General features: G+C 64.2%; 428 protein-coding genes, 10 tRNA genes, 1 other RNA gene, 8 pseudogenes and 1 other annotated feature (2 of these 448 cut by a window edge). Of the genes and pseudogenes, 227 read left to right on the top strand and 220 right to left on the bottom strand.

What is annotated here, in order from left to right; genetic code table 11:
- The 6 genes from SBA_RS14695 to SBA_RS14720 all read left to right on the top strand — a co-directional run.
- Window positions 1-508: the 3' portion of a phosphoribosylanthranilate isomerase gene (locus tag SBA_RS14695; protein WP_224550123.1), read on the top strand. 137 nt of this gene lie to the left of the window's left edge; 508 of the gene's 645 nt are visible here — the last part of the coding sequence; the start codon falls outside the window, past its left edge; its stop codon occupies window positions 506-508.
- A gap of 99 nt (window positions 509-607) precedes the next feature.
- Window positions 608-1,864, top strand: coding sequence for a tryptophan synthase subunit beta (trpB, locus tag SBA_RS14700; protein WP_224550122.1), 1,257 nt, complete (start codon window positions 608-610; stop codon window positions 1,862-1,864).
- Window positions 1,865-1,866: 2 nt separating this feature from the next.
- Window positions 1,867-2,676: a tryptophan synthase subunit alpha gene (trpA, locus tag SBA_RS14705; protein ID WP_261934965.1), complete on the top strand. Its 810-nt coding sequence runs from the start codon at window positions 1,867-1,869 to the stop codon at window positions 2,674-2,676.
- Window positions 2,673-3,521 carry an acetyl-CoA carboxylase, carboxyltransferase subunit beta gene (accD, locus tag SBA_RS14710; protein ID WP_224550120.1) on the top strand — a complete coding sequence of 283 codons (849 nt, stop codon included), beginning with the start codon at window positions 2,673-2,675 and terminating at the stop codon, window positions 3,519-3,521. Before trpA ends, accD begins: the two co-directional genes overlap by 4 nt.
- 34 nt (window positions 3,522-3,555) lie before the next feature.
- Entirely contained in the window at window positions 3,556-4,890 is a 1,335-nt protein-coding gene (locus SBA_RS14715) for a bifunctional folylpolyglutamate synthase/dihydrofolate synthase (RefSeq protein WP_224550119.1), read from the top strand.
- Between the two features lie 66 nt (window positions 4,891-4,956).
- Window positions 4,957-5,397: a DUF6628 family protein gene (locus SBA_RS14720; RefSeq protein ID WP_261934966.1), complete on the top strand. Its 441-nt coding sequence runs from the start codon at window positions 4,957-4,959 to the stop codon at window positions 5,395-5,397.
- On the opposite strand, the gene SBA_RS14725 is transcribed toward SBA_RS14720, so the two are convergent.
- Entirely contained in the window at window positions 5,382-6,713 is a 1,332-nt protein-coding gene (locus SBA_RS14725; protein ID WP_261934967.1) for an AmpG family muropeptide MFS transporter, read from the bottom strand. The two genes, SBA_RS14720 and SBA_RS14725, sit on opposite strands and share 16 nt — an antisense overlap.
- Window positions 6,714-6,794: 81 nt before the next feature.
- Window positions 6,795-7,253, bottom strand: a complete 459-nt coding sequence (locus tag SBA_RS14730) for a response regulator (RefSeq protein WP_261934968.1) — start codon at window positions 7,251-7,253, stop codon at window positions 6,795-6,797.
- Window positions 7,254-7,427: 174 nt separating this feature from the next.
- Here SBA_RS14730 and SBA_RS14735 point away from each other — a divergent pair, with 174 nt between their 5' ends.
- Window positions 7,428-8,714 carry a pseudouridine synthase gene (locus SBA_RS14735; protein WP_261934969.1) on the top strand — a complete coding sequence of 429 codons (1,287 nt, stop codon included), beginning with the start codon at window positions 7,428-7,430 and terminating at the stop codon, window positions 8,712-8,714.
- A gap of 13 nt (window positions 8,715-8,727) precedes the next feature.
- Window positions 8,728-9,267: a 16S rRNA (guanine(966)-N(2))-methyltransferase RsmD gene (gene rsmD / locus SBA_RS14740; protein WP_224550115.1), complete on the top strand. Its 540-nt coding sequence runs from the start codon at window positions 8,728-8,730 to the stop codon at window positions 9,265-9,267.
- Between the two features lie 101 nt (window positions 9,268-9,368).
- Here rsmD and SBA_RS14745 read toward each other — a convergent pair whose 3' ends face one another.
- On the bottom strand, window positions 9,369-9,815 hold the full coding sequence (locus SBA_RS14745) for a globin domain-containing protein (RefSeq protein WP_261934970.1): 447 nt from the start codon (window positions 9,813-9,815) through the stop codon (window positions 9,369-9,371).
- A 109-nt stretch (window positions 9,816-9,924) separates the two neighbouring features.
- On the opposite strand from SBA_RS14745, the gene SBA_RS14750 reads away from it, so the two are divergent.
- On the top strand, window positions 9,925-10,401 hold the full coding sequence (locus SBA_RS14750) for an RrF2 family transcriptional regulator (protein ID WP_261936744.1): 477 nt from the start codon (window positions 9,925-9,927) through the stop codon (window positions 10,399-10,401).
- On the opposite strand, the gene SBA_RS14755 is transcribed toward SBA_RS14750, so the two are convergent.
- Complete coding sequence (locus SBA_RS14755; protein WP_261934971.1) at window positions 10,361-10,837, bottom strand: Fe-S oxidoreductase; 477 nt, start codon at window positions 10,835-10,837, stop codon at window positions 10,361-10,363. The two genes, SBA_RS14750 and SBA_RS14755, sit on opposite strands and share 41 nt — an antisense overlap.
- A gap of 143 nt (window positions 10,838-10,980) precedes the next feature.
- The gene (locus tag SBA_RS14760) at window positions 10,981-11,379 is read right to left on the bottom strand and encodes a GFA family protein (RefSeq protein WP_261936745.1); all 399 of its coding nucleotides are present in this window, start codon (window positions 11,377-11,379) and stop codon (window positions 10,981-10,983) included.
- 105 nt (window positions 11,380-11,484) lie between these two features.
- On the opposite strand from SBA_RS14760, the gene SBA_RS14765 reads away from it, so the two are divergent.
- Entirely contained in the window at window positions 11,485-13,761 is a 2,277-nt protein-coding gene (locus SBA_RS14765; protein WP_224550111.1) for an ATP-dependent helicase, read from the top strand.
- On the opposite strand, the gene SBA_RS14770 is transcribed toward SBA_RS14765, so the two are convergent.
- From SBA_RS14770 to SBA_RS14785, 4 genes are all read right to left on the bottom strand, one after another.
- Window positions 13,749-14,273 carry a GAF domain-containing protein gene (locus SBA_RS14770; protein ID WP_261934972.1) on the bottom strand — a complete coding sequence of 175 codons (525 nt, stop codon included), beginning with the start codon at window positions 14,271-14,273 and terminating at the stop codon, window positions 13,749-13,751. The genes SBA_RS14765 and SBA_RS14770 overlap by 13 nt on opposite strands.
- Before the next feature lie 143 nt (window positions 14,274-14,416).
- Window positions 14,417-14,492: transfer RNA gene (locus SBA_RS14775), tRNA-Ala, on the bottom strand.
- Between the two features lie 177 nt (window positions 14,493-14,669).
- A tRNA-Ala gene (locus SBA_RS14780) sits at window positions 14,670-14,745 on the bottom strand.
- An 87-nt stretch (window positions 14,746-14,832) separates the two neighbouring features.
- The gene (locus SBA_RS14785) at window positions 14,833-15,165 is read right to left on the bottom strand and encodes a TIGR02300 family protein (RefSeq protein ID WP_224550109.1); all 333 of its coding nucleotides are present in this window, start codon (window positions 15,163-15,165) and stop codon (window positions 14,833-14,835) included.
- Window positions 15,166-15,312: 147 nt separating this feature from the next.
- Here SBA_RS14785 and aroA point away from each other — a divergent pair, with 147 nt between their 5' ends.
- The 7 genes from aroA (at window position 15,313) to SBA_RS14820 (ending at window position 21,899) form a co-directional block, all read left to right on the top strand.
- A complete protein-coding gene (gene aroA / locus SBA_RS14790; RefSeq protein WP_390902345.1) occupies window positions 15,313-16,653 on the top strand; it encodes a 3-phosphoshikimate 1-carboxyvinyltransferase in 1,341 nt (446 codons plus the stop codon).
- A complete protein-coding gene (locus tag SBA_RS14795) occupies window positions 16,650-16,898 on the top strand; it encodes a CBU_0592 family membrane protein (protein ID WP_224550108.1) in 249 nt (82 codons plus the stop codon). Before aroA ends, SBA_RS14795 begins: the two co-directional genes overlap by 4 nt.
- A complete protein-coding gene (gene cmk, locus SBA_RS14800) occupies window positions 16,895-17,530 on the top strand; it encodes a (d)CMP kinase (RefSeq protein ID WP_224550107.1) in 636 nt (211 codons plus the stop codon). The genes SBA_RS14795 and cmk overlap by 4 nt, the downstream gene beginning before the upstream one ends.
- 169 nt (window positions 17,531-17,699) lie before the next feature.
- Window positions 17,700-19,412 carry a 30S ribosomal protein S1 gene (gene rpsA, locus SBA_RS14805; RefSeq protein WP_224550106.1) on the top strand — a complete coding sequence of 571 codons (1,713 nt, stop codon included), beginning with the start codon at window positions 17,700-17,702 and terminating at the stop codon, window positions 19,410-19,412.
- 178 nt (window positions 19,413-19,590) lie between these two features.
- The gene (locus SBA_RS14810; RefSeq protein WP_169573269.1) at window positions 19,591-19,881 is read left to right on the top strand and encodes an integration host factor subunit beta; all 291 of its coding nucleotides are present in this window, start codon (window positions 19,591-19,593) and stop codon (window positions 19,879-19,881) included.
- A 79-nt stretch (window positions 19,882-19,960) separates the two neighbouring features.
- Window positions 19,961-20,046 (top strand) — tRNA-Leu (locus SBA_RS14815).
- A 68-nt stretch (window positions 20,047-20,114) separates the two neighbouring features.
- A complete protein-coding gene (locus tag SBA_RS14820; RefSeq protein WP_224550105.1) occupies window positions 20,115-21,899 on the top strand; it encodes a cation:proton antiporter domain-containing protein in 1,785 nt (594 codons plus the stop codon).
- On the opposite strand, the gene SBA_RS14825 is transcribed toward SBA_RS14820, so the two are convergent.
- The 6 genes from SBA_RS14825 to SBA_RS14850 form a co-directional block, all read right to left on the bottom strand.
- The gene (locus SBA_RS14825) at window positions 21,896-22,840 is read right to left on the bottom strand and encodes a glutaminase (RefSeq protein ID WP_261934973.1); all 945 of its coding nucleotides are present in this window, start codon (window positions 22,838-22,840) and stop codon (window positions 21,896-21,898) included. The genes SBA_RS14820 and SBA_RS14825 overlap by 4 nt on opposite strands.
- Before the next feature lie 131 nt (window positions 22,841-22,971).
- Window positions 22,972-25,626, bottom strand: a complete 2,655-nt coding sequence (gene alaS, locus SBA_RS14830) for an alanine--tRNA ligase (RefSeq protein ID WP_261934974.1) — start codon at window positions 25,624-25,626, stop codon at window positions 22,972-22,974.
- Between the two features lie 68 nt (window positions 25,627-25,694).
- Window positions 25,695-25,979, bottom strand: coding sequence for a barstar family protein (locus SBA_RS14835; RefSeq protein ID WP_261934975.1), 285 nt, complete (start codon window positions 25,977-25,979; stop codon window positions 25,695-25,697).
- A gap of 10 nt (window positions 25,980-25,989) precedes the next feature.
- A complete protein-coding gene (locus SBA_RS14840) occupies window positions 25,990-27,249 on the bottom strand; it encodes a M24 family metallopeptidase (protein ID WP_261934976.1) in 1,260 nt (419 codons plus the stop codon).
- Window positions 27,236-27,862: a glutathione S-transferase family protein gene (locus SBA_RS14845; protein ID WP_261934977.1), complete on the bottom strand. Its 627-nt coding sequence runs from the start codon at window positions 27,860-27,862 to the stop codon at window positions 27,236-27,238. Before SBA_RS14845 ends, SBA_RS14840 begins: the two co-directional genes overlap by 14 nt.
- Window positions 27,863-27,933: 71 nt before the next feature.
- Window positions 27,934-30,045: a malate synthase G gene (locus SBA_RS14850; protein WP_261934978.1), complete on the bottom strand. Its 2,112-nt coding sequence runs from the start codon at window positions 30,043-30,045 to the stop codon at window positions 27,934-27,936.
- A gap of 126 nt (window positions 30,046-30,171) precedes the next feature.
- Here SBA_RS14850 and SBA_RS14855 point away from each other — a divergent pair, with 126 nt between their 5' ends.
- From SBA_RS14855 to SBA_RS14865, 3 genes are read left to right on the top strand one after another with little or no spacing between them, the layout of a single operon-like run.
- Window positions 30,172-31,077, top strand: coding sequence for a LysR family transcriptional regulator (locus SBA_RS14855; RefSeq protein WP_261934979.1), 906 nt, complete (start codon window positions 30,172-30,174; stop codon window positions 31,075-31,077).
- A 27-nt stretch (window positions 31,078-31,104) separates the two neighbouring features.
- Window positions 31,105-33,372 carry an NADP-dependent malic enzyme gene (locus tag SBA_RS14860; RefSeq protein ID WP_224550096.1) on the top strand — a complete coding sequence of 756 codons (2,268 nt, stop codon included), beginning with the start codon at window positions 31,105-31,107 and terminating at the stop codon, window positions 33,370-33,372.
- Between the two features lie 51 nt (window positions 33,373-33,423).
- Window positions 33,424-34,134 (top strand): L,D-transpeptidase family protein, encoded by a 711-nt coding sequence (locus SBA_RS14865; RefSeq protein ID WP_261934980.1) that lies wholly within the window; start codon window positions 33,424-33,426, stop codon window positions 34,132-34,134.
- A 9-nt stretch (window positions 34,135-34,143) separates the two neighbouring features.
- On the opposite strand, the gene SBA_RS14870 is transcribed toward SBA_RS14865, so the two are convergent.
- Window positions 34,144-35,034 (bottom strand): EamA family transporter, encoded by an 891-nt coding sequence (locus tag SBA_RS14870; RefSeq protein ID WP_261934981.1) that lies wholly within the window; start codon window positions 35,032-35,034, stop codon window positions 34,144-34,146.
- Between the two features lie 168 nt (window positions 35,035-35,202).
- On the opposite strand from SBA_RS14870, the gene SBA_RS14875 reads away from it, so the two are divergent.
- From SBA_RS14875 to SBA_RS14885, 3 genes are all read left to right on the top strand, one after another.
- Window positions 35,203-36,426 carry an MFS transporter gene (locus SBA_RS14875; RefSeq protein WP_390902346.1) on the top strand — a complete coding sequence of 408 codons (1,224 nt, stop codon included), beginning with the start codon at window positions 35,203-35,205 and terminating at the stop codon, window positions 36,424-36,426.
- Window positions 36,427-36,466: 40 nt separating this feature from the next.
- Window positions 36,467-37,606, top strand: coding sequence for an aspartyl/asparaginyl beta-hydroxylase domain-containing protein (locus tag SBA_RS14880; protein ID WP_315975777.1), 1,140 nt, complete (start codon window positions 36,467-36,469; stop codon window positions 37,604-37,606).
- 99 nt (window positions 37,607-37,705) lie between these two features.
- Window positions 37,706-38,320, top strand: coding sequence for a YitT family protein (locus SBA_RS14885; protein ID WP_066602978.1), 615 nt, complete (start codon window positions 37,706-37,708; stop codon window positions 38,318-38,320).
- A gap of 108 nt (window positions 38,321-38,428) precedes the next feature.
- Here SBA_RS14885 and SBA_RS14890 read toward each other — a convergent pair whose 3' ends face one another.
- The 14 genes from SBA_RS14890 to SBA_RS14955 form a co-directional block, all read right to left on the bottom strand.
- Window positions 38,429-38,962: a hypothetical protein gene (locus SBA_RS14890; RefSeq protein WP_261934984.1), complete on the bottom strand. Its 534-nt coding sequence runs from the start codon at window positions 38,960-38,962 to the stop codon at window positions 38,429-38,431.
- Window positions 38,949-39,344: a phosphoribosyl-AMP cyclohydrolase gene (gene hisI, locus SBA_RS14895; protein WP_261934985.1), complete on the bottom strand. Its 396-nt coding sequence runs from the start codon at window positions 39,342-39,344 to the stop codon at window positions 38,949-38,951. Before hisI ends, SBA_RS14890 begins: the two co-directional genes overlap by 14 nt.
- Window positions 39,345-39,464: 120 nt before the next feature.
- Window positions 39,465-39,541: transfer RNA gene (locus SBA_RS14900), tRNA-His, on the bottom strand.
- A gap of 101 nt (window positions 39,542-39,642) precedes the next feature.
- Window positions 39,643-40,233 carry a nucleotidyltransferase family protein gene (locus tag SBA_RS14905; RefSeq protein ID WP_261934986.1) on the bottom strand — a complete coding sequence of 197 codons (591 nt, stop codon included), beginning with the start codon at window positions 40,231-40,233 and terminating at the stop codon, window positions 39,643-39,645.
- A 10-nt stretch (window positions 40,234-40,243) separates the two neighbouring features.
- Entirely contained in the window at window positions 40,244-40,816 is a 573-nt protein-coding gene (locus SBA_RS14910) for a septal ring lytic transglycosylase RlpA family protein (protein WP_224550089.1), read from the bottom strand.
- Between the two features lie 220 nt (window positions 40,817-41,036).
- Complete coding sequence (locus SBA_RS14915) at window positions 41,037-41,309, bottom strand: HU family DNA-binding protein (protein WP_024019962.1); 273 nt, start codon at window positions 41,307-41,309, stop codon at window positions 41,037-41,039.
- Window positions 41,310-41,491: 182 nt separating this feature from the next.
- Window positions 41,492-43,888 (bottom strand): endopeptidase La, encoded by a 2,397-nt coding sequence (lon, locus tag SBA_RS14920; RefSeq protein WP_261934987.1) that lies wholly within the window; start codon window positions 43,886-43,888, stop codon window positions 41,492-41,494.
- Between the two features lie 249 nt (window positions 43,889-44,137).
- A complete protein-coding gene (locus tag SBA_RS14925; protein ID WP_224550087.1) occupies window positions 44,138-44,461 on the bottom strand; it encodes a YbaB/EbfC family nucleoid-associated protein in 324 nt (107 codons plus the stop codon).
- Window positions 44,458-46,095 carry a DNA polymerase III subunit gamma/tau gene (locus tag SBA_RS14930; protein WP_261934988.1) on the bottom strand — a complete coding sequence of 546 codons (1,638 nt, stop codon included), beginning with the start codon at window positions 46,093-46,095 and terminating at the stop codon, window positions 44,458-44,460. Before SBA_RS14930 ends, SBA_RS14925 begins: the two co-directional genes overlap by 4 nt.
- A 50-nt stretch (window positions 46,096-46,145) precedes the next feature.
- An RNA gene (gene ffs, locus SBA_RS14935) (signal recognition particle sRNA small type) lies at window positions 46,146-46,243 on the bottom strand.
- A 127-nt stretch (window positions 46,244-46,370) separates the two neighbouring features.
- A complete protein-coding gene (gene blaSGM / locus SBA_RS14940; RefSeq protein WP_261934989.1) occupies window positions 46,371-47,336 on the bottom strand; it encodes an SGM family class A beta-lactamase in 966 nt (321 codons plus the stop codon).
- 2 nt (window positions 47,337-47,338) lie between these two features.
- On the bottom strand, window positions 47,339-47,674 hold the full coding sequence (locus tag SBA_RS14945; protein ID WP_224550085.1) for a 2Fe-2S iron-sulfur cluster-binding protein: 336 nt from the start codon (window positions 47,672-47,674) through the stop codon (window positions 47,339-47,341).
- A gap of 20 nt (window positions 47,675-47,694) precedes the next feature.
- On the bottom strand, window positions 47,695-48,783 hold the full coding sequence (locus SBA_RS14950) for a cysteine desulfurase family protein (RefSeq protein ID WP_261934990.1): 1,089 nt from the start codon (window positions 48,781-48,783) through the stop codon (window positions 47,695-47,697).
- Window positions 48,780-49,907, bottom strand: a complete 1,128-nt coding sequence (locus SBA_RS14955) for a cysteine desulfurase family protein (protein WP_261934991.1) — start codon at window positions 49,905-49,907, stop codon at window positions 48,780-48,782. Before SBA_RS14955 ends, SBA_RS14950 begins: the two co-directional genes overlap by 4 nt.
- Before the next feature lie 161 nt (window positions 49,908-50,068).
- Between SBA_RS14955 and SBA_RS14960 the strand changes: the two genes are divergently transcribed.
- Both SBA_RS14960 and SBA_RS14965 read left to right on the top strand, forming a co-directional pair.
- Window positions 50,069-50,725, top strand: coding sequence for an alpha/beta hydrolase (locus SBA_RS14960; protein WP_155186460.1), 657 nt, complete (start codon window positions 50,069-50,071; stop codon window positions 50,723-50,725).
- 217 nt (window positions 50,726-50,942) lie between these two features.
- Window positions 50,943-51,221, top strand: coding sequence for a hypothetical protein (locus SBA_RS14965; RefSeq protein WP_261934992.1), 279 nt, complete (start codon window positions 50,943-50,945; stop codon window positions 51,219-51,221).
- An 88-nt stretch (window positions 51,222-51,309) separates the two neighbouring features.
- Here the strand turns inward: SBA_RS14965 and SBA_RS14970 are convergent, their stop codons facing one another.
- Window positions 51,310-51,777 (bottom strand): hypothetical protein, encoded by a 468-nt coding sequence (locus SBA_RS14970; RefSeq protein ID WP_261934993.1) that lies wholly within the window; start codon window positions 51,775-51,777, stop codon window positions 51,310-51,312.
- Window positions 51,778-51,906: 129 nt separating this feature from the next.
- Here SBA_RS14970 and SBA_RS14975 point away from each other — a divergent pair, with 129 nt between their 5' ends.
- A complete protein-coding gene (locus SBA_RS14975) occupies window positions 51,907-53,043 on the top strand; it encodes an HPP family protein (RefSeq protein WP_261934994.1) in 1,137 nt (378 codons plus the stop codon).
- Here the strand turns inward: SBA_RS14975 and SBA_RS14980 are convergent.
- Window positions 52,997-53,188, bottom strand: coding sequence for a hypothetical protein (locus tag SBA_RS14980; RefSeq protein ID WP_261934995.1), 192 nt, complete (start codon window positions 53,186-53,188; stop codon window positions 52,997-52,999). The genes SBA_RS14975 and SBA_RS14980 overlap by 47 nt on opposite strands.
- A 101-nt stretch (window positions 53,189-53,289) precedes the next feature.
- Between SBA_RS14980 and rpiB the strand changes: the two genes are divergently transcribed.
- The 4 genes from rpiB to SBA_RS15000 all read left to right on the top strand — a co-directional run bounded on the left by rpiB (window position 53,290) and on the right by SBA_RS15000 (window position 56,784).
- The gene (rpiB, locus tag SBA_RS14985) at window positions 53,290-53,727 is read left to right on the top strand and encodes a ribose 5-phosphate isomerase B (protein ID WP_261934996.1); all 438 of its coding nucleotides are present in this window, start codon (window positions 53,290-53,292) and stop codon (window positions 53,725-53,727) included.
- A 12-nt stretch (window positions 53,728-53,739) separates the two neighbouring features.
- A complete protein-coding gene (gene glyA, locus SBA_RS14990) occupies window positions 53,740-55,041 on the top strand; it encodes a serine hydroxymethyltransferase (RefSeq protein ID WP_261934997.1) in 1,302 nt (433 codons plus the stop codon).
- A 118-nt stretch (window positions 55,042-55,159) separates the two neighbouring features.
- Entirely contained in the window at window positions 55,160-55,621 is a 462-nt protein-coding gene (gene nrdR, locus SBA_RS14995) for a transcriptional regulator NrdR (protein ID WP_224550076.1), read from the top strand.
- Window positions 55,622-55,728: 107 nt separating this feature from the next.
- Window positions 55,729-56,784, top strand: coding sequence for a TrmH family RNA methyltransferase (locus SBA_RS15000; protein WP_261934998.1), 1,056 nt, complete (start codon window positions 55,729-55,731; stop codon window positions 56,782-56,784).
- A gap of 80 nt (window positions 56,785-56,864) precedes the next feature.
- Here SBA_RS15000 and SBA_RS15005 read toward each other — a convergent pair whose 3' ends face one another.
- Window positions 56,865-57,161 (bottom strand): chorismate mutase, encoded by a 297-nt coding sequence (locus tag SBA_RS15005; RefSeq protein WP_224550074.1) that lies wholly within the window; start codon window positions 57,159-57,161, stop codon window positions 56,865-56,867.
- A gap of 190 nt (window positions 57,162-57,351) precedes the next feature.
- Between SBA_RS15005 and rpsD the strand changes: the two genes are divergently transcribed.
- A complete protein-coding gene (gene rpsD, locus SBA_RS15010; RefSeq protein ID WP_088183640.1) occupies window positions 57,352-57,966 on the top strand; it encodes a 30S ribosomal protein S4 in 615 nt (204 codons plus the stop codon).
- Between the two features lie 133 nt (window positions 57,967-58,099).
- The gene (locus SBA_RS15015; RefSeq protein ID WP_261934999.1) at window positions 58,100-59,788 is read left to right on the top strand and encodes a M28 family metallopeptidase; all 1,689 of its coding nucleotides are present in this window, start codon (window positions 58,100-58,102) and stop codon (window positions 59,786-59,788) included.
- Window positions 59,789-59,799: 11 nt separating this feature from the next.
- On the opposite strand, the gene SBA_RS15020 is transcribed toward SBA_RS15015, so the two are convergent.
- Window positions 59,800-60,252, bottom strand: coding sequence for a DUF6265 family protein (locus SBA_RS15020; protein ID WP_261935000.1), 453 nt, complete (start codon window positions 60,250-60,252; stop codon window positions 59,800-59,802).
- A gap of 98 nt (window positions 60,253-60,350) precedes the next feature.
- On the opposite strand from SBA_RS15020, the gene SBA_RS15025 reads away from it, so the two are divergent.
- The 5 genes and pseudogenes from SBA_RS15025 (at window position 60,351) to SBA_RS15045 (ending at window position 63,040) form a co-directional block, all read left to right on the top strand.
- Entirely contained in the window at window positions 60,351-61,337 is a 987-nt protein-coding gene (locus SBA_RS15025) for an agmatine deiminase family protein (RefSeq protein ID WP_261935001.1), read from the top strand.
- A 17-nt stretch (window positions 61,338-61,354) separates the two neighbouring features.
- The gene (aguB, locus tag SBA_RS15030) at window positions 61,355-62,203 is read left to right on the top strand and encodes an N-carbamoylputrescine amidase (RefSeq protein ID WP_261935002.1); all 849 of its coding nucleotides are present in this window, start codon (window positions 61,355-61,357) and stop codon (window positions 62,201-62,203) included.
- Window positions 62,204-62,434, top strand: a complete 231-nt coding sequence (locus SBA_RS15035; protein ID WP_261935003.1) for a hypothetical protein — start codon at window positions 62,204-62,206, stop codon at window positions 62,432-62,434.
- Window positions 62,431-62,944, top strand: a pseudogene (folK, locus tag SBA_RS15040) (2-amino-4-hydroxy-6-hydroxymethyldihydropteridine diphosphokinase). The gene SBA_RS15035 and the pseudogene folK overlap by 4 nt, the downstream one beginning before the upstream one ends.
- 20 nt (window positions 62,945-62,964) lie before the next feature.
- Window positions 62,965-63,040: transfer RNA gene (locus SBA_RS15045), tRNA-Lys, on the top strand.
- Here SBA_RS15045 and glgX read toward each other — a convergent pair.
- From glgX to SBA_RS15075, 6 genes are all read right to left on the bottom strand, one after another.
- Entirely contained in the window at window positions 63,041-64,912 is a 1,872-nt protein-coding gene (gene glgX / locus SBA_RS15050; RefSeq protein WP_261935004.1) for a glycogen debranching protein GlgX, read from the bottom strand.
- The gene (gene glgA, locus SBA_RS15055; RefSeq protein ID WP_261936748.1) at window positions 64,909-66,357 is read right to left on the bottom strand and encodes a glycogen synthase GlgA; all 1,449 of its coding nucleotides are present in this window, start codon (window positions 66,355-66,357) and stop codon (window positions 64,909-64,911) included. The genes glgX and glgA overlap by 4 nt, the downstream gene beginning before the upstream one ends.
- Window positions 66,358-66,365: 8 nt before the next feature.
- Window positions 66,366-67,625 (bottom strand): glucose-1-phosphate adenylyltransferase, encoded by a 1,260-nt coding sequence (gene glgC, locus SBA_RS15060; protein WP_224550065.1) that lies wholly within the window; start codon window positions 67,623-67,625, stop codon window positions 66,366-66,368.
- 49 nt (window positions 67,626-67,674) lie between these two features.
- A complete protein-coding gene (gene glgB / locus SBA_RS15065; protein WP_224550064.1) occupies window positions 67,675-69,834 on the bottom strand; it encodes a 1,4-alpha-glucan branching protein GlgB in 2,160 nt (719 codons plus the stop codon).
- Window positions 69,835-69,855: 21 nt separating this feature from the next.
- Window positions 69,856-72,324, bottom strand: coding sequence for a glycogen/starch/alpha-glucan phosphorylase (locus SBA_RS15070; RefSeq protein ID WP_261935005.1), 2,469 nt, complete (start codon window positions 72,322-72,324; stop codon window positions 69,856-69,858).
- Between the two features lie 130 nt (window positions 72,325-72,454).
- Window positions 72,455-73,603: a serine hydrolase domain-containing protein gene (locus SBA_RS15075; protein ID WP_261936749.1), complete on the bottom strand. Its 1,149-nt coding sequence runs from the start codon at window positions 73,601-73,603 to the stop codon at window positions 72,455-72,457.
- Window positions 73,604-73,841: 238 nt separating this feature from the next.
- Between SBA_RS15075 and SBA_RS15080 the strand changes: the two genes are divergently transcribed.
- The 4 genes from SBA_RS15080 to SBA_RS15095 all read left to right on the top strand — a co-directional run bounded on the left by SBA_RS15080 (window position 73,842) and on the right by SBA_RS15095 (window position 81,119).
- Window positions 73,842-74,354: an RNA polymerase sigma factor gene (locus SBA_RS15080; protein ID WP_224550150.1), complete on the top strand. Its 513-nt coding sequence runs from the start codon at window positions 73,842-73,844 to the stop codon at window positions 74,352-74,354.
- Between the two features lie 55 nt (window positions 74,355-74,409).
- Entirely contained in the window at window positions 74,410-75,381 is a 972-nt protein-coding gene (locus SBA_RS15085) for a FecR family protein (RefSeq protein ID WP_261935006.1), read from the top strand.
- Window positions 75,365-77,812: a TonB-dependent receptor domain-containing protein gene (locus SBA_RS15090; RefSeq protein WP_261935007.1), complete on the top strand. Its 2,448-nt coding sequence runs from the start codon at window positions 75,365-75,367 to the stop codon at window positions 77,810-77,812. The genes SBA_RS15085 and SBA_RS15090 overlap by 17 nt, the downstream gene beginning before the upstream one ends.
- Before the next feature lie 97 nt (window positions 77,813-77,909).
- A complete protein-coding gene (locus SBA_RS15095) occupies window positions 77,910-81,119 on the top strand; it encodes an autotransporter outer membrane beta-barrel domain-containing protein (protein ID WP_261935008.1) in 3,210 nt (1,069 codons plus the stop codon).
- A gap of 159 nt (window positions 81,120-81,278) precedes the next feature.
- On the opposite strand, the gene SBA_RS15100 is transcribed toward SBA_RS15095, so the two are convergent.
- From SBA_RS15100 to gatC, 6 genes are all read right to left on the bottom strand, one after another.
- Complete coding sequence (locus tag SBA_RS15100) at window positions 81,279-81,734, bottom strand: DUF2846 domain-containing protein (RefSeq protein ID WP_261935009.1); 456 nt, start codon at window positions 81,732-81,734, stop codon at window positions 81,279-81,281.
- A 22-nt stretch (window positions 81,735-81,756) separates the two neighbouring features.
- Window positions 81,757-82,302, bottom strand: a complete 546-nt coding sequence (locus SBA_RS15105; protein ID WP_261935010.1) for a hypothetical protein — start codon at window positions 82,300-82,302, stop codon at window positions 81,757-81,759.
- Between the two features lie 93 nt (window positions 82,303-82,395).
- Window positions 82,396-83,895, bottom strand: a complete 1,500-nt coding sequence (gene gatB / locus SBA_RS15110; protein WP_261935011.1) for an Asp-tRNA(Asn)/Glu-tRNA(Gln) amidotransferase subunit GatB — start codon at window positions 83,893-83,895, stop codon at window positions 82,396-82,398.
- On the bottom strand, window positions 83,892-84,311 hold the full coding sequence (locus SBA_RS15115; protein ID WP_224549177.1) for a hypothetical protein: 420 nt from the start codon (window positions 84,309-84,311) through the stop codon (window positions 83,892-83,894). Before SBA_RS15115 ends, gatB begins: the two co-directional genes overlap by 4 nt.
- A 33-nt stretch (window positions 84,312-84,344) precedes the next feature.
- Window positions 84,345-85,829, bottom strand: a complete 1,485-nt coding sequence (gene gatA / locus SBA_RS15120) for an Asp-tRNA(Asn)/Glu-tRNA(Gln) amidotransferase subunit GatA (RefSeq protein ID WP_261935012.1) — start codon at window positions 85,827-85,829, stop codon at window positions 84,345-84,347.
- Window positions 85,829-86,116 (bottom strand): Asp-tRNA(Asn)/Glu-tRNA(Gln) amidotransferase subunit GatC, encoded by a 288-nt coding sequence (gene gatC / locus SBA_RS15125; RefSeq protein WP_224549179.1) that lies wholly within the window; start codon window positions 86,114-86,116, stop codon window positions 85,829-85,831. The genes gatA and gatC overlap by 1 nt, the downstream gene beginning before the upstream one ends.
- 105 nt (window positions 86,117-86,221) lie before the next feature.
- Here gatC and SBA_RS15130 point away from each other — a divergent pair, with 105 nt between their 5' ends.
- The 4 genes from SBA_RS15130 to SBA_RS15145 all read left to right on the top strand — a co-directional run bounded on the left by SBA_RS15130 (window position 86,222) and on the right by SBA_RS15145 (window position 88,833).
- Window positions 86,222-87,376, top strand: coding sequence for a DUF3089 domain-containing protein (locus SBA_RS15130; protein WP_261935013.1), 1,155 nt, complete (start codon window positions 86,222-86,224; stop codon window positions 87,374-87,376).
- A complete protein-coding gene (gene ruvX, locus SBA_RS15135) occupies window positions 87,373-87,846 on the top strand; it encodes a Holliday junction resolvase RuvX (RefSeq protein ID WP_224549182.1) in 474 nt (157 codons plus the stop codon). Before SBA_RS15130 ends, ruvX begins: the two co-directional genes overlap by 4 nt.
- Window position 87,847: 1 nt before the next feature.
- Window positions 87,848-88,258: a Rap1a/Tai family immunity protein gene (locus SBA_RS15140; protein WP_224549184.1), complete on the top strand. Its 411-nt coding sequence runs from the start codon at window positions 87,848-87,850 to the stop codon at window positions 88,256-88,258.
- 95 nt (window positions 88,259-88,353) lie between these two features.
- A complete protein-coding gene (locus tag SBA_RS15145; RefSeq protein ID WP_224549186.1) occupies window positions 88,354-88,833 on the top strand; it encodes an isochorismatase family protein in 480 nt (159 codons plus the stop codon).
- A 68-nt stretch (window positions 88,834-88,901) separates the two neighbouring features.
- Here the strand turns inward: SBA_RS15145 and SBA_RS15150 are convergent, their stop codons facing one another.
- On the bottom strand, window positions 88,902-89,285 hold the full coding sequence (locus SBA_RS15150; protein ID WP_261935014.1) for a MerR family transcriptional regulator: 384 nt from the start codon (window positions 89,283-89,285) through the stop codon (window positions 88,902-88,904).
- Between the two features lie 80 nt (window positions 89,286-89,365).
- Here SBA_RS15150 and SBA_RS15155 point away from each other — a divergent pair, with 80 nt between their 5' ends.
- Complete coding sequence (locus SBA_RS15155; protein ID WP_261935015.1) at window positions 89,366-90,142, top strand: glutaredoxin family protein; 777 nt, start codon at window positions 89,366-89,368, stop codon at window positions 90,140-90,142.
- Window positions 90,143-90,268: 126 nt separating this feature from the next.
- Here the strand turns inward: SBA_RS15155 and SBA_RS15160 are convergent, their stop codons facing one another.
- The 3 genes from SBA_RS15160 to serB all read right to left on the bottom strand — a co-directional run bounded on the left by SBA_RS15160 (window position 90,269) and on the right by serB (window position 93,142).
- The gene (locus SBA_RS15160) at window positions 90,269-91,759 is read right to left on the bottom strand and encodes a L,D-transpeptidase family protein (RefSeq protein ID WP_390902455.1); all 1,491 of its coding nucleotides are present in this window, start codon (window positions 91,757-91,759) and stop codon (window positions 90,269-90,271) included.
- A 62-nt stretch (window positions 91,760-91,821) separates the two neighbouring features.
- Entirely contained in the window at window positions 91,822-92,076 is a 255-nt protein-coding gene (locus tag SBA_RS15165; RefSeq protein WP_224549193.1) for a hypothetical protein, read from the bottom strand.
- Between the two features lie 190 nt (window positions 92,077-92,266).
- A complete protein-coding gene (gene serB, locus SBA_RS15170) occupies window positions 92,267-93,142 on the bottom strand; it encodes a phosphoserine phosphatase SerB (RefSeq protein ID WP_261935016.1) in 876 nt (291 codons plus the stop codon).
- Between serB and miaA the strand changes: the two genes are divergently transcribed.
- The 8 genes from miaA (at window position 93,141) to leuA (ending at window position 101,268) form a co-directional block, all read left to right on the top strand.
- The gene (gene miaA, locus SBA_RS15175; protein WP_261935017.1) at window positions 93,141-94,085 is read left to right on the top strand and encodes a tRNA (adenosine(37)-N6)-dimethylallyltransferase MiaA; all 945 of its coding nucleotides are present in this window, start codon (window positions 93,141-93,143) and stop codon (window positions 94,083-94,085) included. The two genes, serB and miaA, sit on opposite strands and share 2 nt — an antisense overlap.
- Before the next feature lie 104 nt (window positions 94,086-94,189).
- Window positions 94,190-95,941 (top strand): acetolactate synthase 3 large subunit, encoded by a 1,752-nt coding sequence (locus SBA_RS15180; RefSeq protein ID WP_261935018.1) that lies wholly within the window; start codon window positions 94,190-94,192, stop codon window positions 95,939-95,941.
- A 10-nt stretch (window positions 95,942-95,951) separates the two neighbouring features.
- Entirely contained in the window at window positions 95,952-96,311 is a 360-nt protein-coding gene (locus SBA_RS15185; protein ID WP_224549201.1) for a hypothetical protein, read from the top strand.
- The gene (gene ilvN / locus SBA_RS15190; protein WP_224549203.1) at window positions 96,311-96,826 is read left to right on the top strand and encodes an acetolactate synthase small subunit; all 516 of its coding nucleotides are present in this window, start codon (window positions 96,311-96,313) and stop codon (window positions 96,824-96,826) included. The genes SBA_RS15185 and ilvN overlap by 1 nt, the downstream gene beginning before the upstream one ends.
- Before the next feature lie 193 nt (window positions 96,827-97,019).
- Window positions 97,020-98,039, top strand: coding sequence for a ketol-acid reductoisomerase (ilvC, locus tag SBA_RS15195; RefSeq protein ID WP_129926326.1), 1,020 nt, complete (start codon window positions 97,020-97,022; stop codon window positions 98,037-98,039).
- Window positions 98,040-98,153: 114 nt separating this feature from the next.
- On the top strand, window positions 98,154-98,777 hold the full coding sequence (locus SBA_RS15200) for a YceI family protein (protein ID WP_261935019.1): 624 nt from the start codon (window positions 98,154-98,156) through the stop codon (window positions 98,775-98,777).
- 3 nt (window positions 98,778-98,780) lie between these two features.
- The gene (locus SBA_RS15205; protein ID WP_261935020.1) at window positions 98,781-99,380 is read left to right on the top strand and encodes a YceI family protein; all 600 of its coding nucleotides are present in this window, start codon (window positions 98,781-98,783) and stop codon (window positions 99,378-99,380) included.
- Between the two features lie 214 nt (window positions 99,381-99,594).
- Window positions 99,595-101,268 (top strand): 2-isopropylmalate synthase, encoded by a 1,674-nt coding sequence (gene leuA / locus SBA_RS15210; protein ID WP_261935021.1) that lies wholly within the window; start codon window positions 99,595-99,597, stop codon window positions 101,266-101,268.
- A gap of 122 nt (window positions 101,269-101,390) precedes the next feature.
- On the opposite strand, the gene SBA_RS15215 is transcribed toward leuA, so the two are convergent.
- Window positions 101,391-102,758 (bottom strand): M20/M25/M40 family metallo-hydrolase, encoded by a 1,368-nt coding sequence (locus tag SBA_RS15215; RefSeq protein ID WP_261935022.1) that lies wholly within the window; start codon window positions 102,756-102,758, stop codon window positions 101,391-101,393.
- A 186-nt stretch (window positions 102,759-102,944) separates the two neighbouring features.
- Here SBA_RS15215 and SBA_RS15220 point away from each other — a divergent pair, with 186 nt between their 5' ends.
- Complete coding sequence (locus SBA_RS15220; protein WP_261935023.1) at window positions 102,945-104,246, top strand: dicarboxylate/amino acid:cation symporter; 1,302 nt, start codon at window positions 102,945-102,947, stop codon at window positions 104,244-104,246.
- A gap of 72 nt (window positions 104,247-104,318) precedes the next feature.
- Here the strand turns inward: SBA_RS15220 and SBA_RS15225 are convergent, their stop codons facing one another.
- Entirely contained in the window at window positions 104,319-105,845 is a 1,527-nt protein-coding gene (locus SBA_RS15225; protein ID WP_261935024.1) for a catalase, read from the bottom strand.
- A gap of 392 nt (window positions 105,846-106,237) precedes the next feature.
- Here SBA_RS15225 and trmFO point away from each other — a divergent pair, with 392 nt between their 5' ends.
- On the top strand, window positions 106,238-107,581 hold the full coding sequence (gene trmFO / locus SBA_RS15230) for a methylenetetrahydrofolate--tRNA-(uracil(54)-C(5))-methyltransferase (FADH(2)-oxidizing) TrmFO (protein ID WP_261935025.1): 1,344 nt from the start codon (window positions 106,238-106,240) through the stop codon (window positions 107,579-107,581).
- Window positions 107,582-107,601: 20 nt separating this feature from the next.
- Here the strand turns inward: trmFO and SBA_RS15235 are convergent, their stop codons facing one another.
- The gene (locus tag SBA_RS15235; RefSeq protein ID WP_224549215.1) at window positions 107,602-108,066 is read right to left on the bottom strand and encodes an EF-hand domain-containing protein; all 465 of its coding nucleotides are present in this window, start codon (window positions 108,064-108,066) and stop codon (window positions 107,602-107,604) included.
- A 44-nt stretch (window positions 108,067-108,110) separates the two neighbouring features.
- Window positions 108,111-108,773, bottom strand: coding sequence for a hypothetical protein (locus tag SBA_RS15240; RefSeq protein ID WP_261935026.1), 663 nt, complete (start codon window positions 108,771-108,773; stop codon window positions 108,111-108,113).
- Between the two features lie 153 nt (window positions 108,774-108,926).
- On the opposite strand from SBA_RS15240, the gene SBA_RS15245 reads away from it, so the two are divergent.
- Genes SBA_RS15245 through SBA_RS15255 form a run of 3 tightly spaced genes read left to right on the top strand, consistent with a single transcriptional unit; the run spans window position 108,927 to window position 112,182 of the window.
- Window positions 108,927-110,927 (top strand): pilus assembly protein TadG-related protein, encoded by a 2,001-nt coding sequence (locus tag SBA_RS15245; RefSeq protein ID WP_261935027.1) that lies wholly within the window; start codon window positions 108,927-108,929, stop codon window positions 110,925-110,927.
- Window positions 110,924-111,520 (top strand): TadE/TadG family type IV pilus assembly protein, encoded by a 597-nt coding sequence (locus SBA_RS15250; protein WP_261935028.1) that lies wholly within the window; start codon window positions 110,924-110,926, stop codon window positions 111,518-111,520. Before SBA_RS15245 ends, SBA_RS15250 begins: the two co-directional genes overlap by 4 nt.
- On the top strand, window positions 111,517-112,182 hold the full coding sequence (locus SBA_RS15255; protein ID WP_261935029.1) for a TadE/TadG family type IV pilus assembly protein: 666 nt from the start codon (window positions 111,517-111,519) through the stop codon (window positions 112,180-112,182). Before SBA_RS15250 ends, SBA_RS15255 begins: the two co-directional genes overlap by 4 nt.
- Before the next feature lie 53 nt (window positions 112,183-112,235).
- Here the strand turns inward: SBA_RS15255 and SBA_RS15260 are convergent, their stop codons facing one another.
- The 4 genes from SBA_RS15260 to eno all read right to left on the bottom strand — a co-directional run bounded on the left by SBA_RS15260 (window position 112,236) and on the right by eno (window position 116,579).
- Window positions 112,236-113,606, bottom strand: coding sequence for a pyruvate dehydrogenase complex E1 component subunit beta (locus tag SBA_RS15260; RefSeq protein WP_224549220.1), 1,371 nt, complete (start codon window positions 113,604-113,606; stop codon window positions 112,236-112,238).
- A complete protein-coding gene (gene pdhA / locus SBA_RS15265) occupies window positions 113,606-114,682 on the bottom strand; it encodes a pyruvate dehydrogenase (acetyl-transferring) E1 component subunit alpha (protein ID WP_066603179.1) in 1,077 nt (358 codons plus the stop codon). The genes SBA_RS15260 and pdhA overlap by 1 nt, the downstream gene beginning before the upstream one ends.
- Before the next feature lie 233 nt (window positions 114,683-114,915).
- Window positions 114,916-115,227, bottom strand: a complete 312-nt coding sequence (locus SBA_RS15270) for an FtsB family cell division protein (RefSeq protein WP_261935030.1) — start codon at window positions 115,225-115,227, stop codon at window positions 114,916-114,918.
- Window positions 115,228-115,304: 77 nt separating this feature from the next.
- Entirely contained in the window at window positions 115,305-116,579 is a 1,275-nt protein-coding gene (eno, locus tag SBA_RS15275) for a phosphopyruvate hydratase (protein WP_261935031.1), read from the bottom strand.
- Window positions 116,580-116,809: 230 nt separating this feature from the next.
- Here eno and SBA_RS15280 point away from each other — a divergent pair, with 230 nt between their 5' ends.
- The 5 genes from SBA_RS15280 to SBA_RS15300 all read left to right on the top strand — a co-directional run bounded on the left by SBA_RS15280 (window position 116,810) and on the right by SBA_RS15300 (window position 119,100).
- Window positions 116,810-117,439, top strand: coding sequence for a hypothetical protein (locus SBA_RS15280; RefSeq protein WP_261935032.1), 630 nt, complete (start codon window positions 116,810-116,812; stop codon window positions 117,437-117,439).
- A 57-nt stretch (window positions 117,440-117,496) separates the two neighbouring features.
- Window positions 117,497-117,886 (top strand): hypothetical protein, encoded by a 390-nt coding sequence (locus SBA_RS15285; protein ID WP_261935033.1) that lies wholly within the window; start codon window positions 117,497-117,499, stop codon window positions 117,884-117,886.
- The gene (locus SBA_RS15290; RefSeq protein WP_261935034.1) at window positions 117,883-118,206 is read left to right on the top strand and encodes a hypothetical protein; all 324 of its coding nucleotides are present in this window, start codon (window positions 117,883-117,885) and stop codon (window positions 118,204-118,206) included. The genes SBA_RS15285 and SBA_RS15290 overlap by 4 nt, the downstream gene beginning before the upstream one ends.
- Window positions 118,199-118,774: a hypothetical protein gene (locus SBA_RS15295; protein ID WP_261935035.1), complete on the top strand. Its 576-nt coding sequence runs from the start codon at window positions 118,199-118,201 to the stop codon at window positions 118,772-118,774. The genes SBA_RS15290 and SBA_RS15295 overlap by 8 nt, the downstream gene beginning before the upstream one ends.
- A 104-nt stretch (window positions 118,775-118,878) precedes the next feature.
- Window positions 118,879-119,100: a DUF4170 domain-containing protein gene (locus SBA_RS15300; RefSeq protein WP_004211788.1), complete on the top strand. Its 222-nt coding sequence runs from the start codon at window positions 118,879-118,881 to the stop codon at window positions 119,098-119,100.
- Window positions 119,101-119,197: 97 nt separating this feature from the next.
- Here the strand turns inward: SBA_RS15300 and SBA_RS15305 are convergent, their stop codons facing one another.
- The 6 genes from SBA_RS15305 to carA all read right to left on the bottom strand — a co-directional run bounded on the left by SBA_RS15305 (window position 119,198) and on the right by carA (window position 125,654).
- A complete protein-coding gene (locus SBA_RS15305) occupies window positions 119,198-119,857 on the bottom strand; it encodes a rhomboid family intramembrane serine protease (protein WP_224549230.1) in 660 nt (219 codons plus the stop codon).
- A 2-nt stretch (window positions 119,858-119,859) separates the two neighbouring features.
- Window positions 119,860-120,336 (bottom strand): transcription elongation factor GreA, encoded by a 477-nt coding sequence (gene greA, locus SBA_RS15310; protein ID WP_224549231.1) that lies wholly within the window; start codon window positions 120,334-120,336, stop codon window positions 119,860-119,862.
- 80 nt (window positions 120,337-120,416) lie between these two features.
- A complete protein-coding gene (carB, locus tag SBA_RS15315) occupies window positions 120,417-123,752 on the bottom strand; it encodes a carbamoyl-phosphate synthase large subunit (protein WP_261935036.1) in 3,336 nt (1,111 codons plus the stop codon).
- Complete coding sequence (locus tag SBA_RS15320; protein ID WP_261935037.1) at window positions 123,752-124,027, bottom strand: hypothetical protein; 276 nt, start codon at window positions 124,025-124,027, stop codon at window positions 123,752-123,754. Before SBA_RS15320 ends, carB begins: the two co-directional genes overlap by 1 nt.
- Window positions 124,024-124,392, bottom strand: coding sequence for a ribonuclease E inhibitor RraB (locus tag SBA_RS15325; protein ID WP_261935038.1), 369 nt, complete (start codon window positions 124,390-124,392; stop codon window positions 124,024-124,026). The genes SBA_RS15320 and SBA_RS15325 overlap by 4 nt, the downstream gene beginning before the upstream one ends.
- A complete protein-coding gene (carA, locus tag SBA_RS15330) occupies window positions 124,389-125,654 on the bottom strand; it encodes a glutamine-hydrolyzing carbamoyl-phosphate synthase small subunit (RefSeq protein ID WP_261935039.1) in 1,266 nt (421 codons plus the stop codon). Before carA ends, SBA_RS15325 begins: the two co-directional genes overlap by 4 nt.
- A gap of 155 nt (window positions 125,655-125,809) precedes the next feature.
- Between carA and SBA_RS15335 the strand changes: the two genes are divergently transcribed.
- From SBA_RS15335 to SBA_RS15375, 9 genes are all read left to right on the top strand, one after another.
- On the top strand, window positions 125,810-126,262 hold the full coding sequence (locus SBA_RS15335) for a GatB/YqeY domain-containing protein (RefSeq protein WP_261935040.1): 453 nt from the start codon (window positions 125,810-125,812) through the stop codon (window positions 126,260-126,262).
- A gap of 63 nt (window positions 126,263-126,325) precedes the next feature.
- Window positions 126,326-126,709, top strand: coding sequence for an endonuclease domain-containing protein (locus SBA_RS15340; protein WP_261935041.1), 384 nt, complete (start codon window positions 126,326-126,328; stop codon window positions 126,707-126,709).
- On the top strand, window positions 126,705-128,603 hold the full coding sequence (gene dnaG, locus SBA_RS15345; RefSeq protein WP_261936751.1) for a DNA primase: 1,899 nt from the start codon (window positions 126,705-126,707) through the stop codon (window positions 128,601-128,603). The genes SBA_RS15340 and dnaG overlap by 5 nt, the downstream gene beginning before the upstream one ends.
- Window positions 128,604-128,679: 76 nt before the next feature.
- Window positions 128,680-130,734, top strand: a complete 2,055-nt coding sequence (rpoD, locus tag SBA_RS15350; protein WP_261935042.1) for an RNA polymerase sigma factor RpoD — start codon at window positions 128,680-128,682, stop codon at window positions 130,732-130,734.
- 155 nt (window positions 130,735-130,889) lie between these two features.
- Entirely contained in the window at window positions 130,890-131,570 is a 681-nt protein-coding gene (locus SBA_RS15355; protein ID WP_224549244.1) for a DUF6975 family protein, read from the top strand.
- A gap of 76 nt (window positions 131,571-131,646) precedes the next feature.
- Window positions 131,647-132,492, top strand: coding sequence for an AAA family ATPase (locus SBA_RS15360; RefSeq protein ID WP_261935043.1), 846 nt, complete (start codon window positions 131,647-131,649; stop codon window positions 132,490-132,492).
- 60 nt (window positions 132,493-132,552) lie between these two features.
- A complete protein-coding gene (locus tag SBA_RS15365) occupies window positions 132,553-132,966 on the top strand; it encodes a GFA family protein (RefSeq protein WP_224549248.1) in 414 nt (137 codons plus the stop codon).
- A gap of 92 nt (window positions 132,967-133,058) precedes the next feature.
- Window positions 133,059-134,108, top strand: coding sequence for a hypothetical protein (locus SBA_RS15370; protein ID WP_261935044.1), 1,050 nt, complete (start codon window positions 133,059-133,061; stop codon window positions 134,106-134,108).
- Between the two features lie 45 nt (window positions 134,109-134,153).
- Window positions 134,154-135,011 carry a DUF817 domain-containing protein gene (locus SBA_RS15375; protein WP_261935045.1) on the top strand — a complete coding sequence of 286 codons (858 nt, stop codon included), beginning with the start codon at window positions 134,154-134,156 and terminating at the stop codon, window positions 135,009-135,011.
- On the opposite strand, the gene SBA_RS15380 is transcribed toward SBA_RS15375, so the two are convergent.
- Window positions 134,999-136,363 carry a methyl-accepting chemotaxis protein gene (locus SBA_RS15380; protein ID WP_261936752.1) on the bottom strand — a complete coding sequence of 455 codons (1,365 nt, stop codon included), beginning with the start codon at window positions 136,361-136,363 and terminating at the stop codon, window positions 134,999-135,001. The two genes, SBA_RS15375 and SBA_RS15380, sit on opposite strands and share 13 nt — an antisense overlap.
- 144 nt (window positions 136,364-136,507) lie before the next feature.
- On the opposite strand from SBA_RS15380, the gene SBA_RS15385 reads away from it, so the two are divergent.
- On the top strand, window positions 136,508-137,683 hold the full coding sequence (locus SBA_RS15385) for a vWA domain-containing protein (RefSeq protein ID WP_261936753.1): 1,176 nt from the start codon (window positions 136,508-136,510) through the stop codon (window positions 137,681-137,683).
- A 107-nt stretch (window positions 137,684-137,790) separates the two neighbouring features.
- On the opposite strand, the gene SBA_RS15390 is transcribed toward SBA_RS15385, so the two are convergent.
- Window positions 137,791-138,876 carry an anhydro-N-acetylmuramic acid kinase gene (locus SBA_RS15390; protein ID WP_261935046.1) on the bottom strand — a complete coding sequence of 362 codons (1,086 nt, stop codon included), beginning with the start codon at window positions 138,874-138,876 and terminating at the stop codon, window positions 137,791-137,793.
- Between the two features lie 55 nt (window positions 138,877-138,931).
- Here SBA_RS15390 and tyrS point away from each other — a divergent pair, with 55 nt between their 5' ends.
- Both tyrS and SBA_RS15400 read left to right on the top strand, forming a co-directional pair.
- Entirely contained in the window at window positions 138,932-140,149 is a 1,218-nt protein-coding gene (tyrS, locus tag SBA_RS15395) for a tyrosine--tRNA ligase (RefSeq protein ID WP_224549251.1), read from the top strand.
- A gap of 131 nt (window positions 140,150-140,280) precedes the next feature.
- On the top strand, window positions 140,281-140,637 hold the full coding sequence (locus SBA_RS15400; protein ID WP_261935047.1) for a PilZ domain-containing protein: 357 nt from the start codon (window positions 140,281-140,283) through the stop codon (window positions 140,635-140,637).
- Here the strand turns inward: SBA_RS15400 and SBA_RS15405 are convergent.
- Window positions 140,609-141,730: a mechanosensitive ion channel family protein gene (locus SBA_RS15405; RefSeq protein ID WP_261935048.1), complete on the bottom strand. Its 1,122-nt coding sequence runs from the start codon at window positions 141,728-141,730 to the stop codon at window positions 140,609-140,611. The two genes, SBA_RS15400 and SBA_RS15405, sit on opposite strands and share 29 nt — an antisense overlap.
- 75 nt (window positions 141,731-141,805) lie before the next feature.
- Window positions 141,806-143,869: an ATP-dependent DNA helicase RecG gene (gene recG / locus SBA_RS15410; RefSeq protein ID WP_261935049.1), complete on the bottom strand. Its 2,064-nt coding sequence runs from the start codon at window positions 143,867-143,869 to the stop codon at window positions 141,806-141,808.
- An 86-nt stretch (window positions 143,870-143,955) separates the two neighbouring features.
- Between recG and SBA_RS15415 the strand changes: the two genes are divergently transcribed.
- The 5 genes from SBA_RS15415 to SBA_RS15435 all read left to right on the top strand — a co-directional run bounded on the left by SBA_RS15415 (window position 143,956) and on the right by SBA_RS15435 (window position 149,578).
- Window positions 143,956-144,222: an FAD assembly factor SdhE gene (locus SBA_RS15415; RefSeq protein WP_224549258.1), complete on the top strand. Its 267-nt coding sequence runs from the start codon at window positions 143,956-143,958 to the stop codon at window positions 144,220-144,222.
- A 125-nt stretch (window positions 144,223-144,347) separates the two neighbouring features.
- Window positions 144,348-147,821: a transcription-repair coupling factor gene (gene mfd / locus SBA_RS15420; RefSeq protein WP_261935050.1), complete on the top strand. Its 3,474-nt coding sequence runs from the start codon at window positions 144,348-144,350 to the stop codon at window positions 147,819-147,821.
- 137 nt (window positions 147,822-147,958) lie between these two features.
- Window positions 147,959-148,369 carry a hypothetical protein gene (locus SBA_RS15425; RefSeq protein ID WP_261935051.1) on the top strand — a complete coding sequence of 137 codons (411 nt, stop codon included), beginning with the start codon at window positions 147,959-147,961 and terminating at the stop codon, window positions 148,367-148,369.
- A gap of 13 nt (window positions 148,370-148,382) precedes the next feature.
- Window positions 148,383-149,108 (top strand): TorF family putative porin, encoded by a 726-nt coding sequence (locus tag SBA_RS15430; protein ID WP_261935052.1) that lies wholly within the window; start codon window positions 148,383-148,385, stop codon window positions 149,106-149,108.
- Between the two features lie 74 nt (window positions 149,109-149,182).
- A complete protein-coding gene (locus SBA_RS15435; RefSeq protein ID WP_224549266.1) occupies window positions 149,183-149,578 on the top strand; it encodes an MAPEG family protein in 396 nt (131 codons plus the stop codon).
- Here the strand turns inward: SBA_RS15435 and SBA_RS15440 are convergent.
- On the bottom strand, window positions 149,575-151,602 hold the full coding sequence (locus tag SBA_RS15440; protein WP_224549268.1) for a putative bifunctional diguanylate cyclase/phosphodiesterase: 2,028 nt from the start codon (window positions 151,600-151,602) through the stop codon (window positions 149,575-149,577). The two genes, SBA_RS15435 and SBA_RS15440, sit on opposite strands and share 4 nt — an antisense overlap.
- Window positions 151,603-151,741: 139 nt before the next feature.
- Between SBA_RS15440 and moaA the strand changes: the two genes are divergently transcribed.
- The 3 genes from moaA to SBA_RS15455 all read left to right on the top strand — a co-directional run bounded on the left by moaA (window position 151,742) and on the right by SBA_RS15455 (window position 153,676).
- Window positions 151,742-152,752, top strand: a complete 1,011-nt coding sequence (gene moaA, locus SBA_RS15445; RefSeq protein WP_261935053.1) for a GTP 3',8-cyclase MoaA — start codon at window positions 151,742-151,744, stop codon at window positions 152,750-152,752.
- A complete protein-coding gene (locus tag SBA_RS15450; protein WP_224549272.1) occupies window positions 152,749-153,525 on the top strand; it encodes an NAD kinase in 777 nt (258 codons plus the stop codon). The genes moaA and SBA_RS15450 overlap by 4 nt, the downstream gene beginning before the upstream one ends.
- A 76-nt stretch (window positions 153,526-153,601) precedes the next feature.
- A tRNA-Asn gene (locus SBA_RS15455) sits at window positions 153,602-153,676 on the top strand.
- Between the two features lie 200 nt (window positions 153,677-153,876).
- Here SBA_RS15455 and SBA_RS15460 read toward each other — a convergent pair.
- Window positions 153,877-156,411, bottom strand: coding sequence for a TonB-dependent receptor (locus SBA_RS15460; RefSeq protein ID WP_261935054.1), 2,535 nt, complete (start codon window positions 156,409-156,411; stop codon window positions 153,877-153,879).
- Between the two features lie 329 nt (window positions 156,412-156,740).
- Between SBA_RS15460 and SBA_RS15465 the strand changes: the two are divergent.
- Together SBA_RS15465 and SBA_RS15470 are read left to right on the top strand one after the other, a co-directional pair.
- A pseudogene (locus SBA_RS15465) lies at window positions 156,741-158,996 on the top strand (TonB-dependent receptor).
- A 172-nt stretch (window positions 158,997-159,168) separates the two neighbouring features.
- Window positions 159,169-159,243, top strand: a tRNA-Asn gene (locus SBA_RS15470).
- Here the strand turns inward: SBA_RS15470 and SBA_RS15475 are convergent.
- Window positions 159,229-159,792, bottom strand: coding sequence for a hypothetical protein (locus SBA_RS15475; RefSeq protein ID WP_261935055.1), 564 nt, complete (start codon window positions 159,790-159,792; stop codon window positions 159,229-159,231). The genes SBA_RS15470 and SBA_RS15475 overlap by 15 nt on opposite strands.
- A gap of 178 nt (window positions 159,793-159,970) precedes the next feature.
- Here SBA_RS15475 and istA (SBA_RS15480) point away from each other — a divergent pair, with 178 nt between their 5' ends.
- Together istA (SBA_RS15480) and istB (SBA_RS15485) are read left to right on the top strand one after the other, a co-directional pair.
- Window positions 159,971-161,485: an IS21 family transposase gene (gene istA, locus SBA_RS15480; protein ID WP_261934293.1), complete on the top strand. Its 1,515-nt coding sequence runs from the start codon at window positions 159,971-159,973 to the stop codon at window positions 161,483-161,485.
- Window positions 161,472-162,200 (top strand): IS21-like element helper ATPase IstB, encoded by a 729-nt coding sequence (gene istB / locus SBA_RS15485; RefSeq protein WP_261934260.1) that lies wholly within the window; start codon window positions 161,472-161,474, stop codon window positions 162,198-162,200. Before istA (SBA_RS15480) ends, istB (SBA_RS15485) begins: the two co-directional genes overlap by 14 nt.
- Before the next feature lie 98 nt (window positions 162,201-162,298).
- On the opposite strand, the gene SBA_RS15490 is transcribed toward istB (SBA_RS15485), so the two are convergent.
- The 3 genes from SBA_RS15490 to SBA_RS15500 form a co-directional block, all read right to left on the bottom strand.
- Window positions 162,299-163,807 (bottom strand): ATP-binding cassette domain-containing protein, encoded by a 1,509-nt coding sequence (locus SBA_RS15490; RefSeq protein ID WP_261935056.1) that lies wholly within the window; start codon window positions 163,805-163,807, stop codon window positions 162,299-162,301.
- Window positions 163,808-164,363: 556 nt separating this feature from the next.
- On the bottom strand, window positions 164,364-164,831 hold the full coding sequence (locus tag SBA_RS15495; RefSeq protein ID WP_261935057.1) for a hypothetical protein: 468 nt from the start codon (window positions 164,829-164,831) through the stop codon (window positions 164,364-164,366).
- A gap of 83 nt (window positions 164,832-164,914) precedes the next feature.
- Window positions 164,915-165,445, bottom strand: a complete 531-nt coding sequence (locus SBA_RS15500; protein WP_261935058.1) for a hemerythrin domain-containing protein — start codon at window positions 165,443-165,445, stop codon at window positions 164,915-164,917.
- Window positions 165,446-165,702: 257 nt separating this feature from the next.
- Here SBA_RS15500 and SBA_RS15505 point away from each other — a divergent pair, with 257 nt between their 5' ends.
- A complete protein-coding gene (locus SBA_RS15505) occupies window positions 165,703-166,359 on the top strand; it encodes a sigma-70 family RNA polymerase sigma factor (protein WP_261935059.1) in 657 nt (218 codons plus the stop codon).
- Window positions 166,360-166,511: 152 nt separating this feature from the next.
- Window positions 166,512-168,296 carry an AsmA family protein gene (locus SBA_RS15510; RefSeq protein ID WP_390902456.1) on the top strand — a complete coding sequence of 595 codons (1,785 nt, stop codon included), beginning with the start codon at window positions 166,512-166,514 and terminating at the stop codon, window positions 168,294-168,296.
- A 105-nt stretch (window positions 168,297-168,401) separates the two neighbouring features.
- Here the strand turns inward: SBA_RS15510 and SBA_RS15515 are convergent, their stop codons facing one another.
- Both SBA_RS15515 and SBA_RS15520 read right to left on the bottom strand, forming a co-directional pair.
- Complete coding sequence (locus SBA_RS15515; protein ID WP_261935061.1) at window positions 168,402-168,992, bottom strand: alpha-ketoglutarate-dependent dioxygenase AlkB; 591 nt, start codon at window positions 168,990-168,992, stop codon at window positions 168,402-168,404.
- Between the two features lie 6 nt (window positions 168,993-168,998).
- Entirely contained in the window at window positions 168,999-169,532 is a 534-nt protein-coding gene (locus SBA_RS15520; RefSeq protein ID WP_261935062.1) for an SOS response-associated peptidase family protein, read from the bottom strand.
- A gap of 45 nt (window positions 169,533-169,577) precedes the next feature.
- Here SBA_RS15520 and SBA_RS15525 point away from each other — a divergent pair, with 45 nt between their 5' ends.
- The 7 genes from SBA_RS15525 to SBA_RS15555 all read left to right on the top strand — a co-directional run bounded on the left by SBA_RS15525 (window position 169,578) and on the right by SBA_RS15555 (window position 177,231).
- Window positions 169,578-170,195 (top strand): SOS response-associated peptidase, encoded by a 618-nt coding sequence (locus SBA_RS15525; RefSeq protein ID WP_261935063.1) that lies wholly within the window; start codon window positions 169,578-169,580, stop codon window positions 170,193-170,195.
- Window positions 170,161-170,616, top strand: a complete 456-nt coding sequence (locus SBA_RS15530; RefSeq protein WP_261935064.1) for a DUF1810 domain-containing protein — start codon at window positions 170,161-170,163, stop codon at window positions 170,614-170,616. The genes SBA_RS15525 and SBA_RS15530 overlap by 35 nt, the downstream gene beginning before the upstream one ends.
- A 231-nt stretch (window positions 170,617-170,847) precedes the next feature.
- Complete coding sequence (locus tag SBA_RS15535) at window positions 170,848-171,624, top strand: ImuA family protein (protein ID WP_261935065.1); 777 nt, start codon at window positions 170,848-170,850, stop codon at window positions 171,622-171,624.
- Window positions 171,542-173,353 (top strand): DUF6504 family protein, encoded by a 1,812-nt coding sequence (locus SBA_RS15540; protein ID WP_315975778.1) that lies wholly within the window; start codon window positions 171,542-171,544, stop codon window positions 173,351-173,353. The genes SBA_RS15535 and SBA_RS15540 overlap by 83 nt, the downstream gene beginning before the upstream one ends.
- Complete coding sequence (locus SBA_RS15545; RefSeq protein ID WP_261935066.1) at window positions 173,353-176,625, top strand: error-prone DNA polymerase; 3,273 nt, start codon at window positions 173,353-173,355, stop codon at window positions 176,623-176,625. The genes SBA_RS15540 and SBA_RS15545 overlap by 1 nt, the downstream gene beginning before the upstream one ends.
- Complete coding sequence (locus tag SBA_RS15550; protein WP_261935067.1) at window positions 176,612-176,908, top strand: hypothetical protein; 297 nt, start codon at window positions 176,612-176,614, stop codon at window positions 176,906-176,908. The genes SBA_RS15545 and SBA_RS15550 overlap by 14 nt, the downstream gene beginning before the upstream one ends.
- A gap of 59 nt (window positions 176,909-176,967) precedes the next feature.
- Window positions 176,968-177,231 carry a DksA/TraR family C4-type zinc finger protein gene (locus tag SBA_RS15555; RefSeq protein ID WP_261935068.1) on the top strand — a complete coding sequence of 88 codons (264 nt, stop codon included), beginning with the start codon at window positions 176,968-176,970 and terminating at the stop codon, window positions 177,229-177,231.
- 34 nt (window positions 177,232-177,265) lie between these two features.
- Here the strand turns inward: SBA_RS15555 and SBA_RS15560 are convergent, their stop codons facing one another.
- Both SBA_RS15560 and SBA_RS15565 read right to left on the bottom strand, forming a co-directional pair.
- Window positions 177,266-177,727, bottom strand: a complete 462-nt coding sequence (locus SBA_RS15560; protein ID WP_261935069.1) for a pyridoxamine 5'-phosphate oxidase family protein — start codon at window positions 177,725-177,727, stop codon at window positions 177,266-177,268.
- Window positions 177,728-177,804: 77 nt separating this feature from the next.
- Entirely contained in the window at window positions 177,805-178,011 is a 207-nt protein-coding gene (locus SBA_RS15565) for a hypothetical protein (RefSeq protein ID WP_261935070.1), read from the bottom strand.
- Between the two features lie 149 nt (window positions 178,012-178,160).
- Here SBA_RS15565 and SBA_RS15570 point away from each other — a divergent pair, with 149 nt between their 5' ends.
- Both SBA_RS15570 and SBA_RS15575 read left to right on the top strand, forming a co-directional pair.
- Entirely contained in the window at window positions 178,161-178,721 is a 561-nt protein-coding gene (locus tag SBA_RS15570; protein ID WP_261935071.1) for a 3'-5' exonuclease, read from the top strand.
- Window positions 178,714-179,079, top strand: coding sequence for a hypothetical protein (locus tag SBA_RS15575; protein WP_261935072.1), 366 nt, complete (start codon window positions 178,714-178,716; stop codon window positions 179,077-179,079). The genes SBA_RS15570 and SBA_RS15575 overlap by 8 nt, the downstream gene beginning before the upstream one ends.
- Before the next feature lie 66 nt (window positions 179,080-179,145).
- Here the strand turns inward: SBA_RS15575 and SBA_RS15580 are convergent, their stop codons facing one another.
- Window positions 179,146-179,646: a cupin gene (locus tag SBA_RS15580; protein ID WP_261935073.1), complete on the bottom strand. Its 501-nt coding sequence runs from the start codon at window positions 179,644-179,646 to the stop codon at window positions 179,146-179,148.
- Window positions 179,646-180,455: an exodeoxyribonuclease III gene (gene xth / locus SBA_RS15585; RefSeq protein WP_261935074.1), complete on the bottom strand. Its 810-nt coding sequence runs from the start codon at window positions 180,453-180,455 to the stop codon at window positions 179,646-179,648. The genes SBA_RS15580 and xth overlap by 1 nt, the downstream gene beginning before the upstream one ends.
- 344 nt (window positions 180,456-180,799) lie before the next feature.
- Between xth and SBA_RS15590 the strand changes: the two genes are divergently transcribed.
- The 3 genes from SBA_RS15590 (at window position 180,800) to SBA_RS15600 (ending at window position 184,709) form a co-directional block, all read left to right on the top strand.
- The gene (locus tag SBA_RS15590; RefSeq protein WP_261935075.1) at window positions 180,800-181,525 is read left to right on the top strand and encodes a Crp/Fnr family transcriptional regulator; all 726 of its coding nucleotides are present in this window, start codon (window positions 180,800-180,802) and stop codon (window positions 181,523-181,525) included.
- A gap of 40 nt (window positions 181,526-181,565) precedes the next feature.
- Window positions 181,566-181,733 (top strand): hypothetical protein, encoded by a 168-nt coding sequence (locus SBA_RS15595; protein ID WP_261935076.1) that lies wholly within the window; start codon window positions 181,566-181,568, stop codon window positions 181,731-181,733.
- A gap of 291 nt (window positions 181,734-182,024) precedes the next feature.
- Window positions 182,025-184,709 carry a hybrid sensor histidine kinase/response regulator gene (locus SBA_RS15600; protein ID WP_261936755.1) on the top strand — a complete coding sequence of 895 codons (2,685 nt, stop codon included), beginning with the start codon at window positions 182,025-182,027 and terminating at the stop codon, window positions 184,707-184,709.
- A 246-nt stretch (window positions 184,710-184,955) separates the two neighbouring features.
- On the opposite strand, the gene istB (SBA_RS15605) is transcribed toward SBA_RS15600, so the two are convergent.
- Window positions 184,956-185,720 carry an IS21-like element helper ATPase IstB gene (gene istB / locus SBA_RS15605; protein WP_006956108.1) on the bottom strand — a complete coding sequence of 255 codons (765 nt, stop codon included), beginning with the start codon at window positions 185,718-185,720 and terminating at the stop codon, window positions 184,956-184,958.
- A 15-nt stretch (window positions 185,721-185,735) separates the two neighbouring features.
- A complete protein-coding gene (istA, locus tag SBA_RS15610) occupies window positions 185,736-187,274 on the bottom strand; it encodes an IS21 family transposase (RefSeq protein ID WP_007200412.1) in 1,539 nt (512 codons plus the stop codon).
- Between the two features lie 264 nt (window positions 187,275-187,538).
- Here istA (SBA_RS15610) and SBA_RS15615 point away from each other — a divergent pair, with 264 nt between their 5' ends.
- The 6 genes from SBA_RS15615 to SBA_RS15640 all read left to right on the top strand — a co-directional run bounded on the left by SBA_RS15615 (window position 187,539) and on the right by SBA_RS15640 (window position 196,231).
- Complete coding sequence (locus tag SBA_RS15615; protein WP_261935077.1) at window positions 187,539-188,636, top strand: PAS domain-containing protein; 1,098 nt, start codon at window positions 187,539-187,541, stop codon at window positions 188,634-188,636.
- Between the two features lie 77 nt (window positions 188,637-188,713).
- Window positions 188,714-189,091: a response regulator gene (locus SBA_RS15620; RefSeq protein WP_261936756.1), complete on the top strand. Its 378-nt coding sequence runs from the start codon at window positions 188,714-188,716 to the stop codon at window positions 189,089-189,091.
- Between the two features lie 864 nt (window positions 189,092-189,955).
- A complete protein-coding gene (locus SBA_RS15625; protein ID WP_261935078.1) occupies window positions 189,956-191,143 on the top strand; it encodes a DUF2252 domain-containing protein in 1,188 nt (395 codons plus the stop codon).
- Between the two features lie 160 nt (window positions 191,144-191,303).
- Complete coding sequence (locus SBA_RS15630) at window positions 191,304-191,900, top strand: PRC-barrel domain-containing protein (RefSeq protein ID WP_315975779.1); 597 nt, start codon at window positions 191,304-191,306, stop codon at window positions 191,898-191,900.
- Window positions 191,897-195,028, top strand: coding sequence for a DEAD/DEAH box helicase (locus tag SBA_RS15635; protein WP_390902457.1), 3,132 nt, complete (start codon window positions 191,897-191,899; stop codon window positions 195,026-195,028). Before SBA_RS15630 ends, SBA_RS15635 begins: the two co-directional genes overlap by 4 nt.
- A gap of 120 nt (window positions 195,029-195,148) precedes the next feature.
- Window positions 195,149-196,231: an extracellular catalytic domain type 1 short-chain-length polyhydroxyalkanoate depolymerase gene (locus tag SBA_RS15640; RefSeq protein WP_261936758.1), complete on the top strand. Its 1,083-nt coding sequence runs from the start codon at window positions 195,149-195,151 to the stop codon at window positions 196,229-196,231.
- A gap of 49 nt (window positions 196,232-196,280) precedes the next feature.
- On the opposite strand, the gene SBA_RS15645 is transcribed toward SBA_RS15640, so the two are convergent.
- From SBA_RS15645 to SBA_RS15700, 12 genes are all read right to left on the bottom strand, one after another.
- Window positions 196,281-198,257 carry a hybrid sensor histidine kinase/response regulator gene (locus SBA_RS15645; protein WP_261935080.1) on the bottom strand — a complete coding sequence of 659 codons (1,977 nt, stop codon included), beginning with the start codon at window positions 198,255-198,257 and terminating at the stop codon, window positions 196,281-196,283.
- A complete protein-coding gene (locus SBA_RS15650) occupies window positions 198,257-198,895 on the bottom strand; it encodes a chemotaxis protein CheX (RefSeq protein WP_261935081.1) in 639 nt (212 codons plus the stop codon). Before SBA_RS15650 ends, SBA_RS15645 begins: the two co-directional genes overlap by 1 nt.
- Window positions 198,892-199,275 carry a response regulator gene (locus SBA_RS15655; RefSeq protein WP_261935082.1) on the bottom strand — a complete coding sequence of 128 codons (384 nt, stop codon included), beginning with the start codon at window positions 199,273-199,275 and terminating at the stop codon, window positions 198,892-198,894. The genes SBA_RS15650 and SBA_RS15655 overlap by 4 nt, the downstream gene beginning before the upstream one ends.
- A gap of 62 nt (window positions 199,276-199,337) precedes the next feature.
- Window positions 199,338-199,598, bottom strand: coding sequence for a hypothetical protein (locus SBA_RS15660; protein ID WP_261935083.1), 261 nt, complete (start codon window positions 199,596-199,598; stop codon window positions 199,338-199,340).
- On the bottom strand, window positions 199,595-201,523 hold the full coding sequence (locus SBA_RS15665; protein WP_261935084.1) for a chemotaxis protein CheA: 1,929 nt from the start codon (window positions 201,521-201,523) through the stop codon (window positions 199,595-199,597). Before SBA_RS15665 ends, SBA_RS15660 begins: the two co-directional genes overlap by 4 nt.
- Window positions 201,523-202,377: a CheR family methyltransferase gene (locus tag SBA_RS15670; RefSeq protein WP_261935085.1), complete on the bottom strand. Its 855-nt coding sequence runs from the start codon at window positions 202,375-202,377 to the stop codon at window positions 201,523-201,525. The genes SBA_RS15665 and SBA_RS15670 overlap by 1 nt, the downstream gene beginning before the upstream one ends.
- Window positions 202,374-203,477, bottom strand: coding sequence for a chemotaxis-specific protein-glutamate methyltransferase CheB (gene cheB, locus SBA_RS15675; protein ID WP_261935086.1), 1,104 nt, complete (start codon window positions 203,475-203,477; stop codon window positions 202,374-202,376). The genes SBA_RS15670 and cheB overlap by 4 nt, the downstream gene beginning before the upstream one ends.
- Window positions 203,474-204,862: a chemotaxis protein CheW gene (locus SBA_RS15680; RefSeq protein WP_261935087.1), complete on the bottom strand. Its 1,389-nt coding sequence runs from the start codon at window positions 204,860-204,862 to the stop codon at window positions 203,474-203,476. The genes cheB and SBA_RS15680 overlap by 4 nt, the downstream gene beginning before the upstream one ends.
- 2 nt (window positions 204,863-204,864) lie before the next feature.
- Window positions 204,865-206,664, bottom strand: coding sequence for a methyl-accepting chemotaxis protein (locus SBA_RS15685; RefSeq protein WP_261935088.1), 1,800 nt, complete (start codon window positions 206,662-206,664; stop codon window positions 204,865-204,867).
- Window positions 206,665-206,875: 211 nt separating this feature from the next.
- Entirely contained in the window at window positions 206,876-207,964 is a 1,089-nt protein-coding gene (locus SBA_RS15690) for a catalase family protein (RefSeq protein ID WP_261935089.1), read from the bottom strand.
- Window positions 207,965-208,013: 49 nt separating this feature from the next.
- Window positions 208,014-209,312, bottom strand: a complete 1,299-nt coding sequence (locus tag SBA_RS15695) for a PQQ-dependent sugar dehydrogenase (RefSeq protein ID WP_261935090.1) — start codon at window positions 209,310-209,312, stop codon at window positions 208,014-208,016.
- On the bottom strand, window positions 209,312-209,743 hold the full coding sequence (locus tag SBA_RS15700; protein ID WP_261935091.1) for a DUF2231 domain-containing protein: 432 nt from the start codon (window positions 209,741-209,743) through the stop codon (window positions 209,312-209,314). The genes SBA_RS15695 and SBA_RS15700 overlap by 1 nt, the downstream gene beginning before the upstream one ends.
- A gap of 248 nt (window positions 209,744-209,991) precedes the next feature.
- Between SBA_RS15700 and SBA_RS15705 the strand changes: the two genes are divergently transcribed.
- The 3 genes from SBA_RS15705 to SBA_RS15715 are packed head-to-tail and all read left to right on the top strand — an operon-like array spanning window position 209,992 to window position 212,568.
- Complete coding sequence (locus SBA_RS15705) at window positions 209,992-210,570, top strand: SRPBCC family protein (RefSeq protein ID WP_261935092.1); 579 nt, start codon at window positions 209,992-209,994, stop codon at window positions 210,568-210,570.
- Entirely contained in the window at window positions 210,570-211,769 is a 1,200-nt protein-coding gene (locus SBA_RS15710) for a zinc-dependent alcohol dehydrogenase (RefSeq protein ID WP_261935093.1), read from the top strand. Before SBA_RS15705 ends, SBA_RS15710 begins: the two co-directional genes overlap by 1 nt.
- Window positions 211,770-211,779: 10 nt before the next feature.
- Window positions 211,780-212,568, top strand: coding sequence for an SDR family NAD(P)-dependent oxidoreductase (locus SBA_RS15715; RefSeq protein WP_261935094.1), 789 nt, complete (start codon window positions 211,780-211,782; stop codon window positions 212,566-212,568).
- Between the two features lie 436 nt (window positions 212,569-213,004).
- On the opposite strand, the gene SBA_RS15720 is transcribed toward SBA_RS15715, so the two are convergent.
- The 3 genes from SBA_RS15720 to SBA_RS15730 are packed head-to-tail and all read right to left on the bottom strand — an operon-like array spanning window position 213,005 to window position 214,182.
- Complete coding sequence (locus SBA_RS15720) at window positions 213,005-213,217, bottom strand: hypothetical protein (protein WP_261935095.1); 213 nt, start codon at window positions 213,215-213,217, stop codon at window positions 213,005-213,007.
- 24 nt (window positions 213,218-213,241) lie between these two features.
- On the bottom strand, window positions 213,242-213,439 hold the full coding sequence (locus tag SBA_RS15725; protein ID WP_261935096.1) for a hypothetical protein: 198 nt from the start codon (window positions 213,437-213,439) through the stop codon (window positions 213,242-213,244).
- A complete protein-coding gene (locus tag SBA_RS15730; RefSeq protein WP_261935097.1) occupies window positions 213,436-214,182 on the bottom strand; it encodes a Crp/Fnr family transcriptional regulator in 747 nt (248 codons plus the stop codon). The genes SBA_RS15725 and SBA_RS15730 overlap by 4 nt, the downstream gene beginning before the upstream one ends.
- A gap of 279 nt (window positions 214,183-214,461) precedes the next feature.
- On the opposite strand from SBA_RS15730, the gene katE reads away from it, so the two are divergent.
- The 8 genes from katE (at window position 214,462) to SBA_RS15770 (ending at window position 223,005) form a co-directional block, all read left to right on the top strand.
- Window positions 214,462-216,648, top strand: coding sequence for a catalase (katE, locus tag SBA_RS15735; RefSeq protein ID WP_261935098.1), 2,187 nt, complete (start codon window positions 214,462-214,464; stop codon window positions 216,646-216,648).
- Between the two features lie 76 nt (window positions 216,649-216,724).
- The gene (locus tag SBA_RS15740) at window positions 216,725-217,852 is read left to right on the top strand and encodes a glycosyltransferase (protein ID WP_261935099.1); all 1,128 of its coding nucleotides are present in this window, start codon (window positions 216,725-216,727) and stop codon (window positions 217,850-217,852) included.
- Window positions 217,845-218,765: a glycosyltransferase gene (locus SBA_RS15745; protein ID WP_261935100.1), complete on the top strand. Its 921-nt coding sequence runs from the start codon at window positions 217,845-217,847 to the stop codon at window positions 218,763-218,765. Before SBA_RS15740 ends, SBA_RS15745 begins: the two co-directional genes overlap by 8 nt.
- On the top strand, window positions 218,762-219,805 hold the full coding sequence (locus tag SBA_RS15750) for a glycosyltransferase (RefSeq protein WP_261935101.1): 1,044 nt from the start codon (window positions 218,762-218,764) through the stop codon (window positions 219,803-219,805). The genes SBA_RS15745 and SBA_RS15750 overlap by 4 nt, the downstream gene beginning before the upstream one ends.
- Complete coding sequence (locus tag SBA_RS15755) at window positions 219,802-220,929, top strand: acyl-CoA dehydrogenase family protein (RefSeq protein ID WP_261935102.1); 1,128 nt, start codon at window positions 219,802-219,804, stop codon at window positions 220,927-220,929. Before SBA_RS15750 ends, SBA_RS15755 begins: the two co-directional genes overlap by 4 nt.
- Window positions 220,923-221,579: a PIG-L deacetylase family protein gene (locus SBA_RS15760; RefSeq protein ID WP_261935103.1), complete on the top strand. Its 657-nt coding sequence runs from the start codon at window positions 220,923-220,925 to the stop codon at window positions 221,577-221,579. Before SBA_RS15755 ends, SBA_RS15760 begins: the two co-directional genes overlap by 7 nt.
- Window positions 221,576-222,166, top strand: a complete 591-nt coding sequence (locus tag SBA_RS15765; RefSeq protein WP_261935104.1) for a class I SAM-dependent DNA methyltransferase — start codon at window positions 221,576-221,578, stop codon at window positions 222,164-222,166. The genes SBA_RS15760 and SBA_RS15765 overlap by 4 nt, the downstream gene beginning before the upstream one ends.
- Before the next feature lie 8 nt (window positions 222,167-222,174).
- The gene (locus SBA_RS15770) at window positions 222,175-223,005 is read left to right on the top strand and encodes a glycosyltransferase family 2 protein (protein WP_315975780.1); all 831 of its coding nucleotides are present in this window, start codon (window positions 222,175-222,177) and stop codon (window positions 223,003-223,005) included.
- A 44-nt stretch (window positions 223,006-223,049) separates the two neighbouring features.
- On the opposite strand, the gene SBA_RS15775 is transcribed toward SBA_RS15770, so the two are convergent.
- Entirely contained in the window at window positions 223,050-223,502 is a 453-nt protein-coding gene (locus tag SBA_RS15775) for a PA2169 family four-helix-bundle protein (protein WP_261935106.1), read from the bottom strand.
- Window positions 223,503-223,552: 50 nt separating this feature from the next.
- Between SBA_RS15775 and SBA_RS15780 the strand changes: the two genes are divergently transcribed.
- The gene (locus SBA_RS15780) at window positions 223,553-223,879 is read left to right on the top strand and encodes a hypothetical protein (protein ID WP_261935107.1); all 327 of its coding nucleotides are present in this window, start codon (window positions 223,553-223,555) and stop codon (window positions 223,877-223,879) included.
- Between the two features lie 442 nt (window positions 223,880-224,321).
- On the top strand, window positions 224,322-226,874 hold the full coding sequence (locus SBA_RS15785) for an HWE histidine kinase domain-containing protein (protein ID WP_390902347.1): 2,553 nt from the start codon (window positions 224,322-224,324) through the stop codon (window positions 226,872-226,874).
- A 575-nt stretch (window positions 226,875-227,449) separates the two neighbouring features.
- On the opposite strand, the pseudogene SBA_RS15790 reads toward SBA_RS15785, so the two are convergent.
- The 6 genes and pseudogenes from SBA_RS15790 to SBA_RS15815 all read right to left on the bottom strand — a co-directional run.
- A pseudogene (locus SBA_RS15790) lies at window positions 227,450-227,824 on the bottom strand (integrase core domain-containing protein); the annotation flags it as partial.
- 10 nt (window positions 227,825-227,834) lie between these two features.
- A protein-coding gene (locus SBA_RS15795; RefSeq protein WP_261935108.1) for an IS5 family transposase occupies window positions 227,835-228,586 on the bottom strand; the annotation gives its coding sequence in 2 pieces (ribosomal slippage) (window positions 227,835-228,256 and window positions 228,256-228,586; 753 coding nt in all).
- Window positions 228,587-228,641: 55 nt separating this feature from the next.
- Window positions 228,642-229,501, bottom strand: a pseudogene (locus SBA_RS15800) (IS3 family transposase); the annotation flags it as partial.
- Window positions 229,104-229,220 (bottom strand) — a sequence feature (AL1L pseudoknot). Its footprint overlaps the pseudogene before it by 117 nt.
- A 53-nt stretch (window positions 229,502-229,554) precedes the next feature.
- Window positions 229,555-230,072, bottom strand: a pseudogene (locus SBA_RS15805) (IS5 family transposase); the annotation flags it as partial.
- A 530-nt stretch (window positions 230,073-230,602) separates the two neighbouring features.
- Complete coding sequence (locus tag SBA_RS15810) at window positions 230,603-231,562, bottom strand: IS481 family transposase (protein ID WP_261935109.1); 960 nt, start codon at window positions 231,560-231,562, stop codon at window positions 230,603-230,605.
- Window positions 231,563-231,804: 242 nt separating this feature from the next.
- A complete protein-coding gene (locus SBA_RS15815) occupies window positions 231,805-232,083 on the bottom strand; it encodes a hypothetical protein (protein WP_261935110.1) in 279 nt (92 codons plus the stop codon).
- A 723-nt stretch (window positions 232,084-232,806) separates the two neighbouring features.
- On the opposite strand from SBA_RS15815, the gene SBA_RS15820 reads away from it, so the two are divergent.
- On the top strand, window positions 232,807-232,938 hold the full coding sequence (locus SBA_RS15820) for a hypothetical protein (RefSeq protein ID WP_261935111.1): 132 nt from the start codon (window positions 232,807-232,809) through the stop codon (window positions 232,936-232,938).
- Window positions 232,939-233,146: 208 nt separating this feature from the next.
- Window positions 233,147-233,362, top strand: coding sequence for a GPW/gp25 family protein (locus tag SBA_RS15825; protein ID WP_261935112.1), 216 nt, complete (start codon window positions 233,147-233,149; stop codon window positions 233,360-233,362).
- Between the two features lie 180 nt (window positions 233,363-233,542).
- Here the strand turns inward: SBA_RS15825 and SBA_RS15830 are convergent, their stop codons facing one another.
- Both SBA_RS15830 and tnpB read right to left on the bottom strand, forming a co-directional pair.
- Window positions 233,543-233,845: a hypothetical protein gene (locus SBA_RS15830; protein ID WP_261935113.1), complete on the bottom strand. Its 303-nt coding sequence runs from the start codon at window positions 233,843-233,845 to the stop codon at window positions 233,543-233,545.
- A 123-nt stretch (window positions 233,846-233,968) separates the two neighbouring features.
- Complete coding sequence (gene tnpB / locus SBA_RS15835) at window positions 233,969-234,148, bottom strand: IS66 family insertion sequence element accessory protein TnpB (protein ID WP_261936760.1); 180 nt, start codon at window positions 234,146-234,148, stop codon at window positions 233,969-233,971.
- Between the two features lie 195 nt (window positions 234,149-234,343).
- Between tnpB and SBA_RS15840 the strand changes: the two are divergent.
- Window positions 234,344-235,389: pseudogene (locus tag SBA_RS15840) on the top strand (IS3 family transposase); the annotation flags it as partial.
- 100 nt (window positions 235,390-235,489) lie between these two features.
- Window positions 235,490-236,326 (top strand): IS5 family transposase, encoded by an 837-nt coding sequence (locus tag SBA_RS15845; protein ID WP_261934954.1) that lies wholly within the window; start codon window positions 235,490-235,492, stop codon window positions 236,324-236,326.
- A gap of 219 nt (window positions 236,327-236,545) precedes the next feature.
- Here the strand turns inward: SBA_RS15845 and SBA_RS15850 are convergent, their stop codons facing one another.
- From SBA_RS15850 to SBA_RS15885, 8 genes are all read right to left on the bottom strand, one after another.
- Window positions 236,546-237,055 carry a transposase gene (locus SBA_RS15850; RefSeq protein ID WP_261935114.1) on the bottom strand — a complete coding sequence of 170 codons (510 nt, stop codon included), beginning with the start codon at window positions 237,053-237,055 and terminating at the stop codon, window positions 236,546-236,548.
- Between the two features lie 168 nt (window positions 237,056-237,223).
- On the bottom strand, window positions 237,224-239,314 hold the full coding sequence (locus tag SBA_RS15855; RefSeq protein WP_261935115.1) for an EAL domain-containing protein: 2,091 nt from the start codon (window positions 239,312-239,314) through the stop codon (window positions 237,224-237,226).
- A gap of 57 nt (window positions 239,315-239,371) precedes the next feature.
- The gene (locus tag SBA_RS15860) at window positions 239,372-239,650 is read right to left on the bottom strand and encodes a hypothetical protein (RefSeq protein WP_261935116.1); all 279 of its coding nucleotides are present in this window, start codon (window positions 239,648-239,650) and stop codon (window positions 239,372-239,374) included.
- A gap of 15 nt (window positions 239,651-239,665) precedes the next feature.
- Complete coding sequence (locus SBA_RS15865) at window positions 239,666-240,316, bottom strand: TadE/TadG family type IV pilus assembly protein (protein ID WP_261935117.1); 651 nt, start codon at window positions 240,314-240,316, stop codon at window positions 239,666-239,668.
- Entirely contained in the window at window positions 240,313-240,930 is a 618-nt protein-coding gene (locus SBA_RS15870; RefSeq protein WP_261935118.1) for a TadE/TadG family type IV pilus assembly protein, read from the bottom strand. The genes SBA_RS15865 and SBA_RS15870 overlap by 4 nt, the downstream gene beginning before the upstream one ends.
- On the bottom strand, window positions 240,927-242,906 hold the full coding sequence (locus SBA_RS15875) for a pilus assembly protein (protein WP_261935119.1): 1,980 nt from the start codon (window positions 242,904-242,906) through the stop codon (window positions 240,927-240,929). The genes SBA_RS15870 and SBA_RS15875 overlap by 4 nt, the downstream gene beginning before the upstream one ends.
- 344 nt (window positions 242,907-243,250) lie before the next feature.
- Window positions 243,251-244,174, bottom strand: a complete 924-nt coding sequence (locus SBA_RS15880; protein WP_261935120.1) for a HEPN domain-containing protein — start codon at window positions 244,172-244,174, stop codon at window positions 243,251-243,253.
- Between the two features lie 51 nt (window positions 244,175-244,225).
- Window positions 244,226-244,720 carry a sigma factor-like helix-turn-helix DNA-binding protein gene (locus SBA_RS15885; RefSeq protein WP_261935121.1) on the bottom strand — a complete coding sequence of 165 codons (495 nt, stop codon included), beginning with the start codon at window positions 244,718-244,720 and terminating at the stop codon, window positions 244,226-244,228.
- Window positions 244,721-245,106: 386 nt separating this feature from the next.
- Here SBA_RS15885 and SBA_RS25305 point away from each other — a divergent pair, with 386 nt between their 5' ends.
- Entirely contained in the window at window positions 245,107-245,670 is a 564-nt protein-coding gene (locus SBA_RS25305; protein WP_390902348.1) for a sigma factor-like helix-turn-helix DNA-binding protein, read from the top strand.
- A 385-nt stretch (window positions 245,671-246,055) separates the two neighbouring features.
- Here SBA_RS25305 and istB (SBA_RS15890) read toward each other — a convergent pair whose 3' ends face one another.
- The 3 genes from istB (SBA_RS15890) to SBA_RS15900 all read right to left on the bottom strand — a co-directional run bounded on the left by istB (SBA_RS15890) (window position 246,056) and on the right by SBA_RS15900 (window position 249,438).
- On the bottom strand, window positions 246,056-246,784 hold the full coding sequence (gene istB / locus SBA_RS15890; RefSeq protein ID WP_261934260.1) for an IS21-like element helper ATPase IstB: 729 nt from the start codon (window positions 246,782-246,784) through the stop codon (window positions 246,056-246,058).
- Window positions 246,771-248,285 (bottom strand): IS21 family transposase, encoded by a 1,515-nt coding sequence (gene istA, locus SBA_RS15895; protein WP_261934293.1) that lies wholly within the window; start codon window positions 248,283-248,285, stop codon window positions 246,771-246,773. The genes istB (SBA_RS15890) and istA (SBA_RS15895) overlap by 14 nt, the downstream gene beginning before the upstream one ends.
- 589 nt (window positions 248,286-248,874) lie before the next feature.
- The gene (locus SBA_RS15900) at window positions 248,875-249,438 is read right to left on the bottom strand and encodes a DUF4142 domain-containing protein (protein WP_261935122.1); all 564 of its coding nucleotides are present in this window, start codon (window positions 249,436-249,438) and stop codon (window positions 248,875-248,877) included.
- A gap of 284 nt (window positions 249,439-249,722) precedes the next feature.
- On the opposite strand from SBA_RS15900, the pseudogene SBA_RS15905 reads away from it, so the two are divergent.
- Window positions 249,723-250,067 (top strand): annotated as a pseudogene (locus SBA_RS15905) (DUF3597 family protein); the annotation flags it as partial.
- A 1-nt stretch (window position 250,068) separates the two neighbouring features.
- Here SBA_RS15905 and istB (SBA_RS15910) read toward each other — a convergent pair.
- Window positions 250,069-250,833: an IS21-like element helper ATPase IstB gene (gene istB / locus SBA_RS15910; protein ID WP_006956108.1), complete on the bottom strand. Its 765-nt coding sequence runs from the start codon at window positions 250,831-250,833 to the stop codon at window positions 250,069-250,071.
- Window positions 250,834-250,848: 15 nt separating this feature from the next.
- A complete protein-coding gene (gene istA, locus SBA_RS15915) occupies window positions 250,849-252,387 on the bottom strand; it encodes an IS21 family transposase (protein WP_007200412.1) in 1,539 nt (512 codons plus the stop codon).
- Between the two features lie 286 nt (window positions 252,388-252,673).
- On the opposite strand from istA (SBA_RS15915), the gene SBA_RS15920 reads away from it, so the two are divergent.
- The gene (locus SBA_RS15920; protein WP_390902349.1) at window positions 252,674-252,940 is read left to right on the top strand and encodes a UvrB/UvrC motif-containing protein; all 267 of its coding nucleotides are present in this window, start codon (window positions 252,674-252,676) and stop codon (window positions 252,938-252,940) included.
- An 18-nt stretch (window positions 252,941-252,958) separates the two neighbouring features.
- On the opposite strand, the gene SBA_RS15925 is transcribed toward SBA_RS15920, so the two are convergent.
- The 7 genes from SBA_RS15925 to SBA_RS15955 form a co-directional block, all read right to left on the bottom strand.
- On the bottom strand, window positions 252,959-253,450 hold the full coding sequence (locus tag SBA_RS15925) for a hypothetical protein (protein ID WP_261935124.1): 492 nt from the start codon (window positions 253,448-253,450) through the stop codon (window positions 252,959-252,961).
- A gap of 295 nt (window positions 253,451-253,745) precedes the next feature.
- Window positions 253,746-254,594, bottom strand: a complete 849-nt coding sequence (locus SBA_RS15930; RefSeq protein ID WP_261935125.1) for a transglutaminase-like domain-containing protein — start codon at window positions 254,592-254,594, stop codon at window positions 253,746-253,748.
- Between the two features lie 197 nt (window positions 254,595-254,791).
- Window positions 254,792-254,968 (bottom strand): hypothetical protein, encoded by a 177-nt coding sequence (locus SBA_RS15935; RefSeq protein WP_261935126.1) that lies wholly within the window; start codon window positions 254,966-254,968, stop codon window positions 254,792-254,794.
- 153 nt (window positions 254,969-255,121) lie between these two features.
- Window positions 255,122-255,634: a DUF1543 domain-containing protein gene (locus SBA_RS15940; RefSeq protein ID WP_261936761.1), complete on the bottom strand. Its 513-nt coding sequence runs from the start codon at window positions 255,632-255,634 to the stop codon at window positions 255,122-255,124.
- Entirely contained in the window at window positions 255,634-257,277 is a 1,644-nt protein-coding gene (locus SBA_RS15945) for an FAD/NAD(P)-binding protein (RefSeq protein ID WP_390902350.1), read from the bottom strand. The genes SBA_RS15940 and SBA_RS15945 overlap by 1 nt, the downstream gene beginning before the upstream one ends.
- 489 nt (window positions 257,278-257,766) lie before the next feature.
- Complete coding sequence (gene ligD, locus SBA_RS15950) at window positions 257,767-260,259, bottom strand: DNA ligase D (RefSeq protein WP_261935128.1); 2,493 nt, start codon at window positions 260,257-260,259, stop codon at window positions 257,767-257,769.
- A gap of 86 nt (window positions 260,260-260,345) precedes the next feature.
- A complete protein-coding gene (locus SBA_RS15955; RefSeq protein ID WP_261935129.1) occupies window positions 260,346-261,308 on the bottom strand; it encodes a GNAT family N-acetyltransferase in 963 nt (320 codons plus the stop codon).
- 170 nt (window positions 261,309-261,478) lie between these two features.
- Here SBA_RS15955 and SBA_RS15960 point away from each other — a divergent pair, with 170 nt between their 5' ends.
- A complete protein-coding gene (locus tag SBA_RS15960) occupies window positions 261,479-261,691 on the top strand; it encodes a KTSC domain-containing protein (RefSeq protein WP_261935130.1) in 213 nt (70 codons plus the stop codon).
- A 6-nt stretch (window positions 261,692-261,697) separates the two neighbouring features.
- Here the strand turns inward: SBA_RS15960 and SBA_RS15965 are convergent, their stop codons facing one another.
- On the bottom strand, window positions 261,698-261,952 hold the full coding sequence (locus SBA_RS15965) for a hypothetical protein (protein WP_261935131.1): 255 nt from the start codon (window positions 261,950-261,952) through the stop codon (window positions 261,698-261,700).
- A 3-nt stretch (window positions 261,953-261,955) separates the two neighbouring features.
- On the bottom strand, window positions 261,956-262,864 hold the full coding sequence (ku, locus tag SBA_RS15970; protein ID WP_261935132.1) for a non-homologous end joining protein Ku: 909 nt from the start codon (window positions 262,862-262,864) through the stop codon (window positions 261,956-261,958).
- 185 nt (window positions 262,865-263,049) lie between these two features.
- On the opposite strand from ku, the gene SBA_RS15975 reads away from it, so the two are divergent.
- On the top strand, window positions 263,050-264,096 hold the full coding sequence (locus SBA_RS15975; RefSeq protein WP_261935133.1) for an ATP-dependent DNA ligase: 1,047 nt from the start codon (window positions 263,050-263,052) through the stop codon (window positions 264,094-264,096).
- A 64-nt stretch (window positions 264,097-264,160) separates the two neighbouring features.
- On the opposite strand, the gene SBA_RS15980 is transcribed toward SBA_RS15975, so the two are convergent.
- The 4 genes from SBA_RS15980 to SBA_RS15995 all read right to left on the bottom strand — a co-directional run bounded on the left by SBA_RS15980 (window position 264,161) and on the right by SBA_RS15995 (window position 267,710).
- Window positions 264,161-264,784, bottom strand: coding sequence for a TMEM175 family protein (locus tag SBA_RS15980; RefSeq protein ID WP_261935134.1), 624 nt, complete (start codon window positions 264,782-264,784; stop codon window positions 264,161-264,163).
- Between the two features lie 68 nt (window positions 264,785-264,852).
- Window positions 264,853-265,137, bottom strand: a complete 285-nt coding sequence (locus tag SBA_RS15985) for a hypothetical protein (RefSeq protein WP_261935135.1) — start codon at window positions 265,135-265,137, stop codon at window positions 264,853-264,855.
- Between the two features lie 99 nt (window positions 265,138-265,236).
- Window positions 265,237-266,022 (bottom strand): SHOCT domain-containing protein, encoded by a 786-nt coding sequence (locus tag SBA_RS15990; RefSeq protein ID WP_261935136.1) that lies wholly within the window; start codon window positions 266,020-266,022, stop codon window positions 265,237-265,239.
- Complete coding sequence (locus tag SBA_RS15995) at window positions 266,019-267,710, bottom strand: YbhB/YbcL family Raf kinase inhibitor-like protein (RefSeq protein ID WP_261935137.1); 1,692 nt, start codon at window positions 267,708-267,710, stop codon at window positions 266,019-266,021. Before SBA_RS15995 ends, SBA_RS15990 begins: the two co-directional genes overlap by 4 nt.
- A 618-nt stretch (window positions 267,711-268,328) precedes the next feature.
- On the opposite strand from SBA_RS15995, the gene SBA_RS16000 reads away from it, so the two are divergent.
- Together SBA_RS16000 and SBA_RS16005 are read left to right on the top strand one after the other, a co-directional pair.
- Window positions 268,329-269,309 (top strand): metallophosphoesterase, encoded by a 981-nt coding sequence (locus tag SBA_RS16000; protein ID WP_261935138.1) that lies wholly within the window; start codon window positions 268,329-268,331, stop codon window positions 269,307-269,309.
- 55 nt (window positions 269,310-269,364) lie between these two features.
- Complete coding sequence (locus tag SBA_RS16005; protein WP_261935139.1) at window positions 269,365-269,622, top strand: hypothetical protein; 258 nt, start codon at window positions 269,365-269,367, stop codon at window positions 269,620-269,622.
- A gap of 30 nt (window positions 269,623-269,652) precedes the next feature.
- On the opposite strand, the gene SBA_RS16010 is transcribed toward SBA_RS16005, so the two are convergent.
- The 3 genes from SBA_RS16010 to SBA_RS16020 are packed head-to-tail and all read right to left on the bottom strand — an operon-like array spanning window position 269,653 to window position 270,815.
- On the bottom strand, window positions 269,653-269,952 hold the full coding sequence (locus SBA_RS16010) for a GNAT family N-acetyltransferase (RefSeq protein ID WP_261935140.1): 300 nt from the start codon (window positions 269,950-269,952) through the stop codon (window positions 269,653-269,655).
- Between the two features lie 26 nt (window positions 269,953-269,978).
- Window positions 269,979-270,398 carry a secondary thiamine-phosphate synthase enzyme YjbQ gene (locus SBA_RS16015; RefSeq protein WP_261936762.1) on the bottom strand — a complete coding sequence of 140 codons (420 nt, stop codon included), beginning with the start codon at window positions 270,396-270,398 and terminating at the stop codon, window positions 269,979-269,981.
- An 18-nt stretch (window positions 270,399-270,416) separates the two neighbouring features.
- A complete protein-coding gene (locus SBA_RS16020) occupies window positions 270,417-270,815 on the bottom strand; it encodes a GFA family protein (RefSeq protein ID WP_261935141.1) in 399 nt (132 codons plus the stop codon).
- A gap of 108 nt (window positions 270,816-270,923) precedes the next feature.
- Here SBA_RS16020 and SBA_RS16025 point away from each other — a divergent pair, with 108 nt between their 5' ends.
- Window positions 270,924-271,373 (top strand): DUF488 domain-containing protein, encoded by a 450-nt coding sequence (locus SBA_RS16025; RefSeq protein ID WP_261935142.1) that lies wholly within the window; start codon window positions 270,924-270,926, stop codon window positions 271,371-271,373.
- Window positions 271,374-271,441: 68 nt separating this feature from the next.
- On the opposite strand, the gene htpG is transcribed toward SBA_RS16025, so the two are convergent.
- The 6 genes from htpG to SBA_RS16055 all read right to left on the bottom strand — a co-directional run bounded on the left by htpG (window position 271,442) and on the right by SBA_RS16055 (window position 278,306).
- Window positions 271,442-273,331 (bottom strand): molecular chaperone HtpG, encoded by a 1,890-nt coding sequence (htpG, locus tag SBA_RS16030; protein WP_261935143.1) that lies wholly within the window; start codon window positions 273,329-273,331, stop codon window positions 271,442-271,444.
- 131 nt (window positions 273,332-273,462) lie between these two features.
- Window positions 273,463-274,671: an MFS transporter gene (locus SBA_RS16035; RefSeq protein WP_315975814.1), complete on the bottom strand. Its 1,209-nt coding sequence runs from the start codon at window positions 274,669-274,671 to the stop codon at window positions 273,463-273,465.
- Window positions 274,575-274,850, bottom strand: a complete 276-nt coding sequence (locus tag SBA_RS16040; RefSeq protein ID WP_261935144.1) for a hypothetical protein — start codon at window positions 274,848-274,850, stop codon at window positions 274,575-274,577. Before SBA_RS16040 ends, SBA_RS16035 begins: the two co-directional genes overlap by 97 nt.
- A gap of 858 nt (window positions 274,851-275,708) precedes the next feature.
- On the bottom strand, window positions 275,709-277,052 hold the full coding sequence (locus SBA_RS16045; RefSeq protein ID WP_261935145.1) for an SPOR domain-containing protein: 1,344 nt from the start codon (window positions 277,050-277,052) through the stop codon (window positions 275,709-275,711).
- Window positions 277,053-277,071: 19 nt separating this feature from the next.
- The gene (locus SBA_RS16050) at window positions 277,072-277,572 is read right to left on the bottom strand and encodes a hypothetical protein (protein WP_224551091.1); all 501 of its coding nucleotides are present in this window, start codon (window positions 277,570-277,572) and stop codon (window positions 277,072-277,074) included.
- Between the two features lie 14 nt (window positions 277,573-277,586).
- Window positions 277,587-278,306: a ParA family protein gene (locus SBA_RS16055; RefSeq protein ID WP_224551092.1), complete on the bottom strand. Its 720-nt coding sequence runs from the start codon at window positions 278,304-278,306 to the stop codon at window positions 277,587-277,589.
- A 201-nt stretch (window positions 278,307-278,507) separates the two neighbouring features.
- On the opposite strand from SBA_RS16055, the gene SBA_RS16060 reads away from it, so the two are divergent.
- The gene (locus SBA_RS16060) at window positions 278,508-279,518 is read left to right on the top strand and encodes an SPOR domain-containing protein (protein WP_261936764.1); all 1,011 of its coding nucleotides are present in this window, start codon (window positions 278,508-278,510) and stop codon (window positions 279,516-279,518) included.
- A gap of 4 nt (window positions 279,519-279,522) precedes the next feature.
- Here SBA_RS16060 and gcvA read toward each other — a convergent pair whose 3' ends face one another.
- Window positions 279,523-280,422 carry a transcriptional regulator GcvA gene (gene gcvA / locus SBA_RS16065; protein ID WP_261935146.1) on the bottom strand — a complete coding sequence of 300 codons (900 nt, stop codon included), beginning with the start codon at window positions 280,420-280,422 and terminating at the stop codon, window positions 279,523-279,525.
- Window positions 280,423-280,509: 87 nt separating this feature from the next.
- Here gcvA and SBA_RS16070 point away from each other — a divergent pair, with 87 nt between their 5' ends.
- Both SBA_RS16070 and astD (SBA_RS16075) read left to right on the top strand, forming a co-directional pair.
- Entirely contained in the window at window positions 280,510-281,538 is a 1,029-nt protein-coding gene (locus tag SBA_RS16070; RefSeq protein ID WP_261935147.1) for a DUF1338 domain-containing protein, read from the top strand.
- Between the two features lie 2 nt (window positions 281,539-281,540).
- Window positions 281,541-282,944 carry a succinylglutamate-semialdehyde dehydrogenase gene (gene astD, locus SBA_RS16075; protein WP_261936765.1) on the top strand — a complete coding sequence of 468 codons (1,404 nt, stop codon included), beginning with the start codon at window positions 281,541-281,543 and terminating at the stop codon, window positions 282,942-282,944.
- Window positions 282,945-283,031: 87 nt separating this feature from the next.
- On the opposite strand, the gene SBA_RS16080 is transcribed toward astD (SBA_RS16075), so the two are convergent.
- The 6 genes from SBA_RS16080 to SBA_RS16105 all read right to left on the bottom strand — a co-directional run bounded on the left by SBA_RS16080 (window position 283,032) and on the right by SBA_RS16105 (window position 287,944).
- Window positions 283,032-283,187, bottom strand: a complete 156-nt coding sequence (locus SBA_RS16080; RefSeq protein WP_224551096.1) for a hypothetical protein — start codon at window positions 283,185-283,187, stop codon at window positions 283,032-283,034.
- Between the two features lie 222 nt (window positions 283,188-283,409).
- Window positions 283,410-283,790: a VOC family protein gene (locus SBA_RS16085; protein ID WP_261936766.1), complete on the bottom strand. Its 381-nt coding sequence runs from the start codon at window positions 283,788-283,790 to the stop codon at window positions 283,410-283,412.
- A gap of 424 nt (window positions 283,791-284,214) precedes the next feature.
- A complete protein-coding gene (locus tag SBA_RS16090) occupies window positions 284,215-284,430 on the bottom strand; it encodes a DUF2093 domain-containing protein (RefSeq protein ID WP_261935148.1) in 216 nt (71 codons plus the stop codon).
- 11 nt (window positions 284,431-284,441) lie between these two features.
- Complete coding sequence (locus SBA_RS16095) at window positions 284,442-285,845, bottom strand: NAD(P)H-dependent flavin oxidoreductase (protein ID WP_261935149.1); 1,404 nt, start codon at window positions 285,843-285,845, stop codon at window positions 284,442-284,444.
- 91 nt (window positions 285,846-285,936) lie between these two features.
- Window positions 285,937-287,082: a glycosyltransferase gene (locus SBA_RS16100; protein WP_261935150.1), complete on the bottom strand. Its 1,146-nt coding sequence runs from the start codon at window positions 287,080-287,082 to the stop codon at window positions 285,937-285,939.
- Complete coding sequence (locus SBA_RS16105; protein WP_261935151.1) at window positions 287,075-287,944, bottom strand: alpha/beta fold hydrolase; 870 nt, start codon at window positions 287,942-287,944, stop codon at window positions 287,075-287,077. Before SBA_RS16105 ends, SBA_RS16100 begins: the two co-directional genes overlap by 8 nt.
- Window positions 287,945-287,981: 37 nt before the next feature.
- Between SBA_RS16105 and SBA_RS16110 the strand changes: the two genes are divergently transcribed.
- From SBA_RS16110 to SBA_RS16160, 11 genes are all read left to right on the top strand, one after another.
- Complete coding sequence (locus tag SBA_RS16110) at window positions 287,982-289,367, top strand: protein adenylyltransferase SelO family protein (RefSeq protein WP_261935152.1); 1,386 nt, start codon at window positions 287,982-287,984, stop codon at window positions 289,365-289,367.
- 97 nt (window positions 289,368-289,464) lie between these two features.
- Window positions 289,465-289,842, top strand: coding sequence for a hypothetical protein (locus SBA_RS16115; protein ID WP_261935153.1), 378 nt, complete (start codon window positions 289,465-289,467; stop codon window positions 289,840-289,842).
- Between the two features lie 71 nt (window positions 289,843-289,913).
- Window positions 289,914-291,347 carry a succinylglutamate-semialdehyde dehydrogenase gene (gene astD, locus SBA_RS16120; protein ID WP_261935154.1) on the top strand — a complete coding sequence of 478 codons (1,434 nt, stop codon included), beginning with the start codon at window positions 289,914-289,916 and terminating at the stop codon, window positions 291,345-291,347.
- Window positions 291,348-291,444: 97 nt separating this feature from the next.
- Entirely contained in the window at window positions 291,445-292,233 is a 789-nt protein-coding gene (cobA, locus tag SBA_RS16125) for a uroporphyrinogen-III C-methyltransferase (protein WP_261935155.1), read from the top strand.
- On the top strand, window positions 292,230-292,526 hold the full coding sequence (locus SBA_RS16130) for a DUF2849 domain-containing protein (protein ID WP_261935156.1): 297 nt from the start codon (window positions 292,230-292,232) through the stop codon (window positions 292,524-292,526). The genes cobA and SBA_RS16130 overlap by 4 nt, the downstream gene beginning before the upstream one ends.
- A 3-nt stretch (window positions 292,527-292,529) precedes the next feature.
- Window positions 292,530-294,161, top strand: coding sequence for a nitrite/sulfite reductase (locus SBA_RS16135; RefSeq protein WP_261935157.1), 1,632 nt, complete (start codon window positions 292,530-292,532; stop codon window positions 294,159-294,161).
- Window positions 294,154-294,594, top strand: coding sequence for a DUF934 domain-containing protein (locus SBA_RS16140; protein ID WP_224550326.1), 441 nt, complete (start codon window positions 294,154-294,156; stop codon window positions 294,592-294,594). Before SBA_RS16135 ends, SBA_RS16140 begins: the two co-directional genes overlap by 8 nt.
- Window positions 294,587-295,372, top strand: coding sequence for a phosphoadenylyl-sulfate reductase (locus SBA_RS16145; RefSeq protein ID WP_224550325.1), 786 nt, complete (start codon window positions 294,587-294,589; stop codon window positions 295,370-295,372). The genes SBA_RS16140 and SBA_RS16145 overlap by 8 nt, the downstream gene beginning before the upstream one ends.
- Before the next feature lie 252 nt (window positions 295,373-295,624).
- Window positions 295,625-296,536: a beta-1,6-N-acetylglucosaminyltransferase gene (locus tag SBA_RS16150; RefSeq protein ID WP_261935158.1), complete on the top strand. Its 912-nt coding sequence runs from the start codon at window positions 295,625-295,627 to the stop codon at window positions 296,534-296,536.
- Window positions 296,537-296,742: 206 nt separating this feature from the next.
- Window positions 296,743-298,041 carry a chloride channel protein gene (locus tag SBA_RS16155; protein ID WP_261935159.1) on the top strand — a complete coding sequence of 433 codons (1,299 nt, stop codon included), beginning with the start codon at window positions 296,743-296,745 and terminating at the stop codon, window positions 298,039-298,041.
- Window positions 298,042-298,139: 98 nt separating this feature from the next.
- Window positions 298,140-299,939 (top strand): DUF885 domain-containing protein, encoded by a 1,800-nt coding sequence (locus tag SBA_RS16160; protein ID WP_261935160.1) that lies wholly within the window; start codon window positions 298,140-298,142, stop codon window positions 299,937-299,939.
- Between the two features lie 54 nt (window positions 299,940-299,993).
- Here the strand turns inward: SBA_RS16160 and SBA_RS16165 are convergent, their stop codons facing one another.
- Window positions 299,994-301,478 (bottom strand): replicative DNA helicase, encoded by a 1,485-nt coding sequence (locus SBA_RS16165; RefSeq protein WP_224550321.1) that lies wholly within the window; start codon window positions 301,476-301,478, stop codon window positions 299,994-299,996.
- Window positions 301,479-301,592: 114 nt separating this feature from the next.
- On the opposite strand from SBA_RS16165, the gene SBA_RS16170 reads away from it, so the two are divergent.
- From SBA_RS16170 to SBA_RS16200, 7 genes are all read left to right on the top strand, one after another.
- Complete coding sequence (locus SBA_RS16170; RefSeq protein WP_224550320.1) at window positions 301,593-302,075, top strand: UPF0262 family protein; 483 nt, start codon at window positions 301,593-301,595, stop codon at window positions 302,073-302,075.
- 13 nt (window positions 302,076-302,088) lie between these two features.
- Window positions 302,089-302,772: a GH25 family lysozyme gene (locus tag SBA_RS16175; protein WP_390902351.1), complete on the top strand. Its 684-nt coding sequence runs from the start codon at window positions 302,089-302,091 to the stop codon at window positions 302,770-302,772.
- Window positions 302,772-303,230: a cytidine deaminase gene (locus SBA_RS16180; RefSeq protein WP_261935161.1), complete on the top strand. Its 459-nt coding sequence runs from the start codon at window positions 302,772-302,774 to the stop codon at window positions 303,228-303,230. Before SBA_RS16175 ends, SBA_RS16180 begins: the two co-directional genes overlap by 1 nt.
- Before the next feature lie 6 nt (window positions 303,231-303,236).
- Complete coding sequence (dcd, locus tag SBA_RS16185) at window positions 303,237-303,791, top strand: dCTP deaminase (RefSeq protein ID WP_224550318.1); 555 nt, start codon at window positions 303,237-303,239, stop codon at window positions 303,789-303,791.
- Between the two features lie 16 nt (window positions 303,792-303,807).
- Entirely contained in the window at window positions 303,808-304,560 is a 753-nt protein-coding gene (locus SBA_RS16190; protein ID WP_261935162.1) for a metallophosphoesterase family protein, read from the top strand.
- A gap of 185 nt (window positions 304,561-304,745) precedes the next feature.
- Window positions 304,746-307,574, top strand: a complete 2,829-nt coding sequence (locus tag SBA_RS16195) for a TonB-dependent receptor plug domain-containing protein (protein ID WP_261935163.1) — start codon at window positions 304,746-304,748, stop codon at window positions 307,572-307,574.
- Window position 307,575: 1 nt separating this feature from the next.
- Window positions 307,576-310,719, top strand: a complete 3,144-nt coding sequence (locus tag SBA_RS16200; protein ID WP_261935164.1) for an amidohydrolase family protein — start codon at window positions 307,576-307,578, stop codon at window positions 310,717-310,719.
- Window positions 310,720-310,764: 45 nt separating this feature from the next.
- Here SBA_RS16200 and SBA_RS16205 read toward each other — a convergent pair whose 3' ends face one another.
- Window positions 310,765-311,454 carry an anti-sigma factor family protein gene (locus SBA_RS16205; RefSeq protein WP_224550314.1) on the bottom strand — a complete coding sequence of 230 codons (690 nt, stop codon included), beginning with the start codon at window positions 311,452-311,454 and terminating at the stop codon, window positions 310,765-310,767.
- On the bottom strand, window positions 311,451-311,939 hold the full coding sequence (locus SBA_RS16210) for an RNA polymerase sigma factor (RefSeq protein WP_224550313.1): 489 nt from the start codon (window positions 311,937-311,939) through the stop codon (window positions 311,451-311,453). The genes SBA_RS16205 and SBA_RS16210 overlap by 4 nt, the downstream gene beginning before the upstream one ends.
- Before the next feature lie 88 nt (window positions 311,940-312,027).
- On the opposite strand from SBA_RS16210, the gene SBA_RS16215 reads away from it, so the two are divergent.
- Both SBA_RS16215 and SBA_RS16220 read left to right on the top strand, forming a co-directional pair.
- On the top strand, window positions 312,028-313,311 hold the full coding sequence (locus SBA_RS16215; protein ID WP_261935165.1) for a S8 family serine peptidase: 1,284 nt from the start codon (window positions 312,028-312,030) through the stop codon (window positions 313,309-313,311).
- Window positions 313,312-313,412: 101 nt separating this feature from the next.
- On the top strand, window positions 313,413-314,114 hold the full coding sequence (locus tag SBA_RS16220; RefSeq protein WP_261935166.1) for a hypothetical protein: 702 nt from the start codon (window positions 313,413-313,415) through the stop codon (window positions 314,112-314,114).
- Window positions 314,115-314,230: 116 nt separating this feature from the next.
- Here the strand turns inward: SBA_RS16220 and SBA_RS16225 are convergent, their stop codons facing one another.
- The 3 genes from SBA_RS16225 to SBA_RS16235 all read right to left on the bottom strand — a co-directional run bounded on the left by SBA_RS16225 (window position 314,231) and on the right by SBA_RS16235 (window position 316,957).
- Window positions 314,231-314,923: a pentapeptide repeat-containing protein gene (locus SBA_RS16225; protein ID WP_261935167.1), complete on the bottom strand. Its 693-nt coding sequence runs from the start codon at window positions 314,921-314,923 to the stop codon at window positions 314,231-314,233.
- A 154-nt stretch (window positions 314,924-315,077) separates the two neighbouring features.
- Entirely contained in the window at window positions 315,078-315,785 is a 708-nt protein-coding gene (gene ctrA / locus SBA_RS16230; RefSeq protein ID WP_224550309.1) for a response regulator transcription factor CtrA, read from the bottom strand.
- A 278-nt stretch (window positions 315,786-316,063) separates the two neighbouring features.
- Window positions 316,064-316,957 carry a LysR family transcriptional regulator gene (locus tag SBA_RS16235; protein ID WP_224550308.1) on the bottom strand — a complete coding sequence of 298 codons (894 nt, stop codon included), beginning with the start codon at window positions 316,955-316,957 and terminating at the stop codon, window positions 316,064-316,066.
- Between the two features lie 106 nt (window positions 316,958-317,063).
- Between SBA_RS16235 and SBA_RS16240 the strand changes: the two genes are divergently transcribed.
- Both SBA_RS16240 and wrbA read left to right on the top strand, forming a co-directional pair.
- Entirely contained in the window at window positions 317,064-317,783 is a 720-nt protein-coding gene (locus SBA_RS16240; RefSeq protein WP_261935168.1) for a pirin family protein, read from the top strand.
- 102 nt (window positions 317,784-317,885) lie between these two features.
- The gene (gene wrbA / locus SBA_RS16245) at window positions 317,886-318,485 is read left to right on the top strand and encodes an NAD(P)H:quinone oxidoreductase (protein ID WP_261935169.1); all 600 of its coding nucleotides are present in this window, start codon (window positions 317,886-317,888) and stop codon (window positions 318,483-318,485) included.
- Between the two features lie 120 nt (window positions 318,486-318,605).
- On the opposite strand, the gene SBA_RS16250 is transcribed toward wrbA, so the two are convergent.
- Window positions 318,606-318,812 (bottom strand): hypothetical protein, encoded by a 207-nt coding sequence (locus tag SBA_RS16250; RefSeq protein ID WP_224550305.1) that lies wholly within the window; start codon window positions 318,810-318,812, stop codon window positions 318,606-318,608.
- Between the two features lie 126 nt (window positions 318,813-318,938).
- Here SBA_RS16250 and SBA_RS16255 point away from each other — a divergent pair, with 126 nt between their 5' ends.
- The 3 genes from SBA_RS16255 (at window position 318,939) to SBA_RS16265 (ending at window position 320,813) form a co-directional block, all read left to right on the top strand.
- On the top strand, window positions 318,939-319,394 hold the full coding sequence (locus SBA_RS16255) for a carboxymuconolactone decarboxylase family protein (RefSeq protein WP_261935170.1): 456 nt from the start codon (window positions 318,939-318,941) through the stop codon (window positions 319,392-319,394).
- The gene (locus SBA_RS16260; RefSeq protein ID WP_261935171.1) at window positions 319,394-320,254 is read left to right on the top strand and encodes a sigma-70 family RNA polymerase sigma factor; all 861 of its coding nucleotides are present in this window, start codon (window positions 319,394-319,396) and stop codon (window positions 320,252-320,254) included. The genes SBA_RS16255 and SBA_RS16260 overlap by 1 nt, the downstream gene beginning before the upstream one ends.
- 85 nt (window positions 320,255-320,339) lie before the next feature.
- Window positions 320,340-320,813: a hypothetical protein gene (locus tag SBA_RS16265; protein WP_261935172.1), complete on the top strand. Its 474-nt coding sequence runs from the start codon at window positions 320,340-320,342 to the stop codon at window positions 320,811-320,813.
- On the opposite strand, the gene SBA_RS16270 is transcribed toward SBA_RS16265, so the two are convergent.
- Window positions 320,810-321,769 (bottom strand): acyltransferase family protein, encoded by a 960-nt coding sequence (locus tag SBA_RS16270; protein WP_261935173.1) that lies wholly within the window; start codon window positions 321,767-321,769, stop codon window positions 320,810-320,812. The genes SBA_RS16265 and SBA_RS16270 overlap by 4 nt on opposite strands.
- 78 nt (window positions 321,770-321,847) lie before the next feature.
- Here SBA_RS16270 and SBA_RS16275 point away from each other — a divergent pair, with 78 nt between their 5' ends.
- Genes SBA_RS16275 through SBA_RS16285 form a run of 3 tightly spaced genes read left to right on the top strand, consistent with a single transcriptional unit; the run spans window position 321,848 to window position 324,637 of the window.
- Window positions 321,848-322,525 (top strand): RluA family pseudouridine synthase, encoded by a 678-nt coding sequence (locus tag SBA_RS16275; RefSeq protein ID WP_261935174.1) that lies wholly within the window; start codon window positions 321,848-321,850, stop codon window positions 322,523-322,525.
- The gene (gene arfB / locus SBA_RS16280) at window positions 322,512-322,916 is read left to right on the top strand and encodes an alternative ribosome rescue aminoacyl-tRNA hydrolase ArfB (RefSeq protein ID WP_261935175.1); all 405 of its coding nucleotides are present in this window, start codon (window positions 322,512-322,514) and stop codon (window positions 322,914-322,916) included. The genes SBA_RS16275 and arfB overlap by 14 nt, the downstream gene beginning before the upstream one ends.
- 29 nt (window positions 322,917-322,945) lie before the next feature.
- On the top strand, window positions 322,946-324,637 hold the full coding sequence (locus SBA_RS16285) for a hypothetical protein (protein WP_261935176.1): 1,692 nt from the start codon (window positions 322,946-322,948) through the stop codon (window positions 324,635-324,637).
- Here the strand turns inward: SBA_RS16285 and SBA_RS16290 are convergent.
- The 3 genes from SBA_RS16290 to SBA_RS16300 are packed head-to-tail and all read right to left on the bottom strand — an operon-like array spanning window position 324,606 to window position 327,195.
- A complete protein-coding gene (locus tag SBA_RS16290; protein WP_261935177.1) occupies window positions 324,606-325,004 on the bottom strand; it encodes a GtrA family protein in 399 nt (132 codons plus the stop codon). The two genes, SBA_RS16285 and SBA_RS16290, sit on opposite strands and share 32 nt — an antisense overlap.
- On the bottom strand, window positions 325,004-325,951 hold the full coding sequence (locus tag SBA_RS16295) for a glycosyltransferase (RefSeq protein ID WP_261935178.1): 948 nt from the start codon (window positions 325,949-325,951) through the stop codon (window positions 325,004-325,006). Before SBA_RS16295 ends, SBA_RS16290 begins: the two co-directional genes overlap by 1 nt.
- On the bottom strand, window positions 325,951-327,195 hold the full coding sequence (locus SBA_RS16300) for a glycosyltransferase family 2 protein (protein ID WP_261936768.1): 1,245 nt from the start codon (window positions 327,193-327,195) through the stop codon (window positions 325,951-325,953). The genes SBA_RS16295 and SBA_RS16300 overlap by 1 nt, the downstream gene beginning before the upstream one ends.
- 105 nt (window positions 327,196-327,300) lie before the next feature.
- On the opposite strand from SBA_RS16300, the gene SBA_RS16305 reads away from it, so the two are divergent.
- Entirely contained in the window at window positions 327,301-327,783 is a 483-nt protein-coding gene (locus SBA_RS16305) for a GAF domain-containing protein (RefSeq protein ID WP_261936769.1), read from the top strand.
- 175 nt (window positions 327,784-327,958) lie between these two features.
- Window positions 327,959-329,050 carry an RcnB family protein gene (locus SBA_RS16310; protein ID WP_261935179.1) on the top strand — a complete coding sequence of 364 codons (1,092 nt, stop codon included), beginning with the start codon at window positions 327,959-327,961 and terminating at the stop codon, window positions 329,048-329,050.
- 368 nt (window positions 329,051-329,418) lie between these two features.
- On the opposite strand, the gene SBA_RS16315 is transcribed toward SBA_RS16310, so the two are convergent.
- Together SBA_RS16315 and SBA_RS16320 are read right to left on the bottom strand one after the other, a co-directional pair.
- Window positions 329,419-330,237 (bottom strand): arginyltransferase, encoded by an 819-nt coding sequence (locus SBA_RS16315; RefSeq protein ID WP_261935180.1) that lies wholly within the window; start codon window positions 330,235-330,237, stop codon window positions 329,419-329,421.
- A gap of 112 nt (window positions 330,238-330,349) precedes the next feature.
- The gene (locus tag SBA_RS16320; protein ID WP_224550292.1) at window positions 330,350-331,597 is read right to left on the bottom strand and encodes a threonine ammonia-lyase; all 1,248 of its coding nucleotides are present in this window, start codon (window positions 331,595-331,597) and stop codon (window positions 330,350-330,352) included.
- Window positions 331,598-331,692: 95 nt separating this feature from the next.
- Here SBA_RS16320 and SBA_RS16325 point away from each other — a divergent pair, with 95 nt between their 5' ends.
- Together SBA_RS16325 and SBA_RS16330 are read left to right on the top strand one after the other, a co-directional pair.
- Window positions 331,693-332,562 (top strand): NAD(P)-dependent oxidoreductase, encoded by an 870-nt coding sequence (locus SBA_RS16325; protein ID WP_261935181.1) that lies wholly within the window; start codon window positions 331,693-331,695, stop codon window positions 332,560-332,562.
- Complete coding sequence (locus SBA_RS16330; RefSeq protein ID WP_261935182.1) at window positions 332,559-334,262, top strand: amidohydrolase; 1,704 nt, start codon at window positions 332,559-332,561, stop codon at window positions 334,260-334,262. Before SBA_RS16325 ends, SBA_RS16330 begins: the two co-directional genes overlap by 4 nt.
- 15 nt (window positions 334,263-334,277) lie before the next feature.
- Here SBA_RS16330 and SBA_RS16335 read toward each other — a convergent pair whose 3' ends face one another.
- From SBA_RS16335 to SBA_RS16405, 15 genes and pseudogenes are all read right to left on the bottom strand, one after another.
- Window positions 334,278-335,408 (bottom strand): glycosyltransferase, encoded by a 1,131-nt coding sequence (locus tag SBA_RS16335; protein WP_261935183.1) that lies wholly within the window; start codon window positions 335,406-335,408, stop codon window positions 334,278-334,280.
- A gap of 3 nt (window positions 335,409-335,411) precedes the next feature.
- Window positions 335,412-336,782 (bottom strand): exopolysaccharide biosynthesis polyprenyl glycosylphosphotransferase, encoded by a 1,371-nt coding sequence (locus tag SBA_RS16340; RefSeq protein ID WP_261935184.1) that lies wholly within the window; start codon window positions 336,780-336,782, stop codon window positions 335,412-335,414.
- Between the two features lie 136 nt (window positions 336,783-336,918).
- Entirely contained in the window at window positions 336,919-338,814 is a 1,896-nt protein-coding gene (locus tag SBA_RS16345; RefSeq protein WP_261935185.1) for an XrtA/PEP-CTERM system amidotransferase, read from the bottom strand.
- A 10-nt stretch (window positions 338,815-338,824) separates the two neighbouring features.
- A complete protein-coding gene (gene xrtA / locus SBA_RS16350; protein WP_390902458.1) occupies window positions 338,825-340,339 on the bottom strand; it encodes an exosortase A in 1,515 nt (504 codons plus the stop codon).
- A 17-nt stretch (window positions 340,340-340,356) separates the two neighbouring features.
- A complete protein-coding gene (locus tag SBA_RS16355) occupies window positions 340,357-341,583 on the bottom strand; it encodes a TIGR03087 family PEP-CTERM/XrtA system glycosyltransferase (RefSeq protein ID WP_261935187.1) in 1,227 nt (408 codons plus the stop codon).
- Complete coding sequence (locus tag SBA_RS16360) at window positions 341,580-342,653, bottom strand: FemAB family XrtA/PEP-CTERM system-associated protein (protein WP_261935188.1); 1,074 nt, start codon at window positions 342,651-342,653, stop codon at window positions 341,580-341,582. Before SBA_RS16360 ends, SBA_RS16355 begins: the two co-directional genes overlap by 4 nt.
- A gap of 65 nt (window positions 342,654-342,718) precedes the next feature.
- On the bottom strand, window positions 342,719-343,789 hold the full coding sequence (locus SBA_RS16365; RefSeq protein ID WP_261935189.1) for a FemAB family XrtA/PEP-CTERM system-associated protein: 1,071 nt from the start codon (window positions 343,787-343,789) through the stop codon (window positions 342,719-342,721).
- The gene (locus SBA_RS16370) at window positions 343,786-344,631 is read right to left on the bottom strand and encodes an XrtA system polysaccharide deacetylase (protein WP_224550283.1); all 846 of its coding nucleotides are present in this window, start codon (window positions 344,629-344,631) and stop codon (window positions 343,786-343,788) included. The genes SBA_RS16365 and SBA_RS16370 overlap by 4 nt, the downstream gene beginning before the upstream one ends.
- 853 nt (window positions 344,632-345,484) lie before the next feature.
- A pseudogene (locus SBA_RS16375) lies at window positions 345,485-346,402 on the bottom strand (XrtA/PEP-CTERM system-associated ATPase); the annotation flags it as partial.
- A gap of 23 nt (window positions 346,403-346,425) precedes the next feature.
- A complete protein-coding gene (locus SBA_RS16380; protein ID WP_224550332.1) occupies window positions 346,426-347,973 on the bottom strand; it encodes a hypothetical protein in 1,548 nt (515 codons plus the stop codon).
- A 53-nt stretch (window positions 347,974-348,026) separates the two neighbouring features.
- The gene (locus tag SBA_RS16385) at window positions 348,027-348,959 is read right to left on the bottom strand and encodes an AAA family ATPase (protein WP_261935190.1); all 933 of its coding nucleotides are present in this window, start codon (window positions 348,957-348,959) and stop codon (window positions 348,027-348,029) included.
- Window positions 348,960-348,973: 14 nt separating this feature from the next.
- Window positions 348,974-350,497: an XrtA system polysaccharide chain length determinant gene (locus SBA_RS16390; RefSeq protein WP_261935191.1), complete on the bottom strand. Its 1,524-nt coding sequence runs from the start codon at window positions 350,495-350,497 to the stop codon at window positions 348,974-348,976.
- Between the two features lie 2 nt (window positions 350,498-350,499).
- Window positions 350,500-351,144: an XrtA/PEP-CTERM system exopolysaccharide export protein gene (locus tag SBA_RS16395; RefSeq protein WP_224550280.1), complete on the bottom strand. Its 645-nt coding sequence runs from the start codon at window positions 351,142-351,144 to the stop codon at window positions 350,500-350,502.
- Window positions 351,145-351,276: 132 nt separating this feature from the next.
- On the bottom strand, window positions 351,277-352,509 hold the full coding sequence (locus tag SBA_RS16400) for a pyridoxal-dependent decarboxylase, exosortase A system-associated (protein WP_261935192.1): 1,233 nt from the start codon (window positions 352,507-352,509) through the stop codon (window positions 351,277-351,279).
- Window positions 352,506-354,017, bottom strand: a complete 1,512-nt coding sequence (locus SBA_RS16405) for an acyl-CoA ligase (AMP-forming), exosortase A system-associated (protein ID WP_261935193.1) — start codon at window positions 354,015-354,017, stop codon at window positions 352,506-352,508. Before SBA_RS16405 ends, SBA_RS16400 begins: the two co-directional genes overlap by 4 nt.
- An 86-nt stretch (window positions 354,018-354,103) precedes the next feature.
- Between SBA_RS16405 and SBA_RS16410 the strand changes: the two genes are divergently transcribed.
- Window positions 354,104-355,108, top strand: coding sequence for a GNAT family N-acetyltransferase (locus tag SBA_RS16410; RefSeq protein WP_261935194.1), 1,005 nt, complete (start codon window positions 354,104-354,106; stop codon window positions 355,106-355,108).
- Between the two features lie 27 nt (window positions 355,109-355,135).
- Window positions 355,136-355,423 (top strand): phosphopantetheine-binding protein, encoded by a 288-nt coding sequence (locus tag SBA_RS16415; RefSeq protein ID WP_224550276.1) that lies wholly within the window; start codon window positions 355,136-355,138, stop codon window positions 355,421-355,423.
- A gap of 24 nt (window positions 355,424-355,447) precedes the next feature.
- On the opposite strand, the gene trxB is transcribed toward SBA_RS16415, so the two are convergent.
- The gene (trxB, locus tag SBA_RS16420; RefSeq protein WP_261935195.1) at window positions 355,448-356,410 is read right to left on the bottom strand and encodes a thioredoxin-disulfide reductase; all 963 of its coding nucleotides are present in this window, start codon (window positions 356,408-356,410) and stop codon (window positions 355,448-355,450) included.
- Window positions 356,411-356,999: 589 nt separating this feature from the next.
- Here trxB and SBA_RS16425 point away from each other — a divergent pair.
- On the top strand, window positions 357,000-357,854 hold the full coding sequence (locus SBA_RS16425; protein WP_261935196.1) for a hypothetical protein: 855 nt from the start codon (window positions 357,000-357,002) through the stop codon (window positions 357,852-357,854).
- A complete protein-coding gene (locus SBA_RS16430) occupies window positions 357,854-358,471 on the top strand; it encodes an alpha-ketoglutarate-dependent dioxygenase AlkB family protein (RefSeq protein ID WP_261935197.1) in 618 nt (205 codons plus the stop codon). The genes SBA_RS16425 and SBA_RS16430 overlap by 1 nt, the downstream gene beginning before the upstream one ends.
- Window positions 358,472-358,819: 348 nt before the next feature.
- Here the strand turns inward: SBA_RS16430 and SBA_RS16435 are convergent, their stop codons facing one another.
- The 4 genes from SBA_RS16435 to SBA_RS16450 all read right to left on the bottom strand — a co-directional run bounded on the left by SBA_RS16435 (window position 358,820) and on the right by SBA_RS16450 (window position 362,937).
- Window positions 358,820-359,557 carry a peptidase gene (locus SBA_RS16435; RefSeq protein ID WP_224550260.1) on the bottom strand — a complete coding sequence of 246 codons (738 nt, stop codon included), beginning with the start codon at window positions 359,555-359,557 and terminating at the stop codon, window positions 358,820-358,822.
- A 79-nt stretch (window positions 359,558-359,636) separates the two neighbouring features.
- Complete coding sequence (locus tag SBA_RS16440; protein WP_224550259.1) at window positions 359,637-360,509, bottom strand: transglutaminase family protein; 873 nt, start codon at window positions 360,507-360,509, stop codon at window positions 359,637-359,639.
- A gap of 45 nt (window positions 360,510-360,554) precedes the next feature.
- On the bottom strand, window positions 360,555-361,487 hold the full coding sequence (locus SBA_RS16445) for an alpha-E domain-containing protein (RefSeq protein WP_224550258.1): 933 nt from the start codon (window positions 361,485-361,487) through the stop codon (window positions 360,555-360,557).
- A 40-nt stretch (window positions 361,488-361,527) separates the two neighbouring features.
- Complete coding sequence (locus tag SBA_RS16450) at window positions 361,528-362,937, bottom strand: circularly permuted type 2 ATP-grasp protein (RefSeq protein WP_261935198.1); 1,410 nt, start codon at window positions 362,935-362,937, stop codon at window positions 361,528-361,530.
- Between the two features lie 219 nt (window positions 362,938-363,156).
- Between SBA_RS16450 and SBA_RS16455 the strand changes: the two genes are divergently transcribed.
- The 3 genes from SBA_RS16455 (at window position 363,157) to SBA_RS16465 (ending at window position 364,606) form a co-directional block, all read left to right on the top strand.
- Window positions 363,157-363,993, top strand: a complete 837-nt coding sequence (locus SBA_RS16455; RefSeq protein WP_261935199.1) for an alpha/beta hydrolase — start codon at window positions 363,157-363,159, stop codon at window positions 363,991-363,993.
- Window positions 363,994-364,089: 96 nt separating this feature from the next.
- A tRNA-Met gene (locus SBA_RS16460) sits at window positions 364,090-364,166 on the top strand.
- 62 nt (window positions 364,167-364,228) lie between these two features.
- Window positions 364,229-364,606 (top strand): hypothetical protein, encoded by a 378-nt coding sequence (locus SBA_RS16465; RefSeq protein WP_261935200.1) that lies wholly within the window; start codon window positions 364,229-364,231, stop codon window positions 364,604-364,606.
- A gap of 29 nt (window positions 364,607-364,635) precedes the next feature.
- Here the strand turns inward: SBA_RS16465 and SBA_RS16470 are convergent, their stop codons facing one another.
- On the bottom strand, window positions 364,636-364,914 hold the full coding sequence (locus tag SBA_RS16470; RefSeq protein ID WP_261935201.1) for a hypothetical protein: 279 nt from the start codon (window positions 364,912-364,914) through the stop codon (window positions 364,636-364,638).
- 220 nt (window positions 364,915-365,134) lie between these two features.
- Here SBA_RS16470 and SBA_RS16475 point away from each other — a divergent pair, with 220 nt between their 5' ends.
- Entirely contained in the window at window positions 365,135-366,361 is a 1,227-nt protein-coding gene (locus SBA_RS16475; protein WP_261935202.1) for an NAD(P)/FAD-dependent oxidoreductase, read from the top strand.
- Between the two features lie 163 nt (window positions 366,362-366,524).
- Here the strand turns inward: SBA_RS16475 and SBA_RS16480 are convergent, their stop codons facing one another.
- Complete coding sequence (locus SBA_RS16480) at window positions 366,525-367,043, bottom strand: 2'-5' RNA ligase family protein (protein ID WP_261935203.1); 519 nt, start codon at window positions 367,041-367,043, stop codon at window positions 366,525-366,527.
- Between the two features lie 87 nt (window positions 367,044-367,130).
- Here SBA_RS16480 and SBA_RS16485 point away from each other — a divergent pair, with 87 nt between their 5' ends.
- Window positions 367,131-367,553: a sugar transporter gene (locus SBA_RS16485; protein WP_261935204.1), complete on the top strand. Its 423-nt coding sequence runs from the start codon at window positions 367,131-367,133 to the stop codon at window positions 367,551-367,553.
- 14 nt (window positions 367,554-367,567) lie between these two features.
- Here SBA_RS16485 and SBA_RS16490 read toward each other — a convergent pair whose 3' ends face one another.
- From SBA_RS16490 to SBA_RS16505, 4 genes are all read right to left on the bottom strand, one after another.
- Window positions 367,568-367,972 carry a hypothetical protein gene (locus SBA_RS16490; RefSeq protein ID WP_261935205.1) on the bottom strand — a complete coding sequence of 135 codons (405 nt, stop codon included), beginning with the start codon at window positions 367,970-367,972 and terminating at the stop codon, window positions 367,568-367,570.
- Window positions 367,936-368,934: an endolytic transglycosylase MltG gene (gene mltG, locus SBA_RS16495; RefSeq protein WP_261935206.1), complete on the bottom strand. Its 999-nt coding sequence runs from the start codon at window positions 368,932-368,934 to the stop codon at window positions 367,936-367,938. Before mltG ends, SBA_RS16490 begins: the two co-directional genes overlap by 37 nt.
- A 106-nt stretch (window positions 368,935-369,040) precedes the next feature.
- Window positions 369,041-370,300, bottom strand: coding sequence for a beta-ketoacyl-ACP synthase II (gene fabF, locus SBA_RS16500; RefSeq protein WP_224550045.1), 1,260 nt, complete (start codon window positions 370,298-370,300; stop codon window positions 369,041-369,043).
- Between the two features lie 179 nt (window positions 370,301-370,479).
- Window positions 370,480-370,713 (bottom strand): acyl carrier protein, encoded by a 234-nt coding sequence (locus tag SBA_RS16505; RefSeq protein WP_007689016.1) that lies wholly within the window; start codon window positions 370,711-370,713, stop codon window positions 370,480-370,482.
- Between the two features lie 203 nt (window positions 370,714-370,916).
- On the opposite strand from SBA_RS16505, the gene SBA_RS16510 reads away from it, so the two are divergent.
- Together SBA_RS16510 and SBA_RS16515 are read left to right on the top strand one after the other, a co-directional pair.
- Window positions 370,917-372,146, top strand: coding sequence for a glycosyltransferase family 87 protein (locus SBA_RS16510; RefSeq protein ID WP_261935207.1), 1,230 nt, complete (start codon window positions 370,917-370,919; stop codon window positions 372,144-372,146).
- A complete protein-coding gene (locus tag SBA_RS16515; protein ID WP_261935208.1) occupies window positions 372,143-372,724 on the top strand; it encodes a hypothetical protein in 582 nt (193 codons plus the stop codon). Before SBA_RS16510 ends, SBA_RS16515 begins: the two co-directional genes overlap by 4 nt.
- A 56-nt stretch (window positions 372,725-372,780) precedes the next feature.
- Here SBA_RS16515 and fabG read toward each other — a convergent pair whose 3' ends face one another.
- Both fabG and fabD read right to left on the bottom strand, forming a co-directional pair.
- Window positions 372,781-373,521, bottom strand: coding sequence for a 3-oxoacyl-[acyl-carrier-protein] reductase (fabG, locus tag SBA_RS16520; protein WP_224550042.1), 741 nt, complete (start codon window positions 373,519-373,521; stop codon window positions 372,781-372,783).
- A gap of 61 nt (window positions 373,522-373,582) precedes the next feature.
- Window positions 373,583-374,518, bottom strand: coding sequence for an ACP S-malonyltransferase (gene fabD / locus SBA_RS16525; RefSeq protein WP_261935209.1), 936 nt, complete (start codon window positions 374,516-374,518; stop codon window positions 373,583-373,585).
- 183 nt (window positions 374,519-374,701) lie between these two features.
- Here fabD and SBA_RS16530 point away from each other — a divergent pair, with 183 nt between their 5' ends.
- From SBA_RS16530 to SBA_RS16555, 6 genes are all read left to right on the top strand, one after another.
- Window positions 374,702-376,153, top strand: coding sequence for an efflux transporter outer membrane subunit (locus tag SBA_RS16530; RefSeq protein WP_261935210.1), 1,452 nt, complete (start codon window positions 374,702-374,704; stop codon window positions 376,151-376,153).
- Window positions 376,143-377,678, top strand: coding sequence for an efflux RND transporter periplasmic adaptor subunit (locus tag SBA_RS16535; protein ID WP_261935211.1), 1,536 nt, complete (start codon window positions 376,143-376,145; stop codon window positions 377,676-377,678). The genes SBA_RS16530 and SBA_RS16535 overlap by 11 nt, the downstream gene beginning before the upstream one ends.
- A gap of 6 nt (window positions 377,679-377,684) precedes the next feature.
- Window positions 377,685-378,389, top strand: a complete 705-nt coding sequence (locus SBA_RS16540) for an ABC transporter ATP-binding protein (RefSeq protein WP_261935212.1) — start codon at window positions 377,685-377,687, stop codon at window positions 378,387-378,389.
- Between the two features lie 187 nt (window positions 378,390-378,576).
- On the top strand, window positions 378,577-379,782 hold the full coding sequence (locus tag SBA_RS16545) for an ABC transporter permease (RefSeq protein ID WP_224550038.1): 1,206 nt from the start codon (window positions 378,577-378,579) through the stop codon (window positions 379,780-379,782).
- A gap of 95 nt (window positions 379,783-379,877) precedes the next feature.
- A complete protein-coding gene (locus SBA_RS16550) occupies window positions 379,878-380,042 on the top strand; it encodes a hypothetical protein (RefSeq protein ID WP_224550037.1) in 165 nt (54 codons plus the stop codon).
- Between the two features lie 245 nt (window positions 380,043-380,287).
- Window positions 380,288-380,680, top strand: coding sequence for an RcnB family protein (locus SBA_RS16555; protein WP_224550036.1), 393 nt, complete (start codon window positions 380,288-380,290; stop codon window positions 380,678-380,680).
- A 65-nt stretch (window positions 380,681-380,745) separates the two neighbouring features.
- On the opposite strand, the gene SBA_RS16560 is transcribed toward SBA_RS16555, so the two are convergent.
- A complete protein-coding gene (locus SBA_RS16560; protein ID WP_261935213.1) occupies window positions 380,746-382,146 on the bottom strand; it encodes a GntP family permease in 1,401 nt (466 codons plus the stop codon).
- 291 nt (window positions 382,147-382,437) lie between these two features.
- Here SBA_RS16560 and rpsF point away from each other — a divergent pair, with 291 nt between their 5' ends.
- Genes rpsF through rplI form a run of 3 tightly spaced genes read left to right on the top strand, consistent with a single transcriptional unit; the run spans window position 382,438 to window position 383,733 of the window.
- The gene (rpsF, locus tag SBA_RS16565; protein WP_224550034.1) at window positions 382,438-382,878 is read left to right on the top strand and encodes a 30S ribosomal protein S6; all 441 of its coding nucleotides are present in this window, start codon (window positions 382,438-382,440) and stop codon (window positions 382,876-382,878) included.
- Window positions 382,879-382,891: 13 nt separating this feature from the next.
- Window positions 382,892-383,116, top strand: a complete 225-nt coding sequence (gene rpsR, locus SBA_RS16570; RefSeq protein ID WP_004212076.1) for a 30S ribosomal protein S18 — start codon at window positions 382,892-382,894, stop codon at window positions 383,114-383,116.
- A gap of 14 nt (window positions 383,117-383,130) precedes the next feature.
- Complete coding sequence (gene rplI / locus SBA_RS16575) at window positions 383,131-383,733, top strand: 50S ribosomal protein L9 (RefSeq protein ID WP_261935214.1); 603 nt, start codon at window positions 383,131-383,133, stop codon at window positions 383,731-383,733.
- Window positions 383,734-383,861: 128 nt separating this feature from the next.
- Here rplI and SBA_RS16580 read toward each other — a convergent pair whose 3' ends face one another.
- From SBA_RS16580 to SBA_RS16590, 3 genes are all read right to left on the bottom strand, one after another.
- Window positions 383,862-384,221 carry a hypothetical protein gene (locus SBA_RS16580; protein WP_261935215.1) on the bottom strand — a complete coding sequence of 120 codons (360 nt, stop codon included), beginning with the start codon at window positions 384,219-384,221 and terminating at the stop codon, window positions 383,862-383,864.
- Window positions 384,222-384,482: 261 nt separating this feature from the next.
- Window positions 384,483-386,621 (bottom strand): TonB-dependent siderophore receptor, encoded by a 2,139-nt coding sequence (locus SBA_RS16585; RefSeq protein WP_261935216.1) that lies wholly within the window; start codon window positions 386,619-386,621, stop codon window positions 384,483-384,485.
- A 179-nt stretch (window positions 386,622-386,800) separates the two neighbouring features.
- On the bottom strand, window positions 386,801-387,109 hold the full coding sequence (locus SBA_RS16590; protein WP_261935217.1) for a plasmid stabilization protein: 309 nt from the start codon (window positions 387,107-387,109) through the stop codon (window positions 386,801-386,803).
- Window positions 387,110-387,228: 119 nt separating this feature from the next.
- On the opposite strand from SBA_RS16590, the gene SBA_RS16595 reads away from it, so the two are divergent.
- The 5 genes from SBA_RS16595 (at window position 387,229) to SBA_RS16615 (ending at window position 390,755) form a co-directional block, all read left to right on the top strand.
- Entirely contained in the window at window positions 387,229-387,576 is a 348-nt protein-coding gene (locus tag SBA_RS16595) for a hypothetical protein (protein WP_261935218.1), read from the top strand.
- Window positions 387,573-387,806, top strand: coding sequence for a hypothetical protein (locus tag SBA_RS16600; protein WP_261935219.1), 234 nt, complete (start codon window positions 387,573-387,575; stop codon window positions 387,804-387,806). The genes SBA_RS16595 and SBA_RS16600 overlap by 4 nt, the downstream gene beginning before the upstream one ends.
- A gap of 105 nt (window positions 387,807-387,911) precedes the next feature.
- Entirely contained in the window at window positions 387,912-388,841 is a 930-nt protein-coding gene (locus SBA_RS16605; protein ID WP_261935220.1) for a DUF808 domain-containing protein, read from the top strand.
- Window positions 388,842-389,032: 191 nt separating this feature from the next.
- Window positions 389,033-390,343 (top strand): MATE family efflux transporter, encoded by a 1,311-nt coding sequence (locus tag SBA_RS16610; protein WP_261936770.1) that lies wholly within the window; start codon window positions 389,033-389,035, stop codon window positions 390,341-390,343.
- Window positions 390,344-390,434: 91 nt separating this feature from the next.
- The gene (locus tag SBA_RS16615; protein WP_224550026.1) at window positions 390,435-390,755 is read left to right on the top strand and encodes a hypothetical protein; all 321 of its coding nucleotides are present in this window, start codon (window positions 390,435-390,437) and stop codon (window positions 390,753-390,755) included.
- A gap of 31 nt (window positions 390,756-390,786) precedes the next feature.
- Here SBA_RS16615 and bluB read toward each other — a convergent pair whose 3' ends face one another.
- The 3 genes from bluB to SBA_RS16630 all read right to left on the bottom strand — a co-directional run bounded on the left by bluB (window position 390,787) and on the right by SBA_RS16630 (window position 393,151).
- The gene (gene bluB, locus SBA_RS16620) at window positions 390,787-391,380 is read right to left on the bottom strand and encodes a 5,6-dimethylbenzimidazole synthase (RefSeq protein ID WP_390902459.1); all 594 of its coding nucleotides are present in this window, start codon (window positions 391,378-391,380) and stop codon (window positions 390,787-390,789) included.
- A gap of 71 nt (window positions 391,381-391,451) precedes the next feature.
- The gene (locus SBA_RS16625; protein ID WP_224550024.1) at window positions 391,452-392,222 is read right to left on the bottom strand and encodes an ABC transporter permease; all 771 of its coding nucleotides are present in this window, start codon (window positions 392,220-392,222) and stop codon (window positions 391,452-391,454) included.
- Window positions 392,219-393,151: an ABC transporter ATP-binding protein gene (locus tag SBA_RS16630; protein WP_261935222.1), complete on the bottom strand. Its 933-nt coding sequence runs from the start codon at window positions 393,149-393,151 to the stop codon at window positions 392,219-392,221. Before SBA_RS16630 ends, SBA_RS16625 begins: the two co-directional genes overlap by 4 nt.
- Before the next feature lie 129 nt (window positions 393,152-393,280).
- Here SBA_RS16630 and SBA_RS16635 point away from each other — a divergent pair, with 129 nt between their 5' ends.
- Window positions 393,281-393,907, top strand: coding sequence for an RcnB family protein (locus tag SBA_RS16635; RefSeq protein ID WP_261935223.1), 627 nt, complete (start codon window positions 393,281-393,283; stop codon window positions 393,905-393,907).
- Between the two features lie 56 nt (window positions 393,908-393,963).
- On the opposite strand, the gene SBA_RS16640 is transcribed toward SBA_RS16635, so the two are convergent.
- A complete protein-coding gene (locus tag SBA_RS16640; protein ID WP_224550021.1) occupies window positions 393,964-394,593 on the bottom strand; it encodes a class I SAM-dependent methyltransferase in 630 nt (209 codons plus the stop codon).
- Window positions 394,594-394,673: 80 nt separating this feature from the next.
- A complete protein-coding gene (locus SBA_RS16645) occupies window positions 394,674-395,567 on the bottom strand; it encodes a LysR family transcriptional regulator (protein ID WP_261935224.1) in 894 nt (297 codons plus the stop codon).
- Between the two features lie 150 nt (window positions 395,568-395,717).
- Between SBA_RS16645 and SBA_RS16650 the strand changes: the two genes are divergently transcribed.
- From SBA_RS16650 to mmsB, 3 genes are all read left to right on the top strand, one after another.
- Window positions 395,718-396,857 carry an acyl-CoA dehydrogenase family protein gene (locus SBA_RS16650; RefSeq protein ID WP_224550019.1) on the top strand — a complete coding sequence of 380 codons (1,140 nt, stop codon included), beginning with the start codon at window positions 395,718-395,720 and terminating at the stop codon, window positions 396,855-396,857.
- A gap of 136 nt (window positions 396,858-396,993) precedes the next feature.
- Complete coding sequence (locus tag SBA_RS16655; protein ID WP_261935225.1) at window positions 396,994-398,076, top strand: enoyl-CoA hydratase/isomerase family protein; 1,083 nt, start codon at window positions 396,994-396,996, stop codon at window positions 398,074-398,076.
- 155 nt (window positions 398,077-398,231) lie between these two features.
- Window positions 398,232-399,116, top strand: a complete 885-nt coding sequence (mmsB, locus tag SBA_RS16660; protein WP_390902460.1) for a 3-hydroxyisobutyrate dehydrogenase — start codon at window positions 398,232-398,234, stop codon at window positions 399,114-399,116.
- 107 nt (window positions 399,117-399,223) lie between these two features.
- Here mmsB and SBA_RS16665 read toward each other — a convergent pair whose 3' ends face one another.
- The 5 genes from SBA_RS16665 to folE form a co-directional block, all read right to left on the bottom strand.
- Window positions 399,224-400,447: a dipeptidase gene (locus SBA_RS16665; protein WP_261935227.1), complete on the bottom strand. Its 1,224-nt coding sequence runs from the start codon at window positions 400,445-400,447 to the stop codon at window positions 399,224-399,226.
- Window positions 400,447-402,819 (bottom strand): TonB-dependent receptor, encoded by a 2,373-nt coding sequence (locus SBA_RS16670; RefSeq protein ID WP_261935228.1) that lies wholly within the window; start codon window positions 402,817-402,819, stop codon window positions 400,447-400,449. The genes SBA_RS16665 and SBA_RS16670 overlap by 1 nt, the downstream gene beginning before the upstream one ends.
- A gap of 230 nt (window positions 402,820-403,049) precedes the next feature.
- Entirely contained in the window at window positions 403,050-403,829 is a 780-nt protein-coding gene (locus tag SBA_RS16675; RefSeq protein ID WP_261935229.1) for an enoyl-CoA hydratase-related protein, read from the bottom strand.
- Between the two features lie 84 nt (window positions 403,830-403,913).
- Window positions 403,914-404,753, bottom strand: a complete 840-nt coding sequence (locus tag SBA_RS16680) for an SDR family oxidoreductase (protein ID WP_224550013.1) — start codon at window positions 404,751-404,753, stop codon at window positions 403,914-403,916.
- A complete protein-coding gene (gene folE, locus SBA_RS16685; protein ID WP_261935230.1) occupies window positions 404,750-405,355 on the bottom strand; it encodes a GTP cyclohydrolase I FolE in 606 nt (201 codons plus the stop codon). Before folE ends, SBA_RS16680 begins: the two co-directional genes overlap by 4 nt.
- Window positions 405,356-405,510: 155 nt before the next feature.
- Here folE and SBA_RS16690 point away from each other — a divergent pair, with 155 nt between their 5' ends.
- A complete protein-coding gene (locus tag SBA_RS16690) occupies window positions 405,511-406,110 on the top strand; it encodes a nucleotidyltransferase family protein (RefSeq protein WP_224550011.1) in 600 nt (199 codons plus the stop codon).
- Window positions 406,111-406,145: 35 nt separating this feature from the next.
- Here the strand turns inward: SBA_RS16690 and SBA_RS16695 are convergent, their stop codons facing one another.
- Window positions 406,146-407,816, bottom strand: a complete 1,671-nt coding sequence (locus SBA_RS16695) for an MFS transporter (protein ID WP_224550010.1) — start codon at window positions 407,814-407,816, stop codon at window positions 406,146-406,148.
- Window positions 407,817-407,856: 40 nt separating this feature from the next.
- Window positions 407,857-408,591 carry a metallophosphoesterase family protein gene (locus SBA_RS16700; protein WP_261935231.1) on the bottom strand — a complete coding sequence of 245 codons (735 nt, stop codon included), beginning with the start codon at window positions 408,589-408,591 and terminating at the stop codon, window positions 407,857-407,859.
- Window positions 408,592-408,810: 219 nt separating this feature from the next.
- Between SBA_RS16700 and SBA_RS16705 the strand changes: the two genes are divergently transcribed.
- The 5 genes from SBA_RS16705 to pgl all read left to right on the top strand — a co-directional run bounded on the left by SBA_RS16705 (window position 408,811) and on the right by pgl (window position 414,534).
- A complete protein-coding gene (locus tag SBA_RS16705; RefSeq protein WP_261935232.1) occupies window positions 408,811-410,019 on the top strand; it encodes an acetyl-CoA C-acetyltransferase in 1,209 nt (402 codons plus the stop codon).
- A 104-nt stretch (window positions 410,020-410,123) separates the two neighbouring features.
- The gene (locus SBA_RS16710) at window positions 410,124-412,298 is read left to right on the top strand and encodes a 3-hydroxyacyl-CoA dehydrogenase NAD-binding domain-containing protein (RefSeq protein WP_261935233.1); all 2,175 of its coding nucleotides are present in this window, start codon (window positions 410,124-410,126) and stop codon (window positions 412,296-412,298) included.
- Window positions 412,299-412,364: 66 nt separating this feature from the next.
- A complete protein-coding gene (gene galE / locus SBA_RS16715) occupies window positions 412,365-413,363 on the top strand; it encodes a UDP-glucose 4-epimerase GalE (RefSeq protein ID WP_261935234.1) in 999 nt (332 codons plus the stop codon).
- Complete coding sequence (locus tag SBA_RS16720; protein ID WP_261935235.1) at window positions 413,360-413,836, top strand: YbaK/EbsC family protein; 477 nt, start codon at window positions 413,360-413,362, stop codon at window positions 413,834-413,836. Before galE ends, SBA_RS16720 begins: the two co-directional genes overlap by 4 nt.
- A gap of 5 nt (window positions 413,837-413,841) precedes the next feature.
- The gene (pgl, locus tag SBA_RS16725) at window positions 413,842-414,534 is read left to right on the top strand and encodes a 6-phosphogluconolactonase (protein ID WP_261935236.1); all 693 of its coding nucleotides are present in this window, start codon (window positions 413,842-413,844) and stop codon (window positions 414,532-414,534) included.
- A 15-nt stretch (window positions 414,535-414,549) separates the two neighbouring features.
- Here pgl and SBA_RS16730 read toward each other — a convergent pair whose 3' ends face one another.
- Entirely contained in the window at window positions 414,550-414,813 is a 264-nt protein-coding gene (locus SBA_RS16730; RefSeq protein WP_224550003.1) for a hypothetical protein, read from the bottom strand.
- 56 nt (window positions 414,814-414,869) lie between these two features.
- On the opposite strand from SBA_RS16730, the gene SBA_RS16735 reads away from it, so the two are divergent.
- A complete protein-coding gene (locus SBA_RS16735) occupies window positions 414,870-416,006 on the top strand; it encodes a pyridoxal phosphate-dependent aminotransferase (RefSeq protein ID WP_261935237.1) in 1,137 nt (378 codons plus the stop codon).
- A 43-nt stretch (window positions 416,007-416,049) separates the two neighbouring features.
- On the opposite strand, the gene SBA_RS16740 is transcribed toward SBA_RS16735, so the two are convergent.
- The 3 genes from SBA_RS16740 to SBA_RS16750 form a co-directional block, all read right to left on the bottom strand.
- The gene (locus tag SBA_RS16740) at window positions 416,050-416,385 is read right to left on the bottom strand and encodes an immunity protein Imm33 domain-containing protein (protein WP_261935238.1); all 336 of its coding nucleotides are present in this window, start codon (window positions 416,383-416,385) and stop codon (window positions 416,050-416,052) included.
- 114 nt (window positions 416,386-416,499) lie between these two features.
- A complete protein-coding gene (locus SBA_RS16745) occupies window positions 416,500-416,685 on the bottom strand; it encodes a hypothetical protein (protein ID WP_224550000.1) in 186 nt (61 codons plus the stop codon).
- Window positions 416,686-416,750: 65 nt separating this feature from the next.
- Window positions 416,751-416,835, bottom strand: a tRNA-Leu gene (locus SBA_RS16750).
- Window positions 416,836-416,989: 154 nt separating this feature from the next.
- Here SBA_RS16750 and SBA_RS16755 point away from each other — a divergent pair.
- Complete coding sequence (locus tag SBA_RS16755; protein WP_224549999.1) at window positions 416,990-417,409, top strand: MerC domain-containing protein; 420 nt, start codon at window positions 416,990-416,992, stop codon at window positions 417,407-417,409.
- Here the strand turns inward: SBA_RS16755 and SBA_RS16760 are convergent.
- Genes SBA_RS16760 through SBA_RS16770 form a run of 3 tightly spaced genes read right to left on the bottom strand, consistent with a single transcriptional unit; the run spans window position 417,394 to window position 419,446 of the window.
- Window positions 417,394-418,335 (bottom strand): cation transporter, encoded by a 942-nt coding sequence (locus SBA_RS16760; RefSeq protein WP_261935239.1) that lies wholly within the window; start codon window positions 418,333-418,335, stop codon window positions 417,394-417,396. The two genes, SBA_RS16755 and SBA_RS16760, sit on opposite strands and share 16 nt — an antisense overlap.
- Entirely contained in the window at window positions 418,332-418,781 is a 450-nt protein-coding gene (locus SBA_RS16765) for a transglycosylase SLT domain-containing protein (RefSeq protein WP_261935240.1), read from the bottom strand. The genes SBA_RS16760 and SBA_RS16765 overlap by 4 nt, the downstream gene beginning before the upstream one ends.
- Window positions 418,782-418,831: 50 nt before the next feature.
- Complete coding sequence (locus SBA_RS16770; protein ID WP_224549996.1) at window positions 418,832-419,446, bottom strand: flavodoxin family protein; 615 nt, start codon at window positions 419,444-419,446, stop codon at window positions 418,832-418,834.
- A 201-nt stretch (window positions 419,447-419,647) separates the two neighbouring features.
- Between SBA_RS16770 and zwf the strand changes: the two genes are divergently transcribed.
- From zwf to SBA_RS16795, 5 genes are all read left to right on the top strand, one after another.
- Window positions 419,648-421,123, top strand: coding sequence for a glucose-6-phosphate dehydrogenase (gene zwf / locus SBA_RS16775; protein ID WP_261935241.1), 1,476 nt, complete (start codon window positions 419,648-419,650; stop codon window positions 421,121-421,123).
- The gene (gene edd, locus SBA_RS16780; protein ID WP_261935242.1) at window positions 421,116-422,957 is read left to right on the top strand and encodes a phosphogluconate dehydratase; all 1,842 of its coding nucleotides are present in this window, start codon (window positions 421,116-421,118) and stop codon (window positions 422,955-422,957) included. The genes zwf and edd overlap by 8 nt, the downstream gene beginning before the upstream one ends.
- A gap of 111 nt (window positions 422,958-423,068) precedes the next feature.
- On the top strand, window positions 423,069-424,043 hold the full coding sequence (gene glk / locus SBA_RS16785) for a glucokinase (RefSeq protein ID WP_224549993.1): 975 nt from the start codon (window positions 423,069-423,071) through the stop codon (window positions 424,041-424,043).
- Window positions 424,044-424,045: 2 nt separating this feature from the next.
- Window positions 424,046-424,666, top strand: coding sequence for a bifunctional 4-hydroxy-2-oxoglutarate aldolase/2-dehydro-3-deoxy-phosphogluconate aldolase (eda, locus tag SBA_RS16790; RefSeq protein ID WP_315975781.1), 621 nt, complete (start codon window positions 424,046-424,048; stop codon window positions 424,664-424,666).
- Between the two features lie 54 nt (window positions 424,667-424,720).
- Window positions 424,721-425,233: a hypothetical protein gene (locus tag SBA_RS16795; protein ID WP_224549991.1), complete on the top strand. Its 513-nt coding sequence runs from the start codon at window positions 424,721-424,723 to the stop codon at window positions 425,231-425,233.
- 192 nt (window positions 425,234-425,425) lie between these two features.
- On the opposite strand, the gene SBA_RS16800 is transcribed toward SBA_RS16795, so the two are convergent.
- From SBA_RS16800 to hemB, 3 genes are all read right to left on the bottom strand, one after another.
- On the bottom strand, window positions 425,426-426,025 hold the full coding sequence (locus SBA_RS16800) for a gamma carbonic anhydrase family protein (protein ID WP_261935243.1): 600 nt from the start codon (window positions 426,023-426,025) through the stop codon (window positions 425,426-425,428).
- Window positions 426,026-426,037: 12 nt separating this feature from the next.
- Entirely contained in the window at window positions 426,038-428,254 is a 2,217-nt protein-coding gene (locus SBA_RS16805; RefSeq protein ID WP_261935244.1) for a spermidine synthase, read from the bottom strand.
- A 122-nt stretch (window positions 428,255-428,376) separates the two neighbouring features.
- Window positions 428,377-429,372, bottom strand: coding sequence for a porphobilinogen synthase (hemB, locus tag SBA_RS16810; RefSeq protein WP_261935245.1), 996 nt, complete (start codon window positions 429,370-429,372; stop codon window positions 428,377-428,379).
- Between the two features lie 168 nt (window positions 429,373-429,540).
- Between hemB and SBA_RS16815 the strand changes: the two genes are divergently transcribed.
- Window positions 429,541-429,924: a hypothetical protein gene (locus SBA_RS16815; protein WP_261935246.1), complete on the top strand. Its 384-nt coding sequence runs from the start codon at window positions 429,541-429,543 to the stop codon at window positions 429,922-429,924.
- A gap of 56 nt (window positions 429,925-429,980) precedes the next feature.
- Complete coding sequence (gene gloA2 / locus SBA_RS16820) at window positions 429,981-430,367, top strand: SMU1112c/YaeR family gloxylase I-like metalloprotein (RefSeq protein ID WP_261935247.1); 387 nt, start codon at window positions 429,981-429,983, stop codon at window positions 430,365-430,367.
- Window positions 430,368-430,372: 5 nt separating this feature from the next.
- Here gloA2 and SBA_RS16825 read toward each other — a convergent pair whose 3' ends face one another.
- Window positions 430,373-431,962, bottom strand: coding sequence for a M28 family metallopeptidase (locus tag SBA_RS16825; RefSeq protein WP_261935248.1), 1,590 nt, complete (start codon window positions 431,960-431,962; stop codon window positions 430,373-430,375).
- Between the two features lie 120 nt (window positions 431,963-432,082).
- Between SBA_RS16825 and SBA_RS16830 the strand changes: the two genes are divergently transcribed.
- The 3 genes from SBA_RS16830 (at window position 432,083) to SBA_RS16840 (ending at window position 433,934) form a co-directional block, all read left to right on the top strand.
- Window positions 432,083-432,847: a head GIN domain-containing protein gene (locus tag SBA_RS16830; protein ID WP_261935249.1), complete on the top strand. Its 765-nt coding sequence runs from the start codon at window positions 432,083-432,085 to the stop codon at window positions 432,845-432,847.
- The gene (locus SBA_RS16835; protein WP_261935250.1) at window positions 432,799-433,536 is read left to right on the top strand and encodes a head GIN domain-containing protein; all 738 of its coding nucleotides are present in this window, start codon (window positions 432,799-432,801) and stop codon (window positions 433,534-433,536) included. The genes SBA_RS16830 and SBA_RS16835 overlap by 49 nt, the downstream gene beginning before the upstream one ends.
- A 110-nt stretch (window positions 433,537-433,646) precedes the next feature.
- The gene (locus SBA_RS16840) at window positions 433,647-433,934 is read left to right on the top strand and encodes a hypothetical protein (protein ID WP_261935251.1); all 288 of its coding nucleotides are present in this window, start codon (window positions 433,647-433,649) and stop codon (window positions 433,932-433,934) included.
- Window positions 433,935-434,069: 135 nt separating this feature from the next.
- On the opposite strand, the gene SBA_RS16845 is transcribed toward SBA_RS16840, so the two are convergent.
- Window positions 434,070-434,408: a hypothetical protein gene (locus SBA_RS16845; protein WP_261935252.1), complete on the bottom strand. Its 339-nt coding sequence runs from the start codon at window positions 434,406-434,408 to the stop codon at window positions 434,070-434,072.
- Window positions 434,409-434,907: 499 nt separating this feature from the next.
- On the opposite strand from SBA_RS16845, the gene SBA_RS16850 reads away from it, so the two are divergent.
- Window positions 434,908-436,179, top strand: a complete 1,272-nt coding sequence (locus SBA_RS16850) for an ammonium transporter (RefSeq protein WP_261936771.1) — start codon at window positions 434,908-434,910, stop codon at window positions 436,177-436,179.
- A 4-nt stretch (window positions 436,180-436,183) separates the two neighbouring features.
- On the top strand, window positions 436,184-437,059 hold the full coding sequence (locus tag SBA_RS16855) for a glycosyltransferase family A protein (RefSeq protein ID WP_261935253.1): 876 nt from the start codon (window positions 436,184-436,186) through the stop codon (window positions 437,057-437,059).
- Here SBA_RS16855 and SBA_RS16860 read toward each other — a convergent pair.
- The gene (locus tag SBA_RS16860; protein ID WP_224549980.1) at window positions 437,056-438,390 is read right to left on the bottom strand and encodes an MFS transporter; all 1,335 of its coding nucleotides are present in this window, start codon (window positions 438,388-438,390) and stop codon (window positions 437,056-437,058) included. The genes SBA_RS16855 and SBA_RS16860 overlap by 4 nt on opposite strands.
- Window positions 438,391-438,553: 163 nt before the next feature.
- Here SBA_RS16860 and cyoA point away from each other — a divergent pair, with 163 nt between their 5' ends.
- The 8 genes from cyoA (at window position 438,554) to SBA_RS16900 (ending at window position 447,973) form a co-directional block, all read left to right on the top strand.
- Complete coding sequence (gene cyoA / locus SBA_RS16865) at window positions 438,554-439,705, top strand: ubiquinol oxidase subunit II (protein ID WP_261935254.1); 1,152 nt, start codon at window positions 438,554-438,556, stop codon at window positions 439,703-439,705.
- Window positions 439,706-439,761: 56 nt separating this feature from the next.
- The gene (gene cyoB / locus SBA_RS16870) at window positions 439,762-441,780 is read left to right on the top strand and encodes a cytochrome o ubiquinol oxidase subunit I (protein ID WP_261935255.1); all 2,019 of its coding nucleotides are present in this window, start codon (window positions 439,762-439,764) and stop codon (window positions 441,778-441,780) included.
- A 6-nt stretch (window positions 441,781-441,786) separates the two neighbouring features.
- Window positions 441,787-442,431 carry a cytochrome o ubiquinol oxidase subunit III gene (gene cyoC, locus SBA_RS16875; RefSeq protein WP_261935256.1) on the top strand — a complete coding sequence of 215 codons (645 nt, stop codon included), beginning with the start codon at window positions 441,787-441,789 and terminating at the stop codon, window positions 442,429-442,431.
- On the top strand, window positions 442,428-442,814 hold the full coding sequence (gene cyoD, locus SBA_RS16880; RefSeq protein ID WP_261935257.1) for a cytochrome o ubiquinol oxidase subunit IV: 387 nt from the start codon (window positions 442,428-442,430) through the stop codon (window positions 442,812-442,814). The genes cyoC and cyoD overlap by 4 nt, the downstream gene beginning before the upstream one ends.
- Before the next feature lie 5 nt (window positions 442,815-442,819).
- Window positions 442,820-443,524, top strand: a complete 705-nt coding sequence (locus SBA_RS16885; RefSeq protein ID WP_261936772.1) for an SURF1 family protein — start codon at window positions 442,820-442,822, stop codon at window positions 443,522-443,524.
- On the top strand, window positions 443,521-444,846 hold the full coding sequence (locus tag SBA_RS16890) for an ATP-binding protein (protein WP_261935258.1): 1,326 nt from the start codon (window positions 443,521-443,523) through the stop codon (window positions 444,844-444,846). The genes SBA_RS16885 and SBA_RS16890 overlap by 4 nt, the downstream gene beginning before the upstream one ends.
- On the top strand, window positions 444,836-445,369 hold the full coding sequence (locus SBA_RS16895; RefSeq protein WP_261936773.1) for a response regulator transcription factor: 534 nt from the start codon (window positions 444,836-444,838) through the stop codon (window positions 445,367-445,369). The genes SBA_RS16890 and SBA_RS16895 overlap by 11 nt, the downstream gene beginning before the upstream one ends.
- Window positions 445,370-445,543: 174 nt before the next feature.
- On the top strand, window positions 445,544-447,973 hold the full coding sequence (locus SBA_RS16900) for a calcium-binding protein (protein WP_261935259.1): 2,430 nt from the start codon (window positions 445,544-445,546) through the stop codon (window positions 447,971-447,973).
- A gap of 181 nt (window positions 447,974-448,154) precedes the next feature.
- On the opposite strand, the gene SBA_RS16905 is transcribed toward SBA_RS16900, so the two are convergent.
- A tRNA-Gly gene (locus SBA_RS16905) sits at window positions 448,155-448,228 on the bottom strand.
- Between the two features lie 47 nt (window positions 448,229-448,275).
- Window positions 448,276-449,187 carry a sugar kinase gene (locus SBA_RS16910; RefSeq protein ID WP_224549973.1) on the bottom strand — a complete coding sequence of 304 codons (912 nt, stop codon included), beginning with the start codon at window positions 449,185-449,187 and terminating at the stop codon, window positions 448,276-448,278.
- Between the two features lie 155 nt (window positions 449,188-449,342).
- Here SBA_RS16910 and SBA_RS16915 point away from each other — a divergent pair, with 155 nt between their 5' ends.
- Both SBA_RS16915 and SBA_RS16920 read left to right on the top strand, forming a co-directional pair.
- Entirely contained in the window at window positions 449,343-451,313 is a 1,971-nt protein-coding gene (locus tag SBA_RS16915; protein WP_261935260.1) for a hybrid sensor histidine kinase/response regulator, read from the top strand.
- Window positions 451,314-451,434: 121 nt separating this feature from the next.
- A protein-coding gene (locus SBA_RS16920; protein ID WP_261935261.1) for an alpha/beta fold hydrolase crosses the window boundary here: on the top strand, window positions 451,435-451,640 show its start. Its footprint extends 712 nt past the window's final position; only the first 206 of its 918 coding nucleotides appear in the window; it begins with the start codon at window positions 451,435-451,437; its stop codon lies beyond the right edge, outside the window.

The raw sequence follows: 451,640 nt of genomic DNA on the forward strand, positions 1-451,640 counted from the left end.
CGGCCTCGCCGCCCACGCCCCCGCCCATATCGAAAAGGTCGCGGTCGTCGTCGATCCGACTGACGAGATGCTGGGCGAATTGGTCGGCACCGGCGCGATCACCGCGCTGCAACTGCATGGCAAGGAAAGCCCGCAGCGCGTCGCCGCCATCCGCCAGCGGTTCGGCCTGCCGGTGTGGAAAGCGATAGCGGTCAAGACCCGCGCCGATATCGACGGTGCCAGCGCCTATGCCGGTGCCGCCGACCGGCTGTTGTTCGACGCCAAGACGCCCGACGGCGCGGCCCTGCCCGGCGGCATGGGCCTGCGTTTCGACTGGACGCTGCTGCGCGGCCTGGCCGTCCCGGCGCCATGGGGGCTTTCGGGCGGGCTTGGGATCGACAATGTCCTGGAGGCGATCCGCATCACCGGCGCGCCGCTGATCGACATTTCGTCCGGCGTCGAAAGCGCGCCCGGCATCAAGAGTGTGGACAAGATCATGGCCTTCTGCAAAGCGGTTCAGCCATGTTGACGCTGAACGCCCCTGCCATGCGCATCGAAGGACGATGGCGCTGATCGCTTCTCTCAGAACCGAAGCGAACGCCCCATCTGTCCCGGAAAGACCGACATCATGACTGACACCCTATCCTTGCCCAACAGCCTGCGATCGCAGCCCGACGCCAGCGGCCATTTCGGTGCGTTCGGCGGCCGCTACGTCGCCGAAACGCTGATGCCGCTGATCCTGGAACTGGAAAAGGTCTATAAGACCGCCAAGGCCGATCCCGCCTTCGACGCCGAGTTCGCCGAACTGCTGCGCTCCTATGTCGGCCGCCCAAATCCGCTCTATTATGCCGAGCGGCTGACCGAGGCGCTGCGCGCCAAGGCGCAACCGGGCCCAAATGGAGAAAAGAGGGGCGCGAAAATCTACCTGAAGCGCGAAGAGCTGAACCATACCGGCGCGCACAAGATCAACAATTGCATCGGCCAAGCGCTGCTCGCCCGTCGCATGGGCAAGAAGAAGGTCATCGCCGAAACCGGCGCGGGCCAGCATGGCGTCGCCACCGCGACCGTCGCCGCCCTGTTCGGCATGGAATGCAAGATCTTCATGGGCGCCAAGGACGTCGAGCGGCAGAAGCCCAACGTCTTCCGCATGAAGCTGCTGGGCGCGGAAGTCATCCCGGTCCATTCGGGGTCGTCCACGCTCAAGGATTCGATGAACGACGCCCTGCGCTACTGGGTGTCGAACGTCCACGACACCTTCTACATCATCGGCACGGCCGCGGGTCCGCACCCCTATCCCGAACTGGTGCGCGACTTCCAGTCGATCATCGGCAAGGAAACCCGCGCGCAGATCATGGAGGCCGAAGGTCGCCTGCCCGACCTGCTGATCGCCCCGGTCGGCGGTGGCTCCAACGCGATCGGACTGTTCCATCCGTTCCTGGACGATCCCGACGTCGCAATGATCGGCGTGGAAGCGGCCGGCGAAGGGCTGGACAAGAAACATGCCGCCTCGCTGGCCGGGGGCGCGTCGGGCATATTGCACGGCAACCGCACCTATCTGCTCCAGGACGAGGACGGCCAGATCACCGAAGCGCACAGCATTTCCGCTGGTCTCGACTATCCCGGCATCGGCCCGGAACATAGCTGGCTGCACGAAATCGGCCGGGTCAAATATATGCCGATCAGGGATGACGAGGCGCTGACCAGTTTCCAGACGCTCAGCAAACTGGAAGGCATCATCCCCGCGCTCGAATCCGCCCACGCCGTTGCGGCCGCCGAGCAGGTCGCGCCGACGCTGGACGCGGACAAGATCATCGTCGTCAACCTTTCCGGCCGGGGGGACAAGGATATCTTCACCGTCGCCGATGCGCTGGGAGTGGAGATGTGACTATGGATCGCCTCTCCACCCGCTTCGCCGCCTGCAAGGCGCAGGGCCGCGCCGCGCTCATCACCTTCGTGACCGCCGGTGATCCCGACGTCGGCGCGACCCCCGCCATCCTCGAGGCGCTGGTCGCAGGGGGGGCTGACATCATCGAGCTGGGCATGCCCTTCACCGACCCGATGGCCGATGGCCCGGCGATCGAACTGGCGAACCTGCGCAGCCTGGGGTCGGGCACGAAGACGAAGCACATCTTCGCCCTCGCCGCCGATTTCCGGGCGCGCCACCCCGATACGCCCTTGGTGCTGATGGGCTATGCCAATCCGATGCTGATCCGCGGCGCCGACTGGTTCGCCGAACAGTGCAAGGCGGCCGGCGTCGATGGCGTCATTTGCGTCGATATTCCGCCGGAAGAAGATGCCGAGATCGGCCCCGCCCTGCGCGCGGCCGGCGTTCACTTGATCCGCCTCGCCACCCCCACGACCGACGCGGCGCGCCTGCCCGCAGTGCTCGATGGCGCCAGCGGCTTCCTCTACCATGTCTCGGTCGCGGGCATCACCGGCAAGCAGTCGGCGGCACAGGCCAATATCGAGATCGCCGTCAACAAGCTGAAGGCCGCCACCAAGCTGCCGATCGCCGTCGGGTTCGGCGTGCGCGGACCGGAACAGGCCGCCGCCATCGGCCGGATCGCCGACGGCGTGGTCGTCGGCTCCGCCATCGTCGATATCATCGGGTCGCATGGCGATGCCGCCGCGCCCTTCGTCCAGGACTTTGTCGCCACGCTGCGCGACGCCCTTCATATTCGGGAGACCGCCGCATGAGCTGGATCAACCGCGTTCGTAACGCCCTGCCTTTCACCAAGAAGGAAAGCACCGCCGAAACGCTGTGGCACAAATGCCCGTCTTGCCACGAGATGATCTTCATCAAGGAATGGGAAGAGAATCTGTCGGTCTGCCCACGGTGCGACCATCATGGCCGCATCGGTCCGTCGGAACGGTTCGAACAGATATTGGACGCCGGCTTCATCCTGCTGCCGACGCCGCAAGTGCAGGAAGATCCGCTCAAATTCCGTGATAGCAAGCGCTATCCCGACCGGATCAAGGCCGCCCGCGCGGCGACCGGGGACCAGGACGCCCTCATCAACGCGCGAGGCGCGATCGATGATGTGCCGCTGGTGATGGGCGTACAAAATTTCGCCTTCATGGGCGGGTCCATGGGCATGGGCGTGGGCGCGGCCTTCATCCAGGGCGTCAACGATGCGATCGCCCATAAATGCCCCTATGTCATCTTCACCGCCGCCGGCGGCGCACGGATGCAGGAGGGTATTCTCTCCCTGATGCAGATGCCGCGCGCGACCGTGGCGATCCAGAAGCTGCATGCCGCGGGCCTGCCCTATATCGTCGTGCTGACCGATCCGACCACCGGCGGCGTGACGGCCAGCTACGCCATGCTGGGCGATATCCAGATGTCCGAACCCAATGCGCTGATCGGCTTCGCGGGCCAGCGCGTGATCGAAAGCACGATCCGCGAAAAGCTGCCCGAAGGCTTCCAGCGCGCCGAATATCTGCTGGACCATGGCATGATCGACATGGTCGTCCATCGCGGCGAACTGCGCGACACGCTGGCGCGTGTGATCGGCTATCTGACGCCCCGCGCGGCGGATTGAACCAGCGCTCGCGCTAAAGGGGAACGGGCGCGCCATGGCTGACCATGCGGTTTCGGACGATGCACAAGTGCAGGCGCAACTCGACCGGCTCTGGTCGCTCTCGCCCGGCGCGGACATATTGGGGCTGGAACGCATCACCCGGTTGCTGGAGCGGCTGGGCGATCCGCACCGCGCCCTGCCCCCCGTCTTCCATGTCGCGGGCACCAACGGCAAGGGATCGACTTGCGCCTTCCTGCGCGCCGCGATGGAGGCGGACGGCAAGACCGTCCATGTTTTCACCTCCCCCCATCTGGTGCGCTTCAACGAACGCATCCGCGTGTCGGGCCAGCTCATTTCCGACGCGCTGCTCGCGCGTTATCTTGAACGGGTTCTCGATATCGCGGAAGGCGTCAACGCCAGCTTCTTCGAGGTAACGACGGCCGCCGCCTTCCTGGCTTTCGCCGAACATCCTGCGGACGCCTGCATCATCGAAGTGGGCCTGGGCGGCCGGCTCGACGCGACCAATGTCATCGTCGACCCGGCGGTATGCGGCATCGCCCAGCTCGGCATCGACCATCAGGCCTTTCTCGGCGACACGCTGGCCCAGATCGCCGCCGAAAAGGCCGGCATCGCCAAGGCCGGCGCAGCGCTGGTGACGCAGCGCTACGCCGAATCGCTCTTCCCCGTCATCATGGACGCGGCCGCGAAGGCGCCCACGCGCTGGATCGGACAGGGCGACGCCTGGGACGCCGCCGTCTATCGCGACCGGCTGCATTATCGCGACGAACAGGGGCGGCTGGAAACGCCACTGCCGCGCCTGGCCGGGGCGCATCAGGTCCAGAATGCCGCGCTCGCTTTCGCCATGCTACGCCATCAGGACGCGGTGCCCTTGTCCGAGGCCGCGCTCAAGGCCGCGCCGCTCTGGGCGCATTGGCCGGCGCGATTGCAGCGACTGGACCGGGGGCCATTGTTGGACGCCCTGCCGCAGGACGCCACCGCCTGGCTCGATGGCGGGCATAATGCCGGCGCGGGCGAGGCGATCGGCGCCTTCTTCACCACAGACCGGCTGGAGGGGCACAAGCTCCATCTCGTCATCGGCATGTTGGCGAACAAGGAAGTGGACGCCTTCCTCGCCCCCTTCGCGGGCAAGATCGCGCATATCCATGCGCTCCCGGTGCCGGGCCACGACCATCATCCGGCCGATCGCTTCACGGCCATCGCCGCCAAATGGGGCATCGGTTGCACCGCCCATGATGACGCGCGCCAGGCCATCGCTGCAATTGCCGCAGAGTGCGCGGCTTCCGGCGACGACGCGCCCAAGCTGCTGATCGGCGGTTCGCTCTATCTGGCCGGCGAAATTTTGCGACTGAACGAGCAATTGCCCGACTGAATAGACTTGCGACTGACTCGCAATAGCGTAGGATGAGCCTCTGACCTATGCAGAAGGCGCGATTCTATGGCTTATGGAGAGACTTCCCCCCTCGACCTGCCCCGGCCCATTCCGGGCGGCTATGGCAATCGCCTCTTCCTGTTCGTGATGCGCCGGATGGCCACCGCTGGGGTCAATGATGCCCACGCCGCCAATGCGATGCTAGGCGCGTTCGGCCGGAGCTATCGCCGCCCGCTGGTGCTGATGCGCGCGATGATGCTGGAACTGGCCCGCGCGTCGAGCCGCAAGATCCTGGTCGCCCCCTGTTGCTGCGCGCGCATGACCGCCGACGAGGCGCTGATGATGCAGGCGACGGGCGACGCGCTGCGCGATCCCAACGCCGCCTTTGGGCAGGTGAGCGCCTTGCTGGGCAACGATCATGCGCTGGGCGCCCTCACCTGCCTGCAAGCGGTAGCGCAGGCGCATAACGACCTGGGCCGGCCGCTGGACCTCTACGCGGCGGGCTGATCGCCGGGGTCGGCCGTCGCGGCGGTGCCCACGCTGGCGTCGATCAGGCCGGCGCGCATCATCAGCCAGAAGAGCAGGATGCCCGGCACCGCGAGCGCGGTCGTGAGCAGATAGAAATCGACATAGCCGAAGCGCTCGATCAGGCCGCCCGCAGTCGTGCCGGTCAGGAAGCGCCCGACGATGCTCGCCGCCGCCGAGATCAGCGCATATTGGGCGGCGGTGAAACGCAGGTCGCACAGGGCCGAGAAATAGGCGACGACCGCCACGCCACCGATCCCACTGGCGAAATTCTCGAATCCGATCGCCCCGGCCATGCCCCAATTGCTCTTTCCTGCGGCAGCGAGCGCCGCAAAACTGACATTGGATACGGCCATGAGGATCAAGCTGATCAGCACCGACCGCTTCAGACCAAGCCGCGCATAAAGGATGCCGCCAACGAAGATGCCGCCGAGCAAGGCCCAGAAACCGACGCCCACGTCATAGAGAGCGATTTCGTCATTGGTGTAGCCGAGATCGTTGAACAAAAGCCGAAAGGTGAGGTTCGCTAGCGTATCGCCAATCTTGTGCACGACGATGAACAGAAGAACCAGTAGCGCGCCTTTGCGCTGGAAGAAATCAACAAACGGCCCGATCACCGCCTGCACCAATTCGCCACCATTTTTTTTGCGGGCGGAGATTTCACGATGCCGTTCCGGTTCACCGACGATCAGCGCAGCCAGCATCGCAGGCAAAGCGAACAGCGCGCAGACGAGATAAGCGATCGTCCAGTTCCAATGCGAAGCGACTACCAAACCCAGCGCCCCTGCCGCCGCTGCGCCGATCCGCCAACCATATTGCGACATACCGGCGCCGATGCCCAATTGCTCGGGCTTCAATATCTCTATGCGATAACCGTCGATGACGATGTCGAATGTCGCGCCTGCGATCCCTAGCAGAACAGCGGCTAGCACCGTTCCGCCGATATCCGCGGAGGGATCGACGAAGGCGAGGTTGGCCACTGCCGCCATCACCAGTACGCCAGCCAATAGCATCCACGATACGCGCTGGCCCAGCCTGCCGATGACGGGAATATGGACGCCCTCCACCATCCAGGCCCAAAGCCATTTGAGATTATAAGCCAAGAGGACAAGGCTGAAAGCCGTAACACTTTTCTTATCGATGCCATCCTGCGCAAGACGCGAAGCCAGATTGGCTCCGATCATCGCGAACGGGAAACCCGACGAAATGCCCAGGCACAGTGCCGCCAGCGGCGCCTTTTCGACATAGGGTTTCACGGCGTCGAGCCAGCTGCTGCGGCCCTCTATGGCGTCGGTCATTTTGGCGTGCGTCCCCGGTGGCGTCGAATTGCGCGCCACCATATGGCCTGATCGCCGCCAGGCAAGCGTCCTGTGCGCCGATCAGCCCGCGGGCGCGAACAGGCTGAGCCCCGGCGGCAGCTTGGGCCGCCTTGCGCCGCGCAACTGCGCATCGACGACGCCGATCGCCGCGACCAGATCGCGCGGCGCATAGGGCTTGGCTAGGCAGCCCACCGCCAGAGCGCGCGCCTCCATCGGGCAGCGGGCGGTGACGAACAGGACCGGCAGGCCCAGCGCTCCAGCGTGACGGGCGACGTCGATGCCGGTCTTCTCGCCATGCAGGGCGACGTCTGCGATCACCAAGTCCACGCCGCCGCCGTCCATAACCCGCACCGCATGGTCATGATCGTCCACCGTCGCCGCTATCCGGTAGCCCGCCTGCTCCAGCGCATGTTCGTTATCGAAGGCGACCAGCGCCTCATCCTCCACCACCAGCACGGTGCGGATCGCCTTACGGCGCGACAGGTGCGCGCCTCCCTCTTTCACCAGCCCGAAAAACATTTGCCGATCCGCCCTGATTCCGCCATGCACCCGATGAAACGCCGCGCCCCCGCACCGGGTTGCCTGCTGGGAGGCATAGCCCCCTCGCCCAAGCGCCGGAGCGGCACATTTCAGCCTGTTGCTGGCTTTGCACCCATATGGGAAGTGCCAGTGCCCATGAAAAGGAACCCGCCCTTGGAACCGCCGAAAAAATCAGGACCGCCCCGCAGGGCAGGACCAGGCGGCCCGAAACGTCCCGCCGGCCCCGGCCGGAGCGGGTCTGGCGGGCGTCCCGGCGCGCCCACTGGACGCGGCGCGGCACCGCGACAGGGGGATGGGCGACAGGGGGATGGGCGACAGGATGACGGGCGGCGGAGCGAGGGCCGCCGGGGCGACGCCAAGCCGCGTTTCGAGAAGAAGGACGATAGCCGGACGGATCGGCCGAGCGGCGGCAGGACTCGCCCCGATCGGGCCAAGGCCGACGGCGCACCATCGCGACCTGCACGCAGCGCGGGGCCACGCGACACCATCGACAAGCCGCGCTCCCCCCGCAACGAAGGCGAACGGACTGATCGTCCCCGGACGGATCGGGGCCGGCCTGATCGCGCCCGACCCGATCGTGCAGGGGGCGATGCGCCCCGTTTCGGCGCGGCCAAATCCTATCCGCCGCGCAAGCCGCGGGCCAAGGGCGCTGCGCCGGTCCATGCCGCCAATCCGCACCCGGCCCGCGCCGCGGCGGCGAGCGACGGCAAGGGCGAGCCGCAGCGCATCGCCAAGCTGCTGGCCCGCGCCGGGGTCGCTTCCCGCCGCGAAATCGAGCGGATGATCGAGGAAGGGCGCGTTTCCAAGGACGGCGTGGTGATCGATACGCCCGCGACGCTGCTGACATCGCTGCATGGCGTGACCGTCGATGAGGTGGCGATCGCGGCGCCCGCGCCGATGCGCCTGTTCCTGTTCCACAAGCCCACCGGCTTCCTGACCACCGAGCGCGATCCGGCGGGGCGGCCGACCATCTATGACCGGCTGCCGCCGGACCTGCCGCGGCTGATGCCGATCGGCCGGCTGGACATGAACACCGAAGGCCTGCTGCTGATGACCACCGATGGTGGTTTCAAGCGCGAGATGGAACTGCCCGCGACCGGCGTGCCGCGCACCTATCGCGCCCGCGCCTTTGGCGAGGTGAGCCAGCAGCAGTTGGAGGATCTGTTCGACGGGCTGGAGATCGATGGCATCCGCTATGGCGCGATCGAGGCCAATCTGGAGCGGCGCACCGGGCGCAACCAGTGGATCGAGATGACCCTGACCGAAGGCAAAAACCGCGAAGTCCGCCGCGTGCTTGAACATCTGGACCTGAAGGTCAACCGGCTGATCCGCACCAGCTATGGCCCGTTCCATCTGGGCGAATTGCCGGTCGGCGCGGTCGAGGAGGTGCGGCAGCATGATCTGGTGCTGTTCCGCAAGAGCCTGAAGGCCATGGTATAAGGATTATCTGGGCATGAGGATCATTTCGGGCCAATGGCGCGGCCGGCCGCTGACCGCGCCCAAGGGCGACGCCACCCGGCCGACGGCGGACCGGACGCGCGAGGCGCTGTTTTCGATGCTCACCAGCCGGCTGGGATCGTTCGAGGGGCTGGCCGTAGGCGATTTCTTCGCCGGATCGGGCGCGCTGGGCTTTGAGGCGCTGTCGCGCGGCGCGGCGTCCTGCCTGTTCGTCGAGCAGGACAAGCCGGCGCTGGACGCCATCCGCGCCAATGGCGACCGGCTGGGCATCCGTCCCGACATCCGGCCATCCAGCGTGCTGTCGTTGGGGTCCGCGGCCAGGCCGCTCGACCTCATCTTCATGGACCCGCCCTATGGCACCGGCGCAGGCCAGGTAGCGCTCGACAAGCTGGGGCGGCTGGGATGGACCAACGCCGCAAGTTGGATCAGCATCGAAACCGACAGGCGCGAAGATGTGGTCGTCAAGGGCTTCGCCATCGACACGGTGCGCGACATCGGCAAGGCGCGGATCACGCTGTTGCGAATGGAAGACTGACGAACGGGCCTGACCCGCCTCCGCTTGATTCGAGCATGGCGAGAAACGCCGTCAGGGCGCCTGACCGCTGCCTGGCTTTGCGCGAATCCAACGGACTGAAATCAAGCCGAGGCGGCGTAGGCTTCAGCCTCCTGCGCGATCAATATGTCGGCCAGAAACTGATAGGCTTCGCCCCAGGCGGCCAGCACGACGTCGGTGGCGACATCTTCGCCCAGCACCTCGCGGATGGCGGGGAGCAGCGCAGCCGCGACCTTGGGATAATGTTCGGGCTTCACGCCGGTATCGACATGGCGCGCCACCATGCGCGACACCGCGCCGCCCAGTGCCTCCAGCCGGTCGATATTCTCCGCATAGCCAAGGATCGCCGCAGCCAGCCGCCTGGGCTGCTCGCCGCTATCCTGCGCCGCCTGGTCGAACATCGCCTTCACTTCGGCATCCTGGAACAGGCGGGCATACATGGCGGTGGTGATCGCCACGCCGTGCTGGCGCAGCGCCGGGCCGGTGGATTTGACGATGGCGATGGTGCGCGGAGACAGCGAGTTGGACATCTGATTGACCTTTTTGTCGAGTCGATAAGATGTATTTAATTTACGTCTTTAAAGGAGTAAATAGAATATATGTTTGAAGCGCGACACCGCACCGGTATCGGATGACGCCATGCAATTGACCCGTCACACCGACTATGCGTTGCGCGTGCTGATCCACCTCGCCGTCGCGCCGACCGGATGGGCAACCATTCCAGAGATTGCCGACGCCTATGGGCTGTCGCGCAACCATCTGATGAAGGTGGTGCACCATCTCGCGCAGGGCGGCTTCATTACCACCCGGCGCGGGCGCGGCGGAGGCTTCGCGCTGGCGGAGGCCCCCGGAGAGACGCGCATCGGCGCGGTGGTCCGGTATAGCGAGCCGGACATGAAAATGGCGGACTGCGCAAACTGCGCGATCCGCCGGGCTTGTGGCCTGACCGCCATATTGGCGGAAGCCACTGTCGCCTTCATGGCCGTGCTCGACGCATACAGCCTGGCCGATGCGGCACGGGACCGAGCCGGGCTGGCGGCGTTGATCGCCGCCCTGCCCGTCCCGGCATCGGCGGTCAGCGACGCTTGCGCATCTTCCCGGCCTCGCCCGGATTGACGCAACTGTCCTGCACCGTGCGGGAACAGCGCGGATAGTCCTTCGCCTCTGTCGGCGGCGGGGTCATGTTGCCGCCGACCGTCACCGGGTTGGCGGAAGAGCCGACCGGAGCGGCCGGGTCTTTGGGTACGCCAGCAGGCGCAGGAACCATGCCGGGGTCCGCCGGCACCGCGCCGGTCGGCTGGCCGGCATTGGGATCGCCCTGTGGCGGCGTTGCAGGCATGGCGGGAGTTGCCGGCGCGGCAGGCGCTGGCGGGGTCGCCATACCTGCATCGCCGGGCGTGGCTGGCGTCGCCGGGGCTGCGGGTTCGGACGGCGGCGTCATGGCGTCACCGGGCGGCTGGCTGCTGGGCGCGGGCGTATCCTGCGCCACGGCCGCGGCGCCCAAAGTGGAGAAGCTCAGCATCGCAACGCCGGCCAGCATGATGGATTTCATCGGGATCATCCTTTCCTATGTTCTTCGACCCGCAGGTCGCCCGCTTCTCGGACGGGCGGACAAAGAACCGGCTTCAGGACATCCCCGTTCCGCCATGACGGCCGAACGTGGCATAGGTGCGACCAGATGAACGGCGTCGGGGGTCAGGGGCCGTCGGGGTAGCGATCATATTTGGGCAGTTCGTGCGCCGTCGCCATCCATGGCACGGCGTCGGCCATCTGCACATGCCCCTCCGGCGGAAGGGCCGCGGCGTCGTCCAGCGTGGCGCTCTGAATATCGATGGCGCCGGGAAAAACCACAGGATTGGTGTAGAAAAGGCCGGTGCCGCAGGTGCCGCAGAAATGCCGGGTCGCATTGTCGGACGACTGGTAGCGGACCGGATCGCCGGTGATCGTCACGGCGTCCTCCGGGAACAGCGCCCAGCCCACCATCGGCGCGCCGGCGCTGGCGCGGCAGTCGCTGCAATGACAAATGGCGCTATAAGCCGGCTCGCCGGTCGCTTCATAGCGTATCGCCCCACATTGGCATCGTCCCGTCACCATCGGCTTGCTCCCTTGCATGATTCGCCTTTTGTTCTCATAGAAGCCCTGTCACCGCAAGAGGCGCGCCCCTTGCCCCCGATCCACCCCATGCCTAGTTGTCCAGCCATGACAGTCCCTACCCCCTCCCCCAATGACCCGCCCTATCTCGACGGGCTCAATCCGCCCCAGCGGGAGGCTGTGCTGACGACCGAGGGGCCGGTGCTGGTGCTGGCGGGTGCGGGCACCGGCAAGACGGCGGCGCTGACCGCGCGGTTGGCGCATCTGATCGGCACGCGGCGGGCCTGGCCGTCCGAGATCCTGGCCGTGACCTTCACCAACAAGGCCGCGCGCGAGATGCGGGCGCGCGTCGGGCGGATGATCGGCGACGCGGTAGAGGGGATGCCCTGGCTCGGCACTTTCCATGCGATCGCGGCGAAGATGCTGCGCCGTCATGCCGAACTGGTCGGACTGCAATCCAATTTCACCATCCTCGATACCGACGATCAGTTGCGGCTGCTCAAGCAGCTCATCCAGGCGGAGGGGGTCGACGAGAAGCGCTGGCCCGCACGGCAACTGGCCGGGCTGATCGACCAGTGGAAGAATAAGGGATGGACCCCGGAGGATGTCGGCGCGGGCGAGGCGGAAGGCTATGCCCATGGCAAGGGGCAGACGCTCTATGCCGCCTATCAGGCCCGGCTTCGTGCGGTAAATGCCTGTGATTTCGGAGACTTGCTGCTGCATGTTCTGACGATATTGAAGAAGCATCGCGACGTGCTGGAGCAATATCAGGAACGTTTCCGTTACATCATGGTGGACGAATATCAGGACACCAACTCCAGCCAGTATCTCTGGCTGCGGCTGCTGGCCCAGACGCGCAAGAATATCTGCTGCGTCGGCGACGACGACCAGTCCATCTATTCATGGCGCGGCGCAGAGGTCGCCAATATCCTGCGGTTCGAAAAGGATTTTCCCGGCGCGACCATCATCCGGCTGGAGCAGAATTATCGCTCCACGCCCCACATACTGGGCGCCGCATCAGGGGTGATCGCCGAAAATGGCAACCGCCTGGGCAAGACATTGTGGACCGATATCGACGTGGGCGAAAAGGTGCAGGTCGTCGGCGTATGGGACGGGCCGGAGGAAGCGCGGCGCGTAGGCGAGGAGATAGAGGCGATCGAACGCAGCGGCGGATCGCTGGACGAGGTCGCGATCCTGGTGCGCGCCCAGCACCAGACCCGCGAGTTCGAGGACCGTTTCATCCAGATCGGCCTGCCCTATCGCATCGTCGGCGGCTTTCGCTTTTACGAGCGCGCGGAAATTCGCGATGCGCTGGCCTATCTGCGCCTCGTCAATCAACCGGCCGACGATCTGGCGTTCGAGCGGATCGTCAATGTGCCCAAGCGCGGGCTGGGCGACAAGGCGGTGGAGAAATTGCACCGACTGGCGCGGGCGGAGGGGATACCGCTGGCGCTGGCGGCGGCGCGCATCCTCGACACCGACGAATTGACGCCGCAGGCGCGGCGGTCGCTGGGCAGTTTCATCGGCGATCTGGCGCGCTGGCGCGACCGGGCGACGCAACTGCCCCATGCCGAACTGGCGCGGCAGATATTGGACGAGAGCGGCTACACCGCGATGCTACAGGCCGAACGTACGACCGAGAGCGCCGGGCGGCTGGAGAATCTGTCCGAACTGGCCCGCGCGATGGAGGAATATGAGACGCTGGGCGCGTTCCTGGAGCATGTCAGCCTCGTCATGGACAATGAGGCGCAGGCGGAGTCCGCCAAGATCACGATCATGACCATCCATGCCGCCAAGGGGCTGGAGTATGACACTACATTCCTGGTGGGGTGGGAGGAAGGCGTCTTCCCGTCGCAGCGCGCGCTGGACGAGGGCGGCCTCAACAGTCTGGAGGAGGAGCGCCGGCTCGCCTATGTCGCGATCACGCGCGCACGCAAGCGCTGCACCATCATCCATGCCGCCAATCGCCGCATCTATGGCCAGTGGACCAGCAGCATCCCGTCGCGTTTCGTCGGGGAGTTGCCGCCCGAACATGTCGAATCGGAAAGCAGCATGAGCGGTGGCGCATCGCTGTGGCGCGCCAACTGGTCGGAACGCGACGACCCCTTCGCCAATGTCGCGCGGGGCAGCGGTCGGGGTCCGGGCTGGCAGCGCGCGCAGACGAGCGGCCAGTTCAGCCGGGAGCCGGTGCGGATCGTGGAGGCGCGGTCATCGGCCGTATCTCTGGGCAACAAGGGTCGCGACGACATGCGCGTGGGCCTGCGCATATTCCACCAGAAGTTCGGCTATGGCACCGTGGCGGAAATCGAGGGCAACAAGCTGGAGATCGATTTCGAGACGGCCGGCCGCAAGCGGGTGATGGACAGCTTCGTTCAGCCCGCCTGAGGGCGCGGGGCGTCCGTCGTCGCGCCGGCAGCCATGAGGTGCGGCAGGAGGCGGGCTGACAGGAGAGCGCTCACGTCGCGCACGCAATCTTCGATAATCGCAATCGTCGCGGCCCCGCTCACCAGCCGCGGCATGGGATCGATCGCGCAGAGCGTGCCATAAAAGCTGCCGTCCGCCAGTATGACCGGGAAGGACACATAGCTTTTGATGCCATAGAAGATCGGCACGGGATGCTTCCGCCAGGCGATGTCGGCATCGACATGGTCGATGACCACATAATTTTCGGTCTGGCGGATTTCGTTGCAGATCGTCATCTGCACGTCCAACTCGGCGCCGGGCTCAAGGCCGAAGGCGATCTTGTCGAGCACCTGGCAGGCGATCCAGCGATCTTCGGTCACGTGCGCAACAGCGGCAAAGCCCATATGCGTCACGTCGCACAAGCGCGTCAGGATGGCGCGGATCGCGTCGTCGTCGCCCAGTTCGGCGGCCTGGATGGCCAATTCGTCCTTCATGCCGCAGCAATGGCAGGAAAGCGTCGCTTTGGCGAGTCTGGAGCGCAATGAACGCGTAAAATCCTGCGTCCCGAACATGTTTGGCGATGGGGAGAAAAGCCGCTGGGCACCATCTTCACCGACGGCTTCCTCTTCGACGACATTGGTGGAGCCTAGCGGGATCGAACCGCTGACCTCCTGCATGCCATGCAGGCGCTCTCCCAGCTGAGCTAAGGCCCCATCATGCGCGGCCGGGCCGCAATCATATGGTCAGGCCATGTCCGGCAATGCCGTCGGCCAACTATATTTCCTGGCAAGTTGCAAGCGCCGCCCCTCCCGCAGGATAGGGCGCCCCTCGCTTGCGCTCAGGCATTTTTCGGGAAAATGTCCCCCGGACATTTTCTTGTTCCGAAAAATTGGTGGAGCCTAGCGGGATCGAACCGCTGACCTCCTGCATGCCATGCAGGCGCTCTCCCAGCTGAGCTAAGGCCCCGTCACCAGTGAAGCGCCGTTGGGTCCGGCGCCTCGGAGGTCGCTGCCATTAGGTGGCGGCAATCTCCTTGGCAAGAACAAATTTCAGTTAATTGTCGTCGCTGTCGTCATCGCTCGCCGCATCGACGCCGAGATCGTCGTCACCACCCAGATCGACGTCATTGTCCGGCGAATCGCCATCGTCATCGACGTCGATGTCCAGATCGTCGTCGGCCGTTTCCAGCTCGCCGTCGGCGGTCTCGATCACCTTCTTGGGCGCCGCTTCCTCATAAGGCAGCGGCTGCTTCGACTTCAGCACCGGCTCTGGTTCCCAGGCGCTGCCGCAATTGATGCAGGTTACCGGATCATCCTTGCCCAGGTCGTAGAAGCGAGTCGCGCATTTCGGGCAGGTCCGTTTCGTGCCCCATTCAGCCTTCACCATGTCCGGCCTGTTCCTTCTTAGATGCTCAAATAGAAATTCACGCGGCACAACAGACGTTGCCCGCGAAACGTCGGGCGCCTTGCCATAGCGGAACCGCGCTGTCAAAAGCCGGGCGCATTTTTTCGGTTCCAGGACAATGGATACCCCGTGACCCAAATTGAAGACCAGCCCACCCCCATGACCTTCACCGCCGCGCCGTCGCTGGCGGGCAGCGTGACCGTGCCGGGCGACAAGAGCATTTCCCACCGATCGCTGATGCTGTCGGCCCTGGCCATCGGGCACAGCCGGGTCGAAGGCCTGCTGGAAGGCGAGGACGTGCTGTCCACGGCCGCCGCGATGCGGGCGATGGGCGCGACCATAGAGCGCGATGCCGATGGCGTGTGGCACATTCATGGCGTGGGCGTGGGCGGACTGCTCCAGCCTGACGTCGCGCTCGACATGGGCAATAGCGGCACATCGACGCGCCTGCTGATGGGCCTGCTCGCCAGCCATGACCTGACGGCGACGTTCGTGGGCGACGCGTCCCTGAGCAAGCGCCCGATGGCGCGGGTCACCGAGCCGCTGGCGCGCATGGGGGCGAGCTTCACGACCAGCCCCGGCGACCGTCTGCCGCTGACGATGAAGGGCGCCTGCCCGGCCGTACCGCTCGACTATCGCCTTCCCGTCGCATCGGCGCAGGTCAAATCGGCGATCCTGCTCGCCGGCCTCAACACGCCTGGCATCACCCGCGTCGTCGAGCCGATCCCGACCCGCGACCATAGCGAGCGGATGCTCAAGGGCTTCGGCGCCGAACTGAACGTCGAGGTGGAGGCAGACGGCACGCGGATCATCACCTTGGTCGGCGAGGCGGAGTTGCAGCCGCAGCAGATCGTGGTGCCCGGCGACCCCTCCTCCGCCGCCTTCCCCATGGTCGCCGCGCTGCTGGTGCCCGGATCGCAGGTGACAATCGCCAATGTCGGACTGAATGCGACGCGCGCCGGCCTCATCGACCTGCTGCGCGAGATGGGCGGCGACATCGAGGTCATCAACGCCCGCGACGTCGGCGGCGAGCCGGTCGGCGACCTCATCGTCACGGCGTCGGCGCTCAAGGGTGTCGAGCCGGACCCGGCGCGCGCGCCCAGCATGATCGACGAATATCCGGTCGCTTTCATCGCCGCCGCGCTGGCGCAGGGGCGCAGCGTGTTTCGCGGGCTGGACGAACTGCGCGTCAAGGAATCGGACCGCATCGCCACCATGGCGGCCGGGCTGCGGGCGATCGGTGTGAGCATCGAGGAACTGGAGGATGGCATCATCATCGAAGGCAGCGGCGGTGCGCCTCTGACTGGTGGCGGGCCGATCGCGACGAAACTGGACCATCGGATCGCGATGAGCTTCGCCATTGCCGGACTGGTGTCGAAAGACGGCGTGACCATCGACGATATGCGCCCGGTCGCCACCAGCTTCCCGACCTTCGTGCCGCTGTTGGCCCAATTGGGAGCCATCGCATGACGTTCGACCTTGCCAACGTCATCGGGTTGATGGGCAGCGCGCTGATGGTTGTCGCCTATGCCTATAGCAATATGGCCAAAACCCTGAATTTCGTCATTTTCAACGCGATGAACCTGGTCGGCGCACTGCTGCTTATCTGGTCGTTGACCGTTCATTTCAATCTGGCGTCCATGGCGCTGGAGGTCGTGTGGGCCGCGATCGCCCTGCTGGGGCTGGGCAATGCGCTGAAAGGGAAGAAGCGATGATCATCGCCGTCGACGGACCCGCCGCATCGGGCAAGGGCACCATCGCCAAGGCGCTGGGCCGCCATTACGGCCTGCCCGTGCTGGACACCGGCCTGCTCTATCGCGCGGTCGGCCTGTCCGTGCTGAAGGCGGGCGGCGACCCGGATGTGGAAGCCGATGCGTTGGCCGCCGCCGGATTCGAGGACGCGATCCTGGCCGATCCGGCGCTGCGCAGCGAAGCGGTCGGCTCCCTCGCCTCGCGCGTGTCGGTGCATCAGAGCGTACGTGACGCCCTCGTCCAGCGGCAACGCGATTTCGCGACCCAGCCGGGCGGCGCCATCCTGGACGGGCGCGACATCGGCACGGTCATCGCACCCGACGCCGACGCCAAGATTTTCGTGACGGCCAGCGTCCATGTGCGTGCCGAGCGCCGCTACAAGGACGCGCTCAGCCATGGCGGGCACCCGGACATGGATAGCCTGATCGCCGACATCCAGGCCCGCGACACGCGCGACATGAGCCGCGACCATGCCCCGCTCAAGGTCGCGCAAGGCGCAGACTTGCTAGATACGAGCGATTTGACTATAGACGCGGCCGTCCAGCGGGCGATCGCGCTTGTGGACGCCCAGCTTGAAGGTCGCTCCAGAAGTTGACCCGTCAAGGCGCGCGGTTGTTCCGGGCGCCCTTTTCGCTTTTCAAGAATGCGCGTTCCCAAGCTCCTAACTCGCGGGATATGTTCAGGATATTCGGTCCTGAACATGCTTTGGCCAAAGACCATCGGACACAACCGATTGGCCAGCAATGATGAGTGAAGGACCAACCATGGCCTCTACGGCATTTCCCTCGCGCGACGATTTCGCCGCGCTTCTCAATGATTCTCTCGGTGGCGAAGACGGCGGTTTCGAAGGGCGCGTCGTCAAGGGCACCGTTACCGCCATCGAAAACGACCTGGCCGTCATCGACGTCGGCCTGAAGTCCGAAGGCCGCGTGCCGCTGCGCGAATTCGCCGCGCCGGGCCAGAAGGCTGACCTGAAGGTCGGCGACGAAGTCGAAGTCTACGTCGACCGCGTCGAAAACGCCCATGGCGAAGCCATGCTGTCGCGCGACCGCGCTCGCCGTGAAGCCGCCTGGGACAAGCTGGAAGCCGAGTTCACCGAAAGCGCGCGCGTCGAAGGCGTCATCTTCGGCCGCGTCAAGGGTGGCTTCACCGTCGACCTGGACGGCGCCGTGGCGTTCCTGCCCGGTTCGCAGGTCGATATCCGCCCGGTGCGCGACGTCACCCCGCTGATGGACATTCCGCAGCCCTTCCAGATCCTCAAGATGGATCGTCGCCGCGGCAATATCGTCGTGTCGCGTCGCGCCATCCTGGAAGAAACCCGCGCCGAACAGCGCAGCGGCCTGATCCAAACGCTGGCCGAAGGCCAGATCATCGAAGGCGTCGTCAAGAACATCACCGACTATGGTGCGTTCGTTGACCTGGGCGGCATCGATGGCCTGCTGCACGTCACCGACCTGTCGTACAAGCGCATCAACCACCCCAATGAGATGATCAACATCGGCGACACCGTCCGTGTCCAGATCATCCGCATCAACCGCGACACGCAGCGCATCAGCCTCGGCATGAAGCAGCTGGAAAGCGATCCGTGGGAAGGCGCCGCCGCCAAGTATCCGATCGGCGCCAAGCTGTCGGGCCGCGTCACGAACATCACCGAATATGGTGCGTTCGTCGAGCTGGAGCCGGGCATCGAAGGCCTGGTCCATGTGTCGGAAATGTCCTGGACCAAGAAGAACGTCCACCCCGGCAAGATCGTTTCGACCAGCCAGGAAGTCGAAGTTCTGGTCCTCGAAGTCGATCCCGAGAAGCGCCGCATCTCGCTCGGCCTCAAGCAGGCCCAGTCGAACCCGTGGGACAGCTTCGCAGAGCGTCACCCGATCGGTTCGACCGTCGAAGGCGAAGTCAAGAATGCGACCGAGTTCGGCCTGTTCATCGGCCTAGACGGCGACGTCGACGGCATGGTCCACATGTCCGACATCGCCTGGGGCATTTCGGGCGAAGACGCGCTGGCGCTGCACCGCAAGGGTGAGGCCGTTCAGGCCGTCGTTCTCGACATCGACGTCGAGAAGGAGCGCATCAGCCTGGGCATGAAGCAGCTTGAGCGTGGCGGCCCGGCCGCTGGCGGCACCGCTGCTGCGGCTGCCGGCCTCAACAAGAACGCGATCGTCACCGTGACCGTTCTGGAAGTCCGCGACGGCGGCCTGGAAGTCCAGGCTGGCGAAGACGGCGCCGCCGGCTTCATCAAGCGCAGCGACCTGGGTCGCGACCGCGACGAGCAGCGTTCGGAACGCTTCCAGATCGGCCAGAAGTTCGACGCCATGGTGACCGGTTTCGACCGCGCCAAGAAGCCGACCTTCTCGGTCAAGGCGATGCAGATCGCCGAAGAGAAGCAGGCAGTCGCACAATATGGTTCGTCCGACAGTGGCGCGTCGCTGGGCGACATCCTCGGCGAAGCGCTCAAGGCGAAGACCGAAGGCTGAACCTTCCTGTCCTTCGACAAATGAAAAGCCCGCCGGACCCATGTCCGGCGGGCTTTTTCATGTCCGTGATGCCATCGTCCTTTTGGAAACGTAACGATCTTGATGTTGCCCGATTGTCAACGCCTTGCGGAACCTCTATGCAGAACATGGGGCACGGCAGAGGGGCGCTGGAGAACCAATGATCCGTTCGGAACTGATCCAGAAGCTGGCCGAGGAAAATCCGGGGCTCAGCCTGCCGGAAGTGGAAAAGATCGTCGATCTCTTCTTCAGGGAAATTGTCGACCGGCTTTCCACCGGCGGCCGCGTGGAATTGCGCGGATTCGGTGCTTTCACAACCCGCGCCCGCGATGCGCGCACCGGGCGCAATCCCCGCACCGGCGAGCAGGTGCCGGTATCCGCCAAGCGGGTGCCCTATTTCAAGCCGGGCAAGGAAATGCGCGAACGGCTTAACGGCAAGGACGACGCCTGAGTCGATCCATCGTGTCGATCCATGGCTTGACCTGCCGCGCGCCAGCCGTCAGGGGATGCCCTGCCCAGCGGCATGATGGGCGGACGTGGCGAAATCGGTAGACGCAGCGGACTTAAAATCCGCCTTCCCCTGGAAATGCGGGTTCAAGTCCCGCCGTCCGCACCATCATCGACAATGTGCTTTTTTCGACCAAAAGGCTGGATATTGCGACCCGTTGCCGCAATGATGCCGCCATGGCCGGTGCAATCAATCCCAATAGTTTCAGCGACTCCCTCGTCATCCTGGGGGCGGCGGGACTCGTCATTCCCGGTTTCGCGCGGCTTCGCATCAGTCCGGTGATCGGCTTCATTCTGGTCGGCCTCGCGGTCGGACCGGCGGGTCTGGGATCGCTGGTCGGCCAATATCCCTGGCTATACCATGTCACCATATCCAATGGCGCGGCGATCGAGCCATTCGCCGAGCTGGGCGTCATATTATTGCTCTTTTCGATCGGCCTGGAACTGAGTTTCCGGCGATTATGGACGATGCGCGCGCAGGTCTTCGGGGTCGGTGCGACCGAATTGATCGGCGGCGCGCTGCTGATCGCGACGGGCCTGTACCTGTTGGGACAGCCGACCGCCGGGGCGATCGGCCTGGGCCTCGCACTGGCTTTGTCCTCCACGGCAGTCGTGCTGCCGATGGTCGGCACGCAGAGCGCGGTCGGACGCGCCGCCTTCTCCATGCTGCTGTTCGAGGATCTGGCGCTGGTGCCGATCATCTTCATGCTGGGCGCGCTGGCCCCTTCCGTGGCCGCAAGTCCCGACGGCGCGTGGAGCGAAATGGCCAACACGCTGATGAAGGGCGGCATCACCATCGCCGTGATGCTGGTGCTGGGCCGCCTTGTCCTGCCGCACATCTTCAGCCAGGCGGCACGCACGAAGAGTCCCGAAGTGTTCCTGGCGGCGAGCCTGCTGGTCGTGATCGTCTCCAGCCTCGCCACCTCGATCGCGGGGCTGTCGCCGATCGTCGGCGCGCTGCTGGCGGGCATATTGATCGCCGAAACCGACTATCATAGCGAGGTCGAGGTAATGACCGCCCCGTTCAAGGGGCTGGCGCTGGGCGTGTTCCTCATCACCGTGGGCATGAGCCTGGACATCCGCGTGATCCTGGCCAACTGGCCCAGCCTGCTGCTCGCCGTGCTGGGCGTGGTGCTGGCCAAGACGCTGGTGACGTCGGCGCTGCTCTATCTGTCGGGCGTGCGCAAGGGCGTGGCGCTGGAGGTCGGGGTGCTGATGTCCAGCCCGTCGGAAACCACGCTGATCGTGCTGTCGACCGCCGCGGCTGCGCAATTGATCCTGCCGTCCACCGCTGCCTTCTGGCAGATCGTGACCGCCATTGGCCTCACCATCACGCCGCTGCTGGCGCGGATCGGCCATGACGTCGCCCGGCGGCTGGAAATGGCGCTGGGCGAGGAGCGGATCGAAGCGACCGAGGACCATATCGAGGCGGCAGCGGTCGTCATCGGTTTCGGCCGCGTGGGCCGCATGGTGTGCGACCTGCTCAAGGCGCACAAGCAGCGTTTCGTCGTCGTCGAATCGGACCCCGATGTGGTCGCGGAGGCGCGGCGGCTGGGCTATCCGATCCTGTTCGGCGACGTCGCGCGGGTGGAGATGCTCGACCGGCTGCGGCTGGGCCATGCCCGCGCGCTGATCCTGACGATGGACGACCCGGTCCTTTCGGTGCGCGTCACCAAGCGGGTGCGCGGATGGGTGCCGGACCTGCCAATCATCGCCCGTGCGCGCGATACCGATCATGCCGCCCAACTCTACAAGGCGGGGGCGAGCGATGCGGTGCCCGAGACGCTGGAAAGCTCGCTGCAACTGGCCGAGACGGCGCTGGTCGACCTTGGCGTCGCCATGGGGCCGGTGATCGCATCGATCCACCAGACCCGCGAGGATCTGCGCGTCGGGATCAAGGAGGCGGCGCAGATGGCGACCGCACCCAAGCTGCGGCGGTTGCGGCCGGACGAGGTAGGCTAATCGCCCTCTTCGGGCGGGCTGAAAACCGACCAGCCGGTGCGGCGCGCCAATAGCTCCAGCGCCTGGGTGCCCAGGCAACTGTTGCCGCTGTCGTTGAGGCCCGGCGACCAGACCGCGATCGAGGCACGGCCCGGCACGATGGCGAGAATCCCGCCTCCTACGCCCGACTTGCCAGGTATGCCGACGCGAAAGGCGAAATCGCCCGAGGCGTCATAATGGCCGCAGGTCAGCATCAGCGCGTTGATGCGCCGGGCGCGGCTGGGCGACACCACCCTGCCCCCGTCGGGATGCCGGCCATCGAGCATCAGATAGCGGCCGGCGAGCGCCAGTTGGCGGCAGCTCATCTCGATCGCGCATTGATGGAAATAGGTGCCGAGCACCAGATCGACCGGATGTCGGACATTGGCGAAGGCGCGCATATAGTTGGCGAGCGCCATGTTGCGATAGCCGGTGGCGGTTTCGGACGCCGCGACATCCTCGTTGATGGCGACGCTGTCGTCGCCGGTCAGGTAGCGCACGAAACGCAGCATCTCGCCGATAGCGACGCGCGGCTGGTGCCCGCCCAGATTGACGTCGGCGACGACGATCGCGCCGGCGTTGATGAAGGGGTTGCGGGGAATGCCCTGCTCCTGCTCCAACTGGACGATGGAGTTGAAGGCATTGCCCGACGGTTCCCGCCCGACCCGGTCCCAAAGCTGGTCGCCGACCTTGCCCAGCGCCAGGGTCAGCGCGAACACCTTGGACACGGATTGAATCGAAAAGCCGGTGTCCGAATCGCCGCCCGTCAGCAGGCGGCCGTCCGCTGTCGCGATGGCGATGCCGAACTGCGCAGGATCGACCTTGGCGAGTTCGGGAATGTAGCTGGCGACCGTACCGCGATCTTCGGCGGCGGCCATATGCGCCACGATTTCGTCGAGGATCGCCGTCAGATCAGGGGACATGACGGCACCGGAACTTCACGAAGGTCTTGCTGATGACATATCGCTAATTTCTGCCGCAAAAATCCCGCCCCTTCCGCTGCGCCCACTGCCGTCTTCTAGCAGCGGGCGCGGGAATAGGACAGGCGCGCGGTTCAGGCCGGCACGCGGGCGAGCGCGGCCTTGACCGCGTCGATCGCCGCCACGGCCTTGTCGCCGTCCGGGCCGCCGCCCTGTGCCATATCGGGACGCCCGCCGCCGCCCTTGCCACCCAGCGCTTCGACGCCGACGCGGACGAGATCGACCGCGCTGATGCTGGCGGTCAGGTCGTCGGTGACGCCGACCGCGATGGTCGCGCGGCCGTCGACCACCGCGACGATCGCGGACACGCCGCTGCCCAGGGTCTTCTTGTTGCCGTCCACGATGCCGCGCAGTTCCTTGGGGTCGAGGCCGTCGATGACCTGGCCCAGGAAGCTGACAGCGCCGACCTGTTCGGGACCGGCCGGGGCTGCGCCCGATCCGCCGCCAAGGGCCAGCGCTTTCTTCGCTTCGGCCAGTTCCCGTTCCAGCTTGCGGCTTTGTTCGACCAGCGCGGCGATGCGGGCGGGCACTTCCTCGGGCGACGTCTTGAGCGCGTTGGCGGTCTGGCGCAGCTTGTCGTCGCGGTCCACCAGCCAGAGGCGCGCGGCCTCGCCGGTCAGCGCCTCGATCCGGCGGACACCCGACGAGACGGCGCTTTCCGACACGATCTTAAACAAAGCGATGTCGCCGGTCGCGCGGACATGGGTGCCGCCGCACAGTTCGACCGAATAATGATGTTCATCGCCCCGGCCCATGGAAAGCACGCGGACTTCGTCGCCATATTTTTCGCCGAACAGCGCCATCGCGCCCGCGCCGATCGCATCGTCCGGGGTCATGAGGCGGGTCGTGACTTCCTCATTATGGCGGATTTGCGCATTCACATCCGCCTCGACCTTTGCGATCTGGGCGTGGGTCAGCGCTTCGGGGTGGGAGAAGTCGAAGCGCAGACGTTCGGCCGCGACCATGCTGCCCTTCTGCGTCACATGCTGGCCCAGTTCCTTGCGGAGGGCTGCGTGCAGCAAATGGGTAGCGCTGTGGTTGGCGCGGATGCGGTCGCGGCGCTCGACATCGACGGTCAACTGGACGGTGTCGCCGACCTTCACGCTGCCTGCGGTGATCGTCGCCTGATGGGCGTGGAGACGGCCGAGCGGCTTGGACGTGTCCGCCACGTCGGCTGAGAGGCCGCCCAGCGACGTGATGGTGCCCGCGTCGCCATTCTGGCCGCCGCTTTCGCCGTAGAAGGGCGTCTGGTTGGTGATGATCGCGACCGTGTCGCCGACCGTGGCGCTGTCTACGCGCGCGCCGTCCTTGACGATCGCCTGCACTTCGCCTTCGCCCTGGGTGGAGGCGTAGCCGACGAACTCGGACGTGCCGAAGGTTTCGGCGATGTCGTACCAGATTTCGTCCGACGCCTTTTCGCCGGAGCCCTTCCAGGCGGCGCGGGCGGCGGCTTTCTGTTCGGCCATGGCGGCGTCGAAACCGGCGCGGTCGACCGACAGCCCCTGGGTGCGCAGTGCATCCTCGGTCAGGTCATAGGGGAAGCCATAGGTGTCATAGAGCTTGAACGCGGTTTCGCCCGGCAACGTCGCGCCGTCGCCCAGGCCGGTGGTGGCTTCATCCAGCAGGCGCAGGCCGTTTTCCAGCGTCTTGCGGAAACGGGTTTCCTCGCGCAGCAGGGTTTCCTCGATCAGCGGTTGGGCGCGGACCAGTTCGGGATAGGCGCCGCCCATTTCCGACACGAGGCTGGAAACGAGGCGATACATCAACGGGTCTTTGGCGCCGATGATATGCGCATGGCGCATGGCGCGGCGCATGATGCGGCGCAGGACATAGCCGCGGCCTTCATTGGCGGGCAGCACGCCGTCTGCAATCAGGAAGCTGGTCGAGCGGAGGTGATCGGCGATGACGCGGTGGCTTGCCTGAAATTCGCCATCCGTCGCGGTGCGGGTGATCGCGCCGGACTCCGCGATCAGCGCCTTGAACGTGTCCGTATCGTAATTGTTCTGCACGCCCTGCATGACGGCGGCGATGCGCTCCAGACCCATGCCGGTGTCGATCGACGGCTTGGGCAGTTCGCTGACGATCTCGTTCGCTTCCTGCTCATATTGCATGAAGACGAGGTTCCAGATTTCGACGAAGCGGTCGCCATCTTCCTCCGGCGAACCGGGAGGGCCGCCCCAGATATGGTCGCCATGGTCGTAGAAGATTTCCGAACAGGGACCGCACGGGCCGCTGTCGCCCATCGCCCAGAAATTATCCTTTGTCGGGATGCGAATGATGCGCTGTTCGGGCAGGCCGGCGATCTTCTTCCACAGGTCGAACGCCTCGTCGTCCGTGTGATAGACGGTCGCGGTCAGCTTGTCCGCGGGCAGGCCCCATTCCTTGGTCAGCAGGGTCCAGGCGTGGGTGATCGCCTGTTCCTTGAAATAATCGCCGAAGCTGAAATTGCCCAGCATTTCGAAGAAAGTATGATGGCGCGCGGTATAGCCGACATTGTCGAGGTCATTATGCTTGCCGCCGGCGCGGACCGACTTCTGGCTCGACGTCGCGGTCTTGTAGGGGCGCGTTTCCAGACCCGTGAAGACATTCTTGAACGGCACCATGCCCGCATTGACGAACATCAGGGTCGGGTCGTTGTGCGGCACCAGAGGCGCGGACGGGACGATGGTGTGGCCGTTGGCCCCGAAATAGTCGAGGAAGGAGCGGCGAATGTCGTTTGTCGAGGTCATGCGCGCGATTTAGTGGGAAGCGGCCCGCCGCACAAGCGGGGGATTTGGTCGTGCTGTCACAACCCTGTTCAGATCAATTGCAGCGTGACCTCCACGCCATAGTCATGTCGGGCATCGGCGAACACAGTTGCCACCCGCGCCATGAAGTCGGCCATCTCGACCGGCAGGTTGTCGATATTTGCTATCGTTACAGCGAAGGGCGGCTCAACGGCGTTAATGTCGCCTAGCAAACTTTCGTACAGGACATCCAGATTAAGACCATGCCATTCAGGCGCGCCCAGTCGTGGCAACAGGGCGAGATAGAAGTCCAACGGCTTTGCCCAGCCGGACGCATCGAGTTCAATCAACTGCATGGTCCGGCGCTTACCCGATCGGCTCTTCGATCGACACCGGCGGATTCGAGAACCATTTCGGCCCCTGCGCGGTCATGTGGAAGCAATCCTCCATGCGGATGCCCATGGTGCCGGGCAGATACAGGCCGGGTTCGTTGGAGAAGCACATGCCGACGTCCAGCTTCGTCGTTTCACCGTGGACCAGGTTCACCGGCTCATGCCCTTCCATGCCGATGCCATGGCCGGTGCGGTGGGACAGGCCGGGCAGTGCATAGCCGGGGCCATAACCCTGTTTTTCATAATAGCTGCGCACCGCGTCATCGACCGAGCCGGCGGGCGCGCCCAGTTTGGCGGCGGCGAAGGCGATCTTCTGCCCCTGCGACACGTCATTCCAGACCTTGCGCTGCTGCGAGGTGGGGGTGGCGCCATGGACCCAGGTGCGGCTGATGTCGGACTGATAATCCTCGACCGTGCAGCCGCAGTCCATCAGCACCACCTCGCCCGCGCGCACCGCCTGCGGCTTGCCGGAGCCATGCGGATAGGCGGCGGCCTCACCCAGCAGGATCAGGTTGAATTCCACCTGCCCGCCCAGTTGCTTGGTCGCGGCACTCATCAGCGCGCCGATATCGGCCGGGGTCATGCCGGCCTTTACTTGGCGGTAGGTCCAGCGATAGGCGGCCATGGTGACGTCGGCGGCCGCCTGCATCAGGGCGATTTCGGCGGCGGTCTTGCGCATGCGAATGGCGCGGGTGACGGGGTCTTTCACAAGGCTTGCGTCGGGCAGCGCGGCCTTGAGTCCGTCGACCGCGAAATAGCGGACCGTTTCCTCGATGCCGATGCGGCCCTTCGCAAGGCCCTTGGCGGTCAGATAGTCGGCGATCGGCGCATAGGGGCTTTCATGCTCCTGCCAGACGCGCACCTCTGCGGGGATGGCGAGCGATTCGTCGATAGAGGGCTTTTCGAAGAAGGGGCAGACGACCAGCGGCGCGCCGCTGGCCGGAATGACCAGCGCGGTCAGGCGCTCCGACCGGTGCCAGCGGATGCCGCTAAAATAGATAAGGCTGGCGCCCGGTTCGACCAGCAGGGCGTCGATGCCCGCCGCCTGCATCATCTTCTGCGCGCGAGCGAGGCGGTCGGCGCGTTCGGCCTTGCCGATCGGGGTCACGGCGCCGGTGAGGGATGCGAGCGCTTCGGCGGCTCGCTCCTGCGCGAACAGGCGCGGGCTTATCGCGGCGGTGGCGAGGGTCGCGGCCGTATAGCGCAGAAGCGTGCGGCGGTCAGGCGTAGGCATATTTGCCTCCGGTCTGGAGAGCGGCCTGATAGGCGGGGCGGTCATGCATTGCGGTCAGCCAGCGGAGAGTGTTGGGGCGTGATTCGTTGAGGCCGCCGCGTGCGCGGGACGCCTCCAGCGGAAAGCTCATCATCATGTCGGCGGCGGTGAAGGCGTAGCCCGCGAAATAGGGGCGGCTCGCCAGTTCGGTTTCGATCCAGTCGAGATGATCGTCCAGCATCTTTTGCACGGTCGGACGCGCGGGGCGGCCGAGCAGGCCCAGCTTGCCGATGATGAGCAACGCCAGCAGCGGCGGCATCATCGATCCTTCGGCATAGTGCATATATTGGCGATAACGGATCGCGCTTTCCGTATCGGCGGGCGGGCCGAAGCGGTTGCCGGCGCGGGCGACCAGATGTTCCATGATCGCGCCGGTTTCGATCAGGCGATGGCCGTCCACCTCCACCACCGGCGACCGGCCGAGCGGGTGGATGGCGCGCAGGCTTTCGGGCGCGCGCATCGTCTTGCGGTCACGCTCATAGCGGCGGACTTCATAAGGTTCGCCCAGTTCCTCCAGCAGCCAGAGGATTCGCTGCGATCGGCTGTTATTGAGGTGGTGGACGAGGATCGTCATGATGGCTCCCATGCTGCCCGCCGGTGAGGGCGTAACGCAGCATGGGAACCGCCACAACAGGTTTGGAAATGTTATGCGTCTTCCAGCGCCTCGGCCTTCTGTTCCGCACGGAAGGCGTGGAGCAGCGGTTCGGTATAGCCGCTGGGCTGTTCGACACCCTCGAACACCAGCGCGCGGGCGGCCTGATAGGCGAGGCTTTCGGCTTCGCGCCCGCTCATCGGCTGATAGAGCGGATCGCCGGCGTTCTGGGCGTCGACCTTGGCGGCCATGCGTTGCAGCGCAGCATCGACCTGCTCCGCCGTGCAGACGCCGTGCAACAGCCAGTTGGCCATATGCTGCGAGGAAATGCGCAGCGTCGCGCGGTCCTCCATCAGGCCGATATCGTGGATGTCGGGCACTTTGGAGCAGCCGACGCCCTGGTCGATCCAGCGGACGACATAGCCGAGGATGCCCTGCGCGTTATTGTCCAGTTCCTGCGCGATCTCCTCTTCCGAGAAATTGCGGCCGACCGCGACGGGGATGGTCAGCAGCTTGTCCAGCGGCGCGATCCCCTCCGCCTTGCGTTCGTCCTGCCGGGCGAAGACGTCGATGCGGTGATAATGGGTCGCGTGCAGCGTGGCGGCGGTCGGCGAGGGAACCCAGGCGGTGTTGGCCCCGCTCTTCGGATGGCCCGCCTTCTGCTCCAGCATGTCGGCCATGCGATCGGGCGCGGCCCACATGCCCTTGCCGATCTGCGCCCGGCCCGACAGGCCGCAGGCGAGACCGATCTGGACATTGCGATCCTCATAGGCTGTGATCCAGTCGCTGCTCTTCATCTCGCCCTTACGGATCATCGGGCCGGCCTGCATCGACGTGTGCATCTCGTCCCCCGTGCGGTCGAGGAAGCCGGTGTTGATGAAGACGATGCGGTCGCGGACAGCCTCGATACAGGCGGCAAGGTTCGCCGACGTGCGGCGCTCTTCGTCCATGACGCCGACCTTGATCGTGTGGCGCGCCATGCCCAGCAGATCCTCGATCGCATCGAAAAGACGGTTGGTGAAAGCCGCTTCCTCCGGCCCATGCATCTTGGGCTTGACGATATAGACGCTGCCGGCGCGACTGTTGCCGCCGTCGCGCTTCAAATCGTGGAGCGCGATCAGGCTGGTGACGATGCCGTCCAATATGCCCTCGGGCGCTTCGTCCCCATCGGGCAGGCGGATCGCCGGATTGGTCATCAGATGGCCGACATTGCGGACGAACAGCAGGCTGCGCCCCGGCAGGGTGAAGCTGCTGCCATCCGGCGCGGTATAGGCGCGGTCGGGGTTGAGCGCGCGGGTCATGGTCGCGCCGCCCTTCTCGAACGTGTCGGTCAGATCACCCTGCATCAGGCCCAGCCAGTTGGCATAGGCCGCGACCTTGTCCTGCGCGTCGACGGCGGCGACGGAGTCTTCGAGGTCGCAGATCGCGGTCAGCGCGGATTCCAGAATGACGTCGGCTATGCCTGCCGGATCGGTCGCGCCGATCGGATGCGTGGCATCGAAGACGATTTCGATGTGCAGACCATTGTGGCGGAACAGGCGGCCCTTCTCGCTGGCGCCGATATATTGGGTCGGATCGCGCAGGATGATGGCGTCGCTGGACAGATCCGCCCAACTGCCGTCCGCCAGCGGGATCGCATCGTCCAGAAACGCCTTGGCCCAGGCGATGACCTGTGCGCCGCGCGCGGCGTCATAGCCCTTTCCTGCCGCCGCGCCCGGTATCGCATCGGTGCCGTAGAGCGCGTCATAGAGGCTGCCCCAGCGCGCATTGGCGGCGTTGAGCAGGAAGCGGGCGTTGAGGATCGGGACGACCAGTTGCGGCCCCGCCAGCCGCGCGACCTCGTCATCGACATTTTCACTGCCGATGGCGAAAGATGCGGGTTCGGGGACCAGATAGCCGATCTCGCGCAGAAAGGCCTGATAGGCGGTGGCGTCATGCGGCTGCCCCTTGCGCCGCTCATGCCAGCTATCGATCTGCGCCTGCAACGTGTCGCGCTTGCGCAGCAGGGCGGCGTTGTCCGCGGAGAAACGGGCGAACAGGTCCGCCGTGCCCGCCCAGAAGGCGTCGGGCGCGATGCCGGTCCCGGGCAGCGCGCGGCTGTCGATGAAATCGGCCAGTGGCTCGGCGACCTGAAGGCCGGCCTTGTCGATCATGCGGTCGGTCATCGTCTTCTCCTGCTCCATCCTTCCCGCGCAGACGGAAAGGACGACCGTTGCGATAGCGATAGCCGATTCCCATTATGCCGTGTAGACGCTATTATACGAAGACAGTCATTCCTTTGGTGAACGAATATGATGGACCCCGATCATGAACTGTTCGTATGCGTGGTGGATGAGGGCGGGCTGGCGGCGGCCGGGCGACGGTTGCATATCTCGCCCGCGATGATGTCCAAGCGGCTGGCGCGACTGGAGGAGCGGCTGGGTGCCAAGCTGGTGCATCGCACCACGCGGCGGCTGGCGCTGACGCCGGCGGGCGAGCGGCTCCATGCCGACCTGCGCGGCATATTGGCAGCGCTGGACGAGGCGGAGCGGCGCGTGTCGGGCGCGTCGGCGGTGGCGAGCGGGCCGCTGCGTATCACCGCGCCGACATCCTTCGGGCGAATGCATCTGGCGCCCTATCTTCCGCGCTTCATCGACGCGCATCCGAAGGTGGAGTTGAGCATCGACCTGTCGGACGATTTCAGCGACCTGATCGAGAGCCGCGCGGACCTCGCCATCCGCATCACCGCCGATCCTGGTCCGGGCCTGACCGCGTGCCAGCTCGCCGCCAACCGCCGCATCCTGTGCGCCGCGCCCGCCTATCTGGAGCGGTTCGATGTGCCGGAGACGATCGCGGACCTGAAAAACCATCGCCTGCTGGCCGCCGAAGGACAGATGCCCTGGCGACTGGTCGGGCCGAAGGGGCCGGTAGCGGTCGAGGGGCGCAGCCATGTCCGCACCAACAGCAGCGAACTGGTGCGCGAACTGGCGTTGGCGGGCGGCGGCATCGCGCTGCGATCGCTATGGGATATCAGCGCCGCGCTCGACCGCGGCGATGTTCGGCAAATCCTGCCGGATTATGAGGGGTCGACCGATGTCAGCCTGTTCGCCGTGCAACTGCCACAGCAGAATCCGCCTGCCGCGATCACCGCCTTCATCGATTTTCTTGTTACACTTTATGTCCCGAAGCCGCCCTGGGACCGCATTGGGTTGCCCTGACGAAACGCAGTCACTAAGGCGCATCGCATGGACGATAACACCCGCCGCGCCGCCCTCGACTATCATCGCTATCCCCAGCCCGGTAAGCTCCGCATAGAGCCGACCAAGCGCATGGTGAACCAGCGCGACCTGGCGCTGGCCTATTCGCCGGGCGTCGCCGCGCCCTGCGTGGAGATCGCGGCCGATCCCGACAAGGCGATGGACTATACCGCGCGCGGCAACCTGGTCGCCGTCATCTCCAACGGCACGGCGGTTCTGGGGCTGGGCGCGATCGGCGCGCTGGCGTCGAAGCCGGTGATGGAGGGCAAGGCCGTCCTCTTCAAGAAATTCGCCGATATCGACGTGTTCGACATCGAAATCGACACGACCGACGCGGACAAGTTCGTCGAAGCGGTGGCACTGATGGAGCCGACTTTCGGCGGCATCAATCTGGAAGACATCAAGGCGCCTGAGTGCTTCGAGATCGAGCGTCGCCTGAAGGAACGGATGAACATTCCGGTCTTCCATGACGACCAGCATGGCACCGCCATCGTCGTCGCGGCCGCCGTGCGCAACGCGCTGGTGCTGCAGGGCAAGACGCTGGCCGACGCAAAGCTGGTGACGTCGGGCGCGGGTGCAGCGGCGCTGGCCTGCGTCGACCTGCTGGTGTCGATGGGCCTGCCGATCGAAAATGTCACGATGACCGACAAGGATGGCGTCATCCATGCGGGGCGTGAAGGCATGTTGCCCAATATGGCGCGCTATGCCCGCACCACCAATGCGCGCACCCTGCCCGATGTGTTGCCGGGCGCCAACCTGTTCCTGGGCCTGTCGGCACCCGGCGTGCTGAAGCCCGAATGGCTGCCGCTGATGGCGCCCAATCCGTTGATCTTCGCGCTCGCCAATCCGGAGCCGGAAATCCGCCCGGAGGCCGCGCGCGAAGTGCGGCCGGACGCGATCATCGCGACGGGCCGGTCCGACTATCCCAATCAGGTCAACAATGTTCTGTGCTTCCCCTATATCTTCCGCGGCGCGCTGGATTGCGGCGCGACGCAGATCAACGAGGCGATGAAGGTCGCCGCCGCCGACGCCATTGCGGCGCTCGCCCGGATGCCCGCGCATGACAGCGTCGCGCAGGCCTATGGCGGGCGCAGGCTGGTGTTCGGGCCGGACTATATCATTCCCACGCCTTTCGATCCGCGCCTGATCGGCGAGATCGCTGTCGCAGTCGCGCGGGCGGCGATGGACACTGGCGTCGCGAAGAAGACGCTGGACCTGGAAGACTATCGGCGCAGCCTGTCGCGCCAGAGCGCGCGGTCGGGCCAGTTGATGCTGCCGGTGTTCGAAGCCGCGCGCGGCACCGAATGCCGCATCGCCTATGGCGAGGGCGAGGACGATCGCGTGCTGCGCGCCATCCGTGATGCGCTGGACGAAGGCATCGTCCGCCCGACCATCGTCGCGCGTCGCCGTATCCTGGCGCAGAAGCTGCCCGAACTGGGGCTGAGCTTCGACCTGGACCGCGATGTCGAGGTGATCGATCCGGAGACCGACCATCTGGTGATGGGCGAACTGGTCGAAGCCTATCGCACGGTCGCGTCGCGCCGGGGCGTGCCAGCCGACGAAATCTTGCGCCATGTCTATCGCCGCCCGACCATCACCGCTGCGATGCTGCTGCGGACCGGACGGGTCGACGCCGCGCTGGTCGGCGGACGGTCCGAATATTGGGGCCAGGTCGAGCATGTGCTGCGCATCATCGATCGCACGCCGGGCCACAGCCGCGTCTATGCGCTGTCGGGCCTGATCCTGGACGCAGGCGCGCTGTTCATCACCGACACCCATATGGTGCCGGACCCGACGCCCGAGCAGATCGCCGAAATGACGCTGCTGGCGGCGACCGAGATCCAGCATTTCGGGCTGACGCCGCGCGCGGCCTTGCTGTCCCACTCCAATTTCGGGGCGTCGCACACCGACAGCGCGCGCAAGATGCGCAAAGCGTTCAAGATCGTGCGCGACGCTGCGCCCGAACTGGCGGTGGACGGCGAAATGCATGCCGATGCCGCACTCAGCCAGGCGCTGCGCGAACGGCTGATCCCGGATTCGCGGTTCGAGGGGCCGGCCAACCTGCTGGTCATGCCGAACCTCGACGCGGCGAACATCACGCTGACCGCGCTGTCGGCGTCATCCAGTTCGCCCACGGTCGGGCCGATGCTGATGGGCCTGAGCAAGCCGATCCATGTGCTGACGCCCGGCGTCACGTCGCGCGGCATCCTCAATCTGACCGCGATCGCAGCGGCGGAAGTGGCGCGGGAAGGCTAGGATTAACCTTTGGCGCCTATGCTGGCCGGGCATGGAGGCATGAGGATAGAGATGGCGGGTTTCCTGAAACAGGTCGGGCCGAAGCTGGCGATCGGCGGGATAGTGGCGTTGACCGGCCTGGTTGTGTTCGCATCGATCGATCGGCCGGCGCTGGAAGGCCATGCGTCGTCCGAAACGGCGGCCGCGCCCGCCGCTACACCCTCCCTTCCCTCCGTCCCCGCCCCCGCCCCCGCCCCCGCCCCCGCAAAGCCGATCGAGCGGCGCAGCGACCAGGGCATGGCGGTCGATCCGGGCGCGTTGCGGGTCAAGCGCGTGCTCAAGATCGACGGGCCGTTCCGCCATGGCGACTATGCTTGGGACGAACAGGGCGCGCCGGCGACCGGCCCGGTCATCATCACCGTCGACCTGCGCGCGCAGACCCTGTCGGTGTTCCGCGCGGGCTATGAGATCGGCGCGGCAGTGATCCTCTATGGCGCGACCGACAAACCCAGCCCCAAGGGCGCTTTCCCGATCATGGCGAAACATGCCGACTATTTTTCGCGCACCTATGACAATGCGCCCATGCCCTTCGCGCAGCGGCTGACCAGCGACGGCGTCTTCATCCACGGCAGCGACGTGCAATGGGGGCGCGGCACCCATGGCTGCATCGGCGTGCCTATCGCGTTCGCCAAGAAGCTCTTTGGCGTCACAAAGGTTGGCGACATGGTGGTGATTACCGACGGCAAGATGCTGGACGTCAGCCAGGCGCAGGTAAGCGGGTAGGCCGTCCGCTTATTGCGGCGCACCCTCGATTGCGGGCTTGTGGCCCGCGGTCAGCGCGCTGCCGGCCGACGCGGCCATGATGCACGCGATCGCAATCCACTGAAGCGGCGTCAGCCGCTCGCCCAGCACGATAAAACCGGCCAGCGCCCCGACGGCCGGCGACGCGCTGACCAGCAGGCCGAAGACATGGGCGGGCAGGCGCCGCATCGCTTCCATCTCCAGCGAATAGGGCAAGGCGCTCGACAGGATAGCGATGACCAGCCCGACCAGCAGGACGCCGGGCGATAGCAGCGCCGCGCCTGCATGGGCGACGCCCAGCGGCAGGACCAGGATCGCCGCGGCCAGCATCCCCCAGGCGACGGCATCCCCGCCGACCGCGCCCGACACCCGCTTGCCCGCCACGATATAGAGTGCCCAGCACAGGCCGGCCGCGCAGGCGAAGGCGACGCCGACCGGATCGAGCGGGGCGTCGCTGTGCAGCGGCAGCAACAGCAGCAGGCCGGCCACCGCCGCCGCCAGCCAGCAGAAATCGCGCGGCCGCCGCGACCCGAACAGCACGACCGCCAGCGGCCCCGCCACCTCGATCGCGATGGCCACGCCCAGCGGGATACGCGCGAACGCCAGATAGATGCACAGGTTCATCAGCCCCAGCGTCGCGCCATAGCCGGCCAGCCACCAGCCCGCGCCCGCGGGCACGCGCCGTCGCCATGGACGTCGGATCAGCCATAGCAGGGCTGCCGCCAGGCTGATGCGCAGCGCCGAGACCCCCGCCGCACCGAGGAGCGGAAATACCGTCTTGGCGAAGGCCGCGCCGAAATTGACCGAGATGAGCGACGCCAGCACCGCCCCCGCCCCCATCAGCGCCACCCTGCCCGTATCCTGTCCGCCGTTTCTGTCCATGCGCCAAGCCTATAGACGATCCGACGCCACGCGCGAGCGCCTTGCGCGCGCTCGGCAACGATTGCACCGCGTGATGACGCAGGTGCAGAAAACTCATACGAATGCAGGGTTGACCAGCGCTGTCATCAAGCCCATCTGCGCGACTTCCGTATAATTTTGCATTGCAGCATGGAGCTTGCCATGGGCGCCCCTTTCCAGACCGCGCTTCCCCATAAGGGCCCCCCCGCGCTCGTCCTGTTCGCCCTGGCGGTCGGCGCGTTCGCGATCGGGACCACCGAATTTGCGGCCATGAGCCTGCTGCCTTTCTTCGCGCGGGATCTGGGCATCGACCTGCCGACCGCCGGCCATGCGATCAGCGCCTATGCCCTGGGCGTGGTCGCGGGCGCGCCGGTGATCGCCGCCCTGGGCGCGCGCCTGCCGCGGCGCACGCTGCTGATCGGCCTGATGGCGATGTTCGCGCTCGCCAACGGCTTGTCCGCCCTGTCGCCCAGCTATCATTGGATGCTGCTGTTCCGGTTCCTGAGCGGCGTGCCGCATGGCGCCTATTTCGGCGTCGCGGCGCTGGTGGCCGCCAATCTGGTGCCGATCGAACAGCGCACGCTGGCGATCGCCAAGGTCATGTCGGGCCTGACCGTGGCCACGGTGATCGGCGTGCCGGTCGCCAACTGGATGGGGCAGGCGCTGGGCTGGCGCTCCGGCTTCTTCGTCGTGGCGGCGCTGGCCGTGGCGACGATGACGCTGGTGGCGCTCTACGCCCCGCGCGACGCGGGCGACGCAAAGGCCAGCCCGATGCGCGAGTTGACGGCGCTGGGCAAGGGGCAGGTATGGCTGACCCTGCTGACCGGCGCGATCGGTTTCGGCGGCCTGTTCGCCGTCTATACCTATGTCGCCTCGACCATGATGGAAGTCACCCATGTGTCGGAAACCTATGTTCCGTTCATCCTGGCAATCTTCGGCATCGGCATGACGCTGGGCAATCTGGCGGTGGCCTGGCTGGCGGACAAGGCGCGCAACCGCACCGTCATCGGAGTGCTGCTATGGAGCGCCGCGTCGCTGGCGCTGTTCCCGCTGATGGCCGGCAATATCTGGACGCTCAGCCTGATCGTCTTCCTGATCGGCATTGGCGGGGGGCTGGGCACGCCGTTGCAGGCGCGGCTGATGGACGTGTCGGGCGACGCGCAGACACTGGCCGCCGCGCTGCACCACAGCGCCTTCAACGTCGCCAATGCGATCGGCCCCTGGCTGGGCGGTCTGTCGATCGCGGCAGGCTATGGTCTTGTTTCGACTGGCTGGATCGGCGCCGCGCTGGCGCTGGGCGGCCTCGCCGTCTTCCTGCTGGCGATCGTGCTGGAACGGCGCCGGCCGGGCCTGATCCCTGCCGCCGCCGAATAAGCCGCTTTCGCGCCGCATCGCCGCCGGATATGGCAGCGGCATGAATGATCCGGCGAGAGAGACGAGACTGCAGGAGGCGGCGGTGGCCGCCCTGCGCCGCGGCGATGCCGATGGTGCATTGGCGACGCTGCGCGAGATGGGCGATCCGCCCGCGATGCTGCTGGCGCAAGCCTGCAACCGCAGCGGCGACCTGGATGGCGAAGCGGCGGCGCTGCGGCGCATCCTGGACAGCGACATGCGCAACCTGCCGGCGCTGCTCGCCATGGGGCAGAATGCGCTGCGGCGCGACGACGAGCGCGGATCGATAAGCTGGTTCCGCGCGGCGCTGGCACAGGCGGCCGCGACCGGCGCGCCGCCGCAGCTCCAGCCGCTGTTGCAACAGGCGCAGGCCAGCGTCGCCCGGTCGCGCCAGCGGTTCGAGGATCATCTGACCGCCGCGATTGCCGACCTGCCGCCGCTGCCCCGGATCGCCCACGCCACCGAACTGCTGCTGGGCAAGCGCGACCTGTTTCTGCAACAGCCCAGCATGTTCTATTTCCCCGGCCTGCCCCAGCGCGCCTTCTACGAACGGGACGAGTTCGACTGGGTCGCGCCGATGGAGGCGATGACCGATGCGATCGTCGCGGAGCTGCACGCCGTGCGCGCGCAGGAGGCGGATTTCGCCCCCTATGTCCAGACCGCCGCCGATCGCCCTGCGCCCAACAATCCGCTGCGCGACGATCCCAGTTGGGGCGCGCTCTATTTCTGGCAGGGCGGCGCGCCGGTCGCGGAAAATGCGCAGCGCTGCCCCGCGGTGATGGAGGCACTGGCGCTGGCGCCCATGCCGGTGATCGCAGGCCGATCGCCGATGGCATTATGGTCGCTGCTCAAGCCCGGCACCCATATCCAGCCGCATCATGGCCTGCTCAACACCCGGCTGATCTGCCACCTGCCGCTGCTGACGCCACCCGATTGCGCGCTGCGCGTGGGCGCGGAGACGCGCAACTGGCGCCGGGGCGAAATGCTGATCTTCGACGACAGCGTCGAGCATGAGGCGTGGAACCGCAGCGCGGAGACGCGCGTCGTGCTGCTGTTCGAGATGTGGCGGCCGGAGATCGGTGCGGAGGAGCGCGAGGCGCTGATCCGATTGTTCCAGGCGATCGACGCCTTCGGGCCGGCACAGGTCGATACCGGCGGTTGAACGGGACGCGCCGTCCCGCTATCAGCAGCGCATAAGCACATATGACGCCGAAAAATGGGCAAGAGGATGGCCGGGCATGATCCCAGGAACCTTGCCCACATGACCATCACCGCCCCTTCTCCCCGCCCCCACAGCCTGGCCGAGGACGGCTATGCCATCGCCATCGGCTGCGCCTTCATCGCGCTGGGGCTGATGATGCTGAAGGCCGCCAATCTGGTGACCGGCGGGATGGCGGGGATCGCGCTGCTGCTATCCTATCTGCTCCACTGGTCGCCCGCGCTCCTGTTCCTGCTCATCAACATTCCCTTCTTTCTCTTCGCGGGCCGGGCGATGGGGGTGGCGTTCGGGTTGAAGACGCTATTCGCCAATGTCGCGATCATGGGCGTGGGGCTGGCCATGCCGGCGGCGCTGCACATCGCGCGAATCAGCCCCTTCTTCGCCGCCCTGTTCGGCGGGTCGATCATCGGCTTCGGCATATTGGCGATCGCCCGCCATGGCGCGGGCGTGGGCGGCGTCGGGGTCGTCGCGCTGATCCTGCAACGGTCGCGCGGCTGGAATGCGGGGCGTACCCAGATGCTGTGCGACATCGCGATCCTGCTGGCGTCCTTGCCGATCCTGAGCGTCGAGCGGTTCGGCCTGTCGATCCTGTCCGCCGCCGCCATCAATGCGGTGCTGATCGTCAATCACCGGCCGGGGCGTTATATCGGCCACTAGAGCGGTTCGCGGTCCGATTGCATCGGACCAGCCGCTCCAGATTATTGGATTTACGCGATGTCCGAGTCATCAGATGATTCCATCGGATTAGAAATCGCTCCAAGGCCGCTAGCCCTCGCAGAGCGCCTTGCCGTCGCTGTCGCGGGCGCGCAGCGCGCTGGCGGCGTCATTGGCGATGCGGGGGAAGCTGACTCCCTCCAGCGTGCCGCGGCCCTTGCACAGGTCCGCACAGGCCATGTCGACCACGCCCGGTAGCGCCACCTGGTCGCCATCATATTGGGCGACCACGATGCAGCGGTCGCCGCCCTTGAAGCTGAGGATCAGCTTGTCGCCCGCGCGGCGTGCCGTACCCTGCCCGTGACAGCTCTGGTCCTCGCCGAAATTGGCCTGCAAGCCGAAGCGGAAGGCCGCATCCTTGGCCGGCATGACGCAGAGCAGGTCGCGCCCGGCTTCATGGCTGCGCTGGTAGAGGCCGACGGGCGACGTCTTGCCCGTATCGGTGATCGCCCCGCTTTCGATAGCGGCCCGTTCCAGCCCGGACGCCGGCGCACCACCAGCATCCGATGCGGCGGCGTCGGCGGCCGTCGGCGCGCGCTGGCACGCCGCCAGCAGGAGAAGAAGCGCGAGGCTAGCCCGCGGCATCGATGGAGGGATCAGCCGCAAGATCGACGGGCGTCAGGCCATCCGGCCCGACCCGACGGAAAAAGCAGGACCGCGCGCCGGTGTGGCAGGTCGGGCCGGCCGGGACCGCTTTCACCCAGACCGCGTCCTGATCGCAATCGATGCGGATGTCGCGCACCTCCAGCATATGGCCGGACGTCTCGCCCTTCTTCCACAGCGCCTGGCGGCTGCGCGACCAGAAATGGGCGAGGCCGGTTTCGACCGTCAGCGCCAGCGCCTGCGCATTCATATGCGCGACCATCAGCACTTCACCGTCGGCCGCGTCGGTCACGACAGCGGTGATCAGGGCATGATCGTCATATTTGGGATTAAGGGTCAACCCCTTGTCGCGCGCATCGGTCATGGGGGCGCTATAGAGCATCGCGCGGACAAGTGGGAACCGCTTTTGCGTATCCGATGATAGGAAAGGCATGACCGTCCCGGCGCGAGACGATCCCCTCGGATCAGGGGGAAAATCAGAAAATGGGGCGATCGACGGGATCCGAACCCGCGACCTCCGGTACCACAAACCGGCGCTCTAACCAACTGAGCTACGATCGCCACAGGGCCTTCCGGCCCGCGAGAGTTGGCCACATATGCGGCCCATTACCGGCCGTCAAGCAGACAAATGCACCCGATGCAGGATGATCGCGATTATGCCGTCATTGCAAGTGCGAATGACGGACTGCCGCGCTCCATGGCAGGATCGCCAGATCGGGCCAGCAAGCGGCCCAGCGCTGCGTCTTGGCTTCATATACCGACCGGTCGATCAGCGTCGCATTGGCTCGCACGACGGGCGCCAGAAAATCGTCCAGGCCGAAAGGCGCGGACAGGGCGAAGTCGCTGATGGCCACCGCGGACACGGTGGTCGGATAGGTCGTGGTCGCCTGCAACGCCGAACGGTAAGGCGGAATCACGATGCCGAAGCGGTCGGGATACCAGAGGTGGACGCGCGCCTGATTCTTGACGTCGAAACGGACCGGCAGATCGGCGAACAATTGCGCCACATGCGCGGCCGCCGCGGCCTCGCCCGCTTCCGACAGGTCGGCGGCGTCATGATAGATGATGTCCGCGTCGGCTATGCCGTGCAGCGGCGGCAGGTCGAAACAGGCGTTCCACCATGCCTGCGCCAGAAGGCTGCCCGACAGCCAGGCGTCGGGCAGGCCCAGTTGCGACCAGCGCCGCAGAATAGCGTCGGCGACCGGATGGTTGGAGGCGATGCGGCGCACCGCCTCCTCCTGCGCCACGGTCATGACGCTACAATCATGGTGACGGCACAGCCGCCTGCAATTGCGCCCGGAGATTGACGAGTGTCCGTTCCGGCACCTTTGGGCGATCCGACGCGGGCTTCCCCTTGCGCAGTCGTTCCCTGTCCTTTTCCGGCGGATCGACGAACCGCACGCGCACCGCGGCATGACCCTGGGCGCGGATGCCCAATTGCTCGGCCGCGCCGCGCGACAGGTCGATCACCCGCCCGCGCCCGGCGAAGGGGCCGCGATCGTTGACGCGAACCAGGATGGTCCGGCCGGTATCGAGCGCGGTCACCTCGACATAGCTGGGCAGCGGCAGGCTGGTGTGCGCGGCGGTGATCCATTTGGCGCGAAAGCGTTCGCCATTGGCGGTGCGATTGCCCGATTCCGAACCATACCAGCTCGCATAGCCCAACATGTCATAGCCGGGGTCCGCCGCCGGGACATAGGTTGCGCCGCGCACCTTGTAGGGCGGGCCGATCCGGACCGGCGTATCGCGCACCGGACGATAGTCGCCGCCGGCGCAAGCGGAAAGCGTAGCGAACCCGCAAATGATCCAGATGTGCCTGCCCGCGCGTCCCGTCATGCCGCCTTCCTATCGCCGGCAGGCGGGCGGGTCGAGGCCGATCGGGCAAAAAGAAGGGGACGAAAAGGCATGGTGCCTCTTCATCCCCTTCGCCTTTCGGCATCTGCGTCGCGGAAGATCAACTTCCTGTCGCCGCATCACTCTCCTGAAAAACTTTCCGGCCGCGATGCCGGTAGGTCGTCAAACGGTGGGCGCCCGCCAATGGCAGGCGCCCCATCCGTCAGTTGACCGAATCCTTCAGGCCCTTGCCGGCCTTGAACTTCGGCTGCGCCGAAGCCTTGATGGTCATGGTTTCGCCGGTGCGCGGGTTACGGCCGGTCGAAGCCTTGCGCTGCGAAACCGAGAAGGTGCCGAAGCCGACGAGGCGCACTTCGTCGCCCTTCTTCAGAGCGCCGGTGATGGCGTCGAACACGCCTTCTACAGCCTTCGTCGCGTCATTCTTGCTGAGGCCGCTGCTTTCAGCGACTGCGCTGATCAAATCCTGCTTGTTCATGCCTTGGGAACCCCCTTGTGCTGTTGGTTGATTTAGGAATCGCGGCGTAGGCGGCGCAATAAGGCGCGGATTTCTGCGCCTGTCAAAGGGAAAGCGACAAAGTCCTTCGCTGCGATCGAAATTTGCGCCCGCCTGCGCGAAATATGCCGAAACCGACGGCAAACCGCCGGTTTCGGTTTGGCTTAATGCCGCAGCGCGGGATCGCTGTCGCGGCCGGGCGCATTGCTCGGCTGGGCGGCGAGGTCGTCCTCTTCGGTCCAGGCGATCGCTTCGGGAACCGACGCCAGCGCACGCGCCAGCACCTCGTCCACATGGCTGACCGGCACGATTTCCAGACCGTCGCGGATGTTGGCCGGAATTTCCGCCAGGTCTTTCTCGTTTTCCTGCGGGATCAGCACCGTCTTGATGCCGCCGCGCAGCGCGGCCAGCAGCTTCTCCTTGAGGCCGCCGATCGGCAGCACCCGCCCGCGCAACGTGACCTCGCCGGTCATCGCCACGTCCTTGTGGACGGGGATGCCGGTCAGCGTGGACACGATGCAGGTCACCATGCCGATGCCCGCCGACGGACCATCTTTGGGCACTGCGCCTTCGGGCAGATGGATATGGATATCCTTGCGGTTGAACACGCTGGGCTTGATGCCATAGCCGGGCGAGCGCGCCCGGACATAGGAAAAGGCCGCCTGGATCGATTCGTTCATGACCTCGCCGAGCTTGCCGGTGGTCTTGATCATGCCCTTGCCGGGCACGGTCACCGCCTCGATCGTCAGCAGCTCGCCGCCGACCTCGGTCCAGGCCAGGCCCGTCACCGCGCCGATCTGATCCTCTTCCTCGCCCACGCCGTGGCGGAATTTCCGCACACCGGCATAATCGGCCAGATTGTCGGGCGTGATGACGACCTTGTCATAGGCGCCTTCCAGGATTTTGCGCAGCGCCTTGCGGGCGAGGCGCGCAATCTCGCGCTCCAGCGTGCGGACGCCAGCCTCGCGGGTATAATAGCGGATGAGGTCGCGGACGGCATCTTCCGTCACCACGAACTCGTCGCCCTTGAGGCCATGGGCGTCGATCTGCTTGGCGACCAGATGGCGCTGGGCGATCTCGACCTTCTCGTCCTCGGTATAGCCTTCCAGCCGGATGATCTCCATGCGGTCGAGCAGAGGCTGCGGCAAATTCAGCGAGTTGGCGGTCGTCACGAACATGATGTCCGAAAGATCGACGTCGATCTCCAGATAATGATCCTGGAACTTGCTATTCTGTTCCGGGTCCAGCACCTCCAGCAGCGCCGATGCCGGATCGCCCCGGAAATCCTGGCCCAGCTTGTCGATCTCATCCAGCAGGAAGAGCGGGTTCATCGTCCCCGCCTTCTTGAGGTTGGTGACGATCTTGCCCGGCAGCGAGCCGATATAGGTGCGGCGGTGGCCGCGAATTTCAGCCTCGTCGCGCACGCCGCCCAGCGACTGGCGCACGAACTCGCGGCCCGTGGCTTTCGCGATCGAGCGGCCCAGCGACGTCTTGCCGACGCCCGGCGGGCCGACGAGGCACAGGATCGGCCCCTTCAGCTTGTTGGTGCGCGCCTGCACGGCCAGATATTCGATGATCCGGTCCTTGACTTTCTCCAGCGCGAAATGATCCTCGTCGAGGATATCCTGCGCTTTCTTGAGGTCATTCTTGACCTTGCCCTTCTTGCCCCAGGGCAGGCCGAGCAGCACGTCCAGATAGTTGCGCACGACGGTCGCTTCGGCCGACATGGGCTGCATGCCCTTGAGCTTCTTCAGTTCCGCCGTGGCCTTGGCGCGGGCTTCCTTGGACAGCTTGGTCTTGGCGATCTTCTCGGTCAGTTCGGCAAGCTCGTCGCCTTCCTCACCCTCGCCATTGCCCAGCTCGCGCTGGATCGCCTTGAGCTGCTCGTTGAGATAATATTCGCGCTGGGTCTTTTCCATCTGGCGCTTCACGCGACCGCGGATTTTCTTTTCGACCTGGAGTACGCCCAGTTCGCCTTCCATGAAGGCGAAGACCATTTCCAGCCGCTTGACCGGATCGGCTTCGACCAGCAGCGATTGCTTGTCGGACACCTTGACGTTGATGTTGGCCGACACGGCGTCGGCCAGGCGGCCCGCATCCTCGATCTCGCGCAACTGGACCGGGGTTTCGGCCGGCAGCTTCTTGTTGAGCTTGGCGTAATTTTCAAACTGCTCGGCGACCGAGCGCATCAGCGCGGAGGCTTCGGGACCTTCCGCCACGATCTCTTCCACGTCATCGACATTGGCGACGAGATAGGTGTCGCGCGTCTCCATCGATTCGAGCTGGGCGCGATGCTTGCCCTCCACCAGCACGCGGACGGTGCCGTCGGGCAGCTTGAGCAGTTGCAGCACAATCGCGACGACGCCGGTGTCGTAGAGCGAATCCCGGCCCGGATCATCCTCCGCCGGGTCGAGCTGGGACACGAGGAAGATTTCCTTCGAGCCTTCCATCGCCGCTTCGAGCGCAGCGACGCTCTTGTCGCGACCGACGAACAGCGGGACGATCATCTGCGGGAAGACGACGATGTCGCGCAGCGGCAGAAGGGGATATTGCACAGTCATTCAGTCTCCGGGGCCGAAAGAAGCGGCCCTCTCCTACGGTTCATCGCCTTTATGGGGATGCCCGTCGCAGCAATCAATTGCGAGCTGTCATAATGACGAAACGATGAACGCCAGGTGATCGATCCGCCGTCTGGAAAATACGCTGCCGCGCATTTTCGGAACCGCACCAGCCCTCTCCCCCACCCGGCCACCCATATGATACTGCCGTTGGGTGGCCGGGTGGGGGAGAGGGCTGGTGCGGCCAGTGCATCAAAACGGCAGTTTGAAGCCGGGGGGCAGCGGCAGGCCCGCGGTCATCTTGCCCATTTCGGCATTGCTGATCTCGTCCGCCTTCTTGCGCGCATCGTTGAACGCAGCGGTGATAAGGTCTTCCAATATCGGCTTTTCCGACGGCGCGAGCAGCGTGTCGTCGATCGATACGCCCAGGATGCGCCCCTTGGCCGAGGCCCGCACCTTGACCAACCCGCCGCCGGCCGCGCCCTCGACCTCCAGCTTGTCGAGATTGTCCTGCGCACGCTGCAATTCTTCCTGAACACGGCTCGCCATGCCGAGGATTTCGTTCAAGTCCTTCATTGTCCTGCACTCCATGCTTCGGGCCGGTCGGTTTCGACCAACTCCGCTTCGGGGAAGGCGGCGATCGCCGCCTTGACCACCGGGGTTTCCAATATATCGGCGCGCGCAGCGGCCTTCACCGCCTGCTCCTGCTCCAGCAGCGTCTGCTCGCCGCCGCTCGCCGCCAGCGTCACGACCCATCGGGTTCCGGATGTCGCGGCGTTCAGCGCCTGCTCCAGGTCGCGTTTGAAGTCGCCATGCGTCCAGCTATGGGTCAGGCGAATGGCGATATCGGGCGGGCTGAGCGAGACGAGCGCGGCGCAATCATTGAGGTGATTGGCCAGCAACGGCTTCTGCCGGTCGATCAGCGCGACGATTTCCTGCATCGTAGCGGGCAGCCGCGCGGCGGGCGCGGAGGACGGCGCGGCAGGCGTTCCACCGGAAGCAGGCGCAACCATGGCGGGCGCCCCCTCCCGCAGCATCCGCGCCAGTTCGCCCGGATCGGGCATGGTCGCGGCGTGCATAACGCGCAGCAGCGCCATTTCGCAGCTTTCGATCGGCAGGACGGCGTTGGCGACTTCGTCATGCCCCTTGAGCAGCAATTGCCACAGGCGATGGAGCGGTGCGAAGCCCAGTTGCGCCGCCCAGTCGGCCAGCGCTTCCCGCTCTTCGGCCGACTGGCCGGGGCTGGCGATGTCGCGACCGGCCTTCGCCAGGGTCACGGCATGGACCAGTTCCATCAGGCCGCGCATCAGCGCAAGCGGCTCGACGCCCAGCGCATATTGGTCGCGCACCGCGCCCAGCAACGCGCCCGTATCGCCTTCCAGCAGCAGCCCCAGCAAGCGGCGCACCGATCCACGATCGGACAGGCCCAGCATGTCGCGCACCTGGGCGGCGCTGACCATCGGCGCGTCGCCGTCTGCGCCATCCGGCCCCATTTCCGCATGGGCGATCGCCTGGTCGAGGATCGACAGGCCGTCGCGCGCGGACCCTTCGGCCGCCTGCGCGATCAGCGCCAGCGCATCGGGTTCCGCCGCAACGCTTTCGGCTTCCACCACATGGGCGAAATGGGCGGCGAGCAGTTCGGCAGGGATGCGGCGAAGGTCGAAGCGCTGGCAGCGCGACAGCACCGTCACCGGCACCTTGTTCACCTCGGTCGTGGCGAACAGGAATTTCACATGGGCGGGCGGCTCCTCCAGCGTCTTCAACAGCGCGTTGAAGGCGTTTTTGGAGAGCATATGGACTTCGTCGATGATGTAGATTTTGTAGCGCGCCGACACGGCGGCATAGCGCACCGCCTCGATAATCTCGCGCACATCGTCCACGCCGGTGTGGCTGGCGGCGTCCATTTCGACCACGTCGATATGCCGACCCTCGGCAATGGCGACGCAGGGTTCGCAGACGCCGCAGGGGTCGATGGTCGGCCCGCCCTGCCCGTCCGGGCCGATGCAGTTGAGCGCCTTGGCGATCAGCCGCGCGGTGGAGGTCTTCCCTACCCCGCGCACGCCGGTCATCAGGAAGGCGTGGGCCAGCCGGCCGCGCCTGATCGCATTGCCCAGCGTCTGGACCATCGCATCCTGCCCGATCAGTTCACGGAAACTGCGCGGTCGATATTTGCGCGCCAGGACGCGATAGGGCTGCGGGGAATCGGACATAGTCATCGTCTAGCCGTTCGGGTGGCTATTGTCGAAGCTGGATGAAGGTGGAGGGTGGGAGCCGGAACGACCCGTGACGAAATCACTGTGGCTGCTTCCGTCAGGACCTGACCAGGTTCGCGACGATCACGTCCGCCCGACTCCCGGCGCGGCATATGGCGAAAGGGGACCGGGATGGCAAGGGCACAATCCCGTCTCCGTTCGTTTCGAGCGAAGTCGAGAAACCTTTCCTGCGCGCTTCTCGACTTCGCTCGAAGCGAACGGATGATTTTTGGCTACTCCAGCCCGCTCTTCTGCGCCTTGCCCACGAAATCGAGCGCGGCGCGCGCGGTTTCGGCGATCGCTGCCTCGGCCTTCTTCGCGTCCACCGTTGGCCGGTCGAGATAGATGGCCAGGACATATTCGTCGCCATTGGGCGCCTTCACCAGCGCCACGTCATTATAGGCGGTGCCGCATGTCCCGGTCTTGCTGCCCGATGTCCATCCCGCAGGCAGGCCAGCCTTGATCCGCTTGTCGCCGGTGCTGCTGGCGTTGAACCAGGTGCGCAGGCGCTCGACGCTCGTCGGCTGCATGTCGCGGAAGAAGAGCCGACCCATCAGCCCGGCCATGGCGGCCGGCGTGGTGGTATCGCGCGGATCACCCTCCGCATTTTCATTGAGCGTCGGTTCGGTGCGGTCGAGCCGGGTCACGGCGTCGCCATGGGCGCGCATGAAGGACGTCAGCCCCTCCGGCCCGCCCAGCATCGGCAGCAGCAGGTTGGCGGCGCTGTTGTCGCTCACCTCGACCGCGGCCTGGGCCAGTTCACCCATGCTCATGCGGCCGCGCTTCTTGTTCTTCTTCACCACCGGGGCGTAATCGAGGATATCGTCGCCGCTAAAGGGTATCTCTCCCTCCAGCCCGAACTTGCCGCCTTCCGCGCCGATCAGCACGGCGGCGGCCAGCGGCGCCTTGAAGGTCGAGCACATGGCGAACCGCTCGTCGCGGTTGAAGCCCAGCAGCAGCGCGCCACTCCGATCAACCAGCGCGACACCGAGGCGGCCGCCGGCCTCCTTCTCGATCTCCGCCGGGTTGCGCACCGAGGCGAGCGCCGATTGCGGCACCAGATAGCGCGGCGCAGCCGGCAGCAGCGAATCGAGCCGGCCGGTGGGTTCGGGCGGCCTGGCCGGCGCCTTCTTCCTGTCGGCGGCCATCGACGGCGCCGCCAGCAGGGCCAGCGTCGCCAAAGCGGTCAGAATCTTCACGGTCACATGCCCTGCATATTGTTGAATTCACCGGGAATACGGACGGTCAGCCGGTCCATCTTGTCGTCCAGGATGATCTGGCAGGACAGGCGGCTGGTCCGGGTGGCGGCGGCGGCAAGGTCGAGCATATCCTCTTCATCCTCGCTGGCGCGCGGCAGGCGCGCAAAATCTTCGGCATCGACGACGACATGGCAGGTGGAACAGGCCATCTGCCCTTCGCATGTGCCCTCCAGCGGCTGGCCGGCGGCCTGGGCGATATCGAGCAGCACCGATCCCGCGGGCGCGTCAACCTCCTGTCGTCTCTCGCCGTCGGCGCTGATGAAGGTGACCCTGGTCATGCTAATGCGTGCGCTCCCTTTTACGGCGCCGCTTGTGCGGCTGCCGCTTCCTGCAATGCCTCTGCCGCCCTCTCCAACTCTTCCCGGCGCGTGTATCGGCCAAAGCCGATCCGCACCGATCCACGCGCCTGTGCATCTGTCAGCCCGAGCGCGCGCAGGACATGGCTAGGCCGCCCGGACCCGCTTGCGCAAGCGCTACCGAGCGAAAAAGCAACATTGCGGCAATCCGACAACAGCCGCGCGCCGTCGATTCCGTCGCGCCGCAGGTTGAGATTGCCCGGATAGCGCGCCGTTTGCGAGCCGTTCAACGTCCAGTCCGCAAAGAGCTTGGCGGCCAGCGCGGCGAGGCTTTCGACATGGGCGCGGTCGCTGTCCGCCCGGTCGCGCATCAGCCGCGCCGCGACGCCGAATCCCGCGCACAGGGCGGGCGACAATGTGCCGGAGCGCAGCCCACCCTCCTGCCCGCCGCCATGGATCAGCGGCGCTGGCCGGACACCGTCGCGCAGCCAGAGCGCGCCCACGCCCTTGGGGCCATGGATCTTGTGCGCGCTGATCGCGACCATGTCGCAGGTGGACGGAATGGGGACGCGGCCATAGCCCTGCACCGCATCGCACAGGAACAGCGCACCCGCGCGGTGCGCGAGGTCGGCGAGCGCCGCGACCGGCTGGATCACGCCGATCTCATTATTCACCAGCATCGCGACGACGAGTGCGACAGCTGGACCGATGGCGCGGGCAGCGGCTTCCAGATCGACGACACCGTCCGGTCCGACCGGCAGCACGGTCACATCCCGCCCGGTCCGGGCCATCGCTTCGGCTGTGTCCAGCACCGCGGCATGTTCGGTCGCGATGGTCACGATGCCGCCCGGCGGCGCGCCCTGGATCGCGATGTTGAGCGCCTCGGTCGCGCCGGAGGTGAACAGCAACGTGCCGCCGGGGGGGAGCAATCGGACAATCTCCTCCCGCGCCACCTCCACCTGCGCGGCGGTGAAGCGGCCCAGGCGATGCGCGCTGTGCGGGTTGGCGAACTGGTCGCGCAACAACGGCACCATCGCATCGAAGGCTTCGGGCGCGAGCGGTGTCGTCGCCTGATAATCGAGATAGATCATTGGCTTGCTCGCCCAAAAGCCTTGGCCGCCATGCTTTTCCAAATGGCGAGGAACCTGTCCATGTCGCTGTCGCATGTTTGCGGGCCGAAGCTGACGCGGACGACCTCAGCCGCGGCGTCCTCGTCCCAGCCCATCGCGCCCAGCACATGGCTGGTCTTGAGGGAGCCGGAGGAACAGGCGCTGCCAGCGGACACGGAAATGCCCGCCAGGTCGAACTGGATCAGCTGCGCGCGGGCCGACAGACCGGGCATCCGGTAACTGGCGATGGCGGGCAGGCGCGGCGCATCGCGCGCCACGATGATGCCGCCCGCCGCCTCTATCCCTGCGTCCAGCCGCGTGCGCAGGGCGGTCGCGCGGGGCAGCCAGTCCTCCCGCGCCTCCAGCGCCGCCACCATGGCCAGAATCGCGGGCAGATTTTCGGTGCCGGCGCGATAGCCCTGCTCCTGCCCGCCGCTCGGCTCGATCAGCGCCAGGTCGCGGATCAGCAGCGCGCCGATGCCGGGCGGACCGCCGAATTTGTGCGCGCTGATCGCGATCATGTCCGCGTCCGGCAGGGGCAGCTTGCCCGCGCTCTGGGCGCAATCGGCGAACAGGATCGCGCCGTCGCGGTCGATCCGGTCGAGCGGCTGGATCACGCCGGTTTCGTTATTGACGTGCTGGATGGCAAGGAGTGTCCCTACCTCTGCTTGATCGTCATCCCCGCGAAGGCGGGGATCCATCTCCTGCGCGGCGTTCGAGGACAGGGCCGGAGATAGATTCCCGCCTTCGCGGGAAGAAAGGGCAAGACCATCTGACGCGACCGCCAGCCGCGCTGCGCCCTTCGTCACGCGCAGCACCGCGTCATGCTCGACCGGCGATGTGACGATGCGCCCGCCCTTCGCGCGTTGCAGGCCGATCGCGATCGCCTCGCTCGCGCCGGAGGTGAAGATCACATGCCCGCTCCAGCCCATTGCCGCCGCGATGCGCCGCCGGGCATCCTCCAACCGGGCGCGGGCGGCGCGGCCGTCGGCATGGGGGCTGGACGGGTTGGCCCAGTTCGCCATCGCCTCCATCATCGCGTCGCGCGCGGCGGGCAGCATCGGCGTGGTAGCGGCATGATCGAGATAAAGGCGGTCGGCGGCCAAGCGGCGTTACTCATTGATTGCGGAAATGGCGGCGGCTTCTATATAGGCGGTCTGCCGCGCAGCGCCAGCAATAGCATTTGCCCATGCGACCGTCTGTGCGATCCGCATCCATTCGCCGCCAGCCCATGCGGGCAGGACGGCCCAGAACGATAACAGGTGCCATGCCCGACGTCATTTTCCCCGGACCCGAAGGTCGCCTCGAAGGCCGTTTCAGCCCCCCGCCCCGCCCGCGTGCGCCGGTCGCCATGATCCTGCATCCGCATCCCCAGGGCGGCGGCACGATGAACGACCGCATCACCCAGGCGCTCTACAAGACCTTCGTGAAGCGCGGCTTCGCCGTGCTGCGCTTCAACTTCCGCGGCGTCGGCCGCAGCCAGGGCACGTTCGACAATGGCATCGGCGAGCTGAGCGACGCCGCGGCGGCGCTCGACTGGGTGCAGAGCTTCCACCCCGAAGCCCAGACCACCTGGATCGCGGGCTTCTCCTTCGGCGCCTGGATCGGCATGCAATTGCTGATGCGCCGCCCGGAAATCCGCGGCTTCATCTCGGTCGCGCCGCCCGCCAACATGTACGACTTCTCCTTCCTCGCGCCCTGCCCCTCGTCGGGCATCATCGTGCAGGGCACGTCGGACGAAGTGGTGACCGCGAGCGCGGTGCAGAAGCTGGTCGACAAGCTGCGCACGCAAAAGGGCATCACCATCCATCACGACGAAATTCGCGGCGCGAACCATTTCTTCGAGCATGAGCTGGACCAGCTGATGAAGTCGGTCGACAATTATCTCGACATGCGCCTGTCACCGGATTCCCCGATCCGCTGAGCGATCGGGAATTCGACGAACGAGAAAGGCCGCCCGCGAGGCGGCCTTTTTTTTGTGTCATGTGAGGCTGGGAGGGGTGGTTTGCGGACTGTCGGCTTTTGATGAAAATCCGATCCGTTCTTACCCGAAACTGCTATCAATTTGGCTCCGATATTTCTCTGTAGAATGGCGGCGATCTGATAAACTTGGACGGCATTTCGTGATGGAGAGGCATCCTATGCCAATCGGCTTCTTTTTGTTTGGTGCTCTCGCGTTTCTGGCGGTCTATTTTGGTATTTCCAGCAATATTGCGAGGGATCGTGCTTGGAAAGTAGGAACACTCTGCGTCCTCGTCCCAGCCGTTGTTGGCTCTTCGTATCTGCTTGTTTTGTATAATAACTACGGCAGCGGACGTGGCGTGTTCGGACTTGCTATTGTAATTGTGCTTGGTCTGGGCGGACCTGTATCTCTGTATGGTGTGGGGCTTCTTATTCGAGCTATCAGTTCGCCAAGATAGCTTCCAAAGTCCGCTTTCGGGCAACTCTCATAGACTCGTGAGTGTCCATTTTTGGTCGCTTCCCGACCAACCGCTTTTACGCCCTCCCCTATATCTGACGCTTCGCATCGAAAGGCGCGACGATCTTGCAGCGGTAGGCGCGCACTTCGTCGATCAGGCCGGTGTGCAGTTCGGTCGACAGGACAAGGGTCGACCGGTCCAGCCGCTCCAGCCGCCGCATGTTGCTGAGCAGGCCGCTGAGCATCCCGCCGCCTTGCTGGACCAGGGTGATCGTCGCATCGTCCTGCGCCGCGATCTTGTTCCAGCCCTGGCCGCCTTCGCGCCACCGGCCAGCGGTGAAATCGATCACGATTTCCCGGACGGATCGGTCGTCGGCGGTACAGGACAGGCCGCGGATCTGCGCCGGAGCAGGCGGCACGGGCGAAACGGCCGGCGGCGGCGCTGGCGGCGCAGCATGGCCTGGGGCGGCAAGACTGGGGGTCGCAATCAGGCAGCCAAGCGCTGCCAGGATGGTCGAGGCCGATCGGTTGAGCATGGCGTCGATCCTACCAGACATGCGGGGCGCAGGATACCGGCTAGCGCAAGCCGCGCCTGACGGCAGGACGCGACCGTGCAAAGCCCCCTTTACCCCGCCCCATAATTTCCCGCTTGGCGCACCGTCCGGCCGGCGATAGCCATCCGCGCCATGTCCGACGCCCCGAAAAACGACGTTCGCCTGATCTGGAGCCGCTATTACAGCGCCTTCATCCCCGCCGGTCCGTCGGGACCGGGCTTTGTCGACCGACTGAAAGCGGCGAGCGGGGCGATCGGCGGGATCGCGGTGACGGGGCTGCTGTGCGGGCTGATGCTGGGCAATGGTCTGGCCCATCCGCTGCTGGTCGCGCCGATGGGCGCGTCGGCGGTGCTGCTGTTCGCGGTTCCTGCCAGTCCGCTGGCCCAGCCCTGGCCGGTGCTGGGCGGCAACGTCATTTCCGCGCTGGTCGGTATCTTCGTGGCGAAGGCCGTTCCCGATCCCACCTTCGCCGCCGCGCTGGCGGTGGGCGCGGCGATCGCCATCATGTCGCTGCTCCGCTGCCTCCACCCGCCCGGCGGCGCGGTGGCGCTGTCCGCCGCGCTGGGCGTAAAGGGGGTGGCGAGCAGCTATCTGTTCGCGCTGGTGCCGGTGGGGGTGAACACCCTGCTGCTGCTGGTGGTAGCGATCCTGTTCCATCGCATCGCCGGTCATAATTATCCCCATGTGGCGCCCAAAGCGCCCGCCCCGCACGGCACCGCCGATCCCGCGCCGCTGCTGCGCGCCGGTCCGAGCGCGCAGGATGTGGCCGACGCGGTGCAGGGCTATGGCGATGCGCTGGACGTGGACCAGGCGGACCTGCGCCAGTTGCTGGCGGACGCCGAACTGCGCGCGGCCGAACGGCTGCATGGCGCGGTGCCCTGCGCGCAGATCATGGCGCGCGACGTGATCCACGTGCCCGCCAGCCAGCCGATGGAGCAGGTGCGCGCCTTGATGCTGGCGCGCGGCCTGTTGTCGCTGCCGGTACTGGACGACGCAGGGCGCGTGCAGGGAATCATAGGCGCTCTCGACCTTGGCCGGGAGGGCGAACGCGCCGGCGACATCGCCCGCCGCGCCCTGCTGGTCCATGCCGACACGCCTGTCGCGCGGCTCATCGGCCCCCTGAGCAGCGGCGCGCGGCGCGCCGCCATCGTCGTCGATGCCGATCACAGATTGCAGGGGCTGGTGACCCAGACCGATTTGCTGGCCTCGCTGGCGCTTCGGGCTAGCGCTGCTCCAGCGTCGGCAGATCCGGGCCGGGAATCGCGCTGATCGCGACATTGCCGAACATGACGAGGCCCGCGAGGATCATCAGGCCGCCGCGCTTGCGGTCGCCCTTCTTCACGATCGCATAGACGCCGCCGCCGGTCAGCAGCATGCCCGCGAGCATCAATATGGATAAAATCGTGCCAGCCATGGGCGTTGCCTTAAGCGCCAAGCTCGACGGTGGCAATTGCCGTCCTGTCCCCTTATGAGGCGCGCAGAACGAATCACCCCAGGAACGCAGGGGCTGCACCTATGAAAATCGCCATCGCTTCCGATCATGCCGCCATCGACCTGAAAGCGGAACTTGCGCAGTGGCTGCGCGACGAGGGCCATGCGGTCGCCGACCTCGGCCCCGCGACCGCCGACCGCGTCGATTATCCCGATTATGGTTACAAGCTTGCGACAGCGGTCGCATCCGGCGACGCGGAACGCGGCATTGCGCTATGCGGCTCCGGCATCGGCATTTCGATCGCGGTCAACCGCAACCCGGCCTGCCGCTGCGCTCTGGTGGGTGAGCCGCTGTCGGCCGCCCTGTCGCGCGAGCATAATGACGCCAACGTCCTCGCCATGGGCGCCCGCCTGACCGGCGTGGACATGGCGAAAGCCTGCGTCACCGCCTTCCTCACCACCGATTTCGGCGGTGGCCGCCATGCCGGCCGCGTCGAAAAACTGTCCCAGCCCGCGCTCTGAAAGGAAGTTTCGATGAGCACTGACATCCTCGCCCCCGCCATCCGCCAGGACGGCTTCTTCAGCGAATCGCTTGGCCTTGCGGACCCGGAAATCTTCGGCGCGATTGGCAATGAGCTGAAGCGCCAGCAGGACAAGATCGAACTGATCGCGTCCGAGAACATCGTGTCGAAGGCGGTGCTGGAAGCGGCCGGTTCGATCTTCACCAACAAATATGCCGAGGGTTACCCAGGCAAGCGCTATTATGGCGGCTGCGAATATGCCGACGTCGTCGAGACGCTGGCGATCGAGCGCGCGAAAGAGCTGTTCGGTGCGAACTTCGCCAATGTGCAACCCAATAGCGGCAGCCAGATGAACCAGGCCGTGTTCCTGGCGCTGCTCCAGCCGGGCGATACCTTCATGGGCCTCGACCTGTCGTCGGGCGGCCACCTGACCCACGGGTCGCCGGTCAATATGTCCGGCAAGTGGTTCAAGCCGGTCGCCTATGGCGTGCGCCCCGACGATCATCTGATCGACATGGACGAGGTCGCCCGCATCGCGCGCGAATGCAAGCCAAAGCTCATCATCTGCGGCGGCACGGCCTATTCGCGCGTGTGGGACTTCAAGCGCTTCCGCGAAATCGCGGATGAGGTCGGCGCCTATCTGCTGGCCGACATGTCGCATTTTTCCGGCCTGGTCGCCGGCGGCGCGCATCCCTCGCCGGTGCCTCACGCCCATGTCACCACGACCACGACCCACAAGTCGCTGCGCGGTCCGCGATCGGGCATCATCCTCAGCAATGACGAGGCGATCGCCAAGAAGCTGAACAGCGCGATCTTCCCCGGCTTGCAGGGCGGCCCGCTGATGCACATCATCGCGGCCAAGGCGGTGGCGTTCAAGGAAGCGCTGACGCCCGAATTCAAAGCCTATGCCCATCAGATCGTCGCCAACGCCCGCGCGCTGAGCGAGACGCTGGCCGATGCCGGCCTGTCGATCGTGTCGGGCGGCACCGACAATCATCTGATGCTGGTCGACCTGCGCGCCAAGAACACCACCGGCAAGGCCGCGGAAAAGGCGCTCGATCGCGCCTATATCACCTGCAACAAGAACAACGTGCCGTTCGACACGGCCAGCCCGTTCGTCACCTCGGGTGTCCGTTTGGGTACGCCTGCGGGCACGACGCGCGGCTTCCGCGAGGAAGAATTCCGCGAAATCGGCCGCCTGATCGCCGAGGTCGTGGAAGGCCTGAAGCGCAATGGCGACGAAGGCGATGGCCAGGTCGAGCAGCATGTGCGGGAAAAGGTGCTGGGCCTGACCGCGCGCTTCCCGATTTACTGATATACCTGATCCGTTCGGGCTGAGCGACGTCTAAGCCTCAGCCCGAACGGAGTGAAGGCTTCGCTACGCTCAGGACAGGCTTCAACTTTCGCTCAGGGCGAACGGAGTAAAAAGACCCATGCGCTGCCCCTTCTGCGCCCATGAAGACAGCCAGGTGAAGGACAGCCGGCCGACGGAAGATGGCAACGCCATCCGCCGCCGCCGCCAGTGCGAAGCGTGCGGCGCGCGCTTCACCACCTTCGAGCGCATCCAGTTGCGCGACATCTGGGTGGTGAAGAGCGAAGGCCGCAAGGAAGCGTTCGAGCGCGACAAGCTGGCCCGCTCCATCGGCATCGCCTGCCGCAAACGGCCGATCGACCCCAGTCGCCTGGAAAAGCTGATCTCCGGCATCCAGCGCCAGTTGGAAACCAGCGGCGACAGCGAAGTCCCCGCCCGCGCGATCGGCGAACTGGTGATGGAAGGGCTGAAACGCCTCGACAGTGTCGCCTATATCCGCTTCGCCAGCGTCTATAAGGACTTCACCGACGCCAAGGATTTCGAGGAATTTGCCGGGACGGTGAAGGAAGTCGGGCGGGAGTGAGACGGTAATGGCCCCAAGTTTCAATCGCCGTTCAGTTAGCTTCCTATTTCCGTTCGTCCTGAGTAGCCATTGAGCGAAGTCGAAATGGCGTATCGAAGGACCGCACAATGAGCTTTCATGCCTATATGCTCCTTTGCGCGGACGGCAGCTATTATCTGGGCCATACTGACAATCTGGAACAGCGTATCGCGCAGCACCAGTCAGGCGAAATTACAGGATATACGCACAGCCGCCGCCCAGTGATTTTAGTGTGGAGTCAAGAGTTTGGTTCGCGGGATGAAGCGCTGTCCGCCGAACAGCAGATCAAGGGCTGGTCTCGAAGAAAGAAGGAAGGTTTGATCGCCGGTGATTGGGACGCAATCAGGCAGGCAGCGCGCAAATCCTTCGATACGGGGCTTCGACAATCTCAGCCCCTACTCAGGACGAACGGAAATATGACCGAAGTTATTGCCCCCTCCCCCGTCATGGTCCTGGTCCGCCCGCAACTGGGCGAGAATATCGGGAAGGCCGCGCGCGCGATGCTGAATTTCGGGCTGACCGACATGCGGCTGGTGACCCCGCGCGACGGCTGGCCCAATCCCGATGCCGGCCCGGCGGCGGCCGGCGCGGACTTCATCCTGGATCAGGCGCAAGTCTATGAGACGCTGGCCGATGCGGTCGCGGACTGCGCTCATGTCTATGCCACCACGGTGCGCAAGCGCGGCGTGACCAAGCCGGTCGTGACACCGGAGGAAGCCGCGCGTGAAATCCATGCCGCGCAGGGCCGTTGCGCCTATGTCTTCGGCCCGGAACGGTCGGGGCTGGAGACGGAGGATGTCGCGGTCGCGCGCAAGATCCTGACCGTGCCGATCAACCCGGAATTCGGGTCGCTCAATCTGGCGCAGGCGGTGATCCTGTGCGCCTATGAATGGTCGAAACAGGCCGATCTGGCACAGCCCACCATCACCGACCTGGGCGAACCTGCGCCACAGGCGGAGCTGGAGGGCATGATCGAGCAGCTCGATGCGCTGCTGGTGAAGGCCGGCTATTTCTTCCCGCCCGACCGCGCCGGTGCGACCCGCCTGACGCTGCGCAACCTGCTGACCAAGCCGGGCTGGAACCATCTGGAGGTACGGACGCTGCGCGGCGTGCTGTCGCACTTGGCGAGACCGCGGGAGCGGTGAACTCATCTTCCGTTCGGTTCGAGCCTGTCGAGAACCCTGGCGCCAGGGTTCTCGACAGGCTCGAACCGAACGGGGGCAAGTTAACCCCGCGTCCGGTCGAACTCCGCCATTTCATAGGCGATCGACGCTTCGACCAGCTCTTCCCACATGCCCGCGATCAGGTCGCACGGCACCCCCGACGCCTCCGCCTCGGCGCAGGCGTTGGCGATGACCTCCGCCTTGCGCGCTTCGTCGCGGACGGCGCTGCGATCGGGCTTGATCCGGGCGGCGGCGCGCATATGGGCGAAGCGCTGGGCCAGCAGGGCCACGATCTGCCGGTCGAGATTGTCGACGCCGGCGCGCACCTGCGCCATGGTGGAATAGTGTTCGGGAGTCATGCCTGTCCGACTAAGCCGCCGCACGCAACCTGTCGAGGCTTGACATATATCCCTCTTCTGGTCATAGGCGCGCCTTCGCAATTGGCTCCGCATCCCGGTGAAGCGGTGGCCCTGCCCCTGAGCGCACAAACGCAAAACGGACGTAGGCGATACCGGGAACAACGTTAGACGCAATGACTAGGAATTATCTATGACGAAGCGCACCAGCGCCAAGTACAAGCTCGACCGTCGTATGGGCGAGAATATCTGGGGCCGTCCCAAGTCGCCTGTCAACAAGCGCGAATATGGTCCCGGTCAGCACGGCCAGCGCCGCAAGGGCAAGATGTCGGACTATGGCATCCAGCTGCGCGCCAAGCAGAAGCTGAAGGGCTATTATGGCGACATCACCGAGAAGCAGTTCAAGAAGAACTATTTCGAAGCCAGCCGCATGAAGGGCGACACCGGCCAGAACCTGATCGGTCTGCTGGAGCGCCGCCTGGATGCCGTCGTGTACCGCGCCAAGTTCGCGCCGACCATCTTCTCGGCCCGCCAGATCGTGTCGCACGGCCACATCTATGTGAACGGCGTGAAGTGCAACATCGCGTCGCGTCTGGTGAAGCCGGGCGACGAAATCACCCTGGGCAAGAAGGCGCAGGAAATGGCGCTGGTTCTGGAAGCGCAGAGCCTGCCCGAGCGTGACATCCCCGACTATGTCGCCCCCGACGGCGCCGCCAAGGTCAGCTATGTCCGCGTGCCCACGCTGGACGAAGTGCCCTATCCGGTGAAGATGGAACCGAATCTGGTCGTCGAATTCTATTCGCGCTAATCGGTCTTCCGAGCAGAGTTACAAAGAAGGGCGGCCCCGTAAGGAGCCGCCCTTCTTCGTGCACGCAACATTCTTGCGCAGTATCCCGCACGGTGGCATCACCTGATCATTCGTAAAATAAAGGGTGACTTCCATGCGTAGCTCCATCGCGGCGATTGCCGCCGTCCTTGCCCTGTCGGCCTGCGCGACCGACGGCGCCGACACCCCGCCCGCTGCGGCATCCGCGACGCCGCCCGCAACGGCCGCCGCAGAGCCGTCGATCGACACGATGAAGCGGCTGGTGCAGTTACTGTCTTCTGACGCCTATGAGGGCCGCGCGCCCGGATCGCCCGGCGAAGAAAAAACGCTGGCCCTGCTCGCCGCCGAATTCGGCAAGCTCGGCCTCCAGCCCGGCAACAAGGGTAGCTGGTTCCAGGACGTGCCGTTGGTCGAGATCAATGCCAGAAATGTCTCGCCGCTGCGCTTCACCGGCGGCAAGAGCGCCGTCACCGCCAACTACGGCCCCGAAATGGTGATCGGCACCTATCGCACCACGCAGCCCAGGATTGCGATCAAAGACAGCCCGGTCGTCTTCGTCGGCTATGGCATCAACGCGCCCGAAAAGGGGTGGAACGACTATGCCGGGCTGGACGTCAAGGGCAAGACGGTGGTCATCCTGGTCAACGACCCGGATTATGAGACGCCGGGGCTGACCGGCCCGTTCAACGGCCGGGCGATGACCTATTATGGCCGCTGGACCTACAAGTTCGAGGAAGCCGCACGCCAAGGCGCGGCTGCCGCGATCATTGTGCATGATACGGTACCCGCCGCCTATGGCTGGAACGTGGTGCAGTCGAGCTGGACCGGCGCGCAGCATGTCGCCGACAGCGCCAACGGCAATGCCGACCAGAGCCAGGCGATCGGTTGGATCCAGAAGGACAAGGCCGCCGCTTTATTCGCCAGCGCGGGCCTGAACCTCGACGCGCAGATGGCCGCGGCGAAGAAGCCGGGCTTCAAGGCGGTGGCGCTGACGGGCATCAAGGCGACGGTCTCGTTCGACAACGACCTGCGCAAGCATATGTCGAAAAACGTCGTGGCGCTGCTGCCGGGCAAGACGCGGCCCGACGAATATGTGCTCTACAGCGCCCATTGGGACCATCTGGGCCATTGCCAGGCGGCGCCGGACGGCGACGACATCTGCAACGGCGCAGTGGACAACGCGACCGGCACTGCGGCGCTGGTGGCGCTGGCGCAGGCCAATGTGAAGGCCGGTCCGACCGACCGCAGCCAAGTGTTCCTGGCGGTGACGGCCGAGGAATCGGGGCTGCTGGGATCGGCCTATTATGGCGACAACCCCGTCTTCCCGTTCAGCAAGACGGTAGGGGGCGTGAACATGGACGCGCTCAGCGTCGCGGGCCTCGCCAAGAATGTCGTGGTGATCGGCAAGGGCAAGTCGCAGCTCGACGCCTATCTCGACCGGGCGCTGAGCGCGCAAGGCCGGGTATCGACGCTGGAGCCGACCCCGGAAAAGGGCTTCTACTATCGTTCCGACCATTTCAGCTTCGCCAAGCACGGCTTGCCGATGCTCTATTTCGAGGGCGGCGAGGATCTGGTGCAGGGCGGTACCGCGGCGGGGCTGGCCGCGGCGGAGGATTATACCAAGAACCGCTATCATGGCCCCAAGGACGAATATGACCCCAATTGGGACTGGACCGGGGTGCTGGCGGACCTGAAGCTCTATTACAACGTAGGTCGCGACCTGGCGACCACGACCGACTGGCCCAACTGGGTAGAGGGCGACGAATTCCGCGCCATTCGCGACAAGGATCGCGCGGGGAAGTAGAGGGAAGCGACCTATTCCCCGGCCGGGGAATAGGTCCAATTCTGCGCCTGGCTGCCATCCATCCTGGCGGTTTCGGCCATCAGCAGCCGCCCCTCCCGCCAGTAGCGGATGCGCTGGGGATAATCATGGTTCGGGTTGGCGAAGCTGATGTCACGCACGCCTTCGGCGACGACGGGGAAGATCGTCGTCGCACCGCCTTCGGGCGCGGCATGGAGGGTCAGCGATCCGTCGGCGGCGCGCACGATGCGCATCACTTCCCAGGATCGCAGCGTTTCCCCGCGCCCGGTGCGTCCCACGCCGATCATCGTGCCGCCGCGCGGCAGCGTCCAGACTTCCTCGGTCCAGCGATCGTCCCGCTTTTGCAGCCATTCGCCGGTCAGCCAGTCGGGCAGTTCGCCCGCCTGACCCTGGCCGGAGAACAGCAGCAGCAGCCCGGCCGCGATCGTCGAAACTCGTCTCTTCATGGCCTTCGCCCTCTGTCCACACGCCGTCCGGCACGCTATGGAGCGCGCGCAACGCCCGCTATCACGGATCGGCCCCCGGTCGAGCAAGGACAAAAGCCATGACTTTCCGCATGCCCGCCGAATGGGCGCCGCACGACTGGACCTGGATCGGCTTCCCGACCAACCCCGCAGAATGGCCCGACGCGTTCGAGGAGGCGCGCGCGCAGATCGCCGCCTTCGCCAGCGCCCTCCATGCCGACGGCAAGGGCGAGGAGGTGCGGCTGGTCGTCGCCAATGAGGGCGATGCGCAAGCGGCGCGCGCGCTGGTTGCGCCGGGCGTATCGATCATCGTCCATAAGCTGGGCGACGTCTGGCTGCGCGACACCGCGCCGATCGCGGCGCTGAACGGCGCAGGGAGTCGCGCACTGGTCGATTTCGGCTTCAACGGCTGGGGCGGCAAATATCAGATGCCGGGCGACGAGGATATCGGCGCGCGGCTGGCTGCGACCACCGATATGCCCGTTTCCACCCAGCATTGGGTGTTCGAAGGCGGCGCGATCGACACCGACGGCTCCGGCCTGTTCGTGACCACGGAGCAATGCTTGCTCAATCCGAATCGCAACCCTGACCTGGACCGCGGCAAGATCGAGACGCTGCTGGCCGGCGCGCTGGGCCTGTCGGACATGCTGTGGCTGGGCGACGGCTTGCTGAACGATCATACCGACGGCCATGTCGACAATCTCGCCCGTTTCGTCGGGCCGGGCAAGCTGGCGCTGCCGATCGCGACGACCGACGACGATCCCAATGCGGCCCTCTATGCCGACGCCCGCGGCCGCGCGAAAGCACATGGCGTCGAGGTGATCGACATCCCCTCCCCCGGTCTGGTGCTGGTGGATGGCGAGGCGATCCCGGCCAGCTACATGAATTTCTACGTCGGCAACGCCGCCGTCATCGTGCCTATCTATGGCCAGCCCAACGACCAGGCCGCGCTCGATGCCTTCCGTCCTTTCTTTCCGGGCCGGGATATTGTCGGGCTGCGCAGCGATGCCATATTGTCGGGCGGCGGCAGCTTCCATTGCTGCAGCCAGCAGATGCCATCCGTCTGATAAGTTCAGGGACAGACATGACCAAAGTGACAGTAGCCGCGCTGCAACTCAGCTTTTCCGACGATATGGGCGAGAATATCGCCAAGGTCGCGGACCATGTGCGCAAGGCAGCCAGTCGCGGCGCGAAGATCATCCTGCCGCCCGAATTGTTCGAAGGGCCGTATTTCTGTCGGGTCGAAGACGAAGCGCTGTTCGCCAGCGCCGAGCCGACCGACACCCATCCCGCTGTGCAGGCAATGCGCAAGCTGGCGAAAGAACTGGGCGTCTATATCCCCACCAGCTTTTTCGAGCGCGACGGCCATCATCATTACAACTCGCTCGCGATGATCGATGACACAGGCGAGATCATGGGCGTCTATCGCAAGAGCCATATTCCCGACGGACCGGGCTATGAGGAAAAATATTATTTCCGCCCCGGCAATACGGGGTTCAAGGTGTGGCCGACCAAATATGGCACTATCGGCGTCGGCATCTGCTGGGACCAATGGTATCCCGAAACCGCGCGCTGCATGGCCCTGATGGGAGCGGAGATGCTCTTCTACCCCACCGCGATCGGCTCCGAACCCTATGACAGCGAGCTGAACACCAGCCGCATGTGGCGCCGGGCGATGATCGGCCATGCGGTCAGCAACTGTATGCCGGTGATCGCCGCCAACCGGATCGGCGACGAGGACGGCCAGCTCTTCTACGGCCACAGCTTCATCACCGACGAATGGGGCGATTTCGCCGCCGAAGCCGATGCGAAGGACCAGGGCGCGCTGGTGGCGACGCTGGACCTGGCCAAGGCGCGCATGCATCGCGCCGGCATGGGCTTCTTCCGCGATCGTCGGCCGGAGCTTTACGGCCGGATCGCGCAGGACATTTGAATGGACGCGACCGTTGGCGAAGACGCGACCGATCATACCGACGGCCTCAGCCGTCCGCAAAAGCGGCTGTTGAAGCGGCTCTATAATGGACGGACCGTCCCAATCATGGCGGACGATCGGCCTTTCCTGACCTATAAGGACGCCCTGCGCTATCTGCTGTCGCTGCCCATCGACGCGCGCGAGGGCGCCTATGCGCAGATGAAGGCGCAGGCAAGGGACGCGGTGCGATAGACGCGCCCCATCTCTATGCGCTGGCGCTGGGATCGAACCGGCCGCTGTCCGCGCGGCGCACGCCCGCCCGGCTGCTGGCGGAGGCCACAGCGCTGATCGGCGAACAGGCACGGGTGCTGCGCATCTCGCCCATTCTCTCCACCCCGCCGCTCGGTCCTTCCGCCCGCCGCTTCGCCAATGGCGCGATCCTGGTTGAAAGTCCGCTGTCCCCGCCTGCGATGCTGACCATGATTCAGGGCATAGAAAACAGGCTGGGCCGCCGCCGCTATCGCCGTTGGGGCGCCCGCAGCGTCGATATCGACATCATCCTCTGGTCGGGCGGCCCATGGCGCAGCCGGACGCTGACCATTCCCCATGCCGCCTATCGCACCCGCGCCTTCGTGCTGACGCCGCTGCTGGCGGTCGCCCCCGACTGGCGCGACCCGCATCTGGCGATGACCGTGCGCCATCTTCATGCGCGACTGCAAAAAGCCGCGCCAAAGAGTTGACCATCCGCCCCGCCGCCTTTAGGGCAGCCTCCACCGCTTCGGGGGTCCATAGCTCAGTCGGTAGAGCAACTGACTTTTAATCAGTAGGTCGCTGGTTCGAACCCAGCTGGACTCACCATCATCGCGCCGGTCGCATCAGGGCAACGGAGCGGCCGTCCACATCGGCATCGCCGTCCACCAGCCGAAAGCGGCAGGGTTCCGTATCGCCATTGACGCAGATCGCGACCCCGCTCGCCCGATAGCGCAGCGTCAGGCGGCGGCGCGCCGGGTCTTCCCACTGACCTATCGTCAATGCCTGTCCATGTTCGTCCAGCCATTCGACGTCCGCGTCGGACAGCATCGCCGTGCCGCGCAGATCGGGCGTCTCCGCCCGCAGCGCCGCCAGCGCGAAGCTATGCGCCTCCAGATCGCGATTCCGCCTCTCCCAGTCGATCCAGCCGATCGCATTGTCCTGCGCATAGGCGTTGTTGTTGCCCTGCTGGCTACGGCCGAATTCGTCGCCCGCCGTCAGCATGATCGCGCCACGTGTCGCGAACAGGGTGGACAGCAGGGCCTTGCCGTCGCGGGTCCGGACGGCCTGCACGGCCGGATCGTCGCTCACGCCCTCGACGCCGTTGTTCCAGCTCAGATTCTCGCCATGACCATCGCGATTCTGCTCACCATTGGCGTCGTTGTGACGGTGTTCATAGGCGGTGAGGTCGGCCAGGGTGAAGCCGTCATGGGCGGCGAGGAAATTGACGCTCCGGGTCTGGCCGCTGCCGAAAATATCCGACGATCCGGCCAGCCGCGTCGCGAATGCCCCCAGCGTCCCGGCGTCGCCGCGCCAGAAGCGGCGGATGTCGTCGCGATAGCGATCGTTCCATTCCAGCCAGCCCTCGCCGAAATTGCCGAGCTGATAGCCGCCCGGCCCGATGTCCCAGGGTTCGGCGATCATGATGCGATCGGCCAGCAGCGGATCGGCGCGCATCTCTTGCAACAGCGGTGCCTGTGGATCGAAGCCGTCCGCCATCCGCCCTAGCGCCGGGCCAAGGTCGAAACGGAAGCCGTCCACCCCGGCCTGCGCCACGAAATGCCGCAGGGAGTCGACGATCAGGCGGCGCACCACCGGCGCGTTGCAGGCGATGCTGTTGCCGGTGCCGGTATCGTTGATCAGCCGACCCTCGGCATCGTGGCGGAAATAACCGCGCGCATCCAGCCCGCGCAGCGACAGGGTCGGCCCCTGCGCGTCGCTTTCGCCATCATGATTATAGACCATGTCGAGGATCACGCCGATCCCGGCCTCATGCAGCGCCGCCACGGTCGCGCGCAATTCCGCGATGCCGCCCGGCGCCAGCCGCGGGTCGAGCGCGAAATAGCTGACCGGATTATAGCCCCAGGCGTTGGTCAGGCCCAGCGGCCCCAGATGCCGCTCGTCGATCCAGGCGTTGATCGGCATCAGTTCGATCGCCGATACATGCAGGCTTTGCAGATGCGCGATCACCGCCGGATGGGCGAGCGCGGCAATGGTGCCGCGCTGTGCTTCCGGGACGTCGGGGTGCAGCATGGTGAAACCGCGCACCTGTACTTCGTAGATCAGTCCGCCCGACGCGAAGCGGGGCGGTGCCTGCGGCAAGGGTTCGATGGCAGCGGCAACGACGCCCTTGGGCATCAAGGGGGCGGTGTCGCCTCCCTCGCCACGCGGCGCCGCCAGCACCGGGTCATAGCGGAACGCCCGGTCGATCGCCGGTGCATAGGGGTCGAGCAGCAGCTTGTCGGGATCGAACCACAGGCCCGCGCCCGGATCATAGCGACCATCGGCGCGCAAGCCATAGCGCGCGCCCGCGCCCACGCCGGCCGCTTCGACATGCCAGCAGCCATCGGCATCGCGCAGCATCGGCAGGCGGGTTTCGCGATCGGCGGCGTCGAACAGGCAGAGCCATGTCTGGGTCGCGTCGGGCGACCAGACGCAAAAGCGTGTGCCGCTTGGCTCCACCGACACCCCCGGCTTCACGCCGCCTCCGCGATCAGCGCGCGATAGAGGTCCGCATATTTCGCCGCGCTATGGGGCCAGGAGAAGTCGGCGCGCATTCCCGCGCGCTGCATCGCCGGCCACGCCGCTTTGTCGCCAAACAGGTCGATCAGCCGGTTGATCGCGCCATGCAACGCCATCGGATCGGACGGGGTGAAGACGATGCCGGTCGCCGCGCCCGCGCCCACCGCGGCCTCATTGGCGTCGATCACCGTATCGGCCAGCCCGCCGACCCGCGCCACCACCGGCACGCAGCCATAGCGCAGCGCATAGAGCTGGGTCAGGCCGCAGGGTTCGAAGCGGGAGGGGATCAAGATGGCGTCGCCGCCCGCTTGCATCAGGTGCGACAGCGGCTCGTCATAGCCGATCTGCACGCCGATCCGCCCGCGATGCCGGTCCGCCGCGCCCAGCAGCGCGCCTTCCAGCGGATGATCGCCCGATCCCAGCACGGCCAGCTTGCCGCCCATCGCGACCAGATGTTCGGCCGCGTCGATCATCAGGTCCATGCCCTTCTGCCAGGTCAGGCGGCTGACGATGATGAAGATCGGCGCACCGTCATGGTCCAGCCCGAAGCGCCGTTCGAGCGCGCGGCGGTTCACCGCCCGCCCGCCCGGCGCGCGCAGGCTGTAAGGCTTGGCGATCAGGCTGTCGATCGCGGGATTCCAGATGTCGGTATCGACGCCGTTCAATATGCCATGCAGCCGATCGACCCGGCCGTTGATCAGGCCGTCCAGTCCCATGCCATGGACCGGCGAGCGGATTTCCTGCGCATAGCTGGGGCTGACCGTGGTGATCGCGTCGGCCGACACCAACCCGGCCTTCAGATAGCCCGTGCCGCCATAATATTCGACCCCGTCCACGCCCCAGGCTTCGGGCGGCAGGCCAAGATCGGGGAAGATGCCCGCGCTGAACCGTCCCTGGAAGGCGAGATTGTGGATCGTCACGACCTTGGGCACCTGCGCCGCCGGGCCGAAGCGCATATAGGCGGCGGTCATCGCCGCCTGCCAGTCATGGACATGGACGATGTCGGGCCGCCAGCCCTTCATCCCGTCGGCCGCGATGTCGGCCCCCGCGCGCGACAGGGCCGCAAAACGCCGCCAATTGTCGGCCCAGTCATTGCCGCCATGATCGCCATAGGGGCCGCCTTCGCGGGCAAAGAAATCCGGCGCATCCAGCACCAGCAGGTCCAGCCCGTCAACGGTCGCGGCCAGCACGCTGGCGCCCGCGCCGAACAGGGCGTCGTAGCGGCGCACCGCCTTCGCCTTGCCCAGTCGCGCGATGACGGCGGGATAGCCGGGCACCAGCGTGCGTACCTGCACCCCCTGCCCCGCCAGCGCGCCGGGCAGCGCGCCGGCAACATCGGCCAGCCCCCCGGTCTTGATCAGCGGATAGATTTCGGATGCGACCGACAGCAGTTTGATCGTCATGGCGCGCGTCAGGCCACCAGCCGGTCGATCATCGGCTGCGTCACCAGGCATATGCCGCTGTCTGTGCGGCGGAAGCGCTGCGCATCCTCTTCGGGATGTTCACCGATGATGAGGCCCGGCGGGATGATGATCCCGGAGTCGAGCACGCATTTATGCAGCCGCGCCCCGCGCCCGATCTCGCAATTGGGCATGATGACGCTTTCCGTCACCGACGAGAAGCTGTGGGTGCGCACCCCCGAAAAGAGCAGGCTGCGATGGAGCGAGGAACCCGACACGATGCAACCGCCCGCCACCAGCGACGATGTCGCGGACCCGCGCCGGCCATCCTCATTATGGACGAACTTGGCCGGCGGCGTGACTTCCGAATAGGTCCAGAGCGGCCAGCTACGGTCGTACAGGTCCAGGCTGGGCACCACGTCGGTCAGGTCGACGCTCGCCTGCCAATAGGCGTCGATCGTGCCGACATCGCGCCAATAGGGCTCCAGTTCGCTTTCGGCGCGCACGCAACTGCTGGAAAAGCGATGCGCGACCGCTTTGCCATGTTTGACGATATGGGGGATGATGTCGCCGCCGAAATCGCGCTTGCTGTTCGGATCGTCGGCGTCGCGGCGCAGTTGTTCGATCAGGAATTTGGTCTGGAACACATAGATGCCCATCGACGCCAGCGCCATGTCGGGCTGGCCGGGGATACCGGGCGGGTTTTTGGGCTTTTCGATGAAGGCGGTGATCCTGTCCGTGTCATCGACATGCATGACGCCGAAGCCCACCGCCTCCATCCGCGGCACCTCCAGGCAGCCGACGGTGACGTCCGCGCCGCTGTCGACATGCTGTTGCAGCATCAGCTCATAGTCCATCTTGTACACATGGTCGCCGGCCAGCAGCACCATATATTCGGGCGCATAGCTTTCGATGATGTCGATATTCTGGAACACCGCATCGGCCGTGCCTTCATACCATTGGCTTTCCGACACGCGCTGGCTGGCGGGCAGGATATCGAAACTTTCATTGCGTTCGGGGCGCAGGAAATTCCAGCCGCGCTGCAAGTGCCGGATCAGCGAATGGGCCTTATACTGGGTCGCCACGCCGATGCGGCGGATGCCGCTGTTGAGCGCATTGGACAGGGCGAAATCGATGATCCGCGCCTTGCCGCCGAAATGCACCGCGGGCTTGGCGCGCTTGTCGGTCAGTTCCGCCAGCCGACTGCCGCGTCCACCGGCCAGGACATAGGCCATGGCGTCGCGTGCGATCGGCTGATATTTGCTCTGCATAGGGCCTCTCCTCATTTCGCCCGCGACTGCCTGCACGCGCCGTCGGTGTTCAATAATCCAATTCCAGCATCAAGGTTGCAAAGGGCGGGATGGTGATGTTCGCCCACCCTTCCTCGTCCGCCTGCACCTGACCCATGTTACCCGCGCCGCTGCCGCCATAATCGGCCGCATCGCTGTTCAATATCTCGCGCCAGCGCCCGCCCGACGGCAGCCGCATGCGATAGCCATGCCGCAACATCGGGGTGAAATGGCTGATGACGACGATCGGCCGGATGCCGGGCGCGCGCCGTTGCCAGGCGAAGATCGAATCCGCGGCACCGTCGACCAGCACCCATTCAAATCCTTCCGCCTCGCAATCGCGCTCATGCAGGGCCGGGCGGGATCGATAGAGATGGTTGAGATCGCCGACGAGTTTCTGCACCCCCAGATGGGGCGCATGGTCGAGCAGATCCCAGTCGAGCGCGCGCTCTTCGCTCCATTCGCCGCGCTGGGCGAATTCCTGCCCCATGAACAGCAGCTTCTTGCCGGGATAGCCCCACATGAAGCCGTAATAGGCCCGCAGCGTCGCGAATTTCTGCCAGTCGTCGCCCGGCATCTTGTGCAGCAGCGAGGCCTTGCCATGCACCACCTCGTCATGGCTCAGCGCCAGCACGAAATTTTCGGTAAAGGCGTAGAGCAGGCCGAAGGTGATATCGTCATGATGATGGGCGCGATGGACCGGATCGCGCTGCAGATAGCGCAGCGTGTCGTGCATGAAGCCCATATTCCATTTGAAGCCGAAGCCCAGCCCGCCAGTGTGGACCGGTTTGGACACGCCGGGCCAGCTGGTCGATTCCTCGGCGATGGTCATGATGCCGGGCTGCGCACCATATAGCGCCTTGTTCATCTGCTGGAGGAAGGCGACCGCCTCCACATTTTCGCGGCCGCCATGGTCGTTGGGCACCCATTCGCCGGGCTTGCGCGAATAATCGAGGTAGAGCATCGAGGCGACGGCATCGACGCGAAGCCCGTCGACATGATAGCGCTCGGCCCAGAATAGCGCATTGTTGACCAGATATTGCGCCACTTCGCGCCGGCCGAAATTATAGATGGCGGTGTTCCAGTCGGGGTGGAAGCCCTTGCGCGGGTCGGCATGTTCGTAGAGCGCCGTGCCGTCGAAATGCGCCAGCCCATGTTCGTCGGTCGGGAAATGCGCCGGCACCCAGTCCAGGATGACGCCGACCCCCGCCCGATGCGCCCCATCGACGAAGCGCGCGAACCCCGCCGGATCGCCGAAGCGTGCGGTAGGCGCATAGAGGCCCAGCGTCTGATATCCCCAGCTCGGATCATAGGGATATTCGCTGATCGGCAGAAATTCGATATGGGTGAAGCCCATGCCGACGACATAGGGGATCAGGCGGTTGGCGAGGTCGTCCCAACTGAGAAATTCGCCGCGATCATCACGCTGCCACGATCCGGCATGGACTTCGTAGATCGACACCGGCTGGCGGCGTGCGTCGGTTGTGCGCCAATGGTCCCGATGGCGATCATCGCCCCATTTGTGGTCAAGCGGCGGCGCGACGATCGAGGCAGTGGAGGGGCGCAATTCGCTCTGAAAGGCATAGGGATCGGCCTTGAGCGGCAGCAGCACGCCGTCCGCGCCGATGATCTCGAACTTGTAGGCGCTGCACGCTCCGACTTCGGGCAGGAAAATCTCCCACAGGCCCGCATCGGCGCGACGGCGCATCAGCCCGCGCCGCCCGTCCCAGCGATTGAAGTCGCCAACCACCGACACGCGCCGCGCATTGGGCGCCCAGACCGCGAAATGCGTGCCCTCTACACCCTCATGCGTCATCACATGCGCGCCCAGCTTGTCGAACAGGCGGCCGTGCGATCCTTGCGCCAGATAATGGTCGTCCATCGGCCCCAGCACCGGCCCGAAGCCATAGGGATCGACCAACGCATAGGTGCCGCCATCCCCAAAGGTGGCGACATAGCGCAGCGGCTGGCGCTTGCGGATGGAGACATTGCCGAAGAACAGGCCATCGCCATGGACCCGCGCCAGAGCGCCGACCGGCTTGCCGTCCAGCGTCTGCGCCGTCACGCTGACCGCTTCGGGCATTAACAGGCAGGCGGTGAAATGCTTTCCAGCCGGATGCACGCCAAGCGTGGCGAAGGGATCGTCGTCAAGGCCCGTGACCAGCCGGTCGATCTGTTCCGGCGTCAGCACCGACCTATCCTTCGCTTACGCTCATGGCGTGATCTTCCATATGTCGGCCGCATATTCGCGGATCGTGCGGTCGGACGAGAACCAGCCCATGCGCGCGACATTGTGGATCGCCTTCTTCGCCCAGAGCGGCTGGTCCAGCCAAAGCGCATCGACCTGTCGCTGGGCGGCGGAATAGCTGTCGAAATCGGCCGCGACCATGAACCAGTCATGGTCGTAAATGCCCTGCACCAGCCCCTTGTAACGATCGGGGTCGTCGGGCGAGAAGACGCCGCTGGCGATCGCATCGAGCGCCTGCCCCAGTTCGCGGCTCTGGCCGATCACCTCGCGCGGGACATAGCCCTGCGCCCGACGGTCGTTCACCTCCTGCGCGGTCAGGCCGAAGATCACGATATTATCCTCGCCCACATGGTCGCGCATCTCGACATTGGCGCCGTCCAGCGTCCCGATCGTCAGCGCGCCATTGACCGCGAACTTCATGTTGCCGGTGCCCGACGCTTCCATGCCCGCGGTCGAAATCTGTTCGGAGAGGTCGGCGGCGGGGATCATCACCTCCGCCATCGAGACATTGTAGTTCGGCACGAATTGCAGCTTGAGCAGCCCCTGCACCGCCGGGTCGTGATTGACCGCACGGGCGACATCGCCCGCCAGTTTGATAATCAGCTTGGCGTTGTGATAGCTCGACGCCGCCTTGCCGCCGAACAGCTTCACCCGCGGCACCCAGTCCTTTTCCGGGTGCGAGCGGATCTGGTCGTAGAGCGACACCGCCTCGACGATGTTGAGCAACTGCCGCTTATATTCGTGGATGCGCTTGATCTGGATGTCGAACAGGGCGGCGGGGTCGATCCGCGCATTGACGCGCTTGCGCAGCAGGTCCGACAGGGCGGCCTTGTTGGCGCGCTTCACCGCAACGAACTTTTCCTGAAATCCGCTGTCGTCGGCGAAAGCGTCCAGATCGCGGAGCGCTTCGGGATCGTCCAGGAAACGGTCGCCGATCGCCTCGCGGATCAGACCGGTCAGGCCCGGATTGCACTGCATCAGCCAGCGACGGAAGGTGACGCCGTTGGTCTTGTTGTTGATCCGCGTCGGATAAAGCTTGTGCAGGTCGGCGAAGACCGTGACCTTCATCAAATCGGTATGCAGCGCCGACACGCCGTTCACGCTGTGCGAGCCGGCAAAGGCGAGGTTGCCCATGCGCACGCGCCGGTCGCCGCCTTCGTCTATCAGGGATATGGCGCCGATCGCGCTGTCGGTGAACTGGCCCGATTTGCGGGCTTCGCCCAGCAGCTTGCTGTTGATCGCATAGACGATCTGCATATGCCGGGGCAGCAGCCGTTCGAACAGCGGCACCGGCCAGCTTTCCAGCGCTTCGGGCAGCAAGGTGTGGTTGGTGTAGCTGAAGGTGCGCCGGGTAATGTCCCACGCCTCGGCGAAATCCACGCCATGATCGTCCAGCAGGATGCGCATCAGCTCCGCCACCGCGACCGCGGGATGGGTGTCGTTGAGCTGGATCGCCGCCTTGTCCGGCAGCGTCAGGATGCTGCCGAAATATTGAATATGCCGCCGGACGATGTCCTGTAGCGAGGCGGAGGAGAAGAAATATTCCTGCCGCAGCCGCAATTCCTGCCCTGCGGCCGAACTGTCGGCGGGATAGAGGACGCGGGTCAGCGATTCCGCCCGGTTGCTCTCCGCGAGCGCCCCCAGATGGTCGCCGGCATTGAACTTGTCGAGCAGGATCGGGTCGATCGGCTGCGCTTCCCACAGGCGCAGCGTGTTGACCCGCTTGCCGCGCCAGCCCGCGATCGGCGTATCATAAGGCGTGGCGATGACGCGCTCGGCCGGCCGCCAGCGCATCTGGTGCGGCCCGGCATCCTCGCCCTCGGCCGGATCGACCCGTCCGCCGAAACCGATCTCGTAACTCGCCTCGCGCCGTTCAAACTCCCACGGATTGCCGTGCGCCAGCCAGTTTTCGGGCAGTTCGACCTGCCAGCCGTCGCTGATCTCCTGCCGGAACATACCGTTCACATAGCGGATGCCATAGCCATAGGCGGGCACGTCCACCGTCGCCATGCTCTCCATGAAGCAGGCCGCCAGCCGCCCCAGCCCGCCATTGCCCAGCGCCGCATCCGGCTCCAGCGCGGCGATGATGTCGATATCGACCCCCAGGGAAGCGAGCGCCGCCTGCATGTCGTCCAGCATTTCCATGTTGGACGCCGCATCGCGCATCAGCCGGCCGATGAGGAATTCGAGGGACAGATAATAGACCCGTCGTCCTTCCTCCTCATAGGTTTTCTGCGTCGAGATGATCCAGGCGTCGATCACCCGGTCGCGGATCGCGAGGATGACGGCATGCAGCCAGTCATGCGGCTTGGCCGCCGCCGCATTCTTGCCGATGCGATAGGTCAGGCGCTCGACAATCTCATGGGCCAGGACTTCCGGGTCCACCTGCCGCGGTGCGGGTATGGGAAGCTTGGTCTGGCCCTTGAGATTCACAGGCGCGGTCCCCCTTCGCTGAGTCGGACCCGATGATGACACAGCCCCCCGCGCCACGCCATGCACATTTTTGCAGCGCAGCAAGAAATATCGGCTGTTTTCAGCCGTTTTCGGATGGAACCTTACGCCGTTATTGCCCTATTACGGCCCCGGCCACGCCAGCGCGCAGTTCGGCGCGCACCGGATAGGTGCTGGAAGGCAGATGCTGGGTCATGAAAATGCCGATCAGCCGTGCGACCGGATCGATCCAGAAATAGGTCGAAAACACACCACCCCAATAATATTCGTGGCTTTCCATGCCCATGGCGAAGCCCAGGCCGAAGCCGACGCCCTGATAATCCGCTTCGCTGAACATTGCGCTGGACAGGCTGGACAGGTCGCCGCCGCCCGGCAACTGGTTGCTGCGCATCCGCTCCACCGTCTCCGCCGCCAGCAGCCGCACGCCGTCCAACTCGCCGCCGCGCAGCAACATGCGGGCGAAGCGGTGATAGTCCGCCACGCACGACACCAGCCCGCCGCCGCCCGACAGGAACCGCCCGGTGCGGCGCCAGCCGCTGCGCGCGCCGATGTCCGCGATGGCAAGGCCGCCCGCCTCGTCCAGCCGCCAGGCATCGGTCATGCGGTCCGCCTTGTCATCGGGCAGAACGAAGGTCGTATCGACCATCGCCAGCGGATCGAAGATACGGGTGCGGAAAAACGCCTCCAGGTCCATGCCCGACAGTCGTTCGACCACCACGCCCAGCACGTCGGTCGACACCGAATAATTCCAACGGTCGCCCGGCGAAAATTCCAGCGGCAGGGTGGCGAGGTCGATGATGAACTGGTCTGAGGTGCGCTTCTGCTGGAACTCGTCCAGGCCCAGCTTGCGATAGCGCGCATCGATCGGGGTCTGGCGTTGCAGGCCATAGGTCAGGCCGGACGTATGCCGCAGCAGGTCGATCATCAGCATCGCCCGTTTGGGCCTGGCGCGATTGGCCTGCCCCACGCGCAGGTCGGCAAATTCGGGGATGACGTCGGCGACGGGCGTATCGAGCGCGACCCGCCCGGCCTCCACCAGCATCATGAAGGCCACGGACGTGACCGGCTTGGTCATTGATGCGATACGGAACAGCGCGTCGTCACGTAGCGGCTCCCCGGTCGCCCGTGCCGCGCCGCGCGTCACCGATAGCAGCGGCCGCTCGTCGCGCGACAGCAGCAATTGCATGTGCGGCAGCTTGCCCGTGACCAGATAGGTGCGGTCGAGAAAGCCGACCAGCGCCTCCAGCCGGTCCGGGTCCATCCCCGCCGCCTGACACGCCGCCCTGTCGATGCCGTCTACGCCGATGCCGTTCGCGCCGATGCCGTTCGCGCCGACCCTCTCCGCACCGATTCCGTCCGCCATGCCGCTCGCCGCTCCGCTAATCATCCCTCCCGCTAACCCAGCGACGCGGACAGGTAAACAGCTTGGACGTTGCCAAGACCCCACCCGCCCCTCTATGGCAACGCGCCAGACCATATTGACTGGACGCATGACAGGCATGGCCACCGGCCTCTCCGCAATCTTCATGGCCAACCGCGCCGCCCTGCTCCGCTTCTTGCGTGCGCGCGGGGCGGGCGAAGATGCCGAGGATCTGTTGCAGGATATGTGGATGAAGCTGGAGGCGAAGGATCTTGGCCCCGTTTCCGATCCGCTGCCCTATCTCTATCGCATGGCCAACAATCTGATGCTGGACCGTTATCGCTCGGCCACGCGGCGCGAGCGGCGCGAACAGGATTGGGCCGGGGGCGCGGGCGGCGTGATGGCCGATCCGACCGAGGATATCGCCGTCGACGACCGCATGGTCCTCAACGAACAGCTGGACCAGGCCCGCGCCGTGCTACGCGACCTGGGGCCGCGGGTCGAAATGGTGTTTCGCCGCTTCCGGATCGAAGGCGTGGGCCAGCGCCTGATCGCCGATGAACTGGGGGTCAGCCTGACCACGGTGGAGAAGGATTTGCAAAAAGCCTATCGTGCGATGCTGACGCTCAAGCAGAAACTGGATACGGAATGAGCGCGGCGGCGGCGTCAGTGTCGACAAGGGGCACAAAAGAAACGGGGCTGGAGCCATGATAAACGAGGAGGCGCTGGGCTGGGTCGTCCGCACGCGCGATCCCGACTTTGCCGACTGGGACGCCTTCACCGCATGGCTGGAGGCTGATCCTGTGCATGTGTCAGCCTATGACGCGATGATGCTGGCAGACGGCGAGTTGGACAGCATCCTGCCGTCCGATCCGGTCGCCATGCCCCCCATATTGCCAGTCCCGGCGAACGATCCAGGTGTGCGCCCCCGCCGTCCGCTGCGCTGGATCGGCGGCGGCGCGATTGCGGCCGCACTGGTCGCGACCGTCTCGATCGCCGTCCTCAACCGCAGCGATATCTACAGCGTCAGCACCCGCCCCGGCGAAACCCGCGTGATCGCGCTGGACGACGGCACCAGCGTCGCACTGAATGGCGGCACGACGATGCGCTTCGATCGCAAGGATGCGCGTTTCGCCGCGCTCGACACGGGCGAAGCCGCCTTCACCGTGCGCCATGACGCCGCCAACCCGTTCCGCGTGACCGTGGGCGACACGGTGTTCGAAGATGCCGGCACGATATTCAACATCGTCCACACCAACGCTGCGACCCGCATCGGCGTGTCGGAAGGCAAGGTGATCTACAATCCGCAGGCCGAAGCGATCGCCCTGCCTGCCGGTCGCGCGCTGGCGGAGGACGCGCAGGGCCTGCGCGTGATGGACATCGCGCCCGCCGCCGTCGCGAGTTGGCGTCAGGGGCAGCTGGTCTACAGCAACGCCCCCGTGACGCAGGTGGCGGAGGACGCCGCCCGCTCTCTCGGCCTGACGGTATATTTCACGCCGCAGGCGCAGGCCATGCGTTTTACCGGCACGATCCGGCTGGATCGCGATCCGGCGCGCTTCCTTGCGCAGGCCGCGCCGCTGATGGGGCTGACCGCCGTGCGTCAGGGCGATGGCTGGCTCTTGCAGGAAGGGCCAATGAAAGAAGGGCCAATGAAAGAAGGGAATGGGCCGCAGAGCTGACCTCCTTTTCGTCACCGCCCCCGCAATCGCGATCGTCCTAGCGACGGCAACGCCCGCATCAGGGGCGGACAGACAGGATATCAGCATCGCCCCCGGCAGGTTGGGCGAGGCAGCGATAGCGCTCGGCCGTCAAACCGGCGCCAGCATCGGCATGTCGGACCAGTCGCTGGCCGGCATCCGCACCCCTCCCGTCCAGGGCCGGATGAGCGCGGAGGCGGCGCTCAAGCAACTCCTCAAGGGCAGCGGCGCAAAGGCGCAGCGGATCGGCGGCAATGGCTGGCGCATCGTGCGCGCCCGCATCGCGCCGGCGCGCCCCGCCGTTGCGCCCGCCCCGATCCAGATCGCGCCCATAGCCGAACAGGCGCCGGCGGAGATCATCGTCACCGCGTCCAAGCGCGACACGCCGCTGCCCCGCTATGCCGGCATGGTCGAGGCGCTGGACGCCGGCCTGTTCACCACAGCCGAAGCATCGGGTGGCACCGCCACGTTGCTGGCGCGCGTCGCCAGCCTCAGTTCCACCCATGCCGGGGCGGGCCGCAACAAGCTTTTCATCCGCGCGATCGCGGATTCGGGGGTCGCCGGACCGACCCAGGCGACCACCGGCCAGTATCTGGGCGACATGCGCCTGAACTATGCCGCGCCCGACCCGGACCTGAAGCTCTATGATGTCGGCCGGGTCGAGGTGCTGGAGGGGCCGCAGGGTACGCTCTATGGCGCGGGATCGTTGGGCGGCATCATCCGCGTCATGCCCAATGCGCCGAATCTCGCCGAATATGGCGGACAGATGTCGGCCGGCCTGTCCGCCACCCAGCATGGCGATCCGGGCGGCGACATCAGTGCGACGCTCAACCTGCCGATCGTGGCGGAGAAGCTGGCGCTGCGCGTCGTGGGTTATGGCGTGCGGGATGGCGGCTATATCGACGACGTCAATCGCGGCAAGGATGACGTCAACCGCACCGGCACCTATGGTGGCCGCGCCGCGCTGCGCTTCGCGCCCGACGCCGACTGGACCATCGACCTGAACGGCGTCTACCAGCATATCGACGGCGACGACGCCCAATATGCGACCCGATCGGTCGGCCGGCTGGAACGCGCCTCCGCCGTCGCCCAGCCCTATTATTCGGACTATATGCTGGCCAATCTGCGGATCGAAAAGCAATGGGACAGCCTGCGCTTCGTCTCTTCGACCGGCTATGTCCGCAACATATTGGCCGAAAGCTATGATGCGACCCAGCCGGACGGACCGCCCGCCCTGTTCCGCCAGCGCAACAAGGTCACCATCTTTTCGACCGAGAACCGGCTGGTGCGCGATCTCGATAACGGGCTGGGCTGGATATTGGGCGCCTCCTATCTGCAAAGCACGTCCGACCTCAATCGATCGCTGACGTCCTTCGGCACCGCCGCGATGCAGCCGGTCATCATCCCCGGCGTCGCGATGTTCGGCCGCGGCATGGCCGCACCGGCAACCGGCGTGCGCAACATGGTCAAGGAAGCGACCCTGTTCGGCGAAGCCTCCTTCGAACCGGTCAAGGGGCTGATCGCGACCTTTGGCGGCCGCCTGACCAACAGCCGCCTGTCGGGCGAGGCGCTCGATCCGGTCGCCGCGCTTTCCGACAGCGAACTGGCGCGCGCGGAGGCGCAGGCCGACCGCAGCGAAACGATATTCCTGCCCTCCGCCTCGATCTTGACCGACGCCATCCCCGACGTGACGCTCTACGCCCGCTTCCAGCAGGGCTTCCGCCCCGGCGGCCTGGCCGTCGACGATCAGCGGGTGCGCCGGTTCCAGAATGATCGCGTGTCCACCGTGGAGATCGGCGCGCGCAAGGGCGTGCCGGGCCGCGACGTCTTCGCCGCGAGCGCCAACATCGCCTATACCGACTGGCGCAATATCCAGGCCGATGTCACCGACCGCATCGGCCTGCCCACCACCGCCAATATCGGCGACGGGCGCATCTACACGGTCGAAGGGCGCATCGTCGTACGGCCGACCCCGGCGATCACCCTGGACGGCAGCGTCATCTATAATGACAGCCGCCTGACCCAGCCCAATGATTTCGTGCGCGCGCTCTCCTATGACGGCCGGTCCCTGACCCTGCCCAATGTCGCCAATCTGGGCGGCCGGCTGGCGTTCGACTATCGGACGCAGATCGGCGGCGAGATGGATCTGCACCTGTCCGGATCGGCCCGCTATGTCGGCAAGTCGCGCCTGGGCGTCGGGCCGATATTGGGTCAGACCCAGGGCGACTATGTCGATACCAGCCTGTCCGCCAGCCTGACCCGCGGGCCGGTGCAATATTCGCTGTCGCTGACCAACCTGATGGACAGCGACGGCAACCGCTTCTCGCTCGGCACGCCGTTCGACCTGCGCACCGACTATTATACGCCGCTGCGGCCACGCACCGTCCGCTTCGGGATCGATTTCGCTTTCTGAACAACCATTCATCGCATCGCCTGACGGAAGCCACGGTCCGGCGTCGTCCCATGCGCACGCGCGCATTTGATACAGCGCGATACGCAGAGGAGACATCATGCGACATCTACTGGCCTGCACGGCGATCGCGCCCGTGCTTGTGGCCCTTACCGTGGCCAACGCCGCGGCCGAAACCACCATCGCCACCGCCACCACCGCTGCCGTCAAGACCTCCACCGTGGCCAACGGTGCGGCTGACGACATCACCATCAGTGCGGCGGGATCGATCAAGCTGACCAGCGGCGCCGCGGTCACTGTCGACAGCAACAACAAGGTGTCGAACGCGGGCACCATCACCATCAACGACGCGAACAATGTCACCGGCATCCTGATTGCGCCCGGCACGACCGGCGCCATCACCAACAGCGGCACCATCACGCTGACCGAAGATTATACCGCGACCGACACGGACAGCGATGGCGACATTGACGGTCCGTTCGCCAAAGGCACGGGCAAGAACGCGATCTGGGTCCAGTCCGGCACAGGCCATACGGGCAATATCGACCATAGCGGCACGATCTCGATCGAGGGCAACCAGTCGGCGGGCATCCGCCTCGATGGCGCGCTGACGGGCAATCTGTCGACCAGCGGCACCACCAGCGTGATCGGCGACAACAGCTATGGCGTGGTCGCCAACGACGTGACCGGCAATGTCACGTTGCGCGGCACCACCTCCGTCGCGGGCGCCAACAGCATCGGCGCGGCGCTGCTGGGCGATGTGAACGGGGCGGTCAAGATCCAGGGTACGATCACCAGCACCGGATACCGCAGCACGACCCGTCCGACCGACGTGACGAAGCTCGACGCTGACGACCTGCTGCAGGGCGGTTCCGCGCTCGTCATCGCCGGCAATGTGACCGGCGGCATCATTTTCGACGTCCCCCCGACGCTGGACGACAAGGACACCGACGTCGATGACGACGGACTGACCGACAGCAGCGAAGGCACGGCCGCCGTCATCTCCTATGGCAAGGCGGCAGCGGTTCAGATCGGCGCGGCCGACAGCGACACCGTCATCGGCGCGGTCGCGGCAGGCAATACCGGTTACGGCCTGATCGTCAATGGCGGTATCGCCGGCTATGGCGTCTATGACGGCATCGATGCCAACGGCCTGGTCATCGGCGGCCTGGGCGGCGACGTGTCGATCGCCAAGGGCGTGCAGGTGAAGGGGACGGTTGCGGCCGTTTCCTATGACAGCAACGCCACCGCCCTGCGCGTCGGCTCCGGCGCGAGCGCCGGCACGATCGAGGTCAGCGGATCGGTGGCGGCCAGCGGATCGACGAAGGACGGCACGGTCGCACGCGGCCTGGTGATCGACTCCGGCGCGACGGTGGGATCGATCGTCGTCAGCGGCGCCGTGGGCGCGGCCGCAGGCAGCACCGAAAAGGGCAGCGCGATCGCGATTCTCGATTCTTCAGGCACCGTGTCCAGCCTGGCCAATACCGGCAAGATCAGCGCCACCGGCGGCAAGGCGGGATCGAACATCGCGATCGACCTGTCCGCCAACAATAGCGGCGTCACTTTGACCCAGGCGCTGGCATCCTCGACCGCCACCGCCCCCAGCATCATCGGCGATATCCGCCTGGGATCGGGCAATGATGCGCTGACCGTGTCGGCCGGCAGCATCACAGGCGACCTCAGCCTGGGCGCGGGCAATGACAGCGTCGCCCTGTCGGGCACGTCAAGCCTGACCGGCAATATCGCTTTTGGCGCCGGTGCCAACAGCCTGACCCTGACGGACACCGCCAAGGCCGCCGGCACGGTCGATTTCGGCGGCGGCGCCGGCACGCTGACGCTGGGTGGCACATCGTCCCTGTCGGGCACGATCGCCAACGCCGGCAATGTCGCCGTCGTGCTGAATGGCGGTACATTGGGCAGCAGCGCCACCGGCTCGGTCGCGCTCGGCTCGCTCTCCGCCAGCGGTACATCGACCCTGGGCGTCACCATCAACGGCGCAACCGGGGCCAGCACCGTCTATGACGTGGCCGGGGCCGCCAGCTTCGCCAGCGGATCGCAGGTCAAGGTGAACCTGACCCAGGTCGGCGGATCGGTGGGCGACTATGTCATCGTCCGCGCCGGATCGCTCAGCGGTTCGCCGACGCTCGCCACCGCCACGCTGCTGCCCTATATGTTCAAGGGCAGCGTGGCCGGCGACAGCACGGCCGGCACCGTCACCCTGTCCGTCGCGGCCAAGAGCGTATCGGAACTGGGCCTGAGCGGATCGACCGCCAGTGCCTATTCGGCGATCTTCAACGCGCTGGACAATGACGTCGGTGTCGCTGGCGCCTATCTGGCGATCAACGACGGGGCGACCCTGACCAGCAACCTGCGCCAGATGCTGCCCGACCATGCCGGCGGCACGTTCGAAGCGGTCACATCGGGATCGCGCGCCACCGCCCGCATCCTGTCCGACCCCAACGGCATCTACCGCACCAAGGACGGACGCCTCGGCTTCTGGCTCCAGCAGGTCGCCTTCGGCAGCGCCAAGAGCGTGGGCAGCACCGCTTCCTACGACATCACGGGTTGGGGCGCGGGCGGCGGCCTGGAATATCTGAGCGACATCGGCGCGTTCGGCGGTTCCTTCGCCTATATCCATGGCAGCGACAGCAGCGGCAGTTCGAACAATGCGGTCGATTCCGACCAGTTCGAGCTGGCGGCGCACTGGCGCGGCCAATGGGGGCCGCTGCTCAGCTTCGCCCGCCTGTCGGCCGCCCGCATCAAGTTCGACGGCACCCGCCATTTCGAAAGCGGCGACGTCACCCGCACCGCGGACGGCAAGTGGAACGGCACGCTGATGTCCGCCACGGCGGGCGCGGCCTACCAGATCGACATGGGCCGCTTCAGCCTGCGTCCGGCGGTCGGCATCGACTATTACCGGCTCAAGGAAGACGGTTATAGCGAAACCGGCGGCGGCGACGCGTTCAACCTGACCGTGCTGGGCCGCACCAGCGACGAACTGACCGCCAACGGCACGGTCACGGCCGGATATGATTTTGGCAGCCTGAACAGGGAAGACGGCTGGGTCCGCATCGAACTGGAAGGCGGCCGGCGCCAGATACTGGGCGGATCGCTGGGCGACACCACCGCCTCCTTCAAGGATGGCGACCAGTTCACGCTGGTATCGGAAGACCGCACCAACGGCTGGACCGGACGCGCGCGCCTCTATGGCGGCACCGACACGTTCCGCGTCGGCGGGGAATTCGGCGCGGAAGAACAACAAAATCACGTCGCCATCTCATTTAGGGCGACGGTTAACTTCGTCCTGTGACGTCTTGAACAGGAAAGGACGGGCCACACCCCACAGACCCTCCCGGTCCGTCCCTTCCGCTCCGGCAATATCCCTCCCCAAGGGCGCCGGACATAAAGAGAGGGGCGTCGCCGGTCCCCCCGGCGGCGCCCCTTTCTTTGTTGGATGATGTTGGCAGGCTTATTCCGCTTTGATCTCGACCGGCTTCAACTTCGCGCTGATCGCGTCGAACCCCGCCTTGTCCGAGGGAGACAGGTTGGGACGGCCCGCCATGATGCCCATCTGGATATTACACTTGGAATAATAGGTTTCGCCCGGTTCGATCTCCAGCCGCAGCGTATCGGTCGCCTCGCTCTTGACCGAATATTCGTGGATGCCCGGTTCCGCATAAAGCACCGCGAACTTGCCCGGCGGCAAGCTGGTCAACCGTTCGCCCTTTTCATGCACGGCGCAGGAAATGGCCGCCCCCATCAGGCCACCCTTGCGGAAGAAGACGATCTTGCCCTTCCCCGCGGGAATGTCCGATGCTGGCGCGGCCGCAACCGCCGGTGCGACCGGATCGGCCGGCGCATCCTGCGCTACGGCCGATGTCGCGCAACCAAGCGCCACCAACGCCAAAACCATATGGCTTTTCATTCTATGTCCTCCTGTTGAAAAATCAGTTCCCGCTCGATGGCAGAACGAACGGAATATCGGCGACCAGCTTCGCCTGTCCCCGCACGCCGACCGGAACATCGACCTCACTGCCTGCCATGAACAGCACCACCGGCACGGCCACCATGCCTACGATGATTGCCTGATCGGTGCGGCTCTCGCCTGCCTGCGCGAAGCGGAAGCTGCGCAGTGCGATCCGTTGCCCCTGATAATCGATGAAGCGCGCCGCCAGGATCAGTTCGCCCGCCTTGCCAGCGGCGCGCGCCCGCGCAGCGTGGATGACCTCGCCTTCTCCCATGGCGCCCTGTGGCACGACCACAGCGCCATTGAGCGCGATCGGTACGGTCGTGCGGATGCGGAAACGATCCCCAGGCTTGGAAAGCTTGGAATTCAACGGATCCAATATTTCGAAATCGACATAGGTGCCGGCTGGCACGGCGGTCGCAGCCGGTGCCGGCGCGGCTACGATCGGATCGGTTCCAGCATGAGCAGGCAACACTGCGCCCAACGCCGAAAACGCAACGGCCCACAGCCCGAAACGCAGCATCACCCCCCCTGTCCAGGCCGCGAATCCCCCGACTCGCTAAGACCTGGACAAAGGCTTATCGCCTGATTTTACAGTCGTATAGAGGGTAGCGGACGATCAGCCCGCCAGCGCCTTCTTCACCATTTCGTTGACGACCTGCGGGTTGGCCTTGCCCTGCATCGCCTTCATGGTCTGGCCTACGAAGAAGCCGAACAGGGCTTCCTTGCCGCCGCGATATTGTTCGACCTTGTCGCCATTGCGGGCAAGCACCTCAGCCACCGCCGCCTCGATCGCGCCAGTGTCGGACGTCTGCTTCAGCCCCTTTTCCTCGACGATCTTGCCGGGCTTGTCGCCGGTTTCGAGCATGATTTCGAACACCTGCTTGGCGATCGTGCCGCTGATCGTGCCGTCGGCGACCAGCGCCAGCAGTTCCGCGCCGTCGGTCGGGCCGACCGGGCTGGTGTCCAGCGTCTTGCCGAGGCGATTGAGCGCGCCATAGAGTTCCGACAATAGCCAGTTGGCCGACGCCTTGGCGACGTCGCTCTCGCTCTTGCCCTGGATGCGCGCGGCCTCCGCCACCAGCGTTTCGAACCAGCGCGCCGTGTCGGCGTCGGCGGTCAGCGTCGCGGCGTTGTAGGCCGACAGGCCCAGCGCCTGCTCGTAGCGCTTGCGCTTGACGTCGGGCAGTTCGGGCAGCGAGGCGCGGCATTCCGCCAGAAACGCATCGTCCAGTTCCAGCGGCAACAGGTCGGGATCGGGGAAATAGCGATAGTCGTGCGCATCTTCCTTCGACCGCATCGAGCGCGTCTCGTTGCGATCCGGATCGTAGAGGCGCGTTTCCTGCACGATCTTGCCGCCGGCCTCCAGCACGTCGACCTGGCGGTTCGCCTCATGCTCGACCACGGCCATCACGAAGCGGACCGAATTGACGTTCTTCGTCTCGGTCCGGGTGCCGAATTCCTCGCCCGGCTTGCGCACGGACACGTTCACGTCGGCGCGCATCGACCCCTGGTCCATATTGCCGTCGCAACTTCCGACATAGCGCAGGATCGTGCGCAGCTTCGCCAGATAGGCGCCTGCTTCGGCGGGCGAGCGCATATCCGGCTTCGACACGATCTCCATCAGCGCCACGCCCGACCGGTTGAGGTCGACATAGGAGCTGGTGGGATGCTGGTCATGCATCAGCTTGCCGGCGTCCTGCTCGACATGGATGCGCTCGACGCCGATCACCTTCGTGCTGGTGTCGGGATTCTTTTCATCCAGCACGATCTCGATCTGCCCTTCGCCCACGATCGGATGGTACAACTGGCTGATCTGATAGCCCTGCGGCAGGTCGGCGTAGAAGTAATTTTTGCGGTCGAAGCGCGACCATTTATTGATCTGCGCGTCGATCGCCATGCCGGTACGCACCGCCTGACGGATGCATTCCTGATTGGGCACGGGCAACATGCCGGGCATGGCCGCGTCGACCAGGCTGACCTGCGTGTTCGGCTCCGCGCCGAAGGCGGTGGCGGCGCCCGAAAAGAGCTTGGCGTTCGACGTCACCTGCGCATGGACTTCCAGGCCGATCACGACCTCCCACTCGCCGGTTGCGCCCTGGATGCGATAGCTGCTCATTTTTTCATGTTCCGATGATGAATATAGTTGATCGTGGTCAGGACCGCATTGCTGCCGAGCAGGCCGAAAACCCAACATGCCGTCAAGACGCGCAGGACGATGACTTCAAAGCCCAGTTCCGCTCCGGCATGATGCGCGAACAGCGCCGCCAGCAACGCACCGGCCAGGAAAAGCCCGCCCATCCAGAAATCGCCGCGCAGGATGACCGCATTGCCCACGCACAGCCCCAGGATGAAGAGCGCGATGAGGACGAAGAATTTGGCCAGCAGCACATGGTCGAACGGCCGATTGTCGATATCGGTCAGCGAATTGCCGACATAGGCGCTCAGGATCGCGCCGAAGGCGACGTTCAGCGCATTCTGCGCCTCCCGCAGCACTTCGACATTGCGTTCCCGAAAACCGCCTGGCCTGAACATGCCTTCTCCGCCTCTGGCCCTTGTCTCTCTAGCTTACCACCACTTGCCTGGCCGTGCGACGAAGCCCGCCCGTTCCTCGATCGCCAGACCCGCGTTCAGAACCGTCTGCTCGTCCAGCGCCTTGCCGATGATCTGGAGGCCGATGGGCAAGCCCTGGCTGTCCAGCCCGCCCGGCACAGCCATCGCCGGCAGTCCGGCCAGCGACGCCGGCACGGTGAAGACGTCGTTCAGATACATGGCGAGCGGATCGGCCTGCTTCTCGCCCAGCGCGAAGGAGGCGCTCGGCGCGGTCGGCGTCAGCAGCAGGTCGCACTTCTCGAACGCCTGTTCGAAATCGCGCGCGATCAGCGCTCGGACCTTCTGCGCCTGGGTATAATAGGCGTCGTAGAAACCGGCCGACAGCACATAGGTGCCGATCATGATGCGACGCTTGACCTCTGGCCCGAAACCGGCGGCGCGGGTCGCGGCATACATGTCCTGCAAGCCTGCGCCATCGGGCAGGTCGCGCTGGCCGTACCGCACGCCGTCATAGCGAGCGAGGTTGGACGAGGCTTCGGCAGGGGCGATGATGTAGTATGTCGGCAGCGCGTACTTCGTGTGCGGCAGCGACACCTCGACCACCTCGGCGCCCGCATCCTTCAGCCAGGCAATGCCGCGATCCCACATGGCGGAGATTTCCGCATTCAGGCCATCGGGGCGATATTCCTTGGGAATACCAACCTTTTTGCCGCGCAGATCGCTCGACAGGCCGGCTTCCCACTGCGGCACAGCCAGGTCGAGGCTGGTCGAATCCTTGGGGTCGAATCCGGCCATGACTTCCAGCAGGATCGCATTGTCGCGCACCGTCCGCGCCATCGGCCCGGCCTGATCCAGCGACGACGCGAAGGCCACGATGCCCCAGCGCGAGCAGCGGCCATAGGTCGGCTTGATGCCGGAAATGCCGGTGAAGGCGGCCGGCTGGCGGATGGAACCACCCGTGTCGGTGCCGGTCGCCGCCGGGCACAGCCGCGCGGCAATCGCCGAGGAGGAACCGCCCGAAGACCCGCCGGGCGCGAGGGCGGCATTGCCGCCGTCATTGCGCCGCCAGGGCGAGATCACATTGCCATAATAGCTCGTTTCGTTGGACGATCCCATGGCGAACTGGTCGAGGTTGAGCTTGCCCAGCATCCCCGCCCCCGCGGCCCACAGCTTGGCCGACACGGTCGACTCATAGGTCGGCACGAAGCCTTCCAGCATATGGCTGGCGGCGGTGGTCTGCGTCCCTTCGGTGCAGAACAGATCTTTCATGCCGATCGGCACGGCGGCCAGCGCGCCCGGCGTTTCGCCAGCGGCTTTCGCCTTGTCCGCGGCGTCGGCGGCTTGCAGCGCCTTGTCCGGCGTTTCGACGATGAAGGCGTTCAGCGCCTTGGCGGCGGCGACGTTGGCGTTGAATGCGCTCGCCACTTCGCGCGCCGAAAAATCGCCTGCGCGAAAGCCATCGCGGATGCCCGCGACCGTCAGATCAGTAATGTCGGTCATTATTCGATCACCTTGGGCACCGCGAAAAAGCCATGTTCGGCCTGCGGCGCATTGGCCAGCACCTTGTCGCGCACGTCGCCGTCGGTGACGACGTCCTGCCGCAGCCGCTGGTGGTTGGGGATGACGGCGGTCATCGGCTCTATGCCGGTGACGTCCACCTCGCCCAGTTGCTCCACCCAGCCAAGGATGTTGTTGAGTTCGGGCACCATGGCCTCCGCTTCTGCATCCGTCACCGAAATGCGCGAAAGGCTGGCGATCTTTTTCACGGTCTGAAGGTCTATCGACATGGGCCGCCGCTACCACCCGCGCCCGTCCGCTTCAAGCCGCTTTAGCGCCTCTTGCGCCCGCCCACGCCATGCGCCAGACAAGGGCGACAAATTCGGAGAGCATGGGTGGCCCGCAAATTCCTCTATATCATCGCGACCCTCGTCGTGCTGGTGATCGCTGCCTTGCTCGTCTACCGGGTGTGGGGGATGCAACTCATCCGGCTGGTGATGGTGCCGCGCGAAGCCTTCACCCAGCTTCAGCCGCTGCCCGCCAATGCCTATGACAGTGCCGATATGTGGATCGCCCGTCCCGACATCGTGAAGGACAATGTGGCGCTCTGGACCCCGGCCGGGGCAGCGCCGGCCAAGGCGGCGCAGAAGGCCGCCATCTTCTTCATCCACCCGACCAGCTACATCACCACCTTCGGCGATGCGCACTGGAACGCCCGGATCGGGGACAAGGACGCGGACGCGACCGCCCGCCGCTTCGTCATGGGCCAGGCCAGTGCCTTCAACGCCGCCGGCGCCGTCTGGGCGCCGCGCTATCGCCAGGCCAATTATGGCGCCTTCCTGACCGACAGGCCGGCCGGCGACCAGGCATTGGCCGCCGCCTACCGCGACGTGGCCCAGGCCTTCGCCGCCTTCCTGAAGGCCAATCCCACCGGCCCGCTGATACTGGCCGGGCATAGCCAGGGATCGCGCCACCTGTTGCAACTGCTGCGCGAACAGGTGGCGGGCAAGCCCGTCGCCGACCGCATCGCCGCGGTCTATGCCGTCGGCTGGCCGGTATCGGTGGAAGCGGACCTGCCCGCGCTCGGCCTCCCCGCCTGCGGCCGGCAGGACCAGGCGCATTGCATCGTCAGTTGGCAAAGCTATGCCGAACCGGCCGATCCGTCCGCCGTGGTCGAGAGTTTCGAACGCAAGACCGGCTATACCGGCAAGCCCCGCAAGGGTACGCATATGCTCTGCACCAACCCGATCACCGGCGCCTTCAACGGCGCCGCCCCGGCCAGCGCCAACAAGGGCACGCTCGATGCGCGCGAGCAGGGCCAGCCGCCCAAGCTGCTGACCGGCATCGTTCCGGCGCGCTGCGACACCAGCGGCGTGCTGATGATCGGGGAGCCGGTCGACATGGGGCCGTTCACTCTGCCGGGCAATAATTACCATGTCTACGACTACAGTCTCTTCTGGGGCAATGTACGGGAAGATGCGCAGAAACGACTGGCGGCTTTCCTGAAGAAGCGACTTTGCGCTGAAGACATGACAGGGCGGGCGCCATGACATTGGTTACAACGGATCGCGCGGTCTTCCGCGCGGCGCTGCCGCAGGGCGGACGCCTCATCGGCATGGATGTCGGCACCAAGACGATCGGCCTGGCGCTGTGTGACGCCGAATGGTCGATCGCGAGTCCCGCCTACACGGTGACGCGCGGCAAGTTCAGCAAGGACAAGATCGGCCTCGCTGCCTTCATCACGCAGCAGCATGTGAAGGGCATCGTCATCGGTCTGCCCCTGAACCTGGACGGCACCAATTCGCCGCGCAGCCAGTCGAGCCGCGCCTTCGCCCATAATGTCGCCGACCTGGGCTGCCCGGTGTTGCTGTGGGACGAACGCTGGTCGACCCAGGCGGTGACCCGTACCCTGCTGGAAGCCGACGCGAGCCGCGCCCGCCGCGACGAACTGGTCGACAAGCTCGCCGCCAGCTATATCTTGCAAGGGGCGATCGACGGGCTGGTCGCCGGGATGGAGTGACATGACGATGCAGCCCCGACATCTTCTCTATGCCCTCCTCCTCGCCACCGGCGCGGGCCTGCCCATCGCGGCGCAGGCCGGCTTCTACAGCGGCGACGAACTCTATGCCGTCTGCACCACCGACAAGGACGGCAAGGATTATTTCGAGAAAAGCTATGAATGCGTCGGCTATATCAGCGGCGCGGTCGATGCGTTCAACACGACGCGGGAGGCCAACAAGCTCAAAAGCTGCATCCCCGGCGACGTGACGATCAATCAGTTGCGCGCGGCTACGGTCGATTATCTGGGCAAGAACCCGATCGACCGCAAGAAATCCGCTTCCTCCCAGGTCTTCGCCGCCACCCGCAAGGCCTGGCCCTGCCCGACCGCGACCAAGGGACCGGTGAAGAAGAAGAGCCGCAAGAAGCGCTGAGGGCGATAGGTTCGCCCGAAGGCTGGCTTGAGGATCATAGGCGACGCGATAATCGCCACGCTTTCTTGACCGAGGCCAAGCGCCTATGGCGGGGCATGAAACAAGCTCTCCTCGTCATCGACGTGCAGCCCAGCTTCGACCCGCCGGAATGGCAGGTTCAAGGCATTGCGCGGCTTGCATCTACCATGCTGTCGGTTGCGACCGTGGAGCGGCACGATGAGTCGGTTACGCCCTTCTGGGGCCAACTCGGTTGGAAACCGGCGCCCGACGATGATCCGTTGGTGCGCACGGACAGGCTGTTCGTGAAGCATGGTTATTCCCCGCCGGTCGCGCTGATCGCCTATCTGAAGGAAGAAGATGTCGGGCGCGTGCTTGTATGCGGCATTCAGGCGGACACCTGCTGTCTCGCTGCCGGGTTCATGTTGTTCGATGCGGGGCTATATCCGACCATGTTACAATGGTTGACGGTGGGGTCGTCGCTGGATCGGTCCGCGAACCTGGGCGCGCATCTGTGGCGACATCATTTCGGGGCTGAAAGCGTCATCGTCAACGAACAGGAACTGCCTGACGGCTAGCGACCTTTTCGCTCCATGGCATGGACTATGGTCCTCGCACGGACCGAGGCCCACCCCATCCCCCAATCTCACCCCTCGAACGCCGCGATGATCGGGCATGGCCCCTCGTCGCTTGCATGGCATTGCCGCGCCAGCCGTTCCAGCGCACTGCGCGCCGCCTGCATCTCCGCAATCTTCACATCGAGCGCAGCGATCCGCTCCGCCGCCAGCGCCCGCGCGCGCGCCCGATCCTGCCCGGCGTCCAGATGGAGCAATTCGCCGATCTGCTCCAGCGTGAAGCCGGCCCCCTGCGCCGAGCGGATGAAACACAGCCGCCTTGCGTCCGCTTCGCCATAGCGGCGTATGCCCGTCCCCCGCGCCGGCGTTTCCAGCAGCCCGCGCCGCTGATAATAGCGCACCGTCTCCACCCCGACGCCACCGGCCTGCGCCAGCGCGGAAATCGTCATGCTCATCCCAAAAATCCTCGCTTGACTCCGTACCATGGTACGGCCCCTATATGGGCTGCATCCGCCCCACTGCCAAGGATGCACCGATGACCAGCCCCGCCCCCGGAACCGACGCCAGAACCGATGCCAGAACCGGCGCCAGCCTGTACCGCATGGTGATGCCCGACCACACCTGTCCCTATGGCGTCAAGGCGCGCTGGCTGCTCGGGCGCCACGGCTATGCCGTGGACGATCACTGGCTGACGACCCGCGCGGAAACCGACGCCTTCAAGGTGCAGCATGACGTCAGGACCACCCCACAAATCTTCATCGACGGTCAGCGGATCGGTGGCCATGACGATCTGCGCCGCTTCCTTGGCCTCAAGGTGAAGGACGCCGGCGCGACCAGCTATGTCCCGGTGCTGGCGGTGTTCGCTGTAGCGGCGCTGCTGGCGCTGGCGGTCGACTGGCTGACTTTCCTGCCGCTCGTTTCCTTCATGACGCTGGAGCGGTTCGTCGCGATCGCGATGATGCTGCTCGCCATGCTGAAATTGCAGGATGTGGACCGGTTCGCGACCATGTTCCTGAACTACGACCTGCTCGCCCGCCGCCTGCCGCCCTATGGCCTCGTCTATCCCTTCCTGGAACTGGGCGCGGGCGTGCTGATGCTGACGCGGACGCTCGACTGGCTCTCGATCCCGGTCGCCCTGTTCATCGGCGGCATCGGCGCGGTGTCCGTCTTCCAGGCGGTCTATGTCGAAAAGCGCGACCTCAAATGCGCCTGTGTCGGCGGCAGCAGCAGCGTGCCGCTGGGCTTCGTATCGCTGACCGAGAATGTGATGATGGTCGCGATGGCCCTGTGGATGCTGGCAGGCATCCACTAGCCAAATGCGCGGATGCTGGCAGGCATCCACTAAACCAGACCACATCCGTTCGCTTTGAGCGAAGTCGAGAAGCCGCTGGCACAGCGCTCCCCGTCTCTCGACACGCTCGAAACGAACGGAGGTTGGTTACTCCCCGTCCCGCCCGTAGACATCGGGCAGGAACTGCACCCCGCCCGCGGTCGGCACCGCGGTCAGATAGGTCAGGAACACCGGCACCGGCTGGGGCAGCGGTTCATGCTGCTCGGGCGCATCGCTGTCGGTCGTCGGCGTCTTGCCGAAGAACCAGCGCCCCAGCCGCTGCGCATCCTCCAGCCGGACGCAGCCATTGCTATAATGGCGATCCTCCTTGGCGAACAGGTCGCGCTGGGGCGTGTCGTGCAGATATATGCCCAGATCGTTGGGGAACATGAACTTGATCCGCCCCATGGCATTGGTGCCGCCGGGCAACTGCCGCACGCGCACTTCGCTCTGTCCGGCCGCCACCGCCTGCCAGTCGATCGCGCTCTGCGCCAGCGGCGCAGGATTGGCGCTCCAGTCGGACAGCGCCTCATAGTGAAGGCTTTTCAGCGACGCGCCGCTCAGTATCTTGGGCGCAACCTTGCGCTCCACCAGGTCGGACGGGATGTTCCAATAGGGGTTGAGCGTCGCATAACGGATCATCCCCGCCATCAGCGGCGTCTGCGTCTCCTTCGTGCCGGCGACGACCTTCATCGTGCCGTCCAGCGCGCCCTTGCTATAATACCAGAGCCGCGCCGAGGCCGCGTCCACCACCACATGACGGGTCCAGGGGCCGGGCAGCACGCGCGCCCGCTCCAGATTGAGCGCCAGCAGCCGGTCGTAGCGGTCCGGCCCGTCGTTCAGCGCCGCGATCGTCATCGCGCCCGCGACGCCGTCGGGCTTGAGGCCATGGTCGGTCTGGAACGCCTTCACCTTCGCCGCCAGCGCCTTGTCATAGGCGATGCCGTCCGACAGGCCGAGCCGATGGCGCAGCAGCGTGATTTCCGGTGTCTTTCCGCCGGGGCGCAGCTTGACGCCTTCGGGGATCTGCACCGCGGGCAGTCCGCCCCATGTGTCGAGATAATGCGCCCGCGCGCTGCGCAACCGCATATAGAGCGGACTCATCCACCCGGCAGTCTGGATATAGTCGGTCAGCGACGGGGCGAGCGATGCGGCGCGCACGATATCGGCCGGGCTGGGCGGTTTGGGTTCAGCCTCCTGGTCGATATAGCGCATCTTCACGCCCCTGGCCGGGCGGCGCATGTCGCCGACCAGCGCGGCGAAGGCGCGCGACAGAGCCAGGTCGGCGCGGGCGAGCGCTTTCGGGCTGCCCTCGGTGTCGGCCACGTCGATCAGGCGCTTGAGGTCGCGCGCGTCATAGTCGCGCGGGTTCAGGCCATCGGCCTCGCTATCCTCGATCAACGCCAGCAGCGCGTCGGCCTGCGGTCCGATGCGATCCTTTTCCACCCAGAGCGGCCAGAAGCCGCGCGGGCTGTAGAAATCCTTGAGCTTGCCGCTGACGCCCGCGCGAATTTCGGCGGCGACGCTCGATTGGGCGGCCTTGTCGGCCGCGCCACTCTGCGCCAGCGCTCCAGAAGGCACCGCGGCGGCGGCCAGCAGGCAGGCGAGCAGCGAAAGCGAAGGGGCGCGACGAACTCGCCGCGCCCGAAATACCGCGTGGATCAGCCGCGTTCTCCCCGGCGCGACGGCGGCGGAGGCGGAGGCGGCGGGCAAGGCGGCCCCTGGACGGCGTGATAGATACCGTCGGCAGTATAATATCCATCGACATAGCCGTCGCCATCGCGGTCGGCGGCGACGGTTCCAGCAATGGCGCCGGGGCCGACCGGCGGCGCGGCCGTGACCGGCGCTTCATTCTTGGCGCAGGCGCTCAGCGCCAATAGACCGCCAGCGGCCAAAGCCAGATATTTATAGTGCATAAAAACTCCCTGAACGCCCCAGGCGGCAGGCCGCCTTACGCCGTTAGACTCCTCGCCGCGACTCATGCGGCTCGACGTCAACGTGCAGGCACGGAATAAAATCCATTACCCGATCGAAATGACGATAAAGCGTGGCCTATCAGCGCCGAACCGCCATAGGAGAAAGAAGGTGTTCCCGCGCCCATTAGATTCAGGCGACCCATTCCGCCGACGGGATGCCCTGCGCATAAAGCAGCACCGACAGGTCGCCATGGACGATCTCGGCCGCGGCGGCGGCGCGCGTCACCGGCTTGGCATGATAGGCGACGCCCAGCCCCGCGCCCTGGATCATCGGAATGTCGTTGGCGCCGTCCCCAACCGCCAGCGTCAGCGCCCGGTCGATGCCGCCCGCGATCGCCGCCTCCAGTTCGGTCCGTTTGCGCGCGGCGTCCACGATCGGCGTGGTGACGGTGCCCAGAAGCGCGCCGTCGGCAATCTCCAGCACATTGGCCACATTGGCGTCGAAACCGATCTCCGCCCCCACCGGCCCGGTGAAGCGGGTGAAGCCGCCCGACACAAGCAAAGTCTTCGCGCCCCGCGCCTTCATCGTGCGGACCAGCGCCTTGGCGCCGCCCATGATGACCACCCGTTCCTCGCGGCACTGATCGATGGCGCTGTCGGGCAAGCCCTTCAACAACGCGACCCGGCCATGCAGCGCGCCTTCGAAATCCAGTTCGCCGCGCATCGCCCGCTCTGTGATCTCGGCAATCTGCGGCTTGATCCCGGCATAGTCGGCCAGTTCGTCGATGCACTCGACCGTAATCATGGTGGAATCCATGTCGGCGATCAGCATCGTCTTTGCGCGGGTCGCAACCGACTGGACGATCACGTCTACCTTATCGCCCACGCCGTTCAACGCCGCGCGGGCCGCGACCGGATCGCCGGCGAAGAAGATATCGGCCGCCTTGCTGTCATCCAGCCATGCGACATCGCCCGGCTGGCATCCGGCTTCGCGCAACCGGTCTACGGCCTGTGCAATATCCCCCTGCCCGATCGAGCCACTTGCCACTAAGGTCGCGACGAACATGCACACTCCTGAACCATCATCGGGCGAATCCCGCCCCCGCGTCGCGCTTATTGCCGGGCCGACCGCCAGCGGCAAGAGCGCGCTCGCCATCGCGCTCGCCAAGGCCACGGGCGGCGTCGTCATCAATGCCGACGCCAGCCAGGTCTATACGGACCTTGCGATCCTGTCCGCCCGCCCCTCAGCCGAAGAGATGGGCGATGTGCCCCATCGACTGTTCGGCCATATCGACGGGGCGGAAGCCTGCACCGCGCCGCGCTGGGCGGCCGAGGCGAAGGCGGAGATCGCCGCCGCCCATGCGGCGGGCAAGCTGCCGGTGCTGGTCGGTGGCACCGGCCTCTATATCCGCACGCTGCTGGACGGCATCGCCCCGGTGCCGGACATCGACCTCGACATCCGCGCCACCGTGCGCGCCCTGCCGGTCGCCGACGCCCATGCCGCGCTGACCCGCGAAGACCCCGAAGCCGCCGCCCGCCTTGCCCCGGCCGACACCACCCGCGTCGCCCGCGCGCTGGAGGTGGTGCGCTCGACCGGCCGCCCGCTTCAGCAATGGCAGCAGCATAAGGCAGGCGGCATCGCGGGCCGCATCACCCTGGCCCCCATGATCCTGCGCCCGCCACGCGACTGGCTGATCGACCGCTGCGAACGGCGCTTTGCGCAGATGATCGAACAGGGCGCGGTGGCGGAAGTGGCGGCGCTGCTGATCCGCAACCTCCATCCCGACCTGCCGGTGATGCGCGCGATCGGCGTGCCGGACATCGCGGCCTATCTGCGCGGAGACAGCGATCTGGACATCTGTATCGCCAAGGCGAGCCTGGCCACCCGCCAATATGCCAAGCGGCAATATACCTGGTTCACCAACCAGCCCCCACCCGCCTGGCCGCGCGAAGAACGAGAGATAGATGCTAAAATCATTGATGAATTAGCAACTAAATTACAACAATAGGGGTTGACCCGTCATTTTATGTCCACTAGAGGCAGCCTCCTTGCCATCGCAGGCGTGCTGTCGCAAAGGACGTCGCCCTGCACCCAGAACAGAAGGATTTTATCGTGGCCGAAAAGAGCGGCGCGGACATATTGGTCGAATGCCTGATCGATCTCGGTGTCGAGGTCGTGTTCGGCTATCCCGGCGGCGCGGTGCTGCCGATTTATGACGCGCTCTACAATCATCCCACGATCAAGCATGTGCTGGTCCGCCACGAACAGGGCGCGACCCACATGGCGGAGGGCTATGCCCGGTCAACCGGCAAGCCCGGCGTCGTGCTGGTCACATCCGGCCCCGGCGCGACCAATGCCGTCACCGGCATTACCGACGCGCTGATGGATTCGATCCCCATGGTCGTCATCACCGGCCAGGTGCCAACGCAACTGATCGGCACCGACGCCTTCCAGGAAGCCGACACGATCGGCATCACGCGCCACTGTTCGAAGCACAACTATCTGGTCAAGTCGCCGGCCAAGCTGGCCGAGGTCGTGCATGAGGCGTTTCATATCGCCACCACCGGCCGCCCCGGCCCGGTCGTCGTGGATATCCCCAAGAACGTCCAGATCGCGACCGCGCCCTATGCGAAGCCGGAACTGAAGGTCCATGCCAGCTACCATCCGCAGACAAAGGCGGATGCGGCGGGCATCGACGCGGCGGTCGAAATGCTGGCGGCGGCGGAACGGCCGATCCTCTATACCGGCGGCGGCGTCATCAATGCCGGGCCGCAGGCGAGCGCCTTGCTGCGCGAACTGGCGGCGCTGACGGGCGCGCCCGTCACCTCGACCCTGATGGGTCTGGGCGCTTATCCCGCGTCCGGGGACGCATGGCTGGGGATGCTGGGGATGCACGGCACCTATGAAGCCAATTGGGCGATGAATCAGGCGGACCTGATCCTGTGCATCGGCGCGCGCTTCGACGATCGCGTGACGGGCCGACTGGATGCCTTTGCGCCCAACAGCCGCAAGGTCCATATCGACATCGACCGCAGCTCGATCAACAAGATCGTCGATGTCGATGTCGCCATCGTCGCCGACGTCGCCAGCGCGCTGGACGACATGATCGCGCTGTGGAAGCAGCGCGGGCACCAGAAGGCGGACCTGACGCAATGGTGGGCGCGGATCGACGGCTGGCGCGCGAAGCGCAGCCTGGACTATGCCGAAAACGGCGTCGAGATCATGCCCCAGCGCGCGATCGCCGACCTGTACAAGGCGACCCAGGCGACCGGCAAGGACGTCATCATCACCACCGAAGTCGGCCAGCACCAGATGTGGGCGGCCCAGCATTTCGGCTTTGAGGCGCCCAATAAATGGCTGACCTCGGGCGGGCTTGGCACCATGGGCTATGGCTTCCCGGCCGCCATCGGCGCGCAGATGGGCAATGCCGACAGCCTGTGCATCTGCATCGCGGGCGACGCCTCGGTCCAGATGAACATCCAGGAACTGGGCACGGCCAGCCAGTATCGCCTGCCGGTGAAGCTGTTCATCCTCAACAATGAATATATGGGCATGGTCCGCCAGTGGCAGGAACTGACCTATGAAAGCCGCTATTCCAACAGCTATTCGGACAGCCTGCCCGATTTCGTGAAGCTGGGCGAAGCCTATGGCTGGACCGGCATCCGCATCGAGGGGCCGCAGGAGCTGGAAGCCGGCATCCGCCAGATGCTGGAAACCGACGGCCCGGTGATCGTCGATTGCCGCGTCGCCAAAATGTCCAACTGCTTCCCGATGATCCCGTCGGGCGCGGCGCACACCGACATGCTGCTCGACCCCAGCCAGGTCGAAGGCGTGATGTCGGACGAGGCGAAGGCGCTCGTATGATGGCCATCCTGTGACGCAGCATCTGAAGCTCCGCATCCATGTGACGGAGCCCTGGGATTTCGAACGGATCGCGGGCATGGCCGACATCACCGGCTGGACCACCGATCATGCCGACCCGGACAATGAGGAATGGGAAGTGCATCTGGACGAAGGGTTCGATTTTCACGAGCGGCATATCGGCACATTGCTGGCCGGTCCCCGCTATGTGGGCGAACATCTGGTCCGCATGTTCGATGCGGTGACGGGTTTTCCCGTTCGCCTCGCCCATCGGCAGGACGGCGGCTGGCACTATGCCTTCACCGCGATGATTTCGCAGCGCTATGACGATCATGATGATGGCGCGGTTACGGATAACGGGACAAGCATCTGATGCATATCCAGGAAGAACTCAGCCAGCGGCACGTTCTGTCGCTGACCGTTTCGAACGAGGCGGGCATATTGGCGCGCATCGCGGGCCTGTTCACCGCGCGCGGCTATAATATCGACAGCCTGACCGTGGCGGACATCACGCAGGACCATGGCGTCAGCCGCATCACCATCGTCACCAACGGCCCGCCCAAGGTGATCGACCAGATCATCGCCCAGCTCGACCGGCTGGTGCCGGTGCACAAGGTGACCGACCTGACCGAAGCCGGTCCGTTCGTCGAGCGCGAACTGGCGCTGGTGAAGGTCGCGGGCACGGGCGAGGACCGGATCGAGGCGCTGCGCCTGGCCGACGTGTTCCGCGCCAAGGTGGTCGATACGACGATCGAGAGCTTCATCTTCGAGATTACCGGCACCACCGACAAGATCGACAATTTCGTCGCCCTGATGCGCCAGATCGGCCTGGTCGAAGTCGGCCGCACCGGCGTCGTCGGCCTGATCCGCGGAAAAGAGGCGAACTGATTTCCCTCTCCCCTTGGGGGGAGAGGGTTGCGCAGCCTTGGCAGCTTGCTGCCTAGGCGAAGCTGGGAGAGGGGGCCGCGACGCTCGTTAGCGTGTCCCCCCTCTCCAACTTCATCTAGGCCCGGCTGCGCCAGGCCAAGATTTTGTATCCTCTCCCTGAAAGGGCGAGGAAAATGGACATGAGGGAAGAGACATGAAGGTTTATTACGATCACGACGCGGACATCGGCCTGATCAAGGGCAAGAAGGTCGCCATCCTAGGTTACGGTTCGCAGGGTCACGCCCATGCGCAGAATCTGCGCGACAGCGGCGTCGCCGAAGTCGCCATCGCCCTGCGCGCCGGTTCGCCGTCCGCGAAGAAGGCCGAAGGCGCAGGCTTCAAGGTTCTGCCCAACGCCGAAGCCGCCGCCTGGGCCGACGTGCTCATGATCCTGGCGCCCGACGAGCATCAGGCCGCCATCTACGCCGCCGACATCCACGAAAATCTGCGCCCCGGCGCGGCGCTGGCCTTCGCCCATGGCCTCAACGTCCATTTCGGTCTGATCGAAACCCGCAAGGACGTGGACGTCATCATGATCGCGCCCAAGGGTCCGGGCCACACCGTGCGCAGCGAATATCAGCGCGGCGGCGGCGTGCCCTGCCTGATCGCGGTCCATCAGGACGCGACCGGCAACGCCCATGACATCGCCCTGTCCTACGCCAGCGGCGTGGGCGGCGGTCGCAGCGGCATCATCGAAACCAACTTCCGCGAAGAATGCGAAACCGACCTGTTCGGCGAGCAGGCTGTCCTCTGCGGCGGCGCGACCGCGCTGGTCCAGGCCGGGTTCGAAACGCTGGTCGAAGCCGGCTACGCGCCGGAAATGGCCTATTTCGAGTGCCTGCACGAACTCAAGCTGATCGTCGACCTGATGTATGAGGGCGGCATCGCCAACATGCGCTATTCGATCTCGAACACCGCCGAATATGGCGACATCAAGACCGGCCCGCGCATCATCACCGAAGAAACGAAGAAGGAAATGAAGCGCGTGCTGGCCGACATCCAGTCGGGCCGCTTCGTCAAGGACTTCGTCCTCGACAACCGCGCTGGCCAGCCGGAACTCAAGGCCAGCCGCATCGCGGCCCAGCGCCACCCGATCGAGGAAACTGGCGCCAAGCTGCGCGCCATGATGCCCTGGATCGGCGCCAACAAGCTGGTGGACCAGGAAAAGAACTAAGTCCCAGATGAAAGCGTAACCGGAACGATCCGTTTCCGGTTACGGCTCTGGCGCAATCGAGGGGCGTGGCTTATTCAAGCTGCGCCCCTTGAGCGTTTACGGAGAGTCTGTCTCATGAAGAAATTTCTGATCCCCGCCGCCGCCTTCATCGCCATTGCGGGTGGCACCGTCGTCGTCGCCCAGATGCCGACCGCCGCGCCGGGTTCGAAGGACGTCGCCAAAGTCACCGGCGGCACCTACAAGGTCGATGGCGGCCATACCCAGGTCGTCTTCGCCTGGGACCATATGGGCTTCACCAATAATGCCGGCACCATCGCCGAGCCGACCGGCACGCTGACCCTGGACAAGGCGAACCCCGCCGCATCCAAGGTGTCGGTCGAATTCACCATCGCCAATCTGCGCACCGGCGTGGCGAAGCTGGACGAGCATCTGATGAAGGCCGACTTCTTCGACGCCGCCAAGTTCCCGACCGCGACCTTCGTGTCCACCAGCGTGAAGCCAGAAGGCGCGAGCGGCGCCGAAATCACCGGCAACCTGACCATCAAGGGCGTGACCAAGCCCGTCACGCTGGACGCCGAATTTTACGGCGCTGGCGTGCAGCCGATGAGCAAGAAGGAAAATGTCGGCTTCGTCGCCACCGGCACGATCAAGCGCAGCGACTTCGGCATGGGCTATGGCGTGCCGGTCGTCGGCGACGCGATCGAATTGAAGATCATCGCCGGCTTCGAAAAGCAATAAGCCGTGCGCCGTCCGGCGCAAGCCGCGCTGCTTCTGAGCATCGTCGCGCTTGCGCCGGCGGCCACCGCGCCGACGCCCCTCTATGCGCCCGGTACTTATCGGGTCGATAACCTAGCGACCAGGGCGCATTTCCATGTAAAAGCGCTGGTCGGCGGCTATGAAGGCGACTTCGTCGCGCCCGAAGGCGCGGTGGTGATCGACCCTGCCCAGCCCGACCGCGCGACCGTCGACATCAGCTTCCCGGTCGAAAAGCTGACCACCGGCGACGCCTCCACCGACGCGATGCTGAAAGGCGACAGCTTCTTCGACATGGCGAAATTTCCCACCATCCGCTTCATGGCGCAAAATGCCCCGCTGGCGCGCAGCGATGCGCCCACGCCCATTGCCGGCGAACTGACGATGCACGGGCAGACCCGTCCCGTCACTCTCTCCGTCCGGCTGGTCGGTACGACCCCGGACGAAGCGCCGGGCCTGTCCACCATGCATTTCTCCGGCGCCATGACGGTCGAACGCAGCCAGTTCGGCATGGGCTTCGGCCGCCCATTCGTGTCCGACAAGGTGGACCTCAGCGTCGACGCCATTTTCAGCCGCGCCCAATTATGAGCTTTACCCCTCCCCCACAAAAGGGGTAAGGGGACGCATCATGCAGAGCGTCAGCCTTCTTACCCTGCTACGACTTACACGCCCTTAGGCGTGGTTTTTATGCTGCCTTTCGACTATGGGCAGCACCGATCCGCCTAAGGGCATTCATCGCAGTCAAGTCGTATACCGGAAAGCGCCGACCCGCGCGCCGCTGGCAAAGAAGTAGTTTGATCCCATGATGCTGACCGATCCCTCGCAGAAATACCGCGCCTTCCCCCAGGTGGACCTGCCCAATCGCCAATGGCCTGCGCAGGTCATCACCGCGCCGCCGCGCTGGCTGTCGACCGACATGCGCGACGGCAACCAGTCGCTGATCGACCCGATGAATGCGGAAAAGAAGCGCCGCTTCTTCGACCTGCTGCTGAAGGTCGGCGTCAAGGAAATCGAGATCGGCTTCCCCGCTGCGGGCGCGACCGAATTCGACTTCATTTCCGGGCTCGTCCGCGACGACGCAATCCCCGACGACGTGATCGTCCAGGTGCTGACGCAGGCGCGCGCCGATCTGATCGCCACCACCTTCGAATCGCTGCGCGGCGCGCCCAAGGCGATCGTCCATGTCTACAACGCCGTGTCGCCCGCCTGGCGCAACATCGTGTTCCAGATGAGCCGGCCGGAGATCAAGGAGATCGCCGTCAACGCCGCCAAGCTGCTGCGCGACAATGCGGCGGCCCAGCCGGACACCGACTGGCATTTCGAATATTCGCCCGAAACCTTCTCCACGGCCGAACTGGATTTCAGCCTGGAGTGCTGCGAGGCGGTGATGGATATCCTCCAGCCCACGCCCGATCGTCCGCTGATCCTGAACCTGCCTGCGACGGTCGAATGCGCGACGCCCAACATCTATGCCGACCAGATCGAATGGATGTGCCGCAACATCTCCAGGCGCGACAGCGTCGTCATCTCGCTGCATCCGCATAACGACCGCGGCACCGGCGTCGCGGCGGCGGAACTGGGCCTGATGGCCGGCGCGGATCGCGTCGAAGGCTGCCTGTTCGGCAATGGCGAACGCACTGGCAATTGCGATCTGGTGACCGTGGCGCTGAACATGTACACGCAGGGCATCAACCCGCTGCTGGACTTCAGCGACATCGACGAGGTCATCCAGACCGTCGAATATTGCAACCAGTTGCCCGTCCACCCGCGCCATCCCTATGCCGGCGAACTGGTGTTCACCGCCTTTTCCGGCAGCCATCAGGACGCGATCAAGAAGGGCTTCGCCGCGCAGGAAGCGCGCAACGACCTGATCTGGGACGTGCCCTATCTGCCGATCGACCCCAAGGATCTGGGCCGCGATTATGAAGCGGTCATCCGCGTCAATTCGCAATCGGGCAAGGGCGGCGTCGCCTGGGTGCTGCAACAGGACAAGGGCTATAAGATGCCCAAGCGGATGCAGGCCGAATTTTCCAAGGTCGTGCAGGCGATGGCCGACGAAAGCAGCCGCGAACTCAACGCCGCTGACATCTGGAGCGCGTTCCAGACCCATTACCGCCTGTCGGGCGAGCAGGCCTATAGCCTGATCGACTATCATGAAAGCGGCGTGGCGGGCGATCGCATCTTCACTGGTAAGATCACCCATGAAGGCGTGGAGCGCTCCATTTCCGGGCGCGGCAACGGCCTGCTCTCCTCGGTGCTGGCCGCGCTGCGCGACGAATTCGGCGTGCAGCTCGAGATCGCCGACTATAGCGAACATGCGATCGGCGCAGGCAGCGACGTGAACGCCGCCGCCTATGTCGAATGCCGCACCCCCGACGGCCGCACCGTCTTTGGCGTCGGCACCGATGCGGATGTCGCGACGGCGTCGGTGCAGGCGGTGCTGTCGGCCGCCAACGGGATTGCGGTGCGGGGTTAAGCTCCTACCCGACACCTACCCCCGTTCGGTTCGAGCTTGTCGAGAACTGTTCTCGACGGACGCTTCTCGACTTCGCTCGAAGCTGCTCGAACCGAACGGGATAGAGAGGGTAAGCCCGTCCCCTACTTCGCCAGCCCGCGCACCACCGCGTCCCACTGCTCCAGCGATTCCCTAATCCCCGCCACCGGCACCCGTTCGTTCAGCCCGTGGGCGAAGCCATCCTCCGCCTTCATGAACAGGCTGGACACGCCATAGCTGGGCACCCCCAGCGCGCGAAAATAGAGGCTGTCGGTGGCGCCCGCCGACATGCCCGGCATCACCGCGACGCCCGGCGCCCGCGCCGTCACCGCATCGCGCACCACCTTCATCACGTCTGCGCGCAGGGGCGACGCGTCGCTGGCGAGCGGATCGCCCAGCGTCTTCACACGCGCGCTCGGATCGGCCACCACCTTCACCAGTTGCGCCTTCACATCCTCGATGGTGACGCCGGGGAAGATGCGGCAATTCACCTGCACCTTCGCGCTCTGCGGCAGGGCGTTGAGCGCATGGCCGGCGCTCGCCATCGTCGCGACGCAGGTGGTGCGGACCTGCCCGACAAATTCCGGCCGGGTCGACAGCAGTTCCGCCGCCGCCGCGTCGCCCGTATCGGTATAGCGCTTCATCGCCTGTCCCACTTCGCCGCCGATCCGGTCGGCGGACAGCGCCAGCGACGCCCTGGTCAGTGCGTTCCGCATCGGCGGGAACTGATAGGCCGCGATCGCGTCGATCGCCTTGGCCATGCGATAGATGGGATTGCCCGGCGTCGGGGCGCTCGAATGACCGCCCGCATCGGTGAAGGCGAATTCGAAATCCGCATAGCTCTTCTCGCCCGCCTGCAACTGGTACAGCACCGGCCTGCCCTCGTCGTTCAGCAGCCCGCCGCCGCCATCGCCGTTCAGCAGCAGTTCGATGTCCTTATATTGCCCCGCCAGCGCCTTGGTCGTCACCATGTCGGTTTCCTCATCCCCCGACAACAGCAGGATGACGGTCCGGCGCGGTTTCCAGCCTTCTTTCTTCAACTGCGCCATGGTCGCGACCATCATCGCGACGTCATATTTATTGTCCTCTGCGCCCCGTCCGAAGATGTAGCCATTCTCCTCCACCGGCACGAAGGGATCGCGGGTCCAGTCCGCCCGGTCCGCCGCGACCACATCCATATGGCCGATCAGCGCCATGGGCTTCAGCGTCGGGTCGCTCCCCAGAATCGTCGCGGCGAGGGTCGCCGTCTCGCCCATCGGCGTGATGACGATATCGGCGTCGGCAAAGCCCGCGGCCTTCAGCACGCCCGCATAATAGGCCGCCAGTTTCGGCACCTGCCCTTCGCCCTGCACCGTTTTGATCGCGACCGATCGCATCAGGACATCCTTGGCCGCCCCGGCATCCGCCGCCGCCATCGCGCCCTGCGGCAGCGCCAGCAGCGCCAAAGCCGAACATGCGCCGCGCATCATCATAGTGTGAACTCCCCGATGGATCGATATCGCCTGTCTGGCATAGCGGATCGATCACGCCAATGCGTTGATCCCCCACAGCGGAAAGAGGGCCACCTTATCCCTGTTATACACACGTCAAGAATTGCTTGCGCGCAATCGACCGGCCACCACCCGATATAGGCGGCCGGTCGCCCAGAGGAAACAGACATGGCCATTCCTTATCGCAGTTTCGGATTTCAGGTTCTGGCCGGCATGGTCGTTGGCCTCTTGCTGGGCCTCGTCGCCCGCCAGATCGGCGCGGGGCCGGATGGCGACCTCAACTGGCTGGCGACCGCGCTCAAGACGGTCGGCTCTATCTTCGTCTCGCTGCTGAAGGCGATCGTACCGCCTCTGGTCTTCGCCGCCATCGTCGCGTCGATCGCCAATCTGCGCGCGCTCGACAATGCCGCGCGGCTGGCGGGGCAGACCCTGCTCTGGTTCGCCATCACCGCGTTGATCGCAGTCGCGATCGGCATCGCCATCGGCGTCATCGTCCAGCCGGGCGCGGGCCTGCACGGCACGGCGTTGGCCATGGGCAAGAGCGAGAACATGGGCGGCTGGCTCGATTTCCTCAAGGGCCTGGTCCCGGCCAACAGCCTGGCCCTGTCGGGCAGCACCAAGATCACCGACGGCAGCGCGTCCACCAGCATCAGCTTCAACATCCTGCAATTGCTGGTCATTTCGATCGCGGTCGGCCTCGCCACCTTGAAGGTCGGGGAAAAGGCCGACCCCTTCCTCGGCTTCGTCCGCTCGCTGCTCGCGGTGGTGCGCGCGCTGCTCGGCTGGGTCATCCGCCTGACACCGATCGGCTCGGCCGCGCTCATCGGCACCGCCATCGCCACCTATGGCTGGAGCGCGCTGGCGCAGCTTGGCACCTTCACCGCCGCCATTTACCTGGGCCTCGCGCTGGTGCTGCTGGTCGTCTATCCGCTGCTGCTGGTCGCCAATGGCCTGAAACCCGGCCCCTATTTCGCCAAGGCCTGGCCCGCGATCCAGTTGGGCTTCGTCTCGCGCTCCTCGGTCGGCACCCTGCCCGTCACCGAAGCCGTGACCGAACGGCTGGGCGTGGACAAGGGCTATGCCGCCTTCGCCATTCCGCTGGCCTCCACCACCAAGATGGACGGCTGCGCGTCGATCTATCCTGCGCTGGCGGCGATCTTCGTCGCGGGCTTCTACGGCATCCCGCTCCACTTCGTGGACTATGCGCTGATCGTCTTCGTATCGGTCATCGGATCGGCCGCGACGGCCGGCCTGACCGGCGCGATCGTGATGCTGACGCTGACGCTCTCGACGCTGGGCCTGCCGCTGGAGGGCGTAGGGCTGTTGCTGGCGATCGACCCGATTTTGGATATGGGCCGCACTGCGGTCAACGTGGCGGGACAGGTGCTGGTCGGCGTGATCGTCGCCAAGCGGGAGGGGATATTGGACGAGGCGGCTTATTATGGCGAGGGCGCGCTGGTAGAGGTTTAGGGCATAGCCGCTGCCAATATACGGAACCTGCCCACCATTCCATCCGGGCAGGTTCCGTCTCTTTGGCGCTTTCTATTCCGCCGCCTCGGTCTCATGCACCGTTTCGGCTGACGCCATGCCCGGCGCGGCCGATGCTCCGCCAAGCTTGTCGCGAACACCCTTCTCGATCCGTTGTCCCGTTTCCGGGTCGATATTGCGCCAATAGGCAAAGGCGCGCATCAGCACCTTCTCGCTCACGCCGTCGCACAAATGGCCCACGACATTGTCGACCAGCCGCGCACGCGCGGCATCGTCCATCACATCGCGCACCAGCGCGCCGGGCTGGCTGCAGTCATCATCGTCCGCACGCAAACTATATGCGGTTCGCACCATTTCGCCGTCCGCCTGCCAAAGCCCGGCCTCATGGGCGTCGGCCTGCGCCGCCGGACCACCATAGCTATTGGGCGCATAGACCGGATCGGTCGCTTTCGCGACGCGCATGGCGCCTGCCTGGGAATAGCTATGGACAGGCGCGACCGGCTGGTTGACCGGTATCTGCTTGTAGTTGACGCCGAGCCGGGCGCGATGGGCATCGGCATAGGAGAAGCCGCGCGCGAGCAGCATCTTGTCGGGTGAAAGGCCCACGCCGGGCACCATATTGTTGGGTTCGAACGCAAGTTGCTCGATCTCGGTATGAAAATCGGTCGGGTTGCGGGTCAGCATCAACTTGCCGACCTCGATCAACGGATAGTCCGCGTGCGGCCAGGTCTTGGTCAAATCGAACGGATTGATCCGGTAGGTCTTGGCATCCTCATAGGGCATGATCTGCCATTTAAGCGTCCAGCTTGGATGATCGCCCTTGGCAATGGCATTGAAGAGGTCGCGGCGATGATAGTCGCCATCCTTGCCGGCCATCTTGTCGGCGTCATCCTGGGTGAAACATGCGTTGCCGTCGCCCAGATCGGTGTGGAAATGGAACTTGACCCAGAATTTCTCGCCGTCGGCATTGATGAGCGAATAGGTATGGCTGGAATAGCCGTTCATCTCGCGCCACGTCTTGGGAATCCCCCGATCGCCCATCAGATAGGTCACCTGATGAGCGCTTTCGGGCGACAATGTCCAGAAATCCCACTGCATGTCATGATCGCGCAAGCCATTGTCGGCCCTGCGCTTCTGCGAGCGTATGAAGTGCTGAAACTTCATCGGATCGCGCACGAAGAAGATCGGCGTATTGTTGCCGACCATATCGAAATTGCCTTCCTCGGTATAGAATTTTACTGAGAAACCGCGCGGATCGCGCCATGTGTCGGGGCTGCCACGCTCGCCCGCAACGGTCGAAAAGCGCATGGCGACATCGGTTTTAGCCCCCGGCTGGAACAGCTTTGCCTTGGTATATTTCGCGACATCCCCGGTGACTTCGAAATGCCCGAATGCACCGCTGCCCTTTGCGTGCGGCTGTCTCTCGGGGATTTGCTCCCGGTTGAAGTTCGCCATCTGCTCCAGCAGATAGTGATCGTTGAGCAGGATCGGCCCGTCGCTGCCGACGCTGAGTGAATATTCGTCGCTCTGGACAGGGATGCCGGCGTCGTTAGTGGTGCGGGGGACAGACGGATCGGTCATCGGGTTTCCTCGGTTTTTTTTGAATCGGCTATCTAGCCCTACCCACGAGACTGTCGGCGGTTCCATCGACCATGCCGATGACAGTGTTTCATGCGCGCCCTTTCTGCCCGACCACCATCTCTGCCACTTCCCTCTCGACATAAACGAACACCACTTCGCAAAAACCCTCCTATTGCGAAGTCCGCCCTGCGTAGCCGCACCCGCGCAAAAGCGAACCCTGCGACGGTGTGAACTTCGCAGCCTTCGCCAATCGTCGCCTACTCCCAAAGCCCCCAACCCCGCCCTGTCCTACACGCCCGCCATCGGCTATAGCCCTTGCCCAAAGCGGCGATATGTCCCACGGACGCCCGCACCATCCGCATTCCCCACACAGCCATAAAGTCACACGCACCATGCCCCATCATCAGGTCCACATCATCGGCGGCGGCCTCGCCGGAACGGAAGCCGCCTGGCAGTTGGCGCAGGCCGGCATCCGCGTGCGCCTGTCGGAAATGCGCGGAAGCGGCGACATGACCCCGGCGCACCAGACCGAGGGGCTGGCCGAACTGGTCTGCTCCAACAGTTTCCGGTCCGACGATGCCGACAAAAATGCCGTGGGCCTGCTGCATCAGGAAATGCGCCGGCTGGACTCGCTCATCATGGCGAGCGCCGAACCGGCCAAGGTGCCCGCCGGCTCCGCGCTGGCGGTCGACCGCCATGTCTTTTCCGACGCCGTCACCCGCGCGCTCGCCGACCATCCCAATGTGGAGATCGTGCGCGAGCGGATCGACATGCTGCCCACAGAGGGCATGACCATCGTCGCCACCGGCCCGCTGACCGCGCCCGCGCTCGCCACCAGCATCGGCCAGGCGGCGGGCATGGAGCATCTCGCCTTTTTCGACGCGATCGCGCCGGTCGTCCATTTCGACAGCATCGACATGGACCAGTGCTGGATGGCCAATCGCTGGGACAAGATCGGCCCCGGCGGCGGCGAGGGGAAGGATTATATCAACTGCCCGATGGACAAGGACCAGTATCAGGCCTTCGTCCAGGGCCTGCTCGACGGCGAAAAGACCGAGTTCAAGGAGTGGGAGGCAAGCACCCCCTATTTCGAAGGCTGTATGCCGATCGAGGTCATGGCGTCGCGCGGCCCGGAAACGCTGCGCCACGGGCCGATGAAGCCGATGGGCCTCGACAATCCACGCACCGGCCGCTGGCCCTATGCGGTGGTGCAGTTGCGGCAGGACAATGCCAGCGGCACTTTGTGGAACATGGTAGGTTTCCAGACCAAGCTGAAACATGGCGCGCAGGCCGAATTGTTCCGCACCATAGCCGGCCTCCAGAATGCCGAGTTCGCGCGGCTGGGCGGGTTGCACCGCAACACCTTCATCCAGAGCCCCAAGCTGCTCGACCCGACTTTGCGGCTGAAGAGCGCGCCGCATATCCGCTTTGCAGGCCAAATGACGGGCTGCGAAGGCTATGTGGAGAGCGCCGCGATCGGCCTGATCGCCGGGCGCTTCACCGCGGCTGAACTGCTGGGCCGCGACCTGACCCCGCCGCCGGCCGACACGGCGCTGGGCGCGCTGCTCGGCCATGTGACCGGCAATGTGGTGAGCGCCGACTATCAGCCGATGAACGTCAATTTCGGCCTGTTCCCGACTTTGGACGACGTAAAGAAGAAGCAGCGCAAGGAAGCCTATACGTCCCGCGCCCGCGCGTCCTTCGGCTTGTGGATGGGGGAGATGGAACTCGCCTGATTACCCCATTCCCGTTGAGATCAACATTTACACTTCGCCTTCACCGCCCGCTTGGGCGCGGTGGCGGCGAACTCCGCCGGGGTCAGCTTGCCGTCCTTGTCGGCATCCGCCGCGCCGAACCGGTCCGCCGTCGCCACCGCCCATTCCTCGAACGACAACAGATTGTCGCCATCCTTGTCCAGCGCCTTGAACGCCTTGGTGCGGCTGCCCATCATCTCGACACGGGTGATGACGCCGTCGCGGTTCCGGTCGTAGCGGGCGAAGCGCTTCTGCTCGCGGCTCTGCGGACTGGCCTCGCCGGGCATCGGTGGCGCGTCGCCGACGGCATCGGGATCGCCCTCCGGCAGCGCCTCCATCTCCGGCGGTGGCGGCGGGGCGGAGGCAAGCTGGGGCACCGGCGCATTGTCCGCCCGCCCCTGCCACCAGAACAGGCCGCCCGCGACCAGCAGCAGCGCCGCCATGCCACCCGCCAGCAATCGCCCCATGCCGCCCTCCTCAAGTCCGTAGGCGGCCAGCCTATCCCGACCGACTAGCGTCCGACAAGCGCGATCCGCAGCAACCGTCCCGCCAGCGCCCGCGGCATGCCTCTGGGCGCGCCCCGCCTGGCCTGCACATCCTGCCGCGCCAGGGTGAAGGCGATCCGCAGCGGCTTCCATCCCCGCGGCCAGCGCGCGCCGTCAACCTGCGGCAGCAACTCGGACGCCAGAGCCAGCGCCGCTTCCGCCAGCGCCTTGTCCCCGACATGCCCGGCCAGATCCCACAGCGCCCAAACCTGCCCCGCCGCCGCCAGCCAGGGCGGCATCTCCGCCGCATCGGCCAGCGCCCGGAACAATCCCCCGCCCCGTCCCGTCGCATAGTCGCGCAGCCCCTGCACGTCGATGTCCGGCTCGACCACCAGCACTTCCCAGCCATCGATCAGCGCCACCAATCCCGGCGAACCGATCGCTCCCGTCACCCGCATCGCATCGACGACGGGCTCGCCCTGCCCCTTGATGCCGGCCGAATCGGCGATGACGTCATTCCACCAGGCAAGGCGCATCTGGCCGATCATCGCCTCGCTGGTGGTGCGCGCGACCTTGGCCAGCCGCGCATCGAACGCCCAGAGCGCACGATGCCGCGCCGCCTGCCCACCGCCGGCATGGGCCGCCAGCACCGCGCCGAACGGCGGCACGGCGTCTTCGTCAAGGCTCATCGGGCGACTCCCGTCGTGACAAGGCCTGCGCAGGTTATCGGTCCTTTAACCATCTTCCTCATACACATTCTAACGAGTGCGCCTGCATAGGCGGACAGGTTGCCCAACCCATATGTGGGGTGTCTCGGGCGCGACATGGGTGATTGCAGGCAAATGGGCAAGACAGAAGAGCATCGACAAGGCTTCCTGAAGCGGCTGGCGGGCAACCAGGCGGGCAACGCCATGGCGATGGTCGCTGCGGCGATCATCCCGCTCGCGGCGCTGATCGGCGGCGGACTCGACATGAGCCGCGCCTATATGGCGCGCGCCCGGATGCAGCAGGCCTGCGACGCCGCCGCGCTGGCGGGGCGCCGCGCCATGACCGGTTCCTCCATGAGCCAGGCCGACAAGGATGAAGCGAAGAAATTCTTCGATTTCAACTTCCCGCAAAATACTTTCCAGGCTGCGACCTTCGTCCCCGTGATCCAGAGCAAGCCGGGCGAAACCACCACGGTGCAGGTGACGGCGGAAACGACCATGCCGACCACCATCATGAAGATCTTCGGCTATCAGACCCTGCCGCTCGCCGTGACATGCGAAAGCCGGTTCGACATCGGCAATACCGACGTCATGCTGGTGCTCGACACCACCGGGTCCATGTCCAGCAACATGACCGATACCGACGGCACCGTCATGACGCGGCTGGCCGCGCTCAAGCTGGCGGTGAAGGATTTCTACGATACGCTGGGCGCCGGGTCCGACACGACCGGGCGTATCCGCTACGGCTTCATGCCCTATAGTTCGACCGTGAACGTAGGTTATTCGTTGCCGGCCAGCGCTTTAATAGGTGGAACCACGGGTGAAACCTGGAATTACCAGACCCGCCGCCGCTACATCAGTAGCTACACCAGTTCCACCAGCTATGGCAGCTGGACCAAAACGTCCGGATCTACGACCAACGGCAGTGGGACCGATGTCGGCGATCGCTGGACCTGTCCCAACGACCGCTCGGATACCGTCACTTCCACCAGTAGCAATTCGTCCAATCCGTCCACGACTGACGGCAACGGGGTGATCACAACCACCGGAACGGAAACGCGCGTCACCACCGGCATCAACTACACCAACGGCAGCTGCTATTATTCCAGCAATAAATACCGGAAGGATTGGACCTCCGTCACATATAACAGCTACACGGAACAGCGTAGCACGACCGTGACCCAGACGCCGCAATATAGCTGGCAATATGGGCAATATCCGCTCGACGTGTCGAATTACATCACCGGCAATGCGACCACCAATCCGACGTCCGTGACCGGGGCGACCACCGACGCCAACGGCACGACCGTGTCCGCGACCAACACATGGGCCGGTTGCATCGAGGAACGCGATACCGACAGCAGCATAACCGCGACGACTTCCACAACTGCCGTCCCGAATGGCGCCTACGACCTGCAGATCGATACCGCGCCCACAAACACCGCCACCAAATGGCGCCCCCATTGGCCGGATGTGGAGTTCGATCGCAGCGGCCGTTGGCTAAACGACAATCGCAATAACGACTATCGCTCCGGCACCGGCGGCTGGAATGCCTGCCCCAGCAAGGCGCGCAAGCTGGCGAGCTATTCCAGCCGCACAGCCGTGCCGACCGGCATGTCCAGCAGCTTCGACAGCTATGTCGATGGCCTGATAGCGATCGGTGGCACCTATCATGACATCGGCATGATCTGGGGTGCTCGCTTCCTGTCGCCGACGGGTATCTTCGCGACTGACAACGGCGCCGCACCCAATGGCTTCAACATCTCGCGCCACATCATCTTCATGACAGACGGCGATATGAGCGCCTATGATGCAGTCTACGGAGCCTATGGTTATCAGAAGCTGGACGCGCGCGTAGCCGCAGCCAGTACCGGTAACAGCGATCTGACCGCCATCCACAAACGGCGGCTGGAAATGCTTTGCAACGCGGTCAAGGGCAAGGGCATCACCATCTGGGTCGTCGGCTTCAAGGATCAACCGCCGACAGGCACCGCCGATTCGACGATGCTCGACACCGAGTTGCAGACTTGCGCCAACAGCAGCAACCATTGGTTCATGGCCTATAAGCCGTCCACGCTGCGTCAGAAGTTCAAGGACATCGCCAAGAATATCGGCGGCTTGAGGCTGTCGCAATGATCGGTCGGATCGGCCGCTTCCTCGCTCGCCTGCGCGCTCATGCGCGCGGCGCGACGCTGCTGGAATTCGGGCTGGTCGCCGGGCCGCTGATCCTGACCATCATGGCGATCGGCGATCTGGGCTATCAGTCCTATCTGCGCGCGGTGACGCGTGGCGTGTTGGAAAAGGCGTCGCGCTCCGCATCGGTCGGGACGCTCAACAGTACCGACATCGACACCTATATCGAGGCGCAAATGGCCGCGATCAACTCCAAGAACGGCACCACCTCCACGATCAAGAAAAGCTATTATAACTTCTCACGCGTCGGCAAGCCGGAGAAGATCACCACCGACACCGCGCCATTGGGCAGTTATAATGCGGGCGACTGTTATGAGGACGCCAACGGCAATGGCGCCTATGACGCCGCGGGCGGATCGACCGGTCTCGGCAGCGCCGACGACATCGTCTATTATGAAGTCACCATATCGATGCCGCGCCTGTTCCCGATGGCGAAATTGCTGGGCTGGAGCGCGACCCAGTCCGCCACCGCCACCACCATCGTCCGCAACCAGCCCTGGGCGAACCAGGGCACGCCGACGATCCGATGCTCATGATGTCGGCACGCCCCCGCCTCACCGCCCTGATGCACCTGCTGCGCCGCGACGATCGCGGCCTGGCGCTCATCGAATTCGCCTTCTCGCTGCCGGTGCTGGTCATATTGTGCATGGCTGGCCTGGAATGCGCGAACCTGGCGCTGGCGCATATGCGCGTCAGCCAGGTCGCGATGCTGGTCGCCGACAATGCCGCGCGCGTGCGGACATCGATCGACGAAGCGGACATCAATGAGATCATGACCGGCGCCGACCTGTCGACCAACTCCTTGGGCCTGAAAGCCAATGGCCGGATATTCCTCTCCGACCTGGAGCCTAACGGAAAGACAGGTGCGAACGCCGGCCAATATATCCGCTGGCAGCGTTGCTGGGGCTCCGGCACCTTCACATCCAGCTATGGCGTGGCCGGTGATGGCGCCACAACGGCCAGCATGGCCAATGGCATGGGACCGGGCACGACGGCCGCGACGAAAGTGTCGGCCGCCAGCGGCACCGCGGTGATGTTCGTGGAGGTCGCCTATAATTATCAGCCGCTGATCACAAATTCGATCTTCGGCGCGAAAATCATCCGCTATACCAGCGCCTTCAACGTGCGCGAGCGAACCGACCAGGCGATCAAGAATGCCGGCAATCTCGCCACATCGGCCACCGCATCCTGTAGCTGATACAAAAAGGGCGGCCTTTCCAGCCGCCCTTCATTCTCATTTTTGATGCGTGCTTACTTGTAGCAGACCTTCTTGGCCGCCGCGACGACGCGGCTCGCGTCGATCAATGCGGCCTTTTCGAGGTTCGCGGCATAGGGCAGCGGCACGTCTTCGTTAGTGACGCGCAGGACCGGGGCGTCGAGATCGTCGAAGCCCTGCTCCATGACCACGGCAGCGATTTCCGACGCGATCGAGCAGGTCGGCCAGCCTTCTTCCACCACCACCAGGCGGTTGGTCTTCTTCAGGCTTTCCAGCACCGTCGCGGTGTCGAGCGGGCGCAGCGTCCGCAGGTCGATCACTTCGGCGTCGATGCCCTCACCCGCCAGCGTTTCCGCCGCGTCCAGCGCCAGCCCCACGCCGATCGAATAGCTGACCAGCGTCACATCCTTGCCCGGACGCATGATCCGCGCCTTGCCGATCGGCAGGACATAATCGTCCAGCTTGGGCACGTCGAAGCTGCGGCCGTAGAGAAGTTCATTTTCCAGGAACACGACCGGGTCGGTCGAGCGGATCGCGGCTTTCAGCAGGCCCTTCGCGTCGGCGGCATCATAAGGTGCGATGACGATCAGGCCGGGGACGGCGGCATACCAGGGACCGTAATTCTGGCTGTGCTGTGCGCCGACGCGGCTCGCCGCGCCGTTGGGACCGCGGAACACGATCGGGCAGCGCATCTGGCCGCCGGACATGTAATTGGTCTTGGCGGCCGAGTTGATGATGTGGTCGATCGCCTGCATGGCAAAGTTGAACGTCATGAACTCCACGATCGGGCGCAGGCCGCCCATCGCCGCACCCGCACCGATGCCGGCAAAGCCATATTCGGTGATCGGCGTGTCAATGACGCGCTTGTCGCCGAATTCGTCGAGCAGGCCCTGGGTCACCTTATAGGCGCCCTGATATTCCGCAACTTCCTCGCCCATCACGAAGACGCGCTCGTCCTTGCGCATCTCCTCGGCCATGGCGTCGCGCAGCGCTTCGCGCACGGTCGTCTTGACGAACTCGGTGCCTTCCGGAATGGCGGGGTCCTGGACCGACGCCTTGACGTCGCTAGCCAGCTTGGACGTGCCGCTTTCGGCCTTCTTGGGCGCTGACGCGGCTTCCGCCTTGGGCGCTTCGGCCTTGGGCGCCGGCGCGGCTTCTTCACCGCCCTCTCCCGCCATCTCGGCGATCACGGTGCCGACCTTCACGCCTTCGGTGCCTTCGGCGATCATGATCTTGCCGATCTTACCCTCGTCGACGGCTTCGAATTCCATCGTCGCCTTGTCGGTCTCGATCTCGGCGAGGATGTCGCCGGACTTGACCTCATCGCCTTCCTTCACCAGCCATTTGGCCAGCGTGCCCTCTTCCATCGTCGGCGAGAGCGCCGGCATCTTGATTACGATACCCATTAATATTGCTCCACCAGCACGTCGGTATAGAGTTCGGACAGTTCAGGCTCTGGCGAGGTTTCCGCGAAATCGGCCGCTTCGGCGACGGTCTTGCGGATATCCTGGTCGATCACCTTGATGTCGTCCTCGCTGACGCCGGCCTCGATCAGATATTTCTTCACGCCTTCGATCGGATCGGACTTGTCGCGCATCGCCTGCACTTCCTCGCGCGACCGGTATTTGGCCGGGTCGGACATGGAGTGGCCGCGATAGCGATAGGTCTTCATTTCCAGCAGGATCGGGCCATTGCCCTCCTGCACCCACTTCAGCGCCTCTTCGGTCGCGCCGCGCACCGCCAGCACATCCATGCCGTTGACCTGGAGGCCGGGGATGCGGAAGCTCTCGCCACGGCGATAGAGCTGGTCTTCCGCCGAAGAGCGATTGACGCTGGTCCCCATCGCGTACTGGTTGTTCTCGATCACGAAGATAATCGGCAGCTTCCACAGCTCGGCCATGTTGAACGATTCATAGACCTGGCCCTGGTTGGCCGCGCCGTCGCCGAAATAGGCGACGCACACACCGCCATCGCCATTATATTTATGCGCAAAGCCCAGCCCCGCGCCCAACGACACCTGCGCGCCGACAATGCCATGGCCGCCGAAGAATTTATGTTCGACGCTGAACATGTGCATCGAACCGCCCTTGCCGCGCGAAATGCCGGCTTCGCGGCCGGTCAGTTCGGCCATGATGACATTGGGGTCGATACCATAGGCAAGCATGTGGCCGTGATCGCGATAGCCGGTGATGACGCTGTCCTTGCCGGGCTTCAATGCCGACTGGATGCCCACCGCGACCGCTTCCTGACCGATATAGAGGTGGCAGAAGCCGCCGATCAGGCCCAGGCCGTACAATTGGCCGGCCTTTTCCTCGAAGCGGCGGATGAGGACCATCTGCCGATAAAATTCCAGCAGTTCGTCCTTGCTGGCCTTGTAATCGGTCGGGGTCTGGGGGCGAGGCCGGTTATGGTCCGCGCCGGCAGCGGGTGCAGCCGCCTTTGCCGTTGCGCGTGAAGGACGCGGCGTCGTTGGTTTCGCCAAGGCTCTTATCCTTTTGCGTGGGGGTAGGATGGAAGGAAGGCCGATATAGCGGCAGAGTTGCATATATTGCAACGGCGGACCCCGCGGAATCCGGGCAGAACCAATAGCTGCGGCCAAAAATTGATGACGCGGGGCGCATCTGCGAAGGTGGCCTCGCAAGGCTCGCAGCAAAATTACCGAGACGGCATTTTCAACGCAAAATCATTTCATGCGCCTGCGCAGGATGACCCGGCTCAGTTTAGTGGCACGACCACTTCGTCATGATGGATAACGCCCAATTGACGGCGGATCAGTTCGTCCGACAGGTCGGGATCGACGCGGCGCGGATTGAGCAGGTCGACCCGGTTGTGCAGTTCGGCCCGCGCCGCCTGTACATGCTTCAATTCCATTTTCGCCGCCTGCAACTGGCGCGAATAATCGCCCCAAGCGAGCACCCCGTTGGAACCCAGCACGACATAGCCCGCGAAGAACAGCAGCAGGAGCAGCGCGATCGCAGGGCCGATAGCCGACCAGAGAAGGAGACGAAGTTTCGCGATGTGCGCCATAAACCAGAAGAATCACAGGAAAAGGCCGACCGCAAGCGAAAAATGCGTCGCTTGCGGCCAGCCGAGTCTCCCGATGCTTAGCGGAAGATCGAACGTCCCGCATATACGGCGATATCGCCCAGTTCTTCCTCGATGCGGATGAGCTGGTTATATTTGGCGAGCCGGTCCGAACGGGCGAGCGAACCGGTCTTGATCTGCCCGCAATTGGTGGCGACGGCGAGGTCGGCGATGGTCGCGTCCTCCGTCTCGCCCGACCGGTGCGACATGACCGCGCTATAACGCGCGCGATGCGCCATATCGACGGCGGCCAGCGTTTCGGTCAGCGTGCCGATCTGGTTGACCTTGACCAGCAGCGAATTGGCCAGCCCCTTACCGATGCCCATCGCCAGGCGCTTGGGGTTGGTGACGAACAGGTCGTCGCCCACCAGTTGGACCTTGTCGCCGATCTTGTCGGTCAGCGCCTTCCAGCCTTCGAAATCATCCTCGCTCATGCCGTCCTCAATCGACTTGATCGGATAGTCGGCGCACAAAGCGGCAAGATAGTCGGCCATTTCGACCGGCGAGAGGGACAGGCCCTCACCCGAAATCTCATATTTGCCATTCTTGAAGAATTCAGTCGCGGCGCAATCCAGCGCCAGCACGACGTCGTCGCCGGGCTTGTAGCCCGCCTTCTCGACCGACAGCATGATGAAGTCCAGCGCGTCGCGGGTCGAGGCGATGTTGGGCGCGAAGCCGCCCTCGTCGCCGACCGACGTCGCCAGCCCCTTGTCGTGCAGGCCCTTCTTGAGCGTGTGGAAGATTTCCGACCCGATCCGCACGGCGTCGGCGATGCTGTCCGCCCCCACCGGCATGATCATGAATTCCTGGAAATCGATCGGGTTGTCGGCATGTTCGCCGCCATTGATGATGTTCATCATCGGCACCGGCAGCACATGCGACGACACGCCGCCGACATAGCGATAGAGCGGCAGGCCGCGCGCGTCGGCCGCAGCCTTGGCCGCGGCGAGCGACACGCCCAGGATGGCGTTGGCGCCCAGGCGCGACTTGTTGTCCGTGCCATCGAGCGCAATCATCGCGGCATCGACTTCGCCCTGATCCTCGGCGTCCAGGCCGATCAGTTCGCCCGCAATCTCGTCATTGACGGCGGCAACGGCCTGAAGCACGCCCTTGCCCAGATATTGGCTCATGTCGCCGTCGCGCTTTTCCACCGCTTCATAAGCGCCGGTGGAAGCGCCCGAAGGCACGGCCGCGCGGCCGAAGCTGCCGTCTTCCAGCATGACATCGACTTCGACGGTGGGATTGCCCCGGCTGTCGAGAATCTGGCGGGCGTGAATATCGAGAATGGCGGTCATGATCGCTCCTGCACTTAGCGTCGTAACGGGCGGCTTGCGGCCGGGGAATGCGCGATCCGCTTAGCCAGCGCCTACTCCAATGGCAATGCAGGGCTTGCGCAGATGCAAAAAATGCCGATGGTCAAAAATGTAACGGCTACGGAACTGTAGGCCGCCGCGATGCATTTGTTCGGTGATGCCACGGCCTTTCGGGGCCGCCATGCCGTATTTGAAAGGGAGACTAGAGGACCATGGCCGACACACCGGGAACCCCGCCCGTCAAGCGCGTCAAGAAGACGGCAACCGTCAAGCCGGTCAAGGCGAAGCCCGCCAAGCCCGCCATCGCGACGCCGTCGGCCCCTGCGGTCAAGGCCGCACCGGTCAAGAAAGCCGCCACGCGCAAGGCACCTGCCGCCAAGAAGCCGGGCAACGGTGCCGCCGCCCACGGCTGGACCGCGCAGATCGCCCCGATCAAGGCGCAAGCCGAAAAGGCCGCCAAGGCCGCTGCCGACAAGCTGAACGCAGTCGATTGGAAGGCGCATATCGATCCCATCAAGGAACAAGCCGGCAAGACCGCCAAGTCCGCCGCCGGCGTCGCCAAGGACAAGACCGGCACGACCTTGCAGAGTCTGGCGAAACTGATCGCCGACACCGCCGGCACCGTCGATTCCAAGCTCGGCCCGCAATATGGCGACTATGCCCGTCAGGCCGCTGAGTCGGTCGCTGGCGCGGCCGATACGCTCGACGCCAAGGATGTCGATCAGTTGCTCGGCGAAGCGCGCGACTTCGTGCGCAAGAGCCCGGCGGTGGCGATCGGGGCAGCGGCCGTGGTCGGCTTCGTGCTGATGCGTCTGGCCAAGGGGTCGGACGACAAGGCCTGATGCAAAGGCGCATTTCCTGACCGACGCACGATCCTGCACGGCGGGACGGAGGGCCAATTGATCGACGAGCCAGCGGATACGGCGGTAACGCCGCACACCGATGGGCAGCCCGAAGGCGCGCCCGAAGAAAGCGTGCGCGACGTCTTCGCGCGCCTCTACACCGACGGCCGCGCCTATGTCGCGGCCGAAGCGGAAAAGCAGAAGCTGCGTGCAGGCATTATCGGCGTCGGCGTGCGCAATGCCGCGATCTTCGGGATAGTGGCGCTCATGCTGGCCTTCGCCAGCATCGTCGCGCTGCTGGTGGGGCTGACGATCGCCCTGGCACAACTGATGGCGCCGCTCTGGGCGACCCTCATCGTCGTGAGCGGCGCTTTGATCCTGGTCGTGCTGCTGCTGCTGGCGGCCAAGGGCTGTATTACGCGAATGAAGAAGGCGATCGCGCCATGAACCTGGAAACCCGCTATCGCCAAGCTTGCGAACGCGCAGATGCCGCGCGTGGGCGCCTGGACCTGGCGGCGAAGGAAGCCAAGGCGCGCGTCGCGCCCGCGCGACTCAAACAGGATGTGAAGGACAAGGCGAGCAACGCGATGTTGAACGGCATGGCGAATGTGGCGGCGCAAGCGCAGCAGAGGCCTGTCGCAATTGGCGCAGCGGCCGCCGCCTTCGGGCTATTTCTTGCGCGACGTCCGCTGGCGGCACTTTTCCGGCGGCTATACGTTCGCTTCCAGGACACCCAGACAGATAATTCGGAGAATGACGATGGCTGATATCCGCGCCCAACTGACCCGCGTTCGTGAAGCGGCGAACGACGCCGCAGCGACCGCCACCGACCGGATCAAGGATACCGGCGAAAAGGCGCGCGAAAGCGCCGGCGAACTGATCCAGACCAGCCGCGACAAGGCAAGCGAAGCCTATGGCGAAGCGCGCGACAAAACCCAGCGCGTCGCCACCCGCGCCAATGAGATCGTGCAGGAGCATCCGATCGTCGCCGTGGCCGGCGCCGTCGCCGTGGGCGCAGTCGTCGCCTGGATGTTCCCCAAGAGCCGTGCCGCCATGAAGGCGTTGCCGGGCCTGGCCATGACCGCGGGCTCGCGCATGTTGGAGGCGGCCGTCGCCGCGCGCGCCGCCGCTGCCGAAGGTGCCGAGACAGTGAAGCAAGGGGCTGCCAACGCGCTGCACGTCGCAACCGACGTAGCATCGGATGCGCGCGACAGCGTGGCATCGGCCGACCTGCCGGCCAAGGCGTCAAAACTCGCCGATGAAGTGACTGCTCTTGTGGCGGCGAAGGTCGATGCGCTGAGCGATGCGATCAAGGCGCGATTGCCCAAAAGCTAATCGCTCCTGCGCCGAACGCAATCTGTTCAGCCTTTCGTGCCCCTTGGATGGACCGTGCTGCCCTGCTAGGGTTGCGGTTCATCCAAAGGAGAATAGATAACGCCATGAGCAAAATGCATCTGGTGATGGGCGGTCGCGTAACCAATCCGCAGACGCTTGAATTTCAGGATCTCAGCAAGGTCGATCTGGTCGGCGTGTTCCCCGACTATGCGTCTGCCGAAAAGGCCTGGCGCGGCGCGGCGCAGCGCACCGTCGATGATGCCGAGATGCGCTATGTGATCGTACATCTGCACCGCCTGCTAGAACCGGAACTTCCGGCCGCCTGACCGGAAAATCCAATCCGTTCGTGTCGAACGAAGCCAGGCAAGGGGGGCATTGGGCCGACCACTTCTCGGTTTCGTTCGAAGCGGACATATTTGTCTTTTAATGCACCGCTCGCGGCTTTTTCCTGAAGCGCCAGCGCAATAGCGGCCGGGTCAGGGCCAGCCCCACGAGGAAGCCGCCGATATGCGCGGCGATCGCGATCTGGCCGAGTTCGCTCATCCCCGCCCCGCTCGCCAGCCCAATCATCAACTGTACCGCGATCCACGCGCCCGCCAGCCACAACAGCCGCACCAGATTGGCCGACAGTGGCCCGATTGCGCGAACCTGCTGCTGACTGTAGAGCAGCGCGTAGGGCGCAATGATGGCGGAAATCGCGCCGCTGGCGCCGACCATAGGATTGGTCGATCCCGGATCGATCGCCCATTGCGCCAGACAGGCACCATAGGCGCCGACGACATAAAGGGCGAGCGTCCCGCCCCAGCCCAGCACATGTTCGACCTGCCGACCACAAAATATCAGCATCAACATGTTGAAGCCGATATGCAGCCAGCCTGCATGGATGAAGGTGCAGCTAAGCGGCGTCAGCCAGACCGGCACCGCCGCCATGCCCTCCAGCAGCGCCGGATCGCCCAGCCGCGCAGGCATGAAGCCGCCGACGATCGCAGCGTTATCGACTTGTCCCGTCAGATAGAGCAGCAGGAAGGCGGCGACCGTGATCGCCGCGATCCCGTTGGTCAGTCGGCCAGCAGGCAGTTTCACGGTCAGATGAAATCGATCTTGTCGACCTGGTAGAATTTATCCCCGGCCGGCACGGACACTTCTACATCCTCGCCGACGGTCCGACCGATCAGGGCGCGGCCCAGCGGGCTGTTGTAGCTGATCATGCCCTGCTTGGCATCGGCTTCGGCCTGACCAACAATCTGGTATTTTACCGGCTTGTCGTCTTCATCCAGCAGCGTCACGGTCGCGCCGAACACGATCTTGTCGCCCGACAGGGTCGTGGGGTCGATCACCTGGGCACGGGACAGCTTGTCCTCCAAGTCGTTGATCGTTGCCTCGACCTGGCCCTGCCGTTCCTTCGCGGCGTGATATTCGGCGTTTTCGGACAAATCGCCGTGCGCGCGCGCTTCTTCGATGGCGTCCACGATCAGCGGCCGCTCGGCCTTCAGTTCGCGGAGCTGCGCATTGAGCTTGTCATAGCCCATCTGCAGCATCGGCATCTTCTCGACGGTCGCCATGAGTGCAAATCCTTCGTCAAAACTTCCCTTTGGCGACCCGAACGTCGGGTCACCCGCAGCATGCTTCCTTGTGCAGGGGATCAGGCTTGCGACAGGGGATAATAGGACTGGAGCGAGCGCACTTCAAGGGCATGACCCCGCAAAGCCTCGATCGCATCGGCCGCAGCGACGCTCGCGGCGGCCGTGGTGAAGCTCGCAACCTTCTGGCGCAACGCGCTGGTGCGGATCGCCTTGCTGTCCTTCAAGGACTGCCAGCCTTCGGTGGTGTTGAAGATCAATTGCACGTCGCCGTCGGTGATCTTGTCCACGATGTGCGGCCGCCCCTCGGCAACCTTGTTGACCCGCTGCACCGCGATGCCCTGTTCTTCCAGATATTGGGCGGTGCCGCCGGTCGCGATCAGCCTGAAGCCCATGTCCACCAACTTGCGCGCGGCGGGCAGGATGACCGGCTTGTCGCTGTCCTTCAAGGAGATGAACACCGTACCCTCGGTCGGCAGCATGGTGCCCGCACCGATCTGCGCCTTGGCGAAGGCGGTCGCGAAATCGCTGTCGATTCCCATGACTTCGCCGGTGCTCTTCATTTCCGGTGACAGCACGGGATCGACGCCGGGGAAGCGGCCGAAGGGGAAGACGGCTTCCTTGACCGCCACATGATTGATCGCGTTGCGGTCTATCTTCGGCAGATCCTTGATTTTCTCTCCGGCCATCACGCGCGACGCGATCTTGGCGATGGGGGTGCCGATCGCCTTGGCGACGAAGGGCACGGTCCGGCTGGCGCGCGGATTGACCTCGATCAGATAGACGACGCCGTCCTTCACCGCGAACTGGATGTTCATCAGGCCGCGCACGGAAAGGGCGTGGGCCAGCACTTCGGTCTGCCGTTCGATCTCCGCGATGATGTCGTCCGACAGGCTGTAGGGCGGCAGCGAGCAGGCGCTGTCGCCCGAATGAACGCCCGCCTCCTCGATATGCTGCAACACGCCGGCCACGACGACATCGTCGCCATCGCACAGCGCATCGACATCGACCTCGATCGCGTCGCGGAGATATTGGTCGATCAGCACCGGCGAGTCGCCCGACACCTTGACCGCGGTGGTGATATATTCCTCCAGTTGTGCCTGGCCGTCGACAATCTCCATCGCCCGGCCGCCCAGCACGTAGCTGGGCCGCATCAGGACGGGGTAGCCGATGCGATTGGCGACCGCGATCGCCTCTTCCCGGCTGCGCGCGATGCCGTTGGCGGGCTGCTTCAATTTCAGCTTGTCGATCAGCGCGGCGAACCGCTCGCGGTCTTCGGCCAGGTCGATCGCGTCGGGGCTGGTGCCCAGGATCGGGATGCCCGCATCCTCCAGCGCCTGCGCCAGCTTGAGCGGCGTCTGGCCGCCAAACTGGACGATCACGCCCTTGAGCGTCCCGCTCGACATTTCGACGCTTAGGATTTCCAGCACATCCTCGGCCGTCAGCGGTTCGAAATAGAGGCGGTCCGACGTGTCATAGTCCGTCGACACCGTCTCGGGATTACAGTTGATCATGATGGTTTCATAGCCAACATCGCTCAGCGCGAAGCAGGCATGGACGCAGCAATAGTCGAATTCGATGCCCTGCCCGATCCGGTTCGGCCCGCCGCCCAGGATCACGACCTTCTCCCGGTTCGTCGGCGCGGATTCATTCTCGGCCTCGCCGAAGATCGGCGCTTCATAGGTCGAGTACATATAGGGCGTCTTGGCCTCGAACTCGGCGGCGCAGGTGTCGATGCGCTTGAACACCGGGCGCACGCCCAGCTTGTGGCGCAGCGCACGGACCTCATCCTCGGTAACGCCACCGGTCATGGCGACGACCGCTTCGTGGATCAGGCCCGATCCGCGCGCGATGCCGCGCTCGTTGCCCGCCAGATTGGCGGACTTGAGCGCCAGCCAGGCGAGCCGCTTGTCGGAAAAGCCCATGGCCTTCAGGCGCCGCATCCCGTCCGCGTCGCGCGGCAGGCCGTTGGCCAGCACTTCGCCTTCCGCGTCCACGATTTCCTTGATCCGTTCCAGGAACCAGGGATCGAACTTCGCGATATTGTGGATTTCCTGAACGCTTAAGCCTTCGCGCAGCGCCTGCGCGGCGACCAGCAGCCGGTCTGGCGTCGGGGCAGCGAGCGCTGCGACAATATCGTCCTTGGGCGCGCCGACCAGATGATCGACGGTGTTGAAGCCGCTAAGGCCCGTTTCCAGCCCGCGCAGCGCCTTCTGCATCGATTCGTGAATGTTGCGGCCGATCGCCATGACCTCGCCCACGGACTTCATCGCGGTGCCCAGCAGCGGTTCGGCGCCCTTGAACTTCTCGAACGCGAAGCGCGGGATCTTCGTCACCACATAGTCGATCGTCGGCTCGAACGACGCGGGCGTCGCGCCGGTGATGTCGTTGGTGATCTCGTCCAGCGTATAACCCACCGCCAGCTTGGCCGCGACCTTGGCGATCGGGAAGCCCGTCGCCTTGGAGGCCAGCGCGGACGAGCGCGACACGCGCGGGTTCATCTCGATCACGACCAGGCGGCCGTCCTTGGGATTGACCGCGAACTGTACGTTGGAACCACCTGTTTCGACGCCGATTTCCCGGAGTACCGCAATCGATGCATTACGCATGATCTGATATTCCTTGTCGGTCAGCGTCAGCGCCGGGGCGACGGTGATGGAGTCGCCGGTATGGACGCCCATCGGATCGACATTCTCGATCGAACAGATGATGATGCAATTGTCGTTGCGGTCCCGCACGACCTCCATCTCATATTCTTTCCAGCCGAGCAGCGATTCCTCGATCAGCACCTCGGTCGTGGGTGACGCATCCAATCCGCCGCGCACGATCGTCATGAACTCGTCGCGGTTATAGGCGATGCCGCCGCCGGTGCCGCCCATGGTGAAGCTCGGCCGGATGATCGAGGGAAGACCTGTAAACTCCAGCCCCTCCAGCGCCTCTTCCATCGTATGCGCGATGCGCGAGCGGGCCGATTCCAGTCCGATCTTGTCCATCGCGTCGCGGAACTTGATCCGGTCCTCCGCCTTGTCGATCGCTTCGGCATCCGCGCCGATCATCTGCACGCCGTATTTTTCCAGCGTCCCGTCGTTGAACAGCGCGAGCGCCGTGTTCAGCGCCGTCTGCCCACCCATGGTCGGCAACACTGCGTCCGGCCGTTCCTTCTCGATGATCTTCGCCACGATTTCGGGCGTGATCGGCTCGACATAGGTCGCGTCGGCAAATTCCGGGTCGGTCATGATCGTGGCCGGGTTGGAATTGACCAGGATGATGCGATAGCCCTCTTCCTTGAGCGCCTTCACCGCCTGCGTGCCCGAATAATCGAACTCGCACGCCTGGCCGATGATGATCGGACCAGCGCCGATGATGAGGATGGAGGAGATGTCGGTGCGTTTGGGCATTATTTGGCCTCTTCTCGATAAAGTTCGTTGCCAACAAAGCCCATTTTCATGGGGATCTTAATGGCTTTAAGTTCGGTAAGCGTGCAATCCACCGCTTCATATTTGGCGTCTTGCGGCGGCTGAAACTGAAGTTCATCCTTGCCGTGCAGTTTTAACGCAGATCGAGGCAGACCGCATTTGTCGGCAATCGCATCGAACTGGGATTGAGCGAGTTCACCCTTCGCGGCACAGCCACCAAAAAGAACTATAGAGCAAATGATTGGCGCGTATTTCAATGCACGCCCCCAGTCTGCGCCTCGCACCCCCAGCCGTCATATTCGACGCCGCAGAGGATTTCGATCTGGAGGCACTTCCGGGTCAGCGCGCGGATCGACGCTTCATCGACCGGCTGCACGCATTCCAGGAACAGGTACAGGTCGCCCTCCTCATCCTCTTCCCGATCCAGTTCGACAAAGCCGAACTGGCTGGCGATGGTCAGCAGCCGCTCGAAATCCTTTTCGCTGCCCCGGAAGGACACGTCCACCGGCCGCGCGATCCGCGCCACGTCGCCATTGGCGGCGAGGTTGGCGAGAACGTCCTTGTCCGCCTCCCACTCGGCGGCGAGGCGCGCTTCATCCACGGGGGGGAGGTTCTGGCTCACGCCGCGACTGACCCTTTGAGGCCCGCCACGAACTTCTTGAACAGATAGAAACTGTCCTGCGGCCCCGGCGAGGCTTCGGGGTGGTACTGCACCGAGAAGGCGTTCTTGTCGGTCAGTTCTATCCCGCAATTGCTGCCGTCGAACAGCGACACATGGGTCGCGCGGACATTGGCGGGCAGCGTGGCGGCATCCACGGCAAAGCCATGGTTCATCGATGTGATCTCGACCAGGCCATCGTCCAGCCGCTTGACAGGATGGTTGGCGCCGCGATGCCCCTGATGCATCTTGATCGTCTTCGCGCCCACGGCCAGCCCCAGCAACTGATGGCCGAGGCAAATGCCGAAGATCGGCACATTCTCCGTCAGCAGCGCGGCAATCACCGGCACGGCATAGGCGCCCGTCGCGGCCGGATCGCCCGGACCGTTGGACAGGAACACGCCGTCGGGCTGCAAGTCCATCACCTGCTCGAACGTCGCGGTCGCGGGCAGCACGGTCACGCGCGCGCCGGCTTTCACCAGATTGCGGAAGATATTGTTCTTCGCGCCATAATCGATCGCCACGACATGCGGACGCGGTGCGGGAGACGGCAGATCCTGCTGGTCGAACAGCAGCGCATTGCCCTCCGCATCGCTGGCGGGATAGCCCGCCGCGACCGTCTCCAGCCGATCGGTGGCATCGACATCATAGCCCTTGCCCAGCGTCCAGCCGCCATCCTTCCACAGCCGCGTTTCCTTGCCGGTGACTGCGATGGCGAGGTCCATGCCCTCCAGCCCCGGCCAGCCCGCCGCCTTGGCGGCCAGCGCGGCGATGTCGAACGCGCCGTCGGGATCATGGGCGATCACGACATTGGGCGCGCCCTTGACGCGGATCAGGCGGGTCAGCGCGCGGGTATCGACACCGGCGAGGCCAATACGGCCATTTTCGGCCATCCATTGGTCGAACGGCTCGACATTGCGGAAATTGCTCGGCGCGGTGACGTCCTCGCGCACGATGCAGCCCAGCGCATAGGGCTGATCCGCCTCGACATCGTCCAGGTTGGTGCCGACATTGCCGATATGGGGAAAGGTGAAATTGATGATCTGCCCGGCATAGGAGGGATCGGTCATGATCTCCTGATAGCCGGTAATGGAAGTGTTGAAGCAGAGTTCGCCCACCGCTTCGCCGACCGCGCCGAAGCCGCGGCCGAACACCGCGCTGCCATCGGCAAAAACCACGACCCCTGTCGCTCCATTGGGCACAATGAGGGTCTTGGCGTCAGCCATGGTGTCAGCGTCCTTTATGCTTTTGCGGGAACCCGTCTACAGCGGGTTAAACGGCCGGTCACCTATGCCCCCACGCCCGCAAGGTCAACGTCTGTTAAAAATCTCTTTTGCCGCTATATCTGCTCCTTTCCGCAAGCAACAGGATTCACTCGTCGATGATTCGCGATACCATCAAGAGCGCCCAGGTCACCGCCATGAAGGCCGGCGACAAGGAAAGGCTGGCCGCCGTCCGCCTGATTCTGGCGAAGCTGAAGGACCGCGACATCGAACTGCGCACCGCCTCCACGGTGCCGGACGACGACGCCGTGGTGGTCGAGGTGCTGCAGAAAATGGTCAAGCAGCGCCGCGAATCGATCGACATGTTCAAGACCGGCGGCCGCGACGAACTGGCGGCCAAGGAGCAGGCCGAACTGGATGTTATCGAAGGCTTCCTTCCTGCGCAGATGAGCGAAGAAGAAACCAAGGCCGCGATCGAGGGGATCAAGGCGGAGGTCGGCGCGGAAAGCGTGCGCGACATGGGCAAGGTGATGGCCGTCCTGAAGGAACGCCATGGCAGCGTGATCGACATGAGCAAGGCCAGCGGGCTGGTGAAGGCTGCGCTGGGCTAAGCTATAGTGGATAGCTCCCCTCCCGCTTGCGGGAGGGGCTGGGGGAGGGCATGTTCACTCCCAATGGACAAAGGCTACGCCCGCCCCACCGCAAAAGCGCGAGCATTGCGCAACAACGCCACGGAAGCCGAGCGCATTCTCTGGCGCGCCATTAGCGCTCGAAAAGTCTCTGGCGTCCGCTTCAACCGGCAAGTACCGGTCGGTTCGTTTATCTGCGATTTCGTGGCGCGGTCGATCGGCCTGATCATCGAAGTCGATGGCGGACAACATAATCAGGAAGTCGATGCCCAACGGACCCGCTATATCGAATCGCAGAGCTTTCGCGTGATCCGATTCTGGAACAGTGACGTGCTGGGCAATCTGGACGGGGTAGTGGAGGAAATCGAACGGGTGATTGCAGACATGCCCTCCCCCAGCCCCTCCCGCAAGCGGGAGGGGAGCTATTGACCCTCCCCCCCAATGGCTAGACGAACTGCGCGCGCGCACGTCGCTCTCCACCCTCATCGGCAAGACCGTCAAGGTCACGAAAGCGGGCCGCGAATATAAGGCCTGCTGCCCCTTCCATAACGAAAAGACGCCCAGTTTCACGATCAACGACGAAAAGGGCTTCTACCATTGCTTCGGCTGCGGCGCGCATGGCGATGCGATCCGCTGGATGACCGACCAGCGCGGCCTGCCTTTCATGGAGGCGGTGAAGGAACTGGCCCAAGCCGCCAGCATGGACGTCCCCGCCGCCGATCCACGCGCCGCCAGGCGCGCCGAACAGGCAAAGGGCCTGCATGACGCCATGGCGGCGGCGCAGGCATTTTTCGAGGAGCAATTGGGCGGCATCGACGGTGGCGATGCCCGCGCCTATCTGCAAAAGCGCGGCATCAGCGACGCGATCCGCCGCACCTTCGGCTTCGGCTTCTCCCCTGACGGGCGCGGCCGTCTGAAGAGCGCGCTCAAGGAATTTGGCGACCCGATGCTGGTCGAGGCCGGACTGCTGATCGATCCTGAAGCACTGGAGCAGGGTAACGCCAAGAAACGCGAAAGCTATGATCGCTTCCGCGGCCGCCTGATGCTGCCCATCCGCGACATTCGTGGCCGCGTCATTGCGTTCGGTGGCCGCATATTGGGCGCGGGCGAGCCAAAATATCTGAACTCCCCCGACACGCCGCTGTTCGACAAGGGCCGCACGCTCTACAATATCGACCGCGCCTCCCCCGCCAGCCGCCAGACCGAGCGGGTGATCGTGGTCGAAGGCTATATGGACGTGATCGCGCTGGCGCAGGCCGGCTTCAGCGAGGCAGTCGCCCCACTCGGCACCGCGCTGACCGAACATCAGATCGAGCGGCTTTGGAAAATGGTCGAAGTCCCGATCCTATGCTTCGACGGCGATTCTGCCGGGCAGAAGGCCGCGATCCGCGCCGCCACCCGCGCCCTGCCCCTGCTGCGCCCCGGACATAGCCTGTGTTTTGCGAAGCTGCCGCCCGGCCAGGATCCCGACGACCTGGTCCGCACCAGCGGGGCGGAGGCAATGGAAGCGGTGCTCAAAGCGGCAGAGCCGCTGATCGAACGGCTGTGGAGTCATGAACTGAGCGCCATGCCGCTCGACACGCCCGAACAGAAGGCCGCGCTCAAGCAGCGGCTTCGCGCCATAACCGACGCGATCGCCCATCCCGACGTCCGCGCCCACTACGCCCATGAATTTCGCGAACGCTATGACGCCCGCTTCTTTGCCCGGCGCGACAACGCCCCGGCGCAAAGGCAAGCGCGCGGCGGCGGGGATGGCGGCCGCTGGCAACGCGACAAGCGCGGCAACTGGAAACCGCCCATCCCGTCCGCCGGCACCGAGGCACGCGCGATCGGCGCGAGCGGCATGGAGCAGCGGCTGCTGCGCGCTATCCTCGCCGGCTTGCTGCGGCACCCGGCCCAGATCGCGCCGCATCGGGAAGCGCTTTCGGGCCTCCAGATCGGCGACCCGATGCTCGCCCAGTTGCTTGCGGCGATGATCGCCGCGTCCTTCCGAAAAGAAACAGTTGAAACGCAGGCCCTCCTTACCATATTGGGGCAAGGTGAAGTGTATAATATGGCTAAGGGGATGCTCCGGGCCGACACGTTCACACTCACCCCTCACAGGATGGCAACCGATCCCGATCGCCTTGCGCGCGATCTGGAGGAAGCCATCCGGGTGATGGCGCAGGGACCGGAGTTGGAAACGGCGCTGGCGGAGGCTACGAGGCGGTTCAGAAATGACGTCAGCGAGGAAAATCTCGCTGAGCAACAACGCTTACGCGCTCTCAAGGCGGACCATGACAGTCGACTGGCGGAACTGGCGCAGTCGGAAGACATTGTTTGATATAGATCGTCCCTTGGAGGGGCGACGGGTTTGATGTGATCGTCCCTCCAAGGGACGGCGGAGTTAAGGCGAATAAATGGCGACCAAGGCGAACAGCAAAAGTGCGGCGGGTGCAGGCGATGGCGGGGATGAAGGCGGCGATGCGCCCCTGCTCGACCTCAACGAAGCCTCGGTCAAGAAGCTGATCGCCCGCGCCAAGAAGCGCGGTTACATCACCTATGACGAGCTGAACGATGCCTTGCCGCAGGACCAGATGTCCTCCGAGCAGATCGAGGATGTGATGTCCGCGCTCAACGACATGGGCGTCAACATCGTCGAGAATGAAGAAGCGAGCGAGGACGGCGACGAGCAGCGCGAGCGCGAGGATGCCGAGGACGCCGAAGATGAGTCGAGCGACGATGACGGCCCGAAGCTCATCACCGAGAAGAAGAAGGAAACGGTCGATCGCACCGACGATCCCGTTCGCATGTATCTGCGCGAGATGGGCGCGGTGGAACTGCTCAGCCGCGAGGGCGAAATCGCCATCGCCAAGCGGATCGAGGCTGGCCGCGATACGATGATCCTGGGCCTGTGCGAAAGCCCGACCACCTTCAACGCGATCATCGAATGGTCTACCGCGCTCAACAACGGCGAGATGCAGTTGCGCGAGATCCTCGATCTCGACGCCATGCTCTCCAAGGATCCTGCCCCGGAAAGTCTGGAGGAAGGCGCCGAGGACGATGATGGCGAGATCAGCGAAAAAACCGCCGGTCCCAGCTTCAAGGAAGAGGAAGAGCCGGAGGAAGAATCCGTCGACGGCGACGAGGATGAAGACGGTACCGAACGTCGGACTCGTCGCGTGGAAGAAGAAGAAGAGGAAGACAACACCCTCTCCCTCGCCCAGATGGAAGAGACTCTCAAGCCGATGGCGCTGGAGAAATTCGCGACCATCACCGAGATTTTCCGCGCCTTCTCCAATGCCCAGGAATCGCGCATGGTCGCCATGGCGATCGGCGAGACGCTGAGCCAGAAGGACGAGGATGATTATCAGGAACTGCGCGAAAGCCTGACCGCGCAGGTCGAGAGCGTCCAATTCCATCAGCAGAAGATCGAATATCTGGTCGATCAGCTCTATGCCTATAACCGGCGCCTGACCGCGCTGGGCGGGCAGATGCTGCGCCTGGCCGAGCGCCACAAGGTCAGCCGCAAGGATTTCCTCGACCGCTATGTGAATCATGAGCTGGACGACGCCTGGCTCGACAAGGTTCAGGGCCTGGACAAGAAATGGGCCGCTTTCGCCGCCGCCGAAGGGCGCGCAGTCGACCGCATCCGCAACGAGGTGAGCGAGATCGCCCAGGCGACCGGCATGTCGCTCAGCGAATTCCGCCGCATCGTCAACATGGTGCAGAAGGGCGAGCGAGAAGCCCGCATCGCAAAGAAGGAAATGGTCGAAGCGAACCTGCGCCTCGTCATTTCCATTGCTAAAAAATATACGAACCGCGGCCTGCAATTCCTTGATCTCATTCAGGAAGGCAATATCGGCCTGATGAAGGCGGTGGATAAATTCGAATATCGCCGCGGCTACAAGTTCAGCACCTATGCGACCTGGTGGATCAGGCAGGCGATCACCCGCTCGATCGCGGATCAGGCGCGGACCATCCGTATTCCGGTCCATATGATCGAGACGATCAACAAGCTGGTCCGCACCAGCCGCCAGTTCCTGCACGAGCAGGGCCGCGAACCGACGCCGGAGGAAATGGCAGAGCGTCTATCCATGCCGCTGGAAAAGGTGCGCAAGGTGATGAAGATCGCCAAGGAGCCGATCTCCCTCGAAACGCCGATCGGCGACGAGGAAGACAGCCATCTGGGCGACTTCATCGAGGACAAGAATGCGATCATCCCGGTCGATGCCGCGATTCAGGCGAACCTGAAGGAAACGGTCACCCGCGTCCTTGCATCGCTGACGCCCCGTGAGGAACGCGTGCTGCGCATGCGCTTCGGCATCGGCATGAACACCGATCATACGCTGGAAGAAGTGGGCCAGCAGTTCAGCGTGACCCGCGAACGTATCCGCCAGATCGAGGCGAAGGCGCTGCGCAAGCTCAAGCACCCGTCGCGCAGCCGGAAGATGCGATCCTTCCTCGATCAATAAATTAAAATCGATCGGTAAATGTAAATTAACCATCGTTGACGGAAAAGGGCGGCTTTCACGGTCGCCCTTTCTGCTTCCGTAAACCGGACGTTTACTTGGGCGCACTATGCCTTGTGATTATAGCCTGCCGATGCGGGCATTACAGGGATTTGGGCATGAGCGAAGCGGCACCGCGCTATCAATTTGGCGACATAGCGCGAATCCTGGAGGCGCTGGTCGCCGCCGATGGAACGGCTGCCCATGCCTATGCCAATCGCGCCAGCACAGGCGTCGCCCGCGACGCGCTGCTATCGCTGTCCGACCTTGCCGACGCGGCCTATTATCTCTGTATGCTCCATGGGCGCCATCCCGGCGTGATCGACCATGCAGCGACCCGCTCGGCCGACAACGCCGCGCGCCAGTGGCTGATCGAGACAGCCGACGCCTTCGCCCGCGAACGCGCCTATCTGACCCAGGTCACCGTCGCCACCGGCCCTGCTCCCAGCACAGCGGGCCAGGCCGATTGCGAAACCGCCGTCAGCCAGCAGCGCCACGCGCTCGATATGCTGGCCCAGTCCGACCGCCGGGGTTGCGCCATGGGCGCTGCCATGGCGCTGGTGCTCGACTGGCGCGCCGTGCGCCATGTGCTCGACATGGCGGCTCTGCGCGCGGGCCTGGAGCCTCATCCCTATGCCATGCCCGATCGCAATGCGACGCTGGACGTCGCCCGCGCGATCGGCGGCGACGATGGCATCGACCGGGCCATCCAGTTCGGCGCGCGCCAGTTGCTCAACCAGCATCGCGGCCTCTGGGATCTGCTCGCGGCCCGCGCCGACGTGCGCGCCCGACAGGGCTGATTCCCCCTTTCCCGATTGCGCAGGTCCGCCGCATTGCCTAGTCCGGTTGCCATCGGCAACCGAACGGAACAGCAATATGCGCTTTGAAGGCACGCAGGACTATGTCGCCACCGACGATCTGAAGGTCGCGGTCAACGCCGCCGTGCTGCTGCGCCGTCCGCTGCTGGTGAAGGGCGAGCCGGGCACCGGCAAGACCGTTCTCGCCCAGGAAATCGCCACGGCGCTGGATGCGCCCCTGATCGAATGGAACGTCAAATCGACGACCAAGGCGCATCAGGGCCTCTATGAATATGACGCCGTCGCGCGCCTGCGCGATGGCCAGTTGGGCGACGAGCGCGTCCACGACATCGCCAACTACATCCGCAAGGGCAAGCTGTGGGAGGCCTTCACCTCACCTAGGCTGCCCGTCCTGCTGATCGACGAGATCGACAAGGCCGACATCGAGTTCCCCAACGACCTGTTGCAGGAACTCGATTGCATGGCCTTCCACGTCTATGAGACGGGCGAGACGATCGCAGCGGCCGATCGCCCGATCGTCATCATCACCTCCAATAACGAGAAGGAACTGCCCGACGCCTTCCTGCGCCGCTGCTTCTTCCACTATATCAAATTCCCCGACCGCGACACATTGGCGCAAATCGTCGATGTCCATTTCCCCGGCATCCAGAAGATATTGGTCAGCAAGGCGATGGATATTTTCTACGACATCCGGGAAGTTCCCGGCCTCAAGAAGAAGCCCAGCACCAGCGAACTGCTCGACTGGCTGAAACTGCTGCTGAACGAGGACATGCCGCTCGACGTCCTCCAGAACAGCGACCCGACCAAGGCGATCCCGCCGCTCCACGGCGCGCTGCTCAAGAATGAGCAGGACATCATGATGTTCGAGCGCCTCGCCTTCATGGCGCGCCGTCAAGGGCGATGACCTGATTCACCCATGTCTCTCCTTCCCTGAGGGAGAGGGATTTGAAGGGAAAGCCCAACCATGCCTCATTCCGCCGGATGCCTCTGCGGCGCTGTCCGCATCGCCATCGACGCCGAACCGATCGCCGCACGCATGTGCTGGTGCCGGCTGTGCCAGTATCTGGGCGGCGGCGCGGCCACGGTGAACGTGTGCTTTCCATCGGACAAGATAATGACCAGCGGCGAGGTGCGGTGGCACGACAGCGTCGCCGACAGCGGCAACGCGATGAAGCGCGGCTTTTGCCCGACCTGCGGCACGCCGCTGTTCAGCCTGGCCGAATCACGCCCGCATCTGACCTTCATCCGCGCCGGTGCGCTGGAGGATCCCTCGTTGATCGGGCCGCAAGCGGTCATCTGGACCGATGCCGCGCCGACATGGGCACATCATGATCCCGACCTGCCCCATTATCCGGCGCAAATCCCGCCGGTGGTTTGAAATAGGCGCTTGCACGGCCTGGTTTAGCCTGTAGCCTCCTTGTCATAGTTCAATGCCGCGCGAAGACGGTATCGACCTGGAGAGTGATGACGATGCCGAAGCGCACCCAAGGCCTCATTGCCGTCATGATATCTGGCGCAGCGTTGTGCTTTGCCATTTCATCGCCTGCCCATGCCGCCGACACCGAAGCCTGGACCCCGACCGAAAGCGCTATCCGCGCCGCTTCGGCCGGCATCGCCCTGCCCCAGACCGTGGCCGGCCTGTCGCTCAGCAAGAGCGGCGAAGCGTCCAACGGCGGCCGCGCGGTCGACAATTATGCGCAATATCTGTCCGAGGACGGCGCCATCCAGGCGACCCTCTATGTCTATCTCCCGACCTATGCCGACGCCTCGCTGGCCGCCTATATGACCGACAAGGCGGTGATGGAACGGTTTGGCGCGAAAACCCGCCGCACGGCCTATGCCAGCGCCTCTGCCGCCGGCCGCGCGGACAGCGCTATACGCGCGGTCTATGAAGACGCCGCCGACGGCGCGCTGACGACCGCCGCCGGTTTCGTCCATGCCGGACGCTGGATCGTCAAGATTCGCGTGACCGGGCCGACCGAGCGACGTGGTGAAGTGCTGGCCGGCCTGGACGGCATGCTCGCCAACCTGTCGGTCGATGATCCCGCCAGCCTGCATTCCACTGCTCCGGCCAGCTTCGCCGCCTGTCCTGCCGCGCCGACTGCCGACGCCCGACCGACCCCGGCCAAGCTTGTCGGGGAAGCCGTACCCCAGGATGTCCGCATCCCGCGCGACGGCAGGGACGCACTCTGCATCCGAGGCACCGTGGCCACTGCCGATGGCAACTACGACATGCTCCAGCAGGCTGGGCGCAACGACGGCGCGATCATCGTGCCAATCGACGACAGCGGCACCGTGCTCGCCTTCGATCCGGCGACCGATGGACAAGGCTATAAGCTCTCGATCCACATGGTCGGCCAGACCGATCTCTATGGCGTCTATGACAAGGTGCCCAGCCCGCGTCAGGTGGCCGCCATCATCGACGGCAAAGACACCCAAACCGCCGAAGCGCAGGCCGTCGCGACCTATGCCGCCAATGGCGAGATCACGGTTAGCCGCCTGGCGCAAAAGGGGCGCTGATCGCGTTCTTCTTGTCCCGCTGAAAATCGGCTTTGATCCGCCCTTATGATTCAGCCGCGAGACGCGACCCGTTTTGCCCGTATCCGCGCGCGGCTGGAAACGATCCAGATCGCGCCTGGCCCACCGGCATGGGCGTTCGAATTTCTCCTCTTCGGCTTCAAGCAAGGCTGGGCCTGCCTGTTCGGCGGCCTGATGCTGACGCTCCTGCTGGCAACGCACCTCTTCTATCCACCCGAAGCGCCGCTTCACCGTTATGATTTCCTTACGCTGGCGGCGCTCTCCATTCAGGCTGCCATGCTGGGCTTCCGGCTCGAAAGCTGGAGCGAGGCGAAGGTCATCTTCGCGTTCCACCTCATCGGCACGGTCATGGAATTGTTCAAGACCCATGCCGGTTCGTGGATCTATCCGGAAGCCAGTCTGCTCCATGTCGGCCCCGTCCCGCTCTTCTCAGGCTTCATGTATGCAGCGGTAGGCAGCTATATCGCGCGCATCTGGCGCATCTTCGACTTCCGCTTCACCTATTATCCGCCGGTCTGGGCCACGGCGCTGCTGGCCGCCACGATCTACGTCAATTTCTTTGCCCATCATTGGCTGCCGGACATGCGCTTGGCGCTGTTCGCGGCGGCAATCCTGCTGTTCGGCCGCACCTGGATTGTCTTTACGCCCTGGCACATACCGCGACGGATGCCGCTCCTCATCGGCTTCATCCTCGTCGCCCTGTTCATATGGTTCGCGGAAAATATCGGCACCTTCGCCAATGCCTGGACCTATCCCGATCAACGGCATGGCTGGCAGATGGTGAGCGTCGCCAAACTGGGCAGCTGGTATCTGCTGATCATCATCTCGTTCGTGCTCGTGTCCTTGATCCACGGCATGGGCACGAAGCGCGATCAGATCAGATAACCGACCTCGTACAGTCCCCAGCGTCGCCCACCGAAGACCAGGGGCACGAACACGCTGCGCAGTGCGCGGTATCGACCTTCGCCCAGATCCTGCCGATAGGTATAGAGGAAGAAGTCGCCCTCTTCCTGCAACGCCCGGCTGGTCTGGCTGTCCATGAAAATCTGCCGGTTGCGGGCGTTCTCCATATTCCAGTCGTGAGCACCGGCCCGCTGCGGCTGGCAGCGCGCGCTGATATGGGTGGGCAGATAGCCATTAATGTCGAGCAGGCAGCAGCCGACGATCGCACTGTCCTCGCCCGTGCGCCGGTCCAGTACCGGCCGCAACATGCCGTCGGCGAAATGGGTGAAGCCGTTGAGATATTGGGGCGGCGCCGATCCTTCGATCAGGCGATAGTCGGTGTCGAATAGCTGCGACAGGCTGATCTCCCCCGTCTCCAGCGCCCGTTCGATCAGCGCGCCCACCTCGTCTGCGCCATCTTCCGCCAGTCCGATATAGCGGCTGTTGCGCGTCTTCTGCGGACCGTGCGCGGCGGTATTCAGCATGGCGTTGGCCATGCCCTCCAGCCCTTCGAGCTGCTCACGCGCGACATCGACCCGCGCAGCGCTGTCGCTGGCGGACCGGCTGAACGTCGCAAGCCCATGGCGCAGTGCATTGACGTCGCCGTCGGCCGCATCGGTGCAGGTGACGATGGCGTCCGATCGTTCGCCGAACTGGGTGACGAGCGAAGCGATTTCCGCCATGCTGAGCCGCAGTCGGTCGATATGCGCACCCGCCCCCCGGCCGCGCACGATATTGGCCTCCACCCCGCCGATCAGATGACGCGCATCCCGATCCAGCTGGATCAGCTTGTCGCCGGCCGACGCCGCGGATTCGCCCGCTTGCCCCGCCAGCCGCCTGATCTCGTCCGCCACCACGGCAAAGCCCTGCGTCGCTGCGCCACCGCGCGCCGCCTCGATCGCGGCATTGACCCCCAGCATTCGTGTCTGCCGCGCGATCGCGCCCAGTTCCTCGCTGATATCGCCCACCGCTTCGATCACGGTCAGGAACTGGCGCAAATGCGCCTCCAGCCCGGTGACATGCTCCACCAGCCCCGCGACCTCGCCCAGCGACAGGCCAATCACCTCATGTCCGTCGGCGATGATGCGTCCGGCGCGCCGTGCGGTCAGACTCAGCTCCTGCGCCGCGGCCACGCTCTCATTCTGGCTGGCGGCCAGCGTTTCCATATTGGCCTGCAAATTCGCCAGATGCGCGGAATCGCCCTGGATACGACGGTTCAACTCGCCGAGATATCCAGCCGTTTCGCTGCACTGCAATGCGATGTCGCCCGACCGTTCCCCCAGATCAGCCAGCAAGTCCCTGTTTTCCAAGCGCGCCCCTGCTCATCTTTGTGCCGCGGATAGTGACGGATTAACCATGCACTGCAACACTTAATATTCGGACAATCCATGCGACGACGGCAGCTTGCATCGCGCCGCGCGCTGGCCGACAAGCGGACCATGCTGCTCAACTTTCTCGATGCGCTCCGCGCCGCCGGCATCAACGCCAGCATCAAGGAGCATCTGCTGCTGCTCGAAGCGCTCGACCGCGACGTCATCGCCCGGCGGCCGGAGGATTTCTATTATCTCGCCCGCGCCACCTATGTGAAGGACGAAGGGCTGCTCGACCGGTTCGACCAGGTGTTCGCCAAGGTGTTCAAGGGCGTGCTGGGCCAGGATGGGGTCGAGGCGGAGATACCCGAGGAATGGCTGCGCCTCGCCGCCGAAAAATTCCTCAGCCCCGAGGAAATGGAGAAGATCAGATCCCTGGGCGACTGGGACGAGATCATGAAAACGCTCAAGGAGCGGCTGGAGGAGCAGAAGGGCCGGCATCAGGGCGGCAACAAGTGGATTGGCACCGGCGGCACCTCCCCTTTCGGTAATGGCGGCTACAATCCGGAAGGCGTGCGGATCGGCGGCGAATCCCGGCACAAGCGCGCAATCAAGGTCTGGGAAAAGCGCGAATTCGCCAATCTCGACAATGCCAAGGAACTGGGCACCCGCAACATCAAGGTCGCGCTGCGCCGCCTGCGCCGCTTCGCGCGCGAAGGCGCGGCCGATGAACTGGACCTCGATGAAACAATCCGCGGCACCGCACGACAGGGCTGGCTCGACATCCGTATGCGGCCCGAACGGCATAATGCGGTCAAGCTGCTGCTCTTCCTCGACGTCGGCGGATCGATGGACCCGTTCGTCACGCTGTGCGAGGAACTGTTTTCAGCCGCGACCGGCGAATTCAAGAATATGGAATTCTTCTACTTCCACAATTGCCTCTATGAAGGCGTGTGGAAGGATAATCGCCGCCGCTTTTCGGAGCGTATCCCGACCTGGGACATTCTCCACAAATATGGCCATGACTATAAGGTCATCTTCGTCGGCGACGCGGCAATGAGCCCTTATGAAATCGCCCATCCAGGTGGTTCGGTCGAACATATGAACGAGGAAGCCGGCGCCGTCTGGCTCAAGCGCGTCGCCCACACCTATCCCGCCTGCATCTGGCTCAATCCCGCGGCGCAAGCGCATTGGGGCTATAGCCAGTCGACTAAGATGATCCGCGACCTCATGAACGATCGCATGTACCCGCTGACGATCCAGGGCATAGACGCGGCGATGCGCGAACTGACGCGCAAACGGTGAACCATGGCGTCAAGGCCGACGGCCTGAGCCAGGCGCCGGCAGGGATGACAATATAGGAATGCCGGCCTGCACCGCCCCCTTCATCGCCATTCTTACATCATTAGCCCTCACGGCCGGAACAGCACCCCGCCGGTCATCGGTTCGGGCGCGCCGGTGGTCCCCGGAAAGCTGATCGGCAGCCCCTTCAAATGCCGTACCGCCATATAAGCGAAGCCCTGCGCCTCCAGCGCGTCCCCGTTCCAACCCAATCCATCGACCGACAGCACTGCCGCGCCGGTCCGCTCGGCCAGCATAGCCATGAGCATATCATTTTGCCGTCCGCCACCCGCGACATGGATCGCTCGCACCCGCTCCGGCAAGTGATCGACCGCCCGCGCCACCGCCGCCGCTGTGAAGGCCGTCAACGTCGCCGCGCCATCCTCCAGTGAAAGACCCTGCACCGTATCGATGCTGAACTGCTCGCGATCGATGCTCTTGGGCGGCAGCGCGTCGAACCAGGGATCGGCCATCATCGCCGCCAACCGCGCCTCATCAACGCGCCCCCGCGCCGCACATGCCCCGCCCGCGTCATAGGCGGCATCGCCATGCGTCTGCATCCAATTGTCGATCAGCCCGCTCGCCATGCCGGTGTCGAACGCGATCAGCGTGCCGTCCGATCCGATAAAGGTAATGTTCGCCACCCCGCCCAGGTTGAGCACCGCCGCCGGCTTGTCCAGCCCCGCCGCCAGCGCCCGATGATAGACGGGCAACAGCGGCGCGCCCTGCCCGCCCGCCGCCACATCGGCGCTGCGCAGGTCGGCTACGACCGGAATGCCGAACGCCCCGGCCAGGCCCACCCCGTCGCCGATCTGCCAGGTCCAGCCTCGATCGGGCCGATGCGCGACGGTATGGCCGTGAAAGCCGATCACGCCCACATCCTCGGCGATATGCCCGCTACGGCCCAGCAAATCCGCGACTGCCTGCACATGGCGCTCGGTCAGTTCCACCTCGACCGAGGCGAGCAGCGGCTCGAAGCCAGGCTTATCCATCGCCATCGCCCGCTGGCACGCTTCGGCCAGCCGCAGGCGAAAGCCGTCATCATAGGCCATGGCGTGAAATTCGATCGCGTGGCTAAGCCCCTCGCCGTCCGTTTCGATCAGCGCCGCGTCGATTCCGTCGCGCGATGTGCCGGACATCAGGCCGATTGCCAACATGATCGAAAACTCCGCCTCTTTAACAGTCGCAACCGCAATGCTACAGGCGCGCGCCATGAGCAACTATCAGTCCGATCTTCTCCGCCTGCTCGACACGCGCGGCTATATCCACCAGCTGACCGACGCGCAGGGGCTTGACGCCCTCGCCAAAAGCCAGGTGGTGCCCGGCTATATAGGTTTCGATCCGACCGCGCCATCGCTGCATGTCGGCAGCCTGGTGCAGATCATGATGCTGCGCCGGATGCAGCAGGCCGGCCATAAGCCGATCGTGCTGATGGGCGGCGGCACCGGCAAGATCGGCGACCCCAGCTTCAAGGATGAAGCCCGCAAGCTGATGACCGGCGACACGATCGCGTCCAACGTCGCCAGCATCAAGCGGGTGTTCGAAAAATTCCTGACCTTCGGCGAAGGCCCGACCGACGCCGTGATGGTCGACAATGCCGACTGGCTCGACGCGCTGGAATATATCCCCTTCCTGCGCGACATCGGCCAGCATTTTTCGGTCAACCGGATGCTCAGCTTCGATTCGGTGAAGATGCGCCTCGACCGCGAACAGTCGCTGTCCTTCCTCGAATTCAACTATATGATCCTGCAGGCCTACGACTTTCTCGAACTGTCGCGCCGCTCGGCCTGCCGCCTGCAGATGGGCGGCTCCGACCAGTGGGGCAATATCGTCAACGGTATCGAACTTTCGCGCCGGGTGGACGGCACGCAGGTCTTCGGCCTGACCAGCCCGCTCATCACCACCGCCGACGGCGGGAAGATGGGCAAGACCATGAACGGCGCGGTGTGGCTGAACGCCGACGCCCTGCCCGCCTATGACTATTGGCAATTCTGGCGCAACACCCAGGATGCCGATGTCGGCCGCTTCCTACGCCTCTTCACCGACCTGCCGCTGGACGAGATCGCCCGGCTGGAGGCGCTGGAAGGCGCGGAGATCAATGAGGCGAAGAAGATCCTGGCCCATGCCGCCACCGCCATGGCCCATGGCAAGGAGGCCGCGACCGCGGCCGCCGAAACCGCGCGCAAGACTTTCGAGGAAGGCGCGTCGGACGCCAACCTGCCGACCGTCAGCCTCGGCGCGGACGGCCTGAACGTCGTGCAGGCCACCACCGGCCTTGGCTTCGCCACCTCCAACAAGGAAGTGCGCCGCAAACTGGGCGAAGGCGCAATCCGGGTAAATGGCGATGTCGTCACCGATCCCGCCGTCACGCTCAAGCCCGGCGATAAGCTGAGCTTCGGTGCGAAGAAGCACGGTCTGGTCGTCGCCTGAAAATTCGTCATTGCGAGCGCAGAGCGCTCGCAATGACCGACCATGGCAACAAACCGGCAAAAGAGCGTTAGCCCCCGATTAACGCTCCTTCCTATCGACTCGTCCATTTCCAACGGCTTAGACTCGGGGCCATGTCGTCCTCCGTCTTCGCCAATCTCGGCCATGTGCTACGCTCGCGCGACCCTGCGGTCGATCAACGCCGTGCGCAGCGCGAACTGGTCGACATGGTGAGCCATGTCACGGTGCAGGGGCGTAGTCATGGCGTACGGATCATCAATATCTCCGCCCTCGGCCTGATGTGCCGCAGCGACAGCGCCTTATTACAGGGCGAACGGGTCAGCATCTGGTTGCCGATCCTAAAGGACTATCCCGCTGAAATACGCTGGGTGGAGGATGGCCGGTTCGGCATGGAGTTTTACGAGCCGATCAGCCCCAAAATCTATGACGCGATGCTGTCGCTCATTCCGCCGCGCCGGACGGCCTGGTAATTTCCGGACTGATGGCGTCAAGTCCGGCGACGTCCAGCCGGGCTAAGCCCTCTCCTGCCTCCACCCGCTGACGCCCGCGCACCAGCGCTTCGGGCATCTCGGTGCGCAGGAAGCTCAACATAGCCTCCCGCACTTCGCAGCGCAGGTCGAACGCAATACCCGCATTGCGCGCGCTCAACAGCCCGCGCAGTTCCAGCGCGTCGGCGCGATGATCCGTCACCTGCAGGATCGCGACCCGCCCGTCCCAGCGGCCGTTCGCCTTCACCGCCTCGACGAATCGGGTGCGGATACGCTCGATATCCGCGGTGGGGTCGACATAGAGGAACACGGTGCCCAGCAGGTCGGACGTCTTGGTGGTCCAGTTCTGGAACGGTTTTTCCAGGAAGTAGGATACCGGCACCACCATTCGCCGGTCGTCCCAGATACGGATGATGACATAGGTCAGCCTGATTTCCTCGACCCGCCCCCATTCGCCCTCGACGATCACGACGTCGTCAAGCCGGATCGGTTCGGAAAAGGCCATCTGCACGCCCGCGATCAGATTCTTGAGCGCCGGCTGAGCCGCCGCGCCGACCGCAAGCGCTGCAAGGCCCGCCGAGGCCATCAACGACACGCCGATCGTCCGCACGCCCGGAATGGCGATCAGCATCATCGCGATCACGAAGAAGCCGATGATGCACTGGCAGATGCGGTAGAGGATGCTGATCTTTGTCCGCCGCCGCCGGGCTTTGAGATTATCCTCGACGCTGATGTCGGCGCGCTCCTCCAGCATCGCCTTGCCCGCGCGCATTACGCGGAAGATCAGCCAGCCGACCAGCAGCGCAAAGATCATCCGCGCCCCGATCGACCAGATATCTTCCGTGCCCGGCCCTACCTTGATCGACTTGAGGCCCGCGCCCAATGCCAGCAACACCACCAGCCATCGCGTCGGCTGGAAGATGGCGGGCAGCAGCACCGGCTCGATCTTCGAATGTTTCGCAACCCGCAGTGCGATCCAGTAGAGCGCCCAGTGGATCAGGAAAGCGGCAGCCACCGCAATGGCGATCGACATCGCCGCCATGGGCGTGATGTGGGTCAAACTTATATCCGTCATCGACAAGGCAACGCCATGACCGCTCTGACGTTTCGCAGTTGCAGCAAAAAAGAGACGAGCGGTTCCGTTGGAAGGCTATCCGCCCCGTAACAACCCCACAGCCGCATCCTTCTCGAACAGATACAGACATGTCCGCGCCGCCTGCCCCCGCGCGCTGTCCAGCCCACCGTCCCGTTCGATCAGCAAATGCGCATCGTCCCGCGCGCTATCCACCAGCGCCGCGACATGCTCCGGCGTTGCGACCTTCAGTTCCGCCTCTCCCGACTGGCGCGTGCCCAGCACTTCGCCCGCGCCACGCAGCTTCAGATCCTCCTCGGCGATCCGGAATCCGTCATTCGTCTCGCGCATCAGCGCCAGTCGCGCGCGCGACGTCTCGCCCAGCGCATTGCCGCGCAGCAGCAGGCAGACCGACGGCTTGTCGCCACGCCCCACGCGCCCACGTAGCTGGTGGAGTTGCGCGAGGCCGAACCGCTCCGCCCCCTCGATGATGATGAGGCTGGAGTTGGGCACATCCACGCCCACTTCGATCACCGTCGTCGCCACCAATATCTGCGTGCGATTGGCGGCAAAGGCCTCCATCGCCGCATCCTTGTCCGGTCCCTTCATCCGGCCATGGACAAGGCCTACACGCGCCCCGAACCGCTGCCGCAGCGACTCCGCCCGCATTTCCGCCGCGGCCTGATCGCTCGTCTCGCTTTCCTCGACCAGCGGGCACACCCAATAGGCCTGCCCTCCGCCCTCGACATGGCGGGCCAGCGCCTCCACCACCTCGTCCAGCCGGCTGGCGGCCATGACGAGCGTCTGGATTGGCTGACGCCCCGGCGGCATCTCGTCCAGCCGCGACACGTCCATCTCGCCATAATATGTCAGCGTCAGCGTGCGCGGGATCGGCGTCGCCGTCATCACCAGCAGATGCGGAGACCGTTCCGCCTTGCTCGCCAGCATCATGCGCTGCGCCACGCCGAAGCGATGCTGCTCGTCGATCACGGCCAGACCCAGCGCCTTATACTGCACCGCTTCCTGAAAGATGGCGTGGGTGCCGACAAGGATGTCGATGCTGCCGTCCGCCAGCCCCATCAGCGTGGCTTCCCGGACCTTGCCCTTCTCACGCCCGGTCAGGATCGCGATCTCGATCGGCAGGCCCGACGCCATTTTCCGCAGCGTCTCATGATGTTGCCGCGCCAAAATCTCGGTCGGCGCCAGCATCGCACCCTGCATCCCGGCCTCGACCGCGTTCAGCAGCGCCATCAGCGCCACCAAGGTCTTGCCCGACCCGACATCGCCCTGAAGCAGCCGCAGCATCGGCGTCGCCTGCGCCATGTCGCCTTCGATCTCGCCGATCGCCCGTCGCTGCGCGCCCGTAGGCGCGAAGGGCAATTTCAGCATGTCCCGCAATCGCCCATCGCCCTGGATCGAGACGCCCCGCCGCCTGCGCGAGGATTGCCGCACCAGCATCAGCGCCAACTGTCCTGCGAAAATCTCGTCATAGGCCAGTCGCTCGCGCGCCATGGCGTCGGACGGGTCGGCATGAACCCGACCCAGCGCTTCGCGCCAGGCAGGCCAATCCTTGCGCGCCAGCAGGCTCGGCTCGATCCATTCGGGCAGGTCGGGCGCGCGGCTCAGCGCCTGTCCCGCAATGTCACGCATCCGGTTGTTGGTCAGCCCTTCGGATAGCCCATAGACAGATTCGCGCGGCGGCACCGTGCCGCCTTCTTCGGGCGGCAACACATAGTCCGGGTGGACGATCTGGAGATTGTCGCCATAGGCCTCCAGCTTCCCCGACACGAATTTCGGCTCGTTCAATGGCAGCAATTTGCGCGGCCAGCCGCTATTCCGGCCGAAATAGACCAGCGCCACATGATTGCCGTAGCGATCGACCGCATCGACGCGAAAGGGCGCGCGCGCGCTGCCGCTGGCGCGATAATCGACCGGCGTCAGTTCGATCCCGACCACTCGCCCGGCATCGGCCATGTCCAGCCTGTCGGTCAGGTGGCGGTCCACCCAGCTAACCGGCAGATGAAAGGCGACATCGACCGCCCGCGCCAGCCCCAGCCGCTCCAGAGGACGGGCCAGCGTGGGGCCGATCCCCTTGAACAGGGATATTTCGGCAAAGAGCGGATTGAGAATATCGGGTCGCATGGCTATCTGGCTGCCTGTAGCTGAGCAGGGGCGGTCATACAAATCCCCGATCGGCCATTTTGCCATGCCCGCAAAAGGAACAAATTGTGAACGACACCCCCCTGATGCGCCGTCTGAAATTTCGGGCCTGGCACCGCGGCACGCGCGAATCGGATTACACGGTCGGCGGTTTCTTCGAACGCTATCATGCAGAATGGAATGCGGAAGAGATCGATTGGTTCGAACGGTTCATGGAGGAGCAGGACGCCGACATCATCGGCTGGGCGCTCGGCACCATCCCAGTGCCGGACGAATGGAAAGGCCCGATGATGGACAAGTTCCTGAAGCTCGATTTCGTGAAGATCGAGAACTGATCCTCGTCATCCCCGCGACCCGAATAGCGGCCGCAAGCCAGCGCGGGGATCCATCTCCCAACGGACCAATTAGGCGACAGGCCGGGAGATAGATTCCCGCCTTCGCGGGAATGACGAAAAACAGAATGACCGATCTCCAGAAAATCCTGAAGGCGAAGGCGCCGCTCACCCTGTCCGGCGTGCCCGCAGGCTTCCAGCCCTGGCTGCTGGCCGACATCGCCCGCGCGGCGGGGGCCGCTGGCGGCCGTGCCGTCTTCATCGCGTCCGACGAACAGTTGATGCGTGCGGTCGCAGACACGGCGCATTATTTCGCGCCAGAGATCGAGATCATCGAAATCCCGGCCTGGGACTGCCTGCCCTACGATCGCGCCAGCCCCTCGCTGCGCGCCGCCTCCGCGCGCCTGGCGGGACTCCATGCGCTGCAAGCCCCGCCCAAAGGCCCCCAACTGGTCCTCACCACGCTGGCGGCCATGACCCAGCGCACGCTCACCCCCTTCCGCGTGCGCCAGCTCGTCGCGAAACTCGCGCCCAAGGAACGGATCGCGATCCAGACGCTGGCCGCCATGCTCCAGGCCAACGGCTATGTCCGTACCGACACGGTCCACGACCGGGGCGAATTCGCCATTCGCGGCGGCATCGTCGACCTGTTCCCCGGCGGCGAGGAACAACCGCTCCGCCTCGATTTCTTCGGCGACGAGATCGAGACGGTCCGCCGATTCGACGCGGCCGACCAGCGCACGATCGAAAATGTCGATGGCTTCACCCTCCTCCCCGCCTCCGAAGCGCTGCTGGACGAAGACACGATCAAGCGGTTCCGCAGCCGCTACCGCGAAACGTTCGGCGCGACCGCGACCGGCGACCCGCTCTATCAGGCGGTCAGCGACGGCCGCCGCCTGGCGGGCATGGAACATTGGCTCCCCCTGTTCGAGGAAAAGCTCGTCCCCCTCGCCGACCATCTGGGCGATGACGCCGTCCTGATCCGCGATCCCGGCGTCGCGGGCGCGGCGGAAAACCGGTTCGAGGCGATCCGCGACTATCATGCCAACCGCGTCCAGGCGAAGTCGGCCGATCCTGGCGCCTACCGTCCGCTCAAACCCGACTCGCTCTATCTCGACGCCACCGAATGGGACGCCGCCGTCGCCACGCGGCGGATGCACCACACCACGCCCTTCCACGAACCGGAAAGTGCAACCGTCCTCGACTTCGCCGTCGACGGCCCCCGTGATTTCGCCCCCGAACGCGCGCAGAACAGCAACATCTACGAAGCGGTCAGCAAGCATATCGCCAGCCTGCGCCGGACCCAAAAAAAGATTGTCATCGCCAGCTATTCGCTCGGCGCACGCGAACGCCTGTCCGGCCTGCTCGCCGACCATGACGTCCCCCGCCTCGCCACCGCCGACGGCTGGCAAGAGGCGCTGGGCGTCGCCGCCAATGGCAGCGTGACGCTCACCGTCCTGCCCCTCGACCACGGCTTCACCGCACCCGACGTTGCCGTCCTCACCGAACAGGACATGCTCGGCGACCGCCTGGTCCGTCGCGCCAAGCGCAAGAAAAGCGCCGACGCCTTCCTACAGGAACTGGCCACCCTCTCGCCCGGCGACCTCGTCGTCCACATGGATCACGGCATCGGCCGCTATGAAGGGCTGACGCAGATTCCGGTCAGCAAGGCCGCCCATGATTGCGTCGCCCTGACCTATGCTGGTGGCGACAAACTCTACGTTCCGGTTGAAAATCTCGAAGTTCTCTCCCGCTACGGCAGCGAGAATGAAGGCGTCAGCCTCGACAAGCTGGGCGGCGAAGCCTGGCAGCGGCGCAAGGCGAAGATGAAGGAGCGCATCCGCGAAATCGCGGGCGAACTCCTGAAAACCGCCGCCGAGCGCGCCCTGCGCGCCGCCACCGTCGCCGAACCGGATCAGGCCGGATACCCCGCCTTCGTAGATCGCTTCCCCTATCAGGAGACGGACGATCAGGACCGCGCGATCAACGACGTGGTGGAGGATCTGGGATCGGGCAAGCCCATGGACCGCCTTGTCTGCGGCGACGTCGGCTTCGGCAAGACCGAGGTCGCGCTCCGCGCGGCCTTCGTCGCGGCCATGGCCGGAATGCAGGTCGTGGTCATCTGCCCGACTACCCTGCTCGCGCGCCAGCATCATATGCAGTTCGAGGAGCGGTTCCGCGGCTTCCCGGTCAATATCGGCCGCCTCTCCCGCCTCGTCCCGGACAAGGAGGCGAAGGCGACCAAGGCGGGCCTGGCCGACGGCACGATCGACATCGTCGTGGGCACCCACGCGCTGCTCGCCAAGGGGTTGGAGTTCAAGCGGCTCGGCCTCGTCATCGTGGACGAGGAACAGCGGTTCGGCGTCACCCATAAGGAACGGCTGAAGTCCCTCAAGACCGACGTCCATGTCCTGACCCTCACTGCAACGCCGATCCCCCGCACGCTGCAAATGGCGATGTCGGGCTTGCGCGAACTATCGGTCATCCAGACCCCGCCGGTCGATCGCCTCGCGGTGCGCACCTACATCATGCCCTGGGACGGCGTCGTCATCCGCGAAGCGCTGCTACGTGAACATTATCGCGGCGGACAGAGCTTCTTCGTCGTCCCCCGCATCGCCGACCTGACCGAGATCGAGGAGTATCTCCGCAACGAGGTGCCGGAGATCAAGGCCATCGTCGCCCATGGCCAGATGAGCGCAACCGAAGTGGAGGAGCGCATGTCCGCCTTCTACGACAAGCGCTACGATGTGCTGCTGTCCACCACCATCGTGGAATCCGGCCTGGACATCCCCAGCGCCAACACGCTCATCATCCATCGTGCCGACCGCTTCGGCCTTGCCCAGCTCTACCAACTCCGCGGCCGCGTCGGCCGATCCAAGACGCGCGCCTATGCCTATATGACGACACCCGCCAACCGTATCATCACGGAAACGGCGGAAAAGCGGCTCAAGGTTCTCTCGGACCTCGACACGCTGGGCGCTGGCTTCCAGCTTGCCTCCCACGATCTCGACATTCGCGGCGCGGGCAACCTGGTCGGTGACGAACAGTCGGGCCATATCAAGGAAGTCGGCTTCGAACTCTACCAGTCGATGCTGGAAGAGGCGATCATGGACGCCAAAGCCGGCGGCGTCGGCATCGAAAAACGCAGCGACAGCTTCTCCCCCCAGATCAGCGTCGACGCGCCCATCCTCATCCCCGACGATTATGTGCCGGACCTCGATCTGCGCATGGGCCTCTATCGCCGTATCAACGAAATCGAGGACCGTCAGGGCCTCGAATCCTTCGCCGCCGAACTGATCGACCGTTTCGGCAAGCTCCCGCTGCCCACGCAAAACCTGCTCAAGATCATAGAGATCAAGCAGAATTGCATGACGGCGAACATCGCCAAAATCGACATGGGTGCCAAGGGCGCGCTGGTCAGCTTCTTCGAAGACCGCTTCCCCAATCCCGCGGGTCTGGTCGCCTACGTCCAGCGCCTGGATGGCGTCGCCCGCCTGCGCCCCGACAGCAAGATCGTCGTCAATCGCGCCTGGCCCGATCCGCAGGCGCGCCTGAACGGCGCTTTGCAACTGTCGAAGGGGCTGGCCAAGGCGGCGGGGTAAAACGGATCGCGTCGCTTCCACCTAGACCCTCAAGTCGCCATTCCTCATCATCCAGCAAACAAGCAGCAACAGGGGAAACCTAAATCCGCTTTTGACGACCGGCCAGCAAAGTCCGGCGTCACAGCAGGAGAATTGACATGAGCATCACCCTAATCGCGCTCGCGGCTGCCGCCGCGTCCCATAGCGTCTCGATCGAACATCACGGCCAGCTGCTCGGCGCAACCTACACCGCCCGCGCGGAAATGCGCACCAGGACCGTTGGCGCCAAAGTCCCCAACCGGATGGACGCCCAGCGCTGCCAATGGACCGCGACCATCGTCGTTGATCGCAAGCTGGACCATGGCCCGGCGCTGGCCCGCACTATCGCGACCGACAAGCAGTTTTCTGGCAGCGAAGCAGGCGCCTGCACCCCCGGCCGCCAGTCGGGCGAGCGCAATCTCGCCCAGCATCAGGACAAGATTGCGGCGCATCTGATCGCGGTGGCGCAGGCCGATCGCGCGCCGCTGATGGCCGAACTGGATTCGGTGCGCAATCTTGCATCGAATTGATCGCTTGCCCCGCATGGCATGGCTGGGAGCGATCATGCTCGCCGGCCATGCCGTTCCGGCCGCCGCGCAGATGGCGTCCGACCCGACCGTCACACTCGAAGCCGCCAGCGACGAACGCCGCCGCGGCCTCGACTGGAGCGACGGCGATCCCGTGCTGCGCGGAACGGTGTCGGTGCCGGTCGCGCAAGGGCTCAGCCTCGACGGCGCGGCCACCACGCTCTGGGGCAGCAACCGCCATGGCGACGCCGATGCCGTGATCGACCTGGGCGCCACCTATATGCGGCAACTAGGCGGCTGGCGGCTGAGCGCGGAGGGGCGCTACCATCTCTTCCCCGGCGCATCCGGCGCGAATGGCGACGGATGGGGCTATGGCGAAGTCGGCGCGATCGCCGGTTTCTCACTCGGCCCTGCCAGCATGGATTTGGCCGCTCGCTATGCCCCGCGCCAGTCGGCGATCGGCGGCGACAACCTCTATCTGTCGGCCAGTTCGGCTGTCGGCATCCCCGGCACACCGCTTACGCTGTCGGGCCATGTCGGCCACTCTTCGGGCGATGTACGTGACGCCCCGCGCGCCACACGGCTCCGTCCCGATGGCGGCTATTGGGACCATGGCGTTGCGCTCGACTGGTATAGGGGCCGCTGGTCCGCCGGTCTGCGCTATGCCAACAGCAGCATCGACGGCCCCGCCAGCCGCCATGCCGGCGCCAGCCTGATCGCCAGGGTCGGATTGACGCTTTAGGCCACCGCCTATTCCGCTTGTTATGCAGCGGCCGCAGACCTATCCTTCCCCCTCCATATGGAGGGGGAAATATCATGCCCGTCGAACTCACGATCCTGGCCTGGTCCATGGTTCTGCTGCTGGTCCACATATTCGCCGCGGCCCATGTGAAGACGAAGCAATATGGCCCCAAATGGAATATGGGCGCCCGCGACGAAAAACTGCCGCCCCTCCATCCGCTCGCGGGACGTCTGGTCCGCGCGGAAGCCAATTTCAAGGAAACCCTGCCCATCGCCATCGTCGCGCTTATTGGCGTGGTGGCGGCGGACAAGACCAGCGAATGGACGGCCATGGGCGGCTGGATTTGGCTGGGCGCGCGGGTCGTCTATCTGCCGCTCTACGCAGCGGGCATCCCGGTGGTCCGCACCGTCATCTTCCTGGCTAGCCTGGTCGGTATATTGATCGCCCTCTGGCCGCTGCTGACTGTCTAAGTCGCCAGGACCAGATTGATGAGGTCGGCGGAAGACACGCCCGCCGACCGCAGGAAGCCCTGATAAAAATCGCATCCCTCGCGGGCGAGCAGATGCAATTGCTCCTCCGTCTCCACGCCCTCGGCGATCACTTTGAGGCCCAGAGACTTGGCCATGTGGATGACACCGCGCACGATAATGCGGTCGCGGGCCGTGCCGGCAATATCCTGCGCCAGTCCGCTGTCGATCTTGAGATAGTCTAGCGGCAGATTCTTGAGATAGGAGAGGCTGGAATAGCCGGTGCCGAAATCGTCGATCGCCACCCCCAGCCCTTCCGTCCTCAACGCCGTGAGCAGCGCCGACGCCGCGCCGACATCCTCGATCAGCCCGCTTTCGGTAATCTCCACCGTCAGGCGCGACCGTGGGAAGCCGCTGCGATCCACCAGCCCCAGCAGACCGGTCATGAAGCCCGGCTGGGCGATGTCGGCCGCGGTGACATTGATCGACAGACGCAGGTCGGACAGCGCGCGCGGCCAGGCCGCCGCCTGCCGCAACGCCTCCGCCTGGATATGCGCCGACAGCGGCAACATATAGTCGGATCGTTCGGCGGTAGCGAATAAAATGCCTGCGCCCAGCGGCCCGTAATGGGGATGATTCCAGCGCGCCAGCGCCTCCACGCCGCTGATCTTGTCGCTGTCGACCGGATATTGCGGCTGGAACACGATGCCGATCTCGCCCCGGTCCAGAGCCAGGCGCAGGTCCGTCTCCAGCCGGTCGGCATCTACCTGGCGGCTATGTTTTTCGGCCGACAGGATGCGGATGCCCTCTCCGCCCGCCTGCCGCGCGTCGGACAGTGCCGTGCCCGCACGCCGCAGCAACTGGGTGGCGTCATCCTCCGTCCGGGCCTGCGCAATGCCGCAACGGGCGATCAGGCGGATGAGGTGATCGCCCGCGCTGAACGGCTGCCCGACCGCGCCGATCAGTTGCCGCGCCAGAAAGGTCGCCCGGTCACTCCCGGCTGCTTCGCCGGTCAGGCCGACCAGAAATTCCGTTCCCGCGATGCGGGCGACCATGGTGCCGGGCGCGACATCGTCGACCATCCGCTCGATCCGCCGCGCGATCCGGCCCAGCAGAGCGTCGCCGACAACCTGGCCATAGGCCGCGTTCATCCGGTCGAACTGGCTGATCGACAGTAGCAGGATCGTGGTGGCAAGGCCCGCCCGCCGATCCAGCCAGTCGAGCGCCGCCTGACGCGACCGCAGCCCGGTCAGATAATCGCGCGTGGCGCCATCCTGCGCCTGCCCGTCCGACAACCACTCGACATCGGCGGCGATCGCACCGTCGCTATGGCGCAGATGATGGACCAGCCGCTGGCCCGGTCGTTCGGGCAAGGCATGGGCGAGCGCAGCCGGTCGCCCTGCGCGCCGCATCGCTCTCAGCCCGGCCAGCACCGCCCGACGCTCGACACGGGGCAGCCGGCGCACCAGCGCGGCCGGCGCGATCCGCGTGTCGTCCAATCCCATATGCCGCGCCAGATTGTCGCTCAACCGCAACTGTCCGTCACGCCCGAGCGCCCAATAGAGCGCGTCGCCGCGCCGGATGCGCTGCGCGCGCTGGTTATGCGCGACACCGCCGCCCAGCCTTTCCACCAGTCGATGCGCGGACGCCAGGGCGGCGCGCAAGCCCATGTCGCTGATCGGCCCCACCAGATAATGGGTCGCGCCAACCGCCAGCAAGGCAGGAGCCTGGTCCAGATGCTCCGGATCGATCAATATCAGTATCGCACCGCCGCCCGCTTCCATCGCCGGGACCAGCGGCGTCAGCAGCGCCTCGACATTGCCGCCGCCGCGCAAATCGACCAGGGCCACCTGCGCTTCGCTATGCAGATAACGCTGCGGCGCATCCTTCGCTCTTCGTGCGCCAATAGCGCGCCAGCCGGCACGCTGCGCGGCCTGGCTTAATCCGTCGCGGTCTCCGGGCGACAGGATGAACAGGCTGCGCTGGCCCCCGCCGCTCTGGTCCCCGCCGCTCTGGTCCGCGCTCACAATCTTCTTTCCCCGGCGCCGCGCATCGCCACGCCCTAGCATATAGGCGTTACCGACCTCTTGCCTCGTCTGCAACTTCCTATGGTCCCCGCAAGCCGCGACGCTTGCACCGGCCATGTCCATCGCCTAGCTAGTCGGCATGGCCATGGCCGATCCCTCACGCACATTGATGACCGACGGCCTGGGCCGCCGGATCAGCTATCTGCGCATTTCGGTCACTGACCGCTGCGACTTGCGCTGCCGCTATTGCATGGCGGAAAAGATGCAGTTCCTGCCCAAGAATCAGGTGCTGACGCTGGAGGAGATCGCGCTGCTGGCCGATCTTTTCATCGCACGCGGTATCCGCAAGATTCGCCTGACCGGTGGCGAGCCGTTGGTGCGGCGGGACATCGGCGATCTGGTTCGCCGGATCGGGCGGCACATCGGCGCGGAGTTGGAGGAACTGACCCTCACCACCAACGGCACGCGGCTGGCCGACCATGCGGAGATGCTGGCGGATGCGGGCGTGCGGCGGATCAATGTCAGCCTGGACAGCCGCGATCCCGAGCGCTTCGCCCATGTCACCCGCGGCGGGAAGATTGATCAGGTCTTCGCCGGGCTGGACGGCGCGCGTGCCGCGGGGCTTGCGGTCAAGATCAACATGGTCGCGCTCAAGGGCGTCAATGACGATGAAATCCTGCCGATGCTGCGCTGGTGCGGCGAAGAAGGGTTCGACCTGACCCTGATCGAAACCATGCCACTCGGCAACACCGGTGAGGATCGCACCGACCATTATCTGCCGCTGACCCTGGTCGCCGACCGCATTCGCGCCGAACATGCGCTCACCCCCCTCTCCCACCGGACTGGCGGCCCTGCCCGCTATCATGCGGTCGAGGGGATGGGCATCAAACTGGGCCTCATCACCCCGCTCACCCAGAATTTCTGCGCCGACTGCAACCGTATCCGCATGACGTGCGAGGGCAAGATATTCATGTGCCTGGGCCATGAGGACCATGTCGACTTCAAGGCGGCCCTGCGTGAAGGCGGCCTGACCGCTGTAGAACCCCTGATCGACCGGGCGTTGCGGCTGAAGCCCGCCGCTCACGACTTCCGCATCGGCGCGGGCGAAGGCGCCGCCACGCAGCGTCATATGAGCGTCACCGGCGGATGAGCAGCGAACCAAGGCGCGCTCTGGTCGCGTCCCCCACCCAGGCTGCGCGGGCGGCTGAGGAACGGTTGCGCGCCGCCTATGACTTCGTGCCGGTCGAGCAGGCCGACATGATCATCGCGCTCGGCGGCGACGGCTTCATGCTCCAGACGCTCCATTCGATGCTGGAAGGGCGGCGGATCGTCCCCATCTTCGGCATGAACCTGGGCACGGTCGGCTTCCTGATGAACGAATGGCGGCTGGAACGGCTCGACCAGCGGCTGGACAAGGCCAAGAGCTTCAAGGTCAATCCGCTGCGCATGACGGTCGACACGGTCGATGGTGAGCGCTTCTCCATTCCCGCCATCAACGAAGTGTCGCTGCTGCGCGAAACCCGCCAGACCGCGAAGCTGGAGGTACAGGTAAACGGCCGCACCGTGCTGCCTGAACTGGTGTGCGATGGCGTGCTGGTGGCGACCCCGGCCGGCTCAACCGCCTATAATCTGTCCGCCCACGGGCCGATCCTGCCGCTGGGGTCCGCGCTTGTCGCGCTGACCCCGATCAGTCCGTTCCGTCCCCGGCGCTGGCGCGGCGCCATCCTGCCCGAAAATACGGTCATCCGTTTCATCGTCCTCGATCCCGTCAAGCGCCCGGTCAGCGCCGTGGCCGACCAGCGCGAAGTGCGCGACATCGCGCAGGTGGAGATCGGCATCGACCGCGCGACCCCGCTGACATTGTTGTTCGACCCCGAACATACTCTGGACGACCGCATCGCGGCGGAACAATTCATCGCATAAATTTCCGTCATTTGGCCCTTGCCATGTCAGGAAAGCCGCTGCTATAGGCGCGGCCTGCCCAGCGAAAGCGGGTTGCTCCCCGATAGCTCAGCGGTAGAGCATTCGACTGTTAATCGAATGGCCGTAGGTTCGAATCCTACTCGGGGAGCCACATTCCTACACACGAGACGCGGCTTAGGTCGCCAGGCTTGGTGCCTGGCGGTGCGCTATGTAGCGAAATCCTTTCGGACCAATTTTTGGGTGTGGAAACGTTAGCCTTCGACGTTGGCGACGACCAGATTTCGCGCGCCCCGGCGACTGTCGCCGACAAGCAAAGCCGCCGTCGATCAGGCGCGGACCGCCGATCGCCCGTCATTTTGCACTGCCGAAGCGGAAGCTGGCCGAAATGCCGTAGAAGCGCGGCTCGCCCGCGATGAAAGTCGGCATACCGAGCGCGTCGCCGGCATTGCCCGCATCCTTGACATATTTCCTGTCGAAAGCATTTTCGATAAAGGCCTCGATCCGCCAGTCGCCGCCCACCGCCTCATAGCCCAGCCGCGCATTCGCCAGCGCATAACCCTTTTGCATTTCGTCCTGCAGATTGTCGGCGGCCAGCGCCGCTGGCGGCTGCTGCAAGTCGGACCGGTCATTGTCGTCGTCAAAGAACACCCCCGATTGCCAGGTGACGCTGGGCGAGAAGGCGACGCGACCGGGACCGGCCGGCACGCTCAGTATCGCACCGAGCGATGCGCTGTGATCGGGTGACAGGCGAAAGCGGTTGCCGTCGCGAATGCCCGCCTTGAACCGGCTGTGATTATAGGCGTAACTCGCATACAGACTGATCAGATCATCGGGCACCCAACGCGCTTGCCCCTCAAAACCATAGCTTTCGGCCTTGCCGGCATTGGTGGTGACGGTCTGCGTGCCTTGCTGCACGGTCGTCTGGAAATTGTCATACTGGTAAAAGAAGACCGATCCGTCGAGGAACAGGCTGTGGTTGGCGAATGCCGTCTTCGCACCGAGTTCGTAGCTGTCGACCGTCTCCGATGGCAGCACCGTGAAACTGGTCGCGCCGAAGGGCGCAGCCGGGCCGGTGGGCGCGAGGATTTCGGGACGTCGGCCCCTGGCATAGGTCGCATAGACGCTGGCGCCTTCGCCGGGCATGAAGCGCGCGGTGAGGCGCCAGGAAAAGCCGCCATTCTTGTGGCTGGCGCTGTCGACCCCGCCATTGCCTGCGGTCGGCTGGCTGCCGAGGCCGAAGAGCGGCACTGGATAGGCGGCCGACGTCGGAATGGCGGCAGCGCCGGGCACCGACAATGCGCCGAGCAGCGCATCTCGCACCGCCGCGGGTTGCCCTAGCGCACCGATAACCCCGCCCAGGATTGATCGGCCGTTCAGCACAGACGCCGTATAGCCGCCCCGCTTGTCGTCATGGCTGTAGCGCAGCCCACCGCCGATCTCGAACCTGTCCGATAGACGAATCGTGACGTCACCGAAGAGGTCGAGCGCCCTGGTTTGCGCGCTATTGCTGTTGGATTCCAAGTGGTTGGATTTGAGATTAGCGGCGATCGCCTGCGCCTGCGCACTCGACATAGGCGCACCATAGGCGGCGGTTACGCCCTGCAGCAGCGCGCCTGTGAAGGCCGGGCTGGCAAGCAGCGCCGCGGGAAGGGGATCGCTGGCCGGCCGTCCGGGAATGGCGCCGCCGCCGTTGAGCGCACCGGCAAGGCGCGCCAGCAGCGCTCGTTCGTCCAACTGCGCAGACGCGCGCTGAAAGCCGGTTTCGTGGAAATAGCTCGCACCGACGAACGCCGTCAGCGGACCATTTTCATAAGTGAAGCGCAATTCCTGGCTCGTCTGTTCGCCATGCGCCTGCTCTGCGGCGGTCAGTATCGGCAGCGACAGGCCGTCGGCGTCGAAAATTTCCAGCGTATCGAACTTGCGGAAGGCGGTAATGGAGGTGAGGGTGAAGCTTTCGTCGAGCTTCAGCTTCGCGATGCCGGTCACGCCCCAGACTTGCCGATCGAGTCCGAGGGGCTTGCCGCCTTCAAAGCCCGCTCCCGGCGATAGCGTCGCACCACTATTGCGCCCGCGATTCCCGATCACGGTGCCGGTCGCCGGATCGGTCGGGTTGTAGGCGATCGACTTGAAGGCGGTGCCTTCGGGCGTGTCCTTCTGATAATTGCCGACCAGGTCGAAGCTCAGAACCCCGGCTTCTCCATGAAAACTGCCGCGCAGCGCATAGGTGTCGGCGGAGTTGAAATCCTCGCCCCCCAGCAGATTTTCGACATAGCCGTCACGTTTGCGCATCCGACCCGCGAGGCGGATGGCCATGTCGTCCCCGATCGGCGCATTCACCATGGCTTCGGCGAGAAAGGCATTGTAATTGCCATAGGATGCCTTGCCGGCGCCTTCGAAAATGCTTGGTTTCGCCTTGTTCTGAACGATGTTGACCGCACCGATCAGCGCACCGCGACCGTAAAGCGTCGACTGCGGCCCTTTGGCGACCTCGACCCGGCTGATGTCGAACAGTTCGACATAGGAACCGCGCGACTTGGAAATCGACACGCCGTCCTGAAACACCGACACGCGCGGTTCGTTGAAGGCCGTGCCGCTGTCCGATGTGATTCCCCGCATCACGAAGCCGGGATTGTTGGGCGACTGATTCTGGACCTCGAAACCCGGGACGTAACGGGACAGTTCGTCGAATTCCTCAATACCGAATCGATCGAGTTGTTCACTGCCGATCGCGGTCAAGGCCATCGGCACGTCGATCGGATCCTGTTCGCGCAATTGAGCGGTCACGATGATCGTTCCGTCATTGTCGCCCGGCGTTTGCGCATAAACGTTGGCGCGGGACAGCGCAGCCAGACTGATCGCCACAAGAACCAAAGAGCGGATTTTCATGATGTTTATCCCTTTGCATGCGGCGCTAAGCGCTCCGTATGAAAGGCGCGTGACCGTCCGTCCAGACCGGCGGCACGCTCCCACTGTGACGCGAATGCCACAAGCCGCCGCTTTGCGACGAGCCGCCGAGACACAGAAACATATTGTAACATTATCGACATGTCGTCGCCTTAGCGGCAGCCATAGAGGGTGGTGACGACAGGTCGGGCGACGGCCCTTCCTTCAGCCATTCGGACGCAGGTCCGGCTGCGTTGCATATCTGGCCTTCAGAACCATATCATTATCGGGGAAATATCGTGTCCAAAATCCTATCCGGTCGGCCGGCGCTGATGCTGGCGGCAGCGCTTGGCGCGCTCTCATCTGCTCAGGCGAGTCATGCTCAGGAAGCCGCGGTAGACGGCCGGCTGGACGAAATCGTCGTGACCGCCGAACGTCGCTCGGAAAATCTGCAGAAGGTGCCTGTTTCAGTCGGCGTCGTTCAGGGGGACCAGTTGCGCGCGTTGCAGAGCGGCGGCGGCGACATATTGGAACTGGCCGCGCGCGTTCCCGGCCTCTACGCCGAAACCACCACCGGCCGCATTTTCCCGCGCTTCTACATTCGCGGCCTGGGCAATATCGACTTCTACCTCGGCGCCTCGCAGCCGGTATCCATCATCCAGGACGATGTCGTGCTGGAGCATGTCGTGCTGAAATCGAATCCGCTGTTCGACGTCGCGCAGGTCGAAGTGCTGCGCGGCCCGCAGGGTTCGCTGTTCGGCCGCAACACGACTGCGGGTATCATCAAATTCGATACCAACCGTCCGACCATGGACTGGCAGGGCCGGGCTTCGGCCAGCTATGGCAATTATAACAGCGTGACATTCGACGGCGGCGTCGGCGGTCCGATCGTGGCGGACAAGCTCGCCGTCCGCGTCTCGGCGCTCTACCAGCATCGCGACGACTGGGTCGATAACAGCTATTCCGGCCCCAGCGCCGACGGCACGGTATCGCCCAGGAAGGACGCCATGGGCGGCTTCAACGAGAAGGACGTGCGCGTCCAGTTGTTGTTGACGCCCAATGAAACCCTCTCGATGCTGACCAGCTTCCATGCCCGCGACTATGACGGGACATCGACCATCTTCCACCGTGCAGGCCTGGTAAAGGGATCCAAAAGCGTAGCGAATACGCCGCGTAGTTCGGTCGCGCTCGATGAAGCGCACAACAACCCCCAAGCGTACAAGACCTATGGCGCGTCCGAGCATATCGGCATCGACTTCGGTCCGGTCACACTGACCTCCATCACCGCCTATGAAACGACCCAGGGCTATAGCCGCGGCGATACCGATGGCGGCGCAGGCGCCAATTTCCCGGTCGCTGGCGTACCCAACGGCTTCGGTCAGAGTCAGGGCAATATCCGCGATCTCGACCAGCTGACCCAGGAACTCCGCTTCGCCAGCAACGGCGACACGACGTTCAAATGGCAGGTTGGCGGCATGTATTTCGACCAGCATGACACGACCGATTTCTACCAGCGCGCCTTCTTCCTGACCACCGCGGCGCACAATCCCAACAACTGGGTGCGCCTGCGCGACAAGAATAGCAGTTGGGCCGTGTTCGGCCAGGCAAGCTATGAAATCACGCCCGGCTTCACCCTGACCGCCGGTGGCCGCTACACAAAGGACACCAAGGAAACCCGGCTGGTCAAGACTGCCAATACCATCGCAAATGCCGTCACCTATGGCGGTCGCCGCTATGTGAAGCTGACCGGCAAAGAACCCAGCTGGGACGTCAGCGCGCTTTATGAGATCAGCCCGGACGTCAGCGTCTACGCCCGCGTCGCGCGCGGCTTCCGCGGTCCCACCATCCAGGGCCGCTCCGCCGTGTTCAACAGCGATTTCACCACCGCGGACTCCGAAACCATCCTGTCCTGGGAAGCCGGCCTCAAGTCCAGCCTGCTCGACAACCGGTTGCGCTTCAACCTGTCGGGTTTCACATACCGGGTGAAGAATATCCAGCTCAATGGCAACGATGTGAATGGCAACGGCGTCCTCTTCAACGCCGACAAGGCCGACGCGTACGGCATGGAAGCCGAGCTGGAAGCCCGTCCGTTCGAAAATCTGACCCTGTCGGCCGGCCTCAGCTTGCTGCACAGCAAGATCAAGGACAAGAATGTCTACGCTCAGGTGTGCGTCCTGAACGGCGTGGTCGTCTGCACGGTGGAGGATCCGACGATCAAGGTCGGAGCCAACAGCTTCGCCCAGATCGATGGCAATCCGCTGCCTAACGCGCCCAAATATACCGCCAACGTCTCGGCCCGCTACGACGTGCCGCTGGGCAATGGCGGCAAGATCTTCGCCGCAACCGACTGGAACATCCAGGGCTATACCAACTTCGTCCTGTACCGGACGAAGGAGTTCTATTCGAAGGGTGATTTCGAAGGCTGACTGCGGGTCGGCTACAGCGCCCCGGACGGTAAATATGAGATCGCCGCGTTCGCCCGCAACATCACCAACGAGAAAAACCTCAAGGGCGTGATCGAAAACTATATGGCGGCCGTGTTCAACGAACCGCGCGTATTCGGCGTCTCCCTGTCCGGGAAAATCTGATCGCGCGGCGCGGCTCCCTCACGGAGCCGCGCCCGACGATCCCGTCACATCCGGGCCATCTTGCCGCCTGTCATATTGCACCAGCCTTTTTTCGATTTTCAGGCGCGCGACGCTCTTGCCATTTCCAATCAGCCGATGCATAGGCGCGGCCTGTCCGGCGAAAGCCGGTCGTTCCCCGATAGCTCAGCGGTAGAGCATTCGACTGTTAATCGAATGGCCGTAGGTTCGAATCCTACTCGGGGAGCCAAATTGTACGCTGCGATTTTTCGGCCTCTTCTGGCTGATTTTCACGCAACGCAAAATCAGACATTTTGTCAAGCATTCCAAAGGGTTCGTTGAACTCTACTCTTAGCATTCCGCCGGCCCAGACAGTGTTCGATACTAACAGTTTTAAAAGGGCATTTTGGGTGCCTGGAGACTGTTTATTGAACATTTTATGCGCGTTCCGGCCAAGCTCCAGAAGCGCGATACCGTCATCGACAATGAGGTCCTCGGTGCTGTGGAGACCTTCAAGGTGCCGCAAGCAGCGCTCCCGCTCCTCACGCCAGCTCGATGCCATCCGATCGTGCATGTCTCCAGAGATCCGCCCGTCAAGATGATCTACGTAGAGCTTGTCTAACCGCTGCTGCAGGCGATCGGCTTCAGCCCTTAAGCGAGTCATCGTTTCAATCCGTTCGCGACTCCGGTCCGTATGCGACTCGCGAAGGGCGCGTTCGATCAGCGCGAAGACCTGATCGTCCAGATGCAGCCGCGCGAGCTGTTCGGAAAATGCCTCTACCAGCGCCCCCTGCCGCACATATTTCTCCGGGCACTTCTGCTTGTAGCCCGAACAGTGATAGTAGATGTATCGCTCCCGCTTGATTGTGGATCGGCGTGCAAAAAGGACCCCGTTAGCGGGGTGATCGGCGTCTAAAAGGGACCCCTCATTTCGATGGTTTAAACAGCTGCCTGGATTTTCAGGCGGCGAGATCGGGATGTTGGTTTTGGAGACAGTTGTTCGGATCCGGCGCGAGTATGCCGGGGGCAAGGCGATCAAGGCGATCGCGCGGGATCTGCATGTGTCGCGGAAGGTCATCCGTAAGGCGATCCGAGCGCCGGAGGGCGCATTCGACTATCAGCGCAAGATTCAGCCACTGCCCAGGATCGGTCCGTTTCAGGATCGTCTGAACACGCTGCTGGAAGAGAACGAGGTGCGCGGCAGGCGTGAACGGCTGCGGATGACGCGGATCCATGACCTGCTGGTGCGCGAAGGCTTTGAGGGTTCCTACGATGCCGTGCGGCGCTACGCGGCGCGATGGAAGATCGAACGGCGCAAGGATGCCGGCGATGGCGTCACCGCCTTTATCCCGTTGATGTTCAGGCCAGGCGAGGCCTACCAGTTCGACTGGAGCCATGAGGATGTCGAGATCGCCGGCAAGCCGATGCGGGTGAAGGTCGCGCATATGCGACTGTGCGCGTCACGCGGGGTCTATGTCCGAGCCTATCCTCGCGAGAGCCAGGAGATGCTGTTCGACGCGCATGCGCGCGGCTTTGCCTTCTTTGGCGGCGTGCCGGAGCGCGGCATCTACGATAATATGAAGACGGCGGTGACGAGCGTGTTCACCGGCAAGGAACGAGTCTTCAACCGGCGGTTCCTGATCATGACCGACCATTATATGGTCGAGCCCACGGCCTGCTCGCCTGCGGCGGGATGGGAGAAGGGCCAGGTCGAGAACCAGGTGCAGACGATCCGTGGCCGCTTCTTCCAGCCCCGGCTGCGGTTCGCCAGCCTCGAAGAGCTTAATGGCTGGCTGGAGGCCGAGTGTCGGCGCTGGGCGGAACGGCAGGCCCATCCCGAACAGGGAGAGCTGACCGTGGCGCAGGTGCTGGAGATCGAACGATCCGCGCTGCAGCCGATGCTGGGGCCGTTCGACGGCTTCAATGAGAGCGAGCATGCCGTGACGGGCACCTGCCTGATCAGCTTCGACCGCAACCGTTACTCGGTGCTCTCGACGGTGGCACGGCGCACTGTGCAGGTCCGCGCCTATGCCGATCGTATCGTCGTTCGCTGCGGCGAGGAGGTTGTCGCCGAACATCCTCGCTACTTCGGGCGCAACCGCACGATCTATGATCCCTGGCATTATCTGCCGGTGCTGGCCCGCAAGCCCGGCGCGCTGCGGAACGGCGCCCCCTTCCAGGGCTGGGATCTGCCACCGGCGCTTGCCCGCCTGCGCCGCAAGCTGGGTAATGGCGACGATGCTGATCGCCGGTTCGTCCGTGTGCTGTCGGCTGTGTTGACCGATGGCCTGGAGCCTGTCGAAGCGGCGGTGCGCGAGGCACTGGCGACGGGCACGGCAAGCGACGACCTGATCCTGAACATCCTGGCGCGACGCCGGGAACCGCCGCGTCCACTCACGATCATCACCTCCGAGGACAGCGCGCTGCGCCATCCTCCGATCGCCGACTGTGCCCGTTACGACCAGCTGAGGACCTTCGATGCAGCGGCATGACATGATCGAGGCCATGCGCGGGCTCGGGCTCAAAGGCATGGCAGGCGCGTTCGACGATGCGGTCACCACCGGCCTTCAGCGCCAGCGCACCACGATGGAGATATTGACCGATCTTCTGAGGGCGGAAGCGACGCATCGCCACGCCGCGTCGATCCGATACCGGATGGCGGCCGCGAGGCTGCCGATCGTGAAGGACATCGACGCCTTCCGGTTCGAGGGCACCCCGATCAACGAAGGACTGGTGCGTTCATTGCACAGCGGCGCGTTCCTGCCCGCGCGGCGCAATATCGTCCTGGTCGGCGGTACAGGCACCGGAAAGACCCATCTGGCCATCGCCATCACCGCTAATGTCGTGCGCTCGGGTGCGCGGGGCCGCTACTTCAACACCGTTGATCTTGTGACCCGTCTCGAAGAGGAGGCCAGGATCGGCAAAAGCGGCACACTCGCCGCCCAGCTATCCCGCCTCGATCTCATCGTGCTCGATGAACTGGGGTATCTGCCGTTCGCCCGATCGGGCGGCCAGTTGCTGTTCCATCTGATCAGCAAGCTCTACGAGCAAACCAGTGTCATCATCACCACCAACCTCGCCTTCGGGGAGTGGCCCACCGTGTTCGGTGATCCCAAGATGACCACCGCGCTCCTGGATCGCGTCACCCATCATTGCGACATAGTCGAGACCGGCAATGACAGCTGGCGCTTCAAAAACCGGAGCTGATCCTCCCCATCGGCCCTCAATTAAAAGATGCTTTGCGCTGCGCGCGCCTTCGGTCGGGCTACGCCCTCCCTACGCCGCGCGCAGCGCAGGAGAGCGCGTCAGATCAACCTTGCGCCATCTTGAAATGGGGTCCCTTTTGCGCGCCGATAGGGGGTCCCGTTTGCACGCCGATTGACACGCAGCATCTCGATGACGGCGAGTTCGCTCGCCGGGTCTAGGTCCGAGCTGGTCTCATCGAGAATGATGGCCGGCGTTTCCACGCCCGTGAGCCGTGCTATTTCGAGCTTTTGAATCTGTCCGCCTGACAAGGCCTGACCCCGATCGCCGACCGTAAGATCGAGGTCGGGCACGCGCTCGTCGGCGTAGAAGCGCAAAGCCTGGAGGCGATCGAGCAGTTGCGCGTCGTCGAGCCTCGTCGGCGGGTAAAGACCATTGTCGCGCAACGGACGGTTGAATAGCCCAATCTGTTGCGGAACATAGAGGATATGCCGATGGCGCAGCTCGGGCGAAATATTTGAGAGGCACTCCTGACCGACCCAGACCCTGCCCTCGGTCGGATCGAGCAGCCCCGCCATCAAACGCGCAAGGGTCGATTTGCCAGAACCGTTGGGGCCGACAAGCACGGTAAGACCACCGGCGACGATCGAGCCGCTCACTTTCTTGATGATGAGCGGCCCGTCCCCATAGCGAAAGCTTAGGCCTTCAAGATGGACAGCCGCTGGTCCCGGCCTTGGCACGGACGAGGAGGTCTCGAGCCTGACCGGCTCCCGTAGGAGGAGGATGTCGCGTGTCTGCGCATAGGAGCGTCCGGCCTGATGCACCAAGAAACCAAAGCCCCCCAGGGGCAGCGTGAGGCGGAGAATGAAGGCGTGCAGCAGCACGAAATCCCCGAGGCTCAACCGATGCTGAAGAACGTCGAGCGCCGCGAGAACGAGCAACGCGGCAAGGCCCAGGACCAGCAAGGACGACTGGACGATAGTCATTGTCACGAGCGATCGCGCGCCTCTGCTGGCCTCGCGCAGGCGCCTGTTGGAAAGATGCACGACGCTCGTCAGTTCTCCAGGCACATTGCCGTTGAACGCTGCTCTGGACGGATAGCGCAGGATGTCACCCACGAGCGCCGTCAGCCTCCCAGCCGTCTCGTTCGTCGCTTCGGCCTGCTCATGGTATCGATCCGCCCCGATGATCGATGCCGCCATATAAGCGCTTATGATCAGGCCGATCGCTAGCGCATAGGGCCAGGGCACAAGGGCCGTGATGACGCAAAGCGAGATGATCATCTGCACAGCGAGCGGGACGACCTGCCATAATATCCCGTCGATGAGCAGCTGAAGATTGTAGGGCAACCGCTCGATCTGCCCGAAAAGCGGACCGCCATCGTCGCCGGTATTTGCCAGGCGCGGCACCTGACCACGTAACGTGGCAACTGTGATATGGCCGGCAAGCGCCTCGACGATGCGCGTCGTGGCATGATGCCGCACGCCAGCCAGTGCTCCGGTTACACCGGTCGCGAGGGCGAAGAGGAGGAGGATGCAGATCAGCCGCGGAATGATCCCTGGTTTGGCTGAGCAGATCGACGGCAAGCTTGAGAAGATAGGGAGCTGCAACGGACAGAAGGATCGTAAGGCTTTCGCCGGCGATTACCAGCATGGCCTCTTTCCGCACGCTCAGCTGCGTGTCGAACATCATCCGCACGAGGCGGGACAGAATCTTGAACGCCCCTATCGCAGATTCTCCGGACGACGATGCACCGCCATGAACGGTCTTGGAAACCTTCCCTCAATCGCATCGGCGATCCGGCCGAACCAGCGGAACAGCTCCGAAATCCGGACCATCTCGCAGAGGCGACGTCACCCGACGGGATGGGCTGCACGTCTCCGCCTTTGGATCACCCGTCGATATGGTTGCGTCAGGGACAATATTGTCGTGAGCGGAGTTGGCCGATGGATCAGCCTAGGATCATTGCTGGGGCTCCGCTGCCAGGAGGACCAGCCCACCGCCACCTCATCAAGCCCTAGAGCGGCTGGTTGACGGAATCGTCTCATCACCACTTACCTATGACTGACCTATGGTCAGAAAAAAGCCTCTGGCGCCGGAGCGCCTAAGAGAATGTCCAGCTCCATGCGCGCGGCGGCGCCGCTTCCCTTTAGATCGCAGCGCAGCTCATTTCTTTTTCGTTTTGCCCAGCCGCCTCGCATTGCCGGTTGCGGCGCGATGCACGGGCGAGAGTGCACCTTTGCCGAGCCGGGCCCTTGCTGTCATAACGCCAAGGGAATAATTTGCGGTTTGCGTCGCCAATGTCGTGGTTTCAGCGAAGGTCGGCATGCGGCCAGATACCATCATCAAACCGATCCGCTGCATTTGGGTGGCCCAGGCGCCCTGCATCGCCAACGTCTCGCGCATCACCGTTTGCGCACTGCTTGCAAAGGCCTCGACCTTTTCAGGCACCATTCGGCCTAATTCTTCATAGTCGGTCTTGAAGGGGAAAAGCGCCGCGTCGCGCATCATGCCAGTTCGCGCCCCGATGACAGAATGCGATGCTTGAAGCGTTTCGGCGCCGCGCATCCAGGTAGCCTGCATATCGATGCCTGCCGCCATCATGCGCGACCAGGCGATAAAGGGATCGATCATATGGGTCTCCAATGGCCCTTCGCGCATAGTCATGCTTGCTCGCACAGCAGCCGCCTTGAGCGCGGCCGCTGCGCGATGTGCGATCAGGCGACGGGTTCGCCCAGCGCGATTTTCACGGGCTTTAGTGTGCGCGCGGTCGGCGTCGGAAGGCCGTTGCCCTTGAACTGTGCCTTAAGCTCCTCCTTGCGCGCGGCCATGGCCGCGCCAAGGGCCACGAGGTCGACGTCCGTGGCGCGAGCCTGAGCGAACATGCCCTCCTTCGGCCTCTCCTCTTCCTTGACGTGATGCTTGATCTCTTCGGAAAGGACTGTCACCTTGGCTTCGTAGAAGTCCTCCTCGGGTTCGCCGGCGACGATCTGCCCGATGAGCAGCTTGGCGCCGTCATGCTCCACATAAGACTCATCAAGAAGGTCTGCTTCGATCTTGCCCTTGAGCGCAGGATAGAAAAGCTCCTCCTCGATCATCGTATGAATGACGAGTTCGGTGCAGATTTCGGTCGCGACAGCCTTCTGCTTCGACTTAGAATTGGTCGCTTCGAACTTCTCGAACAACGCCTCGACGGCGCGATGATCAGCTTTGAGGAGCGCAATGGCGTCTACAGTCTTGTCGGCCATGATCATGCCCTTACGTTGGAGCCAAGGCAAGATCACCCTGCCTCTTCCCGCACAACGCGCCAATGAAGGTTCGGGTACTTTTGCGGATGATTCTCACAGGCTTTTAAGCTCCAGCCTTCGCGAAGCCTGTCGATGCGAACGTCTCGAGCAGGTTCCTTCAATCCCGCCCTGCCCCGGCTTGCCTGGGCCTCGCCTCGACGGAACCGATACTCATCCGAAATGTTCTTATGCACATACCGGCAAAAAAGGGAATATTCATGTCTGACGCGATGCCTGTCGAGCGCGAGCCGGTCCGCCTTTCCGATGAGGCGTTCAAGAAGGAACTGACCAAGGTCCTCCCGCAACTACGCGCCTTCGCACGCAGCCTGTGCGGCAATCCGGACCTGGCCGACGATCTGGTGCAGGAAACGATGCTGAAGAGCTGGGCAGCGCGTACCCGCTATGCCGCCGACACAAATTTTCGCGCCTGGTCCTTCACGATCCTGCGCAACCATTATTTCAGCCTGACACGGCGCTACCGCTTCACTGGCGACTGGGACGAACTGGTCGCGGACCGCCTGCTGGCCGCGCCTGCATCGCAGGACAGCTGTGTCGAGTTGCGCGACCTGATGCGCGCGCTCACACAGCTCCCCGAACCACAGCGCGAAGCTCTAATCCTGGTCGGCGCAGGCGGCATTTCCTATGAAGAGACCGCGCAGATCACCGGCGTTGCCATCGGCACGGTGAAGAGCCGTGTAGCGCGCGCCAGGGCAGCGCTCGAGCAAATCCTGAGCGGTGGCATTCTGGACATGAAACGTAGCGATTTCGATGATGCGCAGGACGCTGTCGTCAGCATTTTCTCATATCTCGACCAAATCCAGCATCAGCAAAGCGCGCGCCCTTCAGCCCAGGGCCTGATGGCGCTCGCGGCCTGACCGGCGGGTTGCAGCGGATAAGTTTCCGCCTGCCCGTGTCTTGCGGAACATAATGTCGCACCGCTCGTCCCAAAGCGATGATCTCTACCCTGCCGCGCCGTGCGCGAATCTTTTTCGCTGCGGCCGCTGGGCTCGCCATTGTCCTTCTGCTGATGGTCGCGGCATTTCCCCTGTCCTGGTTCAAGGACAGCATCGAGCACCATATGAGCGCGAAGATCGGCAGCCCGGTGCGGATCGGTATGCTGGCGCGGGAAGAGATTTTCTCGTTCCGTCCGGTCGTTCATGTGACCGACGTCACCGTAGCGCAACCCGGATGGGCCGGAGCCGGCACCATGGCTTCGGCGCGCCTTGTCCGGATACGACTATACCCGCTGTCGCTGCTGATCGGACGGGTCGATGCTGACCTTCTGTCGGCGACGGGGGTTAAGCTTGACCTGATCCGCAACGCCGAAGGCCGAGAGAACTGGCGCAAGCCAGACGATAGCGACGGACGCTCGTCACGGGGCATGTCGATCGCACAGGTCTCCGACGCGACGCTGCGGTACCGGGACGCCATCCAGAAGCGCAGCCTGTTGCTCGCCATAACCATCGATCCGGCGACCGGCCTGACCGCCCGTGGCAGCGGAACCATCGATGGCGCGCCCGTTACCGTGGCGCTGAAGGGCGCGCCCATGACACAGGGGCGCCGCTGGCCGTTCGAAGCACGGATCGACGGCAGCGCGCTGCGCCTTCGGGCGCGCGGCACTATGGCGGGGCCCCTACGGACGAACGACATGGCCTTCTCTCTTCGCGCCCAGGCCGATGACCTTAAGCGGGTGGACCGGATCATCGAGGCCGGTCTGTTTGGCACGCGGGACGTCGATCTTCGGGCGGAGGTGCTTCACCGCGACGACCGCTGGACGATCAAGACGCTGTGGGGCACAATCGGGCAGAGCGTGCTCGACGGACATCTGACCGCAACGAAGGCCGATGGCCGCACGAAGCTCGACGGCGCAGTCCATTTCAGCCGGCTTGATTTCGAGGATCTCGCCAGCGACAGCGGCAATGCCAGGGCGCAGGCCCTCGAGCGCGCCCAAGGTCTGCGGCTCGTCCCCAATACCCGGGTCAATATCGCCAAGATCGACAAGACGGACGGCCGCATTGCCGTCCGGGTCGATCAGGTCTTGGGCGGTCGGCGCCCATCGTCCATCGCCAACATTACCGGCGTCCTGACGCTCGACAACCGCATTCTTACGATCGATCCGTTGCGTATCGGTCTGACTAAAGGCGTGATCGTGGGCAATGCCACCGTCGATCAGCGCGCGGGTCAGAAAAAACCGACTGTCCGTCTCTCGCTCGACCTGCAGGACAGCCGGATCGCCGCGCTGGCAGGTGGAGGAAGCCGCGACATCGACGGCCGCGTCGATGCCAGCGTAAGGCTGACCGGCGTCGGCGACACCATCCGCGAGGCGGTCGGCATGTCGGATGGCCATATCGGCATGGCCGCGCGGTCCGGCCCCCTGCCCGAGAAGGTCGCAGCCCTGATGGGCTTCGACATCGGCAAGGGACTGCTGGGTGACCATGACGGGCGATCGCAGCTGCGTTGCGCTGTCCTGCGGCTCGACATGCGCCATGGCCAGGGCATCGTCGATCGCCTGATTGCCGACACCGCCATCAGCCAGACCCGCGGCGGCGGCAACATTGCCTTTCCCGACGAACGTCTGGACATTCGCCTGACCGGCGCGCCCAAGGGAAAGGCCGCACTTCGGTATGACGGGACGATCAGCCTTGCCGGCACGATCCGCGAACCCAGGATCTTGATACCAAAGAAGGCAAAATCGCCGGGGACGATCATCAAAGCGATTGGCCGCGCCATTGCCGGCGACCATGGCCCAAAAGCGATCGATGCGGATTGCACTGCCTTGTTTCGACGCGTCATGCCAATGCCCGGCCCATGATCGGGCTTTGTTGAACAAGCGGGCAGTCGTGACGGCACACAGGTGACGAGGTGCGATGCGCGACGCGGGCTGGACGGCGGATGAACCGATAGAGGCTTTATCGGCTCATTTCAGCGCCAGGCTCCGAAATGTTATCGACCATCGGGTTTCGGCCATCTCAACGATGCTATGTTCCCAAGCGTGCCGCGCCGCTCCGGAGAGATGATAGATGGTCCGCGGCGCCAACGACGCATTGGAACGCTTGAAAGCACCATCCGCCCGTCGGCGAAACCGCATCGTCGCAGGCATTCCAAGCGAAATGCCCACGACATGCTCGAACACCGGCCTGTCCTTGTGCCAGCCAATGCCGGCGCCGGGATCATAGCGGATCAACAAAGCTTGCACGAGTTCCCCCGGCGCGAGCCCTGCGAACGCCTCGGCGCGCGCTTTGATCGGCAACAACCAGTCCGGTATCGGATCGGCAGGCGCGAAGCGGCCATTTTCGAAATCATAGCTCCAGCCATAGCTATGGGTGAGCCGCTTTCCCGTCCATTGCTGGAAACGGAAGGGCGAAAGGTCCGTATGGTCGATGCGCGCGATCAGCGCGCGTTCCTCGGCAACGGATAGGAAGGCGTCGGCGCTGGCGAAGCCCGGCAGCACAGCCGCGCCGAACAACTCGGCCTGATCATTACCGGAAAAGAGTGGAAGCATCGACATGATGGATCAGAGCGCCAGAGACGTTTGCACCGGCTTGGGATTGATCTCTTCGATCAGGAAACTGCGGGCAGGCGGCGTTTGCAGCAAATCGATCTCGGGAACCGTGAAATCCAGCCATTGCATGACCTGCCGGCGATGAATGATGGCGCCCTGCCGTTCCTGATAGCGCATCACTTCCGGGTTCGCGTCCACCGTGATGACGCGGTAGCTGAGCGGCCACTCGCCGATCGCCGGCTCCCATATGCCGGCGAGATAGAAGAAATTGCCGCCGTCGAGCGTCACGCGAAACCGGCGCTCGTCGTTGCGGATATGGAATTCCGAAGCCGGGATCAGGCAACGCTGGGCAGGAAAGCGCCGTCCTTCCGCGCGCGCGAACCGATAAGAAACTCCATCGGCGAACTGGGGGTTTGAACCCCATGTCGCCTCCACCATCTCGATTTCGCTTGGATCCTCGGGGTGTCGCCGGATGATGGCCCGGCGATCGTCGAGCGGCGCCTCGGTATCAAAGGGGGTGGCTTTCGAGTCCATGAAAAGGAACATACAAGGAACAAGCGTTTCGGACAAGGGCGGACAAGGACCACCAACATGTGTAACGACTATCGCCTGCTCATAGATATCGCATCGATCGTCGAAGACTTTGCGGATCTCAAGATTAAGATCAAGATGCCGGAAGGAGCGCCCAACGTCGCCGCGCGCGAGGATGTGAAGATCACCGACATGGGCCCCATCGTCCGGTCGGTCGAGGGGGAGCGCGGAATAGGGGAACTCGTCAGTCGGCGCTGGAGCTGGCCCGGCCAGAACGGCCGCCCGGTCTATAATTTCCGCTCCGAGGGTCGAACCTTTGCCTCGCATCGCTGCCTCATCCTCGCCGACGGCTTCTATGAGTTCACCGATCCCGCCGATCCCAAGCAGAAGCGGCTGGATAAATGGCTGTTCACGATGAAGGATCATGACTGGTTCTGCATCGCGGGCATCTGGCGCGCCGACGCGGCCGGCGAGGCCTTCACGATGCTGACGATGGATGCGGGTCCCGACGTCTCGCCCTATCATCATCGGCAGATCATCCCCCTGCGACGGGATCAATGGGCTGACTGGCTCGACCCTGCGGTGCCGGCCAAAGATATTCTGCATTGGCTGCCCAAGGGCAGCCTTCCCGTCACACAGGTGCATGGCGCGCCGCCCGCACAGGCATCGCTGCTATGACTGGCCAAAGGAAGGCCTCGACCGTTTCGTTGCGGCCCAGGAAGAGGTCTATCCCCGAGCCCTCGCCGAATTGCGCGCCGGGTCGAAGCGATCGCATTGGATGTGGTTCATCTTTCCACAGCTCAAGGCGCTTGGCCGCAGTCCGATTGCTCAATTTTACGGCATCGTCTCGCTCGGCGAAGCACGGGCCTATGACGCTCACCCGGTGCTCGGTGCGCGCTATCGCGCCTGCGTGGAGGCGCTGCAGGGGCTGTCGACCAGAGATCCCGTGGCGGTGATGGGGTTGGTGGACGCCATGAAGTTGCGCTCCTCTCTGACGCTGTTCGAGCAGGCTCGCCCTAGCCCGCTTTTGGCTGCCGCGATCGAGCGATGGTATGACGGCGAGCGCGACGACGCTACGCTAAGGCTCCTCGAGCAGTAATGCTGAAGCCATTCCAGGTCGAACAGCAAAAAGGCCTCGCCGGTTCAAACCGACAAGGCCTCTATGGGAGCCGGCGCGACGAACGGGGGGCGTCGCGTCCAGAATCGGCTAAACCCGTTGGACAGCGGCTGGTTCCACCGCTTTTGTTCGCTTACCAAAATAGCCCGGGCCCCACTTGACCCCAAACGATGAGAGGTGGAACATAAAGGGAACATTTGAGTCGTGCCCTTCATGTCTATCGCCCTGCCCTCCGCTACGCCGTCATTCCAGGCCGACCTGTCCGCGCTGCGCGCGGATCTGGTGCGGGCGCGGGCTGCGCGTGGGCCTGCGCTGGACTTTGGTCTGCCTCAAATAGACGCACGACTCGCCGATGGCGGACTTGACGGTACCGGTCTCCATGAGATCGCCGCTGCCTCGGCAACATTGAGCGATGACGCGGCCGCCACCCTTTTCGCGGCCGGCATAGCGGCACGCTTTGCCGCCAAGGCGACGAGCGACGTCTTCTGGGCCATGACGGCGTTCGATCTCTATGCGCCGGGTCTCGAGCAAGTGGGGCTTGATCCCGGCCAGATCCTCTATGCGCAAGGCCACAAGGACAGCGTGGTGCTGGCGATGGCCGAAGATGCTCTGCGTTATGGCGCCATGGCCTGCGTGATCGCGGAGGTGAAGGCCGCCGACATGACCGCGACGCGCCGGCTGCAGCTCGCCGCTTCCGACGGACAGACACCGATGCTGCTCTATCGGCGGCATCGATCGCGCGACCGCTGTCCGCTCTCCCTGCCCTCCTCGGCCATGACGCGCTGGCGGATCGGCTGCCTCGCGTCCGAGCGCCTGTCTTGGCCCGGGGTTGGGCGGCCGCGCTGGCAGGTCGAGCTTGTCCGGCAGCGGAACGGCGATCCCTTTTCTCTCGAGCTGGAGGCCTGCGATGCAAAGGGTCGCCTCGCTCTTCCTGCCGCAATTGCCGATCGAGCGATTGCGCGGGAACGAGCGGCCAGCAACGCTGCCTGAGGCGCCGCCGGCGAACGCGCTGCGCTTTCCAGAGCCGATCGACGATGATCCGGGCGCCTGCTCCGTCCCGCGCGGTGGCGGCTGGCGCCCCGGCGCGCGCTGGGCGCGGGACGGCGCGCTGGGACGTCGGCCATCGCGGTCCGACATGGAGGCCTTGCCGGCCCATCAAAGGCCGACAATGCGCGAGATGGGCAGGCGCAGTGAGCATGCAGAACATCCCTTCAAAGCGATGCGATCAGACGACGGGCACAGCGGCACGCTGGCCGCTGCGCCGAGTTGGGCGGCATGGTGGGGCACGCCGACCGTGCTCGTCACCCGGAGCGGTCAGAAAGATATCATCACGGCCGCCTCCCCGCGCGCGCTCGAACTTGGCCTGCTGCCCGGCATGGCTGCCGCTCATGCCCGTGCGCTGGTTGCCGATCTCGACGTCCGCGACGCCGAGCCGGACGCCGATCGCGCCTGGCTCGACCGGCTTGCCCTTCACGCGGCGCGGCAATGGACGCCGACGGCGAGCGTATCGGGGCTCGACGGGCTGTGGTTCGATCTCAGCGGCACGACGCACCTGTTCGGGGGCGAAGATCATTTCTGCCGGCGGCTGCTCGCTTTCTTGAAGCGCCTGGGTTTCACGGCCCGGATCGCGGTTGCTGGGACGCCCGGCGCCGCGCATGCGCTGGCGCGGTTCGGCGGCCGCCCGATAACCTTGCTGGCGCCCGGCGAAGAGGCCCAGGCGATCGCCGACCTTCCGCTCGCCGCGCTCCGGCTCGAACCCGAAGCCCTGGTCGCGGCGGCCCGTTTCGGGTTGGAGCGCATCGCCGATCTCTATCCCATGCCGCGCGGCCCGCTCGCGCGCCGGCTTGGTCTTGCGACGGTCGATCGCCTCGACCAGGCAAGAGGCAGTCTCGCCGAGCCAATCGTCCCGGTCGTGCCCGCCGAGGCGCCGCGGGTGACACGCCATCTGCTCGAACCTATCGGCACGCCCGAAAGCATCGCCCAGGTGATCACCGACCTTGTCGACGATCTCGTGGTCCTGCTCCGCACGCGCGGGCTTGGCGCACGTGCGGTTCTGCTCATCGCCAACCGGGTCGACGGCGAAGCGCAACGCCTTGGCATCGGCGCCTCCCGGGCGACGCGCGACGAGCGGCATTTGAAGCGCATGTTCGCGCTTAAGATCAGCGAACTCGACCCCGGCCTTGGCATCGAGGCGATGCACCTTGCCGTTCCCTATCATGAGCCGCTCGGCGCCCAGGCCGCGGGCGCGCTTCTCGAGAGCTCGGGCAAGACCCGCGACATAGCGCCGCTCGTCGACCAGCTCGGCACGCGCGCGGGCGTGTCGGCGCTGTTCCGACTCTCATCGCGCGAGAGCGACGTGCCCGAACGGGCGATGCGGCGCGTGTCGCCGCTCGCCACGCCCACCGGATGGCCGGGCTGGAAACGCCCGGTGCGGTTGCTCAAGCGCCCCGAGCCGCTTGCCAATGTCGTTGCGCTCCTGCCCGATCATCCGCCGCGCCGCTTTGTCTGGCGCGGTCAAAGCTACCGCGTCGTCGCCGGCGACGGGCCCGAGCGCATCCATGGCGAGTGGTGGCGATCGCCTCAGGAAATGTGGGCGGTGCGCGATTATTTTCGGGTGGAGGCGGAAGGCGGCGCGCGCTTCTGGCTGTTTCGCCGCGGCGACGGCGTCGAGGCTGAGACCGGCGACCTCAGCTGGTATATGCACGGAATGTTCGGCTGATGGCAGCGCCGCAAACGTCCTATGTCGAACTTCAGGTGACGAGCCATTTCTCGTTCCTGCGCGGCGCGTCCTCGCCCGAGGAGCTGTTCGCCGCCGCGGCGCTTCGTGGACATTCCGCGATGGGCCTGGCGGATTGGGGAACGGTCGCGGGCGTCGTGCGCGGATGGGATGGCCAGAAGGCGACCGGGGTCCGGATGATCGCGGGGAGCCGGGTCGATCTGGTCGATGGTCGCGCGCTGCTCCTCTATCCTCGATCGCGCCCGGCCTGGTCGCGGCTGACGCGGCTCCTCTCGATCGGCAAGAAACGCGGCGGCAAGGGCAAATGCCTGCTCGAATGGGCGGACGTCGCTGCCCATTCTGAAGATATGGTCGGCATCCTGGTACCCGATATGCCCGGCGACATCACGGGCAGCCATCTTCGCGACCTGTGCGATATATTCGGGCCGCGTGGCTTTTGCGCGCTGTCGCTGCGCCGTCGTCCGGACGATGCCGAGAGGCTGCACCGGCTCGATGTCCTTGCGCGCGTAAGCGGCGTACGGTCGGTTGCGACCGGCGACATCCTCTATCACAGCGCCGAACGACGTCCGCTGCAGGACGTGATGAGCGCGATCCGCGAGAAGTGCACCATCGACGAGCTGGGTTTCCGCCGCGAGCGGTTCATGGATCGTGACTTGAAATCGCCCGCGGAGATGGAACGCCGTTTCGCCGCTTTCCCCGACGCGATCGCAGCCAGCGCCGCCATCGCTGCGCAATGCACCTTCGATCTTGGCGAAATCCAATATCAATATCCCTATGAGGAGGTGATGGAAGGGCGAACCGCCCAGCAGGCTCTCGCTGCGCTTACGAGACAGGCGGCCGAGGTCAAATTCCCCGACGGCGTCCCCAAGCGCTATCGCGACCAGATCGACCATGAGCTCGGCCTCATCGAACGGCTCGGCTATGCGCCCTATTTCCTGACGGTCAATGCGATCGTCGCCGAGAGCCGGCGACGCGGTATCCTGTGCCAGGGGCGTGGATCGGCTGCCAATAGTTGCGTGTGCTATCTGCTGGGCGTCACGTCGATCGATCCGATCCAGCATGAGCTGCTGTTCGAACGGTTCGTCTCGGGCGAGCGGCGCGAACCGCCCGATGTCGACGTCGATTTCGAGCATGAGCGCCGCGAGGAGATCATCCAGTGGATTTACGAGACCTATGGTCGCGACCACTCGGCCCTGACCGCCGTCGTCACCCGCTATCGCACGCGCGGCGCCGTCGCCGAGGTCGGCAAGGCGCTCGGGCTCCCGCGCGACTTGACCAAGATGCTGACGGGTCTGGTCTGGGGTTGGAGCATGGATGGCATTCCGCAAGAGCAGATCGAGAGCCTCAATCTCAACGCCGAGGATCATCGCCTGAAGCTCACCCTGGACCTGGCGCGCCAGCTGATCGGCACGCCACGCCATCTCTCGCAGCATCCCGGCGGCTTCGTACTGACGCAGAATCGGCTCGACGATCTCGTGCCGATCGAGCCCGCGCGGATGGAAGACCGGCAAATCATCGAATGGGACAAGGACGATATCGACGCCTTGAAGTTCATGAAGGTCGATGTGCTGGGGCTTGGCATGCTCGGCTGCATGAACCGCGCGTTCAACCTTCTGGAACAGGACAAGGGCATCCGCGTCACGATGGCGGATCTCCAGGACGATGACCCCGACGTTTACGCCATGATCCAGAAGGCCGACACGCTCGGCACCTTCCAGATCGAGAGCCGCGCGCAGATGTCGATGCTGCCGCGCATGAAGCCGCGGGAATTTTACGATCTCGTGATCGAAGTCGCGATCGTGCGCCCCGGGCCGATCCAGGGCGACATGGTCCATCCCTATCTTCGCCGGCGCGAGGGGAAGGAAAATCCCGAATATCCCAAGCCGGAACTGCGCGCCGTGCTCGAAAAGACATTGGGCGTGCCGCTGTTCCAGGAGCAGGCGATGAAGGTCGCGATCGTGGGCGCGGGGTTCAGCCCGCAGGAGGCCGACCAGCTTCGCCGCGCCATGGCAACTTTCAAGCTCACCGGCGGCGTCAGCCACTTCTACGACAAGCTCGTGGGCGGAATGGTCGCGCGCGGCTATCCCAAGGACTTTGCCGAGCGCACGTTCAAGCAGATCGAGGGGTTTGGCTCCTACGGCTTTCCCGAAAGCCACGCGGCCTCCTTCGCCAAGATCGCTTACGCGTCCTGCTGGATGAAACATCATCATCCCGACGTCTTCTGCGCTGCGCTTCTGAACGCCCAGCCCATGGGCTTCTATGCGCCCGCGCAGATCGTGCGCGATGCGCGCAACCATGGCGTCGAAGTCAGGCCCGTCTCGATCAATCACAGCCATTGGGACTGCTCGCTCGAGGAGACTAGAGGCCGATACAAGGCGGTCCGTCTCGGCCTCCGGCAGGTGCGCGGCCTTGCCAACATCCATGGCGCGGCGATCGTCGCGGCGCGCGGCCCCGCTCCCTATGAGAGCATCGAGGAGGTGTGGCGCCGGGCCGGCGTGCCGCGCGCCGCGATCGAGCGGCTGGCCGAGGCCGATGCTTTCCAATGCCTTGCCCATGACCGGCGCCAGGGGCTTTGGAAGGTCAAAGGCCTGGGCGAAGCGCCGCTGCCGCTGTTCGCGGCGGCCGACGCGCGGGAGCAAGGCTTCTCGCCCGAAGGCCTGGAACCGGACGTGACGCTTGCCAAGATGACGGCGGGCCGTGAGGTGGTCGAGGATTATCGGGCGTTGCAGCTCTCGCTGCGCGGCCATCCGCTGCAATTCCTGCGCGCCCGACTGGACGAGATGCGTATCGTCAGATGCGCGGATCTTACGACCGTGCGCGAAGGCCGCAATGTCGAGGTCGCCGGCGTGATCCTTGTCCGCCAGCGGCCGGGCTCGGCCAAGGGCGTTCTGTTCGTAACGATCGAGGATGAGACGGGGGTGGCGCAAGGCATCCTCTGGCCTGACCGCTTCGAGATCTACCGCCGCCAGGTCATGTCCGCCTCGATGATCGCGATGCGGGGGCGCCTCCAGAAGGAAGGCGAGGTCATCCATATCATCTGCGACCGCATCACCGATCATGACGATATGCTGCGCTCCATCGGACGCATGGATTTCAGCGTCATGCCGGGACGCGGCGATGGTGCGACCCATGGGGGCGGACCCGACCCGCGCGATCCGGGCATACCGCGCGGCCGAACATTGGCGTCGGCGCCATTCGGTACGGCCGCCGAACGAGAAGAGATCGTGCGTATCCGCAGCCATGACTTCCATTGACGCGAACGCGCGGACCGGCGGCACGGTCGAACGCGCACTTAACGTGCTGCGCGAGGCGGCGGCGGACAAGCGCAAGGCGCAGACGCGCGGCGTCGCCCTTGCCCTGTGGGTACTGCGCGGCCTTTGCGCCGACGAATGGCTGGTGACATTCTGGGAATGTGCGGGATCGGACGACGAGATCGGCCGAAGCCAGGGATTGCATGCCTCCTATAACGGGATCGTGCGCCAGCTCAGGACCAATGGTGGCATGGCAGGAGTGCCCCGCCCTGACGGCACCCGATGAAATGAGAGTGCCCGCGCCCTATATCGGCGGTGAGCAGGAGTTTCGCGAGAGTTGCAAACATGGCCAATGGCTGGGCGCCCGATGGCGCGGTTCAGGATCAGATCGACGACAGCGTGAAGGACGCTCTGGCGAGCGCACGAGCGCGCCTGCCCTCGGGGCCGGGCCTCGTGGATTGCGAGGATTGTGGCGAGCCCATTCCGCAAGCCCGACGCCGCGCCCTGCCTGGCGCACGTACCTGCGTTGCTTGTCAGGAAGGACGCGACAAACGCCCCACCTATTCGGGCATCAATCGCCGCGGCAGCAAGGACAGCCAGTTACGGTAATGGCCCGCAACGGGTCCGTGGCACCGTCAGATGATCAGGGTCCGCCGACGAACGCGCTGCGGTCGATCAGGACTTCGCCTTCCTCCTCGCCGTCCCAATAATGTGCGCTGGTGGCGTGGACCTTGATCAGCACGAGACCTGGCGTATCGGCGCCCTGCTTGAACCAGCGATCAAGATCCTTGGTCCAGTGCGCCTCGAAGCTGGCCTTGTCGCGGATCAGCTCCGCCTGCCCTTCGATGGCGATGAAGAAGGGCCGAAGCCCCAGCATGCCGGCTTTTCCCTGAAAACTCAGGCCGACCTTGGGGTCGCTGGCGATGTCCGCAACCATCTGGGTATCGTCGGTCGTGAAGAACCAGCTATCGCCGTCATAGTCGACGTCGCGATTATTGCTCATCGGCCGCGACCCGATGGTGCCGCCCGGACCGTGGGTCGAGAGCATTGCGAAGTCGATATCCTTCATCTTCTCGGCGAGGTCTCTTACTGTTCTTTCTGACATATCGTGCTCCTCGAAACTAAGGTTGTTGAAATCGGTCGGTGCGCCCGCTGCCGATCTTCGTCACTATGAATGCTGATCTAGCTTCCAGGCTCGACATTGGTCTCGGCCGCAAGACCATTCTCGTTTTCGTCATCGGCGGGATTGCCTTCCGCCTCGATCTCCTTGTCCAACTCCTCCAGTTCGAGGTCACTCGGGACGGGCGAGCCTTTTTCCGGCTCGGGCGGATTTCCCTCGTCCTGCTCGGGCGCGGGAAACGGGCGGTCATTTTCGTCTTCGGGGGCCATGACAGTCTCCTTCAGCTGCCCAACGCGCCATGTCGTCATCGGCTTCGTCCCAACGTAAATTCATTGGAATCTCCCCACGCCGCGCTTCTGCCCGGCGAACCCGATCCGCGGCTCCGGAACGTGCTGGCCCGCGCAGTGGTTTTGAGACGATGATCGTCTTTCTAGACCTCGAAGCCTCGTCGCTTGGCAAACACAGCTATCCGATCGAGGTCGCCTGGGTGTTCGAAGACGGGCGCACCACGTCCTATCTCATCAAACCGGCCGCAGGCTGGACCGACTGGGACGAAAGCGCGCAAGCGATCCACGGCATCGAACGGGAGACACTCCTCGCCGAAGGCACGAGCCACGGGGTGGTCGCCCAGCAGATGCTCGTCGCGCTCAGCGGTCACGCGCTCTACGCGAGTGCACCGTCCTGGGATGGCAAATGGCTGAGCGCATTGCTGCGAGCCGCAGGCCTGCCGCGCCACGCACTACGGCTTCAGGATAGCGACGACCTGCTCCATGAGACCGCGCGTGAAATCCTTGCTCCTCACCGTCCCGGCGCGGCCATCGAACGCGAAGTCGCGAACATTCTGGCGTTGACCGAGGTGCGCGACGATCATGTGCCAGCACACCGGGCCCTGCCGGATGCCGTGGCTGAACGGGATCGCTGGCTCGCGGTTCGCGCAGCCGCTCAGGCTTCTCTCGCTTCGAGAATTCCGCATGGCTGATCCGGCCAGACGCGTTGGCCACCATCCCGTTACGCCGGACGGGCGCTATTTCGTCGTGCGCGGACGGCTCTGGCGCATGTCCAACCCGGATCTCGGCGAGGACAGGCGCGCGACCTTCGTCCGCGCCCTCATGGCGGCACGGCGAAAGGTGGGCGCTGCCAAGCGCTCGGGGGACGAAGAGGCGGGAGATGCCGCGCACGCTGCAGTGGATGAGGCAAAACGGGCGCTAGGCGAGCGAGGACCGGTCTGGTGGACGGATGGCGCGCCCGACCTCAATCGTCATATGGCCCGAACGACGCCCTATGCGCATTGGTATGCCGCTCTCGACGGCGATCAGGGCGAACCGGAACGAGATTGATCGGCGCCTGTCTCCCTATCCTCCAGACCTACCTCCCCACAGGGTCATTGAAGTCGATTGTCCGGATCAGCACGGCCAGGCGGTTGTCATCGGCCCCTCCCCACCCCCAATCGGATCGCGCTCGGGGACCTTCAGCGTTGCAATGCGGCGTCTCGCTGCATTGTCCGGAGCCGAGCGACAAATGTCCCAGTCCTCCCCGTCGGGATAGGCGCCGACCACGAGGAAGTCCTTGCTCTGACTGATGCGGCGGTGACCGGTACCGACCGGAAGGAGCAGCACATCTCCCGCGGTTACTTCGACCGTCCGGCCGCCAGGCCCTCCCAACTCGAGGGTCGCATTCCCCGCGGCGACTCCGAGCGCCTCATGCGACGTCGAATGATAATGGTGATAGCCGAAGATCGTATCGCGCCATTTGGGCGGCCAGCCATTGAGGGCAAACCGGTCCTCGAACGCCTTGGCGATCGTCTCGCACGGCCCGTTCTCGACGCCACGATAGAGGATGACCGGAAGGCGGACATTGTTGGGCACCCAGTCATTCTCGGCAAGCAGGAAGGTCGCGATCTCCATTATGCATCTCCCTTGGGCCTGCGTGTCCGCTTTGGCCTGTCGGCAAGCTCGATCCAGACGGGCGCGTGATCGCTGGTCTTCTGCCAAGCACGCGGACGCCGATCGACTTCGGCTGCCACCAGTCGCGCCGCCGCCGGCTTGTTGAGCAGGATATGATCGATCCGCAGGCCCGCATCGCGCTGAAAGGAATCCCGCCAATATTTCCAGAAGCTGTAGATCGGCTCGCCGGGATGCAGCGCGCGCAGCGCGTCAGTCCAGCCTTGCTCCAAGAGGCGCGCATAGGCGGCTCTGACCTCCGGCGCGAACAAGGCATCGTCGCGCCAGCGCCCGGGCGCATAGACATCGAGATCGGTCGGCATGACATTGAAGTCGCCGGCGATGACGACCGGCGCATCTAATCCGACCAACTCGGAGAGATGGTCGTGCAACCGATCGAACCAGCGAAGCTTGTAATCGAACTTGGGCCCGGGACGCGGATTGCCGTTAGGGAGGTACAGGCCTGCGATCAGCACGCCATTGACCGCCGCCTCGATGTAGCGGCTATGGCTGTCGTCGAGATCGCCCGGAAGAGCCCGGCGGGTCTCATGAATCTCACCGACACGGCTCAGGATCGCGACGCCGTTCCAGCTCTTCTGCCCGTGCCATATTGCTTCATAGCCAAGGTCCCGGATCGCCCTCTCCGGAAATCGTTCGTCGGGCGCTTTCAGCTCCTGGAGGCAGACTATATCCGGTTGCGCCAGTTCGAGCCATCGCAGCAGCACCGGAAGCCGCCCGTTGACCCCGTTCACATTAAAGGTCGCGATCTTCACGAGACGGGCGCGGTTGGGATTACCCAGCACAAACCTAGCGAAGGCTGCGCCGTCGCGCGCCTTTGCGATTCCGACCTGTGTACAAAGGTCGCCGCCGTCCTACCGCACCGACGGTTCGGGCTTCCACCATCCGAAGTGACACTCTTCATGGCGAGGAAAAGTGCAAGAGAGCATAACTCGTTCCGGCCGCTCGAAGATACGGGCCGCAACGATACCTTTTGCCGGACCGTGATACGGTTCGTAGATGGTGCCGAATAACCTGCGGCGTCGGAGATAAACGTCCTTGCTGCGGGCAACCAGACCCCTATGAATTGCGTGCTACGCCGTTTTCTTGGGGGGCGCTAATGACGTTCGATAAGTTTCTTCTCGGTCGCCGCCGCAATCAGCTGACAGACGCGGATCTCGCTGCCCTGGAGCAGGCGGCAGGTCCAATGAGCGCGCTTTCTCCTCGTCATATGCTGATACGCGAGGGCGATCCGGTATCTATGAGCACCTACCTCGTCGATGGCTTTATGTGTCGCTACAAGGACGACCGTGAGGGGTACAGGCAGTTGATCGCCGTTCATGTGCCGGGCGACTTTGTCGACCTCCATGCTTATCCGCTCAAACGCCTGGATCATGATGTCGCGACCATGACCGCCTGCACCATCGCCCAGGTACCCCACAACAGACTAGACGAAATCATGGCGGAGCGACCCGGCATGGCGAAATTGCTATGGTTCAGCACCTTGTTGGACGCGGCGATGCACCGCGAGTGGATATTTCGGCTCGGCCGCCTCGATGCGATCCAGCGGCTTGGCCATTTCTTCTGCGAAATCGAGATGAAGCTGCGCGCCGTTGGGATGAGTGATGGCAGGCAATTCCACCTTCCCGTGACCCAAGCTGATCTCGGCGAAGCCTGCGGTCTGACTTCCGTCCACGTCAACCGCATGCTGAGGGAATTGCGCGAGCGCGACCTGCTGACGGTGCGAGCCCATCAAGTGACTTTTATTGACCCACCCGCGCTCTATCGGCTCACCGAATTCAACGCCGACTATCTTTTCATCGATGATTCTTTGACGGAACACTGATGGGTCCGTGTCGTTCGCTCCTTATCAGGTGGAGATCGACATGACCCAGCAGCCTTATTCTGACGCCGGAAAAGCCGTAGCGGAAAAAGGGCAGGTCCTGCTGGACGGGCCCGACGGGATTGCCATCGCCCTAACCCCGGACGCTGCGGAAATCACGGCGCGGGAATTATTACGCGCCGCAATGGAGGCGCGCTCACAGGTCGAATAAGCGGCCAATGGTCTTCCCAGCCCGGCGGCAATAGCGTTGCGTCGGATCAGGTCGATCCGACAGACCTCAAGCGTCCAGTGTCCCATCGGCAGGAACCTAAGGCGACTGAAGTCATTACCGCTTAGCTGCAGTCTTGTGACAAGCAGTAGGGGGAATATGACAGGCTGCCTCTCCGACATCTTTCCTGGCGAGTCCAAGATGAGCGCCTTCATGCGTGCGCATGATTGGGAAGCCACGCGATTAGGACCGCCAGATCAATGGCCAGACGGACTGAAGGCGTCGCTCCGGCTCATGCTTCTGTCGCGTTTCGACATGTGGCTCGGCTGGGGAGAGGACCTCACTTTCTTCTATAATGACGCCTATATTCCAACGCTCGGTTCCAAGCATCCGACCGCGCTCGGCCAGCCCATGTCGCAGGTTTGGAAGGAAGTGTTCGAGGACGTCAAAGACCGCATATTCTCCGTCATGAACGATGGCGTCGCGACCTGGGACGAGCAGTTACTGCTGCTCCTCGAGCGCAACGGCTATCTGGAGGAAACCTACCACACATTCTCCTATAGCCCGTTGACCGGCAGCGCCGGCGCTGTCGAGGGACTGATGTGCGTTGTCAGCGAGGAAACCGACAGGGTCATCAGCGAACGACGGATCAAACAGCTGAATGATCTGGCCGCGGCGTTGCTCAAGGCGCAACGCCGATCGGATGTGACGCAAGCAGTTCATGATGTTTTTGCTCACGATGGCCGGGACTTTCCGTTCGCCGATCTGACCTTATTCGAATTGACCGACAGACCTTATCCCGGGTCCGACGACACAGCGTTTTGGCCCGTTGCCGACATTGAAAGAGGCGAGAAGCAAAAGGTGATCGCCTTTGAAAACTTGAAGCCTGATTTGCCGACCGGACCATGGCAGATCCCCCCACGCGAAGCTTTGATGCTTGCGGTCGAGCAGCCAGGGGAGCCAGAAGCCATCGGTGCCCTGGTGCTTGGCCTCAATCCCTACCGCATCCTCGACGATGTCACCCGGGATTTTGCGAGCTTGATCGCCGTTCAGATCGCAGGCGCGCTGGCCACGATCGACGCGCTCTCGGCGCAACGGCGCGATCGCGATCGCCTCTGGTCGCTGAGCCAGGACCTCATGCTGGTTTGCGATTTTGACGGCATCATCCGATCGGTCAACCCCTCGGCCACCCGGCTCCTGGGTTGGCAGGAAGACGAGATGATCGGCCACGTGCTGGCCGAGTTTGTCCATCCCGAAGATCTGCCCAGCACGGCGACCGAGGTTGAGAAGCTGGCGCAAGGCATCACCACCCTGTCCTTCGAGAACCGCTATCGCTGTCGGGACGGCAACTATCGATTGCTCGACTGGAATGCGGTGCCGGATTCAGGCCGGATCCACGCGGTCGCGCGCGACATCACCCGGGAACGCCAGCTTGCCCGCGACCGGGAACGAATCTGGGCGATCTCCCCGATCGTCAAGGTCGTGACGACGACCGAAGGCATCATCAACGCCGTCAATCCGTCCTGGACGAAGGTGCTTGGATGGACCGAGGCCGATACGGTCGGCCGCAATATTCTGGAATATGTTGCCGAGGAGCAGGACGCCGCGAAGAGAAGATTGGGAAGGCTTGCCCAACCCGACGCAAAGGTCGTCGAATCACAAAGCGTTTTTCGGGCGCGGGACGGTAGCGAACATCGCTTCGCATGGACCACGGTGCCTGAGGGTGGGATGCTCTATTTGTTCGGACGCGATATCACGACCGAGACCGAAGCGGCCGAGGCGCTGGCCTCTGCCGAAGAGGCCTTGCGCCAGAGTCAGAAGATGGAAGCGGTCGGGCAGCTGACCGGCGGCATCGCGCATGACTTCAACAATCTGCTGGCGGGAATCCTTGGCAATCTCGAACTGCTGGAACTGCGCATTTCGCAGGGCCGACTGGAGGCGCTAAGCCGCCACCTTGAGACGGCACAAGGTGCGGCAAAACGGGCCGCTGCCCTGACGCAGCGGCTGCTCGCTTTTTCGCGGCGGCAGACGCTCGATCCCACGCCCGTCAATATCAATCAGCTGGTCGCAGGGCTGGAGGATCTGCTGCGCCGTACCGTGGGCCCATCGGCGGAGATCGAGGTAGTCGGGTCCGGCGGGCTGTGGACGACATTGGTCGATCGCTACCAGCTCGAAAATGCTCTTCTCAATCTGTGCATAAACGCCCGGGACGCCATGCCGGACGGTGGCCGGCTGACGATCGAAACGGCCAACAAATGGCTCGATGAACGTATGGCGCGCGATCGCGAACTGCCGCCCGGCCAATATGTGTCGTTGTGCGTAAGCGACACCGGAACGGGCATGACGCCTGAGGTGATCGCTCGCGCTTTCGATCCCTTCTTCACGACCAAGCCCCTCGGCGAAGGTACGGGCCTGGGCCTTTCGATGATCTATGGGTTCGTGCGCCAGTCCGGGGGACAGGTCCGGATCTATTCCGAGGTCGGCGCCGGCACGACCATGTGCCTCTATCTGCCCCGCTATATGGGCGCTGTCACAGAAACGCCGGAGCCGGAGCCGACGCAAATTGAACTTGGCGGCCATGGCGAAACGGTGCTCGTGATCGACGACGAGGCCTCGGTTCGCTCGCTCATCGTCGATGTCCTTACCGACGGAGGTTATCATGTCATCGAAGCGGCGGACGGCCCCAGCGGGCTCAAGGTGCTGCAGTCCGACCTGCGGATCGATCTCCTGATCACCGACGTCGGCTTGCCGGGCGGAATGAACGGTCGCCAGGTCGCCGACGCCGGCCGGGTGCACCGCCCCAGACTGAAGATATTGTTCATCACGGGCTATGCCGAAAATGCCGTGGTCGGCAATGGCCTCTTGGGTCAGGACATGCATGTCATCACCAAGCCCTTTGGCATTGAAGCGATCGCGAACAAGGTTCGCGATCTGATCGATGAAGGCGACAAGTCGGCAGGCTCGGGCGGGGAAGCATAACGAGCAGCGCAACTAGAGCGCCTGTGAAGCGCCAAATGGCAAGGCTGTGCCATCTGTCAATCATCGATGAAAGGCAGCGCTGCGCCGGGTTCAGGTGATGGCGATACTTCACCCGATTAGGATGTTTTGGCTGCGCATTTCGCGGAAGTTGGGCAGTGATTTCGCGCGATCTCGGGCACGCGTTTCACGGCATCGCGGGCAGCCATTTCGCGCCCTCGGGCAGGCTGGCCAACGGGTGTTATTGAGTCAGGGCTGAAGGCTTTGGTCAAGCAATTTCATGGTGCTCATCTTTTTTCGCATGCTGTCGCCGCTCAGGGTTAGGCGGTGAGCGTTGTGGACCAGGCGGTCGAGGATCGCATCTGCCAGGGTGGGATCGCCGATAACCTCGAACCATTGATCCACCGGAAGCTGACTGGTGACGATGGTGGAGCCCCGACCTTGTCGATCGTCGAGGATTTCCAGCAGATCGCGTCGCTCTGTTGCCGTCAGGACTGAGAGCCCCCAATCATCAAGGATGAGCAGTTCCGTACGTTCGATGGCTTTGAGAACGCGGGCATGTCGTCCGTCGCCTTTGGCTATGGCCAACATCTGGAACAGGCGGGGCACGCGATGATAGACAACCCGGCGACCATCACGGCAAGCTTTGTTGCCCAGTGCGCAGGCGATCCAGCTTTTGCCCAACCCTGTTGGCCCTGTGATCAGCAAATTTTCGTGCCGGTTGATCCAGCTGCCATCGATCAGATGCGCCATCACCGCGACATCAATGCCGCGAGGGCTGCGCATGTCGATATCTTCAACACAGGCCGCGTGGCGCAGGGCGGCAAAACGTAACCGCGTAGCCAGCTTCTTGGCGTCACGCTCTGCAGCTTCGCGATCGACGAGCAATCCCAGCCTTTCTTCAAAGCTGAGGCTTTCAAACGTCGCGCCAACGCGCCGCTGTTCATGAAGTGCCTTTGCCATACCGGAAAGCCCGATAGCCTCCAGACGGTCGCAAGTGGGATGGGACAGCAACAGTAATCTCCTCTGTCAGTGGTAATAGTTCTGGCCGCGGATGTTGCGGTGTTGCAGCGGCAGCTCTTCGGGGTCTGGTTCCAGGAAAGCCTGATCAAGACCGGTCTTCAGGATCGAGCGGATGGATGCGACCGATCGGGCCTTGATGGCGACGGCCCGGCGGCATGCGGCATCGATCCGCCGGGGCTCGAAGCTTTTGGCCAACGACAGCACGCCCAGGCAGGTTCGGAAGCCTTGTTCGGGGTGCGGCCTGTCCTGCATTACGATATCGCAAAACGCAGCCACGGAGGGCCCCAGCTTTGCGGCGCTGTTCAGAATGCGCGTCGCGGACCATTCGGCATAGCGGCGGTGCGCCGACGGCATATGCTCGGCCGCCGTGACATGACTACGCCGTCCGGGATCGCGCAGATGGCTAGCGACGCGTTTGCCACGATGGAAGATTTCTACCGTGGCATGAGTAACCCGCGCGTCCACGTCCTGCCGGATCAAGTTGAACGGCACAGAATACCAGCAGCGATCTACCTCGATGTGATAATCGGGGGCGACACGGGCCCGTTTCCAGCGCGCAAAGACATAGGGATCGGCGGGCAGCGGCTGCAAGTTCGGACGATCCAATGTGGCGAACAAATCAGCGCGACTGGCGCCATAGTCACGCATGACGCGCATGTTCAATTCGTCGAGCAATGGCCGGATGGCAGTGTTCAGCTCGGCTAGTGAGAAGAACCTGCGATTGCGCAACCTTGCCAGGATCCAGCGCTGGGCGACTTGCACGGCTACCTCGACTTTGGCCTTGTCTTTTGGCTTTCGCACGCGCGCCGGCAGGATTGCTGTGCCGTAGTACCCGGCCATTTCAGCATAGGTCCGGTTCAAGCCGGGATCATAGCGGTCCGGCTTAATCACAGCCGATTTCAGGTTGTCGGGTACGACCACCTTCGGCACACCGCCCAGATAGGCAAACATCCCCACATGGGCCGCAATCCAATCCTCCAGCCCTTCGCTGGCAACAGCCAAGGCGTAGGTATAGCTTGAGGCCCCCATCGCTGCGACGAACAGCTTGGCCGCTTTCACCTCACCGGTTGCCGGGTCAACGATCTCGATCGTGTCGCCGGAGAAGTCGACAAACACCTTTTCGCCGCCCACATGCGTTTGCCGCATGCTCGGCCGTACACGGCCTTTCCACGCGTCAAAGTGGGTGCAAAACCATGTGTAGCCAAATCCGTGGGGGTGCTGTGCCCGGTATTCCTGCCACAGCAACATGCGCGTGACCCCGCGCTTGCGCAGTTCCTGATCAATTACGGCCCAATCCGGAACTGGCCGGTCTGGATCGGCCACGTCTGAAGCGTTCGGGAATAGCAGCAGCTCAAGGCTGTCATCATCCAGCCCCTCCGGCAGGGGCCAGCCCAGTCCAGCATCCCGGGCGCGCCGCAGGTACGTGCCCACACTCCCTTTCCCAAGCCCAAGCGAGGACGCAATCGCCCGCTCACTCAGCCCTTGGGCAAACTTCAATCGCAAAACGTCGCGAATACGGCGCATGGTCAAACGTCCTGTCGGCATTCCAATCCTCCTGTGTTTCAGGAGGCGGAGTAACTGCAGTTCGTTGGTCATGCCTGCCCGCGATCGCGCGAAATCAGTGCCCGCGATCGTGTGAAATAGGTGCCCGGCTTCCCGTGAAATCGCTGCCCGCGATCAGATGAAATCAGTGCCCGCGATCACGCGAAACGCGCAGTTTTGGCTGCAAGCCGAAACGATAGGAACGTTCGGGAAAAACCTAGGTTACTCTTTTAGCAGCGCGGCCTTTTGTCGCAGGAAGGAGATGGGGTGGAGCAGCGCGACGACTGGCATTTGACCGAGGCGATCAAGCATGACCTGGGCCGGGGCGACCCTTTCGCAGCCGCCGTTCGCGCTACGCGCATGCCGATGGTCATCACCGATCCCGCACAGGCCGATAATCCCATCATCTTCTGCAATAAGGCGTTTCAGGCCCTGACCGGCTACGAACGGGAAGAAATCGTCGGCCGCAATTGCCGTTTTCTCCAAGGGCCAGGTACGGACCGACAGTCTGTCGCACGAATAAAAAGCGCAATTGACCAGGGCGCCAATATCGAGATCGACCTCCTGAATTATCGCAAGGACGGCTCGACCTTCTGGAACGCTTTGTACCTTAGCCCGGTGCGCGACGATGCCGGGAATATCCAGTTTTTCTTCGCCTCCCAGCTCGATGTTTCCGCGCGTGTCGACGCGCAGACGGAAATTCACCGGCGGCATGACGAGATCGAACGGGAGGTCGAACGCCGAACGGCAGAGCTCAATGAAGCGCTCGAAGCCAAGACGCTCTTGCTGCATGAGGTCGACCATCGTGTGAAGAACAACCTCACGATGATCGGCTCCCTGCTGCGTTTGCAGGCCCGCACCATCAACGATCCGACGATTACGGCGAAGATCGAGGCGATGCTCGAGCGGATCGATGCTCTCGCTACCGTACACCGCCGCCTCTATCAGTCGGACGATGTGTCGAAATTCGACGTCGGCGCCTTCACCGAGAACCTGGTCGCGGACGTAGTCGGTTCAAGCGGCCGCGATGACATCAGGACCGCAACGGACATAGAACCGATCGAAATCCCATCAGGCAATGCGGCGGCGCTTGGTCTTGTCCTCAACGAGATTGTGACGAATGCGATCAAGCACGGTTTTGCCGATGGAAGGCCGGGAACGCTCAGCATATCGGCGCGAAAATCCGAGGGTGAGGCGATCATCATTATTGAGGATGACGGGCCGGGCATGTCTGCCGTGGGCACCGTCGATGGCTTGGGCCAAGTCCTGATAAAGCGTCTTTCGCGGCAAGTGGGGGCTCGTGCCGAGTGGATATCGGCCAATCCGGGAACGCAAGTGCGCATCATTTTTCCCGTGGAGAACTAATCTTGCATCGTCCCCAACCGCCGCTTTCCGTCCTGATCGTCGAGGACGAAGCCCTGCTCGCCATGGATATCGAGGCGATGATCGAAGATGTCGGGCATCATGTCGTCGCGGAAGCGGCGTCGCTGTTTGACGTCCAGGCGCTGTCCGATACGCTTGCCCCGCACCTCGCCTTCGTGGACGTCCAGCTTGCCAGACAAACCAGCGGCCTCGACGTGGCCCGGCTGATTACGAGGCGGTGGCCTGAAACCTTCATCATTTTCGTCACCGCCAATCCCAAAAAGATCCCCGATGACTTCGCGGGTGGACATGGCGTCATCCCAAAGCCCTTTTCCCGAAGCGGGCTGCAGTCGGCATTGCGCTATATCGAGGAGGGCGTATGCGACCCTCCGCCCACCTCGCCGCAACCTTCGAGCTTTCTCGCGTCAACAGCCTTTGCAGCGAGATGGGCCACTTGACAGGCTGGGTTCAACGTCTTCGAACACAGGTTGCGGGTGATCAGCCGGCGGAGCATGCTCGCGTTCCAACCACGAAATAGATCCATGTTAAGCTTGATATAGTCGGTTTGAAACTTGGCTAGAAGGCCCAGCCCCGCATAGCCGGCGCCGAAATCGTCAACGGCTGTGCCGAACCCCATCTTGATAGGAATCAACGACGGACTGCACATGATCAGTATCGGTGATCTGCTCGTTCTCGTTAGATTCGAAAAATGGCCGATTGGCGGGAAAGTCTGCTTCCTTGGCCGTCTTCAAGGTCAACTGGATGCACGCAAAAGACGAATAAACGGCATCAGGCAGGATATTAATCGACAGCCGCGCATCGGTCTCTAGAATTCGACAGCGACTGCGCCCTTGATCGCGGCGACGCGGCACTTCTGATCGAAGGCGTAACGGTTCTTAGACATGACCCCCGCGAGAATTTCGCCAGCAATTGCGCTTATGCTGCCGTACGAGGGATTCAAGGGCGAGCGGACGTCCCGATTGGATATCGAATATCGGCTGATATGGCGGGCTTGGGTGGCGGCACCGCATTAGTCGACATGGGGCATTGCGCGAACACTGTCGTAGACCAAACAATGACGATCGCGCTAAAAATCAATAATGTTACTTTGATATTGAAATTATTTGCTGTCTAAACGAAGAGTGCTGCAAGATGCGCATTTTTTCATTTGAAATAACTGATTTTGAAAAAATCGTCGTGAAACTTTTATTCCTCAACTAAATTTGTTCGGAATTGACCAATCAGCGCTTAGGCGATGAGCCATTTTCCTCTTTTGGCGCGTTTCTCTGCCATATTCTGGCAATGGAACAGCAATGAACCGGATGAGCGACAACCGTCTGCGCGAACTCGAACAAAGCCGTGCGCTGAAGATGGCGCGGTCTACCCACGCCTATGTGCGCGGCAACACCGCCAAATTCTACGACTGGCTGGCGGAGGCTGGCTTGGCCCGGCATCTGCCCGAAGGACCCGCGATCTGGATTTGCGGAGATTGTCATCTCGGCAATCTGGGACCCGTGGGCAATGCCGGTGGCAAGGTCGATATCCAGATCCGCGACCTCGATCAAAGCGTGATCGGCAATCCGGCGCATGATCTCATCCGGCTCGGCCTCAGCCTAGCGACGGCTGCACGCGGATCAGACCTTCCTGGCGTCACGACAGCGCGGATGATTGAGGAGATGGTGGAAGGCTATTCCCACGCAATGGCCGACCGGGACGACGATCGCGCGCTTGAGCCCAATGTCGTGCGCGCGGTACGCCGACGGGCGTTGGGACGCCGCTGGCGCCATCTCGCCGATGAGCGGCTCGACGATGTGGAACCGAGGCTTCCGTTGGGCAAGAAGTTTTGGAAGTTGGATGATGATGAGCAGTCGGCGCTCGAGGCGCTGTTCGAATCGTCTGCGGTGACGGCCATGATCCTTTCGCTCAGCGGACGCGACGCGGACGATCGCGCGCGCCTGGTCGATGCTGCCTATTGGAAAAAGGGTTGCAGCTCGCTCGGAAACCTTCGCTACGCGGCGCTGCTTGCGATCGGCGGCACGAAAAAGTCGCCTGCGGAATATGCCTTGATCGATCTGAAGGAAGCGGTCGCCGCCATTGCGCCGTCGAGCGATGCCAAGGCCATGCCGTCCGACCATGCGGCGCGGGTGGTCGCAGGCGCGCAGGCGCTCGCGCCCAACCTTGGCGAGCGCATGCTGGCCACGCAGGTGCTCGACCGGCCGATGGTGCTGCGCGAACTGATGCCGCAGGATCTCAAGCTGGAGATCGACCAGTTTTCGAGCGGCGAAGCGACCCGTGCTGCGCGCTATCTCGCCTATATCGTCGGCGTCGCGCATGCCCGCCAGATGGATCGTAGCGATCGCGCGCACTGGTCCAAGGCCATCGCCCAGCGCTCGAGCGCGGAGATCGACGCGCCCACCTGGCTTTGGGACAGCGTCGTCCATCTGACCGCCAGCCACGAGGCCGGCTATCTGGAACATTGTCGTCGTTACGCGCTCGCTCAGGCGGCCTGAACCCGAACGGGCGCCCCAGCCGCGCGAAACGGTGCGTCACCGGTAAATCATATTGACGCGGATCAGTTTGGAAAAATTTCCGGTGCCGATCACGAGCGTCAGAGCTTTTCTTCCCACCTGGGACCGCATCGGGCCACATGGCACCACGAAAGGACGCGCCTTGAACGAACTTGCCGGATGGATCGCGCCCGCCGCAACGATGATCGCTGCGATGATGACCGCCGCCAATCTGGGCGCCAGAGTTACCGGATGGGGCTTTGTCGTCTTCACCTTAGGGTCAATCTGCTGGACGCTTGTCGGCATCGGTTCGAGTCAGACCAACCTCATCACGGCCAACGGCTTTCTGACTTTCGTCAACCTCGTCGGCATCTGGCGGTGGCTCGGACGGCAGCGCGCTTATGAGGATGGCGGCAAATCGGCGGAGGTCAAGAGCCGCAAATCGTCGGTCCCGACCCTGTTCACGGCGACCGGGATTGCGGGCCTGCCCGTCGTCGATGCCGACGGCACAGCCATGGGCAAGGCGGTCGAAGCGCTGATCGAATGCCGTTCCGGCGAGGTGAGTTACATCGTGGTTGCGACAGCCAAGACCGGTGCGCTTGGAGAAGATCTGCGCGCCGTCCCGCGCGACGCGATCCGTTTCAGCTGCGACGCGATCAGGGTCGACTTGAACGCCGTCGCCTTCGCGGCGCTTGCACCGCTGGAAAGCGGAGATTGGCCCGACGCCGTCCCGCCACGAGCGACGGGGCGCGCCGCATGAACCTCGCCTTCACCGCGATGCAGATCGCCCGGACCCTCGCCGAGGACGACATCCTTTTCCTCGCCGATGACGAGCAACAGGCCGAAGCGCTCACCGCTGCTGTGCGCTGCCTCCGGCCCGAAAACCCCGTCATTCATGTCGCATCGAGCGATGCTCTCCCCGGTGACCCCGTTCCCGCCTCCCCCGCCAATGCCGGCAGGCGAGCGGCGGCGTTGCGCGCGTTGCGGCTTACGCAGCAGGACAAGGAACGGCGCCCGGTCGCCTGCATATTGAGCGGCGAGGCGGCAGCGCGTCGCTATGCCGCGCCCCAGGCGTTCGATCGTGCGCCGCCGACGGTGCGCGTTGGCGATCCTGTCGACACGGAAGCCTTCAGGGCCGCGCTAGTCGATCTCGGCTATTTCGCCGACGATCGTGTCGACGAACCAGGCGAAATGGCGATCCGGGGCGATGTTATCGACCTATTCCCTGCGGATGCCGGCCTGCCGGCGCGTATCGACCTGCTGGACGGTAAGGTCAGCGCGGTTCGCGCCTATGATCCGGTGACCCAGCGAACGATCGCGGAGATGGAGGCGCTCGAGATCGGGCGCGCCGCCGAGCCGCCTGTCTGGGAGGCCGTCACGATCCTGGATCATCTGACGCCGGGCGTGCTTGCCCAATCGGACAAGGCGGATCGGCGGCGGCAAAGGTTCATCCAGCTCGCTACCGATGCGGTGGCACGCAACGGCAAGACGATCGACGCGATGGATGACGCGGCCTGGTCACGCGCCTGCAAATCCTGGCGCAGCATGTCCTTTGACGATGCGATCAAGGCGGTTCCGCGTTTTGCGCAAGCAGCCTCGCCGCTCACCGCGTTGGCCCGCTTCGCCAAGCCGCTCCTGGCCGAAGGGCGCGCATTGCTGCTCGCGGGCAGTCGGCGCGATCTGCGCTTCCTGCGCACGCGGGTCGGCAAACGCCTCGCGCTCGACCTTTCCGAAGTCACCGACTGGACCAGTATCGAAGACCTGAAAGCCGGAAGCGGCGCGAGTATCACGATGCCGGTCGATGCCGGATTCGTCGACGAACAGCTGATCCTAATCGCCGCTGCGGATCTGATTGGCAGCCGCGCCGTCATGGACGACGACGCCATCGCGACCGCCAATCCCTGGGCGAGCAGCGGCGCGGAGATTCGCGTCGGCGACGTCGTGGTGCATGAGGATCATGGCGTGGGGCGCGTGCTCGGGCTCGCACCCGCCCCGACCCAGGGCAAAGCGGACAATGGCGCGGAGATGATCGCGCTGGAATATGCCGGCGGCGCGCGCCGGCTGGTCACGATCGACGATGCCGAAAAGATTTGGCGCTATGGTGCGGATGCCAACGCCGTGACGTTCGACAGGCTCGACGGCGCATCCTGGCTCAAGCGGCGGGGCGCGATCGACGCAGCCATCGCGGAAAGCGCCAAGGCCCTCGCAGCGCTGGCGGAGGCGCGTGCGAGCCTCACCGCACCGATCATGGCGCCCGATCCGGCAGTCTATGAACGCTTTGCGAACGGCTTCCCCTTCAACGAAACGGCGGACCAGGCGCGCGCCATCGCGGCCGTCCGCGACGACCTGACAAGCGGGAAGCCGATGGATCGCCTGGTCGTGGGCGACGTGGGCTACGGAAAGACGGAGGTCGCGCTGCGCGCCGCAGCCCTGGCCGCGCTCGCCGGCTATCAGGTGGTGATCGCCGCGCCCACCACGGTGCTCGTTCGCCAGCATATCGAAAATTTCCAGCGGCGGTTCGAAGGATCGGGCATTCAGGTCGCGGGCCTGTCGCGCCTGTCCAGCGCGGCGGAAAAGAAGGCCGTCAAAGCGGGGCTTGCCGACGGGTCTGTGCACATCGTGATCGGCACCGGCGCGGTCATGGCCAAGGGCGTGACCTATACGAAGCTCGGCCTAGTCGTGGTCGACGAGGAGCAGCGCTTCGGCGCCGCCGACAAGGTGAAGCTGCGCGGCGCGGGCGATGTGCATCTGCTGACGCTCAGCGCAACGCCAATCCCGCGCACCTTGCAGATGGCGCTTATCGGCTTGCAGCAGATATCGGTCATCGCCACGCCGCCCGCCCGCCGCCAGCCGATCCGTACCAGCCTCGACCAATATGAGGACGGGCGCATCCGCACCGCATTGCTCCGCGAAAAAGGGCGCGGCGGGCAAAGCTTCGTAGTGGTGCCGCGTATCGAGGATATGGCGACACTGTCCGAAAAGCTCCGTCGCGTCGTACCCGACCTCGCTCTGGTCGAGGCCCATGGCAAGATGCCGGCGACGGAGATCGACGCGGTCATGGTCGGGTTCGGGCAGGGACAGGGCGACATATTGCTGGCGACGAACATCATCGAAGCCGGACTGGACGTGCCGCGCGCCAATACGATGATCGTCTGGCGCGCCGACCGCTTCGGCCTTGCGCAATTGCACCAGCTGCGCGGCCGGGTGGGCCGCGGCAATCGGCGCGGACAGGTGATCCTTCTGACTCAAAGCGAGGAGGCGATCGGTGAGCGGACATTGAAGCGACTTCGTACCTTGGCGACGTTCGATCGTCTGGGTGCGGGGTTCGACATCAGTGCGCAGGACCTCGACATGCGCGGCGCGGGCGACCTGCTGGGCGAAAACCAGGCAGGACATATCAAACTCATCGGCATCGACCTCTATCAGCATTTGCTCGGCGCCGCGCTGCGCCAGGCGCGCGGTGAGGCGGTGGAGCGCTGGACGCCGGACCTTCATCTCGGCTCCGGCGGTGGCTTGCCGCAGGGCTGGATTCCCGAAGCAGATGTTAGGCTCGCACTCTATGTCCGTCTGTCGCGCATCATGGACGATGACGGAATGGATGCCTTCGAGGACGAATTGATCGACAGGTTCGGCCCTCTCCCCCAGGAGGCCGCCATGCTGCTGATGCGGGCCCGGATTCGCGTGGCGGCACGCACCCTGTCTATCGCGCGGATCGATGCCGGTCCCGCCGCCATCGCGCTTACCCTTCGCTGCGATCGAACGGGAGATCTGAGAGCATTGGGCCTAGTCGAGAAGAACGGCCGCCTGCTGCTGCAGCAGCCGACGCAGGACGACGAGCGCATCCCGCGCGTGCAATCCTTGCTGGACGCGCTTGCAATGATGGCCTGATCGGTGAACAGCGCGCCACTTGATCCCGATCAAGACGATTCATTGTGCAGTGCAGCAACGAATCCGAGCGATGAGGCGTTCCCTGTTTGCAATGGCTTCCGCCTGCGCTGGAGGCACAAAATGGCCCATTTGAGTAAGACGATCGCGCAATTGGCGAAACTAAGGTCCAAGAACCTCCCCAACATGATGCCAGGACGGCAGGACCGGCTGACCGATCTCACCGACTTCGGCAGCAACCCGGGCGCGTTGCACGCGCGCATATATGTCCCGGAGCATCTCGCGCGGGACCCGGCGCTGGTCGTGGTGCTTCACGGATGCACCCAGGACGCTGCCGGCTATGACCATGGGTCGGGTTGGTCGCACGTGGCCGACGATCACGGGTTCGCGTTGCTGTTCCCCGAACAGACGCGTGCCAACAATCCCAACTTGTGCTTCAATTGGTTCTCGTCGGCCGATGCACGGCGCGACGGGGGCGAGGCATCCTCGATCCGGCACATGGTCGCCGCGATGACCGCCCGGCACGACATTGATCCCTCGCGCGTGTTCGTGACCGGCCTTTCGGCCGGTGGCGCCATGGCCTCGATCATGCTGGCTGGCTATCCCGAAGTCTTTGCCGGCGGCGCGATCATTGCGGGCCTTCCCTTCGGCGCGGCCCATTCGATCCCTGATGCGTTCGCGCGCATGCGTGGGGCGGGCTACCCGGCCGACGCACGCCTTGCGACGCTGGTACGCGATGCGTCGGCCCACGACGGACCTTGGCCGATAGTATCGGTGTGGCAGGGCGGCGCCGACAAGACGGTCGATCCGTCGAACGCGGGGCGGATCGTCGCTCAGTGGCGCGGCATCCACGGTGTTGCCGATCAGCCCGCGACGCGCGAAGTTGTGGACGGATACGCACGAGATTGCTGGACGGATCCGACGGGACGACGCGTCATCGAATCCTACACGATCAGTGGCATGGGGCACGGCACACCACTCAAGACCGACGGGCCGGACGCTTGCGGCGTGAGCGGACCTTATATGCTGGACGTCGGCATTTCATCGACACGTCACATAGCCCGCAGTTGGGGGTTATTGCAGGCTGAGCAGCCCATGCATCGGCAGGAGCATCGCATGGAAGCAGCACCGGAGCCGGCGCGCGCCAAAGCAGGCGTCGGCGCGATCATCGAAGACGCCCTGCGTTCAGCTGGCCTGATGCGTTAAAACATTTGATCGGAAGTTCAGCTTGGCCACGAGTTCCGAACCGCTTGTTTCAGTGGCCATCAAGAAGGTCTCGCACCTTCGACGCCAGCGTCGTGTAAGTGAAGGGTTTCGTGAGCAGGTCAACGCCGGCCTCCAGCCGGCCGTCGCGCGTGATCGCGTCGCGCGTATATCCCGACGTGTAAAGGACGCCCAACCCGGGCTGCAATGCCTTGGCGGCGTCGGCAAGTTGGCTTCCCGACATTTTCGGCATCACGACGTCCGTCAGAAGCAGAGCAATGACGGGATCGGCGCGTTCGAGCAGTTTGAGCGCGGTTGAACCGTCATGCGCCTCTATGACGCGATAGCCCAGTTCCCTCAATATTCCGACGGTGTAGGCGCGGACATCGTCATCATCTTCCACCACCAGGATGGATTCGTGACCTCCCGCCTGTTCGTCTACAGGCACGACATCGGCGGCGAGGGCTGCGCTGTGACCCAGGTAGCGCTGAAGAAACAGCGTGATCGTCGTACCGCACCCAGGGGTGGACAGTATCTGGATATGACCGCCGGATTGCTTGACGAAGCCATAGACCATCGAGAGGCCGAGGCCCGTGCCCTTGCCTACTTCCTTGGTCGTGAAAAAGGGATCGAATACTTTCTCCACCGTCTCTGGCGCCATGCCGATACCGTCGTCCACGACGCTGATTGCGACATAATCGCCCGCGGGGGCATCGGACACGGCGTCGGGGGCCAGCGTGACGTTCCTGGCTTCGATCGTCAGCGCGCCGCCATCGGGCATGGCATCGCGCGCATTGACCGCCAGATTGAGAATGACGTTTTCGAGCTGATTGGGATCGGCCTCGACGGTCCAGAGGTCGGCTGCCGGCACGATCTGGATCGCGATCGATTCCGAGATCGAGCGCGTCAGCAGATCTGCCATGCCCGTCAGCAGCCGCTCGATGTCGATCGACTTGGGATCGAGGGGCTGGCGACGGGAGAAGGCGAGAAGGCGCTGCACGAGCGCGGCGGCACGGTCCGCGCCCTTCAGCGCGTTTTCGAGCGCACGCTTGGCGCGGGGATCGGCGCCCGGATCGAACCGGCGGATGACCGTGTCAATATTGCCGATGATGATCGTCAGAAGATTGTTGAAATCATGCGCGATGCCGCCAGTGAGATTGCCGACCGCTTCCATCTTCTGCGCCTGGCGCAAAGCATCCTCGACCGCCTGCCGCTCCGCTACCGCCTGCTCGACTCGCGTCTCGAGCGTTTCGTTGAGATCGCGGAGCGCTGCCTCCTGCGCCTTCGTAGCCGTCACGTCATAAATGACGCCGATCAGGCGATAGCCGCCATTGTCCTTGTCGCGCACGATCTCGCCACGCCGGGCAATCCATCTTTCCTCGCCATCGTCGCTTCGGACGACGCAGAAGCTGCCGTCCAGCGTGTCCGGCGGTCCACCGCGATGGGCTTCGGGGATGAGATCGGGCTCGTCCTTGTTCTTCAGGACGGAATTGATCGTCCGCACCGGCAGGGTTGTGGCGGGGTGGAGGCCGAGCAGTCGGCAGAATTCGCCTGACACCGTCGCGGTCGCATAGCCGTCGGAATATTCGAAGGTACCGACACCCCCGGCGGATTGTGCGATGCGCAGCCGCTCTTCGGTCCGTTTGCGCTCTGTCACGTCCACCAGCAGGCCGGTGAAACGGACAGGCATGTCTTGCTCGTCGAAATGCGCCTGACCCCGGCCGTGCATCCACAGCGTCTCGCCATCGGGCGCGACCACACGAAATTCCTTCGAGAAGCGCTCCGCGCCGGCGGTCATGCCGGTTACCGCGATCTTGATCCGCGCCTGGTCCTCGGGGTGGATCGCCTTGAAGAAAAGGCGCGTGGGCAAGACACGCTGCGCGTCTGCAGGATCAAGGCCGTATAGCTCGGCAAAACGCGCGTCGATGCGCAGTTCGCCGGCCACGACGTCCCAGTCCCAAGTGCCGCTCGCCCCTGCGGCGGCGAGGATCGCGCGGACATCGTCTCCTGCATCCGCCCCGGCGAGCATCAGTCCGTGTCACCCACGATAGTGGCGATGAACTCTTCAAGCAGCTCCTTCAGGACGCCGAGCGACGGCAAGTCCATGATCATCGCGATGTAACCGCGTATGTCATGCTTGCGGACGGCGAAATCGATATAGAGAAACAAGACGAGGCCTTCCGACGCGCCGTCTTCGTTGACCTCGAACAGCATGGCGCCCGAACCGCGAAGGACTTCCGGTATGGTCATCGTCAGCGACCGCCTGAGCATGTTGGCCATGGTCGCAAGGCAGCTGTTGAGGATGATGTTGCCGGTCTCCGCCAGCGCTTCATGCTCGAGGTCGACGACTTCCTGCGCGGTCAGCTCGCCGCCCGTGACCGCCCGCACCAGCTCCAGGCTGTTGGTTTCGGGAAAGATGAGCAAGGCGCGGCCGGAGAAAGGGCCGGAAAAATCCTGCCGCACGGCGACCAGTTCGGATGCTTCGCGCTCGCTGATCAACCGTGCCGCGCGGCGCTGGCTCACAACCTCGATCGAAGGCACGGAGAGCAGGACTTGATCGCCGATCATCTTGCGCAGGCTGGATGCCGCGCGGCTGACGCCGATATTGACGATCTCGGTCAGGGCGTCGCGCTCGAGATCGTCGAGCGAGATGCTCTCGGCGGTCATGCTTTCGACGATCGCAGGCGCAGCGCAGCGCCGGAGAGGAAGCCCTGCAACCCTTCGCTCGTCACCGGCTTCGCCACGAAAGTCGCGCCAGCGGCGCGCGCGCGGGCGATGATCTCATCCTGGATGTTGGCGGTGATGAGCGCGATCGGCATGTCCGGCCGGGTCTCGCGCAACTCTTCGGTCAGTTCGAGGCCGTCCTTGTCCACCATATTGAAGTCGATGAGGCAGATATCGACCGGCTTGTCCGCGATGACGGCCAAGGCTTCGGCGGCGCTCGACGCTTCCAGTTTCTGCCATTCCGGCTGAAGCTCGGCCAGCGCCTTGCCCGCCACGATCCGGGCGAGTTTGCTGTCATCGACGATCAGGACGGTAACGGACATGGCAACTCCAAAGGGCGCAGAGCAAGAAAGCGCAAGAGTCGCGCCGGGCGTAACGCATGCTGTTAGACCAACTCTTTGCCGCCGTCACTGATCGAGAGCAGGGGGAAGACGAAGCTAGCCTGAAATGGATCGGAGGGCGATCCGACGGTGGGCGGCGCTAGGGCGCGCAATATCTGCACGCTGGCGCTGTGCAGGCGGGTCGCTCTGGAAAGATCGACGGTCGCGTCCGGCATGCGCTGCAACGCGCTGAGCAGAGGCTCGGCATCCTCGACCGGGCTATTGCCCTCGATATGGATCGTCATGCCGTCGACCCGCACGCTCATCCCACGACCTCCGCCATGTTGAGCACCAGCAGCACGGCGCCGTCGCCCATAGTCGTCGTTCCGCCCACCAGCGGCATACCCGCCAGAAAACCCGTCGGCGGCCGGACCATGGCATCCAGCCGCTCGTGAAAACCATCGACCCGCAGCGCGACAGGATCGCCGCTCGCGCGCGTCACCAGCAGTTTGACCGGCGACGCGCCGCTATCCGTGCCGCCCAACATTTCGGCGAGGCTGAGGACGGGGACGGTGCGGTTCCGCAGGACGCAGGCCATGCCGGTGCCTACCGGCACAAGCCGGTCGCTGCCCACCCGGACGGTCTCGGCGATCTGGTCGAACGGCACGGCATAGCGGTCGTTCGCCACGTCGATGACCAGCAACCGGGTGGTGATCGCGTTGGCCGGGAGCCGTAGAGTGAAGCGCGTTCCCCGGCCGACGACGCTGTCGATCTCGATCCGACCGCGCAACCGGTCGATGGCAGCCTGAACCGCGTCCATGCCGACGCCGCGGCCCGAGACGCTACTGACGGCCTGCGCGGTCGAGAAGCCCGGCGCAAAGATCAGCGCCAGCGTGCCGGCGTCGGAAAGAGCTTCGCCGACTTCGGCCGTGATGAGGCCGCGGACCACGGCGGTAGTGCGAATCCGGTCGCGATCGATCCCGGCGCCGTCGTCGGAGAGCGTTACGACGACATCCTCCGCCTCCCGCCCGATGGCGAGGGTCAGGCTGCCGGTCGGTGTCTTGCCGGCATGCATGCGTGCGGCCGCATCCTCGATCCCATGGTCGATCGCGTTGCGCACCAGATGCAGCAGCGGTTCAAACAGGCCATCGGCGATATGCTTGTCGACCTCCGTCTGCTCGCCGGTCATGGCGAAGTGGATATCCTTGTCCAAGCTCGCCGCGATCTCGCGGACCAGACGGGGCAGCCGGCGCAGTGCGGGCGCCAGCGAGACCAGCCGAACGGCCGAGACGGCGCGCGACGCCGCGCCGACCGCACGCTCCAAGTCCGCCTGGGCCGCGCGGATGCCGAGCGCGAGCGGCGCGTCGATGGCGTCGGCCCGTTCGGCGAGAATGGCTAGGGCATTGGTCGCAACCACGAGTTCGCCGACCGTGTCCGCCAGCGCATCGACCCTGTGGGCGTCCACGCGAACTATCGTGCCAGCGGCCTGGGTGTCCGGTTCCGCTGCGGGTTCGACCGTGCCAGCGCCGTCTTCGCGACCGACCTCCAACGGCGTTAGTGTGAACTGGTCCGGTACGAGCCGGAAGAAGGGACGCAGAGTATCGGCCGTCGCGCTGCTGAGACCTTCTATCGCGATGATGCACGAGAAAGCCTCGAACGCGTCGGCGGTCGGCCATTTTTCCGTAGCCGGCAGTATGTCGATCGCTACTAAGCCGGGCAGGGTCGCGACCAGCGCCAGGGGGTCTTCACCGCGGAAGAAAGCGTCGCTGTCCGGCGCATAGCGAAAGGCGACCAAGGGGGTCTGGCTATTTTGGATCACCGCCCGATGACGGTTGATGAGAGCAGCGAGCCAGCCCCTGCCAGACTCGGCGCGGACCTCCAAGCCGTCTGAGGTCAACAACCGCTCCGCCAGGGTAGAGGCGTCGGGGCCCAGCGTGCCATCCCGTTCCAGTGCGTCTATCCAACGATCGACCTGGTCAATCATCCCGACCAGCGAGGTTAAATCTACAGCCGTCAGCCTGGTCTCACCCTTGCGCGCGAGGGAGAGCCTGTCCTCGGCTGCATGGAGCAGCCGCTCGGCGGGTGCCATGTCGAACAGGCCGACCGAGCCCTTGAGCGTATGGACGGCGCGAAAGGCCGCATCGATCGCCCCCTCCTCCCCCGGTTTGCCGTGCAACAGCGCAAAGGCGGCATTGGCATGGGCGACCAGGTCACGCCCTTCGATCAGAAATTGTTCGAGCAGTTCGTCCATCACGCCCGACGATAGACGATTGCGTCGCTCAGGCGAACCAGATCGAAACGATCGCTGATCCGCGCCATCGACTCGCTATGGCCCAGGCACAGATACCCGCCCGGCACGAGCCGGTCGTGCAGATTGTCGGCCGCGATCAACCGCGATGCGTCATCGAAATAGATCAGCAGGTTGCGGCAGAAGATGACGTCGAACCGACCAAGGTCCGCCAGCGACGCGGCGTCGAACAGATTGGCGGCGGTGAAGCGCACCGATTCGCGCAGGTCGTCGATGATCTTGCGGCGATGGCCATGCTCAGGCTCGAAATAGGCGGTGAGCAGCTTTTCGGGTAGACGTTGCAGGGCGCGGGCGGCGAAGCGTCCGGCCAGCGCGGCTTCAACCGCCTTTGTGTCGATATCCGATCCCACTATCTCGACATTATAGGCATCGACCAGCGGCCAGTTCTCCAGCAACCACAGTGCGATCGAATAGGCCTCGTCTCCGGTCGAGCAGGGCACCGACCATATCCGGATCAGGTCGCCCGGCCGCTTGGTCGTGATGATGGCCGGCAATATCTCGTTGGCGAGGGCGGCGAACTGATGCTCCTCGCGATAGAAATAGGTCTCGTTGATGGTGAAGGCGTTGGTCAGTAGCTGGCGTTCCTTGGGATCGCTCCCCAAGAGCAGCAGATAGGCCCTGGTGTCCCTGCAGCCCGTCTTGCCGATCCGCTCGGCGATCCGCCGTTCGATATAATAGCGTTTGCCCTCGCCGAAGGTCATGCCGGTCCAGCGATAGATCCACGCCGTGACCTTCTGCAGCTCCCCGGGCGAGATCGAGATGTCCGGCGCCTCGGCCGGTCGGGTGATATCGCTCACCGGCCCACGAGCATGTTCAGTCTGGCCGCGATGGCGTCGAGCGGTTCGATATGATCCGCCCCGCCCGCCGCGACGAGCGCGCCCGGCATGCCCCAGACCACGGCCGTCTCCTCGGCTTCGGCGATCGTGCGGCCGCCCTTGCGTGCCAGTTCGGCCATCTCTCGCGCTCCGTCATTGCCCATGCCCGTCATCAACACCCCAATGAGGCGTTCGGGGCCGAGATATTGCATCGCGCTCTCAACTAGCCGGTCGACGCTCGGATGCCAGTGCAGTTCGGACGCGCTCGGGGCGGCCAGCGCGATCAGCGATGCGCCGCGTCGGCTGATCAGCAGGTCTGCGTCCCCGCGGCCGATATAGGCGTGACCCGGCCGCAGCGGCTCGGATTTGGTGACTTCGATGACCGTGAGCGCGCAGAAGCGGTCGAGGCGGCGGGCGAGCGCGCCCGTGAAGCTTTTGGGCATATGCTGCGCGATCACGACGGGCCAGGGAAAGTCCGCGGGAATGCCGGCCAGGACGACGTCGAGCGCGGCGGGTCCTCCTGTCGAGGTGCCGATGAGCACGAGCCCATCGGCGCTTGATCGTTCGGGCAGCGGCTTGATGGGGCGGGGCTTGGCGGCAGGAACCGCGCCGGTCCGTGGCTTGGACTTCGGTTGCACAAGGGCCGATCGCAGCCGCACCCGATCCGTCAGACGGGTCGTCCGCGAGATTTTCGCCTGCGCTGCCGATCGCACCTTCTCGATAAGCAGTTCCGTGACGCCCTCGATCTCGATCGAGATCGGCCCACGCGGCTTGCCGATGAAATCGATCGCGCCGAGCGCCATCGCCTCCAGCGTCTCGTCGGCGCCCTCCGCGGTCAGTGCCGAAATCATCACCACCGGCGTCGGCCGCTCCACCATGATCCGGTCGAGGCATTGGAGGCCGTCCATGCCGGGCATATGGATGTCAAGCGTGACGACGTCAGGCTTGAACCGGTGGAGCAGATCGATCGCTTCTTCGCCGTTTTTGGCAACATCGATGTCGAAACCGCCCGCGCCGCTGAATATATCTAGCAGCAGTCGCCGCATTAGCGGCGAATCATCGACGATAAGTAGCCGCGTCACGAAGGCGTGGCCGGTGCCGCTTCGTTGAAGTTGGCGAGCAATGCCCGCTCGGTTCGGTCGAGCAGTTCCTGCGGGCTGACGATCAGGACGATGCGCTCATCCTCCAATGTCGCCACCCGATCGAAGACTTGCGTGTCTTCGCTACCCATATTCGGTGCAGGGCCGAGTGCGGCGACCGAGATAGTGCGGACCTCGCTCACGGCATCCACCACGAAACCCGCCGCCAGTTCGCCGATCCGCACGACGATCACGCGGCGGCGCGCACCCTGCGCCGGCGTACCGTCGAAGCGCATCGTCTGGTCGATCACTGGAATGACCGAATTGCGCAATGTCATGACGCCCTGAACGAAGGCCGGCGCCTTGGGGAGGCGAGTGAGCTTGGGCGGAAGCGCTGCGACTTCGATCACTGTGCCGATCGGCAAGCCGAACGCGCTTTGGCCGATGCGGAAGATCAGAAACTGTTCCTGTGCGTCGCCGCTCTTGCTCTTGGTCATTCCGTCCTCGGTCGATGCGGTCTCCAGCAGGCGCGCGGTGATGTCGTCGCGGATAAGATGCTCGGGTGCGAGCACCGACACCAAGCGGTCGCCGCGCTCGAGCCGGCATATCGCCTGGATGCGCGCCTCCGCCCCCCCGCGTGCGAGAACCGGCGGCACCGCGTCGATCTGGCTTTCGGCGACGCGGATGACCCCGCGCATCGCATCGACCACCAGACCGACCCGGTGCGCGCCGATCCGAACGACGACGATCCGCGCACGCGCGCCTTGTTCCTTTTGCGGCAAAGCGAGCAAGGCGCGCAGCGACAAGAGCGGCAGCAGAACATCGCGGACGGCGATCGATCCGAGCGCGACGCTGTCAGCGTGCGGCAGAGTGGCGATGCTGTCGGGCAGCGGCACGATTTCCTGAACGGCGCCGATCGGCAGTGCGAATTCCTGGCCGCCGACCAGGAAAGAGACCAGCAGCACCGCCGATTCGGCAGGGATTGCCGTTTCGCTTTCCACGGCGGTGATCCGCGCTCGGGGCTTGGTGGTCGCCGAGAAGTCGCTGTTCGCAAGTTCCTCGACATCCACCCTGCGGACATGCCGGTCGCTGGTGAGCGCCGATATCGCATTCACCGCCAAGGCCATGGGATTGGCGGTATCCAACAGGATCACACGCCGTTCGTCCTCCACCGGCCGCCCGCTTAGCCGGGCGAAGGACAGCACCGGCAACACCGTGCCCCGGAAATTTCCGAGACCCATCAGGCTGGCCGGCGCATGCGGCACGCGAGTCAGGCGGGGCACGCGTCCCACTTCGCGCACCAGCGACGCGGCGACGCCGAAATGATCCTCGCCGCAGCGGAAGCCCAGAAGTCTTTCTTCATCGACGTTGGTGACGGCACTCGCCATGGTCAGGCCGACTTCGTCACCAGCGCGTCGGCGAGCGAAGCGATCTCCTCGATCGCCGCGGCGAGCATCTCGGCGCCCTGCGATTGCTGACGGGCGGCCGCCGACGCTTCACGCGCCGCCTCCGCGGCCAGCTCGGCGGCGGTCGCGATCTGTTCGGTGCCGCTCTTTACTTCGCGCACCGAGCGCAAAATCGCATCGACATCTTGCGAGATGCCCATGCTGTCGAGTTGGGACTGGTCGAGATCCGCCGAGATCTGATTGAAGCGGTCGATCATGGCCCGGGCGCGTACGACTTCTCCCTCCGCAGCACCTACGATCTGGTCAAGGTCGCGGCGCACGGCCGCCATCTGGTCCTGGATCGCCCGCACCGTGTCCTTGGCCCGTTCGGCATTGAGAGCGGATTCCCGCGACAATTTGCGGATGTCGGCTGCGACCGTGGAGAAGCCCGATCCGGCTTCCCCGGCACGCGTGGCTTCGACCGAGCCGCTGACGGCCAGCATGTTCGTCTGCACGGCGATCAGGGCGAGCGCGTCGGTAATCTTCTCCACCCTGCGTCCGGTATCTCCCAACTTGGCGAGCAGCACGAGCACGTTCCGTGTCTCGCCGACCGAGCCGTCGACCCCTGCGGCGAGCGTTTCGACCGTCTTACGGCTGATCGTCACCTTGGCTACAAGTGCGCTTAGCCGCTCGGCGGATGTAGCCGCACGGCCTTGCGCGAGGGTGGCGGCGGTCTCGATCTGGCCCATGGCGCTGTTGGCTTCAATGGTCGCCGCAGACTGGATCTCAGCGCCACGCCCGATCTGCTCGATCGCGACCAGGATCTGGCCCGACGCGCCCGACAGCTCCTGAACGGTCGCGGACAGCTCTTCGGCGGCAGCGGCCACCTCGTGGGCAGCCGAACTCGTGTCCCCCGACCCGCGTAGATGCTGCGTCAGCCGCCCCAGCGATTCCGACGTCTGCTGGCTCTGGTCGAGCGAAATGCTCTGTTGTTCGATCGCCTGCTGCGCCTCGGCCGCGGCCGCCGACTGCTCTTCGGCGGCGCTCGCTACCTGCTCGGCCCCACGCTCGGCCTCACGCGCCGCGATGTCCATTTCCGTCGCCGCGGACAATATGTCCTGCGCGCCAGCGGCGACTAGTGCCAATTCTGCACGCGCGTCCTCCAGCTGACCGACCACTTCGCGACCGGCCTTTGCCTCGGCATCAGCTGTGGCAGCGGCACTCCGCACGCGCTCTGCGATGAGGCGGATTTCGCCGGCGATGTTCACTGCAAGCGTCTGTATATCGCCGGCGCTCGCCTCGGAGCTTTCCGCCAGTGCCCTCACCTCGTCGGCGACGACCGCAAAACCCGTGCCGCTGTCGCCCGCGCGCGCGGCCTCGATGGTGGCGTTGAGCGCGAGGAGACTTGTCTGGTCGGATATGTCAGCGACCGTCTGGCCGATATCGCCGATGCTGGCGGCAGCGGCTTCCAGCGATCCGATCGTCTCGACCGTGCTGAGTTGGCGCCGGGCGTTGAGTTCGATGGCGGCGACCGCCATCTCAATCTGCGCGCTGGCGTCGCCGAAGGCGGTCTGGACGCCTTCCGCTCTGCGCTGTGACGCCTCGGCACGTTCGCGCGCGGACTCGAAGGCTTTGCCGAGCGCACCGACCGATCCCAAGGACTCCTGCGCCGCGCCTGCCGCTTCCTCGGCACCGCTTGCGATGCGCGTCATCGACTGCTGCAATTCCGTCGAGGCCGAGGACGCCTCGGCAAGGCCGCTCGCCAACTCTTCGGTCGCCTGGTCGATCCGTTCGACGACCGTCACCGCACGCTCGGCAGAAGCGCGACGGACTGGCGTCCGCCTTGTGGTTGCCGCCGGTGCTTCCGGCGGGGACCCCTCATCGCCAACGGCTGGTCTTTTGCGCGTCCCGAGCGTCGACTTCTTTACCAGTGCCATCAACTATGTCTCGCGCTTCATGATCGCACTGGTCATAGGCCAGGCGATCTTACTGCGCCAGCAGGCTTGGCAAGATTTGCTAGACGGAAGGTTCTGGCACCGGCTCGTGCATGGGACAGCCGTTAAGCGATCCGCGAAACTGGGAAGATGCCGCATAGGCAGGCTTGCGCGCGCGCATGATATTACCCAGCGGCCGATGGTCGGCGATGCCGTGCCAAGGGCTGAAAGACGTGCCGTCGTCCATCTTTGCCGCGCGGTCTTCCGACCAGCTGGTCTGGGCCGGGATGGTGATGATGGCGACAGGAACATAGGGATTATCGTCTTCCGGCCATGCGACGGACGCGTCCTCGACGGGATTGGCTTCCAGATCGCGGCAGAGCTGGACCCGTAATTCCCATTGCCCGCCTTGCGTCGCCAGGACCTTGGCGACTTCCTCGCGAAGGGCATTTTCGCGGCCGTCTATCGCGATTTCGGTATCCGACAGCGCGTTGAAGTTGGCCGACAGAGGCACGACGGCAACCTTGGCGATGTGGGCACCGTAGCGGATGGGCGCCTGGCTGAAATAGCGCTCGCCCAGCGGATGGCTGTTAGGGTAACCGCCCAGCGACTTCAGGAGCGCACTTTCGCCTCCGACCGCTTCGAGCGCTTTCTCCGTCACGCGGAACACCGCCGAGATCGCCTTCTTGCCCCATTCGATCCGGTCGGTCGTTTTGGCCAGCAGCTTCAGATTCTTGAGGAAAGCCTTGGCCGTGGGCGCCGGAAAACTGGTGCCGTTCGCCATCACGAAATCCTGGGTGCTGTCGCCCTCGCTCCCAGGCAGCCGCTCGCCGTCCACGCCCAGCACCTTGACCGCCAGACCACGCGCCAAAGATATCGAATCCGGCAGGATGTCGCCTGCGTTGGTCGATATCCGCGCCAGGACCGGATAGCGCCGCGGCGTCAGGAAAAGGCCCTGCGCCAGTTCGGCCGGTAAGTCGCTCAGCACTTCCATCTCGCCTTCCAGCAACGCATGACTTTTGGCATGCACGCTGCGATAGGCGTGCCCCGTGTCAGCATGGACGGCTTCGATGATCGAGCGGAAGGTCTCGATCAGTTCGGCCTGAGTCTCCGCCTCGTCCGGCAGGATGGTCTCGACATCGGCGCTGTAGAAAATGGCGGGACTGGGCATCGATATGTCCTTTTGATCGGCAGGATTGGGAAGAGGGTAGGTTTGGAAGTCAGCGCGCAGTCACCCGCCACACCACATTGCCCAGATCGTCAGCGATCAGCAGCGCGCCGGCACGGTCCACGGCGAGCCCGACGGGCCGCCCCAACGCTTTGCCGTCAGCCGCGACAAAACCCGTGACCACATCGCGCGCTTTGCCGTTGGGCCGGGCTCCCGCGAATGGCACCCAAACGACCTTGTAGCCGTTAAGATTGCCCCGGTTCCAGCTGCCATGCTCGCCGACGAATGCGCCGCCGCGATAACCAGCAGGCAGGCCCGAGCCGGTGTAGAAGGCCATGCCAAGGGGCGCTACATGCGAACCCAGGCTATAATCGGGCATGATCGCGCGGGCGACCTTGTCCGGCCGCCGGGGCATGACGCGCGGATCGACGTTGCGGCCCCAATAGCTCCACGGCCAACCGTAGAAGCCGCCGGGGCGGACCGAGGTCATATAGTCGGGCACTAGGTCCGGTCCCAGTTCGTCGCGCTCGTTGACGACCGTCCATAGCTGCCCGCTGACCGGATTGAAGGAGAGGCCATTGGGATTGCGCAGGCCTGTGGCATAGTCGCGGTGGGCGCCGGTCGCGCGATCGACCTCCCAGATGCGGGCACGATCCTTTTCGGCCTCCATGCCCGCTTCGGTGATGTTGCTGTTCGAGCCGATGCCGACATAGAGCTTCGTTCCGTCGGGGCTGGGGACGAGGCTCTTGGTCCAGTGATGGTTGATGGGGCCGCCGGGCAGTTCGGTCAGGACCGTGCCCGGTGCGGTGATCCTGATCTGGCCGGTCACATAGGGAAAGCGCAGTATCGCATCGGTGTTGGCGACATAGAGATCGCCGCCAACCAAGGCCACGCCGAAGGGCGATGTGAGCTTGTCGATAAGCACGGTTCGCGTCTCCACGCGCCCATCACCATCGGCGTCGCGCAGCAACGTGATCTGATCGGCGCCGGTGACCTTGCTGTGCCCGAAGCTCTGGATGATACCGACGAGGATGTCCTTTGGCCTGCTGACCGGTTCGCTCGGCGCCTTGGGCTCAACGGCCAGCACATCGCCATTGGGCAGCACGTACAGCGCGCGCACATTCTTGAAGCCGGTCGCAAAGGCCGAGATTTTCAGCCCGTCTGCGACCTGCGGTACCCTGCTGCCCCAAGGTTCGGGGCTGGCGACGTGCATCGGCGGAACCAGATACTGCTGTTGTGAAGGCAGTTTGGGATTGGGGCCAACCTGATCGGAGGCGGAACCGCCGCCGCCGCAGGACGACAGCGCGAGGGCGGACACTGCCATCAAGGTGGTGCGTATGAATGGAGACATCACAGGCCCTCCCGCCGCGCTTCAAGCGAATAGCCCATCCAGCTCGTCACCAGCGCCAGCCCCGAGACAATCGCGGACAGGATCAGGCCTGTCGGCATTACCGACGTCCATCCGTCACGGCTGTGGATGAAGACGTTGAACAGCGCGAGGATCATCATCAGCAACACGCCGACGCTGTGCGGCCACGATCGGCTGCGTGTCCCCTTGTAGAGCAGCGCATCCACGATCCCCGCGATGGCGGCCAAAACGCCGATCAGCAGCCCGCCGGTGATCAGCCACACCGCGAAATTGGCCCACTGCATTTGCGCGCTGTTGGCATAGGCGATGTCCGCCACGAATGCCGCGGTGAAGAAGGCGAGCGGATAGGCGGAAAGGATGCCGTGAACGGGGTGAGCCCGGACACAACGCACATTGGTGGGCGCGGTTGCCATGGATGCCTCTTGGATGGAGATGCACGCAATACGCGCGAATCGGACACTGCGTTCCGCCGCATCGTGCCAACTGTAGGCGGAGACATAGCGGTCTAACTTCTATCAAGCAGATTTCACCTCGCATGATGGGACCAACGGGCCAGGTCGGCGTTGTGCAGCATATCCTGCATTCAAATGAGGATCGTTGGCGGCCAAAGCCGCTTGGCGCGGCGGCCTTCACCGTTCGTCCAAAAAATCGGAGACAGCGCATGCCCCTTGCAACAGACGACGCGCCTTTGGAAACCGCCAAGACCAGGGAAGGCCAGCGCGACGCCGCTGCCCAAGTCCATGCGCCCGAAGGGGACAGCACGATCATCGGACGGTCGGTCACGATCAACCGGCAGCGCGCCGAGTTGTTCGCCTATTGGCGCGACCTCACCAACCTCCCCGCTTTCATGGACAATGTCGAACGGATCGACACGCTGTCGCCCACGCGCAGCCATTGGGTGGTCAAGGCCCCGGGCGGAAAGACGGTGGAGTGGGACGCGACCATTACCGACGAACGGGACGGCGAATTCATCGCCTGGGCATCGGACGACGGCGCGAACGTGCCCAATAGCGGTCGGATCGAGTTTCGCGATGCCGGGGACCGTGGCACGGTCGTCACCGCCATCATCGCCTATGATCCGCCGGCCGGCATCATCGGCCAAGTGATCGCCAAGCTGTTCCAGCGCGAACCGGCGATCCAGGCGCGGCGCGACCTGCGCCGCTTCAAGCAATTGATGGAAACAGGCGAGGTCGCGACCGCGGCCTGGACCCAGAAACAGCTCGACGAGGAGAAGGCCTGATGCGCGCGCTCACATGGCACGGCAAGCATGACGTGCGCGTAGATACGGTTGACGATCCCGAGATCCTCAATCCGCGCGATGCGATCATCAAGGTCACCTCCACCGCAATATGCGGTTCCGATCTGCATCTCTATGACGGCTATATCCCGACCATGCAGGCGGGCGATATTCTCGGCCATGAATTCATGGGCGAAGTGGTCGAAACCGGCCCTAGATCAACCCTGCAAAAGGGCCAGCGGGTCGTGGTGCCGTTCACCATCGCCTGCGGCAGCTGCTACCATTGCGGCAAGCATCAATATTCCGCCTGCGACAATGGCAACCCCGCCGACAATCAGGACATCGGCCAGGAAATGTACGGCCAGCCCATGTCGGGCCTGTTCGGCTACAGCCATCTGACGGGCGGCTATGCCGGCGGTCAGGCCGAATATGTGCGAGTGCCCTTCAGCGATGTTGGCCCGATCGTCGTGCCGGACGAACTTACCGACGATGAGGTGCTATTCCTCTCCGACATCCTTCCCACGGGCTGGCAGGCGGCGGAAAATGCCGACATCGAGCCGGGGGATACGGTCGCGGTCTGGGGTTGCGGCCCGGTCGGGCTGTTCGCGGTCCAGTCGGCTTTCCTCATGGGCGCGCAGCGCGTCATCGCCATCGATCATTTCCCGCATCGTCTGGAACTGGCGAAGAAGTTCGGCGCCGAGACGATCAACTTCGAGGAATCCAAGACCTATGAGGCGCTGATGGAGATGACCGGCGGCATCGGCCCTGATGCCGTCATCGACGCTGTCGGATTGGAGGCGCACGGCTTCTTCGTCGACAATGTGGTCGACCAGATCAAGGCGTCGCTGTTCCTGGGCACCGACCGCACCCATTCGATCCGTCAGGCGATTCACGCCTGTCGCAAGGGCGGGCGCGTCTCGATGCCAGCAGTCTATGGCGGCTTCGTCGACAAATTCCCGCTGGGCGCTTTCATGGAAAAGGGCCTGACCCTTAAAACCGGCCAGACCAGCGTGCAGCATTATATGCCTGCCCTCCTCAATGCGATCTTCGAGAAGAAGATCGATACGACCTTCCTCATCTCGCACCGCATGGCGCTGGAGGATGCGCCCGAAGGCTACAAGATGTTCCACGACAACCAGAACGAAGTGACGAAGATCGTGCTCAAGCCCGATTTCGGATCCGCTGCCATTGCCGCGGAATAGGAGAAATATCATGGCCAATAAATTCGCGATCATCACCGGCGCCTCGACGGGCATCGGCTTCGAACTTGCCTCCATCGCTGCCGAAAATGGCTACGACTTGCTGGTGGTTGCCGACGAGCCGCTGATCGATGCCGCCGCAGAGGATTTCAAGCGTCACGGCGTTCAAGTCACCTCCGTCGAAGCGGACCTGGCAACGCTGCAAGGCGTCGACCAGCTGCTGTCCGCGACCAATGGGCGGCAAATCGATCTGCTCTGCGCCAATGCCGGGCGCGGCCTTGGCCATGGATTCCTTGACCAGGAGGTGGCCGACTGGCGCCGCGTCATCGACACCAATATCACGGGCACGCTCTATCTACTTCAGAAGGTGCTGAAGGACATGGTGGCCCGCGATGCCGGAAAGATACTCATCACCGGATCGATCGCCGGCTTCATTCCGGGCAGTTTTCAGGCGGTCTACAACGGCTCCAAGGCATTCGTGGACAGCTTCGCCGATGCGATCCGCAATGAGATCAAGGATAGCAAAGGGGTCACGATCACGACGCTGATGCCCGGCCCGGTCGAGACCGAATTCTTTGATCGCGCCGATATGCTCGACACCAGCGTCGGCGCATCGGAGACAAAGAGCGATCCGGCTGACGTCGCGCGCGACGGCTGGGATGCCTTGATGAAGGGCGAGGCGCATATCGTGTCCGGATGGAAGAACAAAGTGCAAGCGGCCCTGGCGCATGTCACGCCTGCCGCAGTCCTGGCGGAGCAGCATCGCAAAATGGCCGAGCCCGGTTCCGCCAGCGAGGATTGATCAAGCCACCAAGCTTCGCGGTCTCAGTTCGTGAAGCGAAGTTGGCGTCGATGGCGATGTCACGGCCCTACTGCGTCAGGGCCAGATAAGAGCCATCGCTTGGGGCTTTTCTTTCTCCACCTGACAGGCTTGAACTGCAGGGCCATGTTGCCACGCTCCTCCGTGGCATCGACGGCGTAGGCCCGCTCCTAGAGCAAATATTTGACCCTCAGCGCGCGGCTGATGGCTTAGCGAGACTGGACGATCTGTCGCCAGATCATGGGTCGATCGGTAGGTGCCGTGATGTCGATGCCAAACAGTTGCGGCAGTATCTGGCGTTCTCCCAAGCAGTCGGAAGCTGCCCACTGCCTTGCAGAGTATTTTAGGGCTGGCCCAGCGGTGTTAGCATGGCGTCACGTTCTTACTGATCGGCTGAGCTGGCACGAGACGCTTGGCATTAAAAGCCGTCTTCGCCCTTATGGTCGCCATGGCCCGTCGCGCGAGACGTTGCGCGATCCTGATCCGCGCGCCATTGTGCCTCGTCTATCACCGCCCGCTCCTTGCCGCTTGGTGGCGATGCGGGCGATACCGGCGCGGCACGTTCGTGGACTCCCTGCCCGGCTGGTCGCTGATCCGCGTCGGGGTGTTGGCCCGGGCGATTTTCTTCCATGACAATCTCCTTGCGCGGTAGGCCTTACTCTCGCGAGATCTGACGGCTCTCCTCGCCGGCCAGCTTGGCGGCTTCGACGAGACGTTTGCCCGTTTCGAGCGCGGCCGAGGCCGTCATGGTGACGGCGATGCCATCAGGTCCGTCCAGCAGGACCAGGCCTTCCTCCACGCTGGCCCGCCCTGCTTCTGTCTGCGTCCCAACGGGAATGAATTTAGCGATCATGAAAGAGCTCTTTTCTGTTGGGATATGGCGAGATCGCCGTCGATATAGAGATAGTCTGGATCGAACTGTCCGCGGCGGGCCAGGCCGGGAACATCCTGTATCTCGACCAGAGCAGAGCGGAAAACGCAAAGGCCGTCCTCCCGAAGTTGCCGCAGCACGCGGTTGGTATGGACATTGGTGATGCCACACACTTCGGATAAATCTGTCTGCGTCAGCCCCAGAGCGAAACGCCGTCCATCACTTAGCCCTGCAGATTGCATACGCACGTTTGTTTCGCTCAAAAAATGCGCGACCCGTCCGACCGCGTCCAGTCGCCCCAGCCGAAAGAGCCAGGCCCGGTGCATAGCCGCGTCGAGCAAGGTCGAGAACCAGAGCTTTCGGGACAGCGCCGGCATAGTCTCCAAGATTGTATCGAGAGTTCGATGTGGCACGATCGCGAAGGTGGCTGCTGTAAGGGTCGCGACGTCATGATCGAGTATCTTGAGCGGATAGGCGTGGAGATCGACGAAATCGCCGGGTACATGGATCGCGACTAGCTGCCGATGGCCCTCGCGGTCGTCCAGATACCGGCACATAAAGCCTTCCACCAGCAGATTGCTATGCGACAAGGCTTCTCCAGCATGCACTATGGTCATGCGTGCATCGACCGTTCGTACTTCCGATATAGCGCCTTCCAGCGCGACGCGTTCTTCACGGTCCAAATGAACACCGGCGCGGCCGCGCAAGAATCTTTCTGTAAACACGGGCGCGGTCTCACTCGTCGAACGGGTCGGATAGCGGGCTAGCCGTCATATGGCCAACGGCTCATCGGCCTGCTGTATCCGACAGACCCGAACAAATCGTCATGACGCAGATTAACATGCGCCATTCCACCGCAACTTGCCGGCTGGTCGGTTGTTCTCTCCACATCCTCTCGGATCAAATCCGCGCAATTTTTGCGCTGGAGGCTCGATCCATATCTTCGCCGACTTCACCTGCGCGTCCGGCGTGGTTTGCGCAGCCCCGAAACCTAAGGATCATTTATGTCAAAGCCTTCAAAATCCGCTTCTGCGCCCGGCAAAATCTCCGGCGAAACGCCCACAAAGGCGCCGCCTGCCGCTCCGGCCGATGCCATTTCGGATAGTTTTGCAGAGCCGCAGGGAACGGGAGGCGAGACTCATCAGACCGCCGGCGGCGACGTGGCTGTGCTGACGACCGCGCAGGGCATCCCCGTCGCCGACGACCAGAATATGCTGAAGCAAGGTTCGCGCGGCCCGACACTGCTGGAAGATTTGCATTTCCGCGAGAAGATTTTCCATTTCGACCATGAGCGCATTCCCGAGCGCGTCGTCCACGCCCGCGGCTACGGTGCCCATGGCTATTTCGAACTGACTGAATCGCTGAGCGACGTGACCCGCGCCGACGTGCTGCAGCGCGTGGGCGAGCGCGTGCCTGCTTTCGTGCGCTTCTCGACCGTGGCGGGATCGAAAGGCTCGGCCGACCTGGCGCGCGACGTGCGCGGTTTCGCGGTGAAGCTTTATACCCAGGAGGGCAATTGGGATATCGTTGGCAACAACATCCCCGTCTTCTTCATCCAGGACGCGATCAAGTTTCCCGACCTGATCCATGCCGCAAAGCCCGAGCCCGATCGCGATTTCCCGCAGGCGCAGACGGCGCACGATAATTTCTGGGACTTCATCAGCCTGACCCCGGAATCCATGCACATGGTCATGTGGATCATGTCCGACCGGACAATCCCCCGCTCACTGCGGACGATCGAGGGCTTTGGCGTCCACACGTTCCGGCTCGTCAATGCGGAGGGAAAATCGACCTTCGTAAAATTCCACTGGAAGCCCAAGCAGGGCCTGCAATCGGTCGCGTGGAACGAGGCGGTCAAGATCAACGGTGCCGATCCCGACTTTCATCGCCGCGATCTGTGGGACGCGATCAACGCAGGCGATTTTCCCGAGTGGGAGCTGGGCGTACAGCTGTTCGACGATGATTTCGCCGACAGTTTCGATTTCGACGTGCTGGATGCGACGAAGTTGATCCCCGAGGAGCTGGTGCCGGTCCGCATCGTCGGCCGCCTCGTCCTGGATCGCGTCGTCGACAATTTCTTCGCGGAGACCGAGCAGGTCGCCTTCATGACCCATAATGTCCCGCCGGGCGTCGATTTCTCCAACGATCCGCTGCTGCAGGGCCGCAACTTCTCCTATCTCGATACGCAATTGAAGCGCCTTGGCGGCCCCAACTTCACGCATATCCCGATCAATGCGCCCAAGTGCCCAATGGCCCATTTCCAGCAGGACGGACATATGGCGATGCGTAACCCCGTCGGGCGTGCGAACTACGAGCCCAATAGCTGGGGCGCCGCGCAGGGCGGCCCGCGCGAGGACCCGGTGCGCGGCTTTACAAGCTTTGCCGAAGCCGCCGATGGACCCAGGCAGCGGGTCCGATCGGAGAGCTTCGCCGACCATTACAGCCAGGCGCGGCAATTCTTCACCAGCCAGACGCCGATTGAGCAGAAGCATATCGGCGACGCGTTGGTATTCGAACTGAGCAAAGTGGAGCGGCCTGACATCCGCTCGCGCATCGTGTCGCACCTTCTTAACATCGACGAGACGCTGGCGGCGACGGTCGCGGACGGCCTTGGCCTTGCACTGCCAAAAGCGGCGCAGGCCGCGCGGCCAACGATCATGGACCTGCCGCCTTCCGATGCGCTCAGCATCGTCAGGAACGGGCCGGACAGCTTCAAGGGCCGCAAGCTCGGCATTTTGCTGACGGACGGCGCGGATGCCGCGATCTTCAATGCGCTCGTCAAAGCGGTGGAGAAAGAAGCGGCCGTCTATGAGGTGATAGCGCCCAAAATCAGCGGCGTGACACTGTCGGACGGCACGACGGTGGGGGCGAAGCAGAAAATCGATGGCGGGCCGTCGGTGCTGTACGACGCTATCGCCGTCGTCGCGTCGAAGGATGGCGCAGCGCTGCTGGCCATCGATGCGGCGGCCAAGGATTTCGTGACCGACGCCTTCACCCATTGCAAGTTCATCGCCCTGACCGCGGAGGCGCATCTGTTGTTCGAAAAGGCGGGCATCGCCGACGACATGGATGATGCCTGTCTGCCGCTCGGCGCGGTCAAGGATGCGGCGAACTTCCTTGCCGCCTGCCGCGCGCTGCGCCATTGGCCCAGGGAACTCGGCGTCGATCTCGATGCGCAGCCTGCCGCCTGACGTCGTGCACGGATCCAGACAAATCGGGGATGGCCTTGGGCCATCCCCCGTTTCGCCCATTCGCGCGCCCCGCTGCATGCGGATAGGCATCATCGCACATTTGAAGCATCCCATTGCCGAACCTTTTGCTGGCGGTCTCGAGATGCATACCCATTTGCTAGCCCGATCCCTGCGCAAGCGCGGTCATCGCGTGACGGTATTCGCCTCTTCCCGGTCCGACCCGGCAATCGGCGTGGAAGCGATCTGCGCGGAAACGGCGATGATGGCGGTCGGCACGACGGAAGCGATCGATGTCGCCTTCTTCCGGGAGCATCATGCCTATCTCAGCCTGATGACCGACCTGCGGCATCGCGACTTCGATATCATCCACAATAATTCGCTTCACTATCTGCCCGTGGCCATGGCCGACAGCCTGCCGATGCCGATGGTCACGACGCTGCATACGCCGCCTTTTTGTTGGCTTGAGAGCGGCCTGCGCCTGTGCGCGGCCCGCAACAATGCGGTGGTGGCGGTATCCCAGTCGGTCGCGACGCTATGGAACCATGTGACGCCCACGGATGCCGTCATATTGAACGGGATCGATCTCGCCAAATTCGCTTTCCGCGATCGTGCCGACCCGCAAGGCTATCTGGTCTGGTACGGCCGCATCGTTCCGGAAAAAGGCCTGCATCTGGCGATCGAGGCGGCGCGACGCATCGGCCTCCCGCTCCGGATCGCGGGGCCGATCCTGGACGAGGATTATTACAACACCTCGATCGCGCCAGCCCTGGGCACCGACGCGGTGCATGTCGGGCATCTGGCCCATGAGGATCTTGCCAAGCTGGTCGGCGGAGCGCGAGCATTTCTCTGCACGCCGATGTGGGACGAGCCCTATGGCCTGGTCGTGGCCGAAGCCCTGGCCTGCGGGGTGCCGGTGGCAGCGTTCGCGCGGGGCGCCATTCCCGAAATTCTCGACGCCCGATGCGGCGTTCTGGCGGTGCCGGATGACTTCGTCTCGCTCGCGGAAGCCGGATTGGCGGCATTGGCGCTCGATCGACGGGATTGCCGCCGACGGGCGGAAACATTGTGCGACGCCGAACGCATGGTCGACAGCTACGAAGCTCTCTACCGGCGGCAAATCGGCCGCGCGGAGCAACACACCGTCTCGAGACCAATTGCCATGCCTTTGCATCTGGGCGCTGAACGGGCCGCGTTGCATGGTTGACCTATGCGTCTGCGTACCGGCGCGCAACGAGGCGAACCGGCTGCCCATATTGTTTGGCGCGCTGGCGGCACAGACATGGCCGGGTGTCATTCCCATTTCCCTGGCCATCAACAACACGACGGACGACAGCCTTCTCGTCATTGACTTGGAGAAACGACGTCATGCCCGCCGGCTGGACATCAGGGTTGTGCAGGCGGAATTTCCGCCCGCGCAGGCGCATGCCGGATCAGCACGCAAGCTCGCTATGGATGCCGGTTTAGCCATAGCGCCCGCCGATCCAGGTGCAATCCTTGTTAGCACGGATGCGGATGCGCGGCCGCCGATCGAATGGCTGGCGAGGATCGTCGCCGCCTTTGATCGTGGAGCCGATCTGATCGGTGGACGGATCGAGGTCGATCCGAATGAGCCTCTTCCCGCATCCGTATGGCGTTTGCGGACTGCGTGGGATCGCTACTGGGAGACTGTCAGAGCGATCGAAGACAATATCGACCCGTTGCCCTGGGATCCGGCGCCGCGCCATGGCGATCATACCGGCGCCTCACTCGCGATGCGGGCTGGCCTTTATCGCGCCTGTGGCGGTGTGCCACCTTTGCCGACGGGCGAGGATCGCGCTCTGGTGACGGCGGCGCTCAAGACGGGCGCCCGGCTCGCCCATCCTGCCGATGTCTGGACATTCGTATCGCCCCGGCGGGACGGACGCGCGCAGGGGGGCATGGCCGACGCCATGCATCAGATGTTCGAAAGCGCCGAAACGGGATCGCCGCCGCTTGCCCCCGCCCTCGATCATTGGCGCGGCCGCGCGGCCTGGCGCAAGCGTTTGCGCGGGCGACCCGACGGCGACGCCCTGATCGCCCGGCGCGAACCGCTCCTTCCGCCCATGCCGCACGATATGGTGTTGGAGCTTTCCGCATGACGCGGCGGCCGATCGGTTATTATGTCCATCATCATGGTGCGGGTCACCTGGCGCGGGCGAACGCTATCGCGGCGGCGAGCGACTGGCCGGTCGTCCTGCTGGGTACCGGCATTGGCGACAGGGGGATCGACCTTAGCGACGATCGGCTGATACCGGGAGGGTTCGACGGGCTGGACGGCGCCGGTGACCGGCCAGAAGCGCTCCATTATGCTCCGCTCGATCATGAAGGCATACGATCACGAATCGCAAAGGTGAGCGAGTGGATCGCCGTCGCCCGGCCTGCGCTCATGGTGGTGGACGTCTCGGTCGAGATCGCGATGCTCGCGCGGTTGGCATCGGTGCCCGTCGTCTATGTCCGGTTGAACGGCGATCGGAGCGATCCGCCGCATGCCCAAGCCTTCGCCAGCGCCCATGCGCTGCTGGCGCCCTTTCACGAGACGTTCGAACGGTCTGAAACGCCCGATTGGGTGCGCGCGAAGACGCGCTATCTGCCGGGCATCACGCCTGTCCCTTTCAAAGCTGGCGTCGAAGCGGACAGGATATTGATTGTTGTAGGGCGTGGCGGCGTTCCGGGTAATAGCGCGTGGATCGCCGATGCAGCGCGTGCCTGTCCCCACAAGTCCTGGCGGGTGATCGGTCCGGTGACGCCGCCAGCCCGTTGCCCGTCCAACCTGATCTTCGCGGGATGGGTTGACGATCCGGCGAGCGAGATCGCGCGCGCCGCCTGCGTCATAGGCGCGGCGGGCGATGGACTGGTCGGCGCGGTGCTGGCGGCTGATCGGTCCTTCATCTGCCTGCCTGAAGACCGGCCCTTCGGCGAGCAGTTTGCAACGGCCCAAGCACTCGAAAGACTGGGTGCTGCGATTGTACTCAAGCAGTCGCCACAGCCGGTGGAGTGGCCGGATCTCATCGAACGAGAGGCGGCCATACCATCGGACGTGCGTCGGCGCCTGCATGATCCTTTGGGCGCCAAGGCGGCAGCGGTCTGGCTGGCGGCCCTGGCAGGGCGCTACATCGGCGAAAGGGCCGACGCCGCATGATCTCTTCGCCGCATCTGAAGGCCGCCCCGGACGGCCCGGCCGCCCGCGCCGCCGCCATCGCGCCCCGCCTTGCGGAACTGGGCGCCCGCTATGACGCCGCGCCCGTCTTTCCGGCCGACAGCATGCAATGCCTGGCTGCAGCCGGACTGCACCGCAGCTTCGCGCCCAATGCAAGCGGTGGCGCCGCCTATGCGGACGCTGTCGCCCGCGCACTCTGCCTGATGACTGTTCTGCGGATCGTGGGCCGTGCGGACCTCAGCGTAGGGCGACTGTACGAAGGCCATGTCAATGCGCTTGCCCTGTTCGACTGGTTCGGTTCGGTTGACCAACAGACCTCGCTCGGGCGTGCACTGGACCGCGGCGCTTTCTATGGCGTCTGGGCGACCGAGCCTGCCCCCGGCGTGCGGCTGCGGGAGCTGGACGGCCAGCAACTGCTCGAAGGCGCCAAATCTTTCGCGACCGGCGCCGGAGGTCTCGCCCATGCGATTGTCACGGCCCAGCCCCAACAGGGCCAGCGACGACTGGTGATCGTTCCGGCCAACGATCCCGCTCGCACCGACCTGTCCCACTGGCGGGTCCGGGGCATGCGCGCGACCGGAAGCGGCACCTATGACCTTACCCGCCTGCCTGTCCGGGCGGCGGACTGCCTGGGCCTGCCGGGCGATTATGACCTGGAGCCGCGTTTCACCACCGGTGCCTGGCGGTTCACGGCAGTCCAGTTGGGCGGGGTCGAGGCACTGCTCACGGAAACGCGCCTCGCCATGTCCGATGCCGCCCGGAGCGATCCGCTGCAACGCGCAAAATTCGCCGATGCGGTGGCGGCGACGCGCACCGCCTATCTCTGGGTCCGCGAATGCGCGTTGCGGGCGGCGCGTGAAGATGCCGATGGTCCGGCCTTTGCCCGGATGACCCGCGGCATCGTCGAGCGTGCCGCGCTCGACGTCATGGAACTCGCCGCGCGCATTATTGGCACGCGCAGCGCCATGGATGGGCAGCGCGTCGACAAGATCATCCGGGATTTGAGTCTCTATCTCCGGCAGGGCGGCCCCGATCATGCGCGGGACGAAGCGGCGCTGGCATGGCTCGACCATGACGCCTGGGGCGCGGACGATGCTTTATGGTGAGGATCGCCCGACAGCCACTGCGCTGGCTCGTGCTCGCGCCGCATCCTGACGACGAGACGCTGGGCGCGGGCGCGCTGATCGCGCAGACCGCTAAGGCGCGCCTGTTCGCCGGCCTTGTCTATCTGACGGACGGGTCCGGATCGCATGCCGACCTGAGCGTCGCGCTGGTGCATCGGCGCAAGCGTGAAGGGGCGGCCGCGCTCCAGCGCCTGACGGGCACGCGCGCTCAGCCGCCGATCCACCTGGGGTGGAAGGACGCCGCACCCGCCCAGCCGGGCAGCCGGGAATTTGATCGCGCAGCGCGCGCGCTGGCCGCCATTTGCCGCCGCCGCCGGGTCGATGCTCTGGCGGTCACAGCCCTGCACGAACCGCATTGCGACCATGAAGCGGCCGCGCGCCTCGCCTATGCCGTCCGGGACATCGTCGGACGCCCCCTTCTGATCGCCGAATATCTGGTCTGGGCCGAAGCGCCCGCCGCGCCGGCATGCCTTGCCATTCGCACAGCGCCGATGCTGATTGGCCAAAGGCGCCATGCCCTGGATGCCCATCGCAGCCAGCTGACCGCCGCGCACGGTCCCGGTTTTCGCTTGCCGTCGGAGCGTCGCCGCATGCCCGCCAGCGATGTGCTTTATCTGAGGAGGTCGATGTGACGCGACATGAGGCGAGCCTGGATGCAGACTATTTCGAAGGGATGTTCCGGGGAACCGACGATCCGTGGGATCTGGAGAGCAGCGACTACGAACGAGAAAAATATGCGCACACATTGCTGGCGCTCGGCTCCCGTCACTATGAACTGGGCTTCGAAGTCGGATGCGCCAAAGGCGTGCTGACACGGGGACTGGCCGAGCATTGCCGGGCGCTGCTGGCGATCGACATTAGCGAAACGGCGTTGAAGGCGGCTCGCGAACGGTGCGAGACGTTCGATCAGATATCCTTTGCTCGCATGGCTTTCCCAGACGAGGCGCCGCTCGGCAGCGCGTTCGACCTCATCATCCTGTCCGAAGTGGTATATTATTGGGATGATGGTGACATAGGCCGAGCGGCGGAATGGATCGACACGCATCTTGCCGAGGGCGGCGACTTGCTGCTGGTCCATTGGACCGGGGAGACAGACTATCCCCAGGGCGGGGACGAGGCCGTGGCGAAAATGCGCGATGCCCTTGACGCGCCCCTCCTGGTCGTCGCGGCGGAACGACGCGACCGTTATCGCCTCGATCTTTGGCGGCACGCGTCATGAGCCTCAGCGTGCTGACCATCGTCAAGGATCGGTCGGGCCATCTGGCGCAGTTGGTCGAAGGTCTCGGGCGAAGCCAGGTCCCGCCGCGGGAGCTGATCATCGTCGATATGGGCAGCCGCGTTCCTGTCGTTGTAGAAAGCATGCATTTCCCAGTTCATATTCTGCGGCTGACGCAGGCCGGCCTGCCCCTTGCGGCGGCACGTAACGCGGCGGCGCGATCAGCAAGCGGCGATACGCTGCTGTTTCTCGATGTAGACTGCATCCCGATGCATCGGTTGATAGATACCATCGCAGCGCTTGCCCTCGATAAGGACGCGCTGATTTGCGCCGAAGTCCTGTATCTTGGCCCCGACGATGCGCGCAAGGACTGGGATGAGGGCGACCTGATGGCACGGGCAACGGGCCACCCGGTCCGTCAATTTCCCGCGCGCGGATTTCGCGTGGAGGAGAATGCCGGGCTTTTCTGGTCGCTGGTCTTTGCCATCCGCCGTTCGCGCTTTTCTGCTCTAGGCGGTTTTGACGAAGCTTTTACTGGCTATGGCGCCGAAGACACGGATTTTGGTTTCCGCGCAAAACAGGCCGGCCTGCCACTGCTGTTCATGGGTGGCGCCGGCGCCTTCCACCAACATCATGATAGTTTCGATCCGCCGGTGCAGCAGCTGGCGGACATCGTCCGGAACGCTCGCCTGTTTTACCAGCGCTGGAAAGTCTGGCCCATGGAGGGCTGGCTTGCGGCTTTTAAGGAGATGGGCCTCATTGCCCGTGCGGGCGACAGGATCACGCTGTTGCGTCAGCCCACTATTGACGAAGTCGCCCAGGCGCGCGTCCGGCCCGACTGATAAGGGTCCGTCGAAAAACGGCGGGGTTCCCCCGCCGCTGATCGTCAGCCTTCCATCGAGTGCTTGATGTCCCGCATCTCGTCATGGCCGGCCTTGACCGACGTATAGCAGGTTTCAATGAGGTCGCGCACGGCAGGCGACAGTTCCATGTCGCCCAAGGCATCCTCGAACTTGGCTTTGATATGGTCTTCGCCCGCTTCCACCTCATTGATGATTGCCTTGTCGTCGCTGCCCGTTACCGCGGACTTCAAGTTGAGGAACATCCTATGGGCGCCTGCCAGCACGGTGCCGTCGTCCTCCGGGTCGCCGCCTAGAGCCGTTACCTCCTGCTGCAGACGAGATGCGATCTCGCGGCGCTCACCAGCACGGCTGGTGAACAGCGCACCGAAACGGCTGTTCTCGCTGTCCTTGGCCGCCTCGGTATAGCCGTCCACGCTGTCTAGCGTGGTAGCGATCAGGCCGTTGAGCGTGGATATATCGTGACTGGTCTCGGACATGCTGTTTCCTGTCGTAGATAAAAGGAATGCCGCCGCAGGGACACGGCCACATGGTCCAACAACGATGGGCAGCAGCGAAAGTCGCAAGAAAATTGCCGCGATTGATCTTCATTAACTTGATTTTCTCTCAGTCGGGCGGGGCCTGGATATCTGGCTCACCAGACACAGTGGGCAAACCCCATCGAAACGTGCACGTCGAAAACCACAGCAACACGGGCATGATCGTCGGCATTGTCCTAGCGCTGGCTGCGGTTGCCGTCGCACTGCTTTTCGTAACCGGCTTTTGGAGCGCGGACGTCAAGGGCGGCGCTTTGCCAAAGGTCGATGTGAAGGCTGAAGGCGGCGCACTTCCCGATGTCGATCTAAACTCCAAATAAGTCGTCTTGGGGACAAAAAATACCACGATCGACGTACCCAAAGTTAAAAATGAAAAGAAAAAAATCGACGTCCCTACCGTTGGGTTATTGCGGACGGCACGAAATAACTATGGATCATTTTTAACTTACAGACCTCACGTGGTGGCGAGGCCTGTATCCATTATCCTACTGATGTTTTGCTAAATTAAGACGCTTATAAGCAGCGAAACAAGAGATATGAATTATTAGATTTTTATTTCTGCAGCCTTTGCTATGGTTTTGTGTGGAGTTCGGTTCAGCTCCATATGCCGGGGTTGACCCTCTATCGGTTCAGGAGCGAATTTTCTGAAGCAAGTCTCATGAACAGGTTGCACAAGCGCAACTGTATATGCATTTGCGACGTTTCGAAGGGAGCGGGGCACCCCTTTCCGATGGCTTGGCCATCCTATGACACAGGATCAAAGTGGCTGAATTCGAAAAGGTCGATCTGACAAATTGCGATCGCGAACCCATTCATCTCCTCGGCGCCATCCAGACACCTGGATTCCTGATTGCGGTCAGCACCGACTGGATCATCGCCAGAGTATCGAAAAACATCCGTGACCTGCTGGGCCATGACCCAGAGGAACTGATCGGCACGCCGCTCCCGGGCTATGTGCCCGCCGCGCTGCTGCACGACCTGCGTAACAAGATTTCCTATCTTTCGGACCCCGATATGGTGGAGCGTCTTTTCGGCTGTCAGATCGGCACCTCCGGGCAGCCATATGACGTTGCCATGCATTTTTCCGGGGGCCAGATCGTCATCGAAGCCGAACCCGGCATGCCGGGGGGCGGCGATTCCACCAATGCCGTCCGCGCGATGATGTCCCGCCTCGATCGCGCCAAGGATTTGAAGACCTTCTACAAGGAAGGCGCACGCCAGGTCCGCACGCTCCTCGGCTATGACCGGGTCATGGTCTACAAATTTGCCTCGAACGGCGCGGGCGAGGTGGTCGCCGAAGCCACCAAGCCAGGCATCGGCAGCTTTCTGGGGCTTCACTACCCGGCGAGCGATATCCCCCGGCAGGCCCGGGCGCTCTACAAGCGCAATCTTGTCCGTGTGATCCGCGACGTCAATCAGGAGCCCGTGGGGATCGTGCCGGAAATCGACGCGACGGGTCAGCGCCTCGACCTCTCCCTGTCCATCCTGCGGTCCGTCTCGCCCATCCATATCGAATATCTCAAGAATATGGGTGTCGAAGCGTCCCTCTCTATCTCGATCATCGTCGATGACGAGCTGTGGGGTCTCTTCGCCTGTCACAATTATGCGCCCCGCGCGCCCACGTTCGAGCGCCGCTCGGTGTGCGAACTGTTCGCCGAGATGTTTTCCATGCGGCTGGAATCGCGCGAGCGCCGCCTGATCACCGACTATGAACGGCGCGCACGCGACATTTCGGACCAGCTACTCGGGGCCGTGGCGTCGGACGAGACGCTGCTTAACGACCCCGACTGGCTCGGCGACATTATGACGAGCGCGATTCCTGCGGATGGCGTGGGCATCTGGATCAACGGCAATTATGCCTTTTCCGGCTCGACTCCGCCTACCGAGGATTTCCGCCGCATCATTCGCGCGCTCAACGGACTGGCGGCGGGACGGGTTTATACCACCGATCATATCGGCAGCCTCATCGAGCGTGCCCGCGGCTTTGCCAAAGAAGCGGCTGGTTTGCTCGCGATCCCCATCTCGCGGTCGCCGCGCGACTATGTCGTGCTCTTTCGTTCGGAGCTGAAACAATCGGTGCGCTGGGCTGGCGATCCGCACAAGCCCGTCGAATATGGCCCGAACGGGCCACGTCTGACGCCGCGCGAGAGCTTCGCCGAATGGCAGGAGGAAGTCGATGGCCATGCCGAACCGTTCGCGCCTTCAGAAATCCGCGTCGCGGAGACCCTGCGCGCGACCCTGATCGAGGTGGTGCTAAGACTGGCCGACGAGGCGGCGGCTGAGCGGCGGCAATCGACGGCGCGCCAGGAGATGTTGATCGCCGAACTCAACCATCGCGTCCGCAACATCCTCGGCGTGATCCGCGGACTTATCCGCCAGTCTCAGCCGGACAATGAGGAAGTCCGCGACTTCGTGAAGCTGGTCGATGGCCGTATCCATGCCCTCGCCCGCGCCCACAACCAGATCACCGACGACCATTGGGGACCGGCTCCACTCGAAGCGCTGATCGAGGCGGAGGCCGCCGCCTTCGCCGCCACGCGTCAGAGCGCCATCATATCCAACGGCAGTCCCGTCCTTTTGAATCCGCAAGCCTATTCGACCATGGCGTTGGTGATCCATGAACTCGTCACCAACTCCACCAAATATGGCAGCCTGTCCGGTGAGGGCGAGGTCCATATCAATTGGTCTCGCGATCACAAAGGTGATCTCGTCCTGATTTGGCATGAGGTGGGCGGGCCGCCCGTGTCTCCGCCTAGGCGCAAGGGGTTCGGCACCACGATCGTCAATCGCTCCGTTCCCTATGACTTGGGCGGGCATGCGACCATCGACTATGCATCCGATGGCGTTCGGGCGGAATTCTGCATTCCCGCCCGGCATGTTTCCGAACCCAAATCCTATGATGCGCCCAATATCCGCATCTCGCGCAAGCCTGTCTCCAGCCAGCAGCCGGTCGATCCCGACCTTTTGGGACGTAAAACCGTGCTATTGGTCGAGGATAGCCTCATCATCGCGCTCGACGCGGAGGACATACTGGACCGCTTCGGCGCAGCGGTCGCGACCGCATCCACTCCCGAGGCCGCGCACGATATCCTCGACAAGGAGCGCGTCGATTTCGCAATATTGGACATCAATCTAGGCGACCAGACCAGCTTCGGCATCGCCGATCGGCTCAACGAATTGGGCATCCCCTTCTTTTTCGCCTCTGGCTATGGCGAGCAGGCGAACCTGCCGATGGAGCATCGCTCGGCAACAGTAGTGCAAAAGCCTTACACGACACACAATATCGCCAAGACAATCGATGATCTCTTCGGCTGAACCTGCTTCTGCAATGATAGGAACAGCTACCATTGCTATCGGCCAATCAATTGCCCCGCCCCTTATCTCATGAAGGTGTATCCCCGATAATCGCTAGGTGAGCAGACTGGCTGCTGGCTTCCGGAAATCGGCAGGCAATCCTCGCTCAGTTTTTCCGAACGAAATTACTCAGTCTGAGTATCAGCTTGATACCTGTCGCTGATAACCTCGCCGTCCGGCAGTTCTTGGACACTCAGCGAATAATTTGGCAAGCCAGCAGGATGATAAGGGCCGCGACTGCGCCAGCAACCAACGGAAATAGCTCAACTTTCAAAGCGCGCCGAGGCGAAAGCTTTCCCTGTGCCTGAGTCCGCCTCCATCGCCGGCCCATCACCCCCGAAGTTGCGGACAACCTCGCGCGGCCTATCACTCGCTTTTGCAGCCTTGACCATGCAAGGTAGCCATCCTGTAACATTATTGGGGCTGGATTAGGTTATTATCGGTTGGCACACCAGTAGCGAGATAGGAGATACTACGATACCGCGCACGGCGGGAACTGAACCGCGCCGGGTCTATCGGAGGCATTGGGTTGTGAGTCACGCTGCCATATCGATGTTGTCTGCGGCAGCATAATATTGATCTTCGGCTTCGGCAGGCGGGATGTTGCCGATGGGTTCCAGCAGCCGACGATGGTTGAACCAGTCGACCCACTCGAGCGTGGCATATTCAACGGCTTCGAAGCTGCGCCACGGCCCGCGCCGGTGGATCACCTCTGCCTTGTAGAGGCCATTGATGGTCTCGGCCAAAGCGTTGTCGTAGCTGTCGCCGACGCTACCGACCGAAGGTTCGATCCCGGCCTCGGCGAGGCGCTCGGTATACTTGATGGACACGTATTGCGATCCACGGTCGCTATGATGGATGAGGCCGCCCCGATGGGTCGGCTGGCGATCATGAAGCGCCTGCTCTAAGGCTTGTGGGGATTCACCGGGAATTGATGACGGCTGCAGCGAGGTGGATCATGGCCTCGAAGCTGCGATCGGTTTTGCAGGCGCGCATGGCGATACGCTTGAATTCCTTGAGTTTGCAGAAGAAGTTTTCGATGAGGTGGCGCCACTTGTACATTTCGGCGTCGAGCGGGATGGGTCTGGCGCGTCGCGGGTGCTGCGAGATGACGATTTTTGCACCCCGCTCGTTGAGATCGGCGACGATATCGTTGCTGTCGAAAGCCTTGTCAGCGAGCAGTGCGCCGAACTTGATGCCGTCGATGAGTGGAGCAACGCCAACCGTGTCGAAGCGGTGGCCGGGCATCAAGCGGAAGCGGACAAGGTTGCCCAGCGCATCGGTCAAAGCCAGGATCTTGGTCGTCATGCCTCCTTTGGAACGACCAATGGCCTGGCTCTGAGTCCCCCTTTTGCGCCCTGGCCGTGCCGGTGAACCTTGACGATGGTGGCATCGATCATGGCGTATTCCATGTCGGGTTCATCCGACAGAGCATCGAAAATCCGCTTGAAAACATCGGCTTCCCGCCAATCGCGAAATCGGCGGAATGCCGTGCTCCAATTGCCGAACATCGCCGGTAGGTCGCGCCATGGACTTCCAGTGCGGACAATCCACAGCACTGCCTCCACGAACAGCCGGTTGTTTCTGCCGCTGCGTCCGGGGTCGGTGATCTTGCCCAGACAGTGCGGTTCCATCTGCGCCCATTGGGCGTCCGTCAGTACAAAGCGATCCATCCAGAGTGTGAATCACAACTCCAGCAAAAGGGGAATCCTAAATCCCCACAGCCCTTAGGGCATCGAGGACAAAGCTGGCATGGGCCGTTCTGCTGGCCCGCCAACCGACGATCCGTCTGGCGTAGGTGTCGATAACGAAGGCGACGTAGACGAACCCCGACCAGGTTGCGACGTAAGTGAAGTCCGACACCCACAGCATGTTCGGCGCTGGCGCGTAAAACCTGCGGTTGACGTGATCGAGCGGGCACGGCGCCGCCTTGTCGCTGATGGTCGTGCGCACCGGCTTGCCCCGGATCACCCCTGCCAGGCCCATCTCGCGCAGCAACCGCGCGACCGTACAGCGGGCGACCGGAAAGCCTTCCCGCACCATCTGCCGCCAGACCTTGCGCACGCCGTAGACCGCGAAGTTCTCGGCGAACACGCGCGCGACCTCAGGCTTGAGGGCCGCATCCTGCCGTGCTCGCGCCGACAGGCGTGTTGGATCCTGTCGCTGCGCGACGCGCTCGTGGTAGGTGGATGGGGCGATCGGCAGCACGCGGCAGATCGGCTCGACCCCATAGGCATCGCGGTGATCATCGATGAACGCGATCATCGCTTGAACGGGCGGTCGAGCTCCGCCTGCGCAAAATATGCCGACGCCTTGCGGAGAATCTCGTTGGCCTGACGCAACTCGCGAACCTCGCGCTCCAGCGCCTTCACCTTGTCGGCAACCTCGGTCGGGACACCAGCGCGCTTGCCGCTATCGACCTCGGCATTCTTCACCCACTCATGCAGCGTCTGCGGAACGCAGCCGATCTTCTCCGCGATCGACACCACAGCTGCCCAGCGGGAGGGATAATCGCGCTCATGATCGGCCACCATCCGCACCGCACGCTCGCGCACTTCCGGTGCAAACTTGTTCGTCGTCTTGCTCATACAGGCTCCACCTTCTCAGGAGTTGGAGCCTCCGGCAAACCCGGCGCGGTTCAGTCAGCGTCATAAGCCTTGTCCGCCAGCACGATGGTGTGGGGGCCAAGATGGTCGAGCAGCGTGTCCGCGACCTGCCCGTCATGAGCTTGGCCAGCGGTCAGGCCGAGACGGATCGGGAGCCCCTGCGCATCGACGACCGCGTGGATTTTGGTCGTAAGTCCACCTCGGGAACGACCGAGACAATGATCTCGATCCCCCTTTTTGCCGTCGCGGCCTGTTGGTGGACGCGAACGGAGGTGCTGTCGATCATTTGGATGTCGCCGTCATGGGCAGCGGTGACGGCGTCCATCATCCGGTCCCAGACACCAGCCTTCCCCCATCGCACGAAGCGATTGTAGCATGTCGTGCGCGGCCCATAGCGCTCGGGCAAGTCGCGCCACGGCGCACCGGACCGCAGCACCCAAAAGATGCCGTTCAGAACGCGCCGATCATCGACGCGCGGCACTCCTCTGGATTTGTTGGGCAACAGCGGCTCGATCACGCGCCATTCGAAATCGGTCAGATCATATCGGCTCATGCCGATGCTGAATCAGATTCAGGGGCAGATGTAATCCACCAAACGGATTTTCGCGTTATCCCGTGCATTCATCGAGAGATTTGTGTTGATAGTCGCGAAGGAGGCCTTCCTTTCCTAAGGCAACGCGAACCACTGGTCCCGCGCTCGTATGTAACACACGATAGAAGCGGTCTTCCGAAGGCGTAAAAATCAAACGGCCATCAACGATGGCCGCGTCCATTGGCACACGAAGCACTGTTCCGACTTTTGGCAGTTCGTAACGATAGGACACACCCTTTCCGTCACCGGCAAATTTCACGGTAGAAGCATCGATGACAAACCACGGCGCATCTGGGGCGACGTAACAACCGAGAATAGGGCTAGGGTCTTGGGCGGATGGCTCAGGAAAACTCGGACTGCACGAGCCCGCAAGCATTGCGAATATGAGGCAATAGGCGATGCGCGATATCATGCCCAATGAATAGCCCCTCTTGCGCGATCATCAATAACGATCCGCCACGTTCGAGTGATGCGATTTATGGGTTCACGACCTAGTTGTTCAGTCCCGGCATCTGGTGGATCGGATTAACGATGAATCGGTCTGGCTCTGAAGTCCAGGTTTTTGTGATGTATTCGTATGGTGTGAGGCCGCTGAGCGTCTTGAGCCGCCGCGCGAAGTTATAGGCGGCCATGAAGTCTGCAAGGTGCGTGCGCAATTGCTCGTGGCTTTCGTAGTGGAAGCGTTTGACGGTCGCCTCCTTGATGGTGCGATTCATCCGCTCGACCTGGCCGTTGGTCCATGGATGGTTTGGCTTGGTGAGCCGATGCTCGATGTCGTTGGCTTCGCAGATCATGTCGAAGCGCATCTGACGCGAGAACGCTGTGTTGCGGTTGCGCGGCTGGTCAGCGAACTGGATGCCATTATCCGTCAGGATCGTGTGAATACGATAGGGAACGGCTTCCAGCAGGTGTTCGAGAAACCCCCACGCCGTTCGCCGATCAGCTTTGTCGGCGAGTTGGGTGACAGCAAACTTGCTGGTGCGGTCGATGCCGACGAACAGGTAGAGCTTGCCTTCGGCAGTCTGCACCTCGGCGATGTCCATGTGGAAGAAGCCGATCGGATAGCGTTTGAAGCGTTGACGCTTGGGCTTGTCACCTTCGATGTCTGGCAGACGAGAGATGCCATGCCGCTGGAGGCAACGGTGTAGGGCCGACCGCGTTAGATGCGGTATCGTCGGCTGCAAGGCGTAGAGGCAGTCGTCCAGGGGCAGCAGTGTGTGTCGCCGGAACGCGACAACCATCGCCTCCTCGGCTTCGGACAAAATGGTGGAATGAGGGGCCTTCGGCCCGGTCTTCAAATCCTCGACGGTTGCCCGCTTGCGCCACTTCGCCACAGTCTTGGGGTTGATCCCCAGTTCCCGGCTCAGCGTCGCGAGCGAAGCTTGCGATCGCTGTATTGCTGCTCGGACGGCGTGCGTCATCGTGGCGCTCCCGTGACGTACTTGCCCCATAATGCTTCCTTCCATTCCAACAAAAGGATCGCACCATCAAACCGTGGGATCAAACACCTAGTAGGAATTGTGTCAGGGGAAATGGGGCTGTAGCCTCGCAGCGCACCCATCAATGCGATGTCCACAAAAACGGCCCCGCCATTTCTGACGGGGCCTGCGGGTGCGGATGATCGCGGGGGACAGGGGTTTCATCCGATGCTGAAAAAACGGATTACCCCGCAACCTCTTCCATAGACGCTGGATTATTCCTCGCCATTATCCTTCACGCCGACGGTCGGGACGTCGATCTCTTCCCTCTTGGTGCCGACGACAACTTCCTTGCTGTCCACATCGACCTTGGGAAGCGCTCCGCCCTTCACGCTGACTTCCGGCATGTCGCCTTCCTTCACATCAGCTGACCAAAATCCAGTCGCGAACAGTACGCCGACAATTGCCAGTGCGACGATGAGCACAATTGCAATCGTTCGTCCTGCTCCGCTCCTTTTAACGACCACCCGGTCGTCATAACGATGATCGGCCATCACATCCTCCTCGATTATGGTGCAGGAGGAAACGAGAGGCGAAACTTTCTGTTCCGGACGGGCAATATTTCAGTAACCGATCAAGCGTTCCGAGGACTGGATCAGTTGGACGTCGAATATTCGTTCCACGCTCTGCCTGTTGAAGGCACCAAGCTGAATGGCTCGCCTGTCGCCTTTTCCGCTGTGGCCGCAAGAAGGCGCTCAACGTCCGTCTCGCCCTCATTCGCCATCGCAATCAGGGCGTCAGCGGTATGGTGATCCGTCGTCAGGATAGCCAGCCTCCGACAAAGGGCGACGCGCCCCCGCATTCTGGCGATCAACTCCTCCTGGTTCATCGATCTCCTCACTCTTGAACTCGTGCGACGCTCATAATCAACGCGCGAGGCCTGAGTTTCCTTCCGCGAACATTGGCAGTCGCCAACTCCCTGTTCAAGCTGTCCCCTGGTGCATGGCCCCCTCTATATGGACAGGCGGCTACTCCATATCCGTCCCCAAGTGCCCCCAGCCACTTGCCGTCATGGTCGCGGCCATGGCCTGTTCTCTCGATCCCGAAGCCCCCGCCGGCGAAGTGCTGCGCCTTGGCACGATCGCCTCCGTCGATCCGCCAATGCGACGTGCACCGTGCGCAGCGGCGACATCCTCACCGGCGACCTGCCTTGAATCGCCCAGCGCGCCGGCAGGGTGCGCTGCTGGTCGCCGCCCACCGAGGGCGGACAATGTCTGTTGCTCGCGCCCGAAGGCGACCTAGCCAATGGCCTGGTCATTGTCGGCCTCTATTCGAACGTCTATCCGCCGCCCTCGACCTATCCCAATGTCAACCTGATCCAATATGATGACGACGCGGTCATCGGCTAAGACCAAGCCGACCACCTCCTGACCGCTATCCTGCCGGAACGCGGGACCGTGCGCGTGGAAGCGAGCGCCGGCATTGAGATCAAGGGACCGGTGCGGGTGGATGGCGACATCAGCGCCACCGGCGAGCGAAGGCGGACGACATCATCCCGCGCGATCATATTCATGACAAGGTCCAGTCGGGCGGCAGCCTGTCGGGCAAGGCCCAGCCATGAGCGCGATGCACCGCAGCAGCGTCATCGTGATCGACGGCGACGGAGATATCCGCCAGTCGGTCAGCGACATCCTCTCGACCGAGATCGGCACGCTGGTCGGCCGCCGCGACTATGGCTCGCTCGTCCCCACCCTGATCGACAAGCCCATGACCGGGCCGAACATCCTGCCCCTGTTCGCCGCCGTCCTGGCGCTCGCCTGCTGGGAGGATTGAATCCGCGTGACCCGCGTCAGCCTGGTCGCGGGCGAGCGCGCCGGTTCGGCTGCGCTGGCGATCGACGCCCGACGTAAGGGCGCAGCCAGCAACGCCAGCCTCTCCCGCATCGTCCTGCCCCTCATCGCCAAGAGAAAGGTCCATCCATGGCTAACACGACGTTCAAGCATGGCATCAGCGTTACCGAAGTGTTGAACGGCGCGCACGCTGACAGTGGTCAGCACCGCGGTCATAGGCCTCATCGCCACCGCGTCCGACGCCGACGCAGATATCTTCCCGTTCGATACGCCGGTGCTGATCTCGGATGCCGAGACCGCCATCGGCCAGGCCGGCGTCGTGAACGCTCGTCCGCTCGCTGCGCGCCATCGCTGCCATCACCCGCCCGGTCATCGTCTTCGTGCGCGTGGCAGAGGACGAGGATGAAGCCGAAACTGCCAGCAATGTCATCGGCACGGTCGGCGTCGATGGCTCGCGCAGCGGCATGCAGGCGCTTCTGACCGCCGCGTCGCAGCTGGGCTTCGTCCCGCGCATCCTCGGCACGCCGGGCCTTGAGACCCAGCCAGTTACCAGCGCGCGCGCGTGGTGGAAGAAACTGCGCGGCTTCGTTTATGCCCGCGCGATCGGCGCGACCATCCCGTCCCACCAGATCAGCTTGACCCGATCGGCACGCTTGGCCCGGAAAACGTAAATCACGCCGGAAAATGCATCGCCGCCATGATCGGCGCTCACCAACGCGGCCAAGGCGTCCGGCCCTTTGCGAAAATCCACCGGGCGCGTCGCTACCATCACGCTGGCGCCAACTCCTGGTCCGATCATCGGGTCGCCATAAGGGCTTCAATTACTGCGGCGATGAGGCCGGCAACGGTGCCACGGCCGATCTTCACTGCCGCGCTGTCAGAGGTGGCCTGGCAAAATTGGACAGTGGGATAAGTGGATTTTCTGCCTGACGGCGGCCAGTATGGCCGCGAGACAGGAGCAGAGATGAGCAAACGACCCCGCCGGAACCACAGCCCGGCATTTAAGGCGAAGGTGGCATTGGCTGCCGTGAAGGGCGAGAAGACGCTGGCCGAGTTGGCGCAGCAGTTTGACGTGCATCCCAACCAGATCACGCAATGGCGCGGGCAGCTTCTGGAAGGGGCCGCTGGTGTGTTCGGCAGCGAGACGCGGAACGACACTGCCGAGCCGGTGATCGACGTAAAGACGCTGCACGCCAAGATTGGCGAACTGACGCTGGTGAACGATTTTTTGTCAGGCGCGCTCGGCAAGACGGGTCTGTTGCCGAACGCAAAGCGATGATCGATCGTTCGCACAGCTTGCCGCTCGCGCGGCAGGCCCGGACGCTTGGGATCAGCCGGGGCAGCGTCTATTATCTGCCCAAGCCGGTTTCGGCGGCTGATCTGACAGTCATGCGGCGCATCGACGAATTGCACCTGGAATTTCCATTCGCGGGTAGTCGGATGCTGCGCGATCTGCTGCGGCAGGAAGGCATCGAGATCGGCCGCCAGCATGTCGCCACGCTGATGAAGAAGATGGCGATCGAAGCGATTTACCGTCGCCCGAACACATCGAAGCCGACACCAGGGCACAAGATTTACCCCTACCTATTGCGCAAACTGCCGATTATGCGGCCCAACCCGGTCTGGGCGACCGACATCAGCTACATCCCGATGGCGAAGGGGTTCGTCTATCTGGTGGCCATCGTTGACTGGTTCAGCCGGAAGGTCCTGGCTTGGCGGGTGTCGATCACGATGGAGGCCGACTTCTGCGTCGAGGCATTGGAGGAAGCGCTCGCGCGCTTCGGGAAACCGGAGATTTTCAACACCGACCAAGGCAGTCAGTTCACTTCGCTTGCCTTCACCAGCGTGCTGCACCGGGAGGAAATTGCCATCAGCATGGACGGGCGGGGCGCATGGCGCGACAATGTGGTGGTCGAGCGCCTGTGGCGCTCGGTGAAATACGAGGAGGTTTATCTCCGCGCCTACGCCGCAGTCAGCGAAGCCCGGGGATCGATCGGTCGTTATCTAAGTGTCTGATCCGAAATTAAGGTGAGTGGTATCAGCAGGTTAGCTTGACGGCGTGACCTGTCATTGATTCATGGGTTTTGCGAAAAACTACCGAGGATCAACGATGTGGACCGATACCACTCGCGCGCTTCATGCGCGACGCGGGCTGATTTTGCCAAGTGATTTGACGAATGCCGAGTGGTTGGTGCTGGAACCGCTGCTGCCATCAGCCTCGCATGTGGGGCGGCCCCGCAAATGGCCGATGCGCCGGATTGTCGAAGCGATGCTTTACCTGCTGCGTGGTGGCTTGCCATGGCGGATGCTGCCCCCATGCTTTCCGCCGGTCTCGACGGTGCGACGCTGGTTTTACCTCTGGCGCGACAACGGCCTGTGGCTGACGATGAACCATGTGCTGCTCATGGCTTCGCGCGAGATGACAGGCCGCGAGGCCTCTCCGTCGGCGGGTGTGATCGACAGCCAGAGCATCAAAACCACGCAAAGTGGTGGTCCTTGTGGCTATGACGCTGGCAAGAAGGTGAAAGGCCGCAAGCGCCATATCCTGACCGACACCGAGGGAAACCTGGTGCATGCCGTGATCCACACCGCTGACATTCAGGACCGCGATGGTGCGCCGATGGTGCTGCGCGAAATCATCGGGCGCTTTCCGTGGCTGCGGCACGTCTTCGCCGATGGCGGCTATGCTGGCGACAAACTCAGGGGGGCTCTGCGGCAAATGGGGAAATGGACCGTCGAAATCATCAAGCGATCAGACACGGCCAAAGGCTTTGAGGTGCTGCCCCGCCGATGGGTTGTCGAACGCACGCTGGCATGGCTCAACCGGAACCGACGCCTCGCCAGGGACTTCGAGCAAACCATCGCATCGGCAACCGCGTGGCTCTTCATTGCATCCATTCAACTCTTCACCCGCCGCATCGCAAGGGCATCAAATCACGCCGGATAATTATGAATCAGACACTTATACAAACGACGCATTACAAGGGCCGCAAAGTCTGCCAGGTAGTTTGAATCAGGCTCTAAGCTTTTACAACGCGAAGAGGCCGCACTCGAGCCTTGGCGCCAAGACCCCGGACCAAGCATATTTTGACAACCTGCCCGTGGCGATGGCAGCATGAATATGCCCGCCGATATGGGGCGTCACTCCGGTCGGGCTACGCCCTCCCTATATGACGCCCCATATCGGCAGTGCGAGCAAACAACCGGCAGATGATCCACTTATCCAATGCCGATCGCTGTTCAGACCCACCCGGCCACCTCTGTCGACCTCCAGCTCGACCGCGCTGCCCTTTGCACGCGCCTGCTTCCGCGGGCGCTTCGCGGGAGCAGGTTTGATCAACAACCGCTCCTCGATAATCGCGGGGACGAACGCGGACGCCATCGTGGGGGCAACTGGCAGCGCAACGCCGCGGGCCTCCATCTGCTGGCGCAGCTGCCGCCGCCAGGTGAACAGCTGCGATGGGCTAAGGCAGCGCCGACGGGCAACGGCGCAGACCGTCTCCTGCTTGGAATAGCTCTCTGCGATGATCGCGGCCTTCACTTCGGGCGCCCAGTCCCGCCGCCGGCCGGCTCCGGTGAAAACCTCGAACCGCTGAACGTTACTGGTGCAAGCATCGTCACATGGCATCGTCAAAGCACCAGCGTCCTCCATCCTGATCAGGAGGTGCAGACTCACGGCTACACTTTACGTCCGCAAGGTGGGGCCGCCGCCCCACTTACCCAGCCTTTGCTCCTTAAGTGCAGACCTTCCTCTTTTCCGGCAGCCGCAGCCCAAAGCCTCCGTTGAGTGAATTTTCAAAGGAAAGTGGCCACGCGCAAGAAGATAAAGGCTGCAGACAACTCGCTATCGTCTATTTAGAGTTCTTGGGTCAAGCCGCACCTTATCAGCATATAAGTCACTGCTGTCTTTAGAGAGGTATTCGGGAACGAACGCTTTAAACGAGGCCTTGGACTTGGAGAGTAATATTTCCTCAATGTCGATAGGCTCCATGAATTTTAAGCCAGCCCGTCCATCTTTGATCCAGCGTACATCCGCATCGAGAGGTTCTAAAAGACCAATCTCTAGCGATACCACTTCGCCGATCTGCAATGGCAGGCTGGTTTCCACCATGGCCCCAGTACATGAGATATTACGCAGCCGAACTGCTTCGCTTGTAGCACGCGCCGTTATTTGCCCCGCTCGTATAAGGCGACGGCGCTCGGCCCGATCATTGCGGTGACCGCTGGCGGCAGAGCCATTACCTTGAGCGCGGTTCATCGCAGAGTAGGCGTCCATCGGACGACCATATATATAGCCTTGGATTAGCGTGCATCCCAGTTCGCGGACGAGGGCCAGCTGATCCTCGGTTTCCACCCCTTCTGCCGTTGTAATCATGCCAAGATCATTAGCCAGGCCGACAATGGCCTTAATGATAGGAATATTGTTGCTTCCCCGGAGGGTTGCCCCCTTGATGAAAGACTGATCAATCTTGATTTTGTCAAAGGGGATCGTCTTAAGGTACCCAAGGCTGGAATAGCCTGTGCCAAAATCATCCAGCGCAATCTTGACGCCTAGCCCTTTCAAGGTCGCGATGGCAGCGCGCGTTTTCGCGGTGTCGTTGAGTAATGCGCCTTCCGTAATTTCAAGCTCCAGCCTGTCTGCGGGCAAGCCTGCATAAGCCAGCGCGCTGGTCACCAATGTCGGGAGTGCCTGACTTGAAAATTGAACGGGAGAAATATTGACAGCAACGCTTACCGAACTGGGCCATTTCGCGGCTTCGATGCAAGCGGTGCGCAATACCCATTCGCCTAACTCATTAATGAGGCCGGATTCTTCGGCGATCGGAATAAATACCGCAGGAGACATGACCCCGCGCACGGAGTGGGTCCAGCGAACCAGCGCCTCGAACCCCACCAAAGCATTAGATTGTGTATCAATTACAGGCTGATAAGCGAGATGAAACTCGCCTCTTTCCAAAGCCCTTTGCATGTCCTCTTCGATCTGCTGCCGCAGCAGCGCCTGCTCGTGCATTTCCGAAGCAAAAAACCGATAGGTGCCTTTACCCGCCGCTTTTGCGGCATAAAGAGCAAGGTCTGCATCTCGGATCAAATCAATAGCAGACCGGTGGTCGTAATCTGAGGTAGCAATCCCGATAGAGGTGCCGATCGTGATCAACTGTGTTTTGATGATGTAGGGTTGGGACAGGGTGTAAATGATATCTGCCGCGATAGTCGAAAGAATATCTTCTTCGCAGATATCGGCAAATACTAACTGAAACTCGTCGCCGCCAAGACGACCGACTTGCCCTCTTCCAGCGACGGTATTTACCAAACGCTCTGAAACGGCCTTCAGCAATTGGTCACCCATGAGGTGGCCGAATGTGTCGTTGACGAGTTTGAACCGGTCGAGATCCAATATCATCGTGGCACATCGTTGTTTGCGATGAGCGCACGAGACGAGGCTATTTTCCAGCGCCTGCCGCATCGTCTCCCGGTTCGCAAGACTGGTGAGGGAATCGAAGCGGGCCAGTTGCAGAAGTTTGATTTCGGAATTCTTCTGATCGGTGAGATCGACCGCAAAGCCGACAAACCCACAATATCGACCAGCTTCGTCATGATAGGGTCCGCCGGTGAGCGACCACCAAAGATCGTCGTCCCCCTTAGCCTTCAGGACCAGCCCGTCGAACGGGATGCGAGATGCGATATAGAAGCTGAGGCTTCGCTCCGACGCTTCCTCCGCGAGACTGATGTCGCTATCAACCAGATCAGACAGGTTAGCCGGATAGACGCCAAAAGTTGCCATGGTGCTACTTATCTTCGCGCTGAGATAGGAAAGAGAGCCGTCTCTATGCGTCGCCCAGAACCACCCTTTGCCCTTTTCTTCATATTTGGCGAGCAAGCGCGCCGCCTGGCTTTCCGCCAGCCCGGCGTCTCCAGCGCCGATGAAACGGCTCAAGCGCACGCGCACGCTCCCTGATCAGGAGTGCGCCAACGGCCACGAAAGAATGCCCGCTTAGCCATCCGGCTGAAACCGATCGTCGATCACCTTACCGCCCAAGGCGTCAGCGCGGGGAATCGGATTGGATGGCGGGAGTACGGAAAAGGTCACACGGGGACTCGTATCGGCGTTGTACGATGCACCGGACTCGTTGATAGCTGATGAAGGAGACTGAGCCGCGGCAGTATTGGCAACTAAGGCTGGCGACGTGGCTTGCCCTGTGCTGGTCGACTGGTCGACCGCTGCGATGATTAGCACACCCACCCCCAATGCCACATAGATGAACTTATCCATGGTTTCGCCTATCTTTCAGCATGTCGATGGAACGACATTTTCGTTGTTGTATATGCCGTTTGAGCCACCGCCATAATCTCTCTGATCGCGCACGGTCATGGCAGCGACGGCGGTGATTTGATTCTGTGGAATGAAGAGACGCGCTATAAGAGGCTGATAGTCGTAGGCTATCTCTACGAACATAAGCGCGCCATCATCAGGCGCAGTTGCGGTTTGCCCACCCACGGTGATCCCGGTCAGGTTGCTATCGCCGGACCGCCCATAGGAAGATGGCCAATTTTTGCTGCCGCGGCACCGTTGCCACCTGATCCGATATCGGTTGGTCGGGTTAGGATTGGCCACGGGTTCGATGCTGCTCAGGATGACCCGGCCTTTGCCGTAAAGATCAAGACGGCCGCCCTGAAGGTTTGCGCCGGTCAGAAGATCGTTGATCTGCGCCTCAGTGATCTGCTTGTTTGCGAGAACAGTGCCGGTGCCGATGCGGGCCGCATTATCCGCCACGTGCAATGCAAGCTGGCTGATCCGCATCTTAGTGGTGACGAAATTTGTAAGTTCCGCTCCGGTAAAAGCGATAGCCGTCATCAGCGGCAAGGCGAGGCCGAACTCCACTACGGCAACAGCCTTGGATTCACGCGCGAGGCGCCTGAAGAGCGCAGCGATATTCATGCGCAATGCCCCACAATCGGGCTTCCATATGCGCCTTGCTCTCCGAACGGCTGGTTTTCCAGCACTGTCCGGGCTTCAACGGTCACATTCTCCGAAAGTCCTACCAGCTTCGCGATCGGCAAGAGACGCGGATAGGTCATCGTCACGGTATAGACCACATCATCTTTGGCCCCGCCCTGCCCGTTGTCGCCCCCATCTCGATCCCAAACCGTGTTGCGATTGTCGTCCTGGAAGGGTTCATCATTGTCGCAGAGCCCGTTAGCATTAATGTCCTGAAACGCTTCGGCTGTCGCCTGTGCTGCCTTGGTATAGTCGCGGAAGTAGCGACGCGTAAAGGTAACGGTCGAATTAGCGGCCAGAAGCTGGACCCGTTCACGCACGGCCGCGTCCAGAAGCTGCTGCTGAACGTCTACTTTTCCGCTTTCAAGCGTGGCGTCCCGCGCGCTTTTCTGCACAGTGCCCTGCAACACGGACTGCACGTACAAGCTGTGCCCAAGGTCCATGAAGCCGAGCAACGTTGTCACGAATACGGTAGCAATCAGGCCGAACTCGACGATCGTGGCGCCCGCCTCTTCTTTAATCAATCTGCAACCATGGCCTTGAAGAGCGATCATTTCGTCAGCCTCAACTGAGATATTTCATCCGCAATCTGCTGAAAGTTGGAAATTAGCGTGGCGCTGTTAGCAGCTACATAGAAACGGTTTGGCGACGCACAGGACTGAAGCAACGCCTGTGCCCCGGAACTGACACCCGACCCGAAGGAGATTACCCACAAGGTGATATTCTTCGATTTGATAGCCGAGCACAGAGCCTTGGTGCGTTCGTTGACAACAGAGGTGAGGACATTGGAACTCGGCCCTGCATTGCTACGCGTCTGTCGCCTGTCCCACCAGCCAATTCCATGGGCGGTATAGCCTTGATTACTCGTAACCGTGTCGCCGTCGGTCATAAATACCAGATGGCGTTCGATCTCACCGCCGGTGGGTGTGAACGCATTTTCCGATTCGAACAGACCGGTCGGGGACATAAGCCGCGCCCCCCAAAGTAGGCCAATATCATGGTAGGTGTTGCCGTTCGGGTATAGCGTGTTCACGTAGGATTCGAACGCGTTAGCGGAGGAATAGACCTTGAGCTTCGATGCCGACGTGGGACAGGCGTAGGTGTAGTTTCGACTAAGGTCCGAACTCGTCTTGACCTTTGCAGTCGTCCAATTGCCGGCGCTATCATAGCGGCCCCATACAAGATCCGGCAGGAGCGGACGCCATTTGCTGGCATCCGACCCATTAGGGACAAGATCAATGTTCATATCGAGGGCGCCGGCGGGGATCGGGCTGAACTCGCCGGTCGGATCGTCATCGCTGTTCTGATATGTCTGGCGTTCCTCGATGCAGCCGTCCCAACCGATCGTAGCAGTCTGGCCGAATGCGCCAACAGGCGCTGTAATGCCGGTGCTCCAGCTACTTCCTCCAGCTTTTAGGCCGGACACGTTGAACGTCAGTTGATCATATTCATATTCCTTGAAGCCGGTGGTATCGGTACGTTGATAATTTCGCTTCAAATAGCCGCTGATATAGCGCCGCTGTAACTGGCACTTCCCGCTGACCATCACGCCTTGATAGTTGTAATAGCGGCCATCCTGATTGGTGGACCAGCTGACCACCCGGCTGGCACCGCTCCCGCTTACGCTTTCATTGTAGGGCGCGCTTTCAGTCCCGGTCATTTCGGTTGAATCGGCTGGTATTTTTCCCGCGCAGCTCGTACCACTGGCGCTTCCGAAATTCTCCCAAGCGCTCCAGTTCATGTTGTAAGGGATTTGTTCTGCAGAAACGACTTCAGCCTTGCCCTCCTTATAGCCGTCTACATCAACCCCTCCCGCCATCTTCGCCTTGCGCGACTGATAGAGCGCGCTATCGACCATCCAGTCGTTGCGCAGCAGGCGTCCGACATTCACGTTCGACGAATAAGGGACGAAGCCGAAGCGCAATTGCACGTCATTGTTGCGGCTGCCGGTCGGATTACTCCCACAGTCAGCGGAGGTATCGACCTTCGCCAAGGCTTCATAGAAGCATTTGACCGCCTTTTTCAGGCCATTGATCTTGGTGTCGCTGTCGCCTGCATTGATCGATGCCATCGACCCCGTCGTGTCGAGAACGAACATCACATCCGTGTTGGGTATACGCATTTCCGCGTCGCATGTGACCGCAATCGTTTTGGTGGATTGACCGAATATCACCATAATCGTCATCGGGATGGTGACTGAAGCTGTACCCGTCACCTTGCCCTGATTTTCGATGAAGTTTTTGGACAGGGTGCTCGACCCGTAGGAGCCTGGCACGTAGTTGATGTTGAAGATGCCTTCGGCCGTGGTGCGCGCCTTGTCGCCATTAGCGTTCCAAGCACCGCCAGCCATCTGCTTGCGCCCCGCCAGCGCTCCCGCGTCGCAGGCGTGCTGAAGCCGCGTTTTGACGAGATATATGCGCGCCATATCGACGCCCCCGCCAATAAAGCCCAGCAAGGGAATAAATCCAGCAGCGACCATCACGAGAACGTTGCCCGCTTCGTTCTCGCGCAAGCGTTTAAGAAAACCCATGAATGCCCTCCAGAAGATGCATCCATAACGGATCAAGGTTTAGATAGAATTAAGTCTATGACTTTTTTGTTTAATCCAGGTTAGCGCCTTCTGCTGGAAAGGCCTCAATCTCACAGCGCATCTATCTCAACCAAGTTTTTTGTTACGTTATCGAAGCAAATTGCTAGGCTAATTGTCTTGGTGGAACCGGCACGGTTGCGCCATTGTGGAATGAAGATTGATTTGATGTCCGCTATCGCCATCTCGGCGCTCTAAAGCTGACTGACCATAAAGTCCCATCTGCGGACGAATGAATGGTCGAACAATCCGGAGGCGCAAATCGTTCTCCAGTCGGGCGGTCTGATCTAGCCAATCACACCAGCGGTTCGCTTGAGCTCCGCAATCTTTTCCGAGCAAACTTGGCGCACAACACCACCCAGCGCCTCGATCCGGCTCGCAAGCCATTCCAATTCTTCAGCCGAGATGTTGTAATGTTTCGAATAGCGAGCCTTCACGTAAGCGTCCCGGAGCTTCGTGAAGAGCGCACGGCTTCGCCGGTCATCACGCGGCCAAACCCCGACCAATCGGCTATCCAACTTGTCTGCAAGCGATCGCAGGAAAGCGATGTTATGCCGATGAGGAGTGTAGAAAGTTAAAACCAAAAGGACGCAGTGGTAAAGGCTCTCTACCGCTTGATGAAACTCGAATGCAGCCGGCTTGAAAAACTCTCGCTGCACCGCATGCTTACCCAGTTCGTAGCGCTGCATTGCCGATGAGAACCATGTCTCGAAATATTCCTGCGCCATCTCCAATGCTTCCATTGGATCCTGCGGCTTAGGTTGATGAAGCTCAGTCTCGCTGGACTGATAAAGCGCAATGCCATCTCGGGCGATATCCATAAAGAAGAACCGGCCCTGCGCCAGCGCGTCGTTCACCTGCTTCAGGCTATGCACGATGAAATTCGCTGGCGTTCGCAGAACCTTAGTCACCTGTGTTTCCCGGATCAGCCGCTCCTCAGCATTGTGCCAAAGATCGAGGTCGGCGAGCTCCTGCTGATTGACGATCACCAGAAGGTCGTAATCCGAGACATAGCCCTTCGCCGTATGCGGTTCATTCACCCAATCGCCCCGTGCGTGCGATCCGAAGAGGATGATCTTCAGAATGCGACCGGCCTTACGCTTGCCCTCGGCCATCACAATGGCATCCGCGAATTCTTCGAACAGGAATTGGACGATGTGACCGAGTTCGCGCTGCTTCGCGTGCGGGAGGTGAGAAAGATCGGTTTTCATAGGTAACCCCAACTATGAAGGCGGGTAGGCCCAGGTTCAAGCAGGGAAACCTCACCCTATCGCTTCGAATGAAGCCGTTCGTGCAGTCCCCTGAGCCTCAAACAGCTGCACCTCCGTAGTGGCCGGATCGAGACCAAGCTGCCTGCCCGTCTCAGCCAAGCTTTGCCCATCGATGCGATGGAGGCGATAGACCTCGCGCGCCATAATCGGCAGCGAGCCGAGCGCTTCGCGAAATCGCTCGGGATCGATCGGGGCACGTGCCGGTTGGGCGAGAAGCCAGGCACGCACCCACGAAGCGCGCTGATCGTGTCGCGTCACGGCATCGCTGTCGATCTCGACTTCCGGCAGATCCCGCCACTGCGCGCGAACAATCTCGACCATATCTTCTGTGCCAACCGTCATATTTTGGTCGTTCAGGACCCGGTCGATGCTGTCCAGCAGCTCTGCAGCTGCGCTCCTGTCTGTCGCCGTCACGCGCCAGGAGCGGATGCGAGCGATAAGGTCCCGCGCTGCGCACAGCAGCGCTGTTGCCGATTCCTGCGACATGAGATTTCTCCAGAGGATGAAACGGCGGCGGACAAAGGCCTGCCGCGCCCCCTCCTTCCCTCTCCCCATCCTTCATCGCCATGGAGGCAAGTGACGCCGTCTCCGAGTTACCTTTCGACAAGGGACTAGGGTGCCACAGCCCTTCTGCGTTGACGCTGGGTTACAGGTCCTAAACCGAAGCGCGTTGTGCTGCATGAGCGAAGAGATACGACATCGTCGGCAAGTCATCGAGTCGCCAGATCCTAGGCGGTGCGAAGCGCGGTTCGTCGTGACACACGTAAGTTTCTATCCAAAATCCGAAATAGCAGGGCCGACGATGCGTTTCGTCGCAAAACTTACATATATGGTGTTCCCGTGCGAGTGCAGCATTGGCATAAGTGCTGCCTATGAGTTCGGATCGATACCGTCGGCTCACCGAAGCCCAGCGCGAGACATTGCGCCTCTATCACCAGCACCTGCAGATCAAGGAGATCGCGCAGCAACTCGGTATTTCCGAGTCCACCGTCAATCAGCGCCTGACCCAGTGCCGGCGGATCGTAGGAGCATCGAGCAGCCGTGCGGCGGCCAGATGGGTCGCTGAGTATGAGGCACGGGACGACATATGCAGTCCGTCTGCATATAGTTTTTCTGCTATGGTCTCCTCGTCCGTCCTGTCCTCAGGTGAAGCCGTAACCGTGATGGGGACGGACGATGGCTCTGAGGACAGCGACATGGCGCGAGACGACGCACCGGCTTTGCCGGCGTCCGCAGCACCGCCTGGCCGCCCTACTCCATGGCCTCTCCCCACAGCGGCATCGCCCAAAAATCGCCTCAGCAGTTGGACGCGGCTTGCGCTGGTCTGGGCGGTGGCCGCCGGTCTTCTGATAGCAGCGATCGCGCTTGTGATGCTCGGGGTCGGCTTACAGGAGGCCTTGGTCAGCCTCCAGCATCTCTTCATCGCTCCGCGCTAACCACTTCAATTTCACCTCTGGCTCAAATCTGATGCGCCCCGATTTCGCGCAAGGAGATCCTTATGCTTAATGCACACGCCCTGCACGCCGCCGCCCATGAAGTTGCCGACCGCATAGGGCCGATCGAGGCCGCGATCGACGACAGCCTCGCCAAGACGGCGGGTCTGCTTGCTTTCATGCCCGAAGCAAGGGTCGCCGCCAGGCTGCCTGTCAATCGGCGTGCAAACGGGACCCCCTATCGGCGCGCAAAAGGGACCCCATTTCAAGATGGCGCAAGGTTGATCTGACGCGCTCTCCTGCGCTGCGCGCGGCGTAGGGAGGGCGTAGCCCGACCGAAGGCGCGCGCAGCGCAAAGCATCTTTTAATTGAGGGCCGATGGGGAGGATCAGCTCCGGTTTTTGAAGCGCCAGCTGTCATTGCCGGTCTCGACTATGTCGCAATGATGGGTGACGCGATCCAGGAGCGCGGTGGTCATCTTGGGATCACCGAACACGGTGGGCCACTCCCCGAAGGCGAGGTTGGTGGTGATGATGACACTGGTTTGCTCGTAGAGCTTGCTGATCAGATGGAACAGCAACTGGCCGCCCGATCGGGCGAACGGCAGATACCCCAGTTCATCGAGCACGATGAGATCGAGGCGGGATAGCTGGGCGGCGAGTGTGCCGCTTTTGCCGATCCTGGCCTCCTCTTCGAGACGGGTCACAAGATCAACGGTGTTGAAGTAGCGGCCCCGCGCACCCGAGCGCACGACATTAGCGGTGATGGCGATGGCCAGATGGGTCTTTCCGGTGCCTGTACCGCCGACCAGGACGATATTGCGCCGCGCGGGCAGGAACGCGCCGCTGTGCAATGAACGCACCAGTCCTTCGTTGATCGGGGTGCCCTCGAACCGGAAGGCGTCGATGTCCTTCACGATCGGCAGCCTCGCGGCCGCCATCCGGTATCGGATCGACGCGGCGTGGCGATGCGTCGCTTCCGCCCTCAGAAGATCGGTCAATATCTCCATCGTGGTGCGCTGGCGCTGAAGGCCGGTGGTGACCGCATCGTCGAACGCGCCTGCCATGCCTTTGAGCCCGAGCCCGCGCATGGCCTCGATCATGTCATGCCGCTGCATCGAAGGTCCTCAGCTGGTCGTAACGGGCACAGTCGGCGATCGGAGGATGGCGCAGCGCGCTGTCCTCGGAGGTGATGATCGTGAGTGGACGCGGCGGTTCCCGGCGTCGCGCCAGGATGTTCAGGATCAGGTCGTCGCTTGCCGTGCCCGTCGCCAGTGCCTCGCGCACCGCCGCTTCGACAGGCTCCAGGCCATCGGTCAACACAGCCGACAGCACACGGACGAACCGGCGATCAGCATCGTCGCCATTACCCAGCTTGCGGCGCAGGCGGGCAAGCGCCGGTGGCAGATCCCAGCCCTGGAAGGGGGCGCCGTTCCGCAGCGCGCCGGGCTTGCGGGCCAGCACCGGCAGATAATGCCAGGGATCATAGATCGTGCGGTTGCGCCCGAAGTAGCGAGGATGTTCGGCGACAACCTCCTCGCCGCAGCGAACGACGATACGATCGGCATAGGCGCGGACCTGCACAGTGCGCCGTGCCACCGTCGAGAGCACCGAGTAACGGTTGCGGTCGAAGCTGATCAGGCAGGTGCCCGTCACGGCATGCTCGCTCTCATTGAAGCCGTCGAACGGCCCCAGCATCGGCTGCAGCGCGGATCGTTCGATCTCCAGCACCTGCGCCACGGTCAGCTCTCCCTGTTCGGGATGGGCCTGCCGTTCCGCCCAGCGCCGACACTCGGCCTCCAGCCAGCCATTAAGCTCTTCGAGGCTGGCGAACCGCAGCCGGGGCTGGAAGAAGCGGCCACGGATCGTCTGCACCTGGTTCTCGACCTGGCCCTTCTCCCATCCCGCCGCAGGCGAGCAGGCCGTGGGCTCGACCATATAATGGTCGGTCATGATCAGGAACCGCCGGTTGAAGACTCGTTCCTTGCCGGTGAACACGCTCGTCACCGCCGTCTTCATATTATCGTAGATGCCGCGCTCCGGCACGCCGCCAAAGAAGGCAAAGCCGCGCGCATGCGCGTCGAACAGCATCTCCTGGCTCTCGCGAGGATAGGCTCGGACATAGACCCCGCGTGACGCGCACAGTCGCATATGCGCGACCTTCACCCGCATCGGCTTGCCGGCGATCTCGACATCCTCATGGCTCCAGTCGAACTGGTAGGCCTCGCCTGGCCTGAACATCAACGGGATAAAGGCGGTGACGCCATCGCCGGCATCCTTGCGCCGTTCGATCTTCCATCGCGCCGCGTAGCGCCGCACGGCATCGTAGGAACCCTCAAAGCCTTCGCGCACCAGCAGGTCATGGATCCGCGTCATCCGCAGCCGTTCACGCCTGCCGCGCACCTCGTTCTCTTCCAGCAGCGTGTTCAGACGATCCTGAAACGGACCGATCCTGGGCAGTGGCTGAATCTTGCGCTGATAGTCGAATGCGCCCTCCGGCGCTCGGATCGCCTTACGGATGACCTTCCGCGACACATGCAGATCCCGCGCGATCGCCTTGATCGCCTTGCCCCCGGCATACTCGCGCCGGATCCGAACAACTGTCTCCAAAACCAACATCCCGATCTCGCCGCCTGAAAATCCAGGCAGCTGTTTAAACCATCGAAATGAGGGGTCCCTTTTAGACGCCGATCACCCCGCTAACGGGGTCCTTTTTGCACGCCGATCCACAGTGACGCCTAAAACGGGCGGCTAGCATGCGTAGCGATGACGCCGTTCCTCTGGCCGGCCCGCGCTTGATCGACTGCGGGCCATTCTCGAACGCCTCCGCTCCCCGCCAGGCAATCCCATCTCCCGCGCGCGGCAATTTGTAGAGATGCAGGTTCCCCTCAGTCGTCGCGGGCCAGGGTGGGACCGCCATTGGCGCGAACTCGAGACGTATCTCGACACCCCAGGCGATTGGTCAGGCCAGGCCTATGAGGGCCAGGATGGAGACTATACGGCCGAGGACGAGGAACGACCGCAAGGACCTCGTCGAACTTCTCACGGCTAGGCTGGTCCGGGATCAAGGTGGCGCCCGGCATCAACGGTGCGAACGCATCGGCAACGTTCCATATCGACAGTGAGCGTACGCACCGGCATTGCTGCCAGGCGATTTCGAGCCGGAGCCGAGACATGCTCTCAGGACCGGGACTGAAGTGGATGGCCCCTAGCGCTTCAGCCCTTTGGCCATGTTCACATGCGCCGTCACGATAGGCACCAGTGCCGAGGCGAAGGATTTGAGCGAGGCGACGTCGCCGCTCGCAGCATAGGCCTTCAACGTGTCGAGGGTCATCTGATGCGCGCTGATCTGGGCATCGGCATAGGCCGCGTCGAACGCTGCGCCTTCCTTGCCCTTGAGCGCTTCAAGCGTCTGAACCTGCTCTGGTGTGAGCGTCGGGTCGGGCGTGATCGCCGGCACGGCCCCGCCAGCCGCCGCCTTGAGCTTTGCCGTCGAGTCCGTGTGGGCTTTGATCATCGACTGGGCAAAGGCTTTTGTCGCGGCCGACGAGGCGCTGCCGGCAGCCAGCTTGGAGGTCTCGATCTCAAAATTGTCGCTGGCCGCTGCGGCATTGGCAAAGGCCTGACCGGCGCTCATCGCGGGCACGCTTTGTGCGGCCGCCGCGTTCGGCGTGTTCATGCTGCTATTGTCGACCATGGGATCGGCTTTCTTGCCGCAGGATGCCAGCGCCAACGCGGCCACCGACACGGTCATGAGAATGCTGCGCTTCATTATCTGTCTCCCGTCGGCGGGTCACCGATGGGGATTCAACAGTCGTCGCGCTGCCTCGTTCCGAGGGACCTTTCCTTCTATTGTGCCGTTGAGGACGAGAATGCGTGATCGTCACGCCATCGCGCTGTATTTGAAAGGCAAAGCATGGGCATCTTCGGCAAGATCATGGACAAGATTTTCCATCACGACGCGAAAGCCGCAGCGCCAGCCTCTCCTCCACCGCCCGCCCCTCCGTCGCATCCTGCGTCGCCGAGCCCCACGGGTGCCGCGCCCCCTCCCCCTGCGGCCACCCCCGCGCCGCTGCCCCGGCGGTAGATGTTGGCGCTGTGCTTGCGGCGATGGCGGACATGAAGGGTGGCGGAGGCAATTATCAGAGCTCCATCGTCGATCTCCTCAAGCTGTTGGACCTCGATTCAAGCCTTGTCGCGCGCAAGGAGCTGGCCGCAGAACTCAATGTGCATGCCGGCGAAGACGGCAGCGCGGAGCAGAATATTGCCCTTCATCGAGCCGTCATATGCGCATTTCGCGGAAGTTGGGCAGTGATTTCGCGCGATCTCGGGCACGCGTTTCACGGCATCGCGGGCAGCCATTTCGCGCCCTCGGGCAGGCTGGCCAACGGGTGTTATTGAGTCAGGGCTGAAGGCTTTGGTCAAGCAATTTCATGGTGCTCATCTTTTTTCGCATGCTGTCGCCGCTCAGGGTTAGGCGGTGAGCGTTGTGGACCAGGCGGTCGAGGATCGCATCTGCCAGGGTGGGATCGCCGATAACCTCGAACCATTGATCCACCGGAAGCTGACTGGTGACGATGGTGGAGCCCCGACCTTGTCGATCGTCGAGGATTTCCAGCAGATCGCGTCGCTCTGTTGCCGTCAGGACTGAGAGCCCCCAATCATCAAGGATGAGCAGTTCCGTACGTTCGATGGCTTTGAGAACGCGGGCATGTCGTCCGTCGCCTTTGGCTATGGCCAACATCTGGAACAGGCGGGGCACGCGATGATAGACAACCCGGCGACCATCACGGCAAGCTTTGTTGCCCAGTGCGCAGGCGATCCAGCTTTTGCCCAACCCTGTTGGCCCTGTGATCAGCAAATTTTCGTGCCGGTTGATCCAGCTGCCATCGATCAGATGCGCCATCACCGCGACATCAATGCCGCGAGGGCTGCGCATGTCGATATCTTCAACACAGGCCGCGTGGCGCAGGGCGGCAAAACGTAACCGCGTAGCCAGCTTCTTGGCGTCACGCTCTGCAGCTTCGCGATCGACGAGCAATCCCAGCCTTTCTTCAAAGCTGAGGCTTTCAAACGTCGCGCCAACGCGCCGCTGTTCATGAAGTGCCTTTGCCATACCGGAAAGCCCGATAGCCTCCAGACGGTCGCAAGTGGGATGGGACAGCAACAGTAATCTCCTCTGTCAGTGGTAATAGTTCTGGCCGCGGATGTTGCGGTGTTGCAGCGGCAGCTCTTCGGGGTCTGGTTCCAGGAAAGCCTGATCAAGACCGGTCTTCAGGATCGAGCGGATGGATGCGACCGATCGGGCCTTGATGGCGACGGCCCGGCGGCATGCGGCATCGATCCGCCGGGGCTCGAAGCTTTTGGCCAACGACAGCACGCCCAGGCAGGTTCGGAAGCCTTGTTCGGGGTGCGGCCTGTCCTGCATTACGATATCGCAAAACGCAGCCACGGAGGGCCCCAGCTTTGCGGCGCTGTTCAGAATGCGCGTCGCGGACCATTCGGCATAGCGGCGGTGCGCCGACGGCATATGCTCGGCCGCCGTGACATGACTACGCCGTCCGGGATCGCGCAGATGGCTAGCGACGCGTTTGCCACGATGGAAGATTTCTACCGTGGCATGAGTAACCCGCGCGTCCACGTCCTGCCGGATCAAGTTGAACGGCACAGAATACCAGCAGCGATCTACCTCGATGTGATAATCGGGGGCGACACGGGCCCGTTTCCAGCGCGCAAAGACATAGGGATCGGCGGGCAGCGGCTGCAAGTTCGGACGATCCAATGTGGCGAACAAATCAGCGCGACTGGCGCCATAGTCACGCATGACGCGCATGTTCAATTCGTCGAGCAATGGCCGGATGGCAGTGTTCAGCTCGGCTAGTGAGAAGAACCTGCGATTGCGCAACCTTGCCAGGATCCAGCGCTGGGCGACTTGCACGGCTACCTCGACTTTGGCCTTGTCTTTTGGCTTTCGCACGCGCGCCGGCAGGATTGCTGTGCCGTAGTACCCGGCCATTTCAGCATAGGTCCGGTTCAAGCCGGGATCATAGCGGTCCGGCTTAATCACAGCCGATTTCAGGTTGTCGGGTACGACCACCTTCGGCACACCGCCCAGATAGGCAAACATCCCCACATGGGCCGCAATCCAATCCTCCAGCCCTTCGCTGGCAACAGCCAAGGCGTAGGTATAGCTTGAGGCCCCCATCGCTGCGACGAACAGCTTGGCCGCTTTCACCTCACCGGTTGCCGGGTCAACGATCTCGATCGTGTCGCCGGAGAAGTCGACAAACACCTTTTCGCCGCCCACATGCGTTTGCCGCATGCTCGGCCGTACACGGCCTTTCCACGCGTCAAAGTGGGTGCAAAACCATGTGTAGCCAAATCCGTGGGGGTGCTGTGCCCGGTATTCCTGCCACAGCAACATGCGCGTGACCCCGCGCTTGCGCAGTTCCTGATCAATTACGGCCCAATCCGGAACTGGCCGGTCTGGATCGGCCACGTCTGAAGCGTTCGGGAATAGCAGCAGCTCAAGGCTGTCATCATCCAGCCCCTCCGGCAGGGGCCAGCCCAGTCCAGCATCCCGGGCGCGCCGCAGGTACGTGCCCACACTCCCTTTCCCAAGCCCAAGCGAGGACGCAATCGCCCGCTCACTCAGCCCTTGGGCAAACTTCAATCGCAAAACGTCGCGAATACGGCGCATGGTCAAACGTCCTGTCGGCATTCCAATCCTCCTGTGTTTCAGGAGGCGGAGTAACTGCAGTTCGTTGGTCATGCCTGCCCGCGATCGCGCGAAATCAGTGCCCGCGATCGTGTGAAATAGGTGCCCGGCTTCCCGTGAAATCGCTGCCCGCGATCAGATGAAATCAGTGCCCGCGATCACGCGAAACGCGCAGTCATAGCCAAGCTGGCCGAAAATGGCGGCATCGTCCCAGACAGTCTGCGCGCGTGATCGAGCGGGCAGCCTGGAAGATATCATCGTGACTCGGCTTGAAGAATTGAGACACGCCATGGACGCAGCTGCCGCGGCGCTGAATTTCGATGAAGCCGCCCGTCTGCGCGACATGATCAGCCTCGTGCGGGCCGGCGGCGATCAGCCCGCAACGGATATCGACCCACAGGGTCTTGAGCGGCAGCAGCCTGGTGCGATGGGTCTGGGTACGAGCCAGCAGCGCGTACGCCCGCCAGCGGGCTGGGTGCGTCCCAAAAAGCCAGATCCCATGACAAGAGGTCGCAGTCGCAGGGCAAAGGGTCTCTCTAAGAGAGATGAGCTATAGCGCAGCAGACCCACGCGGTCAGCTTTGCACGGCGAAACTTTTCAGACGGAGGTCGAAATAAGGTTCGCCGCCCTCGGCGATGGTGAGCCGCTGCGGCCATCGAACGCCGCCGTTTTCCATTTCCCCGGAAAATTCGAAGCGCTGATCGACTATGGCAGACCCGTTCACGGCAGGAATGCGGTTGGTGGCCCAGGCGAGCCGTGCGTCCGTGTCAAATCCCAATATCGTTTCAGGAGCCAGGGGATGGCGGGCGATCAGGCGGTCGGGTAAAAAACCAGGCGCCCATGACGCGTCCTTATCTTGCAAACTGACAAGGCGCATCAAGCCGTAGATGGCATATTGCGCCCGCTCGTGCGCGAGCATGGCGGCAGGCATTGGCTTGCGTTGCCCGTTCCGCTCAATCCAGCCTTGCTCGCCCTCGACGATGAGGGAGCGTTTGTGCGTTGGCCCTTCGCTTGTAAGCCAGCTATCGGACCTGGCGCGCACAAAGGGTTCGACATGCGTGACCATATCGATCTCCACCGTGCGGCCGCCTGCCGTAACCGTTGCAGCCCCCGACCATTGGAGGATCCTGGCGCGTCTCAAAGCCCGGTCCCCACCTGCACGCGCTATAGCGCGCTCGAGCAGGTCTGGCGCGCGCGCCGCGATCAGTGCTGCGCCACTTGCAATCAGGAAGGTCCGACGATCGAACATGTGTCCAAAGATAACGCTGTACCCACATCATGCCAGCGGGAATCCCTCAGGATGAAGGCTTTTGATGCCATGCGATTGTGATCTGACGGACCTACGCGGGCCTCGATCACGGTTACGCAGCGAGCCTGACGGCAGGGCTCTGCTCGAAAGGCACTTGCGTCACCTCGTCGGTATGCACCTTGAAGCTTTCAAGGCGCACATTGCCGAATGCCGTCGTCAACGCCGTATCGGCCGCATCGCGACCGCAGGCCATAAGAATCCGTCCGATCCGCGGCACACGGTGCCGCGCGTCGAAGCTATGCCATTGCCCGCCCAGATAGACTTCAAACCAGGCATGAAAGTCCATCGGGACGTCGACGGGGTCTATGCCGATATCGCCCAGATAGCCGCTGCAATAGCGGGCGGGTATGTTCATGCACCGGCACAGCGCCACTGCCAGATGGGCAAAGTCCCGGCACACGCCGACCTTCTCCTGATAGGCTTCCCAGGCGGTGCGGGTCGAGCGGGCATAGGCATAGCCATAGGTCAAATGGCTGTGCACGAAATCGACGATTGCCTGAACCCGCTGCCAGCCGGGCGGAATGTGTCCGAAGAGCCACCAAGCCTCGTTGGACAGGATGTCCGTGTCGCAATAGCGGCTCGCGACGAGATACATGAGAATGTCCGCAGGAAGTTCCGCTATCGGGTGCTGCACGGCCTCCGGGCTTTGGCGATCAACGGTTCCAGGGTCTGCGATCACAAAATCGCAGGCTATGGTGGAGCGCCCGGCGGGCAATGTCATGCGCGTGCAGATATTGCCGAACACGTCCCGATAATCTTCCATACCCATGGCACGATCGCTGACCAGACGGTGGGTCGTCTGCAGATCGTTCCATCGCTCGGGACGGACGCTCAACATCGAAATCAGCGGCGTGGGAGCATAAGCCTCGAACATGAGGTCATAGCCGGCACGGATCAGCATGGTGGAGGCTCCGACAGAAATTTGGTGGGTCCGCTATGAGAATGCGGCGGCATAAGCGCATGAACACTCAACTGGTTTCAGGAAAACTGGATTTACAGTGCGAAAGCGATGCCTAGAAAAAGAGGTCAAACCCGACGGCCTGCAAGATAGCTGCCCCTCAGCGACGATTGCCCCCGCGCACGGCGGGGGCGTGCATGTCAGTTGTCGGTGCCCGGCTTGGTCGTCTTTGGCGCCTTGCCATCTTCGATCCGGCCTTCGTTGCGCAGATCGCGACCTTCCTGAGCCTTTTCCTTCGCTTCGGCCGAATTGCCGTGCTCGTAAGCTTCTTCCTTCACGTAACCGGCGGCTTCTTTGAGTTCACCTTTGATGCCCATGAATATCTCCTGTCGGCATATGTCATGCTTGGTCATGACAGGTGTAAAGCGCATCAGAAGGGGTTTTGCTCCACTTTGAGGATTGAAAGCAGACTAATTCGCACTGATCATGCGGAACAGATCACAGTCGAACCAACCGATTTGAAACATGGATCAACTATTCTTCCTGATCGGAATATATTGGCAGACAAAATTGGGGCCATGCGGTTGAGAACAGGGTATCAGATGAACGTGAAGACCTGTGTCACCCGATCTTGCACTGAGGCAGAAGGCCTGCTCGGCCTCGTACAGATCGTCGCGATGGGGATCGCTCCAGTGTCTGATCGATTTTAGCGCTCGCGATTTTGCTTTTGGCTCGCTGTCGGCGACCACGAAGAGATTGCGGTGCCGCTCGGCAAATTCTCCCGGCTCGTAACCGCCCAGATTAACGAAATAAAGCCTCTCCATCCCGGTGAAAGGCTCCGGACGGAGCGTGACATCATAACCATCGGCGTGGGTGATTTCCGCCCAACAATCGATGTGCAGGCTCTTTGGGATGCCCCACCACTGACGCCTGAGTTCGGCGTGCGTCTCCTCGATCCTGTTGGCGACCACGAAACGCACGTCATGGATCTCGATATTGGCGCCGGGAAACTCCCCACCGACATAGATGGCGAAGAGCTTCATCACCAGGCGGACCGTCCCTCGGTTGCCGAGGGAAGAGCGTAAAATTCGACCCCGTTGCGCCTGATCGCCTTGGCAAGCTCTTCACCCACGACGAGCCCCATTTCATGAGCGCTGGTAATTCCCTGGATAAAGGGATGCCGCCCCATGAGGAAAGGCAGGCTTAGGCAAAATAGCTGATCGGCCGGGATGTCGGGCGAAACCGGGTGAAACTGATCGTCGATCACGATCCCCCTGGTCGGACCAGGCGCATCGTCAGGAGCGACATCGCGAATGATCCCTTGATCGCGGAGCGCCGCAAAGGGAAAATCCTTTGTAGACAACGCCCTCTGACCCATTGCCTCGATAAAGACGGGAAAATGTGTCTGTTCGGATCCTAAATCCAGCACGGCGCCGCTCTCGGGTCTATGACTGTCGATCCGGTACCCCTCGCCCACTGCCATGACGGACAGCTTTCCAGCCGCATGAAGCGCCAGCATGCGCTTGATGGATACATGGGGAACAGTGGCATAGTCATCGACGAAAATCGGCTTGAAATGGCGCGAGAAGCGTCGGAACTCCTCGTCGTTCAGATGCGGTACCAACTCCTGGATCACCTCATGCATGCGCAGGATCGCGTAGCGCCAAGGCACCGTGTAGCGCCGTGCGTAGTCGCGCTGTGCTTGCTCCAGATTTGCCCTGGCCCACATGAAGGGATCGGTCGCGATCCGGTCGGCAAAGTAGCTGTCGCAAAATGCCTCCATATCGAGCTTATGCAGTTCGATCTTGTCGGCATAGCCCGGATCGGCGACTTCCAGCTCCCGTTTGAAGAGGCCAAAGGCCCGATCGAGAAGATCCGGCCGCTGGTCCGCCACGAGCGCCTCGATTGCTTCTGCCGTACAGAATGACAAGGGCGCATAGGGTATGGGAAAATAGAAGTCCGCTTCAGGGAGCAGGCCTTTGCGCGACAGCATCGTCATATGGAAATCATCTGTGCCGGGCGACGGGCAATAGGCGACGTCGCCGGCATCGTCCTCTACGAAGGCGCCATGCGTCACAGCCAGCGCAACGGCGGCATCGATCGCGCTGAGGGATGATCCGCGAATCCCGATCTTGCAGGGCGGAACCTGAGCCAACGCCGTTGCCGGCCAAGGGCTGAGGAAATAGCCGGGTCGAACCTCCGGCTCTTCCGGCCACTGATGTCCCGTAGCCAGGACCACATGGTCGAACTGCTCCTCGAAAGCCGCGCCGCGACGGGGCTGAGCGATAAGCGTCATGCCCTCGGAGCCTCCCACGGCATCGATCACCGCGCAATGCGTGCGCACGGCAACATCGACACCGGCGCGCTCTGCCCGCGCGATCATGGCCTCGAGCTGATCGCAGAAATACTCGCCCAGGGCTACGCGTGGATAGAAGGAGCGCTCGTTAATCTCACCGCGTGCAATTTGGAGATTGGCCAGGCGCTCGTCGGGCTGTCGGCTCAACCAGTCGAACAGCGTCTCCTCAAGCGCCGGGATCTCGATGCTGGCGATATTGGAGAGCATGGCCGGGTCGTTCCATCCCGGACGATAGGGCGTCCCGCGGCCGACGATGCCTTGCTTTTCGAAGATGGTCAGGCGGAACGAAGGCGGCTTTTGCTTCAGCAATGCGTGAAGCGTGTAGATCATTGTCGGACCTGCGCCGACAAATGCAATCGAAGCTGTCATGCGGGCGACAATGCATGCGACCCTAAAATAGCTCCTGAAAAATCATACTCATCCAGATCAACTTCGCACCTCAGATGAAACTCATCAGCGACCGTATTGCTTGTTACGCTGCGCCTTGGATAGGTTTTCCGCCAGTATCGCGCACAAGGAGAAAGAATATGCCCGGAAACGAAAATGGGCTCGATCCGCATAATGGTCAGTCCAAGGAGCTTCCCCGCCGCGGGCCCGCCGGAGACGTCCGCCCGAACGAGGATGATCTCGATCCCCGGACGAAGGGAAGCAATCGGCAGGAAGATGTCGAAGACCGTCCTTCGGTCGGGACCGTGGAACCCGAAGACTATCCCGAGAGCGACCGCAGTGACGCCCGACCGTAATGAAAAGGCGGAGGATGAGAAGGTGCTTTCGCACTGGGGCGCGTCGGCTTCAGCCGCTCATGTCATAGGTCGCAAGCTATAGGTCAGGCAGGACTTGATCGGCGCGGCCCCAATGCGCCAAATCCTTTGAGGCCGCCCGCTTCAGCATCTCGGCAGCGTCGCCGATATGCCATCGGTCGGGGCTTTCGAGGTCCCGCAACTCCTCCCAAGTTAGCGGCACGGCAATCGGTGCAAAGGGCCGGGAACGCGCACTGTAGGGCAAGACGGCGGTCGCGCCGCGCTGGTTGCGCAGATAGTCGATGAAGATCTTGCCCGTGCGCTTCGCCTTCGCAAGTGCCGCGGTGAATCTTTCGGGGTTGGCTTGGGCCAGCGCCACCGCAAAACGATGTGCGAAATCCTTAACCTGCGGCCATTCCGCCGTCGGCGTCAGCGGCGCAATTACATGCACGCCCTTGCCACCCGTGACCATCGGGAAGGTGACGAGTCCCATCTGTCCCAGCACATCCTGGAGATGGAAGGCAGCGGAGACGACATCCTTGAAATCCAAGCCCTCGTCCGGATCGAGGTCGAATACCAGCCGATCGGCCTTTTCGACATCCTCGATGCGGGCGCCCCAACCATGGAACTCAATGGTGCCCATCTGGACGCAAGTGAGAAGTCCGGCGGGCGTGTCGACAAACAGATAGGGCTCCTCGTGCCCGTCCTTCTCCAAAATTCCGACTTGCTTGACGTCATGGCCGAAGCTTCCTGCGTCATGCTTCTGGAAAAAGCATTTCTTGTCGCGGCCCTGTGGGCATCGCACCAGACTGATCGGCCGGCTTCCCGCCCAGGGCAGCATGATCTCAGCCACTGCCTCATAATAGTCGGCCAGCTCGCCCTTGGTGAGCGTTCCCTCGGGGAAGATCACGCGGTCGCGATTGCTGATCTTGACGCCGCTGGTCGCGGCCGGCGCCTCAGCAACGGGCGCTTCCACCTCGAGTATCACGGCTTCGGGCTTCTTGTCCTCGCGTAACCCCAGATAGCTCGAGTGGCGCAGCACGCCTTCGTCCGTGAACTCGATATAGGCCACCTCGGCGACCAGCTTCGGCTTGATCCAATGCGCGCCGCGGACAGCGGCGCGGGGCGCCTCGACCGTCGCTGTCTTCTGCTCCAGCGGCGCCATCAATGCCATCAACCGCTCGATCTCGTCGCCGGTAAAGCCGGTTCCGACCTTGCCGGCAAAGCGTAGCTTGCCCTTCTCGTTGACGCCCAAGAGAAGCGCGCGAAAGCCGCGCTGCTTGTCCGAAGGCGTCCAGCCGACGATGACGAACTCCTGCCGGCGGACGCATTTGGTCTTCACCCAGGAGCCGGACCGGGACCCGGAGTAGCGCGCATCGACACGCTTGGAGATGACGCCCTCGAGACCTGCGCCGCAGAAGCTCTTGAACAGTTCCTCGCCGCGTCCGACGATATGATCGGAGTAGCGCAGATGGCCCCTGCCCTCGCCAATCAGCGCCGCCAGCATCTCCTTGCGTTCCAACAGCGGGCGCTGTGTCAGATCTTCTCCGTCGAGTTCGAGCAGGTCGAATGCGACATAGTCGATTTTGCCGGGATCGCCCTTGAGCGCCGCTTGCAGGGCCTGAAAGCTGGTGCGCCCGTCGGGCAGGATCACGACCGCCTCGCCATCGATAAGCGCGCTTTCCGCGTCCAGACCAGTGGCATCGCCGATCAGTCCGGCAAAGCGGTCCGACCAGTCCAGCCCCGAACGGGTATAGGCCCGCCCCTCCCCGCCACCGATCGCCAGCAGCGTGCGATAGCCGTCATATTTGAGTTCATGGATCCAGCGGTCGCCCGGGGGCACATGGTCGACCAGTGCCGCGAGCTGCACCGGTTGAAACGGGGGAAGCGTACCGACCGCCTTTCGCTTCCTGGCTGACTTGACCGGACTTGCAGATCTCGCCGCCGGTTTCGCGCTCTTTCTCTTGCGCACGGCTTTGCCGGCGGCGATCTTGTCCATCGTGCGCCCGGTATCGACGCTCGTCAGATGGATACCCACAAGGTCATCCGAGCCGCCTGCGAACGCGTCGTTCACCTTGCGCAGGATCCAGTTCTCGCCCTTCTCCCTTCCCCGTGGTTTCAGGCGAAACAATATCCATTCGCCCTGCATGCGCCGGCCGTGCAGGATGAAATGAAGATGTCCCTCCGGCAGCGTCTCGCGCGGGTCCTTGCCCGGGATCGATTCCCATGTGCCATTATCCCAGAGCATGACGGTCCCGCCGCCATATTCGCCCTTGGGGATCGTTCCCTCGAAACGGGCATAATCGAGGGGGTGATCCTCTGTCCGGACAGCAAGGCGCTTGTCGTCCGGATTGACGCTCGGGCCCCGCGTCACCGCCCAGCTGACCAGCACGCCATCAAGCTCGAGGCGGAAATCATAATGGAGGCGGCTTGCCGCATGTTTCTGGACAACGAAGCCGTTGCCGGTGCTTGGCAGCTCCGCGCCCGCAGGCTCGGCGGTGCGCGCAAAGTCCCGCTTGGCCCGGTAGGTGGCGAGGCTGTCGTCTGCTGTCTTGGTCTGCTTGCCTGCCATGCTGATGCGGTCCGATCCCTTTGCGCTTCAATCCGCAGATTGAGGGACTCGTTCCGCCCCCAAACCGTCAAACTGACGGATCGGTTTCAGCCATCTACATCGAGGTCCCGTGCAAACCGGTAACTCGTCTGCTCAAACTGCAAGGTCCTGAAGAAACCGTGCGCGTTCCTGATCTCGATATCGCTCATCGCTTCCACGCGCGCGCATCCCGCTTTTCTGAGGGCGCCGGAGGCCGCTTTGAACAAGTCTGCCGCAATGCCGTGGCGACGGTGATCCTCGTCGACCAGGATCATCGTGATACGCCCGATCAGCCCGTATTGGATCGTGGGCACTAATGCCCAGGCGCAGCATCCGACCAGCATACCGAGTTCAGCGACGACCATGCCACCCTTGGCTTTGCGGGCCCCTTGGAGATTGCGCGCTATTCCAGGCTCGTCGATGTCGACATGTGCCAGCTGCCGCAACAGCTTTGCCAGCCCGGCGGCGTCGCCCGGCCTCACAAAGCGAATGTCGAGCTTCGGCGCAGGCGCGGGCGGAGGCGGAGACAAAGCATCGGTTTTAGCACGGACATTGGGCCTCGCCTCCATCTGCGACCGCCCGCCGCCGCTCTTCGAGGAACGGCTTCGCTGTTCGACATCGGTCTTTTGCTCCCCGGTGGATTGCGCCGCTTGCCTTCCAGACGTTGCACCTCCGAAGTCTGATTTGCGGATGGCAGCGTTCCTGCGCCGAGGCCGGATGACGGGCGCATTTTCGACATCGTCATCCTGCCCCATCGATCTATCCGGTTTTGACGCGGCACGGGCCGGCACAGTTTCAGCCGAGGCCTTCCACGTGCTCACAGACCCTTTGCGCAGATAGGCTTCGATATCGCTCGCGGATGCCGTCAGCCCGGCCTCACCGATCCCGAGCAGCGGCTTTCCATCCGCCTGCGTCAGCCCGAACTTGCCATAATCTCCCGAGCCGGGCTTGCGCCGGCGTGATTTGACGAGCTTGAAACCGCGGTGCTCCGCCATTTCGCGCAGTCTCTGATCGATGGTCTCGTCGGGCATATCTTCATAACCCGCAATCGGGGCGCCGGTTCAGACGGCATGGCAGGCGCTGCTGGCTCGCCATGACTCCCTTGGGCGCGCAAGGGATTCGCTTCGCCGCATGCACGGGAACGGCGGAGTCCGCCGCACGCTGAGCCGGCATGCGTGCCTGCCGTATCAAGACCTCATCGATGATCGACCGTGTCGCATTTGACGATGATGCGCGCGTCCTGAGCGTCTCGTTCAAGCAGACGGGCAAATATCTCTATAATGAGGTGCCCGCGACCATCTTCGAGGCGCTCTGCAAAGCCAGTTCCGCGGGCGCCTTCTTCAACGAACAGATCAAGGGACGTTTCCAGTGCCGCCGCGATCCGGAGCGGCGACGCTTCGGCCCAAATGCCTGACGATCTTCATGCTTCGCCCAACACCCGATAAACCGACATCAGATGGCGGCCGGCTATCGCCCGCGCGCGGGCCGAGCGTATCGTTTCCTCGTTGGTTTCATGCAGCATGGTCAGCATGTCGAGCACGTCCTGGCGCGGGGTACCCGTCTCCATAAGATGGGTGCCCATCAGCGCGAGCAGATTGCTCCACAAGGTGATGGCGCCCTCCGCAAAGGCAGCATCATCATCGTCGTTGCTAGAGGCGCGAACGATATCGATCACGTCTCAAGCCCGCTTTTTTGCCGGCGTCTTGGAGGGGGCTTTCGCCGCGGCCGCCTTCTCAGACTTCGCGGCAGCTTTGGCGGCCGGCTTTTTGGCCGATGTCTTGGCGCCCGCCGCGCCGCCCGCCGGCCCGATCGATTTCTTGAGTGCCGCCATCAGGTCAACGACATTGCTGCCGCGCGGATCGGAGCCTGCGTCGCTGTCGTCATCGATATTGAGCGTCTTGCCCTTTTTCTTGCGTTCGATGAGGTCCTTCAGCGCGTCGACATAGCGATCGTGAAACTCGCTCGCATCGAACTTGCCGGTCTTCTTGTCGATCAGCGTGGTGGCCAGGTCGAGCAGTTCCTCGTCGGGATCGGCGTCGCCGATCTCGCGAAAATAGCTCGCCGCCTTGTTGACCTCGTCGGCATAGCGAAGCGTTTCCATGACCAGGCCGCGCCCGCAGGCCTTGATACTGACAACATATTCGCGGCCGCGCATGGCGAGCTGTCCAAGACCGATTTTGTGACTGCGGCGCAATGCCTCGCGCAGCACGATGAAGGCCTCTTCGGCGAGGTCGTCGGCGGGCACGACATAATAGGGCTTCTCGAAATAGATGGCGTCGATCTCGTGACTATCGACGAACTGGGTGAGCTCGAGCGTCTTCTTGCTCTCGAGCTTCACCCCCTCGATCTCCTTCTCGTCGAGGAGGACATATTCGCCCTTGGCATATTCGAAGCCCTTGACGATGTCTTCAACATCGACCGGGCCGATACCGGGCACGACCTTCTCATATTTGATGCGCTTGCCTGAGGGCTCGTGAATCTGGTTGAAGGCGATCGTCGCGCCGCTTTTGGTCGCTGAATAAATTTCGACCGGGATCGAAACCAGCGCCAGCCGGATCTGGCCTCGCCAATAAGGTCGTGCTGCCATGATCGTCTCCTATGCCAATGCGTGGCTCAACCCGCGGCCGGTATGCCCGTTCCACTCGCAGTCGCTCTCCCGCTAATAGTTGCTCGGTTGTTGCAACGGACGAGAACACAGCGCGTTGGTGGAAAACAGCGCGTCGGCTGTCGAAGCCTATCTGAAAAGCTGACGCCCATTTCGGGGGAACGTTCATGGCCAAGGCGCACCCGCTTGCGGCAACGCCGCCGATGGAAGCAAAGCTCGTCGGCGTGCTTCCGCCGGGACCTGGGTGGCAATATGAACCCAAATGGGATGGCTTCCGCGCAATCGCCTCGCGTTTTGGCGACGCGATCGAGATCATGTCGAAGTCGGGCAAGAGCCTCGCGCGCTATTTTCCAGAAATCGTGGCAGTACTGGCGGCAACCGATGAACGCGATTTCGTCGTCGATGGCGAACTGATCCTGCCCGTTGGCGAGATATTATCCTTCGATGCCCTCCAGGCCCGCCTACATCTTGCGGAAAGCCGAATTACGAAGCTTTCCGTCGAGACGCCGGCCAAGCTGATGTTGTTCGGTTGCCTGGCGCTGGGCGGGCGCAGCTTGACTGAAGCACCGCTTGAAGACCGCCGCGCGGCGATCGAGCGGTTCCATGCCCAGGAGGTCAATCTGACATTGCTCCTCTCGCCAGCGACAGGGGATGAACGCCAGGCTACTTGGTGGCTTCAAAAGAGCGGCGGCGCGCTTGATGGCGTGATCGCCAAGTCATTGGGTGTAGGGTACCAGCCGGGCGCACGCGCCATGCGCAAGATGAAGCGGCACCGTACGGCCGATTGCGTCGTCGGCGGTTTCAGGCGCAGCAAGAGCGGCCCAGAGGTCGCGTCTCTGTTGCTGGGACTTTATGATGATGCCGGACATCTCAACCATGTCGGTTTCACGTCGGCGCTGGCTAATGAGGATAAGGCGGCTCTGACAAAAAGGCTCGAGGCGCTGATCCAAGTACCAGGCTTCACCGGGAAGGCGCCTGGAGGCCCCAGCCGATGGAACGACGGCAAGGGGAGCCCCTGGCATCCGCTCGCCCCTGAGCTTGTCGTCGAGGTACAGTATGATCAGGTCACAGCCGATCGCTTCCGGCACGGGACAGCGCTGGTGCGGTGGCGCCCGGACAAGGCGCCTAATCAGTGCAGCATGGACCAGCTACAGCATGAACTGCGTCCCTCCGAGCTGTTCGACCTACAACCTGTCGGTGATAGCAAGGGATGAACGATGGTAAGCCGTACCAACCCGCACTGTCGCCCGACTTTGCATGAGGAGGCAAGTGGCCTTGTCACCCCTCCCCCTCGATTTCAGGTGAAGCATTTCGATATTGCGGCGTCTCAGGGGTTCGCAGGGAGGAGAGCGTCACAATGCCTGCCAGAGCAAGTCCCGCCTCCCAACGTACAAACACGAGCGGAATAGCAGCGGTCATAAGCAGCGTGGCGACGGCGTAGCGTCCGTTAAGGCGCCGAACATAGCCAGCTTCCAAACGCTCGTCGATCTCGCCCTGCGCGATACCGACCCTCCATTTGAGCCACCAACACAGCGACGCGAAGGAGAGTGCGCAAACATAGAAATGGGCGCCCGCGATCCGAGCGTCCTGGTCGAGGATATTCTCGGCAAAGGCACGCGTCGGCACTGCGATGAAGCCGACCGCAGCCAAGAATAGCAGGGTCGCGAGCAGAAAACGATGCCCAGCGGTGCGGTAGATCGCGCCAACGAAATGATGGTTCACCCAATATATGCCAACTACCAGCGCCGAGAGGCCATATCCAAGATAGGTGGGCCATAGTTCAAGCAGCTTGGCGCCATAGAATTTGTCGGCATGCGGAATAACCACCTCGACCACCGGGATGGTGAACGCGATGGCGAACACCGCGTCGGCGAAGGCCTCCATCCGCGTCGTTGCGCGCACGACCCCGTCGCCTTGGTGGGCGTCGAGACGAGGCGCCTCCTCCGGATCCACGCGGTCGCCCGCCCGCGTCACGCCCGGCTGGTTTGAGGGGGCAAGTGCTCAGCCAAAGCCGCGATAGTCAGACCCGAGAAGTGAGACATTGCGATACCATCGAGCAGGATCGGATGCTCGATCGTCAACCTGGCCTCCTTCTGATGCTCCTGATCGAGCGCCAACCATGCCCGCACCGCGCCTTCAAGGTTGGTGACCTCGGCAATATCCTGTCCGCCACGCGCGACATTTTCGAGCCCCGCACTGATTGACCAATCGATTGCGGGAGTCTTCGTCGTATCGCTCCAGCTTGCTTCACTCAAATTGAAGGCCTCCGCAAAGATTTCGTTCAGGTCATTCTCTCGGCACAGCGCGTAGTGGTTCCGGGAAGTTCCACCGCAAGGACAGGAAGCTATGCCGGATCACAAACGCGAAAGCAGATCTGCCTTCTTGGCCGAAAACTCGTCGTCCGTCAGTATGCCCTTTGCGTGCAGTCCGGCGAGCGCTTCGATCGTCGCGACGATGCCGCCGTCAGGTTCGGCGGCAGCAGCTCGCGGCTTCGCATGAACCCCGGCGACGGCTGTGCCATTCCTCGAAGGCCCGCCTTCATCAGGTGCCAGTTCGCCGATCGATCGGCCGTCCGTCGACACGACCGCAAGGCTGTCCACCCGGACGAGACCATATTGAGTGGTCAGAGTGAGCGACTGACCGTCACCCTGCTGCTGGCCGAACCCGATAATCTGGTGATCGGCCGTATCATAGAGCGTGATCTGCCCGCCTCTCTCAATAGCAAGGCGATGCATTGCGGGGAAAACCGCATAATGCATGTCGTTCTGCGATCCGCTCGAAGCCGGGTTACCCAGTGCAACCGGCCATCGGCCGCTTTCCCTCGACGCAGACATGTCCGATGCGGTAATGCGCGTCAGGGCCGAGACATCGGCTTGTAGGGCAGTCGCAAGGTCCTCCGCCAGAGCCGCAACCCTGGCCTGGAGGCAATGATTAAACATGTCGCCGATCATCAGCATGCCGCCGCGCGACCATTGTCCGAGACCTCCCAATTCGGCATGGTTGAATTGCGCCTGATTACCGCCACCTGCCGCCATCGCCTGTAGCAGCGTCGCTGCGGCCTCACGGCTGACGCCGTGGCGATCGACCAGTTCATCGACCAGCCGGGCACCCTCTTGCGTCAGGTTTTCCAGCGCCTTCATTTGGGTGGTGCCACTGTCTGGGCATAGGTTCCGATGAGTTCGCCCTTGGCGATCACATGGCCTTTCGCCTGCGCCAGCACCGCGTCGCGATCCGCGCCCGCCGGCACCGTCAGCATCCGATCAAGCGCCAGGATCTGAAAATGATAATGGTGCGGCGGATCGCCGACCGGCGGACGCGGCCCATAATAGCCGGTCGACCCGCGCGTGGTTCGCCCCTGCAGCAAGCCGTCCGGCTCGGTCAGCCGGGGCTGTTCCTGCACGCCCTCCGGCAGCGCCGTGACGGAGGCCGGTACATTCCAGGCGACCCAGTGGACGAAGGGCGACGCGGGCTTGGCATCGGGGTCTTCCACGATAAGTGCATAGCTTTGCGCGCCGGGCACGGCGTTCCATCGTAGCGCGGGAGACGCGCCGTCGGCATAGTCGCTATGCTTCATCGGGATCGCACCATTAGGCTGGATCGTCGCCGATGTGATACCGATTACTCCCCGCGCCGATGTTTCGGGTCGCGCGAGGGCCAGCGGCACATCGGTTCCCTTGCCCGTCTGGCGAACCATCGCACTCGCCGGCGCCATCGTCGTCACCGCATTCTTCCGGCCTTTTCCATAAGCGATGCGGTAGATCACCCCATTGGCGTCGTCCGCCATCAGCAGCGAGCCGTCCTTCGCGACCGCAAGGCCCATGGGCCTGGCGATATGCGTCTGCCCGCCATCGGTCAGGAAGCCGGTCACGAACGGCTCGATTGCCGTCGCCGTGCCGCGATTGAAGCGGATGCGAACGATATTGTAACCCGATGGCTGTTCCCGGTTCCACGAACCGCGCATCGTCGCGAAAGCGTCGCCATTATAGTCCGACGGGAAGGAGGCGCCCTTGTAGAAAAGCATCTGCATCGGCGCTGCATGAGCATCGTAGCCCAGCACCATCGGAACGCTTTGCGCTTTCCACTCCTCCTTGGTGATCTCGCCCACCGGCGTCGACTGGGGATAGATTTTTCCATCGGCATAGGCATGGGGCCAGCCATAGGCCCTGCCGGCCTCAATGCGGTTCAACTCCTCGGGCTGATCCTCGTCGCCCAGAAAATCGATGCCGTTGTCGAGGCCCCACAGCTCACCCGACCTGGGGTCCCAGTCGAAACCGATCGTGTTGCGCAGGCCGCTTGCGAAGATCGTCCGGCTCTTGCCGTCGGGCGATATACGCAGGATCGTCGCATTCTCGGGATTGCTTTCGTTGCAGACGTTGCAAGTCGAACCGACGCTGAGATACAGCATGTCGTCCGGGCCCCAAGCGATCGTACGGTTTGCATGCTGCCCCGCGTCGGGAAGATCGCCGGCGAGCATCGTCAGCGGCCCGAGTGTGCCGTCGCCCATGATATCGGCGACGAAGAGCTCCTTGACCGTCACCAGGTACATTTTCGTGCCATGGATCGCGATACCGTGCATACCTGCCCGATTGGCGACGGTCACGGGCATGCCGTCCGCCCGACCGTCACCATCGGCGTCCTTCAGCATCAGCACATCGCCCTGATCGCGACGCGTCAGATAGACCGTCCCAACGGCCGAAACGACGAGGACACGGGCGTTTTTGAGGCCGGTGGCAAAGGCGGTTACCGTAAAGCCCGGGGGCGCCTTGATGGACGCGATGCGTTCGGGCGTCGCCGGCACCTTGGCGGGTTTGAAGATGGTCGTCGACATCGTGACATGCGTTCCGTCGCCTTGTTGAGCGAAGGCGGTGGACATTGACGCGGACGCAAAGAGGATCGTCATCGCAAAACTGCCAGTGCCTCTCCTCGAAACCTTGCGGTCCTGGGTAAAATTGCGCGCGACGAGGTGGTGGTGGCGCATGGAAATCCTTCCTGATCGAATTACGCGCTCAACGTCCCAGTCTCTGCAGACGATCCTGAACGAATGGACAGAATTGCGTTGATCCTGATCAAAGTGACGAGCCCCTTCTTGACAGGGCTATCGGTGACGCAGGTTGAACCTTGCGTCCTGGGCTTGCTCTGCCCGTCAAACAGCGCTGGCCACCTTACCCTCTTAAGCGCGAAGGGTCGTAACCGTGAAACTCGCGCCGACCCGGCGGGCTCATCCCATTGCCAAACAGGTCCCGCCTTCCCACCTTGAACTGCGGAGCGTGCCCGCACGCCATCTCAGCCCGCTCATCGGAGCCGCCCCATCGTCCACTTCATTTTTGCGCTGCCCGCGATCCTGGTCATCACCCAGTTCCTGTGGCCCCTGGCAGCCCCGGTTCTGGCCAAGGTCGCGGTGGCAGCTTTGCTCCTTGCCGCATCGCAATTTCACTTTTGGAGCAGATTGTCGTCGGGTTCGGTGTTCGCGCCCGAATTCCCGCGCGGCATCGTCATTCTCTTCAACTGGGCCAGCGGCGCCATCCTGTTCCTCGCGCTGCTCCAGCTGCTGCTCGATGTGACGATTTTAGCCATGTGGATGCTACCGGGCGAGGCGCCTGCGGTGCCGAACGCCGTCCGCTATGCGATGGCAGCGGCCGCCAGCCTTCTGGCCGCGATCGGCGTTCTCAATGCCGTGCGCGTTCCGCCGCTCAAGGATGTCGATCTTCATATCCGCGGCCTGCCATCGGAGTTCGAAGGCTACACCATCGTCCAGCTTACCGATCTCCACATCAGCCGCCTGTTTCCCAAAGCATGGACACAAAAGGTCGTCGAACGCGTCAATGCGCTGGACGTCGATCTCATTGTCGTGACGGGCGACGTGATCGACGGTTCGCTGGCGATGCGCCGCGCGGATGTGGCGCCTTTGGGCGCACTGAGCGCCAAGGACGGTGTCTATATGAGCCCTGGGAACCATGAATATTTTCTAGGCTATCGCGAATGGATGCAGCATTTTTCCGACCTGGGCATGCGCATCCTCGCCAACGCCCACGCGATCCTGGAACGGGGTGGCGCGCGCCTCATGCTCGCCGGCGTCACCGACGCGTCAGCGCCCGCGACGGGGCAGCCCAAGCCGGACCTTGCCGCCGCGCTTGCGGAAGGCCCGCCCGGCGTCCCCATTCTCTTACTTGACCACCAGCCGCGCAGTGCCCGCCGTGCCGCTGCGCGCGGCGTCGCGGCACAACTGTCGGGGCATACGCATGGCGGGATGATGCCCAACCTCGACCGGCTGGTGGCACGCGGAAATGCTGGGTTCGTGTCGGGTTCCTACGTTGTCGATGGCATGACGCTCTATGTCAACAACGGTACCGGCATCTGGCCCGGTTTCGCCCTGCGCCTTCGTCGCCCGTCCGAGTTGACGCGCCTGACGCTTCGCCGCGCGCCATGAACTGGCGTATCAGTACCGCTTCGAGCGGCGAATGCCTATATTCTGGATGCCCCTGATGCCGGACGATTACGACCATGGCCGCCGTGACGGCCTTCGCCTCGCCTTATCCGTCCTGGCCGCGGAAGAAGCCAAATGGACAGCATTGCTTGGCCAAAGCCGTTCCTGGCGAACCAATGCGACCCGCGAGGTTCGGCACAAGACGATCCAGGTCGCCCAGAAGCGCGTGCAGACGATTCTGAACCGCCTGACGACAAAAGACGGGACGGCAGCCGCCGCCGAATTGACGGCCGCGCTCGACAAGCTCGGCCTCTAGGGCGGCTGCGTCTCGGCTTGCCCCGAGCGCTCATCCGGGCGCGTCGAGCGCCAGCAGATCCTGCTCTTGAGGACGACGCTCGATATAGGCCGCGACAAATTCGCACAGCGGCACGACTTTGAGGTTTTGCGCGCGGGCGTCGGCGAGGGCGGCCTTGACCAGGCGACTGCCGACGCCCTGCCCCTTGAGCGCTTCGGGCACCTGCGTATGGGTGAAGACCAGCGCACCTTCGCGCCGGTCATAGGCCGCGATCGCCAATTGTCCGTCGACCGCCAGCTCATAGCGTCCCTCCGCCTCGTTATTCCGTACATCGCCCGTGTCGGCCATCATCCTATCTCCAGCTTCGGTTCTGCCAGTCATTCGCCCATGAGATGGAGGGCAAGCCGTCGGGCGTGCGCCGTGCGCCTATGTTTGAACAGGTAGATGCCCTGCCATGTTCCCAAGCTCAGCGCGCCGTCGATCACTGGGACGGAAAGCTGCACCTGCGTGAGCGCCGCGCGCAGATGGGCGGGCATGTCGTCGGGTCCCTCGTCGTCATGGTCGTAACGCACCGGATCCTCGGGCGCGATCCGCGCGAAATAGGCCTCCAGGTCGCGGCGCGCGGCCGGCGCGGCATTTTCCTGGATGAGCAGCGATGCGGACGTGTGCTGGCAGAAGATCGTCAGCAGACCTTCTGCGATCCCGCCTTCCTGGACCCACCGCAGGATCGGATCGGTCACCTCGTGCAGCCCCTGGCCCGGCGTATCGATTGAAAGGATCGTCGTCTCTTGCCGCACGCGCGCCTCCTTGCCCATTCAGCTATCCCGATCGCGCGTAAATTGGGGAACCGCAAGAGGTGCGACCCAGGATAGCCGCCGGATGGTCCAATTCTCATATTGCGGGTCGAGCCCTGACGCATCGTGGAAGCTCGCGACCGGAAGCTCGATCTCGTCGCCTGCCAGGTTGGCAAAGCGCGATCCGCACGCCGGACAATATAGCCTGTGATAACCGGCGCTGCTCTCCCATCCGGCATGCGCGCCCGACAGGTCGACCGCCCCGCGCGGAAAGACGGCGAAGGCGAGATAGGGCGCGCCATGCGCCTTCTGACAGGTAAGGCAATGACACAGGCCGACGCGCACGGCCGTGCCGCTCGCAACGAAGCGCAGCGCGCCGCACGCGCATCCGCCGGACCGTTCCAGACGATCGGTTGTCATGGTCAAACAACGCGCAGCAGCCGAAACTGGTCCGGCGAGTATCCGCGACAAGCGCAATCGATCGAGGAAGCCCGTGTAATCGAAAGACCGTCATCCTATCTGGGTCGCATGCAGATCTTCACAATCGGATATGAGGGCGCGACCCAGGCCGAGCTTATCGCGGCCCTGAAGGAGGCGGGCGTCACGTTGCTGGCAGATATTCGCGCCGTTCCGCTGTCGCGTAGGCCCGGCTTCTCCAAGAATATCCTCGCGGCGGGGCTCAGTGACGCGGGTATCGACTATATCGGGCTCAAGGCGCTGGGCACGCCGCCCGAAGGCCGGGAGGCCGCGCGCAAGGGCAATCATGCGCGCCTGGCGGAAGTCTATTTCGGCCAGCTCGACCTGCCTGAAGCGATCGTTCAGGGCGCGCAATTGGTCGAAATGGCGCAAGAGAGGCCAACCGCCCTCCTCTGCTTCGAACGCGAGCCAGCCGGTTGCCATCGATCGCTGCTGATCGACGCGATCCTGCCGGATGCCGATCGCATCGATCTTTATCCTGCGAGTAAGCGGACCGCCTAATCCCACCTTTAAGGAGAGCATAGGAGGATCGCCATCGGCTCCGGCCGGAACCGACGTTCGACCTGCCGTCAGACGAGCGCCCTCGCCATCAGGCGCTCAAGGCGCTCGGCAAAGGCGCGTGGATCAGCCGGCGGCTCTCCCTCTGCGATCCGCGCCTCGTCGAGCAGCAAGAACGCCAGGTCGCTACGGTCTTCTTCACTCCCGCTGGCTTCGCCCAGTTTCGCGATCAGCGCATGGCCCGCATTCACCTCCAGCACGGGCTTGACCCGCTCGGGCGCGCGTCCGGCCGACGCCAACATCTTCTCCAGCTGTAGATCCATCGCGTTCTCGGACGCGACGATGCAGACTGCGCTGGTCGTCAGCCGATCGGACACGCGAACGTCCGAGACCTGGTCCGCCAGGACTCGCTTGGCAAAGGCAATGAAGTCGCTGACTTCCTCGGTGGCATGGGCCTCCGAGGCAGCCCCGCCCTCCGTGAGCGGAATGAGGCTGAGGTCGGTCGCGCCCTGGGTCACGGATTTGAAAGGCTTGCCCTCATAGTCGACGCCGATGGTCGTCCAGAAACTGTCGACCTGGTCAGGGAGCAACAGCACCTCGATACCGCGAGCCTTGAACCCTTCGAGCTGCGGCGACTGCGCGATCCGCTCGAGGTCCGTGCCGGTGGCATAGTAGATCGCGGTCTGGTTTTCCTTGAGCGAGGCTGCATAGTCCTTGAGCGATCGCCACCCGCCGTTCGACGTCGTGCTCTTGAACCGGGCAAGGCCGAGCAGCTGGTCGCGCCGTTCGAAATCCTCGTAGAGACCCTCCTTGAGGACGGCCCCGAAATTCTCCCAGATCGCGGCGTACCGCTCAGGCTCGCTGCCCGCGAGCTTATCCAACTCGGACAGGACCCGGTTGCTCACACCCTTCTGGATGGCGGACAGCACAGGGCTGTCCTGGATCATCTCGCGCGACATGTTGAGCGGCAGGTCGGCAGAATCGACGAGACCGCGCACGAAGCGCAGGTAACGCGGCAGGATCTCGGCCTCGTCGGTGATGAACACGCGGCGGACATAGAGCTTGATCCGACCCTTGCGATCGGGATCGAACAGGTCGAACGGCTTGGTCTCGGGAATGAAGGTCAGCACCGAATATTCGTGGCGGCCCTCCGTACGATAATGGAGGGTCAGCGCGGGCTTATCGAACTGGCCGGCGACGCTGCGGTAGAAGTCGGCATAATCCTCTTCGCTGATCTCCGACTTTAATTTGGTCCAGAGCGCGGCGCCATCGGCGACCTGGTGCTCTTCCTCCTCGCTGCCCTGCTCCTTGACGAAGATGGGTACCGGCACATGGCCCGACTGCGCTTTCACGATCCGCTCCACTGTGTAGCGCTCGGCATAGGTCTTGGCGTCGTCGAGCAGATGGAGTGTCACGCGCGTGCCCCGCGCCGGCGCATCCGCTACATCGACCGGCGCGATCGTGTAGGTGCCCTGACCGTCGGACGACCAGCTTGCCGCCTTATCCGTACCAGCGCGCCGTGAAACCACATCGACCCGACCCGCGACCATGAAGGCCGAGTAAAAGCCGACACCGAACTGGCCGATCAGCTGCTGGCCCTCTCCGTCCTTTTCGGCCACCAACTTGTCCATGAACGCCTTGGTCCCCGAGCGCGCAATGGTGCCGAGCGTCTCACCCATGTCAGCCGCGGTCATGCCGATGCCATTATCCTCGACAACGATGGTGCCGGCCTCCTTGTCGAGGTTCAGCGTGATCCGCGGCTGCGGATCATCGCCGAAGAGGGCCGGATTCGAAATCGCCTCGTAGCGCAGCTTCTCGCACGCGTCGGCCGCGTTGGAGATGAGCTCGCGCAGGAACACATCCTTATCCGAATAGACCGAGTGCACCATCATGTGCAGGAGCTTGGAAACATCGGCCTCGAAGGCACGCGTTTCAGGGGCGCTCACGGTGTCGGCTGTCATTGGTCGTACATCTCTCATCTGACAATAGGGCGACGGTCAGATGGATCGAATGCGCAATCGGTTCAAGAGGCGAGCGCAGTCGGACAAGCCCAAGAGCTAGCCGATCGGAGGAGGAGAGCTCTGCACGCCGCTTAGCTGGATTTTGCCAGCGTAAGGAACGCGATCACGCCGGCGGCGACGGCCAGAACGGCCGCGACGATCGCCGCCGCCTGAAACGCACCGGTCAGGTCGGCGCGAGGCACCGCGATCACTGCGCCGGCGATTGCTGTCGCCACCAGCCCGCCGGTCCGCGCTGTCGCGCTGTTGAAGCCCGAAGCCGTACCTGTGTGCCGATCATCCACCGAGGACAGCACAGCGGTCGTTAGCGGCGCGACCGCGCCCGCCATGCCGAGCGCGACCACGGCCATGCCTGGCAGAATGCTGGTCCAATAACTCGCATTCGGATCGGCGCGGACCATGAGTGCGAACCCTGCGCCGGTGACTATCGGCCCGATCGACAGCGGCCAGCGCGGTCCGATCCGTTCGGCAAGGCGTGATACCGTTCCGATGACGATCGAGAAAGGCAGGAGCGCGAGCCCCGCCTGGGTCGGGCTGTACTGGCCCCCGACGATCAGCAGATAAGGCAGCAGTACCAGCAGTCCGCCTAGAGCGCCGTAGAGCAACAGCGTGAGAAGCGTCAGCCCGACAAAGGGACGCGAGGCGAACAGCGCAAGCGGCATCATCGCGCGGTCGCCGAGCCGGTGCTCGACGATCAGGAACAGAATGAGCAGCATGATGCCGCCGCCAAGACCGGCCCATGTGTCAAACGATGCGGCATGACGGCTCGACCACAGCGTCAGCGCCCAAGTCAGCATACCGAGCGCGGCCGTCGCAAGCAGTGCGCCCATCCAGTCGAGCCGTCCTTGTCCCTTTGCGCTCTCTCCCACATAGTGCCACGCCACGATGATCGCGGCCGTAGCGACGGGAATGTTGAGATAGAAGATCGCGCGCCAGCCGACACTGTCGACCAGCCAGCCGCCAAGCGGCGGCCCGACAGCACTGGCGATGGCGCCCGCCGCGGCCCAGGTGCCGACCGCACGCCCGCGGGCTTCTCCCTCGAACGAACTGCCCAATATCCCAAGGCTGTTGGGCATCAGGATTGCCGCGCCGACGCCCTGCGCGGCCCGTGCGAGGAACAGGGACGGCAGGTCCGGCGCGAAGGCGCAGCCGACCGAGGCGAGCGCGAACAGAATGATGCCGAGGATCAGCGCGCGCTTGCGCCCGAAATGATCGCCGGCAGCCCCACCGAGAAGCAGAAGAGCGGACAGCGGCAGCAGATAGCTGTTAATGACCCAAGGCAGGCTGGATGCATCCCCCCAAGCTCTTTGCCGATCGCGGGCAAGGCGACATTGGTAACTGATCCGTCGATGAAGGCGAGGCTAGAGGCAAGCATGGTCGCCGCAATGGTCCAGCCCGGATGCGCAACGCTTTTGCCCTTGACCGCTTCGGCCTGTCCGCGATCGCAGGAATAGGTCGACAATTTACCCCTCCTTCGGCGACTACGATCAGACCTTAGCTTGGCATAGCAGGACAGCCACCAAAATCGCTATGAACCGGTTCCCTGATCGAAAACATCAGCGCCCTCGACGGGTATCGACGCGGAAGCCCGCGTTATGTCCGCCGCGTTGAATGACTTTTTTCTCACTTGGCCGGCGATAAGCTCATGTGTCTTTCATGCGCTGACGCTCGTAGCACTCAGTTTTGGTTTCTTCGAAGCCGGAAAAGCCCGTACTATTAAGATCAATGCCGATAACACCGCTCAAACTGCCCGCTAGCGGCAGTTTGAGACTGGACAAATCAGAAGAGCGATCCGAATTAGTCGCCTTTTGAGAGAGGTACGCGGTAACGGCCGTAGCCGACCTTTGTGAGCAGCCCCTCTTCACACATGGGAGTCAGATAGCAACGAGGAACTCCGATAGCCGTAAGGTCCTTGGCGCGAACCTCTCCCTTTTGTTTTGCCAGCGCCACCGCACGCTCCCTCAAAGACGGCCGCGGCCCACCTTCAGCCCTGATGCGAATGGCACGGTCGCGGTCACGCTTACGAACTCCGCCCGTAGATGCTTTCAAATAAAATACTGAATCTCGGAGAAATTCGTCGGACCCAGAAGGCTGAGCGAATTTCGCGCTTTTAACGAGCGCTCGATACCTTGATATTGTTCTTCGAGACTCTGGCAAAAATAGCGGCAAAAGTGTTCTTGACGTATCGTTCGATGGGAGCCATTTTTCCCAGCATCAGCAATGGTTTGGCGCCAAATCGCCTCATGCCGTCTTTGGCCAAGAAAAAACGCGCGAAGCCGGTGGGCCTCGCGCGTTCAGGGTCACGCTTGGGAGGGAAGGTTCAGCGCGATGCGTATTGGCGGCCCTTGGTGGCGACGGCCCAGCGCTGCGGCGTCGCGCCCGGCGCGCCTTCGCGCACGAAGCACTGGCCGCTCTGGGCGCGGATCGTGCGACACGCCGTCATGGCGTCTGCCCGGCTGCCAAAGCCGCTGATGGCGAGGCGGTGATAGGCCTTGCCCTTGACGGTCGCCTGGCTGGTGAGGACCGGGAAAGCGGCCAGCGTGCTGCTGCGCCCGGCCATGGTCATCCATTTTTCCTTGGCGATCGCCGCATTGTCATAGGCGCCCAATTGCACCACCCAGTTGCTGGCGCCATTGGCGACCGGCTTGATGAAGGCGGCCTGCTGCATCCGCGCGGCGACGACCGGCGGCGCCTTGGCGGTGCGGCTCTTGGCCTGAACCGGCTTGGCGTTGCGATCCTCGACGATGAAATCGCGGGCGGCGACGCGCACCGGCGCGCGTTCGGCCCTGATGACGGGCGCGGCCTCGACCACCGGCTGCGGCGCGGGGGCGGCTTGCGCCATCTGCACCGGCGCTTCGGGCTGACTCTCGGGCAAGGGCGCGACTTCAGGCACGGCCTGCGCCATTTCGACCGACGCGGCGGCAGGCGCCAGCGCCAGCGCGACCGGCTGCCCGGCATCGCCCCCGTTGATGGTCACGCCCATCAGCGCGGCGACGCGCATCGGCGCCAGGGACGGCTCGGCGATCTGCGCCCAGTCGGAAATACGTTTGTTCGCGGCCAGCGGCTCCAGGTCCATGCCCACGATCATGCGCGCATCCTTCCACCGGCCGGCCAGCGCATAGGCATAGGCCAGGTTCTGGCGCGTGCGCGCGGTCGCCGACGGATCGTGAATGGCTTCGGACAAGATGCGGACGCCTTCGGCCGAATCCCCCGCCATCGCCATCGCCAGGCCATAGTCGCCCGCTGGAACCGTGCCGGCATTGGCGACCAGCAAGCTGCGCGCGGCGTCGGGGCGACCCTGCGCCACCTGCACCAGCGCCAGGCTGACGATCGTGCTGGCATCGCTATTACCCAGCGTCATGGCGTCGTTCAGTGCCGTTTCGGCCGATGCGAAGCGTCCGGCCAGCACATAGGCACGGCCCAAAATTTGGCGATAGGCGGCGTTCTGCGGGGCAAGCTGCACCGCGGCTTCAGCGGCTTCCACCGCCTTGGCGGCGTTGCGATCGGCCAGCGCCTTTTCGGCGGCGATGGCGAGCTTGCCCGGATTGCCCTTCTGCTGGACGGCCGAAGCCGACGGGCGAAAAGCCGCGCCGGTGCAGCCGACCATGGTCGTGGCGACGAGCAGGGAAGACAGCGCCGCCTTTCCGAATGTCGTGCGTTTCATAAATTTACCCACCCTTCATTCACTGGCCGTCGCGCATATGCGGCAGCTGCTGAGTCAGCCGGTCGATTTCCGGCAGGTCATTGAGAAGATCGTCCAGCGCCTGCGTCACAATCTGCTGGGCCGAACGGCCCGTGATCGCGCAGGCCAGACGCAGTTTCAGATGCCGGTCGGCATCCAGGCGCAGCGTGAACGCCGCCTTGCGGTTGCGGGCGACGGCCTGAACCGATGCGGGCTTGGCGGCGAGGCGCTTGGCCAGAACCTTGCGCTCCGCCACCACCGGCGGCACGGGAACGACGGGCGTCATCGGCGTCAGGCCGATCGGCGCAGCCGGTTCCTCCATCGGTTCATGCACCGGCTCGACATCGAAGCCCATGTCGTTCCAGCCTAGGTCATCCTGCTGCAGCGCCGCGCTCGATGCACGGCCAAAGCCCAGCATCGGGCGGCGCATCGCCGGCTGGGCCGCGCCCTTGCGGGCCAGCAGGCCCGATGTCAGCGAAGCAAGCGGTTTGGGTTCGGCCATGGTCCTGGCTTTCCTTACTGGCCGATCACGCGGCGGCCGAAGCCCCCGCTCGATGGACGGCTGGCGATCGTGCCGACTGTGCCCTGCGGCACGGAAAAGACGGTGCGGCGGAAATTCTTCTCCAGCCGGTCCGACACATAGGACCAGAGCGCCTCCACCTCGGCGGCGGACCGACCCTTGGGGTCGACCTCCATCACGGTGCGGCCGTCGATCATCGAGGCGGCGAAATCGGTACGGTGATGCAGCGTCACCGGTGCGACCGTGCCATGCTGCGACAGGGCCACGGCGGCTTCCGAGGTAATGCGCGCCTTGGGTGTGGCGGCGTTCACCACGAAGATCAGCGGCTTGCCAGCGCGTTCGCAAAGGTCGACGGTGGCGCCCACGGCGCGCAGGTCGTGCGGGCTTGGCCGGGTAGGCACGACGATCAGTTCGGCGACCGAAATGACGCTCTGGATCGCCATGGTGATGGCAGGCGGCGTATCGATGACGGCCAGTTTGAAACCCTGCTGGCGCAATATCTCGAGGTCGGCGGCGAGGCGCGCGACCGTGGTTTGGGCAAAGGCCGGAAACTCCGCCTCGCGCTCGTTCCACCAGTCGGCCAGCGAACCCTGCGGATCGATATCGATGAGCACGACCGGGCCGGCGCCGGCACGCTGCGCCTGCACGGCCAGATGGCCCGACAAGGTCGTCTTGCCCGATCCGCCCTTTTGCGACGCCATTGCCAAAATCCGCACGCACACCCCCCAGAAAATCCAGTTCCGGGCCGGATTGCCACGAGTGCCGCTAAAATTTGGTTAACTGCCCGCGAAACTTGATGGTCGTGCGACATCATGGTTAAGTTGCTGTGCGGCATCTTACCGTTACGCTAACAGGACTTTAACCTTGTTTGACCATTGCGGTTGCCCATGACGATTTTCGCACTGGAGCCTGTGCATATGAAACATATCTGGGGAACCGCGGCGCTGGTCGCGATGCTGGGCATTGCGTTGCCCGCGTTGGCGGATGTGAAGGCCGGCGTGGACGCCTGGCAGCAGGGCGATTATGCGAAGGCGGTCGCCGAATGGCGGCCGCTGGCGCAATCGGGCGACCCCGATGCACAGTTTAATCTGGGTCAGGCCTACAAGCTGGGCCGCGGGGTCCAGCCCGACCTCAACGCCGCCATAGACTGGTATCGCAAGGCGGCGGTGCAGGGACATTTGCGCGCAGAGGATAATCTGGGCCTGCTGATGTTCCAGCAAGGCGACCGCACCGGCGCCATGCCCTATCTGCAGCGCGCGTCGATGCGCGGCGAACCGCGGGCGCAATATATCGTCGGCACCGCCCTGTTCAACGGCGACACGCTCGGCAAGGATTGGGTCCGCGCCTATGCGCTGATGACCCGCGCCTCCGCGTCGGGCCTGCCGCAGGCCGCGACCAGCCTGGAGCAGATGGACAAATATATCCCCGAAGATCAACGCAAGCAGGGTCTGGCCCTCGCCGCCAGCCTGGACAAGGGCGACAAGAGCGTCATGCTGGCGCAAGCGGCTCCGCCGCCGCCGCGCAGCGGCCCATCGGCCGTCCGCACCACCCAATTGCCGCCCTCCACGCCCAGCCAACCCGCCCCCAAACCCGCGCCGGCGCCGCCCCGGCCCGCACCGCAGGTCGTTGTCACCAAGCCAAAGCCAGCGCCGGAACCCGCGCGTCCTGCTGCCATGGCCGCTGCCCCCGCCGCTTCGGGCGGCTGGCGCGTACAGCTCGGCGCGTTCGGCGAAGAAGCGCGCGCCCGCACGCTCTGGAGCCAGCTCAGCCGCAAGGTCAGCGGCCTGTCTGCCTATCAGCCCTATCTGGTGAAGGCCGGCGCGGTCACGCGGCTCCAGGCCGGGCCGCTCGCCAGTAACAACGACGCCGCGCGCCTCTGCGGCGCGATCAAGGCCGCCGGCGCGGACTGCATGCCCAAGAAGATGTGAAGGTTCAGGCGCCCCGCGCCTGCTCCACCATCCAGTCGCGAAACTGGGCCAGCGCCCCCGCGACCAGCGCCCCGGTCGGGTAGACCAGATAATAGGCCTGTTCGCTCGACAGCGGCCGGGCGAAGGGGACGACCAGCGTGCCCGCCGCCAGTTCCGGCTGGATCAGGAAACTGGGGATCAGCGCCACCCCGCCCCCGGCTGCGCAGGCCTGCGCCAGCATCAGGAAATGCTCATAGGCCGGTCCAGGCGCCAGTGCCGACGCATCCACGCCCGCCGCCGTCAGCCAGCGGGTCCAGGCATCGCGACGCGACGTCTGGCTCAAGAGCGGCGCGCGCAGCAGGTCCCCCGGTTCGCGCAGCGGATGTGCCGCCAGCCAGGCCGGCGCGCAAACGGGCACCGCTTCCTCGCGGAACAGAAAATCCATCGTGACGCCGGGCCAATCCGCCGCGACACCGAAATGAACGGCTGCATCGAAATCCTCATGCCCGAAGTCGAAGGGTTGCGAACGAGCGGCGAAATCGATCACCAGATCGGGATGCCGCGCGGTCAGTTGCGGCAGGCGCGGCGCAAGCCAGCGCATCCCGAAGCTGGGCAAGGTCGCGACCCGCAGCGCGGTCTGCGACGGCCGCGCGGAAGCTCGTGCCGTCGCGCGGCGGATGGCGTCGAGCGCCGGCAACAGGTCGTCGGCATAGGCCCGCCCCGCTTCGTTCAGCCGCACCCGTCGTCCGATCCGGTCGAACAAGGGCATCTGCAGCCAGTCCTCCAGTTGCGCGATCTGGCGACTGACCGCGCTCTGGGTCAGCCCAATCTCCTCGCCCGCGCGCGAAAACCCGCCATGGCGCACTGCCGCTTCGAAGGCGGTCAGTGCGTTCATTGGCGGCAGCCATTTGCGCAATCCACTCATTCCAAACTCGCATCTACAGATGACAGGTCGCCATTTTGAAAATCATGCCTATCTTGCGATAAGGGCGTTGTCATCCCGGAGCATTTCATGTCGATTGAGAATATGGGCAGCATAGAGACATTGGTCGTCGCCACCCTGGGCGAAGCGGCGGGCCGCCAGACGCTCGCCATGCTGGCGATCGATCCCGCCCTGCTGACGCAGCGCGGCGACACCGTGTCGCGCGCCGCCTTCGCCATGGCGCTGAACGTCACCCTGTTCGCCGACCTGCTGCATCGGGTGCCGAGCGGAAAAGCCTATGTCGCCGATACGCTCGCCCGGGGCGGCAAGGTCATGTTCGACCATGGCGCGCTCCGCTCGATCCGCTTTCCCGATGGCCCGACCGGCGCGCTGCCGGGCGGTGAAGATGCCTTCACCCGCATCTTCCTGCCCCTGGGCTATGCAATGGCGGCCATTTATCCGCTCGACCGGCTGAAGATGACCGGCCGGGCCTACCGCCATAGCGACTTCCCCGAAGCGATCCCGCAATTCTTCCTGTCCGAACTCCATGTCGATCGCTTCGACCCGGAATTTGCCGAGGCCGCCGCCCGTGTCTTCGGCACGTCGCGCGATCCCTTGGACGATCGGGCGAAGGCGATGCTGGCGCGCTATGAAGCCGGAGAAGCTGTCCAACTCGTTGACGCAATCGCCACGCTACCGGTGATCCTGTCCGCCTTCGATCGTCAGCATGATGCACCGGGTTTCGCCGATTATCAGTTGCTCCTGTCCCGCTCCAACGAAGCCGCCTGGATCGCGACCGAGGGCAATGGCTTCAACCATGCGACCGACCGGGTTGCGGATGTCGCCGCTCTTGCTGAACGGCTGAAAGCGGAGGATCGCCCGATGAAAGAGAAACTGGAAGTCTCCGCAACGGGCCGCGTGCGCCAGACCGCCTTCCGCGCCGACAGCGTCGAACGACTCTTCGCCGACGGGGAATTGCGGCAGGTGCCCGGCTCCTTCTACGAATTCATCAGCCGCGATATCGATCCCGCGACAGGCAGGCTCGACCTCGCCTTCGACACCGGCAACGCGACTGGCATCTTCGCCATGACCAGTGCGCAAGCGGGCGCGTCACGGTGAGTATGATGCTCCAGTCCTTCGATCCGGCGTCGCGCGAACTGGTCTGGGAAGGCCCGGTCGCAAGCGCGGACGACTGTCACCGCGCCATTGCCACCGCCCATGCTGCCCTGCCCGGCTGGCGCGCGCTACCAGTGGACGACCGCATCGCCATCGCTCGCCGCTATGCGCAGATATTGGGGGACAGGCGCGCGGCGCTGGCCGCACTCATATCCCGCGAAACGGGCAAATTGCTCTGGGAAAGCGACGCCGAAATCGGATCGATGATCGCGAAGGTCGATGTGTCGATCAAGGCTCATGCCGAACGTACCGGCGAGCGCGCCGCCGACATGCCCTTCGGCCGCGCGGTGCTCCGTCACCGCGGCCATGGCGTGATGGCGGTGCTTGGCCCTTATAATTTCCCAGGCCACCTGCCCAATGGTCATATCGTCCCCGCCCTGATCGCAGGCAATGCCGTCGTCTTCAAACCGTCGGAGATCACCCCCGCGACCGGTGCGGCGATGGCCGACGCCTGGACAGCGGCGGGCCTGCCCGACGGGTTGTTGACCGTGGTCCAGGGCGGTCGCGCTACCGGCGAGGCGCTGGTCGCGGGCGATATCGACGGCTTGCTCTTTACCGGATCGGCAGGCGCGGGCGCCGCGCTGCGTCGGGCGCTGGTCGACCGGCCCCATGTCGTCATGGCGCTGGAACTGGGCGGCAATAACCCGCTGATCGCCTGGGACTCGCCAGAAGCATCCGCGTCGATCATCGTCAACTCCGCCTTCATCACCACCGGCCAGCGCTGTTCCTGCGCCCGCCGTCTGATCGTGCCCGAAGGCGCGACCGGCGACTCCATCGTGGAGGCTACCGCCGCCCTTGCCTCCCGCCTGCCGATCGCCGCCTGGAACGAGCCGGGCGACGCCTTCATGGGACCGCTGGTGTCGGACCAGGCCGCCGCGGCCGCACACCGCGCCGTCAGCGACCTGATCGCGCGCGGCGCGCGGGTGATCCGCGACTTCGACAGCGTGCAGGATCGCAGCGCCGCCTTCGTCACCCCGGCCCTGCTCGACCTGACCGGCGTTGACGCGCCCGATGCGGAGATTTTCGCACCGGTGCTGACGGTCATCCGCGTGCCGGACTTCGATGCTGCGATCGCCGCCGCCAACGCCACCAGCTTCGGCCTGTCCGCCGGGCTGATCTCGCAGGATGAGGCATTGTGGCAGCGGGTGGTCGAGGAAAGCCGCGCTGGTGTGGTCAACCGCAACCGGCCGACCACGGGCGCGGCGGGCAACATGCCCTTTGGCGGCCTGGGCGCATCAGGCAATCACCGCCCCAGCGCCTATTATGCCGCAGACTATTGCGCCTATCCCATCGCCAGTTTCGAGGCGGAGGGCGTCGCGGCGGTGCCAGTCAACGGCTTGAGCAATTGATACGGCCGCCCGCGCCGTCGGTCGCGTGACCGAACGACGCGGGCGCCTCGCCCTCCAAGATGATAGCTTTCCTGACCGGACCTGGGTTCAAAGCCCCAGCCGCGCCCAGAAGTCATCGGGCGCGATCGCGCCGCCCACAGCCGCCTTGCGCTCGACGCGAGTCCAGGACGAATGGGGCAGATAGACATGGCTGTCCGGCTGGACGCGATGAGGCTGGCGGGGGCGTGTGGTTTTGCGAGTCATCGTCTTCTCCTCATAGCAAGGGAACACGAAACCTGGCGTCGTCGCTTCGGCACCGTGCGCTTTAGCCGTTGGTGACGCGGAGCAAGCTGACATCCTTCAAAAGCCGCGGAGCGAAACGCTCGCCACTCTATCTAGTCATTTAGTTGAGAAAGTCGAAATAGCTTTGCTTGGGGTGCCGCCAGTCCTGCTTGGCCATCCCAACCAAAACCAGCCTATGCCTAATCACCCGATCCGATGGAGCCCGCACAGCTTGTTGCCCGCCGGATCGCGCAGATAGGCGAGATACAGCTTGCCGAAGCCGCCTTCGCGCACGCCGGGCGGATCTTCGCAGGTTGCGCCGCCCGCTGCCACGCCTGCTGCGTGCCAAGCGTCCGCCTGTTCGGGCGAGGCCATGGTGAAACCGATAGTCCCGCCATTCGCATGACAGGCCGACGCACCGTCGATCGGCTTGGTCACCAGAAACAAGGCATTGTCATGCATATAGATGACACGCCCCATTTCGTCGTAAAAGCCGGGTTTCGCACCCAGCGCACCGAATGTCGCGTCGTAAAAGGACCTGGACGCCTCCATATCGTTGGCACCCACCATGATGTGGCTGAACATCATCATCTCCAATTATGCAGAACCACAGGGTGCATGGACGCAACATGGCCGCGCCCATAGACGTGGCACAGGCGCTCAATCCAGACAATGACCCCGACGAAAGCGCGGTCAGGCGGGAAATCCCGCCGCAGGAATCAGAAGATCGTGCTGTAGAGGAACCAGCCCACGATCAGCAGGCTCGACACGATGCAAATACGATCACCAAAGACGTCGATACGAGACATCAGAAAAACATCCTTCCACATGCAGCGCTCTACGTCGCCTCTGAGAAAAGATTACATCAGTTTTCACCGTATCGGAATAGCAAAGTTGCGACCAATCGCCTTATTGAGACGCTGAACCGATGTTCAGCACCTCTTGAAAGCGATTTGGGCCAGCCCACCCCTTCTGGCAGACAGGCTGGCGTCGCTTTAACGGCCGTTATTTATCGGAAATCCGGGCCGCGATGTTGCAGAAAGGACCGAGTCGCTTCTTCCGGCCCGCGATAGGCTTCCTGAAACTCGGCGCTCCAATATTTCAGATCTTCCAAATCGATTCGCGCGCCGGATACGGCGCACAGCACGAACTGCCCCGGTTGCACGATATCGAAATGCGGCGTGTCATAGTGCAGCACCGCCAGACCCTGAATGCCCCCGATCATCGCCGACGCCGTCAATCGCCGGTCAGGATACGGTCGACCAGTTGTTTCACGGTCGGCACGAACCCGTTGGAGTAGAAGGGATCCTGCTTGAATTTATAGGCACCGTGGCCCGCGAACAGCAGATTCTGGTCGAGGTCGCCGCCATGCACCGCCTCCTGCAATGCCTTTTGGATGCAGAAGCTGCGCGGATCGGCCAGGCGACCGGTCGAATTGGTCTCGCTGTCCATCCAGGACGAGAAGGAACATTGGCTGAGGCAGCCCATGCAGTCCGTCTGATCCTTGCGGATGACGCCCTTTTCCTCTTCGCCGACGAAAACCAGCGTATTGTCCGGCGTCTTGAGCGCAGCGGTGAAGCCCTGCCCTACCCATTCGCGCGCACGGGTCAGATCGCCCAGCGTAACCCAGAAATTCTTGCCCTTCACGCCCACGTCGAGCTGGTGGGTATGGTCGCCGGCCTGTTCGGTGCTAAACGGAATCTGCCGTTCCGAGCGCGCCTCCAGACTGCGCAGGAAGGGATTGCGGACCGCCGAACTGTAGAAGCCGGTCGGCGAGAATTTGTGCAGCAGGATGTCACCGGGATTGAGCTGGGTCAGCCGCTCCTTCCACAACTGTGGGATCGGGCTTTCCTGCGTCAGCAGCGGACGGGTGCCGAACTGGAAGGCGATCGCGCCCAGTTCGGGGTTGTCGATCCAGTCGTTCCAGTCCTTGAGCGCCCAGACGCCGCCCGCCATCACGATCGGCACCTCGTCGGAAATGCCGCCTTCGCGCATCGTGTCGCGCAGCGCCTTGACGCGGGGGTAGGGGTCCTGCGGCACCTTGGGATCTTCGGCGTTGGACAGGCCGTTATGGCCACCCGCCAGCCAGGGATCTTCATAGACCACTGCCGCCAGCCATTCCGACGCCTTGGAATAGGCACGTTTCCACAGCGCGCGGAAGGCGCGGCCGGAAGACACGATCGGCAGATAGCTGACATTGTAGGAGGCCGCGATCTCGGACAGCTTATAGGGCATGCCCGCGCCGCAGGTGACGCCCGCCACCATGCCCTTGGTCTTTTCCAGTACGCCGTGCAGCACGCGCTGCGCGCCGCCCATTTCCCACAGCACGTTGATGTTGATCGCGCCCTTGCCGCCGGCGATCTCATAGGCGCGCTTCACCTGCTCGACCGCGCCGTCGATGGCATAGGCGACCAGCTCCTCGTGACGATCGCGACGGGTACGGCCATGGTAGATCTGAGGGATGACGTTGCCGAAACTGTCATAGCTGTCGGCGTTCACCGCCGACACCGTGCCGATGCCGCCCGCAGCCGCCCACGCGCCGGAACTGGCGTGGTTGGACACGGCAACGCCCTTGCCGCCTTCGACCAGCGGCCAGACTTCACGGCCACCATAGACGATGGGCTTCAACCCCTTGAACAACGACATCTCCCGCAAAAACCGCCCGGCCCCCTCGACCGGGTAAAAGCGACCCTATAGCAGCTTTGGCTGTCTATGACGAATTTGGCGCGCCCTAGCGCAAAATCATGGGGCTGGCCAGTGCCTCGCCATATAGGCGCGCATAAGCATTCACCATGTCGGCTTCGGCATAGTCGCGCGTTGCGCGGCCTCGGTTGGCGGCTCCCAGTCGGGCCCGCAGTTCGGCGTCGCCAGCCAGCGTTTCCAGCGCATCTGCCATCCTCTGCTCGTCAGACACGACGAACGGCCGGTTTTCCGGGGCGACCATGTTGGCGACATCGCCGACATCCATGGACGCCGCGGGCACGCCGGCCGCCATCGCTTCTACTAGCGATATCGGAAACTGTTCGCTGTCGGAAGACAGGGCGAAAATGTCGAACAGGCCGACGAAGCGCCAAGGACGGTCCATGAAACCAGCCATATGGATATCGTCCAGGCCAAGGGCGGCGGCCTGCGCCAGGATCGCCTCGCGCTCCGGCCCCTCGCCCACTACCACCAGTTGCAGCCTATCCTTGTGCGCCGCGACGGCGCGTACGAGGCGGGGGATATTCTTGACCGGCCGAAGCCCTGCCAGCGTGCCGACCAGCAGCTTGCCGGGCGTGCGGACCAGGCCAGGAATGGCGTCCTTAGCTGGCGGCGTGGCATAACGAACGACGTCGATGCCGTTGCGGATCAGATGGACCTTGCCTGCCGGCTGCTTCCACACCGATCGCGCGATGGTTTCGAGCCGGACCGAGGGCACCACCATGCCGTGCGCGCGTTGCAGCCCGACCCGACGGAACAGGTTGCGCTTGGTCTTCAACCGCTCGGCCTCGTCCGCGTTGAACCCGTCCTCGTGATGGATCAGCGGCGGCAGGCCGGCCGATGCGCCCGCCAGCCGATGCGCCATGACCGCATCCATCGATCCCCAATTATAGGTCAGGATCAGGTCGAACCGCCTGAGGAAGGCTGTGATGACCTTGTAACGCGCCAGCCCCGGCTTGCCCGCAAAAGACGGCCCATCGGGAAATTCGACGTCGATCGCAGGATGGATCGCGTCCCGCGCGCTCATGGCCGCGGGATCGGCGCTGACGATGCTGTGCCGCGCCTTGTCGCCCCAGATATTCATCAGCCGCACGGCGCGCGCTTCCTTGCCGCCCAGAGTGAAACTGCCGTGGACGTGGAGGATATGCGGCCTATTCTTGCCCGAAATATCAACCATGCAGGACGCGGTCCAACAACCGGTCGATCGCGGCGACGCTTTCCGGCTCGTCCAGCCCCGGCGCATGGCCGACGTCAGGAACGGTCGTCAGTTCGGCACTGTCGCCGATCCCCTCCACCATGCGCTGCGCCGTGGCGGCGGACAGCAGGTCGGATCGCTCGCCCCGCAGCAACAGCGTCGGAATGCCGCGGAAAGCCTGCATCACGGGCCACATGTCGACGCCGGCCTCGCTGCCCATGGCGCGGATCGGTTCGGCGATCTTCATATCATAGTCCAGCACGACGCGCCCGCCGCTGTTCAGTCGATAGAGGCGCTTGGCCATGGCCAGCCATTGTTCCAGGTCATAGCCGGGATAGACGTCGCCATTGGCCTCGGCCAGGGCGCGGGCGGCATGGACCCAGGTCGGGTGCGACTGGCCCACGCCGACATAGGATCGGATGCGCGCCAGCCCGCCTTCGTCCAATACCGGCCCAACGTCGTTGAGCAACGCGCCCGCCAGCCATTCCTTGTGGGTTGCGGCGATCAACATGGTGATGACGCCGCCCAGCGACGTGCCGACCGCAACGAAGCGGGTGATGGCGAGATCGGCCAGCAAGCGGCTGATATCCTGCAAATAGGTTAGCGGGACATAGGTCATCGCGTCCTTGGCATAGGCGCTTTCGGCGCGGCCGCGCATGTCCGGGCAGATCAGCCGCCACTCGCCCGCCAGCCGACCGGCCAGCGGTTCGAAATCGCGGGCGTTGCGGGTCAGCCCCGGCAGGCAGAGCAAGGGCGGGCGGCCGTCATCGCCTCCCGCATAATCCCGATAATGGAGCCGCAGCCCATCGGGTGACCACCAATATCCATCGCTGTAGCCGCTCAAGCTTGATCCTTCTGGTGACCTTCCCCCATATCGCCTTATGAACCAGACGCCGCAAGCCGCCATTTATCGCCCCGCCTCTGAAATCGACGCGCTGATGCCCGACATCGCCGCCCCGGTCGCGGCGGCGGACTTTCCGCAGACGATCCTGCGCTACCGCAACGACCGCGCCGCCGCCTCGGTGGGGCTGGACGAGTTGAGCGACGCGCAATGGATCGCACATTTCGGCCGTTTTGAGCCGCTGGAGGGCAGCCTGCCCCAGCCGCTGGCCCTGCGCTATCATGGCCATCAGTTCCGCCATTATAACCCCGATATCGGTGATGGCCGTGGTTTCCTGTTCACCCAGTTGCGCGACGATGCCGGCCGTTTGCTGGACCTGGGCACCAAGGGGACGGGCCAGACCCCCTATAGCCGCTTCGGCGACGGCCGGTTGACGCTGAAGGGCGGCGTGCGCGAGATATTGGCGACCGAGATGCTGGAAGCCCTGGGCGTCAACACGTCCAAGACCTTTTCCATCATCGAGACGGGCGAGGCACTGGAGCGCAACGACGAACCGTCCCCTACCCGCGGCGCGGCTATGGTGCGCCTGAGCCATTCGCATATTCGCATCGGGTCGTTCCAGCGCGCGGCCTTTCATGACGACAAGGCGCTGCTGGCGAAGCTGACCGACTATGCCCTCACCCGCCTCTATGGCGAGACGCCGGGGGACAATCCATCCGCACAATTGCTGGGTCGGGTGGTCGAGCGCACCGCCGACCTCGCCGCCAGCTACATGGTTGCGGGCTTCGTCCATGGCGTGCTCAACAGCGACAATATCAATGTGACGGGCGAGAGCTTTGACTATGGTCCTTGGCGTTTCACTCCGTTGTGGGATGCCCATTTCACCGCCGCCTATTTCGACCAGCAGGGACTCTATGCCTTCGGACGGCAGGCCGAAGCGATCCATTGGGATGTGGCGCAACTGGCGGTATCACTCCGCCCGCTGGTGGAGGCGCCGTCCCTGATCGAACAGCTGGAACGATTCCCGACGCTCTACGGCGATGCTATGCAACGGCGCTTCTGCTGGCGACTGGGCGTCGAGGGCATCGACCCTGGCGCGATGATCGAGGCGGCGGTGCGCGGCCTGGTGACGAGCGGCACGCCGATCGACCGTTTCTTCCACGACTGGCGCGGCGGCACAGCCCCCTCCGGCGCGCATTATGACGATGCTGGCTGGGCGCCGTTCCGCGAGGCGATCGCGGGCTTTACCGCTTTGCCCAACGCAAGGGACCATCCCTATTGGTCGGACGAAGCGCCCTGCTCCATGCATATAGATGAGGTGGAGTCTATCTGGAGTGCCATCGACACGGATGACGACTGGACACCGCTTCATAACAAAGTCGCCGCGATCAGGCGGATGGGCGACGCTCATCGCATCGCACGATGACAGATAATGACAAATGCTGAATTGAAGGAACAATATTAACAAGAGGAAGATTATCGGAGGTTAAGCATTCTGCGATCCTGCAACCTGTGGCGGCATTATGATCGAGCGCGACTTGACTGATCCGGACGGCATCATAACCGTCCGGTCTTCGGGGCATTGGACAAAGGCAGAGCTGGATGCGCATTTTCGAGCGATGCGTGAGATCGTCGCGCAAAAAAGACGAAACGGCGAACCTGTGCGGGTCCTTTCGGACCTGAGCACCGCCGACGAGCAGGATATGGGCATAGACGACTATGTTCTGACCGAATGCCATCGCACCTATCAACCTGGCGACCGGGTGGCGATCCTGACCCCTGACAAACAGAGCAAACAGCGCTTGCGCGCGAAGCTGCACGGATCGGAAGTGGGCGCATTCAGCTCGCGACTGCCGGCAGAGATGTGGCTGATGGCCGCAGACCTGCCACCGCCACAATAGATTGACGTCGCGCCTGCCTCCTCGCCTTCGCCCTATTTTCCTTAACCTTTTTCAGCCATATATCGCGTCAAATGGTCGCGCCGCTTACATCCCATGAACCCGCCACCGGCGTCCTGCTCTGGCAAGGCGAGACGGGCGATGTCGACGCGGAAGTCGCCCGCGCCCGCGCCGCCTGGCCCAAATGGGCGGCGCAGCCCATCGCCTATCGCATCGAAACGCTGCGCCGCTTCGTCAACGTCGTGCGTCGGCAGGAAGATGCGCTCGCCGATCTCATCGCGCGCGAAACCGGCAAGCCGCTATGGGACGCCCGCAACGAAGTGCATGCGGTGATGGGCAAGGTCGATGTCAGCGTCGCCGCCTATTCCGAACGCACCGGCCAGCGCCGGCTGGAAGCGGCGCTGGGCGCGCGCCAGTCGGTGCGGCACAAGCCCCATGGCGTCATGGCGGTGCTTGGTCCCTATAATTTCCCCGCACACCTTCCCAATGGGCATATCATCCCCGCGCTGCTGGCGGGCAACGCCGTGGTGTTCAAGCCGTCGGAAAAGACGCCTGCCGTGGGCGAAATGCTGGTGAAGCTCTATCAGGAAGCCGGCGTACCGGTGGATGCGATCCGACTGCTGCTCGGCGGCCCGGATGCGGGCAAGGCGCTGGCTGCCCACCCCGATGTCGGCGGCATCCTCTTCACGGGATCGGCCCAGACCGGTATCGCGATCAACCGGCAATATGCCGCGCAGCCGTCCAAGATACTGGCGCTGGAAATGGGCGGCAATAACCCGATCATCGTATGGGACACGCCCGAAATCAACGCCGCAGCGACGCTGGTGGTCCAGTCGGCTTTTATGAGCAGCGGTCAGCGCTGCACCGCCGCCAGCCGCCTGATCGTACGCGACGGCATCGCGGATCGGCTGATCGCGGAGATCAAGAAACTGGCCGACCGGCTGATCGTGGACCATCCCCATGCCAATCCTACCCCCTATATGGGTCCGGTGATCGACAACCCTACCGCCGACGGACTGACCGAAAGCTTCCTCTTTCTGATGAGCAATGGCGGCAGGCCGATCAAGCATATGGTCCGGCCCCACAAGGGCCTGCCCTTCCTCAGCCCCGCAATCATCGACGTCACCGCAATGAAGGAACGGCCCGATGTCGAACTGTTCGGCCCGCTGCTGCAGGTCATCCGCGTCGCGGACTTCGGCGACGCGATCGCGGAAGCGAACAATACCCGCTATGGCCTCTCCGCCTCGCTCATCGGTGGATCGCCCGAGCAATATAATCAGTTCTGGGCCAATGTCCGCGCCGGCGTGGTCAACTGGAACCGGCCAACCAATGGCGCTTCCTCTTCTGCACCTTTCGGTGGCACCGGCATTTCGGGCAATCACCGCCCCAGCGCTTATTATGCCGCCGATTATTGTGCCTATCCGGTGGTGTCGGCAGAAATCGAAACACCCCGCGCCTCAATCGGCGTCGGCCTGAAGGACATCGACGTCAGCGTGATGGGCGATTGACGGAGATAGGGGCAAAATATTTCCCCAAAACATTTCCTAGTCCCCGCCATACCCATTCTGAATTGAACTTTCGCGGCGCTTTCGCCATCTGACCAGCATGGCTGACAAAGCATCTTCGACAGTCCACCTGGTGGGGGCGGGACCGGGCGATCCGGACCTGCTGACCATCAAGGCCGCGCGCCTGATCGCGCAGGCCGACGTCATCGTGCATGACGGGCTGGTGTCGGACGACATTCTTGCGCTGGCTTCGCCGGACGCCGAACTTATCTCCGTTGCCAAGCAGCGAAGCCGCCATTCGATGCCACAGGACGCGATCAACGCCCTGCTGGTCGATCTGGCGCGTGAAGGCCGTCATGTCGTCCGCCTGAAGGGCGGCGATCCGTTCATCTTCGGCCGCGGTGGCGAGGAAGTCGACGCCTGCCGTGCGGCGGGCGTGCCGGTCGAAGTCGTGCCCGGCATCAGTGCCGCGATTGGCAGCGCTGCGATGGCGCAATTGCCTCTGACCCATCGCGATGCGTCCAGCGCCGTCAGCTTCGTCGCAGGCCAGTGCAAGGGACTGACGGACCAGGACTGGTCTGGCTTGGCGGGCAAGGGTCGCACGCTCGTCATCTATATGGGCGTCGCAACCGCGGCCGACATCGCCGATAAGCTGATCGCGGACGGCGTGTCGCCCGCCATCCCGGTCGCGGTGCTGGAAAATGGTACGCGCGCCGACATGCGGACATTGCGCACGCTGCTCGCCGACCTGGGTGACATGGTGGCGCGCGAGCAGATCAAAAGCCCGGCCCTGATCGTGGTCGGCGAGGTGGCGGCCCATGCGCTGGCGCAAGATGTGCTGGCAGACTGGACTGTCAAAGGGGAGACTATTTCGGAGATGCGTTCGTGAAGATATTGACCGGCAACGATCTTGTGAGCGGCGACGTCATCTGGTGGGCGGGCGATGGCTGGTCGCGCCAGGTCTGCGACAGCGCCGACGTGGGCGAACGCGGCGATGACCTCGCCCGCACCGAGGAAGCCGCGCTGCGCGTGGTCGGCGCCTATGTGATCGACGCGACCGTCACCGAAGACGGTGTGCGCCCGGCCCATATCAAGGACCGCATCCGCGCGCTCGGTCCGACGGTGCGCCCCGATCTGACGCTGAAACCAAACGACGCCGATGCCGGCAACTGGGTGATCTGAACCATGTATCGCTACGACAGCTATGACCAGTCCATCGTCGACGCTCGCGTCGAGGAATTTCGCGACCAGGTGCAGCGCCGCCTGACCGGCGCGCTGACAGAGGATCAGTTCAAGCCGCTCCGGCTGATGAATGGCCTCTACCTCCAGTTGCACGCCTATATGCTGCGTGTCGCCATCCCTTATGGCACGCTGTCGGGCAAACAGATGCGCAAGCTGGGCGAGATCGCGGCGAAATATGATCGCGGCTATGGTCACTTCACCACGCGCCAAAATCTCCAATATAACTGGATCAAGCTGGCCGACGCGCCCGACATCCTGGCCGAGCTGGCGACGGTGGAGATGCATGCCATCCAGACGTCGGGCAACTGCATCCGCAACATCAGTTCCGACCAATATGCCGGCGTCAGCGCCGACGAGGTGGCAGATCCCCGCCCCTGGGCCGAACTGCTGCGCCAATGGTCGAGCTTCCACCCGGAATTCACCTATCTGCCGCGCAAGTTCAAGATTTGCGTGATCGCCAGCGACGATGATCGCGCGGCGATGCGGCTGCACGATATCGGCCTTAAGCTGGTGTCGAAAGACGGCAAGATCGGCGCCGAAGTCTATGCTGGCGGCGGCATGGGCCGCACACCGATGGTCGCACCGCTTATCAACGGCTTCGTGCCGGAAGATGAGATTATTTCTTATCTGGAAGCCTGCCTGCGCGTGTATAACCGCTACGGCCGCCGCGACAATAAGTACAAGGCCCGGATCAAAATCCTGGTCCACGAGATTGGCGTCGATGACTATAAGCGCCAGGTTGAGGAAGAGTTCGCCCATATGCGCACGCTTGGCCTCAACCCGCCGGTCGAGGAACTGGGCCGCATCCGCGCCTTCTTCGCCGCACCGGCCTATGAAAACGGCCTGTCCGATGCGATCGAACGCGCCGACCCGGCCTTCGCCCTTTGGGTCGATCGTCAGGTCGCGCCACACAAGGCGCCCGGCTATGCCATCGTCAATATCAGCCTGAAGCCGCTGACCGGCATTCCCGGCGACGCATCGGCGGAGCAGATCGAACTGGTCGCGACCTTGGCCGAGCAATATTCGCTTGACGAACTGCGCGTCACCCATGCGCAGAACCTGGTCCTGCCGCACGTGAAGAAGGCCGACCTCCACGCCATCTGGCAGAAGCTGGAGGAAGCGGGTCTGGCCGAGGCCAATCTCGACCTCATCACCGACATCATCGCCTGTCCAGGCCTTGATTATTGCGCCCTCGCCAATGCGCGCTCGATCCCGCTGGCGCAGAAGATCGCGCAGCGCTTCGCCGCGGCGGAGCGTCAGGCGGAACTGGGGGAACTCAAGGTCAAGATTTCGGGCTGCATCAATGCCTGCGGCCATCACCATGCCGGCCATATCGGCGTTCTGGGTGTCGATCGGAAAGGCGTGGAGAATTTCCAGCTCTCGCTGGGCGGATCGGGCGCGGAGGATGCATCGCTGGGTCAGATCACCGGGCCGGGCTTTTCGGAAGACGGCGTGGTCGATGCTATCGAGAAGGTCACGGACCTCTATCTCGCGCAGCGCGAAGGTGGCGAACGCTTCCTCGACACCTATCGCCGCATCGGCATGAAGCCCTTCAAGGAGGCGATCTATGGTTGAATTCCTGTCCTTCCGCGACGGCGAAGCCGCGCAGGAACCCTCCGTCACGGTCGAGGCCTTTACCGGCCAGTCCAACTCGACCGCCGTCCGCATCGAAGCGGGTGAAGATGCGCGCGAACTGCTGCCCTATCTCGATCGCCTGTCGCTGGTGGAGATAAATTTCCCCGCTTATGGGGACGGGCGCGGCTATTCCGCCGCCCGCATCCTGCGGGAATCCGGCTATCGGGGCGAACTGCGCGCGGTGGGCGACGTGCTGGTCGATCAGATCGTCGCCATGCGCCGCTGCGGTTTCGACAGTTTTCATCCCGCCAAGCCGCTGGACGACGCCGCCGTCGACCGCGCGCTCCATCGCTATGCCGACGTCTATCAGAAGGCGATCGACGGCCGCACCCCGATTTGGGCGAAACGGCACCCGGAGAAGATTAATGGCTGAACCTGCTCGTCAGATCGACCTGATCGACGCCCGCCCCGCCTTCACCCAGGCACAGGCCGATGCGCTGAACGCGCGGTTTGAGGGCGTCGATACGATCACCATGCTCAAGACCGTGTTTGCAGAAGGGCTCGCCGGCAATGTCGCCGTCGTCTCCTCCTTCGGCACTGAAAGCGCGGTGCTGCTCGATCTGGTGGCGAAGGCCGATCCGACCATTCCGGTGATCTTCGTCGATACGTTGAAGATGTTCGCCGAGACGCTCAACTATCGCGATACGCTCATCAAGCGCTTCGGTTTTACCGACAGCCGCACGGTGACGCCGATCGCCGACGTCATCGCCAAGAAGGACGAGACCGGCCTGCGCTGGTCCTACGACCCGGACGGCTGCTGCGAAATCCGCAAGGTCGAACCGATGAAGCGCGCCAAGGATGGCCTGGATGCCTGGATTTCGGGCCGCAAGGCGTTCCAGTCGGTGACGCGCCAGAACCTGCCCCGTTTCGAAGTCGAAGACGGCCGGCTCAAGCTCAATCCCCTGGGCGACTGGAACAAGGCCGATCTGGAGGCCTATTTCGAGGCCGAGAAACTGCCTCGCCATCCGCTGGAGGCGCAAGGCTATCTGTCGATCGGCTGCGAACCCTGCACGTCGAAGGTGATGCCGGGCGAAGACCCGCGTGCGGGCCGCTGGCGCGGCTGGGACAAGGTGGAATGCGGTATCCATTCGCCGGTCACGCCGATCCCCGTCGTCGATCCCGAAGACCCCGCCAACCAGCCGGTGTTCTGACATAGGCAAGCCTGTGCCGCCCGTCCTGCGCCGCCGCTCCTGCCAATCATGGCCGCCTGATTTCGGCGGCCCCTAACAATCGCTGCATTTAGTCCCCATATGCCGATTTCGGCATAGGACCGGGGCGGCCTCGCTTCGACCTGAACCCCTTATGTCGGTCGAACTCCGGTTCGATCATTTTCCAAAAGGCTGGAAACACCTGCATCGCATCGGTCGATCGGCCCGATGCGTGCCCGATGGAGTACGCCCTGCATGATCGCCTATCTGATCCTCGTCCATCGCTTTCCAGAGCAGTTCAAACGCATGTTCCAGGCCATCTATGTGCCGGGCAACCACTATCTGATCCACGTAGACCAGCGATCGGGCGCAGCCATGACGGCCGACATCGCCGCCTTCCTCAAACCCTATATCAACGTCGCCATGCTACCGTCGCGCAAGATGCTGTGGGGCGGGTACAGTCTGGTGGACGCCGAATTGCGGGGCATGGCCAAGCTGCTGGAGATGAATGCGGACTGGCGTTATTTCATCAATTTGAGCGGGCAGGATTTTCCGCTCAAGTCTCAGGCCTATATCGCCGACTATCTGGCCCGCCATGACGGCACGGAGTTCATCCGCAACGTACCCCAACAGGCGGTTCGCCCGGACACGATGAATCGCCTCAGCCATTATTTCGTCGAAGCCTGCAACCGCATCGTGCGCACTGGCATACGTCGCCGGCCGATGGCCGGGATCACGCCCTATATCGGCACCCAGTGGAAGGCGGTCACGCGCGAATTCTGCGCCTTCGCCTGCCACGCACCTGCGGCCCGCCGCTTCAAGCAATTTTATCGCCGCACCCTGATTGCCGACGAAGGTTTTTTCCAGACACTCATGATGAACGCCTTTGCCGGCGGCAAGGTGGTCAATGACGATCTGCGCACGATCGACTGGATCCCCGATGGAGACGTCAAGCTGCGCCCCCGCACCTTCGTCACCCGCGACGCGCTGCGACTGACGCTCAGCCCCGACCTGTTCGCCCGCAAATTCGACGTGCAGGAGGACAGCCATATTCTCGACCTGCTCGAAGCCCATCTTCAGACGTCCGCCGCCGTAACGCTGCCGGCACCGGGGAGCATCCACGCAACATTGTCACCGGCTTCTGAACGGATCGTCTCTCCAGCCTGAAATCGGACGGCGGCCTCCACGCGCCGTCACGCCCTCCCATATGATCGATTCAGAAAGTCCCGCCCGACTGCCGACCTTCCGATCGATCGGAAGGCCGGAAAAATCGGCCTTGCGGGGTTCCGTCTCGCACCCGACGTCGCTATGGGTCGGCCTTCCCGGCCTGACCGGTCGCAGCACGGGCGGATTATCGGCATGGCGCCACTATCATGATCGGACAGCTTCGCCTGTTCCGGCGGCGGGCACGCGTCATCATGCGCCGCCATGGCCCCGAAGCACTGATCTGGCGGCGGCGTATCGCCATATTGGCCGGCGCGGTGCTGGTCGGCCTGACGGCGCTGCTGTTCGCCGAACTGGCCGACCATGCCGGCGCGCTGTTCCGGCGCATGGTCGCCTGGTGCTGGTGGCTTCCGCTGGTCGTGACGCCCCTGGGGTTCGCCGCCTTCGCCTGGATCACGATGAAGCTCGCCCCTGCCGCCAAAGGATCGGGCATACCGCAGGTAATCGCCGCCGCGCGCAATCCCGACGCAGGGATGAAGCAACTGGTGTCCGCCCGCACAGCCTTCGTCAAATTCTGGCTGACCATCGGCACCTTGCTGTTCGGCGCGTCGGTGGGCCGCGAAGGTCCGACGGTCCAGATCGCCGCCAGCATCATGGGCTATATGCACCGCTTCATGCGCATCCCGCTGCGCGCGTCGGTGTTCATCGCCGGTGGCGCGGCGGGCGTGGCGGCGGCGTTCAACACGCCGCTGGCCGGGGTCGCCTTCGCCATCGAGGAACTGGCGGCCGCCTATGAGCAGCGCATGACCCTGCTGGTGATGGCCGCCGTGCTGATCGCGGGCATGGTCAGCCTGGGGCTGGCCGGCGACTATGTCTATTTCGGGGAGATGCGCCAGACGTTGAGCGTCCATGACGCGCTGATCGCCGCACCGGTGGCGGGCTTTCTGGGCGGGATCGCCGGCGGCCTCTTTTCCCGGCTGATGCTGGCGTCCGGCTCCACCCGATGGAAGCCGATGCGGTGGCTGCGCGAGCGGCCGGTCCGACTTGCCTTGCTGTGCGGGTCCGCGGTCGCGATCATGGGGGTCGCAACGGGATTGACCTGGGGCACCGGCTACGAAACGGCGCAGGCGGTCATCACGGGACGGGACGTGCCATTGTGGTTCGGCGCGGCGAAATTCGTGTCGACGCTGGCAACCGCCATATCCGGCCTGCCGGGCGGCATCTTCGCACCCTCCTTGTCGGTTGGCGCCGGCATCGGCGACATGCTGCGCAGCCTGTTCCCCAGCTATCCGCAGGGCGCCGTGGTGCTGCTGGGCATGGTCGCCTATTTCACCGGCGTCGTCCGCGCGCCGTTGACCGCCGTCATCATCATTTCCGAAACCACCGCCAGCCGCGGATTGATGATGCCCCTGCTCGCAGCGGCCCTGGTCGCCGACTTTTCGGCCCAGCTCGTCAGCAAGGAACGGCTATATCATGGCCTCGCCAAACGTTTCGCGCTGCCCGGTTGAATCTGTCTCGTTTGCGTAACTAAGTTACAAGCGGCTGGACGAACCATGCTAGCCCGGCGATATACATGGCCCATTGTCAGACATAAGGGAGTCGCCCCATGGACCGCCGTCAATTCCTCGCCACCACCGGTGCCGTCGCGCTTACCGCCGGCGCCCCCCGCGCGCTGGCGCAGGCAGCCGGTAGCGACGATGCGCGCCTGTCGGCCGCCTTCGCCGCCATTTTCGAGCGGCAACTGGACCTCTCGCCCAGCTTCGTCACCAGCCTGGGCCTCGACAAGGGCGCGCGTGCTGGGGCCAAAAGCCAGCTCGACGACAACAGCAAGTCTGCGATGCTGAAACGGTTGGCCGCGACGCAAGGCGCGATCAAGGAGTTGGACAGCTATAAGGCCGCCAGCCTGTCCGATGCGCAGCGGCTCAACCTCGACGTCATTCTCTACGCGCTGGACCAGCAGACCGTTGCGCCAGCCAAATTCGGCTTGAACAGCGCGGTGCGCCCCTATCGCATCTTCCAGCAGGGCGGCAGCTATTTCTCGACGCCCGATTTCCTGAATACCGCCCACACCATCAACGCCGCCGCCGATGGCGACGCCTATGTCGCGCGGCTGGAAGCCTTCGCCCGCAACCTGCGCACCGACACCGCGCTCCAGCGCGACGAAGCCGCGCGCGGCTATCTGGCGCCGGGCTGGTCGCTCGACCTGACGCTCGGCCAGATGAAGAAGCTGCGCGGGCAGCCCGCCCCCGACAGTTCGATGGTCCAGTCGCTGGTCAAGCGCGCCGCCGCCAAGGGGATCTCGGGCGACTGGCAGGCGCAGGCGGCCGCGGTAGTGGAAAAATCCATCTACCCCGCGCTGGACGAGCAGATCGCCGCGATCGAAAGTCTACGGGGCAAGACCGCGGCTGGCGATGGCATATGGCGCACGCCGCGCGGCGACGAAATCTATGCCGTCGCGCTCAAGAGCGCGACGACGACCGACCTGTCCGCCGACCAGATCCACGCCATGGGGCTGGAGCAGGTGGCCGATATCAGCGCCCAGCTCGACACCATTTTGAAGAGCGCAGGCTACAGCAAGGGCATGATCGGCGAGCGCCTCGCCGCGCTCAATGTCGAACCCTCGCAACTCTATGCCGACAGCACGGACGGGCGGACGGCCTTGCTGGCGCAGCTCAATCGCGATCTCGATGCGATGAAGGCCAGACTTCCCAACGCCTTCACCACCATTCCCGATACGGCATTGGAAATTCGCGCGGTGCCGGTCGAGATTCAGGATGGCGCCTCCAACGGCTATTATAACCGCGCCGCGCTCGACGGATCGCGGCCCGCCATCTATTTCATCAACCTCAAGGATGTCGGCGACTGGCCGAAATATGGCCTGCCGGCGCTGACCTATCATGAGGGCGTGCCGGGCCATCACCTCCAGATCTCGACCGCCCAGACAGCCGGCGACATCCCGATGCTGCGCAAGACCGCCTTCATGAGCGCCTATAGCGAAGGCTGGGCGCTCTATGCCGAGCAACTGGCCGACGAACTGGGCGGCTATGCGACGCCGCTCGACCGGGCCGGCTATCTCCAGTCCTTCCTCTTCCGCGCGGCGCGACTGGTGGTCGACACCGGCATCCATGCGAAGAAATGGGATGTGAAGCAGGCGACCGACTATATGGTGGAGAAGACCGGCTTCGCCCGGCCGCGTTGCCAGCGGGAGGTCGAGCGCTACTGCACCCAGCCCGGCCAGGCGACCAGCTACAAGGTCGGCCATGGCGTCTGGACGAAAGCCCGCGCCGACGCCCAGGCCGTGCAGGGAAAAGCCTTCGATCTCAAGCAGTTCCACGCCATTCTTGAGGAAGGTGCGATGCCGCTGTCGATGCTGGAGAAACGGGTCGCCGCGCGGGCGAAGGGCTAGGCGCCCATGCCCCCGTTCGTGTCAGACGACACGAACGGAGGCTGATCAGCCAGGTTATTCGTAGTTCAAATCCTGATAGCTATCGTCCGCAATGTCCGAGAATCGCGTGATCTTCGCGTCGAACTTCATGCGGATGCGGCCGGTGGAGCCGTGGCGCTGCTTGGCGATGATGACCTCGGCCAGGCCGTAGATTCGCTCCATATTTTCCTTCCACGTGGCGTAGGCCGCCTCATCGTCGGGCTTGGGCTCCTTGGCCGCTTCGTAATAATCCTCGCGGAACACGAACCAGACCATGTCCGCGTCCTGTTCGATCGAGCCGGATTCGCGCAGGTCGGAGAGCTGCGGCCTTTTGTCTTCGCGCTGCTCCACCGCACGGCTGAGCTGCGACAGCGCCAGCACCGGAACATGCAATTCTTTCGCCAACGTCTTCAAACCCCGCGAGATTTCCGAAATCTCGTTGACGCGATTCTCGTTGCCGCGGCCGGTGCCCTGCAATAGCTGAAGATAGTCGACAACGATGAAACCGATATCATGCCGCCGCTTCAACCGACGCGCGCGGGTGCGCAGCGCGGCGATGGTCAGGCCCGGCGTATCATCGATGAATAAAGGCAATTCCTGCAACTCTCGCGCCGCGCGCGACAGATTCTGGAAGTCCGCCCGGCTGATCTTGCCCATGCGCAGCGCTTCGCCGCTGATGCCCGACTGTTCGGCCAGAACGCGGGTCGCCAACTGGTCGGCCGACATTTCGAGGCTGAAGAAGGCGGTCTTGGCGCCCATATTCTTTTCCGCCGGGATGCCGTCGGCATTGTCGCGCAACCAGCGCGACGCCGCATTATAGGCGATGTTCGTCGCCAGCGACGTCTTTCCCATGCCCGGCCGACCGGCCAGGATCATCAAGTCCGAATTGTGCAGGCCGCCGATCTTGGCGTTCAGGCTGTTGATCCCGGTCGTGATCCCCGACACATGACCGCCGCTGTTGAGCGCACGCTCCGCCACCTGCACCGCCGCGGTGGAGGCCATGAGGAAGCTCTTGACCGAACCACCCTCGCCCTCGCCCTCCGACACTTTGTAGAGCGCGACTTCGGCCGCCTCTATCTGCTCGCGCGGATTGACGGCTTCGCTGGTGTCCAGCGCATTTTCAACCAGTTCGCGGCCGACATTGACCAGTTCCCTGAGCAACGCCAGATCGTAGATCTGGGTGGCGAAGTCGCGCGCGCCGATCAGCGCCGCGCCATTGCCGGTCAGTTGCGCCAGATAGCCCGCCCCGCCCAGTTCCTTCAATGCCGGGTCCATGTCCAGCATGGGCTTGAGCGTGACCGGATTGGCGATCATGTCCTTGTCGAGCAGGCGCATGATCGCGTCGTAGATGCGGCCGTGCAGCGGCTCGAAAAAATGTTCGGCCTTGATCTTGAGCTGGACATCCTCGGCAATGCGGTTGTCGATCATGATCGCGCCCAGCAGCGCGGCTTCGGCCTCCACGTTGCGCGGCAATTCGGTGCCGCCATTGTCGGCGGGATTGATTTTCAGCAGTTCGACCATGGCCTCTCTTTCCTCTGCCGGCGCACGCCGCGCAAGGGCCAAGGCGGAAACCATCTGTGGATAAGTCGCGCTTGCTTTTCGCCGCGCGCCGCCGCACTGACTATGGGCTTCACCATGGCCGATCCGCGCATCATAGACATCCAGCTGGACCAGCGCACGATCCTGTGGCGCAATGCCGACGTGGAGCAGGAACGGCGCATCGCGATCTTCGACCTGCTTGAGGATAATCACTTCGCGCCGCAGCGGGTCCATGCCGACGGCTATGCCGGCCCGTACAAGGTCGTGCTGCGGGTCGAGGACGGACGGCTGGTGATCGAGATCAACCGGGAGGACGACGCGCCGCTGGAGGCGATCATCCTGGGCCTGGGCCGCTTCCGTCGCCCGATCCGCGAATATTTCGCCATTTGCGACAGCTATTATCAGGCGATCAGCAACGCTTCCCCGCAACAGATCGAGACGGTGGACATGGCCCGGCGCGGCATCCACAATGATGCGGCGGAAGTGCTGAAGGAGCGGCTGGAGGGTAAGATCGACGTCGATTTCGACACGGCGCGGCGGCTCTTCACGCTGATCTGCGTGCTGCATATCAAGGGGTAGAACGATCAGGGTTGTGACTTTGGGGGGCCTGCTGGTCCGCATCGGTGCGGGACTGGCGGTGGTCGCGGCGCTGGCGCTGGCGCTGTGGCTCTATGCGCGCGGCTGGGCGCCCAGCCGTGACCAATATCCGGTGCAGGGCGTCAGCATCAGCGCCAACAATGGTCCGGTCGACTGGGGCACGCTGGCGGCGCAGGGCGCAGACTTCGCCTATATCCGCGCCGCCGACGCCGCCGACCGGCGCGACCCGGCCTTCGCCGCCAATTGGCGCGCGGCGCGCGCAGCGGGCCTGCGCTACGGCGCGCTGCTCGAATTCACTCCTTGTCGCCTCGCCAGCGATCAGGCGACCCGCTACATGACCACGGTGCCGCGCGACAACGCCGCGCTGCCGCCGGTGATCCGCCTCGCCTTCTCCCCCGCCTGCACCGCCCGGCCGAACCGCGACCTGCTGCTGTCGGAACTCAACACGCTGGTCAATCTGATCGAGGGCCATGCCGGCAAGACCGTGCTGCTCAATGTGACTGAGGATTTCGACAAGGCCTATGATATCGGCTCCGGCATCAACCGGACCTTGTGGCTGGACGGCAATTTCTTCCCGCCCGATTATGCGACCAAGCCCTGGGTGATGTGGACAGCCAGCGACATGCGGCATATCGACGGCGTCGATGGCCCGGTCCGGTGGAATGTGGTGACGCCCTGATGCGAGACGAACAACGAGTTGGACAGTTGATTGCGGCTGCGCGGGGCGCGATGGCCCATGCCCATGCGCCCTATAGCCGCTTTGCAGTGGGCGCAGCGGTGCGGCTGACCGATGGCACGATCGTCACTGGCTGCAACTTCGAAAATGCCAGCTATGGCCTGTCGCTCTGCGCCGAAACGGTCGCGCTCGCCAGCGTCAACGCACAAGGTCGTTTCGCTGACGTAACGGAAATCGCGGTGGTCGGTGGCGCCATGGATGCTGGGGAAGAAGCGCTCGTCACACCTTGCGGGCGCTGCCGCCAGATCATGAACGAAGCCGAGCAGATGGCTGGCCGCACGCTGGCCATCTATTGCGCCACGCCCAGCGGCGACCGCATCCTGGACCTTAAGGTCGCAGACCTCCTCCCCCATGCCTTCGGTCCTGCGGACCTGGGCATCGGTCCCATGAAAAAGAGCTGACACGACATGGCCATTCTTTCCGACAAGTGGATTCGCGAACAGGCGCTGAGCACCGGCATGATCGAGCCGTTCGTGGAGAGCCAGCGGCGCGAAGGCTGCATCAGCTATGGCCTGTCCTCTTACGGCTATGACGCGCGGGTGGCGGACGAATTCAAGATCTTCACCAATGTCGACAGTACGATCGTCGATCCGAAGGATTTCGATCCCAAGAATTTCGTCGATCGCCAGACCGACTGCTGCATCATCCCGCCCAACAGCTTCGCGCTGGCCCGCACGGTCGAATATTTCCGCGTGCCGCGCGACGTGCTGGTCATCTGCCTCGGCAAATCCACCTATGCCCGCTGCGGCATCATCGTGAACGTGACGCCGCTGGAACCGGGCTGGGAGGGGCATGTGACGCTGGAATTTTCCAACACGACGCCGCTGCCCGCAAAGATCTACGCCAATGAAGGCGCGTGCCAGTTCCTGTTCCTGCAGGGCAATGAACCATGCGAGGTCAGCTATGCCGACCGCGCGGGCAAATATATGGGGCAGCAGGGCGTGACATTGCCCCGCCTGTGATGCGACACTATGCGCCATGAGCTTCTGGCGCAGCGAATTACGGGGTGCGCGACCCGATATCGGCGCTGACCGGCGGGTCTATGCGATCGGCGACGTGCATGGCCGCGCCGACCTTCTCGACGCGCTGCTGGCGATGATCGCGCGCGACGACGATGTCCGGCTGCCCAAGCCGATCAGCCTGATCCTGCTGGGCGACCTGGTCGATCGCGGCCCTGATTCCCATGCCGTGGTGGAGCGGGTGATGGCGTTGGCGGCATCGGGCGGCGACGTACGCTGCCTCAAGGGCAATCATGAGGAAGCCTTCATCCTGGCGGCACGCGGCGACTTGCGCGCCCTGCCTCTGTTCCGGCGCATGGAGGGCGAAGCGACGCTGGCCAGCTATGGCCTCGACCCCGCGCTGTTCCGGGTGATGACCGATGCCGAACTGGCCGCCTGGATGGAGCGCCATGTGCCGCGCGCGCATGTCGATTTCCTCGACGCCCTGCCCGACAGCATCGCGATCGGCGACTATCTGTTCGTCCATGCCGGCATTCGCCCCGGCGTGCCGGTGGAAGATCAAAGCCCGGCCGACCTGCGCTGGATCAGACAGGAATTCCTGACGCATCGCGGCCGCCATCCCAGCATGGTCGTCCATGGCCATAGCATCAGCACCGATGTGGACGAACAAGCGGGCCGGATCGGCATCGACACCGGCGCCTTCTTTTCGGGACGCCTGACCGCAATCGGCCTGGAAGGCGTCGATCGCTGGATTTTGCAGACCAGGGGGTGATGGCCCCGCATGACTGCATCGGCGTGCGGGGTTCGCGGCGGCGACCGGACGCCCAGCGCTTCTCATAAATCCATGAGAAAGATTTTATATTGCCTGTCCAGTATTCGCGATAGCGGAACCCTAAAGTTTCTTCGTTGGAGACAGCAGAGCGGCAGGAAATGCCGTTACAGCAGGGGAACAGACACATGCATAAACGCCATGCCATGGCGGGGATCGCCCTCGCCATCTGCCTCGTCTCGCCTACGCAACTTCTCGCCGCCGCGACGCCGGACGCCACGCTGACCCAGCGGCATAAATTCGACATCCATGTCCAGCCACTCAGCAGCGCGCTGCGGGAATTGTCGGCCCAGTCGGGCGTCCGCATCCTCTTCCCCTATGACGAGGTCGCCGCGATCCGCAGCCGCCGCATCCAGGGATGGTTGTCGACGCAGGACGCCCTCGCCCGGCTGCTGGCCGGCACCGAACTCACTTCTACCCCGGCCGGCGCGGGCGTGATCGCCCTGGCCGCCCCCGCCAATCGCAGCGCCGCGCGCCGCAGCCCGCTCGCGCTGCAATATGCGCAGGCGAGCCTGCCGGGTACGGGCGCGCAGGCCATGACCATGGCCCCCGCCCCCGAACCGGTCGAGGATGCAACGCCGATCATCGTCACCGGCACGCGCACCACGAACCGCACCGTCGCCGAAAGCCTGGCGCCGATCGACGTGCTGGGCGAAAAGGATCTGGAATCGAGCGGCAAACAGTCGGTACGCGACCTGCTCGGCACGCTGGTCCCCTCGATCAACGTGTCGAACAATGGCGCGGGCGCGAGCTGGGCGGTGCGCACCCTGTCGCTGCGCGGCCTCGGCGGCGACCAGTTGCTGGTGCTGGTAAACGGCAAGCGCCGGCACAATACCGCGACGCTCTTCATCAACGGGTCGGTCCAGAACGGCCAGTCGCCGCCTGACCTCGACCTGATTGCCGGCAACGCGATCCAGCGGATCGAGGTGCTGCGCGATGGCGCATCGGCGCAATATGGCTCCGATGCGATCGCCGGCGTGGTCAACATCATCCTGAAGAACGATACGTCGGGCGGCGCGGCGCTGACCATGGGCAGCACCGCCGACAATGGTGGCTGGCAGGGGCGCTGGCAGGTCGACAAGGGGTTCGCCCTGGGCCAGGACGGCGGCTATGTCCACCTGTCGGCGGACGGCGTGCTGCAGGATAATACGATTACGAAGAGCAGCCCGATCACCGGGCAATTCTATCCGACCGGCGACCCGCGCAACGCCGATCCCGACCGCATCCGCGCCAAATATGGCCAGCCGCAGGTGATCGGCGGCAATCTGGGCTATGATGCGATGATGCCGGTAGGGGACAGCCTGGAACTCTATAGTTTCGGCACCTATTCCAAGCGCCATGCCGCGGGCTGGCTCACCTATCGCACACCGCAGGCCGCCAATAATATTCTGGAAATCTATCCCGAAGGCTATATCCCGCGCATCCACGTCTATGACGAGGATTTCCAGTTTGCGGGCGGCCTGCGCGGCGAAGTGGGCGGCGGCGTGCATTTCGACCTCAGCACCAGCTACGGCCAGGACGAGGTCAAATATGCCCAGACGACGTCGCTCAACCCCTCGCTCGGGCCGGCAAGCCCGACCCATTTCTACCTCGGCAAGCTGCGCTTCGACGAATGGGTCAGCAATCTCGACCTGAGCAAGGAATTCGACATCGGCCTTGCCGGGCCGCTCTCGGTCGCGGTGGGCGGCGAGTATAAGAAGAACAAGTTCGTCATCAGCCCCGGCGATGCGGTGTCCTATATCAACGGCGGCTATATCTTCCCGACGGGCGGCTGGCGTGGCGGCACCTTTGCCAGCGGCATCGGGTCGCAGGGCGTCATCGGCTTCACCCCCGAAGGATCGGGTAGCTGGAGCCGTGACAATTGGAGCGCCTACGGCAATATCGAAGGCAAGATCGTCGAGGGCGTCGAGTTCGGCCTTGCCGGGCGACATGAGGATTATTCCGATTTCGGCACCACCGATACGGGCAAGGCGTCGCTGCGCATAGAACCCGTCAGGGGCATAGCGATCCGTGGCACGGCCAGCACTGGCTTCCGTGCACCCACGCTCCAGCAGCAACATTATAATTCGTCCAGCACGATCGGTGTAGTCATCGACGGGGTCAGCCAGTTGCGTCCCGTAGTCGCGCTGCCGGTCGATAGCGCCGCGGCGCAGGCGCTCGGCGCCGTTGCGCTCAAGCCTGAAAAATCGACCAGCTTCTCGGCGGGGCTGGTGCTGACGCCCCTGCCCAACTTCAACCTCACCGTCGATGCCTATCAGATCAAGGTGAAGGACCGGATATTGCTCAGCGGCACGCTGTCCGGCACGGCTGTCGTCGATATCCTGAACGCCAACGGCTATGCCGGCAATTTCGGCGCGCTCATTTTCTCGAATGCCGCCGATACGCGGACCCGCGGCCTGGATATAGTCGCCACCCATCGCGCCGATCTGGGCGGCATAGGCCATCTGACGAGTTCCTTGTCGGCCAATTTCAACAAGACCATCTTCACCCATATCGATCCGCCGCCGACGGGTGGCAGCGGCGTCTCCTTCGTCGCGCGTGATCGTCAGGGTGACCTCAGCGAAGGCACGCCGCGCAACAAATTCATCGCCAATTTCCTTTGGGAGAATGGACCGATCAACGCCAATCTGCGCGCCACGCGCTTTGGCAAGGTCACCCAGCGCGCGGCGTTGCCGGTGTTGCACACCGCTGACTGGGTGTCCTGCTCGGCCGTGTCGGCGACCTGTACGTCGGGCTATGCCGACGAGGAACTGAAGCCCAAGGTCATTCTCGACCTCGAACTGGGCTACAAGCTGGCCAAGGGCGTCAAGCTGTCGATCGGCGCGAACAATCTGCTCAACACCTATCCCAACAAGCTGAAGCCGGTGAACCGGCTCGCGGGCAGCCTTTACAACGCCTACGCCCCCTATGGCATCAGCGGCGGCTTCTATTATGGCCGGTTCAACCTGGAGTTCTGATATGACGAAGACCAAGGGTGTCAACCGCCGCGAAGCACTCGCGGCGGGCGGGATCGGGCTGCTCGCCGCGGGCAGCGCGACGTCGGTGGCGCAGGGGACGGCAGGCGCCCCGGCGCCGGGGCAGGATACGATCGTCAAGGTCGAAGACTGCACCAATGTCGCCCTCGCCCTGTCGCCCGACGGACGGACGATCGCCTTCGACCTGTTGGGCATCCTCTGGACGATGCCGGTATCAGGCGGGCCGCTGACCCGCTTGACCGGCGACTTTGACGATCTCGCGCAGCCCGACTGGTCGCCCGACGGCAAACGGATTGTCTTCCAATCCTATCGCACCGGCAATTTCCACCTCTGGTCGATCGCAGCGGACGGCGGCGACATGCGCCAGCACACCGATGGCCTGTTGGACGATCGCGAGCCGCGCTGGTCGCCCGACGGCAAGAGCATCGCCTTTTCCAGCGACCGGGCGGACGGCCGCTACGCCATCTACCTGCTCGATGTGGCCAGCGGCCAGGTCACGCCCCTGTCGAAGGGCACGACCAACGACAGCGAACCCGCCTGGTCGCCCGACGGCAAGCGCGTCGCCTATGTCGCGGGGGGCACGAAGCTGGTCACGATCGACATCGCCAGCGGGGTGGTGACGGAGGTGGCGTCGGTGACGCCATCGGCTGATCGCTTCAATCCGTCGGCGATCATGGCCCCTGCCTTCGCGCCCGACGGGACCATCGCCTATACCCGCGTGCAGCCGGGCACAATGACGCTGGTCCATGACGGCAAGGATATCGTCGTCGGCGAAGATCTCTATCCCTTCCGCCCTGCCTTTGCCAAGGACGGCGCGATCCTCTACGGGTCCGGCGGCAAGCTGCGCAGCCTGAAAGGCGGCAAGGCGAGCGTCATCCCCTTCCGGACCGAGGTGCCGGTCACTACGCCCAGCTATCGGAAGAAGGCCCGCGACTTCACCTCCACCACGGCAAAGCCCGTGGTGGGCATCGCCGCGCCAATGCTCTCGCCCGACGGCAAGCATATCGTCTTCGCTGCGCTCAACGACCTCTATCTGATGCCCGTCGGCGGCGCGCCGAAGAAAATCGTCGGCGACGGATTCCACAAATGCGACCCCGCCTGGTCGCCCGACGGCAGGACCATCGCCTATTCCTGCGACCGTGGCGGCACGCTGGACCTGTGGCTGCATGACGTCGCTACGAGCAAGGAAAAGCAGCTCACCAACATTCCCGACAAGGCGGTCGCCTGGGGCAGCTGGTCGCAGGATGGCAAGATGATCGCCTTCCTCGACCAGGACGGCGCGCTCCATACGGTCGATGTCGCGAGCGGCGTGGTCACGAAACGCTTCGACGCTATCTGGGAACCGGGCCGCCCCAGCTTCGGCCCTGGTGGCAAGACCATCGCCTATGCCGCGTTCAAGCCCGTCACCGGCCGCTATCGCGAAGGCGCCAGCCAGATATTGACCGTCGACCTCGCTACCGGCAAGGGCACATATCGCCCTGTGTTCGAGGGCAAGTCGCTCGGCACGCGCGGCCATGACGGCCCGGTGTGGTCGCCCGACGGCACGCGCATGGCCTTCGCCTTCGCCAGCACCCTGTGGGTCGCGCCGGTCGCGCCCGACGGCAGCTTTACCGCCGCGCCGAAGCAGATCACTACCGAAGTCACCGACGCGCCAAGCTGGAGCGGCGACGGCAGAAAATTGCTGTATCTCAGCAACGGCAAGCTGCGCATCGTATCCGCCACCGGCGGCGCAGCGCAGACCGTGCCCTGCCGCCTCAATTGGGCCAATGCCAAGCCTTCGGATCGCACCGTCATACGGGCGGACAAAGTCTGGGATGCTCTCTCGGCCGATTACAAGACTCAAGTCGATGTCGTGCTGGACGGCAACCTGATCACCGCCGTGACGCCGCGCGGCGCGGGCGCATCGGACGCCAACGCCAGGCTGATCGACGCACCCGACCTGACGCTGATGCCGGGCCTGATCGACATGCACACCCACCGGCAGATGGCGGGCTATGGCTATGGCGACCGGATGGGGCGGCTGTGGCTGGCGATGGGCGTGACGGCGACACGGTCGTCCGGTTGCCCCGCCTATCATATGGTCGAGGACCGCGAGGCGATCCAGAGCGGCAAGCGTATCGCCGCACGCCATTACGCCACCGGCGAGGCGATCGACGGCGGGCGCATCTTCTATAATTTCATGCGCCCTGTGACCGAAAAGGGGCAGATGGCGCTGGAGCTGGAGCGCGCGAAGGCGCTCGACTACGACATGTTGAAAACCTATGTCCGCCTGCGCCACGACACGCAGAAGGAGGTGGTTGACGCTTCCCACAAGATGGGGATGCACCTGTCGTCCCATTATCATTATCCCGCCCTGCACAGCGGCATGGATTGCATGGAGCATACCGGCGCGACCAACCGCTACGGCTATTCGCGCACCATCACCTCGCTCGGCGGCGGCTATCATGACGTCAACGACCTGTTCGCCGCGGCCAAGGCGGGGCGCACGCCGACCCTGTTCGCCGCCACGTCCCTGCTGGGACTGGACGACGGCTTTACGCGCGATCCGCGCATCACGACGCTCTATCCCCCATGGGAATATGACAAGCTGCGCGCGCGGGTGAAGGCGATGTCGGGCGACGGCGGCAAGCCGATGCTTGCCTCGCTGGAACGGCAGGTCGAACAGATCAAGATGACGCTGGCGGCGGGATGGCATCCCTTTTCCGGCACCGACGCGCCGATCGACCTGACCGCGATCAGCCTGCACCTCAACCTGCGCGGCATGGTCAAGTTCGGCATCTCGCCCTATGAAGCGCTGTTGATGACGACGCGCTGGAGCGGCGAATTTCTGGGCGAACCGGTCGGCCGGATCGAGCGCGGGATGCTGGCCGACCTGATCCTGGTGGACGGCGATCCTCTAAAGGATGTCGCCGCCGTTGCGAATGTGCAGCAGGTGATCGCCAACGGCGTCGTCCATACGCCCGAGGCGCTGATGGCGCCCTTCGTCAATGCAAAGCCGCAGGCGGCGGCGAGCAAGATGCTGCCGATGCTGGCGAACGCTCATCAACATTATTGGTGGCATGACCCGGACTATGTCGAAAGCAGCCGTGCCGCATGCTGCGCGGGTCATGCGGTGGCGCATGCCTAGACAATGAGGCGGCGTTCTCTTGCCTGTGCGGGAGAACGCCGCAACTCACCGCCAGCCCTTCGCCTGCGCCGCCTTTTCCCCGGCGGCATCCACCGGTGCGCCGTCGATCAGCGCGTCCACCGTCGCCATGACCCGCGCGTCGGCGGACGAGGCCTGTCGATAGGCGGTTTGAGAACCCGCGCCGGGCAAAGCCTGCTGCACCTGCCAGCCTGTCCCTTCGCGGCAGGCGACGCCCGCAATGGCGCCATCGAAGCTTCGGCACCAGCCGCCGCCCTTGCGCTGGAAGCTCAGGCCGATGTGGATCGGTCCATCCCGCTGCGCAGACGCCAATTGCCCGTCGAGTGCGGTCGCGAGCGCGCCCTGCGCCACCATCACGCCGCCCTGCATGCCGATCGATCCCGGCTCCTCGCCCGACATGCGCCCCAGACCCAGCCCCAGCACAAGGCTGGCGGCGATCGCCCCGCCCATCGCCCAGCCACGCCAGCGGGGCGCTGGGCGCGCCAGAGGCGTCACCGTCGCGCTGTCCTCCAGAACCGCGCGCAAACGATCTGGCACCGGCTCCTGCGCCACAGGCGCATAATGGCCCGCCAGTCGCGCGCGCAACGAACGATGCTGCGCCAGCCGCGCCGCCAGGGCCGGATCGGCGGCCACCGCCCGCTCGACCCGACGCCGGTTCACCTCGTCCAGTTCGCCATCGACCAGCGCGATCAGCATGGCTTCGTCTATGTCCGTCATGCCGCCTCTCCCATCAGTTCCAACAACGCGCCGCGCCCACGCACCAGCCGCGACGTCAATGTGCCCATGGGCACGCCCAGCACCGCTGCCGCTTCCTTGTAGGACAGCCCCTCCACCAGCACGAGCGCGATCGCCTCGCGCTGCTCTTCGGGCAATGCCTGCATCGCACGGTCGACGTCGGACAGCATCATATGCGCCTCCACATCGCGGTCGCCGGCATGACCGACATGCGCACCGGCCTCTTCAGGGGCGAAGGTCTTGGCGGCGCGCTGGCGCGCGCGCGCCTCGTCGATCCACAGGTTGCGCATGATCCGATACATCCAACTGTCCAGACGGGTGCCGGGCTGCCACTGATCGCGCGCCTTCAAGCCACGTTCCAGCGCCGCCTGGCACAGATCGTCGCCATCGGCGCGGTCCCGCGACAGGCTGGCGGCAAAACGCCGCAGCCGGGGCAGGATCGCCAGCAGGTCGCTTTCGAACGACATCGATACTCCGTCACTTGTTCGAGGGATGAAACGCGCCAGCCCATCCGTTTCATCCCGCAGACAGAAGACGGATGGACATTTTTTCGCAATGGTTGATTTTGCAGGCGAGAGGATCGGTGAGACGGACATGAAGCTGACGCGCCCCTGGCTGATCGCGGGGATGATCCTGATCGCGCCCTCTGCGACGCAGGCCCAGTTGCTGCCCGGCGGCGGCGGGCTGGGCACGGTGGGTCAGGTGGTGCCCGACGTGCTCGACCGGATCGGCGGCGCGGTCGATGCGGCCGATCTCGACCGCCTGCCGCCCGCGCGCCTGGCCGACCGGCTGGCGGCGGCGCGCGCCACGCGCCTCACCGATTTACTGCGCCGCCACGGCGATCGCATCGAGCTGGATGACCGGCGCGAACCGGCGCGGCGCGGCGTCATCCTCCTCACCGGCGCGGACGACGCGACGCTCGATGCCTTGCGCGCGACGGGCTATGGCGTGGCTGACGAAAGGGTTGAGGGCATCGACCTGCGCGTCGCCCACCTCACCCCGCCCAAGGGCCGCAGCCTAACCAGGGCGCTGCGCGAGGTGCGCCGGATCGCCCCGCGTGCGCAGGCCAGCGCGGACAATCTCTATTTCCCCAGCGGCGCATCCCTGCCCCTCGCCGCCGCTGCGCTGGCGGGCAGCGGCCGGGTCGATGGGCGGCTGGCTGGGCTGATCGATGGCGGCGTGGCGCGGCATCCGGCGCTTAACGGGCCGATCGAACAGCGCGGCTTCGCACAGGGCGCGCCGCGTGCCAGCACCCATGGCACCGCTGTCGCCTCCCTCATCAGTGGCGACGGCGTGGTGCGGGGCGGAGCGCCCGGCGCGGCGCTGCTGGTCGCGGACGTTTATGGCGACGATCCGGCAGGCGGCGGCGCCTTCGCCATCGTCCGCGCACTCGGCTGGATGGCGGCGCGCGGCGTGCGCGTGGTCACCGTCAGTCTGGTCGGCCCGGCCAATCCGCTGCTCGACGGCGCGATCCGGCTGGCGCAGGACAAGGGCGTGACCGTGGTCGCGGCGGTTGGCAATGACGGCCCCGCCGCCCCGCCGGCCTATCCCGCCTCCTATCCCGGCGTCATCGCCGTGACAGGGATCGACGGGCGCGGCCGGCCCTTGCCCGAAGCGGGCCGCGCGCTGCATATCGATTTCGCCGCGCCCGGCGCAGACATGCAGGCAGCAACCACAAGTGGCGGCAAGGGCGCGGTGCGCGGCACCAGCTTCGCCGCGCCGCTGGTCGCGGGCCGCCTGCTGATGCGTGGCGGCATCGCCGCACTGCGCGCCGAAGCCACCCCGCCGGCCAAGGGGAAGACGCCGGTCATCTGTTGCGATTGCAGAAATAACGAATAATTTTCAAAGGCTTGATATTTTTCTTGGCGGACCGGGATTAAAGCGGCCGCCCCTCCCGTTCTCCCTTCATCGCATTGATACGCCTATGAAGGAGACGAGTGATGAAAGCCAAGTTCCTGATCGCGACCGCCTGCCTTGCTGCATTAACCGCAGCGCCTGCCTCGGCCCAGTTGCTGGGCGGCGGTGGCGGTGGCGGCGGCCTGGGTGGGTCGCTGGGCGGCCTGGGCGGCGGCGGCCTTGGCGGATCGCTCGGCGGCACGCTGGGTGGTTCGGGCAGCCTGGATCGCAGCATCGACCTCGACAATGGTCGGGTCGGCGCGAGCGGATCAAGCCGCGGTCGGGCCGATGGCTCGGCGACCGGTTCGGCGACGCGCAACGGCAAGACCCGCAGCGGCAGCGCCTCGGGGTCGGCCAGCGGATCGGCCGATGGCGGCCTGGCGGTCGACACATTGGGGACCAGCGACGCGCGCAACGCCGTCGGCACGGTGCGCGACCGCGCCGGTGACACGGTGGGAACCGCGCGTGATCGGGCGACTGACACCGCCTCCGCCGCGCGGGATCGCGCCAGCGCGACGGCTGCCAATGCCCGCGACCGGGCAGGCAATGCCGTCAATGCCACCCGCGATCGCGCTTCGGGCGTCGCCAATGGCGCTGGTTCGGCGGCAGGCAGCGCCGCGGGTCAGGCCACGGGCGCACTCGACAATGCGGCGTCGGTCAATGCCAGCGGCCAGCTTTCGGGTGACGCCACCGGCCAGGGTTCGGCAAGCAGCAGCACCCCTACACAGAATCAGGCGGACGATTGACCCCGCACGGGGCTGCACGCGGATAGCGGTCAAGTTCCACGCCGCCGCCCGACGCCCCACCGCCTGACGAACGGGCCGGCTGCCTTTGAGACCGCCGGCCCGTTCCACTTTGCCGATCAGCGCACGTTCAAGCCCAGTTCGCCCAGCAACTGTCCCGCCTGCTCGCGCGATATCGTCGCGCCGCGAAACAGTCCGGCGTTGACCAGCCGCAATCCACCAATGTCAGCCCCGCGCAAGTCCGCGCCATCGAACCGGCATCCGTCCAGCGCCGCGTCGCGCAGGCTGCATCCATCGAACAAGGTGCCGCGAAAATCGCATTTGGCGAGGTCCGCCTGGCTGAAATCGATCGCCTTCAGAACCAGCTTGCGAAAGGAAAAGCCAGTCAGCCGGGCGTTGACCAGCAACGTCTCGGCAAATTGCACGTCCAGCGCGCTCGCCTCGCTCAGGTCCGCGCCGGTCAGCTTGCATCGTTCGAACTGCGCACCGAACAGCTTCGCGCGCCGCAGCACGCCATTGTTGAAATCGCAGGCGAGAAATTCCGCTTCGCGCAGGTCCGCGCCCGTCAATTGCACGAACCCGCCCCGGCAGGATTGCCAGCGCGTCGCGTCCAGCTTCGCCCCGGTAAAGTCGGTGCGGCGGAACTGGCAGCGTTCGAAGATCCAGCGCGATAGGTCCAGCCCAGACAGATCCGCCTCGTCCAGATCGCAATCGATCAAATGATGGGGCAAACCCTTTTTCGCCAGCGGCGCGATGTCGCCCCGGCCCAGCGCCTGTTCACTTAAGGATCGATCGGCAAACAGGTCATCCATGCCCCTGCCTTAACCGCAAGCGGAAGGATGATCCACGCCCCAACGATGAAATGCGATCAAAAAGTGAACATATCTTTTGCCGACACCCAAAACGGAAAAGGCCGGCGTCCTTTCGGACCCCGGCCTTTCCCCCCCCCCATTTACCAGTCCGGGATCAGGCGACCTTGGCCTGCTCCTCCAGAATCTCGTCCGGGTCGCGCAGCACATAGCCACGGCCCCACACCGTCTCGATATAATTGTCGCCACCGCAGGCCAGCGCCAGCTTCTTGCGCAGCTTGCAGATGAACACGTCGATGATCTTGAGTTCCGGCTCGTCCATCCCGCCATAGAGGTGGTTGAGGAACATTTCCTTGGTCAGCGTCGTGCCCTTGCGGAGCGAAAGCAGCTCCAGCATCGCATATTCCTTGCCGGTCAAATGAACGCGGTTGCCGTCCACTTCCACCGTCTTGGCGTCCAGGTTGACGGCCAGCTTGCCAGTGCGGATGACCGACTGGCTATGGCCCTTGGACCGGCGCACCACGGCGTGGATGCGGGCGATCAGCTCTTCGCGATGGAAGGGCTTGGTCACATAATCGTCGGCGCCGAAACCGAAGGAGCGGACCTTGCTGTCCATCTCCGAAATGCCCGACAGGATCAACACCGGGGTCTGCACCTTGGCCGCCCGCAGCTTTTTCAGCACGTCATAGCCGTGCATGTCGGGCAGGTTCAGGTCCAGGCAGATGATGTCGTAATCATAGAGCTTGCCCAGATCGAGGCCTTCTTCGCCCAGATCGGTCGTATAGACGTTGAAGCCTTCGGTCGTGAGCATAAGCTCGATCGCCTTGGCGGTGGTCGGTTCGTCCTCAATCAGCAGCACGCGCATGTGAAGCCCCTTTGCGTCGCAGTCCCGTTCACCCCACCAGAACGGCTTCTGCTCCAAATCATTAACCAAAAAACTTCTGAAGGACAAAGGTTAATTTTTCGCTAACCGGCAGAAATCCGCGAGTCGCACCAAAACGAATCTGTTTACAAAGGGTTGAAGCAGAAACGGCCGACCCGGAGTCAAGATGGATTCACCTGCGAAACGACGCTCAAACGCGTCCAAACGCCCATCATCCTGAACCGAGGACGGAAATTTTTCGCTAACCTTAATGCTGCGGGTTAACAGCCATGATGCTTCGTCAGATAGTCCAGCAGCGCTTCGACCCGCGCGGGGCGCAGGCGCGACGGCGGCGTCACCAGATGCAAGCCGAACGGCGCAGGGCGCCAGTCGATCAATATCTCCTCCACCTCGCCCTTCGCCAGCGCATCGCCGATGATGAAGTCGGGCAACCGGGCGATGCCCACCCCGATGCGCAGCGCGGGCAGCATCGCTTCCCCGCTATTGACGGTGATACGGCTGCGCACCTGCACCACCACATTCTGCTGTCCCGGCCCGGAAAAGCGCCACACGTCGGGCGCCGCGACGTTGGAATAGCAGAGACAGTCGTGGCTCCCGAGGTCAGAGGGATGCTGCGGCCGCCCGCGCGCGTCGAGATAGGCGGGCGAGGCGATCACATGCATCGTCACATCCGCCAGCCGCCGCGCGCGCAGCGAGCTGTCTGGCATGTCGGCAATGCGGATGGTCGCATCCAGCCCCATCTCTACGATGTCGATCTGCGCGTCCGACAAATGCAGGTCGACGTCGACCAACGGATGCTCCTTGGTGAATTGCGCAACCAGCGGCGCGACGCGCAGCAGGCCGAAGGTCATCGGCGCGCCCAGCCGCACCACGCCCGACAATTCCGCCGTTTCGTCACGCGCCGCTTCCTCCGCCGCCTGCCCCTCCGCCAGGATGCGATGGGCATGGTCGGCCAGCCGCTTCCCGCTTTCCGTCAGCGCCAGACGGCGGCTGGTGCGGTTGAACAGGCTGGTGTCCAGATGCTCCTCCAGCCGCGTCACCGCCTTGGACACAGTCGCCTTGGACACGCTCAGCGCCTTGGCCGCATCGGTGAAGCTACGATGCTCGACCACGGCGGCGAACATGGCCCAGGCCTCGAAGTCAGGTAGTCGCATCGGGAAACAATCCGTTTCAAAGCTGCCGGTTTAAGAAACGATCCTGATGGCTAGATTGTCGGAAAGCAAGCGGAAGCATCCGGCTCCGCAACGAAAGGCATCTTGTATGACCACGACCACCACGAGCCGCATCGAGCGCCGCCCGTTCGCGTCGCTCGGCCATGCCGACCATGGCTGGCTGAACGCGCGCCACCATTTTTCCTTCGCCGACTATCATGACGAAGAGCGCATGCACTGGGGGGCGATCCGGGTGTGGAACGATGACGAAATCGGCCCCCGCTCGGGCTTCCCGCCGCATCCGCACAGCGACATGGAAATCATCACCTATGTCCGCACCGGCGCGATCACGCACAAGGACAGCCTGGGCAATCAGGGCCGCACCGAGGCCGGCGACGTGCAGGTCATGTCCGCGGGCACCGGCATCCGCCACGCCGAATATAATCTGGAGGATGAAACCACCACCCTGTTCCAGATCTGGGTCATTCCCCGCGCCCGCGGCGGCCAGCCCAGTTGGGGGGCCAAGCCTTTCCCCAAGGGCGATCGCTCCGGCAAGCTCGTCGTCCTCGCCAGCGGCTATGACGATGACAAGGAAGCGCTGCGCATCCGCGCCGACGCCCGCCTGCTCGGCGGCACGGTCAAGGCCGGGACCAGCGTGACCTATGACAGCGCGGAAGGTCGCCACCTCTATCTGGTTCCCGCGACGGGCCGGATCGAGATTGACGGCCAGCCGTTCGAGGCCCGCGATGGCGCGGCGATCCTGGGCGGCGATCCGATCACCATCACGGCCGTCGAGGACGCCGAAATCGTCCTGGTGGACAGCATCTGACCCTATCGGCCCGTCCAATCCCCTCCCCCCCGGACGGGCCGGGCCGCCCGTATTCCCTATGCGGGCGGCCAACCTTTCCCCATCCTTTCAAGGAGATGCCTCATGGCTAAGGTACTGGTTCTCTATTATTCTTCCTACGGTCATATCGAAACGATGGCGAAGGCCATGGCCGAAGGCGCCATTGCCGCCGGCGCGCAGGTCGATATCAAGCGCGTGCCCGAAACCGCTCCGCTCGAAGTCGCCCAGAACGCGCATTTCAAGCTGGCCCAGGACGCCCCCGTCGCCACCGTCGCGGAGCTGGCCGATTATGACGCGATCATCGTCGGCACCGGCACGCGCTTTGGCCGCATGTCGAGCCAGATGGCGGCCTTCCTCGATCAGGCCGGCGGCCTGTGGGCGCGCGGCGCGCTGAACGGCAAGGTCGGCGGCGCCTTCACCTCGACCGCCAGCCAACATGGCGGACAGGAAGTCACCCTCTTCTCGATCATCACCAACCTGCTGCATTTCGGCATGACCATCGTCGGCCTCGACTATGGCTTTGCGGGTCAGATGGGCGTGGACAAGGTGCGCGGGGGATCGCCCTATGGCGCGACCACCCTGGCCGATAGCGACGGCAGCCGCCAGCCCAGCGAAGAGGAACTGGACGGCGCCCGCTACCAGGGTCGCCGCATCGCGGAGACCGCGATCAAGCTGCACGGCTGATCGCCTGCCGCGCCGTCTGTATGAGGCGGCGCAGCGAGAGCCCTTGGGTCGCATCAAGGCTTGAATCACGCCGTAGGGGCTGGCGCATCGGGACTATGCGCCAGCCCTTTCCTGCCATGCCTATCCCAATGTCTTGGGCGTCACCCAGACCTCGACGGGGATGATGAACTTGCCCGGCGCGGGTTTGCCGACGACGACGCGGTCGGCCGTGACCAATTCGCCATTTTCCAGGTTCAGCGATACCCAAGGCTTGGGCATCCGTTCGAACTTCATTTTCTGGATGGGCTGGCCCGTGGCCGTGTTCATGATTGTGGCAATGACTGACATAGGGGGCGCCCGCTAGCCGTCGCCCCCGCCCCTGTCCAGCGCTTCGCGACGAAAAAATTCGTTCCCATGTCACATCCCGCGCGCGCCTCTCGTCATGTCTGCATCCCCACGCGAAAGGACCGCATCATGACCGACAAGATCAACCCCTATGCCGCCGCGCCGCAACTGATGAAAAGCTGGACCGCACTGTCGACCGCGATCGGAGAGAGCCTGGAACCCAGCCTGATCGAGCTGGTCAAGATTCGTTCATCACAGATTAACGGTTGCGCCAACTGCATCAACATGCACAGCTTTGAAGCCCGCGCGAAGGGCGAGACCGAGCAGCGCATCTACCTCCTCTCCGCGTGGCGCGAAGCCCCCTGCTATACCGACCGGGAACGCGCCGCTCTCGCCTGGACCGAGGCTCTAACCGAAATCGCCAAGGGTCATAGCCATAGCGCCGCGCGCGAGGCGCTCAACTGGGAATTTACCGAGGAGGAGCAGGTGAAGCTTACCTTGATGATCAACATCATCAATGGCTGGAACCGCATCGCGGTCGGCTTCGACCTCTGGTACGATATGCCGATGAGGGCGGCGGCCTGATGGAGCGGGGGACGCAACAGGACGCGGCGGCGCGCTTCGACCCGCTGCGTCCCCGCCTCATCCGCGTCGCCTATCGGATGCTCGGATCGGTCGCCGACGCCGAGGATGTGGTGCAGGAAGCGTTCATCCGCTGGATGGGCGTCGATCGGGCGGCCATCCGCGAACCCGAAGCCTTTCTCCGCCGCACGGTGACGCGGCTTTGCCTCGACCAGTTGAAATCGGCGCGGGTGCGCCGCGAAACCTATGTCGGCCCCTGGCTGCCCGAGCCGCTGGTCGGGGATGACGAGGAGGAAGAGGACGTAACCCTCCCGCTGATGCTGGCGCTGGAACGGCTGTCCCCCTTGGAGCGCGCCGCCTTCCTGCTGCACGACGTCTTCGGCCTCGCCTTCGAGGAGGTCGCCCGCACCATCGACCGCGACGCCGCCGCCTGCCGACAACTCGCCGCGCGCGCACGAACCCACGTCCGTGACGCGCGGCCACGCTTCCAGGTCGAGAAGCAACGCGGCCTGGAGATTGCCGGCGCCTTCTTCACGGCCTCGCGCAGCGGCGACATGACCAGTCTCGGCGCGCTCCTGGCGCAGGATGTCAGTCTGCACAGCGACGGGGGGGGCAAGCGGCCCGCGACGGTGCGCCCGGCGATCGGCTTCGGTCAGGTCATACAGTTGCACAAGGCGCTGACCGTCAACTTCCGCAAGCATGGCTCCACCCTGCTGCGCACCTGCCTCATCAACGGCCTGCCCGGCTTCGTCACGCGGGAGGCCGATGGGGAGGTGCAGACCACGGCACTGGACATCCAGGACGGTCGGGTCACCGCCATCTACATCATGCGCAACCCGGACAAGCTGCGGCACCTGCATTGACGCTTAACGGGGTGCACACCCTGTTCGTAGAGGGCATGGCAGGGCCGATAACGGATAAGAACGGCGGGGACGGGAGAATATTTACATGGTGAGCGCGATCAACGCGACAGGCATCGGCAACGCATGGGGACAGATCAAGAAGTCGCTGGACACGGTTGCCCAGGCGGCGACGCCCCCTGCGCCGAGCGCCACCCCTGCGCCTACGCCGTCCCCCAACACGCCGGACGCGCCGACATCACCCGAAGCCCCTACCCCGCCGACAGTCGTCGCCAACCCGGCCCCGTCCGAGCCGCTAACCTATAGCGCGCCTTCGTCCGGCCCGCGTCAAATGACCGCCGTAGCCGATCCCGCACCCACGGCCGGCCTGAGCGATCGACTGAGCGACGCAGGCTATTACGCCTCTCCCGAAGCAGCCGCCGTCGCCGATCCCGCCGCGACCGCCCAGACGGCGAACGACAGCGAATCACTGACCCAGGCACAACTCATCGCCCAGGCCGCCTATGCCATCGTTGCCCGCGCCGGGACCGACAATCGCATGTCCTTGATCCAGGACGGTTAAAGCAGGAAGCGGCTGGCCGTCGGCGACAGGCGGATCAGCCGGTCGATCGCCAGCGGGATCATTAACGCCGCCAGCAGCAGCCACGGCTTGCCCAAATAGGGGGAGAGATAGTGGATGACGGCGACATGGCAGTACATGACGACCAGCGACGCCCGCCCCACCGCCGCAACAGGCGCGGCAAGGGGTGCGATCAGGGCCGACAGGCGGAACAACAGCAGTGAAGTGGCAATGGCCGAGGCGACCGACAGCAAGGGCCAGCCATAATCTGCGACCTTCATGTTGAGCGTGGGGAGCACGCCCGTCAGCCCGACCGCAGCCATCGCTCCCAGCGGCGCGATCATCCAGCCCCGCCAGCGGACTCGGGGCCACGCCGCTCCTACCCATAACAGCACGAAGGCCATCGGCACGCTCAGCATCCCCAACGGTGACGCTTTCAGCCACCAACCCAGGACATAAGCAAGAACCAGCACCGGAAGCAGCAGCAGCGCCCAGCGCCGATCCAGCACATCGGGCCAGCGGCCTAGCGCGACATTGAACAGGATGCGCGCCATCATCAGACAAGGCACGAACCAGAAGATGGTATAGGGGCCGCGCAACCAGAAGCCGCCCAGCAGGATCGGCACCATATCCTCCGGCCATTGGTGGAAGATGGGCCGACCGCCCTTCAGCGGTTCGATGATCTGGTCGATCAGGATCAGCAGCAGCAGGAAGGCGGCATAGGGCCGCATCTGGCTGACCAGTTGCCGCCGTGTGAACGCGCCGACATCATGCGGCCGCGACAGCATCCCCGACAGCAGGAAGAAGAGCGGCATATGGAAACTGTACATGGCGTCGCGGAGCGGCCCGCGGGTCCAGACATGGCCGATCACCACCGCCAATATGCCCAGCCCGCGCGCCACATCGACCCAATCAAGCCGAAATTGCGCCTGGCGCCGATCATGCCCCCTGTATTCCATCGCCTCCACCGCCTATAGGAAGCGCCGCGTGCGTCAATTCTCCTTCCATTTTCTTCTGTCCCGATCGGAAACTCTTCCTTGGCCCTGCTTACCGACCATGTGCTGTTCATCGATGGCGAAGCCCTCATCCTCGACAAGCCTGCGGGCCTGCCGGTCGATGCGCCGCGCGACGGCTCCATGGCGCTTGAAAATCACCTCGCCTCGCTGACCTTCGGTTTCCAGCGCTGGCCGCTGCCGGTCCACAGGCTGGATCGCGACACCAGCGGCTGCCTGCTGCTGGCCCGCAATCCCAAGGCGCACAAGCGCTTCGCCGCCGCGTTCGAGGCGGGCACGGTGGTCAAACGCTATGTCGCGGTGATCGAAGGCGTGCCGGAAGAAGATGAAGGCACGATCGAACTGGCGCTCAGCAAGATCAGCTCCGCGGCGGAAGGATGGCGCATGATCCCGGCCAAGGCGGGGAAGAACGCCATCACCCACTGGCGCAAGGTCGCGGAAAAGGACGGCCGGTCGCTGATCGCCTTCTCCCCCCAGACCGGGCGCACCCACCAGATCCGCGTCCATGCGCTGCATGGCCTGGGCTTCGGCATCGTGGGCGATCCGGTCTATGGTGACGGGGAAGGAGCCATGCTGTTGCACAGTCGTTTCCTGAGTATGCCGCGCGGCGACAAGCCCGCGGCGGAGGCGACCGCCGCCCTGCCCGCGACCTTCGCTGCGGCGGGCTTCGGCCAGGACTTGCTGGACGATGCCGGGCTTTGAGATTCCCGATGATGCGCTGGAGGAGCGCTTCATCACCGGCGGCGGGCCGGGCGGGCAGAACGTCAACAAGGTGGCGACGACCGTCCAGTTGCGCGTGAACCTGTTCAGGCTGGCCCTGCCACCTTACGCCTATCGCAAGCTCAAGGAACTGGCCGGATCGCGGCTGACCGCCGGCAACGAGATCGTGATCCAGGCGTCCCGCTTCCGCACGCAGGAGGCGAACCGGCAGGACGCGCGCGACCGCCTGAACGAGATGATCGCCAAGGCCCATGTCCGCGACGCCCGGCGCATCGCCACCAAACCGGGCAAGGCCGCGAAGGCGCGGCGGGTCGATGCCAAGAAAGCGCGCAGTTCGGTGAAGCAGGGCCGCGGACGAGTGCAGATGGACTGAGTACAGAATTTAGGGGGGACGTCGACGGCATGAACGGTGGAATGGCGCAGGATCGGAAGGCGGTTTTTTACGGCCTGGGCATTCTGATGCTCCTGGCCTTCGCCGGCATCCTGATCGACCCCGCCCAGGACAAGAGGCAGTTCGCCGCCTTTCTTTTCGTGCGGCAAGATGCGCTTTTCCTCCTGCTTCTGATCCTGCTGCTCCGCTTCGGCCTCTGGCCTGCGTCGGCCGTGCCGCTATGGGCGGAAAAGGCGGGCCGATTCTGGTGGAGCGCTCCTGTCCTTCTGCTCCTCCTCTGCTGGGCCGGCCATCGCCTGGCCTTTGACGGCTATGATCTGACCCGCGACGAACAGATGGGCCTGTTCGACGGATTCATCTATCGCCATGCCCGTCTCGGATGGCCGTTACCTGCCTTCTGGCAGCACAACGCCCTCGCCCTCAATCAGCAATTCATATTGCCGATTGCGGGGTATCGGGCCTGGGTTTCGGACTATCTGCCGGTTCATGCACTGACCCGAAACCTGCTGGGAACGATCGCCGATCCTGCACTCACCAATCCGCTTCTCACCGCCATTGGCGCCACGGCCCTCTGGCGCATCGCCCGCCGCCTTTGGCCGCAGGACGGCAGCGCGCAGACAGCCGCCCTCCTGCTCTACGTCGGGTCGTCCCAGATCGTCGTGATGGGAATGAGCAGCTATGCCATGCCCGGCTATCTGGCCCTCAATCTCATCTGGCTGGCGCTCTTCCTGCGCGGCGGCATAGTGAGTCATGGTGGCGCGCTATGCATCGGCCTGATCGCCACCGGTTGGCATCAGCCGATTTTCCATCCGCTGTTCGTCCTTCCGTTTATCGTCATGCTCGCCTGGCAACGTCGCTGGCGACTCTTTTGCCTCTATGGCCTGACCTATGCCGCGATCGGCCTCGCCTGGCTTGCCTGGCCGCATTTTGCCGCGAGCGCGGCGGGTGGAGCAGCCACGCAGGGCGGGCAGCTGGGCTATGGCGCGCGGATCGCCATGCTCCTGTCCGGCTTTGACGGGATCAGCCTGTGGCTGATGAGCCTCAACCTGCTGCGCTTCGTCGCCTGGCAGCATCTGCTCCTGCTCCCTCTGGCGGTGGCCGGCATACGTTTCGCCTGGCGCGATCCGCTGGCTCTCGCACTGCTCGCTGGACTGCTCCTCCCGATTGCCGCCGCGACGCTGCTGCTTGCCTATCAGGGACACGGATGGGGCTATCGCTACCTCCATGGCGTGATCGGCAATGCCTGCCTGCTGGGGGGCTATGGCTGGTCGGCGCTTCGAAAACGGACCGGAACGCCGGCGCTGTGGACGGCCGCGAACATCGCGAATTTTGTGGCCGTCGTGCCGGTCCACATCGCCCTCGCCGCGACTATCGTGCGTCCTTATGCCACCGTGTCCCGCACTATCGACCGAACGGACAGCGACCTGGCGGTGATCGACGATCTTGCAACGGCCTTTGGCGGCGACCTGGTATCCAATCGCCCCGATCTGGGCAACAGGCCGGTGCGATTGATGGCCAGCCAACTGGATGATCGCGCAATGGCGGCGCTCTGCCGCACGCACAGCATCGCATTCGTCGGCGAGAAGCAGCTTGCCCCAATCCAGCGCGCCATTCCCGCCAAGGAAACAGCGACCGATCGATTTCTGCGCCTGAAAAAGCTCTGCGCCAGCGTCAGGCGCGTTGCACGTCGCCCGCCGGCGTGAACACCATGCGGCTCATCAGCACATAGCTGAATGTCGCCGTGAAGATGATGTTGACCGGATAGGCCAGCCACGGAGCCAGCCCCGCCAAATCGATCAGCGCGGCAAGCGTCGCCGTCCCGAACAAAAGCTGGAGCAGATACACGCCAATATAGCGCCAGATCTGGCTGCGCCATCCGCCGCGGTCGCCGAAGGTGACATGCCGATGCGCCAGAAAACCGACGCACAGCCCCCCGGCCCAGGCCAACACGCTCGCAGCCACATAGTGCAGGCCGCCTGCTATCGCCCCCAGGAACAGCAGATAAGCGATCAGGGTCACCCCGCCGCCAACGATACCGAACCGCATCAACCGCAACAGTCTTGCGTGCATCACAGCGCCCCTCGCAACCGTGCGTGGATGCGTGGCAATACGCGATCGATAATGCGCGAATGGCTCATGTAACGCCACACACCCCACGGTCCCAGCCTCAGCAACTCGCCCATGATTTGCGCCAGCGCGGCTTTGCGACCATGCATCACTTCGGCCAGCAGACAGTTTATGCGCGCCGATGCCGCGGCAATATGGCGGATCGTCTTTGCCTTTGGCCCGGCGATGACCGGCGCGTAGCGAGCGACGACAATCTCCATCTGATTCAGGAAATCAGCCGGCGTCCGACTGCCCAGCATTGTCTGCGACCCGCCATGGATGCGAAAGGCGACGGTCGGTTCGGCGAGGTAGCTGACGCGTCCGCGCATCGCGGCCTTCATATATATGTCCCAGTCAGGGGTGTACCACAGGCTCTCGTCAAGCCCGCCCGCGTCCTTCCAGATGTCCCGGCGCATGACGACAGAGGGCAGCGCCACAAAATTCTGCACCAGCAACCGCTCCATGACGGCCGGCCCCTCCCAACTCGACCGACCTTCCAGCGGGCAACGCCAGCGGCCCAATGTCCGCCCACCCTCGTCGATGATGGTCGCCGCCGTCAGCAGCATAGCGGCATCAGGATCAGCATCCAGCGCAGCCAAAATAGCGGTCAGCCGGTCGGGAAGCCAAAGATCGTCCTGGTGCAACATCGCGACGTGCGGCGCCCGCGCCATCGCCGCGGCCCGATTAGTTTTGGCCGTCCAGGACAGAATGTCAGGCCGATATTCGTACCGCAGGGTCAGTCGGCCGGCATGGCGCGCGGCGATGTCGCGACAGCGCATGGTCGAACTGGAATCGAGCGCGATCACTTCGATCAGGCCGTTGGCGTCGTCCGGCAGGCTCGCCAATGCGGCATCGAGATAGGCATCGCCCTCATGCACGGGCATGATGATGGAAAGACGCGGTATCGGCATCAGCGCAACGGCAGCGGCGGCACCGCTTGCATGCGATAAAAGCGCGATTCATTGCCGCCCAATATCGCCATGAGGAAACCACCCATGACAGTCTGCATACCCATGGTAACGAGCGTCGTGCCCAACACCGCCGGCAGGATGCTATAGGTGGCGCCAAAATCGCGGGCCGTCCATTTCCAGAAGACCGCCGCCAGCACCGCGACGCCCGTTCCGCTGATGGCAAGGCCAGACAGCAGCATCGCCTCCAGCGACAATTTTTCGCCCAGCCGCAATTCCCATGGTCGCGCAGCGCGATAGCCGGCGCGCAAACCATAGAGTTTGCCGGCGAACGCCAGCATACCGCATAAATGCCCGCCGGACACCAGAGCGGCCGCCAGCACGACCCAGTAATTGCCGACCGCGGGGAAGCTTCCCGGCGCCAGCGCCTGCATAAGCGCCATGGCGAAGAGCGTCAGACCGACGCCCAGCGCCACCACGCCTGGCACGCCGAACACCCAGGTCGGGCTCAGCATCATCAGGTAGCGCAGATGCCGCCAGCCATCGCGCCAGGGCCGCAAATGAGGTGCCCGGTCGCGCAGATCGACAGACAAGGTCGCGGGCACCTCGGCCAGACGGAAGCGGCGCAGGCTGGCCTTGATCACCATTTCGCTGGCGAACTCCATGCCGGACCCCGACAGGTCCAGCGAGGCGAAACAGTCCCGCGTAATGGCCCGCAGGCCGCAATGGGCATCGCTGATGCCCGACCGGAAGAAGAGATTGAGGATGCCGGTCAGCACCGGATTGCCGATATAGCGGTTCTTCCAAGGCATGGCGCCGGGCGCAATCCCGCCCCTGAAGCGCGAACCCATGCACAAATCCGCCCCATCCAGCAATTCGCCGATCATCGCCACGCCGTCAGTGAAGTCATAGCTGCCGTCAGCGTCACCCATCAGCAGGTAGCGGCCATAGGCGCCCTCGCAGCCGCCTATCAACGCCGCGCCATAGCCGCGCCGCTCCACTGGCACGACCCGCGCGCCGAGCCCCGTCGCCAGTTGTTGGCTGCCGTCGGTCGATCCATTGTCGGCAATTACGATCTCGCCGAACAGCCCATGCCGCGCTTCGATCAAATCCAGCGCGCGACGCGCGTTGGCGATGCAATGCGGCAGGCTGATCGCCTCGTCCAGGCAGGGCATGACGATCGACACGTCGATCGCGCGAACATCCCCGCGCAGGTGGGACAGACTATGCATGGCGTCTACGAACATCGTCACCCTCGGGATTTCAGGCCTTTGGATGGCGATAGCGGCTTTTGGTTAATGCATTCTTGTCGCGCTCTGGTCGCGATCGAAGGTCGCGCCTATATGGGCGCCATGTACGATTTCGCCCCCACCACCGCCGACAAGCCCACCCTTTATGCCGATTTGCTCTCGGCCGCCGATGCGCTGACCGCATCGGAGCCGGACCCGATCGCCAACATGGCGAACCTGTCCGCCCTGCTCTGGCAGTTCCTGCCCAATCTCAACTGGGCCGGCTTCTATCGCATTGTGGAGGATGAACTCGTCCTTGGCCCGTTCCAGGGCAAGCCCGCCTGTATCCGCATTCCGGTCGGTCGCGGCGTATGCGGTGCGGCCGCAGCAACCCGCGAAACCCGATTGGTGGAGGATGTCCATGCCTTCCCCGGCCATATCGCCTGCGATGCGGCCAGCGCGTCCGAAATCGTTGTCCCGGTGCTGCACGACGGCAAGCTCATCGGCGTGATCGATCTCGACAGCCCGCTTCCCGCCCGCTTCGACTCGGACGATGCCACCGGGCTGGAGGCGCTGGCGGCGCGGATCGCAGCCCGCATTTGCTGATCCATTAACCCTGTTTCTTCACGGCACCTCCGCAGTGCCGCGCTTTCCGCCCCGTTTCGGGACAGGATTTCAAGCCCTGGATCATGGATAGCCAAGGATCGCCATGCTAAACGAAGCGTTAGCATTTTAGGCTGCGCATCCGGTTGGCGCGCCGTAAAAACAGGGAGTGTTAACCATGCGGACTCCAACCTTACTTCTTTTGGGGGCGAGCGTTGCACTGGCAGGCGTCGCCGCGCCGGCTATCGCCGGCGGCGCGAATGGGCCACGCCCCGGCGGTTCGATGCCGCACCCCGGCCCCCGTCCCGGCACGCATATGCCACGCCCCGGTGGCGGCTGGAACGGACACTGGAATAATGGTGGGCATCGCTGGGGACCGCGCCAGAACGGGCGCTGGTTCGCCGGCTGGCGCGCGCCGGGCGGCTGGGGCGGCTATCAGCGTCCGATCTATGGCTATGTCCTGCCGCAATATTGGACCAGCCCCAATTATTATATCGCCAACTATGGCGCCTATGGCCTGCCTGCGCCTGCCTACGGCTATGGCTGGTCGCGCTATTATGACGATGCGGTGATGACCGACCGTTATGGCCGGGTCTACGACTCGCGCAGCGACATCGACTGGAACCGCTACGAAGGCGGCTATGGTCCCGATGGCGATGACAGCTATTATGACGAGCCGCGCCGCGATAATGGCGTTGGTGGCGCTGCCATTGGCGCGGTGGTCGGCGGCGTGGCGGGCAACCGCATCGCCGGGCGCGGCAATCGCACCGCGGGCACGCTGATCGGCGCCGGCGTCGGCGCCGTGGCGGGCATGGCGATCGACAAGGCCGAGGACGGCCCCGGCCGTCATGCGCCACCCCCGTCGCGCCGTCCGGGCGTGGGCTATGACGATGGCTATGGCTATGCTGACGACAGCGTCACCACCCAGAATGATTATGAAGGCCGCTGGACCGGCACCTGGACCACGGATGACGGGCGGCAGGTGAGCGGCACCTATGACGGCCGGTTCGAGGGCGAAGTGCGCGGCGCTGGCGTCGATTATGACGCCCCGCCTTATGCCGGGGCGTCGCATTGGTCGGCGGGTCCGGGCCCGGTGGTGCAGCAGGGCGGCGGCTATATCGCGGGTGGCTATTATTATCCCGCACCGGTGGTGACGACCGTCACGATACAGCCCGCCCAGACGACAACGACTACGACGACCACCTACGTCACCGAAACGGTTCGCCAGCCGGTACGCCGCAGGGCCGTTCGAAGCTGCCGCTGCAGATAAGCGCCTGTCCGGCGAGTCACGACGCCGGACCAGCGCTGGATCGGGGTCGGGCCGCACAGGCCCGACCCCTTTTTTTGCCGATCGAATTTCGGAGAACTGAAGGTGTCGCCCGGTAGTGGTCGGCCCAGATGAAAGTCCTGCCCGACGCATCGCGCCAGACACGCCAGGGTCCGCTGCATGTCATCAGGATCTAAACCTCGACCAGCCCGCGCGTTGGCGTTTGGCGCGGCACCGTTCTGTTTTACCTAGCGCAGCAATGGCGGCAAAATCGGTTCGAAGACCGACAAGACAAAAGCGCATCAGGTTGCAGCGACCGAAACGGATGGCACAACCATCATTGAACGATCGACCTTCGCCGATCTGGCTGTCTATTTACGGAACATGCCCACCAGTTCGACCGACAGCGGCGGTTCGTCGCGCTGCTGGGCGCCGCGAATGGCCTGTGCCTGCTCGTGCGGATCGAAACGCACCCAGCCGCTGCGGCTGAGCTTTTCCAGCGGACGATAGCGGATCTTATATTGCATTCGCTGCGATCCATCGACCCAATAGCCCAGATAGACATAGGGCAGGCCGGCACCGGACGCCCGGGTGATATGATCCAGGATGATGTAATTGCCCAAGCCCGGCCGATGCTCAAGCTGCGTATCGAAGAAGCTGTAGATCATCGACAGGCCGTCGCCCTGACGGTCGGTCAGGCAGGCGCCGATCAGCTTGCCGGGGCGGCCATCGACGCCCGGTTCGCGATATTCGATGATATAGCTGTCGACCGGCGTCTGCTCGACCATGTCGGAGAAGTCCATCTCGTCCATCTCTGTCATGCCGCCGCCGGGATGACGATCGACCAGATAGCGTTGGAGCAGCGCGAACTGCTCCTCGGTGGACCAGGGCTTGCAGGCCGTGACGACCAAGTCGCTGTTGCGACGGATCAGCTTGCGTTGCGTCGCATTGGGCTGAAATTCATGGGCGACGACACGTACCGACACACAGGCTGAACAATCCGCACAGCTTGGCCGATAGGCGACATTCTGGCTGCGACGAAAGCCGATGCGGCCCAGCGCGTCGTTCAGTTCCGCCGCATTGTCCCCGTTCAGCTCGGTAAACACCTTCCGCTCGCTCTTGCCCGGCAGATAGGGGCAAGGGCTGGGGTTGGTGACGAAGAAACGGGGAAAGCGGAAGGCGGCAGTCACGCTCCAGGCTTCCTTTCATGGCGGCGGACGTCAGTCATAACATTGACTATGCCGCCACGATGCCCCTCTGAAAAGGGCGTTTACCACGAAAAATCGCGCCCGCTTCCCGCGGTCACGCAACCTCGATCGGCGCGACCTCATAACCAGCCTCGCCCAGCGCCGCGATCAACCGTTGAAGATGCGCGCGATCGCGCGTCTCGCACTCGACATCCAGGCTCAGCCCCTTGGCCGGCAGGTTGGTGAAGATGCGCTGATGCGCCAGTTCGAGGATGTTGACCGCTTCCTGATCGAAGATGCGGGCGACATGGAACAGTGCGCCGGGCCGATCCTGCAGGATGATCCGCAGCCGCGCCAGACGGCCCGACCGGGCCAGGTCGCGCAGCAGCACATTGGCGAGCAGGCGGGTGTCGATATTGCCGCCGGTCAGCACCAGCCCGACATTGCGCCCGGCGAATTTTTCCCGATAGGTCAGCAGCGCAGCGAGGCCCGCGGCGCCCGCGCCCTCCACAACGGTCTTTTCGATCTGCAACAACAGGCTCAGCGCCTCTTCCAGCCGCCGCTCGGTCACCAGCAGCACATCGTCGGCCAGCCGCTCGACGAAGCGGCGGGTCAGTTCGCCGGGTTGCTTGACGGCGATGCCCTCCGCCAGGGTATCGCCGTCGCAGGCCAGGTCCGCGCCCTTGATAAAGTCGTACATCGACGGATACAGTTCCGCCTGCACGCCGAAAAGCTGGATGTCCGGCTTCATCGCCCGCGCCGCGGTCCCCATGCCCGAAAAAAGGCCGCCGCCGCCGATCGGGATGATGAGCGTGTCGATTTCCGGCGCGTCCTCCAGCATTTCCAGCGCGACCGTGCCCTGCCCGGCCATGATGTCGGGTTCGTCGAACGGATGAACGAAGGTCAGGCCCTGCTCCACCTCCAGCAACCGCGCATGGGCATAGGCGTCATCGAATTTCTCGCCATATTGCACCACGGTCGCGCCATGGCCCTGCGTCTGCGTGATCTTCACCGTAGGCGTGGTGGTGGGCATGACGATGGTGACGGGTACGCCCAGCCGCCTGCCATGATAGGCCAGCCCCTGGGCATGGTTGCCCGCGGACGCTGCAATTACGCCCTTGGCCTTGGCCGCGTCGTCCAGCTGAAGCAGGCGATTGAGCGCGCCGCGTTCCTTATAGGCGGCGGTGAACTGAAGATTTTCGAACTTCAGATACACGTTGCAGCCCAGCATGTTCGACAGCGTCTGGCTGATCAAAGTCGGCGTCTTGACGATCGAACCGGCAATCCGGGTGCGAGCGGCAAGGATGTCATCGACGGTGACGGGCAGCGGCAGGGCGCTTTCGATCTTGGCGAGCGTGTTCATGAGCGGGCACCTAAACGAAAATTGCGGGTTAAGAAACTGGCACTGTCGCAAAACTGGCCCTATGGCAGGGCGCACGCATAAAATGTACGAGGCATATGGCTAATATCGCGTTTATCGGCCTGGGCGTCATGGGCAGCCCCGTGGCAGGACATCTGGCCAAGGCGGGGCATAGCCTGACCGTCTACAATCGCTCCATCGGCAAGGCGAAGACATGGGCGGAAGCCTATGGCGGCGCCGTCGCCATCAGCCCGGCCAAGGCGGCGGAAGAGGCGGACATCGTCATCAGTTGCGTCGGCAATGACGATGACCTGTCGCAGATTACGCTGGGCCGCGAGGGCGCATTCCGCACGATGAAGGAGGGTAGCCTGTTCATCGACCACACGACCGTGTCGGCGCGGATCGCGCGGCAATTGTTCGTGGAAGGCGAAAGCCGCGGCATCCATAGCGTCGACGCGCCGGTATCGGGCGGTCAGGCGGGCGCGGAGAATGGGCGGCTGTCGATCATGTGCGGCGGCAGCGATCCGGCGGTGGCGGCGGCCAAGCTGGTGATGCAGGCCTATGCCGCACGGATCGTCCATGTCGGCGGCGCGGGCGCGGGGCAGACCACCAAGATGGTGAACCAGATCTGCATCGGCGGCGTCTTGCAGGGCCTGTCGGAAGCGCTGCGCTTCGCCCAGGCTGCCGAACTGGATCTGGACGCGGTGTTCGAAGCGATTTCCGGCGGCGCGGCGCAAAGCTGGCAGATGGACAATCGCTGGAAGACGATGGCGCAGGACAGTTTCGACTTCGGCTTTGCCGTCGACTGGATGCGCAAGGATCTGGGACTGGCGCTGGAAGAAGCGCGGGCCAATGGCGCGACGCTGCCGGTGACCGCGATGGTCGATCAATTCTACGCCGACGTGCAGGCGATCGGCGGCAACCGGCAGGACACCAGCGCGCTGGTGCGCCGGATCACCCGCGCATGAAGCCCCTATATCTTGCGGCCATCGTTGCGCTCGCCCTTCCCCTCCCCGCGCTCGCCGCGGGCGTCATCGACAATGTCAACGGCATCGCCATCGATCCCAATGGCAAGGTCGTCCGGTTCGCCGCGCTGATGATCGATGACGATGGCAAGGTCGAAAAGCTGCTGCCGGGCCGTTATCAGGAGCCCAAATATGAGCGGCCCAAAAAGCCGAAAAAGGGGCAGCCCTGGCCTGAACCGCCCAAAGGGCTGGCGTTCAAGCTGGATGCGGGCGGCAAGACGCTGATCCCCGGCCTGATCGACGCGCATGGGCATGTGATGGGCTATGGCCTGTCGCTGATCACGCTCGACCTGTCGGAAACGCGATCGCTGGCGGAGGCGCAGGCCGAGATTCGCGCCTATGCGCAGGCCAATGCCGGGCGCAAGTGGATCATCGGCACCGGCTGGAATCAGGAACAATGGGGTCTGGGGCGCTTCCCCACCGCCGCAGAACTGGACGCGGCGGTCGGCGACATTCCGGTGTGGCTGGAGCGGATCGACGGCCATGCCGGCTGGGCCAACAGCGCGGCGATTCGCGCGGCGGGCATCACCCCCGCGACCAGGGCGCCGATGGGCGGGCGGATCGAAATGGCCGGCGGCAAGCCTTCCGGCGTCTTCGTCGACAAGGCGATGGACCTGATCCAGAAGGTAACACCGCCGCCCGCGCCCAAGGACCGCGACATCGCGCTGGAAAAGGCGCAGCGCGCGCTGCTGGCGGTTGGCATCACCGGCATTGCCGACATGGGCACCAGCATAGAGGATTGGCAGGCGTTCCGCCGCTCGGCCGATCGCGGCGCGCTGCGGGTGCGGATCATGTCCTATGCCTATGGCATCGACAATATGGTACTGATCGCCGGGCCGGAACCGACGCCCTGGCTCTATGACGATCATCTGCGCATGGGCGGCGTGAAGTTGCTGCTCGACGGCGCCTTGGGGTCGCGCGGCGCCTGGCTGCGCGCCGATTATGCCGATGCGCCGGGCCAGCGCGGCTTGCCGATGATCCCCGACACGCAGTTGCGCAATTTCATGAGCCGCGCGGCGATGGACAATTTCCAGGTCGCCGTCCACGCCATCGGCGATGCGGCCAATCATGAATTGCTGAACGCGATCGAGGAACTGAACGACACCTATAAGGGCGACCGGCGCTGGCGGATCGAACATGCGCAGATCGTCATGCCCAGCGACCTGCCGCGCTTCGGGCCGCTGGGCGCGATCGCATCGATGCAGCCGGTCCATGAAGCGTCGGACTGGCGCATGGCGACGGCCCGACTGGGCGAAGCCCGGCTGAATGGCGCCTATGCATGGAAAGCGATGCTGGACAACAAGGTGCCCCTCGCCTTCGGTTCCGACGTGCCGGTGGAAAGCCCCAATCCCTTTGCCGGCATCGCCGTGGCCATGAGCCGCGAGGACGGCAAGGGCGAACCGGCCGGTGGCTGGATGCCCGAACAGCGGGTCGGCTTCGACGCCGCGCTGGACGGTTTCACGCGCCAGGCCGCCTATGCCGGTTTCGCCGACAAGAAATTCGGCAGCCTCGTTCCGGGCCAGCGCGCCGATTTCCTGCTGATCGATCGCGATATCTCGACGGCGCGTCCGGCCGACATCCGCCAGACCCAGGTGCTGGAAACCTGGATCGGCGGCAAGCGCGTCTATATTAAGGGGCAGTAGTTCGACGCGGTCGATTTAGCGAGACTGGGCGGGGTTCCAGACGGTGAAGGTACGCCCCGTCATGGCCTTGGCGACGCCCTGCAGGGTCGCGGCATAGGCGATCATAACATCGACCAGCGCGGCGAATGGGCCGCTCTTGGCCCGCACGCCGATCCAGATGACCAGCGCCGCGCCGAGCGCCCCCGCCAGATAGAGCGCAGGCGACAGCCGCATCGCCAGCGCCCCGGCCGCCACAGCGCCGAGCAGGATGAACAGCCCGCCGAACCAGCGGACGATCTTGCGCGACGCATATTTGAAGCGATCGAGCGCCGCCATCCGCCGCAATTGCGGGCGCAAATGGGCGTGCGTGTGCCAGGCGCGCGCCGCAATCCGCACCTTGCGTCGATATTCATCCTTGCGCGCCGTCACCAGCCGTTCGCGCGCGATCACATCCTTGGCCTTCACCAAACGCTTGCCCGCGAACACGACCGCCATCGACACGGTCAGATCGTCCAGCACGCTATCGGGGAAATCGGGATACAGGCTGCGCCGGATCGAAAAGATCGATCCGTCCGCGCCCAGCACATTGCCGGTGCGCGACTCCTCGTCCTTCAACTTTTCCTCGATCCGCCAGTAGAGCGACCCGACCGAGGCGGTCGCGCTATCCTCCGCGCCGATATAGTGGAGCGAGCCCAGCACGCCACCGACCTGCGGGTCTGCATAGCGGGCGAGCAGATTGTCGATCGCGTCGGCGTCCAGCAGCACGTTGGCGTCGGTAAATATCAGCACATCACCGCGCGCGCGGGCGGCCAGTTGCTTCATCCCATACGCTTTACCGCTACGCCCCGGCCCACGCACCAGCGTCACCATATCATCTTGTGCGGCGATCAGATCGCCGGTGCCGTCCGAGGATCCATCGTCGAACGCCAGTATCGCCAGCTCCGGATGCCGCGCTCTCAGCATCGCCAGATTAGCCAGCTTCTCCGGCATCGCCGCCGCTTCATTATAGGCGCAGAACAGCAGGGACGCGCTGGGTTTCGGCCCCTCGACCGGCGCTTCCGCCACGGTCGGCAAAGCGCGCAGGATCAAGGGATAGAATAAAAACGGCCATGCCACCGCAGCCAGACAAAGCAGCAGAACAACGCCAAGAATAAGGTTGGTCGCCATCGCTCAATAGGCCTTGTGATGGACCAGCACGCCCAGCGTCGCAAAAATGATCCGCAGGTCACGCCACACCGACCAGTCGCTGACATATTCCAGATCCGACTGAAGCCGATCGATCAGATCCTGATGATGATCGGTGGAGCCGCGATGGCCGCGCACCTGCGCCAGGCCGGTCATGCCCGGCTTGATGCAATGCCGTTCCCAATAGCGCGCATCGACCTCCCAATAGAGGCTGTCGCCGGCCTTGGCGGCGGCGGCGTGGGGGCGCGGGCCGACGATGCTCATGTCGCCCTTCAACACATTGAACAATTGCGGCAGTTCGTCGATGCTGGTCTTGCGCAGGAAGGCGCCGACCTTCGTCACCCGGTCGTCGTCGCGCCGGGTCAGCGTCGCGGCCTTATGGTCGCTCGCCTCCGCCCGCATCGAGCGGAACTTGTAGATCGCGAACGGCCGGGCGTCCTTGCCGATGCGTGGCTGGCGGAACAGCGCGGGGCCGGGGCTGGTCAGCCGCACCACCAGCGTCGCCGCGATCAGGATCGGCGACAGCAGGATGGTCGCGACCGTGGCGACGATCAGGTCGAACAGCCGTTTGATCAGTCGATCGCGGAAATGCAGCGGACCGCCCGCCACAATAATGGTCGGTTGGCCGTCAAATTCATCGATCCGTGCCGGCGCAAAGCGCAGCAGTTCGGGCACGACAATCTCTCCCCGCGCCGACAAGGACTTGAGCGCAGCGGACCAGTCGGCCATCCGATCGAGCGGACAGGCGACGATCACCCGCTCCGCCATGCCGACCACGGCGGCGAGCCGTGCCGCCATGTCGGCGTCATGCCGTTCGGGATGAAGGTTCGCCGCATCCGCATCGATGACGTCCATATGCGGGCCGACCGTGATCGATACGCCGTCCAGGATGACGGCCGTCAGATGCGGCACATCGCCCAGCAAGGCGACCGCCAGCCGCGCGACCGCGACACGCACCAACGCCACCGCCACCGCGCTCAATCCCAGGCCGGTAATGAAGGTCAGACGCGACAATTGCTCGGCGATCTTGCCCAGATAGACGATCAGCAGCATCAGCAGCGCCGCCTGCGCCAGCGCCCACAGCGCCCGCACGATCCCCCGCCGCACCCGGTCCAGCGTATTGATGCCATAAGCGCCGCCCTGCACGGCCAGCAATGCGTAGAGCGGCGCGATCATCGCGAACATCACAAGCCCGTGTGGCTTGCCCGGCTCGCCCCACAGCGCGCCCAGCACGAACCAGTTCGCCGCCAGGAATGCTGCGAACAGCCCCGCCATGTCCCCGGCCAGACACAGCGCATAAAGCCGCAACCGAACGATTTCCTTGGAGACTGTCACCGCTGCCCTGCTTATCGCCATGCGCCCCGTTGGCACCGGCGGCCGCGGGTTGCAAGGGGTTCGCGCCCCGCCCCCGTTCGCTTCGAGCGTAGTCGAGAAGCGGCTAGCGTTATGCCCGCGTTTCTCGACAGTCTCGAAATGGACGGAGATGGGCTCGTTACGCCCCGAACAACCGGGTCAGCGATTTGTCCAGCATCAGCAACTGCCACAGCAGCCGTCCGTGATCCGATACGCCGGACCGATGGTCCGCCGCGACCTTCGCCAACATCCGGGTGTCGAACCAGTCGGTCCGCGCCAGCGCCGATCCGCCTGCGATCGCGGTCGCTTCGCCCGCCAAAGCGCCCCGGAACCAGGCGCTGATCGGCGTGACGAACCCCATTTTCTGGCGATAAAGAATGTCCTGCGGCAGGAACGGCTCCATCGCCTTCTTCATGATATATTTGCCGCTATTGCCGCGAATGCGCTGCGCCACGGGCAGCCGCGCGGCAAACTCGACCAAGCGATGGTCCAGCAACGGCTCGCGCGCTTCTAAACTGACGGCCATGCTCATCCGGTCGGTCTTGGTCAGGATATCGCCGGGCAACCAGATGCGGATATCGGCATATTGCGCCCGGTCCAGCGCATCACGCGCGGGGGCATCGGCCATCGCCTTGATATAGCGATCCTCCGCCCGATAGGCGCCCAGGCGGCTTTTCATCTCCTGGCTGAACAATCGCTGGCGCAGGCCATGGGGCGTCACGCCGACCGACGCGGCATAGGCTTCGCCGCCCTCCCCCGCCAGTTCGAGGAAAGTCGACTTGGCGCGCAACGCGCGTGGCGCCCAATCGGCCTTGGGATAATATTTCCCCAGCGTGCCGAACAAAGGCTGACGCACCGACGCAGGGATCAGCGAGCGAAATCGCTCGCCCTGCATCTGGAACCGATGGCGGCGATAGCCCGCAAAGGCTTCGTCCGCGCCGTCGCCCGACAGCGCCACCGTCACCTGCTCGCGCGCCAGTTCGCACACGCGGAAGGTCGGCAGGGCGGACGCATCGGCGAAAGGCTCGTCGAAATGAAAGGCCAGCCGGTCGATCAACCCATAATCGTCGGGCGACACGATCCGGCTGCGATGATCGGTGGCGAAGCGGCGGGCGATGCGATCGGCATAGGCCGTCTCGTCCAACGCCGCGACGTCGAAGCCGATGGTGCAGGTCTTGACCGCCTGGCTCGACGCTTCGGCCATCAGCGCGACCACGCTGCTGCTGTCGACACCGCCCGACAGGAACGCACCCAACGGCACATCGGCGACCATGCGCGATCGCACCGCCTGCCGCATCAGCGCGACCAGTTCTTCCTCCAGCGCTTGCGGCGACGCCTTGCTCCGCTCGGCGAAACTGACGTCCCAATAGCGTTGCGGCTGCGGCAGGGGTCGTCCGCGCACCAGCCGCAAAGTCTCCCCCGCGCCCAGCTTGCGCACGCCCGCAACCAGGCAGGCATCGTCGGGGACATAGCCATAGGCCATATAATCCTCGACCGCCGACAGGTCCGGCGCGCGGCGCAGCAGCGGGTGCGCCAGCAGGCTCTTCAATTCCGACCCGAAGATCAGGCTGCCATCGGACAGCAGTGCATAATGGAGCGGCTTGACGCCCAGCCGGTCGCGCACCAGCCACAATGCCTGCGCCCGCGCGTCGAACAAAGCGAAGGCGAACATGCCGTTGAAGCGCTGCACGCACTCCTCGCCCCATTGGCGATAGCCGTGCAGGATGACTTCGGTGTCGCTATGGGTGCGAAAGACATGGCCCTTCGCCTCCAGTTCGGCGCGCACCTCGGCGAAATTATAGATTTCGCCGTTGAAGACGACCGTCAGGCTTTCGTCCTCGGTCAGCATCGGCTGCGCACCAGCCTCCAGGTCGATGATCGACAGGCGCAAATGGCCCAGCCCCACGCCCGGCGCGGTCCAGATCCCGCTGCCGTCCGGCCCGCGATGCGGCATGACGTCCAGCATCGCGCGTACCCGTGCCGGGTCCACGGGCTTGGCCGTTTCGAGATGGAAGATACCCGCTATGCCGCACATGCGAACTTCCCTAGCGGATGCCGACGCTGTGGTCAGCCAAAAGCTGCACATCGCCAAGATTGGAAAGGAAAGCCGCGATGGCCGCATCGGACGAACGCCCTTCGGCCTCTTCCGCCGACACCAGGATGGCGACGGCGCGCTGGTCCTGCCCGAGCAACCGGGCCTTCATCGTCGCCAGCTTGACCGCGGGCCGGCTGCCGGACAGGGCGCCGTCGCCTACCCGATACACGCTCACGACATGCCGCACCACCGGGCCGGGCGCGGTAATCTGTTCGCCCCGGCCATACGCAGGTGCGCGGGCCGGCGACGACCAGACCCATTCGCTGTCCGGATCGGCCGCCCCCTGGCCGAAGCCCACCAGTTCGCGGCCCTCATCCTGGCGCGCATAGGCGGCGATGGCGAGGTCGACGACTTGTCCCCGCCCATTGCTGTAGCGTCCAATGACGAAATGATCCGCGCCGTCGAACCGTGGCTTCCACGGATAGGCCTGGTGGATGTCGGTCCGGCTCCACCCCGGCACCATGGGCAGAGTCAGCACCGGCGGCAGCGGATCGGCGGCGGCGGCGGTGGCGGCGAGCCAGAGCGGCGCCGCCACGATCATCGTCAGCGCGCCGCCGGCGATTGCTCCGGTACGCGACGGCCTGCGCACTGCGCCTTGCAACGTGCGCGGATCGAACCAGGGATCGCCCGGCTTGCGATCGAAAAAGGGCCACGCCGCCGCCATGACGATCGTCATGACGATCGCAAAGAAGACCCAGCCATAAACGACATGGTCGAAACCCACCGCGGCATCGACGGTGGTAAGATGCGCGACCAGGATGGTGGCGAAAGCTCTGACGCCATTGGCCAGCACCGACAGGCTGAGCGCGCCGGCGAGAAACACCGCGCGACGCGACCAGCTCTTGAAACAGACATTGCAGACCAATACGCCATAGGCGGTCATGGCGATCAGGAATTTCGCGCCCGAACAGGCCTCCGCCACTTCGAAATAGCCGGTCGGCGTGGTGATGAATATCCCCTCCATATGCGCCGGCACGCCCGACAGGTCGAGCAACAGCATGGCGAGGCGCGCCGTCACCAGTTGCAGCGGCGGCACGATCTCCTCGCCGAAGGGCACCATGAAAAAGGCGTAGAAGAGCGGGAAGAGCAGCGCGCGCGCCACCGCCGGGCCGAGCAGCGCGATGGTCGCGCCCTGCAACATCATAATCAGCGCGCCATGCCGCACCATCGCCACGCCCGCCGCCGCGCCCAGCAACCAGGCCAATACACCCGCGCCCAGCCAGACAAGCCCCGGCGCCCAGGCGACGGGCTCCAGTTGCCGCAATCCGGCCAGGCGCTGCTGCACCAGCCAGGCGATGAGGAAGGGAATGAACAGGCAGTGGCCGAAGGTGGAGGCGTTCCACCAGATCGACACCATGCTGCGGACGTCGGCAAAGAACAGCGCGAGAATCGCAAAAGCGACCACGCCCAGCGCGATCAGATGACCGCGCCAGCCGGTCAGGTCGCTCAGCGGCATCCGGTCCATGGGGATCGCCCGTTCGTTCACGCCGCGCACGCGCCTTTAGCGGGCGCGCGAAGTAGCAGATCGGGCAGCGCCGCCAATGTCGTGGACCAGCGATAGCGTTCTTGCGTCCGCGCCCGCGCGGCGAGGCCCAGCCGCTGCGCGCGGGCCGGATCGGCCAGCAGCGCGACGATCTTCGCCGCTTCTTCGGCGGGACTGGCGGCGACCAGAAAATGGAACTCGTCGCTGGCATCGATGCCTTCGGCGGCCTGCGGCGAAGCGACGACCGGCCGCGCCATCGCCATCGCCTCCAGCACCTTGTTCTGGATGCCACGCGCGATGCGCAGCGGCGCGACCACGACATCGGCCGCCGCCAGCCAGCCACGCACATCGGGCACGCCGCCGGTCACGATCACGCCGGGGAGTTGCGCCAGCGCCTCCACCGCTTTGACGGGATTGCGGCCGACGATGGCGAAGCGCGCGCCGGGATGGACGGTGCGAATGGCGGGCAGGCTCTGGCGCGCAAAGCTCTCCACAGCCTCGACATTGGGGCGATAATCCATCTGCCCGGTGAAGACGAGCAGTGGCCCCGCCTCCCGATCGACCGCAGGAAAATCCGCCGCCGGATCGAAATAGTCGAGCGCCACGCCATTTTCGAGTCCGACTACGCGGTCGGCACCCAGGCCGCAGGCGTCGCGGAACAGCGCCGCTTCCGCCTCGCTCACGAAGCTGCTGATGTCCGCCCGCGCCGCGGTCTGCCGCTCGAAGTTCAGCAGCACGCGCCCCTCGCGCCGGTTGATCCAGCCCATCGGCCCCGATCCTTCCGCGCCATAGGTCGCATATTTAGCGGAATCGAAATCGACGAAATCCATCAGGAAACGCACGTCCGCAGGCAGCACGGGCACGAAATGCGCCATCTGCGCCGAATAGGCGACGACGGCGCGGATCGGTCGCTCCGCCAGCGTCTGCGCCACCCAGCGATGCAGGCCGGGATGGTCGAACAGCGACACCAGCAGCGACTGGCGCTTCGCCAGCCCCGTCAGCCCCGCGACCAGCTTCGACCGGTCGCGCGTCAGCACGCACTGGCTGGCTGCGACCTGGCCCATCTCGCTCGCAAAGCCCATGTCGCGGTCATCGTCGGCGAAGCAGCCGACATGGACGGGCGCAATCTCCGCCAACCGCTGGAGAAGGTGATAGGACCGTATCTTGTCACCCCGGTCCGGCGGAAAGGGAATGCGATGGCAGAGGAAAAGGATGTCGCCGATCATCCCAGCCCTCGCGCGATATGCGGCCCGATCAGGTTGGCGATCGATTCGGGCAACTTCTTCCACAATTCGACCTTCCGCCGATATTGCGGCGAAAGCGGATTGACGTCGCGCGTCTCCTTGCCCGGCGCGGTGCGCAGATGATAGCCGAGCGGTTCGCCCTCGAACCCCCATGTCTTCTTCCAGGCGGCAGGCCCGGTGCCGACCTTCGACCGGCCGAAATCGAAGATGGCGCAGCCCCGCTCGCGCGCCGCCCGCATCAGGCTGAAATAGAGAAATTCGTTCGATCGCATCGTCCGTGCACCTTCGCCGGCGCCATGCCAATAAGGCATGCAGGCGCTGCGATGATAGAAGCTGATGACCGCCGACAGCGGCACGCCGTCCTTCGACACCAAAGCGATGTCGGCATCGTCGCCGAACCGGTCCATGATCTGCTCGAACAGCGCGCGCGGGAAGACCGGCGTTCCCAGATTATGGACGCTATGGGCATAAAGCCGGTAGTGGATGTCGCGCAACCGCTTGTCGCGCCCGGTCTCGAAATGCAGGTCGTTCGCTATTCCCTTGCGGATTTCTGCCCGGTGGCGCTTGGGCACGGCCTTCAGTTCCGCCTCGTCATCGGCCGCCAGCGCCCGCGAGAAACCCAGATAGGCGTCCGCCTTCTCCTGCCACACCGGACCGCCAGGCGCTTCCCCGCCGCGCAATTCCAGCGTGTCGCAGCCCAGCCGTTCCGCCAGCGTCCAAGCGGCGTCGGCCAGCGCCGCCCCGGCCTTGCGATGACTGGTCAACAGGCCCCCATCGACGGCAAAACCGCTGCCCACCAGCGCGCGCCCAAACAGCGCCGATCGGATATAGGTCAGCGGCAACAGGCCGACGATCTCGCCGCCGATCAGGCGCGCGACCAGCATCCTGGCCTTCTGTCCGGTGCCCGCTTCCACGCCCATGATCCATCCCGGCCGGTGAAAGGGCGTGGAGTCGGGGTGCGCGCATACCCATGCGTCCAGTTCCGCGACGGTCGTGGCGTCGGACAAGCGCGCTTCATCGACGATGACGCCCAGACCGGTGATAGCATTCATGGAAGTCATTCCCTTGTCACCCCCGCCCGAACCTAACGGTCAGGGTTGAATATTTGATGTGCGATTCAACCGAGACCGCGCGAAATCAGCGGCCCCAAAATGTTGGCGACGGGCAGCGGCAATCGCTTCCAATATTCGATGCGCCGCTGATATTTGGCGCTGTTCGGATTGACGTCGCGCCTGGTCCCGTCGACGGACCAGCTATGATAGACGCGCGGCGCCGGATCGAAACCGAAGCTCTTCTTCCACGCCGCCTGGCCGCTGCCGGCCTTGGAACGGCCGAAATCGAACTGGGTCATGCCACGGTCGCGACCATGGCTCATCAGCCGATAGTACATGAGTTCGTTGGAGCGTAGTCGCCGCGCATCGGCCACGCCGCCGCCCCAATAGGGCATCACCCTCCCCTGGTGATAAAGGGTCAATACCGCCGACACCGGCCGATCGCCGTCGCGCACGACCAGCAGGTCGGCATCCTTGCCAAACTGCTGCAACACCGACTGAAACAGCTTTGCGGGGAAAACCGGCGTGCCGAGATTGCGGACGCTGGCCGCGTACACGCGATAATGGTCGCGCCGCAGTCGCTCGCTGCGCCCTGCCTCCACGCTGAGCGCAGGATTAGCGAGCGCCTTGCGCAATTCGGCGCGATGCTTGCGGGGCACGGCGAGCAGTTCCGCGTCGTCGTCTGCGGCCAAGGGGCGGACGAAACCGACATACTCGCCTTCGCACCGCTGCCACTCGTCGCCCGGCGCAACCCCGCCACGCAATTCCAGCGGCGGCCCGCCCCGCGTGCGCGCCAACCCCTGGGCTGCCGCGGCGAGCGGCGCCACCGCCCGATCATCCGTGACCAGAAGACCACCATCGACCGCAAAGGCGCAGGACACGAGCGCGTCGCCGAACAGCCGGCTCTTCACATGATGGAGCGGCAATATCCCGCGAATCTGGCCGGACGGCGCCACCGCGGCGAGCAATAACGCGCGATGCCCCGTCGCCTGCGTGATCGCGCGCAGCCAGGCGGCTCGATGAAAGGGCGTGCCGGCATCATGGGCCATGACGAAATCGTCGGCGGCCTGCGTCTGACCCGGATCATCGACGTCCAGCATCGTGACGCCGAAATCGGCGGCATTGCAGACCATCATGAGGCGCGCGCCGCTTCCGCATCCGCCAGCGCATCGACGCGAGTCCAGGCGAAATCGCGGGTCAGGCGGCGTAGCTTGGCCGCCATCACCGACAGGTTGCTGTAATGGCGCAGGCGCGACCGCAGCGGCGCATCCGCGACCCGTGGCTGGTCCGGGTCGATTTCCCACGGATGGAAATAAATGATCGCTGGACGGCCGGCCTGTTCGTTGACCTGCCGGATCGCCCAACGCGAAAAGGCGTAGGGTAGCAGGCGGAAAAAGCCGCCCCCGCCGGCCGCCAGCGTGCGCTTGCCCCATTTCGCGGTGGTGACGGGCAGTTCGACCAGATCGGATCCCGCGACCGGCTTCCAGGCGAAACGCGGCGAATCCGGCCAGCCATAATGGTCATGCCGGATCGGCGCGACGCTGGAGGAATAGCGATAGCCTTCTTCGGCCAATATGGGGTGCGCCCAGGGCGTGCGCGGATCGATGGAGAAGCTGGGCGCACGATAGCCGGTGACCGCCTGCCCGCTCGCATCCTCCAGGATAGCGCGCGACTTGCGCAGGTCGGCGCGAAATTCTTCCGGGGTGAAGGTGAAGACGCGGGCATGGTCATAGCCATGGCTGGCGACTTCATGGCCGGCATCCGCAATCCGGCGCATCAACGCGGGATAGCGCTCGGCCACCCAGCCCAGGGTGAAGAAGGTCGCCTTGACGCCGGCCTGCGCGAACAGGTCCAGCACCGCGTCGCTATTGGTTTCGACCCGGTGGGTCAGGCTGTCCCAGTCGGCACGCCGCAGCGTGCGCTCGAACGCGCCGACCTGGAACCAGTCCTCGACATCGACAGACAGGGCGTTCTGCATGATCCTCCAACCTTGTCAGTCATATAAGGCGTCAGGCGGCGACGCCCGCCTGCATATCCGCCATCCGTTCCTCGCGCTCGACCCAGTCGACCAGCAGCGTCAGCACACGGCGCAAGGCCGTATCCTGTTCCTCGGCACGAAACTCCAGCGCCGACAGCCGTTCCTCGATCAAAGTGAAACAGCCCTTGAGCGCTTCGGGATCGATTTCCGGCTGTGCCGGCTGGCCGAAGGGCGCATGGGACTGCACCGCCCGCAGGGATGCGATCTCGGCCCGCAACGCTTCGATCTCGCCCAGCATGTCGGCGCGCAGCGCATCGACATCGACCGCATCGACCGCATCGACCGTAGCGAACGGCTCGGCCACCGCTTCCGCAAAAGGCTCGGCTTCCACAACGGGTTCGGCCTCGACCAACGTCTCGACGTCATCGAACGCCTCGTCGGAGACCGGCGGTTCAGCCTCTATGTCGCTCTCGGCTTCGCTCTGCGCGCGCGCGAAAGGCGCAGCAAAGTCGGCCGGCTCTTCCGGCTCGGCATCGGCCTCGACAGGGTCGATCGCCACTTCGGATTCGAACGCAGGCTCCACCGCCCGCGGCGGCGCAAAAGCGGCGAAGGCAGGGCGCGCGAAAGGCGCGACGACTGTGGGAGTCACAGGCTCGTCGGCCACATACGCCTCCTCCTGCTCAACCGACTCGGCAGCGTCGGCGACCGGTTCGATCTCCGTCGTTGTCCAGTCCGGCTGTGCCCAGGCGGCTTCCAGTTCGATCGCGTCATCCTCGACCGGCTCGTCGGCAGCGCGTTCATCGTCAGCGGCATAATAGCCGAACGGCGGCGTTACGGGCTGATCTTCGATCCGCTCCTCCTCGACGCCCTCGTCCGCGATCGCCACCGGTTCCGGCTCGAACGGCACCGGCTCTTCGGCGACATCCAGCACGGACGGCGCAACCGCTGCCGGCGCAACATCGCTGTCCAGACCCATGTCCGCCACGACGGCGTCCACAACCTCTTCGTCGATCACATGCAATTGCTCGATCGCGCCCAGCAGCAGCACCCGGCTGGCCAGCGCGTTCAGACGGCGTGGCACGCCGCCGGTCGCCGCATAAAGCGCGGCGAACGCGTCCTGCGTGAAGGCCGGGTTGCCATTCCAGCCCGCAATCGCCAGGCGATGGAGCATATAGGGTTCGACCTCGTTCGCCATCATCGGTTCCAGATGATGGGTCGCAATGACGCGCTGGCGCAACTGCTCCAGTTCGGGCGACTTGAGAAGGTCGCGAAATTCCGGCTGGCCCAGCAGGAATATCTGCAGCAGCGACTGACCACCCAACTGGAAATTGGACAGCATCCGCAATTCCTCGATCGCGGAAACAGGCAGGTTCTGCGCCTCGTCCACGATCAGCAGGCTGCGCCGCCCGGCCCGCGCCTGAGCATGAAGCATGGCTTCGACCTGTTGCAGAATCGCCGCCTTGGACAGGCCGTCGGTGGAAAGACCGAAACTCTGCGCGGCGAGGCGGAGCATGTCGTCGCCCTCTACCTGCGTCGACACGATCTTGACGGCGGTCAGCCGCGCCGGATCGATGGTCTGCATCAGGTGACCGACCAGCGTCGTCTTGCCCGCACCGATGTCGCCGGTGATGACAATGAAGCCTTCACCCTGCGCCAGGCCGTAGCCCAGATAGGATAATGCCTTGCGATGGGTCGCGCTCTCGAAATAATAATGCGGGTCCGGCGTCAGTTGGAACGGACGGCCCTGCAATCCGTAGAATTGATCGTACATCTCTTCGTCTCCAAGGCGACCGGTTAGAAGCTGTAGCGCAGGCCGACCTGCCCCATCGCGCTGATGATGGTGTCCAGATCATCCGCCTGCACCCCATCCAGGCCAAGCGAGGCAGACGCAGACAGACGGCGCGACAACCCCTTATAATAGCTGGCGAATGACCCATAGTTCAACACATCTGGCCGTCCACCGCTTGCATCGAAATAATTCACGTAGCCAACCAGGTCGATGCTGTCGCGATCGTTGAACATATAGCTTACCGACCCGTTGCCGTACCAGTTCTCGTCCCGCGATCCGCGGATCAATATGGTCTGGCCGCTGGGGGTGATGAACTTGCGCTGCGAATAGCCCGCGCCCACGCCCCAGCCCCACGGCCCGCGACGCAGCGAATATTGCGCCGACACGCCACGATAGCGGAAATTGGCGTCGGTGATGCCCGACAACGCATCGTTGAAGCACTGCCCCCCGCCGGTGGTGGAGAAGGCGCAGCCGGTGATGTCGCCGGTGAACGGGTTGCGCGCCACGTCGAAATTGCTGCCCGACAGGGCGGCCACGTCGGCGGTAATCATGCGGCCGAAACTGTCGATCCCGTCGAAGACGATGATGGCGACGCTGCTGTCGCGGCCCTGCCACAGGAAGCTGCCCTGATAGGTCATCCCGCCATAGCGTTCGCCGACCCGCGCCTGTAACGTCGTGCGACGGCTGGGCCGCCACAAAACACCCGCGTCCCAGATGATGTCGTCGAAATCATAGACCAGCGCGCGCGGCGAGCTTTTGTCGGTAACATAGCGGCCGTTGCGGATCAGCGGCAGGCCGTCCGCACCCAGTTCCGGCGAACGCTGGCTGATCTGGATCTTTTCATAGCCGACGCCGCCGACGGCGGCGAGCGTTGGCGTGATGGGTACGGTCGCATCGACCCGGCCCCACAGATCCTCGAACCGCTGGTCGAGCTGGCTGGCATCTTCGCGGTCATAGCCGCCGCTGGCCGTCAGGCCGATGCCCGGCAACACCGTGTCGGGCGAAAAGCCGACCGATCCGCTCAAACTGTGCGTCCAGCTATCGGCGAAGGAGCCGCCCCCCTGTCCCTGAACGCTGTTCTGGCTCACACTGTCATCGACCCGCGCATAGCCGAGGCGATAGGAGGCGTTGACGTTGAAGTCGCCAAGCTGCGTTGTATAGGATGGGCCGACATAGCCGGACCAGACCTGGCTGGTATAGGTGTCGCGCTGGGTGGACGCGCCCGACAGGCCGTCGGTACGCACCCGCGTGGCAAGGCCGCCGCTCTGGATGGACAGGCCGCGGGCGACATTGACGTTGGCATGGCCAAAGCCGCTCAGCACATCCTGATCGACCGCTTGGCTGCTCCAGCCGAAGCTGTGATTATATTGCAGGTCGACGGCCGCCTCGACCCGCTTGTTCTGCACTTCGGCGGTCAGGCCCGCGGTAACATTGGTGTAGGTCAGCACGTCGCCGCCGCCCTTGAGCGGCCCCATCACGACCTGGTCCACCCCGATATAGGGGACCACATCGACGCGCTTCTCGTCGGACGACGATTGCGCATGGACGGGCATTGCAGCGGCCAGCGCGACGCAGGATGCGCCTGCGATCCAGAGCCGAACGGTCTTCACTGGGCTTCCCCCTTGGCGTAATAGCTGCCGAAACGGCGGCCGCCGCTGTTGAAGCGGACGGCATTGAGCAAAAGCTGCACCTGCGCGCCGCCCCTCAACAGGCCCGCGGCGTCGCGCAGCGCGCTGTCGGGCGTCTTGTCGGCGCGCACGACCAGCAGCGCGATGGCGGCGTGGCTGGCGAGCACGGCGGCGGGCGATGCCGCCAGCAACGGCGGCGAATCAAAGATCACGATGCGGTCGGGCCGGCCATCGGTCAGCCGCTTGAGCAGTTGTTCGGTCCGGGCCGAGGCGAGATATTCGGTGTCGTTGTTGCTGCGCTGCCCGGCGGGCAGCACGGCGAGCGAGGGAATGTCGGTGCGGATCACGCAGTCTTCGATCGCAACCATGGGGTCAGCGAGCGCGTCCATCAGGCCGGGGCCGGCCTCCAGCCCCAGTTGCGCGGGAATGCCGGGTTTGCCGAAATCGGCGTCTACCAGCAGGATCTCGCGATCCTTCTCCGCCGCCAGGCTGAGCGCCAGGTTGATCGCACAGAAGGTCTTGCCATCGCCGCTATGGGCGGAGCAAACGAGGATCCGATTGCCCCGCGGATTATTCTGTAGCTGCGACAGCAGGTCGCGCTTGAGCAGGCGAAATTCCTCGCTCATCGTCGTAACCGCGCTGTCGGGACGCAGGAAGCCGTCCTCGACCAGCTTGATCCGGTCGATCGCCTGCACCGGCCCGGTCCAGGCCGGCGCGCGAAAGGTCGGCGCGGCAGGCGTATCGGCCACGAGGGCCGCAGGCGCCGGCGGCGCAACGGGCGCGGGCGGCAGGTCGGCGGGCACATCGACGGCAGGCGCGCCGCGGCCACGCAATGCGGCGTTGAAATCGTAGATTTCGGTCGCCCGCTCGATCAGCGATCCCCGGCCCTTGATGGAGCTGTGCTGGTTCATCTTCCCTGGCTCCTTCACGCCATACCGCGCTGGACGAATTCGACGACGATCAGCAGCAGGCAGACGGCCGCCAGCCCCCCGCTCGCTCCGGCGAACCATTTCATACGTTGCTTTTCGACTGCCACCTGCGCCGCGCTGACCGTCTGGCTGATCGATCCGGCGACCGGCAGGCCAAGCGCCTTTTCCAGCCGCGCGGCGGTCGGGAAGGTGCCCTTGAGCTGGCCGAGCGCGAAGGCGACGCCGACGCCCGCACCGATGCCCAGGATCAGCACGCCCAGCAGCAGCAGCGGCCGGTTGGGGGCCGACGGCGCCGTCGGGGTGCTGGGCGGCTGGATGACGCGGAACTGGACGGAGCCGGTCTCGGTCTTGACGTCGCCACGCAGGCGGATTTCCTCCCGGTCGGCGGCCAGCTTGTCATATTGCGCCTTGAGCGCGGCATAGTCGCTTTCGATCTTTTCCTGCTCGGATGCGACGCCCGGTTCATTCACCTGTTTGGACATCATGGTGTTGAGGTCGCCCTGCAACTGCGCCTTGCGCGTGCTGAGCGCCTGCACCGTGGCGGCCCGTTCCGCCTGCATCGACTTGATCGACAGATAAGCGGGATTGGGCGTGCTGCCGGCGCCACCCGCGCTGCCGCCGCCACCGCTCTTGCGCAGGGCATCGACTTCGCGCTGGGCCGCAATCACGTCGGGGTGGTTGGCGGTCCACCCACGCGCGCGCATCGACGCCAGATTGGATTGCGCCTGCGCCAGCGGCGATACCCCGCCCGATGCGCCGACGCCCGGCAGAGTCGCCGGCGTGCCCGCGAGTTGGCCGTTCATCGCGCTCAGGGCACTCTGCGCCTGAACGAGTTGCGAATCGATATTGCTGATCTCCGCGCGGGCCGCATCCATACGCTGGCTGATCGAGCCGGCGCCCGGCAACAGGCCGATATAGCGCTGCGCGAATTCGACGCGGCGCTGGTCTGCTGCCTCCAACTGCTTGCCGCGCGCGGCGATCTGCTGGTCGAGGAAGGCCAGGCTCTGCTTGGTCTGGTTGCGATCGCCCGACAGATTCTCTTCCTGGAAGATATCGATCAGCTTCTGCACGACCTGTTGCGCGATGCGCGCATTGGCGCCATCCGACAGGCCCGAATCGGCAGAGATCGCACTGATGTCGATCATGCTGGGATCGGCCTGCGCCATCACCGTGATGTTCTCGCGCAACGTCGTGATCTTGGCGGCAATGTCGCGCGGGCCGGACACGGACTGGGACAGGTCGGTATCGCGTACCACCTTTTCCAGATTCTCAGCGCTCGCCAGCGTGCTGCGCACCCGGTCGAGATCCTGCTGTGACTGGACCTGGGTTATCCCCACCTTGTCCTCCAGCAGCGACTGGGTGTTCACATAGACCCGCGCCTTGGACTGATAGCTGTTGGGGATGAGCGCCACGCCCAGCCAGCCCAGCATGCACAAGCCCCAGGCGACGCCGAGCGCCACCCAGCGGCGGCTCCATATGCCGTGGAGCAGGACCAACAGTTCGTCGTAGAGACCGGCCATGATCAGAACATGCTTTCAGGAATGATGATGACGTCGCCGGGCGACAGCAGCACATTGGCGCGCGTATCCCCCTTCTTCAAAAGGTCGCCCAGGCGGACCTGATATTCCTTCTGCTTGCCCGTATTCTTGTCGAAGCGAACAAGCCGCGCGCGGTTGCCCGCCGCATATTCGGACAGGCCGCCGACGGCGATCATCGCGTCCAGCAGGGTCATGTTCGCACGATAGGGAATCGACGCGGGCTTTTCCGTCGCGCCCACGATCCGTACCTGCTGGCTGAACGTGCCGCTGAAATTGTTGACGATCACCGACACCAGCGGATTTTCGATATATTGGGTCAACGCCAGCTTGATGTCGTCCGACAGCATCTTGGGCGTCTTGCCCACAGCGGGCATGTCCGTGATCAGCGGCGTAGTGATGCGGCCATCGGGGCGCACCTGAACCTTCGCGCCCAGTTCGGGATTGCGCCACACGAAGATGGTGAGGTCGTCGAGCGGACCGATGATATATTCCTCACCCGGCCCTTCCTGCGTCGACACGAAAGAAGCGGGCGGCAATTGCGGTCCGGACGGCGCAGAGGCGCAGCCCGACAAGGCGACGGCGGGTAGCGATACGCCGATCAAAAGCCTGGAAACCGACACAAAACGCATAATCTCACCTCTTTGTGCGGCCATGCACCGGCGGCCGCCAAAGAGGGCAAGGCAACCAGGCAGCACATGGCTTCGAACTTCTTCTTGCCGGGAAAGGGTAAAGATACCGTTAGGAGTTAAGTCCTGAGCAAATCAGCCAAGTAAAAGTTCGCGAGGACTTGGGTGACCAAGAAATGCCGCAGGACTTGCCGACGCGCCATAGGCCCCGGCCAGGAAGATGGCGATCAGGTCACCCTCCCTGACCGGCGGCAGCGCCACTTTGTCGCCCAGACGATCGATCGGCGTGCACAGGCACCCCACCACCGTCACCGGCTGGCCCGTCGAGGCCGCACCGAAGCGGTTGGCGACCGCGATCGGGTAGTTGCGCCGTACGACCGTGCCGAAATTACCGCTGGCGGCCAGTTGGTGATGCAGACCCCCATCGACCACGACGAAGGTTTCGCCCTGGCTGACCTTCACATCGATGACACGGGTCAGATAGACCCCCGCCTCCCCCACCAGCCAGCGCCCCAGTTCGATCGCGAAGGCGCTGCCCTGCAAAATGCCCGGCAAACTGTCCAATGCGCTGTCCAGCGCCACGCCGATCGGGCGGATATCCAGCCGTTCGTCGCCGGGGAAATAGGCCAGGCCAAAGCCCCCGCCCAGATTGACCAGCGGCGGCGACGCGCCGACATCGTCCGACAGCCGCGCCGCCAGCGCAATCGTCGCCGCCTGCGTCTCGATGATCGCCAATGGATCGAGATTCTGGCTGCCGGCGAAAATATGCCAGCCCCGCCAGTCCGCCCCCGCATCGATCATCGCCCGCGCCAGCGCCGCCGCGCGATCGGCATCGACGCCGAACGGCTTGGCCCCGCCGCCCATGCGCATCCCCGATCCCTTGAGGTCGAAGTCCGGGTTGACCCGCACCGCCAGGCGCGGGGTCTTGCCGAGCTTTTCGGCAACAGCCAGCGCGCGGCGCCCTTCTCCCTCCGACTCCAAATTGATGGTCACGCCCGCGAAGATCGCGGCTTCCAATTCGTCGTTGCGCTTGCCCGGTCCTGCAAAACTGATCCGATCCGGCGCCATTCCGGCTGTAAGCGCCATTTCCAGTTCGCCCCCCGAGGCAATATCGAATCCATCCACCTGGCTCCCCATCCGGGCCAGCAGCAGCGCATAGGGGTTGGCCTTGATCGCATAATGGAGATGCAACGCATCGGGCATGGCGGCGCGAAACCTTCGCACCTGCGCTTCGACGACCTTCATATCATAGGCGAAAAGCGGCGTGTCTCCCGCCTCGTCCACCAGGCTGGCTGCGCCGCAGCCGCCGACGATCAACATGCCTTCTTCCTGCGCGAACCAGGCGGGAATCGGCCCCATCAGCTTCATGCGCCATGCTCCTTGGCCAGCGCGACCCGATCGATCTTGCCATTGGGATTGCGGGGGAAATCTGGAAGCACGACGATATCCTTGGGCTGCATGAAATTGGGCAGTTCGGTCTTGAGACGGGCGGCAACCGCCGAGGCGACGAAAATGTCGTCGGCGCGGATCAGCAGCCGCACCGCCTGCCCCAGCCGGTCATCCCGTACCCCCAAAGCCACGGCTTCGGAGACGCCAGGCACGGCGACCGCGGCCTCCTCTATCTCGGTCGGGCTGATCCGGTTGCCCGCCGACTTGATCATCGCATCGTCGCGGCCGACGAAATAGAGCAGGCCCTGGGCATCCCGGCGCACCGTGTCGCCCGACCAGACCGCCATGCCGCCATAGGCCGATATCGCGGGCGCGGGCTTGAACCGCTCGGCCGTCCGCGCCGGGTCGCGCCAATAGCCCTGCGCCACCAGCGGCCCGCAATGGACCAGTTCGCCCGGCTCCTCATCGTCGGTGATGCTGCCGTCCGGGCGAACTACCAGAATCTCCGCAAAGGGGATCGCCCGGCCCATCGAATCGGGATGGCTGCCCACCAGCGCCGGCGGCAGATAGGTGGACCTAAACGCCTCGGTCAGCCCGTACATCGGATAGAGGTCGGCCTGTGGGAACAGCGCGCGCAGCCTGGCGACCAGCGGCCGGGTCAGCGCCCCGCCACTGTTGGTCAGCCGCTTGAGCTTCGCGGCAATCTCCACCGGCCAGTCCAGCTCGGTCAGTTGCACCCAGAGCGGCGGCACCCCGGCCAGCGTCGTGATGTCCCGCCGATCCACCAGCTTCATCACATCGCGCGGCGTGAGATAATCGAGCGGATAGACGCAGCCCCCGGCGTACCAGGTGGAAAGTAGCTGATTTTGTCCATAATCGAAGCTGAAAGGTAGGACGCAGGCGGTGCGATCCGCCTCCGTCAGTTGGAGATAGGCCGCCACCGCCACCGCGCCAAGCCACAGGTTGGCGTGGCTGAGCATCACTCCCTTGGGCCGTCCGGTCGAACCGCTGGTGTAGAGGATCGCCGCCAGATCGTCAGGCGCGGCTGAACAAGGCCCGATCGCCTGGCCGCCGCTCATCGCGCAGGCGGCGTCATCCTCGCGATGCAGTTGGCAATCGGCCGGCACGTCGCCAGGCGACAGGCTTTCGAGTCGCGCCGCCGTCCCGATCAGCAGCATCGCGCCGCTGTCGGCCAGGATATGGGCGACCTGCGCATGTTTGAGCAATGGATTGACCGGCACATGGACCAAACCCGCACGCGGCGCCGCCAACGGCATCAGCGCGGCGACCGGCCCTTTGGCGATCCAGCTTGCGACTCGCGCGCCCTTCTTCAGCCCGAATCCCGCCAGCCAGCCCGCCAGCCGTCCCAGCGTCTCTTCCAGTTCGGCATAGCTGTAGCTGCCGGATCGACCATCCAGCGCCGTCCGCAAGGCGTCGCCGCGCAGCAGCAGATGGTCGATCGGCCGCAACTGCGCGCCGTCGATCATGGGGAAATCCGTGGACACAGGCGGGCTTAACTCCATTTCCAGACTTTTCTCCTATGCCGCCCTATAGTTGGGGCGGAGATAGTCGGTTGGTGGCGCCAAGGGAATATCAGATGCTCGCACAGGCGCGGCAGGCTTTGGCCGGCCGGCTCGATCGCGCGCATGGATTGGCCCTGTTCGACCGGATCGACTGGTTTGCGGCTCTGCATGATCGCTGCTTCCCTGACCAGCCCGTCTCTATCGTGCAGGCGCAGGAGGGCGATGCGCAAGCCTGGCTGTTCCTGCTCGCCCCCGCCCCCCGTCGCGTCAGCGCGCTCGCCAACTGGTACAGCTTCGCCTGGGCGCCCGTCTTCATCGGCGCGCCCGATGCCGCGACCCGGCAGCGGTTGCTGGAAAGCTTGGCCCGGCACCTGATGACGCGCTACGCGCAGATCGATCTCTATCCGCTGGAGGATGCCGCCCCCTTGCTCGCCGCGCTGCGCCGCGCCGGCTGGTTCGCCGTCCAGCGGGCGATGGGCGGGCGCTATCTTTTGGAGTTGGAGGGCTGCTGCTTCGCCGACTATTGGGCGGCGCGGCCGGGCCGGCTGCGCAATCTCGTCAAGCGCAAGGGACGTGGCGACCCCTTCGCCCTGTCGATCGCCACGCGGCTGACCGACGACCTGTGGCGGGACTATATCGACGTGCATGAACGTAGCTGGAAGGAGGCTGAACCCGGCCTCGATTTCCTGCACGACCTGGCCGAGCGGGAAAGCGCGGCGGGGACGTTGCGGCTGGGTTTCGCGCGGTTGGACGGGCGCGCGGTGGCGACCCAATTGTGGACCGTGGAGCGGGACGTCGCCCTGATCCACAAGCTGAGCCATGACAGCGCCTTCGACCATGCTTCCCCCGGCACATTGTTGAGCCATGCGATGTTCAAGCAGGCGATCGACGGGGATCGGGTGCGCATGATCGACTATGGCACCGGCGACAACGGCTACAAGGCCGACTGGATGGACCGGCGCATCCCGCTCCACCGCATCGACGCTTTCAACCCGCGTTTCCCCTCCAGTTGGCTCCCGGCGGCGCGCACCGCCATTTCAGCGCTTGTAGGTTAAGCCGCGTCCCTCTATTTAGCGCGCATCATGCGGGCGCAAAATTCTCAGCCGGTCGACCGGACTCTCGATGTGGACAGCCTGATGCGGGCGCTGTTGCGCGACGTACTCAGCCTGCCGCAAACCCAGGTCGATAGCTTCGACGCGGACACCCCCCTGTTCGGCGCGCTGCCGGAACTGGATTCGATGGCGGTCGCGGGCCTGCTGACCGAGATCGAGGACCGCTTCGACATCCTGATCGAGGATGACGATATCGACGGCGACACGTTCGAGACATTCGGGTCGCTCGTCGCCTTCGCGCAGGCGAAGCTGGCCTGAACCCAGCCCGCCCGCGGCGGAGGCTTATGCCTCCACCAGTTCCTCGAAATCCTGTTCCGCCAGGAATTTCTCGACGTCGAGCGCGGCCATGCAGCCCATGCCCGCCGCGGTCACGGCCTGGCGATAGATTTTATCGGTGACGTCGCCCGCGGCGAACACGCCCGGAATCGCCGTGCGGGTCGTGCCCTTTTCCACCAGCAGATAGCCCTCGTCGGTCGGCAGCTTGCCGGTGAACAGCTCGGTCGCGGGATGATGGCCGATCGCGACGAAGCCGCCGTCGGTCGGCTCATGCGACTTTTCGCCCGTCACCGTATCGATCAGGTCGACCCCGACCAGACCTTCGGGCGTGCCGCCGCCGACGAATCGGTCGACCGCCTTGTTCCACAGCACCTTGATGTTCGGATGGGCGTGCAGCCGCTGTTGCAGGATCTTTTCCGCGCGCAGCGAATCGCGGCGGTGGATCAGGGTGACGTCATGGCTGTGGTTGGTGAGGTAGAGCGCTTCCTCGACCGCGGTGTTGCCGCCGCCGATCACCACCACCTTCTTGCCGCGATAGAAGAAGCCGTCGCAGGTGGCGCAGGCCGACACGCCCTTGCCCTGCAGATGCTCCTCGCCCTCCACGCCCAGCCATTTGGCCTGCGCGCCGGTGCAGATGACCAGCGTGTCGGCGACATAGAGGGTGCCGCCATCGCCGCGCAGGCGGAAGGGACGTTCGGACAGATCGACGTCGACGATCTGGTCATACATCATCTGCGCGCCGACATGCTCGGCCTGCGCCTGCATCTGCTCCATCAGCCACGGCCCCTGGATCACGTCCTTGAAACCGGGATAATTTTCGACATCGGTAGTGATGGTGAGCTGGCCGCCCGGCTGCATTCCCTGCACCACGATCGGCGCCAGACCCGCGCGCGCACCGTAAATGGCGGCGGACAGGCCGGCCGGGCCGGAACCGAGAATGAGCATACGGGTGGAATGGGTGGCGGTCATATCAGGCTTTCAACTGTGATTCGTGTCGGCCAGAGAGATAGGCACCCCCACGCCCCGCGCCAAGCGAAGGATTTGCATGGGGGCGGCGAAGCGGCACTTTGGGGGTGCGCGAGGTGGCGCGCGAAGTTCACAGTGTAACGCACGAAATGGGCCGGAAGCGCTCGCGATGCTTCCCAAAGGCGCTCGCGACGCGTCACTTCCTATCGGGTGATGCGGGCGTGCTTGGGGCGCGGGGATGCGGGGCGTGGTGCGGTGAGAGATGGATGAAGGCTGATCCATACCGAGGGTAGATCAGACGAAATCCTATTTGGGAAGGATGTTGGAGGGGCTGGGATTGGCCGATTTCGGAATGTCCGGTTCAGAGCCGGACAGTAAAGATAGCAGACCTTACTTAGTCACGTTGTAATTTTTTTCCTACCATAGCCATAAACCGTCGCGAAAATAGCGGCGCAAAGCATATCACGAGTGCTAGATGATCGTGTAAACGGCTTGCCCGGCGAAGAATCGGAAATAATCCCGCTTCCGCAATTGCATGATCTACCTCCACGGATCATCATGCTGTGAGCGCGCAGGCGTGAAAGGAGAGAAAATGACGCTTTTTGAACTGGTAAAGCTGGCGCTCGATGAACTGTATGCCGAAGGGTCGGCAATCTATGGCTCGGCTCTTGATGCAGAAATCAAAAAGCGCATGGCCTACCTTTCAATGTGTTATGGCTCGCTCAACAATATGAGTAGGACACCGATAGACTATAAAGATCCGGCAACTCGGTTCGCTTATGTGTACAAATATACGGCCTCTCACGGAGATTACGTCGTTCAGGCCCTTCAATCCGTACCGGTTGCAGTCTTTCCTTCCTCAAACACCAGGCTGTCTTGCATCGGAGGCGGTCCAGGAAGCGATATAGTCGGTGTCATCAAATTCATAGCCGATAGTGGTATCAAGCTTGACAGACTGACTTGCTATCTTGTTGACGGCGAGCAGGCGTGGGCAGACACTTGGACTGAGATTGGTGACGCGCTCAGCGCATCAGTGCCGGTCAATGTGAATTTTCAGCCATTGGATGTGACGCAGCCTTCCACATGGTCGAGCCAAAAAAAGTTTTTGAGCGCCGACCTATTTACGCTGAGTTACTTTGTTTCAGAGGTAATGGCTTTCGACCAAACGGGTGTCGTGACGCAGTTTTGGAAAATGCTCTTTGATGAAGCGAAGTCGGGCGCGAAATTTGTGTACGTCGATAACGGGCATAGCGATTTCAACGAGTATTTTGATTATCAGTGGAGCAAGGCTCGCTCCGACGTCAAATGCCTATACTCTTTTGACAACAATCGGATGCTTCCACGCTTCTCAGAGCAGACAGACAGCGTAGCGATCTACAAGGCAAAGTTTGGCCAATCTCCAAAGGTGCAATCCTATCTCTCGATAAGGATTCTGGAAAAGAGCTAATGACCGATCTCTTCTCCTTTCAATCAGGGCCGGAACAAATTCGATTGCCGGGAGCCGATGTGATGTATTGGCCAAATCTGGGCCTTGCTTCAGACCCAGAACACTACTTGCACCGGCTCTTAAGTGAGACGCCTTGGCGACAAGAAAGCGTTCGGGTTTGGGGAAAAGTACATCAGCAGCCCCGATTGATAGCTTGGTATGGTGATCCTCAAAGTAACTACAGTTACTCCGGAATTAAACTTAGCCCTCTTTCATGGAGTGAATTGATTTTAGAAATACGATCTGTTGTCGAGGATATGGCCGGGGAGGTATTTAATAGCGTCCTTCTTAATTACTACAGAGACGGAAACGACAGCATGGGGTTCCACAGTGACGATGAGAAGGAATTAGGGGCGCGTCCGACCATCGCCTCTGTAAGTCTTGGTGCAGAACGAGCGCTGGCATTCAAGAGCAAGGTTGATGAATCCGCCAAAATAGCCAAGGTTCCTCTTGCATCAGGCAGCTTACTTCTAATGAAAGGTGAAACTCAGCGCCTATACAAACATGGGATCGCAAAGGAGCGAGGGAATATAGGACCAAGGGTCAATCTCACGTTTCGGCGCATAGGCCTCTCCTGACCTTGCTGTTAGCCAAATCAGGTGGGTTCCACGCTGTACGGGTATACGTTCGATCCTACCAGTTCTGGACATTCCAGGGGCAACTGTGATGTTCAGCCGAGTGCGGTGGGTTATCGACTTTGGATCATGGCCATTGGGCGACTGTCCGGTTCGGATCGCGCTTGCGGAGATAGCTGACACTCACGCGGCATAGACAGCCGACCTGAGTCGGATGTCAATTTTTGCGGCGCCGCTGAGTAAGAGGCAGCCTTATCCCGAGATACGGTCGTGATCTGGATGTCTGCATTTCGGCGCAGTGATACCAATGTTAAACGGCTTGGTTTGACGCAACTCCGCCCTTAGCCCCGCTCAATCCAGTACGTTGGGCAAATCCTCAAAGCCCTTGCGCAATGCCGCGCCCCAGCCTTGGGAGATCGTCAGGAACTCCTCATTGTCCGCCTCGATCCGGGTGCGGACGCGGAAGTCGAAGGCGTCGGTCGCGATCACCGTCAGGTCGAGCGGCATGCCGACCGACAGGTTGGAGCGCAGGGTTGAATCCATCGACACCAGCACCGCCTTGGTCGCATCCTCCAGGCTGGTTTCGCGGCTGATGATCCGGTCGAGGATCGGCTTGCCATATTTATGCTCGCCGATCTGGAAGAAGGGCGTGTCCTCCGTCGCCTCGATGAAGTTGCCGGCGGAATAGATGAGGTAGAGGCGCGGCTTGCCGCCCTTGCGCTGGCCCGCAATCATGATCGATGCGCCGGAACCCGATCCGCCCATCTCGATATTCTCGCGATAGCGCTGCTGCATCTTCTGCATCGCGTCGCCCACGATCTGCGCCGCGCGGTGCATGGTATCGCAATTCAGGATGGTTTCGACATCGGGATCGAGCGTCGATTCCTTGATCGCCTTGCTCAGCGTCGCCTTCACCCCCTGGGTGATCGACAGATTGCCCGAGCACATCAGCGTGATCGCGCGCTCGCCCGGCACATGATAGGTGAAGCTTTTCCGGAAGCGCGCGATATTGTCCATGCCCGCATTGGTGCGGGTGTCGGACAGCATGACCAGTCCCTGATCGACGCGCACGGCCACACAATAAGTCACGGCCCGCTGGCCCCCTATATTCTGTCTGTCGCGATTCGCCCTATCATCGGATGCACCATATGACCTGCGATCGCGTATATTAACCCGTCTGTTCGGGCGGCGGGACGCTTTGTTGTTGCTGCCGTTGCAGCTGTCGTTCCTCGACGCCTTCTTCCGCCTGCGCGATACGGACGTCCGCGTCAATCCAGATATCGCCCGCGACGGTCACCGAACCCCGGATCGGCGCGGCGTCATCGGCGTCCAGACCGCTGGCGAGGCGGAGATAGCGTTCGGTGACGCATACCCGGTTAGACGGATCGAATCCGATCCAGCCAAGGCCCGGCACATGGGCTTCGGCCCAGCCATGGGTTTCGTGCAGCGCGCTGCCGTCGCCGGCCAGCAGATAGCCCGATACATAGCGGGCGGGTCGCCCGATCACGCGGGCGGCGGCGATGAATATCTGGGCATGGTCCTGGCAGACGCCCGCACCCAGCGCGAAGGCCTGGGCCGCGCTGGTCGCCGAGCTGGTGACGCCGGCGCGATACTGTACGGCGTCGCTGACCGCGGCCGAAAGCGCATGGAGCTGCGCCAGCGGGCCTTCCCCGGTCGGCGCCGCGCGCGCCATGGCGGCAATGCCGTCCGACGCGCGCGTCAGGGGCGTATCGCGCAGGAAATAGCGCGGGTCGACGCGACTGTCGAGATGACCGACCACGCCATGGCTTTCGCGCGTATCGACCAGCCCCTCCGCCACGATCACGGCATGATCGAGCCGGTCGTGGCGAATCCAGATCGTCTCCATCTCGCCATAGCTGTTGCGGCGAAAGCCGGTAAGCGGCTCGTCATTGACGCTGACCTGCCAGTCCAGCACGCTCTGCGCCGGCGTATCGACCGGCATCAGCTTCAGCCGCATCGCCACCCGCCCCGCGGTGGCCGCGTAGCGATAGACGGTCTGGTGGCGAACCAGCAATTTCATGACGTCCCCCTTACCCGGTATGCGCGTCGGCCGTTCCTTTCCCGATCAGCCGAAATGATAGGCCTGCGCGATTTCCGCGCCCAGCCGGTTGGTCATCGACAGGCCGTGCTGCACCGTTTCATGCAGGCCGAAGCGGAAGATTTCGCCGCTGTCCAACTTCTCCAGCGCGGCGACCATCTCCTGCACCGTATCATGGCAGGCGGCGCGCGCGTCATGCCAGCCCGCCAGCCGGTTGAGCCGATAGGCCAGTTGGTCGTAGCAATAGGCGACGCTGCGCGGGAACAGCCGGTTGAGCATCAGGAAATCGGTGATCTGCCAGGGCGTGTAGGTGCCGCCATAGACATGGTGATAGGCGCGGCTGCCCGACAGCGCGTGCAGCACCGACGTCCATTGATAATGGTCGCGATTGCCGCCGATCACTTCGGTTTCGGGCAGCAGGACATAATATTTGACGTCCAGCAGGCGCAGCGTCATCTGCGCCCGTTCCAGCGCGGAGCCGGCGCGCAAAAAGTCGTGGCCTTCGTTGCGGAGCTGGCCCGAATGGGCGGCGCCGCGGAAGGTCATGACGCGGGTCTTGACCCAGTCGATCAGCGTGGGGAGCTGCTGGCGCGCTTCGCCGACATCATAGCTGTCGAGCTTGCGCCAGCCGTCGTTCAGCGCTTCCCACATGTCCTGCGTCAACATGGTGCGGGCGGACTTGGCGTTGGCGCGCGCCTTGAGCAGGCAGGAGCGGATCGAGCTGGGATTGTCCGCGTCCAGCATCAGGAAGGACACGGCGTCGCTTTCGGTGACGATCGTGCCTTCGGGGAATTGATGCCCGGCGCCGGTGGCGCGGACGACCGACCGCCATTCGTCGCGATGATGCGCGCCGGGCAGGATCGCCATGCGCTGCCCCATGGTCAGCAGCCGCGCGGTCGCCTCCGCCCGCTCCATATAGCGCGCCATCCAGAAGAGATTTTCGGCGGTCCGGCTCAGCATGGGGTGATCTCGATGGGAAGGAAGTGAGAGGGCATCCGCATTAATCCTGCAAGACCCAGGTGTCCTTGACGCCGCCGCCCTGGCTGGAGTTCACGACAAGCGACCCTTCGGTCAGCGCGACGCGGGTCAGGCCGCCGGGGACGAGGCGGATCTGCTTGCCGACCAGGCAATAGGGGCGGAAATCGGCGTGGCGGCCCACCACCGCCGCCGGGCCGAGCGTCGGCACGGTCGACAGATCGAGCGTCGGCTGGGCGATGAACTCGCCAGGATTGGCCCTGATCCGCGCGGCATAGGCGGCGACTTCGTCCTTGGTCGATTTGGGGCCGATCAACATGCCATAGCCGCCCGATCCATGGACTTCCTTGCCCACCAGCTCGTGCAGATTGTCCAGCACATAGGCCATCTCGTCCGGCTTGCCGCACTGCCAGGTCTGGATATTGTCGAGGATCGGCTTCTCGCCCAGATAGAAGCGGATCATCTCCGGCACGTAGATATAGACCGCCTTGTCGTCCGCGATCCCCGCGCCCGGCGCCGACGCCAGCGTGACGCCGCCATTGCGATAGACGTTGAAGATGCCCGGCACGCCCAGCAGGCTATCAGGGCGGAACACCAAGGGATCGATATATTCGTCGTCGATGCGGCGATAGATGACGTCCACCGCCTTCGGCCCCAGCGTGGTCTTCATCCACACCCGGTCTTCGTCGACGAACAGATCGGCCGGCTCGACCAGTTCCACGCCCATCAGATCGGCGAGGAAGCTATGCTCATAATAGGCGCTGTTGAGCGAACCGGGGGTCAGCACGACCACGACCGGATCGCCCTTGCACGCCGGCGGCGCCACTTCCTTCAGGCTTTTGAGCAATTCGGCGGGATAATCGTCCACCGGCGCGACGATGCCCTGGTTGAACAGCTCCGGAAACATGCGCGTCATGATCTCGCGATTTTCGAGCATGTAGGAGACGCCAGAGGGGATGCGGCAATTATCCTCCAGCACCTCGAAGCTGCCCGGCCCGGTGCGCACGATGTCGATGCCCACGATATGGCTATAGACCTTCCCCGGCGGGGTGAAGTCGGCCATTTCCGCCAGATAGGCGCTGTTCTTGTAGATGATGTCGGCGGGCATGATGCCGGCCTTCACGATCTCGCCGCGATGATAGACGTCGTGCAGGAAGGCGTTGAGCGCGCGCGCCCGCTGGCGAATGCCCTTGTCCAGCACACGCCATTCGTTCGCGGTGAAGATGCGCGGCAGCAGGTCGAAGGGGATCAGCCGTTCCGGATCGCCGCCCTCGCCATAGACGGCGAAGGTGATGCCGATGCGGCGGAAGATCGCCTCGGCCTCGTCCATGCGGCGATTGAGTCCGGCAATGCCCGTTCGCTCCACCCATTTCTGCACTTCGTCATAACAGGGGCGTATCGAACCATCCGGCTCAAACATTTCATGGAAGGGCAATTGGACGTTCCTCCCTCGGCCGACAGGGCCGGTTGTGCATTGCAATATTAGTGCGCCGCGCTGTGGCGATTGCAAGGCAAAAATGGCGAGCGGGCAAAAGGTTGCCGTGCCATTCAGGATATATGGTGGAAAAGCCATGGTGTTTCGTTTCTGCGCACGACCATTGACGGTTTCGCGCCGCCGTCCTCAAAAGGACCATGAAGTGGGAGAAAACCGACGATGAGCCGTTTCAACCGGCCCCTGGCCCGCTGGGCGATCGCCGCATCGCTGACCCTGACCGGCTGCGCCGGCGCAGTGCGCGACCAGATATACAAGGCGAACGGGGCGCAGATAGATATCGCGCAATGGACCCATGTCCGGCCGCAGGCACTCCCGGTACGGACGGCGGACGGGCTGGCGCTGACCGGCTATTACTGGCCCGGCGATCCGATGGACCGCGACGTCATCCTCTTCTTCCACGGCCGGGGATCGAACCAGGGTGTCGCGGCCCGCTATGCCGAACATCTGACCGGCCGGGGCGATCATGTCATCGTCGTGTCCTATCGCGGCTTTGGCGGCAATCCGGGCAGCCCGACCCAGGCCGGGCTGATGCGCGACGGTCGCGCCTATATCGAACAGGCCCGCCGGCTGGTGGGATCGAACGCGCGCATCTTCCTGGTCGGCCATTCGCTGGGCGGCGCGGTGGCGCTGCATGTCGCGGCGACGGTGCCGGTCGCGGGCGTCGTCACCCTGTCCACGTTCGACAAGCTGGCCGAATCCGCGCCGGGCGGGGTGAGCGCCCTGCTGCCCGACAAATGGAATAATCTGGACGCCGCGACCAAGATCAAGGCGCCGCTGGTGATGTTTTACGGCACCGCCGACGATCGCGTCGACATGGGCCAGGCCACGGCCCTGTTCGCCGCCGCCGGCCACCCCGTCGACTGGCTGATCGCGTCGGGCGCCGGTCATAATCCCGACATGGCGACACTTGGCCCGCTGGTCAGCGAAGCGATCGAGGCGGTGGATGACGACGCGCTGGACAGCTATCCGGCCAGCTGGGAAGTCCGCCGGAAATGATCGCACAAGATTTGCGCAAACCCCGTTGACCGACCCGTCCTCGCTGCGTATAGCGCCGCCTCACCGCAGGGCGCAGCGCCCGGCGAGGCCCTTTGGGGCGGAGTAGCTCAGCTGGTTAGAGCAGCGGAATCATAATCCGCGTGTCGGGGGTTCAAGTCCCTCCTCCGCTACCATTACAGTCCTTGACCTCACATATCTTTGTTGAAGAAGTTCACCCGAAGAGGCACTTTCGGGCATGAGTATTTATCGACGCCACGAAGTGCTGCCGGAATGGGAACCGATTCCATACACCCTCACAGGCGCAGAAGCTGACGAACAGGAGCTTGGCTTTCACGAGAGAGCGCTCAAGGCAATCGATTGGACGCGGTTGCCGTGGAAGCGCTTCCCATCCGAAGGCATATTCGGGAAAGATAAAGAATGGTTCGAATTCGTGGACGCGGAGTTTTACGCGGTCGTCGATGGAGAAGACCTTATTCTGATCCAGAATATTTGGCACGGATTTCCTGACCCACCAGAATGGGGGCTGGCGACAAAGCCGATGGGGCAAGATGTAGCTTGGAGCAGATGGGGGCATTTCCCCGACCTACCGGCATCATGGAGGGTTCCCAAATAGGCATCCGCTGTCGATGTGAAGCCTATTATTCAAGCATCAAGCCAATAGCGAACCTGCCCGCGACCCGCGAGTTCCCGCCTCAAGCGTTCCGTCAGGTGTCTGCCTTGTTCATGGAAGGCTTGCTCCTCGGCAGCCGAGTTGAACGCGGAAGCTGCCGGATCATCAACCCGCAGCGTCGCGTCATATACAGCCGCCCACTGCCAGAGGTCATCATAGAGAAGATCGCTGATCCCCAAATCTTCTGGTCGGACCTCCCCGACGTGACCAGCCTCATCCCGCCAAAGCGGGGCGCACTCGTAATCTGCCATTAGCTTTATTCGCATGAATCGACACTATCAAATCATGCACGCTGGTCCAATCAGGCTCATCCAACCCCAGCGATCCTGAACGGCAATCGCCGCGTAATGGAGCTTGATGGACTCGGTCCTCCGCTACCAAATATCATCCCAACGATAGACATCGTACTTGCCTCCTGCCGCAAAGCGCGCCAATCAGCGGCGCAAACAGGGCAAAGAGGATAGTAGGCGGATGAGCTATTATGACGTTCTGATCGTGGGCGCGGGCCATGCGGGCGCGCAGGCGGGGATCGCGCTGCGGCAGGCGGGCTTCGAAGGATCGATCGCGATGATCGGCGATGAGCAATATCCGCCCTATGAACGTCCGCCGCTGTCCAAGGAATATTTTGCGGGCGACAAGAGCTTCGACCGCATCCTGATCCGCCCCGCGACCTTCTGGGGCGAACGCCATATCGACATGCTGCTGGGCAAGCGCGTGAAGAATGTCGATCCGGTGGGCAAGTTCGTGACCGCGGGCGACGAGGAGATCGGCTATGGCAAGCTGATCTGGTGCACCGGGGGCAGCCCCCGGATGCTGACCTGCAACGGCGCGGACGCGCGCAATGTCCATGCCGTGCGCCGCCGCGACGATGTCGATGCGATGATGGCCAAGATCGACAGCATCACCCATGTCACCATCATCGGCGGCGGCTATATCGGGCTGGAGGCCGCGGCCGTCCTGTCCAAGTTCGGCAAGACGGTCGTACTGCTCGAAGCGCTGGACCGGGTGCTGGCGCGCGTCGCGGGCGAAGAGCTGTCGCGCTTCTACGAAGCCGAGCATCGCGCCCATGGCGTCGACCTGCGCACCGGCGCACGGATGGACTGTATCGAGGTGACGGACGGCAAGGCCACCGCCGTGCTGATGCAGGATGGCGAGCGGATCGAAACCGACATGGTGATCGTGGGCATCGGCATCATCCCCGAAACCGGCCCGCTGATCGCGGCGGGCGCGGCGGGCGGCAATGGTGTCGATGTCGATGAATTTTGTCGCACCTCGCTGCCCGACATCTATGCCGTGGGCGATTGCGCCGCCCATGCCAACCGCTTCGCCGGCGGCGCGCAGATGCGGCTGGAATCGGTGCAGAACGCCAACGACCAGGCGAAGGTCGCGGTCGCCCATATCATGGGCAAGGAAGAGGCCTATGATGCCGTGCCCTGGTTCTGGTCGAACCAATATGACCTGAAGTTGCAGACGGTGGGGCTATCGACCGGCTTCGATCAGGCGATCCTGCGCGGCGACACGGCCAATCGCAGCTTTTCCGTCGTCTATCTGAAGGGCGGCAAGGTGATCGCGCTCGATTGCGTCAACATGGTCAAGGACTATGTGCAGGGCCGCGCCCATGTGATCGGCGGCGCAGCGCTGGACCTGGCGCAACTGGCCGATGCGAGCGTGCCGTTGAAGGAAGTGGGACTGGCCTGAAGGGCGCGGATTTCGTTCGGGTCCGGGCTGGCGGCGGACGGCGTGCGGGACACGCCGAAAATGGCTGAACTGGGTGGTAAACGGACAGAGCCACTTTCATTTCGTCATCCCAGCGAAGGCTGGCATGACGGAATATGGCTGATTGCAGACCGTTGCTTCGTCCCTACCCCCTGAACATCGCCTTCATCGCCAGGTCCCACGGCCCGCCGCGGTAGTGCCAGGCGGCGAGGCCGGCGATCGTGAAGGCGCGCGGTCGGAAATCCGCCGCCAATTGCGCCGCCAGCGCCTTCGCCACGTCCGGCCTCACCTTGTTCTGGACCGTGACGTGGAGGCGCGGGCGGGCCTGATCCTGCGGGGTCAGCAGGCCGGTGAAGGCATCCGCCAGATCGTCGCGCATCGTCATCAGGCCAGGACTGTCGATGCGATAGGCGACCCCCTGCCCCAGCGACATGACCGCGGCGAGCGTCGCGGCAGGCGCCGGCCCGCGGCACAGCCTTTTCAACCGATCCGCCAGTTCCGGCAACAGCGAGGGCGGCAGATGGTGGAACAGCGTGATATGCGCCGGCAGCATATTGCGATCGGGCGGAAAATGCGCGCGCCGCAGCCCGTCCGCCCAGGCGAAATCCGCCGCGCCCATCAGCGCCGTGACGATGACCGGCGCGCCTCGTTCCGCTATCGTCATGTCTCTTCCTGTCCGCAGCGATCGGGTGTATGATTTATCCTTGGCGTCCTGCACGGCGCAGCGGCGTGAAGCAAGGAGGGGGACATCATGGCCACGTCGCGTAGCGTCACGATCATCGGCGTCATTTTGCTGCTGTGGGGGCTGATGGGCATCGCCGCCTTCACCATGCAATATACAATGGACGTGCATGAACTGGCGCGGACCGACCCCGCCAGCGCGCGCGCCTTCGCGCTGATGCCTGCCTGGGTCTGGATCGTCTATGCCATCGCCGTGGCGACCGGCACCCTGGGCGCCATCGCGTTGCTGCTGCGCAAGGCAATCGCGCCCTTCCTGTGCCTGATCTCGCTGGTCTGCGTGATCGCGCAGTTCGGATATACGTTCCTCGGCACGAACCTGCTGGCGGAAAAGGGCTGGGCGGTCACCGTCCCCTTCCCCGCCCTGATCTTCGCCGTCGCTTTGTTCGCATGGCTCTATGCCCGGTCGCTGGTGGCGAAGGGGGTGTTGCGCTGAGTTAAGCCGCGGGATCAGCGCGCGTTGCCACTCATCGCCTTCAGGGCCTCCCCTGCCGCGCTGATCTGACCGCCGCGCCGCTGCAGTTCGCCGCCACATTGGACGAGCAGTTCCTTGGTCAGGCGTTCGTCGATATCGATCGCCTCGCGCTTCATCAGACTTGCAAGATCGATATCCGACTCCGCGCCGAAAATCTGACCGGCGAAGAAGAGCGAACCCAGCAGGCCGGACATTTTCAGCGTCGCATCCTCGCTCGACGCCAGCGACGCCACCACAATCAGGCAGCGCGCGGAATGACGGATCGCCGGATCATGGGTTTGGGCGTCGGCGTTGAACGGCAGCAACGCCGCGGCGAGCGGCCATAAATTCCGGTAACGCGCCTTCACAATTCGCCGCGCGCGCGGCGAATCTCGAACCATTTGCGCACATTCTCATTATGCTGCTGGTAGGTGTCGGCGAAGATGTGGCCGCCCTTGCCGTCGGCGACGAAATAGAGCGCCTTGGTCTGCGCCGGGTGCAGCACCGCCAGGATCGACAGCCGCCCCGGATTGGCGATCGGCCCCTTGGGCAGGCCGACCATGGCATAGGTATTGTAATCATTGACCGCCGCGATCTCCGACTTGCGGATGCGGCGGCCCAGCGGCTTGCCGCGGGTGATGGGATAGATGATCGTCGGGTCGGCCTGGAGCATCATGTTGGTGCGCAGCCGGTTGCTATAGACGCCCGCGACCATCGGCCGTTCGGACGGCACGCCGGTTTCCTTTTCGACGATGCTGGCCAGGATGATCGCCTCCTTCGGCGATTTGGCGATGGTTTCGGGCGCGCGCTCGGCCCAGAGCTGGGCCAGCGCCTTGTCCATCGCCGCCTGCATCCGTTTGAGGACGGCGGCGCGCGGCTCGCCCTTGTCGAAGGCGTAGCTGTCGGGCAGCACGCTGCCCTCCTCCGGCACCGGGATGCTGCCGGTCAACTGGTCGTTCGCCATCAGCCGTTCATGCACCAGAAGGGAAGGCATGCCTTCGGGAATGGTGATGAGCCGGGTCAGCGTCTTGCCGCCTTGCAGGATGGACAGGATGTCGCTGTTGCTGGCGCCGGCGGGGATGACGAATTCACCCGCCTTGATCGACTTGCCCGCGCCGAACACCTTCGCCCGCGTCAGGAAGGCGTCGGCGGAGCGCACCGCGCCCGCCCGCTTCAGCAGCACCGCCGCGTCGGACAGGGTCGATCCTTCCGGCACCACGATGCTGATATCCTGCGTCGCCGGCCCCTGCTCGCTCCAGCCATAGACGAAGCGGAAGGCGATGGAGGCCGCAACGGCCAGGCCGATCAGAAGGATGACGCCGGCGAGGCGGCGTGTGGGGGTGGATCTAGAACGCCGGGCCATCGCCGTCAGCCCATATCGTCATTGCAAGCGGAGCGAAGCCATCCCGTGACGCGCCCGTGGATGGCTTCCCCCGGCCTTCGCCGGGGTGCGCAATGACGATCCAAAGTCAGATCGCCTTCATGATGAGCGAGGCGTTGGTGCCGCCGAAACCAAAGGAGTTGTTCAGCACCGCGCGCACCTTGCGCTCCTTGGCGACGTGCGGGACCAGGTCCACGCCCTTGCAGCTCTCGCTCGGCTCGTCGAGGTTGAGCGTCGGCGGCACGATCCCGTCGCGCATGGCGAGGATGCAGAAGATGCTCTCCACCGCACCCGCGCCGCCCAGCAGATGGCCGATCGCCGACTTTGTGGAGGACATCGACATGCTGCCCAGATGATCGCCGAACAGCCGCTTGACCGCGCCCAGTTCCAGCTCGTCGCCCAGCGGGGTCGAGGTGCCGTGGGCGTTCACATAGTCGATATCTTCGAGGCTGAGGCCCGACTTTTTGAGCGCCATCTGCATCGAGCGGAAGCCGCCCGAACCTTCCGGATGGGGCGCGGTGACATGATAGGCGTCGCCCGACAGGCCATAGCCGATCACTTCGGCGTAGATTTTCGCGCCGCGCTTCCTGGCATGTTCATATTCTTCGAGCACCACCACGCCCGCGCCTTCGCCCATGACGAAGCCGTCGCGGTTGACGTCATAGGGGCGGCTCGCCTTTTCCGGCGCGTCGTTGAAATTGGTGCTGAGCGCGCGCGCCTGGGCGAAACCGGCGATGCCGATCGGGCAGATCGCGCTTTCCGCGCCGCCCGCCAGCATCACGTCGGCATCGTCCATCGCGATCATGCGCGCGGCGTCGCCGATCGAATGGGCGCCGGTCGAACAGGCGGTGACGACCGCATGGTTCGGCCCCATCAGGCCATATTTGATCGACACCTGGCCGGAGATCAGGTTGATGAGGCGGCCATGAACGAAGTGCGGGGAAACCCGGCTCGGCCCCTTGTTGGCCAATACCAGCGATTCGCTTTCGATGCCCGGCAGGCCGCCGATGCCCGACCCGATCGAGCAACCGGCGCGCAGCCGCTCTTCCTCGGACATATTGTCGAGGCCCGCGTCGCGCAGCGCCTGGCTGGCGGCGGAAATGCCGAACACGATGAACAGGTCGACCTGGCGCTGGATCTTGTGATCGACGTCCAGCCCCGGATCATAGCCATATTCATGGGTTGCCGGCTTCACTTCGCAGGCGATGCGGCATTTATAGTCGGTCGGATCAAAGCGCGTGATCGTGGCTGCGCCCGATTTGGACGCGATGATGTTCTTCCAGCTGGTTTCCACATCCCCGCCGAGCGGGCTGACCATGCCAAGGCCGGTTACGACGACACGACGCATATGCTTGCTCCGAAATATTCCATTTGGCTCCGCGCCGTCCCGTCTAGCCCCTTGCGGCGGACTTGTGAACGGCGCGCCAGATACGAAAAGGCTCCCCGCATTCCGGGGTCACCGGACAGGAGGAGCCATTTCCTAACGCGTAGGGCGGCCCGGCGCGTCGGCGCGGGCCGCAAAACGCCTTACTGCTTGCTGTCGATATAGTCGATCGCATCCTTGACGGTCGCGATCTTCTCGGCAGCGTCGTCGGGGATTTCGACGCCGAATTCTTCTTCGAACGCCATCACCAGTTCGACGATGTCCAGGCTGTCCGCGCCCAGATCGTCGATGAAGCTGGCGTCCTCGGTCACCTTTTCGGCTTCAACGCCCAGATGCTCGACGACGATTTTCTTTACGCGATCCGCGGTCTCACTCATGAGTGGTCCTTCTTACTGGGTATCGTTGGTGGTCTGAACAACCGTTAAGGCAGCCCTAGTGCCAAGCTCCGATAGAGGCAAGAGGCTAGGTCGCCAAGCCCCCACATTGCCTGACGCGACGATCCGGCAACAAAAAATGGCCGATTGCCTCCCGATAACCGTCTGTTTACCAAAATTTCAGCCGCTTATGCGAGGGGTGCAGCATGGCCATCGTCCCTTCTCCCGACCCTTTCGTCACCCGTGCGCGCGTCCGGCTGACGGCGATATTGGTGCTGGCGTCGACAGTGATCGGCCTGCTTTACCTGTTCGCGACCGCGCATGGGACGGTAGATTCGCTGGGCCGACCGCTCGGCACCGATTTCTCCAACGTCTGGACCGCCGGCTGGATGGCCGATCACGGCCGCGCGCCACAGGCGTGGGACTGGCCGACCCATTATGAGGTCCAGAAGCAGGTCCATCATGATCCCGCCATCCCCTTTTACGGCTGGCACTATCCCCCGCCCTTCCTGATCGTCGCGACCCTGCTGGCGCAATTTCCCTATGTCGCGGCGCTGCTGATCTGGCAGGGGATGACGCTGATGCTGGCCCTCGCGCTGGTGCGGCGCATCCTGCCGGACGATCGCGATGCGATGCTGGTGGCGCTGGGCGCGCCCGTCGTGCTGGTGTGCCTGGGCCATGGCCAGAATGCCTTCCTGACCGCCAGCCTGCTGGGCGCGGGCATGCTGCTGCTCGACAAGCGGCCATGGGTTGCGGGAATGCTGCTCGGCGCGCTGGTCTACAAGCCGCAATTCGCCGTGCTGATCCCTGTGCTGATCCTGGCGCGGGGCAATATCCGCGCTTTCGTATCGGCCGGCCTCACCGTCGCGGTGCTCTGCCTGGTGACGCTGGCCATCTGGGGATGGCCGGTGTGGCAGGCCTTCATCGAGTCCCTGCCGCTGACGCAGCATATCATCATAGAGGCCGGCGCGACGGGCTGGGAAAAGATCCAGAGCCCCTTTTCCGCGATCCGCCAATGGGGCGGATCGATCCCCTTCGCCTATGCCGTGCAGGGCGTCGTCACCGCGATCGCCATCGCCGCGGCCGCGATCGCCGCGCGACGCGGATCGATGGCGGTGCGCGGCGCGGCGGCCTTGAGCGCGGCCCTGCTCTGCACCCCCTATGTGCTGGACTATGATTTCGTGCTGCTGGGCGTCGCCATCGCCTTCATGGCGGCGGACATGCGGGCGCGCGGCGCGCTGCGCTGGGAGCCGACATGGCTCGCCTATGCCTGGATCGCGCCGCTGTTCGGCCGGTCGCTGTCGGAACTGACCCATGTGCCGGTGAACCTGATCGCGGCCATGGCGGTATTGGCGCTGGCGCTGCGGCGGGCGGCGGTGCTGGATGGCGCGCTCCCGCCCTGGCTGCGGATCATGACGCGACGGGTCGAAGCGTGAAGCGAATCGTCATAGCGTTGGCCCTCGCCTTGACGGCGGCGCCCCCCGCTGTCGCGCAGGATAGCGCCGCCCATGCCGCCAGTACGCAGCATCGGGCGGCCCGGCGGCTGGGCTTGCCGGCAGAGGCGGTGAACGTCACCCCCGCCGCATGGAATGGCCGGGCGGTGATCTTCGCCGACTATCTGGCCGGCCCGCAGGACGAGGCAGAACGGCAGTTGGTGATGCTGCCCGAACAGGGGAACGGCGCGCCGGTCAGCGTCACCATCGGCGAGCAGGAGGGCGGATCGCCCGATATCGCCGCGATCGGCTTCGCCAATGCGGACCGGGATGCGGCGAGGGAACTGATCGTCATCCTCGCCTGGCACATTCGCCATTATGACGTCAGCGGCACCCTTTACGACATACGCATCCTCGACGACTGGAAGCCCGGCCAGACGGCGCTGACCCCGGTCAAGGCGACCGAGCGGATGTTCGAGCATTATGCCTGCGATTGCGGCCGACGCGACGGGCCGGATCAGGTGGCGAAGGTGAAGACCATCGCGGCGGTGAAGCAGGTGCTGAAACGCGCCGGTTATTAGAAAGGGCCGGAACGCACAGCGCCCGGCCCCCCTTGGTTTCGCGATCGACGACGCGATCAGATCATCGCCATGCCGCCATTGACGTGCAGCGTCTGACCGTTGACGTAGCCGGCCTCCTTGCTCGCCAGATAGACCACCGCCGCGCCGATATCGTCGCCGTCGCCCAGATCGCCGACCGGGATTTTCTGGAGGATCGCGCCCTTCTGCGCATCGTTCAGCGCATCGGTCATGGCCGACCGGATGAAGCCGGGCGCGACGCAGTTGACGGTGATGCCGCGGCTCGCCAGTTCTTGGCCCAGCGACTTGGACATGCCGATGATGCCCGCCTTCGACGCGCAATAGTTGGACTGGCCCGGATTGCCGGTGACGCCGACCACCGAAGTGATGGAAATGATGCGGCCGAAGCGCGCCTTCATCATCGGCTTGGCGGCGGCGCGGACCAGACGGAACGCAGCCTCCAGATTGACCTGGATCACCTGGCTCCATTCCTCGTCCTTCATGCGCAGGATCAGATTGTCGCGGGTGATGCCGGCATTGTTGACGAGGATGTCGAGCCGGCCGCCCAGTGCTTCGACCGCCTGCGGCACCAGCGCATCCACCGAGGCCGGATCGCTGAGGTTGCAGACGATCGTCTTATGGTCGCCGCCAAGTTCGGCGGCGAAGGCCTTCAGCTTCTCCTCATTGCTGCCCGAAAGCGCGAGGGTCGCGCCCTGCGCGGCCAGCGCCCTGGCGATCGACGAGCCGATGCCCCCCGAAGCGCCGGTCACCAGCGCGGTCATGCCTGTTAGGTCGAACATGGATAATCCTTTCATCCATAATGCCCGTCATCCCCTCGGAGGCGGGGATGACGGGAGAGGGTCAAAAAGCCGCCAGCGCCGCCTCGATATCGTCCATCGTCACGATGCTGCGCACGGTCGCATCGGGAGCGATGCGCTTGACCATGGGGCCAAGCACCTTGCCGCCCACTTCCACGAAGTCGGTGACGCCCGCGGTCCACATGGCGGCGACGGATTCGCGCCAGCGGACGCGGCCGGTGACCTGTTCGACCAGGCGAGCCTTGATCTCTTCAGGATCGGCGATCGGCGCGGCCAGCACATTGGCATAGACCGGCAGCAGCGGCGCGGTCAGCGCGGACGCGGCCAGCGCCTGCGCCATCGCATCCGCGGCGGGCTGCATCAGTTCGCAGTGGAATGGCGCGGATACCGGCAGCAGGATGCCGCGCTTGATGCCATGATCCTTGACCATGGCGACGGCCCGCTCGATCGCGCCCTTGTGGCCGGAAATGACGACCTGACTCGGATCATTGTCATTGGCCACGGCGCAGACTTCGCCCTGTGCGGCAGCGTCGCTCAGCGCCTGCGCCTTGTCGATGTCCGCGCCCAGCAGCGCAGCCATCGCGCCCTCGCCCACCGGCACGGCTTCCTGCATGGCGTAGCCGCGGCGCTTGAGCAGCCGCGCCGTGGTGCCGACGTCCAGCGCTTCGGCGGCGCAGAGCGCGCTATATTCGCCGAGCGAATGGCCAGCGACATAGTCGCCCTTTTCGGCCAGCGAAAAACCGCCTTCGGCCTGCATCACGCGCAACGTCGCGATGGCGTTGGCCATGATTGCGGGCTGGGCATTCTCCGTCAGGGTCAGCCGGTCTTCCGGTCCTTCCACCATCAACCGGAACAAATGATGCGACAGGGCGTCATCGACCTCCTGGAACAGCTCCCGCGCGGCCGGGCTGGCGTCGGCCAGCGCCTTGCCCATGCCGACGGACTGGCTGCCCTGCCCTGGAAAAAGAAATGCCCGCATCATTTATCCCCTGACCACAAGGCGCTTAAAAAAGCGCATAAATTCAAACACGATACACTTTGAGACATAAATGTCATTGAGCCGTACATACCCCTGCGGCAGTCAGGGGCCGGACGTATCAACCCCCTTTCGGATCGGGGCAGCGTGGCCGCCCCTTTAACGACGACGGAGTGCAAGGAAAAGGTGCGATATCGCATAAGCTGGATCAGCGGCACGGCGCTCCTCCTGTCCGCCTGCGCGGCGGGGCCGGACTATCGCGCGCCGCAGGGCGCTGCGCTGGGCCTGCCGGCAGCCTATAGCCAGGGCGCCTCCGCCCCGGTCGGCGATGCCGACCTCGCCAGTTGGTGGACGCGGCTGAACGACCCGGCGCTCAGCGGCCTGATCGACCGCGCCATCGCCAATAATCTGGACATCGTCCAGGCGCAGGCCCGGTTGCGGCAGGCGCGGGAATCGCTGCGCCAGGCCAATGCCAGCTTCCTGCCGCAGATCAGCGGATCGGGCAGCGGCGGCAAGAATTACCGCAGTCAGGCGGGCGGCACCCGCGTCGACGACAGCGGCAACGTCATCAGCACGGGCGCCAGCAAATGGTCGAGCACCTATTCGCTGGGCGCCAATGCGAGCTGGCAGATCGACCTGTTCGGCGAACTGTCCCGCACTGCCGAAGCTGCACGGGCGGATCTGGCCGCGTCGGGATATGACCTCGCCAATGTCCGCATGACGATCATATCCGAACTGACGACCAACTATATCCAGGCGCGGCTGGCGCAGGAACAGTTGCGCATCGCGCGCGAAAGCCAGCGCGTCCAGAAGGATAATTTCGACATTGCCAGCTGGCGCTTGCAGGCCGGCCTCGTCTCGTCGCTGGACGAACAGCAGGCCCGCGCGCAACTGGCCCAGACCAGTGCGACCATCCCGCAGATCGAGGCGAGCCTGAAGGGCAGCCTCAACCGCATCGCGGTGCTGACGGGCCAGGCGCCGGGCGACGCGACCCGCGCGCTGGAAACCCCCGCCCCCATTCCCGTCGCGTCGACGCAGATCGCGACCGGCATCCCTGCCGACACGCTGCGCCAGCGGCCCGACGTGCGCAGCGCCGAACGGGCGCTGGCCGCCGCCACCGCGCGGGTCGGCGTCGCGCAGGCGCAGCTTTATCCCTCGCTCGGCATCAGCGGCAATATCGCCACCACGTCCAACGCCTTCAGCGATCTGTTCAGCCTGATCACCGGCGGCGTCTTCGCCAATGTGGCGCAGACGATCTTCGACGGCGGGCGGTTGCAATCGCAGGTGCGGTCGCAAAAGGCCGCGACCGACGCCGCCTTCGCCGCCTATAAACAAAGCGTCCTCACCGCGCTGGAGGATGTCGAGAACGCCATGGCGCAGCTCACCAGCGCCCGCGCGCGCAAGGCGGAATTCGCCGTCGCCTATGACGCATCGAACAACGCCGCGATCCTGGCGCGCAGCCAATATCAGGCGGGCCTGACCGATTTCCAGACGCTGCTGACCAGCGAATCCACCCTATTGAACGCGCGCAACAGCCTGGCTTCCGCGCAATCCGACGAGGTTCTGGCCATCGCCCAGCTTTACAATGCGCTGGGCGGCGGCTGGCAGAGCATGGACGATCGCCCAAATGAGCAATGATGTGACCAAAGACCAGGATCTTGACGACTTTCTGGGCGCGAAGCCCGAAAAGCCGTGGCGCAAATGGGTGATCCGCGGCGGCATCGGCGTCGTCCTGCTGATCGCGATCCTGTTGCTCGCGCGCTGCTTTTCAGGTGACGACAAGCCCAATTATGCGACGCGCGAAGTGCGGCAGGGCGACCTGACCGTCAGCGTGTCGGCCACCGGCAATTTAAAGCCGATCAACCAGGTCGATGTCGGGTCCGAACAGTCCGGCAAGATCACCGCGGTCTATGTCGACGTCAACGATCGCGTGACCAAGGGGCAGAAGCTCGCTGAACTGGACACCCGCCGGCTGGTCGACACGGTGAACCAGAATCGGGCGCAGGTCGCATCGTCTCAGGCCAGTGTCGCGCAGGCGCAGGCGCAGGTCGCCTTGGCCAAGGCGACGCTCGACCGGCAATTGAACGTCTTCAACCTGTCGGGCGGCAAGGTGCCGGCCAAGACCGAAATCGATGCCGCGCGCGCGGACTATCAGTCGGCGCTGGCCACGCTGCGGTCGTCGCAGGCGCAGGTGGACGTGTCGCGCGCGCAACTGTCCACGGCGCAGACCAACCTGTCGATCGCGCAGATCGTGTCGCCGGTGAACGGCGTCGTCCTGTCGCGCGACATCGAACCCGGCCAGACCGTCGCCGCCTCGCTGAACGCGCCGGTGCTGTTCACCCTGGCCGAAGACCTGACGCAGATGGAGGTCGAAGTATCGGTGGACGAAGCCGATGTCGGCCAGGTGAAGGAAGGCCAGAGCGCCACCTTCGCCGTCGACGCCTTCCCCGGCCGCACCTTCCCGGCGAAGGTCACTCGGGTCAATGTCGGGTCGAACAGCTCCACCAGTTCATCCTCCTCCACGACCACCACCACGTCCACGACGGGCACGGTGGTCGCCTATACCGCCGTGCTGTCGGTCGATAATGACGACGAAACGCTGCGCCCCGGCATGACGGCGACCGCGGATATCGTGACGCAGGAGTTGCAGAACGTCCTGCTGGTCCCCAACAGCGCGCTGCGCTTCAAGCCCAGCGCCACGGCGCAGGGCGGCGGCATCACCAGCGTCCTGCCGGGTCCGGGCCGGATGCGCCGTGGCGGCGCCAAGCGCCAGGTCAATTTCGGCGCGGGCAGCAGCCAGACCGTCTATATCGTCGGCGAGGACGGTAATCCCAAGGCGCTGCAGGTAACGGTCGGCGCCAGCGACGGATCGCGCACCGCCGTTACGGGCGGCGCATTGAAGGCAGGAATGCGCGTCATCACCGGCCAGCTCGCGGCCGGCCAGGAAGCCCCGGCGGAGGACCAGAAGGCCGATACGGGTGCCGACACCAGGGCGCCGGACCGCCGCCAGAGCAATCCGTCGGCCGACGGCACGCCCGCCAGCGTCGGCAAGCTCGGCAATTCGGGCGACGCCGCACCCGAAACCGCGCCGGTCGCGCCGACGAACGGCGCGCCGGCAGCACCATCCCAGCCTAGCGGCACCGGCCGCCAGAGTGGAAGCTGACGCGTCATGCCGATCGCTGATCCGATCATCGCCATGCGCGGCGCGACCAAGGTTTATGGCGAAGGCCCGACCGCGTTCCAGGCGTTGAAGGGCATCGACCTCGACATCGCGCAGGGTGATTTCGTCGCCGTCATGGGGCCGTCGGGGTCCGGCAAGTCGACGACGATGAACATATTGGGCTGCCTGGACGTGCCCTCGGGCGGGGAGTTTCTGTTCAAGGGCCGCCATGTCGAAACGCTGGACCGCGACCAGCGCGCGCTGCTGCGCCGCCGCTATCTCGGCTTCGTGTTCCAGGGCTTCAACCTGCTGTCGCGCACCACCGCGCTGGAAAATGTCGAACTGCCCCTGCTCTATCGCGGCGAGGACAAGAAGACCCGCTACGACATGGGCATGGCCGCGCTCGACAAGGTGGGCCTCAAGGACTGGTGGGACCATACGCCGGCCGAACTGTCGGGCGGCCAGCAGCAGCGCGTCGCCATCGCCCGCGCCATCGTCACCCATCCCGACGTGCTGCTGGCGGACGAGCCGACCGGCAATCTCGATTCGGAACGGTCGGTGGAGATCATGGAATTGCTGACCGACCTCAACCGCAACAGCGGCATCACCGTGCTGATGGTGACCCACGAACCCGACATGGCCGCCTTCGCCCGCACCATCGTCCATTTCAAGGACGGCCTGGTCGAGCGGGTGGAACAGAAGGTGGCGGCGTGACGGAGAGAGCGATCGAGCCTTCTCTCCGCGGGGGAGAAGGATATGTAGCCTTAGGCGCGAAGCGACTGAGGCGAAGTTGGAAGAGGGGGATGAAGCCTGCGCCCTCCCCCCTCTCCCAACTACGACCAGGCAGCAAGCTGCCAAGTCTCCTCATCCCTCTCCTCCTAAGGGAGAGGAAGGACCGTCCATGCTAGGCACCACCATCATCCTCGCCTTTCGCGCGATCAACCGGCACAAGCTGCGGTCGTTTCTCACCACGCTGGGCATCATCATCGGCGTCGCCGCGGTCGTCACCATGGTGACGCTGGGCAATGGCGCCACGGCGGCGGTGCGCGAACAGATCAGTTCGCTCGGCGCCAATGTGCTCCAGTTGCGCCCCGGCCAGGGCTTCGGCCGCGGCGGCGGCGGCCCGCGCCCGCCCGATTTCAAGGAACGCGATCTCACCGCGATCGAAAATCAGCTGACCGGCGTGCGCGCCGTCGCCCCGGTGGTGCAGTCGAGCGGCACCGCCATCTATGAAGGCAATAACTGGTCGACCACCGTCTATGGCACCACATCGGCCTATTCCGAGGTGCAGCAGTGGAAGGTCGCGGACGGCCGCCTGTTCCTGGCGGAAGAGGAGGAGGCCGGCCGCCCCGTCTGCATCATCGGCAATACGGTGCGCACCAACCTGTTCCAGGGCGCCGAACCGGTGGGCAAGCGGATGCGGATCAAGGGCGTGTCCTGCCAGGTCGTGGGCGTGCTGGCGACGCGCGGCCAGGGCGGCTTCGGCGACCAGGACGATGTCGTCGTCATGCCGATCAAGTTCGTGCAGCGCCGCTTCACGGGCGACCGCGACATCAGCCAGATCATGGTCGCGGTCGATGACGCCTATGACACCAGCACGGTCCAGTCGAGCCTGGAGGAGCTGATGCGCGAGCGGCGCAAGATCAAGGCGGGCGCCGAGGATAATTTCAACGTCTTCGACACCAAGCAGATCAGCGACACGCTGACCGGCACCACCACCATCCTGACCCAGATCGTCGGCGCGGTGGCGGCAATCTCGCTGCTGGTCGGCGGCATCGGCATCATGAACATCATGCTGGTGTCGGTGACGGAGCGCACGCGGGAAATCGGTATCCGCCTCGCCATCGGCGCGGTCGCGCGCGAGGTGTTGATGCAGTTTCTGGTGGAGGCGATCGTATTGTCCTGCCTGGGCGGCCTGATCGGGCTGTTCCTGGCGCTGATCGCGACGGTCGCCATCGCGCCGCTGATGCAGGTGCCGTTTCTGTTCGACATCAAGGTCAACCTGATCGCCTTCGTCTTTTCGGCGGCGATCGGCGTGGTGTTCGGCTATTTCCCGGCCCGGCGCGCGGCGGCGCTCAACCCGATCGACGCGCTGCGTCACGAGTAGCTGATATATTTTGCGACAAAAGCGGGTGCCGCCCGGCATAGTCCTGCGACACCCGCGCCCTAGTCCCTCTCCATCACCGGAAAGGGACGCCCGTCATGAAACCGATCATCCTCAGCCTGTCCGCCAGCCTGCTGGCACTGGGCGTCACCATCGCCCCCTTCGCGCTCGCGCAGCCGGACAGCGCCGCCCCACTGGTCGAGGGCAAGGACCGGCCGATCCTGTTGCAGCGCATGGTGGTGACGGCGACGCCGCTGCCCTGACAAGCCCCTCCTTATGATCGCCAGCCTCGCAGCCCATGCTGCGAGGCTTTTTCCTTTGGAGCTGCGCGCGCGGCATCCTCCGGAATCGCCGCCCCCTTTTCTGAACAACAGTTCAGCTTAAATTTCAAACTGTTACAATTTCCGACAATCCAGGCCCGCCCGTGACACATCGTCGCGACAAGCACCCCCTATCTCTGTCTTCGACGCCACGGAATGGCGCCCGTCACACGGCAAAGGAGCCAACCATGTTCAAGAAGATCCTCATCGCCCTGGCCACCACCACGCTGGTCGCCAGCCCCATCGTCAGCGCGCAGGCGCAGGCCCAGAGCCATGGCCCGCAGCATCGCCAGGAACAGACCCGCAAGGTCGTGACGCACAAGGCCAATGGCCGCACCGTCGTCAAGAAGCAGACCGTCGTGCGCAAGGACACGCATCGGGACAATGGCCGCCGTTGGGCCAAGGGTCAGCGCTTCGACCACCGCTATGCAACCAACTATCGGGTGGTGAACAATTATCGCGACTATCGCCTGTCGGCTCCGCCGCGCGGCTATCACTGGGTCCGCTCGGGCAATGACGCGGTGCTGATCGCGATCACCAGCGGCATCATCGGCGCCGTCGTCGGCAGCGCGATCCGGTAAGTCTTCCCAAGCCGGAAGGTCGCACGATGCCCCGGGGCTTCTCTCCCCCCGGGGCATTTTTGTCGTCAGACCAGCCCGGTCAGATAATAGACCGCAATCACGACGAAGACGGTCACCGTCTTGATCAGCGTCAGCGCGAATATGTCCTTATAGGCCTGGCGATGGGTGAGGCCCGTCACCGCCAGCAGGGTGATGACCGCGCCATTATGCGGCAGGCTGTCCATGCCGCCCGACGCCATGGAGGCGACGCGATGCAGCACTTCGCGCGGGATGCCCGCCGCATCGCCCGCCGCCGCGAACTGCTCCGCCATTGCCGCCAGCGCGATCGACAGGCCGCCCGACGCCGATCCGGTGATGCCGGCGAGCGAGGTCACGGTGATGGCTTCGTTGACCAGCGGATTGGGGATCGCCCGCAGCGCCTCCTTGACGACCAGAAAGCCCGGCAGCGCCGCGATCACTGCGCCGAACCCATATTCGACCGCCGTGTTCATCCCCGCCAGCAGGGCGCCACCGACCGCCGCCTTCGATCCCTCGGCAAAGCGCTTCGCCACGGTGCGGAAGGCGAAGAGCAGGATCGTGCCGATGCCCAGCAGCAAGGCGCCCTCCACCGCCCAGAGCGCCGAAACCTGCGCGACCTTCACCGCGACCGGTTCCACCATGCCGGGCAGCGACAGCATCACCTCTTCCCCCGCCACCCAGCGCGGGATGGCGAGCGTCAGCAGCAGGTTGCCCACCCCCACCACGACCAGCGGCAGCAGCGCGATCAGCGGATGCACACGCACCTCCCCCTCGATCGCTTCCGGTTCGTTGACCAGCGTTTCGGGCGCGCCATAGCCCTCCCCCGCCGCCAGCATCGCCCGCCGCCGCCAGCCCAGATAGGCAAGGCCACTCACCGCGATAAAAACCGATCCGATCAGCCCCAGCACCGGCGCCGCCCATGTCGTCGTGCCGAAGAAGCTGGTCGGGATGATATTCTGGATCTGCGGCGTGCCGGGCAAGGCGTCCATGGTGAAGGTCAGCGCGCCCAGCCCGATGGTCGCTGGCACCAGCCGCTTGGGGATATCGGCGCGGCGAAACATCTCGGCCGCGAAGGGATAGACGGCGAAGACCGCGACGAACACCGACACGCCGCCATAGGTCAGCAGCGCCGTCACTGCCATGATCGCGGGGATCGCCCGCCCCGCGCCGATGACGCCGATCACCGCCGTGACGATCGCGCGGGAAAAGCCGGAAATCTCGACCAGCTTGCCGAACAGCGCCCCCAGCAGGAAGACCGGAAAATAAAGTTTGAGGAAACTCGCCACCTTTTCCATGAACAGGCCGGAAAAGGCGGCCGGGACCGCGGCAGGATCGGTCAGGAACACCGCCAGCATGGCCAGCAGCGGCGCCATCAGGATGACGCTCATGCCCCGATAGGCGGCGATCATCAACAATAGCAATGACAGGGCGGCGATCGCTACGGCCATATTTTCATTCTCTCCCAAGCAACACCGTTCACCCTGAGCGAAGTCGAAGGGCACCGCTGAACGCAGTGAAGCGCCTTCGCTCCGCTCAGGCAAGGGCTTCGACTTCGCTCAGCCCGAACGGATTGAATTTTCTCTACGCGCCTTGCTTTCCGCCCCCCTTTCCGCCATAGGCCCGCCTTCGCACGAACGCCGGGGTGACTCGGCGCAACTGCGGAGCATGACAGACGACAGCCGGAGGGGCGTTCCACATGGGGTGGGCGTCAGCGATCGGCCAACAGATGAGGTATATCCATGGCTCTTTACGAGCATGTGTTCCTTGCGCGCCAGGATCTGGCACAGGCGCAGGTGGACGCGCTGGCGGAAATCGCCACCAAGATCGTCGAAGATAATCAGGGCAAGGTGACCAAGGTCGAGACCTGGGGCCTGCGCAGCCTGGCGTACAAGATCGCCAAGAACCGCAAGGCGCACTATGTGCAGCTGAACATCGACGCCCCCGGCAATGTGATCGCGGAACTGGAGCGCCAGACCCAGATCAACGAAGACATCATCCGCTACATGACCGTCAAGGTCGACGAGCTGGAAACCGGCCCGTCGGTGATGATGCGCAAGCAGGACCGCCCCGAGCGTGGTGATCGTGGTCCCCGCGGCGATCGTGGTGACCGTGGCCCCCGTGGCGACCGCGAAGATCGTGGCCCGCGCCGCGACCGCGAAGACGCCCCGGCTGCTGAATAAGGAGATCTGAGACATGGCACGCCCGTTTTTCCGCCGCCGCAAGAGCTGCCCCTTCGCCGCCAAGGATGCGCCGAAGATCGATTATAAGGACGTCCGTCTGCTGCAGGGCTTCGTGTCCGAGCGCGGCAAGATCGTCCCCAGCCGCATCACGGCCGTTTCGGCCAAGAAGCAGCGCGAACTGGCCCAGGCCATCAAGCGCGCCCGTCACCTGGGCCTCCTGCCCTACATCGTGAAGTAAGGGAGTAGAAACCCATGGAAATCATCCTGCTCGAACGCATCGAGAAGCTGGGCGCAATCGGCGACGTCGTCACCGTCAAGGACGGTTACGCACGTAACTTCCTGCTGCCCAACAAGAAGGCGCTGCGCTCCAACAACGCCAACAAGAAGGTCTTCGAAGCCAACCGCGCGAAGATCGAGGCCGACAACGCCGCCCGTCGCACGGACGCCGAACAGGCTGCCGAAGGCGTCAACGGCAAGCAGATCGTCCTGATCCGCCAGTCGTCGAACGCCGGCCATCTTTATGGCTCGGTCGCCGTCCGTGACGTCGTCGAAGCGCTGCATGCCGATGGCGTGACCAACGTCACCAAGGCGATGGTCGTGCTGGAACGCCCGATCAAGACGCTCGGCGTCTTCGACGTCAAGGTCGCGCTGCACCCCGAAGTTGCCGTGACGATCACCGTCAACGTCGCGCGTTCGCCGGAAGAAGCCGAACTGCAGTCGCAGGGCGTGGACGTGATGGCCGACCTGTTCGAAAAGGACGAGAGCGGCTTCACCGAAGATTATGATCCCAACGCGGAGCCGGGCGAAATCGCTGCGGTCGCGAGCGACGAAGAAGAGGCGGCTGAAGAAGCCTGAATTCTTCCGACAGGATCGAACGAGAAAGCCGCCCCGCAACGGGCGGCTTTTTTGTTGGGCGCGATTGGCGGTGGATTTGGGTGGGTAGGCGACCGTTGGCTTTTAGGCAGGCGAGAAGATTGTGAGCGTCAGGGTTTGTCAACAACTGGGCGCGGCACCCAGATTGTGCATGATAACCCGGTGCTAGCCTGTTCTCCGTTAGACAGCTGAATACGCTTGAAGCAACCGCCAAGCGGAAACTCCCGGCTAAGCCAGCGGCCCTCGGGGGTGTCTTGCTCGTAAGGACGGACACCTGCGCCTTCCAGAAATGTCCAGAGATGAGCGGCCGTGTCACCAACGCAAATATATTTGTGGCTGTCGTCTGTGTCGGTCACTTCTCCCGCCGCCACCGCATCTTCCAGGCACGCTTCAGTTAGTCCGGGCACCTTTTCAGGAAAGACCGCTGGGGCATCATTGGCGAGTAGCAGGGCAGCGGCAAAGATCAGCATAGGTTTTCAACTCACGCTAGGTCTGGTGATACCAACAGCAGGGGAGCGAACCCGCGCCTTCACCTCCCAGCGCGGATCGCTGCGACGATACCTCTACCAATCCCGTCACGCTGCAGACCCATTTAGCCGGAAAATTGATCGTGCGGCAACGTCCGCTTTCGAGCTAAGCAGTTGGTGATGCGTACGGCCACCAATGGTCGATAGCGGACAAAGAAGGCCGGAGGATCGCTCCCCCGGCCCGTCATTCCGACATGCGCGCGATCAGAATTTATAATTGGCGCTGATCGTGAAGTTGCGCGGGGCGCCGTAGCGATACTGGCTGAAGAAGCCCATCTGGCTGTAATATGTCTTGTCGAACAGATTTTCGACATTCGCCTGCAACTGCAACTGCTCGGTCACTGCATAGCGCGCCATCAGGCTGACCAGCGTATAGCCGTCCTGCTGGAAGCGGAAGGGTGCCGCGGTCACCGGGTTCAGACCTTCCGAATAGGCCTTGCTGCGGAAATTGACGCCGCCGCCGACGGTCAGGCCGGTCAGCGCGCCCGGCAGGTCGTAGGTGGTGAAGATCTTCAGCAACTTGCGCGGCTGGGTCGTGTTCGCGGCGACGCCGTCGCCATCCTCCGCCTTGAACTGGCTGTAGCTGGCGTTGAGGTTCCAGCCCGGCAACGGCTGGCCGGTGGCTTCGATTTCGAAGCCCTTGCTGGTCACCCCCTGCGCCGCGACATAGGTCTGCTGCGGGCCGCTGGGGGTGGTGATGATCTCGCCGATCTGGCCGACATTATCCTGTTCGATGCGGAACAGCGCGACCGAGGTCTGGAGCGCATCGCCGAAAAAGCGGCTCTTCAGGCCGATCTCATAGGCATTGCCGTCGAGCGGATCGAGCAGGTTCAGATTGCGGTCGTACAGATTCTGCGGCTGGAAGATTTTGGTGAAGCTGGCATAGACGCGATGGTCGGGCGTCACGTCATAGAGCGCGCCGACATAGGGGATGAACACATTGTCGTCGCCATAGTCGCTGGGTCCGCTCCAGGCGAAGCCCTTCTGGTTCCAGCTCGACAGGCGACCGCCCAGGATGATTTTGAACGGATCGGCGACGTTCAGGCGGAAAGCGCCATAATAGCCGGTCTGTTCGATCCGCTCCTGCTCGTTCCGGGTCGGCGTCGTACCCCATGTCGGCTCATCGAAATCCGCACCGCCCGAACCGATGACCGGCACGTTGGTCGGCCAGGGGAAAGGCGCCGCATAATTGTCGGTATGGCGTTTCAACACGCTGTGCAGCGCGCCCAGCACCACTTCATGATCGCGCCCGAACAGGCTGACCTCCCCCTTCAACTGCGCATCGAAGCTGTTCTGGATGCTGATGCCCTCGGCCTTGTAGGGATTGCTATATTCGATCGTGCCGGTCGCCTTGTCGACATTACCGTACAGATAGAGAAGCTCGCTCGAATTGGTGGTCCGCAACCGGTTGTAATTGACGGTGATGTTCCACTTGTCGCCAATGTCCTGCCGGATGGTGGCGAAGATATTCTGGTTGGTCGTGTTCCAGTGGGTCCAGTCCGCCGCCGTACTCTGCGACCGGGCCAGATCGGTGGTCGTGCCATCGGTGTAGAAGGTCGGCAGCGCCCCCCAGGTCGCGCCCTTGGGCTTGCTGTCCTGATGGCTCATACCGACGCGGACCAGCGTGCTGTCGGTCAGGTCAGCGTCAACCACGCCGTACAGCACCCACTTCTTCTTTTTCTGGAGGTCGATATAGCTTTCGCCCTCCTCGTAGCGGCCGACCAGCCGCGCGCGGATGCGCCCATAGGCGGTCAGCGCGCCGCCGACATCGGCCGACACGCGCCAGGTGTTCCAGCTGCCAATGCTGGCATTGACATAGCCGGTCAGGTCGGTGGCGTCGGCATGTTTGCGAACCAGATTGACCGAGGCGGACGGATCGCCGGCGCCCGACAGCAGCCCGGTCGCGCCGCGCACGATCTCGACCCGTTCGTAGATCGACACGTCGATGCTGGTTTCGCCATTGCCGCCCGCCAGCGTCCAGGCCGCCGGCACGCCATCGACCTGCGTGTTGCGGATTTCGAAACCGCGCGCGTAGAAATTATTGCGGACATCGTCGACTTCGTTGGCGGACACGCCGACGCTGTTGACGATGACATCCTTGATGCTGATCAGATTCTGATCGAGGATGCGCTGGGCGGTCATGATGCTGACCGACTGCGGCGTTTCCTGCACGGTCAGGCCCAGGCCGGTCGCCGTGTCGATCTTGTTGGGCAGGGTATAGGTGCCGGTGACGACGATCTCGTCCTCCACCGGCGCGGCATCGGCGGGCGCCTGGGCAGCGGCCGGCATGGCGCCGAACGCGGCGAGCGACGCGCTCAGCAGAAAGGAAAATTTGCGGATCATCAAGAGGCCCCCGGCGTGAAATGCGATGCCGCCTTCGCACATCAGGCCAAAACTGAGCCTGCGGCAGCATCCTTGCGGGGAGGCCGATATAATTGTTAATAATGTTTCGCAACATCATTATTAACCGTGCGCTGACTTGGCGCCCTCATTTTGCGATAGCGTCGCATTTGCGTCACACATTATCGATCATTCCCGCGCCTGCGTCGCGTCTCCCAACCCTTTTTCGCCGCCGCCGACCGATCCGCCGCTGTCCGTCCTGCCGACGCCGCGCCACCCTTTCGTCCGCCCTTGCGCGACGATCCACGAGTATCGGGCCTGCCCCGACCGGAACCGGACCTGTTGCCGCCCCCCGATTCCTTGTTGACCGTGGCCCAGGCGCGTCGTTCGGCCTCGTCCTTCGACACGCCGCGATCCTCATAGCCCTCCTCGATATGGTGCGCCTTGCGCTTCTGCTTGTCGGTGTAGCTGCCCTTGTCACCCTGCCGCATGACCCATCTCCTTCGTCGCCCCGCACCGCTTCCAACACGCCGTCCCCATCCCGGTTCACATCGATCCGCTATCGTCACGATGCAGCGGAACGGCCGCTGCCCACGCGCGTTCGACCTGCATGGAAAACCGCACGCTCATCGAACGTCTGGCGCGCCATCTCGCCGCGGCGCATCCGGACGACTGGTCGTCCAGGATCGAGGACGCAGCCAGCATCCTCGCTATGCTGAAGGAACCCGACGCCGCGATGCGGGCGGCTGGTGACACAGGCATATGGAGCGCGATGATCGATGCCGCGCTGCGCGAGCGCTGGGCGATCGCCCAGGCAACCACCGATCCGGCCGCCGCCGACCCGGTCGATTCGGGCGGATCGGACGAAGAAGGCGAGATCAGACTGACATCCGATGCGGTCGGGCATGACCGGGCGGACTGGGTCCATCTGCATCACGGGCAGGAGAAGACTATATGAAGGGGCTGTTGAAGCTGGCGATCGTCACGGGGCTTGGCGCCTTTGCGATCAAGGGATGGCGCGACTGGATGGGTGACGCCGCCGCGCCGGACGATCGCGGCCCGGTAGGATCATCGGGCGTGGTCCGCGACGCCGGACCGCAACAGGGCGTGCCGCCCAGCGACTGGGACAAGGTGGACGAACAGTCCGACGAATCCTTCCCCGCAAGCGACCCGCCGGGCAACTATTGACGCGCTATTACAGGATGGACGCGCTCCATTGCTCCCCCGATGCGCGCCCCCTATGAGACGAACGCAAGGACGGCATCGCCGCCCGCAACAGGGGATATCATATCTATGCCTTCGGGTCTGATCGCGCTGCTCGACGACGTGGCGGGCATCGCCAAGCTGGCGGCCACGTCGCTGGACGATGTAGCCGCCGCAGCCGGTCGGGCGGGCACCAAGGCGGCCGGCGTGGTGATCGACGATGCCGCGGTGACGCCCAAATATGTGATGGGCCTGACCCCCGACCGCGAATTGCCGATCATCTGGAAGATCGCCAAGGGATCGCTGCGCAACAAGCTGCTGTTCCTGCTGCCGGCCGCCCTGCTGCTGAGCGCCTTCGCGCCCTGGCTGCTGCCCCCGCTGCTGATGCTGGGCGGCGCCTTCCTCTGTTTCGAGGCGGTCGAAAAGCTGCTGGAGGCTATACAGGGCGGTCATGACGTCGCCGAGGAAGCGGTGGAGACGCACAGCTCCGTCGAACTGGAAAATCAGAAAGTATCGAGCGCGATCCGCACCGACTTCATCCTGTCGGGCGAAATCATGGCGATTGCGCTGGGCACGGTCGCGGCCGAGCCGGTGTGGGAACAGGCGCTGATCCTGGTCGTCGTCGCCATCCTCATCACTGCGGGCGTCTATGGCGTCGTCGGCCTGATCGTGAAGATGGACGATATCGGCCTGCATCTGGCCAAGAAGCAGGGCGCCGGCACGCAGGCGCTGGGCCGCGCGCTCGTGAAGGCGATGCCGGTGCTGATGGCGATCCTGTCCGTGGTCGGCACCGCGGCCATGCTGTGGGTCGGCGGCGGGCTGATCGTCCATGGCCTGCACGAATTCCACCTCGACCCGATCCCCGGCGCGATCCACCATGTCGCGCAAGGCGCGGCCCAGGCCATCCCCGCGATCGGCGGCCTGCTCGACTGGCTGGTCAACGCCATTGGCGGCGCGATCGTCGGGCTGGTGATCGGCGGGATCGTGGTGGGCGCGCTGCACCTGTTCAAGAAGCACTGAGGGCTTTAGGGGGGACGAATAACTTCACCTCCGTTTGTTTCGAACTTAGTCGAGAAACGTAAAGCGCAGTGCTATCCGCTCCGCGACTTCGCTCGAAGCGAACGGAAACTCTCCCTCTCGGATTGCCCAAAGTGACCCACCCTTCCCCCTGGCGTATCGAGGCCGGCGCGCTGATCGCGCTGGCGCTGCCGATGATCGCGGGCAATATCGCCTGGTCGGCGATCGCCGCCACCGATCTGCTGCTGCTCGGCCGGATCGGGGCGGAGGCGGTCGCCGCCGGCGCTCTGGCCATCAACCTGTTCCATGCGCTGCTGCTGTTCGGCATGGGTCTGGTCACCGCCGCTTCCCCCCTCATTGCAAGCGAACGCGGCCGTCGCCGCCACAGCGTGCGCGACATACGCCGCACCGTCCACCAGACGCTGCGCGCCGCGCTCTTCTTCGTGCTGCCCGCCTGGGCGCTGTTGTGGCAATGCGAGACGATATTGCTGGCGATGGGGCAGGATGCCGATCTGGCGCGTGAGGCCGGCCATTTGATGCACGGGCTGCAATGGGCGCTGCTGCCCTTTCTGGGCTTCACCACGTTGCGCAACTTCATCGCCGCGCTGGAACGGCCGATCTGGGGCCTGATCGTGATGCTGGGCGCGATACCGTTCAACATAGCGATCGGCTGGGCGCTGATTTTCGGCCATCTGGGCTTTCCCGCCTTCGGCCTGTTCGGCGCCGGGCTGGCCAGCACGCTGTCCTCCTGCTTCCTCTTCTTCGGCCTACTCGCCGTCATCTTGGTCGATCGCCGCTTCCGCCGCTATCGCCTGATGGGCCGTTTCTGGACCCGCGATCGCGAACGGCAGCGGCAGGTGTGGGCGCTGGGCTTGCCGATCGCGATCACCCTGGGGTTCGAAACGACCGTGTTCAACGCCTCGGCCTTCCTGATGGGCCTCATCGACCGCGACTCGCTCGCCGCTCATGCCGTCGCGATCCAGATCGCCGCGCTCGTCTTCATGGTGCCCATGGGCATCGGGCAGGCGGCGACGATCCGGGTCGGCATCGCCTATGGCCGGCACGACCGCGCCGGCATCGGCCGGGCCGGCTGGCTGGCGCTGATGATCGGCACCGGCTTCGCCTGCTGCGCCGCCGCCTTGCTGATTCTGGCGCCGCGCACGCTGGTGTCGACCTTTCTTGACCTGTCCAACCCTGCCAATGCGCGCACCGCGACCCTGGCTGTCAGTTTCCTCGCCATCGCCGCCCTGTTCCAGCTGGTCGATGCGGCGCAGGCGGTGGGCGCTGGCGTGCTGCGCGGGGTGCAGGATACGACCGTTCCGATGATCTTCGCGCTGATCGGCTATTGGGTGGTCGGCATCGGCGTCGGCACTTTGCTCGCCTTCCCGCTGGGCATGGAGGGGCTGGGCATCTGGCTGGGCCTCGCCAGTGGGCTGGGCGCGGTGGCCGTGCTGCTGATCAGTCGCTGGACCTTGCGCGAACGGCTGGGGCTGGTGCCCGCCTGAACCATTCGTCGCACCGATTGCACGGGATGGATATGGTGCAACGCACAAAGCAATTGAAAGAATCGCCAAAATCGGTCAGGGAAGCGACATCATGCAAGCTCCGACCGAGATTTTTGAAGCCATCGCGCTCCAGAAGTGCCTGAAGGTGACCTATAACAAGATGGTCGTCACCCTCGCCCCGCACATCCTCTACACCCGTCATGACGAAATGTTCATCGACGCGGTGACGACCGACCGCGACGGCCGCCCGCCGCGCGAGCTTAAGCTCGGCACCTTCAAGCTGGTCGGCCTGTCCGACCTGCAGGTGCTGGACGAGCCGTTCGAGGCGATGCACGGTCTCTACGATCAGAATGACGACAAATATAAGGGCGTGACCCTGTTCGCCGTCGCGCCCGAAAGCGCCGCCGCCTGATCGTCGGATCGGCCGCTGCGGCGATCCGGTCCTATCTGTCGAACACCCGCTCCGACCATGGTTCGCGCGCCTGCCAGCCGCGGCGCTCCAGTTCCGGCGTCGGGCATTGTTCGGCCGGATAGCCGATGCACAGCAGCGCGATCAGCGACCAATGGGCAGGAACGTCCAGCAGGGCGCTGACGGCCTGCGGCTCCAATATCGATACCCAGCCGACACCGATTCCCCGCACCCGCGCCGCCAGCCACAGATTGTGGATCGCCAGCACCGTCGAATAGCGGAGCATTTCGGGCATGGTGGCGATGCCCAGACCATGGCCGGCCGACGGCGCGTCATGGCAGAATATCGCCATCAGTTCGGGCGCGTCGCGCACGCCGTGCAGCTTGAGCGCGCGATATCGGTCGCGCTGCGCATCATCGACATAGCGTTCGGATGCCCTGCCGCTCGCCACATCGATATGGTCGGCCAGCATGGCGCGGACCTGTGGCGAGCGCAGGCGAAGGAACCGCCAGGGCTGGGCATTGCCGACCGACGGCGCCAGACAGGCGCAGCGCAGCAGGTCGCGCATGTCCGCCTCCGGCACCGGGCGCGCTTCGAAATGGCGCACGTCGCGCCGCCAGTGCAGCAGCGTCTCCAGTTCCGCGGCGAAGGCCGGGCCGAAGACCGGCGTCGTTTCCGCCGCAAATCCGTCGCCCGTCCTCACTTCTTCAGTCGATATCCCGTGCGGAACATCCAGCCGATGATGCCGATGCAGACGGCCAGCATGCCCGCGACGAACAGCAGGCTGAACCCGATCGCGACGTCGCCCCGGCCGAAGAAGGTCCAGCGGAAGCCCGAGATCAGATAGACGATCGGGTTGAACAGGGTGATCGTCTGCCAGGGTTCGGCCAGCATCTTGACCGAGTAGAAGGCGCCGCCCAGGAAGGTCATCGGCATGATGAGCAGCAGCGGGATCACCTGCAATTGCTCGAAACTCTGCGCCCAGATGCCCAGGATGAAGCCGAACAGGCAGAAGCTGACCGCGATCAGCACCATGAAGCCGACCATGGCGAACGGGTGCGCGACCGGCACGTCGACGAACAGATGCGCGGTCAGGAAGATGATGCTGCCCACGATCAGCGACTTGGTCGCCGCCGCGCCGACATAGGCGATGATCGTTTCCGTCGCGGACACCGGCGCGGACAGCAGTTCGTAGATGGTGCCGGTGAATTTGGGCATGTAGATGCCGAAACTGGCGTTGAAGATGCTCTCCGTGAACATCGCCATCATGATGAGGCCGGGCACGATGAAGGCGGCATAGGCGATGCCGTCCACCTCCGTCATGCGCGACCCGATTGCCCCGCCGAACACGACGAAATAGAGCGAGGTGGTGATGACCGGCACCAGCAGGCCGGTCAGCAGCGTGCGCCGGAAACGGTGAAGCTCAAACGAATAGATGGCCGCGATGGCGCGCAGATTCTGGAGGCTCATGCGGCCTTCTCCTGATGGACGAGGCTGACGAAAATATCCTCCAGGCTGCTTTGCCTTGTATTCAGATCCTTGTAGCCGATGCCCAGGTCGCCCAGTTTGCGCAGCAGCGACGACACCCCGGTCCGCTCCGCCTGGGTGTCGAAGATATAGTCCAGTTCATGGCCTTCCCCGCCCAGCGTGACGCCCCATTCGGCAAGGTCCGCGGGCACCACGTCGATCGGTTCGGCCAGCACGACCGTCAGCGTCTTCTTGCCCAGCTTCTTCATCAGTGCGGTCTTGTCCTCGACCAGCATCAGTTCGCCCTTATTGATGACGCCCACCCGGTCGGCCATTTCCTCGGCCTCCTCGATATAATGCGTCGTCAGGATGATGGTGACGCCGGTCTGGCGCAGTTCGCCGATCAGCTTCCACATGTCGCGGCGCAGTTCGACGTCGACGCCCGCGGTCGGCTCGTCCAGGAACAGCACACGCGGTTCGTGGCTCAGCGCCTTGGCGATCATCACGCGCCGCTTCATGCCACCCGACAGTTCCAGTATCTTGGCATGGCGCTTGTCCCAGAGCGACAGGTCGCGCAGCACCTTTTCGACATAGGCGTCGTTGCGGGGCTTGCCGAACAGGCCACGGCTGAAATTCACCGTATCGATGACCCGCTCGAACTGGTCGGTCGACAATTCCTGCGGCACCAGCCCGATCGCGGTGCGCGCGCCGCGATAGTCGCGCACGATGTCGTGCCCGGCCACGGTCACGCTGCCCCCGGTCGCGCGCGCAATGCCGCAGACGATCGAGATCATCGTCGTCTTGCCCGCGCCATTCGGCCCCAGCAGCGCGAAAATCTCGCCTTCCTCGATGGTCAGGTCGACGCCTTTCAGCGCCTCGAAGCCCGACGCATAGCGTTTCGTCAAGCCCTTGATCTCAATGATGGATGCCATGGATGGCTCTGCCCCTTTTGCGTTGCGGCAAAGATAGGGCGGCGGCGCGCCGATGCAACCGAGGCGAAAAACATTGCCGTGGCAACATGACAGGCATAGCGTCCGCATCCCATAAGCGGAGAAGGCCCTATGAAAAAGGCAGTCCTATTTCTCTCGATCGCGCTCATCGTCCTTCCCGACGTCGCGCTGGCCCAGCAACAGCAGGATCGCATGCAAAGGCCGTCGCCTCCGACGACCCGCCCCGCACCACCATCGCGCCCGACTCCGCCCAAGCCCGAAAACCGACCCCAGCCACCCCGTCCCGGCGGTCCGTCGGTACAACCGCTGCGCCCAGGTACGGGTGGCCCGTCCGTCCAGCCTCCCCGCCCCGGCACCGGCGGTCCCCAGATCCAGCCTCCCCGGCCCGGCACGGGCGGCCCGGCGATCCAGCCGCCCCGTCCCGGCAAGCCCCAGCCGCCCCGCCCGGTCAAGCCGCAACCGCCGCATCGCCCCGGCGCCGGCCGGCCGCCGCATTTCAAGCCGATCCACCGGCCGGGCTTCCAATATCCGCATGGCTATCGCTATCGGCGCTGGAGCATCGGCCTGCTGCTGCCCGCCATCTTCCTGTCGTCGCGCTATTATTATGACGACTATGCCTATCTGGGCGTCGGCGCGCCGCCCTATGGCTATCGCTGGGTCCGCTATGGCCCCGACCTGCTGCTGGTCCGCACCCGCACCCGCCGCGTGGTCGATGTGATCTACGGTGCCTTCTACTAAGGCATATGAACGAAAGGGGGCCGCATCATCCGATGCGGCCCCTGGATGCCCTGCGGCTATTCGCCGCGTCGCGAAAAGCGGAAGACGGTGGCAGGCGGAAAATTGCGCACGGTCTGCCCGGCGCGCACCACGTCCAGCCCCAGCGCCTCGATCACGTCGCGGCTGACCGGCGGGCGCATCGAATAGGTGAACTGCACGAAGCTGCCGCCGGGCCGCAGCATCCGGAAGGATTCCGTCAGGATATCGTGATGCATATAACGGTCCATCGCCAGCAGGGGCAGGCCGCTGACCACGGTCTGATAATCGCCCGGCTCGCCCGCGGTCGCGGTCGATACGATCTGCGCGGGCGTCTCCAGGATCGACACATGGGGGAAATGCCGGCGCAACCCGCGCGCGAAGGCGGGATTGATCTCCACCACCTCCAGCTTCTCGGGCGGCAGGCCGGTTTCCAGGATCGCGCGGGTGAACACCCCGGTCCCGCCGCCCAGTTCCAGCACGCGACCGTCCAGCGGATCGATCTGCGCCACCATCAACCGGGCAAGATAGCGGCTGGAAGGCACCACCGACGCGGTCTGGCGCGGTTTCTTCACCCAGGCGGCCAGGAAATCGAGATATTCGGTGGCGCGGGCGCGAAATTCCCCGCCCGGCAGGGCGATCGCCCGACTGCGCTTGGGCTTATGCTGCATAAGCGAAATGCGACCGCTTCATTTCCATCCTGACTCCCTTAGCGAGGACGAGGGGCGGCGTCGATTGACTTTCGCGCGATTCAGCCCGCATCGCGCTGGCCCGACACCATGTCCACCCGCTCCTGCAGCCAGTCGGCGACGGCGCCGATCCGCGCCAGCTTGCGCAGGTCGCCATGCATGACCAGCCAGAAGCTGCGGGTGATCTCGACCCGGTCGGCCATCAACGGCGCCAGTCCGGGGTCGCGCCGCGCTATGAAGTCGGGCAACACGCCGATCCCCGCCCCGTCCGCGATCATCCGCTGCTGCATGATGATGCTGGTCGATCGCAGGGTCGCCTCCAGCCCCGCCTCCACCTCGTCCAGATAATCGAGTTCGGGAGAGAAGATGAACTCCGGCACATAGCCGACCAGCACATGGTCGCGCAGATCCGCCGGGGCGGCGGGCGCACCGGCCCGCGCCAGATAGGCGGGCGCGGCGTAGAGATGCAGCCGATAGTCGCCCAGCCGCCGCACCGTCAGCCGCCCGCGCTGCGGCCGCGCCAGCATCACCGCCATATCGGCTTCGCGGTTGGACGGGTTGAGGAAGCCGGACGCCGTCACCAGGTCCAGCCTGATCCCCGGATGCCGCCGGTTGAAATCCCCCATGCCCGGCGCCAGCACCCAGGTGCCGAAACCTTCCGCCACCGAAAGCCGCACCTGCCCCGCCAGCCGATGCTCCTGCCCCTTCACATCCTCCATCGCCGCCAGCGCCGCGCTTTCCGCGCCCTCGGCATGGTGCAGCAGCGCGTGGCCGCGCGCCGTCAGCGCCCGCTCACCCGCGCCCAGTTCGAACAATTCGGCATCGAGCGCCTTTTCCAGCCGTGCCAGCCGCCGCGCGATGGTGGTCGCATCGATGCCCAGCGCACGGGCGGCGGGCGCCACCTTGCGCGCGCGGGCGACCGCCAGAAATACCCTGAGATCGTCCCAGTCGAACATTACGCGCGCCCATCCTGCAAATTTGCAGCCTGTCCATGCACAACTTCGCCATTGCTTGCAATAACGCGGCATTGCTAGAAGCAGGATGAAAGCGAACCTGCTGCGCAGCGCCCGTCGGCGCGCCGGACAGGTTTGCGGAGTATGGAGAGCATGACCCAGTTCGACCTGACCGAGGACCAGCGCGCCATCCAGGAAATGGCGCAGCGATTCACCGCCGACGCGATCACGCCCCATGCGGCGGAATGGGACGAGAAGCATGTCTTCCCCCGCGACACGATCCGCGCGGCCGCGGACCTCGGCTTTGGCGGCATCTATGTGTCGGAGGAAGCGGGCGGCATCGGCCTTGGCCGGCTGGAATCCGCCCTCATCATGGAAGCGATGGCCTATGGCTGCCCGTCCACCAGCGCCTTCATCTCGATCCATAATATGGGCGCCTGGATGATCGATCGGTTCGGCAGCCAGGCGGTGAAAGACAAATATCTGCCCGATCTCGTACCCATGGCGCGCATGGCGAGCTATTGCCTGACCGAAGCAGGCGCAGGATCGGACGCCGCCGCGCTCAAGACCAAGGCGGTCCGGGACGGCGATCATTATGTCGTGACAGGTTCCAAACAGTTCATCTCCGGCGGCGGCGAGAATGAGGTCTATGTCGTCATGGTCCGCACCGGGGAGGATGGGCCGAAGGGCATCTCTTGCCTCGTCATCGAAAAGGACATGCCCGGCGTCAGCTTCGGCGCGCAGGAACGCAAGCTCGGCTGGCACAGCCAACCCACGGCGCAGGTCAATTTCGACGCCGTGCGTGTGCCGGTGGAAAATCTGGTCGGCCAGGAAGGCGAAGGTTTCCGCATCGCGATGATGGGGCTGGACGGCGGCCGGCTCAATATCGGCGCCTGCTCGCTCGGCGGCGCACAACGCTGCATCGACGAAAGCATAGGCTATACCAAGGATCGCAAGCAGTTCGGCCAGTCCATCGCCGACTTCCAGAACACCCAATTCACCCTGGCCGACATGCAGACCGAATTGGAGGCCGCCCGCACGCTGCTCTATGCCGCCGCGGTCAAGGTGACCGACAATGCGCCCGACAAGACCCGCTTCGCCGCGATGGCGAAACGCTTCGCCACCGACACCGGATCGTCGGTGGTCGATCGCGCGCTGCAACTGCACGGCGGCTATGGCTATCTGATGGACTATCCGATCGAACGCTTCTGGCGCGACCTGCGCGTCCATTCCATCCTGGAAGGCACCAACCAGGTCATGCGCATGATCGTGGCGCGGGATATGTTGCGTTAGAAAATAAGAAATCCGTTCGCCCTGAGCCTGTCGAAGGGCTCGGCCGAACGTAGTGAGGCCTTCGCTCCACTCAGGCGGGGGCTTCGACATTCGAACGAGACAAGCGGCTCGTTCGAACAGCCCGAACGGAGTTGTGATGACCGACCAAGTCCTGACCATCATCGACAACGGCGTCGGCCGCATCCGCCTGAACCGGCCCAGGGCGATCCACGCCCTCACCCCGGAGATGTGCGAAGCGATCAACGACGCGCTGCTGGCGTGGCGCGAGGATGACGCGGTCGTCGCGGTGATGATCGATCATCTGCCCGCCGCCGACGGCGATCCCAAATTGTCGCGCGGCTTCTGCGCCGGCGGCGACATCGCGCTGATCGCCAACAGCGCGAAAGCCGATTGCGTCGAGGCCGAACGCTTCTTCCATGTCGAATATCGGATGAACCATCTGCTGTTCGTCTATCCCAAGCCGATCGTCGCCTTCATCGACGGCATCGTCATGGGCGGCGGCGTGGGCATCTCCCTTCCCGCCCGGTTCCGCGTGGCGACCGAGCGAACGAATTTCGCCATGCCCGAAACCGGCATCGGCCTGTTCCCCGACGTGGGCGGCGGCTGGTATCTGCCGCGCCTGCCCGGCCGCGTCGGCGCCTGGCTGGCCGCGACGGGCGCGCGGATCGACGGTGCGGATTGCGCCGCCGTCGGCATCGCCACCCATTATATCGCATCGGACCGGCTGGATGCGATCAAGGCGCGCATCCTGGCCGACCCGACCGGGCTGGGCGAAATATTGGACGAAAATGGCGAAACCCCGCCGCCATCGAAGCTGGACGCGCACCGCGCCGACATCGACCGGCTGTTCGCCTCCGACAAGGCGGAGGCGATCATCGCCGCGCTGCGGGCGGACGGCGGCGAGTGGTCGGGCAAGCAACTGGCGGTGCTCGCCACCAAATCGCCCCAGACGATCAAGGTGGCGCTGCGCCAGTTGGTCGAGGGCGCGACCAAGACCGACTTCGCCGCCAATATGGCGATGGAATATGGCCTCGCCTGCGCGATCATCCGCCGCCCCGATTTCGTCGAGGGCGTCCGCGCGGTGATTTTCGACAAGGATAATGCGCCGCAATGGAATCCGGCCACGCTGGAGGGGGTGAGCGATGCGATGATCGACGCGATCTTCTTGGCCCTGCCGGCAGAGAAGCAATGGACGCCGCTGCCGGAACTGCGGGGCTAGACGAAAATGCTGTCCTACACCCCTGCCGACATGCCATGGCCGGGTTCGGGCATCCCCTTCTATTTCCTCGATTTTACGATCCGATAGCGAAGTTTTATCGAAAAAATTCCTCATGCGTCACAAGCGCGAAGTTTGAGAAGTTACGGGAGAGTATGATGACCCAGACGATCGCCTTCATCGGCCTTGGCAATATGGGTGGCGGGATGGCCGCCAACCTGCTCAAGAACGGCTATGCCGTGCGCGCCTTCGACCTGTCGGAAGAGGCTTTGGCCAAGGCGGAAGGCCATGGTGCCGTCCGCGCCGCCAGCGCCGCCGACGCGGTGACCGGGGCCGACGCGGTGGTGACGATGCTGCCCGCGGGCAAGCATGTCGAGAGCGTCTATAACGAGCAGGTATTCGGCGTGGCAAAGCCCGGCGCGCTCTTCCTCGACTGTTCGACCATCGACGTCGCCACCGCGCGCCGCGTGATCGACGCGGCCGTCGCCAAAGGCTTCGAGATGGTCGACGCGCCCGTTTCGGGCGGCATCGCGGCGGCCAACGGCGGAACGCTCACCTTCATGGTCGGCGGCGCGGATACGGCCTTCGCCAAGGCCCGGCCGATCCTGTCCGCCATGGGCAAGGCGGTGATCCATGCCGGCGGCGCGGGCAACGGCCAGGGCGCGAAAATCTGCAACAATATGCTGCTGGGCGCGACCATGGTCGCCACCTGCGAGAGTTTCGCCATGGCCAAGAAGCTGGGGCTCGATCCTCAGACCTTCTACGACATCTCCAGCGTGTCGTCGGGCCAGAGCTGGTCGATGACCAGCTACTGCCCCGTCCCCGGCGTCGGCCCGCAATCGCCGTCCGACAATGGCTATCAGGGCGGCTTCGCGGTCGGCCTGATGCTCAAGGACTTGAAACTGGCGACCGAAGCCGCCGCGTCGGTCGGCGCCAGCGTGCCGATGGGCAATGCCGCCGAAGCGCTCTACCAGATGCTCGCCAACCGGGGCGAAGCCGGCCGCGACTTCTCCCTGATGATCGAGATGCTGGAAGGGAAGTGACGCCGTCCGTTCGGGCTGAGCGAAGTCGAAGCCCATCACTGAGCGAAGCGAAGTGTCCTCCCTACGGTCGGACTGACCCTTCGACTTCGCTCAGGGCGAACGGAACTCTACTTCCCCTTGCCCGCCTCCGCCGCGGCGAGCACGCGCAGCACGTTGCCGGACCAGATTTTCTGGATGTCGGCCTCCGAATAGCCCGCCTTCAGCAGCGCATCGGTGATCTTGGGCAGGGCGACCACATCCTCCATGCCCACCACGCCCCCGCCACCGTCCCAGTCGAGGCCGATGCCGACATGATCCGGCCCCACGACCTTCAGCGCGTGCAGCATATGGGCCATGAAATCATCGAAGGTCGGCCGATCGGTATCGGGATAGAGCTTGTCTATCTCCTGCCGCTTGGCCAGCAGTTCGGCGCGCTTCTCCGGCGAGAGCTTGGCGTCCTCGCGCATCTGGCCGTAGAGCGCCTTCAGCGCCTCCTGCCGCTGCGGATTTGGCTTGGACGCGCGCAGATAGGCGCCATAGGCGTTCATCTGGATCACCCCACCCTTGGCCGCCAAGGCTTTCAGATGCGCGTCGTCGACGTTGCGCGGATGGTCGTAGATCGCCTTGCAGCCCGAATGGGTCAGCAGCACCGGCGTGGTGGACAGCGCCAGCAGGTCATCCAGCACCTGGTCCGACGAGTGCGAGGCGTCGGGCACGATGCCCAGCCGGTTCATTTCCTTGAGCAATTCCTTGCCGAGCGGGCTGAGCCCGCCATAGCGCGGCTTCTTCGACGGGTCGGTGGAGCTGTCGGCGAACTGGTTATGCGCGAAATGGGCGAACCCCGACACACGCACGCCCATGTCGTAGAACAGGTCGATCAGCGACACGTCCTCGCCCAGCGGATAGGCGTTCTCGATCGACATATAGACGATCCGCCTGCCCGCCGCCGCGATCGGCGCCGCGTCCTTCGCCTCCAGCGCGAGTTGGAAATTGGCCGGATCGGCGGCGACCATCGACCGGATCGACAGGCCGCGCAGGATCGCGAAGTCGCGCGCCTTGCGGAACCCCTCGATCGTCAGCGGCCCCTGCCCCGTATAGATCGCCCAGAAACCACCATCCAGGCCGCCCTTCTTCATGCGCGGCAAATCGACCTGGGTGAAGTCGCTATGGACGCCATGTTCCTCGTCGATCGACCAACCCGGCAAGTCGAGCGAGGCGGGCGTGTCGAGATGGCTGTCGAGGGTGATGAGCTTCTGATGAAGCTGATACACCTTCTTGGACACATCCTGCGCTTGCGCGGCGACCGGGAGCAGCGCCAGAAGCGCCGCCCGCATCATCCATGCAGCCCGCATCAGATTTCACCCGAGATGGTGAACTGGAAGGTGCGCGGGGACAGCGGCCGGAATGCGCCGTCGCCCGTCACCGACGAAGAGATGAAGGACAATACGTCCTTGTCGAAGATATTGTCGACGTTGAACCGCGCCTTCACGCTCTTGATCGGACCCAGGCTGAAGCCGTCGCCAATGTCCACATAGCCGCTGAACACGGTATAGGCGGGGACACTGGAGCCAGCCGTGTTGGTGAAGGTCGACCAGCGCTTGCTGGTATATTTGCCCGAGATATTGGCGACCAGCCAGCTTGCCGGTTCGATGGTCACGCCCCCGCTGACGATCCACTTGGCGCTGTCGGGGATATATTTGCCCGCCGTGGCATATGTCACCGACGCGACGATGTCGTCCTGAAACTTGGCATGGTTGTAGGTGACGTTGGCATTGGCATAGGCCAGGCCGTTGAGGAAAGCGGGCTTGTAGGTGCCGCTGGCTTCGACGCCATAGGCCTTCACCCGGCCGACATTCTGGTAGAAGGTTTCGGTCGACGCGCCGCCGCCTTCGACGAAGGTCGTGATCGACTGGATGCGGTTCTTGAACTTGGTGTAATAGCCCGCGATAGAGGCATAGACCTGACCCTGGTTGGTGCGGAAGCCCAGCTCCATATTCTTGGAACGCTCCGGATTGGGCTGCGGCACCAGCGCGGAGGTGCCGGTGCGGGTGACGGCATAGATATCGTCCATCCCCTTGGGCAGCGCCATATTCTCGGCATAGGAGGCGAATATCTGGCTGCGCCCGTCCAGCTTGTAAAGCACGCCTGCCATCGGCAGGAACATGTCGCGATAATGGGCGCTGTTGATCTGCGGTCCCCAGCCGGCAACGCCGACGCCGCCGACCACGCGATAATAATCGTCGAAGTCGCGATAGCCGCGCAGGCTGTAGTCGAGCATCAGCCCCTTGAAGCCCACGTCCAGCACCAGCCGGTCGTCCATCAGCTTGAGCGTGTCCTTGAGCGACACCTGCAACGTATCGCGCTGCGAGCGATAGTTGCGGCGCAGATAGACCAGCTCGTCCAGATTGGGTTCGCCGTCGGGCGCGCCATCGACCGTGTTGTAGCGCGCCTGGGTGCGGTGATATTTGTCGACTTCGGCCCACAGCCCGGCCTCGACGATGTTGTTGCCCTGTTCCCAGTGCAGCTTGTTGGCGATGCCGTAGCGATTGCCACCCACGCCCGACCGGCCATATTGCACGCCCTTGGGCGCGGTGACGGCGAGGCCGGCCTGCACCTGTGCGGTGTAGCGGGTCAGCGAATTGGCATAGGTGTCGGGCGACACGCCGTACCCGCCCTTGTCTTCCCAATAAAGGGTCGATTCCGCCCATACCCCGTCGGCGATTCCTGCATGGAAGGTTGCGCCATAGAGGCGATCCTTACGCACGTTGATGGCGAGATTGTAGACGTTGGCGTAGTTGCTGTTGGAATAATAGACGCCCGGCACCGTCGGCGCGAAGCCGGTCGTCGTGTTGGGCACATTCTCCAGATAGGCATAGTCGCGGCCGCACTGGCCGACCAGGTTGGTGCTCGCGCAATTATACTGCGCGCGCGTGAGGGTCGGCGAATCATAGTCGAAAAAGTCGTTCGATACGAATTTGAACCGCGCCCAGCTATCGCCACCCAGATCCGCGTGCAGTTGCGCTTCCCAATGCTCGCGGTCGATCGTGCCGGGGCCGCGCCACAGGTCGCTGTTAAGCTTGGTGCGGCTGACATAGGCCTTGAACGGACCGACCTTGCCGGTGTTCACGCGGATGAAAGTGCGCTTCAGGCTGTCGTCGCCGAAGCTCTGCGACACGAACAGGCCCATCTCGTCCTGCGGTGCGATGCTGTTATACTGCACCACCGGGCCGAGCGTCGAATAGCTGGGCAGGCCGACGTCGCCCGCGCCGACCGAGGCTTCCACCACGCCCAGATTTTCATTGTCGACATAGCGGAAGACCGGACTGCCGCCGAAGGCGTCGCTGCGACCCGTAGGGATGCCGTCGACCACGAAGCCGATCTGGTCGAGATTGAAGGCGCGGGTCTGGACGCTGTTGCCGAACTCGTAGAGGCCGAGCGCCCCGTCGGTCTGAACGTTGAAGCCGGGTAGCTGCTCCAGCATCTTGAGACCCGAAATGCCCGACGGCGCCGACAAAAGCGCCTCGCGAGTCACCGCGACGACATTGCTGATCTTGTCCTCGCCGATCGCTTCGGACGATTGCGAGATGCGGCGGCCGGTGACGGTGATCGTCTCGCTCTCGTCGCCGACCGGTTCCTGCGCATGGGCGGCGTTCAGCGCCCCGGTGGCGCAGGCGAACAGTAGCGCCGCGCGCGCGGAACGACGGATGGACGAGATAACGGACATGCAAGGGCTCCCTGTTTCACAACGAGCCAATCAGGGGGCGCTTTTGCACGCCTCACCTCTCCCCGAACGATGACCGGGGACGCCTGTCTGCACCCGCCGTCGTTTCTACGTTTTCTTGTGAAACGAGACTGTCGGGGAACTCCGCCATAGGCCAATGAGATTTTCTCGGCCTATGGCAGAACAATCAATATGTTACGGATAATTTCAGTGCGGTCGCCCGCCGCAATATATCAGCGCCCCTTCCAGACGCCGGCACGCTTTTCGACGAAGGCGGTCATGCCTTCCTTCTTGTCCTGCGTCGCGGTCAGTATCTGGAACAGGCGACGCTCGGTCAGCAGCCCCTGCGCCAGGCCGGTTTCGAAGGCGATGTTGACCATTTCCTTGTTGATCATCGCCGCCATGGGCGGCAGCGCAGCGATCGCCGCGGCGGCCTTGAGCGCTTCGTCCAGCAATTCGGCTGCCGGGACGATACGGCTCACCAGACCCGAACGTTCGGCTTCGGCGGCGTCCATCATGCGGCCGGTCAGGCACATTTCCATCGCCTTGGCCTTGCCCACCGCGCGGGTCAGCCGCTGCGACCCGCCCATGCCGGGCGCGACGCCCAGCTTGATTTCGGGCTGGCCGAATTTCGCCGTGTCGCCCGCCAGGATGAAGTCGGCCATCATCGCCAGTTCGCAGCCGCCGCCCAGCGCAAAGCCCTGCACCGCCGCGATCCACGGCTTGCGGGTCGCCACCACGCCGGTCTGCCAGCCGGAGAAGAAATCCTCCAGGAAGAAGTCGGCCGCGTCCTTGTCGACCATTTCCTTGATGTCGGCGCCGGCCGCGAACGCCTTTTCGCCGCTGCCGGTCAGCACCGCGCAACGCTGGGTCGGATCGGCGTCATAGGCGCCGAATGCCGCGCTCAGATCCTTCAGCACCTGGCTGTTGAGCGCATTCAGGGCCTGCGGCCGGTTGAGCGTGATCAGCGTCACGGCGTCGCGCTGCTCGACCAGGATCGTCTCGTAAGTCATCGCCATCTCCTTATGTCTTTGGGACCGCTCTATGGGCATGGGCGGCGCTGCACCAGTCCCCGTGCGCCCGCATTTGCGCCGAGCCTATCGGCACAGATGCATGAAGTCGCGATCATAGCTTTTGAGGTGCGCGCCGCCATCGACATAGAGCGTCTGCCCGGTCACGGCGGTCGCCTCGACCAGATAGAGCACCGCCTGCGCGATCTGCTCCGCCTGCGGCAGGCGGGCGAGCGGCATCATCTCCGCCAGACGTTCCATCTGCGCCTCGTCATAGTCGGGCGTCGCGATCGTCAGGCCCGGCGCGACGGCATTGACCCGCACCTTGGGCGCAAGGCTGCCGGCGCTGGTGCGCGTCAGCCCGGCCAATGCCAGCTTGGAGAGCGTATAGGCCAGCTGGTCGGCATGGGGGTGATCGATCCGCTGGTCGAGGATGTTGACGATGCAGCGGTCGCCCACCCCCGCCGGCACGGTGGCGAACGCCTTGGTCAGCAAGGTCGGCGCGGCGCAATTCACCGCATAATGCGTCATCAGGTCGTCGGCCGTGACCGTGTCGAGCCGGTCCTGCCCGAACAGGGCGGCGCTGTTGATCAATATGTCTGGCGGGCGACCGAACCGCTCCGCGACCTTCGCCACCAATTCCTCCGCCCCTTCCGGATCGGCGAAATCGACGACGAAGCCGTCCCATTCCGTGCCCTCCTCCTCGAAGGTCAGGGCCAGATGGGAATCGAGCCGCGTATCGTGGCTGCCATGGATGGCGAGCGAATGACCGGCCTTCGCCAGCGCGGCCGCAATGATGCCGCCCAGCCGTCGATGCCCGCCCGTGACGAGCGCCAGCCGCTTGGGCGCCAGCGGCGCGCCGACCGGCGCGGTGTCGCTGCGCGCCTTACCCAGCGGCCGATAGGCAGGTTCGTCGTCGCCGCTCATGAAGCGATGAGCTTCAGCACTTCCTCCCGCGACTTTTCATCGTCGCGGAACACGCCGAGCATACGGCTGGTCTTCATGATGACATTGGGCGTGCGCACGCCGCGCCCGGTCATACAGCCATGGGTCGCCTCGATCACCACCGCGACGCCCTGGGGTTTCAGATGATCCCAGATGCAGTTGGCGACTTCGGATGTCAGCCGTTCCTGCACCTGCAGCCGGTTGGCATAGGCGTGCAGGACACGGGCCAGCTTGGATATGCCCACGACATAGGCGCCGGGCAGATAGGCGATATGCGCCTTGCCCACGATCGGCGCCATATGATGTTCGCAATGCGACTGGAACGGAATGTCCTTGAGCAGCACGACATCGTCATAGCCGCCCACTTCATGGAAGATGCGCGAGAGATGATAGGCCGGGTCGTCGCCATAGCCGCGGCAATATTCGCGCCAGGCGCGCGCGACGCGTTCGGGCGTTTCCATCAGGCCTTCGCGTTCGGGCGCATCGCCCGACCAGCGAATCAGGGTGCGGATCGCCTCGCTGACTTCGGCCGGAACCGGCTCCTTGCCTTCGCCGACGGTCTCCGCTTCGAGTTCACAAGCCATGAACAGGGCCACTCCTTATGCTGTTGCGACGCATATGGCGGTTGGGGTGCGTGATGGCCAGTGTCTTTCGGACCGCTGGACACAAGATCGCCATGGTGGCAAATCGGGGAATAATCGGGATCGCCACCAGCCAATGCATTACCGCCTGAACATCCATGCGCACTGAACGGATCGCCGCCGTTCTGCTGGCGGCCGGAACATCCACCCGCTTTGGCGAAGACGACAAGCTGATGGCCGACCTGCGCGGCAAGCCGCTCGCCGCCCATGTGCTGGAAACGGTCGCCTCCATGGCCTTTGCCGAATTGATCGCGGTCGTGCGCCCGATCGAGCAGGCCCCTGTCATCCACCGCAAGCTGGACCGGCGCGGCTATACCATCATCGTCAACGACCGGCCCGAAGAAGGCATATCGGGCAGCATCGTCCGCGCGGTCGACTATGTCATGCCCAACATGAAGATACGCGGCATCCTCATCTGCCTGGCCGACATGCCCGACGTGCCGCAGACTCATTATAACCGCATCTGCCTGGCTGCGGAGGACATCAGGTCCGTCGTCGCTTCCACCGACGGCTTCTCCTCTTCCCCGCCCGCCTTCATTGGCCGCAAGCATTTCCCCGAACTGCTGGCGCTGAAGGGCGACCAGGGCGCGCGCGCCTTGCTGAGCCACGGCATCCAGATCGAAACGACGGGCAATGTCCTGCACGATATCGACACACCGGAGGATCTGCCCGGCTGGCGACCGGTGACGCCGCAATAACTACGCCAGATTATTGGTTTACGCGATTTCCAAGTCTAGTTCGACCGGGTCGGATCGGTCATGGGATCGCCCATCTCACGCGGGTCGGGCGCGCGGCTGATCGGCAGCGATCCGGTCTGGCGTTCCAGCATCCGGTGGACCACAGGCGGGTTGGGACCGGCATGGAGCGCATGGATGGCCTGGCTGTTGTCGATGTCCGCCACCGTCCGCCGCTGATTGTGCCGGACATAATCGAGCCAGGTCGACACATGATAGCGCTCCACCCATAAGGCCGGATCGCCCAGGTCGCGCATCAGCGACCAGCCATGCGCGCCGTCGCGGCGGCGGATGCGCCGCCGCTCGCTCATTGCGGACAGGAAGGGCACGATCGATCCGGCCGGGATGCGATATTCGATGGTGACGACCACCGGTCCGCTGCGGGGTTCCACCGGCACCGCCGTATCCGGTTCGCGCCAGCTATTCTGCAGGTCCAGATTATCCTCACCGGCCTGCGGCAGCGGGCGGAGCAGGCCCAGCATGGCGGCCGCGAACTGCGCGCCGGCCGACGCATAGAGCGCCTCCACCACGCCATGATGCTCGGCGATCCAGCCGAACATCCACGCCCCGATCGCCATGCCGCCGAATGCGGTCATCTGATAGAGCGACACCGCCCGCGCCACGACCCAGCGCGGCGCCGACATCTGCACCGACACGTTGAACGTAGCCAGCGCCGTCACCCATCCCATGCCCGCCAGCAGATAGCCCAGCAGCGCCAGCGCCAGCCAACTGCTGGCGCCAGTGATGGCGGTGCCGAGCGCCAGGGTCAGCGCCGCCGACCGCACCATCGTCTCCACCGAGAAGCGCGCCCGCAAATGGCGGGTCGATAAGGCCGCCAGCACGGCGCCGATACCGAACGCGCCGCTGGTCATGCCGAAGGTGAGCGCCCCGCCGCCCAGCACGTCGCGAGCGACCAGCGGCATCAAGGCCGACACCGCACTGGCGCCAATGCCGAAGGCGGCGCCGCGCAGCAGCACCAACTGGATATTGGGCGACATCGCGACATAGCGCACGCCCGCCCCCATCGCGACGCCCAGCCGCTCGCGCGGGAGCAGCTTGGGTGGCAGGTCCGGTCGCCAGCGGAACAGAACCGTCAGCAGGGCGATATAGCTGACCGCATTGGTCAGGAAGGCCGCCGCCGCCCCTGCCGCCGCGACGATCACGCCACCCAGCGCCGGACCGACGCTACGCGCCAGATTGAAGCCCATCGAGTTCATCGCGACCGCGCTCGGCAGGATGGCGCGCGGCACCATGTCGCCGACCGACGCCTGCCAGGCGGGACCGTTGATCGCGGTGGCGCAGCCGATCAGGAAGGTGAAGCCCAGCAGCAGCCAGGGCGTGACCAGCCCGGCCCAGGCGGTCAGCGCCAGCGCGGTCGACACGATCAGCATCGACGCCTGGCAGGCGATCATCACCTTGCGCCGGTCGAGATTGTCGGCGACCGCCCCGGCCCACAGCGACAGCAGCATGATCGGCAAGGTCGTGGCGGCCGGAACCAGCGCGATCAGTTGCGGCGAGGCCGACAGCGAGGTCATCATCCAGGCCGCGCCGACCGACTGGATCAGACCGCCGAAGTTCGACGCAAGGCTGGCGGTCCAGATCGCGCGAAAGATGGGGATGGAGAGCGGCGAAGGCGGTTCTTGAGTCGGGGTTTGCGTCACGCTGTCCATGAAGGGGGATATAGGCCGCAACGCCGAGGGCGCAACGCTCCTAAACGCGCCCGGTGCGCAGCGCCATGGCCCAATCGGCGTGTTCGCGTGCGTCCGCTGCGCGGGCGGCGGCTTCCCAGTCATAGGGGATGGCGACCGGCTCCGCCCGCCATCCGTCCGCCGTCCGATCCACGATCGCGTAGCGGGCATGGGGCGCGCCCGTCTCCACCTTGTGCGGCACAGGATGATCGTCGGCATAGGCCGGCAAGCCCACGCTGCCGGGATTGACGATCATTCCGCCGTCCGGTCGGCGGTGGATGCGGGGAATATGGGTGTGGCCGCATAGGATCAAAGGCGCGGCTACGCCCCCTGCCCGCGACTCCACTTCATCCGCTGTGGCGGCCCGCAACCCGGCGGGTTCGACCGTTTCGAGCCAATAGCAGAGATCTTCGCCGGGCGCGCCATGGACCATCAGCACATCGTCCGCCAGCCACAGGCTTTCCGGCAGCGCCGCGATCCAGTCGCGATGACGGGGTTGCAGGACCGAGTCCGTGTAGCGATCCGACGCGCCCATGCGGTCCTGATGCAGGGTCAGCAATTGCCGCTCATGATTGCCGCGGATCGTGGGCAGGTCGAGCGCCATCAGCCGGTCGGCCGTCTCGCAGGGGAAGAGCGGCCCGGACAGGATGTCCCCCAGGTTGACGATCGCATCCGCGCCGCGCCGCTCGACGTCGGCCAGCACGGCGTCGAGCGCGGCGATATTGCCGTGAATGTCGGAAAGGATGGCGACCCGCATCGCCCCTGAATGGCACAGGGATTCGCACCGCGAAAGGCCGGCGTGCGACAGCAAGTTGGACAGTATCAGCGATGTTTCGCTCCAGCCCCTCCACCTGCCGCTACGGCAGGGCGGCACGGCATATGGCCCATGCATTTACACTTGCACTTTACGTAAACGTAAATACATTTCCCTTCACATCCAGTGCGCCCGAAGGGCAGCCCACGGAGAGGGAAAGACATGGAAGCCTATATTTACGACGCCGTCAGGACGCCCCGTGGCCGGGGCAAGGCCGACGGGTCGCTGCACGAGATCACGCCCATTCAACTGGCGACGCAGGTGCTGGAAGCGGTGCGCGATCGCAGCCAGATCGACACGGCGGACGTTGATGACGTCATCCTGGGCTGCGTCAGCCCGGTCGGCGAACAGGGCGCCGACATCGCCCGCGTCGCAGTGCTGAACGCCAGCTATGCGGAGACCGTACCGGGCGTGCAGATCAACCGCTTCTGCGCTTCGGGGCTGGAGGCGGTGAACATGGCCGCCGCCAAGGTTTATTCGGGCGAGGCGATGTTCGCGATCGGCGGCGGGGTCGAATCCATGAGCCGCGTGCCGATGGCGTCGGACGGCGGTGCCTGGGCGATGGACCCGGCGGTCGCCTACAAGACCTATTTCGCGCCGCAGGGCATCGGCGCCGATGTGATCGCCACCAAGTTCGGCATCAGCCGCGACGATGCGGACGCCTATGCCGTCGAAAGCCAGAAGCGCGCCAAGGCCGCCTGGGACGAAGGCCGGTTCAGAAAGTCGATCGTGCCGGTGAAGGACGTGATTGGCCGCGTGGCGCTGGACCATGACGAACATATGCGCCCCGACGCGACGATGCAGTCGCTGGGCGCTCTGAAGCCCAGCTTCCTGGCCTTGGGCGAAGATATGCCCGGTTTCGATACGGTGGCGCTGCTGCGCTATCCCGCACTGGAGAAGGTCAACCATGTCCATCATGCCGGCAACAGCAGCGGCATCGTCGATGGCGCGGCGGCCGTGCTGGTCGGCAACAAGGATATGGGCGACAAATATGGGCTGAAGCCCCGCGCCCGCATCCGCGCCATGGCCTCGATCGGGTCGGAACCGCTGATCATGCTGACCGGGCCGGAATTCGTCGCGGGCAAGCTGCTGTCGCGCGCCGGCATGACCACGGCCGACATCGACCTGTGGGAACTGAACGAGGCCTTTGCGTCGGTCGTGCTGCGCTACATGCAGGCGATGAACCTCGACCATGACAAGATCAACGTGAATGGCGGCGCGATCGCCTTTGGCCATCCGCTGGGCGCGACCGGGGCGATGGTGCTGGGCACGGCGCTGGACGAGCTGGAACGGACCGGCAAGGGCACGGCGCTCGTCAACCTGTGCGTCGGCGCGGGCATGGGCACCGGCATCATCATCGAGCGTATCTGACCCCCATTTACCGTTCGGGCTGAGCCTGTCGAAGCCCCTTCCTTCTTCAAAGAAAGAGAAGCCCTTCGACAGGCTCAGGGCGAACGGAGAGCAAAGGCAAAGCCATGAACACCATCGCATTCGACATCGACGCCGACGGCATCGCCATTCTGACGATCGACGTCCCCGGCCAGTCGATGAACGTCATCGGCCCGGACTTCCTGGCCGATCTGGACGCCGCGATCACGCGCATCGCGTCCGAAGAGGGCATCAAGGGCGCCGTCATCGCGTCTGGCAAGGATAGCGGCTTCATGGCCGGCATGGACCTGAAATTTTTCGGGGCGATGCTGGCGAAGGCGGGGGATGCCCCCGCCCCGGCGGCGCTGTACGACGATCTGTTCGTGCTGAACGCGCTGTTCCGTCGCCTGGAAAGCAGCGGCAAGCCGATCGCCTGCGCCATCGAAGGCACCTGCGTCGGCGGCGGGTTCGAACTGGCGCTGGCCTGCCATCGCCGCTTCGTGGGCGACAGCCCCAGGACCCAGATGGGCCTGCCCGAAATCCTGATCGGCCTGTTCCCCGGCGGCGGCGGGTCGCAGCGCCTGCCGCGCATCATGGGCGTGCAGGCCGCGTTGATGTATATGCTGCAAGGCAAGCTGTTCCGCCCGGCCGAGGCCGCGATGCTGAAGGTTGTGGACGCGGTCGTGCCGCAGGGCACGGCGGTTCAGGCCGCGCGGGATTGGGTGCAGGCGAACCCGACCGCCGGTACCCAGCCCTGGGACGTCAAGGGCTTCAAGGTGCCCGGTGGCGCGGGCGGCTTCAATCCCGCCTTCGTCCAGACCATGGCGGGCGCGCTGGCGATGACGCTGAAGCAGACCCAGCGCAACATGCACGCGCCGATCGCTTTGCTGTCGGCGGTCTATGAAGGCATCACTTTGCCGATGGACCGGGCGATCCAGATCGAGAGCAAATATTTCGCCAAGGTCGCCGCCGACCGCCAGGCGAGCAACATGATCCGCACCCTGTTCGTCAACAAACAGGCCGCCGAGCGCGGCGCGCGGCGCCCCAAGGGCGAGGCCAAGGCGCCGACGAAGAAGCTCGCCATGCTGGGCGCCGGCATGATGGGCGCGGGCATCGCCACCGTCGCCGCACAGGCGGGGATAGAGGTCGTGCTGTTCGATCGCGACCTGGCCTATGCGCAAAAGGGCAAGGCGCATGTCGAGGAAGTGCTGAAGAAGCGGCTGGGCAAGGGCATGACGCCGGAAAAGCTGGAGCAGACTCTCGCGCGCGTCACGCCGACCACCGATTATGCCGACCTGGCCGGCGCGGATTTCGTCATCGAGGCCGTGTTCGAGGATGTCACGATCAAGGCGGACGTCACCAAACAGGTCGAAGCCGTACTGGGCGCGGACACCATCTTCGGGTCCAACACCTCTACCCTGCCGATCACGAAACTGGCGCAGGCGTGGACGAAACCGGAGAATTTCATCGGCGTCCATTTCTTCTCGCCGGTCGAGAAGATGCCGCTGGTCGAGATCATCCTGGGCGAAAAGACCGGCCCCGCCGCGATCGCCAAGGCGCTGGATTTCGTCAGCCAGATCAAGAAGACCCCGATCGTCGTCCATGACAGCCGCGGCTTCTACACCTCGCGCAGCTTCGGCACCTATGTGCAGGAAGGCGCGGAACTGGTCGGCGAGGGCGTCAATCCCGCGCTGATCGAAAATGCCGGCAAACAACTGGGGATGCCTACTGGCCCGCTGGCCGTCAGCGACGAGGTGTCGATCGAACTGGGCTGGAAGATCATGAGCGCCGCGAAGAAGGAACTGGGCGACGCCTATGTCCCGCAGGAGTCGGACGAGATCATGGTGCAGATGGTCGAGGCCGGCCGCCTGGGCCGCAAGAATGGCAAGGGCTGGTACGACTATCCCGAAAGCGGCAAGAAGCATCTGTCGCCGGTGCTGGGCGAGATGTTTCCACGCGCGGCGCAGCAGCCCGACGTCGAGGCGGTGAAGGAACGGCTGCTCTATCGCCAGTTGATCGAATGCGCCCGCTGTTTCGAGGAAGGCGTGCTGGAAACCCCCGAGGACGGCGATATCGGCGCGATCTTCGGCTGGGGCTTTGCGCCCTATACCGGCGGACCGTTCAGCCATATGGATACGGTCGGCATCGCCCATGTCGTGGCCGTGCTGGACCGGCTGGCGGCGGAACATGGCCCGCGCTTCGCTCCGACGGCGCAGCTTCGCGAGATGGCGGCGAGCGGCGCGACTTTCTATCATCCGGCGCCGGCCAAGGCGGCGGCATGATCCGACTGTAAATCTTAACGACACTCGGCTAGGTCTCCCGGCAACAGGCTGGGAGACCTTTTTCTTATGAGCGATAAACCCACGATATTGGTCACGGGCGGCGCGGGCTATATCGGCAGCCATGCCGTGCTGGCGCTCAAGGATGCCGGCTATGGCGTCGTCGTGATCGATAATCTGGTCACCGGCTTCGACTGGGCCGTGCCCGACGGCGTGCCGCTGGTGCGTGGCGACATTGCCGACCAGCCGCTGGTGGAAGCGGCGCTGCGCGACCATGACGTCAAGGCGATCATGCATTTCGCCGGGTCGGTCGTCGTGCCGGAATCGGTTGAGAATCCGCTGAAATATTATCACAATAACAGCGCCAAGACGCGCGACCTGATTGAAAGCGCGGTGCGGGTGGGCGTGCCGCATTTCATCTTCTCGTCCACCGCCGCCACCTATGGCACGCCGGACGTGGAGGCGGTGCGGGAGGATACGCCGCAACGGCCGATCAATCCCTATGGCATGTCCAAGCTGATGACCGAATATATGCTGCGCGACGTGGCGGCGGCGCATCCGATGAACTTCTGCGCGCTGCGCTATTTCAACGTCGCAGGCGCGGACCCGCAGGGACGCACGGGCCAGTCGACGGCGGGCGCCACCCATCTCATCAAGGTCGCGGTCGAGGCGGCGCTGGGCAAGCGGACAAGCGTCGCCGTCTTCGGCACCGATTTCGACACGCCGGACGGAACGGGTGTGCGCGACTATATCCATGTCAGCGACCTGGCCGCCGCCCATCTGCTGGCGCTGGAAGCGCTGATCGCCGAGCCGGAGCGCAACCATCTGCTCAATTGCGGCTATGGCCGTGGCTTTTCGGTGCTGGAGGTGCTGGACGCGGTCGATCGCGCGACCAACATGCCCGTCCAGCGCGTCATGGCCGGCCGCCGGGCGGGCGACCCGGGCAAGCTGATTTCGGACAATGGCGCCATTCTCAAGACCTTCCCCTGGACGCCGCGCCATGCCGATCTGGACCAGATCGTCGCCCATGCTCTGGCGTGGGAGCGCAAACTGGGTGAGCGCGCATGAGCGAGGCGAGCGTCCGCGCCTTCCTGGCGGAACGGGCGCCCGACGTGGCGATCATCGACCAGGGCGTCAGCACCGCGACCGTGATAGAGGCCGCCGCGGCGCTGGGCGTCGAACCAGCGCGGATCGCCAAGACGCTGTCGCTGCGCGTCGGCGAGACGGTCGTGCTGGTCTGCGCGCGCGGGGACGCGCGGCTCAACAATGGCAAGGCGAAGGCGGCGCTGGGCGCCAAGCCCCGGATGCTGGGCGCGGAGGAGGTCGAGGCGATCACCGGCCATCCGGTCGGCGGGGTCTGCCCCTTCGGCCTCGCCTCTCCCCTGCCCGTCTATTGCGATATGTCGCTCAAGGATTTCGCCACCGTCTTTCCCGCGGCCGGATCGCGCACCACATCGGTCGAACTGACGCCCGATCGACTGGCCGACTTGACCGGAGCGCGGTGGATCGACATCTGCACGCTTCCGCAAGCAGCCGAGTGAAGCCCATGCCGACCGAACATCCTTTCGCCACCGGCGCGCAGGCCGCAGCCGATATCGCCGCGCGCATCGCCACGATCCTGTCCGATGCGATCGCGCAGCGCGGCGTCGCCAGCATCGCCCTGTCGGGCGGCCGTTCGCCCCGGCCGGTGCTCGAAGCGCTCGGCCAGGTCGATCTCGACTGGGATAAGGTCGTGGTGACGCTGGTCGACGAACGCTGGGTCGCGCCCGACAGCGCCGACAGCAATGAGAAGCTGGTGCGCGACGCGCTGCTCAATGGCGCCGCGGCGCAGGCCCGCTTCGTGCCGATGAAAACGCAAGCCGCCGACGCCTATGCAGGGCAGGCCGCGGTCGAGGCGGCTTTCACCGGCCTGCCCTGGCCGCTGGACATCGTCCTGTTGGGCATGGGCGATGACGGGCATACGGCGTCGCTCTTTCCGCAAGGCAGGGAACTGGCCGAGGGGCTGGCGAGCGGGGCGCTGACGATCGCGGCGACGCCCCCGGTCGCCCCGCACCAGCGTATGTCGCTGACGGCGCACGGAATCATGCAGAGCCGCCATATCTTCCTGCAGATCAGCGGGGCCGGCAAGAAAGCGGTCTATGATCGCGCGCTGGCGAGCGGCGCCGTCGAGGAACTGCCGATCCGGCTGGCATTGTTGCAGGACAAGGTGCCGGTCGAGGTTTGGATCGCCGAAGTTTAATGCGAATCCAATCGGTTAATCTCTGACCTCATGCTTGGAAATCAGATAGCGCCACACACCGACCGCATTGATGACCAGCAGCGCGACATTCTGCCAGCCTATCCCCTCGCTGTCCTTGTCGAGAAACCCCCAGCCGATCAGCGCGATCGATGAGGTGACGAACAGCACGAATGCCCATCCGGTTATGCGTCGTCCCAGATTGAGCGAGACGACCAGCGCGGCGATCGTCGCTGCCCCCGCGCCATAATATTGCAAAGCGGTGAGCAGCGTCATGGTCATGCCGATCGAACGCCCCGGCTATCGACATGGTTGCGGCGCGGCTTTAGGCACGCCCCATGATCGCCGACATATCCCCCTTCCACGCCATCGCCATCAGCCGCGAAGCCCATGCGCTCGAAGCGGCGGGCCGGTCCATCCTGCATATGGAGTTCGGCCAGCCATCGACCGGCGCGCCTGCGGAGGCCATCGCCATGGCGCATCATGTGCTGGACACGGAGGCGATGGGCTATTGGGAAAGCATGCCACTTAAGGAGCGGATCGCGCGCCATTATGGCGAACGGCATGGGGTGGCGGTCGATCCCGAACAGATATTGCTGACCTGCGGCGCGTCGCCGGGGCTGGTGCTGGCGCTGACCTGCCTGTTCGCGCCCGGCGCGCGGGTTGCGACGGCGCGGCCGGGCTATGTCGCCTATCGCAATAATTTGAAGGCGCTCTATCTGGAGCCGGTCGAGGTCGCCTGCGGCCCGGCCGAACGTTATCAGATCAGCGCCGACGCGCTGGCTGCGATCGATCCGGCGCCGGACGGCCTGATCCTCGCCAGCCCGGCCAATCCCACCGGCACCATCATCCCGGCGGACGAACTTTCGCGAATCGCGGCGGTCTGTGCAGAGCGTGGCATCCGCATCATCTCGGACGAAATCTATCATGGGCTGAGCTTCGGCGAACCCGCCCGGTCGATGCTGGAGTTCGCGGCCGATGCGGTGATCGTGAACAGCTTCTCCAAATATTACAGCATGGCCGGCTGGCGGCTGGGCTGGATCCTGGTGCCGCCCGCGCTGATCGAGGCCGCGCGGGCGCGGATGGGCAATCTGTTCCTGACGCCGCCGGTGCTGGCCCAGCGCGCCGGGCTGACCGCGTTCGATTGCACCGCCGAACTGGAGGGCCATGTCGCCAGCTATCGCCGCAACCGGCAATTGCTGCTGGACGCCCTGCCCGCGCTGGGCCTGGCCAGCATCGCGCCGCCCGACGGTGCCTTCTACATCTATGCCGATATCAGCCATCTGACCAATGACAGTCTGCGCTTCTGCCAGAAGCTGCTGCGCGAAACCGGCGTGGCGACCGCGCCGGGGATCGATTTCGATCCCGTCGACGGCCATCGCTTCATCCGCTTCAGCTTCGCGGTGTCCACCGACCGGGTCGAGGATGCGATCGCGCGGATGGTGCCATGGTTCCAGGCGCAAGGCGAGAGGTAGCGCCGCCGCTTGGCTGATTTGGGTGGATGGCGGACGGTCGGGTTTAGATATTAATAAGGGCGTTGTCGGACCAAACATCCTCATATCCCTCAGCGACCAGAAACCTCCAGCCCGGAGGCAGGGCTATGAACGGCAATGCCGCCGGACAATGCTCCTCCAAGTGGTAAACATGCAGCGGTCTGAAAAAATCCGGGTCATCAGACCATTCTCCTGACCAGATGAACCATCCCGTCGTCCCACTTTCCGGCGGATGACGAAGGCCATTGAGCGGCAACTCACCTCGCAGGGCGCTCTCGGAAATGCCGACCTTGTATGTCTCGTCAGACGGCATGAATTTTGCGCCATACCGCTGACATATCTCAAGCTGCATTTCATCCATGCGCTAGATTTAGCGGGGTCTACCTATGTCCGCTATGAGGAAGCCAGAAAACTCTTGTGATCGGCAAAAAATGGTCGCTTGCAGTCCTCCCCAATCCCTATCGGCACCGCAGGATCAGCGCGCCGTCCGCTTGTACTGGCGCACCAGCCACAGGCCAGTCAGGACGGCGACCGTCAGCAGGCGCGGCGGGAGTTTTTCGAGCGCATGGGGCACGCTCCAGAACAGCGCGTCGCCCACGCTGATGACGATCAGGACAGCCAGGCCGAACAGCAAGGGCGGCAGGATGTGGCGAACCTTCATGCAACGGCCATAGCATGGCTGCGCACAGCCCGCGATAGTCGGGTCGGTTATGGCAGGACAGCCAGTGGTGCGGGCGGTCGGAATCGAACCGACACTCCTTGCGGAACCGGATTTTGAGTCCGGCGCGTCTACCAGTTTCACCACGCCCGCACGGCTGGTGTCGGCCAGATGACAAAATCCGGCGCGGGCGTCCAGCCGAAAATCGGGCAGAGGCGCAAAAGTCGCTCCATCCCGGTTGACAGCGCCACCCGATACGCCCACATGCCGCGCTTAAATGTAACGTTATATCATAATAGGATTGAACATGACCTCTTGCGACGACCCGCGAAAAATCGGGCTATCCGCGCCGAAGCGGACGGGCTGGCTCGATGGCTTCGCGCTTTGCGCTTCGTCGCTCTGCACGCTCCATTGCCTGGGCCTGCCGCTGCTGTTCGCACTGCTCCCCGCCCTTGCCAGCCGGATCGATCCGGGCGAATCCTTCCACCTCGTCATGCTGGTCCTGGCGGTCCCGACCAGCCTGTTCGCGCTGGCGCAGGGCTGGCGGCGGCACCGCGCGCCCGGCCTGATGCTGCCGGGCGTCGCCGGGCTGGGGCTGATGGCGATCGGGGCGCTGGCGGCGGAGGGCGCGATGGCGGAAGCGGCCTGGACGGTGGCGGGCAGCGCGTTGCTGGCGGGCGCGCACATCCTCAACTGGCGGCGCGGGCGTGGTCAGTTGCGCGCCTGATCCTCGCGCCGGGGCGGCACGAAGCTGAGCTGTGCCAGCCGCCACAGCCGCTCCTCCTCGGCCGGCCAGTGTTCGGCATGGTCGAGAGGCGCCTGCGGCCCGGCATGGCCATGGATTTCGGCGCGGATCAGCCGGCCAGTCTCGCGCAGCCGCACGGTCGCGCCGGGATAGCGCGCCGCCAGCCGCTGGCCCAACGCCTGCGCATCGGGCGACAGGTCCGGGCTGGACAGGGCGCGCGGTGCGCCGTCGATCAGTTCGGCGGTCGAAGAACGCAGCGCCTTCACCCCGTCGCTGATGATGTCGAGCGAGATGATCGCCGCCGCGACCGAATCGGCCCACCACCAGCCCAGCCCCAGGCCGATGATCCCGGCCAGCCCCGCCGCGCCGGTCAGCCAGTTGGCCTTGTTCATCAACGCGTCGGTGTGCAGCAGCTTGTCGGACAGTTTTTCCGCCAGCGGCAATTCCCTGCGGCCGATGATGAGCGGCGGGATCAGCGAATAGACCTGCGCGCCCAGCATCAGCCACCCGAGCCAGATGTCGCGGCCGAAGACATGGACCGACGCGACCGTGGCATGTTCGGCGCGCGCCAGCGTCATCACCGAATCCCACAACAGCAACGCCCCGGTCGCCGCCAGCGCCACCGCGGCGAGGAAGAAGCCAAGGCCATTGACCCGTTCGAAGCCGAAGGGGAAGCGGGCCGAGCGATGGCCGCGCCGTTCCATCCGCGCGGCGACAAGGAAGGCGATCGGCGGGACGAGGCCCAGCGTATCCTCGATCCAGGCGGTCTTCATCGTCTGGCTCTGGCCCATGGTCAGGCCCATCACGGCGACGATGGTGACGGTCCAGAAGATGTTCCAATATTCCAGCCGCTCCGCCTGGCGCAGCGTCTTTACGATCTCGTCGGGCAGGTCGTCGGCGCTGGTCATTGCCCGGCACCCGGATCGGCTACGGCGCGGGCGGCGCTTTCCACCGTCATGATCCAGCGATTTTCGCCGTTGCGCATTGCGGCGTAATAATCGAGGCGCTTGTCCTTTCGGCCCTGCGTCGCGATCGGCGGGCTGAGCGATATACGGGTCATCCACGGGCTTTCCGGATCGAGGGGCGTGAGGACGAGATCGACGTCGCCGCGCTCCAGCGCCTGGAACAAAGGCTCGGTCGCGCCGGGGCGGATCGCGGCCCGCGCCCCGGTCTGGCGCGACAGACGATCGAGCAGGCGGGCGGAGGCGGCACGGCCGAAATCGCCATCGCCCAGCACCAGGCCGACCCGCATCACACCGTGACGGCGGATCGCCTCGCTGCTGCCGGCCGGATCGCGCGGGAGCGCGTCGCACGCGACCAGCAGCATCATGCAGCAAAGGATCAGATTTTTCATTTCGATGGGAAAACGGTCGCCGAACCTGCCGGTTCCTCGATCCCGCCGCCTTATGCCTTTTCGCCGGGGAATGGATTGTCCTTGAGCAGTCCCGCCAGATGCGCCGCATTGCCCGCCACCATTTTCGCCGTCTTGGCGACCATCTCAGGCGTTTCCTTCAAATCCTTGAAGTCGACCGATCCCATCGCTTCGCCCACCCAATAGCAGGCGGCGACGGCGGGAATCGTCCAGCCGACATCGTTGAGCGACTGGAATATCTGCGCCGATGCGGCATGGGCGCCATCCTCATTGCCCACGATCGCCGCGACGGCGACCTTGCCATAGCTGGGCATCCGTCCCAGCTCGTCGGTTTCGGAGAGGAAGGCGTCCATCCGCTCCAGCGCCCGCTTGGCGACGCTGCCCGCCTGCCCCATCCAGATCGGCGTGCCGAGGATGAGGATGTCGGCGGCCAATATCTTCTCGCGGATGGCGGGCCAGTCGTCGCCCTCCCCCTCATCGGATGTCACGCCGGCGAGCACATTGTGGGAGGCGACCCGGATCGTATCGGCCACCTCCACATCCAGCGCCGCAAATTCTTTCGCCAGCACCGCGATCATCGCGTCCGTCGAACTGGGCTGTCCGGTGTCGCGCTTCAACGTGCAGTTGAGCGGCTGGACCTTGAGCATATGTCTCTCCTTTTTTGCGGAAGCAAAGTTCGCTTCAAGCGTTGGGAGAGACCCTATGTTCCACCGTGGGCGGGCCATTATGCGACAGGATGTTGCAGCGCATCGACTTGATCGATAGCCTTCTTGCGTAACGATCCGCGGCCGCTATAAGGGCGCCTTCGTGCAGACATAGACAATCTTCAAACGGAGAAGGACCATCCTTTGACCGAGCCGTCTGCTACGTTCCTGTTATTTGGCGCCACGGGTGACCTGGCCCGCCGGATGATCTTTCCATCGCTCTATAATCTTCTGTCGGACGGTTTGCTGCCCGACGACTTCCTGATCGTGGCCTCCGGCCGGTCGGCAATGGACGACGACGCCTTTCGCCAGGAAGTCGATGCCGCGCTGCACCAGTTCCTGCCCGCCGACCGCTATGATGCGGACCTCGCGGCGCGGTTCGGCACGCTGATCGGCTATCAGCCGGTCGATGCGGGCAATGCCGACCAGTTTGCGGCGCTCGCCCGGCGAATCGACGGACGGCTGGAACGCGGCCTGTCCGTCTATCTGTCCACCCCGCCATCCCTGTTCGCGCCGACCGCGCAGGGCCTGGCGGATGCCGGCCTCATCACGCCCCACACCCGGATCGCGATGGAAAAGCCGATCGGCAAGGACCTGGCCTCGTCCAAAATCGTCAATGACGGGATCGGCGCGCTGTTCGCCGAAGAACAGATTTTCCGCGTCGACCATTATCTGGGCAAGGAAACCGTCCAGAACCTGCTGGCGCTGCGCTTCGGCAACGTCATGTTCGAACCCTTGTGGAACACCACGGCGATCGACCATGTGCAGATCACCGTGGGCGAGACGGTCGGGCTGGAAGGCCGCGTCTCCTATTATGACGGGGTCGGCGCGCTGCGCGACATGGTGCAGAATCACATGCTCCAGATTCTGTCGATCATCGCAATGGAGCCGCCCGCGCGGATGGACCCGACCGCGGTGCGCGACGAAAAGGTGAAGGCGTTGCGGTCGCTGCGGCCGATGACCGCCGAGACGGTCAAGAATCTGAGCGTGCGCGGCCAATATACGCCGGGCGCGGTCGGCGGGCAGATCGTCACCGGCTATGCCGACGAACTGGGCCAGCCGTCCGACACCGAAACCTTCGTGGCGCTGAAAGCCTATATCGACAACTGGCGCTGGCAGGGCGTGCCCTTCTACCTGCGCACCGGGAAACGAATGCCCGCGCGCCAGTCCGAAATCGTGATCCAGTTCAAGCCGGTGCGCCACAGCATCTTCGGCCGCGACGGACAGCATGGTGCCGGCGGCACGGGCCTGGAGCCGAACACATTGGTCATCCGGTTGCAGCCGGAAGAATATATCCGCCTGCAGATCATGACCAAGCGGCCGGGGCTGGAGCGCCAGGTGCAGCTTGAGGAGGTGACGCTGGACGTGTCGCTGACTGCCGCCTTCGCCGGGCAGCGGCGCCGCATCGCCTATGAACGACTGATCCTGGACCTGCTGGCCGGCGACCAGACCCTGTTCGTCCGCCGCGACGAGGTGGAAGCCCAGTGGACATGGATCGATTCGATCATCGACGGGTGGAAGGAGGCCAATGTGAAGCCCGCCGCCTATTCTTCGGGGAACTGGGGTCCGTCTGCGGCCATTGCCCTTATCGAACGTGACGGAGCCAGCTGGCATGACTGACCTACATCCCGTAATCGCCAAGGTGACGGAGCGCATCGTGCAGCGCAGCGCCGCGTCGCGCCTCAAATATCTCGACCTGATCGAGCGCGGACGCGACGCGGGCACCAATCGCGATCAACTGTCCTGCGGCAACCTCGCCCATGGCTTTGCCGCGAGCGGCGAGGACAAGGCCGTGATCCGCACCGGCCGGGCGATGAACATCGGCATCGTGACGTCGTATAACGACATGCTCTCGGCGCATCAGCCCTATGGCCGCTACCCTGAGCAGATCAAGATCGCGGCGCGCGAAGTCGGCGCCACGGCGCAGGTGGCGGGCGGCGTGCCGGCGATGTGCGACGGCGTGACGCAGGGGCAGGCAGGCATGGACCTGTCGCTGTTCAGCCGCGACACCATTGCGCTGTCGACCGCCGTGTCGCTCAGCCATGCGATGTTCGAAGGCGCGCTGCTGCTGGGCATATGCGACAAGATCGTGCCCGGCCTGCTGATCGGCGCGCTGCGTTTCGGGCATCTGCCCACGATCCTGATCCCGGCGGGACCGATGCCCTCGGGCCTGGCCAACAAGGAAAAGGTCCGCATCCGCCAGCTCTACGCCGAAGGCAAGGTCGGCAGGGACGAGCTGCTCGAATCCGAAAGCGCCTCCTATCATGGCGCGGGCACCTGCACCTTCTATGGCACCGCCAACAGCAATCAGATGATGATGGAGATGATGGGCCTGCACATGCCCGGCTCCGCCTTCGTCAATCCGGGCACGAAGCTTCGCAGCGAACTGACCCGCGCGGCGACGCACAGGATCGCTGACATTGGGTGGGCCAAAGACGGGCAGCCAAATGATGACTATCGCCCGCTCGGCCATTGCGTCGATGAAAAGGCGATCGTCAACGCGATCATCGGCCTGATGGCGACGGGCGGCTCCACCAACCATGCGATCCATGTGCCGGCGATCGCGCGGGCGGCGGGCATCCATGTCGACTGGACCGATTTCGCCGAGATTTCCGACGTGGTGCCGTTGCTGGCGCGGGTCTATCCCAATGGTTCGGGCGATGTGAACCATTTCCACGCCGCGGGCGGCATGGCCTATATCATCCGGGAATTGCTGGAAAATGGCCTGCTGCATCGCGACATCCTGACGGTCGCGCGGGCGGACCTGACCGACTATGGCAAGGAACCGGTGCTGGAGGATGAAGCGCTGCAATGGCGCGATGTGCCAGCGTCGCGCGACGAGGCGATGCTGCGCCCGGTGTCCAATCCATTCAGCGCCGATGGCGGGATGCGCCTGCTGGCCGGCAATCTGGGCCGTTGCGTCATGAAGGTCAGCGCCGTTGATCCGGTCCGCTGGACGATCGAGGCGCCCGCCGCCGTGTTCCAGGACCAGGACGATGTGCTGCGCGCCTTCAAGGCGGGCGAACTGGAGCGCGACGTCGTGGTCGTCGTCCGCTTCCAGGGGCCAAAGGCCAACGGGATGCCCGAACTGCACAAGCTGACCCCGGCGCTGGGCGTATTGCAGGATCGCGGGTTCAAGGTCGCATTGCTGACTGACGGGCGCATGTCCGGCGCCTCCGGCAAGGTGCCTGCCGCCATCCACCTGTCACCCGAAGCCTTGGGCGGCGGTCCGATCGGCAAACTGCGCGACGGCGATCTGGTGCGGGTCTGCGCGCAGACCGGCGCGGTCGATGCGCTGGTCGATGCGGCGACATGGGAAGCGCGGGACATTCCTCCCGCCCCGCCCCCGCCCTACGACACCGGCCGCGAACTGTTCGCCCTGTTCCGCCATCACAGCGACCTCGCCGAACAGGGCGCGTCGCCGATCCTGGCGGCGATGGAAAGCGAGATTTGATTTAGACCCGTTCGGCCCCTCGACTTACTCGGGAGAGCCTGTCGAAGCCCTTCTCTTCTCCCAAGAAGAGTTGCCCTTCGACAAGCTCAGGGCGAACGGATGGAGAGTGACATGACCGACATCATAGCCGCCGACATCGGCGGAACCAACGCCCGTTTCGCTCGCGCGTCGCTGGACGCCAAAGGCGTGCCGACGCTTGGCACCGTGCGCAAATATAAGGTCGCCGACTATCCCAGCCTGCAAAGCTGCTGGGCGGCGTTCGCCGAAGACGAGCAGAAGGCAGGCGATGGCGACCTGCCCCGCGCCGCCTCGATCGCCTTCGCCACCGCCATCGGGCGGGACGTCATCAAGCTGACCAACAGCAATTGGGTGATCCGCGCCGATACGCTGGCCGACGACATCGGCGTCGATACCGTCCGCCTCGTCAATGATTTCGAGGCGGTGGGCCATGCCGTGTCGCGCCTGCCGGCCGAGAATCTGCCGCTGCTGTTCGGCGAGGATCGTCCCTTCCCCACCGATGGCGGGGTCACCATCCTTGGCCCCGGCACCGGCCTGGGCGTTGCCATGATCGCCTATGACCAGGGTCGCCCCCATGTCATCGCGACCGAGGGCGGCCATCTCGACTTCGCCCCGCTCGACCCTATCGAGGAGAAAATCCTCTCCTATCTGCGCGACAAATTCCTGCGCGTATCGACCGAGCGGATCGTGTCGGGGCCGGGCCTCAACTATATCTACAAGGCATTGGCGACGATAGGCCATGACCGGGTCGTGCTGATGGAAGACCCCGAACTGTGGCAGGCGGCGCTGGACGGCAGCGACGAATTCGCCCGCCGCGCGCTCGACCGCTTCTGCCTCTGCTACGGATCGGTCGCCGGCGACCTCGCGCTGGCCCATGGCCCGCACAGCGTCGTGCTGGCCGGCGGCCTGACCCAGCGGATGGGCGACTTCCTGCAACAGAGCGGGTTCCACACCCGCTTCAAGGCCAAGGGCCGGTTCGAAAGCCTGATGGCTGGCGTGCCGATCCGCCTGGCCGTCCATGATGAAATCGGCCTGTTCGGGGCCGCCGCAGCCTTTCGGGAGATATGAGAATGAGCAAGCTGACCGTCGAACAGGTGATGGAACTGGCCCCGGTGATCCCGGTGCTGGTGGTCGACCGGGTCGAAGACGCGCTGCCGATCGCGCGCGCGCTGGTGGCGGGCGGCCTGCCCGCGCTGGAAGTGACGCTGCGCACCCCCGCCGCGCTCGACGTGATCCGCGAAATGGCGCAGGTCGAGGGCGCGGTGGTCGGCGCCGGCACCGTGCTGAACCCGGCCCAGCTCGACGCCGCGATGGAGGCCGGCGCGCGCTTCATCGTCAGCCCCGGCCTCACCAAGCCGCTGGGCAAGGCCGCGATCGCAGCGAAAATCCCCTTCCTGCCCGGCACCGCCACGGCGGGCGATATCATGCGCGGCATGGACATGGGCCTGACCCATTTCAAATTCTTCCCCGCCGAAACATCGGGCGGACTGCCGGCATTGAAGGCCCTGGCCGCGCCGCTGCACACAGCCCGCTTCTGCCCGACCGGCGGCATCACGGCGCAAAGCGCGCCGGAATGGCTGGCCCAGCCGTTCATCACATGCGTCGGCGGCAGTTGGGTCGTGCCCAAGGGGCCGGTGGACGCGGCGAAGATCGAGGCGCTGGCGCGCGAAGCCGCGGCCTTGCCCCGGTAACGACGTCGCGCCGAGGCCATTGCGCCTTATCGCGGCCCGCCCTAGATGAAGGCCATGACACCGCGCCGCCTCCTCACCGCCCTGGCCCTGTTCCTGTCCGGTTGCGCGGGGGCGCCGCAAAGCTATCCGTCGCTCGCCAAGCGCCCGGTCGAAAGCGCCCCGGTGGCGAAGATCGCGCCGCCGGTCGCGTCTGTCCCGGCCGATGCGGCCCTTTCGGCCGAGATCACGACCTATGTCGCCCAAGCGGACAAGGGTGCCGCCGCCTTCGACGCCGCCTATGCGCGCGCCGACAGGGCGGTCGGCGCGGCGAAGGGCGCAGGCGTGTCCAGCGATGCCTGGGTCGCGGCGCAGGTCGCGATCAGCGCGCTCGAATCCGCGCGCAACGACAGCGTATCGGCGCTCGCCAGCCTCGATACCCTCTATGTCCAGCGCAGCAACGCCGTGGCCGACGGCAAGGCGACGGGCGGCCTGGAGGATGTCGACGCCGCCCGCAGCGCGGCGCTGGCGCTGGTCGACCAGCAGAATGATCGCATCGACATGATGAAGGCGCGCCTGCCGCAGCCGTAGAGCGGATGGTCTGAGAGCGACCATTTGCGGCCATCAACTGTCGTCATGCCAGCATAGGCTGGGATCTCACTTCTTTTAACGAAGCACTTGAAAGAAAAGAAAGATGTCGTTGAGAGTCACGCGCCTCTCAATGACCTTCGCTGGCATGACGGCGGAGGAAATGGATCTCCACAATCGCCCCAAATCAGCCCCCTACCCCCCCATCGCCCTGACCGCGCCCTTATGCGCCTTGGCGTTATGGACATAATGATCCACCCCCTCGCGCATGTCGATCAGCGCCGCGTCGGGCAGGTCGCGCATATATTTGGCCGGCCGCCCCGCCCACAACTGGCGATGCAGCACGGTCTTGCCGGGCGACAGCAGGGCGCCAGCCGCCAGCATAGCGTCGCTTTCGACCGTGCAGCCGCTCATCACGATCGCACCCAGCCCGACGAAGGCGCGATCCTGCAGCACGCAGCCATGGATCATCGCCATGTGGCCGATCAGTACATCGTCGCCGATGATCGCGGGCCAGCCGTCGGCCGGACGGCCATCGGCGCGGTCGCCGGGGCTGTCGCAATGGATGACCGTGCCGTCCTGCACATTGCTTCGCGCGCCGATCCGCACGCGGTTCACATCGCCGCGGATGACGCAATTATACCAGATGCTGGCGTCCTCGCCGATCTCGACATCGCCGATGATGCGGCATCCCGGCGCGATGAAGGCGCTGGGGTGGATCACCGGCGCCTTGCCGTTGAAGGGAATGATGCTGGCGCCCGGAAAATCAGGCGCGGGATAGTCGGTCGCGGCCATATGGCGTTCCTCTCATGGTCTGATCTTCAACACCGGCAGGATGCTGGCATGATCGTCGGTCCAGGCGGAAAAGCCCCGACGCGGTTCGATCAACTGCCATTTTTCGCGGCCGGACAAGGCCATCAAATGGTCCAGCCGCGCGGGATCGCGTGACAGGGCGATCCAGAGCGACGCCGCATAGTGTCGCCCGTCATCCCGCTTGTCCGGCACATAATGGCGCAATCGCGCATGCCACCCCGCTGCCGCCGCATCCCCGGCGACCACCGGCCGCAGATCGAGATACCGGTTGGAGATATGAATGAGCAGCAGCCCGTTCCGCGCCAGCCGGCGGCCGTAAATGTCCATCGCCTCGCGTGTCAGCAGATGCATCGGAATGGAATCGGAGGAAAAGGCGTCGATCACCAGCAGGTCCGCGCCGCCCGCCTGCTGCCGCGCCAGCGTCATCCGCGCGTCGCCGATGACGATGTCGGCCTGCGGCTGGCAGCGGGACAGGAAGGTGAAGTCCGCCGGATCGCGGGCAATGGCGACCATCGCCGGATCGATCTCGTAGAAACGCCATGTCTGGCCGGGGCGCTTATAGCAGGCGAGCGTCCCGGCGCCGAGGCCGACCACATCGATCCGCGCCTGCGGTCCGAACAGGTCGGGCGCATGGCGCAGCGCCAGGCCCACGCCCGAATCCGGCGCATAATAGCTGGTCGGATCGCGTTCGCGGCCGGGTGTGAGGTTCTGGATGCCGTGCAGGGTGGTGCCGTGAAAGAGGATGCGTTCGCCCGCTCCCCCATCGGCTCCCTTGTTCGTCACGCCATAGACGCCGAAATAGCTGCGCGTCAGCATCCCGCTGGCCGACTGGGACAATTTCTCCCAGCCGCTCAGGCACAGCATCAGATAGACCAGCATCGCCGCCGTCATGAAGCGCTGGCCCAGCGTCAGGATCGCCATTGCGATGATCGTGACGAAGCAGATCGACTTGAGCAGCGGCGGTGTGGCGTCGCCCATCACCAATCCGCCGCCGACCATCGAAAGGGCAAGGCCAAGCAGCAGCATCAGCGCGGCCAGCCAGGTGCGGCGCCCCGCATCTTCCCACAGCAATCCGGGCAGGCGCAGCAGCGCTTCGCGCGCCGGCAGCAGCAAGGCCGCCGCGACCAGCAGGATCGGATATTCGTAAGTCCAGTCGAAGATCAGGGGGGCCAGCAGCGCGCAGAACAGTCCGCCCAGCATACCGCCGACCGACATCAGCAAATAGAAACGGGTCAGATGCACGGGCGCGGGGCGCAGGTCGTACATCCGCGCATGGAGCGCGGTCGCGGCGACGAACAGCACCGCCAGGATGCCGAGCGCGATGAAGACGGGGAAATGGATGCCGCCGGTAAAGGCGATGCACGCGCCGATCAGCAACACCAGCGGCGCGATCAGGATGCAGAGATCGGCCGCGCCGCGCCGCGCCGCGAAAGCGACCGAGAAGCTGAGCAGATAGAGGCCGAGCGGCAGCACCCAGAGCAGCGGCATCGCGACGATGTCGGTGGTGAGGTAGAGGCTGGTGGCCATCATCAGGCCCGACGGCACAGCCGCCAGCGCCAGCCAGTGCAGCATCCTGCGCCCGTCGGGCAGCGGCGCGTCGCTGGCCTCCGCGACGGCTGGCCCCGCACTGTCGAGAGGCAGGCGGCGCGCGCTGGCGTAGACGAGGAAGAAGAGCGCGCCATAGCAGAGCGACCAGAGGAGACTTTGCGCCTTCAATGTCAGCAGCGGCTCGACCAGCAGCGGATAGGCGATCAGCCCGGCGAAACTGCCGAGGTTGGACGCGGCATAGAGCGGATAGGGATCCCCCCCGTCCGCCAATGCGAACCAGCGCTGGAGCAGAGGCGCCTGCGCGGCGACGACGAAGAAGAGCGGCCCGATCGACGCGCCCAGCAGCCATAGCACCCACAGCGCCGGCTCCATGTCCTGCGGCGGTTGCCAGCCCATCAGCCCGATCGGCAGGAAGATGGCGGCGACGAGGAAGAGGCCGAGATGAATCAGCGCCTGTCGCCGCGCCGGGAAACGCCCCAGCATATGGGCATAGGCATAGCCGCCCAGCAGCAGAGCCTGATAGACCAGCATCGCCGAATTCCACACCGATGGCGCGCCACCCAGACGCGGCAGCGCCATGCGGGCGATCATTGGCTGGACCAGGAACAGCAGGAACGAGCCTGCGCAGATCGTCAGGACAAAGCGCGTGCGTGTTCCGATCATCCGTTTTCAACCCCCTTGACGACCTGTTTGCTCTTCATGGCGTAGCAAGTCGCTGCGGTTCAAGCGGAAGTTGCCCGATGCAGAGAGACTTGCCGGGCGATCATCATCGCGCGGGCTTGGGGTCAGCCATTCAGCAGGCGCGCCGCGTGGAGCGCATGATAGGTCAGCACGCCGCTGCACCCTGCCCGCTTGAACGCCATCAGCGTTTCCAGGATCAGTGCGTCGCGGTCGCCAGCGCCGGCGGCGGCGGCATGTTCGATCATCGCATATTCGCCCGACACCTGATAGGCGAAGACCGGCACGGCGAAACGGTCGCGCACCCGCGCGACGATGTCGAGATAGGGCAGGCCCGGCTTCACCATTACGCTGTCCGCCCCTTCGGCCAGGTCGAGCGCGACCTCGCGCAGCGCTTCCTCGCCATTGGCGGGGTCCATCTGGTAATTTTTCTTGTCGCCCTTCAGCAGTCCGCGCGACCCCACCGCATCGCGGAACGGGCCATAGAAGGCGCTGGCATATTTGGCGGCATAGGCCATGATCTGGACATTGGGGTGGCCGCCCTGCTCCAGCGCTGCGCGGATCGCGCCGACGCGGCCGTCCATCATGTCGCTGGGCGCGATGATGTCCGCCCCCGCCGCCGCCTGGTTGAGCGACTGGCCGATCAATATGTCGATCGTGGCGTCGTTCAGCACATAGCCTGTGTCGTCCAGCAGCCCGTCCTGCCCATGGGCGGTATAGGGGTCGAGCGCGACGTCGGTCAGAATGCCGATGTCGGGCACGGCATCCTTGATCGCGCGGATCGCCCGACACATGAGGTTGTCGGGATTGAGCGCTTCGGCCCCGTCGTCGCTGCGCCGGTCCGCCTGCGTATTGGGGAAGAGGGCGAGGCAGGGAATGCCGGCGTCGCGGGCGTCCTTCGCCCGTTCCACCATCAGGTCCACCGACCAGCGCGACACGCCGGGCAGCGCGGCGATCGGCTCTTCCACCCCGGCCCCTTCGGTGACGAACAGCGGCCAGAGGAAATCGCTGGGCGACAGGCGGTTTTCGGCGTGCATCGCCCGGCTCCAGGCCGAGGCGCGGGTGCGGCGCAGGCGCAGCGCCGGATAGGGTGCATAGGTCATGGCGCGGGTGTAGGCGGCGGACGCCGAGGGATCAAGCAGGGCACATCGTCCATGGCGACAGGAAGACTTTGCCGATCGCTTAGACCTTGGTCGAAGCGGCGGAGCCTGATCATGTTTCGTAAACCCTATCGGCGCAGGCTTTTGCCCAGCGACCCATAGGAAAGCCTCATGATCAAAGTCACATCGGACCGCAGCCGCCAGCTTATCATTGCCGAAATGTCGGGGTTTCTCAATCCGGCCGACGTCGAGCGCTTCGACGCCGACAAGGAAGCCGCGGTGCTGGCGATGGGGTTGGGATCGGGCGACTATGTCATCCTGATCAACACCGAAGGCTGCGTCATCCAGTCGCAGGAGGTCGTCGCCGCCTTCACCCGCGTCGTGCTGGACACACGCTTCAAATCGCGAAAGCTGGCGGTCGTGCGGCACGACAATCTGACCCGGTTGCAGACCCGCCGCATCCTGAGCGTGCGCGACGATGCCGAGATATTCGCCTCGGTGGACGAAGCGGAAGCCTGGCTGTTCGATGCCGGCGAGCAGCGCCGCGTCGCCTGAACCCACAGCCCCGATCGAAACTGGCGGGCCACGCAGCCATCGCCTATGAGCGGCCGATGCGCTGCATCCACCATATCGCCCTCATCTGTTCCGACTATGACCGCTCGCGCGCCTTTTATCGCGATATAATCGGCCTGCCCGTCATCCGCGAAGTCTGGCGCGCCGAGCGGCAATCGTGGAAATGCGATCTCGACGCGGGCAATGCGCAGATCGAACTCTTCTCCTTCCCCGCGCCCCTTCCCCGGCCCAGCCGCCCGGAAGCTTGCGGCCTGCGCCACCTGGCCTTCATAATCGCGGACATCGACGTGGAGGTGGCGCGGCTCGACGCGGCCGGGGTGCCATGCGAGCCGATCCGCGTCGACGACCATACCGGCCGGCGCTTCACCTTCTTCGCCGACCCCGACGGCCTGCCGCTCGAACTCTATGAGCAACTGGCGGCATAGCGCTGCTATTTCGCGAACCGCTTGAAGAAACTGTCGTCATTCCACGCCGGCCGTGCCGCCGCATTGGCGACGCGCAGCGTGACCGCGGTCACATAGGCGTTCAGCTTCGCGCTTTCGGCAGGCATGACCGGCTGGTTCAGATCGTCGAACGGCGAATGATAGAGGTTCGCCCGCCATGCCTTTTCCGTGTCGGCTTCCGGCGTGCCCGCCTTGAAGCCATATTTGAAGAACAGCGCGGGAATGCCTTCGCGGATGAAGGCATATTGGTCGGACCGGATGAAGACGTTGCGATCGGGGAAGGGATCGGGCGTGATCGGCAGGGTCATCTGCGCGCTCACCGCCGCCGCATCCTGGCCAAGCGAGCTTTGGTCATAGCCGATCGGCGTCACGCTGGTCAGCGGGAAGATCGGCAGCGCCATGTCGAAATTCAGATCGGCGACGATGCTGGACTGCGGCACCGTCGGTCGCCGTGCGAAATAGCGCGCGCCCAGCAGCCCCTTCTCCTCCGCCGTGACGATCGCGAACAGGATCGACCGCTTCGGCTTGACCTTACCGGCCTTCAACGCCTTCGCGATCTCCAGCAGGCTGGCGACGCCCGACGCATTGTCGAACGCCCCATTATAGATGGCGTCGCCCTTGATCGGCGTGCCGACACCATAGCCATCCAGATGCGCCGACAGCACGACATGTTCCGACCGCAGCTTCGGGTCGCTGCCCGGCAGCACGGCGATCAGGTTGGGCGACGACAGGTCGCGGCGCCTGGCGGCCACCTGCGCCTTGAAACGCAGCGCGAGCGGGAAGCTGGCGACCGCGGCGGAGGCGTCGGCCGCGGCGGCGATCGCAGCGAAATCCTTGTCCGTCCCGGCGAAGAATTGCGCCGACTTGGCCGGGTCGACCTGCGCGCCCAGGAACGGCGTCTGTGTTTCCCGCAGGGTTGCGTCGGCATAATAGAGCGCCGGCGCCCCCGCCAGCGCCACCCGGCGGACCCAGGGAATCTCCACCTGCCTGGGCGTCACCAGCGTGATGAGGCCCAACGCCCCCTGCTCTGCCAGCCAATGCGCGCGTTCTGACCGGGCATGGGACTTGAGCGCGCCGGAGATGGTGGACGGCCCGCCCGACAGCACGACGACGATCTTGCCCTTGAGGTCCAGCCCGGCGAAATCGTCATGCCCCGCTTCGGGCAGGTGCAGGCCATAGCCGGCGAACACCATCGGCGCGTCGATGCGTTCGGGCACCGGGCCGCCGCCCCCCGAAAAGATCAGGTCGCCCGGCACCGCCAACGCCGTTTCGCCCTGCGGCCCGGCCAGCGCGGCGCGGCTCTGGTCCGCCAGGATCACCTGCTCGATAAAGGCGACCGGCTGCTTGTAGCCGTCGATCCCCGCGGGTTTCAGGCCCAATGCCTTGAACTGCGCGATCACATAGTCGGCCGCGCGATCATAGCCCGGCGTGCCGGTGCCGCGCCCTTCCATGCCGTCATTGGCCAGCGCCTGCACATGCGCCCACCAGCGCGCGCCGGCGTCGCCCTCCCCCTCCGCATGAACACGGGCAGCGGCGATCGTCGCAAGCAGGGGAAGAGCGAACAGGGAAAGGCGCATGGACGGGACACTCCATATTTTCAGTCATCTATCATGCCTGAACCGGTCCGACGAACAAGGGGCTTGGAACCGCCACGGACAACGTGTATTGCTCAAACAACACACGTTGAGGAGATTGTGATGCCCCGCCCCTTTCCCCGCTTTGAGATGCCGTTACTCGCGCTGGCCCTGACGGGCATGGCGCTGTCCACCACCGCCTGCTCTCGCACCGACGAGTCGCCCGCCGCCGATGCAGGCGCGCGCAGCACGCAGGACTGGTCGGCGCTCAAGGATTTCACCGAGATCGACGCGACCGGCCCGGACAATGTCGCCGTCACCATCGGCAGCGGCTTTGCGGTGAAGGCGGACGGCGATGCCAGGGCGGTCGCCGACCTCGACATCCGGGTCAAGAACGGCAAGCTGGTGATCGGCCGCAAGTCGAAGGGCGACTGGAACTGGGGTCGCAAGGATGGCGACAAGGGGGCGACGGTCCATGTGACCATGCCCGCCATCACGGCCGCCGCACTGACCGGCGCGGGCGATTTCGACCTGGATAAGGCGCAGGGCGAGCGGCTGGACCTGTCGCTGACCGGAGCGGGCGATTTCCGCATCGGCACGGTGGCGCTCAAGACGCTGAGCGTCGATATTACCGGCGCGGGATCGGTGAAGATTGCGGGCGCCGCCGACGCTGCGAAACTGTCGATCACCGGCGCGGGCGACATTGATGCCGAAGCGCTGAAGGTCGGCACGGCGGACCTGTCGATCCTGGGCGCGGGCGATATCGACATTGCCTCCGACGGGAAGGTCGCTATCAGCATCATGGGTCCGGGCGACGTAACGGTGAAGGGCAAGGCGCAATGCACGACGAGCGGCGTGGGACCGGGCGAAGCGCGCTGCGCACCCTGAGCGCAATCCTGGCTGGTGCGGTGGGCCTGATCCTCGCCGCGCCTGCGGGCGCCGCGACGCGCGGCTATACGATCACCAGCTTCGACGCGATCCGCGTGGATGCGCCGGTCACGGTCATAGTGACCACCGGCGCAGGCGCATCGGCGCGGGCGGAAGGCGACCAGGGGGCGCTCGACCGGCTGAAGGTCGATGTGTCCGGCCGGCTGCTCACCATCGGCATGGACCGGGCGCGGCCGGGCGAAAAAAGCGGCGGCGCGGCGACTTTGCGCCTGTCCACCGCCATGGTGCAGCGGATCGTGCTGACCGGCGGCGGATCGGTGTCGATCGACCGGATGAAGGGCCTGCTGGGGCAGATCGTCCTGGGCGGCAATGGCGATATCACTGTCGCGACGGTCGATCTGGACCAAGTCGAACTGGCGTTGGCGGGCGGCGGCCGCGTGACGATGGCGGGCCGGGCGGGCGTCGCCAATATTCGCGTCAACGGCCCCGGCGCGCTGGCGGCCGAACCCCTTATCGCGCGCCAGGCCAGCGTCACCAACGAAGGACCAGGCAGCATCACCCTGACCGCCGACGTTACCGCGAAGGTGACGACATCGGGATCGGGCGACGTCACCATCACCGGCAAGGCCGCCTGCACCGTCGACAATCGCGGCACCGGCCGCGTGCGATGCGGGGGCGAGAGTTTTTAGAGGGATTGGGATGGGTGGGGAGTGGACGGTCCGCTTCCCGTGTCCATGCCGTAATCAGCTGCCATTGCGCCAATCGCTATATGCAGCTTATTTTTTACGCCGGAGGTGATATGGCGACCGAGCTTCTAGTTGACGGAATGTTGTCGGGAACTGGTATTCGCGACGCCATCAACGGCGGCTATGTCGATCCAAAATCCATTGGGTTGTCAGAGCAACTCGCATGCGGACTAACTTCTTGGCTGGCGCGATACGAAGACGCGCACTTTGCTGGTTTTCCTGATGATCTTGTGGCCGAACTCGACAAAAACGGTATGGCGTTGGCATCAAGGATCAGGGAAGAACTGACCGGCACGACGGTCGGCTACTTCTCCAACGGGCTTATGAGGCGATTGGATTAGGTCCGCTTATCGGCGCTGCAACTGAACCCTTTGACGACAGGGTCTGGTCGCTTCCAGACATACCTATTCCGTCATGCCGGGCCTGCCCCGGCATCCCGCTTCTTTCCGAACGCAGCAACAACTTTTCGCCCTGCCTTACCGCTGCTTCTTGGCGATGGTCGCGGTGAAATCAGGGTCTTTATTCGCCACCCAGTCGACGAATTTGCGCACATTGGGATGGGCCAGCAGGCCCTCGACATTCGTGCCGTGGCGCTGCAATTCGGAATTGGTGAAATTGGCGATCAGCGTCTGCTGGCAGATGCCATGCATGGGAACGACATCGCGCCCGCCCCGGCTCTTGGGAACGGGATGGTGCCAGACGATCGTCTTGCCGGTCGACCGCCCGCACAGCCAGCAGTCTATCACCGGCGCCGGCGCATCCTCCTCGACAGGCACGTCTTCGTAGCGACCATGTTTGGAATGTTTGCGGGCCATCTTCTACCTGCCATCATCTATATGAACGTCTTGGAACTGCGCCGCCCCTCTAAAGGAGCGGGGGCGCCATTACCACAGTTGAACCTGTAAACTGGCCCTTGCCATCCATCGGCGGAAAGACGGGTATGCTGCCCATTCACGAAGGCCTTCCAATGTAGGATTTTGTCTGGTCTATCGTTCTGGATGAATCCGCCGCCCCTCCCCGACAGTCCTGCCGTCGCGCGATCGGCGCATCGCAGTCGCGTGGGCGTAGCGCCAGTGTCGCGCGCGTGTCGCTTGAGTGTGGCCCATGTGGCGCGTCGCAGGGGCGTCACGAGGGCTTCGCGGCAGCCTCACAGTGACTATTGGCCGAATTTGCCCGACGACGGTGTGAACTTCGCCCGTCGTGTCCCGTCGCGTCCTGCCGCTGCATCGCCCGTCACCAATCGACCTTACTTATCGAAAACTTTACCAGAGCGCCGCTAGACACAGCGGACTTGTCCATAGCCGGGTTTTGATGATGCGCTTTTCCTTCGCCCTGCCCCTTCTGACCGCGATCGCGGTGCCGCAACCTGCCTGGGCGCAGGTGGCCGTGGCCGACAGCGGCGATACCGGCTGGATGATCCTGTGCGCGCTGCTGGTGCTGCTGGCCGCGTTGCCGGGGCTGATGTTGCGCCATGCGGGGCAGGTCAATGTGCGCAGCGCCCTGTCGGTGACGGCGCAGGGCGCGGCTGTCGCGGCGGTCGCGGCGCTGACCTGGGGCATTGCGGGCTACAGCATCGCCTATGCGCCGGGCAGCGCCTGGCTGGGCGGCGGCGCGAACCTGCTGCTCGCCAATCTCGCCCAGTTGCGTGACGGGCTGACGGTGCCCGAATCGGCCTTCGTCCTGTTCCAGCTTGCGATTGCGCTGCTCGCCGCCTGCCTGCTGGTGGGCGCAGTGGCGGAGCGGACGCGGATCGGCTGGTGGGTCGCCTTCACCCCGCTCTGGCTGCTGATCGTCTATGCCCCGGTCGCCCATGCGGTGTGGGGCGGCGGCTGGCTGGCCGATATGGGCGTCATGGATTTTGCCGGCGGGCTGGTGCTGCATGGCGTGGCGGGCTTTTCCGCCCTTGCCCTCTCCCTGATCGCGGGCGGGCGGCGCGAACCGTCCGATCCCGGCCACGCCCCGCTGCTGAGCCTGGCGGGCGGCGGGCTGCTGTGGGTCGGCCTGTCCGGCGTGGTCGGCGGCTGGGCGCTGGGCGCGACCGACGACGCCGCGACCGCCATCCTCAATCACCTCTTCGCCGCCTGCGCCGCGGCGCTGACCTGGGGGCTGCTCGACCGGATGCTGAACGCCCGCACCAGCGCGACGGGCATACTGTCCGGCGCACTGGCCGGCATCGCCGCCATAGCGGCCAGCGCCGCGCTGGTGGGCACCGGCGGCGCGATGCTGATCGGCATCATCGCCGCCTGCGTCGCACGCACCGGCGGACGCATCCTCTCCGGCCGGGTCGATGACGGTGCAGGCGTCTTCGCCATCCATGGGCTGGGCGGACTGACCGGCGTGCTGCTGCTGCCGCTGTTCGTCCTGCCGCTGATGGGCGGGGTCGGCTTCGACGCGAATATCTCGGTTGGCGGGGCGTTGACGGCCCAGGCCATCGGCCTGATCGTCGTGGCGCTGTGGGCGATGGTCGGCAGCGCGATCGCCGCGCTGGTCGTGTCGGTCGTCATCGCCATGCGGGTCGGCGCGCAGGAAGAGGCCGACGGCCTCGACGCCAGCCAGCACGGCCAGCAGGGCTGGGACTTCCGTTAAGGCGATGACGCCCCCCTCCTCTTCCGTCGCCCCCTCTTCCGTCGCCGTCGCTATCTTCGCGCATCAGGAAGAACGGCGGATCGGCGCCTGTCTGGCGTCCTTGCCGCTCGATCGGCCGGACACAATCTTCCATGTGCTGGTCAACGGCACGACCGACGCCACGGTCGCGCGGGCGCGGGCAGCGGCGGGCGGCCGGGCCAATGTGATCGTCCATGACATTCAGGCAGGCGGCAAGTCGCGGACCTGGAACCATATGGTGCATGATCTGCTGACCGGGTCCGAGGATGCGGTCGTCTTCCTGGATGGCGATGCCCAGATCGTGGCGGGCTCGATCGATGCGCTGGCCGCCGATCTGGCCGCCCATCCCCGCGCCAATGCCGCGTCGGGGATGCCGATGAACGGGCGGATGGCGGCAACCTATCGCGGCACGCTCCACAGCGAAGGCGGGCTGTTCGGCGATCTCTATGCACTGTCTGGGAATTTCGTGCGGGCTATCCGCGCCCGCGGGCTGCGCCTGCCCGACGACCTGATCGGCGACGACGGGCTGGTGGCGTCCTGGGCGCATACCGGACTGCAAAAGGATATCGCCTGGGATCTCGCCGGGATCGTGCCCTGCGACGATGCGGGCTTCTTGTGCGAGCAGGTCAGCCTGGCCCGACCCCCGACCTGGCGGATGCATTATAAGCGGCTGGTCAACTATTCGGTGCGTTTCTACCAGAACCGGATCGTGTCGGATATCATGACGCGCGAGGGACCGGTTGGCCTCCCCGCGCGTCTTGCAAGCCTCTATTCCGAATGGCTGCCCCGCTTCCGCCCGCGCCCCGGCCTCACCGCCTGGTTCGACCGCAAGGCGCTTAAGAGAATGCGCGACGCGGTTTAACGATCGCGGCCGGCCAGTTCCTTGTTCACGAACAGGGCGACCCCAGTCACCACCGCACCCGACAGCAGATAGATGCCCGACGCGGCCAGGCCGAACTCGGCCGACACGAACAGAGCGACCAGCGGCGCGAAGCCCGCGCCCACCAGCCAGGCCAGGTCCGACGTCAGCGCCGACCCGGTATAGCGGGACGCGGTGCGGAAGTTGGAGGCGACGATGCCCGACGACTGGCCGAAGCTCAGCCCCAGCAGGATGAAGCCCAGCACCATGAAGGCGACTTCGCCCAGATCGCCGCCGTTCAACAGCAGGGGCGCCGCGACCGCGAAGATGGCGATGCCCACGGCCGACCAGCCGATCAAAGTGCGGCGGCCCACCATGTCGGCGACGAAGCCCGACACGATGATCGCCAGCACGCCGACGAACGCGCCGATCACCTCGATCATCAGGAAGCGTTCCAGCGGCTGGTCGGTGTAGAGCGCGATCCAGGACAGCGGGAACACGGTGACCATGTGGAACAGCGCGAAGCTGGCCATCGGCGCGAAAGCGCCGATCACGATGTTGCGCCCTTCGCTGCGGACGGTTTCGACGACCGGCGAAGGCTGTAGCTCGCGCGTTTCGAACAGCCGCTCGAACTCGTGCGTCACCACGATGCGCAGGCGGGCGAACAGCGCCACCACGTTGATCGCGAAGGCGACGAAGAAGGGATAGCGCCAGCCCCAGTCGAGGAAATCGGCGGTCGAGAGGGTGTTGAGGAAGAAGGCGAACAGGCCGGCCGCTACCATCAGCGCCAGCGGCGCGCCGAGTTGCGGCATCATCGCATACCAGCCGCGCTTGTTCTGCGGCGCGTTGAGCGAGAGCAAGGAGGCGAGGCCGTCCCAGGTGCCACCCAGCGCCACGCCCTGCCCGGCGCGGAACAGCGCCAGCAGGAAGGCGGCACCATGGCCGATCGTGTCATAGCCCGGAAGGAAGGCGATGGCCGCCGTCGATCCGCCCAGCAGGAACAGCGCAATGGTGAGTTTCACGCCGCGGCCATAGGCGCGATCGACCGCCATGAAGATGAATGACCCGATCGGACGTGTGATGAAGGCGAGCGCGAAGATGGCGAAGGACCAGAGCGTCCCCATCAGCGGCGACATATAGGGGAAGATATGCGCCGGGAAGACGATGCAGGAGGCGATCGCATAAACGAAGAAGTCGAAAAATTCCGACGTGCGACCGATGATGACGCCGATCGCGATCTCGCCGGGCGCGATCTTCTTGTGCCCATGCGCATGAAGCTGGCGCACGTCGCGTTCCGCCTGGGTCGAATTGGGCGTGGTCGTCGCGGAAGTCATGGGGTAAAACGGACCTTCATGCTGCGGGAACGATCCGTGCCGCACTTCGTTGCACGACGAATCATCCCGGTGATAAATTCACCCATGCCCTATTTTGCAGATGCACAGGGATAGGACAAAAGGTCCAATGTCGCGCGCCGGCCATCCTGATAATGCGGGCCGCATGATAGCCCGTCATTCCGCCACCAAGCGCGCATTTCTGCGCCGAATCGCGCCACTCCTGCTGCTGCCGCTGGGCGGATGCAACTGGGTGGTCCTGTCCCCCGCCGGCGACGTTGCAATGCAGCAACGCGACCTGATCCTCATTTCCACCGCGCTGATGCTGCTGATCATCATTCCGGTGATGGCGATGACGATCTGGTTCGCCTGGAAATATCGGGAGAAAGCGAAGGCGGAGGATTATGATCCCGACTGGGATCATTCGACCAGCCTGGAGCTGCTGATCTGGTCGGCGCCGCTGCTGATCATCATCGCGCTGGGCGCGGTGACGTGGAGCAGCACCCATCTGCTCGACCCCTATCGGCCGATCGAACGCGTCGATCAGGCGCGCAAGGTCGATCCGGCCGCCAAGCGGTTGCAGGTCGAAGTGGTGGCGATGGACTGGAAATGGGTGTTCATCTATCCCGAGCTGGGCATCGCGACGGTGAACGAACTGGCCGCGCCGGTCGACCGGCCGATCGAGTTCAAGATCACCTCGTCCAGCATCATGAACAGCTTCTTCGTACCCGCGCTCGCCGGCCAGATCTACGCCATGCCGGGGATGCAGACGGTGCTGCACGCGGTCGCCAACAAGCCGGGCAATTATGAGGGTTTCTCCGCCAATTATTCGGGCGCCGGCTTCTCCAACATGCGTTTCCGCTTCCACGCGATGGATGAGGCCGGTTTCGACCAGTGGGTCGCCAAGGTGAAAGCCAGCGGCGCGACCCTGGACCGGGCGACCTACATCAAGCTGGAACAGCCCAGCGAAAAGGTGCCGCCTATGTATTTCGGCGGCGTTGAGCCCAAACTGTTCCACGCCGCGCTCAACATGTGCGTGCAGCCGGGCAAGAAGTGCATGGACGCGGTGATGATGACCGACATGCACGGCGGCGCGGGCAAGGAATCGGCACATGACGTCGAAGGGCTGCGCCATGACGGCACGATCGACGTGGGCGGCTATCATCCGGTCGAGCCGGGCAAGAAGGGCGAGATCGCCCAGCCCGCGGGCATGACCCCGGCGGCGGACCGCACCCCGGCCGCGCAGGGCCATCAGGCCCCCGGCCAGCAGGACGGCGATGGGCATGGCGGTGGCCATGCCGGTCATGAAGGCATGTGATCGCCCATGCCCTGCCCCCGTTCTTTCTTTTCTCTCTCGCCTGAAGGCTAGACGCCATGTCCCCCTCCCCCGCCTCTGAAAATAGCGGCATCTGGAAGCTGATATTCGGTCGGCTCGACTGGAGTTCGCTCCCCCTGCACGAGCCGATCGTCGTCGGCACCTTCATCATGGTCATGCTCGGCGGCCTCGTCGTCGTCGCGGGCATCACCAAGTATAAATTATGGGGCATGTTGTGGCGCGACTGGTTCACCACCGTCGACCATAAGCGCATCGGCATCATGTACATGATCCTGGGCCTCATCATGTTCGTGCGCGGCTTTGCCGACGCGGTGATGATGCGCCTGCAGCAGGCGATGGCGTTCAACGGGTCGGAAGGCTATTTGAACGCCCATCATTACGACCAGATTTTCACGGCGCATGGCGTCATCATGATCTTTTTCGTCGCGATGCCGATGATCACCGGGATCATGAACTATATCGTCCCGCTCCAGATCGGCGCGCGCGACGTCAGCTTCCCCTTCCTCAACAATTTCAGTTTCTGGATGACTACGGCGGGTGCCGTCATCGTCATGATGTCGCTGTTCGTGGGCGAATTTGCGCGCACCGGCTGGCTGGCCTATCCGCCGCTGTCGGGCATCGCCTATTCGCCGGGCGTGGGCGTCGACTATTATATCTGGGGCTTGCAGATTGCGGGCATCGGCACGCTGCTGTCGGGCGTCAACCTGATCGCGACCATCGTGAAGATGCGCGCGCCGGGCATGAACATGATGAAGCTGCCGGTCTTCACCTGGACCTCGCTGTGCGCCAACGTGCTGATCGTGGCCGCCTTCCCGGTGCTGACCGCCGTTCTCGCACTGCTGTCGCTCGACCGCTATATCGGCACCGCCTTCTTCACCAACGACATGGGCGGCAACCCCATGATGTATGTGAACCTGATCTGGATCTGGGGTCACCCGGAAGTCTATATCCTCATCCTGCCGCTGTTCGGCGTGTTCAGCGAAGTCACCGCGACCTTCTCGAACAAGCGCCTCTTCGGCTACAGCTCGATGGTCTATGCGACGGTCGTCATCGCGATCCTGTCCTATCTCGTGTGGCTGCACCACTTCTTCACCATGGGATCGGGCGCCAGCGTCAACAGCTTCTTCGGCATCACGACGATGGTCATTTCCATCCCGACCGGCGCGAAGCTCTTCAACTGGCTGTTCACCATGTATCGCGGCCGCATCCGGTTCGACCTGCCGATGATGTGGACCGTCGCCTTCATGCTGACCTTCACCGTCGGCGGGATGACCGGCGTGCTGCTCGCCGTGCCGCCCGCCGACTTCGTGCTGCACAACTCGCTGTTCCTGATCGCGCATTTCCATAATGTGATCATCGGCGGCGTGCTGTTCGGCCTGTTCGCAGCGATCAATTACTGGTGGCCCAAGGCGTTCGGCTTCACGCTGGACACCAAATGGGGCAAGCGCAGCTTCTGGCTGTGGGTCGTGGGCTTCTGGTTCGCCTTCATGCCGCTCTATATCCTCGGCCTGATGGGCGTGACCCGCCGGATGCGCGTGTTCGACGATCCAAGCCTCCAGATCTGGTTCCAGATCGCCGCCTTCGGCGCGCTGATGATCGCCGCCGGCATCGCCTGCATGTTCGTCCAGTTCGCGGTCAGCATCATCAACCGCGAGAAGCTGCGCGACACTACGGGCGATCCGTGGAACGGCCGCACGCTTGAATGGGCGACCAGTTCGCCCCCGCCAGACTATAATTTCGCCTTCACGCCCGTCATCCATGACAATGACGCCTGGGCCGACATGAAGAAGCGCGGCTATCAGCGGCCGCTGTCGGGGTACGAAGCGATCCATATGCCGTCCAACACCGGCACCGGCATCATCATCGCCGGACTGTCCGTCGCCTTCTCGGTCGGCATGATCTGGTACATCTGGTGGCTCGCGGGCCTCAGCTTCGCCGGCATCCTCGCTGTCGCGATCGGCCATACCTTCAACTATAAGCGCGACTTCTACATCCCCAAGGATGTGGTCGAGCGTACCGAGGGCGAGCGCACCGCGCTGCTCGCGACCCAGGGTTAATCCATCATGGCAAGCGCATCTCCGATCGACCCCGCCTTCCTCGACAAGGACGGCAACCCGCTCTTCCATCTGGAACATGAGCCGCATCATCCCGAAGGGTCCAGCACCATGCTGGGCTTCTGGATGTACCTGATGAGCGATTGCCTCATCTTCGCCTGCCTGTTCGCCACCTATGCGGTGCTGGGCGGCAACTATGCGGCGGGACCGGGGCCGAAGGATCTGTTCGATCTGCCGCTGGTGGCGGTGAACACGGCCATGCTGCTCTTCTCCTCCATCACCTATGGCTTCGCCATGCTGGCGATGGAGGAGAACCGGGTCGGCGCGACGCAGGGCTGGCTGGCCGTCACCGGCCTGTTCGGCCTCGCCTTCCTCAGCATCGAAATGTACGAATTCGCGCACCTCATCCATGAGGGCGCGACGCCGATGCGGTCGGGCTTCCTGTCGGCCTTCTTCACGCTGGTCGGCACCCACGGGCTGCACGTCACCTTCGGCTGCATCTGGCTGGTGACGCTGATGGTGCAGGTCGCGAAAAAGGGCCTGATACCCGCCAACCAGCGCCGCCTGATGTGCCTCAGCATGTTCTGGCACTTCCTCGACGTCATCTGGATCGGCGTCTTCACCTTTGTCTATCTGATGGGAATGCTGCGATGAGCGATGCCGCCCACCCCAAACCCGGCCATGACCACCCCGACGCCCATGCGGGCGCGCATGGCAGCATGGGCAGCTACATGATCGGCTTCGGCCTGTCGGTGATCCTGACGGCCATCCCCTTCTGGCTGGTCATGGCCAGCGTCTTCGCCAATCCGCAGGCCACCGCGATCATCATCATGGCCTTCGCCGTCGTGCAGATCGTGGTGCATATGATTTACTTCCTGCACATGAACACCCGTTCCGAAGGCGGCTGGTCGATGATGGCGCTGATCTTCACGCTGGTGCTGGTCGTCATCACCCTGTCCGGGTCGATGTGGGTCATGTATCATCTCAATCATAACATGATGCCCATGTCGCAGCATGACATGAGCCAGATGCCGTGAAAGCCATGGACCCCCGCCCCGAAAAGGCGGGGTTCCCGGTCGGCCTGACGCTGGCCGCGCTGATCCTGTTCGTCGGCCTCATTGCGCTCGGCGTCTGGCAGGTGGAGCGGCTGGCATGGAAGCGCGACCTCATCGCCCGCGTCGATGTCCGCATCCACGCCGCGCCGGTGCCGGCTCCGGCCAGCGCAACCCAGGCCGACGAATATCGCCGCGTCACCGCCACCGGCGCCTTCCTGCATGACAAGGCCGCGCTGGTGCAGGCCGCCACGGTGCGCGGCGCGGGCTATTGGGTTCTGACCCCGCTGCGTCAGGCGAACGGCGTGATTCTCCTCGTCAACCGCGGCTTCGTGCCACCGGAAGCCAAGGCCCGCTACGATCGGCCGCAGGGCGTGGTGCGCGTCACCGGCCTGCTGCGCCTGACCGAACCGGGCGGCGGCTTCCTGCGCAGCAACGATCCCGCCGCCGACCGCTGGTATTCGCGCGACGTCGCCGCCATCACGACCGCACGCAATCTCAGGTCGATAGCGGGCTATTTCATCGACGCGCAGGCCGGCCCTTCGCCCGACGTGCTGCCGGTGGGCGGGCTGACCGTCGTCAGCTTCCCCAACAACCATCTGCAATATGCCATCACCTGGTTCATACTGGCGGCGATGGTCGCCGGGGCCTATAGCCTGGTCATGCGCCAGTCTGGAAAAGATCGCCGGGGATGACTGCACAGCCGGGAAGACGCGCGCGCTGGCTGCCGAGCCGGTGGCCCGCCGACGCAGCCGGGCGCCGCAACATGGCGTTGCTGGTGCAATTGCGCTGGATCGCCATCGCCGGGCAGGTCGCGACGATCCTGTTCGTCCATTTCGGCATGGACATCCACCTGCCGCTGCCATCGATGCTGGTCGTGCCGTGCATCGCAGCGGCGATGAACATCGGCAGCCTGATGGTGCTGCGCAGGCGCACCGACATCACCCATGCCGAGCTGTTCCTGGCGCTGTTGTTCGACGTGTTCGCGCTGACCACCCAACTTTATCTGAGCGGCGGCGCGACCAATCCGTTCGTGTCGCTCTATCTGGTGCAGGTGGCGCTGGGCGCGGTGCTGCTGCATCGCTGGAGCGTATGGGGAATCGTGGCGGTATCGATGCTCTGCGCGGCGATGCTGGCCTTCGTCTACCGTCCGCTCGACCTCAGCGAAACGCTGGAAGGGCATCTGTTCGACCTGCATATTGTCGGCACCTGGATCTGCATCACCATGATCGCGGTGCTGCTGGTGCTGTTCATGACCCGCGTGACCCGCAACCTGCAACAGCGGGAGGCCTATCTGGCGGAACTGCGGCAGCAGGCGGTCGAGGAAGAGCATATCGTACGGATGGGCCTGCTGGCATCGGGCGCGGCGCATGAACTGGGCACGCCTCTCGCCCAGCTCGCCGTGGTGCTGGGCGACTGGCGGCACATGCCGGAGATCAAGACGCACCCCGCACTGGTCGAGGAAGTGGGAGAGATGGAAGCGGCAGTGCAACGCTGCAAGACCATCCTGACCGGCATCCTCATGTCCGCGGGGGAGGCGCGCGGCGAAGCGCCGCAGATCACCAACGTCCGCGATTTCATCGACATCATCGCGCGCGACTGGCGGATCGCCAATCCGGGTATGCCGCTGCGCTGCGATTTCGGCCCGCATGAATATCCGCGCATCATCGCCGATCCGGTGATCCGCCAGGCGGTGACCAACCTGCTGGACAATGCGCGCGAGGCGGGCGCGACCTATATCAACATGATGGTCAGCCGCGACAGCCAGTGGCTGCACATCGCGGTGCGCGACAATGGCCGTGGCTTCGACGCGGCGATGCTGGCCGATGTCGGCAAACCCTATCGGTCGAGCAAGGGCAAGCAGGGCGGCGGCCTCGGCCTCTTCCTGGTGGTCAATGTCGTGCGCAAGCTGGGCGGGCGGGTCGACGCCAGCAATGGTGCGGAGGGCGGCGCGATGATCCTGCTGCGCCTGCCGCTCTCGACGCTGGCGCTGGAGGAGGCGAATGATGACGGATGAACGGCAATTGCTGATCGTCGAGGATGACGAAGGCTTCGCCCGCACGCTCAAACGCTCTTTCGAACGGCGCGGCTACAGCGTGCTGTCGGCCGACAGCCTGGAAACGGTGACCGCGATACTCGCCGACAACCGCCCCGGCTTCGCGGTCGTGGATCTCAAGCTTGGCCCGCAATCGGGCCTGGCCTGCGTCCAGGCGCTCCACGCCCATGATCCGGCGATGCTGATCGTGGTGCTGACGGGCTTCGCCAGCATCGCGACGGCCGTGGAGGCGATCAAGCTGGGCGCCACCAATTATCTCGCCAAGCCTTCCAACACCGACGATATCGAGGCCGCCTTCGCCCGCTCCGGCGGCGACCCCACCGCGCCGCTCGCGCCCCGGCCGACGTCGATCAAGACGCTGGAATGGGAACATATCCACGAGGTGCTCAAGGATAGCGAGTTCAACATCTCCGAAGCCGCGCGGCGGCTGGGTATGCATCGCCGCACCCTCGCCCGCAAGCTGGCCAAGCGTCAGGTAGGTTAAGTTTACTTACCCACTTGCGACAGACCCAGACAGGCTGGATCAAATAGAGAATCTTCGCTGTCGCAGACCATGACAAAGTATCCGCGCCGGACAGATGGTAATGGGCCGCTGTTTTCTTGTCGGAACCAGCAGCGTCGTCTATGACCTGTCCATCCATCCCGGCAGGAGGGGATCATGGCAGGCTTTATCGGCTATTGGCTTACGATCGATCGTGATTCCGGCACGTTCGACATGCAGATCGATTATTATGTTCCCGGCTATGACGATCCGGAAACCGGGGAAGCCTTCTACGAAACAAGCTGGAATTACAATTATTACGACCAGGGCGGGACGATCGGGGGCACCGGCGGCTATGGCTGGGACTCGGGTTCCGCCATCGTCTATCTCGGCTTTCCGGGAGGCGAGGATGCGTCCGACGGCACTCTCTCCTTTTCCGCGATGAACAATTTCAGCGGCGAGTCGGTCTCCATGACCTGGCACATCCTCAATGCCGGCCTTGCCCATGGCGACCAGTTGCTGACCGGTTCCGCCGACATGGACATCATCCTGTCCGGCTATGGCGCCGATGAACTGCGCGGCGGCGATGGCGACGATTTTCTCGACTCTGGCGATGGCAATGACCGGCTGTTCGGCGGCGCGGGCGATGACTGGCTGGACGGGGGGCGCGGCGCCGACCAGATGAGCGGCGGCGACGGCCATGACATTTATTTCGTGAGCAACATCTACGATCAGGTGATCGAGGCGGACGGCGAAGGCATCGATTTCGTCGTGTCGTCGGTCAGCTACACATTGGCGCCCTTCGTCGAAGCGCTGGCGCTCGACGGCCCCGATGCCCGCAACGGCACAGGCAATGAGCAGGATAACCGGATCGACGCCAACGACCTGGCCAACGTGCTGAGCGGTCTGGGGGGCGACGACCTGCTGCTGGGCTATGACGGCGATGACAGGCTGCTGGGCGGCGCCGGCTCGGACCTGCTGGACGGCGGCGCGGGCGACGATCGGCTGGAGGGCGGCGATGGCGATGACCTCTATGTCGTCGACTCAATCAACGACCAGACGATCGAACTGTCCGGCGGCGGCACGGACGAGGTTCTTGTTCTGGATCTGGACGATTACGAGTTGGCGAGCCATGTGGAAAATCTCACCTATCTCGGCGGCGCAGCGCTGTTTCGCGGCAGCGGCAACAGCCTGAACAATCTCCTGAACGGCGGATTGGGCGCGGATATCCTGCGCGGCCTGCAAGGCAGCGACACCCTGCACGGCGACTTGGGCGACGATGTGCTGATGGGTGGAACGGGCGCCGATATGCTTTATGGCGATCAGGGCGTCGACATGGCCAGCTATGCCGAGGCCCTGTCGGCCGTCGCCGCCAACCTCGCCTCCGGCGTCGGAACGCGGGGCGAGGCGATAGGCGACCAATATGACGGGATCGAGGGGCTGATCGGCAGCAGCCACGACGACAAGCTGACCGGAGACGCCGGCGAGAACCAGCTTATGGGCGGCGCGGGCGATGACATAATGTTCGGTGGCGACGGGCGCGACTGGCTGATCGGCGGAGCCGGCGCGGATCTGCTCAACGGCGGCAAGCATGGCGACGTTGTGAGCTATCGCGGATCGGTCGGGGCAGTGCTTGTCAATCTGCAGACCCAGACCGCATCGGGTGGCGACGCCGACGGCGACACGCTCATCAGCTTCAGCCATGCGGAGGGCGGCGACGGCAACGACGTACTGATCGGCGGCGGCGGCCGCAACCAGTTGATCGGCGGCCTGGGGAATGACCGGCTGGAAGGCGCCGCTGGCGACGACATGTTGCGGGGCGGCGCAGGCGCGGATACGCTGCTGGGCGGCGACGGCAACGACATTCTGGACTATAGCGGATCGACCGCCGGCGTGACTGTGAACCTCACCACCGGCGCAGCGGACGGCGGCGATGCGACCGGCGACAGCTTCAGCGGCATGGAAAGGATCACCGGCAGCGACCTTGACGACACTCTGGCTGGCGATGGCCGGACCAATATATTGGTCGGCGGCGCCGGCGACGATATTCTATACGGCGGTGCTGGCAACGACATCATCATCGGCGGCCTTGGCGCGGATGAAATGCACGGCGGCAGCGGGTCGGACCTGTTGAGCTACAGGGGATCGCTCGACTGGGTGACCATCCATCTCGACCTGGGCTGGTCCTATGGCGTGGAAGGGTCCGGCGACAGGTTCATCGGGTTCGAGAATGCGCGCGGGAGCGAGGTCGGGGATGCGCTGTACGGCAATGCCGGCAACAACCATCTCTACGGCGGCGACGGTGGCGACTATCTGGACGGCGGCGGCGGCAAGGACGTCCTCTACGGCGAGGCCGGCGACGACGCCTTCCTGTTCTGGACGGGGTCCGGCCAGGTGCGAATCATGGACTTTACCGCCGGCGACGAGCAGGCCGATGATCGCATCATTCTGACGATGGGCGAGGATTATGACAGTTTCGCCGAAATCATGGCGATCGCGACGACGGATGGCGCCGACACCCGCTTTGATTTTGGGGGTGGACAGTCCCTGATCCTGACCGGCGTCGATAAAGCCGCGCTGGTCAGTTCGGATTTCGTCTTCAGCTAGGGAGGGAGAGGCAATTCCCGCCACGGCATGGCCGGTCAGGGCGTAGCGCGCCAAAAACGAGGGTTCGCATCGTAGAGCATCGTGCGGAAAAGTGGGAACCGCTTTTCCGCTAAAACGAGCGAAGATAAAAAACCAGATCGTACGACTTGCGTCCGATTAAACGCAGCGCGCTTTAGACGGCTGGAGCGGGTGAAGGGAATCGAACCCTCGTCACTTGCTTGGGAAGCAAAAGCTCTACCATTGAGCTACACCCGCCTGCCCGACCGCCCATGGCGCAAGCCATGGGCTGCTGTCAACGGGGATCAGCCATAAGGCGCATCGGCATCGCGCGCCGGAATCGCGCCGCGGCGGCCGATATTCCAGCCGGCGAGACGATGCCCGGCCAGCGCCGCATCGCGCGGGCTGGCGCCGGCCAGCCGGGCATGGAGATAGCCGCCATTGAACGCGTCCCCCGCCCCGCTCGAATCGATGACGTCCAGTTGACGCGGTATCGGCACGATCTCGCCCGCCACCAGACAGCCATCGCCGCCCAGCTTCACGACCACGTCCCGCCCCTCGCCCGCACCCCAGCGCGCCGCCGCGTCGCGGGCGTCGTCGGCTTCGCCCATCTCGACCTCGTCCGCCAGCGTCGGCAGGCCCATGTCGCTGACCGCGATCGCCCGGTCGCGCCAGCGGCGCGCGGTCGCCGCATCATCCCACAGCCGCGCGCGATAATTGCCGTCGAAGGCGATGCGGCCGCCATGGGCACGCACCTGCGCGCACAGGTCCAACAGCGCCTCCCGGCCGGCGTCCGGCAGGATCGCCAGGGTGATGAGCGAAAAATAGAGCAGGTCCGATTGCGCCGCCTGCGCCACCATCGCCGCGCTTTGCGGCAGGTCGAACATCCGCCGCGCCGCCGCCTCGCCGCGCCAGTAATGGAAGCTGCGCTCGCCCGCCGCATCCGTCTCGATCGCGTAGAGGCCGGGCAGCTTGTCCTTTGCCGCGATGACCAGCGACGTGTCCACGCCTTCCGCTTCCCATTGGGCGCACAGTTGCGCGCTCATGGGATCGGTGCCCAGCGCGCTGGCGAGGCGGACAGTGTCGCCCGCGCGCGCCAGATGGATGGCGGTGTTGATGACGTCGCCGCCATAGCGCAGGTTCCAGCCATCCCCATCGCCGCGGCTCAGCTCCAGCATCGCTTCGCCAATGACCGTGATCGTCGCCTTCGTCGCCATGCCCGCTCCCTGTGCAGTAGAGCCGGCGTGGTGCGCAGGGCCGCGTTTCAAGTCAAGAGGGCCTGCCGCGCGACCGCAGGGAACGATTGCGCTGCAGCGCCGTTTTGCCGATGGCAAAGAGAGCACCGTCCACCGGCGCTTGATTCGGGGACAAGATGGTTACCGCCTCCACTGACGAAACAGGCAATCGCTTCGAACTGCTGGTTCAAAGCGTCACCGACTATGCGATCTATATGCTCGACCCGACGGGCGTAATCGTCAGTTGGAACGCGGGCGCGCGCCGCTTCAAGGGCTATGAAGCGGACGAGATCATCGGCCAGCATTTTTCCCGCTTCTACACGCCGGAGGACCTGGCCCGCGGTATCCCCGCAATCGCGCTCCATGCCGCCGAGCATGACGGCCGGTTCGAAGCGGAAGGCTGGCGCGTCCGCAAGGATGGCGGACAATTCTGGGCCAGTGTCGTGATCGATCCGATCCGGGCGCCCGACGGCCGGCTGCTGGGCTTCGCCAAAGTGACGCGCGACCTGACCGAGCGACGCGCCGCGCAGGATGCCTTACGCGCCAGCGAGGAACGCTTCCGGCTGCTGGTGCAGAGCGTGACCGACTACGCCATCTACATGCTCGATCCCGTCGGCACGGTGACGAGCTGGAACATGGGCGCGGAACGATTCAAGGGCTATAAGGCCGAAGAGATATTGGGCCAGAATTTCTCCCGCTTCTACAGCGAGGAAGATCGGCTGGCGGGCCTGCCCTCGCGCGCGCTCCATAGCGCGCAGACCGTGGGCCGGTTCGAGGCGGAAGGCTGGCGCATTCGCAAGGACGGCACGCGTTTCTGGGCCAATGTCGTGATCGACCCGATCCGCACCCCGGACGGCACCTTGCTGGGCTTCGCCAAGATCACCCGCGACCTGACCGAACGACGCGATGCGCAACGCGCCCTCGACGAGGCGCGCGACGCCATCGTCCAGACCCAGAAGATGGACGCGATCGGCAAGCTGACCGGCGGCGTCGCGCATGATTTCAACAATCTGCTGGCGGTGATCGTCGGCAGCCTGGACCTCGCCCGGCAAAGGCTGACGACCGGCGGCGACATCGCCCGTTATCTCGACAACGCCATGACCGCGGCCGAGCGCGGCGCGACCCTGACGCAGCGGATGCTCGCCTTTGCGCGCAAGCAGGAACTCAAGCTGCAAAGCGTCGACTGCGTCATATTGGTGCAGGGCATGGCCGAATTGTTCCGCACCACATTGGGCGCGGCGGTAGCCATAGAGATGCGCTTTCCGCCGGCGCTGGGCGCCGCCCATGCCGATCCATCCCAGTTGGAACTGGCGCTGCTCAACCTGGCGGTCAATGCGCGTGACGCCATGCCGGAAGGCGGGCGGATCATCGTCGACGCGGCGCGAACGACCGTCGCCCCGGACGAGCGCCCCGACCTGGGGGCGGGCGACTATATCCGCCTGTCCGTGATCGACGAGGGCGAGGGCATGGACGCCGCCACGCTGGAGCGCGCCCGCGAACCCTTTTTCACCACCAAGGGCGTGGGCAAGGGCACCGGCCTGGGCCTGTCGATGGTGCATGGCTTCGCCCAGCAATGCGGCGGCTCGCTGACGATCGCCAGCGAGCCCGGCGTCGGAACCAGCGTATCGCTGTGGTTGCCGATGGCGCAGGCCGATGCGGAGGCGCAGCACATCGCCATGGTGGTGGAGGAATTGCATGACCCAGACATGCCGCTGGTCATTCTGGCGGTGGACGATGACGATCTGGTGCTGACGAATACGGCCGGTATGCTGGAGGATCTGGGCCATACCGTGTTCCAGGCGTCGTCCGGCGCCGATGCATTGCGGTTGCTGGCGGGCGGCAGCGTGGACCTGGTCGTCACCGACCATGCAATGCCGGGCATGACCGGCGCGCAGCTCGCCGATGCGATCGAACAGATGCAACCCGGCCTGCCGGTCGTCATCATTACCGGCTTTGCCGAACTGCCGCCGCACGCCACGCATCGCCTGCGTCTCGACAAACCGTTCAGGCAGGCGGAGCTTGCGCGCACCGTCGCGACCGCCATGCGCACCGCGCTCGCATCGGCGATCGTGGCGCGCGAACCCGATCCGCCCCGTACCGACTGTTGATCCATTTTTCGAAAAACCCGGCCGAAATATTGGAAAAGCGGCATTTTTCGTCGCTCTTTACTTGCAACATCGGTGCAGTTCCCTGATGGGGACCATATCTGTTCCCAGCCTGCAGGATCGCATGGACATCTTGACTGCGCCGACCCCGACTTCGCATTTCTTCACATCGTTGCGGACACGGCTGCACTATCTCGACTGGGGCAATCCATCGGCCCCGACGCTGGTCCTGGTGCATGGCGGCTTCGACCATGCGCGCAGTTGGGACTGGACGGCGCGCGCGCTGGCGCGGGACCATCATGTCATCGCGCTGGACCTGCGCGGCCATGG

The organism is Sphingomonas bisphenolicum (assembly GCF_024349785.1).
GTDB lineage: Bacteria > Pseudomonadota > Alphaproteobacteria > Sphingomonadales > Sphingomonadaceae > Sphingobium > Sphingobium bisphenolicum.

Excerpts from the sequence above, each read along its gene's own strand:
- SBA_RS16295 (WP_261935178.1), bottom strand. The coding sequence starts at position 325,951 with ATGCCGATACCGCGTCTTTCCATCATCATGCCCGTGCATGAGGGCGAT.
- SBA_RS15810 (WP_261935109.1), bottom strand. The coding sequence starts at position 231,562 with ATGGGGCAAGTACGTCACGGGAGCGCCACGATGACGCACGCCGTCCGA.
- SBA_RS15825 (WP_261935112.1), top strand. The coding sequence starts at position 233,147 with ATGAGCGCGATGCACCGCAGCAGCGTCATCGTGATCGACGGCGACGGA.
- SBA_RS16630 (WP_261935222.1), bottom strand. The coding sequence starts at position 393,151 with ATGGCATCCATCATTGAGATCAAGGGCTTGACGAAACGCTATGCGTCG.
- trxB (WP_261935195.1), bottom strand. The coding sequence starts at position 356,410 with ATGACCGCCACCCATTCCACCCGTATGCTCATTCTCGGTTCCGGCCCG.
- SBA_RS16555 (WP_224550036.1), top strand. The coding sequence starts at position 380,288 with ATGTTCAAGAAGATCCTCATCGCCCTGGCCACCACCACGCTGGTCGCC.
- SBA_RS14730 (WP_261934968.1), bottom strand. The coding sequence starts at position 7,253 with ATGTTTTTCGGGCTGGTGAAAGAGGGAGGCGCGCACCTGTCGCGCCGT.
- SBA_RS14905 (WP_261934986.1), bottom strand. The coding sequence starts at position 40,233 with ATGACCGTGGCGCAGGAGGAGGCGGTGCGCCGCATCGCCTCCAACCAT.
- SBA_RS16580 (WP_261935215.1), bottom strand. The coding sequence starts at position 384,221 with ATGCTGATCTTTGCCGCTGCCCTGCTACTCGCCAATGATGCCCCAGCG.
- SBA_RS16170 (WP_224550320.1), top strand. The coding sequence starts at position 301,593 with ATGGCCGATCCGCGCATCATAGACATCCAGCTGGACCAGCGCACGATC.
- SBA_RS16220 (WP_261935166.1), top strand. The coding sequence starts at position 313,413 with ATGAAAGCCAAGTTCCTGATCGCGACCGCCTGCCTTGCTGCATTAACC.
- rpsD (WP_088183640.1), top strand. The coding sequence starts at position 57,352 with ATGACGAAGCGCACCAGCGCCAAGTACAAGCTCGACCGTCGTATGGGC.
- hemB (WP_261935245.1), bottom strand. The coding sequence starts at position 429,372 with ATGACCTATGCACCCTATCCGGCGCTGCGCCTGCGCCGCACCCGCGCC.
- mmsB (WP_390902460.1), top strand. The coding sequence starts at position 398,232 with ATGACCCAGACGATCGCCTTCATCGGCCTTGGCAATATGGGTGGCGGG.
- SBA_RS16240 (WP_261935168.1), top strand. The coding sequence starts at position 317,064 with ATGACCACGACCACCACGAGCCGCATCGAGCGCCGCCCGTTCGCGTCG.
- SBA_RS16855 (WP_261935253.1), top strand. The coding sequence starts at position 436,184 with ATGACGCCCCCCTCCTCTTCCGTCGCCCCCTCTTCCGTCGCCGTCGCT.
- SBA_RS15255 (WP_261935029.1), top strand. The coding sequence starts at position 111,517 with ATGATGTCGGCACGCCCCCGCCTCACCGCCCTGATGCACCTGCTGCGC.
- SBA_RS16445 (WP_224550258.1), bottom strand. The coding sequence starts at position 361,487 with ATGCTGAGCCGGACCGCCGAAAATCTCTTCTGGATGGCGCGCTATATG.
- SBA_RS15405 (WP_261935048.1), bottom strand. The coding sequence starts at position 141,730 with ATGACGGATATAAGTTTGACCCACATCACGCCCATGGCGGCGATGTCG.
- ctrA (WP_224550309.1), bottom strand. The coding sequence starts at position 315,785 with ATGCGCGTGCTGCTGATTGAGGACGAACCGACCACCGCCAAGGCGATC.
- pgl (WP_261935236.1), top strand. The coding sequence starts at position 413,842 with ATGCCGACCGAACATCCTTTCGCCACCGGCGCGCAGGCCGCAGCCGAT.
- SBA_RS15240 (WP_261935026.1), bottom strand. The coding sequence starts at position 108,773 with ATGAGCCTTGACGAAGACGCCGTGCCGCCGTTCGGCGCGGTGCTGGCG.
- SBA_RS16545 (WP_224550038.1), top strand. The coding sequence starts at position 378,577 with ATGCTAGGCACCACCATCATCCTCGCCTTTCGCGCGATCAACCGGCAC.
- greA (WP_224549231.1), bottom strand. The coding sequence starts at position 120,336 with ATGGCGACCGTCGAGAAGATGCCGATGCTGCAGATGGGCTATGACAAG.
- SBA_RS15565 (WP_261935070.1), bottom strand. The coding sequence starts at position 178,011 with ATGGCCCCCGAAGACGAAAATGACCGCCCGTTTCCCGCGCCCGAGCAG.
- SBA_RS16730 (WP_224550003.1), bottom strand. The coding sequence starts at position 414,813 with ATGACCATGACGCTGCTCACCGCTTTGCAATATTATGGCGCGGGGGCA.
- SBA_RS15270 (WP_261935030.1), bottom strand. The coding sequence starts at position 115,227 with ATGGCGCACATCGCGAAACTTCGTCTCCTTCTCTGGTCGGCTATCGGC.
- SBA_RS16850 (WP_261936771.1), top strand. The coding sequence starts at position 434,908 with ATGCGCTTTTCCTTCGCCCTGCCCCTTCTGACCGCGATCGCGGTGCCG.
- SBA_RS15390 (WP_261935046.1), bottom strand. The coding sequence starts at position 138,876 with ATGTTGGCAATCGGCCTGATGTCCGGCACATCGCGCGACGGAATCGAC.
- SBA_RS14970 (WP_261934993.1), bottom strand. The coding sequence starts at position 51,777 with ATGTCTGGTAGGATCGACGCCATGCTCAACCGATCGGCCTCGACCATC.
- SBA_RS14820 (WP_224550105.1), top strand. The coding sequence starts at position 20,115 with ATGGCCGGTGCAATCAATCCCAATAGTTTCAGCGACTCCCTCGTCATC.
- SBA_RS15930 (WP_261935125.1), bottom strand. The coding sequence starts at position 254,594 with ATGCTGATCCGTGCCGGCTATGACCTCATGTTCGAGGCTTATGCTCCC.
- SBA_RS16090 (WP_261935148.1), bottom strand. The coding sequence starts at position 284,430 with ATGATCGGGGGCATTCAGGGTCTGGCGGTGCTGCACTATGACACGCCG.
- SBA_RS14980 (WP_261934995.1), bottom strand. The coding sequence starts at position 53,188 with ATGGCTGGCACGATTTTATCCATATTGATGCTCGCGGGCATGCTGCTG.
- arfB (WP_261935175.1), top strand. The coding sequence starts at position 322,512 with ATGCCGGGCTTTGAGATTCCCGATGATGCGCTGGAGGAGCGCTTCATC.
- SBA_RS15600 (WP_261936755.1), top strand. The coding sequence starts at position 182,025 with ATGCTTCTGTCGCGTTTCGACATGTGGCTCGGCTGGGGAGAGGACCTC.
- SBA_RS15140 (WP_224549184.1), top strand. The coding sequence starts at position 87,848 with ATGACGATGCAGCCCCGACATCTTCTCTATGCCCTCCTCCTCGCCACC.
- SBA_RS15940 (WP_261936761.1), bottom strand. The coding sequence starts at position 255,634 with ATGAAGCTCTTCGCCATCTATGTCGGTGGGGAGTTTCCCGGCGCCAAT.
- SBA_RS15695 (WP_261935090.1), bottom strand. The coding sequence starts at position 209,312 with ATGTCTCCATTCATACGCACCACCTTGATGGCAGTGTCCGCCCTCGCG.
- SBA_RS14870 (WP_261934981.1), bottom strand. The coding sequence starts at position 35,034 with ATGGACAGAAACGGCGGACAGGATACGGGCAGGGTGGCGCTGATGGGG.
- SBA_RS14960 (WP_155186460.1), top strand. The coding sequence starts at position 50,069 with ATGCCCGACGTCATTTTCCCCGGACCCGAAGGTCGCCTCGAAGGCCGT.
- SBA_RS15620 (WP_261936756.1), top strand. The coding sequence starts at position 188,714 with ATGATCGAAGATGTCGGGCATCATGTCGTCGCGGAAGCGGCGTCGCTG.
- SBA_RS16595 (WP_261935218.1), top strand. The coding sequence starts at position 387,229 with ATGGAAAACCGCACGCTCATCGAACGTCTGGCGCGCCATCTCGCCGCG.
- SBA_RS15740 (WP_261935099.1), top strand. The coding sequence starts at position 216,725 with ATGCGGATAGGCATCATCGCACATTTGAAGCATCCCATTGCCGAACCT.
- SBA_RS16050 (WP_224551091.1), bottom strand. The coding sequence starts at position 277,572 with ATGGCCGAACCCAAACCGCTTGCTTCGCTGACATCGGGCCTGCTGGCC.
- SBA_RS16690 (WP_224550011.1), top strand. The coding sequence starts at position 405,511 with ATGCGCACTGAACGGATCGCCGCCGTTCTGCTGGCGGCCGGAACATCC.
- nrdR (WP_224550076.1), top strand. The coding sequence starts at position 55,160 with ATGCGCTGCCCCTTCTGCGCCCATGAAGACAGCCAGGTGAAGGACAGC.
- SBA_RS16840 (WP_261935251.1), top strand. The coding sequence starts at position 433,647 with ATGGCGACCGAGCTTCTAGTTGACGGAATGTTGTCGGGAACTGGTATT.
- SBA_RS16210 (WP_224550313.1), bottom strand. The coding sequence starts at position 311,939 with ATGTCGTTCGAAAGCGACCTGCTGGCGATCCTGCCCCGGCTGCGGCGT.
- SBA_RS16115 (WP_261935153.1), top strand. The coding sequence starts at position 289,465 with ATGATCGAGCGCGACTTGACTGATCCGGACGGCATCATAACCGTCCGG.
- cyoD (WP_261935257.1), top strand. The coding sequence starts at position 442,428 with ATGAGCGATGCCGCCCACCCCAAACCCGGCCATGACCACCCCGACGCC.
- SBA_RS15385 (WP_261936753.1), top strand. The coding sequence starts at position 136,508 with ATGCTGCTCAACTTTCTCGATGCGCTCCGCGCCGCCGGCATCAACGCC.
- gatB (WP_261935011.1), bottom strand. The coding sequence starts at position 83,895 with ATGAGCAGCTATCGCATCCAGGGCGCAACCGGCGAGTGGGAGGTCGTG.
- SBA_RS16680 (WP_224550013.1), bottom strand. The coding sequence starts at position 404,753 with ATGAGCGGCGACGACGAACCTGCCTATCGGCCGCTGGGTAAGGCGCGC.
- rpoD (WP_261935042.1), top strand. The coding sequence starts at position 128,680 with ATGGCGACCAAGGCGAACAGCAAAAGTGCGGCGGGTGCAGGCGATGGC.
- istA (WP_007200412.1), bottom strand. The coding sequence starts at position 187,274 with ATGCCGACAGGACGTTTGACCATGCGCCGTATTCGCGACGTTTTGCGA.
- rplI (WP_261935214.1), top strand. The coding sequence starts at position 383,131 with ATGGAAATCATCCTGCTCGAACGCATCGAGAAGCTGGGCGCAATCGGC.
- lon (WP_261934987.1), bottom strand. The coding sequence starts at position 43,888 with ATGACTGTGCAATATCCCCTTCTGCCGCTGCGCGACATCGTCGTCTTC.
- SBA_RS15145 (WP_224549186.1), top strand. The coding sequence starts at position 88,354 with ATGAAACAAGCTCTCCTCGTCATCGACGTGCAGCCCAGCTTCGACCCG.
- SBA_RS16160 (WP_261935160.1), top strand. The coding sequence starts at position 298,140 with ATGGACCGCCGTCAATTCCTCGCCACCACCGGTGCCGTCGCGCTTACC.
- SBA_RS16915 (WP_261935260.1), top strand. The coding sequence starts at position 449,343 with ATGGTTACCGCCTCCACTGACGAAACAGGCAATCGCTTCGAACTGCTG.
- SBA_RS16825 (WP_261935248.1), bottom strand. The coding sequence starts at position 431,962 with ATGCGCCTTTCCCTGTTCGCTCTTCCCCTGCTTGCGACGATCGCCGCT.
- rpsF (WP_224550034.1), top strand. The coding sequence starts at position 382,438 with ATGGCTCTTTACGAGCATGTGTTCCTTGCGCGCCAGGATCTGGCACAG.
- istA (WP_007200412.1), bottom strand. The coding sequence starts at position 252,387 with ATGCCGACAGGACGTTTGACCATGCGCCGTATTCGCGACGTTTTGCGA.
- SBA_RS15660 (WP_261935083.1), bottom strand. The coding sequence starts at position 199,598 with ATGAGCGTGCGGGTCGACGGCATGACGATCCATATCGAGGGCAATAGC.
- fabG (WP_224550042.1), bottom strand. The coding sequence starts at position 373,521 with ATGTTCGACCTAACAGGCATGACCGCGCTGGTGACCGGCGCTTCGGGG.
- SBA_RS15085 (WP_261935006.1), top strand. The coding sequence starts at position 74,410 with ATGATAAACGAGGAGGCGCTGGGCTGGGTCGTCCGCACGCGCGATCCC.
- SBA_RS14890 (WP_261934984.1), bottom strand. The coding sequence starts at position 38,962 with ATGCCGCGGGCTAGCCTCGCGCTTCTTCTCCTGCTGGCGGCGTGCCAG.
- SBA_RS15225 (WP_261935024.1), bottom strand. The coding sequence starts at position 105,845 with ATGACCGATCCGTCTGTCCCCCGCACCACTAACGACGCCGGCATCCCT.
- leuA (WP_261935021.1), top strand. The coding sequence starts at position 99,595 with ATGATGCTGACCGATCCCTCGCAGAAATACCGCGCCTTCCCCCAGGTG.
- SBA_RS16155 (WP_261935159.1), top strand. The coding sequence starts at position 296,743 with ATGATCGGACAGCTTCGCCTGTTCCGGCGGCGGGCACGCGTCATCATG.
- SBA_RS16710 (WP_261935233.1), top strand. The coding sequence starts at position 410,124 with ATGAACACCATCGCATTCGACATCGACGCCGACGGCATCGCCATTCTG.
- SBA_RS16895 (WP_261936773.1), top strand. The coding sequence starts at position 444,836 with ATGACGGATGAACGGCAATTGCTGATCGTCGAGGATGACGAAGGCTTC.
- SBA_RS14930 (WP_261934988.1), bottom strand. The coding sequence starts at position 46,095 with ATGTCCGATTCCCCGCAGCCCTATCGCGTCCTGGCGCGCAAATATCGA.
- SBA_RS16100 (WP_261935150.1), bottom strand. The coding sequence starts at position 287,082 with ATGGTTGATATTTCGGGCAAGAATAGGCCGCATATCCTCCACGTCCAC.
- SBA_RS15875 (WP_261935119.1), bottom strand. The coding sequence starts at position 242,906 with ATGGGTTTTCTTAAACGCTTGCGCGAGAACGAAGCGGGCAACGTTCTC.
- SBA_RS15450 (WP_224549272.1), top strand. The coding sequence starts at position 152,749 with ATGAGCAGCGAACCAAGGCGCGCTCTGGTCGCGTCCCCCACCCAGGCT.
- SBA_RS15960 (WP_261935130.1), top strand. The coding sequence starts at position 261,479 with ATGATCGACCGTGTCGCATTTGACGATGATGCGCGCGTCCTGAGCGTC.
- SBA_RS16300 (WP_261936768.1), bottom strand. The coding sequence starts at position 327,195 with ATGTTCGTAGACGCCATGCATAGTCTGTCCCACCTGCGCGGGGATGTT.
- SBA_RS16070 (WP_261935147.1), top strand. The coding sequence starts at position 280,510 with ATGTCGATTGAGAATATGGGCAGCATAGAGACATTGGTCGTCGCCACC.
- SBA_RS16305 (WP_261936769.1), top strand. The coding sequence starts at position 327,301 with ATGTACGATTTCGCCCCCACCACCGCCGACAAGCCCACCCTTTATGCC.
- SBA_RS15020 (WP_261935000.1), bottom strand. The coding sequence starts at position 60,252 with ATGAAGAGACGAGTTTCGACGATCGCGGCCGGGCTGCTGCTGCTGTTC.
- SBA_RS15530 (WP_261935064.1), top strand. The coding sequence starts at position 170,161 with ATGGCGCGCCGCCCGCACAGGCATCGCTGCTATGACTGGCCAAAGGAA.
- SBA_RS15155 (WP_261935015.1), top strand. The coding sequence starts at position 89,366 with ATGACCAGCCCCGCCCCCGGAACCGACGCCAGAACCGATGCCAGAACC.
- SBA_RS16290 (WP_261935177.1), bottom strand. The coding sequence starts at position 325,004 with ATGCACGCAAGACTGTTGCGGTTGATGCGGTTCGGTATCGTTGGCGGC.
- SBA_RS15495 (WP_261935057.1), bottom strand. The coding sequence starts at position 164,831 with ATGATCGATCCCTTTATCGCCTGGTCGCGCATGATGGCGGCAGGCATC.
- SBA_RS16480 (WP_261935203.1), bottom strand. The coding sequence starts at position 367,043 with ATGACGATAGCGGAACGAGGCGCGCCGGTCATCGTCACGGCGCTGATG.
- SBA_RS16830 (WP_261935249.1), top strand. The coding sequence starts at position 432,083 with ATGCCCCGCCCCTTTCCCCGCTTTGAGATGCCGTTACTCGCGCTGGCC.
- SBA_RS14845 (WP_261934977.1), bottom strand. The coding sequence starts at position 27,862 with ATGACGATCCTCGTCCACCACCTCAATAACAGCCGATCGCAGCGAATC.
- SBA_RS14720 (WP_261934966.1), top strand. The coding sequence starts at position 4,957 with ATGGCTTATGGAGAGACTTCCCCCCTCGACCTGCCCCGGCCCATTCCG.
- ilvN (WP_224549203.1), top strand. The coding sequence starts at position 96,311 with ATGCATATCCAGGAAGAACTCAGCCAGCGGCACGTTCTGTCGCTGACC.
- SBA_RS15900 (WP_261935122.1), bottom strand. The coding sequence starts at position 249,438 with ATGAAGCGCAGCATTCTCATGACCGTGTCGGTGGCCGCGTTGGCGCTG.
- SBA_RS16135 (WP_261935157.1), top strand. The coding sequence starts at position 292,530 with ATGTATCGCTACGACAGCTATGACCAGTCCATCGTCGACGCTCGCGTC.
- SBA_RS16390 (WP_261935191.1), bottom strand. The coding sequence starts at position 350,497 with ATGGCCGGTCTCTACGACGAACTGTTGGTCCTGCTCCACGGCATATGG.
- SBA_RS15650 (WP_261935081.1), bottom strand. The coding sequence starts at position 198,895 with ATGACCGCCGAGAGCATCTCGCTCGACGATCTCGAGCGCGACGCCCTG.
- carB (WP_261935036.1), bottom strand. The coding sequence starts at position 123,752 with ATGCCCAAACGCACCGACATCTCCTCCATCCTCATCATCGGCGCTGGT.
- SBA_RS16430 (WP_261935197.1), top strand. The coding sequence starts at position 357,854 with ATGACCGATCTCTTCTCCTTTCAATCAGGGCCGGAACAAATTCGATTG.
- wrbA (WP_261935169.1), top strand. The coding sequence starts at position 317,886 with ATGGCTAAGGTACTGGTTCTCTATTATTCTTCCTACGGTCATATCGAA.
- trpA (WP_261934965.1), top strand. The coding sequence starts at position 1,867 with ATGGATCGCCTCTCCACCCGCTTCGCCGCCTGCAAGGCGCAGGGCCGC.
- SBA_RS16535 (WP_261935211.1), top strand. The coding sequence starts at position 376,143 with ATGAGCAATGATGTGACCAAAGACCAGGATCTTGACGACTTTCTGGGC.
- SBA_RS16310 (WP_261935179.1), top strand. The coding sequence starts at position 327,959 with ATGCGGACTCCAACCTTACTTCTTTTGGGGGCGAGCGTTGCACTGGCA.
- SBA_RS16110 (WP_261935152.1), top strand. The coding sequence starts at position 287,982 with ATGAACCAGACGCCGCAAGCCGCCATTTATCGCCCCGCCTCTGAAATC.
- SBA_RS16325 (WP_261935181.1), top strand. The coding sequence starts at position 331,693 with ATGGCTAATATCGCGTTTATCGGCCTGGGCGTCATGGGCAGCCCCGTG.
- SBA_RS15975 (WP_261935133.1), top strand. The coding sequence starts at position 263,050 with ATGGCCAAGGCGCACCCGCTTGCGGCAACGCCGCCGATGGAAGCAAAG.
- SBA_RS15290 (WP_261935034.1), top strand. The coding sequence starts at position 117,883 with ATGAACCTGGAAACCCGCTATCGCCAAGCTTGCGAACGCGCAGATGCC.
- glyA (WP_261934997.1), top strand. The coding sequence starts at position 53,740 with ATGAGCACTGACATCCTCGCCCCCGCCATCCGCCAGGACGGCTTCTTC.
- SBA_RS15700 (WP_261935091.1), bottom strand. The coding sequence starts at position 209,743 with ATGGCAACCGCGCCCACCAATGTGCGTTGTGTCCGGGCTCACCCCGTT.
- SBA_RS15575 (WP_261935072.1), top strand. The coding sequence starts at position 178,714 with ATGGCTGATCCGGCCAGACGCGTTGGCCACCATCCCGTTACGCCGGAC.
- SBA_RS16605 (WP_261935220.1), top strand. The coding sequence starts at position 387,912 with ATGCCTTCGGGTCTGATCGCGCTGCTCGACGACGTGGCGGGCATCGCC.
- SBA_RS16615 (WP_224550026.1), top strand. The coding sequence starts at position 390,435 with ATGCAAGCTCCGACCGAGATTTTTGAAGCCATCGCGCTCCAGAAGTGC.
- SBA_RS14975 (WP_261934994.1), top strand. The coding sequence starts at position 51,907 with ATGTCCGACGCCCCGAAAAACGACGTTCGCCTGATCTGGAGCCGCTAT.
- SBA_RS15535 (WP_261935065.1), top strand. The coding sequence starts at position 170,848 with ATGTCTATCGCCCTGCCCTCCGCTACGCCGTCATTCCAGGCCGACCTG.
- SBA_RS15300 (WP_004211788.1), top strand. The coding sequence starts at position 118,879 with ATGAGCAAAATGCATCTGGTGATGGGCGGTCGCGTAACCAATCCGCAG.
- SBA_RS16800 (WP_261935243.1), bottom strand. The coding sequence starts at position 426,025 with ATGGCCGCGACCGACTATCCCGCGCCTGATTTTCCGGGCGCCAGCATC.
- SBA_RS15870 (WP_261935118.1), bottom strand. The coding sequence starts at position 240,930 with ATGATCGCTCTTCAAGGCCATGGTTGCAGATTGATTAAAGAAGAGGCG.
- SBA_RS15365 (WP_224549248.1), top strand. The coding sequence starts at position 132,553 with ATGCCTCATTCCGCCGGATGCCTCTGCGGCGCTGTCCGCATCGCCATC.
- SBA_RS16235 (WP_224550308.1), bottom strand. The coding sequence starts at position 316,957 with ATGCGACTACCTGACTTCGAGGCCTGGGCCATGTTCGCCGCCGTGGTC.
- SBA_RS14810 (WP_169573269.1), top strand. The coding sequence starts at position 19,591 with ATGATCCGTTCGGAACTGATCCAGAAGCTGGCCGAGGAAAATCCGGGG.
- ruvX (WP_224549182.1), top strand. The coding sequence starts at position 87,373 with ATGACATTGGTTACAACGGATCGCGCGGTCTTCCGCGCGGCGCTGCCG.
- SBA_RS15165 (WP_224549193.1), bottom strand. The coding sequence starts at position 92,076 with ATGCACTATAAATATCTGGCTTTGGCCGCTGGCGGTCTATTGGCGCTG.
- SBA_RS14715 (WP_224550119.1), top strand. The coding sequence starts at position 3,556 with ATGGCTGACCATGCGGTTTCGGACGATGCACAAGTGCAGGCGCAACTC.
- SBA_RS16795 (WP_224549991.1), top strand. The coding sequence starts at position 424,721 with ATGACACCGCGCCGCCTCCTCACCGCCCTGGCCCTGTTCCTGTCCGGT.
- SBA_RS14855 (WP_261934979.1), top strand. The coding sequence starts at position 30,172 with ATGATGGACCCCGATCATGAACTGTTCGTATGCGTGGTGGATGAGGGC.
- astD (WP_261936765.1), top strand. The coding sequence starts at position 281,541 with ATGATGCTCCAGTCCTTCGATCCGGCGTCGCGCGAACTGGTCTGGGAA.
- SBA_RS14840 (WP_261934976.1), bottom strand. The coding sequence starts at position 27,249 with ATGCCTACGCCTGACCGCCGCACGCTTCTGCGCTATACGGCCGCGACC.
- SBA_RS16590 (WP_261935217.1), bottom strand. The coding sequence starts at position 387,109 with ATGCGGCAGGGTGACAAGGGCAGCTACACCGACAAGCAGAAGCGCAAG.
- SBA_RS15845 (WP_261934954.1), top strand. The coding sequence starts at position 235,490 with ATGTGGACCGATACCACTCGCGCGCTTCATGCGCGACGCGGGCTGATT.
- SBA_RS15035 (WP_261935003.1), top strand. The coding sequence starts at position 62,204 with ATGGACGCGACCGTTGGCGAAGACGCGACCGATCATACCGACGGCCTC.
- SBA_RS16885 (WP_261936772.1), top strand. The coding sequence starts at position 442,820 with ATGGACCCCCGCCCCGAAAAGGCGGGGTTCCCGGTCGGCCTGACGCTG.
- fabD (WP_261935209.1), bottom strand. The coding sequence starts at position 374,518 with ATGCGGGCATTTCTTTTTCCAGGGCAGGGCAGCCAGTCCGTCGGCATG.
- SBA_RS15525 (WP_261935063.1), top strand. The coding sequence starts at position 169,578 with ATGTGTAACGACTATCGCCTGCTCATAGATATCGCATCGATCGTCGAA.
- SBA_RS15115 (WP_224549177.1), bottom strand. The coding sequence starts at position 84,311 with ATGTTCAGGCCAGGCGGTTTTCGGGAACGCAATGTCGAAGTGCTGCGG.
- SBA_RS16335 (WP_261935183.1), bottom strand. The coding sequence starts at position 335,408 with ATGGCGACCAACCTTATTCTTGGCGTTGTTCTGCTGCTTTGTCTGGCT.
- SBA_RS16805 (WP_261935244.1), bottom strand. The coding sequence starts at position 428,254 with ATGATCGGAACACGCACGCGCTTTGTCCTGACGATCTGCGCAGGCTCG.
- SBA_RS16505 (WP_007689016.1), bottom strand. The coding sequence starts at position 370,713 with ATGAGTGAGACCGCGGATCGCGTAAAGAAAATCGTCGTCGAGCATCTG.
- alaS (WP_261934974.1), bottom strand. The coding sequence starts at position 25,626 with ATGACCTCGACAAACGACATTCGCCGCTCCTTCCTCGACTATTTCGGG.
- cyoC (WP_261935256.1), top strand. The coding sequence starts at position 441,787 with ATGGCAAGCGCATCTCCGATCGACCCCGCCTTCCTCGACAAGGACGGC.
- SBA_RS14725 (WP_261934967.1), bottom strand. The coding sequence starts at position 6,713 with ATGACCGACGCCATAGAGGGCCGCAGCAGCTGGCTCGACGCCGTGAAA.
- accD (WP_224550120.1), top strand. The coding sequence starts at position 2,673 with ATGAGCTGGATCAACCGCGTTCGTAACGCCCTGCCTTTCACCAAGAAG.
- SBA_RS15215 (WP_261935022.1), bottom strand. The coding sequence starts at position 102,758 with ATGATGATGCGCGGCGCATGTTCGGCTTTGGCGCTGCTGGCGCTGCCG.
- SBA_RS15560 (WP_261935069.1), bottom strand. The coding sequence starts at position 177,727 with ATGTCAGAAAGAACAGTAAGAGACCTCGCCGAGAAGATGAAGGATATC.
- SBA_RS16140 (WP_224550326.1), top strand. The coding sequence starts at position 294,154 with ATGGTTGAATTCCTGTCCTTCCGCGACGGCGAAGCCGCGCAGGAACCC.
- SBA_RS16440 (WP_224550259.1), bottom strand. The coding sequence starts at position 360,509 with ATGAAATTGCTGGTTCGCCACCAGACCGTCTATCGCTACGCGGCCACC.
- miaA (WP_261935017.1), top strand. The coding sequence starts at position 93,141 with ATGCACACTCCTGAACCATCATCGGGCGAATCCCGCCCCCGCGTCGCG.
- SBA_RS16215 (WP_261935165.1), top strand. The coding sequence starts at position 312,028 with ATGGTTGATTTTGCAGGCGAGAGGATCGGTGAGACGGACATGAAGCTG.
- SBA_RS15335 (WP_261935040.1), top strand. The coding sequence starts at position 125,810 with ATGATTCGCGATACCATCAAGAGCGCCCAGGTCACCGCCATGAAGGCC.
- SBA_RS15245 (WP_261935027.1), top strand. The coding sequence starts at position 108,927 with ATGGGCAAGACAGAAGAGCATCGACAAGGCTTCCTGAAGCGGCTGGCG.
- SBA_RS15635 (WP_390902457.1), top strand. The coding sequence starts at position 191,897 with ATGAACCTCGCCTTCACCGCGATGCAGATCGCCCGGACCCTCGCCGAG.
- SBA_RS16485 (WP_261935204.1), top strand. The coding sequence starts at position 367,131 with ATGGCCACGTCGCGTAGCGTCACGATCATCGGCGTCATTTTGCTGCTG.
- astD (WP_261935154.1), top strand. The coding sequence starts at position 289,914 with ATGGTCGCGCCGCTTACATCCCATGAACCCGCCACCGGCGTCCTGCTC.
- SBA_RS15590 (WP_261935075.1), top strand. The coding sequence starts at position 180,800 with ATGACGTTCGATAAGTTTCTTCTCGGTCGCCGCCGCAATCAGCTGACA.
- SBA_RS15830 (WP_261935113.1), bottom strand. The coding sequence starts at position 233,845 with ATGCCGCTGCGCGAGCCATCGACGCCGACCGTGCCGATGACATTGCTG.
- SBA_RS15705 (WP_261935092.1), top strand. The coding sequence starts at position 209,992 with ATGCCCCTTGCAACAGACGACGCGCCTTTGGAAACCGCCAAGACCAGG.
- SBA_RS16860 (WP_224549980.1), bottom strand. The coding sequence starts at position 438,390 with ATGACTTCCGCGACGACCACGCCCAATTCGACCCAGGCGGAACGCGAC.
- SBA_RS15920 (WP_390902349.1), top strand. The coding sequence starts at position 252,674 with ATGGACGCAGCTGCCGCGGCGCTGAATTTCGATGAAGCCGCCCGTCTG.
- SBA_RS15945 (WP_390902350.1), bottom strand. The coding sequence starts at position 257,277 with ATGATCTACACGCTTCACGCATTGCTGAAGCAAAAGCCGCCTTCGTTC.
- SBA_RS16340 (WP_261935184.1), bottom strand. The coding sequence starts at position 336,782 with ATGGCGATAAGCAGGGCAGCGGTGACAGTCTCCAAGGAAATCGTTCGG.
- glk (WP_224549993.1), top strand. The coding sequence starts at position 423,069 with ATGACCGACATCATAGCCGCCGACATCGGCGGAACCAACGCCCGTTTC.
- SBA_RS16150 (WP_261935158.1), top strand. The coding sequence starts at position 295,625 with ATGATCGCCTATCTGATCCTCGTCCATCGCTTTCCAGAGCAGTTCAAA.
- SBA_RS15295 (WP_261935035.1), top strand. The coding sequence starts at position 118,199 with ATGGCTGATATCCGCGCCCAACTGACCCGCGTTCGTGAAGCGGCGAAC.
- SBA_RS15250 (WP_261935028.1), top strand. The coding sequence starts at position 110,924 with ATGATCGGTCGGATCGGCCGCTTCCTCGCTCGCCTGCGCGCTCATGCG.
- SBA_RS15515 (WP_261935061.1), bottom strand. The coding sequence starts at position 168,992 with ATGTCGATGCTTCCACTCTTTTCCGGTAATGATCAGGCCGAGTTGTTC.
- SBA_RS16405 (WP_261935193.1), bottom strand. The coding sequence starts at position 354,017 with ATGATCGACGGCGCGCAGTTGCGGCCGATCGACCATCTGCTGCTGCGC.
- SBA_RS15220 (WP_261935023.1), top strand. The coding sequence starts at position 102,945 with ATGGCCATTCCTTATCGCAGTTTCGGATTTCAGGTTCTGGCCGGCATG.
- SBA_RS16425 (WP_261935196.1), top strand. The coding sequence starts at position 357,000 with ATGACGCTTTTTGAACTGGTAAAGCTGGCGCTCGATGAACTGTATGCC.
- tnpB (WP_261936760.1), bottom strand. The coding sequence starts at position 234,148 with ATGGTAGCGACGCGCCCGGTGGATTTTCGCAAAGGGCCGGACGCCTTG.
- galE (WP_261935234.1), top strand. The coding sequence starts at position 412,365 with ATGAGCGATAAACCCACGATATTGGTCACGGGCGGCGCGGGCTATATC.
- SBA_RS16910 (WP_224549973.1), bottom strand. The coding sequence starts at position 449,187 with ATGGCGACGAAGGCGACGATCACGGTCATTGGCGAAGCGATGCTGGAG.
- SBA_RS15430 (WP_261935052.1), top strand. The coding sequence starts at position 148,383 with ATGGCATGGCTGGGAGCGATCATGCTCGCCGGCCATGCCGTTCCGGCC.
- mltG (WP_261935206.1), bottom strand. The coding sequence starts at position 368,934 with ATGGCCCGGCGTTCTAGATCCACCCCCACACGCCGCCTCGCCGGCGTC.
- SBA_RS16255 (WP_261935170.1), top strand. The coding sequence starts at position 318,939 with ATGACCGACAAGATCAACCCCTATGCCGCCGCGCCGCAACTGATGAAA.
- SBA_RS15435 (WP_224549266.1), top strand. The coding sequence starts at position 149,183 with ATGCCCGTCGAACTCACGATCCTGGCCTGGTCCATGGTTCTGCTGCTG.
- SBA_RS16600 (WP_261935219.1), top strand. The coding sequence starts at position 387,573 with ATGAAGGGGCTGTTGAAGCTGGCGATCGTCACGGGGCTTGGCGCCTTT.
- SBA_RS15710 (WP_261935093.1), top strand. The coding sequence starts at position 210,570 with ATGCGCGCGCTCACATGGCACGGCAAGCATGACGTGCGCGTAGATACG.
- SBA_RS16720 (WP_261935235.1), top strand. The coding sequence starts at position 413,360 with ATGAGCGAGGCGAGCGTCCGCGCCTTCCTGGCGGAACGGGCGCCCGAC.
- recG (WP_261935049.1), bottom strand. The coding sequence starts at position 143,869 with ATGCGACCCGATATTCTCAATCCGCTCTTTGCCGAAATATCCCTGTTC.
- fabF (WP_224550045.1), bottom strand. The coding sequence starts at position 370,300 with ATGCGTCGTGTCGTCGTAACCGGCCTTGGCATGGTCAGCCCGCTCGGC.
- SBA_RS15580 (WP_261935073.1), bottom strand. The coding sequence starts at position 179,646 with ATGGAGATCGCGACCTTCCTGCTTGCCGAGAATGACTGGGTGCCCAAC.
- hisI (WP_261934985.1), bottom strand. The coding sequence starts at position 39,344 with ATGACCGATGCGCGCGACAAGGGGTTGACCCTTAATCCCAAATATGAC.
- SBA_RS16370 (WP_224550283.1), bottom strand. The coding sequence starts at position 344,631 with ATGCAGAACGCCCTGTCTGTCGATGTCGAGGACTGGTTCCAGGTCGGC.
- SBA_RS15760 (WP_261935103.1), top strand. The coding sequence starts at position 220,923 with ATGGTGAGGATCGCCCGACAGCCACTGCGCTGGCTCGTGCTCGCGCCG.
- SBA_RS16770 (WP_224549996.1), bottom strand. The coding sequence starts at position 419,446 with ATGCTCAAGGTCCAGCCGCTCAACTGCACGTTGAAGCGCGACACCGGA.
- SBA_RS16470 (WP_261935201.1), bottom strand. The coding sequence starts at position 364,914 with ATGGCAGATTACGAGTGCGCCCCGCTTTGGCGGGATGAGGCTGGTCAC.
- SBA_RS16205 (WP_224550314.1), bottom strand. The coding sequence starts at position 311,454 with ATGACGGACATAGACGAAGCCATGCTGATCGCGCTGGTCGATGGCGAA.
- SBA_RS15750 (WP_261935101.1), top strand. The coding sequence starts at position 218,762 with ATGACGCGGCGGCCGATCGGTTATTATGTCCATCATCATGGTGCGGGT.
- SBA_RS15505 (WP_261935059.1), top strand. The coding sequence starts at position 165,703 with ATGTCTGACGCGATGCCTGTCGAGCGCGAGCCGGTCCGCCTTTCCGAT.
- SBA_RS16380 (WP_224550332.1), bottom strand. The coding sequence starts at position 347,973 with ATGCCCGTCCATGCGCAATCGTCGTCCGACGAGAAGCGCGTCGATGTG.
- SBA_RS15625 (WP_261935078.1), top strand. The coding sequence starts at position 189,956 with ATGAGCGACAACCGTCTGCGCGAACTCGAACAAAGCCGTGCGCTGAAG.
- htpG (WP_261935143.1), bottom strand. The coding sequence starts at position 273,331 with ATGACAGCCGACACCGTGAGCGCCCCTGAAACGCGTGCCTTCGAGGCC.
- SBA_RS14885 (WP_066602978.1), top strand. The coding sequence starts at position 37,706 with ATGACCATCACCGCCCCTTCTCCCCGCCCCCACAGCCTGGCCGAGGAC.
- gcvA (WP_261935146.1), bottom strand. The coding sequence starts at position 280,422 with ATGAGTGGATTGCGCAAATGGCTGCCGCCAATGAACGCACTGACCGCC.
- SBA_RS16080 (WP_224551096.1), bottom strand. The coding sequence starts at position 283,187 with ATGACTCGCAAAACCACACGCCCCCGCCAGCCTCATCGCGTCCAGCCG.
- glgA (WP_261936748.1), bottom strand. The coding sequence starts at position 66,357 with ATGACGATCAAACTGCTGTCGGTCGCATCCGAAATCTATCCGCTGATC.
- SBA_RS25305 (WP_390902348.1), top strand. The coding sequence starts at position 245,107 with ATGAGTTCGGATCGATACCGTCGGCTCACCGAAGCCCAGCGCGAGACA.
- SBA_RS14825 (WP_261934973.1), bottom strand. The coding sequence starts at position 22,840 with ATGTCCCCTGATCTGACGGCGATCCTCGACGAAATCGTGGCGCATATG.
- gloA2 (WP_261935247.1), top strand. The coding sequence starts at position 429,981 with ATGCGCTGCATCCACCATATCGCCCTCATCTGTTCCGACTATGACCGC.
- SBA_RS15360 (WP_261935043.1), top strand. The coding sequence starts at position 131,647 with ATGCGCTTTGAAGGCACGCAGGACTATGTCGCCACCGACGATCTGAAG.
- rsmD (WP_224550115.1), top strand. The coding sequence starts at position 8,728 with ATGAGGATCATTTCGGGCCAATGGCGCGGCCGGCCGCTGACCGCGCCC.
- SBA_RS16385 (WP_261935190.1), bottom strand. The coding sequence starts at position 348,959 with ATGAACCAGCACAGCTCCATCAAGGGCCGGGGATCGCTGATCGAGCGG.
- carA (WP_261935039.1), bottom strand. The coding sequence starts at position 125,654 with ATGGCTGACGCCAAGACCCTCATTGTGCCCAATGGAGCGACAGGGGTC.
- SBA_RS16640 (WP_224550021.1), bottom strand. The coding sequence starts at position 394,593 with ATGCAGCATAAGCCCAAGCGCAGTCGGGCGATCGCCCTGCCGGGCGGG.
- SBA_RS15090 (WP_261935007.1), top strand. The coding sequence starts at position 75,365 with ATGGGCCGCAGAGCTGACCTCCTTTTCGTCACCGCCCCCGCAATCGCG.
- SBA_RS15990 (WP_261935136.1), bottom strand. The coding sequence starts at position 266,022 with ATGAAGGCGCTGGAAAACCTGACGCAAGAGGGTGCCCGGCTGGTCGAT.
- rpsR (WP_004212076.1), top strand. The coding sequence starts at position 382,892 with ATGGCACGCCCGTTTTTCCGCCGCCGCAAGAGCTGCCCCTTCGCCGCC.
- SBA_RS14945 (WP_224550085.1), bottom strand. The coding sequence starts at position 47,674 with ATGACCAGGGTCACCTTCATCAGCGCCGACGGCGAGAGACGACAGGAG.
- SBA_RS15555 (WP_261935068.1), top strand. The coding sequence starts at position 176,968 with ATGGCCAATGGCTGGGCGCCCGATGGCGCGGTTCAGGATCAGATCGAC.
- SBA_RS15260 (WP_224549220.1), bottom strand. The coding sequence starts at position 113,606 with ATGGGTATCGTAATCAAGATGCCGGCGCTCTCGCCGACGATGGAAGAG.
- SBA_RS16560 (WP_261935213.1), bottom strand. The coding sequence starts at position 382,146 with ATGGCCGTAGCGATCGCCGCCCTGTCATTGCTATTGTTGATGATCGCC.
- SBA_RS15340 (WP_261935041.1), top strand. The coding sequence starts at position 126,326 with ATGGACAAAGGCTACGCCCGCCCCACCGCAAAAGCGCGAGCATTGCGC.
- SBA_RS15925 (WP_261935124.1), bottom strand. The coding sequence starts at position 253,450 with ATGGTCACGCATGTCGAACCCTTTGTGCGCGCCAGGTCCGATAGCTGG.
- xrtA (WP_390902458.1), bottom strand. The coding sequence starts at position 340,339 with ATGGACCGGATGCCGCTGAGCGACCTGACCGGCTGGCGCGGTCATCTG.
- SBA_RS14880 (WP_315975777.1), top strand. The coding sequence starts at position 36,467 with ATGAATGATCCGGCGAGAGAGACGAGACTGCAGGAGGCGGCGGTGGCC.
- SBA_RS16585 (WP_261935216.1), bottom strand. The coding sequence starts at position 386,621 with ATGATCCGCAAATTTTCCTTTCTGCTGAGCGCGTCGCTCGCCGCGTTC.
- SBA_RS15715 (WP_261935094.1), top strand. The coding sequence starts at position 211,780 with ATGGCCAATAAATTCGCGATCATCACCGGCGCCTCGACGGGCATCGGC.
- SBA_RS16760 (WP_261935239.1), bottom strand. The coding sequence starts at position 418,335 with ATGACCAGCGCCGACGACCTGCCCGACGAGATCGTAAAGACGCTGCGC.
- SBA_RS15000 (WP_261934998.1), top strand. The coding sequence starts at position 55,729 with ATGAGCTTTCATGCCTATATGCTCCTTTGCGCGGACGGCAGCTATTAT.
- SBA_RS14865 (WP_261934980.1), top strand. The coding sequence starts at position 33,424 with ATGGCGGGTTTCCTGAAACAGGTCGGGCCGAAGCTGGCGATCGGCGGG.
- katE (WP_261935098.1), top strand. The coding sequence starts at position 214,462 with ATGTCAAAGCCTTCAAAATCCGCTTCTGCGCCCGGCAAAATCTCCGGC.
- SBA_RS15955 (WP_261935129.1), bottom strand. The coding sequence starts at position 261,308 with ATGCCCGACGAGACCATCGATCAGAGACTGCGCGAAATGGCGGAGCAC.
- moaA (WP_261935053.1), top strand. The coding sequence starts at position 151,742 with ATGGCCATGGCCGATCCCTCACGCACATTGATGACCGACGGCCTGGGC.
- eda (WP_315975781.1), top strand. The coding sequence starts at position 424,046 with ATGAGCAAGCTGACCGTCGAACAGGTGATGGAACTGGCCCCGGTGATC.
- SBA_RS14755 (WP_261934971.1), bottom strand. The coding sequence starts at position 10,837 with ATGAAATCCATCATGCTGGCCGGCGTTGCGATGCTGAGCTTCTCCACT.
- SBA_RS14795 (WP_224550108.1), top strand. The coding sequence starts at position 16,650 with ATGACGTTCGACCTTGCCAACGTCATCGGGTTGATGGGCAGCGCGCTG.
- SBA_RS16890 (WP_261935258.1), top strand. The coding sequence starts at position 443,521 with ATGACTGCACAGCCGGGAAGACGCGCGCGCTGGCTGCCGAGCCGGTGG.
- SBA_RS15355 (WP_224549244.1), top strand. The coding sequence starts at position 130,890 with ATGAGCGAAGCGGCACCGCGCTATCAATTTGGCGACATAGCGCGAATC.
- SBA_RS16045 (WP_261935145.1), bottom strand. The coding sequence starts at position 277,052 with ATGAAACGCACGACATTCGGAAAGGCGGCGCTGTCTTCCCTGCTCGTC.
- trmFO (WP_261935025.1), top strand. The coding sequence starts at position 106,238 with ATGCCCCATCATCAGGTCCACATCATCGGCGGCGGCCTCGCCGGAACG.
- SBA_RS16755 (WP_224549999.1), top strand. The coding sequence starts at position 416,990 with ATGACCTCTTGCGACGACCCGCGAAAAATCGGGCTATCCGCGCCGAAG.
- rpiB (WP_261934996.1), top strand. The coding sequence starts at position 53,290 with ATGAAAATCGCCATCGCTTCCGATCATGCCGCCATCGACCTGAAAGCG.
- SBA_RS16265 (WP_261935172.1), top strand. The coding sequence starts at position 320,340 with ATGGTGAGCGCGATCAACGCGACAGGCATCGGCAACGCATGGGGACAG.
- SBA_RS16270 (WP_261935173.1), bottom strand. The coding sequence starts at position 321,769 with ATGGAATACAGGGGGCATGATCGGCGCCAGGCGCAATTTCGGCTTGAT.
- istB (WP_261934260.1), top strand. The coding sequence starts at position 161,472 with ATGCAGCGGCATGACATGATCGAGGCCATGCGCGGGCTCGGGCTCAAA.
- glgC (WP_224550065.1), bottom strand. The coding sequence starts at position 67,625 with ATGCAGAGCAAATATCAGCCGATCGCACGCGACGCCATGGCCTATGTC.
- SBA_RS14785 (WP_224550109.1), bottom strand. The coding sequence starts at position 15,165 with ATGGTGAAGGCTGAATGGGGCACGAAACGGACCTGCCCGAAATGCGCG.
- SBA_RS15640 (WP_261936758.1), top strand. The coding sequence starts at position 195,149 with ATGGCCCATTTGAGTAAGACGATCGCGCAATTGGCGAAACTAAGGTCC.
- SBA_RS16360 (WP_261935188.1), bottom strand. The coding sequence starts at position 342,653 with ATGAATGCTATCACCGGTCTGGGCGTCATCGTCGATGAAGCGCGCTTG.
- SBA_RS15860 (WP_261935116.1), bottom strand. The coding sequence starts at position 239,650 with ATGGATAAGTTCATCTATGTGGCATTGGGGGTGGGTGTGCTAATCATC.
- SBA_RS16815 (WP_261935246.1), top strand. The coding sequence starts at position 429,541 with ATGATCAAAGTCACATCGGACCGCAGCCGCCAGCTTATCATTGCCGAA.
- SBA_RS16665 (WP_261935227.1), bottom strand. The coding sequence starts at position 400,447 with ATGCGGGCTGCATGGATGATGCGGGCGGCGCTTCTGGCGCTGCTCCCG.
- SBA_RS14915 (WP_024019962.1), bottom strand. The coding sequence starts at position 41,309 with ATGAACAAGCAGGATTTGATCAGCGCAGTCGCTGAAAGCAGCGGCCTC.
- SBA_RS15690 (WP_261935089.1), bottom strand. The coding sequence starts at position 207,964 with ATGCCCAGTCCCGCCATTTTCTACAGCGCCGATGTCGAGACCATCCTG.
- SBA_RS15815 (WP_261935110.1), bottom strand. The coding sequence starts at position 232,083 with ATGGCCGATCATCGTTATGACGACCGGGTGGTCGTTAAAAGGAGCGGA.
- SBA_RS15720 (WP_261935095.1), bottom strand. The coding sequence starts at position 213,217 with ATGGAAGAAAATCGCCCGGGCCAACACCCCGACGCGGATCAGCGACCA.
- dcd (WP_224550318.1), top strand. The coding sequence starts at position 303,237 with ATGGCCATTCTTTCCGACAAGTGGATTCGCGAACAGGCGCTGAGCACC.
- SBA_RS16020 (WP_261935141.1), bottom strand. The coding sequence starts at position 270,815 with ATGACAACCGATCGTCTGGAACGGTCCGGCGGATGCGCGTGCGGCGCG.
- SBA_RS15570 (WP_261935071.1), top strand. The coding sequence starts at position 178,161 with ATGATCGTCTTTCTAGACCTCGAAGCCTCGTCGCTTGGCAAACACAGC.
- rpsA (WP_224550106.1), top strand. The coding sequence starts at position 17,700 with ATGGCCTCTACGGCATTTCCCTCGCGCGACGATTTCGCCGCGCTTCTC.
- SBA_RS16695 (WP_224550010.1), bottom strand. The coding sequence starts at position 407,816 with ATGGACAGCGTGACGCAAACCCCGACTCAAGAACCGCCTTCGCCGCTC.
- SBA_RS14860 (WP_224550096.1), top strand. The coding sequence starts at position 31,105 with ATGGACGATAACACCCGCCGCGCCGCCCTCGACTATCATCGCTATCCC.
- SBA_RS16285 (WP_261935176.1), top strand. The coding sequence starts at position 322,946 with ATGAACGGTGGAATGGCGCAGGATCGGAAGGCGGTTTTTTACGGCCTG.
- SBA_RS16540 (WP_261935212.1), top strand. The coding sequence starts at position 377,685 with ATGCCGATCGCTGATCCGATCATCGCCATGCGCGGCGCGACCAAGGTT.
- SBA_RS16645 (WP_261935224.1), bottom strand. The coding sequence starts at position 395,567 with ATGTTCGACTGGGACGATCTCAGGGTATTTCTGGCGGTCGCCCGCGCG.
- SBA_RS15500 (WP_261935058.1), bottom strand. The coding sequence starts at position 165,445 with ATGGCCGACAAGACTGTAGACGCCATTGCGCTCCTCAAAGCTGATCAT.
- SBA_RS16400 (WP_261935192.1), bottom strand. The coding sequence starts at position 352,509 with ATGAAGCTGATGGGGCCGATTCCCGCCTGGTTCGCGCAGGAAGAAGGC.
- cyoB (WP_261935255.1), top strand. The coding sequence starts at position 439,762 with ATGTCCCCCTCCCCCGCCTCTGAAAATAGCGGCATCTGGAAGCTGATA.
- SBA_RS15550 (WP_261935067.1), top strand. The coding sequence starts at position 176,612 with ATGACTTCCATTGACGCGAACGCGCGGACCGGCGGCACGGTCGAACGC.
- SBA_RS15995 (WP_261935137.1), bottom strand. The coding sequence starts at position 267,710 with ATGTCGACGACCATCTTCAAACCCGCCAAGGTGCCGGCGACGCCCGAA.
- SBA_RS16705 (WP_261935232.1), top strand. The coding sequence starts at position 408,811 with ATGGAAGCCTATATTTACGACGCCGTCAGGACGCCCCGTGGCCGGGGC.
- cmk (WP_224550107.1), top strand. The coding sequence starts at position 16,895 with ATGATCATCGCCGTCGACGGACCCGCCGCATCGGGCAAGGGCACCATC.
- mfd (WP_261935050.1), top strand. The coding sequence starts at position 144,348 with ATGACCGATCTCCAGAAAATCCTGAAGGCGAAGGCGCCGCTCACCCTG.
- SBA_RS16455 (WP_261935199.1), top strand. The coding sequence starts at position 363,157 with ATGAGCCGTTTCAACCGGCCCCTGGCCCGCTGGGCGATCGCCGCATCG.
- SBA_RS16465 (WP_261935200.1), top strand. The coding sequence starts at position 364,229 with ATGAGTATTTATCGACGCCACGAAGTGCTGCCGGAATGGGAACCGATT.
- SBA_RS14765 (WP_224550111.1), top strand. The coding sequence starts at position 11,485 with ATGACAGTCCCTACCCCCTCCCCCAATGACCCGCCCTATCTCGACGGG.
- SBA_RS14950 (WP_261934990.1), bottom strand. The coding sequence starts at position 48,783 with ATGATCTATCTCGATTATCAGGCGACGACACCGCTCGCGCCCGAAGCC.
- SBA_RS16365 (WP_261935189.1), bottom strand. The coding sequence starts at position 343,789 with ATGATGGTCTGCAATGCCGCCGATTTCGGCGTCACGATGCTGGACGTC.
- SBA_RS15545 (WP_261935066.1), top strand. The coding sequence starts at position 173,353 with ATGGCAGCGCCGCAAACGTCCTATGTCGAACTTCAGGTGACGAGCCAT.
- SBA_RS15780 (WP_261935107.1), top strand. The coding sequence starts at position 223,553 with ATGGTCCAACAACGATGGGCAGCAGCGAAAGTCGCAAGAAAATTGCCG.
- SBA_RS15280 (WP_261935032.1), top strand. The coding sequence starts at position 116,810 with ATGGCCGACACACCGGGAACCCCGCCCGTCAAGCGCGTCAAGAAGACG.
- SBA_RS16195 (WP_261935163.1), top strand. The coding sequence starts at position 304,746 with ATGCATAAACGCCATGCCATGGCGGGGATCGCCCTCGCCATCTGCCTC.
- SBA_RS16490 (WP_261935205.1), bottom strand. The coding sequence starts at position 367,972 with ATGGTTCGAGATTCGCCGCGCGCGCGGCGAATTGTGAAGGCGCGTTAC.
- SBA_RS14770 (WP_261934972.1), bottom strand. The coding sequence starts at position 14,273 with ATGAAGGACGAATTGGCCATCCAGGCCGCCGAACTGGGCGACGACGAC.
- istA (WP_261934293.1), top strand. The coding sequence starts at position 159,971 with ATGTTGGTTTTGGAGACAGTTGTTCGGATCCGGCGCGAGTATGCCGGG.
- SBA_RS16655 (WP_261935225.1), top strand. The coding sequence starts at position 396,994 with ATGACCGACCAAGTCCTGACCATCATCGACAACGGCGTCGGCCGCATC.
- SBA_RS16165 (WP_224550321.1), bottom strand. The coding sequence starts at position 301,478 with ATGGTCGAACTGCTGAAAATCAATCCCGCCGACAATGGCGGCACCGAA.
- SBA_RS15745 (WP_261935100.1), top strand. The coding sequence starts at position 217,845 with ATGGTTGACCTATGCGTCTGCGTACCGGCGCGCAACGAGGCGAACCGG.
- SBA_RS15235 (WP_224549215.1), bottom strand. The coding sequence starts at position 108,066 with ATGGGGCGATTGCTGGCGGGTGGCATGGCGGCGCTGCTGCTGGTCGCG.
- gatA (WP_261935012.1), bottom strand. The coding sequence starts at position 85,829 with ATGACCGACATTACTGATCTGACGGTCGCGGGCATCCGCGATGGCTTT.
- SBA_RS15375 (WP_261935045.1), top strand. The coding sequence starts at position 134,154 with ATGATTCAGCCGCGAGACGCGACCCGTTTTGCCCGTATCCGCGCGCGG.
- SBA_RS16740 (WP_261935238.1), bottom strand. The coding sequence starts at position 416,385 with ATGGATGAAATGCAGCTTGAGATATGTCAGCGGTATGGCGCAAAATTC.
- SBA_RS16180 (WP_261935161.1), top strand. The coding sequence starts at position 302,772 with ATGCGAGACGAACAACGAGTTGGACAGTTGATTGCGGCTGCGCGGGGC.
- SBA_RS15095 (WP_261935008.1), top strand. The coding sequence starts at position 77,910 with ATGCGACATCTACTGGCCTGCACGGCGATCGCGCCCGTGCTTGTGGCC.
- SBA_RS16060 (WP_261936764.1), top strand. The coding sequence starts at position 278,508 with ATGAAACATATCTGGGGAACCGCGGCGCTGGTCGCGATGCTGGGCATT.
- eno (WP_261935031.1), bottom strand. The coding sequence starts at position 116,579 with ATGACCGCCATTCTCGATATTCACGCCCGCCAGATTCTCGACAGCCGG.
- SBA_RS15025 (WP_261935001.1), top strand. The coding sequence starts at position 60,351 with ATGACTTTCCGCATGCCCGCCGAATGGGCGCCGCACGACTGGACCTGG.
- SBA_RS16355 (WP_261935187.1), bottom strand. The coding sequence starts at position 341,583 with ATGATCGGCGACATCCTTTTCCTCTGCCATCGCATTCCCTTTCCGCCG.
- SBA_RS16085 (WP_261936766.1), bottom strand. The coding sequence starts at position 283,790 with ATGTTCAGCCACATCATGGTGGGTGCCAACGATATGGAGGCGTCCAGG.
- SBA_RS16200 (WP_261935164.1), top strand. The coding sequence starts at position 307,576 with ATGACGAAGACCAAGGGTGTCAACCGCCGCGAAGCACTCGCGGCGGGC.
- SBA_RS16145 (WP_224550325.1), top strand. The coding sequence starts at position 294,587 with ATGGCTGAACCTGCTCGTCAGATCGACCTGATCGACGCCCGCCCCGCC.
- SBA_RS16415 (WP_224550276.1), top strand. The coding sequence starts at position 355,136 with ATGCGGGCGCAAAATTCTCAGCCGGTCGACCGGACTCTCGATGTGGAC.
- SBA_RS16635 (WP_261935223.1), top strand. The coding sequence starts at position 393,281 with ATGAAAAAGGCAGTCCTATTTCTCTCGATCGCGCTCATCGTCCTTCCC.
- aguB (WP_261935002.1), top strand. The coding sequence starts at position 61,355 with ATGACCAAAGTGACAGTAGCCGCGCTGCAACTCAGCTTTTCCGACGAT.
- SBA_RS16005 (WP_261935139.1), top strand. The coding sequence starts at position 269,365 with ATGCCGGACGATTACGACCATGGCCGCCGTGACGGCCTTCGCCTCGCC.
- SBA_RS15755 (WP_261935102.1), top strand. The coding sequence starts at position 219,802 with ATGATCTCTTCGCCGCATCTGAAGGCCGCCCCGGACGGCCCGGCCGCC.
- SBA_RS15645 (WP_261935080.1), bottom strand. The coding sequence starts at position 198,257 with ATGCTCGCCGGGGCGGATGCAGGAGACGATGTCCGCGCGATCCTCGCC.
- SBA_RS15015 (WP_261934999.1), top strand. The coding sequence starts at position 58,100 with ATGCGTAGCTCCATCGCGGCGATTGCCGCCGTCCTTGCCCTGTCGGCC.
- SBA_RS16025 (WP_261935142.1), top strand. The coding sequence starts at position 270,924 with ATGCAGATCTTCACAATCGGATATGAGGGCGCGACCCAGGCCGAGCTT.
- SBA_RS15885 (WP_261935121.1), bottom strand. The coding sequence starts at position 244,720 with ATGTCGCAGGAATCGGCAACAGCGCTGCTGTGCGCAGCGCGGGACCTT.
- SBA_RS15100 (WP_261935009.1), bottom strand. The coding sequence starts at position 81,734 with ATGAAAAGCCATATGGTTTTGGCGTTGGTGGCGCTTGGTTGCGCGACA.
- istA (WP_261934293.1), bottom strand. The coding sequence starts at position 248,285 with ATGTTGGTTTTGGAGACAGTTGTTCGGATCCGGCGCGAGTATGCCGGG.
- SBA_RS14750 (WP_261936744.1), top strand. The coding sequence starts at position 9,925 with ATGCAATTGACCCGTCACACCGACTATGCGTTGCGCGTGCTGATCCAC.
- gatC (WP_224549179.1), bottom strand. The coding sequence starts at position 86,116 with ATGTCGATAGACCTTCAGACCGTGAAAAAGATCGCCAGCCTTTCGCGC.
- SBA_RS16395 (WP_224550280.1), bottom strand. The coding sequence starts at position 351,144 with ATGCGTTTTGTGTCGGTTTCCAGGCTTTTGATCGGCGTATCGCTACCC.
- SBA_RS16670 (WP_261935228.1), bottom strand. The coding sequence starts at position 402,819 with ATGTCCGTTATCTCGTCCATCCGTCGTTCCGCGCGCGCGGCGCTACTG.
- SBA_RS16510 (WP_261935207.1), top strand. The coding sequence starts at position 370,917 with ATGGCCATCGTCCCTTCTCCCGACCCTTTCGTCACCCGTGCGCGCGTC.
- SBA_RS15725 (WP_261935096.1), bottom strand. The coding sequence starts at position 213,439 with ATGATCGCTAAATTCATTCCCGTTGGGACGCAGACAGAAGCAGGGCGG.
- cyoA (WP_261935254.1), top strand. The coding sequence starts at position 438,554 with ATGATAGCCCGTCATTCCGCCACCAAGCGCGCATTTCTGCGCCGAATC.
- SBA_RS14925 (WP_224550087.1), bottom strand. The coding sequence starts at position 44,461 with ATGAAGGACTTGAACGAAATCCTCGGCATGGCGAGCCGTGTTCAGGAA.
- SBA_RS15200 (WP_261935019.1), top strand. The coding sequence starts at position 98,154 with ATGAAGAAATTTCTGATCCCCGCCGCCGCCTTCATCGCCATTGCGGGT.
- SBA_RS16675 (WP_261935229.1), bottom strand. The coding sequence starts at position 403,829 with ATGACTTACGAGACGATCCTGGTCGAGCAGCGCGACGCCGTGACGCTG.
- SBA_RS14965 (WP_261934992.1), top strand. The coding sequence starts at position 50,943 with ATGCCAATCGGCTTCTTTTTGTTTGGTGCTCTCGCGTTTCTGGCGGTC.
- SBA_RS14835 (WP_261934975.1), bottom strand. The coding sequence starts at position 25,979 with ATGCAGTTGATTGAACTCGATGCGTCCGGCTGGGCAAAGCCGTTGGAC.
- SBA_RS16745 (WP_224550000.1), bottom strand. The coding sequence starts at position 416,685 with ATGAAGGTTCGCCACATCCTGCCGCCCTTGCTGTTCGGCCTGGCTGTC.
- SBA_RS16225 (WP_261935167.1), bottom strand. The coding sequence starts at position 314,923 with ATGGATGACCTGTTTGCCGATCGATCCTTAAGTGAACAGGCGCTGGGC.
- SBA_RS15425 (WP_261935051.1), top strand. The coding sequence starts at position 147,959 with ATGAGCATCACCCTAATCGCGCTCGCGGCTGCCGCCGCGTCCCATAGC.
- cobA (WP_261935155.1), top strand. The coding sequence starts at position 291,445 with ATGGCTGACAAAGCATCTTCGACAGTCCACCTGGTGGGGGCGGGACCG.
- SBA_RS14760 (WP_261936745.1), bottom strand. The coding sequence starts at position 11,379 with ATGGTGACGGGACGATGCCAATGTGGGGCGATACGCTATGAAGCGACC.
- SBA_RS16320 (WP_224550292.1), bottom strand. The coding sequence starts at position 331,597 with ATGAACACGCTCGCCAAGATCGAAAGCGCCCTGCCGCTGCCCGTCACC.
- SBA_RS14745 (WP_261934970.1), bottom strand. The coding sequence starts at position 9,815 with ATGTCCAACTCGCTGTCTCCGCGCACCATCGCCATCGTCAAATCCACC.
- SBA_RS16475 (WP_261935202.1), top strand. The coding sequence starts at position 365,135 with ATGAGCTATTATGACGTTCTGATCGTGGGCGCGGGCCATGCGGGCGCG.
- SBA_RS15520 (WP_261935062.1), bottom strand. The coding sequence starts at position 169,532 with ATGTTCCTTTTCATGGACTCGAAAGCCACCCCCTTTGATACCGAGGCG.
- SBA_RS14910 (WP_224550089.1), bottom strand. The coding sequence starts at position 40,816 with ATGACGGGACGCGCGGGCAGGCACATCTGGATCATTTGCGGGTTCGCT.
- SBA_RS15370 (WP_261935044.1), top strand. The coding sequence starts at position 133,059 with ATGCCGAAGCGCACCCAAGGCCTCATTGCCGTCATGATATCTGGCGCA.
- SBA_RS15080 (WP_224550150.1), top strand. The coding sequence starts at position 73,842 with ATGGCCACCGGCCTCTCCGCAATCTTCATGGCCAACCGCGCCGCCCTG.
- SBA_RS14875 (WP_390902346.1), top strand. The coding sequence starts at position 35,203 with ATGGAGCTTGCCATGGGCGCCCCTTTCCAGACCGCGCTTCCCCATAAG.
- SBA_RS16250 (WP_224550305.1), bottom strand. The coding sequence starts at position 318,812 with ATGTCAGTCATTGCCACAATCATGAACACGGCCACGGGCCAGCCCATC.
- SBA_RS15775 (WP_261935106.1), bottom strand. The coding sequence starts at position 223,502 with ATGTCCGAGACCAGTCACGATATATCCACGCTCAACGGCCTGATCGCT.
- edd (WP_261935242.1), top strand. The coding sequence starts at position 421,116 with ATGACTGACCTACATCCCGTAATCGCCAAGGTGACGGAGCGCATCGTG.
- istB (WP_261934260.1), bottom strand. The coding sequence starts at position 246,784 with ATGCAGCGGCATGACATGATCGAGGCCATGCGCGGGCTCGGGCTCAAA.
- SBA_RS15540 (WP_315975778.1), top strand. The coding sequence starts at position 171,542 with ATGCAAAGGGTCGCCTCGCTCTTCCTGCCGCAATTGCCGATCGAGCGA.
- tyrS (WP_224549251.1), top strand. The coding sequence starts at position 138,932 with ATGAGCAACTATCAGTCCGATCTTCTCCGCCTGCTCGACACGCGCGGC.
- SBA_RS15460 (WP_261935054.1), bottom strand. The coding sequence starts at position 156,411 with ATGAAAATCCGCTCTTTGGTTCTTGTGGCGATCAGTCTGGCTGCGCTG.
- SBA_RS16330 (WP_261935182.1), top strand. The coding sequence starts at position 332,559 with ATGAAGCCCCTATATCTTGCGGCCATCGTTGCGCTCGCCCTTCCCCTC.
- SBA_RS15880 (WP_261935120.1), bottom strand. The coding sequence starts at position 244,174 with ATGAAAACCGATCTTTCTCACCTCCCGCACGCGAAGCAGCGCGAACTC.
- SBA_RS15005 (WP_224550074.1), bottom strand. The coding sequence starts at position 57,161 with ATGACTCCCGAACACTATTCCACCATGGCGCAGGTGCGCGCCGGCGTC.
- SBA_RS15510 (WP_390902456.1), top strand. The coding sequence starts at position 166,512 with ATGGTCGCGGCATTTCCCCTGTCCTGGTTCAAGGACAGCATCGAGCAC.
- SBA_RS16835 (WP_261935250.1), top strand. The coding sequence starts at position 432,799 with ATGCACGACGAGCGGCGTGGGACCGGGCGAAGCGCGCTGCGCACCCTG.
- SBA_RS16345 (WP_261935185.1), bottom strand. The coding sequence starts at position 338,814 with ATGTGCGGCATAGCGGGTATCTTCCATCTCGAAACGGCCAAGCCCGTG.
- serB (WP_261935016.1), bottom strand. The coding sequence starts at position 93,142 with ATGTTCGTCGCGACCTTAGTGGCAAGTGGCTCGATCGGGCAGGGGGAT.
- SBA_RS16735 (WP_261935237.1), top strand. The coding sequence starts at position 414,870 with ATGATCGCCGACATATCCCCCTTCCACGCCATCGCCATCAGCCGCGAA.
- SBA_RS14850 (WP_261934978.1), bottom strand. The coding sequence starts at position 30,045 with ATGACCGACCGCATGATCGACAAGGCCGGCCTTCAGGTCGCCGAGCCA.
- SBA_RS16700 (WP_261935231.1), bottom strand. The coding sequence starts at position 408,591 with ATGCGGGTCGCCATCCTTTCCGACATTCACGGCAATATCGCCGCGCTC.
- ku (WP_261935132.1), bottom strand. The coding sequence starts at position 262,864 with ATGGCAGCACGACCTTATTGGCGAGGCCAGATCCGGCTGGCGCTGGTT.
- SBA_RS15595 (WP_261935076.1), top strand. The coding sequence starts at position 181,566 with ATGACCCAGCAGCCTTATTCTGACGCCGGAAAAGCCGTAGCGGAAAAA.
- SBA_RS16260 (WP_261935171.1), top strand. The coding sequence starts at position 319,394 with ATGGAGCGGGGGACGCAACAGGACGCGGCGGCGCGCTTCGACCCGCTG.
- trpB (WP_224550122.1), top strand. The coding sequence starts at position 608 with ATGACTGACACCCTATCCTTGCCCAACAGCCTGCGATCGCAGCCCGAC.
- ilvC (WP_129926326.1), top strand. The coding sequence starts at position 97,020 with ATGAAGGTTTATTACGATCACGACGCGGACATCGGCCTGATCAAGGGC.
- SBA_RS16610 (WP_261936770.1), top strand. The coding sequence starts at position 389,033 with ATGATCGCGGGCAATATCGCCTGGTCGGCGATCGCCGCCACCGATCTG.
- ligD (WP_261935128.1), bottom strand. The coding sequence starts at position 260,259 with ATGGCAGGCAAGCAGACCAAGACAGCAGACGACAGCCTCGCCACCTAC.
- SBA_RS15935 (WP_261935126.1), bottom strand. The coding sequence starts at position 254,968 with ATGGGCATCAAAGGTGAACTCAAAGAAGCCGCCGGTTACGTGAAGGAA.
- SBA_RS16190 (WP_261935162.1), top strand. The coding sequence starts at position 303,808 with ATGAGCTTCTGGCGCAGCGAATTACGGGGTGCGCGACCCGATATCGGC.
- SBA_RS15680 (WP_261935087.1), bottom strand. The coding sequence starts at position 204,862 with ATGGCGAGTGCCGTCACCAACGTCGATGAAGAAAGACTTCTGGGCTTC.
- SBA_RS15665 (WP_261935084.1), bottom strand. The coding sequence starts at position 201,523 with ATGGACGAACTGCTCGAACAATTTCTGATCGAAGGGCGTGACCTGGTC.
- SBA_RS16900 (WP_261935259.1), top strand. The coding sequence starts at position 445,544 with ATGGCAGGCTTTATCGGCTATTGGCTTACGATCGATCGTGATTCCGGC.
- SBA_RS16765 (WP_261935240.1), bottom strand. The coding sequence starts at position 418,781 with ATGAAAAATCTGATCCTTTGCTGCATGATGCTGCTGGTCGCGTGCGAC.
- SBA_RS15655 (WP_261935082.1), bottom strand. The coding sequence starts at position 199,275 with ATGTCCGTTACCGTCCTGATCGTCGATGACAGCAAACTCGCCCGGATC.
- SBA_RS16550 (WP_224550037.1), top strand. The coding sequence starts at position 379,878 with ATGAAACCGATCATCCTCAGCCTGTCCGCCAGCCTGCTGGCACTGGGC.
- SBA_RS15075 (WP_261936749.1), bottom strand. The coding sequence starts at position 73,603 with ATGGACCCGGACCGGCTGGAGGCGCTGGTCGGCTTTCTCGACCGCACC.
- SBA_RS15865 (WP_261935117.1), bottom strand. The coding sequence starts at position 240,316 with ATGAATATCGCTGCGCTCTTCAGGCGCCTCGCGCGTGAATCCAAGGCT.
- SBA_RS16650 (WP_224550019.1), top strand. The coding sequence starts at position 395,718 with ATGACCCAGTTCGACCTGACCGAGGACCAGCGCGCCATCCAGGAAATG.
- SBA_RS16845 (WP_261935252.1), bottom strand. The coding sequence starts at position 434,408 with ATGGCCCGCAAACATTCCAAACATGGTCGCTACGAAGACGTGCCTGTC.
- SBA_RS16625 (WP_224550024.1), bottom strand. The coding sequence starts at position 392,222 with ATGAGCCTCCAGAATCTGCGCGCCATCGCGGCCATCTATTCGTTTGAG.
- folE (WP_261935230.1), bottom strand. The coding sequence starts at position 405,355 with ATGGCTTGTGAACTCGAAGCGGAGACCGTCGGCGAAGGCAAGGAGCCG.
- SBA_RS15150 (WP_261935014.1), bottom strand. The coding sequence starts at position 89,285 with ATGAGCATGACGATTTCCGCGCTGGCGCAGGCCGGTGGCGTCGGGGTG.
- SBA_RS15400 (WP_261935047.1), top strand. The coding sequence starts at position 140,281 with ATGTCGTCCTCCGTCTTCGCCAATCTCGGCCATGTGCTACGCTCGCGC.
- SBA_RS16010 (WP_261935140.1), bottom strand. The coding sequence starts at position 269,952 with ATGATGGCCGACACGGGCGATGTACGGAATAACGAGGCGGAGGGACGC.